This window comes from Type-F symbiont of Plautia stali, from assembly GCF_059731105.1.
In genome coordinates this window covers 1,594,859-2,052,453 of the sequence record NZ_AP035909.1, presented here as the reverse complement: position 1 = coordinate 2,052,453, position 457,595 = coordinate 1,594,859, and the positions used below count along the sequence as shown (strand labels likewise).

General features: G+C 57.2%; 416 protein-coding genes, 3 tRNA genes, 1 other RNA gene, 11 pseudogenes and 1 other annotated feature (2 of these 432 running past the window's edge). Of the genes and pseudogenes, 182 read left to right on the top strand and 249 right to left on the bottom strand.

Features of this window, described 5'->3' with window-relative positions; genetic code table 11:
- Positions 1-201: the start of a universal stress protein UspE gene (gene uspE / locus AC6I7A_RS09700; RefSeq protein ID WP_046101879.1), read on the bottom strand. The gene continues 756 nt to the left of window position 1, outside the view; only the first 201 of its 957 coding nucleotides appear in the window; it begins with the start codon at positions 199-201; the stop codon falls past the left edge of the window.
- 117 nt (positions 202-318) lie between these two features.
- Entirely contained in the window at positions 319-1,071 is a 753-nt protein-coding gene (gene fnr, locus AC6I7A_RS09695; protein WP_009090088.1) for a fumarate/nitrate reduction transcriptional regulator Fnr, read from the bottom strand.
- Positions 1,072-1,387: 316 nt separating this feature from the next.
- On the opposite strand from fnr, the gene smrA reads away from it, so the two are divergent.
- Positions 1,388-1,954, top strand: a complete 567-nt coding sequence (gene smrA, locus AC6I7A_RS09690; protein WP_009090089.1) for a DNA endonuclease SmrA — start codon at positions 1,388-1,390, stop codon at positions 1,952-1,954.
- Here smrA and AC6I7A_RS09685 read toward each other — a convergent pair.
- Positions 1,951-2,871 carry a LysR substrate-binding domain-containing protein gene (locus AC6I7A_RS09685; protein ID WP_058958407.1) on the bottom strand — a complete coding sequence of 307 codons (921 nt, stop codon included), beginning with the start codon at positions 2,869-2,871 and terminating at the stop codon, positions 1,951-1,953. The genes smrA and AC6I7A_RS09685 overlap by 4 nt on opposite strands.
- Before the next feature lie 322 nt (positions 2,872-3,193).
- Between AC6I7A_RS09685 and AC6I7A_RS09680 the strand changes: the two genes are divergently transcribed.
- The 4 genes from AC6I7A_RS09680 (at position 3,194) to AC6I7A_RS09665 (ending at position 9,705) form a co-directional block, all read left to right on the top strand.
- Entirely contained in the window at positions 3,194-4,528 is a 1,335-nt protein-coding gene (locus tag AC6I7A_RS09680) for an MFS transporter (protein WP_046101878.1), read from the top strand.
- Between the two features lie 67 nt (positions 4,529-4,595).
- On the top strand, positions 4,596-5,939 hold the full coding sequence (gene hglS / locus AC6I7A_RS09675) for a 2-oxoadipate dioxygenase/decarboxylase HglS (RefSeq protein ID WP_058958406.1): 1,344 nt from the start codon (positions 4,596-4,598) through the stop codon (positions 5,937-5,939).
- Between the two features lie 363 nt (positions 5,940-6,302).
- Positions 6,303-7,823, top strand: coding sequence for a carboxylesterase/lipase family protein (locus tag AC6I7A_RS09670; RefSeq protein WP_009090097.1), 1,521 nt, complete (start codon positions 6,303-6,305; stop codon positions 7,821-7,823).
- Between the two features lie 217 nt (positions 7,824-8,040).
- The gene (locus AC6I7A_RS09665) at positions 8,041-9,705 is read left to right on the top strand and encodes a methyl-accepting chemotaxis protein (protein WP_009090099.1); all 1,665 of its coding nucleotides are present in this window, start codon (positions 8,041-8,043) and stop codon (positions 9,703-9,705) included.
- Here the strand turns inward: AC6I7A_RS09665 and AC6I7A_RS09660 are convergent.
- Entirely contained in the window at positions 9,663-10,544 is an 882-nt protein-coding gene (locus AC6I7A_RS09660; RefSeq protein WP_058958405.1) for a LysR substrate-binding domain-containing protein, read from the bottom strand. The genes AC6I7A_RS09665 and AC6I7A_RS09660 overlap by 43 nt on opposite strands.
- A 125-nt stretch (positions 10,545-10,669) precedes the next feature.
- Here AC6I7A_RS09660 and AC6I7A_RS09655 point away from each other — a divergent pair, with 125 nt between their 5' ends.
- Together AC6I7A_RS09655 and AC6I7A_RS09650 are read left to right on the top strand one after the other, a co-directional pair.
- A complete protein-coding gene (locus AC6I7A_RS09655) occupies positions 10,670-11,836 on the top strand; it encodes a methionine aminotransferase (RefSeq protein ID WP_058958404.1) in 1,167 nt (388 codons plus the stop codon).
- 57 nt (positions 11,837-11,893) lie between these two features.
- Entirely contained in the window at positions 11,894-12,670 is a 777-nt protein-coding gene (locus tag AC6I7A_RS09650) for an ABC transporter substrate-binding protein (RefSeq protein WP_046101873.1), read from the top strand.
- 36 nt (positions 12,671-12,706) lie between these two features.
- Here AC6I7A_RS09650 and pepT read toward each other — a convergent pair whose 3' ends face one another.
- Positions 12,707-13,933: a peptidase T gene (pepT, locus tag AC6I7A_RS09645; protein WP_046101872.1), complete on the bottom strand. Its 1,227-nt coding sequence runs from the start codon at positions 13,931-13,933 to the stop codon at positions 12,707-12,709.
- A gap of 127 nt (positions 13,934-14,060) precedes the next feature.
- Between pepT and AC6I7A_RS09640 the strand changes: the two genes are divergently transcribed.
- Positions 14,061-15,656, top strand: coding sequence for an ABC transporter substrate-binding protein (locus AC6I7A_RS09640; RefSeq protein WP_058958403.1), 1,596 nt, complete (start codon positions 14,061-14,063; stop codon positions 15,654-15,656).
- A 46-nt stretch (positions 15,657-15,702) separates the two neighbouring features.
- Here AC6I7A_RS09640 and aldA read toward each other — a convergent pair whose 3' ends face one another.
- Complete coding sequence (gene aldA, locus AC6I7A_RS09635; RefSeq protein ID WP_498004821.1) at positions 15,703-17,139, bottom strand: aldehyde dehydrogenase; 1,437 nt, start codon at positions 17,137-17,139, stop codon at positions 15,703-15,705.
- A 197-nt stretch (positions 17,140-17,336) separates the two neighbouring features.
- On the opposite strand from aldA, the gene AC6I7A_RS09630 reads away from it, so the two are divergent.
- Complete coding sequence (locus AC6I7A_RS09630; protein ID WP_058957916.1) at positions 17,337-17,603, top strand: DksA/TraR family C4-type zinc finger protein; 267 nt, start codon at positions 17,337-17,339, stop codon at positions 17,601-17,603.
- Positions 17,604-17,666: 63 nt separating this feature from the next.
- Here AC6I7A_RS09630 and AC6I7A_RS09625 read toward each other — a convergent pair whose 3' ends face one another.
- Together AC6I7A_RS09625 and AC6I7A_RS09620 are read right to left on the bottom strand one after the other, a co-directional pair.
- Entirely contained in the window at positions 17,667-17,765 is a 99-nt protein-coding gene (locus AC6I7A_RS09625) for a YoaK family small membrane protein (RefSeq protein WP_008925225.1), read from the bottom strand.
- Between the two features lie 41 nt (positions 17,766-17,806).
- Entirely contained in the window at positions 17,807-18,130 is a 324-nt protein-coding gene (locus AC6I7A_RS09620) for a hypothetical protein (protein WP_058957917.1), read from the bottom strand.
- Between the two features lie 359 nt (positions 18,131-18,489).
- Here AC6I7A_RS09620 and rhaT point away from each other — a divergent pair, with 359 nt between their 5' ends.
- Positions 18,490-19,524, top strand: coding sequence for an L-rhamnose/proton symporter RhaT (rhaT, locus tag AC6I7A_RS09615; RefSeq protein ID WP_009090114.1), 1,035 nt, complete (start codon positions 18,490-18,492; stop codon positions 19,522-19,524).
- A 272-nt stretch (positions 19,525-19,796) separates the two neighbouring features.
- Here rhaT and rhaR read toward each other — a convergent pair whose 3' ends face one another.
- Together rhaR and rhaS are read right to left on the bottom strand one after the other, a co-directional pair.
- The gene (gene rhaR, locus AC6I7A_RS09610) at positions 19,797-20,663 is read right to left on the bottom strand and encodes an HTH-type transcriptional activator RhaR (RefSeq protein WP_009090115.1); all 867 of its coding nucleotides are present in this window, start codon (positions 20,661-20,663) and stop codon (positions 19,797-19,799) included.
- Between the two features lie 11 nt (positions 20,664-20,674).
- The gene (gene rhaS / locus AC6I7A_RS09605; RefSeq protein ID WP_058957918.1) at positions 20,675-21,496 is read right to left on the bottom strand and encodes an HTH-type transcriptional activator RhaS; all 822 of its coding nucleotides are present in this window, start codon (positions 21,494-21,496) and stop codon (positions 20,675-20,677) included.
- Between the two features lie 291 nt (positions 21,497-21,787).
- On the opposite strand from rhaS, the gene rhaB reads away from it, so the two are divergent.
- Genes rhaB through rhaM form a run of 4 tightly spaced genes read left to right on the top strand, consistent with a single transcriptional unit; the run spans position 21,788 to position 25,667 of the window.
- Positions 21,788-23,260 (top strand): rhamnulokinase, encoded by a 1,473-nt coding sequence (gene rhaB / locus AC6I7A_RS09600; protein ID WP_058957919.1) that lies wholly within the window; start codon positions 21,788-21,790, stop codon positions 23,258-23,260.
- Positions 23,253-24,509, top strand: coding sequence for an L-rhamnose isomerase (locus AC6I7A_RS09595; RefSeq protein ID WP_009090120.1), 1,257 nt, complete (start codon positions 23,253-23,255; stop codon positions 24,507-24,509). Before rhaB ends, AC6I7A_RS09595 begins: the two co-directional genes overlap by 8 nt.
- Positions 24,510-24,520: 11 nt before the next feature.
- Complete coding sequence (gene rhaD, locus AC6I7A_RS09590; RefSeq protein ID WP_058957920.1) at positions 24,521-25,363, top strand: rhamnulose-1-phosphate aldolase; 843 nt, start codon at positions 24,521-24,523, stop codon at positions 25,361-25,363.
- A complete protein-coding gene (gene rhaM / locus AC6I7A_RS09585) occupies positions 25,353-25,667 on the top strand; it encodes an L-rhamnose mutarotase (protein ID WP_058957921.1) in 315 nt (104 codons plus the stop codon). Before rhaD ends, rhaM begins: the two co-directional genes overlap by 11 nt.
- A 33-nt stretch (positions 25,668-25,700) precedes the next feature.
- Here rhaM and AC6I7A_RS09580 read toward each other — a convergent pair whose 3' ends face one another.
- Positions 25,701-26,351, bottom strand: a complete 651-nt coding sequence (locus AC6I7A_RS09580) for a TetR/AcrR family transcriptional regulator (protein WP_009090124.1) — start codon at positions 26,349-26,351, stop codon at positions 25,701-25,703.
- Positions 26,352-26,659: 308 nt separating this feature from the next.
- On the opposite strand from AC6I7A_RS09580, the gene bhsA (AC6I7A_RS09575) reads away from it, so the two are divergent.
- Both bhsA (AC6I7A_RS09575) and bhsA (AC6I7A_RS09570) read left to right on the top strand, forming a co-directional pair.
- Positions 26,660-26,917, top strand: coding sequence for a multiple stress resistance protein BhsA (gene bhsA, locus AC6I7A_RS09575; RefSeq protein WP_009090125.1), 258 nt, complete (start codon positions 26,660-26,662; stop codon positions 26,915-26,917).
- A 35-nt stretch (positions 26,918-26,952) separates the two neighbouring features.
- The gene (gene bhsA, locus AC6I7A_RS09570; RefSeq protein ID WP_046101861.1) at positions 26,953-27,210 is read left to right on the top strand and encodes a multiple stress resistance protein BhsA; all 258 of its coding nucleotides are present in this window, start codon (positions 26,953-26,955) and stop codon (positions 27,208-27,210) included.
- Between the two features lie 62 nt (positions 27,211-27,272).
- On the opposite strand, the gene AC6I7A_RS09565 is transcribed toward bhsA (AC6I7A_RS09570), so the two are convergent.
- The 4 genes from AC6I7A_RS09565 to ynfM form a co-directional block, all read right to left on the bottom strand.
- A complete protein-coding gene (locus AC6I7A_RS09565; RefSeq protein WP_009090127.1) occupies positions 27,273-28,457 on the bottom strand; it encodes a sugar transporter in 1,185 nt (394 codons plus the stop codon).
- Between the two features lie 173 nt (positions 28,458-28,630).
- Entirely contained in the window at positions 28,631-29,170 is a 540-nt protein-coding gene (gene cybB, locus AC6I7A_RS09560) for a cytochrome b561 (RefSeq protein WP_046101860.1), read from the bottom strand.
- A gap of 111 nt (positions 29,171-29,281) precedes the next feature.
- Positions 29,282-29,542, bottom strand: coding sequence for a hypothetical protein (locus AC6I7A_RS09555; protein ID WP_009090129.1), 261 nt, complete (start codon positions 29,540-29,542; stop codon positions 29,282-29,284).
- Between the two features lie 178 nt (positions 29,543-29,720).
- Positions 29,721-30,974 (bottom strand): multidrug efflux MFS transporter YnfM/SxtP(Kp), encoded by a 1,254-nt coding sequence (gene ynfM / locus AC6I7A_RS09550; protein ID WP_058957922.1) that lies wholly within the window; start codon positions 30,972-30,974, stop codon positions 29,721-29,723.
- 97 nt (positions 30,975-31,071) lie between these two features.
- Here ynfM and AC6I7A_RS09545 point away from each other — a divergent pair, with 97 nt between their 5' ends.
- From AC6I7A_RS09545 to AC6I7A_RS09530, 4 genes are all read left to right on the top strand, one after another.
- Entirely contained in the window at positions 31,072-31,977 is a 906-nt protein-coding gene (locus AC6I7A_RS09545; protein WP_058957923.1) for a LysR family transcriptional regulator, read from the top strand.
- A 118-nt stretch (positions 31,978-32,095) separates the two neighbouring features.
- Positions 32,096-33,313 (top strand): sugar metabolism global transcriptional regulator Mlc, encoded by a 1,218-nt coding sequence (mlc, locus tag AC6I7A_RS09540; RefSeq protein WP_058957924.1) that lies wholly within the window; start codon positions 32,096-32,098, stop codon positions 33,311-33,313.
- Positions 33,314-33,426: 113 nt separating this feature from the next.
- Positions 33,427-34,125 (top strand): dethiobiotin synthase, encoded by a 699-nt coding sequence (gene bioD / locus AC6I7A_RS09535; protein WP_058957925.1) that lies wholly within the window; start codon positions 33,427-33,429, stop codon positions 34,123-34,125.
- Between the two features lie 180 nt (positions 34,126-34,305).
- Positions 34,306-35,682, top strand: coding sequence for a uracil-xanthine permease family protein (locus AC6I7A_RS09530; protein WP_058957926.1), 1,377 nt, complete (start codon positions 34,306-34,308; stop codon positions 35,680-35,682).
- A gap of 266 nt (positions 35,683-35,948) precedes the next feature.
- Here AC6I7A_RS09530 and osmV read toward each other — a convergent pair whose 3' ends face one another.
- Genes osmV through AC6I7A_RS09510 form a run of 4 tightly spaced genes read right to left on the bottom strand, consistent with a single transcriptional unit; the run spans position 35,949 to position 39,387 of the window.
- Complete coding sequence (gene osmV / locus AC6I7A_RS09525; protein WP_009090137.1) at positions 35,949-37,085, bottom strand: osmoprotectant ABC transporter ATP-binding protein OsmV; 1,137 nt, start codon at positions 37,083-37,085, stop codon at positions 35,949-35,951.
- Positions 37,085-37,732, bottom strand: a complete 648-nt coding sequence (gene osmW, locus AC6I7A_RS09520; RefSeq protein ID WP_058957927.1) for an osmoprotectant ABC transporter permease OsmW — start codon at positions 37,730-37,732, stop codon at positions 37,085-37,087. The genes osmV and osmW overlap by 1 nt, the downstream gene beginning before the upstream one ends.
- A 9-nt stretch (positions 37,733-37,741) precedes the next feature.
- A complete protein-coding gene (locus AC6I7A_RS09515; protein ID WP_009090141.1) occupies positions 37,742-38,653 on the bottom strand; it encodes a glycine betaine ABC transporter substrate-binding protein in 912 nt (303 codons plus the stop codon).
- A 17-nt stretch (positions 38,654-38,670) separates the two neighbouring features.
- Positions 38,671-39,387 carry an ABC transporter permease gene (locus AC6I7A_RS09510; RefSeq protein WP_009090143.1) on the bottom strand — a complete coding sequence of 239 codons (717 nt, stop codon included), beginning with the start codon at positions 39,385-39,387 and terminating at the stop codon, positions 38,671-38,673.
- Positions 39,388-39,778: 391 nt separating this feature from the next.
- On the opposite strand from AC6I7A_RS09510, the gene AC6I7A_RS09505 reads away from it, so the two are divergent.
- The gene (locus tag AC6I7A_RS09505) at positions 39,779-41,245 is read left to right on the top strand and encodes an MDR family MFS transporter (protein WP_058957928.1); all 1,467 of its coding nucleotides are present in this window, start codon (positions 39,779-39,781) and stop codon (positions 41,243-41,245) included.
- A gap of 39 nt (positions 41,246-41,284) precedes the next feature.
- Here the strand turns inward: AC6I7A_RS09505 and AC6I7A_RS09500 are convergent, their stop codons facing one another.
- The gene (locus tag AC6I7A_RS09500; RefSeq protein WP_009090146.1) at positions 41,285-41,584 is read right to left on the bottom strand and encodes a DUF1161 domain-containing protein; all 300 of its coding nucleotides are present in this window, start codon (positions 41,582-41,584) and stop codon (positions 41,285-41,287) included.
- Between the two features lie 45 nt (positions 41,585-41,629).
- A complete protein-coding gene (locus AC6I7A_RS09495; protein WP_058957929.1) occupies positions 41,630-41,953 on the bottom strand; it encodes a DUF1283 family protein in 324 nt (107 codons plus the stop codon).
- 133 nt (positions 41,954-42,086) lie between these two features.
- Between AC6I7A_RS09495 and AC6I7A_RS09490 the strand changes: the two genes are divergently transcribed.
- Positions 42,087-42,413: a YnfA family protein gene (locus AC6I7A_RS09490; RefSeq protein WP_058957952.1), complete on the top strand. Its 327-nt coding sequence runs from the start codon at positions 42,087-42,089 to the stop codon at positions 42,411-42,413.
- Between the two features lie 30 nt (positions 42,414-42,443).
- Here AC6I7A_RS09490 and ydfG read toward each other — a convergent pair whose 3' ends face one another.
- Positions 42,444-43,190 (bottom strand): bifunctional NADP-dependent 3-hydroxy acid dehydrogenase/3-hydroxypropionate dehydrogenase YdfG, encoded by a 747-nt coding sequence (ydfG, locus tag AC6I7A_RS09485; protein ID WP_009090152.1) that lies wholly within the window; start codon positions 43,188-43,190, stop codon positions 42,444-42,446.
- A 401-nt stretch (positions 43,191-43,591) separates the two neighbouring features.
- Here ydfG and guaD point away from each other — a divergent pair, with 401 nt between their 5' ends.
- The 5 genes from guaD (at position 43,592) to dcp (ending at position 51,585) form a co-directional block, all read left to right on the top strand.
- The gene (gene guaD / locus AC6I7A_RS09480; protein WP_046101854.1) at positions 43,592-44,920 is read left to right on the top strand and encodes a guanine deaminase; all 1,329 of its coding nucleotides are present in this window, start codon (positions 43,592-43,594) and stop codon (positions 44,918-44,920) included.
- Entirely contained in the window at positions 44,917-46,359 is a 1,443-nt protein-coding gene (xdhA, locus tag AC6I7A_RS09475; protein ID WP_058957930.1) for a xanthine dehydrogenase small subunit, read from the top strand. The genes guaD and xdhA overlap by 4 nt, the downstream gene beginning before the upstream one ends.
- Positions 46,349-48,715, top strand: coding sequence for a xanthine dehydrogenase molybdopterin binding subunit (gene xdhB, locus AC6I7A_RS09470; protein ID WP_009090158.1), 2,367 nt, complete (start codon positions 46,349-46,351; stop codon positions 48,713-48,715). Before xdhA ends, xdhB begins: the two co-directional genes overlap by 11 nt.
- The gene (gene xdhC / locus AC6I7A_RS09465) at positions 48,702-49,478 is read left to right on the top strand and encodes a xanthine dehydrogenase accessory protein XdhC (RefSeq protein ID WP_058957931.1); all 777 of its coding nucleotides are present in this window, start codon (positions 48,702-48,704) and stop codon (positions 49,476-49,478) included. The genes xdhB and xdhC overlap by 14 nt, the downstream gene beginning before the upstream one ends.
- Before the next feature lie 61 nt (positions 49,479-49,539).
- The gene (gene dcp / locus AC6I7A_RS09460; protein WP_058957932.1) at positions 49,540-51,585 is read left to right on the top strand and encodes a peptidyl-dipeptidase Dcp; all 2,046 of its coding nucleotides are present in this window, start codon (positions 49,540-49,542) and stop codon (positions 51,583-51,585) included.
- Positions 51,586-51,623: 38 nt separating this feature from the next.
- On the opposite strand, the gene hpxO is transcribed toward dcp, so the two are convergent.
- The gene (gene hpxO, locus AC6I7A_RS09455) at positions 51,624-52,781 is read right to left on the bottom strand and encodes an FAD-dependent urate hydroxylase HpxO (RefSeq protein ID WP_058957933.1); all 1,158 of its coding nucleotides are present in this window, start codon (positions 52,779-52,781) and stop codon (positions 51,624-51,626) included.
- Between the two features lie 603 nt (positions 52,782-53,384).
- On the opposite strand from hpxO, the gene AC6I7A_RS09450 reads away from it, so the two are divergent.
- From AC6I7A_RS09450 to AC6I7A_RS09430, 5 genes are all read left to right on the top strand, one after another.
- A complete protein-coding gene (locus tag AC6I7A_RS09450; RefSeq protein ID WP_009090167.1) occupies positions 53,385-54,566 on the top strand; it encodes a glycosyltransferase family 4 protein in 1,182 nt (393 codons plus the stop codon).
- A 67-nt stretch (positions 54,567-54,633) separates the two neighbouring features.
- Positions 54,634-54,879, top strand: a complete 246-nt coding sequence (locus tag AC6I7A_RS09445; protein WP_009090169.1) for a hypothetical protein — start codon at positions 54,634-54,636, stop codon at positions 54,877-54,879.
- Positions 54,880-54,908: 29 nt separating this feature from the next.
- A complete protein-coding gene (ampC, locus tag AC6I7A_RS09440; RefSeq protein ID WP_058957934.1) occupies positions 54,909-56,063 on the top strand; it encodes a class C beta-lactamase in 1,155 nt (384 codons plus the stop codon).
- A gap of 81 nt (positions 56,064-56,144) precedes the next feature.
- The gene (locus AC6I7A_RS09435) at positions 56,145-56,597 is read left to right on the top strand and encodes an Xre family toxin-antitoxin system antitoxin (RefSeq protein ID WP_009090172.1); all 453 of its coding nucleotides are present in this window, start codon (positions 56,145-56,147) and stop codon (positions 56,595-56,597) included.
- On the top strand, positions 56,597-57,067 hold the full coding sequence (locus AC6I7A_RS09430) for an RES family NAD+ phosphorylase (protein WP_058957935.1): 471 nt from the start codon (positions 56,597-56,599) through the stop codon (positions 57,065-57,067). Before AC6I7A_RS09435 ends, AC6I7A_RS09430 begins: the two co-directional genes overlap by 1 nt.
- A 17-nt stretch (positions 57,068-57,084) precedes the next feature.
- Here AC6I7A_RS09430 and AC6I7A_RS09425 read toward each other — a convergent pair whose 3' ends face one another.
- The 3 genes from AC6I7A_RS09425 to AC6I7A_RS09415 all read right to left on the bottom strand — a co-directional run bounded on the left by AC6I7A_RS09425 (position 57,085) and on the right by AC6I7A_RS09415 (position 61,191).
- Positions 57,085-58,908 carry a glycoside hydrolase family 15 protein gene (locus AC6I7A_RS09425; protein ID WP_058957936.1) on the bottom strand — a complete coding sequence of 608 codons (1,824 nt, stop codon included), beginning with the start codon at positions 58,906-58,908 and terminating at the stop codon, positions 57,085-57,087.
- Positions 58,909-58,998: 90 nt separating this feature from the next.
- Positions 58,999-59,892, bottom strand: coding sequence for an SDR family oxidoreductase (locus AC6I7A_RS09420; RefSeq protein ID WP_058957937.1), 894 nt, complete (start codon positions 59,890-59,892; stop codon positions 58,999-59,001).
- A 264-nt stretch (positions 59,893-60,156) separates the two neighbouring features.
- Complete coding sequence (locus AC6I7A_RS09415) at positions 60,157-61,191, bottom strand: LacI family DNA-binding transcriptional regulator (protein WP_058957938.1); 1,035 nt, start codon at positions 61,189-61,191, stop codon at positions 60,157-60,159.
- 214 nt (positions 61,192-61,405) lie between these two features.
- Between AC6I7A_RS09415 and AC6I7A_RS09410 the strand changes: the two genes are divergently transcribed.
- From AC6I7A_RS09410 to AC6I7A_RS09395, 4 genes are all read left to right on the top strand, one after another.
- Positions 61,406-62,434, top strand: a complete 1,029-nt coding sequence (locus AC6I7A_RS09410) for an ABC transporter substrate-binding protein (RefSeq protein WP_058957939.1) — start codon at positions 61,406-61,408, stop codon at positions 62,432-62,434.
- 90 nt (positions 62,435-62,524) lie between these two features.
- Positions 62,525-64,747, top strand: coding sequence for an ABC transporter permease (locus AC6I7A_RS09405; RefSeq protein ID WP_058957940.1), 2,223 nt, complete (start codon positions 62,525-62,527; stop codon positions 64,745-64,747).
- The gene (locus tag AC6I7A_RS09400; protein WP_058957941.1) at positions 64,744-65,814 is read left to right on the top strand and encodes an ABC transporter ATP-binding protein; all 1,071 of its coding nucleotides are present in this window, start codon (positions 64,744-64,746) and stop codon (positions 65,812-65,814) included. Before AC6I7A_RS09405 ends, AC6I7A_RS09400 begins: the two co-directional genes overlap by 4 nt.
- A 15-nt stretch (positions 65,815-65,829) precedes the next feature.
- Positions 65,830-66,624 carry an inositol monophosphatase family protein gene (locus AC6I7A_RS09395; protein ID WP_058957942.1) on the top strand — a complete coding sequence of 265 codons (795 nt, stop codon included), beginning with the start codon at positions 65,830-65,832 and terminating at the stop codon, positions 66,622-66,624.
- 34 nt (positions 66,625-66,658) lie between these two features.
- On the opposite strand, the gene AC6I7A_RS09390 is transcribed toward AC6I7A_RS09395, so the two are convergent.
- A complete protein-coding gene (locus tag AC6I7A_RS09390) occupies positions 66,659-67,087 on the bottom strand; it encodes a GNAT family N-acetyltransferase (RefSeq protein WP_058957943.1) in 429 nt (142 codons plus the stop codon).
- A 187-nt stretch (positions 67,088-67,274) separates the two neighbouring features.
- Between AC6I7A_RS09390 and hipB the strand changes: the two genes are divergently transcribed.
- The 4 genes and pseudogenes from hipB (at position 67,275) to AC6I7A_RS09370 (ending at position 71,767) form a co-directional block, all read left to right on the top strand.
- Positions 67,275-67,523 carry a type II toxin-antitoxin system antitoxin HipB gene (hipB, locus tag AC6I7A_RS09385; protein WP_009090189.1) on the top strand — a complete coding sequence of 83 codons (249 nt, stop codon included), beginning with the start codon at positions 67,275-67,277 and terminating at the stop codon, positions 67,521-67,523.
- A pseudogene (locus AC6I7A_RS09380) lies at positions 67,523-68,826 on the top strand (type II toxin-antitoxin system HipA family toxin). The gene hipB and the pseudogene AC6I7A_RS09380 overlap by 1 nt, the downstream one beginning before the upstream one ends.
- A gap of 102 nt (positions 68,827-68,928) precedes the next feature.
- The gene (locus AC6I7A_RS09375) at positions 68,929-69,573 is read left to right on the top strand and encodes a LysE family translocator (RefSeq protein ID WP_058957944.1); all 645 of its coding nucleotides are present in this window, start codon (positions 68,929-68,931) and stop codon (positions 69,571-69,573) included.
- Positions 69,574-69,721: 148 nt separating this feature from the next.
- Positions 69,722-71,767, top strand: a complete 2,046-nt coding sequence (locus AC6I7A_RS09370; RefSeq protein WP_058957945.1) for an FUSC family protein — start codon at positions 69,722-69,724, stop codon at positions 71,765-71,767.
- A gap of 205 nt (positions 71,768-71,972) precedes the next feature.
- Here the strand turns inward: AC6I7A_RS09370 and AC6I7A_RS09365 are convergent, their stop codons facing one another.
- The 7 genes from AC6I7A_RS09365 to AC6I7A_RS09335 all read right to left on the bottom strand — a co-directional run bounded on the left by AC6I7A_RS09365 (position 71,973) and on the right by AC6I7A_RS09335 (position 78,916).
- Positions 71,973-72,308 (bottom strand): gamma-glutamylcyclotransferase family protein, encoded by a 336-nt coding sequence (locus tag AC6I7A_RS09365; protein ID WP_058957946.1) that lies wholly within the window; start codon positions 72,306-72,308, stop codon positions 71,973-71,975.
- 72 nt (positions 72,309-72,380) lie between these two features.
- On the bottom strand, positions 72,381-73,097 hold the full coding sequence (locus AC6I7A_RS09360) for a fimbrial assembly chaperone (RefSeq protein WP_058957947.1): 717 nt from the start codon (positions 73,095-73,097) through the stop codon (positions 72,381-72,383).
- The gene (gene stbD, locus AC6I7A_RS09355) at positions 73,063-74,421 is read right to left on the bottom strand and encodes a fimbrial usher protein StbD (RefSeq protein ID WP_058957948.1); all 1,359 of its coding nucleotides are present in this window, start codon (positions 74,419-74,421) and stop codon (positions 73,063-73,065) included. Before stbD ends, AC6I7A_RS09360 begins: the two co-directional genes overlap by 35 nt.
- Positions 74,396-76,960: a fimbrial outer membrane usher protein gene (locus AC6I7A_RS09350; protein ID WP_058957949.1), complete on the bottom strand. Its 2,565-nt coding sequence runs from the start codon at positions 76,958-76,960 to the stop codon at positions 74,396-74,398. Before AC6I7A_RS09350 ends, stbD begins: the two co-directional genes overlap by 26 nt.
- Entirely contained in the window at positions 76,932-77,678 is a 747-nt protein-coding gene (locus AC6I7A_RS09345) for a fimbria/pilus periplasmic chaperone (protein ID WP_058957950.1), read from the bottom strand. Before AC6I7A_RS09345 ends, AC6I7A_RS09350 begins: the two co-directional genes overlap by 29 nt.
- A gap of 57 nt (positions 77,679-77,735) precedes the next feature.
- Positions 77,736-78,281 carry a fimbrial protein gene (locus AC6I7A_RS09340; RefSeq protein WP_009090205.1) on the bottom strand — a complete coding sequence of 182 codons (546 nt, stop codon included), beginning with the start codon at positions 78,279-78,281 and terminating at the stop codon, positions 77,736-77,738.
- A gap of 20 nt (positions 78,282-78,301) precedes the next feature.
- Entirely contained in the window at positions 78,302-78,916 is a 615-nt protein-coding gene (locus AC6I7A_RS09335; protein ID WP_230200881.1) for a helix-turn-helix domain-containing protein, read from the bottom strand.
- A 2,272-nt stretch (positions 78,917-81,188) separates the two neighbouring features.
- Here AC6I7A_RS09335 and uraH point away from each other — a divergent pair.
- On the top strand, positions 81,189-81,611 hold the full coding sequence (uraH, locus tag AC6I7A_RS09330; protein WP_009090208.1) for a hydroxyisourate hydrolase: 423 nt from the start codon (positions 81,189-81,191) through the stop codon (positions 81,609-81,611).
- A 22-nt stretch (positions 81,612-81,633) separates the two neighbouring features.
- Here the strand turns inward: uraH and AC6I7A_RS09325 are convergent, their stop codons facing one another.
- The gene (locus AC6I7A_RS09325) at positions 81,634-82,557 is read right to left on the bottom strand and encodes a LysR family transcriptional regulator (RefSeq protein WP_498004797.1); all 924 of its coding nucleotides are present in this window, start codon (positions 82,555-82,557) and stop codon (positions 81,634-81,636) included.
- 152 nt (positions 82,558-82,709) lie between these two features.
- On the opposite strand from AC6I7A_RS09325, the gene AC6I7A_RS09320 reads away from it, so the two are divergent.
- Both AC6I7A_RS09320 and AC6I7A_RS09315 read left to right on the top strand, forming a co-directional pair.
- Positions 82,710-83,459 (top strand): SDR family oxidoreductase, encoded by a 750-nt coding sequence (locus AC6I7A_RS09320; RefSeq protein ID WP_046101828.1) that lies wholly within the window; start codon positions 82,710-82,712, stop codon positions 83,457-83,459.
- Positions 83,460-83,604: 145 nt separating this feature from the next.
- Positions 83,605-84,705, top strand: a complete 1,101-nt coding sequence (locus AC6I7A_RS09315) for an NADH:flavin oxidoreductase/NADH oxidase (RefSeq protein ID WP_058958208.1) — start codon at positions 83,605-83,607, stop codon at positions 84,703-84,705.
- Positions 84,706-84,747: 42 nt separating this feature from the next.
- On the opposite strand, the gene AC6I7A_RS09310 is transcribed toward AC6I7A_RS09315, so the two are convergent.
- Positions 84,748-85,332, bottom strand: coding sequence for an NUDIX domain-containing protein (locus AC6I7A_RS09310; protein ID WP_058958209.1), 585 nt, complete (start codon positions 85,330-85,332; stop codon positions 84,748-84,750).
- An 83-nt stretch (positions 85,333-85,415) separates the two neighbouring features.
- On the opposite strand from AC6I7A_RS09310, the gene AC6I7A_RS09305 reads away from it, so the two are divergent.
- Positions 85,416-86,165, top strand: a complete 750-nt coding sequence (locus AC6I7A_RS09305; RefSeq protein WP_009090216.1) for a DeoR/GlpR family DNA-binding transcription regulator — start codon at positions 85,416-85,418, stop codon at positions 86,163-86,165.
- Here AC6I7A_RS09305 and AC6I7A_RS09300 read toward each other — a convergent pair.
- Entirely contained in the window at positions 86,158-86,676 is a 519-nt protein-coding gene (locus AC6I7A_RS09300; protein ID WP_058958210.1) for a hypothetical protein, read from the bottom strand. The two genes, AC6I7A_RS09305 and AC6I7A_RS09300, sit on opposite strands and share 8 nt — an antisense overlap.
- 126 nt (positions 86,677-86,802) lie before the next feature.
- Entirely contained in the window at positions 86,803-87,201 is a 399-nt protein-coding gene (locus tag AC6I7A_RS09295; protein WP_058958211.1) for a VOC family protein, read from the bottom strand.
- 320 nt (positions 87,202-87,521) lie between these two features.
- Here AC6I7A_RS09295 and curA point away from each other — a divergent pair, with 320 nt between their 5' ends.
- Complete coding sequence (gene curA, locus AC6I7A_RS09290; RefSeq protein ID WP_058958212.1) at positions 87,522-88,553, top strand: NADPH-dependent curcumin/dihydrocurcumin reductase; 1,032 nt, start codon at positions 87,522-87,524, stop codon at positions 88,551-88,553.
- Between the two features lie 42 nt (positions 88,554-88,595).
- Here curA and AC6I7A_RS09285 read toward each other — a convergent pair whose 3' ends face one another.
- The 7 genes from AC6I7A_RS09285 to AC6I7A_RS09255 all read right to left on the bottom strand — a co-directional run bounded on the left by AC6I7A_RS09285 (position 88,596) and on the right by AC6I7A_RS09255 (position 97,582).
- Positions 88,596-89,456 (bottom strand): PfkB family carbohydrate kinase, encoded by an 861-nt coding sequence (locus AC6I7A_RS09285; protein WP_009090220.1) that lies wholly within the window; start codon positions 89,454-89,456, stop codon positions 88,596-88,598.
- Positions 89,457-89,458: 2 nt separating this feature from the next.
- The gene (locus AC6I7A_RS09280; RefSeq protein ID WP_009090221.1) at positions 89,459-90,316 is read right to left on the bottom strand and encodes a MurR/RpiR family transcriptional regulator; all 858 of its coding nucleotides are present in this window, start codon (positions 90,314-90,316) and stop codon (positions 89,459-89,461) included.
- The gene (locus AC6I7A_RS09275; RefSeq protein WP_058958213.1) at positions 90,316-91,287 is read right to left on the bottom strand and encodes an ABC transporter permease; all 972 of its coding nucleotides are present in this window, start codon (positions 91,285-91,287) and stop codon (positions 90,316-90,318) included. Before AC6I7A_RS09275 ends, AC6I7A_RS09280 begins: the two co-directional genes overlap by 1 nt.
- 32 nt (positions 91,288-91,319) lie before the next feature.
- On the bottom strand, positions 91,320-92,822 hold the full coding sequence (locus AC6I7A_RS09270) for a sugar ABC transporter ATP-binding protein (RefSeq protein WP_058958214.1): 1,503 nt from the start codon (positions 92,820-92,822) through the stop codon (positions 91,320-91,322).
- 16 nt (positions 92,823-92,838) lie between these two features.
- Positions 92,839-93,879: a sugar ABC transporter substrate-binding protein gene (locus AC6I7A_RS09265; RefSeq protein ID WP_009090224.1), complete on the bottom strand. Its 1,041-nt coding sequence runs from the start codon at positions 93,877-93,879 to the stop codon at positions 92,839-92,841.
- Between the two features lie 67 nt (positions 93,880-93,946).
- On the bottom strand, positions 93,947-94,927 hold the full coding sequence (locus AC6I7A_RS09260; protein ID WP_058958215.1) for a TIM barrel protein: 981 nt from the start codon (positions 94,925-94,927) through the stop codon (positions 93,947-93,949).
- A gap of 297 nt (positions 94,928-95,224) precedes the next feature.
- On the bottom strand, positions 95,225-97,582 hold the full coding sequence (locus AC6I7A_RS09255) for a membrane-bound PQQ-dependent dehydrogenase, glucose/quinate/shikimate family (RefSeq protein ID WP_058958216.1): 2,358 nt from the start codon (positions 97,580-97,582) through the stop codon (positions 95,225-95,227).
- 364 nt (positions 97,583-97,946) lie between these two features.
- On the opposite strand from AC6I7A_RS09255, the gene AC6I7A_RS09250 reads away from it, so the two are divergent.
- The 3 genes from AC6I7A_RS09250 to AC6I7A_RS09240 all read left to right on the top strand — a co-directional run bounded on the left by AC6I7A_RS09250 (position 97,947) and on the right by AC6I7A_RS09240 (position 100,762).
- Positions 97,947-98,249, top strand: coding sequence for a hypothetical protein (locus AC6I7A_RS09250; RefSeq protein WP_058958217.1), 303 nt, complete (start codon positions 97,947-97,949; stop codon positions 98,247-98,249).
- Positions 98,250-98,251: 2 nt separating this feature from the next.
- Positions 98,252-99,262 carry a GT-D fold domain-containing glycosyltransferase gene (locus AC6I7A_RS09245; protein ID WP_046101817.1) on the top strand — a complete coding sequence of 337 codons (1,011 nt, stop codon included), beginning with the start codon at positions 98,252-98,254 and terminating at the stop codon, positions 99,260-99,262.
- Between the two features lie 177 nt (positions 99,263-99,439).
- On the top strand, positions 99,440-100,762 hold the full coding sequence (locus AC6I7A_RS09240; protein ID WP_058958218.1) for an MFS transporter: 1,323 nt from the start codon (positions 99,440-99,442) through the stop codon (positions 100,760-100,762).
- A gap of 74 nt (positions 100,763-100,836) precedes the next feature.
- On the opposite strand, the gene AC6I7A_RS09235 is transcribed toward AC6I7A_RS09240, so the two are convergent.
- Together AC6I7A_RS09235 and AC6I7A_RS09230 are read right to left on the bottom strand one after the other, a co-directional pair.
- Positions 100,837-102,252 carry a purine-cytosine permease family protein gene (locus AC6I7A_RS09235; protein WP_058958219.1) on the bottom strand — a complete coding sequence of 472 codons (1,416 nt, stop codon included), beginning with the start codon at positions 102,250-102,252 and terminating at the stop codon, positions 100,837-100,839.
- Positions 102,253-102,421: 169 nt separating this feature from the next.
- Complete coding sequence (locus AC6I7A_RS09230) at positions 102,422-102,877, bottom strand: winged helix-turn-helix transcriptional regulator (protein WP_058958220.1); 456 nt, start codon at positions 102,875-102,877, stop codon at positions 102,422-102,424.
- A gap of 206 nt (positions 102,878-103,083) precedes the next feature.
- Between AC6I7A_RS09230 and AC6I7A_RS09225 the strand changes: the two genes are divergently transcribed.
- Together AC6I7A_RS09225 and AC6I7A_RS09220 are read left to right on the top strand one after the other, a co-directional pair.
- Positions 103,084-104,217 (top strand): MFS transporter, encoded by a 1,134-nt coding sequence (locus AC6I7A_RS09225; protein ID WP_230200884.1) that lies wholly within the window; start codon positions 103,084-103,086, stop codon positions 104,215-104,217.
- Positions 104,214-105,098, top strand: coding sequence for an EamA family transporter (locus tag AC6I7A_RS09220; protein ID WP_058958221.1), 885 nt, complete (start codon positions 104,214-104,216; stop codon positions 105,096-105,098). Before AC6I7A_RS09225 ends, AC6I7A_RS09220 begins: the two co-directional genes overlap by 4 nt.
- Here AC6I7A_RS09220 and AC6I7A_RS09215 read toward each other — a convergent pair whose 3' ends face one another.
- The 4 genes from AC6I7A_RS09215 to AC6I7A_RS09200 form a co-directional block, all read right to left on the bottom strand.
- Positions 105,099-105,731 carry a DapH/DapD/GlmU-related protein gene (locus AC6I7A_RS09215; RefSeq protein ID WP_058958222.1) on the bottom strand — a complete coding sequence of 211 codons (633 nt, stop codon included), beginning with the start codon at positions 105,729-105,731 and terminating at the stop codon, positions 105,099-105,101. It lies immediately after the preceding gene.
- Positions 105,732-106,361: 630 nt separating this feature from the next.
- Positions 106,362-107,663 carry a PQQ-dependent sugar dehydrogenase gene (locus AC6I7A_RS09210; RefSeq protein WP_046101813.1) on the bottom strand — a complete coding sequence of 434 codons (1,302 nt, stop codon included), beginning with the start codon at positions 107,661-107,663 and terminating at the stop codon, positions 106,362-106,364.
- A 12-nt stretch (positions 107,664-107,675) separates the two neighbouring features.
- Positions 107,676-108,083 carry a DUF2231 domain-containing protein gene (locus AC6I7A_RS09205; protein ID WP_058958223.1) on the bottom strand — a complete coding sequence of 136 codons (408 nt, stop codon included), beginning with the start codon at positions 108,081-108,083 and terminating at the stop codon, positions 107,676-107,678.
- 162 nt (positions 108,084-108,245) lie between these two features.
- Positions 108,246-109,361, bottom strand: coding sequence for an ABC transporter substrate-binding protein (locus tag AC6I7A_RS09200; RefSeq protein WP_009090234.1), 1,116 nt, complete (start codon positions 109,359-109,361; stop codon positions 108,246-108,248).
- Between the two features lie 320 nt (positions 109,362-109,681).
- Here AC6I7A_RS09200 and AC6I7A_RS09195 point away from each other — a divergent pair, with 320 nt between their 5' ends.
- The 7 genes from AC6I7A_RS09195 to AC6I7A_RS09165 all read left to right on the top strand — a co-directional run bounded on the left by AC6I7A_RS09195 (position 109,682) and on the right by AC6I7A_RS09165 (position 114,686).
- Entirely contained in the window at positions 109,682-109,921 is a 240-nt protein-coding gene (locus AC6I7A_RS09195; protein ID WP_058958224.1) for a hypothetical protein, read from the top strand.
- Positions 109,922-110,221: 300 nt separating this feature from the next.
- Positions 110,222-110,710 carry a P-loop nucleotide/nucleoside kinase family protein gene (locus AC6I7A_RS09190; protein ID WP_058958225.1) on the top strand — a complete coding sequence of 163 codons (489 nt, stop codon included), beginning with the start codon at positions 110,222-110,224 and terminating at the stop codon, positions 110,708-110,710.
- A 127-nt stretch (positions 110,711-110,837) separates the two neighbouring features.
- Complete coding sequence (locus AC6I7A_RS09185) at positions 110,838-111,152, top strand: antibiotic biosynthesis monooxygenase family protein (protein ID WP_265135872.1); 315 nt, start codon at positions 110,838-110,840, stop codon at positions 111,150-111,152.
- A 1-nt stretch (position 111,153) separates the two neighbouring features.
- On the top strand, positions 111,154-111,564 hold the full coding sequence (locus AC6I7A_RS09180; RefSeq protein ID WP_009090237.1) for an amino acid-binding protein: 411 nt from the start codon (positions 111,154-111,156) through the stop codon (positions 111,562-111,564).
- Complete coding sequence (locus tag AC6I7A_RS09175) at positions 111,542-112,252, top strand: ArsR/SmtB family transcription factor (RefSeq protein WP_058958226.1); 711 nt, start codon at positions 111,542-111,544, stop codon at positions 112,250-112,252. Before AC6I7A_RS09180 ends, AC6I7A_RS09175 begins: the two co-directional genes overlap by 23 nt.
- A gap of 321 nt (positions 112,253-112,573) precedes the next feature.
- Positions 112,574-113,881 carry an MFS transporter gene (locus AC6I7A_RS09170; RefSeq protein WP_276047101.1) on the top strand — a complete coding sequence of 436 codons (1,308 nt, stop codon included), beginning with the start codon at positions 112,574-112,576 and terminating at the stop codon, positions 113,879-113,881.
- Positions 113,882-113,891: 10 nt separating this feature from the next.
- The gene (locus AC6I7A_RS09165; RefSeq protein WP_140028527.1) at positions 113,892-114,686 is read left to right on the top strand and encodes a substrate-binding domain-containing protein; all 795 of its coding nucleotides are present in this window, start codon (positions 113,892-113,894) and stop codon (positions 114,684-114,686) included.
- Here AC6I7A_RS09165 and psrA read toward each other — a convergent pair.
- The 10 genes from psrA to AC6I7A_RS09115 form a co-directional block, all read right to left on the bottom strand.
- Positions 114,661-115,560 (bottom strand): L-proline-binding transcription factor PsrA, encoded by a 900-nt coding sequence (gene psrA / locus AC6I7A_RS09160; RefSeq protein ID WP_058958228.1) that lies wholly within the window; start codon positions 115,558-115,560, stop codon positions 114,661-114,663. The two genes, AC6I7A_RS09165 and psrA, sit on opposite strands and share 26 nt — an antisense overlap.
- Positions 115,561-115,671: 111 nt before the next feature.
- On the bottom strand, positions 115,672-116,112 hold the full coding sequence (locus tag AC6I7A_RS09155) for a thiol-disulfide oxidoreductase DCC family protein (protein WP_046101808.1): 441 nt from the start codon (positions 116,110-116,112) through the stop codon (positions 115,672-115,674).
- Positions 116,081-116,704 carry a P-loop nucleotide/nucleoside kinase family protein gene (locus AC6I7A_RS09150; protein ID WP_046101807.1) on the bottom strand — a complete coding sequence of 208 codons (624 nt, stop codon included), beginning with the start codon at positions 116,702-116,704 and terminating at the stop codon, positions 116,081-116,083. The genes AC6I7A_RS09155 and AC6I7A_RS09150 overlap by 32 nt, the downstream gene beginning before the upstream one ends.
- On the bottom strand, positions 116,701-117,138 hold the full coding sequence (locus AC6I7A_RS09145; protein ID WP_046101806.1) for a PTS sugar transporter subunit IIA: 438 nt from the start codon (positions 117,136-117,138) through the stop codon (positions 116,701-116,703). Before AC6I7A_RS09145 ends, AC6I7A_RS09150 begins: the two co-directional genes overlap by 4 nt.
- A 9-nt stretch (positions 117,139-117,147) precedes the next feature.
- Positions 117,148-117,417 (bottom strand): hypothetical protein, encoded by a 270-nt coding sequence (locus AC6I7A_RS09140; protein ID WP_058958229.1) that lies wholly within the window; start codon positions 117,415-117,417, stop codon positions 117,148-117,150.
- Between the two features lie 86 nt (positions 117,418-117,503).
- Positions 117,504-118,346 carry a class II fructose-bisphosphate aldolase gene (locus AC6I7A_RS09135; protein ID WP_009090250.1) on the bottom strand — a complete coding sequence of 281 codons (843 nt, stop codon included), beginning with the start codon at positions 118,344-118,346 and terminating at the stop codon, positions 117,504-117,506.
- Positions 118,333-119,700 (bottom strand): PTS sugar transporter subunit IIC, encoded by a 1,368-nt coding sequence (locus AC6I7A_RS09130; RefSeq protein WP_009090252.1) that lies wholly within the window; start codon positions 119,698-119,700, stop codon positions 118,333-118,335. Before AC6I7A_RS09130 ends, AC6I7A_RS09135 begins: the two co-directional genes overlap by 14 nt.
- Positions 119,693-120,007 (bottom strand): PTS sugar transporter subunit IIB, encoded by a 315-nt coding sequence (locus tag AC6I7A_RS09125; protein WP_009090254.1) that lies wholly within the window; start codon positions 120,005-120,007, stop codon positions 119,693-119,695. The genes AC6I7A_RS09130 and AC6I7A_RS09125 overlap by 8 nt, the downstream gene beginning before the upstream one ends.
- A 10-nt stretch (positions 120,008-120,017) precedes the next feature.
- Positions 120,018-120,998, bottom strand: coding sequence for a 6-phosphofructokinase (locus AC6I7A_RS09120; RefSeq protein WP_058958230.1), 981 nt, complete (start codon positions 120,996-120,998; stop codon positions 120,018-120,020).
- 282 nt (positions 120,999-121,280) lie between these two features.
- Positions 121,281-121,574, bottom strand: a complete 294-nt coding sequence (locus AC6I7A_RS09115; RefSeq protein WP_058958231.1) for a hypothetical protein — start codon at positions 121,572-121,574, stop codon at positions 121,281-121,283.
- Here AC6I7A_RS09115 and AC6I7A_RS09110 point away from each other — a divergent pair.
- Positions 121,573-122,487 (top strand): pyridoxal-phosphate dependent enzyme, encoded by a 915-nt coding sequence (locus tag AC6I7A_RS09110; RefSeq protein ID WP_058958232.1) that lies wholly within the window; start codon positions 121,573-121,575, stop codon positions 122,485-122,487. The genes AC6I7A_RS09115 and AC6I7A_RS09110 overlap by 2 nt on opposite strands.
- Positions 122,488-122,526: 39 nt before the next feature.
- Here the strand turns inward: AC6I7A_RS09110 and AC6I7A_RS09105 are convergent, their stop codons facing one another.
- The 8 genes from AC6I7A_RS09105 to AC6I7A_RS09070 all read right to left on the bottom strand — a co-directional run bounded on the left by AC6I7A_RS09105 (position 122,527) and on the right by AC6I7A_RS09070 (position 129,872).
- A complete protein-coding gene (locus tag AC6I7A_RS09105) occupies positions 122,527-123,111 on the bottom strand; it encodes a YceI family protein (protein ID WP_046101799.1) in 585 nt (194 codons plus the stop codon).
- 84 nt (positions 123,112-123,195) lie between these two features.
- Positions 123,196-125,502: a pyrroloquinoline quinone biosynthesis protein PqqF gene (gene pqqF, locus AC6I7A_RS09100; RefSeq protein ID WP_058958233.1), complete on the bottom strand. Its 2,307-nt coding sequence runs from the start codon at positions 125,500-125,502 to the stop codon at positions 123,196-123,198.
- Positions 125,502-126,668, bottom strand: a complete 1,167-nt coding sequence (pqqE, locus tag AC6I7A_RS09095; protein ID WP_498004781.1) for a pyrroloquinoline quinone biosynthesis protein PqqE — start codon at positions 126,666-126,668, stop codon at positions 125,502-125,504. The genes pqqF and pqqE overlap by 1 nt, the downstream gene beginning before the upstream one ends.
- Positions 126,631-126,909: a pyrroloquinoline quinone biosynthesis peptide chaperone PqqD gene (pqqD, locus tag AC6I7A_RS09090; protein WP_046101796.1), complete on the bottom strand. Its 279-nt coding sequence runs from the start codon at positions 126,907-126,909 to the stop codon at positions 126,631-126,633. The genes pqqE and pqqD overlap by 38 nt, the downstream gene beginning before the upstream one ends.
- A gap of 3 nt (positions 126,910-126,912) precedes the next feature.
- Complete coding sequence (pqqC, locus tag AC6I7A_RS09085; RefSeq protein ID WP_009090267.1) at positions 126,913-127,668, bottom strand: pyrroloquinoline-quinone synthase PqqC; 756 nt, start codon at positions 127,666-127,668, stop codon at positions 126,913-126,915.
- A gap of 3 nt (positions 127,669-127,671) precedes the next feature.
- Positions 127,672-128,589 carry a pyrroloquinoline quinone biosynthesis protein PqqB gene (pqqB, locus tag AC6I7A_RS09080; protein ID WP_058958235.1) on the bottom strand — a complete coding sequence of 306 codons (918 nt, stop codon included), beginning with the start codon at positions 128,587-128,589 and terminating at the stop codon, positions 127,672-127,674.
- Between the two features lie 52 nt (positions 128,590-128,641).
- The gene (gene pqqA / locus AC6I7A_RS09075) at positions 128,642-128,713 is read right to left on the bottom strand and encodes a pyrroloquinoline quinone precursor peptide PqqA (RefSeq protein ID WP_009090272.1); all 72 of its coding nucleotides are present in this window, start codon (positions 128,711-128,713) and stop codon (positions 128,642-128,644) included.
- 142 nt (positions 128,714-128,855) lie between these two features.
- Positions 128,856-129,872 (bottom strand): dipeptidase, encoded by a 1,017-nt coding sequence (locus AC6I7A_RS09070; RefSeq protein ID WP_058958236.1) that lies wholly within the window; start codon positions 129,870-129,872, stop codon positions 128,856-128,858.
- On the opposite strand from AC6I7A_RS09070, the gene AC6I7A_RS09065 reads away from it, so the two are divergent.
- Together AC6I7A_RS09065 and leuA are read left to right on the top strand one after the other, a co-directional pair.
- Positions 129,852-130,427 (top strand): hypothetical protein, encoded by a 576-nt coding sequence (locus AC6I7A_RS09065; RefSeq protein ID WP_230200885.1) that lies wholly within the window; start codon positions 129,852-129,854, stop codon positions 130,425-130,427. The genes AC6I7A_RS09070 and AC6I7A_RS09065 overlap by 21 nt on opposite strands.
- Before the next feature lie 254 nt (positions 130,428-130,681).
- Complete coding sequence (gene leuA, locus AC6I7A_RS09060; protein WP_058958238.1) at positions 130,682-132,397, top strand: 2-isopropylmalate synthase; 1,716 nt, start codon at positions 130,682-130,684, stop codon at positions 132,395-132,397.
- Here the strand turns inward: leuA and AC6I7A_RS09055 are convergent.
- Together AC6I7A_RS09055 and AC6I7A_RS09050 are read right to left on the bottom strand one after the other, a co-directional pair.
- The gene (locus AC6I7A_RS09055) at positions 132,318-133,097 is read right to left on the bottom strand and encodes an AraC family transcriptional regulator (protein ID WP_058958239.1); all 780 of its coding nucleotides are present in this window, start codon (positions 133,095-133,097) and stop codon (positions 132,318-132,320) included. The genes leuA and AC6I7A_RS09055 overlap by 80 nt on opposite strands.
- Positions 133,094-133,954, bottom strand: a complete 861-nt coding sequence (locus AC6I7A_RS09050; protein ID WP_058958240.1) for an NAD(P)-dependent oxidoreductase — start codon at positions 133,952-133,954, stop codon at positions 133,094-133,096. The genes AC6I7A_RS09055 and AC6I7A_RS09050 overlap by 4 nt, the downstream gene beginning before the upstream one ends.
- Positions 133,955-134,149: 195 nt before the next feature.
- On the opposite strand from AC6I7A_RS09050, the pseudogene AC6I7A_RS09045 reads away from it, so the two are divergent.
- The 3 genes and pseudogenes from AC6I7A_RS09045 to AC6I7A_RS09035 form a co-directional block, all read left to right on the top strand.
- A pseudogene (locus tag AC6I7A_RS09045) lies at positions 134,150-134,422 on the top strand (TonB-dependent siderophore receptor); the annotation flags it as partial.
- Between the two features lie 307 nt (positions 134,423-134,729).
- Positions 134,730-135,239, top strand: a complete 510-nt coding sequence (locus AC6I7A_RS09040; protein WP_064484522.1) for a type II toxin-antitoxin system HicB family antitoxin — start codon at positions 134,730-134,732, stop codon at positions 135,237-135,239.
- Positions 135,240-135,448: 209 nt separating this feature from the next.
- Positions 135,449-136,300, top strand: coding sequence for a DUF3800 domain-containing protein (locus AC6I7A_RS09035; protein ID WP_058958243.1), 852 nt, complete (start codon positions 135,449-135,451; stop codon positions 136,298-136,300).
- A 324-nt stretch (positions 136,301-136,624) separates the two neighbouring features.
- Here AC6I7A_RS09035 and AC6I7A_RS09030 read toward each other — a convergent pair.
- Positions 136,625-137,094: pseudogene (locus tag AC6I7A_RS09030) on the bottom strand (DnaB-like helicase C-terminal domain-containing protein); the annotation flags it as partial.
- On the opposite strand from AC6I7A_RS09030, the pseudogene AC6I7A_RS09025 reads away from it, so the two are divergent.
- Both AC6I7A_RS09025 and AC6I7A_RS09020 read left to right on the top strand, forming a co-directional pair.
- Positions 137,090-138,064: pseudogene (locus AC6I7A_RS09025) on the top strand (TonB-dependent receptor domain-containing protein); the annotation flags it as partial. The pseudogenes AC6I7A_RS09030 and AC6I7A_RS09025 overlap by 5 nt on opposite strands.
- A gap of 342 nt (positions 138,065-138,406) precedes the next feature.
- Positions 138,407-141,256: an autotransporter outer membrane beta-barrel domain-containing protein gene (locus AC6I7A_RS09020; protein ID WP_058958246.1), complete on the top strand. Its 2,850-nt coding sequence runs from the start codon at positions 138,407-138,409 to the stop codon at positions 141,254-141,256.
- Between the two features lie 74 nt (positions 141,257-141,330).
- Here the strand turns inward: AC6I7A_RS09020 and AC6I7A_RS09015 are convergent, their stop codons facing one another.
- The 3 genes from AC6I7A_RS09015 to AC6I7A_RS09005 all read right to left on the bottom strand — a co-directional run bounded on the left by AC6I7A_RS09015 (position 141,331) and on the right by AC6I7A_RS09005 (position 142,953).
- Positions 141,331-141,888, bottom strand: a complete 558-nt coding sequence (locus tag AC6I7A_RS09015; RefSeq protein WP_009090283.1) for an isochorismatase family protein — start codon at positions 141,886-141,888, stop codon at positions 141,331-141,333.
- Positions 141,889-141,897: 9 nt separating this feature from the next.
- A complete protein-coding gene (locus AC6I7A_RS09010; RefSeq protein ID WP_009090285.1) occupies positions 141,898-142,329 on the bottom strand; it encodes a MarR family winged helix-turn-helix transcriptional regulator in 432 nt (143 codons plus the stop codon).
- Positions 142,330-142,395: 66 nt separating this feature from the next.
- Positions 142,396-142,953: a helix-turn-helix domain-containing protein gene (locus AC6I7A_RS09005; protein WP_009090287.1), complete on the bottom strand. Its 558-nt coding sequence runs from the start codon at positions 142,951-142,953 to the stop codon at positions 142,396-142,398.
- 139 nt (positions 142,954-143,092) lie between these two features.
- Here AC6I7A_RS09005 and AC6I7A_RS09000 point away from each other — a divergent pair, with 139 nt between their 5' ends.
- The 4 genes from AC6I7A_RS09000 to AC6I7A_RS08985 all read left to right on the top strand — a co-directional run bounded on the left by AC6I7A_RS09000 (position 143,093) and on the right by AC6I7A_RS08985 (position 151,184).
- Positions 143,093-144,265, top strand: a complete 1,173-nt coding sequence (locus AC6I7A_RS09000; protein WP_058958247.1) for a benzoate/H(+) symporter BenE family transporter — start codon at positions 143,093-143,095, stop codon at positions 144,263-144,265.
- A 171-nt stretch (positions 144,266-144,436) separates the two neighbouring features.
- Positions 144,437-145,858, top strand: a complete 1,422-nt coding sequence (locus tag AC6I7A_RS08995) for an SrfA family protein (protein WP_058958245.1) — start codon at positions 144,437-144,439, stop codon at positions 145,856-145,858.
- A gap of 2 nt (positions 145,859-145,860) precedes the next feature.
- The gene (locus AC6I7A_RS08990) at positions 145,861-148,824 is read left to right on the top strand and encodes a virulence factor SrfB (RefSeq protein ID WP_267369363.1); all 2,964 of its coding nucleotides are present in this window, start codon (positions 145,861-145,863) and stop codon (positions 148,822-148,824) included.
- On the top strand, positions 148,821-151,184 hold the full coding sequence (locus AC6I7A_RS08985) for a virulence factor SrfC family protein (RefSeq protein WP_058958517.1): 2,364 nt from the start codon (positions 148,821-148,823) through the stop codon (positions 151,182-151,184). The genes AC6I7A_RS08990 and AC6I7A_RS08985 overlap by 4 nt, the downstream gene beginning before the upstream one ends.
- An 89-nt stretch (positions 151,185-151,273) precedes the next feature.
- Here the strand turns inward: AC6I7A_RS08985 and AC6I7A_RS08980 are convergent, their stop codons facing one another.
- From AC6I7A_RS08980 to AC6I7A_RS08970, 3 genes are all read right to left on the bottom strand, one after another.
- Positions 151,274-151,537, bottom strand: coding sequence for a barstar family protein (locus AC6I7A_RS08980; protein WP_058958516.1), 264 nt, complete (start codon positions 151,535-151,537; stop codon positions 151,274-151,276).
- The gene (locus AC6I7A_RS08975; RefSeq protein ID WP_009090297.1) at positions 151,537-151,971 is read right to left on the bottom strand and encodes a ribonuclease domain-containing protein; all 435 of its coding nucleotides are present in this window, start codon (positions 151,969-151,971) and stop codon (positions 151,537-151,539) included. The genes AC6I7A_RS08980 and AC6I7A_RS08975 overlap by 1 nt, the downstream gene beginning before the upstream one ends.
- A gap of 86 nt (positions 151,972-152,057) precedes the next feature.
- The gene (locus AC6I7A_RS08970; protein WP_009090299.1) at positions 152,058-152,399 is read right to left on the bottom strand and encodes a helix-turn-helix domain-containing protein; all 342 of its coding nucleotides are present in this window, start codon (positions 152,397-152,399) and stop codon (positions 152,058-152,060) included.
- 301 nt (positions 152,400-152,700) lie between these two features.
- On the opposite strand from AC6I7A_RS08970, the gene AC6I7A_RS08965 reads away from it, so the two are divergent.
- Both AC6I7A_RS08965 and oqxB read left to right on the top strand, forming a co-directional pair.
- Positions 152,701-153,855 (top strand): efflux RND transporter periplasmic adaptor subunit, encoded by a 1,155-nt coding sequence (locus tag AC6I7A_RS08965; RefSeq protein ID WP_033736255.1) that lies wholly within the window; start codon positions 152,701-152,703, stop codon positions 153,853-153,855.
- Positions 153,856-153,867: 12 nt separating this feature from the next.
- Positions 153,868-157,020 (top strand): multidrug efflux RND transporter permease subunit OqxB, encoded by a 3,153-nt coding sequence (gene oqxB / locus AC6I7A_RS08960; RefSeq protein WP_046101785.1) that lies wholly within the window; start codon positions 153,868-153,870, stop codon positions 157,018-157,020.
- A gap of 68 nt (positions 157,021-157,088) precedes the next feature.
- Here oqxB and AC6I7A_RS08955 read toward each other — a convergent pair whose 3' ends face one another.
- From AC6I7A_RS08955 to AC6I7A_RS08940, 4 genes are all read right to left on the bottom strand, one after another.
- Positions 157,089-157,445 (bottom strand): type II toxin-antitoxin system HicB family antitoxin, encoded by a 357-nt coding sequence (locus tag AC6I7A_RS08955; protein ID WP_009090304.1) that lies wholly within the window; start codon positions 157,443-157,445, stop codon positions 157,089-157,091.
- Entirely contained in the window at positions 157,438-157,719 is a 282-nt protein-coding gene (locus tag AC6I7A_RS08950) for a type II toxin-antitoxin system HicA family toxin (protein WP_009090306.1), read from the bottom strand. The genes AC6I7A_RS08955 and AC6I7A_RS08950 overlap by 8 nt, the downstream gene beginning before the upstream one ends.
- A gap of 150 nt (positions 157,720-157,869) precedes the next feature.
- On the bottom strand, positions 157,870-158,364 hold the full coding sequence (locus AC6I7A_RS08945; RefSeq protein ID WP_046101782.1) for an RrF2 family transcriptional regulator: 495 nt from the start codon (positions 158,362-158,364) through the stop codon (positions 157,870-157,872).
- 207 nt (positions 158,365-158,571) lie between these two features.
- Positions 158,572-159,756, bottom strand: coding sequence for an MFS transporter (locus tag AC6I7A_RS08940; protein ID WP_058958385.1), 1,185 nt, complete (start codon positions 159,754-159,756; stop codon positions 158,572-158,574).
- A gap of 199 nt (positions 159,757-159,955) precedes the next feature.
- On the opposite strand from AC6I7A_RS08940, the gene tus reads away from it, so the two are divergent.
- Positions 159,956-160,885 (top strand): DNA replication terminus site-binding protein, encoded by a 930-nt coding sequence (tus, locus tag AC6I7A_RS08935; RefSeq protein ID WP_058958386.1) that lies wholly within the window; start codon positions 159,956-159,958, stop codon positions 160,883-160,885.
- A 39-nt stretch (positions 160,886-160,924) separates the two neighbouring features.
- Here the strand turns inward: tus and fumC are convergent, their stop codons facing one another.
- Positions 160,925-162,322 (bottom strand): class II fumarate hydratase, encoded by a 1,398-nt coding sequence (gene fumC, locus AC6I7A_RS08930; protein WP_058958387.1) that lies wholly within the window; start codon positions 162,320-162,322, stop codon positions 160,925-160,927.
- Positions 162,323-162,519: 197 nt separating this feature from the next.
- On the opposite strand from fumC, the gene manA reads away from it, so the two are divergent.
- The 3 genes from manA to add all read left to right on the top strand — a co-directional run bounded on the left by manA (position 162,520) and on the right by add (position 166,511).
- The gene (gene manA, locus AC6I7A_RS08925) at positions 162,520-163,695 is read left to right on the top strand and encodes a mannose-6-phosphate isomerase (RefSeq protein ID WP_058958388.1); all 1,176 of its coding nucleotides are present in this window, start codon (positions 162,520-162,522) and stop codon (positions 163,693-163,695) included.
- 131 nt (positions 163,696-163,826) lie between these two features.
- Positions 163,827-165,326, top strand: coding sequence for a YdgA family protein (locus AC6I7A_RS08920; protein ID WP_058958389.1), 1,500 nt, complete (start codon positions 163,827-163,829; stop codon positions 165,324-165,326).
- A 189-nt stretch (positions 165,327-165,515) separates the two neighbouring features.
- Positions 165,516-166,511 carry an adenosine deaminase gene (gene add / locus AC6I7A_RS08915; RefSeq protein ID WP_046101778.1) on the top strand — a complete coding sequence of 332 codons (996 nt, stop codon included), beginning with the start codon at positions 165,516-165,518 and terminating at the stop codon, positions 166,509-166,511.
- 293 nt (positions 166,512-166,804) lie between these two features.
- Here add and AC6I7A_RS08910 read toward each other — a convergent pair whose 3' ends face one another.
- The 5 genes from AC6I7A_RS08910 to AC6I7A_RS08890 all read right to left on the bottom strand — a co-directional run bounded on the left by AC6I7A_RS08910 (position 166,805) and on the right by AC6I7A_RS08890 (position 172,524).
- Positions 166,805-167,851 carry an oxidoreductase gene (locus AC6I7A_RS08910; RefSeq protein ID WP_058958390.1) on the bottom strand — a complete coding sequence of 349 codons (1,047 nt, stop codon included), beginning with the start codon at positions 167,849-167,851 and terminating at the stop codon, positions 166,805-166,807.
- Between the two features lie 79 nt (positions 167,852-167,930).
- Entirely contained in the window at positions 167,931-168,848 is a 918-nt protein-coding gene (araC, locus tag AC6I7A_RS08905; protein ID WP_009090320.1) for an arabinose operon transcriptional regulator AraC, read from the bottom strand.
- 76 nt (positions 168,849-168,924) lie between these two features.
- A complete protein-coding gene (gene araH / locus AC6I7A_RS08900; RefSeq protein ID WP_009090322.1) occupies positions 168,925-169,908 on the bottom strand; it encodes an L-arabinose ABC transporter permease AraH in 984 nt (327 codons plus the stop codon).
- Positions 169,909-169,920: 12 nt separating this feature from the next.
- On the bottom strand, positions 169,921-171,441 hold the full coding sequence (araG, locus tag AC6I7A_RS08895; RefSeq protein ID WP_058958391.1) for an L-arabinose ABC transporter ATP-binding protein AraG: 1,521 nt from the start codon (positions 171,439-171,441) through the stop codon (positions 169,921-169,923).
- Positions 171,442-171,540: 99 nt separating this feature from the next.
- On the bottom strand, positions 171,541-172,524 hold the full coding sequence (locus AC6I7A_RS08890; RefSeq protein ID WP_009090326.1) for an arabinose ABC transporter substrate-binding protein: 984 nt from the start codon (positions 172,522-172,524) through the stop codon (positions 171,541-171,543).
- A gap of 365 nt (positions 172,525-172,889) precedes the next feature.
- Between AC6I7A_RS08890 and AC6I7A_RS08885 the strand changes: the two genes are divergently transcribed.
- From AC6I7A_RS08885 to AC6I7A_RS08875, 3 genes are all read left to right on the top strand, one after another.
- Positions 172,890-174,593 carry a ribulokinase gene (locus tag AC6I7A_RS08885; RefSeq protein WP_058958392.1) on the top strand — a complete coding sequence of 568 codons (1,704 nt, stop codon included), beginning with the start codon at positions 172,890-172,892 and terminating at the stop codon, positions 174,591-174,593.
- Between the two features lie 202 nt (positions 174,594-174,795).
- On the top strand, positions 174,796-176,295 hold the full coding sequence (gene araA, locus AC6I7A_RS08880; protein ID WP_009090330.1) for an L-arabinose isomerase: 1,500 nt from the start codon (positions 174,796-174,798) through the stop codon (positions 176,293-176,295).
- 920 nt (positions 176,296-177,215) lie between these two features.
- Positions 177,216-177,536: a GNAT family N-acetyltransferase gene (locus AC6I7A_RS08875; RefSeq protein WP_318250538.1), complete on the top strand. Its 321-nt coding sequence runs from the start codon at positions 177,216-177,218 to the stop codon at positions 177,534-177,536.
- A gap of 30 nt (positions 177,537-177,566) precedes the next feature.
- Here AC6I7A_RS08875 and yjfF read toward each other — a convergent pair whose 3' ends face one another.
- The 4 genes from yjfF to ytfQ all read right to left on the bottom strand — a co-directional run bounded on the left by yjfF (position 177,567) and on the right by ytfQ (position 182,099).
- Positions 177,567-178,553, bottom strand: coding sequence for a galactofuranose ABC transporter, permease protein YjfF (gene yjfF / locus AC6I7A_RS08870; RefSeq protein WP_009090334.1), 987 nt, complete (start codon positions 178,551-178,553; stop codon positions 177,567-177,569).
- Positions 178,550-179,566, bottom strand: a complete 1,017-nt coding sequence (ytfT, locus tag AC6I7A_RS08865; protein ID WP_058956536.1) for a galactofuranose ABC transporter, ATP-binding protein YtfT — start codon at positions 179,564-179,566, stop codon at positions 178,550-178,552. The genes yjfF and ytfT overlap by 4 nt, the downstream gene beginning before the upstream one ends.
- Positions 179,559-181,079: a sugar ABC transporter ATP-binding protein gene (locus AC6I7A_RS08860; protein WP_046101773.1), complete on the bottom strand. Its 1,521-nt coding sequence runs from the start codon at positions 181,077-181,079 to the stop codon at positions 179,559-179,561. The genes ytfT and AC6I7A_RS08860 overlap by 8 nt, the downstream gene beginning before the upstream one ends.
- 63 nt (positions 181,080-181,142) lie before the next feature.
- A complete protein-coding gene (gene ytfQ / locus AC6I7A_RS08855; protein WP_046101772.1) occupies positions 181,143-182,099 on the bottom strand; it encodes a galactofuranose ABC transporter, galactofuranose-binding protein YtfQ in 957 nt (318 codons plus the stop codon).
- A 685-nt stretch (positions 182,100-182,784) separates the two neighbouring features.
- Between ytfQ and ydgT the strand changes: the two genes are divergently transcribed.
- The 10 genes from ydgT (at position 182,785) to AC6I7A_RS08805 (ending at position 191,362) form a co-directional block, all read left to right on the top strand.
- Complete coding sequence (gene ydgT / locus AC6I7A_RS08850; RefSeq protein WP_046101771.1) at positions 182,785-183,000, top strand: transcription modulator YdgT; 216 nt, start codon at positions 182,785-182,787, stop codon at positions 182,998-183,000.
- Between the two features lie 109 nt (positions 183,001-183,109).
- The gene (locus tag AC6I7A_RS08845) at positions 183,110-183,553 is read left to right on the top strand and encodes a DUF2569 domain-containing protein (protein ID WP_009090340.1); all 444 of its coding nucleotides are present in this window, start codon (positions 183,110-183,112) and stop codon (positions 183,551-183,553) included.
- A 123-nt stretch (positions 183,554-183,676) separates the two neighbouring features.
- Positions 183,677-184,258, top strand: a complete 582-nt coding sequence (gene rsxA, locus AC6I7A_RS08840; protein WP_003853423.1) for an electron transport complex subunit RsxA — start codon at positions 183,677-183,679, stop codon at positions 184,256-184,258.
- The gene (rsxB, locus tag AC6I7A_RS08835) at positions 184,258-184,836 is read left to right on the top strand and encodes an electron transport complex subunit RsxB (protein ID WP_009090345.1); all 579 of its coding nucleotides are present in this window, start codon (positions 184,258-184,260) and stop codon (positions 184,834-184,836) included. The genes rsxA and rsxB overlap by 1 nt, the downstream gene beginning before the upstream one ends.
- Complete coding sequence (gene rsxC, locus AC6I7A_RS08830; RefSeq protein WP_498004764.1) at positions 184,829-187,450, top strand: electron transport complex subunit RsxC; 2,622 nt, start codon at positions 184,829-184,831, stop codon at positions 187,448-187,450. Before rsxB ends, rsxC begins: the two co-directional genes overlap by 8 nt.
- On the top strand, positions 187,451-188,509 hold the full coding sequence (gene rsxD / locus AC6I7A_RS08825; RefSeq protein ID WP_058956537.1) for an electron transport complex subunit RsxD: 1,059 nt from the start codon (positions 187,451-187,453) through the stop codon (positions 188,507-188,509).
- Between the two features lie 3 nt (positions 188,510-188,512).
- On the top strand, positions 188,513-189,145 hold the full coding sequence (gene rsxG, locus AC6I7A_RS08820) for an electron transport complex subunit RsxG (protein ID WP_058956538.1): 633 nt from the start codon (positions 188,513-188,515) through the stop codon (positions 189,143-189,145).
- The gene (locus tag AC6I7A_RS08815) at positions 189,138-189,842 is read left to right on the top strand and encodes an electron transport complex subunit E (RefSeq protein WP_009090356.1); all 705 of its coding nucleotides are present in this window, start codon (positions 189,138-189,140) and stop codon (positions 189,840-189,842) included. Before rsxG ends, AC6I7A_RS08815 begins: the two co-directional genes overlap by 8 nt.
- Positions 189,839-190,471, top strand: a complete 633-nt coding sequence (nth, locus tag AC6I7A_RS08810; RefSeq protein WP_009090357.1) for an endonuclease III — start codon at positions 189,839-189,841, stop codon at positions 190,469-190,471. Before AC6I7A_RS08815 ends, nth begins: the two co-directional genes overlap by 4 nt.
- Positions 190,472-190,630: 159 nt before the next feature.
- Positions 190,631-191,362, top strand: coding sequence for an HPP family protein (locus tag AC6I7A_RS08805; RefSeq protein ID WP_058956539.1), 732 nt, complete (start codon positions 190,631-190,633; stop codon positions 191,360-191,362).
- Positions 191,363-191,400: 38 nt separating this feature from the next.
- On the opposite strand, the gene AC6I7A_RS08800 is transcribed toward AC6I7A_RS08805, so the two are convergent.
- Positions 191,401-192,102 carry a CTP synthase C-terminal region-related (seleno)protein gene (locus AC6I7A_RS08800; protein WP_058956540.1) on the bottom strand — a complete coding sequence of 234 codons (702 nt, stop codon included), beginning with the start codon at positions 192,100-192,102 and terminating at the stop codon, positions 191,401-191,403.
- A 578-nt stretch (positions 192,103-192,680) separates the two neighbouring features.
- On the opposite strand from AC6I7A_RS08800, the gene dtpA reads away from it, so the two are divergent.
- Together dtpA and gstA are read left to right on the top strand one after the other, a co-directional pair.
- The gene (dtpA, locus tag AC6I7A_RS08795; protein ID WP_058956541.1) at positions 192,681-194,177 is read left to right on the top strand and encodes a dipeptide/tripeptide permease DtpA; all 1,497 of its coding nucleotides are present in this window, start codon (positions 192,681-192,683) and stop codon (positions 194,175-194,177) included.
- 147 nt (positions 194,178-194,324) lie between these two features.
- Positions 194,325-194,930: a glutathione transferase GstA gene (gene gstA / locus AC6I7A_RS08790; protein ID WP_009090361.1), complete on the top strand. Its 606-nt coding sequence runs from the start codon at positions 194,325-194,327 to the stop codon at positions 194,928-194,930.
- A 32-nt stretch (positions 194,931-194,962) separates the two neighbouring features.
- Here the strand turns inward: gstA and pdxY are convergent, their stop codons facing one another.
- The 4 genes from pdxY to AC6I7A_RS08770 form a co-directional block, all read right to left on the bottom strand.
- Positions 194,963-195,823, bottom strand: coding sequence for a pyridoxal kinase PdxY (gene pdxY, locus AC6I7A_RS08785; protein ID WP_009090363.1), 861 nt, complete (start codon positions 195,821-195,823; stop codon positions 194,963-194,965).
- A 56-nt stretch (positions 195,824-195,879) separates the two neighbouring features.
- Positions 195,880-197,154, bottom strand: a complete 1,275-nt coding sequence (gene tyrS / locus AC6I7A_RS08780) for a tyrosine--tRNA ligase (protein WP_009090365.1) — start codon at positions 197,152-197,154, stop codon at positions 195,880-195,882.
- Between the two features lie 140 nt (positions 197,155-197,294).
- The gene (gene pdxH / locus AC6I7A_RS08775; RefSeq protein WP_058956542.1) at positions 197,295-197,951 is read right to left on the bottom strand and encodes a pyridoxamine 5'-phosphate oxidase; all 657 of its coding nucleotides are present in this window, start codon (positions 197,949-197,951) and stop codon (positions 197,295-197,297) included.
- 25 nt (positions 197,952-197,976) lie between these two features.
- The gene (locus AC6I7A_RS08770) at positions 197,977-198,291 is read right to left on the bottom strand and encodes an MliC family protein (RefSeq protein WP_058956543.1); all 315 of its coding nucleotides are present in this window, start codon (positions 198,289-198,291) and stop codon (positions 197,977-197,979) included.
- A gap of 189 nt (positions 198,292-198,480) precedes the next feature.
- On the opposite strand from AC6I7A_RS08770, the gene AC6I7A_RS08765 reads away from it, so the two are divergent.
- The 5 genes from AC6I7A_RS08765 to ycgZ all read left to right on the top strand — a co-directional run bounded on the left by AC6I7A_RS08765 (position 198,481) and on the right by ycgZ (position 200,663).
- Entirely contained in the window at positions 198,481-198,684 is a 204-nt protein-coding gene (locus tag AC6I7A_RS08765) for a hypothetical protein (RefSeq protein WP_009090370.1), read from the top strand.
- Between the two features lie 384 nt (positions 198,685-199,068).
- Positions 199,069-199,302, top strand: coding sequence for a YgdI/YgdR family lipoprotein (locus AC6I7A_RS08760; protein WP_009090372.1), 234 nt, complete (start codon positions 199,069-199,071; stop codon positions 199,300-199,302).
- A gap of 15 nt (positions 199,303-199,317) precedes the next feature.
- Entirely contained in the window at positions 199,318-199,548 is a 231-nt protein-coding gene (locus AC6I7A_RS08755) for a YgdI/YgdR family lipoprotein (RefSeq protein WP_009090374.1), read from the top strand.
- Between the two features lie 378 nt (positions 199,549-199,926).
- Positions 199,927-200,199, top strand: a complete 273-nt coding sequence (locus AC6I7A_RS08750; protein WP_009090376.1) for a hypothetical protein — start codon at positions 199,927-199,929, stop codon at positions 200,197-200,199.
- 224 nt (positions 200,200-200,423) lie between these two features.
- Positions 200,424-200,663 carry a regulatory protein YcgZ gene (gene ycgZ / locus AC6I7A_RS08745; RefSeq protein WP_009090377.1) on the top strand — a complete coding sequence of 80 codons (240 nt, stop codon included), beginning with the start codon at positions 200,424-200,426 and terminating at the stop codon, positions 200,661-200,663.
- Positions 200,664-200,737: 74 nt separating this feature from the next.
- Here the strand turns inward: ycgZ and AC6I7A_RS08740 are convergent, their stop codons facing one another.
- Positions 200,738-201,352 carry a TetR/AcrR family transcriptional regulator gene (locus AC6I7A_RS08740; RefSeq protein ID WP_058956544.1) on the bottom strand — a complete coding sequence of 205 codons (615 nt, stop codon included), beginning with the start codon at positions 201,350-201,352 and terminating at the stop codon, positions 200,738-200,740.
- A gap of 197 nt (positions 201,353-201,549) precedes the next feature.
- Positions 201,550-202,791, bottom strand: coding sequence for an MFS transporter (locus AC6I7A_RS08735; protein ID WP_058956545.1), 1,242 nt, complete (start codon positions 202,789-202,791; stop codon positions 201,550-201,552).
- 346 nt (positions 202,792-203,137) lie between these two features.
- Between AC6I7A_RS08735 and AC6I7A_RS08730 the strand changes: the two genes are divergently transcribed.
- Positions 203,138-204,019, top strand: a complete 882-nt coding sequence (locus AC6I7A_RS08730; RefSeq protein ID WP_058956546.1) for a LysR family transcriptional regulator — start codon at positions 203,138-203,140, stop codon at positions 204,017-204,019.
- Between the two features lie 120 nt (positions 204,020-204,139).
- Here the strand turns inward: AC6I7A_RS08730 and umuC are convergent, their stop codons facing one another.
- The 4 genes from umuC to AC6I7A_RS08710 form a co-directional block, all read right to left on the bottom strand.
- Complete coding sequence (umuC, locus tag AC6I7A_RS08725; protein WP_058956547.1) at positions 204,140-205,408, bottom strand: translesion error-prone DNA polymerase V subunit UmuC; 1,269 nt, start codon at positions 205,406-205,408, stop codon at positions 204,140-204,142.
- A 2-nt stretch (positions 205,409-205,410) separates the two neighbouring features.
- Positions 205,411-205,830 carry a translesion error-prone DNA polymerase V autoproteolytic subunit gene (gene umuD / locus AC6I7A_RS08720; protein ID WP_009090412.1) on the bottom strand — a complete coding sequence of 140 codons (420 nt, stop codon included), beginning with the start codon at positions 205,828-205,830 and terminating at the stop codon, positions 205,411-205,413.
- Between the two features lie 651 nt (positions 205,831-206,481).
- Entirely contained in the window at positions 206,482-206,706 is a 225-nt protein-coding gene (locus AC6I7A_RS08715; protein ID WP_009090413.1) for a hypothetical protein, read from the bottom strand.
- A gap of 199 nt (positions 206,707-206,905) precedes the next feature.
- Positions 206,906-207,073 (bottom strand): hypothetical protein, encoded by a 168-nt coding sequence (locus tag AC6I7A_RS08710; RefSeq protein WP_195910795.1) that lies wholly within the window; start codon positions 207,071-207,073, stop codon positions 206,906-206,908.
- Between the two features lie 184 nt (positions 207,074-207,257).
- Here AC6I7A_RS08710 and AC6I7A_RS08705 point away from each other — a divergent pair, with 184 nt between their 5' ends.
- From AC6I7A_RS08705 to AC6I7A_RS08695, 3 genes are all read left to right on the top strand, one after another.
- The gene (locus AC6I7A_RS08705; RefSeq protein ID WP_046101757.1) at positions 207,258-207,515 is read left to right on the top strand and encodes a biofilm development regulator YmgB/AriR family protein; all 258 of its coding nucleotides are present in this window, start codon (positions 207,258-207,260) and stop codon (positions 207,513-207,515) included.
- A 276-nt stretch (positions 207,516-207,791) separates the two neighbouring features.
- Positions 207,792-208,640: a manganese catalase family protein gene (locus AC6I7A_RS08700; RefSeq protein WP_058956548.1), complete on the top strand. Its 849-nt coding sequence runs from the start codon at positions 207,792-207,794 to the stop codon at positions 208,638-208,640.
- 71 nt (positions 208,641-208,711) lie between these two features.
- On the top strand, positions 208,712-209,575 hold the full coding sequence (locus AC6I7A_RS08695; RefSeq protein WP_058956549.1) for an SDR family oxidoreductase: 864 nt from the start codon (positions 208,712-208,714) through the stop codon (positions 209,573-209,575).
- Here the strand turns inward: AC6I7A_RS08695 and AC6I7A_RS08690 are convergent.
- Complete coding sequence (locus tag AC6I7A_RS08690) at positions 209,572-210,576, bottom strand: UV damage endonuclease UvsE (protein ID WP_058956550.1); 1,005 nt, start codon at positions 210,574-210,576, stop codon at positions 209,572-209,574. The genes AC6I7A_RS08695 and AC6I7A_RS08690 overlap by 4 nt on opposite strands.
- A 102-nt stretch (positions 210,577-210,678) precedes the next feature.
- Here AC6I7A_RS08690 and AC6I7A_RS08685 point away from each other — a divergent pair, with 102 nt between their 5' ends.
- Positions 210,679-211,044: an MmcQ/YjbR family DNA-binding protein gene (locus tag AC6I7A_RS08685; protein ID WP_009090418.1), complete on the top strand. Its 366-nt coding sequence runs from the start codon at positions 210,679-210,681 to the stop codon at positions 211,042-211,044.
- A gap of 79 nt (positions 211,045-211,123) precedes the next feature.
- Here the strand turns inward: AC6I7A_RS08685 and zinT are convergent, their stop codons facing one another.
- On the bottom strand, positions 211,124-211,774 hold the full coding sequence (zinT, locus tag AC6I7A_RS08680) for a metal-binding protein ZinT (RefSeq protein WP_373682549.1): 651 nt from the start codon (positions 211,772-211,774) through the stop codon (positions 211,124-211,126).
- A 386-nt stretch (positions 211,775-212,160) separates the two neighbouring features.
- Here zinT and katE point away from each other — a divergent pair, with 386 nt between their 5' ends.
- The gene (gene katE / locus AC6I7A_RS08675) at positions 212,161-214,425 is read left to right on the top strand and encodes a catalase HPII (RefSeq protein ID WP_058956551.1); all 2,265 of its coding nucleotides are present in this window, start codon (positions 212,161-212,163) and stop codon (positions 214,423-214,425) included.
- Between the two features lie 86 nt (positions 214,426-214,511).
- On the opposite strand, the gene AC6I7A_RS08670 is transcribed toward katE, so the two are convergent.
- Positions 214,512-216,170 (bottom strand): methyl-accepting chemotaxis protein, encoded by a 1,659-nt coding sequence (locus tag AC6I7A_RS08670; RefSeq protein ID WP_009090421.1) that lies wholly within the window; start codon positions 216,168-216,170, stop codon positions 214,512-214,514.
- Positions 216,171-216,384: 214 nt separating this feature from the next.
- Here AC6I7A_RS08670 and AC6I7A_RS08665 point away from each other — a divergent pair, with 214 nt between their 5' ends.
- Positions 216,385-217,641, top strand: coding sequence for a mechanosensitive ion channel family protein (locus AC6I7A_RS08665; RefSeq protein WP_009090423.1), 1,257 nt, complete (start codon positions 216,385-216,387; stop codon positions 217,639-217,641).
- A gap of 35 nt (positions 217,642-217,676) precedes the next feature.
- Here the strand turns inward: AC6I7A_RS08665 and AC6I7A_RS08660 are convergent, their stop codons facing one another.
- Positions 217,677-217,970, bottom strand: a complete 294-nt coding sequence (locus AC6I7A_RS08660) for a hypothetical protein (RefSeq protein WP_009090426.1) — start codon at positions 217,968-217,970, stop codon at positions 217,677-217,679.
- 413 nt (positions 217,971-218,383) lie between these two features.
- Between AC6I7A_RS08660 and treZ the strand changes: the two genes are divergently transcribed.
- The 4 genes from treZ (at position 218,384) to budC (ending at position 225,704) form a co-directional block, all read left to right on the top strand.
- Positions 218,384-220,168, top strand: a complete 1,785-nt coding sequence (gene treZ / locus AC6I7A_RS08655; RefSeq protein ID WP_058956552.1) for a malto-oligosyltrehalose trehalohydrolase — start codon at positions 218,384-218,386, stop codon at positions 220,166-220,168.
- The gene (treY, locus tag AC6I7A_RS08650; protein WP_058956553.1) at positions 220,165-222,693 is read left to right on the top strand and encodes a malto-oligosyltrehalose synthase; all 2,529 of its coding nucleotides are present in this window, start codon (positions 220,165-220,167) and stop codon (positions 222,691-222,693) included. Before treZ ends, treY begins: the two co-directional genes overlap by 4 nt.
- A 50-nt stretch (positions 222,694-222,743) precedes the next feature.
- The gene (glgX, locus tag AC6I7A_RS08645; protein ID WP_058956644.1) at positions 222,744-224,819 is read left to right on the top strand and encodes a glycogen debranching protein GlgX; all 2,076 of its coding nucleotides are present in this window, start codon (positions 222,744-222,746) and stop codon (positions 224,817-224,819) included.
- A 120-nt stretch (positions 224,820-224,939) separates the two neighbouring features.
- Positions 224,940-225,704: a meso-2,3-butanediol dehydrogenase gene (gene budC / locus AC6I7A_RS08640; RefSeq protein ID WP_009090434.1), complete on the top strand. Its 765-nt coding sequence runs from the start codon at positions 224,940-224,942 to the stop codon at positions 225,702-225,704.
- A gap of 98 nt (positions 225,705-225,802) precedes the next feature.
- On the opposite strand, the gene AC6I7A_RS08635 is transcribed toward budC, so the two are convergent.
- Positions 225,803-226,075, bottom strand: coding sequence for a hypothetical protein (locus AC6I7A_RS08635; protein ID WP_009090436.1), 273 nt, complete (start codon positions 226,073-226,075; stop codon positions 225,803-225,805).
- Between the two features lie 381 nt (positions 226,076-226,456).
- On the opposite strand from AC6I7A_RS08635, the gene AC6I7A_RS08630 reads away from it, so the two are divergent.
- From AC6I7A_RS08630 to AC6I7A_RS08620, 3 genes are read left to right on the top strand one after another with little or no spacing between them, the layout of a single operon-like run.
- Entirely contained in the window at positions 226,457-226,615 is a 159-nt protein-coding gene (locus AC6I7A_RS08630; RefSeq protein ID WP_167428252.1) for a hypothetical protein, read from the top strand.
- A 3-nt stretch (positions 226,616-226,618) separates the two neighbouring features.
- Positions 226,619-227,158 (top strand): TetR/AcrR family transcriptional regulator, encoded by a 540-nt coding sequence (locus AC6I7A_RS08625; RefSeq protein WP_058956554.1) that lies wholly within the window; start codon positions 226,619-226,621, stop codon positions 227,156-227,158.
- Entirely contained in the window at positions 227,158-228,318 is a 1,161-nt protein-coding gene (locus tag AC6I7A_RS08620) for an MFS transporter (RefSeq protein WP_058956555.1), read from the top strand. The genes AC6I7A_RS08625 and AC6I7A_RS08620 overlap by 1 nt, the downstream gene beginning before the upstream one ends.
- Positions 228,319-228,414: 96 nt before the next feature.
- Here AC6I7A_RS08620 and AC6I7A_RS08615 read toward each other — a convergent pair whose 3' ends face one another.
- Positions 228,415-228,651, bottom strand: coding sequence for a hypothetical protein (locus AC6I7A_RS08615; RefSeq protein WP_009090441.1), 237 nt, complete (start codon positions 228,649-228,651; stop codon positions 228,415-228,417).
- Positions 228,652-228,947: 296 nt separating this feature from the next.
- On the opposite strand from AC6I7A_RS08615, the gene AC6I7A_RS08610 reads away from it, so the two are divergent.
- From AC6I7A_RS08610 to AC6I7A_RS08600, 3 genes are all read left to right on the top strand, one after another.
- Entirely contained in the window at positions 228,948-229,469 is a 522-nt protein-coding gene (locus tag AC6I7A_RS08610; RefSeq protein ID WP_009090443.1) for a GNAT family N-acetyltransferase, read from the top strand.
- 100 nt (positions 229,470-229,569) lie between these two features.
- Positions 229,570-230,781, top strand: a complete 1,212-nt coding sequence (locus AC6I7A_RS08605; protein WP_009090445.1) for a diguanylate phosphodiesterase — start codon at positions 229,570-229,572, stop codon at positions 230,779-230,781.
- Between the two features lie 227 nt (positions 230,782-231,008).
- Positions 231,009-231,242 carry a DUF4060 family protein gene (locus tag AC6I7A_RS08600; protein ID WP_009090450.1) on the top strand — a complete coding sequence of 78 codons (234 nt, stop codon included), beginning with the start codon at positions 231,009-231,011 and terminating at the stop codon, positions 231,240-231,242.
- A 46-nt stretch (positions 231,243-231,288) separates the two neighbouring features.
- Here AC6I7A_RS08600 and anmK read toward each other — a convergent pair whose 3' ends face one another.
- Entirely contained in the window at positions 231,289-232,410 is a 1,122-nt protein-coding gene (gene anmK, locus AC6I7A_RS08595) for an anhydro-N-acetylmuramic acid kinase (RefSeq protein ID WP_046101745.1), read from the bottom strand.
- A gap of 282 nt (positions 232,411-232,692) precedes the next feature.
- On the opposite strand from anmK, the gene slyB reads away from it, so the two are divergent.
- Complete coding sequence (gene slyB, locus AC6I7A_RS08590) at positions 232,693-233,160, top strand: outer membrane lipoprotein SlyB (protein ID WP_009090452.1); 468 nt, start codon at positions 232,693-232,695, stop codon at positions 233,158-233,160.
- 37 nt (positions 233,161-233,197) lie between these two features.
- Here the strand turns inward: slyB and slyA are convergent, their stop codons facing one another.
- A complete protein-coding gene (gene slyA / locus AC6I7A_RS08585) occupies positions 233,198-233,635 on the bottom strand; it encodes a transcriptional regulator SlyA (protein WP_009090453.1) in 438 nt (145 codons plus the stop codon).
- A 150-nt stretch (positions 233,636-233,785) separates the two neighbouring features.
- Between slyA and AC6I7A_RS08580 the strand changes: the two genes are divergently transcribed.
- Genes AC6I7A_RS08580 through AC6I7A_RS08570 form a run of 3 tightly spaced genes read left to right on the top strand, consistent with a single transcriptional unit; the run spans position 233,786 to position 236,882 of the window.
- The gene (locus AC6I7A_RS08580) at positions 233,786-234,022 is read left to right on the top strand and encodes a DUF1656 domain-containing protein (protein ID WP_009090455.1); all 237 of its coding nucleotides are present in this window, start codon (positions 233,786-233,788) and stop codon (positions 234,020-234,022) included.
- Positions 234,023-234,027: 5 nt separating this feature from the next.
- Positions 234,028-234,885 (top strand): efflux RND transporter periplasmic adaptor subunit, encoded by an 858-nt coding sequence (locus AC6I7A_RS08575; protein WP_009090458.1) that lies wholly within the window; start codon positions 234,028-234,030, stop codon positions 234,883-234,885.
- A complete protein-coding gene (locus AC6I7A_RS08570) occupies positions 234,882-236,882 on the top strand; it encodes an FUSC family protein (RefSeq protein WP_058956556.1) in 2,001 nt (666 codons plus the stop codon). Before AC6I7A_RS08575 ends, AC6I7A_RS08570 begins: the two co-directional genes overlap by 4 nt.
- Here AC6I7A_RS08570 and AC6I7A_RS08565 read toward each other — a convergent pair whose 3' ends face one another.
- From AC6I7A_RS08565 to AC6I7A_RS08550, 4 genes are all read right to left on the bottom strand, one after another.
- The gene (locus tag AC6I7A_RS08565; protein WP_009090461.1) at positions 236,883-237,350 is read right to left on the bottom strand and encodes a hypothetical protein; all 468 of its coding nucleotides are present in this window, start codon (positions 237,348-237,350) and stop codon (positions 236,883-236,885) included. It lies immediately after the preceding gene.
- A gap of 130 nt (positions 237,351-237,480) precedes the next feature.
- Entirely contained in the window at positions 237,481-237,999 is a 519-nt protein-coding gene (sodC, locus tag AC6I7A_RS08560) for a superoxide dismutase family protein (protein WP_058956557.1), read from the bottom strand.
- An 84-nt stretch (positions 238,000-238,083) separates the two neighbouring features.
- Positions 238,084-238,980: an aldo/keto reductase gene (locus tag AC6I7A_RS08555; RefSeq protein ID WP_058956558.1), complete on the bottom strand. Its 897-nt coding sequence runs from the start codon at positions 238,978-238,980 to the stop codon at positions 238,084-238,086.
- 68 nt (positions 238,981-239,048) lie between these two features.
- Positions 239,049-239,288: a DUF1289 domain-containing protein gene (locus AC6I7A_RS08550; protein ID WP_009090473.1), complete on the bottom strand. Its 240-nt coding sequence runs from the start codon at positions 239,286-239,288 to the stop codon at positions 239,049-239,051.
- Positions 239,289-239,462: 174 nt separating this feature from the next.
- On the opposite strand from AC6I7A_RS08550, the gene AC6I7A_RS08545 reads away from it, so the two are divergent.
- The 4 genes from AC6I7A_RS08545 to rnt all read left to right on the top strand — a co-directional run bounded on the left by AC6I7A_RS08545 (position 239,463) and on the right by rnt (position 242,519).
- Entirely contained in the window at positions 239,463-240,059 is a 597-nt protein-coding gene (locus AC6I7A_RS08545) for a TetR/AcrR family transcriptional regulator (RefSeq protein ID WP_058956559.1), read from the top strand.
- Between the two features lie 50 nt (positions 240,060-240,109).
- Positions 240,110-241,207, top strand: a complete 1,098-nt coding sequence (locus tag AC6I7A_RS08540) for an alkene reductase (RefSeq protein WP_009090476.1) — start codon at positions 240,110-240,112, stop codon at positions 241,205-241,207.
- A 116-nt stretch (positions 241,208-241,323) separates the two neighbouring features.
- On the top strand, positions 241,324-241,731 hold the full coding sequence (gloA, locus tag AC6I7A_RS08535) for a lactoylglutathione lyase (protein ID WP_009090478.1): 408 nt from the start codon (positions 241,324-241,326) through the stop codon (positions 241,729-241,731).
- A 119-nt stretch (positions 241,732-241,850) separates the two neighbouring features.
- Positions 241,851-242,519, top strand: a complete 669-nt coding sequence (rnt, locus tag AC6I7A_RS08530) for a ribonuclease T (protein ID WP_009090480.1) — start codon at positions 241,851-241,853, stop codon at positions 242,517-242,519.
- A 43-nt stretch (positions 242,520-242,562) separates the two neighbouring features.
- Here the strand turns inward: rnt and AC6I7A_RS08525 are convergent, their stop codons facing one another.
- Positions 242,563-242,898, bottom strand: coding sequence for a Grx4 family monothiol glutaredoxin (locus tag AC6I7A_RS08525; RefSeq protein WP_179291196.1), 336 nt, complete (start codon positions 242,896-242,898; stop codon positions 242,563-242,565).
- A 365-nt stretch (positions 242,899-243,263) separates the two neighbouring features.
- Between AC6I7A_RS08525 and AC6I7A_RS08520 the strand changes: the two genes are divergently transcribed.
- The gene (locus AC6I7A_RS08520) at positions 243,264-244,052 is read left to right on the top strand and encodes a C40 family peptidase (RefSeq protein WP_058956560.1); all 789 of its coding nucleotides are present in this window, start codon (positions 243,264-243,266) and stop codon (positions 244,050-244,052) included.
- 47 nt (positions 244,053-244,099) lie between these two features.
- On the opposite strand, the gene cydH is transcribed toward AC6I7A_RS08520, so the two are convergent.
- On the bottom strand, positions 244,100-244,189 hold the full coding sequence (gene cydH, locus AC6I7A_RS08515; RefSeq protein WP_122983609.1) for a cytochrome bd-I oxidase subunit CydH: 90 nt from the start codon (positions 244,187-244,189) through the stop codon (positions 244,100-244,102).
- Positions 244,190-244,470: 281 nt separating this feature from the next.
- On the opposite strand from cydH, the gene purR reads away from it, so the two are divergent.
- Complete coding sequence (purR, locus tag AC6I7A_RS08510) at positions 244,471-245,496, top strand: HTH-type transcriptional repressor PurR (RefSeq protein ID WP_009090485.1); 1,026 nt, start codon at positions 244,471-244,473, stop codon at positions 245,494-245,496.
- Here the strand turns inward: purR and punR are convergent.
- Positions 245,493-246,398: a DNA-binding transcriptional activator PunR gene (gene punR / locus AC6I7A_RS08505; protein ID WP_046101735.1), complete on the bottom strand. Its 906-nt coding sequence runs from the start codon at positions 246,396-246,398 to the stop codon at positions 245,493-245,495. The two genes, purR and punR, sit on opposite strands and share 4 nt — an antisense overlap.
- A gap of 106 nt (positions 246,399-246,504) precedes the next feature.
- Here punR and punC point away from each other — a divergent pair, with 106 nt between their 5' ends.
- Both punC and cfa read left to right on the top strand, forming a co-directional pair.
- Positions 246,505-247,707, top strand: a complete 1,203-nt coding sequence (gene punC, locus AC6I7A_RS08500) for a purine nucleoside transporter PunC (protein ID WP_058956561.1) — start codon at positions 246,505-246,507, stop codon at positions 247,705-247,707.
- A gap of 308 nt (positions 247,708-248,015) precedes the next feature.
- Entirely contained in the window at positions 248,016-249,164 is a 1,149-nt protein-coding gene (gene cfa, locus AC6I7A_RS08495) for a cyclopropane fatty acyl phospholipid synthase (protein ID WP_058956562.1), read from the top strand.
- Positions 249,165-249,402: 238 nt separating this feature from the next.
- On the opposite strand, the gene AC6I7A_RS08490 is transcribed toward cfa, so the two are convergent.
- Complete coding sequence (locus tag AC6I7A_RS08490) at positions 249,403-250,062, bottom strand: riboflavin synthase (protein ID WP_009090489.1); 660 nt, start codon at positions 250,060-250,062, stop codon at positions 249,403-249,405.
- 208 nt (positions 250,063-250,270) lie between these two features.
- Between AC6I7A_RS08490 and AC6I7A_RS08485 the strand changes: the two genes are divergently transcribed.
- The 6 genes from AC6I7A_RS08485 to AC6I7A_RS08460 all read left to right on the top strand — a co-directional run bounded on the left by AC6I7A_RS08485 (position 250,271) and on the right by AC6I7A_RS08460 (position 254,346).
- On the top strand, positions 250,271-251,644 hold the full coding sequence (locus AC6I7A_RS08485) for an MATE family efflux transporter (protein ID WP_046101733.1): 1,374 nt from the start codon (positions 250,271-250,273) through the stop codon (positions 251,642-251,644).
- 153 nt (positions 251,645-251,797) lie between these two features.
- Positions 251,798-251,874: transfer RNA gene (locus AC6I7A_RS08480), tRNA-Val, on the top strand.
- A 3-nt stretch (positions 251,875-251,877) separates the two neighbouring features.
- A tRNA-Val gene (locus AC6I7A_RS08475) sits at positions 251,878-251,954 on the top strand.
- 11 nt (positions 251,955-251,965) lie between these two features.
- A tRNA-Val gene (locus tag AC6I7A_RS08470) sits at positions 251,966-252,042 on the top strand.
- A 351-nt stretch (positions 252,043-252,393) separates the two neighbouring features.
- On the top strand, positions 252,394-253,806 hold the full coding sequence (gene pykF / locus AC6I7A_RS08465; RefSeq protein WP_009090491.1) for a pyruvate kinase PykF: 1,413 nt from the start codon (positions 252,394-252,396) through the stop codon (positions 253,804-253,806).
- 303 nt (positions 253,807-254,109) lie between these two features.
- Positions 254,110-254,346 (top strand): major outer membrane lipoprotein, encoded by a 237-nt coding sequence (locus AC6I7A_RS08460; RefSeq protein ID WP_009090492.1) that lies wholly within the window; start codon positions 254,110-254,112, stop codon positions 254,344-254,346.
- 139 nt (positions 254,347-254,485) lie between these two features.
- Here AC6I7A_RS08460 and AC6I7A_RS08455 read toward each other — a convergent pair whose 3' ends face one another.
- From AC6I7A_RS08455 to sufA, 7 genes are read right to left on the bottom strand one after another with little or no spacing between them, the layout of a single operon-like run.
- A complete protein-coding gene (locus AC6I7A_RS08455; RefSeq protein WP_058956563.1) occupies positions 254,486-255,448 on the bottom strand; it encodes a L,D-transpeptidase family protein in 963 nt (320 codons plus the stop codon).
- A 56-nt stretch (positions 255,449-255,504) separates the two neighbouring features.
- Positions 255,505-255,921: a cysteine desulfuration protein SufE gene (gene sufE / locus AC6I7A_RS08450; RefSeq protein WP_009090494.1), complete on the bottom strand. Its 417-nt coding sequence runs from the start codon at positions 255,919-255,921 to the stop codon at positions 255,505-255,507.
- Between the two features lie 21 nt (positions 255,922-255,942).
- Positions 255,943-257,166, bottom strand: a complete 1,224-nt coding sequence (gene sufS / locus AC6I7A_RS08445; RefSeq protein WP_058956645.1) for a cysteine desulfurase SufS — start codon at positions 257,164-257,166, stop codon at positions 255,943-255,945.
- Entirely contained in the window at positions 257,166-258,446 is a 1,281-nt protein-coding gene (gene sufD / locus AC6I7A_RS08440; protein ID WP_058956564.1) for a Fe-S cluster assembly protein SufD, read from the bottom strand. The genes sufS and sufD overlap by 1 nt, the downstream gene beginning before the upstream one ends.
- Positions 258,421-259,167: a Fe-S cluster assembly ATPase SufC gene (gene sufC / locus AC6I7A_RS08435; protein ID WP_009090499.1), complete on the bottom strand. Its 747-nt coding sequence runs from the start codon at positions 259,165-259,167 to the stop codon at positions 258,421-258,423. Before sufC ends, sufD begins: the two co-directional genes overlap by 26 nt.
- A gap of 42 nt (positions 259,168-259,209) precedes the next feature.
- Positions 259,210-260,703, bottom strand: a complete 1,494-nt coding sequence (gene sufB / locus AC6I7A_RS08430) for a Fe-S cluster assembly protein SufB (protein ID WP_046101730.1) — start codon at positions 260,701-260,703, stop codon at positions 259,210-259,212.
- 7 nt (positions 260,704-260,710) lie between these two features.
- Positions 260,711-261,085, bottom strand: coding sequence for a Fe-S cluster assembly scaffold SufA (gene sufA, locus AC6I7A_RS08425; RefSeq protein WP_009090504.1), 375 nt, complete (start codon positions 261,083-261,085; stop codon positions 260,711-260,713).
- Positions 261,086-261,473: 388 nt separating this feature from the next.
- Between sufA and AC6I7A_RS08420 the strand changes: the two genes are divergently transcribed.
- Positions 261,474-261,878 carry a hypothetical protein gene (locus AC6I7A_RS08420; protein WP_009090506.1) on the top strand — a complete coding sequence of 135 codons (405 nt, stop codon included), beginning with the start codon at positions 261,474-261,476 and terminating at the stop codon, positions 261,876-261,878.
- 33 nt (positions 261,879-261,911) lie between these two features.
- On the opposite strand, the gene ydiJ is transcribed toward AC6I7A_RS08420, so the two are convergent.
- Complete coding sequence (ydiJ, locus tag AC6I7A_RS08415) at positions 261,912-264,965, bottom strand: D-2-hydroxyglutarate dehydrogenase YdiJ (protein ID WP_058956565.1); 3,054 nt, start codon at positions 264,963-264,965, stop codon at positions 261,912-261,914.
- A gap of 204 nt (positions 264,966-265,169) precedes the next feature.
- Here ydiJ and ydiK point away from each other — a divergent pair, with 204 nt between their 5' ends.
- Positions 265,170-266,288 carry an AI-2E family transporter YdiK gene (gene ydiK, locus AC6I7A_RS08410; RefSeq protein ID WP_058956566.1) on the top strand — a complete coding sequence of 373 codons (1,119 nt, stop codon included), beginning with the start codon at positions 265,170-265,172 and terminating at the stop codon, positions 266,286-266,288.
- 292 nt (positions 266,289-266,580) lie between these two features.
- An RNA gene (gene rprA, locus AC6I7A_RS08405) (antisense sRNA RprA) lies at positions 266,581-266,688 on the top strand.
- Between the two features lie 78 nt (positions 266,689-266,766).
- Here rprA and ppsA read toward each other — a convergent pair.
- A complete protein-coding gene (ppsA, locus tag AC6I7A_RS08400) occupies positions 266,767-269,151 on the bottom strand; it encodes a phosphoenolpyruvate synthase (protein WP_009090516.1) in 2,385 nt (794 codons plus the stop codon).
- Between the two features lie 430 nt (positions 269,152-269,581).
- Here ppsA and ppsR point away from each other — a divergent pair, with 430 nt between their 5' ends.
- Positions 269,582-270,409 carry a posphoenolpyruvate synthetase regulatory kinase/phosphorylase PpsR gene (ppsR, locus tag AC6I7A_RS08395; RefSeq protein WP_058956567.1) on the top strand — a complete coding sequence of 276 codons (828 nt, stop codon included), beginning with the start codon at positions 269,582-269,584 and terminating at the stop codon, positions 270,407-270,409.
- A gap of 153 nt (positions 270,410-270,562) precedes the next feature.
- The gene (locus AC6I7A_RS08390; protein WP_058956568.1) at positions 270,563-271,609 is read left to right on the top strand and encodes a 3-deoxy-7-phosphoheptulonate synthase; all 1,047 of its coding nucleotides are present in this window, start codon (positions 270,563-270,565) and stop codon (positions 271,607-271,609) included.
- A 7-nt stretch (positions 271,610-271,616) separates the two neighbouring features.
- Here the strand turns inward: AC6I7A_RS08390 and AC6I7A_RS08385 are convergent, their stop codons facing one another.
- From AC6I7A_RS08385 to AC6I7A_RS08315, 15 genes are all read right to left on the bottom strand, one after another.
- Positions 271,617-273,068 (bottom strand): protein adenylyltransferase SelO, encoded by a 1,452-nt coding sequence (locus AC6I7A_RS08385; RefSeq protein WP_058956569.1) that lies wholly within the window; start codon positions 273,066-273,068, stop codon positions 271,617-271,619.
- 85 nt (positions 273,069-273,153) lie between these two features.
- The gene (locus tag AC6I7A_RS08380) at positions 273,154-273,900 is read right to left on the bottom strand and encodes an EAL domain-containing protein (RefSeq protein WP_058956570.1); all 747 of its coding nucleotides are present in this window, start codon (positions 273,898-273,900) and stop codon (positions 273,154-273,156) included.
- A gap of 294 nt (positions 273,901-274,194) precedes the next feature.
- Complete coding sequence (locus AC6I7A_RS08375) at positions 274,195-274,653, bottom strand: C40 family peptidase (RefSeq protein WP_009090526.1); 459 nt, start codon at positions 274,651-274,653, stop codon at positions 274,195-274,197.
- 68 nt (positions 274,654-274,721) lie between these two features.
- Positions 274,722-275,471, bottom strand: a complete 750-nt coding sequence (btuD, locus tag AC6I7A_RS08370; protein WP_058956571.1) for a vitamin B12 ABC transporter ATP-binding protein BtuD — start codon at positions 275,469-275,471, stop codon at positions 274,722-274,724.
- Positions 275,472-276,017 carry a glutathione peroxidase gene (locus tag AC6I7A_RS08365; RefSeq protein WP_058956572.1) on the bottom strand — a complete coding sequence of 182 codons (546 nt, stop codon included), beginning with the start codon at positions 276,015-276,017 and terminating at the stop codon, positions 275,472-275,474.
- Positions 276,018-276,057: 40 nt separating this feature from the next.
- Entirely contained in the window at positions 276,058-277,041 is a 984-nt protein-coding gene (btuC, locus tag AC6I7A_RS08360; protein WP_058956573.1) for a vitamin B12 ABC transporter permease BtuC, read from the bottom strand.
- A 169-nt stretch (positions 277,042-277,210) separates the two neighbouring features.
- Entirely contained in the window at positions 277,211-277,513 is a 303-nt protein-coding gene (ihfA, locus tag AC6I7A_RS08355; protein ID WP_003853259.1) for an integration host factor subunit alpha, read from the bottom strand.
- 4 nt (positions 277,514-277,517) lie between these two features.
- A complete protein-coding gene (pheT, locus tag AC6I7A_RS08350) occupies positions 277,518-279,905 on the bottom strand; it encodes a phenylalanine--tRNA ligase subunit beta (protein ID WP_058956574.1) in 2,388 nt (795 codons plus the stop codon).
- 14 nt (positions 279,906-279,919) lie between these two features.
- On the bottom strand, positions 279,920-280,903 hold the full coding sequence (pheS, locus tag AC6I7A_RS08345; protein WP_009090534.1) for a phenylalanine--tRNA ligase subunit alpha: 984 nt from the start codon (positions 280,901-280,903) through the stop codon (positions 279,920-279,922).
- A 71-nt stretch (positions 280,904-280,974) separates the two neighbouring features.
- Positions 280,975-281,100 (bottom strand) — a sequence feature (Phe leader region).
- Positions 281,051-281,095, bottom strand: a complete 45-nt coding sequence (gene pheM, locus AC6I7A_RS08340) for a pheST operon leader peptide PheM (RefSeq protein WP_106120997.1) — start codon at positions 281,093-281,095, stop codon at positions 281,051-281,053. It overlaps the preceding feature by 45 nt.
- Before the next feature lie 117 nt (positions 281,101-281,217).
- Positions 281,218-281,574, bottom strand: a complete 357-nt coding sequence (gene rplT, locus AC6I7A_RS08335) for a 50S ribosomal protein L20 (RefSeq protein ID WP_006118956.1) — start codon at positions 281,572-281,574, stop codon at positions 281,218-281,220.
- A 40-nt stretch (positions 281,575-281,614) separates the two neighbouring features.
- On the bottom strand, positions 281,615-281,812 hold the full coding sequence (rpmI, locus tag AC6I7A_RS08330; protein ID WP_009090535.1) for a 50S ribosomal protein L35: 198 nt from the start codon (positions 281,810-281,812) through the stop codon (positions 281,615-281,617).
- Positions 281,813-281,912: 100 nt separating this feature from the next.
- Complete coding sequence (gene infC, locus AC6I7A_RS08325) at positions 281,913-282,464, bottom strand: translation initiation factor IF-3 (protein WP_033736278.1); 552 nt, start codon at positions 282,462-282,464, stop codon at positions 281,913-281,915.
- A gap of 3 nt (positions 282,465-282,467) precedes the next feature.
- On the bottom strand, positions 282,468-284,396 hold the full coding sequence (thrS, locus tag AC6I7A_RS08320) for a threonine--tRNA ligase (protein WP_009090537.1): 1,929 nt from the start codon (positions 284,394-284,396) through the stop codon (positions 282,468-282,470).
- A 246-nt stretch (positions 284,397-284,642) separates the two neighbouring features.
- Positions 284,643-285,404 carry a DUF481 domain-containing protein gene (locus AC6I7A_RS08315; RefSeq protein WP_009090538.1) on the bottom strand — a complete coding sequence of 254 codons (762 nt, stop codon included), beginning with the start codon at positions 285,402-285,404 and terminating at the stop codon, positions 284,643-284,645.
- 350 nt (positions 285,405-285,754) lie between these two features.
- Here AC6I7A_RS08315 and ghoS point away from each other — a divergent pair, with 350 nt between their 5' ends.
- Together ghoS and AC6I7A_RS08305 are read left to right on the top strand one after the other, a co-directional pair.
- A complete protein-coding gene (gene ghoS / locus AC6I7A_RS08310) occupies positions 285,755-286,075 on the top strand; it encodes a type V toxin-antitoxin system endoribonuclease antitoxin GhoS (RefSeq protein WP_009090539.1) in 321 nt (106 codons plus the stop codon).
- A 78-nt stretch (positions 286,076-286,153) separates the two neighbouring features.
- A complete protein-coding gene (locus tag AC6I7A_RS08305; RefSeq protein WP_058956575.1) occupies positions 286,154-287,047 on the top strand; it encodes a fructosamine kinase family protein in 894 nt (297 codons plus the stop codon).
- 8 nt (positions 287,048-287,055) lie between these two features.
- Here the strand turns inward: AC6I7A_RS08305 and AC6I7A_RS08300 are convergent, their stop codons facing one another.
- Positions 287,056-287,592 (bottom strand): YniB family protein, encoded by a 537-nt coding sequence (locus AC6I7A_RS08300; protein ID WP_009090542.1) that lies wholly within the window; start codon positions 287,590-287,592, stop codon positions 287,056-287,058.
- 144 nt (positions 287,593-287,736) lie between these two features.
- Here AC6I7A_RS08300 and hxpB point away from each other — a divergent pair, with 144 nt between their 5' ends.
- The 6 genes from hxpB to AC6I7A_RS08270 all read left to right on the top strand — a co-directional run bounded on the left by hxpB (position 287,737) and on the right by AC6I7A_RS08270 (position 293,064).
- Positions 287,737-288,405, top strand: a complete 669-nt coding sequence (gene hxpB / locus AC6I7A_RS08295) for a hexitol phosphatase HxpB (protein WP_058956576.1) — start codon at positions 287,737-287,739, stop codon at positions 288,403-288,405.
- 174 nt (positions 288,406-288,579) lie between these two features.
- Positions 288,580-289,416, top strand: coding sequence for a 5-dehydro-4-deoxy-D-glucuronate isomerase (gene kduI / locus AC6I7A_RS08290; protein ID WP_058956577.1), 837 nt, complete (start codon positions 288,580-288,582; stop codon positions 289,414-289,416).
- Positions 289,417-289,432: 16 nt separating this feature from the next.
- Positions 289,433-290,194 carry a 2-dehydro-3-deoxy-D-gluconate 5-dehydrogenase KduD gene (gene kduD, locus AC6I7A_RS08285; RefSeq protein ID WP_046101719.1) on the top strand — a complete coding sequence of 254 codons (762 nt, stop codon included), beginning with the start codon at positions 289,433-289,435 and terminating at the stop codon, positions 290,192-290,194.
- 138 nt (positions 290,195-290,332) lie between these two features.
- Positions 290,333-290,923: a metal-dependent hydrolase gene (locus AC6I7A_RS08280; protein ID WP_009090554.1), complete on the top strand. Its 591-nt coding sequence runs from the start codon at positions 290,333-290,335 to the stop codon at positions 290,921-290,923.
- A gap of 151 nt (positions 290,924-291,074) precedes the next feature.
- Complete coding sequence (locus AC6I7A_RS08275) at positions 291,075-292,466, top strand: L-cystine transporter (RefSeq protein ID WP_009090555.1); 1,392 nt, start codon at positions 291,075-291,077, stop codon at positions 292,464-292,466.
- 187 nt (positions 292,467-292,653) lie between these two features.
- Positions 292,654-293,064 (top strand): DUF6515 family protein, encoded by a 411-nt coding sequence (locus tag AC6I7A_RS08270; RefSeq protein WP_046101716.1) that lies wholly within the window; start codon positions 292,654-292,656, stop codon positions 293,062-293,064.
- A 104-nt stretch (positions 293,065-293,168) separates the two neighbouring features.
- On the opposite strand, the gene osmE is transcribed toward AC6I7A_RS08270, so the two are convergent.
- Complete coding sequence (gene osmE, locus AC6I7A_RS08265; RefSeq protein ID WP_009090559.1) at positions 293,169-293,504, bottom strand: osmotically-inducible lipoprotein OsmE; 336 nt, start codon at positions 293,502-293,504, stop codon at positions 293,169-293,171.
- A 296-nt stretch (positions 293,505-293,800) separates the two neighbouring features.
- On the opposite strand from osmE, the gene AC6I7A_RS08260 reads away from it, so the two are divergent.
- The 4 genes from AC6I7A_RS08260 (at position 293,801) to cho (ending at position 297,819) form a co-directional block, all read left to right on the top strand.
- On the top strand, positions 293,801-295,003 hold the full coding sequence (locus tag AC6I7A_RS08260; RefSeq protein WP_058956578.1) for a multidrug effflux MFS transporter: 1,203 nt from the start codon (positions 293,801-293,803) through the stop codon (positions 295,001-295,003).
- 118 nt (positions 295,004-295,121) lie between these two features.
- On the top strand, positions 295,122-295,946 hold the full coding sequence (gene nadE / locus AC6I7A_RS08255) for an NAD(+) synthase (RefSeq protein WP_009090562.1): 825 nt from the start codon (positions 295,122-295,124) through the stop codon (positions 295,944-295,946).
- A 60-nt stretch (positions 295,947-296,006) separates the two neighbouring features.
- A complete protein-coding gene (gene yddG / locus AC6I7A_RS08250; RefSeq protein ID WP_058956579.1) occupies positions 296,007-296,891 on the top strand; it encodes an aromatic amino acid DMT transporter YddG in 885 nt (294 codons plus the stop codon).
- A gap of 67 nt (positions 296,892-296,958) precedes the next feature.
- Positions 296,959-297,819, top strand: a complete 861-nt coding sequence (gene cho / locus AC6I7A_RS08245; RefSeq protein ID WP_009090566.1) for an excinuclease Cho — start codon at positions 296,959-296,961, stop codon at positions 297,817-297,819.
- 73 nt (positions 297,820-297,892) lie between these two features.
- Here the strand turns inward: cho and spy are convergent, their stop codons facing one another.
- From spy to AC6I7A_RS08215, 6 genes are all read right to left on the bottom strand, one after another.
- Entirely contained in the window at positions 297,893-298,387 is a 495-nt protein-coding gene (gene spy, locus AC6I7A_RS08240; RefSeq protein ID WP_009090567.1) for an ATP-independent periplasmic protein-refolding chaperone Spy, read from the bottom strand.
- 307 nt (positions 298,388-298,694) lie between these two features.
- Positions 298,695-299,690, bottom strand: a complete 996-nt coding sequence (astE, locus tag AC6I7A_RS08235) for a succinylglutamate desuccinylase (RefSeq protein ID WP_058956580.1) — start codon at positions 299,688-299,690, stop codon at positions 298,695-298,697.
- 50 nt (positions 299,691-299,740) lie between these two features.
- Positions 299,741-301,069 carry an N-succinylarginine dihydrolase gene (gene astB / locus AC6I7A_RS08230; protein WP_498004726.1) on the bottom strand — a complete coding sequence of 443 codons (1,329 nt, stop codon included), beginning with the start codon at positions 301,067-301,069 and terminating at the stop codon, positions 299,741-299,743.
- Complete coding sequence (gene astD / locus AC6I7A_RS08225) at positions 301,066-302,535, bottom strand: succinylglutamate-semialdehyde dehydrogenase (protein WP_058956581.1); 1,470 nt, start codon at positions 302,533-302,535, stop codon at positions 301,066-301,068. Before astD ends, astB begins: the two co-directional genes overlap by 4 nt.
- Positions 302,532-303,563, bottom strand: coding sequence for an arginine N-succinyltransferase (gene astA, locus AC6I7A_RS08220; protein ID WP_009090571.1), 1,032 nt, complete (start codon positions 303,561-303,563; stop codon positions 302,532-302,534). Before astA ends, astD begins: the two co-directional genes overlap by 4 nt.
- Positions 303,560-304,780 carry an aspartate aminotransferase family protein gene (locus AC6I7A_RS08215; protein ID WP_058956582.1) on the bottom strand — a complete coding sequence of 407 codons (1,221 nt, stop codon included), beginning with the start codon at positions 304,778-304,780 and terminating at the stop codon, positions 303,560-303,562. Before AC6I7A_RS08215 ends, astA begins: the two co-directional genes overlap by 4 nt.
- 909 nt (positions 304,781-305,689) lie before the next feature.
- Here AC6I7A_RS08215 and AC6I7A_RS08210 point away from each other — a divergent pair.
- A complete protein-coding gene (locus AC6I7A_RS08210) occupies positions 305,690-306,763 on the top strand; it encodes a porin (protein WP_046101710.1) in 1,074 nt (357 codons plus the stop codon).
- Positions 306,764-306,802: 39 nt separating this feature from the next.
- On the opposite strand, the gene AC6I7A_RS08205 is transcribed toward AC6I7A_RS08210, so the two are convergent.
- Positions 306,803-308,374: a putative bifunctional diguanylate cyclase/phosphodiesterase gene (locus tag AC6I7A_RS08205; protein WP_058956583.1), complete on the bottom strand. Its 1,572-nt coding sequence runs from the start codon at positions 308,372-308,374 to the stop codon at positions 306,803-306,805.
- Between the two features lie 408 nt (positions 308,375-308,782).
- On the opposite strand from AC6I7A_RS08205, the gene AC6I7A_RS08200 reads away from it, so the two are divergent.
- The 3 genes from AC6I7A_RS08200 (at position 308,783) to AC6I7A_RS08190 (ending at position 311,431) form a co-directional block, all read left to right on the top strand.
- Positions 308,783-310,327, top strand: coding sequence for a methyl-accepting chemotaxis protein (locus AC6I7A_RS08200; RefSeq protein WP_058956584.1), 1,545 nt, complete (start codon positions 308,783-308,785; stop codon positions 310,325-310,327).
- Between the two features lie 321 nt (positions 310,328-310,648).
- Positions 310,649-311,128: a MarR family winged helix-turn-helix transcriptional regulator gene (locus AC6I7A_RS08195; protein WP_230200817.1), complete on the top strand. Its 480-nt coding sequence runs from the start codon at positions 310,649-310,651 to the stop codon at positions 311,126-311,128.
- Positions 311,129-311,230: 102 nt separating this feature from the next.
- A complete protein-coding gene (locus tag AC6I7A_RS08190; RefSeq protein WP_046101707.1) occupies positions 311,231-311,431 on the top strand; it encodes a hypothetical protein in 201 nt (66 codons plus the stop codon).
- Positions 311,432-311,521: 90 nt separating this feature from the next.
- On the opposite strand, the gene AC6I7A_RS08185 is transcribed toward AC6I7A_RS08190, so the two are convergent.
- From AC6I7A_RS08185 to AC6I7A_RS08150, 8 genes are all read right to left on the bottom strand, one after another.
- The gene (locus AC6I7A_RS08185) at positions 311,522-312,844 is read right to left on the bottom strand and encodes a methyl-accepting chemotaxis protein (protein ID WP_150030004.1); all 1,323 of its coding nucleotides are present in this window, start codon (positions 312,842-312,844) and stop codon (positions 311,522-311,524) included.
- Between the two features lie 177 nt (positions 312,845-313,021).
- A complete protein-coding gene (locus AC6I7A_RS08180) occupies positions 313,022-314,449 on the bottom strand; it encodes a YchO/YchP family invasin (protein ID WP_058956586.1) in 1,428 nt (475 codons plus the stop codon).
- A 170-nt stretch (positions 314,450-314,619) separates the two neighbouring features.
- Positions 314,620-315,417: a glucose 1-dehydrogenase gene (locus AC6I7A_RS08175; RefSeq protein WP_058956587.1), complete on the bottom strand. Its 798-nt coding sequence runs from the start codon at positions 315,415-315,417 to the stop codon at positions 314,620-314,622.
- 11 nt (positions 315,418-315,428) lie between these two features.
- Entirely contained in the window at positions 315,429-316,496 is a 1,068-nt protein-coding gene (locus tag AC6I7A_RS08170) for an ABC transporter permease (protein ID WP_009090581.1), read from the bottom strand.
- A 17-nt stretch (positions 316,497-316,513) separates the two neighbouring features.
- Complete coding sequence (locus tag AC6I7A_RS08165; protein WP_046101704.1) at positions 316,514-318,040, bottom strand: sugar ABC transporter ATP-binding protein; 1,527 nt, start codon at positions 318,038-318,040, stop codon at positions 316,514-316,516.
- Between the two features lie 10 nt (positions 318,041-318,050).
- Positions 318,051-318,662 carry a DUF2291 family protein gene (locus AC6I7A_RS08160; RefSeq protein ID WP_058956588.1) on the bottom strand — a complete coding sequence of 204 codons (612 nt, stop codon included), beginning with the start codon at positions 318,660-318,662 and terminating at the stop codon, positions 318,051-318,053.
- Between the two features lie 45 nt (positions 318,663-318,707).
- On the bottom strand, positions 318,708-319,643 hold the full coding sequence (locus tag AC6I7A_RS08155; protein WP_046101702.1) for a D-ribose ABC transporter substrate-binding protein: 936 nt from the start codon (positions 319,641-319,643) through the stop codon (positions 318,708-318,710).
- A gap of 55 nt (positions 319,644-319,698) precedes the next feature.
- Entirely contained in the window at positions 319,699-320,496 is a 798-nt protein-coding gene (locus tag AC6I7A_RS08150) for a GolD/DthD family dehydrogenase (RefSeq protein ID WP_009090586.1), read from the bottom strand.
- Positions 320,497-320,848: 352 nt separating this feature from the next.
- Here AC6I7A_RS08150 and AC6I7A_RS08145 point away from each other — a divergent pair, with 352 nt between their 5' ends.
- Complete coding sequence (locus tag AC6I7A_RS08145; protein ID WP_046101701.1) at positions 320,849-321,661, top strand: DeoR/GlpR family DNA-binding transcription regulator; 813 nt, start codon at positions 320,849-320,851, stop codon at positions 321,659-321,661.
- 200 nt (positions 321,662-321,861) lie between these two features.
- On the opposite strand, the gene cobA is transcribed toward AC6I7A_RS08145, so the two are convergent.
- The 7 genes from cobA to AC6I7A_RS08110 all read right to left on the bottom strand — a co-directional run bounded on the left by cobA (position 321,862) and on the right by AC6I7A_RS08110 (position 333,801).
- On the bottom strand, positions 321,862-322,701 hold the full coding sequence (gene cobA, locus AC6I7A_RS08140) for a uroporphyrinogen-III C-methyltransferase (RefSeq protein ID WP_058956589.1): 840 nt from the start codon (positions 322,699-322,701) through the stop codon (positions 321,862-321,864).
- Complete coding sequence (locus AC6I7A_RS08135; protein WP_058956590.1) at positions 322,701-325,319, bottom strand: nitrate reductase; 2,619 nt, start codon at positions 325,317-325,319, stop codon at positions 322,701-322,703. The genes cobA and AC6I7A_RS08135 overlap by 1 nt, the downstream gene beginning before the upstream one ends.
- Positions 325,316-329,380 carry a nitrite reductase large subunit NirB gene (gene nirB / locus AC6I7A_RS08130; RefSeq protein WP_072215460.1) on the bottom strand — a complete coding sequence of 1,355 codons (4,065 nt, stop codon included), beginning with the start codon at positions 329,378-329,380 and terminating at the stop codon, positions 325,316-325,318. The genes AC6I7A_RS08135 and nirB overlap by 4 nt, the downstream gene beginning before the upstream one ends.
- Before the next feature lie 10 nt (positions 329,381-329,390).
- A complete protein-coding gene (locus AC6I7A_RS08125) occupies positions 329,391-330,179 on the bottom strand; it encodes an ABC transporter ATP-binding protein (RefSeq protein WP_058956591.1) in 789 nt (262 codons plus the stop codon).
- A 10-nt stretch (positions 330,180-330,189) separates the two neighbouring features.
- Positions 330,190-331,062 (bottom strand): nitrate ABC transporter permease, encoded by an 873-nt coding sequence (gene ntrB, locus AC6I7A_RS08120; protein ID WP_009090596.1) that lies wholly within the window; start codon positions 331,060-331,062, stop codon positions 330,190-330,192.
- Positions 331,063-331,073: 11 nt separating this feature from the next.
- Positions 331,074-332,324 carry a CmpA/NrtA family ABC transporter substrate-binding protein gene (locus AC6I7A_RS08115; protein WP_058956592.1) on the bottom strand — a complete coding sequence of 417 codons (1,251 nt, stop codon included), beginning with the start codon at positions 332,322-332,324 and terminating at the stop codon, positions 331,074-331,076.
- A 262-nt stretch (positions 332,325-332,586) separates the two neighbouring features.
- Entirely contained in the window at positions 332,587-333,801 is a 1,215-nt protein-coding gene (locus tag AC6I7A_RS08110) for a nitrate- and nitrite sensing domain-containing protein (RefSeq protein WP_058956593.1), read from the bottom strand.
- Positions 333,802-334,288: 487 nt separating this feature from the next.
- On the opposite strand from AC6I7A_RS08110, the gene AC6I7A_RS08105 reads away from it, so the two are divergent.
- The 8 genes from AC6I7A_RS08105 (at position 334,289) to AC6I7A_RS08070 (ending at position 343,295) form a co-directional block, all read left to right on the top strand.
- Positions 334,289-334,780 (top strand): hypothetical protein, encoded by a 492-nt coding sequence (locus AC6I7A_RS08105; protein WP_009090601.1) that lies wholly within the window; start codon positions 334,289-334,291, stop codon positions 334,778-334,780.
- A gap of 85 nt (positions 334,781-334,865) precedes the next feature.
- Positions 334,866-336,083, top strand: coding sequence for a type IVB secretion system protein IcmH/DotU (gene icmH / locus AC6I7A_RS08100; RefSeq protein ID WP_009090602.1), 1,218 nt, complete (start codon positions 334,866-334,868; stop codon positions 336,081-336,083).
- Positions 336,083-338,197: a type VI secretion system membrane subunit TssM gene (tssM, locus tag AC6I7A_RS08095; protein ID WP_009090605.1), complete on the top strand. Its 2,115-nt coding sequence runs from the start codon at positions 336,083-336,085 to the stop codon at positions 338,195-338,197. Before icmH ends, tssM begins: the two co-directional genes overlap by 1 nt.
- A 13-nt stretch (positions 338,198-338,210) precedes the next feature.
- The gene (gene tagF / locus AC6I7A_RS08090) at positions 338,211-338,909 is read left to right on the top strand and encodes a type VI secretion system-associated protein TagF (protein WP_009090607.1); all 699 of its coding nucleotides are present in this window, start codon (positions 338,211-338,213) and stop codon (positions 338,907-338,909) included.
- 36 nt (positions 338,910-338,945) lie between these two features.
- Entirely contained in the window at positions 338,946-340,082 is a 1,137-nt protein-coding gene (gene tagH, locus AC6I7A_RS08085; RefSeq protein WP_009090609.1) for a type VI secretion system-associated FHA domain protein TagH, read from the top strand.
- Positions 340,079-340,855 (top strand): PP2C family protein-serine/threonine phosphatase, encoded by a 777-nt coding sequence (locus tag AC6I7A_RS08080; protein ID WP_009090611.1) that lies wholly within the window; start codon positions 340,079-340,081, stop codon positions 340,853-340,855. Before tagH ends, AC6I7A_RS08080 begins: the two co-directional genes overlap by 4 nt.
- Positions 340,856-340,869: 14 nt before the next feature.
- Positions 340,870-341,823 carry a hypothetical protein gene (locus AC6I7A_RS08075; protein ID WP_009090613.1) on the top strand — a complete coding sequence of 318 codons (954 nt, stop codon included), beginning with the start codon at positions 340,870-340,872 and terminating at the stop codon, positions 341,821-341,823.
- A gap of 44 nt (positions 341,824-341,867) precedes the next feature.
- Positions 341,868-343,295 carry a serine/threonine protein kinase gene (locus tag AC6I7A_RS08070; protein WP_058956594.1) on the top strand — a complete coding sequence of 476 codons (1,428 nt, stop codon included), beginning with the start codon at positions 341,868-341,870 and terminating at the stop codon, positions 343,293-343,295.
- 78 nt (positions 343,296-343,373) lie between these two features.
- On the opposite strand, the gene AC6I7A_RS08065 is transcribed toward AC6I7A_RS08070, so the two are convergent.
- Complete coding sequence (locus tag AC6I7A_RS08065) at positions 343,374-344,048, bottom strand: gamma-glutamylcyclotransferase (RefSeq protein ID WP_167428348.1); 675 nt, start codon at positions 344,046-344,048, stop codon at positions 343,374-343,376.
- Between the two features lie 224 nt (positions 344,049-344,272).
- Positions 344,273-344,503, bottom strand: coding sequence for a putative cation transport regulator ChaB (chaB, locus tag AC6I7A_RS08060; protein ID WP_058956596.1), 231 nt, complete (start codon positions 344,501-344,503; stop codon positions 344,273-344,275).
- 372 nt (positions 344,504-344,875) lie between these two features.
- On the opposite strand from chaB, the gene chaA reads away from it, so the two are divergent.
- The gene (chaA, locus tag AC6I7A_RS08055) at positions 344,876-345,967 is read left to right on the top strand and encodes a sodium-potassium/proton antiporter ChaA (RefSeq protein ID WP_009090620.1); all 1,092 of its coding nucleotides are present in this window, start codon (positions 344,876-344,878) and stop codon (positions 345,965-345,967) included.
- 61 nt (positions 345,968-346,028) lie between these two features.
- On the opposite strand, the gene kdsA is transcribed toward chaA, so the two are convergent.
- Genes kdsA through hemA form a run of 6 tightly spaced genes read right to left on the bottom strand, consistent with a single transcriptional unit; the run spans position 346,029 to position 351,351 of the window.
- Positions 346,029-346,883 carry a 3-deoxy-8-phosphooctulonate synthase gene (gene kdsA, locus AC6I7A_RS08050; RefSeq protein ID WP_009090621.1) on the bottom strand — a complete coding sequence of 285 codons (855 nt, stop codon included), beginning with the start codon at positions 346,881-346,883 and terminating at the stop codon, positions 346,029-346,031.
- A 25-nt stretch (positions 346,884-346,908) separates the two neighbouring features.
- Entirely contained in the window at positions 346,909-347,718 is an 810-nt protein-coding gene (gene sirB1, locus AC6I7A_RS08045) for an invasion regulator SirB1 (RefSeq protein WP_009090623.1), read from the bottom strand.
- A 1-nt stretch (position 347,719) separates the two neighbouring features.
- Positions 347,720-348,112, bottom strand: a complete 393-nt coding sequence (locus AC6I7A_RS08040; RefSeq protein ID WP_009090625.1) for a SirB2 family protein — start codon at positions 348,110-348,112, stop codon at positions 347,720-347,722.
- A 24-nt stretch (positions 348,113-348,136) separates the two neighbouring features.
- Entirely contained in the window at positions 348,137-348,970 is an 834-nt protein-coding gene (gene prmC, locus AC6I7A_RS08035) for a peptide chain release factor N(5)-glutamine methyltransferase (protein WP_058956597.1), read from the bottom strand.
- The gene (gene prfA / locus AC6I7A_RS08030) at positions 348,970-350,052 is read right to left on the bottom strand and encodes a peptide chain release factor 1 (RefSeq protein WP_058956598.1); all 1,083 of its coding nucleotides are present in this window, start codon (positions 350,050-350,052) and stop codon (positions 348,970-348,972) included. The genes prmC and prfA overlap by 1 nt, the downstream gene beginning before the upstream one ends.
- A 42-nt stretch (positions 350,053-350,094) precedes the next feature.
- Positions 350,095-351,351, bottom strand: coding sequence for a glutamyl-tRNA reductase (hemA, locus tag AC6I7A_RS08025; protein ID WP_009090632.1), 1,257 nt, complete (start codon positions 351,349-351,351; stop codon positions 350,095-350,097).
- Between the two features lie 216 nt (positions 351,352-351,567).
- Between hemA and lolB the strand changes: the two genes are divergently transcribed.
- From lolB to AC6I7A_RS08005, 4 genes and pseudogenes are all read left to right on the top strand, one after another.
- Complete coding sequence (lolB, locus tag AC6I7A_RS08020) at positions 351,568-352,191, top strand: lipoprotein insertase outer membrane protein LolB (RefSeq protein ID WP_009090634.1); 624 nt, start codon at positions 351,568-351,570, stop codon at positions 352,189-352,191.
- Positions 352,188-353,045, top strand: coding sequence for a 4-(cytidine 5'-diphospho)-2-C-methyl-D-erythritol kinase (gene ispE / locus AC6I7A_RS08015; RefSeq protein ID WP_058956599.1), 858 nt, complete (start codon positions 352,188-352,190; stop codon positions 353,043-353,045). The genes lolB and ispE overlap by 4 nt, the downstream gene beginning before the upstream one ends.
- Before the next feature lie 136 nt (positions 353,046-353,181).
- Positions 353,182-354,129 carry a ribose-phosphate diphosphokinase gene (gene prs / locus AC6I7A_RS08010; protein WP_009090638.1) on the top strand — a complete coding sequence of 316 codons (948 nt, stop codon included), beginning with the start codon at positions 353,182-353,184 and terminating at the stop codon, positions 354,127-354,129.
- Between the two features lie 213 nt (positions 354,130-354,342).
- Positions 354,343-355,494, top strand: a pseudogene (locus AC6I7A_RS08005) (GGDEF domain-containing protein).
- On the opposite strand, the gene ychH reads toward AC6I7A_RS08005, so the two are convergent.
- Positions 355,491-355,766 (bottom strand): stress-induced protein YchH, encoded by a 276-nt coding sequence (ychH, locus tag AC6I7A_RS08000; protein ID WP_009090642.1) that lies wholly within the window; start codon positions 355,764-355,766, stop codon positions 355,491-355,493. The pseudogene AC6I7A_RS08005 and the gene ychH overlap by 4 nt on opposite strands.
- 255 nt (positions 355,767-356,021) lie before the next feature.
- On the opposite strand from ychH, the gene pth reads away from it, so the two are divergent.
- Entirely contained in the window at positions 356,022-356,609 is a 588-nt protein-coding gene (pth, locus tag AC6I7A_RS07995) for an aminoacyl-tRNA hydrolase (protein WP_009090644.1), read from the top strand.
- A gap of 108 nt (positions 356,610-356,717) precedes the next feature.
- Entirely contained in the window at positions 356,718-357,809 is a 1,092-nt protein-coding gene (ychF, locus tag AC6I7A_RS07990) for a redox-regulated ATPase YchF (RefSeq protein ID WP_046101684.1), read from the top strand.
- A gap of 728 nt (positions 357,810-358,537) precedes the next feature.
- Here ychF and AC6I7A_RS07985 read toward each other — a convergent pair.
- A complete protein-coding gene (locus AC6I7A_RS07985; protein ID WP_058956600.1) occupies positions 358,538-359,218 on the bottom strand; it encodes a hypothetical protein in 681 nt (226 codons plus the stop codon).
- 430 nt (positions 359,219-359,648) lie between these two features.
- Between AC6I7A_RS07985 and AC6I7A_RS07980 the strand changes: the two genes are divergently transcribed.
- Positions 359,649-363,284 carry an AAA domain-containing protein gene (locus tag AC6I7A_RS07980; RefSeq protein WP_058956648.1) on the top strand — a complete coding sequence of 1,212 codons (3,636 nt, stop codon included), beginning with the start codon at positions 359,649-359,651 and terminating at the stop codon, positions 363,282-363,284.
- 196 nt (positions 363,285-363,480) lie between these two features.
- Here the strand turns inward: AC6I7A_RS07980 and AC6I7A_RS07975 are convergent, their stop codons facing one another.
- The 12 genes and pseudogenes from AC6I7A_RS07975 to AC6I7A_RS07920 form a co-directional block, all read right to left on the bottom strand.
- Entirely contained in the window at positions 363,481-365,676 is a 2,196-nt protein-coding gene (locus tag AC6I7A_RS07975; RefSeq protein WP_058956602.1) for a DEAD/DEAH box helicase, read from the bottom strand.
- On the bottom strand, positions 365,673-366,989 hold the full coding sequence (locus AC6I7A_RS07970; RefSeq protein ID WP_058956603.1) for an ATP-binding protein: 1,317 nt from the start codon (positions 366,987-366,989) through the stop codon (positions 365,673-365,675). The genes AC6I7A_RS07975 and AC6I7A_RS07970 overlap by 4 nt, the downstream gene beginning before the upstream one ends.
- 3 nt (positions 366,990-366,992) lie before the next feature.
- On the bottom strand, positions 366,993-369,302 hold the full coding sequence (locus AC6I7A_RS07965) for a tellurite resistance TerB family protein (protein ID WP_058956604.1): 2,310 nt from the start codon (positions 369,300-369,302) through the stop codon (positions 366,993-366,995).
- A 954-nt stretch (positions 369,303-370,256) separates the two neighbouring features.
- Entirely contained in the window at positions 370,257-370,865 is a 609-nt protein-coding gene (locus tag AC6I7A_RS07960) for an ANTAR domain-containing response regulator (protein ID WP_058956605.1), read from the bottom strand.
- Positions 370,862-372,019 carry a transporter substrate-binding domain-containing protein gene (locus AC6I7A_RS07955; RefSeq protein WP_058956606.1) on the bottom strand — a complete coding sequence of 386 codons (1,158 nt, stop codon included), beginning with the start codon at positions 372,017-372,019 and terminating at the stop codon, positions 370,862-370,864. The genes AC6I7A_RS07960 and AC6I7A_RS07955 overlap by 4 nt, the downstream gene beginning before the upstream one ends.
- A 43-nt stretch (positions 372,020-372,062) precedes the next feature.
- On the bottom strand, positions 372,063-373,769 hold the full coding sequence (locus AC6I7A_RS07950) for a nitrilase-related carbon-nitrogen hydrolase (RefSeq protein ID WP_058956607.1): 1,707 nt from the start codon (positions 373,767-373,769) through the stop codon (positions 372,063-372,065).
- Entirely contained in the window at positions 373,769-375,262 is a 1,494-nt protein-coding gene (locus AC6I7A_RS07945; RefSeq protein WP_009090700.1) for a purine-cytosine permease family protein, read from the bottom strand. Before AC6I7A_RS07945 ends, AC6I7A_RS07950 begins: the two co-directional genes overlap by 1 nt.
- Before the next feature lie 320 nt (positions 375,263-375,582).
- On the bottom strand, positions 375,583-376,224 hold the full coding sequence (locus AC6I7A_RS07940) for a response regulator (protein ID WP_058956608.1): 642 nt from the start codon (positions 376,222-376,224) through the stop codon (positions 375,583-375,585).
- Entirely contained in the window at positions 376,217-377,317 is a 1,101-nt protein-coding gene (locus tag AC6I7A_RS07935; protein WP_230200821.1) for a PAS domain-containing sensor histidine kinase, read from the bottom strand. The genes AC6I7A_RS07940 and AC6I7A_RS07935 overlap by 8 nt, the downstream gene beginning before the upstream one ends.
- Before the next feature lie 33 nt (positions 377,318-377,350).
- A pseudogene (locus AC6I7A_RS07930) lies at positions 377,351-377,695 on the bottom strand (PAS domain S-box protein); the annotation flags it as partial.
- 126 nt (positions 377,696-377,821) lie between these two features.
- Positions 377,822-378,367 carry an RNA polymerase sigma factor gene (locus tag AC6I7A_RS07925; RefSeq protein ID WP_058956610.1) on the bottom strand — a complete coding sequence of 182 codons (546 nt, stop codon included), beginning with the start codon at positions 378,365-378,367 and terminating at the stop codon, positions 377,822-377,824.
- A gap of 34 nt (positions 378,368-378,401) precedes the next feature.
- Complete coding sequence (locus AC6I7A_RS07920) at positions 378,402-378,659, bottom strand: hypothetical protein (RefSeq protein WP_140028432.1); 258 nt, start codon at positions 378,657-378,659, stop codon at positions 378,402-378,404.
- On the opposite strand from AC6I7A_RS07920, the gene sctW reads away from it, so the two are divergent.
- From sctW to sctU, 11 genes are read left to right on the top strand one after another with little or no spacing between them, the layout of a single operon-like run.
- Positions 378,642-379,784, top strand: coding sequence for a type III secretion system gatekeeper subunit SctW (sctW, locus tag AC6I7A_RS07915; RefSeq protein WP_058956611.1), 1,143 nt, complete (start codon positions 378,642-378,644; stop codon positions 379,782-379,784). The two genes, AC6I7A_RS07920 and sctW, sit on opposite strands and share 18 nt — an antisense overlap.
- 10 nt (positions 379,785-379,794) lie before the next feature.
- Complete coding sequence (gene sctV, locus AC6I7A_RS07910) at positions 379,795-381,918, top strand: type III secretion system export apparatus subunit SctV (protein ID WP_058956612.1); 2,124 nt, start codon at positions 379,795-379,797, stop codon at positions 381,916-381,918.
- 2 nt (positions 381,919-381,920) lie between these two features.
- Complete coding sequence (locus tag AC6I7A_RS07905) at positions 381,921-382,787, top strand: FHA domain-containing protein (protein WP_058956613.1); 867 nt, start codon at positions 381,921-381,923, stop codon at positions 382,785-382,787.
- Positions 382,787-384,145, top strand: a complete 1,359-nt coding sequence (gene sctN, locus AC6I7A_RS07900) for a type III secretion system ATPase SctN (RefSeq protein ID WP_082668168.1) — start codon at positions 382,787-382,789, stop codon at positions 384,143-384,145. Before AC6I7A_RS07905 ends, sctN begins: the two co-directional genes overlap by 1 nt.
- Positions 384,123-384,587, top strand: a complete 465-nt coding sequence (locus AC6I7A_RS07895; protein WP_058956615.1) for a hypothetical protein — start codon at positions 384,123-384,125, stop codon at positions 384,585-384,587. Before sctN ends, AC6I7A_RS07895 begins: the two co-directional genes overlap by 23 nt.
- Positions 384,584-385,132: a type III secretion system HrpP C-terminal domain-containing protein gene (locus AC6I7A_RS07890; protein ID WP_140028428.1), complete on the top strand. Its 549-nt coding sequence runs from the start codon at positions 384,584-384,586 to the stop codon at positions 385,130-385,132. The genes AC6I7A_RS07895 and AC6I7A_RS07890 overlap by 4 nt, the downstream gene beginning before the upstream one ends.
- Positions 385,129-386,172, top strand: a complete 1,044-nt coding sequence (locus AC6I7A_RS07885; RefSeq protein ID WP_058956617.1) for a FliM/FliN family flagellar motor switch protein — start codon at positions 385,129-385,131, stop codon at positions 386,170-386,172. The genes AC6I7A_RS07890 and AC6I7A_RS07885 overlap by 4 nt, the downstream gene beginning before the upstream one ends.
- Before the next feature lie 5 nt (positions 386,173-386,177).
- Positions 386,178-386,831, top strand: coding sequence for a type III secretion system export apparatus subunit SctR (sctR, locus tag AC6I7A_RS07880; RefSeq protein ID WP_058956618.1), 654 nt, complete (start codon positions 386,178-386,180; stop codon positions 386,829-386,831).
- Between the two features lie 7 nt (positions 386,832-386,838).
- The gene (sctS, locus tag AC6I7A_RS07875; protein WP_058956619.1) at positions 386,839-387,099 is read left to right on the top strand and encodes a type III secretion system export apparatus subunit SctS; all 261 of its coding nucleotides are present in this window, start codon (positions 386,839-386,841) and stop codon (positions 387,097-387,099) included.
- A complete protein-coding gene (gene sctT, locus AC6I7A_RS07870; protein ID WP_058956620.1) occupies positions 387,099-387,914 on the top strand; it encodes a type III secretion system export apparatus subunit SctT in 816 nt (271 codons plus the stop codon). The genes sctS and sctT overlap by 1 nt, the downstream gene beginning before the upstream one ends.
- Positions 387,911-388,996 carry a type III secretion system export apparatus subunit SctU gene (sctU, locus tag AC6I7A_RS07865; protein WP_058956621.1) on the top strand — a complete coding sequence of 362 codons (1,086 nt, stop codon included), beginning with the start codon at positions 387,911-387,913 and terminating at the stop codon, positions 388,994-388,996. Before sctT ends, sctU begins: the two co-directional genes overlap by 4 nt.
- 27 nt (positions 388,997-389,023) lie before the next feature.
- Here sctU and AC6I7A_RS07860 read toward each other — a convergent pair whose 3' ends face one another.
- The 11 genes from AC6I7A_RS07860 to AC6I7A_RS07810 form a co-directional block, all read right to left on the bottom strand.
- Entirely contained in the window at positions 389,024-389,434 is a 411-nt protein-coding gene (locus AC6I7A_RS07860) for a type III secretion system chaperone (RefSeq protein WP_058956622.1), read from the bottom strand.
- A gap of 35 nt (positions 389,435-389,469) precedes the next feature.
- Positions 389,470-394,869, bottom strand: a complete 5,400-nt coding sequence (locus AC6I7A_RS07855) for an AvrE-family type 3 secretion system effector (RefSeq protein ID WP_082668169.1) — start codon at positions 394,867-394,869, stop codon at positions 389,470-389,472.
- A 62-nt stretch (positions 394,870-394,931) separates the two neighbouring features.
- On the bottom strand, positions 394,932-395,117 hold the full coding sequence (gene hrpT, locus AC6I7A_RS07850) for an HrpT family type III secretion system protein (protein WP_058956625.1): 186 nt from the start codon (positions 395,115-395,117) through the stop codon (positions 394,932-394,934).
- Positions 395,118-395,134: 17 nt separating this feature from the next.
- A complete protein-coding gene (sctC, locus tag AC6I7A_RS07845) occupies positions 395,135-397,183 on the bottom strand; it encodes a type III secretion system outer membrane ring subunit SctC (protein ID WP_111208908.1) in 2,049 nt (682 codons plus the stop codon).
- A 24-nt stretch (positions 397,184-397,207) separates the two neighbouring features.
- Positions 397,208-397,435: an HrpF protein gene (locus AC6I7A_RS07840; protein WP_058956626.1), complete on the bottom strand. Its 228-nt coding sequence runs from the start codon at positions 397,433-397,435 to the stop codon at positions 397,208-397,210.
- Between the two features lie 76 nt (positions 397,436-397,511).
- Positions 397,512-398,108 (bottom strand): type III secretion system stator protein SctL, encoded by a 597-nt coding sequence (gene sctL, locus AC6I7A_RS07835; RefSeq protein WP_058956627.1) that lies wholly within the window; start codon positions 398,106-398,108, stop codon positions 397,512-397,514.
- Complete coding sequence (locus AC6I7A_RS07830) at positions 398,095-398,679, bottom strand: hypothetical protein (RefSeq protein ID WP_058956628.1); 585 nt, start codon at positions 398,677-398,679, stop codon at positions 398,095-398,097. Before AC6I7A_RS07830 ends, sctL begins: the two co-directional genes overlap by 14 nt.
- Before the next feature lie 3 nt (positions 398,680-398,682).
- Positions 398,683-399,447: a type III secretion system inner membrane ring lipoprotein SctJ gene (gene sctJ / locus AC6I7A_RS07825; protein WP_058956629.1), complete on the bottom strand. Its 765-nt coding sequence runs from the start codon at positions 399,445-399,447 to the stop codon at positions 398,683-398,685.
- Positions 399,448-399,452: 5 nt separating this feature from the next.
- Positions 399,453-399,821, bottom strand: coding sequence for an EscF/YscF/HrpA family type III secretion system needle major subunit (locus tag AC6I7A_RS07820; RefSeq protein ID WP_058956630.1), 369 nt, complete (start codon positions 399,819-399,821; stop codon positions 399,453-399,455).
- Positions 399,822-399,883: 62 nt separating this feature from the next.
- Positions 399,884-400,123 (bottom strand): hypothetical protein, encoded by a 240-nt coding sequence (locus tag AC6I7A_RS07815; RefSeq protein WP_058956631.1) that lies wholly within the window; start codon positions 400,121-400,123, stop codon positions 399,884-399,886.
- Between the two features lie 140 nt (positions 400,124-400,263).
- Positions 400,264-401,256, bottom strand: a complete 993-nt coding sequence (locus AC6I7A_RS07810; protein WP_058956649.1) for a sigma 54-interacting transcriptional regulator — start codon at positions 401,254-401,256, stop codon at positions 400,264-400,266.
- Positions 401,257-401,719: 463 nt separating this feature from the next.
- On the opposite strand from AC6I7A_RS07810, the gene AC6I7A_RS07805 reads away from it, so the two are divergent.
- Both AC6I7A_RS07805 and AC6I7A_RS07800 read left to right on the top strand, forming a co-directional pair.
- The gene (locus tag AC6I7A_RS07805) at positions 401,720-402,388 is read left to right on the top strand and encodes a hypothetical protein (protein ID WP_058956633.1); all 669 of its coding nucleotides are present in this window, start codon (positions 401,720-401,722) and stop codon (positions 402,386-402,388) included.
- 15 nt (positions 402,389-402,403) lie between these two features.
- Positions 402,404-403,462 carry a hypothetical protein gene (locus tag AC6I7A_RS07800; protein ID WP_058956634.1) on the top strand — a complete coding sequence of 353 codons (1,059 nt, stop codon included), beginning with the start codon at positions 402,404-402,406 and terminating at the stop codon, positions 403,460-403,462.
- Between the two features lie 189 nt (positions 403,463-403,651).
- Here AC6I7A_RS07800 and AC6I7A_RS07795 read toward each other — a convergent pair whose 3' ends face one another.
- From AC6I7A_RS07795 to AC6I7A_RS07665, 27 genes and pseudogenes are all read right to left on the bottom strand, one after another.
- A complete protein-coding gene (locus AC6I7A_RS07795) occupies positions 403,652-405,511 on the bottom strand; it encodes a hypothetical protein (protein WP_058956635.1) in 1,860 nt (619 codons plus the stop codon).
- A gap of 191 nt (positions 405,512-405,702) precedes the next feature.
- Positions 405,703-406,611, bottom strand: a complete 909-nt coding sequence (locus tag AC6I7A_RS07790; protein WP_058956636.1) for a LysR family transcriptional regulator — start codon at positions 406,609-406,611, stop codon at positions 405,703-405,705.
- Between the two features lie 170 nt (positions 406,612-406,781).
- Positions 406,782-407,603 (bottom strand): M55 family metallopeptidase, encoded by an 822-nt coding sequence (locus tag AC6I7A_RS07785; RefSeq protein WP_046101681.1) that lies wholly within the window; start codon positions 407,601-407,603, stop codon positions 406,782-406,784.
- A complete protein-coding gene (locus AC6I7A_RS07780) occupies positions 407,600-408,643 on the bottom strand; it encodes a DmpA family aminopeptidase (RefSeq protein WP_058956637.1) in 1,044 nt (347 codons plus the stop codon). Before AC6I7A_RS07780 ends, AC6I7A_RS07785 begins: the two co-directional genes overlap by 4 nt.
- Before the next feature lie 2 nt (positions 408,644-408,645).
- Positions 408,646-409,530 (bottom strand): ABC transporter permease subunit, encoded by an 885-nt coding sequence (locus tag AC6I7A_RS07775; protein ID WP_046101680.1) that lies wholly within the window; start codon positions 409,528-409,530, stop codon positions 408,646-408,648.
- Positions 409,527-410,459 (bottom strand): ABC transporter permease, encoded by a 933-nt coding sequence (locus tag AC6I7A_RS07770; protein ID WP_058956638.1) that lies wholly within the window; start codon positions 410,457-410,459, stop codon positions 409,527-409,529. The genes AC6I7A_RS07775 and AC6I7A_RS07770 overlap by 4 nt, the downstream gene beginning before the upstream one ends.
- Before the next feature lie 83 nt (positions 410,460-410,542).
- Positions 410,543-412,084, bottom strand: a complete 1,542-nt coding sequence (locus AC6I7A_RS07765; RefSeq protein WP_058956639.1) for a glutathione ABC transporter substrate-binding protein — start codon at positions 412,082-412,084, stop codon at positions 410,543-410,545.
- A gap of 22 nt (positions 412,085-412,106) precedes the next feature.
- Positions 412,107-413,972, bottom strand: coding sequence for an ABC transporter ATP-binding protein (locus tag AC6I7A_RS07760; RefSeq protein WP_058956640.1), 1,866 nt, complete (start codon positions 413,970-413,972; stop codon positions 412,107-412,109).
- A gap of 15 nt (positions 413,973-413,987) precedes the next feature.
- Positions 413,988-414,953: an N-acetyl-D-Glu racemase DgcA gene (dgcA, locus tag AC6I7A_RS07755; protein ID WP_058956641.1), complete on the bottom strand. Its 966-nt coding sequence runs from the start codon at positions 414,951-414,953 to the stop codon at positions 413,988-413,990.
- A 1-nt stretch (position 414,954) separates the two neighbouring features.
- On the bottom strand, positions 414,955-415,962 hold the full coding sequence (dgcN, locus tag AC6I7A_RS07750; RefSeq protein WP_058956642.1) for an N-acetyltransferase DgcN: 1,008 nt from the start codon (positions 415,960-415,962) through the stop codon (positions 414,955-414,957).
- A 348-nt stretch (positions 415,963-416,310) separates the two neighbouring features.
- The gene (gene tri1, locus AC6I7A_RS07745; RefSeq protein ID WP_498004695.1) at positions 416,311-417,396 is read right to left on the bottom strand and encodes an ADP-ribosylarginine hydrolase Tri1; all 1,086 of its coding nucleotides are present in this window, start codon (positions 417,394-417,396) and stop codon (positions 416,311-416,313) included.
- 518 nt (positions 417,397-417,914) lie between these two features.
- Positions 417,915-418,424 (bottom strand): PI-PLC domain-containing protein, encoded by a 510-nt coding sequence (locus AC6I7A_RS07740; protein ID WP_230200896.1) that lies wholly within the window; start codon positions 418,422-418,424, stop codon positions 417,915-417,917.
- A 203-nt stretch (positions 418,425-418,627) separates the two neighbouring features.
- Positions 418,628-419,104 (bottom strand): hypothetical protein, encoded by a 477-nt coding sequence (locus AC6I7A_RS07735; protein WP_058958507.1) that lies wholly within the window; start codon positions 419,102-419,104, stop codon positions 418,628-418,630.
- A gap of 36 nt (positions 419,105-419,140) precedes the next feature.
- Positions 419,141-419,350, bottom strand: a complete 210-nt coding sequence (locus AC6I7A_RS07730; RefSeq protein ID WP_058958508.1) for a hypothetical protein — start codon at positions 419,348-419,350, stop codon at positions 419,141-419,143.
- A gap of 837 nt (positions 419,351-420,187) precedes the next feature.
- Positions 420,188-420,559 carry a hypothetical protein gene (locus tag AC6I7A_RS07725; RefSeq protein ID WP_058958510.1) on the bottom strand — a complete coding sequence of 124 codons (372 nt, stop codon included), beginning with the start codon at positions 420,557-420,559 and terminating at the stop codon, positions 420,188-420,190.
- A 176-nt stretch (positions 420,560-420,735) separates the two neighbouring features.
- Positions 420,736-421,119 carry a hypothetical protein gene (locus AC6I7A_RS07720; protein ID WP_058958511.1) on the bottom strand — a complete coding sequence of 128 codons (384 nt, stop codon included), beginning with the start codon at positions 421,117-421,119 and terminating at the stop codon, positions 420,736-420,738.
- A gap of 676 nt (positions 421,120-421,795) precedes the next feature.
- Positions 421,796-422,536, bottom strand: a complete 741-nt coding sequence (locus AC6I7A_RS07715; RefSeq protein WP_318250660.1) for an ankyrin repeat domain-containing protein — start codon at positions 422,534-422,536, stop codon at positions 421,796-421,798.
- A 123-nt stretch (positions 422,537-422,659) separates the two neighbouring features.
- Positions 422,660-423,334, bottom strand: coding sequence for an ankyrin repeat domain-containing protein (locus AC6I7A_RS07710; protein ID WP_064484530.1), 675 nt, complete (start codon positions 423,332-423,334; stop codon positions 422,660-422,662).
- A gap of 446 nt (positions 423,335-423,780) precedes the next feature.
- Positions 423,781-424,149 (bottom strand): hypothetical protein, encoded by a 369-nt coding sequence (locus tag AC6I7A_RS07705; RefSeq protein WP_072215535.1) that lies wholly within the window; start codon positions 424,147-424,149, stop codon positions 423,781-423,783.
- Positions 424,150-424,500: 351 nt separating this feature from the next.
- Positions 424,501-424,719 carry a hypothetical protein gene (locus tag AC6I7A_RS07700; RefSeq protein WP_058958514.1) on the bottom strand — a complete coding sequence of 73 codons (219 nt, stop codon included), beginning with the start codon at positions 424,717-424,719 and terminating at the stop codon, positions 424,501-424,503.
- Between the two features lie 283 nt (positions 424,720-425,002).
- The gene (locus AC6I7A_RS07695; protein WP_325973584.1) at positions 425,003-425,275 is read right to left on the bottom strand and encodes a hypothetical protein; all 273 of its coding nucleotides are present in this window, start codon (positions 425,273-425,275) and stop codon (positions 425,003-425,005) included.
- Between the two features lie 234 nt (positions 425,276-425,509).
- Positions 425,510-425,983 (bottom strand): hypothetical protein, encoded by a 474-nt coding sequence (locus AC6I7A_RS07690; protein ID WP_140028395.1) that lies wholly within the window; start codon positions 425,981-425,983, stop codon positions 425,510-425,512.
- A 1,105-nt stretch (positions 425,984-427,088) separates the two neighbouring features.
- Entirely contained in the window at positions 427,089-427,382 is a 294-nt protein-coding gene (locus AC6I7A_RS07685; RefSeq protein WP_058958475.1) for a hypothetical protein, read from the bottom strand.
- A 392-nt stretch (positions 427,383-427,774) separates the two neighbouring features.
- A pseudogene (locus tag AC6I7A_RS07680) lies at positions 427,775-428,443 on the bottom strand (RHS repeat-associated core domain-containing protein); the annotation flags it as partial.
- Positions 428,444-428,491: 48 nt separating this feature from the next.
- Positions 428,492-428,731 (bottom strand): hypothetical protein, encoded by a 240-nt coding sequence (locus tag AC6I7A_RS07675; protein WP_058958477.1) that lies wholly within the window; start codon positions 428,729-428,731, stop codon positions 428,492-428,494.
- 4 nt (positions 428,732-428,735) lie between these two features.
- Positions 428,736-429,164: a hypothetical protein gene (locus tag AC6I7A_RS07670; RefSeq protein ID WP_230200893.1), complete on the bottom strand. Its 429-nt coding sequence runs from the start codon at positions 429,162-429,164 to the stop codon at positions 428,736-428,738.
- A 30-nt stretch (positions 429,165-429,194) separates the two neighbouring features.
- Positions 429,195-429,928: pseudogene (locus AC6I7A_RS07665) on the bottom strand (RHS repeat domain-containing protein); the annotation flags it as partial.
- A gap of 52 nt (positions 429,929-429,980) precedes the next feature.
- Between AC6I7A_RS07665 and AC6I7A_RS07660 the strand changes: the two are divergent.
- Positions 429,981-430,136 (top strand): hypothetical protein, encoded by a 156-nt coding sequence (locus AC6I7A_RS07660; protein WP_195910834.1) that lies wholly within the window; start codon positions 429,981-429,983, stop codon positions 430,134-430,136.
- A gap of 84 nt (positions 430,137-430,220) precedes the next feature.
- Here the strand turns inward: AC6I7A_RS07660 and AC6I7A_RS07655 are convergent, their stop codons facing one another.
- The 22 genes and pseudogenes from AC6I7A_RS07655 to tssH all read right to left on the bottom strand — a co-directional run.
- Complete coding sequence (locus AC6I7A_RS07655) at positions 430,221-430,448, bottom strand: hypothetical protein (RefSeq protein WP_325973581.1); 228 nt, start codon at positions 430,446-430,448, stop codon at positions 430,221-430,223.
- A gap of 4 nt (positions 430,449-430,452) precedes the next feature.
- A complete protein-coding gene (locus AC6I7A_RS07650; protein WP_058958481.1) occupies positions 430,453-434,874 on the bottom strand; it encodes an RHS repeat-associated core domain-containing protein in 4,422 nt (1,473 codons plus the stop codon).
- A 3-nt stretch (positions 434,875-434,877) separates the two neighbouring features.
- Positions 434,878-435,318, bottom strand: a complete 441-nt coding sequence (locus tag AC6I7A_RS07645; RefSeq protein WP_009090722.1) for a DcrB-related protein — start codon at positions 435,316-435,318, stop codon at positions 434,878-434,880.
- 13 nt (positions 435,319-435,331) lie between these two features.
- Entirely contained in the window at positions 435,332-436,180 is an 849-nt protein-coding gene (locus tag AC6I7A_RS07640) for a hypothetical protein (RefSeq protein WP_058958482.1), read from the bottom strand.
- A gap of 70 nt (positions 436,181-436,250) precedes the next feature.
- Positions 436,251-436,961, bottom strand: coding sequence for a hypothetical protein (locus AC6I7A_RS07635; RefSeq protein ID WP_064484528.1), 711 nt, complete (start codon positions 436,959-436,961; stop codon positions 436,251-436,253).
- Positions 436,962-437,111: 150 nt separating this feature from the next.
- Positions 437,112-437,474, bottom strand: a complete 363-nt coding sequence (locus tag AC6I7A_RS07630; RefSeq protein ID WP_058958483.1) for a hypothetical protein — start codon at positions 437,472-437,474, stop codon at positions 437,112-437,114.
- 332 nt (positions 437,475-437,806) lie between these two features.
- Entirely contained in the window at positions 437,807-438,586 is a 780-nt protein-coding gene (locus AC6I7A_RS07625; RefSeq protein ID WP_498004687.1) for a hypothetical protein, read from the bottom strand.
- Positions 438,587-438,694: 108 nt separating this feature from the next.
- On the bottom strand, positions 438,695-440,626 hold the full coding sequence (locus AC6I7A_RS07620; protein WP_058958421.1) for a type VI secretion system Vgr family protein: 1,932 nt from the start codon (positions 440,624-440,626) through the stop codon (positions 438,695-438,697).
- 739 nt (positions 440,627-441,365) lie between these two features.
- Positions 441,366-441,614 (bottom strand): DUF7660 family protein, encoded by a 249-nt coding sequence (locus AC6I7A_RS07615; protein WP_058958422.1) that lies wholly within the window; start codon positions 441,612-441,614, stop codon positions 441,366-441,368.
- A gap of 37 nt (positions 441,615-441,651) precedes the next feature.
- Positions 441,652-442,163, bottom strand: a pseudogene (locus AC6I7A_RS07610) (RHS repeat-associated core domain-containing protein); the annotation flags it as partial.
- 227 nt (positions 442,164-442,390) lie between these two features.
- Positions 442,391-442,783, bottom strand: coding sequence for an Imm50 family immunity protein (locus AC6I7A_RS07605; protein WP_072215531.1), 393 nt, complete (start codon positions 442,781-442,783; stop codon positions 442,391-442,393).
- A gap of 8 nt (positions 442,784-442,791) precedes the next feature.
- Positions 442,792-442,953: pseudogene (locus tag AC6I7A_RS07600) on the bottom strand (HNH/endonuclease VII fold putative polymorphic toxin); the annotation flags it as partial.
- 155 nt (positions 442,954-443,108) lie between these two features.
- Positions 443,109-443,604 (bottom strand): annotated as a pseudogene (locus AC6I7A_RS07595) (RHS repeat-associated core domain-containing protein); the annotation flags it as partial.
- Between the two features lie 43 nt (positions 443,605-443,647).
- A complete protein-coding gene (locus AC6I7A_RS07590; RefSeq protein ID WP_498004685.1) occupies positions 443,648-444,037 on the bottom strand; it encodes an Imm50 family immunity protein in 390 nt (129 codons plus the stop codon).
- A gap of 9 nt (positions 444,038-444,046) precedes the next feature.
- Positions 444,047-448,063 (bottom strand): RHS repeat-associated core domain-containing protein, encoded by a 4,017-nt coding sequence (locus AC6I7A_RS07585; RefSeq protein ID WP_058958425.1) that lies wholly within the window; start codon positions 448,061-448,063, stop codon positions 444,047-444,049.
- Between the two features lie 330 nt (positions 448,064-448,393).
- Positions 448,394-449,050: an ankyrin repeat domain-containing protein gene (locus AC6I7A_RS07580; protein ID WP_058958426.1), complete on the bottom strand. Its 657-nt coding sequence runs from the start codon at positions 449,048-449,050 to the stop codon at positions 448,394-448,396.
- A 223-nt stretch (positions 449,051-449,273) separates the two neighbouring features.
- Positions 449,274-450,002: an ankyrin repeat domain-containing protein gene (locus tag AC6I7A_RS07575; protein WP_498004682.1), complete on the bottom strand. Its 729-nt coding sequence runs from the start codon at positions 450,000-450,002 to the stop codon at positions 449,274-449,276.
- Entirely contained in the window at positions 449,999-451,261 is a 1,263-nt protein-coding gene (locus AC6I7A_RS07570) for a Tle-like phospholipase domain-containing protein (protein ID WP_058958428.1), read from the bottom strand. Before AC6I7A_RS07570 ends, AC6I7A_RS07575 begins: the two co-directional genes overlap by 4 nt.
- Complete coding sequence (locus tag AC6I7A_RS07565; RefSeq protein ID WP_058958429.1) at positions 451,254-452,408, bottom strand: DUF2169 family type VI secretion system accessory protein; 1,155 nt, start codon at positions 452,406-452,408, stop codon at positions 451,254-451,256. Before AC6I7A_RS07565 ends, AC6I7A_RS07570 begins: the two co-directional genes overlap by 8 nt.
- A 2-nt stretch (positions 452,409-452,410) precedes the next feature.
- Positions 452,411-454,558 carry a type VI secretion system Vgr family protein gene (locus AC6I7A_RS07560; RefSeq protein ID WP_058958430.1) on the bottom strand — a complete coding sequence of 716 codons (2,148 nt, stop codon included), beginning with the start codon at positions 454,556-454,558 and terminating at the stop codon, positions 452,411-452,413.
- A 16-nt stretch (positions 454,559-454,574) separates the two neighbouring features.
- Entirely contained in the window at positions 454,575-456,077 is a 1,503-nt protein-coding gene (locus AC6I7A_RS07555) for a serine/threonine protein kinase (protein ID WP_058958431.1), read from the bottom strand.
- A gap of 27 nt (positions 456,078-456,104) precedes the next feature.
- On the bottom strand, positions 456,105-457,595 hold the 3' portion of the coding sequence (gene tssH / locus AC6I7A_RS07550) for a type VI secretion system ATPase TssH (RefSeq protein ID WP_058958432.1). The gene runs 1,119 nt beyond the window's last position; only the last 1,491 of its 2,610 coding nucleotides appear in the window; the start codon falls outside the window, past its right edge; it ends in the stop codon at positions 456,105-456,107.

The window sequence follows — 457,595 nt, the reverse complement described above, 5'->3', positions numbered from 1 at the left end:
CTGGCTGATGACGCCCTGACGCATGGAGGCGCGTTCGTCCGGCGACAGCAGGGTGGTCATCTCATAGGAAAAGTCATAGATAGGCAGAAAGGCTTTAATTCTCCCGCCAATACGTTGATTCAGATAGACCGCACGTCGCAGCGCGGGCTGATCGTCTTGCTGGGCATCAATGGCGACCAGAATATTTTGGTACTGGGACATGAGGCGTTCTCCTTAAACCAGAGCGACTGGAATAAAGATAGCCTATGTTGCACAGGGGAAGAAGTGAAAAAGTTACTGCCGGATCAACAAAATAAGATTTATTGATCCGGCGGCGGATCAGGCGGCCTGATGGCTCTGACCTGCTAACTCTTCCAGCAGGGCGTGGTTCTCAATGGTGATATATTTGCCTTTCACCGCCAGCATACCGGACTTCTGGAATCGACCCAGCAGACGGCTGATCGTTTCTACCGTCAGGCCCAGATAATTACCGATGTCGCCACGCGTCATGGTGAGGCGGAATTCGCGCTGTGAGAAGCCGCGCTGGCCGAAGCGGCGGGAGAGGTTCCAGATAAAGGCCGCCAGGCGCTCCTCTGCGTTTTTCTTGGAGAGCAGCAGGATCATATCCTGGTCGCCTTTGATTTCACCGCTCATCAGACGCATCATCTGCTGACGCAGGGCAGGCATTTTCCCTGACAGGTCATCCAGGGTTTCAAAAGGAATTTCACAGACCATGGCAGTTTCCAGCGCCTGCGCAAAGCTGGGATGGCTGGCACCCATAATGGCATCAAAGCCGACTAAATCACCCGCCAGATGGAAACCGGTAATCTGCTCATCACCCTGCTCAGTAATGGTGTAGCTTTTGATCGTGCCGGAACGGATGGCGTACAGTGACTTCAGTTCGTCACCCGCTTTGAAAAGCGTTTGCCCTTTCTGAATCGGTTTTTTACGCTCAATGATGTTGTCGAGCTGATCCAGCTCATGTTCATTTAGCGTGAAGGGGATGCAGAGCTGACTGATGCTGCAATCCTGGCAGTGAATGGCACAACCGCCCGACTGAATACGACGAATGCTGCGTTTTTCAGGGATCATAATGGTTCGCTCGACGATTATTGACTGGGGTCAATTTTAACATTTTTTGAGCTGAAGGGAACTCATCCGAGCAGTTTTACACTTACAAAAACCAGGGATGATTCACACATCGCTAAACGCAGATGTGACGGGCTTCTCAGAACGGCACCATGCAAAAGTGTCACGAAAAGTTTCCGTTTTTTTGATCGGTTCCCCGAAAACCTGCGGCCAGTCATAATCAGAAAAGTTGGCTGGCCCGGTGTTTACACCTTTTGCTACGCTATCGGGTAAGACCTGTTTTTGTACGCTATCAATTTTAATCAGGTGTGAGAAAACCATGAACCTTGATGATAACGATCTGTTTCGGGATGCCATGGGTGATGTCACGCCGCTGAAAGACACCACCACAACCCTGTGGCTTAAATCCCCCTCAACCAAAGCGCCACGTAAAGCACCCGATGAGTCGGTGCTGGAGAACTTTCTTACCCGGGGCGATCTGGAGATTATTCCGCTCAATACGCCGCTGGAGTATAAAGCCGACGGCATTCAGCAGGGCATCGTCGATAAGCTGCGCAGAGGGGAGTATAAGCTGGATGCCAGTCTCAACCTGCTGCGGCAACCGGTCGAAACCTGCCGTCAGGCGCTGTTTAACTTTATGATGCAGGCGCACAAACTGGGTTTACGCAATCTGCTGATTATCCACGGCAAGGGGCGCGATGATGAATCGCACGCTAACATCGTGCGCAGCTATCTGGCGCGGTGGCTGCAGCAGTTCGATGACGTTCAGACTTTCTGTGTGGCGCAGACCCGGCACGGTGGCGCCGGGGCGCTCTATGTCGGGTTGCGGAAAACGGACAAGGCGCGGCTGGAAAACCGCGAGCGGCATGCCAAACGTAGCCGCTAGCTGTGAAATTTACGGATGGTCGACATTAACACTTCGGCACTCAGGCTCAGTTCCGCGCCGGTGCGGGTGATGATACCGACCGGTTCACCCGGTCCGGAGGAGTGAATCGGCAGGGCACAGACAGCATTGTGGCTGAGGTCCTCCTTGATGGCCCCGGATGGCACAAACCAGATGTAGTCGTAGCGCAGCGCCAGCTGACGTGCCAGTGAGGTGGAGGAGGTTTCAATACAGTGGGGCGGCAGCGTGCAGCCCTGTTCATCAAGCATCTGCTGCGCGATGCGGCGCGGGGCGGTGCCTTCCGGTGAGATCACCACCGGCCACTGCATCGCCCGGGATAAGGTGACATTGTCACTTAAGAGGGGGTGCTCCGGCCTCACCACCAGCTTCAGGGACTCCAGAAACAGCAATTCGTAGGTGAGACCGGTCATCATGTCGCTGTCAGCCATACGGCCGATACCGATATCAAACTCGCCGCCGCGCAGGCCTGCCAGCAGGACGTTGTTATGCAGCGTCGCCACCTGAATAGTGGTATTGGGTTGCAGCTGATGAAAACGATCCAGGATACGTGGCAGCATGCCCATCGCCGCCGTGGTGAGCGCCCCCAGCCTGATAATGGCCGGGGCGTCACCCGACTGCTCATTGAAACTCTGTCCGGCATGGTTCAGGGCGTCCAGCACCCGAACCGCATGGGTCAGAAACTGCTCTCCCATGGTGGTCAGCTGCGCGCCCAGCCGCCCGCGTTCAAAGAGGCGGGCACCCGTCAGCTCCTCCAGCTCGTTCAGGGTCTTTGAGAGGGCGGGCTGACTCAGGCTGAGGGTCTCTGCCGCCCGTCCAAGCGTGCCTTGCTGCGCAACCGCAACAAAGGTGTGAAGGTGGCGCAAGCGAATGCGCTGATTGAAAAGGATATTTTTGTCCATAGCGTAAACTTAATGAGAATGGCCGACATTAAGCAATACTTTAAAATGAAATCTGTTAACTTTGCTGCAAATTTTATTTAACAAAAAGGGTAAATCTGGCCTTTCTTTAGTTAAATGACTGATCTGACTGACTTATGCAATCCCTCCCGCCGTCACCGCCCATCACCCGCCAGTGTAATATCAGGCACTTACCGCGCTGAAACTGAAGAATTCTCATCACCCGATAAAAATCTGACCGCTTAAGGTTAACGATGGGCTATCATAAGCGCCGTTTTTTTTACTTAAACTGATGTCCGATCCCGTTACTCCCGAGGAGTGTCCATTGACCAGCGTCGAGGCGGTAGATGTCCGCCAGCTTATCAACCAGCAGGGGCTCAGCCACTGGCAAAAGCGGCTTATTGCACTCTGTTTTATCGTGGTGGCACTCGATGGCATGGACATTGCGATTATGGGATTTATCGCGCCAACGCTGAAAGCAGCCTGGGGCGTAAGCAATCATCAGCTGGGGGGCGTCATCAGCGCCGCACTGATCGGCCTGGCACTGGGTGCGATGGTGGCAGGGCCGCTTGCTGACCGTTATGGCCGGCGCATGATGATTATCTTCAGCGTCTTCTTTTTTGGTCTCTGGACGCTGGCAACCGCTTTTTCTCAGAACATCGAACAGATGATGCTGTTTCGCTTTCTGACCGGGCTGGGACTGGGGGCCGCGATGCCCAACGTTGGCACGCTGGTCGCGGAGTATGCGCCCGAACGTCGTCGCGCCTTCATTATCACCGTGGTCTTTTGCGGTTTCACCTTCGGCGCGGCCAGCGGCGGTTTTGCCGCCTCCTGGCTGTTGCCCCGCTATGACTGGCATTCGGTACTGCTGCTGGGCGGTATCCTGCCGCTGCTGGTGCTCCCTTTTCTGATCCGTGGCCTGCCGGAGTCGGTGCGATTTCTGATCGGTCGTGGCGCGCCGGCTGCACGCATTCACGCCATCCTGGAGCGGATGCTGCCGGGTAAAACCGCACCCGACTGCGCCTTTCACGCACCTGAAGCCAGCGTGCCGGTGCGTGGCGCAATCGGTACCGTGCTTTCGCGCCGCTATCTGTTTGGCAGCGTGATGCTGTGGGGCGGCTATTTTATGGGCCTGTTCATGGTCTACCTGATTGGCAGCTGGCTGCCCTCACTGGTCAACACCCTGGGCATGTCGGTCACCGAAGCGGCGATCATTACTGCGATGTATCAGGCGGGTGGGACCCTCGGATCGCTCTTTGCGGGCTGGATGATGGATCGTTTCAACGCCAATCTGGCGCTGGCGGCGATCTACGGCTGTGGCGGCCTGTTTATTGTCGCCCTGGGCTTCTCACCGGCCGAAGTCGGTATGATGAGCGCTATCGCCTTTTGCAGTGGCTTTTGCTTTAACGGGGCCAACACCGGGATGAATGCGTTATCTGCCAGCTACTATCCCACCCATGCCCGCGCCACCGGCTCCAGCTGGATGCATGCTGTGGGTCGCGTCGGGGCGATCCTGAGTGCTTTCGTGGGAGCAGAGATGATGTCTCTGGGCTGGTCGTTCAGCGTGATCTTTCTGCTGCTGGCGATACCGGCGGTGATCACCACCCTGATGCTGCTGCTGAAAAACCGTTACGGCTTTAAGCCGATCACAGATTCGTGATTTTTTCCGCTGAGACCGGCGCGTTGCATTACATTAGCTGCAACGCTCACGGTGTCAGGTGGATAAGATGGAAAACTTTCTCAGTGCGGATCGCATCCGTACCCGTTTCTCTCAGGCGATGTCAGCGATGTATCAGCAGGAGGTGCCGCAGTACGGCACGCTGATGCAGCTGGTCGCCACCGTCAACGAACGCACGCTGGACGCAGACTGTGCGCTGAAAGATCGCCTTACGGCCGCAGATGAGATTGACCGGCTCAATATTGAGCGTCACGGTGCCATTCGGGTCGGGACGGCGGATGAACTCGCCACGCTGCGCCAGCTGTTTGCGGTCATGGGCATGTCCCCGGTGGGCTATTACGATCTCTCTCAGGCAGGCGTGCCGGTTCACTCCACCGCGTTCCGACCGGTCGATGACGCGGCGCTGCGTCGCAATCCCTTCCGGGTTTTCACCTCACTGTTGCGTCCTGAACTGATCGACGATCCCGCGCTGCGCGAGAAGGCGACAACGATTCTGGCCGCGCGTGACATTTTTACTCCCCGCTGCCGGGCGCTGCTGCGGGTGCATCAGGAGCAGGGCGGCTTCACCGCCGACCAGGCGGAGGCCTTTGTTACCGAAGCGCTGGAAACGTTTCGCTGGCACGCTCACAGCCCTGTCGACAGTCAGACCTATCAGGCGCTTAATCAGCAGCATCGCCTGATCGCCGATGTGGTCTGCTTTCCCGGCTGCCACATCAACCATCTTACGCCGCGCACGCTGGATATCGACCGTGTCCAGCAGCTGATGCCGTCGCGCGGCATCGATCCGAAAACGCTGATCGAGGGGCCGCCACGTCGTCAGGTGCCGATCCTGCTGCGTCAGACCAGCTTCAGGGCGCTTGAAGAAGCGATCATCTTTCAGGATGGACATCCGGGCACCCACACTGCGCGCTTCGGGGAAATTGAGCAGCGAGGCGTTGCGCTGACGCCGAAAGGCCGGGCGCTCTACGACCGGCTGCTGAGTGAGGCTGGCAGCGGTCAGGATAACGAGCAGCATCAGCAGCACCTGGCCGCGATTTTCCGTGACTTCCCCGACGATGAGACGACGCTGCGTCAGCAGGGGCTGGCCTGGTTCCATTATCGCCTGAGTGAAAAGGGCATGATGACACCGCCCGCTCAGGGTGAATCCCTGGAAACGCTGATTGCCCAGGGCCGGGTGGTGGCCGATCCCATCGTCTATGAGGATTTTCTGCCGGTCAGTGCGGCGGGGATCTTTCAGTCTAACCTGGGGGACCAGGCGCAGGTGCGTTCTGCGGGACAGGCGAGCCGACAGGCCTTTGAGGCGGCGCTGGGCTGTGAGGTGCTGGATGAGATGGCGCTTTACGAAGCGCGCCAGCATCGCTCGCTGGCGCAGTGTGGGTTACGCCCGGCATAGATCCAGCGCAGATTCACGTTGTCTGCTGACCCGTGCCGGTAAAGCGCAAATCCTCGCTTTACCGGCCTGCACAGGTTTAGCGCTGTGATTACCCCGATTGATTAATGCCATCAGGGGGTCCGGCGCGCCCGCTGGCGGGGAAAACCGTCAGTCCCCCCTCAGCGCTGTGCGGTCACCTCACTCTCCCGCCATTTTAAAGATAAACAGAATTAATCGGAAACCGCCCCTGACTCCCGCAACTGGCTGCTGAGCATGATGAGGGCTGCCGGGCGTTGTTCAGCATATTCTGCAAATCCCGCCTGAACCTGGACAATGCAGACGGGCCTGCAAATAATGGAGGAACGAGTAAACAGGGAATCAGGAATGAAAAACGAAACAGGTCTGAGGATCATGACTGCCGAAGGGGAGTTACGTGGAAGCATGGACGATGACCTTTTCGTATTCAAAGGCATACCTTATGCAGCACCGCCCGTGGGCGCGTTACGCTGGCGGCCACCCCAGCCGGTCACACCCTGGCAGCAGGTGCGTGACGCGACACAGTTTGGTGCCTCCGGCTGGCAGAATCGGGCCTGGTGTGAGGCTGTCGGCGGAGGCAATCCCGGCGAGTTCAGTGAAGACTGCCTCTATCTTAACGTCTGGACACCCGATGTGGAGCCCGCCCGACCGCTACCGGTGATGGTCTGGCTGCACGGCGGTGGCTTTACCATTGGCGCAGGCGGACTGGCCCCCTATAACGGCAAACCCCTGGCGTCACGTGGCGCAGTGGTGGTGACCCTGAACTACCGGCTGGGCCATCTCGGCTTCTTCTCTCATCCCGCGCTGGATGCGGAATACCCTGTTGCCGGCACGGTGAACAATTTTGGTCTGCTCGACCAGATCGCCGCCCTGCAGTGGGTTCAGCGCAATATTCCCGCTTTTGGCGGCGATCGTCGCAATGTGACCCTGTTCGGTGAATCGGCCGGCGCGCGCAGCGTGCTGTCACTCTGCTGTTCGCCGCTGGCAGAAGGGTTGTTTCACAAGGGCATTGTCCAGAGCGCCTACAGCCTGCCTGATACCCCGCTGAAAAAGGCGCGTCAGCAGGGTGTGGCGGTGGCACGACACTTTGGCCTGCCGCCTGATGTCACCGCAGAGCAGTTGCGCGCGCTGCCTGCCGATGCCTTCTGGTCGCTGGAGGGGACGCTGGCGATCCCGCCGGTGCCGATTGCCGGGGACGCCGTTCTGCCCGAGCCGATGCTGAAAACCTTCCTGGCGGCTAAACAGCACCGTCTGCCGCTGATGGCGGGCAGCAATAGTGATGAGGCCAGCGTACTGGACTATTTTGGTGTGGATGCCACTGCCGTGCTGCATCAGTTGCGTGACAAAAACCGGCTGACCTACCGGACACTTAAATGGATGTATGACATCCATGACGACCGACTGCTGGGACGGGCCGTGGCGCGCGATATGGCCTTCAGCCTGATGCCGTGGCTGGTGATGCGGGCGCAGTATCGTGTCGGCATGCCGGGCTGGCGCTACTGGTTTGATTATGTCTCTGAGCACGCCCGCGACCTCTATCCTCATGGTGCCTGGCACGGTAATGAAGTGCCGTATGTGCTGGATACGCTGAGTCAGATGCCCGACCCCAACGAAGCCCGGCCGTTCAGTGAGGCGGACAGGGCGTTTGCGGCGCAGGTCAGCGACTACTGGTTCAGATTTGCCCGCGACGCCACGGAATATACGCATCAGCTGGACGGTGAGGTAGTCTGGCCCGCGTGGCACCCCGGCAATGACGTGACAATGTCACTTGGTGACGACCGCCAGCATGCCCTGAAGCTGAAGCGAAACTTTATGCGTGCCCGTCTGCGCCTCTTCCGGTTACTGATGACGCGCATGGTCAGGCTTTAGTGGGGATTTAATGATTAGCTCGCTAACCATTAAATAAAGCGAATGGAAAAAATCTGCTTTTTTAATCCTAACTGATTGATGTAGCGTTTTTTTAACCGAAATCTGACATCCGGACGCTGTAAAATATTAGGTAACAAAACAGTTACATCTTCACAATTCCATGCCGATAAACCTCCTATGCCCGACACTTGCGGGTCAACGTGTATAGGATTTTGGTATGGGAATGCTTAAAAATTTTACCATCAGAGCAGTGATGCTCTCCATTCTGGGACTGTTCTGCTTACTCTGGAGCGGCGTCGGGCTCTATAGCATCCACTCGCTTGGCGCGCTGAGCGAAGGCAACGATGTAGACCGTCATCTGGTTGAACAGATGACGGTTCTGAGCAAAGGGAACGATCAATATTTCCGCGTCGTGACGCGCCTGTCGCGCGTTATGGAAGGTAAAGCTGCCGGTAAAACATTAACGGATGAAGCCTATGCCCCGGTGCAGCAGGCGCTGGACAGCATGACGCAGCAACTGGCGCGCTTTAAGCAGCTGGCACCGGGCCCGATGAACCCGGAGGTGGTGGATAGCGTGATTCAGAGCTGGCAGAAACTGCTGGACGAAGGCGTGACCCCGCAGCTGCAGCTGGCCCGTCAGGCGTCGCCGGATGCCTATCGCCAGCAGGCGAACAACGTGACCCCGCCGCTGAGCCGCGCCTTTGGCGTGAGTGCCGACAAATTTAACCAGGGTGCGGCTGAAAAACTCGATACCACCCGCGTGGAAGTCGATCATCTCACCTCCATTACCAAGACGATTATCACCATTGCGGTGATCATCGGCCTGCTGATTCTGCTGTTTACCGATCGCTATCTGGTGGCGATGCTGGTGCGTCCGCTGGAGAGCATCCGCACGCACTTCGCGGTCATTGCCACGGGCGATCTGAGCCAGCCGGTGACCGATTTTGGCCGCAACTGCGTCGGTAAACTGGTGCCGCTGTTGGGTGCCATGCAGGACAGCCTGCGCGAAGCGGTCAGTGCGATTCGCAACGGCACGGAAAATATCTCCCGTGGCGCGGCGGAGATCTCTGCCGGAAACAACGATCTCTCTTCCCGTACCGAAGAGCAGGCCTCAGCGCTGGAACAGACTGCGGCCAGCATGGAGGAACTGACGGCGACCGTGAAATTCAACGCCGACAATGCGCGTCAGGCCAGCCTGCTGGCCGAGACCGCGACCACGACAGCGCAACGTGGTGGTCAGCTGGTGAGTGAAGTGATCAGCACCATGGATGGCATCTCCGGCAGCTCGAAGAAAATTGCTGAGATCACCAACGTGATTAACGGTATCGCCTTCCAGACCAACATTCTGGCCCTCAACGCCGCGGTTGAAGCGGCGCGTGCCGGGGAACAGGGGCGCGGATTTGCGGTGGTGGCTTCAGAGGTGCGGAGTCTGGCTCAGCGCAGTGCTAACGCCGCCAAAGAGATCGCCACGCTGATCGAAGAGTCGGTTCAGCGGGTGGATAAAGGCGCCGAACTGGTCAGCACCACGGGTGGCACCATGAACAACATCCTGAAATCGGTGCAGGATGTGGATGCCATCATGAAACAGATCGCCTCTGCCTCGGAAGAGCAGAGCAAGGGCATCTCTCAGGTTGGCACGGCAGTGACCGAAATGGACAGCGTGACCCAGCAGAACGCCTCACTGGTCGAAGAGGTCTCTGCGGCAGCCAGTGCGCTCGCACTGCAGACGGAAGCGCTCCAGGCGTCAGTGTCGAAGTTCCGTCTTTCCGGCACCAGCCAGCCTGCGCCGGTCATCAGCCACAAGCCCACCGCGCCGAAAGCGCCGGCGCTGAGCGTGGCTCAGGCTAAACCTGTGGATAATGGCGACTGGGTCACCTTCTGATCCCGGCACAGCCACGCCACCAGTTCCGCCAGGAAGGGTGGCGCATCCTGCGGCGCCCGCTGCAGTAAACTGTAAACGGCGCCGGTTTTCACCTCGCCAGCGAACGGCTTAATCAGCCTGCCGCTGGCGATATCACTCTCCACCAGATTGCTGTCGGCAATCGCCACCCCGAATCCCTGAATCGCCGCGCTGATCGCTAAGTCCATGGTGGAAAAATGCTGATTGCGCTGCATCTTCAGCGTCACCTGCTGCGCCTCCAGCCAGCACTGCCAGTCACGTTTGTCCTCTGTGGGATGCAGAAACGTCATCGTCTCCAGCGCCGCCAGGTCGTCTGGTGCGGGCTGAACCGCCGCCATGACCGGCGTCAGTGACTCGCTGAACAGGGTGATCCCGTCGGGCTGTGGCTTGCCATACACAATCGCCGCATCAAAGTTTCCCAGCCGGGCTGCGTGATCCAGCGTGGTGGTCAGCGCCACATGCAGTTCCGGCCGCTGCTGCTCCAGCGCGATCAGCCGGGGAACCAGCCAGCGCATCGCGCAGCTCGGCGCTTTCAGCCGAATGCTGACCTGCGTGCGCCGCACCTTCTCGCTGGCCTGCACCATCATCTCAAATCCCTGACGCAGTTCCGGCAGCAGCGCGCTGCCCTGGGCGGTCAGCCGCAGCCCGCGGGCATGACGGTCGAACAGCGTTACCCCCAGCCACTGCTCCAGCGCGGCAATTTTGCGGCTCACGGCCCCCTGAGTCAGACAGAGTTCACCCGCCGCGTGGGTCAGGTTGAGATGACGGGCGGTCACCAGAAAAGCGTGGATGGCATTAAGCGGCAGCGATGAGCGCGACACGATAAACCTCAGCTATGCATTTTTGTCATGGCTATTATGACGACATTTCGCTTGCCGACTCAAGCCGCAGCCCGTTGAATAGTTTTTTACCGGATCAGACCGGCTATGTTTCTGATGGAGAGAGTATGTCCCTGACAACGCCTGTTGCTGTTCACTCAAAACTGCCGGATGTCGGCACCACTATTTTTAGCGTGATTGGCCAGCTGTCAGCGCAGCATCAGGCGATTAACCTGTCGCAGGGCGCACCGGGTTTTCCCTGTGACCCGGCGCTGGTCGCCTCCGTCAGCCGCGCGATGGAGGAGGGGCACAATCAGTATGCTCCCATGATGGGGCTGCCCGCCCTGCGTGATGCGCTCGCCACGAAAGTCGAGGCGCTTTATGGCGCGAAATACGATCCCGCCAGCGAAGTGCTGATCACCGGCAGCGCCAGTCAGGGGATCTATATGGCGATCACCGCGCTGGTGCATCAGGGGGATGAGGTGATCTTCTTTGAGCCAGCCTTCGACAGCTATGCGCCAGTCGTCCGGTTGCAGGGCGGAAAGCCGGTCGGGCTTAAGCTGGCGGTGCCTTCCTTTGCGATCGACTGGGAGGCATTACGGGCTGCGATTACGCCGCGCACCCGCATGATCATCATCAATACGCCACATAACCCCAGCGCGCAGGTGCTGACGTCTGAGGATCTGAACCAGCTGGCAGCCTTAATCCGCAACACAGACATCGTGGTGCTCTCGGATGAGGTTTACGAGCACATTCTGTTTGATGGCCGCCCGCACTGCGGGATGGCGACGCATCCGGAGCTGGCTGCGCGCAGCGTCATCGTCTCCTCGTTTGGCAAAACCTTTCACGTTACCGGCTGGCGGGTGGGCTACTGTCTGGCCCCGGCGGCGCTGATGACCGAACTGGTTAAAGTGCATCAGTTCATGATGTACGCCGCCGATACGCCGATGCAGGTGGGCTTCGCACACTATCTGCAGACACCGGATCATTATCTGTCGCTCAGCGCATTCTATCAGCAGAAACGCGACCGGCTGATTGCGCTGATGCAGGATTCGCCCTTCAGGCTGCTGCCGAGCGCCGGTTCGTTCTTTATGCTCGCCAGCTACGGACATTTCAGTGACGAACCCGACAGTGAAATGGTAAAACGTCTTATCGTCGATCACGGCGTGGCGACCATTCCGCTGTCGGCGTTTTATATGGATGGCACAGACAACAAACTGATTCGTCTCTCTTTTGCAAAGGACGAGGCGACGCTGGAAGCTGGCGCAGCAGCGCTGAGTGCGTTTTCCTGCTGAATCACGCGACAGCGTGAAGCCGGGGAAACGGGTAAATAATACTTTTCGGGGCTAATAATGAAGAAACTGAACGCGCTTTTCCTCGCTCTGGGCATGATGACATCGCTACAGGCACTGGCACAGGATTTACGTTACGGCGTGGAGTCACAATATCCCCCGTTTGAAAGTCGCAACGCAAAGGGCGAACTCGAAGGCTTTGATATTGAGCTGGGTAATGCAATCTGTCAGGCGGGCAAATTTACCTGCCACTGGGTTGAGAGCAGCTTTGATGCGCTGATCCCGGCGCTGCAGGCGAAGAAGTTCGACGCGATTAACTCGGCGATGAACATTACTGAAGCCCGCGCCAGAAGCATCGCCTTTACCCAGCCCATCTACCGTATTCCGACAATGTTAGTGGCGAAGACCGGCGAGAATCTGGCCCCGACCGCTGACGGTCTGAAGGGCAAAAATATCGGGGTTCTGCAGGGGTCCATTCAGGAAACTTACGCGAAGAAGCACTGGGAGCCGCAGGGCGTGACGGTGACCTCTTATCAGGATCAGAACCAGGTTTACAACGACATGGTCGCGGGGCGTCTTGACGGCACGCTGGTGATGTCTGCTGCCGGTCAGTCCGGCTTTCTCGATAAGCCACAGGGCAAAGGTTTCGGCTTTGTCGGCAAACCGGTCGAGGATGACGCGATTCTAGGCTCCGGCATCGGCTACGGACTGCGTAAGGATGACACCCAGCTGAAACAGTCGCTGGATGCGGCAATTGCCAAAGTGCAGAGCGATGGCACCATTAAAAAGCTGGCGGAAAAATATTTCCCTGGCATTGATGTCAGCGCGAAACCCTGACCTTAATCGGGCGCGAAATGCGCCCGACTTTGCGGTTTACTCTGCCGCCAGATGGCAGAGTTTCTCCGCGACCTGATAGGACTTCACAAACGAGGAGATGGGCAGAAACTCAAAGCGCGAATGGAAATTATGCGCGCCGGTAAAGAAGTTCGGCGTCAGCAAGCCTTTGGCCGAGAGGGCCGCGCCGTCCGTTCCTCCGCGCATCGGGATCACTTTGGGTTCAATCTCCAGCGCGGCAAAAGCCGTGAAGATCAGATCGATCGCCCGCCGATCCTCTCCCAGCGCATTGCTGATGTTGCTGTAGATATCGCTGATGGTGATGCTGACTTCACCGGTCGGATAACGCGCCGCAATATCCCTGGCTGCCGCTTCTAACTGCTCTTTGCGTGCCGCAAAGCGGGTCAGGTCAAAATCGCGGATGGAGGCTTTCAGGGTCGCCCGGCTGGCGTTGGCCTGAATCTCGTTAAACCAGATATAGCCTTCACGGCCTTCGGTATGCTCCGGGGTCTGCTGGCGGTCAAACAGGCTGATATAGTCGTGCGCCATCAGCAGGGGATTTACCAGCACCCCTTTGCCCGACATCGGATGCGCCGGCACGCCGGTAAACACGATTTCTGCGGCGGCGCCATTGAAGTTCTCATAGACCACTTCGCCCAGTTCACAGCAGTCTATGGTCCAGGCAAAGTCCACGTTAAAGCGCGTTTCCAGATCCAGCGCTTTCGCCCCGCGCAGGCCGATCTCCTCATCCGGCACAAAGGCCACCACGATATCGCCATGGTCGCCGCTGAGGTTTGCCATCAGCGTCATCACCACAGCCACGGCGGCTTTGTTGTCCGCCCCCAGCACGCTGGTGCCGTCGCTGAAAATCACCGGCTCACCGATGTAGGGCGCGATCTCCGGATGTTCATCGCGGCGCAGCCAGATATCCTGCTGGGCATTGAGACAGAGATCCTCGCCCTGCCAGGTAAGGATCTGCGGATGGATATCGGGCGACAGACCGACATCAACGGTGTCGATATGGGTAATAAAGCCGATGCGTGGCGCGTCAGGACGGTTGCCGCGCTTCACGGCGGTCACGGTGGCATGTTCATCCACCACCACCTGATCCAGTCCCAGCGCACGCAGCTCCTCCGCCAGCAGGGCAGCCATGGCGTGCTGGCTCGGTGTGCTGGGCAGGGTGGTGGATTTGGCATCGCTCTGGCTGCTGACGGCGAGGTAACGGAAAAAACGTTCGGTGAGCTGCGACTCAGGTTTGTCTGTCATCACTATTCCTTATTAGTCAGCTACAGGCAGGGTTCGCTATGGTGCCGAATCGTGCTATCAATGAAGCATCTGAATGATTCATTTAGATATTGTGCCCACCAGAAGTCAATACAAAGCGAGGATGATAATGAAAACAAAGATAGCCACCTTAGCGCTGATGACGGCAGGCGTCGCGCTGGCTGGCAGCGTGAACGCCAGAACCCTGGTTTACTGCTCTGAAGGTTCGCCAGAAAACTTCAATCCTCAGCTCTACACCTCCGGGACCAGTGTGGATGCCAGCGCCGTGCCGGTGTTCAACCGGCTGGTGGACTTCACCCCCGGCACCACCGAGCTGGTGCCCAGTCTGGCTGAACGCTGGGAGATCAGCCCTGACGGCAAGGTCTATACCTTCCATCTGCGGCAGAACGTAAAGTTTCAGAGTAATAAGGCGTTTAAACCCAGCCGCGACTTTAACGCCGATGATGTGATTTTCTCGTTTATGCGCCAGATGGACCCGAAAAACCCCTACCACAACGTCTCTGGCGGCACCTACTCGAACTTTGAAAGTCTGGAACTCTCCACCCTGATCAAAAGCATCGACCGGGTGGACGATCACACCGTCCGCTTTACGCTCTCACATCCTGAAGCGCCGTTTCTGGCCGATCTCGCCTGGTATTTCGCCTCGATCCACTCAGCCGAATATGCTGATGCCATGCTGAAGGCGGGGACGCCGGAGAAGGTGGATATGAATCCGATTGGCACCGGCCCGTTTGAGCTGGTGCAGTATCAGAAGGATTCACGCATTCTCTACAAGGCGTTTCCTGACTACTGGCAGGGCAAGGCGAAGATTGATCGGCTGGTGTTCAGCATTACGCCGGATGCTTCCGTGCGCTATGCCAAACTGGAGAAGAACGAGTGTCAGGTGATGCCGTTCCCTAATCCCGCCGATCTGGAGAAGATGCGCGCTAACCCCGACATCACCCTGGAACAGAAGGCGGGGCTGAACACCGGTTTCCTGGCGTTTAACACCACTAAAGCTCCCACCGACAATGTCAAAGTGCGCCAGGCGCTGGCGATGGCCATTAACAAACCGGCCATCATCGAGGCGATTTTCAAAGGCACCGGCACGGTCGCAAAAAATATCCTGCCGCCGGGCGTCTGGAGCGCCGATAAGGATCTGAAAGATTACGACTACGATCCAGAGCAGGCCAAAGTTTTGTTGCAGCAGGCGGGGGTCAAACCGGGCACGGAGATCGCGCTCTGGGCGATGCCGGTGCAGCGCCCCTATAACCCTAACGCGCGCCGCATGGCGGAGATGATTCAGGCGGACTGGGCCAAAGTCGGCATCAAAGCCAGCATCGTCAGCTACGAGTGGGGCGAGTACCTGAAACGGGTACCCAGCGGCGAGCATCAGGCGGCACTCATGGGCTGGACCACTGCGACCGGCGATCCGGATAACTTCTTTGGCCCGCTTTACAGCTGCACGTCGGCGCAGGGCGGGTCTAACTCGTCGAAATGGTGCTATCAGCCATTTGAAAAGTTAATTACCGAAGCGCGTGCCGAACCGGATCAGGGCAAACGCACCGCACTCTATCTGCAGGCGCAGCAGATGATGCATGACCAGATGCCCGCGGTGATGATTGCGCACTCGACGATCTTCGAGCCGGTGCGCAAATCGGTCAGCGGCTATCAGGTCGATCCCTTTGGCAAACACATCTTCTATCCGGTCGACATCAGTCAGTGAGTCGCGAACAGAAAGATTAAACGGGCCGCCTGTGCGGCCCGTTTTGTTAATGGCCCTGCAGGTAGGCAACATGGGTCTGCAGATAGGTCTCCAGACCATGTTTACCATCGGCACCGCCAATGCCCGATTTGCGCCATCCGGCATGAAAGCCCTGCATGGCCTCAAAATTTTCACGGTTAACATAGGTTTCGCCAAACTTCAGCTTACGCAGGGCGTAGAGCGTGGTGTTGAGATCCTGCGTATAGAGGGAAGAGGTCAGCCCATACTGGCAGTCGTTTGCCAGGGCTATCGCCTCATCCAGCGTTTTGAAGCTCATCACCGGCAGCACAGGCCCGAATATCTCCTCCTGCATAATCGGCATCTCCTGACGAACCCCGGTCAGCAGCGTGGGCTGGAAGAAAAAGCCTTTCTCGCCGGCGCGCCGGCCGCCCAGCACCACGCTGGCACCTGCGGCGACCGCCTCAGCCACCTTCTGCTCAACCCGATCCCGTGCCGCAGCGCTGATCAGCGGCCCCATATCAATATCGCTCTGTTCGGCGGGGTCACCCAGGGTCACCTGCTGAAAAGCCGCCGTGAGCGCGTTGATAAAGCGGTCATAAATCGCCTCCTGCACATAGAGCCGTTCAACGCAGTTACAGACCTGGCCGCTGTTTATCATTCGCGAAGCGACGATGGCGCGCACGGCCAGCTCCAGGTCAGCATCCGCCATGACAATCGCCGGGGCCTTACCGCCCAGCTCCAGGGAGACGCTGGTGACGTTCTGTGCTGCGGCCTGCATGGTGGCGATGCCTGCACCGACGCTACCCGTCAGGCTGACCAGCCCGACTTTCGGGTTTGCCGCCAGCTCCTGGCCCACGTCCTGCCCGAAACCATAGACGATATTGATCACCCCAGCGGGCAGGCCTGTCTGCTGCAGAATATCGGCGAAGATCGCCGCATTGTTTGGCGTCAGCTCACTGGGTTTAATGACGATGGTGTTGCCGGTGATCAGGGCAGGTGCGGCTTTACGGGCGATCAGGAAGAAGGGGAAATTCCACGGCAGTATCCCGGTTGTCACCCCAATCGCCTTTCTGAACAGGAAGATATGCTCACCGGGTCGATCGCTGTTGATGATTTCACCTTCATAACGCCGCGCCCACTCCGCCATGTAATCGAGATAGTCGGCGGTAAACAGCACTTCGGTCTTCGCCAGTCCCTGCGTTTTTCCGCCTTCGGCCACAATCGTGGCCGTCAGCTCCGGTTCGCGCTCACGGATGGCCGAGGCGATTTTATGCAGCCAGAGACCACGCTCTACCGCAGGCAGCGCCTCCCAGTCCGGCTGAGCGGCTTCTGCCGCGCGGATGGCAAGACGGGCGTCCTCACGACTTCCCTGCGGGATGCGTGACAGCAACGCCTCGGTGGCCGGGTTGATCACCTCAATCCACTGGTCACCCTGCGAACCGACAAACTGGCCATTAATGTAATGTTGATGATGTGTTGTCATTTACTTAACTCTCCGCTATCGACACGTTGCAGTAATGTGATGGCAGGGTGAAGCAGATGCGGGCGGGTGACCTTATGCTGAGTGCCAGTGGCGGCGTCTGGCTGGCAGCCAGTCACAGATAGTGCGCTGCTCTGCGGCAAAAACGTCAATATGTTGTAGATTTATAGAAGCAATGTAATGAAAAAAGGGGGTGTATCATGGCTAACGGATGGGCGTCAGAAGGCGCAGTACAGGAGCAGATTGACAGCACCGTCAATGATGGCATCGAGCGGGTGAGGCAGTCGCTCGGTCATGGCGAAAGCGCGACCGAATGTGAACTCTGTGGCGAGCCGATTCCTGAAGCCCGCCGCCAGGCGCTGAAAGGGGTACGCTACTGCGTAGCCTGTCAGGAAAAAATCGATAAACAGCAGCAGACCCGCAGTTTATATAACCGTCGGGGCAGTAAAGACAGTCAGCTGCGCTAACCGTGACCCGCAGTCGGCCACGCCGGGGGACGGGCAGCGCGCGTCACGCTGCTGCCTTAGCCGTTACGAGCCTGGCATGGCCAGACCGCTGCCGATAAACCACGCCAGAAAGCCGACGCCTGCCACAATGATGGCGATCGGAAACAGGATGCCAATTCTCATACTCTACCTGCTGCAAACAGCACTATGGGGGCGCAATCTTATCATGAGATCTGCAGCACTGCGCGATGGGTTTTCAGCAGCGTAAAGAGCTGAAACTGCGTGGCCTCGGTCTCCTCCCTTAACACCTCTCCCTTCTTATACAGAATATGCTCGATATGCCCCAGCTGACGCCAGACCACAATCGCGGAGGCGATCAGCGCGCAGTGCTGCTCCGCCTGTATACATTCGATGGTGGCGTAGTGGGCTTCATCCATGCCATTCACAAACACCTTTAGCGCCTCAGCAGGCACTATCGCGCGGATATCATCCAGCATCACCCGGCTGACTGCCTGCGAAAGAAACAGTGTTAACCACTTAGTCGTCATCCTGAACCCTGAACCGATCAATTTTCCCCAGTGTATACGACCTTGCAGGTGGGAATGAAAGGCTTCTTTGCGCCTCTGCCACGCGGGTGGCGTGCATGGCAGTGACGCGGGAATTGTGCTGCGCCACACAGCAAAAAGGGGAAAAACAGTGAATTATAAGGCACTTACCTGTTCAGGCAGCCCGGCCTCTGACAACTGCAGAATTGTGATCCCTGACAGCAGCATCGGGTCAATATTGCCACTCCGCGCGGGCTTCCGGCATTCATCCAAAGGCTGAGGAATCGATGCAAACCGTAGACTGCCTGCTGAGCGGAAGCTGAGCGCTTTCCGACAGACCTCAACCAAACCGGGGAATAACAATGAACAGTGCCATTATTGCGGGGATTTTCTGGCATTTTGTCGGCGCTGCCAGCGCCGCGTGTTTCTACGCGCCGTTTAAGCAGGTAAAACGATGGTCCTGGGAAACCATGTGGTCGGTGGGGGGCCTGATCTCCTGGCTGATCCTGCCGTGGGCGGTCAGTGCCATTCTGCTGCCCGACTTCCGGGCTTATTACAGCAGCTTCACGCTGTCGCAGCTGACACCCGTGTTTCTCTTCGGCGCGATGTGGGGCATCGGTAATATCAACTACGGACTGACCATGCGCTATCTCGGCATGTCGATGGGCATCGGCATCGCGATTGGTATTACGCTGGTGGTCGGCACGCTGATGACGCCGCTGCTGCAGGGGCGCTTTGGCGAGTTATTTGCCTCTGCGGGGGGGCGGCTGACCTTACTGGGCGTGCTGGTGGCCCTGGCTGGCGTCGGGATTGTGTCGCGTGCCGGATTGCTGAAGGAGCGGGCGCTGGGGATCAACGCCGAAGAGTTTAATCTTAGGAAGGGTCTGCTGCTGGCGGTAATGTGCGGCATCTTCTCGGCGGGGATGTCCTTTGCGATGGATGCCGCCAAGCCGATGCATCAGGCCGCCGCGAATCTGGGGATCGACCCGCTCTATGTGGCGTTACCCAGCTATGTGATCATCATGGGCGGTGGGGCGCTGGTGAACCTGGGCTTCTGCTTCTGGCGGCTGGCTACCCGACCCGATCTGTCAGTTCGCAGGGACTTTTCCGTCGCCAGGCCGCTGCTTATTGCTAATACCGCGTTCGCCGTGCTTGGCGGCACCATGTGGTATCTGCAGTTTTTCTTTTACGCCTGGGGCCACGCCCGAATCCCGCCGCAGTATGACTATGTCAGCTGGATGCTGCACATGAGCCTGTATGTGCTGTGCGGGGGACTGGTAGGCCTGCTGTTGAAAGAGTGGAAGTCAGCGGGACGCCGCCCGGTCAGTGTGTTATCGATTGGCTGCGTGGTCATTATCATCGCGGCAAACATCGTTGGGCTGGGTATGGCAGCGTAAGCCGCAGGCTTCCTGCGGCGCGGAGGAGAACGGGCCTGTCTGACAGGCCCAATCACCAGGTTTCCATCTGACCGGGCGGATCAGGCCGCGATGCAAAATTCAGGGTACAGGGAACAGGGTCAGAGGAGGAAAGCGTCCCGCGCCAGGGACGGCGCGGGCCGAGCGGCCATGGATGGCTTAAGCGACTTTCCGATCTGACCCTGTTCCCTGTACTGGCTCCCCCTGACAGCGATACGGAACAGATCTTTACGAGCCCGCTCTGCAGAGCCGTGTTATTCCGGTTCGGCGCTTTTCAGCGCTGGCCCGGAGGGGAGAAATCGCTGACGCCAGGCACTGGGTGTCAGGCCGGTTTCACGGGTGAAAACCACGGAAAAATAGTTACTGTCATCGAAGCCGCAGCGGGCCGCCACTTCGCTGATCAGGCACGCCTGCGTTCGCAGCAGATATTTTGCCTGACAGAGCTGTAACTGACGCAGGTAATGGCCGATGGTCATCCCGGTCTGCTGACGGAAAAGCTGTTTCAGCGCTCGTTCGCTCAGCTGGTTTTGCTGGCAGAACGCAGCCAGATCAAACGGCCGGGTAATCGCCCCCTGCAACGCTGACATCAGCAGATCGAGCTGTTCCCCCTCCGGCAGAACCCAGGGGCGATCGGCGGCGTAACCGTGGCGCCGCAGAATCAGCACCAGCTGCAGAAACAGGGCTTCAGAGAGCTGAACCGACAGGGGATCGCTCTTGCGACTTTCACGCTCCAGCTGGCTGATCACACCGCGCGCCAGCCCCATACCGCGGGTGGTCAGACGCCAGCAGCCAGGGGCTTCGGGGCCCTGTGGCGGCAGCAGGCTATCCCAGTCAAGCGCCAGACCAAAGCGGTCGCGGCAGTAGAGAATGTTATCCAGCACCAGATCGTTAACGCTGTCGTAGCTATGGCAGTCGCTGTCGCGGATAAAAAAGAGGTCGCCGCAGGTGATGAGCCAGGGGCGATCGTTGAGGACGTGCAGGCCATTACCGCGCCAGACGATGACGATTTCGCTGAACTCGTGTCGGTGCGGCGGAAAAGAGGGTTGTGGCATCCTTTCAGCAACCGCCACCGGTAAACTGGGGGCGGGAAAATAGTCATCACGACTGAGTATCAACGCCATAGTCGGCTCCTTTACCTCATCTGCTGGCGCTCCGCTCGCGGGGCGCAGCCAAATTCGCGCCTGAACAGGGTAGAGAAATGGTTGCTGTCTCCAAATCCACACTGGAAGGCGATGTCGGTAATGCGCAGATCGCTGTGACGCAGCAGGTGACGCGCCTGTAACAAGCGCAGACGGTTCAGATAACGCTGCGGCGTACTGCCGGTCTGCTGCTTCATCTGTCGGTGCAGCGTTCGCAGCGACAGAGAGAAACGGTCGGCCAGTTCATCCCAGACAATCTCGTCACTGTAATGATCTGCCAGCCAGTCCAGCAGGCGATGCAGACGCGCCTCCTGATCCTGACGACCGCCATCACGACAGGCTTCACGTAACAGCACCAGCAGCTGTAAAAAGAGCTGCTCCTGCCGCGCCTGCCTGTCCAGTGACCAGGCCTCGTGCTGCTGCATCTGCGCTGCCACACTCAGGGCCTGCGCCATCACCTTCTGATTGATGCGCCAGTGAGAAGGATAATCCCCATCCCGTTCGCACGGCAGCAGCGCCTGCAATCCGGAGAGAAAACGGAACGCGCCGGGGCTGCGATAGAGCACATTGGTCAGGCAGAGGTTATCCGTCTGTTCATAAAGATGACGATCGTGATCGCGGATAAAGCAGACACAGCCGGCGCAGAGCGTTTGTGGCTGACCATTGAACACATGAATCCCGGCGCCGTGCTCAACCAGAACGATTTCATGAAAATCATGATGATGCTCCGGAAAGGGGGCCTGGGGGATACGGGGTTCAATCGCAATCGCGTAATTGCCGTCAGGAAAAAAATCCGCACTGTGCAACAGAGTCATGATCGTCCCTCACTGATTAACAAAACTGCAACGCAGTCTAATCAGGACACCGTTACCTTACCTTGAATTTTCAGCACGTCTCATCAGGAATCCTGCTGATTTTTCAAGAAATCCCCTGTAGTTAACAGATTTGCGGCAGGGGTCACATCGTGCTTACTGCTGCCTCTGTGATCTCTCTCACGACATTCTTTGCAGGTCTGCCAGGGCACCCCGGCCGCTGGCACTGCCGGGAAGGTGTTCAGGCGACCCGATTTTTACTCTGTGACCACTTAATCACAGGGAAAAGCCACCATGACCAGGCGAAATATCATTGCTATCGATCTCGGCGCATCCAGCGGCCGGGTCATGCTCGCCCGCTGGGATGATGCGCAGCGCCAGCTGGATCTGCGTGAAATCCGCCGTTTTGAAAACCGGCGTCTGCGTTGTGCCGGCTATGACTGCTGGGATCTGGCGATGCTGGAGCAGGCGATCCGTGCCGGGCTGGAGCAGGCTGTTGAGGAGGGGATCGTGCCGGACAGTATCGGCATCGACACCTGGGGCGTGGATATGGTGCTGCTGGATGCGCAGGGTGAGCCGGTGGGTGAAGCGGTCAGCTATCGTGATGCACGCACCCACGGCCTGATGGCGCAGGCGCAGCAGGAGCTGGGCCACAGCGCCATCTATGCAAAAACCGGCATTCAGTTTCTGCCTTTCAATACGCTCTATCAGATGCGCGCCCTGCATCAGCAGCAGCCTGACTGGCAGGCGCGTGTGGCACATGCGCTGATGATCCCGGATTACCTGCACTTCCGCCTGACCGGCAACCTCAACTGGGAGTACACCAACGCCACCACCACCCAGATGCTCAATATTCACAGCGGCGAGTGGGATCGCGATTTGATTGGCTGGGCGGGGATTGAGGCAGGCTGGTTCGGTCAGCCGCAGGCGCCGGGCAACACAGTGGGACACTGGCGGAGTCAGCGGGGCGAGGCGGTGCCGGTTATTGCGGTGGCCACCCACGACACCGCCAGCGCAGTGCTGGCCACGCCGCTGCTGCAGGAGGATGCCGCCTATCTCAGCTCCGGCACCTGGTCGCTGATGGGCTTTGAAAGCCTGCAACCCTATGCGAGCGAGGCGGCACTGCGTGCCAATATTACCAACGAAGGCGGCGCAGAAGGCTATCGCGTCCTGAAAAACATCATGGGTTTATGGCTGCTGCAGCGTCTCTGTGCTGAACGGCAGATTGACGACCTCTGTGCGCTGATCGCTGAGACCGCCCGTCAGCCCGCCTGTCTTTCGCTGATTAACCCCAACGATCCGCGCTTTATCAATCCTGACAACATGGTCAGCGAGATTCAGAAAGCCTGCGCAGAGCAGGGCATGCCCGTGCCGCAATCCGCCGCTGCGCTGGCCCGCTGCATTTTTGACAGCCTGGCGCTGCTCTACCGTCAGGTCATCAGCGAACTCGCCGCGCTGCGCGGGAAGCCCTTCACCCGGCTGCATGTGGTCGGCGGTGGCAGCCAGAATCGTTTTCTGAATCAGCTCTGTGCAGATGCCTGTGAGATTCCGGTGCTGGCCGGGCCGGTAGAGGCCTCCACGCTGGGTAACGTCGGCTGCCAGCTGATTGCCCTCGGCGAACTGACGGATGTCGCCGATTTCCGCAACTGCGTGATGAACACCTTCCCCCTCGAAACATTCGAACCACACATTTCAGACGTCTTCGCGGCCAGTCAGGCCCGCTTCGCGACGCTGAGTCAACCCGCAGAGGAACCCGCTTATGACTAAGCAGACAGAACAGGCCTTTGAACTGGCTAAACAACGCTATGCCGATATTGGGGTTGATGCTGAAGAGGCTATTCGCCAGCTCGACACAATCCCGGTTTCCATGCACTGCTGGCAGGGCGACGATGTGCGGGGATTTGAAAACCCGCAGGCCGCCCTCACCGGCGGCATTCAGGCGACCGGCAACTATCCGGGACGTGCACGCAACGCCAGCGAACTGCGCGGTGATATCGATAAGGCGATGTCGCTGATCCCCGGCCTCAAGCGTCTGAATCTGCACGCACTTTATCTGGAGAGCGACAGGCCGGTTGAACGGGACGCTATTGAGCCGGCGCATTTCGCGCGCTGGGTCGAATGGGCCAGAGAGCGGGGCGTGGGGCTCGATTTTAACCCCAGCTGCTTCTCACATCCGCTCAGTGCTGACGGGTTTACGCTGTCGCACAGCGATCAAACCGTGCGCCAGTTCTGGATCGACCACTGCAAAGCCAGTCGCCGCATCTCCGCCCACTTTGGTGAGCAGCTGGGCACGCCTTCAGTGATGAACATCTGGGTACCGGACGGCATGAAGGATATCACCGTCGACCGGCTGGCGCCGCGTCAGCGTCTGATGAGCGCTCTGGATGAGGTCATTGCGGAAAAACTCAACCCGCAGCATCACATCGATGCGGTAGAGAGCAAGCTGTTCGGTATCGGCGCAGAGAGCTACACCGTGGGATCAAATGAGTTTTATCTCGGCTACGCCGCCAGCCGTCAGACGGCACTGACCCTGGATGCGGGCCATTTCCATCCTACCGAGGTGATCTCCGACAAGATCTCCGCCGCCATGCTCTACGTGCCGCGCCTGCTGCTGCACGTCAGCCGTCCGGTGCGCTGGGACAGCGATCATGTGGTGCTGCTGGATGATGAAACGCAGGCTATTGCCAGTGAGATCGTCCGTCACCAGCTGTTCGACAAAGTGCATATCGGCCTCGATTTCTTTGACGCATCGATCAACCGGATTGCGGCCTGGGTTATCGGCACCCGCAATACCCAGAAGGCGCTGCTGCGCGCCCTGCTGGAGCCGACCGATCGTCTGCGTCAGGCTGAGAATGGCGGGGATTACACCGCGCGGCTGGTCTGGCTGGAAGAGCAGAAATCACTGCCGTGGCAGGCGGTGTGGGAAGCCTGGTGCCTGCGTCATGACGTTCCAACTGACGCCAGCTGGTTAAGTGATGTGCGCCATTATGAACAGCAGATTTTGAGCCAACGTTAAGGGATTTCATTATGCAAAGCATTCTTGCTTCAGAGTTTGTAAAGGGAATGGTTAAGGCAACCAGCGACATGTGGCTGAAGGGATGGGATGAACGCAATGGTGGCAACGTCAGCCTGCGGCTGAGTGAGGAGGAGGTGAGCCCCTTCAGGGCTGATTTCTGCCAGGAGCCTCGCTGTTTCGAGCTGAGTCAGCCCGCCCCGGCGCTGGCAAACGACTGGTTTCTGGTGACCGGGTCGGGAAAATTTATGCGCAACGTTCAGCTGGACCCCGCGGACTGCCTGGCACTGCTGCAGGTCGACAGCCAGGGGCTCTCCTGCAAAATTCACTGGGGGCTGGTCAACGGCGGGCTGCCGACCTCCGAACTGGCGTCACATTTTCAGTCGCATGCGGTGCGCAAGGCGGTCAGCGGCGGCAGAGATCGGGTGATTATGCACTGTCATGCCACCCACTTTATTGCTCTGAGTTATGTGGTTGAGATGGATTCGGCGCGCTTTACCCGCCTGCTGTGGGAGGGGAGCACCGAGTGTCTGGTGGTCTTCCCGGATGGCGTGGGCGTGTTGCCCTGGATGGTGCCCGGCACCGATGAGATCGGCGCCGCGACGGCGGCGCAGATGCAGTCGCACACGCTGGTGATGTGGCCGTTCCACGGCGTCTTTGGCACCGGCCCGACGCTCGATGAGACGTTTGGGCTGATTGACACCGCCGAGAAATCATCTGAAGTGATGGTTAAGGTGCTGTCGATGGGCGGGATACGTCAGAGCATCACCACAGAACAGCTGGTCGCGCTGGGTAAACGTTTTGGTGTCACGCCCTGGCAACCGGCACTGGATGCGGGGCCTGTCCATGTTGCGTAAAGCCTTTGTGATGCAGGTCAATCCGGATTGTCATGCGGAGTATGAGCGTCGTCACTCACCTATCTGGCCCGAACTGGCTGAAACGCTGAAAGCACATGGTGCCCGTAATTATGCCATCTGGCTGGATGAGGAGCGGCATCTGCTCTTTGCCAGCGTTGAAATTGAATCGGAAGCGCGCTGGAACGCGGTGGCGCAAACGGCAGTCTGTCAGCGCTGGTGGGCCTCCATGAAGGATCTGATGCCCTCTCATGCGGACAACAGTCCCGTCAGTCAGCCGCTCCGGCCGGTCTTCTTTCTCAGCTGAACGTGCAACAGGGCGGGAATCCCGCCCTGAATCTTACCGCTGAGCCTGACACAGTCCTGTCAGGGTAGGCCACATCGCCATCAGCGTATCGATAATACTCTCCAGGTCTGCGCGCTCCGCACCTTCCCGCGCCCGCACCGACATGCCCTGAAGCAGACAGCTCAGATAGCGCGACAGCGCAGCAATGTCCACTGACTCTCCCAGTTCACCACGCTGCTGACGCGAGCAGAGGAAATCCTTTAAAACCTGCTCCTGTGACTGATGCTGCTCTTGCAGCATGGCCGCAATATCCGCAGAAGCCGCCGACAGGGCGCTTGAGGTGCAGATAAAGAAGCAGCCGCCGGGCGAGTCGCGTTCGGTAAAGCAGGCCGCGGTAGCGCGGAAATAGGCCTCAACCGCCTCTGAAACCGCCAGCTTATCATCGCCCAGGGCCGCGTCACGCCAGGCGCTGAATTTCTCAACATAGCGCTCCATCGCGGCGCGGAATAATCCCTCTTTATTGACGAACTCCGCATAGAGCGTCGGCGCTTTAGCACCGGTAGCGGCCACCAGATCGGCGAGCGAGGTGCCTTCGTACCCGTGGGTCCAGAACAGGGTCAGTGCCTTATCGAGCGCGGCTTCACGATCGAACACTTTGGGACGGCCACGGCATTTCCGGGTATCGCAATCCTGAACCTGACTCATACATCCTCTCTGACTGGGGAACACTCTATTAAATTACCGATCATTATAAAAATGTGCAAGAGCGGAGAGGCAGGCCGTCCTCCGGGGTTGCCATTTTGTGCGCCAGCCCGGTTTTATCGCCCCTATGGTTAAGTCAGAAAAGGGGCTGAAGCCCATAATCACGCCACGTCGCGATTAAAATAACGCTCATTAAATAAATATTGACGGCCAGCCTGATCGGGGTCTATCATTTATTTAACGGTCGTTAATTAAATGGCGACAACCGATTTCAGACCCACTGAACACGATCACTGAAAAGAGAGAAGATTATGAAAACCATCAAAACTACCCTGGCTGTTCTGGCACTTACCACACTGACTTTTGGCGCGTCTGCCGCTGACCTGGTTACCAGCGAACCGGCTAATCAGCAGCCTGTCGGCACTATCTCTGTGCTGGGCGGCACCAACCTGAGTTCAGTCGAAGCGCAGCTCAACGCCAAAGCGGATGAAGCCGGTGCGAAATCGTTCCGCATCACCTCAACCAGCGGTCAGAACAAACTGCACGGCACGGCGGTGATTTATCAGTAACCGGGCATCCGGCAGATATGAAGAAGGGGTTCGTTATGAAACGTATCAGTATGATAGTGGCGGCGGCCCTGCTCAGTGGCCTCTCGTTCACCAGCGTGGCGGCGCAGCAGGTGAGCAGCACGCCACTGGATCAGCAACGCGTGGGCGTCATCAGCGCGACGGGCAGCAGCAATCTGACCTCGCTTGAGCAGCAACTGTCAGAAAAGGCCAGCGATGCGGGTGCAAAGTCTTTCCGCATCACTTCGACCTCTGGCAGCAACAACCTGCATGGCACCGCCATTCTCTATAAATAAGAGAAACAGGCTTCAGATAACCTGCTTATCTGAAGCCTTTTTTTATCCTCTCCGCGCCGGTCTTAGCCATTACTGCGAAGCTGAGGATAACGGCGGAAAATATAGACACACCACAGTAACGCCACCAGACCGATCATCCCCCCGACGTTGCCGACTTCCGACATATTCAGATAGAGACTGACCTGGCTTCCCAGCAGCGCGCCTGCGCCTATGCCGATATTGTAGATGCCGGACATGAGTGACATTGCCACATCCGTTGCATCCGGCGCCAGAGACAGCACCCGCACCTGCATACCCAGTCCAATCATCATCATCGCCATGCCCCAGACGATGCACAGGATAGCGATCGCCGTCGGACGAACCGCAGCAAAGATCAGCAGTCCCATGCAGAGGGTGATCAGCGCAATCGCGGCAATCAGCAGCGCGGAAGGGAATTTATTGCCCAGGGTGCTGAACAGCACGCTGCCCAGAATACCCGCAGAGCCAAACAGCAGCAGCAGCAGGGTGGTGAAATTGCCGCTGGATTGCGCCACGCTCTGCATAAAGGGCTCGATGTAGCTGTAGGCCGTGTAGTGCGCGGTCACCACAATGGTCACCAGCAGATACATGCTGACCAGCGCCGGACGACGAAACAGCATCGGCACGCTGCTGAGCGAGCCGGTGTGTTCACTGGGCAGACGCGGCAGTATCCGTACCAGCATGATCATCAGCACCAGTGCCGACAGGCCAATCGCGCCGAAGGTGGTTCGCCAGCCAAGATACTGACCCACCACGCGGCCAATCGGCACCCCCAGCACCATGGCCAGTGCGGTTCCGGTCGCCAGCATACTCAGCGCCTGCGTTTTCTTTCCGGCCGGGGCCACGCGAATAGCCAGTGAAGCCGTGATCGACCAGAACACCGCGTGAGAGAGGGCGATGCCGACGCGTGAGACCATCAGCGACCGAAAGTCCCAGGCGAAAGTCGACAGGACGTGACTGACGATAAAGATCGTAAACAGCACCCCCAGCAGCAGTCGCCGCTCCACGTTGCGCGTCAGCAGCATCAGCGGCAGTGACAGCAGCGCGACCACCCAGGCGTAGATCGTCAGCATGATCCCGACATCCGCCGTCTGCATGGAAAAGTCAGCCGCGATGTCCGAAAGGAGACCCACCGGTACAAATTCGGTGGTATTAAATACAAAAGCCGCGATGGCCAGCAAGACCACGCGTAGCCAGGCAGTTTTACGTGAAACAGTTGTTGGTTGCATGAGGTGTCAAATCTGTCAGTACAGCGAATTCGGATGTGGCAGACATCCAGCGAAAGTGACCTGCGTCACAAATTACAGACCATTGTAGTGAATAAAGCGGGAAGCGAAACCTGATAACCGGCTTTTAAGGCGGAAATTTTTTTATCGCCCCGTTCAGGGGCGACGGGATAAGATTACTGCCCTCGGCGAGGCGGCATCATGCGCAGCAGGGTATTGTCTTTGAGCAGATAGTGATGAAACAGCGCCGCCGCCGCATGCAGCCCGATCAGCCAGTATCCCAGCGGTGCCAGGGTTTCATGCCAGTCGATCAGCGTATCCGCCAGGTCAAAATTGGGCTCCGGTGCAACCGGCATGCTGATGCCAAACAGCCACCACTCCCGCCCCTTGAGGTAGCGCGACGACAGGCCGAGGATCGGCAGGGTGATAAACAGGGCATAGATCAGGGTGTGCGTCAGATGAGCCACCCCGGTCTGCCAGCGCGGCGCGGCTGGCGTAATGGGTGGCGTGCGATGACGGGTACGCAGAAACAGGCGGGCGATCATCAGCACCAGAACGGTCGCACCTGCGCTGAAGTGGGTGATGATCATGGCGTACCCCTGCCAGGAGCCGCGCTGCACAAAGCCGCGCAGCTCAATGGTGGCGTAGGCTGTCACGACCAGTAAAAAAGTCAGCCAGTGAAGGGCGATCTGAGAACGCGCAAACTTATCCCGCATCGTGCTTTCCATCAAAAAGAGTCAGGAAGAGTAACATAACGGAAAACGGCGCTGATGCTTAACAAATTAGCGCAGCGGTAAGTAAATTTCACGCCGACACCCTCCTACAGCTTAGCGTGACCCCGGCGTATGTTTCTGGGCGACGCTGAGCGGCGTCTCCGGCAGGTGGCTGGCATTAATCGGGCAGCAGTTCTCACAGCCGATAGCCCCCACGTAATATTTTTTTGCCTGAAGAATGGCGGCATTGACGTGATAAAAACTGCCCAGAAACAGTCGGTTTTCCATGTCGGGAAGATGCGGGCAGCCAGCGGCATGCACCACATGATTATCGTTATATCCCGATTGTTTATTGACGTAGTAGTAGAGAGCCACAGGCGTTCCTTGTTGCCGTGTTAAGAGGCAAAGCAGATGAAATGATTCAATAAAACCGATTATAGCGGGAATTGTGGGGTTTTTTCGCGGGGGATTTTCAGGGAAGAGGATGAGCGACAGTCAGCGTGTGGTGCTGCCAGGCCTGGTGAGGCCATCCGGGCCTGGCAGAAGAGGGAAATCAGAGCTTTTTGCGGTGCAGATGCCAGGCCACCAGCAACGCCAGCAGCAGCAGGGTGCTGATAAACAGCGTGATGCCGTGCCAGCCAAAGTTATGCCAGAACAGACCGCCCAGCGTCCCGGCGACGCTGGAACCCACGTAGTAGCTGAACAGATAAAGCGATGAGGCCTGGCCCCGCGCCCGGCGTGCGCGCGGGCCAATCCAGCCACTGGCAACCGCATGGGCGGCAAAGAAGCCGGCGGTGAACAGCATCATCCCCGGCAGGATCAGCCAGAGCGAGTTGAACGCCGTGATCAGCAGTCCCAGCAGCATAATGGCGGTCGCACCCAGCATCACCGGTCCCCGTCCCAGCCGGCTGGTCAGCGCACCCGCTTTCGGCGAACTCCACGAGCCGGTGAGATAGACCACCGACAACAACCCGACCACGGCCTGACTCAGATGCCAGGGGGCATCCAGCAGCCGGTAGCCGATGTAGTTAAACAGCGTGACAAAGGCACCCATCAGCAGGAACCCTTCGGCAAACAGCCAGGGCAGGCCGGGATCGCGCCAGTGCAGCCGGAAGTTAATCAGCAGGTTGCGCGGACGCAGCGTGATGGGACGAAAATGACGTGAAGCGGGAAGGATCTTCCAGAACATCAGCGCCGAAGCCAGCGAAAACAGGCCAATCACCGCTACGGCGATCCGCCATGAGAAAAGGTCGGTCAGCACACCGCTCAGCAGACGCCCGCTCATGCCGCCGATAGAGTTTCCGCTGATATAGAGCCCCATAGAGAAGGCGACGACCCGCGCATCCATCTCCTCGCTGAGGTAGGTCATGCCCACCGCCGCCACCCCGCTGAGCGACAGCCCCATCAGCGCCCGCATGATCAGAATGCCGTGCCAGCTGCTCATGGTGGCTGAGATCAGCGTGCAGATGGCGGCCAGCATCAGGGCTGTTACCATCACCGATTTGCGGCCGATAGCATCCGAAAGCGGCCCGGTCACCAGCAGGCCCAGCGCCATCAGGCCGGTTGAGATAGAGAGTGACAGGCTGCTGGTTGCCGGTGAGATGCCAAACTGATGCGAGAGCACCGGCAGGATCGGCTGGATACAATAGAGCAGGGCAAAGGTCGCCAGACCGGCGGAGAAGAGCGCCAGCGTCACGCGCATAAACTGCCGCGAACCCCGACGGATATAACCTGACGCAGCCACCGGTTCTGAAGGCACACGACCCGCCTCGTCATTTACCGCGGCGGCCTCTGTTGAGTGACTCACACACTTTCCTTTAAGAGTAAAAAAACCTGTCGTCAGCTTAGGCAGGCATCATTATGATGTCTAATATATTAATAATCTTAAATGAGACGTTTCAGATATGAATATTGAGTTACGTCACCTGCGCTACTTTATTGCGGTGGCCGAGGAGCTCCATTTCGGGCGCGCGGCCCGGCGGCTGAACATCTCCCAGCCGCCACTCAGTCAGCAGATACTGCAACTGGAGGCCGAAACCGGGGCCCGACTCTTTAACCGGACCAACCGCAGCGTTCAGCTGACCGCTGCCGGACAGCAATTGCTGAACGATGCCCGCGCCGTCCTGCTGCAGGTTGAGCAGGCGGCCGACCGGGCAGCCCGGCTGCATCGGGGAGAGGAGGGCGGGCTGCGAATCGGGTTCACCTCCTCGGCGCCTTTTACCGCGGTGGTCTCCGACGCGCTGTTTCGCTTTCGCCAGCGCTGGCCGCAGGTGCATATTCAGATGCAGGAAATTAATACCCGCCAGCAGCTGGCCCCGCTGCATGAGGGGCGGCTCGATCTTGGCGTAATGCGCAACACGCCGCTGCCCGCCGATCTCGCGCATCAGCTGCTGATGAGCGAGCCGCTGTGTGCGGTGGTGCACAAAGCGCATCCGCTGGCCGATGCCGGCGCGATCTCCGTCACCGCGCTGGCCGCCCAACCCTTCGTCTTCTTTGATGCCCAGGGCGGAACCGCGCTCTACAGCGATATCCTGGCGCTGCTGCATCGCTATCAGATCCAGCCCTATATCACCCAGGAAGTGGGGGAAGCGATGACCATTCTGGGGCTGGTGGCAACCGGTCTTGGCGTCTCCATCCTGCCCGCCTCCTTCCGCCGGGCGCAGCTGGCCGATCTGGTCTGGCTGCCGCTGACGGAAGAGGATGCCATTTCAGAGCTGTGGCTGGTCTGGTCTGCCAGCCGCGAAATCACCGCACCGATGGCGAATATGATGGCGCTACTGCGGGAGAACCGGCCCGGAAGCGCCCTTTGACAGAGGCCAATATGTGCGATAAATCACATTTCTAATCAAATATTTGACGCTGTTGCCTGATCTGCCTCACCATGGCGCATGTTTATTTAGAAGCGCGAAAATAACCGGGAGCAGGGTTGTGAATCCGGACAGTCAACCTGGCCATATTGACCAGATCAAGCAGACCAATGCAGGTGTCGTATATCAGCTGATTGACCGTTATGGTCCCATTTCGCGTATCGAACTTTCCCGCCGTGCCCAGCTTGCGCCAGCCAGCATCACAAAAATTGTGCGTGAAATGCTGGACGCGCATCTGGTGCAGGAGACGGAGTTTCAGGAACCCGGCAGTCGTGGCCGTCCGGCCATCGGCCTGATTCTGGACACGGTGGCCTGGCACTATCTGGCCATTCGTCTGCATCGCGGTGCCATGACCTTTACGCTGCGCGATCTCAGCAGTCAGGCGCTGGCCGAAGAGAGCCTGCCGCTGCCTGATGAATCCGCTCAGCCGCTGCTGACCGCCCTGATTGAACAGGTGGATGCCTTCTTTATCCGTCATCAGAAAAAGCTGGAGCGTCTGACGGCCATCGCCATCACGCTGCCGGGGCTGATTAACGCCGCGTCAGGTGTGGTGCATCGGCTGCCGGGCTATCAGGTGCGCGATATGCCGCTGGGCGATGCGCTGGAGGCGCACACGGGATTACCGGTGTTTGTGCAGCACGATATCTCCGCCTGGACGCTGGCGGAGTCGCTGTTCGGCGCTTCGCGCGGCGCGCAGGATGTGATTCAGATCGTAATCGATGAAACGGTCGGAGCCGGGGTGATCAGCGGCGGCCAGCTGCTGCATAAGCGGGGGCGGGCGCTGGTCGAGATCGGCCATACGCAAATCGATCCTTATGGTCAGCAGTGCTACTGTGGCAATCACGGCTGTCTGGAGACGGTCGCCAGTACCGGCAGTCTGCTGGCGCTGGCGGCGCAGCGTCTGGCGGCCCAGCCCGACAGCCTGCTTAATCGTCAGGAGCTGACGCTGTCATCATTATGTGAGGCCGCCCTGTCGGGCGATCGCCTGGCGCGCGACACCATCGCCAGCGTCGGTCATCATGCAGGCCGGATTCTGGCGATGATGGTTAATATTTTTAATCCACAACATATTCTTATCGGTTCTCCGCTGAATGCGGCGGCAGAGGTGCTGTTTCCGGCGGTGAGCAACACGATTCTGCAGCAGTCCCTGCCTGCCTACAGTGCAGGCATTCAGCTGGCCCCCACTGAATTCAGCGAACCGGGCACACTCGGTGCCGCCGCGCTGATCAAAGACGCTCTCTATAACGGACACCTGTTAGTGAAACTGTTGCAAGGTTAAGCGGGCCTGAACTTGCGCTAACGCAATCTGTTCTCATTCTGGATTCCTTAAAATGCCGTTTCGCAGCAGGGCTAATCACCGATTAGCCGCAACGCTTTGAGAGGAGAAGTGGAGTGAACAGACTATTTGTTACCGGCACCGATACAGCTACAGGCAAAACGGTGGTGTCCCGCGCCCTTTTGCAATGTTTTATTCAGAGCAACGTCAGTGCCGTCGGCTATAAGCCTGTCGCGCGCTGTGCGGTCAAAACCGCTGATGGCCTGCGTAACAAAGATGCACAGGTTCTGCAAAGCGCTTCATCCATCGACCTGCCTTATGAGGCGATTAATCCGCTGGTGTTTGAGGAGGAGGAGATCTGCACCCATCCCAGCCAGATAATCGACTATTCCCGGCTGACTCAGGGTCTGACACATCTGACGCAGCAGGCCGATCGGGTGGTGGTGGAGGGCACCGGCGGCTGGCGCAGTCTGATGAACGACGGACGTCCGCTCTCGCGCTGGGTCGCAGAACAGCAGCTGCCGGTTGTGCTGGTGGTCGGTATTCAGTCGGGCTGCATCAGTCATGCGCTGCTGACCGCGGAAGCCATCGCGCACGATGGCCTGCCGCTGGTGGGCTGGGTGGCTAACCGCGTCAATCCGGGGCTGGCGCACTACAGTGACATCATTGAGGTGCTGCGTGAAAAGATTGCGGCACCGCTGCTGGGTGAACTTCCTTATCTGCCCCGTCCTGAACAGCGCGATCTGACCTCCTGGATCGATATTTCTCTGCTGGAGCAGCCCGATCTGCACGCTGTGAGTGCAAAGATCGCCTGATACTGAAACAAAACAAGTCATCTGAGCGGGTCGTGAGCCTAAAGTTTCAGGCTCGCGACCCGTTTTCTGTAACTATTTCCGCTTATATTTGAATGACCTGGATCGTTAACCGCGAATCCCCGACGTGATGGCGCAGAAAATGCATTAACTCCGCTAACCACACAGAGCTGGAGCACCACCATGTCGCACTCGCACGAGAAAGGTTTGTTATATGGGCTTGAAGCCCGCATTGGTCCCGTACCGGCATTCTTTGCCGCACTGCAGCATCTGCTTGCCAGCGTCGTCGGCATTATTACCCCGCCGCTGATTATCGGTTCGGTGCTGGGACTGCAGGCCTATATTCCTTATCTGATCAGCATGTCCCTGTTTGTTTCCGGTCTGGGCACCTTTATGCAGGCCCGGCGCTTTTATGGCGTCGGTGCCGGGATGATCTGTCTGCAGGGCACCAGCTTTGCGTTTCTGGGTGTGATCCTGTCGGGTGGATTAATGATCAAGGGGCGTGGCGGTTCGCCTGAAGAGATTCTGGCGATGCTGTTTGGCTGTAACCTGGTAGCGGCACTGATCCCGGTGCTGATCAGCCGCTGCGTCGGCGCGCTGCGTAAGGTGCTGACGCCAGTCGTCACCGGCACAGTGATTACGCTGATTGGTATCAGCCTGATCAAAGTGAGCATCACCGACTGGGCGGGCGGTCACAATGCCACGGACTTTGGCGCGCCGGGAAATCTGGCGCTGGGTGCGCTGACGCTGCTGGTGATTGTGGCGCTGAACCGCTCGCGAAACCGCTGGGCGCGGCTGGTTGCCGTGGTCGCGGGTATCGCCGTGGGGTGTGTGGCGGCGGCGTTAACCGGCCATCTGCAGCTGAAGGCCGCGCCGGAGAGCAGCTGGCTGGTGCTGCCGGCCTTTTTCCGCTTTGGTTTCGCCTTCGACTGGACCATCTTTCTGCCTATCGCGCTGGTATCTGTCATCGCGGTGATTGAAGCGGTGGGCGATCTGACGGCCAACTGTCTGATTTCACAGCAGCCGATCACCGGTAAGCCTTTCCAGCAGCGGCTGCAGGGCGGTATTGTCGCCGATGGCCTGAGCTGCGTGCTGGCCGCGGTTTTCTCGGCCTTTCCTAACACCACCTTTGCGCAGAATAACGGTGTCATCCAGATGACCGGCGTTGCCAGCCGCTACGTGGGGATGCTGCTGGGCATTATGCTGGCGCTGCTGGGGCTCTTTCCGGCGGTTGGCTCCCTGCTGCAGCAGATCCCACCGCCGGTACTGGGCGGCGCGACCGTGGTGATGTTTGGCAGCGTGGTTGCGGCCGGTATCCGGGTGATGACCCAGACACCGCTTGGTCGCCGCGAGATGCTGATCGTCGCGATCGCCTTCGGCATCGGGCTGGGTGTGGAAGCGGTGCCGGACGTGCTGAAGCAGTTCCCGCCGCTGATCGGCAGCCTGTTTGGTCATGCGGTCACTACCGGTGGCATCCTGGCCATTGTGCTGAATCTGGTGCTGCCGGATGAGGCGCGGACGGTGGAAGAGGTTGAGGCGGAGACGCTGACGGAGGGATGACCGGCTGAGAGGAGTCCGCCAGCGGGACGGGGTGCCAGCCTGTGGCCCGGCTTGCTGTAAGATCGCACCTGCGCAGGGAACAGGGTCAGATCGGAAAGACGCAAAAGATGTCATCCATGACAGGCTCGGCCCGCGCCATCCCTGGCGCGGGACGCTTTCCTCTTCTGACCCTGTTCCCTTCGCCTTAAGCAACGTTATTGCGGTTTAATTCGGGCCTGTCCGCGGTAACAAAAAGGGCCGTGTGGCCCTTTCATTAACAGAGGAGTTTACGTATTCAGGCGACGACGCGTGCGGCCTGAACTCAGGTAGTCGGCGATATAATCCTGCGAAATCTCACCGCTGTAGCGACCCTCCTCATCAACAATCGGCATCCAGACCGTGTTGTGTTCATAGAGCTTTGACAGCACCACGCGCAGGTTCTCTTCCGCTTTGCCGGTCACCTTAAAGGTATGCAGGCGCTCTTCACAGCGGCCGCTGACGTTGCGCGCCTCGCGACGCTTCACGAAGCCCAGCGGTTTGCCATCCTCATCGACCACGGTAATCGAGCGCATATCGTTCTCATCCATGGTGCCAAAGGCTTCCTCCAGCGGCGTAGAACGACGCACGGTAATGGTTGGCTGCTGATCGGTGACGTCGCCCGCCTGCACCAGCAGCAGGCGCTTCAGCGTGCGGTCCTGACCGACAAACGAGCCGACAAAATCATTCGCCGGCGTGGCCAGCAGCTCATCCGGGCTGGCGCACTGCACGATCTTACCCTGACCAAACACCGCAATCCGGTCGCCGAGCTTCAGCGCCTCATCGATATCGTGACTCACCAGCATCACGGTTTTCTTCAGCTGACGCTGCATATCAAGAAACTCGTTCTGAATGACTTCACGGTTAATCGGGTCAACCGCCCCGAAAGGCTCATCCATCAGCAGCACCGGTGGATCCGCCGCCAGCGCACGAATCACCCCGATGCGCTGCTGCTGACCGCCGGACATCTCTCGCGGATAGCGATGCAGGAATTTAGTCGGGTCCAGCGCCACCATGCTCATCAGCTCGGTCGCGCGCTCGTGACACTGCTTCTTATCCCAGCCCAGCATCCGCGGCACCACGGTAATGTTCTCTTCGATGGTCATGTTCGGGAACAGTCCAATCTGCTGGATCACATAGCCGATGTTGCGACGCAGGGTGGTGGTGTCCTGCGTACTGGTATCTTCGCCATTGATCAGAATCCGGCCACTGGTGGCAGGGATAAGGCGGTTAATCATCTTCAGGGTAGTGGTTTTTCCGCAGCCCGATGGCCCCAGCAGGACGCACATCTCACCGGCTGGCACATGCAGGCTGACGTTATCGACGGCTTTGTTGGTGGTACCGTTTTTCTGGGTAAAGGTTTTCGTCAGGTTTTCCAGCGTGATCATTATCGAATCCCCTTAGGAGTCAGCGCCTGCTGCAAACGGTGCAGCAGCCAGTCAAGAAAAATAGCCAGCAGACAGATCATCAGTGCCCCGGCAATTAACATGCGAATATCACTGCCGCTGATGCCATCCAGCAGCAGCTGGCCCAGGCCACCAGCTCCAATCACGGCGGCAATCGCCATGACGCCGACGTTCATCACCACGGCGGTGCGGATGCCGCCAAAAATGACCGGCAGCGCCATCGGGATCTCCACCCAGCGCAGACGCTGCCAGAAGGTCATGCCGATACCACGACCCGCCTCACGCAGACCGCCCGGCAGGTTCTCCAGTGCGGTGTGCGTGTTGCGCACAATCGGCAGCAGGGAGTAGAGGAACACAGCGGTGATAGCGGGCAGCGCACCGATGCCCTGACCGATCAGTGAAAAGAGCGGAATCATCAGACCAAACAGCGCAATGGTCGGGATGGTCAGCACCACGGTGGCGATGCCGAGAATCGGGGCCGCCAGCCACCGGACCCGGACAATCAGAATGCCGAGCGGCACGCCAATGACAATCGCCAGTCCGACCGCGACCAGCACCAGCCAGCTGTGCTGCCAGCTCAGGGTCAGCAGGGTATTCCAGTTATCCATGATGTAGTGAAGGGTATCCACAGTGCCTCCTTACAGCATGTTTTTGGATTGAAGAAAATCACGCGCCACTTTCTCTGGTGACTGGTGATCGATGTCGACCCGCTTATTCAGCTCGGTAATCGCCTCATCGGTGATCTGCGCAGAGAGCTGATTGAGCGCGGTGTCCAGACCCGGATGGCTCGCCAGCACATCCTGACGCACAACGGGCGTCACGTTGTAGCTGGGGAAGAAATGCTTATCATCTTCCAGCACTTTCAGGTCAAATCCTTTTACCCGGCCGTCGGTGGTGTAGATCAGACCGGCATCGACAAAGCCGTCGCGAATGGCGTTATAGACCAGTCCGGGGTCCATCTGACGGATCTGCGGGCGATCCAGCGCCAGGTCGTAGGTTTTCTGCAGCGGCTTCATGCCGTCGCTGCGCCCTGAAAACTCCAGGTCCAGCCCGAGTCGCCAGTTATGGTCCGGGTCGGTCTTCCGCACCTGCTCAATCTTTGCGACCAGCTGCGACATCGTGCTGATACCCTCTTTTTCGGCACGTTTCCGGGTCATGGCAAAGGCGTAGGTGTTGTTCATCGGTGCCGGGTCAAGCCAGACCAGCCCCAGTTTTGCATCCAGTTTTTTCACCGTCTCATAGGCCTGCTGAGACGACATCGGCTGGCTGATGTGGTTGAAAATAATCAGTGAGGTCCCGGTGTACTCCCAGACCATATCGATCTGCTTGTTCAGCAGCGCGTTACGGCCGATGGTGGTGGCAATATTCCGTTTGGGCACCACCTCAAAGCCTTTCTTCTTCAGCCACAGCACGGTCATGGCGGAGAGAATATGCTGCTCGGTAAAACTCTTGGTCGCCATCACCAGCGGGGCAGCCGCCTGTGCCGTCTGGCTTAGCAGCAGCGTCGCGGTAAGCGCCACCACGCTCTTCTTTATCCAGTGCGTTAGCATTGCAAAGCTCCTTGTGGTCAGACCGCCGCGTGCGGACTCAGTAAGCGGCCCAGTGCAGCCAGCAACATATCCAGCACCAGTGCCACCAGTGCGGTAGCAACAGCGCCCAGGATCAGCGTCGGAAAGTCATTCAGATAGATGCCGGGGAAGATCAGCTCGCCGAAGCTGCTGGCCCCGATCAGGAACGCCAGCGGGGCCGTTCCGACATTGATGGCCGTTGCGATGCGCACGCCGGAGAGGATCACCGGCAGGGCATTCGGCAACTCCACCCGGCGCAGACGCTGCAGTTTAGTCATACCGATGCCGTTGGCGGCTTCAATCAGTGACGGGGGAACGGCGCTCAGGCCGGAGAAGGTGTTGCGGACGATAGGCAGCAGCGAGGCCAGAAACAGGGCTATCAGCGCCGGACGGTCGCCAATCCCGATAATGACCATCGCCAGAGCCAGCACCGCCAGCGGCGGCAGGGTGTTACCGATGTTGAAAATCTGCATCACATACTCGGCCCAGCGGCGGGCAAACGGGCGACTGAGCAGGATGCCGCTGGGAATACCGACCAGCAGGGCGAACAGCATTGACCAGAACACTAAGAAGAGGTGTTGTTGCCCGAGATAAAGCAGGTCGACCTTACGGGCGACCAGCTGATCCCAGCCGAGGCCCCAGATCAGCACCGCAATCACTGCGACCACTGCAAGCAGTGCCAGACCGGCGCGTCGGGCCAGTGAAGCATTTTGCATAGGAGAATCTCCCTGATAACGATCTCAATTGTTATAACAGCGCTAAACAGTCCGACAGATGCAGCAAAAAAGGCCGCCGCACCCAAAACCGAAACTGCGATAAAATGTAGACAAAATGCGTATTTACCTACTCTTTTTCAGTGAACACTGAGAAAGATGCTTTACTGCTATAGCAGCCCTTTACCCGGCAAGCCAGCTTTTCAGCCTTTCTCAGGCGAGTGAGAAACTGGTTAAAATGGTGTTAAGGCCGCGTAGCCACTGGGCTGATGCGTCAATAAAAAAAATTCATCGACTTTTAGTGACACCGTCACAGATGGTGCAGGAAATGCGCACGTTCAGGAAACTGCACGGGCTGATTTTCAGCTAGCCTTGCTGATAAAAAAGGAACCCTATGACTGAAAGCGCACAAGTCCGGACCGGACACCGCCACTGGATACTGATTGCCTGCATGCTGGCGATGTTTATGGCGGCTATCGAGGTCACCATCGTGGCCACCGCTATGCCCACCATCATTGCCGACCTCGGCGGTTTTTCGCAGTTTGGCTGGGTCTTCTCCATCTATCTGCTGACGCAGGCGGTCAGCGTGCCGCTCTATGGCCGGCTGGCGGATAAGGTGGGGCGTAAAACCATGTTTTTTACCGGCACCTCTCTTTTCCTGATCGGATCGGTGCTGTGTGGCTTCGCCCACTCCATGACCTGGCTGATCCTGTTCCGGGCGTTTCAGGGGCTGGGGGCGGGGGCCATCATGCCGATCAGTTCCACCATCGTGGCGGACATCTATTCGCCGCGCGAGCGCGCCAGCGTTCAGGGCTGGCTCTCCAGCGTCTGGGGAGTGGCGGCCATCGTCGGGCCGCTGACCGGTGCCTGGCTGGTGCAGCACTTCAGCTGGTCCGTGATTTTCTGGGTCAATCTGCCGATTGGCCTGATCAGCATGCTGATGCTGGCGCGCTGGTTACCGGCGCATCAGCAGGAGGATAAATCGGCTTCCCTCAACCTCGCGGGCAGCGGCTGGCTGATGCTCTGCGTCTCCGCGCTGCTGGTGGCGCTGTTGCAGGCGGAGCTGCTCGGATACTGGCTGATCCCTTTTCTGCTCTGTTCACTGCTGGCAGGCTGGCAGCTGAAACGCCACGAGCAGCGGGCCGCAGCACCGCTGTTTCCGCTGGTGATCTGGCGCAGCCGGCTGATCATTGCCGGTAATGCGGGCAACCTGATTATCGGGGCGGCCATGATGGGGATCAGTGCGTTTCTGCCGACCTGGATTCAGGGGATCCGCGGCGGCACGCCGTTACAGGCGGGCAGCGCGCTGGCGATGATGTCGATTGGCTGGCCGCTGGCCAGCACCCTGAGCGGCAGGCTGATGCTGCTGACCTCCTATCGCTTTACCGCCCAGTTCGGCGCGCTGCTGCTGGTCAGCGGCAGCGCCTTACTGCTGCTGCTTCAGCCCGCCAGTTCACTCTATCAGGCGGGCTTTACCGCCTTCCTGATTGGCACCGGCATGGGGATGACCAGCACCACGTTTCTGGTCTCCGTGCAAAACGAGGCGGACTATCAGATTCGCGGCATCTGTACCGCCTCGGTGATGTTCAGCAGGATGATCGGTTCGGCGGTGGGCACGGCGATCATGGGGGCGGTGCTCAATCTCAATCTGCAGTGGCGGCTGCCGCAGGTGGCCGATCCGGTACAGCAGATTATGTCTGAACCCAGCCGTCAGCAGCTGGCGCCGCAGGCGCTGCAGCAGATGGTGCAGGCGATTGCAGCCTCACTGCACTGGGTGTTTGTGGTGGCGCTGGTGATTGCGCTGTTTGCGCTGGGTGTGGCGTGGATGATGCCGCGTCAGCGGCCGGAACAGGCGGAGTAAACGGCAGGGCGACAGACCGTCGCCCTGATTAACACAGGTTTATTGCTGCGCAGGCGCGTCCTGAGAACTGCCGGCACTGGCGGGCACGCTGGCCTCGTCATCCCGGCCGGTACGCTTGTAAACAATCTTCTGGCTGTCGTTTTCACAATGCCCGACCACCTGACCGCCCGCCTGATCGACCTGATCGTTGGCGACGATGTCGAGAGTGAAGCCCGATTCAGGCACGCCGTTCTGAACAATTTTCTGACTGATGTCGGCTTTTACCGATTCGCAGGAAGCCTGCGCCATCAGCGGCAGCGAGAACAACGCTGCGGTGAACAAAACCCTCTGTAGCTTCATCACGTCTTCCTTATGTTAGTCGTCCGTCATTACTATAGCGCAAATTCAGGGAGTGACCGGGCGGCCTGAACGGCGGTCCAGACAGCGCAGGGTATTGGGCTCCCAGTAGGCGTTCAGATTGAGGCTCTGCTCGCACTTGTCGCGGGTGTCGAACGCGCGGTCGGTTTTATCAAACTCTTTTTCTACGCGGCTGTTCACCTTGTTGCGCAGCATCCGCGTGTCATTCCATTGCTCTTTATTCTGGCGAGCCGCTTCGTTACTCAGCGCAGAACTGCCATCTTCGATGATCAGGCGGTTGGTGGTCGCACCCGCCGTGAAGGCGGAACCAGACAGCAGAACCAGAAGCAGAGCAGGGATCATTTTTTTCATCAGACTATCCTTTCGTTTTCGCCAACATCGCCATCCGGGACGGCTGTTGCAGCGGGTCCGGGTAGTATATCATCGCCGTTTCTTTGCTCACCAGTGGTGCGTGGTTTGTTTAAGTTCAGGAGAGGTATGGGTGCTGATTAAAACCGCCTTGCTGTTTTTTATCACCGCCCTGGCGGAGATCACGGGCTGCTTTCTGCCGTGGTTATGGCTGAAAAAAGGCGGCCCGATCTGGCTGTTACTGCCGGCGGCGGCCAGCCTGGCGCTGTTTGTCTGGCTGCTGACCCTGCATCCAGCCGCCAGCGGCCGGGTCTATGCCGCGTATGGGGGCGTCTATGTGCTCACCGCGCTGCTCTGGCTGCGGGTGGTGGATGGCGTGAAGCTGAGCGTCTGGGACTGGAGTGGCGCACTGATCGCGTTCAGCGGCATGCTGATTATCGTTCTGGGCTGGGGACGTGGCTAGCGCCAGCCGGGAGAGCTGGCGCGCAGAGGATTAAGGCTTGTGCACCTTCAGGCCCGCCAGCGTCTGGCTGACCGGCATCATCTCCAGCGTGTTGATGTTGACGTGCGCTGGCAGTGTGGCCACCCAGTAAACCGCTTCCGTGACATCTTCCGGGGTCAGGGCGGTGGCACCCTCATAGACCTGACCAGCCTTGTCATCATCACCTTTAAAGCGGACGTTAGAGAACTCGGTGCCGCCCACCAGCCCCGGTTCGATATCGGTCACGCGCAGCGCGGTGCCGTGCAGATCGGTGCGCAGGTTCAGGCTGAACTGCCGCACAAACGCCTTAGTGGCCCCATAAACGTTGCCGCCGGCATAGGGCCAGCTACCGGCAATCGAGCCGATATTGATGATATGGCCCACGTTACGCTCGACCATCTGTGGCAGCAGGGCGCGGGTCATATAGACCAGGCCTTTCGTGTTGGTATCGATCATGTTTTCCCAGTCTTCCACACTGGCTTTGTGCGCGGGCTCTATGCCCAGCGCCAGACCGGCGTTGTTCACCAGGATATCGATAGCGCGCCACGCCGCCGGTAACTGCGCCACAGCTTCTTCGATGGCGGCGCGGTTCCGCACATCCAGCTGGACGGTGTAGAGATTCTCACCCAGCTCATCTTTCAGCGCTTTTAAGCGTTCGGCGCGGCGTCCGCTGGCGATCACTTTGTGCCCGTTTTTGATAAAGCGGCGGGTAATACTTTCACCAAAACCGGCCGTCGCACCGGTGACAAAAATAATCATCTCACTGTTCCTTATGCCATTTTCAACGTCGATGGCTTCACCATAGCATGCCATTTCGGCTTCTGCGCGCAGAAAAACGGGCAGGGGGTTAAACCCCTTTTTACGGGCAACGCCCTGCGCCTTTTCGGGGCGCACTGCACCGTTAAGGGGCAGGGCAGCAGCCAGCCTGTGCGTCAGACACGCCGCCAGAATCGGCAATTTAGCTTCGCAACCGATTGCGACATGAAAGCAAACGGTTGCTATGCTTTTAACAGGCTTTTTTGTTGCGCAACAGGCGGTAATATCTCTAAATATATGATATTTATCGATTTTAAAGCAGGGTAAATCTGGCACGCAGGTTGCAAGGAGTTAAACAGAGAGTTAACTGCACCACCTCATCGCGCTTTCAGAAAGGAAACAGCATGCACCCAGCAACCGACACGGCGATACGCGCCAGCTTCTTTGACTTCACCGGCGTGGTGGATCATCCCGATGATCTGGCAACGCAGGCCCGCTATCTGGAGGATGGCGTGTTGCTGCTGCGTGACGGACGTGTGGCCGGGCTGGAGAGCTGGGAGACGGCTGAGGCGAAGCTGGCGGGTCTGCCGGTTACTGACCTGCGCGGCCGGCTGATCGTGCCGGGCTTTGTGGACACCCACATACACTATCCGCAGACGGAGATGATCGGCGCCTTTGGCGAACAGCTGCTGGAGTGGCTGAATCACTACACGTTCCCGGTGGAGGCGCAGTATCACTGCCCGGATCATGCCGCCCGGATGTCCGCCTTTTTCCTGCATCAGCTGCTCTCCAATGGCACCACCAGCGCGCTGGTCTTTGGCACCGTGCACCCGCAGTCGGTCGAGGCGCTGTTCAGCGCCGCCGAAGCGCTGAACATGCGGCTGATTGCCGGGAAAGTGATGATGGATCGCAATGCGCCCGACAACCTTACGGAAACCCCGGAACAGAGCTATCAGCAGACCCGGGCACTGATTGAACGCTGGCATCAGCGTGGCCGGCTGAGCTATGCGCTGACGCCGCGTTTTGCCCCGACCTCTTCCCCGCAGCTGCTGGAAAAAGTGCAGCAGCTGCGTCAGGAGTTTCCCGACACCTGGCTGCACACCCATCTCAGCGAAAACCCGCAGGAGGTGGCCTGGGTTAAAGCACTCTTTCCGGAACGCGACGGCTATCTGGATGTGTACCACCATCATCAGCTCACCGGCCGCCGCAGCGTGTTTGCCCACTGCCTGCATCTGGAAGAGAAGGAGTGGCAGTGTCTGCACGACACCGACTCCTCAATTGCCTTCTGTCCCACCTCTAACCTGTTCCTCGGCAGCGGCCTGTTTAATCTGAAACGCAGCTGGCAGCAGGGCGTGAAGGTGGGGGTGGGCACCGATGTCGGCGCGGGCACCACCTTTAACATGCTGCAGACCCTGGGCGAAGCCTACAAGGTGGGCCAGTTGCAGCACTACCGGCTCAGCGCCGCCGAAGCCTTTTATCACGCGACGCTGGGCGGGGCGCGGGCACTCGATCTCGACCACGCCATCGGGAATTTCAACACCGGCAAAGAGGCGGATTTTGTGGTGCTCGATCCGGCAGTTTCTGCCCTGCAGCAGCTGCGCATCGGCAACAGCAAAGATATCTGGGAAAAACTTTTTGTCTTAATGACGCTGGGCGACGACCGCAATATTGCCCAGACCTGGGTGGCCGGTCGCCCGGTCTGGCAGCGTGACGCACAGGAGCAAGCCGCATGATCCAGTTTCTGCTCAATAACCAGCTGGTCAGCGAAACCGCGCTCGACCCCAATCTCACTATCCTTAACTATCTGCGTACCCGCCAGCAGCGGCCCGGCACCAAAGAGGGCTGCGCCTCAGGCGACTGTGGCGCCTGCAGCGTCACCCTGGGCAAAGCGGTGGATGGCAGGATGCAGTATGAAACGGTCAACAGCTGCCTGACCCTAGTTTCCACGCTGCAGGGTAAACAGCTGATCACGGTTGAAGATTTACGTCACGGACGGGCGCTGCACCCGGCGCAGCAGGCGATGGTTGACTGCCACGGCTCGCAGTGCGGCTTCTGCACGCCGGGCTTTGTGATGTCGCTGTTCACGCTGCAAAAAAATGCCACGGGCTGGGATCGTCATCAGGCGGAAACCGCGCTGGCGGGTAATCTCTGCCGCTGCACCGGCTACCGGCCCATCATGGCGGCCGCCGAGCAGCTCTGTTCGCAGCCGGTGACGGATCAGTTTGATCACAGCGCTGCGGGGACCGTGCAGCGTCTTGAAGCGCTGGCGACCCCGGAGATGCAGGAGACGGGCGCAGCGGGGCGGCGCTGCTTCCTGCCCAAAACCCCGGCGCAGCTGGCGGAGATCTATCTGGCGCATCCCGAAGCGGTACTGATTGCCGGAGGCACCGATCTCAGCCTGCAGATCACCCAGCAGCATAAAAGGCTGCCGCTGCTCATCGCCCTGGAGCAGGTTGCCGCGCTCAAGGTCTGCAGTGAATTTGATGACCATTATCTGCTGGGTGCAGGCGCGTCGCTGCAACAGGTCAGCGATTTTCTGGCCAGCCGCATCCCTGGCGTAAGCGAGATGCTGCAACGCTTTGCCTCCCTGCAAATCCGTCTGCAGGGCACGCTGGGCGGTAATATCGGCAACGCCTCTCCAATCGGAGACGCGTCGCCCATGCTGCTGGCGCTGAACGCCAGCCTGATACTGCAACGCGGCGAGCAGCAGCGCTGCCTGCCGCTGAACGACTTTTTTACCGGCTACCGGCAGACCCGGCTGGAAAAAAGCGAGTTTATCCGTGCGATTCGTATCGATAAGGTGACGGTGTCACCTGATTTTGTCGCCTGGAAAGTTTCCAAACGGCTGGATGACGATATCTCGGCGGTCTTTGCTGCCTTTAACCTGCACACCGAACAGGGCATCGTGACCGACGCCCGCGTCGCCTTTGGCGGCATGGCGGCCACGCCGCAACGGGCACAGCACTGTGAACAGGCGTTGATCGGTCAGCCTCTCAATGCCGTGACGGTGTCACGTGCAGCGGCCGCACTGGCCGACGATTTCCAGCCGCTCTCCGATTTTCGTGCCAGCAGCGCCTATCGGCTGCAGGTGGCGCGTAACCTGCTGCGCCGCTTTCTTCATCGCTATAATGGCGAAATAACCTGTACCGAGGTGACCCGCTATGTCTCATAACCGTCCTGAACTCAACGAAGCGGTAATCAAGGCGCAGTATGCCGCCGATCTGCAGAGCGGCGTGGGCCGCAGTAACCGCCATGAAAGCGCGGAAAAACATGTCTCCGGGGAAGCGCGCTTCATCGACGACAAGCCGGAGTTGCCGGGTCTGCTGCATCTCTGTCCGCGCCTGAGCGAGCATGCGCATGCGCGGATTGTGCGCATCGACGTGCAGCCCTGCTACGCCGTGCCGGGCGTAGTCAGCGTGTTAACCTGGCAGGACGTTCCCGGTATCAATGATGTCGGGCCGCTGGAGCCGGGCGACCCGCTGCTGGCGCATGACAAAGTCGACTATCTGGGGCAGATCGTCCTCGCCGTGGCGGCGGAGTCGCCGGAGGCGGCCCGTCTCGGTGCCGCCGCCGCAGTGATTGACTATGAGGTGCTGGAACCGCTGCTGGATGTGGAGCAGGCGCTGGCGCAGCGCAGTTTCGTTCAGGAACCGCACGTGCATCAGCGCGGTGATGTGGAAGCGGCACTGGCACGCGCGCCGCATCGGGTCAGCGGCGCGTTTCACATCGGCGGACAGGAGCATTTTTACCTGGAAACCCAGACGGCGATGGTGATCCCCGGCGAAGATCACCAGCTGCAGGTCTTCTCCTCAACGCAGAACCCCACCGAAGTGCAGAAGCTGGTGGCAGAGGTGATGGGCATCAGCCTGAATCAGGTGACCATTGATATGCGGCGTATGGGCGGCGGCTTTGGCGGCAAAGAGACGCAGGCGGCCGGTGTGGCCTGCCTCTGCGCCATTGTCGCCCGTCAGACCGGGCGGGCGGCGAAGATGCGGCTCTCCCGCCGCGACGATATGCGTGTCACCGGCAAACGTCACCCCTTCTTTGTGCGTTATGAGGCGGGCGTGGAGGAGGATGGCCGGCTGTGCGGCATCAAAATCGATCTGGCGGGAAACTGCGGTTATTCACTGGATCTCAGCGGATCGATTGTCGATCGTGCCATGTTTCATGCCGATAACGCCTATTACCTTGGCGATGCGCGGATCACCGGCTATCGCTGCCGCACCAATACCGCCTCTAACACCGCCTATCGCGGGTTTGGCGGCCCGCAGGGAATGGTGGCCATCGAGCAGATTATGGATCACATCGCGCGGGAACGCGGGCTGGACCCGCTGGAACTGCGCAAGCGTAACTACTATGGCAAGCAGGAGCGCAACATCACTCATTACCACCAGCAGGTAGAGGATAATCTGCTGGATGAGATCACGGCGCAGCTGGAGGCCAGCAGCGACTATCAGGCGCGCCGGGCGGAGATCAGCGCCTTCAACGCCCGCAGCCCGCTGCTGAAGCGCGGACTGGCGCTGACGCCGGTGAAATTCGGCATCTCCTTTACTTCCAGCTTTCTCAATCAGGCAGGTGCCCTGATCCTGATTTACACCGACGGCACGGTGCAGCTTAACCACGGCGGCACCGAGATGGGCCAGGGACTGAACACCAAAGTGATCCAGATTGTCGCCGAGGTGCTGCAGATTGAGGTCGATAAGATCCAGATCACCGCCACCGACACCGGTAAAGTGCCTAACACCTCGCCAACCGCGGCCTCCAGCGGCGCGGATCTCAACGGCAAAGCGGCGCAGAATGCCGCCGAGATCCTGCGTGACAGAATGACGGAGATGCTCTGCAGGCTGCATGAGTGTGATGCCAGCGCGGTGAGTTTCCGCAACGGCGTGGTGCGCGCCGGTGAGAAGCATTACACCTTCGCCGAGGTGGCAAAGCTGGCGTGGCTGAATCAGGTGCCGCTCTCCGCCACCGGCTACTACCGCGTGCCGGGGATTCATTACGACCGGCTGGCGGGGCGCGGCAAGCCGTTCTACTACTTCGCCTACGGTGCCGCCTGCTGCGAGGTGGTGATCGACACCTTAACCGGTGAATCGCGCCTGCTGCGTGCCGACATCCTGCATGATGTCGGGGCCTCGCTGAATCCGGCCATCGATATCGGTCAGGTGGAAGGGGGATTTGTGCAGGGCGTGGGCTGGCTCACCTGTGAAGAGCTGGTCTGGAACGACAAAGGTCAGCTGCTGACCGATGGACCGGCGAGCTACAAAATTCCGGCCATCAGTGATGTGCCGGCCGATCTCAGGGTCACGCTGGTGGAGAACCGCAGGAATCCAAAGGATACGGTGTTTCACTCCAAAGCCGTGGGTGAGCCGCCGTTTATGCTGGGCATTGCCGCCTGGTGTGCGCTGCAGGATGCGGTCGCCAGCGTCGCCGACTACCGGCAGCACCCTCATCTGGATGCCCCTGCCACGCCGGAGCGGATCTTCTGGGGCGTGCAGCGTCTGGCAGGAGCGGAACATGATTTACCATGACTGGATAGGCGTCCTGCATCAGCTGCGGGAGAAGCGGCAGAGCTGCGTTCTGGTCACCGTGCTCAGCGAGCACGGTTCGGTGCCGCGTGACAGCGGCAGCAAAATGGTGGTGACGCAGCAGGAGAGCTTCCTCACCATTGGCGGCGGTCATCTGGAGTTTCAGTGCATCGCCCAGGCCAGGGCGATGCTGGAGAGCGGGGCAGGCGCGCCCCACACCGAGGAGTACAGCCTGGGCGCACGACTGGGCCAGTGCTGCGGCGGCAAAACCACACTGCTATTTGAGCCTCTGCTGCAGGCGCAGCCGGAAATCTATCTGTTCGGCGCCGGGCATGTCGGCCAGGCGCTGGTGAACCTGCTCTCTACGTTACCCTGTCACATCAACTGGATCGACAGTCGTCCCGGTCAGTTCGGCCACGTGCCCGCCGGTGTGGTGACGCAGCAGCCGGAGGAGCCGCTCGAATGCGTGGCGGAGGCTCCCGCCGGGAGCTACTTCATTATCATGACCCACCACCATCCGCTCGATTTTGCGCTGTGCGAAGCGGTGCTGAAACGCAACGACTTTGCCTATGCCGGGGTGATCGGTTCAGAAACGAAAAACCAGCGTTTTCGCTACCGGCTCGCTGGCCGTGGCGTCGGCAGTGAACCGCTGGCGCGGCTGCGCTGTCCGATCGGTCTGCCTGACGTCAAAGGCAAGCTGCCCGCCGAAATCGCCGTGGCGATTGCAGGTGAAATAATCAGCGTCTATCAGCAGCGCATCGCCTGAGTTGTCGCCTCAGCCGCAACCTGTCAGGATAGGCCTTTGCGATGCCCATCAGGAGCGAACCATGAACGCCCGTCAGAATCCCTTCTTCAGCGTCAGCACACTGCCTTATCAGGCGCCCCCTTTTGATCAGATCCAGCAGCAGGACTTCCTGCCCGCGCTTGAGGCGGGCATTGCGGAAAAGCGTCGGGAGATCGATGCGATTGCCCATAACAGCGAGGCTCCCACCTTTTCCAACACCTATGAGGCGCTGGAGAAGAGTGGACAACTGCTCAACCGGGTCAATCTGGTGTTCAGCGCCATGACCTCCGCGCATACCAGCCCCTTGCTGCAGCAGGTGGATGAGGAGATTGCGCCGCAGCTCACCGCACTTAGCGATGACATCATGCTCAACCGGCCGCTCTTTTCCCGGCTTGACGCTGTCTATCTGCAGCGCGCCAGCCTGGACAGCGAATCAAAGCGGCTGGTCGAGGTGGTCTGGCAGCGCTTTCAGCTGGCGGGAGCTAACCTGCCGGAGGCGCAGAAACTGCAGCTCAAAACGCTGAATCAGGAGGCGGCGCGTCTCAGCACCCGCTTCACCAATAAACTGCTGGCGGCGACGCAGGCGGGCGGTCTGGTGGTCCGGGATGCGCAGCAACTGGCGGGGCTCTCCCCGGCCGACCTCGCGGTGGCGCAGGCGGAAGCGCGGGCGCGCGGGCTGGAAGACAGCTGGCTGCTGGTGCTGCAGAACACCACGCAGCAACCGGCGCTGCAGAGTCTTTCCGATCGGGCGACCCGTGAAGCGCTGTTTCAGGCGGGCGTGACGCGCACGGAAAAAGGGGATGACAACGATACCCGCGAGCTGGTGTTACGGCTGGCGCAGGTCAGGGCGGAGCAGGCCCGGCTGCTGGGCTTTACCAGCTATGCCGCCTGGAAGCTGCAGGATCAGATGGCAAAAACCCCTGAGGCGGCGCTGGCCTTTATGCGCAACATCGTGCCTGCCGCGCGTGCCCGTGCGGAACGGGAAGCCGCCGCGATTCAGCAGACGATCGATCAGCAGCAGGGCGATTTTCTCCTGCAGGCCTGGGACTGGCGTTTTTATGCCGAACAGGTGCGGCGTGCCCGTTACGATCTGGATGAGAGCCAGATCAAACCCTATTTCGAGCTGAACGCGGTGCTGCACAATGGCGTCTTCGAGGCAGCAACGCGGCTCTATGGCATCCGTTTTACGCCGCGTCAGGATCTGCCGGTCTATCACCCGGATGTGCAGGTCTATGAGATTTTCGATGCTGATGAGACGCCGCTGGCGCTCTTCTACACCGATTTCTTTAAGCGCGACAGCAAAGGCGGCGGCGCATGGATGAGTAATTTTGTAAATCAGTCGACGCTGCTCGACAGCAAACCGGTGATCTACAACGTCTGCAACTACACGAAACCGCCTGCCGGTGAGCCGGCGCTGCTGAGCTGGGATGACGTGATCACGATGTTCCACGAATTTGGTCATACGCTGCACGGCCTGTTTGCCACGCAGCGCTATCCGGGTCTCTCAGGCACCGAAACCCCGCGCGATTTCGTCGAATTTCCGTCGCAGATTAACGAGCACTGGGCCAGCGAGCCGTCGCTGTTCCGTCACTACGCCCGTCACTATCAGACCGGGGAGGCGATGCCGGATGCGCTGCATGAGAAGATCGTCCGCGCCGCTCAGTTCAATAAAGGCTATGAGATGAGCGAGCTGCTGGCTGCCGCCCTGCTGGATCAGCACTGGCACGGCCTGACGCCAGACAGCGCACCGCAAAGCGTGGCGGGATTTGAGCAGCAGTCGCTGCAGAGCGACAACCTGGCGCTGACGGCGGTGCCCCCGCGCTATCGCTCCAGCTATTTCCAGCACATCTGGGGCGGCGGCTATGCTGCCGGTTATTACGCCTATATCTGGACGCAGATGCTGGCGGACGATGGCTATCAGTGGTTTGTGGAGCATGGCGGGCTGACGCGGGAAAACGGCGAGATCTTCCGGCAGAAAATTCTGTCGCGGGGCAACAGCAGCGATCTGAAAACGCTGTATGAAAGCTGGCGGGGCGCCGCGCCTCAGCTGGAGCCGATGCTGAAAAATCGCGGTCTGGCGGAGGAGTAAGGTGTCGGGCTGTCTCACTGACAGCCCGGTTCAGGATCTCAGCCCAGCGGGCCACCTTCGATGGTTTCACACATACCGGCCAGCACCCGCTCGCCGGTTTCGCTTTTCAGTGACTGATACCACGCCGCGGTGATCGCCGGGTCGTGCGCGTGGGTCACCTCGCAGCGTTTACGGGCTTTCAGCACCAGATCTTTGACCCGTTCCACCCGTCGCGCCTGATAGCGCAGCAGCGCATCTTCGATCCCCAGTGAGTGAGACGCCAGCGTCGCGGCCAGCACCACCGCATCTTCCATCGCCGCGCAGCCGCCCTGACCGATATCGGGGGTGGTGCTGTGCGCCGCATCGCCGAGCAGGGCGACGCGGCCCTTTACAAAACGGCTGAACGGTTCGATGTCATGGATCTCAACCCGGTTGGTGGTCTCAGGATTGATGGCCGCGATCAGCTGCTGAACCGGCTCAGCCCAGCCCTGGAAATAGCCGGTTAAATCGGCTTTCACCGTGCTGCGATCCTGCGGCAATCCTTTCGGCAGCGGCACATCAAAGAAGAAGTAGAACCGGTTGCCACTGACCGGCATCAGCGATACCCGCTTGCCGTCACCGACAAACGTCGTCCACTGATCGGCAGGCGCGATGCGTTCATCAATGGTCACCAGTCCGTTCCAGTTAACGTAACCGGCATAGCGACGCTCCAGCTTCTGCTCCAGCACATACTCGCGCACCACCGAGTGGGTGCCGTCGGCGGCAATCAGAAAGTCGCCCCGCGCCTGACTGTTATCGGTGAAGGTGGCAATGACGCCCTCTGCAGTCTCTTCGACCTGGATGACCCGCTTGCCAAACTGCACCCGTTCACGGCCAAAGGTATCAATCAGCATCGCCTGCAGTTCAGCACGCGCCACCGGGCAGGGATATTCGCCGACCTGCTGCACCAGCGGGGCCATACTGAAGCGGGTCAGGGGCGCGCCGGTTGCGCCGTCGTGATAGGCCATATAGGCCATGTTGCCGCCCAGTGCGCGCAGTTGCTCTTTCATGCCCAGCGCATTCAGGCACTTTACGCCATTAGGCCAGATAGAGATCGCTGCGCCGACCGGCTTCATCTCCTGCACGGCTTCAAACACCTCGACTTCTATTCCGGCTTTTTCCAGCGCAATGGCGCTGCTCATACCGCCAATCCCGCCACCAATCACGATTGCTTTCATAATGCTCTCCTGTCTGCATAGAGAGGTTGCTGCAACTTTTGTACCAGGCCGGCGCATTCAGAGTGCAGGCTGATAATTGAGTTGTAATTCATTGAGTTAGGGGTTGGAAAGGGCGTTTATGGCGCAGAGCCTGACACCCGCAACTGCACCATGATGTGGCAAAGCAGCGGGTCAGCGTGGTGCAGCCGCGGGTGCGCTGTATCATTTGTTTCATCGGCGGCGGGCTGACCACCTGGCGTAATCATCAGCGCGTGGGGTGAATCGTCCCCGTTCTGTTTCGTTTGTTTAAAAGTTTTAAACTATATGTGTCATTTCAGACGATATTAATTTTCACAAATAATTAAACATTCACATAACAAATGGTCCGTTTATTGCCCGTATAACTAGCGGGATATTCAACAAGGGGTTAGCCTGACACAAAAAAACACAGGTGTTACGAAACTGGGAAAAGATCGCTGTTATGCCTGCTTTATCACCGGAAGCAATCATTAGCAAAAGCGGAGAGGCCGCGCCACGCGGGCCTTTTTAGGATATTGCTCAGACGAAACAGCCGCAGCTGCATGCTATAGATGATGCCGTATACAAGGACTCTGGAGAGCGTGCATGAAAATTGGAATTACGAATAATCAATATCCGGAGCAGCGTAATATTTTAGTGAATCCGGCAAACGAATATATCAATCTGAAAAAAGGCAATCTGTTCTATTTTATTAATCCCCTCCGGACCCGCCTGCTTAAGAAAAATAAAACCTTCGTCTTTCAGCCGGTGCCGTTTTCAGGCGCTTCACGGGCTGACATCCTCCATCTGTTCAATGAAGTTGCGATCACCCACCAGAAGTGGGTCGCCTCGTTTGAAACCGAGCTGCCGCGCGTGCTGCCGGTGCCTGGCGTCGCCAAGCGGGATAACCCGGAGCTGAAGCGCTTAATTCCTCATCTGTTAAAAGAGAACTGCCTCGGATTGATCGCGATCTCCGACGCGACGCTGAATATTCAGATGAAGCTGTTCAGCCCGGATGAGGCGCAGAAAATCCGGCGGAAAACGCTGGTGCTGCATCCGCCCCAGACGCTGTTTGTGCAGCATAAGGCGCCACGCCAGCCGGGTGTGCTGAAGCTGGTCTTTGCCGGTAATGAGTTCTATCGCAAAGGCGGGGCGGAAGTGGTGCTGGCGATCAGTGAGCTGATTGAAGAGCGCCGCCTGGAGGAGTCGCAGCTGGACGTGCAGCTGATCGGTGAACTCACCAAACGTCACAACGTCGCCCATCGCCAGTTTCAGGATGATGACGCCTTTTATCGCGGCATCGAGAGCCGCATCGCGCGTTACCGCTGTTTCACGCATCAGGCGCGGATGGATAACCGTGAACTGATGCAGCTGTTCCGCGAGAGCGACGTCGGCCTGTTGCCGACCTGGCAGGAGACCTACGGCTTTTCCGTACTGGAGATGCAGGCTAACGGCTGTCCGGTGATCACCAGCAATGTGCGGGCCCTGCCGGAGATCAATCCTGCCAGCGCGGGCTGGGTCATCGCCAGTCCGCTGAACGCCGATCGCGAATACAGCATCACCACGCCGGAGCAGAAATCGCAACTGCGCCGGTCGCTGGTGGAGGGGCTGAAAGCGACGCTGCTGGAGATCGTTGAGCAGCCGGAACGGCTGCAGGAGAAAGGCGAGGCGGCGATCCTGCGCATCAAAGAGCAGCATGATACCCAGCGTTACATCGCCAGACTGAACGATATCTATACCCGTGGCGTAATAAATGCCACCCAACACCCGCCTGTGGTCTCAATTTGATAAGATTTCCCTGACGCTGCCCGCCAGACTGGCCATACTAGGGGCAGCGTCCTACAGGAGAACTCTTATGAAACGCATCATCACGCTGCTGCTGTCCGGATTACTGGGCAGCAGCGCTTTCGCTCAGCCCGCTTCGCCTTTTCCGGCCCGCGCCCCCCTGGTTCAGCTGACCCCTGCGGCGGCCCGCTGCGATCTGGCGGCCTGTCAGTCCAACTGCTATGTCGAACGCTCCCACTGCAATACCCGCGACAGCGGTGCCTGCAGTACGCAGGCGCAGATCTGCGTGCAGGCATGTGCTGACCAGTGTAAATAATCTGACCCGGTGAACCCTCTTCGTTGCTAATGAAAAAGTCTCTGTTTTGTCTTGTTCTGTTTTCGCTTTCTGTCCGCTGTGTCGCCGCCGATCTCTCTTCACAGCAGGTCACTTCTCTGGTTAAAGCCGCGATTGAACCGCTGATGGAGCAGCAGGCGATCCCCGGTATGTCGGTGGCGGTGCTCTACAAAGGCCGGACGCAGTTTGTGAATGCGGGCGTGGCCGACACCGATTCGGGCCGCCGGGTCACAGAAAACACGCTGTTTGAGCTGGGCTCGGTGAGTAAAACCTTCACCGGCACCCTGGCGGGGATTCTGATCCGCAACGGTGAACTCCGCCTGAACGAGCCGGTGCAGAAGGTCTGGCCGCAGCTGACGGGGGCGCAGTGGCGTCCGGTCAGGATGCTGCATCTGGCGACCTACACGGCGGGCGGGCTGCCGCTGCAACTGCCGGAGGCGGTCACCGATCAGGCGTCGCTGCTTCGCTTCTATCAGGAGTGGCAACCGCAGGCGGCACCCGGTACGGTTCGCCAGTACTCCAACGCCAGTATCGGTCTCTTCGGCGCGCTGATGGTGAAGGGGGACTTTGAGGCGGCGATGGTGAAATCGCTGTTTCAGCCGCTGCGCCTGACACGCACCTTTATTACCGTGCCGCCGTCGATGATGATTAATTACGCCTGGGGTTACAAAAATGGCCAGCCGGTGCGTGTTTCCCCCGGCATGCTGGATGCCGAAGCCTATGGGGTTAAATCGACCGCTCGCGACATGCTCACCTTCATGCAGGCCAACAGCGATCCAAACGGCCTCTCTGCCGGCAATGCCGTGCTGCGCAATGCCATCCGCACGGCGCAGTCGCGCTATTTCAGAACCGCCAGTTTCTATCAGGGGCTGGGCTGGGAGATCTATGACTGGCCCGTCAGTGCTGACACGCTGATCGCCGACAGTGAGAATGGCGTGGCGCTGAAGCCGCAACCGGTGACCCGCGTGGAACCGGTCGGGCCCTCCCGACGCGCCAGCTGGGTGCATAAAACCGGTTCGACCAACGGGTTTGGTGCCTATATCGCGTTTATCCCGGAGAAGAACACCGGCATTGTGATGCTGGCCAACAAGAGCTACCCCAATCCGCTGCGCATCAGGGCGGCGTGGCAGATTATGCAGGCGCTGGAGCAGGGTGCAGCAGAATAAGGACGGATACGCGCCGGACTTGCGGTGGTGCCTTCTGTTCATTTGCGCTAAAATAAAAATCAAATGAACAGGAGGGCTGCTATGTCCATCGCCATCTACACGCCCGCTCAGCCTCGCCGCCACGCGTCGCTGCTGCATGCCCTTAACCTGCCGGAAACCCTGCCGGATGCGCATCAGCGTATCGCGACAGGATTCAGCAGCGGCGTGCTGAAACGCACCGCGTCGTTGTCCACCTTCGACGAGGGGTGGCTGTGCCGTCTGGCGGGCATCGATCGCACCACCTACAACCGCAAAGTGAAAGATCCGGCGCAGACCTTTTCGCCCGACCAGAGCGGACGCATCTATATGCTGATTCGCGTTCTCTCTGCCGCCAGCAACCTGTTCCGCGACGACAGGGCGCGTCTGGTGCAGTGGCTGGAAACGCCCGCCAAAGCGCTGGGCGGAAAGAAACCGGCGGAGATGACCACCACGGTGGCAGGGGCGGAGGCGGTGATAAACCTGATCGGCCAGCTCGAGCACGGTGTCATCACCTGATGACGGTTCCCTTTTTTCGTCTGGTGAAGTGTGAATATGCGATGACCGCCTTTGATGGTTTTGGTGCCCGCACGTATGGCGGGCGCTGGAATTCGGTGGGATCGGTCTGTGTCTACCTGGGGTCGAGCCGGGCGCTCTGCGTGCTGGAGGCGCTGGTGCATCTCACCATTCAGGATCTGTCACGCGACTACAGCATGATCGCGATCAGCGTGCCGGAGTCCCTGATCACCGAACTGGCACTGACGGCGCTGCCGGATGAGTGGCAGGCCGATCCTGCGCCCGCGGCCACCCGGCAGATCGGGGATGAGTGGCTCGCCAGCCCGGAGAACGGCCTGATACTTAAGGTGCCCAGCACGCTGACCGGTGAGTGGAATGCGCTGTTCAATCCCCGTCATCCGGCAGCGGCGGGCATCATTGCGAAAGCGGTAGTGGAGCCGTTTTTCTTCGACCCGCGCTTCCGGCTGCAATAGTCACCCTGATGCCTTTCTTAAACCTCTCCTTTTGATTCCGATAGCGCCTGGGCCGCGCAGATCAGCGCCAGATGGCTCAGACCCTGCGGCATGTTGCCACGCCAGCTCTGACTGCGAACGTCATACATCTCATTAAAGATATCGACGTTACCCTGACCGTCCAGCGTCGCCAGAATCTCCTGCATCGCCTGTTCCGCCCGATCCCGGTCACCCATTTCCGCCCAGGCTTCCACCAGCCAGAAGGCGCAGGCGAGAAAGGTACTCTCCTCCTGCCTGACGCCGCTGTAGCGATAGAGCATGGCGCTGCCGTCGCCCAGCTTCTGCCGGATAGCGTGGTAGGTGGAGAGCATCCGCTGCGGATTAACCGCATTGCCATAGCTGTGCACCAGCGCCAGCGAGGCGTCCAGGCGTGCATCACTGCCGACGTAGAAGAGGTAAGCCTGCTGCGTTTCTGACCAGCAGTGCGACTCAATCCAGTCGCGGATGCGGTCACGTTCCCGCTGCCAGCGGCCCAGCCAGGTCGGTTCGATATGTTTACTTTCCGCCAGCGCCACCGCCCGATCCAGCGCTATCCAGCAGGCCATTTTGGAGTGGGTATAGTGCTGCAGCTCCGGCAGCTCCCAGATGCCGCAATCTTTCTGTCGCCAGTTGTCGGCGCAGCAGTTCGCCAGGTCGCCCAGCAGGCGTGAGGTGGTGATATCCAGCACGTGGCCCGCTTCAATAAAGCGCTGCGCGGTCATGAGCATATCGCCATACATACTGAGCTGCAGCTGATCGCGGGCATTGTTGCCGATGCGCACCGGCTGAGAATGCTGATAGCCGCTCAGGGGCGGATAACGCTCGGCGGGCACCTCATCGCCATTCAGGGTATAGCAGGCGCGCAGCCTGACGCCGTGACGGATGATGGTCTGCGACAGCCAGGAGAAGGCCGCCTTACAATCTTCCAGCGCGCCGAGATAGACAAAGGCTTTGATAATCAGGCAGGCATCCCGCACCCAGGCGTAGCGGTAGTCATAGTTTTTCTCGCCGCCGATGCCCTCCGGCAGCGACGTGGTGGCAGCGGCGGCCAGCGCGCCGGTCGGGGAGTACCAGAGAAACTTCAGCGACAGGGCAGAGCGCCTGACCAGCGCCGGGTAGCTGCCGTCATAACTCAGGCTCTCCACCCAGCTGGTCCAGCCGGTGTGGCTGGTTTCAATCCGCTGGTCGATAGCCTCCAGCGGCGGCACGGCCAGCGGCTCCTTTTCGGTGATCAGCAGGGCGCAGAGCGAGCGGGAACCGGCGGTGGTGCGCAGCGTGGCGCAGACCTGTTCATCATCCAGTTCGGTAATGGTGATGTCGTCGCTGGAGCGGAACATCGCCATCGTTTCGGCGATGTGAAACACCTTGCCTTTCTCATTGTCGGCCACCCAGGGGGAACGGGTTTCAGCGGCGGTGCCGAAGCGCAGCGTGATCTGCAACTCCACCTCGCCCTCAACGCCTTCGATGCGGCGGGCCAGCTCACACCAGGGCAGACGGCCCGCCAGCGTGCTGTTGATCGATTCGGTAAGCAGGACGGCGCCGCTGTCGGTGTCAAAGCGGGTCTCCAGCACGTTGCTGTTGTCACGATAGCGTCGCGTAACCTGATAGCTGCCGCGCGGGACGACCTGAAAGTAGCCGCCCAGCCCGGCGTCCAGCAGGCGATCAAACAGCGGTTTCGCATCGAGATTGGGGGCACACCACCAGTCAATGGAGCCATCCGGCGCAATCAGCGCCACCGAACGGCCTTCACCAATGGCGGCATAGTCGCCCAGCCCCGCAAAACCTTCTTTTCTGACCGGCGAATGAAAAACCGGGTTTTCCATGTTCTTATTCCTTATACCAGGCACAACGATTCGGAGGGAGAGAGAGGCAGGACAAAAAAATGGCCGCTTTACGCGGCCACCAGAAGGGGATTACAGGGTGCCGGTGCCGCCATCAGAGCACCAGACCTGACCGGAGGAGTAGCTGCTCTCGGTCGAGGCCAGGGTGACGTAGAGCGGGGCGATCTCAACCGGCTGGCCCGGACGGCCCATCGGTGAGTCGGCACCAAACTGCTTCACTTTCTCCATAGGCTGCCCGCCGCTGGATTGCAGTGCGGTCCAGTATGGACCCGGCGCTACCGCGTTGACGCGGATGCCGTCGCCGCCCAGCTGTTTCGCCAGGGATTTGGTAAAGGCCACAATCGCCGCTTTGGTCTGCGCATAGTCCAGCAGGATATCGCTGGGTTTAAACGCCTGCACTGACGAGGTGTTAATAATGGATGCGCCGCGTGGCAGATATTCCAGCGCCGCTTTGGTGATCCAGAACATTGCATAAACGTTGGTTTTAAACGTCGCATCAAAATCTTCTGTACTCAGGGTACGAATGGACTCATTAAATTGCTGACGACCAGCGTTATTAACCAGAATATCCAGACCACCTAATTTGTCGGCCGCCTCTTTGACCAGCTGCTGACAGAATTCTTCTGAACGAATGTCACCGGGAATAGCGAAAACTTTACGGCCTTCCGCTTCGACTAATTTAACCACTTCATCGGCATCCGGCTGTTCTTCCGGCAGGTAGTTAATCACCACATCGGCGCCTTCACGGGCATAAGCAATCGCAACGGCACGGCCAATCCCGGAGTCGCCGCCGGTGATCAGCGCTTTGCGGCCGGTCAGACGACCGGTGCCACGGTAGCTGGTTTCACCGTGATCGGGAACCGGAACCATTTTGCTGGCAAGGCCTGGCGCCTGCTGGGGCTGATCCTCAAAAGGAGGCTTAGGAAAGTGATCCAGATCGAGCGTCTTGTTAGTGGGTGTGGCCATTGTATGCTCCTTGAACAGTGTTATCTGAGACTGTAAGCCTGGCACAAATGTGATGTTTGTCACATCTGACTGCTGATTCATTGAGCAGATAAAACCAGAGTAAATTAATAATGCAGATAAAGCGTAGACAGGAAATCGCGATTGCGGGGCGAAGCGGCCGAATATTTTTCCGGGCAGGAGAGCGCTATTTAAAGCGAAGCGTAAAACCGGTACTCAATTATTTCGCTGAGAAATAACGTACCGGCTGAAAATAAAGAATGGCGCTCATCCGCCGCGCACCGATCCCCGCCAGACCACATCGACCGGATATATTTTCCGTGCCTGCGGCTGTTCTGTTCGCGGCAGGAGACTTTCCGGTTGCGCCTCTGCCGCCACCAGCCAGTCAATCGCATCGCGGGCGAACTGCTCTACCGGCTGCGCAAAGGTGGTGAGGTCATAGGCGCTCCAGCCCGACTGCGCGATGTTGTCGTGTCCGATGATGCAGAGATCCTCCGGAATACGCAGCGCAAAACGGTGACGCGCCTCATCCATAAAGCCGCAGGCGAGCAGGTCGGTGGCGCAACAGACCGCATCCGGGCGGACGCTGCGCGTCAGCAGACGCTGCGCCAGAATCTGTCCGCTCTCATAGGAGGTGCTGCCGAACCGTTCCACCTGCACGGCAATGCCGGCCTGCTGCGCCGCAGTCAGAAAATCGGCTTCGCGTTTCAGCAGGCTCGGCGTTCCCGCCAGCGAATTCACAAAGGCGATGCGGCTGCAGCCCGCGCGCAGAAAGGCGTTAACCGCCATCTCCGCCGCCGGACGGGAGTCAAGGTTAAGGCTGAGCGTGCCGGGCAGGGCGTCGTCACGGTTAATCAGCACCAGCTGCTGACCGTGCCGGTAGCAGAGCCGGGTAATGCCACTGTCAGGCATGCCGGAGAGAATGATCGAGGCGTCGGCGCGGAAATGGATCGCCTGCTGCAGCGCGGCGGAAACCCGCTCATCCGACCGGTCGGTGTTAATCAGCATCGCCACCTTGCCCGCTTCCTGCAGATACTGGGTCATCCAGCGCACCAGGCTGGCACGGTAGGGCGTATCCACCTCTGAGGCGATCAGGCAGACAATGCCGCTGCGGTTTCGTACCAGGCCGCGCGCCAGATGATTGACGTGATAACCCAGCTCTTCCGCCGCTTTCATTACCCGCTGCCGGGTGGCGTCCGACACGCTGGCCCCCGGTGTAAAGGTGCGGGAGACCGCCGAGCGCGAGACGCCCGCCCGATCTGCCACATCCTGTGCACTCACCACTGTCCTGGGCTGCTGCATCTTCTCTCCTCATCCTGCCGTTAACCGCACTGAGTCTGCCTGAAAATGCAAGGGTGTGCAAAAGATAACAGGGCAATGAATGTTTCAAATTTGTGACAGCGACTGACAATTGCTCAACAAGTGAATTGACAGCATGGCAGGGGCGCCGTACTACTTTGCACACATGTGCAAAAGCTGGCGCACGCCCTCATCATCCGGCCTCAAGGAGATCCCCATGCGTTATACCTCTCTGCTCGCTGCTGTTATCGTCAGTTGCCCGGTGGTGCCGTTTGCGGCCACGGCGGCGGGCAGCCTTAATATGATCTGCTCCGCCGATGTGGTGGTGTGCGAACAGATGACCACGCTGTTCAGCCAGTCTCATCCCGATATCCGGCTCAGCATGGTGCGGCTTTCAGCCGGTGAAGCCTACGCCCGAATCCGCAGCGAGGCGCGCAATCCCCGCACCGATATCTGGTGGGCGGGCACCGGCGATCCGCACATGCAGGCCGCAGAAGAGGGGCTGAGCCAGCCCTACAAGTCCCCTTTACTTGACCAGCAGCAGCCCTGGTCACAAAAGGTGGCAGAGATTTCCGGTTACCGGACCGTTGGCGTCTATGCCGGTGCGCTGGGCTGGGGCTACAACACCCGCCTGCTGGCGGAGAAAAAGCTGAAGGTGCCTGCCTGCTGGGCGGATCTCCTTGATCCCGGTTTTAAGGGCGAGATTCAGATCGCCAACCCCAACTCCTCCGGCACGGCGTACAACACGCTGGCGACGCTGGTGCAGATCATGGGGGAAGATGACGCCTTTGCCTACCTGAAGAAGCTTAACGCCAACATCTCGCAATACACCAAGTCCGGCTCGGCACCGGTAAAAGCGGCAGCGCGCGGTGAAACCACCGTCGGGATTGTCTTTATGCACGATGCGGTTGCGATGGAAGTCGAAGGCTTCCCGATCAAACCTGTCGCCCCCTGTGAAGGCACCGGCTATGAGATTGGCTCCATGTCGATTATCAAAGGGGCGCGCAACCTGGCGAATGCCCGGGCCTGGTATGACTGGGCGCTGAGTGCAGATGCGCAGTCCCATATGAAAGAGGCGAAATCGTTCCAGCTGCCCTCCAACCGTCAGGCGGAAATCTCCGAGTATGCGCCGCGTTTCGAGAACATCCGCCTGATCGATTATGACTTCAAAACCTATGGCGACTCGGCGAAACGCAAAGCGCTGCTGGGGCGCTGGGACAGAGAGATTGGTGCCAGCGCGCACTGAAGCGTGGCACTGCCCGGCCGTCAGACGCCGGGCACGGGCCGAACCGCGGTGGCATCAGCCAGTTGTCCGCTTCTCCAATCGAGGTGATGTATGAATGCGCACAATCGCCGTTTAACCGGCGCGCTGCTGGCGGGGGCCGTGGCCCTGACGCTGCTGCCCTGGTACAGCCTGGAGCAGGGATTCTTTGCGGGTGACTGGCTCTTTCGTTCTGCGGAGGAGAACAGCGCACCGGCCCTGTGGCAACTCGCCCAGCAGCCCTGGCTTCTGGTCGCCGTGGCGCTGTGGGGAGGCGTTACCGCCTGCGCCTTTCTGCCTCCCGGCCGGACCCGCAGCACGCTGCTGCTGCTGTTCAGCGTATCCGGCATCCTGTTTCTGCTGCTGGAGGGACATGCCATTGGTTTCAGCGGCTGGAACTGGCTGTGGCTGGAGCACCTTACCGGGCCGCTGGCTCAGGGACAGCCCGCCATGGGCGCCGGGGCCTTACTGCTGCTGACCGTTTTTCTGCTGATCTTTGCCTTTGCGCTGGCAGAGCGCGGTGTCCTGAAAGGCGATGCCTTTGTGGTGGCGGCGATTGTGCTGCTGGTGGCGCTGGTCACCACCTTCGTGCTCTATCCGGTGCTCAGCCTGTTTGCCGCCGCGGTGCAGGACAGCGATGGCAGCTTTAAACCCGATGGGCTGATCGCCAGCCTGCAGGACCCGGCCATCTGGAGCCTCGGCTGTTTTACCGGCGGCAACTGCGGGACGGCCTGGCGAACGCTGGGACTGGCGCTGATGACGGCCAGCGGCTCGACGCTGCTGGGGCTGGCGTTTGCGCTGGCGGCGACGCGCACGGCACTGCCGTGTAAGAAAGCGCTGCGGATGCTCACCGTTCTGCCGATTATCACGCCGCCGTTTGTCATCGGTCTGGCGCTGATTTTGCTGTTTGGCCGCTCTGGCGTCGTCACCGAATCGCTGGCGTCGCTGTTCGGCATTGCGCCGGGACGCTGGCTCTACGGGCTGACCGGGATCTGGATTGCGCAGGTGCTCTCGTTTACGCCGGTGGCCTTTCTGGTGCTGATCGGGGTGGTCGAGGGCGTCAGTCCCTCACTGGAGGAGGCGTCGCAGACGCTGCGAGCCAGCCGCTGGCTCACCTTCTCCCGCGTGTCGCTGCCGCTGATGGCTCCGGGGCTGGCCAACGCCTTTCTGATCAGCTTTATCGAAAGCATGGCGGACTTCGGCAATCCGATGGTGCTGGGCGGCAGTCACGGCGTGCTCTCTACGGAGATCTTCTTTTCAGTGGTCGGCGCGCAAAACGACCCGAGCCGCGCGGCGGTGCTGGCGATGATCCTGCTGGCCTTCACGCTGGCGGCCTTTCTGCTGCAGCGCCTCTGGCTTGCCGGGAAAAGTTTTACCACCGTCACCGGGAAAGGCGACGGCGGCCGTCATGCCATGCTGCCGCGTCCGGTCAGATTTGGCGTCTATGGGATGGTGATCCCATGGGGGCTCTTTACTCTGGTGATCTACGGCATGATCCTCACCGGCGGCTTTGTCCACTCCTGGGGGCTGGACAACAGCCTGACGCTGGATCACTACATCCGCGCCTTCCGTGTCACCCTCACTCAGGGGGAACTGGTGTGGCAGGGCGTGGCGTGGAACTCCTTCTGGACGACGCTGGAGATTGCCCTGATTGCGGCCCCCCTCACGGCGATTGTCGGGCTGCTGACCGCCTGGCTGATCGTGCGTCAGCGCTTTGCCGGACGGCAGACCTTTGAGTTCATGCTGATGCTGAGCTTTGCCATTCCCGGTACGGTTATCGGTGTGAGCTATGTCATGGCCTATAACCTGCCGCCGCTGGAGATAACCGGCACCGCGATGATCCTGATTGCCTGTTTTGTCTTCCGTAACATGCCCGTCGGGGTACGTGGCGGCATTGCGGCGATGAGCCAGCTGGATAAAAGCCTGGATGAAGCGTCACTCACGCTGGGCGCAACCAGTTTCCGTACCCTGCGCAAGGTGGTGCTGCCGCTGCTGAAACCGGCCATCAGCGCGGCGCTGGTGTACGCCTTTGTGCGCGCCATTACTTCCATCAGCGCGGTGATCTTCCTGGTCAGCGCGCAGTACAACATGGCGACCTCGTACATTGTCGGGCTGGTGGAGAACGGTGAATATGGCGTCGCCATTGCCTACTCCTCGGTCCTGATCCTGGTGATGCTGCTGATTATTGGTCTCTTCCAGCTGCTGGTGGGCGAACGCCGCCTGCGCCGTGTCACCCGACCGGCGGCCCTCGCCGCCACTCCCTCTGCATCCACCCTGACTCAGGAGAGCACCGTATGACGACACATCAGGCCGGATCGGTGGTTTTTGACCATGTCTCAAAACGTTTTGCCGGCTTCAGTGCGGTGCCGGATCTGTCGCTCACCGTGGAGCCCGGCACGCTGGTGACGCTGCTCGGCCCCTCCGGCTGCGGCAAGACCACCACGCTACGGCTGCTGGCCGGGCTGGAACATCCTGACGCGGGCCGCATCCTGATAGGCGGTAAGGATGTTACCCATCTGCCCGCCAACGCGCGGGACGTGGCGATGGTGTTTCAATCCTACGCGCTGTTTCCGCACATGAACGCCCTCGACAACATTCTCTATGGGCTGAGCGCCTCGGGGATGAGCCGGCGCGAGGCGCAGGATCGGGCACGTGAGGGGCTGAAGCTGGTGGGGCTGGAGAGTCAGGGGCAGCGGCTGCCCTCGGAGCTTTCCGGCGGGCAGCAGCAGCGCATTGCGGTGGCGCGCGCGCTGGTGCTGGAGCCGCAGGTGCTGCTGCTCGATGAACCGCTGTCGAACCTGGATGAGCGTCTGCGCCGTCAGGTGCGCACCGATATCCGCGATCTGCAGCAGCGGCTCGGCTTTACTGCGGTCTATGTCACCCATGACCAGGAGGAGGCGCTGGCGGTCTCCGATAAGATTATTGTCATGAAAGAGGGGGATATTGCTCAGGAGGGGACGCCGGAGACGCTTTACCATTCTCCCCGTTCGGTCTTTATCGCGGACTTTATGGGGGAAGCGAACATTCTGCCCTGTGAGGTAGAGCAGGCCGGCGCGGAAGAGGCGCTGATCCGTCTCGGCACGCAGCGCTTCCGGCTGCCCGGAGCGGGAGTGCGGACCGGCCCGGCTCAGCTGGCGGTGCGGCCCCGCTTCATAACCCTCTCCGGCGACGGACTGGGCGCACTGCAGGGGGAAATCACCCACAGTACCTGGCTGGGTGACCATATCGAATATGAAGTGGCTACCGAACTGGGCGCGCTGTTCATTATCGATCCGCTGATGGAGCAGCGTCTCCCGCTCGCCACCAGGGTTGGCGTAAACTTCAGGGCGCAGGGGCTGGCCCTGATCGCGCACGAATCTGATTAAAACTGAGGAGCTGGCATGGCATCACATGATGAAATAATGGCGCGTCTGGCTGTCGCTGAGGCCGTTGCCCGTGAAGGCGGCGCGACCGCGCTTTCCTACTTTAACCGTCGCGAGACGCTGGTGGTGGAAACCAAATATGATCTGCAGGATGTGGTCTCGATTGCTGACCGTGACGTGGAGCAGCAGATCGCGGCCCATCTCCGCGCCGCCTTTCCCGATGACGGTTTTCTGGGTGAGGAGAGCGGTCTGCAGCCGGGAGCATCGGACTACACCTGGGTGGTCGATCCTATCGATGGCACCAGCCCGTTTCTGAACGGGATGCCAAACTGGTGTGTTTCGGTGGCCGTGCTGCGCGGCGACCTGCCGGTCATCGGGGTGATCTTTGCCCCCCTCTATGATGAATGCTACGTCGCGGCGCTGGGGCAGGGCGCGACGCTCAACGGCTGCCGTCTGGCCGTCGATCCGGCGCGCACGCTGCAAAACCACGTCACCGGATTCGGGGCGAACAGTCACGTGACCCCGCAGCAGGTTGGCGAGATCGTGGCCGCATTGCTGACGGCAGGCGGTAACTTTATCCGACTGGGTTCCGGCGCGCTGATGCTGGCATGGGTGGCCGCCGGACGGGTGGTGGGTTACTACGAGCCCTATATGCACGCCTGGGATTGTCTGGCGGGCTACTGCCTGGTGAAAGAGGCGGGCGGCTGGTATCACCCGTTTAATACTGAAGGCGACCGCCTTACCCGCGGTGCGCAGGTCCTTGCCGTGGCACCCGGTGCCGAAGCCGACCTGCGCCGCATCGCCGGTCTGTGACCCTGTCACGCCAGCGCGATGCGGATCGGTGTGGTTATGCCGGCCGGAGTCTCTTCGTCAGATAGTGACGCTGCATGCCGGTCTGCGGAAAATCGGGCAGGGACATCTGCTGCTGATATCCCTGCTTCTGATAGAACGGCAGCGCCTGAAAGCTGAACGTATCCACCAGCGCACAGAGACATCCGTCCGTCACCGCCGCCTGTTCCGCCGCGCTGAGCAGTTCACTGCCCAGACCGCTGCCCCGCAGCGTCTCGTCCACCCACAGAAAATCGATACAGAGCCAGTTTCCCTTGCGGGACGCGATTAACCCGCCCCGTAATGTCCCCTGCGTGTCGCGATGCATGACCGACAGCGGCCCCCAGTTCTCAGTCTGGATAAACTGCCGGTTGTACCCGCCGAGTCCCGCCAGTAGTGCTTCGCGGTCCTGCTCGCTGATCTGATGGGTGATGCTGAATCTGCTCATTCTCTTCCTCTTTTCTCCGTGGATTATGCGTCCTGAATTATCCCTTACGAGGGATAAATTCCTCATTATCCTCTATAGGGTATAAAAGATAACTTATCCCTTAAAGAGGATAAAAACACATTTATACCCTTTCGGGGATAATGCGGCTGCGCTATGCTTACCCTCTGTGATCCAGAAGGAGTCACCCATGATATATAGTCCGATTCAGCTGGCAAACCGGCTGAAACTTATCCGCCAGCGCAACGGCTGGACCCAGAGTGAGCTGGCAAAAAAAGTGGGCCTGAAGCAGGCGACGATCTCTCACTTTGAAAATGCACCTGACAGCACCTCGCTGGCTACGCTGTTTAAGCTGCTGCAGTCGCTGGAGCTGAGCCTGGAGGTTCAGGAAAAAGCGGCACCGGCGCCAGCGCCACTCAATGACGAGGATGACTGGTGATGCAGAAGCTGATGGCCTGGATGAACGGCGAGCGGGTGGGGGTGCTGACCCGGCAGCGAAACGGCGCACATGAGTTTGAGTATGATGCAGGCTGGCTGCGCAATCCGCTGGCGCGTCCCCTTTCCCTCTCTATGCCGCTGCAGGTCAGGCCGATCACCTCCGCCGCCGTGATTAACTTTTTCGATAACCTGCTGCCTGACAGCCCGGCGATCCGTGACCGGATTGTGGCGCGCTATCAGATAAAATCCCGCCAGCCGTTTGATCTGCTGCAGGAGGTGGGACGTGACAGCGTTGGCGCGACCATGCTGCTGCCGCCGGAGATGGCGCTGCCGCCGCTGCAGGCACGCTATGAGGTGCTGGATGAGGCGCGGCTGGAGAAGGTGTTGTCGGCCTATCAGTCCGATATTCCGCTGGGGATGCTGCGTGAAGAGACCGATTTTCGCATCTCGGTGGCCGGCGCGCAGGAGAAAACGGCCCTGCTGCTGACCGATGAGGGCTGGAGCATTCCGGCCGGGGCGACGCCAACCTCCCACATCATCAAGCTGCCCATCGGGGAGATGCCGCCACCCTGGATATGCGCGAAAGCGTGGAGAATGAGTATCTCTGTCTGGCGCTGGCCCGGGCGCTGGGAATGGCGGTGCCGCAGGCGACCATTATCCGCGCCGGAGCGATGCGGGCGCTGGCGGTGGAGCGGTTTGACCGGCGCTGGTCCCGCGATAAGACCCGGCTGATCCGGCTGCCGCAGGAGGATATCTGCCAGGTGCTGGGGCTGCCATCCTCAACCAAATATGAGTCAGACGGCGGGCCGGGTATAGAGACGATCATGCAGCTGCTGATGGGCTCCAGTCAGGCGATAGCGGATCGCTACCGCTTTATGCAGTTTCAGGTTTTCCAGTGGCTGATCGGCGCAACCGATGGCCATGCAAAAAACTTCTCCCTGTTTATTGAGCGCGGAGGCAGTTACCGGCTGACGCCATTTTATGACGTCATCTCAGCCTATCCGGTACTGGGTGGCACCGGCCTCAACAAGCGGGCGCTGAAGCTGGCGATGGGGCTGTGCGCCACCAAAGGTAAAAAGATGGCGATCGACAAAATCTATCCGCGCCATTTTATCGCCACGGCAAAGCGCGTCAGTTTTGATCCGGCCACTATGGAGGAGATTTTTGACTTCTTTATCCGGGCCTTTCCCCAGGCGGTGATCTCGGTGCGGGAGGCGCTGCCCGCCGATTTTCCGCAGCACATCGCCGACGCCATTTTCAGTCACTCACTGATCATGCTGGAGCGGTTACGGCACAGAACGTGATGGAGAGCGCGCACACCGGTAAGAGGATGATGGCATTTGGAAAAGGGCGTCCGGGCTGATAAGTTAACGAAAGGTTAAATCTTATTGCTGTCAGGAGGCTTCATGCTGGATATCGTTCATTTTCCGCTGTTTCTGGCGTCGGTGGTGCTGCTCTGCATTACGCCGGGCCCCGATCTCGCTTATGTTGTCGGACAAAGTGTGGCTCGGGGGCGACAGGCCGGGGTTCTCTCGGCGTCGGGCGTGGCGCTGGGAAGCTGTACGCATGCGGTTGCCAGTGCATTGGGCTTAACAGCGCTGATTGCAGCCTCGCCGCTGCTGTTCACCGTCATTAAATATACGGGCGCAGCCTACCTGATCTATCTGGGGACGAAGATGATCGTGGCGACGTTCCGCGTCCGTCACGTCTTCAGGCCGGAGGGCGCGGAGGCGGTTGCACAGACCGAAACCCGACAGCTGCTGCTGCGCGGCTTTATTACCTCGATAACCAATCCGAAAGTGCTGCTGTTCTTCATCGCCTTCTTTCCTCAGTTTGTGACGGTGGAGGGCGATCATCATGCCGTCTCCTTTCTGCTGCTGGGTCTGGCCTATGCGCTGACGGGCCTGATAACGGATGTGCTGTTTGCCCTGCTGGCAGGCGGTGCCGCCGGCGCCGTTGCGAAGAATCAGACCCTGCAGAAGGCGCTCGATCGGGTGGTGGGTGCCACCTTTATCGGGCTGGGCATCCGGCTGGCGCTGACGCGTCGCTAACCGCTTTTCATCCCGCCCGAAACAGACCTGTCTCCCCTGAAACCGGCCCCGTCAGGCCGGTAATAATTTGTATAAGTTAACTGAGAGTAAAACGCAGGCGCATCTGTCAGGATACGCGCCTCAGAAAGCTCCTGGTTGCTCTCATTCGATGAAATGGTTTACCAAAAACGCGGTTTTGTTTGCCTGCAAAACTTCTCTTGCCGCGTTTATTGCACTCTCTGTGGCGCTGCTTCTTAACTTTGAAAAACCTGCCTGGGCGCTCACGACCGTTTTTGTGACTTCACAGCTCTATGCGGCCTCAACCGTGTCGAAATCCCTGTTTCGTCTGCTGGGTACGCTGCTGGGGGGCCTCTTTATTCTGCTGATCTACCCCGAAACGGTGCAGTCGCCGGTTCTGTTCAGCCTCTGCGTGTCACTGTGGGTAACGGTCTGCCTCTATCTCTCCCTGCATGACCGCACGCCCAAGAGCTACATCTTTATGCTGGGCGGGTATAGCGCCGCCATTATGGGCTTTCCCGACGTGGATACGCCGTCAGCCATTATCAATACGGTCATTTCACGTATTGAGGAGATCACGCTCGGCATTCTCTGCAGCACCCTGGTTCACCGGCTGGTGTTTCCGGTGTCGATGCATCATCTGCTTGGCCAGAGCGTGAATCTCTGGTTTCAGAATGCGCGCAGGCTATGCGATGAGCTGATCAGCGGAATGGCAAAGAACAAATCGCTGGAGCGGGAAGATATCCTGATTCAGATGGCCGGTTATCCGCTGAACGTTGAAACACTGCTGACCCACTGTGTCTATGAGGGGGAGGCGGCGCGTAACGTCATCCGTCTGGTCAGCGTGCAGTATCAGCATCTGACCTATCTGCTGCCGACGCTCACCGCGATTGAGTCACGGCTGGGCGTACTGGCGGAGCTGAACATTCGTTTTCCAGCGTGCGTGACCGATGTGTTCCAGCAGTTTCTGTTGTGGCTGCATCACGATCGCGTCAATGACATCAACGGGCTGCGTGAGGCGATCAATGCCGGGCAGGCCAGCCTGGAGCAGTCGTGGCGGGCAGGGGAACTGGCAACCGAGGAGAGTCTGCTGCTGATCGGACTGCTGGAGCGGCTGGCCAACTTTGTGCGTATTGCTGATGCCTATGAGAATGTCAGCGCCCGCGCCGGGGATCTCTACAGTCATGGCGACGGAGCGGCTATCCGTAATATCCGTGAGCATCGCCATATCGACAAAGGGCTGTTGAGGCTGTCGGCGCTGACGGCTTTTCTGGCGACCTTTCTCTCCAGTCTGTTCTGGATTGGCAGCGGCTGGGCCGACGGGGCTAATGCACCGCTGATGGCGGCGATTATCAGTTCGTTTTTTGCCGGTGTCGATTCGCCGGTGACGCCGATGAAGCTGTTTGTTAAAGGGGTGATGATTGCGCTGGTCGTGAGCCTGTTTTACATCGCTTTTCTCATCCCGCAGGCGAACACCTTACAGGCGCTGATGATCTGTCTGCTGCCCGGTCTGATGCTGCTGAGCCTGGTGATTGCGAATCCGGCCACTAACCTGATCGGGCTGAGCGTGGCGATTCAGATCCCCGGCTTTATCGGACTGAGTCACCACTTCGTGCCCAATCTTATCGTTACCCTGAATGCGGCGATCTCCTCGATGGTAGGGATTATGTTTGCCGTTGTGCTGACGGCGCTGATCCGCAACAAACGGCCTTCGTGGATAGCGCGAAGAGCGGTACAGCGCGGCCTGCGCGATCTGTTAGGGTTTATCAAAATGGTGGAGCGTAACGCCGCCACGCTGCTGTCACGGCAACAGTTTATTGCACGCATGCTCGACAGGGTGAATATCATTCTGCCGCGGAAACGGCTCGACCCGGTGCCGGATATCGTGGTGGGGGGCTATCTGATTACGGAAACCTGGCTGGGGGCGAACTGCTATGACTTTTATGCGCGCTATCGCGAGGTGCTGGAACGGCATGGGATTGATAGCGGGCAGATGTTTCACGAGCTGGGGCTCTATCTGAAGCGCAAGATGAAGTCACTGCAGTTAACACCGCATCAGGATTTGCTGGAGGAGCTTGACCTGCTGCTGCGGCGTCTGGAGCCCCTGGCCCGGCAGGAGAGTGAAGCCGTCGCGCCCCTGATCCACCTGTTTAACATCCGGGTCTCGCTGTTTCCGCATCAGCGCTGGCCGGAATGAAAGGGTAGAAACGCGGGCTGGTGGTCTGAAGAGGCTGGTGGCCCGGAACAGGTCTTAACGGCACTCTATTTTAGTTACATCATACATTAGATCTCTTCTTATAACAGGGGTTCAACATCATGCCTGTTTGTCATGTCTGGCAGAAAAGGGGGCGGGCTGACAGAATCGCGCCCGGGAGCAGGGCGCGAATTGCAGAACCGGGGTATCAGCACTGTTCACGGGGCTGAAGCTGATAGATCCAGGCGCTGAGCTGCTGATTATCGTGGGTAGAGACGCACACTTCGACGCGATCATAGCCCTCCTCAAACGCATCCAGCATCGGCCAGTGAGCCGCCAGCTTATCGGAGGTAAAGAGAAAACCCGACACCTGCGGGCCGTGCTCATCCAGAATAATGCCAGGAAAATCAGCCGCTGCACCCCAGCCGCGTTCATAGAAGGTGCCCGTGACCGAACCGGCGAGCCACTCTCCGCCGATATTCTCCAGGATATGCGCATTTTCACGTCCAGGGCAGAGCGTGCCGTAAACAAATAAACGTTTCATTTTCCCTCATCCAGACTGCAAACCGAAACAGGCAACTTTAGCGTGCCGGGACGCCATTGTCCTGCAAAACATTCACTTAAAAGCCGTGGTGTAGTTAACCGGAATGCCCTGGTCGTTGATCACCGTATAGTTCAGCGCCGTTCCGTGAGAGAGCGCGGCCTGACTCTCTGCCTGCAGTTCCGCGTGCGGGGCGATCATCAGGTTTTTAATCGCTGCCTGACCTTGAGGTTTGACGTTCAGGCTCATAAACCAGGGCGTCGGGTTAGTTATCGTGATTTTATCTCCCGTGACGGCGAAACGAAGCTTTTCCGGGTCGGTCGCCTGAGGCGCGTGAAGTCCCGCAGGCCGGATAAAAATCTTCAGCCGTATTCGCAGCGGCAGCACGACTCTGCGTTCAGCCGCGTCAGGCGCTTTTTTCAGCGCCGGAATCTGGTAAATATTCAGCCAGAAGAGACTCTCTTTACCGGCGGGCAGCGCATCGCGTGAGGTCAGCATCAGGCGCAGCGATCGCATCTCGCCCGGAACCATTTTTACCACTGGCGGCAAGACAAGCACGGGCGTGATGCTGGCATCCGGTGACAGCGTCACGTTGCCATCATCCGTCCAGAGTTGCAGAAACGTCTCGGTGTTGCCGCTGTTGACGACGTTAATCGACTGCGTCAGATCGGCCTGATTAAAGATGATCCGGGTCTTATCCACGTTGACCACCGCCCAGACGCTGGACGAGAGCAGAACGCCAGATAACACAATGAGGTTACTGAAAACTAACCACAACCTGTAATTGCGCATTCACTGCTCCTGCTGTAAGGGTTTGCCCGCTGATGGCTTCAAGGGAGGCGGTAAAATCACCGCTGTAGATATCACTGCCTCCGGAGGAGACCTGCGAGGTTAAATCTTTGTAGGCATACCAGCCGCGGCTGTTGCCGGTGCCGGTGCCGGTGCTGGCGCGGTCCGGCAGTAAATTGATGGGGGTATTGTTGCTGTCATAAATTCTGATACCGACGCCGGAGGCGGCAGTACTGCTGCCATAATGGGTATCCAGCAGCCAGGTTAACCCGCCGCCCGAGGTGGTCAGCCCCAGATTTCTCGCCTGTATAACCGCATTAGACTGGTTAACCAGAAAGCCCATGGCGACATTGGCCGATTTGAGCGTCGACGTGGCGGTGCCGGATATGGCACCCGATTCGCACTGAATGGTGATCGTAAACGGAGCCTGGCTTTTTCCGCCTGCCGCGAGGGTGCTGACGCTCACGGTAGGCAGCAGTACCACCGACGGATAATCCTGAACTTCACACAGCGCGCCGCGCACATAGGTGACGTTAGAGTAGGTGCTCCACGCTGCCGGCCAGTTACGGTACCAGCCGTACCAGTAAGAGAGGCTGTCCTGGCCCACCTGGAGGCTATTGGTGTCGAGTCCCGGACCTTTGAAAGCGATGTAACCCCGCGGCTGTGTCCAGGTGTCCACGTAACGATTACTGTTGCTGGCGTAATAGCGGGTTGAGTCAATTTTAAACATCTCATACAGCACATTGCTGAAGGCGCTGGCCGGAATGTAGATATAGGTGCCATCGGAATACCAGTCGCTGGCCGTCAGCTGACGCGCTTTCCAGTAGCGGCTGTAATATTCGCCGGTTGAGAGGTTAGTCAGCCTGACCGCGACATTTGCGGCGACATCATAATAAGCGCCGTCCACTTCAGACGTAACGTATTGCCCGGCATAGGGGCTGTCGCCGTTGGTGGCGTACATCTCATACAGGCTGTCGGCATCCGCCACGGCGCAGCGGTAGAGAATCTGATTAGCCGAGTAGGGAACGTTACTGGCCGAGGAGAGAAAGCTCCCCACCGAACTGGCCAGCAGGGTGCCGGAGGGCTGAAAGGTCTTTCCGCTGTTAATGCTGATCACGGACGGCAGCCCGACATTCCCGGAACAGGTGTCGCAGGCACCCGTCCAGCTGGCGGCGGTGTAGCCCGCCGCAATCGCGCTCTGAGAGAGCGAAGAGGTGGCAGTGACCACGCTGCAATTCGCCCAGGCGGGCACATTAAGCAGCAGTAACACGATGTACAGGAGTAATTTTTCGATTCTCACACTATTCACCCTTGCGGCAGACGGCATCCAGGCGAACGATATTCTCATTCACGCGTCCGGTTATCTGATAATTAACGAGGCAGGTTTTATGGCCTTTATTTTGCCAGCTGACCCTTAAGGTGCCGGAATCATGCGGAACGCGGGCATAGACCTGTCCGCCCTGACCGACAATGCCGATGACGGTATTATCCGCGTCACGGACTTCACTCCCCATCGGCGGAATCTCCTGATCGTCACTCTTCAGCGCGATCAACACCGCCTTGCCCTGCAGGGTGGCAAAATGAATCCGCGTCACGGAACCGGCATAGGGCACCACGCGCTGGCTGCCGCCACTTAATTCCGCATCGCTATTCATGTAGCGGGTATCCAGGCTGACGGTATTCGCCTGATAAGGGGTGAGCGAAGGCAGGATGGCGTAACCCGCATGATCGATAACCGCGCCCTGGCCGTTACGCACGCTGGCGCCCTGAGCGCCTTCCGCATGAATCAGCGCAAAGGTATCGCTGGTATAGGGGCCGGCTGTAATACCGCCGGAATGGATCAGCAACGTGCCCGACAGACCCAGACCCGCCTGACGGTAGTTATCACCCTGTCCATAGTTCGCTCTGACGCCGCCCACGCGGGTATTCTGCTGCACGTTTCCGCCAAACGAGGCGCGCTGGCTGCCGCTATTCTGCGTCTGGCCGGTTCCGCCATACAGCGACCAGGAGAGCTGATTATTCTCGCCCGACGAACCGGTGAGTGAGAGCGTGGAATTGCGCGTCTCTTTAGACTGGTTGTAGTTGTAGGCCACGGAGGCGTTGTGATTGCTCCAGTTCAGCGGGACGGAAACATTCAGGGCAACAGTATTCTCGGTGTACTTCTCCCGATAGCTATTATCGCCATCGTCCAGGCTCAGCCCGAAGCGATCGCTGCTCCAGGTGGTGCGCTGGCGGGCGACGTTGAGACTGTAACTGATGTTATGCCAGCTGTTGTTATAACCGAGCTGAAGCTGGGTAATGCGGGAGCGGTTATTGTAATAATCCGCTGTGCTGGCGCTCAGGCTGATCAAGCCATAGTCAGCCATTGTCTGACTCAGCGTGACAGAAAAGTTATTACGCTGATGCAGCGTGTCGGAGTAGTAGCTGAGGCCACCATCCTGCTGGCGACGCACGCCCAGCACATCCTGCAGGTCGCGATAACCGCTGGTTGAGTAGCGATAGGCAGCCAGAACCACGTTGGTGCCGGTGGTAAAGGTTTTGCTGTAGCTCAGTTCAGCGCGCCATCCCGTGGCAGTCTGGTTCTGTGCCACCTTGGCATCCGAGAAGGTGGTATTCAGTCCCACGGCGCCCGCCGCAGAGCTCCAGACAGCACCAAGCAGCCAGGCCTGATAATCCTCAGCCAGGCGCGAACCCGCCGTCGCGGTCAGCTGGTTGCTGATACCGCGCTGCAGCAATCCTTCAAAGAAGGTGTTATTGACGGAGTAGAACTGTCGCACCCGTCCCAGGGCAACGGAGTAGTGCCAGTTACCCGGCCTGACCGAATCGGGCACCGAGGCATAGGGGACAGTAAACGAGGATGTTTTGCCACTCGCTTCAACAATCTTCACGTCGAGATCGCCCTGGCTGCGGGTATTGTACAAATCGTTAATGACAAAAGGCCCCGGAGCCACGCTGGTCTCATAAATAACGCGATTGAGCTGCCTGACGATAACCCGCGCGCTGGAAGAGGCCACGCCCCGGATCTCCGGCGCGTAACCCCGACGGCTTTGCGGACGCATCCTCTCATCCGTTGTCAGCTTAATCCCGTTATAGGAGAGGCTGCCAAACTGCGAACTTTCTGTGTAGCTGTCGCCAACGGTCAGCACACTGTTCAGCGGTTCGATGGGGCGCTGAAGCCAGGTTCTGACCGTGGTATAACGCGCGTCGCTGCCGGTGACGTTATTGTCGATAACCCGCAGATTGCCCTGATGGCGCAGCTGCCAGTTATCGATATTGGTGCCCGCCGTGACACCGCTCCAGAGATACTGATATCGGTAACCGGAGGCAGTATTTTCCGTCCAGCTGTAGTTGGTGTTATGCCGGATGAAAAGGGCGGTGATCCCTTTATCCCACTCGGAAACGGGGATGGTTCCGCGAGGCAGACGGATTAACTCCGCATCCGGAATCGTCAATTGCAGCCGCAGTGATGACTGATCAAATTGCCAGCTGGCCGCGGAGGACCAGTGACGCAAAGGCTGGCATTGCTCGCTGGCTGCGGTTTTATTCAGTGACTTAAGGCGCAATGATTCCGCCACCTTCAGGGGAAGGCAGGGTTCAATGGGCTGGCCTTTTTCTGCTGATAAAAAGGTGAGGGTGACACCGCTTTTGATCAGCTTATTATTGAGATAAATGTCGACATAATAGCTGCCGGGGGCAATCGTCTGATGATTAAACTGTTCGATATTCTGGCCAAAAGCCGACCCTTTAAACAGTGAAGGATCAAAGTAATATTCCTCAGCGTGTCCATACGTTGAAAAAGTGAAAGAGGCACAGAGAGGTAAAAAAAGGGTGCAGATATTACCTGGCTGCAAGCGGATAATCTTCACTGACTTTCGCTCCCTGGTCATTCATTGCTGAAAGAGAGACCACGCTGTTCGCGGGTAACGCGTGCGTTGCCGCTTTGCACCTGACAATTTTTTTAGAGAAGGGCGCAATCATATCGGCGTCGCAGGCTATTTTTTTGTCTGCTGTTTTTAGGGTTACGTCGGTCAGCGAGAAAAACCAGGGCTGGGTGTTATTGATTTCGAGGCCCTCTTTTTTCGCCGTTATTTTTATTCCGCTGAAAATATCCCCCGGCTGACCAATCGCCGTAGGCCGGTAGAAGACTTTCATGCGGTTGCGTAACATTAAAACGATACTGTTACGGCCTGACTCGCCCTGAATATTGGCGGGCGGAATTTGCAGGGAGTTGAACCAGTAGACCGTTTCGCGATCCTGCGGTAAGGAGGCCTCTGGCGTGAAGCGGATTCTCAGCACCTGACCGGTCAGAGGCTGAATCCGGAATAGCGGAGGGGTGATAATAAAAGGCACGTCACTCTTATCGCCCGGTTGTGAATCCATATTGCCATTATCAAACCAGGCCTGAATAACATACGGAATATTATCGTTGTTCTTTAACTGAACATCGACGGAGAGAGCATTGCCGGGATAAATAATACGGCTACCCAGAATCGTGACGCTCGCCTGGACTTTATCCGAAATAAACGTCATCAAAAGAATGAAAATGACGAACAGTGATGGGTAGAGCACAATGCGTGAATACATGTCAGAGATCTCAAGCGTGGCGTGCGTATCCGGAACACCGGATACGCACGAAAACGATTACTGATAAGTCACGGCGTATTGCAGTGATGCGGTCACGGTCCCGGCCGTTGGTGTGCCTGATGCATAGTAGCGGGCAGAGTAGGTGGCTGAGCCTGAGGTTTCCCCTGCCTGAAGCGTCATATCGCCGCTGCCGGTGTAACCGCTGGTCAGATCGACGACGGTATCTTTCGGGTCGAGGATCTGAACCTCAACGTTTTTCGCGGTGCCGGTGTTCGACAGGTTGCCGGCAGCGCTGACGTTATTGCCCACGAAGACCGTGGAGATTTTCGTGGTCTTGGTGCTGTCACCGGTACAGCCGCTTACGCCCACGGTGAAGGGGGTTTCGCCCGCTGTCGCACCTGAGGCCGCAAGGTCAGAGGTACTCACGGTTGGCAGCAGAACGACAGGTGAAGCGTTGTTACCGTTCACCGACACCGAACAGGTTTCGGTGGTCACTTCGCCCTGGAAGTTGATGGTGTTATCAGAAGCCGCAGAGACGCTGGCTGAAACCAGCGCGGCACTGATTAACACAGCAAGATTAAGCGTTCTGAAATGGGTGTTCATGTCATACTCCTTTATCATCGTTATACGGAAAGCAATTGGTTGAGGCTGATGCCCATTTTCCGGCGAATAGCCTCTTTGATGTTATAAACACGCTTGATTTCAACTCCCATTTCTCTGGCAATAATCGGCAGTGAGAGTCCATTCACTGCCAGATCAAGGAACTGAACTTCATCCTGTTTAAACGCATTCACTTTTTTTCTTACGTCGCCCTTCAGGCCGAAATAGCAGCCATTAATCTGACGGCTTATCTCTTCACGCGACTGATCGGCATAAATAACGGTCTGGATACGCAGGTCTTCTTTTTGCCAGAACGCGGCAAGGGATTGCATATAGCGATCGCTGACGATAATCAGCATCAATCCGGTGTTTTTTAAATATTCAATCCAGTTACTGTTGGTAAAATACCTGATATTCTCTCTTGAGAAGTCAACAAATATGCATCCCCGGCAAAAGATGCTTTCATATTTACCCGCCACCATGCTAAGCAGGGATGAAGAGAAAAAATGATTTCCTCCGGGCCAGGTGGTTATTTTTTGCAGCGGACATCGGTTATAAATGTCTGATGCGCGATGGGCGAGATCACAGCCATATTTACAACTGGCGCAGCGAATTTCCTCTCTGGTTATCTTTATCATAATATTCTGGTGCTGTTGCGAGAGTTGTATTTATTTTATCGATAAAAATCTCCGCGTTTCAAGGCGATGAAAATTACCCGCTATTTCCTGCATTCGGATTTTTCTTAACGCACCTCCTCTGTCGCCTGGCGTAATATTGATTGAAAATTCGGGACAAAAACGTCTGCCGCCCACTCAGCAGTAGTGAGAGACCTGGATTTTTTTACGTCTGCTAGGAATATTTCGCAAATAACGCTGTTTTGATCAATAAAAATTCCGCACGCAAAGCTAAATATGCGCGAATTTTGATCAGTGTCATTTTTTGTATATTTTTGACGCCGGATTGTGGTTGAGGAATACCTGTTTTTGTCGCTCTTAATGCAAATCCTCTTATTTATACCCGTTGGTTATTTTTCTAATCCTGTTGAGTCAGAACCTCAGAACTACTATTTATCGCTCAGAAAATCCTTTTATTAAGAAAAGTCCTGGTAACAAAGATGTTAATTGACGCATCTGCTAAAAATATTGATCTAAATCAGTAATTTAGCGCGTGTTATCTGTTCTGTTTTCAGCATTGTCATTAATTCTCTATTTAATTTTACGCAGGAAATGATTATTCAGCTTTTGTATAAAGTAATCGCCGCGCATTGACGTTTGGCTGCTCTGGCCGGTTTTAATAAACCAGTAAGGCTGATTACTGAACAGACAGAGCAGGGATATTATGTTTTTTTGTCTCACGTAAACGTCTTATCAAAACCGGCTGTCTCTGAACGAATCTCTGCAGGTCATCAACAGGCGCGGCCGATGCGGCAGGCCTTATCATGACGATGCGCATACGTGTAAAGGAGCAGGCGTTGTTGGTGCAGCTGAGCGAGAGTAAAAAGCAGGCGTTCAGGAGACGCATTTACAGCATTTCTGTGGCCGTCAGCCCTGATAAGAGCGCTAATTTTCACGTAGCGACGTCTCTGGCGGAGTGCGGAAAGCCGCCGGATGGCGTTAAACGAGCAAAGCGCAGAGATGTACAGACCGGACGCACAATCCATAGCAAGGTGAAGAGCGATTGAAAAGCTGAGCGCGCAGCATGTCGTGAGCGCTCAATTCATTCACTTAGCCGTAAGATGAAGCCGGGTGTGATATCTTCGGCATTGGTCACTAATGAGAGCGAGTGAATCAGGCTGCGAAGAGAATGCCGGACGGATGCGCAGCAAACCACAAGGCATTCAGAAAAGCGGATGCGTGGCGGTGAGAAGATGAGGCTGAGTTGCACAGAGATTTACGGCCAGGCAAAAAACAGCCAGGATCGGTGCCGGAAGGTAAACAGCGAAGCCCAACCCTGATAATGATAAAGATGCGCATAATGTATATTATGTTAAATAAGATATCTGATAACGGCTGTGGCTGCGTTATCTCGTTCCCTGCCGTGCTGCTGCCGACTTCGTTCCTGCCCGTCTGATGAGGCAATTATGATTCCCGGTCAACCCGATACCGGCTGTTCCCCTAGCGACGATAACTTTCCGCGTATTCATCTTCCGGCACGTCTGCTGATTAACATCAGGCGATTCTTCGCTTCCACTGTTTTGTGCTGCCTCCACTGAAGCCTTATCAATCTCTTCGCACTCTCCGAAAAACGCCCACCTCACCCGATGATTCCTCTTTCCCAGCCATCACCATTATTCCCGGCGTCCCTGAAAGCCAGCGCTGCTGGCGTGCATGCGTGACTTTACGGCTGATGATGCCGGTACGATCCTGGGTAAATGCATCCTGGCTACCTCTGCTGGCAACGGATTCTGTTTCACGGCCAGCTCAGTAACGGGCGCAGTTGCCGCCCTGACAGGCAAAGTATTCAGCGTGCGTCGCGCAGTCATACCAGCCTGATGACGCAAACGCGTGGATTAAAGGCCGTTAGATGAGTATTGTCCTGAATTTTCTCATCCCTCTGAATCAGCTGGATTTTATCACCCGCCAGGGGCTACAATCCCGGAGCTGCAACAGAATGAATCTCTAATACCTGACGTGCTTTGTGACGCTGTCACGCTTTCTGTCACTGTTTTCCCGGCCTGCGATTCTGCTGCCCTCTCCTTTTACATACCTTCTGGCCGCCGCTTCATCCTGATCAGCGATATTGGCACAGAGCTCAACTCAGGTAATGAGAGAGATTATGTATGATGTAACTAAAAAGGCATGCGCTTCTGGGAAATTTCACATTTAGCGCCGTTAAATGTCCCTTTCGCCTCAGCCCGATTACGCTTCAGCACAACAACACGCACTCCAACAGTCAATAAAGGAAACATTGATGAAAAAGACAACGGCTCTGATTGCCACCTTACTGATGACCTCTGGCGTATCTGCTGTCGCCGCTCAGCCTGCCGCTGCGAAAAATCCACTGAGCGTACACGTGCTCAACCTGCAGACCGGTCAGCCCACCGCGGGCATTGAAGTCGAGCTGGATCAGAAGCAGCAGGATAACTGGGTGAAACTGGCTTCTGGCGTGACGGATAACAATGGCCGCATCAGCGCCCTGTTCCCGCAGGACAAAACGGCCAGCGCCGGCAGCTATCGCGTGGTATTCAAAACCGGTGATTTTTATAAGAAGAGCAGCCAGAAAACCTTCTTCCCGGAGATCCCGGTGGAGTTCAACATGGAAGCCAGCGGTGAGCACTACCATATTCCCTTACTGCTGAGCCCGTTTGGTTACTCAACCTATCGCGGCAACTAATTGATTCTGCCCAATCCGGCATTCAGGTGCCGGATTGGGCCTCTCCCGCTATCCGCGCCGGAAAAGAAGCCACCAGCCAGTCGATAAACACCCGCAGGCGTTGCGTGACGTGCCGGTTCTGCGGATAAACCAGATGAAACGGATACCCGGCAGGACGCCAGTCGCGCAGGATCTCCTCCATCTCACCCTGCCGCAGAATCGATGACAGCGAATAGCTGAACGTCTGAATGATCCCCAGCCCGGCCAGCCCCGCAGCCAGATGTCCGTTGCTCTCATTGACGCCAATGCGATGCGCACTGGTTACCTCGATTTTTTCCCCGTCACGTTCAAACCGAAACGGAAATGGCCTGCCGGTCTGCGGAGAGAGATAGCTCACCAGCCGGTGACCGTTGCGCAGTTCATCCGGATAGGCCGGTACGCCAAAGGCTTTCAGATAGGCGGGCGTTGCACAGGTAATCAGCGTGGCGTGCCCAATCAGACGGGCGATCAGTGAGGAGTCCATCAGCGGACCGCCGCGGATCACACAGTCAGCATTGTCACTGATCAGGTCGATCGGACGATCCGAAACGCCGAGATCCAGCGTTATGTCAGGATAGCGGGCAAAGAAATCGGGCAGCAGCGGAATCAGAACGTCCCGGGCAGTCGAACCGCCGACATCAATGCGTAACTGCCCGCGTGGCTTACTGCGCAGTGCATTAAAACAGGCATCCACATCCTCAAGGTCGTGCAGAATACGCAGCGCCTTCTCATAATATTCCCGCCCTTCCGCAGTCACGGTCACGCGCCGGGTGGTCCGCTGCAAAAGCCTGACGGAGAGATGCGCCTCCAGCTCCTGCACCAGCTTGCTCACCGTCGCTTTCGGCATGTTCAGCGTATCTGCGGCACGGGTAAAACTACCGCTCTCTACCACCCGTGAAAAGGCTCTGATCGCCAGCAACTGATCCATTCTCTGCCCCTATTGTCCACCCGTGTGGATAGTCATTTTCATTTTAGCGGATTTATCCGTCAATCCCGCTCTTTTACAGTGGCCCCCTGTCCGGCAGCGACGCTGACCGGGAAGCTTATCCTCATTCACTGACCGACTTCGGAGACGACTTTATGAGCGCATCACTCGCAGGAAAAATTGCCCTGGTAACAGGCGGAACAAGCGGAATTGGCCTGGCCACCGCACGGGAACTGGCGTCACAGGGCGCGCAGGTCTTTATTACGGGTCGCCGTCAGGCGGAACTGGATGCCGCCGTCGCGGACATCGGTGGAACGGTCACCGGTATCCGGGCCGATGCGTCACAGCTGCACGATCTCGACGACGTGTATGCCCGGATTGCGTCACAGTCGGGCCATCTGGATATCCTGTTCGCCAACGCCGGCGGGGGCGACATGCTGCCGCTGGGGGCGATCACAGAGGCGCATTTCGATCGTATCTTCGACACCAACGTACGCGGCGTGCTGTTTACGGTTCAGAAAGCGCTGCCACTGCTGGTTGATGGCGCGTCGGTTATTCTTACCGGCTCTACCGCCTCGGCTCAGGGTACCGCAGCCTTCAGTGTCTACAGCGCCAGTAAAGCCGCCGTGCGCAACTTTGCCCGTTCATGGGCGCTGGATCTGAAAGATCGCGGCATCCGGGTGAATGTGGTGAGTCCCGGCCCTGTCCGTACTCCGGGCCTGGGCGGGCTGGTCAGTGATGATCAGCGTCAGGGCCTGTTTGATGCGCTGGCTGCGCAGATACCGCTGGGTCGCCTGGGTGAGCCGCAGGAGGTGGCCAGAACCGTTGCCTTCCTGGCGTCAGATGCCGCCAGCTTTATCAATGCGACAGAACTGTTTGTCGATGGCGGAATGGCGCAGGTGTAACGTTACGCTTCAGACCCTGTGGCTGTCACAGCAGGGTCTGAACCGGGACACAATCACAAAATGTCACGTTGCATTACCCACGGTCTCCCCAATCCCCCGCTATAGTTATTGCCTGTCACATTCGTCATAACACCATGGAGATCACATGAGCCAACTTTTTTCCACTGTCTCACTGGGCGACCTTACGCTGGATAACCGCATTGTGATTGCGCCGATGTGCCAGTACTCAGCCGAAGCCGGTAATGCTACAGCCTGGCACCGCATCCACCTGGGTCAGCTTTCTTTTTCCGGCGCAGGCCTGATGATTATCGAAGCCACGGCGGTCGAAGACATTGGCCGCATCTCTCCTGGCGATCTCGGATTGTGGAATGACGAGAATGAAGCCGCACTGAAAACGGTGCTGGAGGATGTGCGCCGCTACTCCTCGATTCCGGTGGGCATTCAGCTGGGCCATGCCGGACGCAAAGCGTCGTGCGCGGTGCCCTGGGAAGGCGGCAAACAGATTGCACCGGATGCCGGCGGCTGGCAGACCATTGCCCCGTCAGCCGTGAGCTACAGCGCGGATGAAGTCAAACCGGTCGCGATGAGCGCCGATGACCTGACCCGGGTAAAGCAGGCCTTTGTGGAGAGCGCCCTGCGTGCAGAGCGTCTGGGGCTGGATCTTATTGAAGTGCATGCCGCGCACGGCTATCTGCTGCATCAGTTCCTCTCTCCGCTGTCGAACCAGCGCACCGATGAGTATGGCGGATCGCTGGAGAACCGTATGCGCTTCCCGCTGGAAGTGTTCAAAGCGGTTCGTGACGCGGTTCCGGCCTCACTGCCGGTAGGCGTTCGCATTTCCGCGACGGACTGGGTCGAAGGCGGCTGGGAAATCAACCAGTCCATCGCCTTCTCGCGTGAGCTGGAAGCGCTAAACTGCGCCTATATCCATGTCTCCAGCGGCGGACTGTCGGAAGATCAGAAAATCAGCGTCGGCCCTAATTACCAGGTTCCGTTTGCCCGCGATATCCGTGAGCAGGTTTCCGTTCCGGTGATCGCGGTCGGCCTGATCACTGAGCCACAGCAGGCCGAGGATCTGCTGCAACAGGGCGAAGCCGATCTGGTGGCTCTGGCGCGCGGGATCCTCTACGACCCGCGCTGGCCATGGCATGCGGCCGCCGCGCTGGATGGCAAGGTGCAGGTGCCACCTCAGTATCTGCGCTCCGAACCGCATGACGTAAAAGGGATTCTGACCCAGGATCAGTAAGCCTTTCCCGGCAGACCGCTTATACAGGGGTCTGCCGTTAACTTATAAAATGCCCTTCAGCCGCAGATGCTGCAGCAGCATGATGGTCTTGGCATCCATGATTTCGCCCTGGTCAATCGCCCTGAGCGCCTGGTCGAAACCAAGCTCCAGCACCTCAATATCCTCGCCCTCCTCTTCGATGCCGCCGCCCTCACCGCTACGCGGCTGATCCCCATATTCGGCAATAAAGAAATAGAGCTTCTCGGTAACGGAGCCGGGACTCATAAAGGCTTCAAACACCTTCTCTACCCGGGTTACCCGATATCCGGTCTCCTCTTCGGCTTCTGCAACAATCCGGGCTTCCGGCGACGCGTTATCCAGCAAACCAGCCGCCGCCTCGATCAGGAAGCCATCGTGTCCATTGAGGAAGATGGGGAAACGGAACTGGCGGGTCAGCACCACGCTGCGTTTTTCACGGTTGTAGAGCAGAATCGCCGCGCCGTTACCACGGTCATAAGCTTCACGGCTCTGCTCCTGCCAGCGACCATCGCGGCGCAGCAGTGAGAACGTATATTTTTTCAGGGTATACCAGTTATCTGACAGCAACTGCTCATTGAGGATACGCACACGGGAAGAGGCTTGCGGCATGACAGGCTCCGGGAGTGATAGACAGCCTTCACGCTATCATGCACAATCGTGCACATTCAAGAAAAATCATGCAGAGGACAACGATGCTTTCCAGTCAGCGGAAACAGGCAATACTGGCGCTGCTCGCCCGTGAAAAACAGGTGCAGTCGCGCGATCTCAGCCAGCGGTTCGGCCTTTCTGAGGACTCCATCCGCCGTGACCTGCGTGAGCTGGCGGCGGAGGGATTGCTGCAGCGGGTGCATGGCGGTGCCCTGCCGGTCTCTGCCGCGCTGGGCACCTTTGAAACACGCAAAAACGTGCAGACCGCGTCGAAGCAGGCGATCGCGCAAAAGGCGGTTTCGCTGATCCAGCCGGGGCAGATCGTGCTCATTGATGGTGGCACCACCAGCGCGGAACTGGTGCGACGCTTACCGCCGACGCTGAGCTTTACCGCCGTGACGCACAGCCCGAGCGTGGCACTGGCGCTGGTGGATCATGCGCAGGTGGAGATTATCCTGATTGGCGGGCAGCTCTATAAACACTCCGTGGTGACGGTGGGCGCCGCGATGCTGGAGTCGATAAGTCGCATCAACGCCGATCTCTTCTTTATGGGTGTCACCGGTGTGCACCCGGCTGCCGGACTGACCACCGGTAATTTCGAAGAGGCCACGGTGAAGCGGGCACTGGCCGGACGCGCAGCGGAAACCGTGGTGCTGGCGTCAGCAGAGAAGCTGAACGCCGCCTCTCCTTTTGCCATTGGCGAGTTGTCGCTTGCTTCAACCCTGGTCGTGGAAACGCCGCCGGATGAGCCGTTACAGCAGGCGCTGACCCGGCAGGGTGTCACGGTTATCTGAGATCGTAGCAGGCCTGCAGCGCGAGATCGGGGCCGGTGAGCGGACGCTGCGTGGCGGGGAACCGCTGCGCCACCGGCGTCATTGAGCTTTGCGCCAGAGCCACCGCCACCGCGCCCTGCTGATAGGCCCGCTCTGTCGCCGCCGCAATCAGGTCAAAATAGCGGGTCGTGTTACCCGCCTTAAAGGCATCCCATGCCCCCGCCACCAGCTCCGTGTTCACCTGCGTGCCGGGCTGACAGAACAGCGCCCGGGTGGCCGCCACGGTCGATTCTGCCGCGCAGAGCGCCACCGCAGGCCCCGCCTGGCGATGCAGCGCCTCCGCCAGCATTCTGTCGGTGCGCATGACCCTTTCCTGCACGGGGAAATCGTCGGCTACCGGGGCCAGCGTCGAACAGGTGATCAGAATGGCATCAAACTGCGGCAGCACGCCCTCAATCAGCCGGGCCATCCTGAGACGTAAGTCACTGTCCATCCCGCCGCGCTCTTCGGCCTCAGCCAGCAGTGCAGGCATGACCAGATGATTCAGCGGCGGGGTGTGACGCGCCAGCGAGGCAGCGGCATCATCAAATATGGCTATGTTACTGGCCGCGGTGTGGAAGCAAAGTATGTTCAGGGGACACTCCGTTTCATTAAAAGATCAGCCTTCGACATGCCAGGCTGCATGCTGAATCACCACACGATAACCATCATCGTCACTGAATGTCACGCCCTGCCGATCCCAGTAAGGATTAAAAGAAGGCACCCGCCGGAATCCTGCCTCATCCATCGCGGCGCAACGGGCCAGCCAGTCAGGCCGATGCGGCAGATAAAGCACCAGCAGATCCTCTTGCGACGGTGACGGCGTCAGGGGATGCGTAAGTGACTGCGTAAATTCCAGATGCCAGGCCAGCCCCGGCGCGCCCAGCATCACGCCACTGAATCCCTCATGGTCGGTAAAGGCACCGATTTTCTGCAATCCTAACCCGTGACAATAGCGCTGAGACATTTCTGTCAGGCTGGTAACCGGCCGTGCGATTCGCATGTGCTGAATGTGCATGGTTCTCTCTCCTCTCTGTTTACAGAGTTCTATCACACTCATCCGCCCCTCCCGTGGCCCCGGATGCGCTGCAGAATCGCGTGAAGCAGATTAATCAGGGCGCGATTTTGCAAGCGAATGTGAATATCACGCCGTCCGGGCAAGGGGCCGTCATCGCCTGACAGACGCTGTGTCACCCCGCCCGCAACGCTGCAATCGCTGGTGAGGGGAACGGTCTGCCGCTCATCGTGCTAAAGGCATTCCCCTCTCCGTCATCTACACTTTTCCGGTATTCATACGGCGATGCCCTGTGCATTGCCAGGCCATAAAAGGATGACAATATGACTGAACACGCGCCTCAGAATCACGCCTGGTTACTGGCTTCACGCCCACACGGCGAGCCGACCAAAGAGAATTTCCGCCATGTGGCGCAGCCCGTGCCGGAACTGAAAGAGGGTGAAATTCTGCTGAAGACGATCTACCTGTCGCTCGATCCCTACATGCGTGGCCGGATGGATGAGGGGAAATCCTACGCCCCGCCAGCAGAGCTGGATCAGCCGATGGTGGGCGGCACCGTCTGTCAGGTGGCTGAATCAAAAAACAGCGAGTTTCAGAAAGGCGACTGGGTCCTGTCGCAGAATGGCTGGCAGGAGTATGCCGTTTCCGATGGCAAAGAGATCGCGAAGCTGGGCAACGACCTGCCCAACCCTTCCTGGGCGCTGGGCATTCTCGGTATGCCAGGCTTTACCGCCTATATGGGCCTGATGGACATCGGCCAGCCGAAAGCCGGTGAAACCCTGGTGGTCGCCGCCGCAACCGGTCCGGTCGGCGCAACGGTGGGTCAGCTGGGGAAACAGAAAGGCTGTCGCGTGGTCGGAGTGGCGGGCGGTGAAGAAAAATGCCGTTATGCCATCGAAACCCTGGGCTTTGATGCCTGCCTCGACCACCACAGTGCTGACTTTGAAGAGCAGCTGAAGAACGCCTGCCCGGATGGCATCGATATCTATTTCGAAAACGTGGGCGGTAAAGTCTTTGATGCCGTGTTCCCGCTGCTGAACACCGCCGCGCGTGTGCCGGTCTGTGGTCTGGTGTCGGCGTACAGCCAGCGCGAGCTGCCGGAAGGCCCGGACAGAACCTCCCTGATCATGGCGGGTATCCTGAAACGTCGTATCCGTATGCAGGGCTTTATCATCTTCCAGGATTACGGCGACCGCTACCCTGAGTTCCTGAAGGCGATGACGCCGCTGGTGGAGAGCAAAAAGATCCACTATCGCGAGCACATGATTGAGGGATTAGAGAACGCGCCACAGGCGTTTATCGATATGCTGAACGGCAAAAACTTCGGCAAGACCGTAGTGAAGGTCGGCGGCTGATGGAATTTGTGTGCCACGTCAGTGACGTGGCACACGTCTCGATCAGTGTGGCTGCCGGGAAACGTGTTCGGCAGCCGCTCGGTTAGCCTCTTCTGCCGCTTCTCTCAGCGTTGCCCCGATGCTCAGACGCTGACACAACACGCCGACAAAACAGTCCCCGGCACCATGGGTGCTGACCAGCGTCACCTTCTGCGCCACCAGCGTGTGCGTCTCTCCCGCCTCGCTGAAAGCGACGCCGTGTTCCCCTGCGGTCACGACCACCCTGGCAAAGCGTCCCGCCAGCGATTCCGCGGCCGCGCGGGCTGACGTCAGATCCTGTACGCTTATCCCGCACATATCGCGCGCTTCAATGGCATTGACCACCAGCAGGTCGATACACGCTTCAAACGCCGCCGACAGGGGGCGTGCGGGCGCGGCATTGACGCAGACCCTAATCCCCCGCTGTTGCGCCGCCCGGGCCGCACAAAGATTGACCGTTTCCGGCACCTCGTTTTGCAGCACAAGCAGTGAGACATCCTGCCAGAAGCCTGGCTGTTCGAAAGTCTCCAGCGGAATGTGCTGATTGGCATTGGACACCACGACGGCACCGTAATCCCCTTCGGCATCGGTAATCGCGACACTCATGCCGGAAGGTATCGCCTCGATCACACTCACCGCCGTGCAATCGACGCCAGCCTGCTGCAGAAAGTCCCGCAGAAACTGGCCCTGCTGATCGCGTCCCACCGAACCGGCGAACCGCACCGCAGCCCCCGCCCGGGCCGCCGCCACCGCCTGATTTCCGCCCTTGCCGCCAGACTTATAGTGACAGGCACTGCCCATCACCGTTTCGCCTTTCTCCGGACGATGAGGCGCGTCCAGCATAATGTCGTAATGAAGACTGCCGGTGACTGCAATTTTGCTCATAGCTAGAATTCCCGCAGATCCTGAACCGCATGCTGGGTTTTCATCAGGTTCTTCTCCGCCCGCTTCAGATCTTTCTTGGCGATAGCGACAAACAGCGCGTCCAGAATATTGAGCTGGGCGATGCGTGACGCGGCGTTTTCACCCAACAGATGCGATCCCTGAGAGGTTGAATTGAGGACCACATGCGCACTCTGCGCGATCGGCGATTCGGCGTAGTTGGTAATGGCGATCACTTTCGCACCATTTCTTCCCGCCAGTTTGACCGGATCGTTCACTGCGCGTGTTGCACCCGAGTGGCTGATGGCGATAACCACATCGTCATCAGATAACACGGCGGCTGACATCAGCATGATATGGGCGTCATCATAGGCGGTCGACTTGATGCCTATCTTCAGCATCTTGTGTGACAGATCCCGCGCGACGGCGGCAGAACCGCCGACGGCATAGAGATCGATATGACGCGCTTTAAAGATAATGTCCGCCGCCCGATTGAACTCAGAAACATCCAGAATTGATAAGGTCTCTTCAATCGCCTGGATTGAGGTTCTGAACACTTTGGCCAGCAACTGCTCCGACGAATCATCCGGCTCAATTTCCGCATGCAGCCCCGCTACTTCAGACTGGTTGTAATAGATCAGACCACTTCTGAAATGTCTGAAGCCGGTGAAGTTAAGCTTTTTGGTGATCTTAACGATCATCGCTTCAGAGACATTATTCTCCTGCGCAATCTCTTTTAAGGATGACTGCTCGGTAATGTCGGTTCGGGCAATGATGGCCTCAGCCACCCGACGTTCTAACGGCGTCAGCTGGGGCAAACGCATACGAATCTGAGCACCAATGGCTCGCGGATCTTGCTTCATTACCTGCCTCGGGTCGCCCGGTCAATCAACATCGCTATGATAATAATAAGGCCGGTAGCGAGCAATTGGTAAAAGGCCTGAATATTCAGCAAGGTCAAGCCATTACGCAGCACGCCGAGGATCACCACGCCAATCAGCGTCCCGAAAATGCTCCCTTTCCCCCCCATCAGTGAAGCCCCACCAATGGCCGCCGCCGCGATAGCGTCCAGCTCCCACAGGTTACCGATGGTTGGCTCGGCAGCGCCCAGACGGCCAATCAGAATCAGCGCGGCCAGTGAGGCCAGCAGGCCGGAGAAGATGTAAACCGTCACCTTGGTGCGCTTCACGGGCACACCGGCGACCCGTGCCGCCTCTTCGTTGCCGCCAATCGCCAGAATATATTCCCCCAGCGGGGTTTTATTCATGACCGTCCACAGCAGCAGCGCGATGATCGCCACAATCACGATGGGGGTCGGGATACCTAAAATCGTGCTGTTGATCAGGCTGCGAAATGCCAGCGGAATACCGAAAACCGGATTTCCGCCGGTCGAGATCAGCGCAATGGCCCGGAACAGCGACAGGCCACCCAGTGTCACAATAAACGGCTGCAGCCCGGCATAAGCGATGAGTGACCCGCTGAACAGACCACACATCGCGCCGACGCCCAGCGTGGCGAGGATCGCCAGCGGCACCGGTACACCTGACGCCATCAGGGTCGCCCCCAGCACCGCCGAGAGAGCCGCGGTGGGGCCGACCGAAAGGTCAATCCCGCCGGAGATGATCACCAGCGTCATGCCCAGTGCAATCAGGGCGTTGATCGAAGACTGCTGCAGAATATTCAGCAGATTTGGCAGTGTGAAAAACACCGGCGACAGAAACGAAAATGTCACCACGATAATCAGTAAGCCGATTAAGGTACCGGCATCCCGTACGTTAAATTTAAGCCGCAGCGCGGGACGGGTACCCGGCCCGGTAGAGGTCTGAGTGGTCATAGTTATCACCTTAGTGAATGTCAGGTAAGCGGTCAGGCAGGCTGGTCGCTCTCTTTAATGGCATAACGGGCAATGTTCTCTTCGGTGATGGCGCTGCCGGTAAGCTCTCGGGTGATCCGCCCTTCCCGCATCACCAGCACCCGGTCTGAGATGCGCATAATCTCGGTCATCTCTGATGAGACCACCACAATGGCTTTGCCCGACTGCGCCAGCTTTTCAATCAGATGATAGATCTCAGACTTGGCGCCAATGTCGATGCCACGCGTCGGCTCATCAAACAGAAACACATTGGCGTCCGCCGCCACCCAGCGACCGATGATCACTTTTTGCTGATTACCGCCGCTCAGCGTGCCGATGGTTTTTTCGATATCGAGCGGGCGCAGCTTCAGATCGCCCATTACGCGCAGCGCTTCCCGATCAAGCCGGGACTGATTCATCAGCCCCGCCGACGTGAAACGGTGCATCGACGGCAGCGCCATATTCATCTTCACGGCCCGCTCTTTGATGATGCCCTCTTTTTTGCGATCTTCCGGCACCAGGCCAATGCCCGCCTTAATGGCGGCGCGCACGTTGTGGTTCTGTACCGGGTTGCCATTGACGCTCACTGAGCCACGCGTACGCCGATCAATACCGGCAATCAGCTTCAGCAGTTCAGTGCGACCCGCGCCGACCAGCCCGGCGATCCCCAGCACCTCGCCAGCCCGCACGCTGAAGTTCGCCCCAACCACCTCCTTGCCGCGCGTCAGATCCTCGACCCGCAGCACTTCACGATCGCTGACAAACGTCTGATGATGGAGTTTGTCGATCTTCCGTCCGACCATCTTCGCGACGATGCTCTCTTCATTCTCCTCACGGATATTGACCACGCCCACCTGCTTACCGTCACGCATAATGGTCGCGCGGTCGCAGACCCGGAAAATCTCATTCATCTTGTGCGACACGTAGATCAGCGAAACGCCCGTCGACTTCAGATCGCCAATCAGCTCGGCCAGACGGTCAAACTCCCGTGGCGTCAGGCTGGAGGTTGGCTCATCCATCGCGATGATTTTTGCGTCGTCCAGCAGCGCACGGGCAATCTCAACAATCTGCTGCTGCGACACTTTGAGATTCCGGATCGGTGTATCGGGATCGATAGTGGGATCCAGCGTCTTCAGGATCAGCGCAGCCCGCGCCAGCTGCGCTTTTTTATTCACCCATAAGCCTCCGGCGCAGGTTATCGGGCGACCCAGAAACATGTTCTGCGCGACGGAGAGCTCCGGAACGTGCTGCAACTCCTGATGGATCATCGCAATCCCGGCCTGCCGGGCGCTGAGGGGGCTGCGGATCTGAACCCGGTTGCCGTTGACGCTGATCTCTCCGCTGTCCGCACCGCGTACGCCGGAGAGGATGTTCAGCAGCGTCGACTTGCCCGCGCCATTTTCTCCAATCAGCGCATGCACCTCGCCGGGCCGCACCGTAAAATCGACATCCTGCAGCGCGGCGGCGTTACCGTAACTTTTACTGATGCCGCGCATCATTAAGCGAAACTGTTCCATACCCGCTCCCGCTGACTTATTGCTGAACCAGCAGCTGACGCAACCGCGCGTTATCTTTGGTTGAGAACGCGTCGACATTCTCTTTGGTGATCAGCGCCTGAGGCGTTGAAACCACACGCGACAGCTTCTGACCGTTGATCAGACGGATCATGACGTCCATTGCCACTTCACCGGTAAGAACCGGAAAGCTGTCTACCGTGCCGGTGAGTTCACCGCGTTTAATCGAGGCGTAAGCATCAGAAATGCCGTCGGTGCCAAAGATCGCCACCTGTGACGCTTTGTTCTGCGCACGCACCGCTTCCACCACGCCCAGCGCCATCGTGTCATTGTTGGCGTAGATGCCGATCAGATCAGGGTGCTGCTGCAGAATGGTCGACGCGGCATTAAAGGCCTGCTCGCGACTCCAGTTTGCCGGCACGCTGGCGACAATGGTGAATTTCCCGGCGCTGTCCAGCGTCTCTTTGAATCCACGGGTTCGCTGACCGGCGGCATACACCCCCGGCTGCCCTTCAATGACCGCCACTTTGCCGCCCTGCGGATGGTGCTGAATAAACCATTTCGCCACCCGCACGCCATTATCTTTCTGGACGTTGCCGACGTAGTAGCGCGCATCCGGCATCACAGCGTCATTGACGTTGACCACCGGAATATTTTTACTGCTGGCGCTCTCCAGCGCAGGCTGCAGGTTAATGTCGGTCTGCGGCGAGACCAGCAGGCCGTTGAAGCCCTGCGAGATCAGGGTTTCCGCAATCGACAGCTGACCAAGCTGATCGTCTTCATTAGCCGCCGCCTGATAAGCCACCGTGATGCCATATTTCTTTGCTGCGTTCTGGTAGCCCTGGCCGAGTGATCGCCAGTATTCATTGGTCAGGGTTTTTGACACCCCGCCAATCTTCAGCGCCTTGTCGACTTTTGGCAGGGCACCATATTTGCTGTCGAGCTGCGTCCAGTCGGTACGATCCGGTTCCGTATCTGACTGCAACGGGGCCAGGTCTGCCGCATAGACGGTGCTGCAGAGCAGTGAGGAGGCGATAAGAGCAAGCAGGCGTTTTTTCATTTTTTTATTCTCAGGGTGTGGGTAACGTTTTTTGTTCTACAGACTCAGGTTACGCAGAAGCGGGCCGTTATCGCGCCAGCATGATGTCATTGACGATCTGCTGGGAGGCAACGGCATCCTGACGCTCGATGGCCGCCAGTAATGCCGCGTTGCCATGCAGCTGGTCACACAACCTCAGCAAGCGGGTGACGGTCGCGATATTGCTTTCCGCTTCCCGAATCGGGTCAAGGCCGCTGGCATCCGGGAACGTATCGAAGTAGTAGGCACCGCGGTAACCGTCGCGCTGCATCTGCCAGAGAAACTCCAGCGTGGCGCGCGGATTGACCGAGCCGACCATCAGCCCGTCGTCGCGTTTGCCCCAGCCATCATTAAGGTCCAGCCCCAGCAACCGCGAGCGGCGTGCCACCATCGCGGCGGCGAAGGCCGGGATCTCATTGGCAAACAGCACGTGAGCAAAATCCAGAGTAATCCCCAGATTGGCGCAGCCCGCCTCTTCCACCGCCAGCAGACAGGTGGTGGCGTTGGGAAAGATGCTGTAGGCGCGCGGCTCGTTGGGCTTATATTCAATGCTGACATCTACATCCGGGGCGTACTCCGCCACCTCACGCACCGCGCTGACGGCATCCTCCCAGATCTTCTTATAGTCCGCCTGAAAGCAGTAATCGAAACCGTCCTGCCCCATCCACAGCGTCATCAGCCGTGAACCAAACTCCCGACCGGCGTCGATACCGCGTTTGGTCAGCTCGATCGCTTCGCGACGCACTCTGGCATCAGGATGAGTGAACGCGCCAATTTTGAACTGGGGCGCATCCCAGCGCATCTGCATCCCGTTGACCGCCAGACCCGCATCGCTGATCGCCTGGCGCAGCGTGGGAATGTCGCTGGTGAGATGCTGCGGATAGTTAAGATCGAGATGCGTCAGACCTTTAACCTTGCCTGCACGGGCCACCATCTGCAGTACCGAGGGCTTGCCCTGCTGGCCGGGCCAGTAGAGGTGCGCCCCCGAGGCGAAAGAGTTAAGACGGGTAGCAAATTTCAGTTCCGACATGAGCATCAATCCTTCAGAGTGCGTATTGTGAAGTACTTTTCATATTCACGATTAGTTGTGAAGTTATGGTTTACTCTACGCTTCGCGGCTCAATGCGCAAGTCGGACAGGCCAGGCAAATCGCTAAACCGCGAGCGCTGTCACGAAATAGTTTCGATACGGTATCATCGGTCTGGCAGGTTTTGCTGGAAGAATAGAAAGGTAATACAACGGGTTGTAATGCACAGAGAGAGAGGGCGAATCGGGCAGACAGAAAAGTAAAAAAACTGAGCGCCCGTATGGCGCTCAGTCTCTGAGGTTACTTCAGGCGGAAAGCGACCACGCTGTCGCCCGCCGTGGTGCCGAGCGAGCCATGCCCCCCCGCCGCAATCACCACATACTGCCGGCCATCTTTACCCATAAAGGTCGATGGCGTGGCCTGCGCACCGGCACTCAGCTCCGTCTGCCACAGCAGTTCGCCGGTGGTGCTGTCGTAGGCACGGAAGAAGTTATCCGCCGTCGCACCGTGGAACACCAGATCACCCGCCGTCAGCAGCGGCCCACCGTGAGCCACCATGCCCATCGGGAATCCCAGCGGGAAGCGACCGGGCAGGAAACTGGTCTTCAGGTTTTTGGTGGTGCCGACGCGGCGCAGCCACGCCGTTTTACCGGTAGTGAGATCCACCCCCACCATACGTCCCCACGGCGGCGCAATGCAGGGAATGCCCAGCCCGGAGGCCATCTGCTGAATATGGATCGCGTAGTCACCGTGGAAGTTCTCATTCCAGTATGGCGTGCCATCTTTGGTGAAGGTCCGCTGCGTTTCCGTTTCCGGCGTGCGTTTAATCAGGTTGTATTTGTAGGCCAGACGCACCGGGGTCGCTATCAGCATCTGACGCTGCGGATCGACAGCGACAGAGCCCCAGTTAAAGACACCGATGTTGCCGGGGAAGATCAGCGATCCTTTCTCCGTTGGCGGCGTCCACGGATTGCCATCATAGCGCAGCTCGCGGAACGTGATGCGGCAGGCCATCTGGTCAAACGGCGTAATGCCCCACATGGCGCTTTCCGTCAGCGGTTGCGGAATGAAGTTCAGGCTGGAAACCGGCTGGGTTGCCGCATACTGCTCGCCCGGGATACCGTCCGTGGAGACCTTCACCTGCTTAACCGGATAAACCGGCTCGCCGGTCAGACGGTTCAGCACAAACAGGTTGCCGGTTTTGGTCGGCAGGATCACCGCCGGTTGTGGCTTGCCCTGATAGCTGATGTCCACCAGCGAGGGCTGCGACGGATTATCGCGGTCCCAGAGGTCGTGGTTTGCGCTCTGATAACGCCATCTGAAAGCACCGGTTTTCAAATCCAGCGCCACCAGCGCATCACGGAATTTCTCGGTATTGCTGGCCGGATCGCGAGCCGTGCCAACTTCATCCGGTGAAGCATTACCAAAGGGAACGTAGACCAGACCGTTCTTCAGGTCGGCGCTCAGGGTTGCCCAGGCGACCGGGGTGTCCTGCGGATAGATGACCGCGTCAGCAACAGGCGCGCTCTTTTCCGGGTTAGCCGGATCGAAGTTCCACACCAGACGCCCGGTGACCGCATCATAGGCACGGATGACACCTGACGGATTGCCGGTGTTAAACCCGTTATCCATGACCGAACTGCCCACGATCACCAGATTACCGGCCACCAGCGGTGCGGCCGTCTGCATCAGTGCGTGCGGGCGCAGCTCGCCCATATTAGCGCGCAGATCCACCTCACCGTTGTTGCCGAAGTCAGCGCAGGGTTTGCCGGTGTCGGCATCCAGCGCCCGCAGGCGGGCATCAGTGGTGGCGTTAAAAATTCGCTTGCGGCAGAGGGCCGGTGCCCTCTCCGTCGCCTGCTGCGCCAGTTGACCGGCATCGAAGTAGCTCACACCGCGACAGGTCTGATGCTGCTGCAGCCAGGAGCGGTTTTTATCCGGGACGGCTTTCCATTTCACCGCCCCGGTTTCCGGGTCAAGCGCATGCACTTCGTTGTGCGGCGTACAGAAGTAGAGCATGCCATTAGCTTTCAGCGGCGTCGCTTCAAAGGTGTACTCGGTAGCATCGCCCTCCTGACGCAGATCGCCGGTGTGATAGGTCCACGCCACTTCCAGATTTTTCACGTTATCTTTGGTGATCTGTTTCAGCGCCGAAAAACGCTGACCCTCTGCTGTCCCGCCATAGGCGCGCCACTCCTCATCCGCGCCACCGGTGACGGAACTGTTACGGGCTGTCGTGATGGTCCCCTGCTGCGGCAGCGGATCGTAGAAGCAGAGGCCGGCGACCAGCAGCAGCATCACAATAACCGAGCTGCCCAGGAAAGGATGAAAGCGGCGCTGTCCCTGAAACAGAGGACGTACCACCCAAGGCAGCGCCAGCCAGACGCCGAGCACCCCGAACAGATCCCCGCGCGGGATCCACTGCCACTTATCGAAGCCCACTTCCCGGATCATCCAGAACAGTGTGATCCACATCAGCAGCGCATAGAGCGTCAGCGCGCTGCGTTTTTTCATCCACAGCAGAACTGCGCTGAGCAGTACGCCTACACCCATCAGCGCATAAAATGCGCTGCCTCCTGCCAGCAGGAGTTTTCCTCCCATGTAAATCAGGGCAATAGCAAATATCGCCATGATTATACTGGTTATTTTATTGATCATGATCCTTCCTCGGGTCATTAGCGGCGTCAGAAACGTCAAACGTGAAACATAATTTCAACGAGATTTTAACTTACACATGAAATATGTAAAAACGTGTACAGACGTAAATCATTAATGAATTTTATTTAACCGCACCCGATCCAGACCGGTATTGCCGCTTTTTCTGCTGCCGGAAGGGACAATAACGCGATATTCATCACAATAAATTAACCTCAGGCCGCAGGTTATCGCACCTTTTGTTCAAAGGTGGAGAAATATCAGACAAACCGGGCTTCAGTAATGCTCACTTATGCGTCATCGCTGAATAAAAACGAGTGTCAAATAATCATAATGCTTTTTAATCCCTGTTCAGGGTTTAATCTTATTGCTGAAACTGGCAACGCGACTGTTCCGCATCTTTTATTTTCCAGCGAGCCCCCGACTGGCGCAGCGCGAAATTATTTTTCGCCCGTTTATTCGGGACAGACATTTATCACCGCCCTGTTTAACCGGCCGGAAAGCAATAATTAATACATTAATGCAGGAAGGCATTCCGGCGCTGAAAACGATTTCAGAGTTTCCGCAGCCTGACGCTTCATTTATCTGTGATATATATCAGCATTATCTTTTCGATTTATCCGGCCATCAGGCAGGATTTTTTTCATGCAGCAATAACTCAGGCAGGTAATTATGTCCGCATTGAATGCGATTTATCGCAAGCTTCGTTTTCCGTTTAAATTTATACACGCCGCGATTCGTTACCCTGCCGCCCAGGCGCGGGTAAAACGTTATTCTGTTATGTCGATAGAAGAGACGATTGACCTGTTATTGCGTAATCCTCAATTATCGCTGGCCCGTTATGGTGACGGTGAACTGGAGATGACCTGGTATAAAAATATCGGCTTTCAGCCCTTTGATCCGAACCTCTCTGCGCGGCTCAAGGCCCTGCTGCTGCAGGATCCGCAGACCAACCCGAACTGTCTGATCTGTCTGCCCGATGCCTTTCGCACCACCCGTAATATGCGCAGTGGATCGGCCCTGTTCTGGTTCTTCCATAAATCCTTTTATTTCAGACATTATGATGCGCTGCTGAATAGTCAGTACCGCTATGGAAATACTTCCGTGACCCGCCCTTATCACGACTATAAAGGCAAACAGTTATCCCGGACGATATTTGATAAATTTAAACAGCTCTATCAGAACCGCCGGGTATTAATTGTCGAAGGCAGCGGAACGCGTCTGGGATTAGGCAACGATTTACTGGATGGTGCCCTCGAGGTGAAACGTATTACCACGCTGAACCGTAATGCCTTTTCTGTTTACGATCGTCTTTTTGACACGGTATTAGCGCAGGCGGTCAGCTTTGATCTGGTCTTAATTTCATTAGGCCCGACCGCTACCGTGCTGGCCTATGATTTAAGTCAGCACGGCATTCGCTGTATTGATAGCGGACACGTTGATATTGAATATGAGTGGATGCTGGCCAGCGCCACACATAAAATGAAAGTCGAAGGCAAAAACGTGAATGAGGCGGGCGTACTGCTGGGTGAACAGACCACGGTGGAAGATGCAACCTATCAGCAGCAGATCCTGCAGCACGTTGGCGAAATGCCACCGGCAAAGCCGGGTTCTGATGCCGCGGTGGTCGCGGTCGTGGTTCCCCTGCCGCACGTCAGCACGACTCACCATAACGCGGCCTGAGACTCCCCATCGGCAGGCAGTGACTGCACTGCATTGATGCGCAGGCGAATAATTAGCGCGATCACTGCCTGATGTGGCGGGCGGGCTCCCCGGCCCGCCGGGCTTTGCCGGGCGATGCGCTTTTCCGGCATCAATTTTGCTTCAGCTCTCCTGAAACTATCAATCAGGAGAAGTGAGATGACACCCAGCCGTTACCGTTACACCATATTTTCACTGCTGTTCCTGATCGCGCTGATTAACTATATCGATCGCGGCGCCCTCTCATTTGCAGCCAACGCCATTGCGGCAGAATACCATTTCAGTAAGGTGCAGCTCGGCGCCGTGCTGGGCTACTTTGGCTTTGGCTATCTGTTTGGTTCGCTGTGCGGCGGGTTTCTGGCTGACCGCATCGGCACCAAAAAAGTCTGGCTGCTGGCAGGCGTACTCTGGTCGTTACTGGAGATCGCCACCGCCTGGGCGGGTGAGCTGGGTATGGCACTGTTTGGCGGATCAGCCATTATGGGCTTTGCCGCCCTGCGCATTCTGTTCGGCTTTTCCGAAGGCCCGGCCTACGCGCTGATGAACAAGGCGATTGCCCACTGGGCCCCTGACAACGAGCGTGGCTTTGCGCTGGGCATCGGCCTGCTCTCGACCCAGGTCGGCGCCCTGCTGACCGCCCCAATCGCCGTGGGCCTGCTGCTGCTGACCCATGACTGGCGCATGATGTTTATTCTGCTGGGGGTCTTTTCCCTGCTGGCGATGGCGCTGTTTGCCCGGACCTTCAGCGACAGCCCGGAAAAGAGCGCCGCCACCAATCCGGCCGAGCGCGCGCTGATCCACGCCGGGCAGCGCCGCAGTGCGGCGGACAGTGTGCCGCTGCCCTGGTGGCGCTTTTTCACCAGCCGGACGCTGGTCTGCAACGCGCTGGGCTATTTCTCCTTCCTCTACATCACCTTCACGCTGGTGACCTGGATGCCGAAATATCTGCAGGATAATTTCCACTACGATCTGCACTCGCTGTGGTACGTGGCGATGATCCCATGGAGCGGTGCCTGCCTGACGGTCCTGCTGGGCGGCCGCATCGCCGACGCGCTGCTGGCGCGCTTCCATAACCTGCGGCTGGCGCGCAACCTGTTCGCCGCCGTGACGCTCTGCGGCACCGCCTGCTGCTTTATGGCGATCCCCTATATGCAGTCGGCCACAGGCATTATTGCGCTGATGACCCTGGGCAACGCACTCAATGCGCTGGTGAATAATGTCTACTGGTCGGTGGTGATCGATGTCAGCCCGAAAGCCTCGGTAGGCACCTTCAGCGGCATGACGCTGGCGATTGCCAATCTGGCGGCGATTATCTCACCGATGCTGTGCGGCTGGCTGGCGGAGTATTACGGCTATAACGCGATGTTCACCGTGACGGCGCTTATCGCCTTTGGCAGCATGCTGGCCATGACGCTGCTGCAGCCGGAAAAACCGCTGGTGGCTGACGCTGAGGGGGGCACCGCCGACGTTTCTGCTGCCTGACAGGTCAGCCGCTGGGGCGCACCCGCACCATCTCAGCATGACAGTCAAAAAAGCCGCCCCTCAGGGCGGCTTTTTTATCCCGCAGAGGGCGTGCCGCGGCGATCCCAGCGGCTGGCGACGAGCCATAGCAGTGCAGTGACACACCAGCCGATGATCCAGGAGACATCATTGCCGGCAAAAATCCAGGTCAGTGAGCCATGATGCAAAGGGTTGTCAATAAACGGCAGCTGCACCGCCACGCCCAGAAAGTAGACCACGATGCCGGTGAGGTTCCAGCGACCATAGCGTCCCTCGGGCCGGGAAAGTGCCGGGATATCGACGCGGCCTTTGGTAACGAGGTAGAAATCCGTCAGGCTGATGGCGCTCCAGGGCACAAAGAACGCCAGCAGAAAGAGCAGGAAGTGGGTAAAGGATTTCAGGAAGGCCGGTTCACTGAGCAGAGCGATGACGCAGGCCAGCGTGACCATCAGCACCACAAACAGGATGCGCCCGCCCTGGCTCAGCGTCGTTTGCTGCCGAAAGCCAGAGACAATGGTGGTCAGGGACATGAAACTGCCGTAGGCATTCAGCGTGGTAAAGGTAATCTTGCCAAAGCAGATCGCGAAATAGATCACCATCGCCATCGTGGCCGTGCTGCCCAGACTCACAATGTAGCCGACCTCATTGCCTGAAAACGCGCTGCCGGCAATCGCCGCCACGATCACGCCCAGCGTCATCGACGCCTGGGTGCCCAGCACGGTGCCAAAAAAGACGGCACTGAAGAGTCTCTTCGCGGAAACCTGCGCGGGAAGATAGCGGGAATAGTCAGAGACGTAGGGACAGAACGCGATTTGCCAGGAAGAAGAGAGCGAAACCGCCAGCAGAAAATTTGCCGGGGTAAAGTGCCGGTTCTGCCACACCGCCGATAAATCATGGGTTGTGAACAGGGTAATGAAGAGATAGGCAAAGGCTGCCACGCCAATCACGCTCGCCAGTTTTCCCAGCTGATGAATGACGCGATAACCCAGTACTGCAATGACCACAATCAGGACGCTGAACACCACCATGCCGGTGGCGTTGCTGACGTGAATCAGTCTGGCCAGCGCCTGTCCCGCTAATACCGTCCCGCTGGCTGAAAAGCCCACATACATAATACAGACCAGCACCAGCGGGATCACGGCACCAAAGACGCCAAACTGCATACGGCTGGTAATCATCTGCGGTAAGCCCAGGCGCGGTCCCTGAATCGCATGCAGGGCCATGATCCCCGCCCCTAAGATCTGACCCACCAGTAAACCGGCCAGCGACCACACCACATCGCCACCCAGTACGACAGCCAGCGCACCCGTCACGATCGCCGTAATCTGCAGATTGCCGCCAAACCAGAGTGTGAACTGACTGAAGGGATGACCGTGACGCTCCTGCAAGGGAATGTAATCAATCGAGCGGGTTTCCGACAGGCGCGGTTTCTCTGCGCCTGGATAGTCTGATACAGAGGGTTTGACCGACATAGAGTCCTCGCTGGAACAGTGAGAGATGCGTTGAGTAAAAAGGGATCAGTCAGTAAGACGGTTGAAGATACATGTCTATACATGTATTGATGGTGTCATGCGCACCGGAAAGTTACAAGGCAACCTGTCATTCGAAAATGTGATGATAACGACAGGTCCGCCAGGTCGATTATCCTTCCGCGATGACCCGCTGACGATGGCAGTCGGCAGGTTCCAGCTTCTGCCCCTGCGAGGAGTAAACCTCCAGACGCGGCAGCGGTTTCCCTTGCGCATTATCCAGCAGCACCGAGTGCGTTTCGCCCTTCTCAAACAGATAACGCTCCCCCCACTGGCGCATCGCCACCACGACCGGAAACAACGCGCGGCCGCGCTCGGTCAGGATATACTCCCGGTACGCGCTGCCATCAGAGGCTGGCACAACCTCAAATACCCCTATCTCCACCAGCTGCTTCAGCCGTGACGCCAGGATATTCTTTGCCAGCCCCAGGTTGCGCTGGAAGTCGCCAAATCTGCGCACATCATCAAAGGCTTCGCGCACGATCATCATGCACCAGCGTTCCCCAATCGACTCCAGCGTTCTGGCGACCGGACACTCGCTGGTCCTCAGGGCGTCCTGTTTAGCCATTCTCATCTCTCACTCTGTTCATTCCATCATGCCAGCTTAGTCATCCGCAAAAGAAGTTGCAAAAAAAAACCACTGCTGATAATTATGCTGCCAAACTGGTTTCAAATAAAAACCACAAGGGCAAGGGTATGACTTCTTCGACTGACAGGGTTTCTGCAACGGTGACAGATTTGCCTGCCGCTGCGACGCCGCCGCTCCCGCAACGCATGATCTTTTTGTTCTCCCTCACCTCGGCTCTGGCCGTCGCCAATGTCTATTCCGCTCAGCCGCTGCTGGAATCGATAGCCGACAGCCTGCAGGTTTCCCCCGGCACGACGGGTGCGGTGGTAACGGCCACGCAGGCGGGCTACGCCCTCGGGCTGATTTTTCTGGTGCCGCTGGGCGACTGCGTGAACCGCAAAAAAATGGTGCTCACTCAGCTGCTGTTTTCCGTGCTGGCGTTAACCGGTGCGGCCTGTGCACCCGACCTGATGACGCTGCTCTGGGCGATGCTGCTGGTGGGATTAATGGCGGTGGTTACGCAGGTCATGGTGGCGTGGGCCGCCCTGCTCGCCTCGCCAGCGCAGCGCGGACAGGTGGTGGGCAGTGTCACCAGCGGTATTGTGATCGGCATCCTGCTCGCGCGGCTGGTTGCCGGGATGATTGCCGACCTGGCGGGCTGGCGGGCGGTTTATCTGACGGCGGCCGGGCTGCTCCTGCTGCTCAGCTTTGTGCTGGCAAAAGCGTTGCCGGCCACACCCCGCCCGCCGCAGCGCACATCCTCTGCTCAGCGGTTTCTGTCGGTTTTCCGGCTGCTCCTCACGGAACCGCTGTTACGCAGGCGCGGTCTGCTGGCGCTGCTGATTTTTGCCGCCTTCAGTATGCTCTGGTCTTCGATGGTGCTGCCGCTGACGGAGCTTTCCCTCTCTCATACCGCCACCGGCATGTTCGGACTGGCGGGTCTGGCCGGTGCGCTGGCGGCGTCCAGGGCGGGCGCATGGGCTGACCGGGGATGGGGACCGCCTGCGACCGGCTTCGCCCTGGCGCTGCTGACCCTCTCCTGGCTGCCGATAGCCGCGCTTCAGAGCTCCCTGCTGTTCCTGATTGCTGGCGTGATCCTGCTCGACTTCGCCGTACAGACGGTGCATGTGATAAACCAGAGCCTGATCGTCGCGGCCCGGCCCGAAGCCGCAAGTCGTCTGGTCGGTGCCTATATGTGCTTTTACTCGCTGGGCAGTGCGCTGGGGGCGATTGCCGCCACGCAGCTTTACGCCCACTGGGGATGGCAGGCCGTCTGCTATGCGGGGGGTGCAGTCAGCGCCTCTGCCTTTCTCTGCTGGTATGGAGCACGTCACGCATGAAACTCCCGCATCTGCTGCTCGCCGTGCTGATCACCGCCATCTGGGGTATTAACTTTTCCGTCATCAAACTGGGGCTGCACGCGATCGATCCCTTTATCCTGGCTGGCATCCGCTTTACGCTCTGCGCCCTGCCTGCCCTGTTCTTTATCCGGAGACCGGATGTGCCGTGGCGCTATCTCATCAGCTATGGTCTGATTTTCGGGATCGGCCTGTGGGGCGTGGTCAATCTGGGGATTAAGACCGGGCTGTCAGCGGGCATCGCTTCACTGCTGTTGCAGTTCAGCGCCTTTTTCACGCTGCTGCTCGGCGGCTGGGTATTCCGCGAGCGGCTCAGTCGCTATCAGATTGCCGGTTGTCTGCTGGCCTGTGCAGGGTTACTCAGCATCTTTTTCATCACCGACGGGTCCGTGACTTTTTCCGGTATGCTGCTGGTGCTGGCGGGTGCGCTGGCCTGGAGTGTTGCCAACATCATTAATAAGAGAGCGGGGACAAAACAGGTCTTCGCCTTTCTGGTCTGGTCGAGCGCCTTCGCGCCCGTGCCGCTGTTTCTGCTCGACGGCCTGGTTAACGGCACCCGCGGCTATCAGGCACTGTTCAGCCATCTGGACACGCGGGCGCTGCTGTCGATTCTTTTCCAGGTCTATCCCAATACCCTGTTCGGCTACTGGGTGTGGAACTGGCTGCTTAAGCACTACCCGGTCTCTACCGTTGCGCCGCTCTCCCTGCTGGTGCCGGTATTCGGTATTCTGGGTTCCGTGGCAATATTTGGTGAGACGGTCTCCGCGCAGAAGATTGTCGCGCTGCTGCTGATTGTCGCCGGGCTGGCCGTCGGGCTTTATGGCGCGCGTGTCGCGCGCCTGATCGGCGTGCGAAGCGGCTGACTACTCTCCGTGCCGCTGGCAGAACGCGTCGATATCGCCGTGCTGAAAGTCAGGCAGGTTCGCCAGCAGTTTCTCCAGCGGCCAGTTCCACCAGGCTATGCGCTGCAGGCGGGCGGCAATCGCAGGGGTAAAGCGCATCCGCAGCGGACGCGCCGGCACGCCCCCCACCACGCTGTAGGGGGCGACATCTCTGGTCACCACCGCGCCCGCCGCCAGCACCGCACCATCACCGACGGTCACGCCGGGCAGCACAATCACCCCATGCCCGATCCAGACATCATTGCCTATCACCACCCGGTCGGCCCGGCGGGCGGCAAAGAAGCCCTGATCGCGGCGGGCGCTGGCGTGATAATACTCCGGGCAGTAGGTAAAGCGGTGCTGTGAGGCGCGATCCATCGGATGATTCGGCGCGCCGATGCGCACCTGATTCGCGATGGCGCAGAAGCGGCCCACGCGGGTATCCGCCAGGCAGCAGTGTTCGCCAACATAGGAGAAGTCACCCAGCTCACTGTATTCCAGCAGGCTGTGCGCCAGAATTTCACACTGCTGTCCCACGGTGGTTTCCCGCATCCGCACACTGTCGTCGATCCAGGTGTGCGCAAGCCGGGCAGGCATAACGGCGGCAAGAGACATAATCGTTCCGGTCAGGTAAGCCACGCCCCGCTGGCGTGCTTTTGTCGCCCCACCTTACCCGCTGCGCATGACAGAGAATTGACAAAGAAAAAAGGCGGAGTGGTTAGCTCCGCCTTGTTTCAAGTTCCGGTTAACCTGCGTGACCGGTCAGTTGCATAAGGGCAACGATGATCTGCAAGATGACCCGGATAAGATCCAGAATCAGCTTAGTCAGTTCCATCACTTTCCTTCTCCTTTTACAGGAGCGCGCTGTTCGGCAACCAGGGCTTTGACTCTACCCGCCGGGCGCCTAAGCACATCTTTGTGGAGAGGGCTGAGCGGCACTCAAGGTTAAAGCCACAGGCCAGCACCACCTGATACCTGCCGGGATTTTAAAACCGTGCCCCTGGGAGCGGCCAGTCGACAATGAGGCGAGGCTCAACACTCAACACATGTATAAACATACAGTATTTTGGCGAAACTTGAAATCCTTAGCCGCACATTTTACAATCTGTTCTGTGGAGAGTGCTGAGCACCCCGTTCGCAGCGCGGTTACCAGCCGGGTAGCGAACAAAAAAATAAAGGATTTGGCGTGATGCCAAATCCTTTTTTTATGCCTGCTTTCCGGCAGTGAAAACGGACCCGTCCGGATTACCTGGCGGCGCTGACTCGCCAGATGGTGTTCCCTGCGTCATCCGCAATCAGCACCCCCCCCTCTCTGTCGCTGGCGAGACCCACCGGCAATCCCCGCACCTGCTTTTGATCATCCGTCAGGAAGCCCGAGACCACCGTCTGCGGCTGCCCCACCGGTTTGCCGTTCTCAAATTTCACCCACACCACTTTGTAGCCATTCAGCGGTGTCCGGTTCCAGCTGCCGTGTTCACTGATAAAGGCACCGCCACGATACTGCGGCATGTTATCTGCGCCATAGAAGAGCAGACCCAGCGGAGCGACATGTGAGCTCAGGGCGTAATCGGGTTTGATCGCCTTCGCCACCAGATCGGGACGCTGCGGTTCGGCGCGGGTATCAACATGCTGACCAAAGTAGCTGTAGGGCCAGCCGTAGAACCCTTTATCCTGCACCGAGGTCATGTAGTCGGGCACTAGGTCCGAGCCGATTTCATCACGCTCATTGACGATAGCCCAGAGTTTGCCGCTCTGAGGTTCCCACTGTAAGCCGGTTGGATTGCGCAGCCCGCTGGCAAAGATGCGGCTGGCGCCGGTGGCGGCATCCACTTCCAGCACCGCGGCACGGCGATACTCTGCGCCAATGCCGTTCTCGGTGACGTTACTGTTGGAACCGACCCCGACATAGAGCTTGCTGCCATCGGGGCTGGCCAGCAGCGCCTTGGTCCAGTGGTGGTTAATCGGGCCGCCCGGCAGTTCGGTCACCTCTTCCGGCGCGGTGCGAATCTCGGTTTCCCCTTCGCGATATGGGAACTTCACCAGGCTGTCCGCATTGGCGACATAGAGCGTGTTGCCAATCAGCTGCATGCCAAACGGGGAATGCAGATTCTCAATGAAACGGTGCTGCTCCCATTTGCCGTTCACCTTGCGCAGCAGCGTAATCCGGTTGCCGCCTGCACCGCCCTTACCTGAGGCTTTCTGTACGATGCCCATGATGAGCTGCTTCGGCCGGGTCGTCGGTTTGGCCGGGCCGTTTGATTCCGCCACCAGCACGTCGTCGTTCGGCAGGACATAGACCTGACGCGGATGCTGCAGATTGTCAGCGATCTTTTCAATCTTCAGCCCGTCAGCCACTTTGGGCATCTCACCCGCCTTCCAGGGCGTGCCTTCCGGCACCTGCATCGGCGGCATAAAGAAACTCTTCGCCTTTGGCAGTTCAGGATTCGGACCGGTCTGCTTCTGGGGGTCGATTTGTGCACCATCATCACAGCCTGCCAGCAGGGCTGCCAGGGTCAGCGCGAGCAGCGTTTTATGCGGTATCTTCATGGTGGCTCCTCCTTAAGCGCTACGCTGACGTAACGCAAGTTGCACATTCGCCAGCAGCAGTAGCGCCACCACCAGCGTCGAAAGCGTCACGCCCAGCGGGATCACCGCGGCGGCATCACGGCTGTGAATAAACGCATTAACGACAGCGATCACAACCGCCACCAGCCAGAGCCAGAAATGGCTCTTCTCCGCACTGTCACTGCCGCGAAACAGATAAACCAGCGCGATGAGTCGCGGCACAATGGCCAGAATCAGTCCCAGCGCAATCAGCCAGCCTGCGGCGTCAGTCCAGAACTGCACAAAGGTCTGACTGTAGAAAATGTCGAACAGCCAGGCCGCAACAAAAAAGCCCAGCGGCACCGGCTCCAGCAGAGCGTACAGCGTCACGGCAAAGGCCGATCTTCCCGAGATATTGCGCATGTTTCTCTCCATTTTTAGCGTGAATGCGGACGACGACACGTCATGCTGCTCAGAGCAAACGAGGCCGCGCCTGTAAAAGGTTAGTAAATCTGAAGGGAAAGAGCGGGTTTATTCGGCGGGAAGTGTAATGCTGGCGATGACATCCCTGTCATCGCCGGTCAGTCAGGGTTTATCTGCGGGCAGTGTCACCCAGTAGCCTGGCTGATAAGGCAGCGGCAGGAACTTCTGATGAAATTCGCGGAACGTTGCGTCGGGATCGAGATCGGCAAAGAGATCGGGATGCAGCCACTTCGCCAGCGCCTGGATAGCCACAAACTGATAAGGACTGTCGTAGAACTGATGCCAGATCGCGTGGACGTTGCCATTGTGCGCCACCGGCAGGGTTTTAAACGCATCGCGCATCATCAGCGCCTTCAGACGCGCCGTCGCCTCGGTCACATTGGCGCCCGGCCCGACGCCGACCCATTTGCCCACGGTATTGTAGTTCTTCCAGTTGGCCCCGGTGACCACCACCACATCGGGTTGACTGGCGATGATCTGCTCCGGGTTCACGGTACCGAAGGTGCCGGGGATAAGATCTCTGGCAATATTACGTCCGCCCGCGATCTCCACCATCTGACCGAAGTTCTCATTACCAAACGACATGCAGCACTCATCGCTGTAGCCACCGGCGCGGTCGATCATCACTTTCGGGCGATAGCCGGTAAAGTTTTTCAGCCGCGAGGTCACCCTCTCAATCTGCTGCTGGCGGAACTGAATGATCTCCTGCGCCCGCGCCGGTTTGTTCACCAGTTCGCCCATGATGCGGATACTTTTCTCGGCATTCACCATCGGCGCTTCACGGAAATCGATAAACACCACCGGCACACCGACCGCCTGCAGTTTTTCTGTCAGCTTGCCTTCATCAGTGGCCGCTTTCGATTCCAGATTCATCAGCACCAGATCGGGCTTCAGGGTTAACGCCTGCTCAATGTTAAAGGTGCCATCTTTCGCCCCGCCGAAGGTCGGCAGTTTCCTGATTTGTGGATAGCGTTTCTCATAAGCCTGATAGCCATCCCAGTCGGCCTTGTGGAGATCGTCCCGCCAGCCGATGACCCGCTTAAAGGGCGCGTCGGTGTCAAAGGCTGCCAGCAGATAGATCTGACGCCCCTCACCCAGAATGATGCGCTTCGCCTCCTGCGGCACCTCAACCTGACGGCCTGCGACATCAGTAATCATTTTGGCCGACGCCATTCCTGACAGCGTGAGCATCCCCAGTGCGAAAAACCATTTTTTCATTGTAAAAACCCACACAGATGATAATGAGAATTATTAATGTAAAGCGGCGTTACTATCACTTAAATCAGCGATCAGGGGAAGAGCGTGAATGAAAAGTTTTTTGCCGTCGTGTGAAGTGGATTCAGGTCTGAACAGAGAAAAAAATTTCTGAAAAGGGTTGTCAGATAACTGAATGATTAGCCGGGATTTCCTCTGCATCCCGCGCTGCGCTTAGGCCCGGGTTAAAAATCATTCCATCCCATTCCTGTACAAAATAAGGATCGCTGTATAAGTTTAATAGCAACACCAGTGCATTTTTTAACCCGAAACAGGACAATAATATGCCGATGCAAAACACCCTGACCCTGCCGGTCAATCCCACTCTCCCGACCCAAACCGGGTTCAGCTCCTCTTTTACTGCCTCTGAACAGGACAAACTTAATTTCCTGATCGAGGAGTTACTGGAAGCGGGCAAGGAAAAAAGCTGCATGGAACTGCTGCGCTATCTCGCCTCCGCAGACAGTGTCGAAGAAGAAGCGTGCTGCCGTGAACTGCTGACCATGCTGATGGCGCGGAAATGATGTCTGCTACGCTGTATTCCCGTTCCGCATTCTTCTCTCTGCTTATCGCCTGAGTCCCCTCCGGGTTCAGGCGCAGTTCGCTCTGCACAGCGATTTGCGTAATCCCACCCGGCATAACGCCCCAGCCCTGGAAGCAGCCAGACACACGACACCCCGTTCTGCCCCTCATTCGTCTCTCATAATGTTGCTCACCCCGCGCCGCTTTTGTTAGCCTGAATCCTGTATCAGCCGGACACATTTCGCCCTCTCTTTTCGGCGTTTATCCGCTAGGACTTTCTTTGCTACAGGAGTGACAGCACGATGGACGCTTCCCAGGCCACACTGCATCTGCTGTGTGGAAAAATAGCTTCAGGAAAATCGACGCTGGCCGCTGAGCTGGGCGCGTCCCCAGGGTGTGTGGTGATCAGCGAGGATCAGTGGCTTGCCGCGCTCTGGCAGGAGGAGATGCAGTCGGTGGCGGATTACGTGCGCTGTGCAGCAAAACTCAGAACAGCAATGACACCTCATCTGGTGGCGCTGCTTAACGCAGGCGTGTCGGTGGTGCTTGATTTTCCTGCCAATACCCGCGCGAATCGTGACTGGATGCGTTCGGTGATTCAGCGCTCCCAGGCAGACCATTGTCTGCACTATCTGGATGTGCCGGATGCGCGCTGTCTGTCGCGTCTGCATGCCCGTAACCAGAGTGGCAGCCACGCCTTTGCCGCCACGGAAGAGCAGTTCGCGCTCATCACCCGCTTCTTCGAACCGCCGCACGAGGATGAGGGTTTTAACCTGGTACGGCACGGTTAATCAGCCGGGATCCTGTGCCTTCATGAGAGCAGGATTGTCCTCCCGTACGGACTTATTTCGTTTCAGGCCGAAGCATTGACGCGTCCCGCCCGCTATTTTCCGGCTATCAACCCCAAGGAGAAGCGCAATGATTGCTGTACTATTTGAAGCTGAAGCCCTGCCGGAACACCAGATGCGTTACAGGCAGCTGGCGGCGGACCTTAGACCGCTGCTGATGGAAAACGAGGGATTTATCTCTCTGGAGCGTTTTCAGAGCCTGACCGATGAGAAAAAAATCCTTTCACTCTCCTGGTGGCGCGATGAAGAGTCGATCAGGGCCTGGAAGCGCAATCTGTGCCATCAGGCTGCCCAGCGCGAAGGCCGTGAGACGCTTTTTGCCGCTTATCATCTGCGCATCGTCACCCTCGTCAGAGAATATGCGTTTAACCCGGGAGAAATGTAATATGTTCGACATTCATGTGATCCTGCAGAATAGCCCGGGCACGCTCTCCCGGCTTACCACGTTGCTGGGCGATCAGGGGATTGGACTGGAAGGCGGTGGCATGTTCTCGTCCGGCACACTGAGCCACGCCCATTTTCTGGTGGCAGAGGGTGAACGGGCCCGAAGGGTGCTGGAAGCGGAAGGGATCGCGGTTGAAGCCGTCCATGTTCCACTCATCCGCCGGCTCCCTCAGCAGCGTCCCGGCGAACTGGGTGCCATTACCACACGCCTGGCCGCAGCAGGGATAAATATCCTGGTGCAGTACAGTGACCACGCTAACCGGCTGATCCTGATCACCGACAACAATCTCTCAGCCGCCGGGCTGACTACAGAATGGGCCGTATCCTCCGATGGCAACACCGCAACCCCATAATGCCCCCGACGACAGTGACGCGCTGGAAAACGCCATTGCCGGTGTCGCCGCCGCGATGGCCGATCCCTCGCGGGTAAAGATGCTGTCAGCGCTGATGGATGGACGCGCATGGACGGCCACGGAGCTCAGTGCCGTCACGGATGTCGCGCCCTCCACCGCCAGCGCACATCTGACCCGGCTGATGAATAGCGGGCTGATCGTGTGCCTGGCGCAGGGCCGTCACCGTTATTACCGGCTGAATGGCAGTGATATCGCCACGCTGATTGAGAACATGATGGGCGTGTCGTGGCAACGGATTGCCGCCCCTGAGAGCACAGCGCCACGCGCGCTTCGCACCGCCCGCACCTGTTATGACCATCTGGCAGGTGAAATTGCGGTGCAGATCTATGCCTCACTGGTGCATCAGGGCTGGATCACGCCCGAAGGCAGCGCGGTCACGCTTCACGGCAGACAGCAGTTTCTGGCATTGCAGATTGACCTGTCACAACCCGGACGACGGAAAGCGTGCTGTGGCTGCCTGGACTGGAGTGAGCGGCAGTTTCATCTCGGGGGCTACGCGGGCGCCGCGCTGCTGACCGGCTTTGAACAGCAGGGCTGGCTGACCCGGCAGGCAGGCTATCGGGAAGTGGCTTTCACCGTGGCGGGTCTCCGCCATCTGCAACAGATTTTCGGTGTCACCTCGCGTTAACGCATAACATGACCTGACCGTTTTATTCCTGCCGCCAGACCCCTTCTGGCGGCACGACAACCGGCGCATCCCCTGCCAGAACCTGTAACACGCCTATGAATCCTGTCACATTTCCGCAAACTCACGCCAGCACCGATAACAGAAGCAGTGAAAACGCGCGGCTGTCCAACCTTCTGAATCGTAAGCCTTTAAATTGATAACGCCGGGCAATCATGCGACTGACACATCAATTGATTCTCATTTTGCACTTATTTAGCGCCGGGCGCTGATCCACTCTTCAGTCACAGGCGCGGCAAAAAGCGTCATACCTTACTGGAGCTTCTGATGCAGACCACCTCACCCATGACTCACCGCGCCAGGATTGGCGCAATTTTCCGTGTGACCTCTGGCAACTTCCTCGAACAGTTCGATTTCTTCCTGTTCGGTTTCTATGCCACCTATATCGCTCACACCTTCTTTCCGGCCAGCAGTGAGTTCGCCTCCCTGATGATGACCTTTGCCGTGTTTGGGGCCGGTTTCCTGATGCGCCCTATCGGCGCGGTCGTGCTGGGAGCCTACATCGATAAGGTCGGCCGTCGTAAGGGACTAATCGTTACGCTCTCCATTATGGCGGCGGGCACCTTTCTGATCGTGCTGATCCCCTCCTACCAGAGCATTGGCCTGTGGGCGCCGCTGCTGGTGCTGATCGGCCGCCTGTTGCAGGGCTTCTCGGCCGGTGCGGAGCTGGGTGGTGTGTCGGTCTATCTGGCCGAGATCGCCACGCCAGGCCGCAAAGGCTTCTACACCAGCTGGCAGTCAGGCAGCCAGCAGGTGGCCATTATGGTCGCCGCCGCGATGGGCTTTATTCTCAACGCCGTACTGGCAGAAAGTGAAATCCGCGAGTGGGGCTGGCGTATTCCCTTCCTGTTCGGCTGTCTGATCGTGCCGTTTATTTTCGTGCTGCGCCGCAAGCTCGAAGAGACGCAGGAGTTCAACAATCGTCGCAGCCATCCCGAAGTGAAGCAGGTGTTCCGTATTCTGCTCGCTAACTGGCAGGTCGTGATTGCCGGCATGCTGATGGTCGCGATGACAACCACCGCGTTTTACCTGATCACGGTTTACGCCCCGACCTTTGGCAAGAAAGTGCTGCTGCTTAGCGCCTCTGACAGCCTGCTGGTGACGTTACTGGTGGCGGTATCGAACTTTATCTGGTTGCCGATCGGCGGCGCGCTCTCCGACCGCTTTGGCCGTAAGCCGATCCTGGTGGCGATGACCCTGCTGGCGATGGCGACCAGCTATCCGGCGCTGAGCCTGCTGGCGGCGGCCCCCGGCTTCTCAATGATGCTGGGCGTGCTGCTGTGGCTTTCGATGATCTACGGTCTCTACAACGGTGCGATGATCCCGGCCCTGACCGAAATCATGCCGGCTGAAGTGCGCGTCGCGGGCTTTTCACTGGCCTACAGCCTGGCGACTGCCCTGTTTGGCGGCTTTACCCCGGTGATGTCCACCGGCCTGATTGAGCTGACCGGCGATAAAGCGTCGCCCGGCTACTGGATGAGCTTTGCGGCTGTCTGCGCCCTGCTGGCCACCCTCTATCTCTATCGCCGTACCAGCCGTGCGTTATCCCACGCCGGTAAGACCTTTAGCTGAGGAACTGAGAATGAAATCTGCTTTACTGTTAATCCCCCTGTTGCTGGGCAGTGCCGGTGCGCAGGCCAAAGAACTGACGGTGATGATCTCCGGCGGGTTTAAAGCGGCCTGGGATACTCTCTCGCCCCGTTTCGCCCGGCAGGAAGGGATCACCCTCCATACGGTTGCCGGTCCGTCGATGGGCAAGACCCCACAGGCGATCCCGGCGCGACTGGCGCGCGGTGAACCGGCCGATGTGGTGATTATGGTCGGCGACGCGCTGACCGGACTGGAGAAAAAGGGTCAGACGCTGCCGGGTTCACGGGTAGAACTCGCCGACTCGCGCATCGGCGCGGTCATCAGACAGGGGGCGACGCCGGTTAAAATCGGCAGCGAAAGTGAACTCCGCGCCACCCTGCTGAAGGCCGGTTCCATCGCCTATTCCGACAGCGCCAGCGGTAAATATGTCAGCAGCCAGCTTTTCAGCCGGCTGGGCATTGAGGACCAGGTCAGGAATAAAGCCGTGAAGGTTGAGCGCATTCCGGTGGCGTCAGAGGTGGCGGCCGGGAAATACAGTATCGGGTTTCAGCAGGTGAGTGAGTTGTTGCCCGTGCCAGGCGTCACCTTTATTGGGGAGCTGCCGGCGAAGCTGCAATACACCACCCGCTTTGCCGGTGCCGTGGTGCGCACCTCCGGGCAGCCGGATGAGGCGAGTAAGCTGCTGCACTGGCTCGCGTCGCCGGAAAACCAGAAGGCCGTGCTGGCCAGCGGACTGCACAGCGTGACGGCCTCAAAACCGGTCAGAGAAGCTGATACTGTTCAGTAATCAGGTTTTCCAGTTCGCCCGCGATATGCGACAGCATCCGGCCATTTTTGCGCAGCAGGCCGATGGTGCGTTTCACCTCCGGGTCGGTTAACGGCACGCCCGTCAGCAGGGCGTGATCATAACCCGGCATCGACATGGCGGGGACGGCAGCAATGCCGAGCCCCGCCTCAACCATTCCCAGCATGGTCGTGACGTGCCGGGTTTCGCAGACACAGGGCTTCTCCGGCACGATCGCCTGCAATGCCTGATCCAGCAGATTGCGATTACCGGAGGTCTTATCCAGCCCGATCCACTCATACTGATAAAACGCCTGCCAGCTCAGACTCTTTTTTCCGGCAATCGGATGATCGCGCCGACAGGCCGCCACGTAAGGGTCATCCCTCAGCGGCTGAAAATGGACATCCGGCTGCGAACGGCTGGAGAAGCTGATGCCGAAATCCGCCTGCCCGCCGATCACCGCGTCATACACATTGGCCGCACTGCTGTCGATCAGTTTCACCCGCACTCTGGGGTAGCGCACCTGAAACAGCCGGATGATATTGGGCATGAAGTAGTAGGCCGCTGACGGCACGCAGGCGACCGTAATCAGCCCCGTGCGGGCGAGGCTGACCTCACTGAGATCGGCCATCACCTCTTCGAAGTCTGTCAGCAGCTTGTCTGAGCGCTGCGCAAACGCGTGCCCTTTCAGCGTCAGCGTTACGCGGCGCGTGGTGCGCTCAAACAGTTTGATCCCCAGTGTGGTTTCCAGTTTATCGATCCGGCGGCTCAGCGCCGACTGGGAGAGACAGATCGATTCCGCCGCCAGGCGAAAGTTACCAAACTCCACCAGCGCGCGAAACGCGTAGAGATCGTTGAGATCGAAGTTAACCGGCATGCATCCCTCTATCCGTTGTCTGGCAGCACAGGCGTGCTGTGGTCATGGGCAGCAACAATAACCCCAAGGATATCATTGATCTCAGTGCCGCCCACAGCCACCTTTCACACTTCAGCGCGGGGCATCAACCTGATGCAGAAAACGTCCGGGATAATCGGGGACAATCGCATGCTGGCTGCTGTAACGGCCAAACAGCCTGTAGCGATTTAACGCGATGCGGTCATAAGCAAAGTTACTGAGGGTGTCGGGGAAGTGACGCAGCACCGCCAGCCCGCGCCACGGCAGAGGGAGATGCTGCATAACGCGGAACACCGCCTGCGCCCGCAGCCAGTGCTGGTCACCTTTAATGTAGACAATGGTGCTGATCTTCTCTTCCGGCAGTCCGGCCCAGCGCAGCAGCGCCTTGCCCTGCTCGCTCTGCACCGAGGCAAAACGAACCTGCCGCGCCAGCCGATGGCGCAGCAGAAACTGAACCCAGCCGTTACACAGCTTACAGACGCCGTCATAGAGCACGGCGCTTTCACCGGTTTGCAGATAGGGGGGTGATGTCATCCTGCCGCTCCTCACGTCGCTCATGATGAGCTGAAGTGTAGCGGGTTCTGGTCAGTTGATGTTGCAGCCAGTGAATAACGGCCGTGTCGTCCCGGGCGCAGGCGTCAGTCTCACAGACCGGCCCCAGCGCCATCGGCCTGGCCTGACGCGCCAGCTGGCGCAGCTCCGGCAGATACTCGGCACCGGGATGTCCCGGCAGCCGCTGCGACAGCCGTGCCTGATAGCGCGCCACCGCCACCTCCGGATCAATCTTCAGCCACAGCTCAAGCGCCTCCTCCACGCCGGCCTGTTTCAGCCCCTGCTCCAGCAGCGCACGCGGCTGAAACCCGAACCAGGCGTCGATCAGCCAGATCTGACTGGCCGGTGCCTGGCCGACAATGTTCCAGATCGCCTGGTAGGCCGCGCAGCCCAGTTGCCGGTTTCGCGCGCGGTCAACCGGGGTAAAGCAGCGCATAAACGGCTCTTTGAGCGCGTCGAGCGTCAGCACCGGCCAGCCAAAATGGTGAGAGAGCGCCTGCGTCAGGGTACTTTTACCCGACGCCGGGATGCCGTTCACCAGCACCACCCGTTTTACCGTATTTGTCAGCGTCATAAGATATCGATGACCTCCGCTGCGCTGCTGGCCTGACGTAACCTGACCAGCGTCTCCTCATCCTCCAGCAGCGACACAATGGCCCGGATCCCCTCTTCAATGTGCGCGTTACTGTCGCGCGCACCAAACATGATCACAATGTCCGCCTTATCGCTGCCCGCAAAGGAGATCGGTTCCTTCAGCAGGATCAGACTGAAACAGTCGCGGATCACCCCGGCTTCCGGGCGCGCATGAGGAATGGCAATCCCCTCCTCAAAGACATAGTACGCGCCATGCGTCAGCGTATTGGCAATCACCGCCTCCGGATAGGAGGCGTGAAGATAGCCGCCGCTGACCAGCGGAGCCGCGGCCAGGGCGATAACCTGACGCCAGTCCGTGGCGTCAATGCCGGTCTGAATGGCGTCGGCCTCCTGTAATAACTGCTTAATGGTCATCCGCTCTCCTCAGATCGACTGGCGAACCACATTGCGCAATTCATCTATTTTGACAAACAGCGCATCGATTTCATTGCGGTAGCGAGGGCTTTTCGCAAATAAGCTTAACGCCCGGTTATATTCCAGCATTAATTCTTTCTGCGTTGCGCCATCGCGCGGATTAATAGCCAGCTGCTCCTCCAGCTGCGTTATTTTGCCGCGGCTGAGTTCCGCCAGATGGTCCTGCTGCTGCGGGCTGACCGGTTCACCCGCCGGTGACTTTTTCAGAAATCCAAACATAGGCTCTCCTGCCCCGGATTATTTCAGGGGTTCAGTTAAGGCATGAAAATAAAAACGTTACGACTGACTGATAACCGATCCGGCGATCAGCGGAATAACTGCATCTTCTCCACCAGCACATTAGTTACTGCGTCATTTGCCGGCACCAGGAAATTACGCACGCTGTCATTGACCTTGCCTTTTTCAAAGGTCGATTTGCACTGTGCCACCCACTGAACGTTCATTTCCGTTCCGACGTTGACCTTTTCAATCCCGCTGCTCACCGCCAGCCGCATATCTTCGTCGCTGACGCCTGTGCCGCCGTGCAGAACCAGCGGCGTGCGGGTGGCCGCCGTAATATCGGCCAGCCGCTGATGCTGAATGTGCGCCTTGCCGGTGTAAAGCCCGTGCACGGTGCCGATAGAGATCGCCAGCATATCGACGCCGGTTTCCTCCACGAAGCGACGCGCATCCTCCACCGGCGTAAACGCAATCGCCTCCATCTCCAGGCTTTTGCCATCCTCCGAGCCGCCAATTGCCCCCAGCTCCGCCTCGACCGAGACGTTGTGCGGTCGCGCCATATCGATCACCCGACGGGTGTTGGCAATATTTTCCTCAATTGGCAGATGAGAGCCGTCATACATCACAGAGCTGAAGCCGGCGTCGATCGCCGTCTGAATAGCCGTCAGATCCGAGCAGTGATCGAGATGCAGACACGTCGGCACGCCGGTGCTCTCTGACAGCGATTTGATGGCGTCGACCAGCAGCTTATGGCCGAGATATTTCGCCGTACCGGTGGAAATCTGGATCATCAACGGACTGCTGGTTTTCTCTGCCGCTTTAAAATAGGCGGGCAGCATCTCCAGACAGTGCAGATTAAAAGATCCCACCGCTTTAAAGTCACGCTGTTTAGCCAGCTGAAGCAGGTCGGCGAAATTATAAAGTTTCATGGATTTTTTCCTCGTGAGGTCGGGTGGATTTGCCATTAACAAACCAGGCAAGCGCGGTAACAAAGGCAATAAACAGAGCGACGAACAGCCAGTTATTCTGGAAAGCGTGGCCGAGTACCAGTCCGGTACTGATGACATCGGAATCGCTGAAGGTCACGCCGGTAAAGCCGTAGCTTTCCAGCATCGGCACCAGGATGGCGGGCAGGAACGTGATAAAGAGGCCGTGAACAAAGCCGCCGATCATCGCGCCGCGCCGCCCGCCCATGGCGTTACCAAAGACCCCGGCGGTGCCCCCGGCAAAGAAGTTGGTCAGCAGACCGGGCAGGATCATCGCCAGACCCATCATCGGGAAGAGAAGCATGCCGACGATGGAGCCGAGCGTGGTGGCGAGGAAGCCGACAATCACCGCATTAGGGGCGTAAGGAAACATCACCGGACAGTCCAGCGCCGGTTTCGCATCCGGCACCACCCGCATGGCGATACCGCGGAACGCAGGCACCAGCTCGTTTAGCAGCAGGCGAACGCCGCTGTAGAGCACAAACACCCCGGCAACAAACTGAATCGACTGCATAAAGGCGTACATCAGGTAGTTCATGCCGTTGCTGTACTGTGCGATGAAGGCCGGGCCGGCGGCCAGGGCGGGGATCAGATACATCGGCACCATCACCAGCGCCATCGACAGATAGGTGTCCTGCAGAAACTTAAAGTTATCCGGCAGCTTCAGATCTTCGGTTGAGCGGGAGCCTTTGCCGACCACTCTGGCGACCGCAGCCGTGACCAGATAGCCAATGGTGCAGAAGTGACCCAGCGCGACATCATCCGACTCGGTAATGCGCCGCACCACCGGCTGCGCCAGCGCAGGCATGATGACCGCCATGATGCCGCCGAAGATGCCGCCGGTCAGGATCAGCGGCAGGCCGGTCAGTCCCGCTTTGTAACCGATGACGGCGCCGATCGTCGCCATCCAGAGCAGCGCCTGTCCCGTCAGGAAGATGTACTTAAAGGGCGTCAGGCGCGCGATGATGATGTTGACGATAAAGATCGCCAGCAGCGTCAGCGCCACTTCCGACCCCAGCTCACGGTTTGCCAGCCCGGCAATGGCGGCCACATCGGTGATATAACCGCGCATGCCAAAGCCGTGGGTAAAGATGGTGTTCAGGAAGGTCAGCGTGCCGACAATAATATTGATACCCGCCATCATAATTAAAAATCCGAGCAGGGTTTTAAAGGTGCCTTCCATCACCTTCCCTGCCGATTTTTTTTGCAGCAGCAGACCGATAAGGGCAATAAAGGCGATCAGAATCGATGCCTGTCCCAGCAGATCTTTGACCAGAAAATCAATCACACTATTCATGGGCGGCGACCTTCAGGTTGCGTTCTTTTAAAAAGGCCAGGATCTTCTGCTCTATTTCCGCTTTATCGGTGAGCCGGTTAAGAATAATGACCCGTTTAATCTGCTCTGGCGTGGCATCCGCATTCAATACATCGGCAAAGGCTTTTTGCGTCAGGATCATATCTGACTTAAAAGCATTTGCTTCTGAAATGGTGGTGTGATCGATATCGGCTTCAATTTCCAGTTTTTTTAAAACGGCCTTTGCGCTCATCTCAATGGCAAAACTGGAGCCTAATCCACAACCACAGACACATAATATTTTCAGCATGTTCTTCTCCTCACACGATGTTGAGTTGTTTAGCGAGTTTGTAATAGTGCCCGTCAATATCGACCAGGCGTTTTTGCATGCTTATTAAATCAATCGGGATCGGTTTATTGCTGCCGTTAATAATGACCGCTTTATTCCGCATGCCTGACTGAATACAACGCACCACCTCACTGGCCATAATGGTGCCCTGATAAATCTCTTCGCAGGTGGGGTCACCATTACGCAGTCCGTAACCGAGAATGGTTTTACGGATCCGAACGCCAATCAGGGGTTCAAGCTGTTTGATTAAGGTGTCGATAGCGCCCTGAAAACCGGGCGAATATTCCCGGGTGTAACCTTCTGAACAGAGAATCACCACGCTGTTCTGCTGTTCCAGCCGCCGGGTAATGCGCTGCGCCAGCTGCGGCACCGGGATCTGGCACTCCGGGATAAGCGCAATATCCGCGTTGGCTTTAATCGCGGACTGCAGGGTCAATTCACCGCAGTAGCCGCCGAGCAGCTCCACCATAAATACCCGGCCCGGTAAGGCGCGCCCGGTATTACGCAGCTTCGCCACCTCTTTTAAGACCTGCTCGCAGGCGGTGGAAAAGCCCAGGGTGTAGTCACTGCCGAAAACATCGTTGTCGATGGTCATGCCGACACCAAAGCAGTTCACCCCGCTCTGTGAGAGCATGTGAAGAAACTGCAGCGATCCGTCACCGCCCGCCAGAATCAATACGTCAATCCGGGCGTTTTTCAGCTGGCGTGCAATCAGCTCGTACTCGCTCTGCACCAGTTTTTTTTCGGTGCGTCCCGACTGAATGACCGGAATCGCGGCGATGGAGAAGTCCAGCAGATCGCGCTGGCTGATTTCACGGTGATTATTGGCCAGCAGGCCGGGAATGCCGCCGTCAAATATCACCATCCCGGCCTGGGTCAGACGGCCAATCTGGAAAACAAAATTATTAATCCCGGTGACATCGCCGCCACTGATGACCATTCCAATCCGCATCATCCTCTCCTCGCTGGCTGAATCTGCTGAGGGTCATTCTTCCGGTAAGCGGAGTTGCACTTTGCAGGTGAGGTCACATTTATGAGCGGTTTTTCACTGGCCCGAATATTGACAGCGGATTATGAGGCGCATGATTTGTGATGTGAGTCACGCTATTCCGACTTATTACGCCTGAGACGAATCGATATAAATCATCGGGTTAGCGTGCGGGCTGGCGGGATGGGGAGAACGGCGGAAAAAGCCGGAATCAGGCGAGACAGTGACGTTACGAATTTGTGACTTTCACCTCATTTTTCCCGGTTTCGCCGCCGGCCGGCGGATAAAAGGATGCCGATATCCCCTGCCCATCATCATGTTAATCAGATTCAGCATCGCTGTTGCGAACAGGTAACACTCTTCTGTATAACGAATAAAGCCGACAGAAAATGCAGCAGAAGAATGATGATTTGTAAGGAGAATCGTGCGCCTTATCTTCGGCGAGGCGGACGCTTCCCCTGTCCGACGCTGCTCTCCCGCACCCCCGGCCTGACAGTCAGCCGGTTTGTCATCAACGCCTTTGATCAGGATAAGACGCATGGAAATCAGTATCCGCACCCCGCTCATTTACTCCCTGCCACTCAGTCAGCACAGCGGGAGCCATGTCTGGCTGAAAATGGAATCAGCGCAGCCGACCGGATCATTTAAGCTCCGGAGTGCGGCCCACATCTGCCGCCATTACGCCGCGCAGGGCGCAAAAGCCTTTATCAGCTCCTCCGGCGGCAATGCGGGTATTGCCGTGGCCCACAGTGGCCGCCGGCTGGGGCTGCCGGTTACGGTGGTGGTGCCTGAAACCACCTCGGCGCGCGCCAGACAGCTTATTGAACAGGAAGGCGCCAGGCTCATCGTCCACGGCAGGGTCTGGAGTGAAGCGAATGCGTATGCCCTGTCGCTGGCGACAGCGGAGAATATCTATATTCACCCCTTTGACAACCCGCTGCTGTGGGATGGCATCAGTACGCTGGTGGATGAAGTGATCGACGAAGGGCTGCGTCCGGATGCCGTCATCCTGTCGACAGGCGGTGGCAGCCTGCTCTCCGGCGTGATGCAGGGACTGGAAAAACATCAGCTCGGCCATATTCCGGTTTATGCGGTCGAAACAGAGGGAACCGCCTCCCTTAACGCCGCGCTGAAGGCGGGCGAGCGGGTCACGCTGGAGAGCGTCAGCGGGATTGCCACGACGCTGGCGGCCAGCCAGGTGTGTGAAAATGCGTTTACGGTGGCGCGCCGTTCAGACGTCCGGGGGATGGTGGTGACCGATGATGAAGCCGTGAACGCCTGTCGCCGCTTTCTGGACGATCATCGTGTTCTGACAGAACCTGCCTGTGGCGTGTCGCTGTCGATGCTCTATGACGGGAAGATTAGCTTTAAGCCGGAAGAGAAGGTGCTGGTTATCGTCTGTGGCGGGGCCTCTGTCACGCTGGAGAGCCTGCAGGGCTGGCTGACAGCGTGAGAAACGTGGCGCAGCCGCACGGGCTGCGCCGCCAGCCTGTTACTTCGCGTAGGCTTCGGTAGACAGGGTCAGAGTGACCTCGTCGCTGACCGCTGGCACATATTTATCCAGTTTAAAGTCAGAGCGTTTGATGGTGCCGGTGGCATCAAAACCAATCGCCTGCTTCTTCACCATCGGATGCTCGCCCTGCTTGTTCAGCGTAGCGTGCAGCGTAACCGGTTTGGTGATCCCTTTCAGGGTCAGGTTACCTTCAACATCAAATTTGTTGTCGCCTTTCGCGACCACTTTGGTGCTGTGGAAGGTGGCCGTCGGGTATTTCGCGGTATCGAAATAGTCCGCGCCTTTGAATTCTTTCGTCAGTGCCGCAACGTGGCTGTCGATTTTGCTGACCGGCAGGGTCACGTCAACGCGTGAAGCTTCCGGATGATCTTTGTCAAACACCAGCGTACCGGTGGCATCCGGGATATCCGCGGTCGGGTTGGAGAAGCCGAAGTGGTTCCAGGCAACGATGACGGACGTATGCTCAGGGTTCAGCTGGTAGTGCATCGCCTCAGCCTGGGACAGGGGAGCATACAGGGTCGCAGCGGCTAACAGGGGCAGTGCAATACGTTTGAAGTTCTTCACGGTCAATTCCTTATGCGGACAAAAGTGCACTAAGTGTGGTGCAAATTTCCCGTTTTAGACAGTGAAGAGATTTGTCGGTAATTTTCAAATAAATTCAGCAACTCTCTGCCAGGCCTGCGTCCGTTCTCCGTCCGTGAACAGCACCCGCCAGCGGCGGCGATCCTGCATCAGCGTGCGATGCAGCTGCTGCAGATCCCTGAGATCCAGCGCCTGGATCTGCGCCGCATCGGGTTCAGCCAGGCCATTCTCCTGACGCAGCCGTGCCAGCGGCTGATCGCTTTCTCTGCTGAGCAGGCGGGTTTTCAGTGCCACCAGATCGCACTCGCCCAGCTTCGGCGTCAGCGAGCGCAGGAAGTTGCGGCAGTAGCGCAGCAGGGAGAGCGCGCTGTAGTCAGGTGACTGCAGCGCAAACAGCACCCCGTCTTCGTCGGCGCAGCGCAGATAGCGGCTGCTGACCACGTAGCCCACCGGCTGTTCGACCCGATAGCGCTGGAAAAAGCGCGGCTCGTAGATCAGGGCCAGCGCCCGCAGCGCAGCCAGCTGTTCACTCTGCTGCAGCGGGATAAAGAGCAGCAGCGCATTATCGGTGCTGGCATGGGGCAGACGCGTCAGACCGGTCCGGGGCGTCATGCGCGTCGGCGGCGCGGCCGGGTTGACCGGCAGCGACAGCGCACTCAGCCGCCGGGCGATCAGGGCGTGCAGCGCCGCGTTGCCCCCTTTCAGTGCCGCCCGCCAGCTGCCGGGCGCTACGTTTACCGCCAGCTCATAGGGTAACTGCTGCAGCAGCGCACGAATGGCGATGCTCTCCACAGGCGGAGTCGGCCCGGATTCGGCAGGCGGCGTGAGAGCAGGCACAATCAGGCTGAGCGCCCTGTCGGCCACCGCCGCATCCGGCGGCAGCTGCAGCGTCAGTTGCCACACCCCCTCCACTTCCTGCCAGCGCCCATGACCGCCCTGATGGCGCAGCGCGGCAAACAGCGGACGCAGCCGTTTTTCCAGCGCCAGGCCCCTCTCCGGCGTAAAGGTTGTCCAGAACTCCGGGCGCAGGATCAGCGTAGCATCCCCGTCGTCAGGCTGATGATGCGGTAAGACTACCGCCGTGGCAGGCAACGGTTCAGCGGTGACGGCGCTGCTGAGCGGATAAAAGGTGAATGAGGCCGGGGATGGCTTCGTGCGGGAAAAGGCATTCCGCGGGGAGAGCGCCAGGCTGAATCCCTGCGTGACCAGATTCTCCGCCGCCGGTTGCGGCGAGCAGATCAGCCAGCTTTGCGGCGCGCGGCAGAGCGACGCCAGCAGCCGCGGCAACGCAGACTCCGTCTCATCCGGCGCAAAGCCGAAGGCGCGCTGGCGTAACTGATCCAGCGGCGCGAGCGCGGCAAAACGCTGCTGTGCCAGCCGCTGATAGTGCTGATGCTGCGATTCAGTGGTCTGGCGCAGCGCGGCCAGATAGTCATCGATCACGCTGTCTGTCAGCTCAGGCTGGTCGGTATCCACCTTCAGAGCCAGCCAGTGCGCGTCATCGGCCTGATAGATCCATTGCAGATCCAGCGCCTCCGCCAGCTTCCGCTCGCGCAGCGTCGCCAGCAGTGAACCGGGCGCTTCATCGAGCAGAAACTCACGCCATAACGTGACACCGTCACTACTGTTCAGCAGCCAGCTGCGCCACAGCGCCGCGGGTGCGCCCTCCGCCAGTTGCCAGACAGCCTCACCTGTCAGTCCGGGCGGCGACAGATCCTGCTGCGCGTGACCGGACGGCAGCCTGGCGGCAAAATCCCGCGCCAGCTGCTCCAGCTCATCCAGCGTCTGCGGTCCCTGCAGCCAGAGCCGCATATTGCCGGAAACGTAATAGCGCTGGTGGAACTGGCACAGCGCCCGCTGCAGAGCGGGGAGATCATCGCCAAAGGTGGCGCGACTCCCTGCCTGGAAGCGGCGGAATGCTGGGGGTGATGTTGCGGCGTGCAGCAGTGCCGCCTCCGTGCGTGTCGGCTGATGGCGCTGTAACAGCTGATACTCTGCGTCAATCACTGCCACTTCCTGCCCGATCGCCTGATTGTCGAGCAGCGGATGGGCAATCATATCCTGCAATCGCAGCAGCCCGTCAGCCAGCAGCGACGGCGTAACTTCAAAGAAGAAGGCGCTGCGGCGGGCCTGCGTGGTGGCGTTAACTCTGCCATCCTGCGCCTGGATCCAGCTCATCAGCCGGCCTTCATCAGGCCAGCCGGTGCTGCCGGTGAAAAGCAGATGCTCAAGCAGATGCGCCAGGCCTGGCCAGCGGTCAGGCTCGTCGTGGCTGCCTGCCGCCACCTGAATCAGCGCCGCGGCCTGACTGGCGTCGGCGTGATGCACCAGCTCAATCGTCAGGCCATTGATCGTCAGGCCGCGCGTTATCATCAGAGGTTCCGGGTTTTGTAGATCAGCTGTGAGTTGCTGCGGTTACGGAACTGCAGCTGACCAATCCTGATGTCGCTGCAATCCGCCTCACGGCGGGCCTCAAGGATTTTTCCGTGATGCGGTGATTTGCTGCAGACCGGGTCGGCGTTGTCGGCGTTGCCGGTCAGCATATACGCCTGGCAGCGACAGCCGCCGAAGTCTTTCTCTTTCTCGTCACAGGAGCGGCACGGCTCTGGCATCCAGTCGAAACCGCGATAGCGGTTAAAACCGAACGAGTTGTACCAGATATCGTCCAGACTCTGCGTCAGCACCGACGGAAACTCCACCGGCAGCTGGCGCGCACTGTGACACGGCAGCGCGGTGCCTTCCGGCGTGACGCTGAGGAAGATGGCACCCCAGCCGCCCATGCAGGGCTTGGGCCGCTCTTCATAATAGTCCGGGGTCACAAACAGCAGATTGGTCAGGCTGCCGCTGGCGCTCATGCGCTCACGGTAACGGTTTACCACCGCTTCCGCCCGAGCGATCTGCTCACGGGTAGGCAGCAGGCCCTCGCGGTTCAGCTGCGCCCAGCCGTAGAACTGACAGGTCGCCAGCTCGACGTCATCCGCTTCCAGCTCGATGCAGAGGTCGATAATTTTGTCGATCTGATCGATGTTGTGGCGATGCAGCACGAAGTTGAGCACCATCGGATAGCCGTGGGCCTTCACCGCCTTCGCCATCTCCAGCTTCTGCTGAAACGCCTTTTTCGAACCTGCCAGCGCGGCGTTCAGGGTTTCATCACTCGCCTGAAAGCTGATCTGGATATGGTCCAGACCCGCCTCGCTGAAGGCATCCAGCTTCTTCTCTGTCAGGCCGATGCCGGAAGTAATGAGGTTGGTATAGAAGCCGAGATCGCGCGCGGCCTTAATCAGCTCCGGCAGATCTTTACGGGTCAGCGGCTCGCCGCCGGAAAAGCCGAGCTGTACGCTGCCCATGGCGCGCGCCTGGCGAAACACCTCAATCCACTGCGCCGTCGTCAGCTCCTTCTCCTGCTGCGCAAAGTCGAGCGGATTCGAGCAGTAGGGACACTGCAGCGGGCAGCGATAGGTCAGCTCGGCCAGCAGCCAGAGCGGCGGATTTACGCCAGGTTTATGCGGGGTCACGGAACTGTATCCACTTCTGTTCATAGGCTGACTGCAGGAACTCTAAAACGTCTGCACCCACGCCGCCCGCTTCCGGGAAACGGCTGTCCAGCGTCGCGATAATCGCGGCGATATCCTGTTTGCCATCCACCAGCTCAAGAATGGCGGCGGCGGTTTCATTCAGTTTCGCCATCCCTTCCGGATAGAGCACGACGTGGCTCTCCTGGGCGGCTTCCCACTGCATGCGGTAGCCGCGACGAAACGCGGCAATTGAGTTCTCATTCATCGGTTATACCAGTCGGGTGGTGTGCCACGCCGCCTTGTCAGTGACGGTGTGATAAGGCGGACGTTTCAGCTCGTAAGCCATGGTCATCGCATCCAGCATGCTCCATAAAATATCGAGCTTAAACTGCAAAATTTCCAGCATGCGGTTCTGGCTCTCTGCGGTGGTGAAAAAGTCCAGCGCCAGCGCCAGGCCATGTTCCACATCGCGGTTCGCCTGACCCAGGCGGCTGCGGAAGTAGAAGTAGCCCTCTTCTTTGATCCATGGATAGTGCTGCGGCCAGCTGTCGAGCCGCGACTGATGGATCTGCGGCGCGAACAGCTCTGTCAGTGAACTGCACGCGGCCTCCTGCCAGTTGGCGCGGCGGGCAAAGTTGATATAGGCATCCACCGCAAAACGCACGCCAGGCAGCACGTGTTGCTCCGACAGCAGTTCCTCACGCGTCAGACCGACGGCCTCGCCCAGCCGCAGCCAGGCTTCGATGCCGCCCTCTTCGCCATTACTGCCGTCATGGTCAAGGATGCGCTGCACCCATTTGCGCCGGGTAGCCGGATCGGGACAGTTCGCCATGATCGCCGCATCTTTCAGCGGAATGGTGGTCTGGTAATAGAAGCGGTTGGCCACCCAGCCCTGAATCTGCTCGCGGGTCGCCTGACCGTTGTGCATCGCAATGTGATAGGGATGATAAATGTGGTAGTACGCACCCTTGTCGCGCAGAGCCTGTTCAAAAGCCTGTGGCGACAGCGTTTCGGTGATCTGCATGATTTAGCCCTGAAGGTGGATCGCCATTCCGTCCCAGCTCACCTCGATGCCCTGCTCTGTCAGAAACTGACGCTGGGGTGACTGCTCGTTAAGGATCGGATTGGTGTTGTTAATGTGGATCAGAATTTTGCGTTTTGCCGGCAGCGACGCCAGCAGCGCCATCAGCCCCTGCTCTTCTGCCAGTGCCAGATGGCCCATTGCCTTGCCGGTGTTGTGGCCTACGCCGGTGGCGAGCAGCTCATCATCCTGCCAGACGGTGCCGTCAATCAGCAGGCAGTCTGCCTTGTGCAGCCACGGCAGGATGACGTCATCAGGCTCTCCCAGACCGGGTGCATAGAGCAGCGTCTGGCCGCTGGCGCGGTTTTCGATAAACAGCGCCACGTTGTGACCCGGCAGCGGCCGATCGCGATAGGGCGAGTATGGCGGCGCGTTACTGATGATCGGAATCGCGGTAAACACCAGATCGCGACAGACATCAACGCTGAACGGCGTCAGTGGCGCAATGGGCCGGTGCTGTAAGCCGCCGTTCCAGTGGCTGAGCATTGGAAAAATGGGGAAGCCGGTGCTGAGGTCGGCATGCACCTCAGGGGTGCACCATACCTGATGCGGACAGCCTTCACGCAGGCTGAGCAGCCCGGTGGTGTGATCGATCTGACTGTCGGTCAGGATAATGGCACCTATCGCGGTGCCGCGCAGTACCCCTTTACGTGTCAGCTCGGGCGTATGCAGGATCTGTTGACTGATATCGGGAGAGGCATTGCACAGCACCCAGGCCTCGCCGTTATCGCTGAGGATAATCGACGACTGTGTACGCATGCTGGCCTGAATCGTGCCGTTTCGCACGCCGTGGCAGTTGGCGCAGTTGCAGTTCCACTGCGGAAACCCGCCACCCGCGGCCGAACCGAGGATTTTGATAAACATAGAGGAAAACCAGAAGTTGAAAAAATGCCCGCTCAGAAGGCGGGCATAACGATTAACGGTTGGAGATGTAGAGAGTCACTTCCAGACCGAGACGCAGATCAACGAAGGTTGGTTTTTTCCACATAATTTATATCCTCTTTATTAACAGTAGTTTAGCTGCCTGGAATCAGCGTGATAGCGATTAAATGAGAGCACTGTCACAATTTCCAGGCAGATGGTGCGCCAATGGCGCGTCGGGATCAAGTCCGGACGTAAGGAAATTGTTATCACAGCCCGGTCAGACGTAAAACCCGCTGCCAGTTTCCCCATGCCAGCTTCTCTGTCAGTGTCTGATCATAGCCCGCTTCCCGGAAAGCCGCGAGCAGACGCGGCATCCCGCTGACATCCCCCAGCGCATCCGGCGGGGTGATGCCGTCGAAATCGGAGCCAAAGGCCACATGGTCGCTGCCCATTATCCTCAACAGATGATCACAATGCTTAACAATTTCTGTTAATGGCGTGTCGGCATCGCGTTTACCGTCCGCCCGCAGAAACGCGTTGCCGAAGTTGATGCCGACCAGCCCCCCGCTGTCGCGGATCGCCATCAGCTGCGCATCCGTGAGATTGCGCGGCTGCGGGCAGAGGGCGTGCGCGTTAGAGTGGCTGGCGACCAGCGGCGCAGCGGCGATCCGGGCAGTGTCCCGGAAGGCCTTTTCATTCATGTGAGAGACGTCGATCATCATATTGAGCGCGCTGGCCTGCTGGATCAGCCGTTCACCGGCCGGGGTCAGCCCCGGCCCGGTATCGGGTGAGCCGGGGAAGCTGCCGCTGACGCCCTGACCAAAGCGGTTAGGCAGATTCCAGAACGGCCCGATGCTGCGCACCCCCGCCTGCCAGAAGGCGTGCAGCTGTTCGCCCTCTTCATCCAGCGCATCGGCCCCTTCGATATGCGCCACCATCGCCAGCACACCCGCCGCCCGGCACTCTGTAATCTCCTCCACGCTGCGGCAGAGACGCGCCCGGCCCCCTGATTCATCGGCCAGTTGCTGCAGGATCTGCAACTGCTGCCACATGATCTCAAGCGGTTGCCAGGGTTCACCGGCACGGGCTGGCACGGTGCGGGCAATGTACTCCTGCGGCGGCACAAAAATCGCAAACAGCCCGCCGCCAAAGCCGCCCTGCTGAATGCGCGGGAAATCGAGGTGGCCCCGTTCAATACCCTGATAAAACGCCTGCACAGGCGCATCGCGATGGTGCAGCCAGAGGTTAAGCAGCAGGTCGTTGTGACCGTCAAAAATCAGCATAAGTGTTCACCCGGAGAAACAGGCGATCATGCTAACCCCGCCCGGCAGATTCATCAAACCGGAGCGCACGCAGGGTGTTGTCCTGAATATTTCAGGATAGAGTGCAGAGAACATTTCTTATGCGCCGGTCTGAAGTGGATTATTTACTGGGGTCAACAGGTGACTGAGTTTTATATCTCAAGAGCGGGGCTGATCTCTGGCCTGGCTGGTAGCTTTCTGATTTTCATCTCTTTCTTTCTGTACGCTTTTAACAGAAAAGCGTATGACAGACTCATTTCCCTGTTCCTGGAGAAATATCAGTTTCCGCCACCCTGTTCGTTCTATCACATGGCCGGTTTTTTTGGCGCATATCAGGTGTGCAGATTTTTCATTAATCTCAGCAGGAATAAACCAATAGCCTCCCTCAGCAAGGAGAGTCCTGCTTACTCCTTTTTCGGCGAAAACAGACTCACTGTCAGCCGCTGGATGATCTCGTTAGTGCGTCTGTGGATGTTTGCAGGAATCTGCTATCTCGGCACAGCGCTCGCTGTTCTGACTCTGATTGTCCTCAGGTGAGAACGACACTGATCCCGACGTAATCTTACCAGCCCACGCTGTGGGCATCGTCTTTGACTACAGCGCCTGATGCTCACCTATCTGACATCAACTCAGAGCCTTCCCTTTTCAGCCTTCTGCGTCTTCAGGCGGAACAGCGCTGCTTGCATATTCACCTTGCTGTGTGTTGTCACTTTTGCGCATCAGGTTGTCAGCATCGCGCGCGCGGCGGAGAGGCGCTGGCGGCAGAATGATAAAAAAACAAGGAGAACCCTATGCTGACGCAACCCGCTGATAAATACCGTCCCGCCCCGCTGATGTCGCTGCCCGATCGTCAGTGGCCTTCACGCCAGCTCACTCAGGCACCGCGCTGGCTCTCTACCGATCTGCGCGATGGCAATCAGGCGCTGGCAGAGCCGATGGATCGCGAGCGCAAAATGGCCTTCTGGGATCTGCTGCTGCGCTGCGGTTTCCGGGAGATCGAGGTCGCCTTTCCCTCAGCATCGCAGACAGATTTTAATTTCGTTCGCGATCTGATTGAACAGCAGCGCATTCCGCAGGATGTGACGCTGCAGGTGCTGACACAGGCGCGTGCCGATCTGATCGCCCGCACCTTCGAATCGCTGCTGGGGGTGCCGCGCGCCATTGTGCATCTCTATAACGCCACTGCGCCGCTGTTTCGCGAGCGGGTTTTTAAACAGAGCAAAGCGGAGATTATCGCCCTCGCCACCGCAGGCGCGCGGCAGATCCGCGCCGGATGCGAGGCACAGCCAGCAACCCACTGGACCTTTCAATATTCACCCGAGACGTTCTGTTTCACCGAACCGGCGTTCGTTCTGGAGATTTGCGAGGCGGTGGCGGATGTCTGGCAGCCCGATGCCGCGCGGCCGATGATCATCAACCTGCCCGCCACGGTGGAGGTGAATACGCCGAATGTCTATGCCGATCAGATCGAGTATTTCTGTCGCCACTTCAGCCGCCGCGATGCCGTCTGTATCAGCGTCCATCCGCATAACGATCGCGGCACCGGCGTCGCCTGCGCGGAGCTGGCTCTGCTGGCGGGCGCTGACCGGGTTGAAGGCTGCCTGTTTGGCAACGGCGAGCGCACCGGCAATGTCGATCTGGTCACGCTGGCGCTGAATCTCTACACGCAGGGCGTTTCGCCGCAGCTCGACTTCAGCAAAATGCAGGAGGTGATTGAGGTGGTGACCCGCTGCAACCAGTTGCCGGTGCATCCCCGCCATCCCTACGCGGGGGAGCTGGTCTTCACCGCCTTCTCCGGTTCGCATCAGGACGCGATCAAAAAAGGGTTCGCCATTCGCGCCGAACAGCAGGAGACGCTGTGGCAGATGCCCTACCTGCCCCTTGACCCGGCCGACATCGGCTGCAGCTATGAGGCGGTGATCCGTGTCAACAGCCAGTCAGGCAAAAGCGGAGCCGCCTGGCTGCTGGAACAGAATCACGGTTTACAGCTGCCGCGTGCCCTGCAGCGAGATTTCAGCCGCTGTGTGCAGCAGGAGACAGACCGGCACGGTGGAGAGATGACGCACTACGCGCTGTGGCAGCTCTTTTGCCGCCGCTACGGTGTGACGCAGCCTGCAATCACCCTGGAGCAGGCTGACAGCCAGAGCGACAGCGCCGGACAGACGCAGATGCGCGCCAGCGTCCGCTGTCAGGAGCGCCCCGTGACGCTCACCGGCCGGGGCAATGGCTGGCTGTCGGCGGCGGTCAATGCCCTCGCGGGTGCGTTCGATCTTCATCTGACCATTGAGGATTATCATGAACACACGCTGGGGCGGCGCAGTGACAGCCGATCCGTGGCCTATATCAGCTGTGTGGATGCGCGTGGGGTGCGGGCCTGGGGTGTGAGCATCGACAACGACACGACCCGTGCGGCCCTGCAGGCACTGCTCAGCGCGGCGGGCTGCTTTCTGGTGGCGGAAAATAGTCCGTCGGCGACACGCCCAGCAGACGACGAAACATCGCACTGAAGGCGCTGGGGCTTTCATAGCCCAGCTCCAGCGCCACCCGCAGCACCGCATCGCCCTGCGCCAGTCGCGTCAGGGCGATCGCCAGCCGGGCGCGTCGCACCCAGTCGCTGAACTGCAATCCGGTTTCGCGCATAAAATGGCGGGCCAGCGTCCGGCCCGAGACGTTAAGGTGGGTACTGGCGCGCAGTAGCGTCCAGTTTTCGCCGGGGGTCTGCTGGATCCGCTCACACAGCGCCTGAAGCCGGGCGCTGTGTGGCGTCGGCAGCGCAAACGGCAGCACATCCATGCCGCGAATTTCATCCAGAATCAACTCCATTACCCGCTCAGCCCGGCTGCCTGCTTCGTAATGCACCGGCAGCGCGAGTGCGGTAACAATCAGCTCACGCAGCAACGGCGAAATCTGCACCACCTGACAGCTGGCGGGCAGATCGGCGCGTGCCAGCGGATCGATAAACAGCGTGCGCGCCGCGACGCTGCCGGTAATCTGCAACGCATGACGGGTAAATGCGGGCAGCCAGACGCCGCGGCTCGGTGGCACGATCCAGCTGCCATACTCCGTTTCCACCCGCACCACGCCGCTCAGCGTGTGGATCAGCTGTGCGCAGGTATGGTGGTGCCAGGGCTCACTGGCACCGTGCAGGTAGTCGTGCGCCAGCGGCACCAGCGGACGATGGCTGAAGTCAACCGGCTGCTGGCTCATTGCGCCTTCAGATAGCGGTAGATCACCGCCAGATCCTCTTCACCGTGTCCGTCATCAACCGCCTGCTGCCAGAGCCGGGAAATATTCTCCAGCGCCGGCAGCGGCGTTTCTGCGGCATCGAGCGCCAGTCGGGCATCCTTCAGCGCCCAGACCAGATGCATCTGCGGGGTGTAGTCATCGCGGGCCATCATCTCCAGCTTCATTTTTGCATAAGGGGCCGCGAGCGGACCGCCCTCCAGCACCTGCCAGAGATCCTCGGTGGAGAAGCCGAACTGCGCTGCCAGCTGGGTACTCTCTGCCAGGCTCTGCATCATGCCAATCAGCCAGCTGTTGATCACCAGCTTCATACGGCTGCTTTTACCCGCTTCGCCCAGCCACTGCGTACCTTTACCGATGGCGGCAAACACCGCTTCTGCCGCCTGCGCCCGGCTCTGATCGCCACTGGCGAGCACCAGAATCTGTGCGTTTTCGGCCGGTGCCTTAGTGCCGGAAACCGGCGCATCAATAAACAGCAGATCGGGACGGGCCTCTGCGAAAAAGGCGATCAGCGCGTCCGTTTTTTCCACCCCGATGGTGCCCATCTGGCACAGCGTTGCACCCTGTTTAAGGGCTTCCTTAACCTGATGCAGCACCTGCTCAGTGGTATCACCGTCCGCCAGCATGGCGATCACGACATCCGCCTGGCGCACCGCCTCGTCCGGCGAGTCAGCCAGCTGCAACCCCGCGTCCAGCAAATCTTCGCCGCGTGCGCGGGTGCGATTCCAGCCGTGCACGGTAAAGCCTTTCTTCAGCAGATTAGCGGCAAATGCGTGCCCCATTGCGCCTAATCCCAGAACCGCTACTTCAGGTTGTTTCATGCTGACTCCCTTGAGTTATCTGACGGCATCCCACAACGGTGGATGCCCGTGACCAGTAAAGTTGCGTTTCAGCCTGGCGGTAAACAGAGAAAAAATCCAGCCCGAAACGGTGTACCCCAACCGGGCAAACCCTTACCATACGCGACAATTGTTCCATCTGGTTCAATACCTCTTCTCTTTTCCAGGCGACTTATAATGAAAATAATTTCTCTGCGTCAGATGACGCTGGTCATGTTACCCGCCATGCTGCCGCTGCCGCTGCTGGCGGCGGATAACGACGCGACCCTGGTCGTCACCGCCGCACCGTCAGAACAGGGGCTCAACGAACTCGATACCCCCGCGGCCCTGAGCGTGGTCAGCGGCGACGATATGCGTCAGGCCGCCCCGCGCGTGAACCTGTCGGAAAACCTCAGCAGCGTGCCCGGTCTGCAGATACAGAACAGGCAGAGTTGTAAAAATGAGAGGCAGAGCTAAACCCTAAATTAGATAACCATCTGATTTAAAAAAGAAAAGATGATTAATAATTTTATGTACTAGTATTTTGGTACTCAATTTGGCTTCACTTGTCAGTTTATGGGCATAAAGGCAGGCAATCTGAATTGCGCAGAAAACAACTTCCTTGTCCGGCATGCCTTTAACCCCCACCTCCGAAAATTGGTAGGTGCTGTCAGTAGTCATTTTGAAAACTAGTACAGTCCACCAAATCATAGAGGATGCAAAATTCAAACAGTCACGAGCCGCCGCAAGGGCGCTATTTCATAGGCGAGGTAATTGCATGTTATATACGGGCGTTATTGAAGTCGAAGTTGATGGTTCCGCAAGTGGCTGGTTTCCAGATGTGCCTAGATGCATCTTTGCTGGTGATAGCTTCGCCGATGCATACAACAATGCAAAATCGGCTTTAAAGGTTCACTTCGAGCTGCTAGCTGAGAAAGGTTTAGATATACCCAAAGCTAGCGATCAGCATCTACTGGATTACGCGAAAGTTAAACCAAATTTGAAAAACGTTTTGGTAGATGTTGATATTGACATCACCAAGTATTTCGGCAAGTCAGAGCGCATTAATATTACCATGCCTCATCTTTTAATTGAGAAAATTTATCAGGCTGTTAGTCAGGATTCCCGATACTCCAGCCGAAGCCATTTTATTGCAGAAGCTACACGCAAAGAGTTGTCCAACCGTCAATCGTTTCTTCCTTCGTCTCAAGGCCGCTCTGTTTTTGGTGCACCGACGCATGCACTGGTTAGAGCTAGACTCGTCAGCCATGCGGATTTTTCTTGCTAACTGCAACGATGCACTATCTAGACAGGCGCTAATCCGTCATAGGTAAGTTTGCATAATAGGTACGCCATATCTGTTTTGAACAGATAACCGCAAGGATAGAAGGTCTGTGTTCTATCAGATTGAGATAATGGCGCAAAATGATCTTTATCAATCATAAATGTTGATGTTTAATAGTTATCCATCTCGGATATATCATAACCGGCATAACTATGGATGAACTTGACGATTTTGAGGAAGAAGTAGATTTAAATAACCCGGGCAAACTTATATGGCATGTCTCATGCGATGAGTCTGGAACTGGCGGTGCACGATTTTACGGCTATGGTAGCGTTTGGATGCGATACCAACGTCGAGGGCAGTTCTCACAGATCATGCGAGACCTCCGAGAAAAGCATAATTGCTATGATGAGCTAAAGTGGCAAAGGGCCCACTCTCCCCGCAACCAGGCTTTCTACGAAGATGTAATCGAGACTTTTTTTAAGCATCCGTGGCTTGCATTTCATTGCATCATCGTACAGAAGTCGCACGTTGATAAAAAATATCATGGTGGCGATTATGATCTAGCTATGCGTAAGCATTTTACTGAGCTGCTAACCTCAAAAATCATCAAAATTATAAGAACACATCCTCAACGAGATTGCGAATTCCGTATTGACGTAGATCCTATACCCTCAAGATATCAAAAGGCAGATGAAGCTCTTCATAAAATTGCAAACAATGTGATTTTTAATGCTACAGGACGGAAAGAAGCTATCAAATACGTTAAATCTAAAGATTCTAAAAAGTCTCATCAGATTCAAATAGCGGACTTTTTACTGGGTGCGGTGATGAGTGTTTTCCAAGAAAAAGCAACAAATCCAAAAAAAATAGAAGTTGCCAAAAAAATAGCATCCTACTTAGGCTGGGATGGGTTTTTTTATGATACTTGGAACTGGGAACGGAAATTCAATATTTGGTATTTTTACGACCCTACTAAAGGACCAAGGGAACTTGAAACCAAAGCTGTCAAACTTCGATATCCACTACCAAAACGCAAAAATAAACAACCTCCCAGCCGTTGAGGTTCGAGTTGACGCCCAAAAAAACACCTGCCAAATTGGGTGGTATCATCGAGATGTTACCGCCCTACTTATCATCTCAATTATCAGAAACCATAAGGCTTGAATTTTGGCGGGTAAGTGAAGATTCAAACTTATTACCAATTAATCAACAGCCGATCGCACCGTCGCTGTGTTTCTCCCCCTTTGCCTTCGCATGCTGCCCATGCGCTCCAGAGCTAAAGTTGAAGGTGAATTTCACGTATTATGCTGCTTTCCCTTTTGAATAACGTTATTGCTGGTATGTGCCTCTTCCCGTTCCTTGCTTCTGGCGCGGGCTTTATCCTAATCGATTTTGTGGAAATGCCCGTTCCAGAACCTACGATATACACTACCCAGCGGCCCGTTGCGATTTTTGATGATGTTGATTTCAAAAATGCCCGAGGCTGCGGATCCGAGTTATAAACCTCATCGCGATACAGCATCATGATGATTTCAGCATCGGCTTCAACTTCGCCTGAGTCCTTCAGATCAGCGTTTACCAGGCGCTTGTTCGGTCGACTCTCCACTCTGCGTAAAAGCTGACTGAGTGCCACCACCGGCAGGTGGTTAGCCTTCGCCAGCGACTTCAATCCCTTTGATACTTCGCCCACTGCCAGATCTAGACGGCGGGCGTTCTGCAGCTTAATCAGGCGCATATAATCGATAGCTACCAGCTAAGTCTCCTGGTGTTGCTGGATGTGGCGGGTCGCGATGAGCTGAATCTGGTTTACGGTCAGGTTGTTAGCATCAACAATCCAGATGTTGAGTCCGGTTACGCACCTGGGCGAACAGGGCAATCTGCGACGCAACGAGCGCAACCTGATGTGGACGCTCGATCCCTACCTGCAGACCGCCTGGCAACTGACGGATAAGCTTTCGCTCGATGCGGGCGTGCGCTTCAGCACCGTCAACTTTGACTCGAATGACTTCTACATTCGTCCCGGCAACGGCGACGACAGCGGGAATGCGCGCTATCACAAGTGGCTGCCCGCGGCGGCGCTGAAGTATGCCGTTGATCCCGGCTGGAACGTGTGGATCTCTGCCGGGCGCGGCTTTGAAACCCCGACCATCAATGAGCTTTCCTATCGTTCGGATAATGCGACCGGCCTGAACCTGGGACTGAAACCCGCCACCAGCGACACGCTGGAGGCAGGCACCAAAAAACGTATTGGCAATGGCCTGCTGAGCGCGGCGCTGTTCCAGACTGACACCCGCGATGAGATTGTGGCAGATGCCAGCAGCGGCGGTCGTACCACCTATAAAAACGCTGGTCAGACACGCCGTCGCGGTCTTGAGCTGAGCCTGGACCAGCAGTTTGCCTGGGACTGGCGGCTGAAGATGGCTTACACCCTGCTGGATGCGCGCTATCGCAGCAACGCCTGCGGCAGTGACAGCTGTGACGGCAACCGTATTCCGGGCATTGCCCGCAACATGGCCTACGCAGGCCTGGGCTACCTGCCGGAAGAGGGTTTCTATGCGGGAAGTGAAGTGCGCTACCTGAGCCAGATTGCCGCTGAAGATCAGAACAGCGTTAACACCCCCTCTTACACGGTGGCCGCACTGAACAGTGGCTATAAATGGAAACTGGACGCGTGGACGCTGGATCTGTTTGGGCGGGTCGATAACCTGTTTGACCGGCATTACGTGGGGTCGGTGATTGTGAACGAGAGTAATGGCCGTTATTTCGAGTCTGCGCCCGGTCGTAATTACAGCGCTGGATTCACGGTGAGTTACGCATTTAACTAATTTAATAAGTGGCTTTTATAAAGCCACTTATTACCGCCCAACCCTGTATTGCCAATTAATAATATCCGTTATCTTCTTAGTTAATTAATAACCCACACAAGCCCGCACTCATAAAAAAACCCCTTATTTACCCACCCCCGTAACCTTATTGCAACCAGAACCCTCTTTTGATAATAGAAACCGGAACACATTTGGGATAAATCAAATATAAAACCCGTCTTCCCTGATAAATTATTCTCAGCTCAAACGTATCTACCTAGCCGCACATTGAATAATTAATCTTTCTGTGTGCGCGTTGATTTTTCGTGCCACACAGGGAATGTTTTGCTGATGAATAAGATAATGAGTCGTTTAACGCCGCTGGCGTTACTGACAGGATTTATGATGAGCGGTAACGTGGCGGGTGAGAATATCGGAAGCCAGACAGGGGCCAATATAACCCTGAATGATGGCGACATTCTGACCGGAGACGCCACCTATTCAGGCGGGCTATATGGCGTCGTCAATCCCTACAATCAGACCGGAATTGTTAATCTGGGTCGTCGCGCTTTTATAAACGTTACTGATGCCGATAATTATGCACGCGGCGTAGTCATCTGGGGGAATGAGAGCCAGCTGTTTGCGGAAGGACTTACTCTCAATATCAGTGGAAATAGTGCCCAGGGTATTAATATTACGGGTCAGGATATTACTGCCGATCTGGGGACGGGAACCACTGTCAATGTGACCGGAACCGCTACCGCTTCCGGTATTTTGATTCGGGGAGCGTCATCGCTGAAAGCGGAAGCCCTTACGGTGAATCTGACAGGAGACGGTGGTTTTGGCCTCAGCGTCAGCAATGCGGGCACCCGCGTGGACCTGGGGAGTGGCAGCACCCTATCGACTCAGGGCAGAGGAAGTCACGCTATCAGGGTCCATGCCCTGAATGGGAAAGAGTCATCCCGCCGCACAACACTGACCGCAAATCAACTGACGCTCAACACGACAGGCGATTCTGCTTATGGCCTCAATCTGCAGGCCGATTCGCTCGCGAATCTCGGATCCGGAAGCACCATCACGACAACTGGCGCGAACGCCTTTGGTATCTGGAACTTTGGTGAACTCGCCGCTGATAATCTGACCATTAATACGACAGGAAGCGGCTCAATCGGTCTGGAAGTGCGTCAGAATGGCGTTGCTGACATTGGTCCCGGCAGCCATGTGACGTCAGCACAGGCTGGCAGCATCGTCGCCAGCGGCACGTCAGCAATCATTAACTTCAAAGGAACAGCAGAACAGCGAAACAGCCTTCATTCAGGCGGTGCTTATGCCGCTTCTGCCCAGACGTCTGGCTCCTCTGTCACGCTTGATGAGACAGATATTACCAGCGCCAACATGGCATTGTGGGCGCTGAACGCGGGTCATATCTCGGCGAATAATGTTTCCATCAGTAGTTCAGTGACTCCCAGAGCGGCGCTTTATGCAATGACAGGCGGCGAGATCAATCTGACCGGTAATGTCGATATCGCTATGGCTTCGGCAGATCAGTTCGCCATCGCCACGCAATATAACGAAGGTTATGCACAGGGCGTGGTTAATATCGACGGCAAACTGAATATGGCAGGATCCGTTTATTCCCGCGGCGGCTTCGTTGATTTAGCGCTGCAGCCCGGCTCGGTCTGGCAAGGCGCAGCCATCAGCGACGGTGTAAATAAGGGGTATCTGAATACGACCTTAGATAAAAGTGACTGGTATGTCAGCGCAAATTCAAATGTGGATCGGTTAAACATGAATAAGGGGCGGATTGATTTTACCCGGTCAATCTCTGCATCCGATTATTCCACCTTAACCGTTGCCGATCTGTCAGGTAGTGGTAATTTTAATATGCGTGTTGATCTGGCAGGTGAAGGTGATGGCGTTAATAACCGTGGCGATAAGCTGGTTGTCACAAACAGCAGCCAGGGTGACTTCACATTGTCATTTGTTAATCAGGGCAGTCTGGCGACAACAGGCCATGAGTTATTAACCGTGGCAGAAACTCCTGACGGGATAGCAAATTTTACCACAGCATCAGATATTGAACTGGGCGGCTATCTCTACTCAGTGCGTAAAACCGGCACGAACTGGGAACTCTACTCTTCCGGCGCCACATCAGCACCGGAACCAGAACCCGCTCCGGCTCCGGTTCCGGCACCAGAGCCAGCCCCTGCTCCGCAGCCTGCGCCAGAACCAGAACCAGAACCAGAACCAGAACCTGAACCTGAACCTGAACCTGAACCGGCACCGACGCCAGCGCCCCCGATTACCACCACGGCAGATGCAGGCGGTAATTTCCTGCATGTCAGTTACCTGATGAACTATGTCGAAACGCAAACCCTGTTTCAGCGACTGGGCGACATCCGCCAGGACCATGCGAAAGGGAATGTCTGGCTGCGGGGCTTCGGCGGTAAACTGAACACCTTCTCAGGCGGCAGGCTGAGTGACTTTGAAATGGGCTACAGCGGCTATCAGTTTGGCGCAGATAAGCGTCTGGCCGACGATATAAATGTGTCAGGCGGCCTGTTTATGGGGACTACCAACGCCTCACCTCACTACCGCGGGGGTGAGGGTACGGCCAAATCAGAACATGTGGGGGGCTATCTGACCTGGGTCGCCGACAACGGTTTTTACATCGACCAGGTCGTTAAGATCAACCGCATCCGCAATCAGTTCAAGGTGAAAGATAGCCAGCAGAATCTGGTTTCCGGTCAGGCCAAATCAACCGGATTCACATTTTCCGTTGAGGCGGGCAGGCGTTTTCACTTCTCTCATGATGACCAGGGCTTTTATCTCGAACCTCAGGCTCAGATTACCGCAGGCCGGCAGAAAGGGTCGCAGACCCGGGCCAGCAACGGTCTGGTTATCGCGTTTAAAGATTATCATTCCGTTAACGGTCGGGCAGGCGCGCTGGCAGGATACAGTCAGAAAAGTGGAGCCACGAATTACAATGTCTATTTCAAAACCGGCGTGGAACGCGAGTTTTCAGCCAGCATGCAATATGCTCTGAACGGTTCAACGGAGAAAGCGGATTTCAGCGGAAATGCCTTGCGCAACGGACTGGGAGTCAGTGCCGATATAGACACCGCACATCATCTTTATCTGGAAGCCGATTTAACGACCGGTCAGCGCTTTGATCAACGCCAGCTCAATGCCGGTTACCGTTTTAGCTTTTAACTGAAGGTGGCACGTTCAGCCATCCCTGTCCTGCCCTCCGTGGCAGGACTTTTTATGCCTGATACTCAGTCAGATCAGGCCTGCGGCAGCAGCGCAACAATCTCCTCACTGCTGCCGGTTTCACCCAGGCGCGGGAAAATGAGATTGATGCTGTTGTTGTGCGTATCAATGTTGAGATCGGTCATCGCATCGGTCGCCAGCGTGACGTTGTAACCTGACTCATAGGCCTGTCGCGCCGTGGACTCCACGCCGATACTGGTCGCGATCCCGCAGATCACCACCTGGGTGATACCGCGCTGCTGCAATTCCTCGTGCAGCGCCGTGGCCTGAAACGCGCCCCAGCTCTTTTTGGTGATGGTGATGTCATTCTGCTGCGGCGTCATTGCCGGAACCAGCGTCGCCCAGTCGGCAGGCAGTTCACCGCTGTGACGGGCCTGCTCAGTGCGGCCTGGCGCACCACCGGCCACGTTAACCAGCACAACCGGCAGATTATGCTGGCGGAATGCCGCCGCCAGCGCGGCACAGCGTTCGATCACCGGCTGCGGCTCATGAACCAGTGGCAGCGCCACAATGCCATGCTGCAGGTCGATAACAATCAGCGCCGTTTTTGCATCAAGTGTGGTTACAGCCATATTAAATCCTTAAAGTGAATGGTCAGCGAGTCGCTGCAGTAAAGGGAGAACATCGGTCAGTTGCTGCTGTTCAGCCGGCGTCAGCCGGGCCTCCAGCGTCCGTACCAGCCAGTCGTCACGCATCGCGCGGCTGGAAGCAATCACCGCCAGGCTGGCCGCGGTCGGCAGGTAACGGGTCTTGCGTCCATCGTGCGGGTCGGGTTCCCCTGTCACCAGATCCGCCGCCAGTAACCCCGCAACGGTGCTGCCCATCGACTGGCTGCGCACGCCTTCCGCCGCGGCCAGCTGCGTCACCGTCATCGCCCCGTCCCGCACCAGATGGCCCAGTACCGCCACCTGTGACCATGTTAACTCACCGGGTGGGGCCGATTCGCGCAGGCGGCGACTCAGCTTACCCACCAGCATGCGCAGCAGGGCTGCCGATTCAGTCAGATCGCTCATTGCCGGTCTCCATAGCCAGGCGAAAGTATAGAGATACGAAGGTAAACTGTGTAGTTTGCTCAGGTATCAATTTGTAACGTCCGGCCGCTGCAGATAGTGGATCAGACTGTGAAAACGCAGTGGCGTCGCCAGCGGATTACGGTAGCTGTGTGCCACATCCGCCCTGAACTGGAACGCCTCTCCCGCCACCAGTCGTCGCCAGATATCACCGACGCCCAGCAGCAGCTCGCCCTCAATCACCACCACCTGCTCGACACAGCCCGCTTCATGGGGGGACGACTGGCTCTGCGCGCCCGCTGCCAGCTCAACCGCCAGCAGATCAAAACGCAGCTGCGGATCGTAAGGCAGCAGCGGATGAACCGTCATCTCGGCGTTGGCCTGGCTGAACCCGGCGACCGCGCCAGAGGGAAGCACCCGTCCGTCGATAAAAAAGGAAAAGGGAACGCTGAAACCGGTGGCGATCTTCCACAGCGTGGCCACAGTCGGACTCGATTCGCCGCGCTCAATCTGCCCCAGCATCGCTTTACTGACGCCGGTTCGCTCCGCCGTGAGCGTCAGGCTCCAGCCGTTGGCCTGGCGCAACTGTCTGAGCGCGGCGCTCAGGTGTTGCTGAAAATCTGCCATTTTTTCTCCTGCATTTTTCGTCAATGAGCTGACGTTATGCTGCCAGTGTAGCACTTGTGCGTTATAGCGTATCATGCAATCATGTGCGCTATAACGCACAACACAGATTCACCTTCGCTGAGGGTGAGAGAGAGCGATGATGAAAAGAGTGGAACATCCCCGTTTTACCCTGCCGATGGTGGTTTCCGGCTTTGTCGCCGTGCTGGTGGGCTACAGCAGCAGCGGCGCCATTATTTACCAGATGTTTCAGGCGGCGGGCGCCACACCGGCGCAGATCGGCGGCTGGCTCTCCGTACTCGGCATCGCGATGGGGATCGCCTCGCTGGGATTGTCGCTGCGCTACCGCATGCCGGTGCTGGCCGCCTGGTCAACACCCGGCGCGGCGCTGCTGGCCACCAGTTTTCATGGCATTTCGCTGAACGAGGCGGTGGGCGTCTTTGTGTTCTCCAATCTTCTCATCGTCCTGTGCGGGGTCACCGGACTGTTTGCCCGACTGATGAATCACATTCCCGCCTCGCTGGCGGCGGCGATGCTGGCCGGGATTCTGCTGCGCTTCGGGCTGCAGACCTTTGCCGATTTGCAGACCAACTTTGTGCTCTGCGGCAGCATGTGTCTCGCCTGGCTGCTGGCCCGCCGCTGGCTGGCCCGCTATGCCATTCTGGTCACCCTGCTGATCGGTATCGCCGTCGCGCTGGCGCAGCACGCCATTCACTTTCCGCCGCAGCCCTTAAGCGTAATGCTGCCCGAACCGGTGATGCCGCACTTTACCCTGACCATCCTGCTGGGGATCGGTGTGCCCTATTTCCTGGTTACGATGGCGTCGCAGAACGCCCCCGGTATCGCGACCTTACAGGCGCACGGTTATCGTGCACCGGTGTCTGCCCTGATGAGCTGGACTGGCCTGACGGCGCTGCTGTTATCACCGTTTGGCGGTTTTTCCGTCTGTGTGGCGGCCATTACCGCGGCGATCTGCATGAGTGATGAAGTCGACCCCGATCCGCAGCAACGCTGGCGCGCGGCGGTGCTGGCGGGGATTTTCTATCTGCTGGCGGGTGCGTCCGGAGCGTTGATCGCCGTGCTGTTCAGCGCCCTGCCAGGAGTACTGATTGAAGCGCTGGCGGGACTGGCTCTGCTTGCCACGCTGGGCGGCAGCCTGCAGCGCGCGCTCGAACAGCCTGCTGAACGCGACAGCGCGCTGATCACTTTTCTGATCACCGCTTCCGGCGTCTCGCTTCTGGGTATTGGTCCGGCCTTCTGGGGCCTTGTGGGCGGCATTGTCGCCCATCTGCTGCTGGTGCGCAGACGCGCCTGAATCTGCTGATCTCACTGAACTGGCGGTTGTTTTTCCGCCAGCCAGTGAAAAAAACGCTGGATTTAGCCCCTTTTCTGCCGTTTGATTTGTCATTGCCCCGCGTAAAATCAACGTAATCGTCGATAACACGCGATTTTCTGCCTCAGACAACGACCGATAAGGGCCCAACAGGTGGCAAAAACTTTTCTGCGCAGCGGTAATTTAGATGCAGTTCTGGCATTAGGTGAAAATGGCCAGCCGGTCTACGCCTCAGCACTGCAAATTCGTGAAACCCTGCGCCTGCGCCGTCAAAGCGCACTGGCAGATTGCCTGGCCATTCCCCAGGCCAACGACCGGGGCGACCGCCTCGACTGGTATGCCCCTTTCAGCGGCCGGGTGAAATCCTGGCTGGGTGCCAGCGATCATGAGCGTCGCGCGGCGCTGCAGCACCTTACCGCCTGCCAGCAGGATATGCAGGATCTCAGTACGCGCGCGCGCGCGGCAGAGAATCCGTCGATGCGCCTGTTTGGCGCGCTGCTGAGCAAGACCCTGCAATTCCCCGACCAGCAGTATGTTTATCTGGTCGATGGCAAACCGGTGATCACGTTCTGGGGCTTTGTCGACGCACAGGCGCGCAGCCGCGATGACGCGCTGGCCTGCCTGCGTGACACCCTGGAAGAGAATCTGCCGGTGGCGCTGGTTGAACCGCCACCGGCTGTGTTGCCTGCCGCGCCTGTCGTGGCAGAGCCGGAGATCCTCGCGCCGCCACCGGTTCCGGAACCTGAAATTCTGCCTGAACCGGAACCCCAGCCTGCTGCGCCTGTCGACACTCAGCCCGTTGCGCCTCTCCCGGCGCGTCGCCGTTTCCGCGTCTGGTATCTGCTCCCACCGGTCGCGATTGCCGCCGCCGTCATGGTGGCCGTGCTGCTGCATCGTCAACCCTCTGAGTCCACCCCGGTGGCAACGGCGAAGCCAGCGGCGACCCCGGCTACGGTGCCTGCTCCCGCCAAGCCGGCAGTCACGGCGAGCCAGCCTCCGGTGGCTGCTGCACCGACCGAGGCCGCCAGCGCGCCCGCGGTGACGACGCCGGCCACCCTCACCCCACCAGCGGTGACGGCCACGGCTGAAGCGCGCCCGGACACACAGCCGCAGACAGCGGCCAGCACCACCGAGACTCCGCCTGCCGCCGCGTCTGCTACCCTTGCCAGTGAAGCGACCCCGACGGTACCGGCGAAGCCAGACGATCTGATTGTGACGCCGGATGCGGTGCGCGACGGTCAGGTGCAGGTGATCGATGGCCGCTGGCGGGTCACCATCAACCAGATGCCGACGCCAACCGGTAAGCCACCCGTGATGCGCTTCCAGTTTAAAAATGGTAAAGGCAGCGTGCAGGTCACTCAGGGTAATACCAGCTGTAAAGCCGATGTCAGCGCCGCCATGACCAGCGCCGGTAATCTGGTGATTGAGAGCCGCTACACCGCGAAGTGCCAGAACAATTCGCGCTACCGTATGCCGCTGCTTGTCTGCCACGCCAGCATTGGCGCCGCGCAGTGCGAAGCGCAGTTTGCTGAAGACCGGGTCTTCCCGATGACGATTAAGCGTGAGAGTAAATAACGATGCTGGCTCCCCTGATCGATGACAAACAAAAAATTTCGCTGATTGAAAACAGCGGCGTGCAGTTCCTGGATTTTGGTCTGCAACTCTCAGATACCCCGGCGCGCCGTCAGTTTGTGCGCCAGACGGCCAACGGCCCGCTGCTGCGCCTGAACGTCGATGGCAACAGCGGAAAGTTCCTGCTCTATCCGGAAGATGGTGGTGCTGCCGAAGTGGTGCGCCCGGAATCCGATATCGCGCTGGCGGACTCCCTGTCGCTGCTGTCAGCCTGCTGGCTGCCGCTGCCCATGCTGCGCTGTGCCAGCGGACGTCGTTTTATCGGTGGCCCTGAAAACTGGGCACGGATGCGTCTGGTTGCCCTGCCCGCACCGGACGCGGCGGGCAATACCCATCGCGTTACCCTTGCCTTTGATACCCGCTGCGTGGCGGAAGAGGATGGCGGCGAGCAGCTGGGCCTTACCCCGGCGGATGCGCAGAATGGGGTCACCTTTGCCCTCGCCTGGCACAACTACGAGCTGGGCGACTTTCTCGATCTGACCTGGGTCGATGGCTGGCTGCGCGAATCCTTTACCGACCGCGTCAGCGACCGCCGCGAGCAGGCGATCAAACAGGCGCTGCGTGAATTTGAGTATCAGGCGCACTACCTGAATCTGCTGGAGCTGCTGGGCCAGCAACTCGACCTCAGCGAGATCCACATTCAGGCCGCCACACTGCAGACCCCGGCGGTTAACGTCGATATCATCCTTGATGTGGGCAACTCCCACACCTGCGGCATCCTGGTGGAAGATCACCCGGAAGAGAGCAACGGCCTGAAGCAGACCTATGAATTGCAGCTGCGCGACCTTTCTCAGCCGCATCAGGTCTACAACGAGCTGTTTGACAGCCGTCTGGAATTTGCCGAAACCCGCTTTGGTAAAGCGAACTTTTCGCTGGAGAGCGGGCGCGAACAGGCGTTTATGTGGCCGTCGCTGACGCGTGTCGGTCGTGAGGCGAGCCGTCTGGCCCTGCAGCGTGCGGGACTGGAAGGCAGCACCGGCCTCTCCAGCCCGCGCCGTTATCTGTGGGATGAGGCACGCTATCAGCCGGGCTGGCGCTTTAACACGCCGGGCGAGCAGGCGGAACCGCTGGCTTATGGTGCCCCCTTTACCACGCTGCTGAACGATGAAGGCCAGCCGCTGTCGACGCTGGCGCCGGACGATCGTCTGCCGGTCTTTTCACCGCACTACAGCCGCAGTTCGCTGATGACCTTTATGCTCTGTGAGCTGCTGGCTCAGGCGCTGATGCAGATGAACAGCGCGGCTCAGCGTCAGCGTATGCCACAGAGTCACGCGCCGCGTCAGCTGCGCCATGTGATCCTGACGCTGCCGTCCGCGATGCCCAAGCCGGAGCGTGAAATCTTCCGTCGCCGGATGCAGGAGGCGCTGGCGCTGGTCTGGAAAGCCGAAGGCTGGCTCGCGGATGAGGATGACCTGGCGCCGGCCGTCTCCCGTCAGAACCCGAAACCACTGCCGGATGTGCAGATGGAGTGGGATGAAGCCACCTGTGGGCAGATGGTCTGGCTGTTCAATGAGACGCAGGTCAACTTTGCCGGTCGCGCTGAAGACTTTTTCAGCAGCATGGCGCGTCCCGATCGGCCGCGCGATGAGGGCGAACTGCCAGGTAAAAGCCTGCGCATCGCCTCGATTGACATCGGCGGCGGCACCACCGACCTGGCGATTACCCAGTATCGTCTGGATGATGGTCAGGGCAACAACGTTAAAATCACGCCGCGCCTGCTGTTTCGTGAAGGCTTTAAGGTGGCAGGTGATGACATCCTGCTGGATGTGATTCAGCTGTGGATCTTACCGGCGCTGCAGCAGCACCTGCAGAAAGCGGGCCTGACGCTGGCGGAACCGCTGATGAACAAGCTGTTTGGTCACGACAGCCGCATGGACGGTCAGGCCACGCTGCGTCAGCAGGTTACGCTGCAGCTGTTTATTCCGCTGGCGCAGGCGGTGCTGGAACGCTATGAGAACTGGGATCCGCTGGAGAGTCACGCAGAAATCAACGCCCTGTTCGGCGAACTGGTTGAGCAGACGCCTGGCGAGGCGGTGCTCGCCTTTGTTAACGGCGAGATCCAGCGCGAGCTGGGCGGCAACAGCCGCTTTGATCTGTTGCAGGTGCCGCTGGTCGTGAGCCTCGCGCAGCTGCACGGCGAGTTTATGCAGCACCGGATGGCCATCATCCCGGCGCTGCGCTCCATGTGTGAGGTGGTCTCGCTCTACCAGTGCGATGTGCTGCTGCTGACCGGGCGTCCGTCACGCTTCCCTGGCATTCAGGCGCTGGTGCGCCATCTGCAGCCACTGCCGGGCAGCCGCATTCTGTCACTGGAAGGCTATCACACCAGCGACTGGTATCCGTTTAACAAGCATGGCCGCATCGACAACCCGAAATCGACCGCCGCCGTCGGCGCGATGCTCTGCCTGCTGGCGCTGGATCTGCGCCTCAGCAGCTTCTGGTTCCGCGCGGGTGATTTTGAACCTTACTCGACCATCCGCTATCTGGGCATGCTGGATGAAAACCAGGCCCTGACGGATGAGAATCTCTGCTACAGCGACATTGACCTCGACGATCCCGGCTTTGCGCTGGACCGGAAACGCAGTTTCCGCATCCGGGGTAACGTCTGTCTGGGCTTCCGCCAGCTCGATAACGACCGCTGGCCCGCCTCACCGCTTTACAGCCTGACGCTGAACGACCCGACGCTGGCGCGTAAAGTGGCGGGCGAAAGCGTGCTGCGCATCCGCCTGGCGGTCAAAGCCGGCCCCGGTGCGTCCGGCCCGGAAAACCTGGTGCTGAGCGATGCGCAGCTGGATGATGGCACCCGCGTGCCGCTGGAGCAGTTGAGTCTGAAGCTGAATACCCTGTCGGCGACCGGCAACGCCAATGCGCAATACTGGATTGACAGCGGGAGCGTGTGTAAACGATGAAAGCCCTGAAACCCCGCCAGCCTCAGACGCTGGCAAAACGTCTGGGCCTGTTACAGGACGCCCTGAACAACAGTCTGGAATGGATTGAGAACAGCCGTGAGCAGTCGCCGCGTCTGGCGCTGGAGGCGGAAACGCTGACGCTGCAACTGCGTCAGGCACGCGTGCAGACCCAGGCGCTGGCTCAGCAGGTCGCCCGTCCGGTGACGCTGGCCCTGTTTGGTCAGTCGCAGGCCGGCAAAGCCTGGCTGCTTAACGAGATGGTGGCCGATGCACAGGGCCAGCTGGTGACCCGCATGGGCGACAAACAGCTCTACTGGTTCCAGCATGTCAATCCCGGCAACCTGGATTTTGCCACCGCCACCCGCTTCAGCCATCAGCGCGAGCCGCTCTCGACTGAGTGGCCGGTTGAACTGACCCTGCTGAATGACGCGGAAGTTATCCGTCTGATGCTCGCCTGTTCCGCTGCGGGCACACCCGACGTGGCGCAGATCGACAACGGGCTGCAGCGTCTGCAGCGCCATCGCCTTGCCTCGCCGCTGGCCGGTCTGGACAGTGATGCGCTGGTCACGCTCTGGTCATGGTGCCGTCGCCGTCCGCACTACGATGCGCGCCTGGATCGCCACTTCTGGCCACAGGCGGTTGAACTGGCGCCCTGGCTGAGCGTCGACGATCGGGTGCAGCTTTTCTCCCTGCTCTGGCCCGCTGAACCGGCGCTGAGCGAGATGCTGCGCACGCTGCTGCATCTGCGCCATCAGCTGCGTAACAGCAGCCGGGTGCTCGCCCCCTTGAGCCTGCTGGTCGATAACGCCCTGCTGCCTGCCGGACAGCTGATTGTGCCAGCCAGCGAGCAGGATCAGCCGCAGCCGGTGGAAGTCTGCCCGCTGAACGGTAACCGCATCGGCAAGGCCCAGCGCGTCCCGCTGGGCCTGCTGGCCCTGCTGACGCTGGAAGTGCTGGTGCCGCTGAGCTCCACCCCGCGCACCGCGCTCTATGATGATGCTGACATGCTGGAGCTGCCTGCGCCCGGTCACTCCAGCGATGTGGCGACCCAGGAAGATCGTCAGCGCCTGCAGCAGCAGGACCCGCTGCGCGCACAGCTGCTGGAACAGAAACGCGCCCTGCTGCCGGGCTTTTATGCCGCGCGACAGGCGATCGATCTGCTGCTGGTCTGCACGGCGGCCAGCCAGCGTCAGGATGCAGATCGGGTCAGCGAAACGCTGCGCGAATGGCAGCGCCAGCAGCCAGCTCAGGAGGCCGCAGAGAAACCGCGCCTCATCTGGGCCATCACCCCCTTCGACGCCCGTCATCAGCAGATTAATGTGGATGAGGCGGTGCAGCGGCAGATGGGACAGCCCGGTCAGCACTGGGGCTCTATGCTGGCCCTGGATCGCGCGGGCGTCGATCGCATGGCGAGCTGGCTGCAGGATGAGATGCAGCCTGACGCCCGCCGCGACATGCTGCTGGCACAGCTCGCGCAGATTCAGCACACCGTCGTCGAGCGGCGTTTACTGCCGTGGACCGAAGCGGGTGCCAGCCCGGAACAGGCGGCACGCAAGCAGAACATCGCCGACACGCTGCTGAAATGTTTACAGCATCGCACCGGCCTGCATGGCGAGCTGCTGGAGCGTCTGCAGCCGCCGCGTGAAGCCCTGCGTCAGCTGTGGCTCAATCAGGCGACCCAGCCGGGCAGCAAACCGGCCCATCAGGCGCCGGAGAATCAGTTCGGCATCGGGTTTGAATTTGACCTGTTCAGTGACGCACCCGCTGACGTACCGGCTCAGCCGCGTCAGAGCCTGCACAGCAGCCAGCAGTTTCCGCGCCAGGTGCTGCTGCTGTGGCTGGATCACCTGCGTCAGCTGCCGGAAAACCGCAGCCTGCTGGCGTTACTTAACGTGGATAAGGCGACGATGGAGTGGCTGGTAGAAGAGCTGATCACCGCCGGGTTCCGCACCGATATTGCGCAAAAACTGCAGCAGGCGCTGCACGAACCTGACACGCAAAGCGTGACGCACGAATCCCGCGCCGACCGGCAGGTGACGCGGGCGATGACGGTGCTGGGCGATTTTGTGGCCTGGCTCGGCTTTTTACAGCGCCCGGAATCAGAACGTCCCGCCAGCCGCGTCAACCGCGGCCAGGTGATTTTCTCGCGCCCGCCCGCTCCCAGCGTCAGCTTCGGTGCCGGTCAGCGCCTGACCCGACTCTCAGCGGCACCGGCGAATCACACCGCCTATTATATCTACGACTGGCTGGTGGGACTGAATCAGGTGATCGTTGAGAACAACGGCTATACCGGCGGTGGGGATCTGCCGCTGGCGGCCCGCGAGGCGCTGATTGCGCTGCTGAAGCCGCTGCGCACGTAACCGATAATCGGGTGCAGTTCGCCTCTGTGCGACTGCACCCTGCTTCCCGGCCGACCTGAGACTGAGACGGCAATAAAACCGTTGCCGGCTTACTCCACGATCAGGTGCAGTTCGCCTTCCAGCGACTGCGCCGCTTCTTCCAGCAGCGCCAGCACCGGCGCTAAATCAGCCTGATGCGCAGTGTAATGCTGCAACCGCAGTGTGGCAGGCAGCGCCATGCCGCCCGTCAGCCAGTCCCACAACGCATCCAGGTTATGACCAAAGGTCGGCGGACAGCCGCTCTGCCCGGCAAACTCGCGATAAAAAGCCGCGCGCGTGGTGAGTTCGCGCAGATCAAAGTCCAGTTCAAGCATCAGGGCACCTGTCTGAAGCTGCGGTAGTGATCGGTGGAGAGAAACACCAGCCCGTCAGAGGAGTAGACCAGACGATCGGCGTCGCGATGTCCGCAGCGGTAATTCACATCCGCTTCATACCACTGGCGACCCGCACGCGGGGGCAGCCGCTTTTCGCGGTTAGCAAAACGGTCACCGCCGATGGCCCTGCCAGGCAGAACCTCACACAGGTTACCTTTGGCCGGATTCCAGCCGCGTTGCCGCGCTTCGTTTTTGGTCAGGTAGTAGTCCGGTAACTGCTGATGCTGTAGCACCCAGCGCGCCACGGTGTGGGCATCGGTCAGGGTGGCGATATCTGCCTGAGCCGGCGCAGAAACGGTGTTGAGATAAGGTTTAAGGCCGTAAAAGCAGGCCGCGAGGACAAAGAAAAGTCCAATCCAGAGTTTTTTTGACATGATGGCATCCGTGACGACAGGATGCAGATGATACCAGTTTTGCGCCCGGAGGAAAGCGCGGGCCAGACAGGCTGGCCCTGGCGAAGTTATGCAGCGTGCGAATCACCGCTGTGACGACGCCATGCACCCGGTGCCACACCATACTGCCGTTTAAAGCTGCGGTTGAAAGACTGCTGAGAGTCAAAGCCCAGGGAAATCGCGACGTTCAGAATCGGTTCATCGGTGCTGGTCAGGCGATCGGCAGACTTTTTCAGCTTCTTCACCCGGATGTACTCACCCAATGGATAGCCGGTGTGCTCTTTGAACATGCGCTGCAGGTGCCACTTGGAGTAGCCCGCGCGCTCTGAAACGGTATCCAGGTCCAGACGTGCTTCGATGTTGTTATCAATCCAGTCGATTAAATCGTGAATAAAGGCGTCACTCATCATTCCAGTCTCTCCTGTCGCTGTAGCGAAAAGTATTAGTATCAGTTGCAGTTACACTTAAGGGTGGCTGACTATGCCATTTAATGCAAGTTTTATTGGTACATTAAATGCCGCACTTTTTTCAGGGTTTTTCCCGGATTGCTCAGGCTTTCATCGCCCCGCACTAAACCGCACATAAAGTGTATCTGTTATTCTTGCAGTTGCCCGCGACGCAAGCCTACACTCCCTGCGATTAATTGCAATCTTAAAAGTTGCAAATATTGGCCTGCAGGTCGTCTTTTCTATTTATCGCGGAATAACAACAATGATTACGAACCGGGTTCGTCAGGGGTTGACCCTGTCAGGGATGGTCATGTTTATCAGCCTGCTTAGCGGCTGTGATAAGGGTGTGGCGCAGAACGCCCCGCCGCCACCGCCTGAAGTAAGCGCCGCGCCGGTGCTCATCAAGCCGGTGAGCCAGTGGGACAACTTTAATGGTCGCGTTGAAGCGGTGCAGAGCGTACAGCTGCGTCCGCGCGTCTCTGGCTACATCGAGTCAGTGAACTATCGCGAAGGGGATGAGGTTAAAAAAGGTCAGGTGCTCTTCACCATCGACGACCGCAGTTATCGTGCGGCGCTGGAACAGGCCCGGGCGGAGCTGGCCCGGGCGCGCAGCCAGGCGAGTCTGGCGCGCAGTGAATCGGGTCGCAGCGAGAAGCTGATTGGCACCCAGGCGATTTCGCGTGAGGTGTGGGAACAGCGTCGCGCTGCCGCCAGTCAGGCGCAGGCGGATGTACTGGCCGCCGAAGCCGCCGTCGATATGGCGCAGCTGAACCTGGACTTTACCCGCGTCACCGCGCCGATTGACGGTCGCGCCAGCCGCGCCATGATCACCCCCGGCAATCTGGTGACCGCCGGTGACAGCGCCAGTGTGTTGACCACGCTGGTGTCGCAGCAGCAGATGTATGTCTATTTCGACGTCGATGAAAACACCTTCCTGCACTATCAGGCGATGGCGCGTCAGGGCCAGCAGCGTCATGCGCTGCCGGTTGAGATCGCGCTGGTCGGCGATCAGGGTTTCCCGCATCAGGGCAAGGTCGATTTCCTGGATAACCAGCTGACCGCCAGCACCGGCACCATTCGTATGCGCGCCCTGCTCGACAATCAGGCGCGTCAGTTTACGCCCGGTCTGTTTGCCCGCGTGCGTCTGCCAGGCAGCGCGCAGTTCGAGGCCATGCTGATCGATGATAAGGCGGTGCTGACCGACCAGGATCGCAAATATGTCTACGTGGTGGATGGGGAAGGCAAAGCTCAGCGGCGCGATATTCAGCCCGGCGCGATGGTAGAAGGTCTGCGCATCGTCAAATCGGGTCTGCAATCGGGCGACCGGGTGATCGTCGCCGGACTGCAGAAAGTGTTTATGCCCGGCATGCCGGTCACTGCTCAGCAGGTCGCCATGCGTGCGGCAGCCGCTCACTAATTCGAGGCCGCTATGGACTTTTCCCGCTTTTTTATCGACCGGCCTATTTTTGCGGCGGTGCTGTCAATCCTGATCTTCGTGACCGGGGTGATTGCTATCCCGCTGCTGCCGATCAGCGAATATCCCGACGTGGTGCCACCCAGCGTGCAGGTGCGCGCCGAGTATCCCGGCGCTAACCCGAAAGTGATTGCAGATTCCGTGGCGACGCCGCTGGAAGAGGCGATCAACGGCGTCGAAAACATGATGTACATGAAATCTGTGGCCGGTTCTGACGGCGTGCTGGTGACGACCGTCACCTTCCGTCCCGGCACCGATCCCGATCAGGCGCAGGTTCAGGTGCAGAACCGCGTCGCGCAGGCTGAAGCGCGTCTGCCGGAAGATGTGCGTCGTCTGGGTGTCACCACCCAGAAGATGTCGCCGACCCTGACGCTGGTCGTCCACATGTTCTCACCCAACAATACCTACGATTCACTCTACCTGCGTAACTACGCCACCCTGAAGGTGAAAGATGAGCTGGCGCGTCTGCCGGGCGTCGGTCAGATCCAGATTTTTGGCGCGGGCGAATATGCGATGCGCGTCTGGCTGGACCCGAACAAGGTGGCGGCGCGTGGCTTAACCGCCTCAGACGTAGTGACCGCGATGCAGGAGCAGAACGTGCAGGTTTCTGCCGGTCAGCTCGGCGCCGAGCCGTTGAAAAAGCAGAGCGATTTTCTGCTGTCGATCAACACGCAGGGACGGCTGGAGAGCGAACAGCAGTTTGGCGACATTATCCTGAAAACCTCAGAAGATGGTTCGCTGGTGCGCCTGCGTGATGTGGCGCGTATTGAGATGGGGTCCGGCAGTTACGCCCTGCGCTCACAGCTGAACAACAAAGATGCGGTCGGTATCGGTATCTTCCAGGCTCCGGGTGCCAACGCTATCGATCTCTCCAATGCGGTGCGCGCCAAAATGGATGAGCTGGCAACCCGTTTCCCCAATGATGTGAAATGGGCGGCTCCTTACGATCCGACGGTGTTTGTTCGTGACTCGATCAAAGCGGTGGTGCAGACCCTGCTGGAAGCGGTGATCCTGGTGGTGCTGGTCGTCATTCTGTTCCTGCAGACCTGGCGCGCCTCCATCATTCCCCTGCTGGCGGTGCCGGTGTCGGTGGTCGGAACATTCAGCGTGCTCTATCTGCTCGGCTTCTCGCTCAATACCCTGAGCCTGTTCGGGCTGGTGCTGGCGATCGGGATCGTGGTGGATGACGCCATTGTGGTGGTGGAGAACGTTGAGCGTAACATCGAGATGGGCCTGTCGCCGCGCGCGGCAGCCCATCAGGCGATGCGTGAGGTCTCCGGCCCGATTATCGCCATTGCGCTGGTGCTCTGTGCCGTATTTGTGCCGATGGCGTTCCTCTCCGGCGTGACCGGGCAGTTCTATAAGCAGTTCGCTACCACCATCGCGATCTCCACGGTCATCTCCGCCATTAACTCGCTGACGCTCTCTCCGGCGCTGGCGGCGATGCTGCTGAAAGATCACCACGCGCCGAAAGACCGGCTCACGCGGATTATTGATGCGCTGTTTGGCTGGCTGTTCCGGCCCTTCAACCGCTTCTTCCAGCGCAGCGCACATGGCTATGAGTCGCTGGTAGGCCGGACGCTGCGTCGGCGTGGCGCGGTGTTCGCGGTTTACCTGCTGCTGCTGGCCGGTGCCGGATTTATGTTCCACACCGTGCCGGGCGGCTTTATTCCGACTCAGGATAAGCTCTACCTGATTGGTGGCGTGAAGATGCCGGAAGGCTCCTCGCTGGCGCGCACCGATGAAGTGATCCGTAAGATGAGCGAAATCGGCATGCAGACCGAAGGCGTCGCCTATGCGGTGGCGTTCCCCGGCCTGAATGCCCTGCAGTTCACCAATACGCCTAACAGCGGCACGGTGTTCTTCGGCCTGAAACCGTTCAGCGAGCGTAAGCACACCGCGGCGGAGATTAACGCGGAGATCAATGCGAAGATTGCCCAAATCCAGCAGGGCTTTGGCTTCTCGATTATGCCACCGCCGATTCTGGGGCTGGGTCAGGGCTCAGGCTATTCGCTCTATGTGCAGGACCGCGCGGGTCTGGGTTACGGTGCGTTGCAGACGGCGATTAATACGCTGTCGGGCAGCATCATGCAGACGCCGGGGATGCATTTCCCTATCTCCTCCTATCAGGCCAATGTGCCTCAGCTGGATGTGCAGGTGGATCGGGATAAAGCCAAAGCGCAGGGGGTGTCACTGACGGCGCTGTTCAGCACGCTGCAGACCTATCTCGGCTCCTCCTACGTGAATGACTTTAACCGCTTTGGCCGCACCTGGCGGGTGATGGCGCAGGCCGACGGCGAATTCCGCGACAGCGTCGAGGATATCGCTAACCTGCGCACCCGCAATGACCGCGGAGAGATGGTGCCGATTGGCAGCATGGTCAACATCACCACCACCTACGGCCCCGATCCGGTGATCCGCTACAACGGCTACCCGGCGGCCGATCTGATTGGCGATGCCGATCCGCGCGTGCTCTCTTCAGCGCAGGCGATGCGTCAGCTGGAAACGATGTCCGGTCAGCTGTTACCTAACGGCATGAACATCGAGTGGACCGACCTGAGTTATCAGCAGTCAACGCAGGGCAATACCGCACTGATTGTCTTCCCGATGGCGGTACTGCTGGCCTTCCTGGTGCTGGCCGCGCTGTATGAGAGCTGGACGCTGCCGCTGGCGGTGATTCTGATTGTGCCGATGACGCTGCTCTCTGCCCTGTTTGGCGTCTGGCTGACCGGTGGAGATAACAACGTGTTTGTTCAGGTCGGACTGGTGGTGCTGATGGGGCTGGCCTGTAAGAACGCGATACTGATTGTCGAGTTTGCGCGCGAGCTGGAGATTCAGGGCAAAGGCATTGTAGAGGCGGCGCTGGAAGCCTGTCGTCTGCGTCTGCGTCCGATTGTGATGACCTCCATCGCCTTTATCGCCGGTACGGTGCCGCTGATTCTGGGTGAAGGCGCGGGCGCAGAGGTGCGCGGCGTGACCGGTATTACCGTCTTCTCCGGGATGCTCGGCGTGACGCTGTTCGGCCTGTTCCTGACGCCGGTGTTCTACGTCGCACTGCGTAAGCTGGTGACGCGCCGGTCAGGAGATGCCGAAACCGTGACGGCGTAAACCCTCAATGTTAAAAGGGGCGATCGGATGATGGCCCCTTTTTTTGTCTGAGACTGGCAGCATGCCGGTTAACGCTGCTTTAATTTTTCGTTGAGCGCTTCAATGATAAAGGCATTCAGCGAGGTTTCATTTTGGGCCGCAGCCTGCGACAGCCTTACGCCGAGCGATTCAGGGTAGCGCAGCGTGAAGGTCTTAATTTTTTCCTGCTCCGCATAGGGATTAATGCCGGAGGCAGCGCAATCTTCCAGGTATTCGCGCAGCGATATCTCACCCTCTTTGTGCAGACCCTGCACACTGTCTGAGACAAAGTCACAGTAGCCTGACAGGCCAGTAAAGCGTCCACGGAACATATTGATTTCAGGGACATAGGTGATGACGGCAGGTTGCCCGGCGACAGTGATTGATGAATTTGAACGATTATTCATAGGGATCGACTCCGATACTTTCCAGCCATTCGCGCAGATTCACAACTGCGCCTTTATCCGTGTCTGGCGAGGGGTGTGGGCGATGAAAACGCGCTATTTTTCCGTTGAGCAAAAAGCGAACCCGTGAACCACTACCCTCTTTAATCTCGCCATCCAGCGCCCTGATGAGTGACTCAACTGCCTGCCATTTTAAGCCGGACGGCGGTGGCGTTTGAAAAATCTGCTCCAGTGTTTCACGCTGTTTCTTCCGTAATTTCCTGACGGCGGCGTTCATCCTGATCTCCGCGACTTCATATCGTGAAGTCATTCTATTACGTTGAATCAAGAGGTCAAGATGAGAATAACGGAGACAAATGTCTGAGTGACAAATCTGATGAAAATAGCTTAGCAATGTCTATTAAACAGCCATAAAAAAAGCCGCTCATCAGCGGCTTTTTTTGCAGAGATCGTCAATCTCTTCGGGCTCGGGTTCCGGCACGGCGGTGCAGTTGCTGGTATCGCGCTTTTTCAGCTCATTCAGCGCATCGGCAACGGTGCGTTTTGCCAGCACATCCAGTGACGCCTGCTCGGCTTCATCGGCTATCGATTTAAAGTACCAGCAGAGGTTAGCACTGACCAGACAGCGCGGAGCGACGTCGGGACGCGCAGCCCAGATTTTTTTATCCTCAATGACGGAGACATAGATATCCTTGAGGGTAATCTCCGCAGCCGGACGGCCCAGATGAATCGAGCCAGTACGGCCCAGCGTGGAGACGATAATGCCATCCCGGGTCAGCGGGACCATCAATTTTCGTATGAAACTGGGATTCGCTTCCAGCCCGTAGGCCAGAATCGCGCTGGTAGAGCGTTTTCCCATTTGCTCCGCCATCGCTACGCTCAGAACCATTTGCAAAGCTGTCGGGAAGCGGTAATCAAGCATTTATTTATCCTGAGTTGCGGTGCATCTTCTTGTTTTATTGCCGCATAAATGAACAATCAATGAGCAATAAATATAACAAACACTGTTGCTTTTTTGAAGCAAACCGGCAGTCACAAGGCACGTATTCACCAAAGGCAGAGGCCCGATAGCACAAGCTGCTTAGCCTGTTCACTGCCCTGTTCCGGCAGAATCTGGAGCCGCACGCCTTCACGCAGAACGAGTCGATGCCGCCGGTAATTGCTGCTTCAGCGCTATCACCAGTACCACGTTAAAGATTGCCAGGCCGCAAAGCAACCACAGCGTCGCCGTTGCGCCCATGCTTTCAAAGACATATCCGCCAATCAGCGGCGTCAGTGCCTGCCCCATCAATGCCGGGCGCGCCATTTTACCCATCACGATGGCGTAAGACTCTGGTTTGACCATCGCCAGCGGTAAAGTTCCACGCACGATGGCACGTAAGCCATTTCCTGCGCCATAAAGCACCATACTCAGCAGCGCCATCTGCGGCATTAATGCCAGCAACAGCAGGCCCAGCGCCACCAGCCCGACAGAAAAAAAGGCGGTACGGATAGGATGGCTGCGTTTAAAAGCGATATCGACAATACGGGAGCCCACCTGACACGGGCCGATCACGGCGCTGATCGCCAGCGCCGAAGCCAGCGTGTGACCACTCGCCTGCAACAGCGTAATAAGCTGCACGGAAACGGCGGTCATGATCACTGAAGCCAGAGTAAAAATGGCGCAGAGCAGCCAGAACAGCGCTGGCGCGATCTCTGCCGTAGCCGGCTGCGCCGGACGCTTTTTTAATGACCGGGTGAGATGACCGGCAGGCAAGGCAAACAGATAAGCAGGCAGCACGCACGCCACCATCAGCGCAGCAACGATCAGCGAGGCGTCACGCCAGCCAAAACCGTGGATAAGCAGAGCCGTTCCCGGCCAGGCCAGCGTGGTGCAGAAACCGGAAATCAGCGTGATCCCGGTGATGGCAGCCCGAGCCTGACCGCCATAGCAGGTGCCCAGCGTGGCAAACAGCGCATCATACAGGCCCATCGCCATACCCACGCCGATAATGACCCAGGCAAACAGAAACAGTGGCAACGCGTGGCTGAGCGCCATGAGGACCAGCCCCACCGCCATCACCAGCCCACTGAGTGCCAGCAGGCGACGGCCACCGGTACGGGCTATGATTCTGCCTGCCAGCGGTGACAGCAGGCCCGACACCAGAATCCCGAGCGACAGCGCACCGTAAATCCACTGCTGGGACCAGCCTGTCTCAGCCGCGATGGGATTTGCCATCACCGCCATCAGGTAGAACGAGCCTCCCCAGGAAAGGATCTGCACACAGCCCAGGGTAAAAATGGCGGCGATGCCCGGTTTAATGTTCTGATTCACATCGACTCTCTTCGTTAGCAGGCAAACCGTTTTATATCATGTTCCGCAGGCAGCCTGCATGCATCACGCACTTCTGACCTAATGACCGGCAGTTCGCACGTTTTTGTATAGCAGATTTAAAGTATGTTGTAACTATAAACACTTGCAACTGCCGCTGGCTTCTGCCACATTGTGGACGTTGTAACTATGGAGGCCCATCATGACGCGCTACGACTTAGTGGCTGATATGCATCAATGTGTTAACGACCTGGAGCAGGCGCTGGGTGAACTGCGGGAGCAGCTCGAAGCGCAGCCGCTGCTGATCGCCCGCGTTTTCAGCCTGCCGCCGGTGGTGAAAGGTCGCGAGCATGACGCGATAACCCGCATTGCCGTTGAGCAGCATCTGGGCGACAGCGCGCGGAAGATGGCGCTCGACCACTACTGCCGCCTCTTTATGCAGCATCAGTCAGAGCAACTGAGTACCAAGGCCGCCGTGCGTCTGCCCGGTGCCCTCTGCATTGAATGCGATGCAGAACGGGAAGCGGAGATTGGCGCGCTGGTCGATCTCATTAACCAGCTGAAAGCCCGGCTGGAGCAGCTGATTACGGTGGAGTCCGGCCTGCCGAGTGAGGCGCGATTCGAGTTCGTTCACCAGCATCTGCGCGGGCTGATTACCCTGAATGCCTATCGCACCATCACCCTGCTCAGCGCCCCGGACAGTCTGCGGTTTGGCTGGGCCAACAAACACATCATCAAAAATCTTAAGCGCGAAGAGGTCATTGCCCAGCTGGAAAAAAGCCTGAAGGCGGGACGCGCGCAGGCCCCGTGGTCGCGCGAACAGTGGGCGGAGAAAGTGCAGGAGGAGCTGGCCAGCGTGCGCGCCCTGCCCGCTTCAGCCCGCCTGAAGATCAAGCGTCCGGTTAAAGTCCAGCCCGTGGCGCGCGTCTGGCGCGCAGAGGAGAAAAAGCAGACTCAGCTGGCCTGCCCGTCACCGATTCTGGTGATCTGCCGCGATCGCAGTCAGGTTCCGGTACTGGGCGAGTTGCTCAACTATGACGCCGATAACATTACCTATCGTCATAAACCGGCCGCTGAGCCGCTCAATCTGCTGATCCCCCGGCTGCACCTCTGGGTTGACTGCCCGGTTTAACAGAGAGGCCGGAACGAACCGGCCTCATCGCGCATCACGTTACGACTTCATGCTGCCAACCATCTCTTCCGGCCGCACCCAGGCGTCAAACTCCTCTTCGGTGAGATAGCCGAGCTTCAGCGCTGAGCCTTTCAGGGTCAGCCCCTCTTTATGCGCCTTTTTGGCAATTTCGGCCGCTTTGTCATACCCGATATGGGTATTGAGCGCGGTCACCAGCATCAGTGACTCGTTAAGCAGCTGATCGATTCGCTCGCGCACCGGTTCAATGCCGATCGCACAGTGATGGTTGAAGCTGTCCATGCCATCCGCCAGCAGGCGAATCGACTGCAGGAAGTTATGGATAACCATCGGACGGAAAACGTTCAGCTCGAAGTTACCGGATGCGCCGCCCATGTTGATCGCGACGTCATTCCCCATCACCTGACAGCAGAGCATGGTCATCGCTTCGCACTGCGTCGGGTTCACTTTGCCCGGCATAATTGAGCTGCCAGGTTCATTTTCCGGAATAGCGATTTCACCGATGCCGCAGCGCGGGCCGGATGAGAGCCAGCGAACGTCGTTGGCGATTTTCATCAGGGACGCGGCCAGACCTTTCAGCGCGCCGTGCGCATGCACCAGCGCATCACAGGTGGCCAGTGCCTCAAACTTGTTAGGGGCCGTAACAAACGGCTGCTGCGTCAGTTCGGCCAGCGCCTTCGCCACGCGCACCGCATATTCCGGGTGCGTGTTGAGGCCAGTGCCGACGGCGGTTCCGCCCAGCGCCAGTTCTGCCACGTGCGGAATGCTCTGCTCGATATGCTTCAGGTTGTGCTCCAGCATCGCTACCCAGCCCGAGATCTCCTGCCCCAGGGTCAGCGGCGTGGCATCCTGCAGATGGGTACGGCCAATCTTAACGATATCTTTGAAGGCATCGGACTTCTGGCTCAGGGTAGCTTTCAGCACGTGGATCTGCGGGATCAGCTGTTCACGCAGGGCGATCACGGCGGCAACGTGCATGGCGGTCGGGAAAACGTCGTTGGAGCTCTGGCTCTTGTTCACATCATCATTGGGATGGACCAGGCGCGACATCCCCCGCTCCCCGCCGAGGATCTCACTGGCGCGGTTCGCCAGCACTTCATTCATGTTCATATTGGTCTGGGTGCCGGACCCGGTCTGCCAGATTGCCAGCGGGAACTCCTCGGCATGTTTGTCAGCCAGCACCTCATCTGCCGCGCTGACAATCGCGTCCGCGCGGTCAGCAGGCAGCAGCCCCAGATCCCGGTTAACGCTTGCCGCGGCGCGCTTGGTCAGCGCCAGAGCATGAACCAGTGCCGTCGGCATCTTTTCTGTTGAAATGCGAAAGTGTTCCAGCGAGCGCTGCGTCTGCGCGCCCCACAGTTTGTCTGCCGGTACGTCGATGGGACCCATTGAATCTTTCTCAATGCGGTTGGCTGCCATGAATACGTCTCCTTAGCTTTGGTTTTAAAAATGACCGCCCGGCCGCGCTTCGCATCTGGCACCAGGGCGTTCAGGATAGTAATACACAATAATTTAACATTATCAGAGCTTAGCGTCCTTTTGCGCTGGATATGTATTTTTACCGGCGGTTTCTGCTTTAATACCGGCAATCATTTCGCGTGAGAAAGGGTTAAACGATGCAAAAAATGAACAACTCGCTGCAGAATTACGCGTGGGGCAGTAAAACGGCGCTGACGGCGCTCTACGGTATCGCGAATCCTGAAGGTCTGCCGATGGCGGAACTCTGGATGGGTGCACACCCTAAAAGCCCCTCTGCCGTCATGGATCAGGGCCGCGAACGTTCGCTGCGCGACGTGATTGATGCTGCGCCTGACGCCATGCTGGGCGAGGCGGTGGCACAGCGTTTTGGTGAGTTACCCTTCCTGTTCAAGGTGCTGTGCGCCGACCAGCCGCTCTCCATTCAGGTTCATCCCAGCAAACACGCCGCGGAAGCGGGCTTCGCCCGTGAGAATACGGCGGGTATTCCACTGACGGCCGCCGAGCGCAATTACAAAGATGCTAACCATAAGCCGGAGCTGGTCTATGCGCTGACCCCGTTTCAGGCGATGAACGGTTTTCGTCCGATGACGGAGATGGTTTCCCTGCTGGAGCCGGTGGCGGGCGCACATCCGCAGATTGCCCACTTCCTGCAGCATCCCGACAGGGAGACGCTGGCCACCCTCTTCCGGACGCTGCTCTCTCTGGAGGGGGACGCCAAATCGCTGGCGCTGGGCGTGCTGAAATCCGCACTTGACGCTCAACAGGGTGAGCCCTGGCAGACCATCCGCGTTATCGCGGCGGAATATCCGGACGACAGCGGACTGTTTTCCCCGCTGCTGCTGAATGTGATTACCCTGCAGCCGGGCGAAGCGATGTTCCTCTATGCTGAAACTCCGCATGCCTATCTTAACGGCGTGGCGCTGGAGGTGATGGCGAACTCGGATAACGTTTTACGCGCCGGGTTGACCCCGAAATATATTGATATTGCTGAGCTGATGGCGAACCTGAAATTTGAGGAGAAGCCTGCCAGCGCGCTACTGACCCAGCCGGTGCAGCAGGGTAACGCGCTGCGCTTCCCAATCCCGGTGGAAGATTTTGCCTTTGCCATTCATACCCTGTGTACAGAACCGCAGCCGCTGGCGCAGCAGAGCGCCGCGGTGCTGTTCTGTATTGAAGGTCAGGCCGTGATCGCCAGCGAGGCGCAGCAGCTGACCCTGAAGCCGGGCGAATCATGCTTTATTGCGGCCAGCGAATCGCCGGTTACGGTCGCCGGAACAGGCCGGCTGGCACGGGTATTTAACGAGTTAGGGTGAAGCGGCTGACGGCATCGCGGTTAACTGCTATTATTTCAATCTATTAGCGCTAAACGCCTGCGGGCGTTTTTCTTCGGTCGTCGGGGTTAACCTGCGGCATAAGCGGACTCAAGGATAAGGACGAATCAGCAATGAAAAAGACCAATGTTGCCGTAGGTGTCATCATCGCACTGGGCGTGATCTGGACAGGCGCGGCATGGTTCACCGGCAAGCAAATCGAAAGTCACAGGGATGAGCTGGTACAGAATGCCAATGCTCAGCTGAATGCTTATGCCCCAAACAGCCGACTGAAGATCAGCTATCAGGATTACCAGCGCGGCGTGTTCAGCAGCAAAGTAAACCTGGTGGTGCAGGCTGACTCGCAGACGGAAGATAATCCCCTGCTGAAGCCGGGTCAGAGCGTTATCCTGAATGAAACCATCGACCATGGCCCCTTCCCGTTCGCTCAGCTTAAGCATTTCAACCTGATCCCAAGCATGGCGTCGGTGCATACCGAACTGGCTAACACCGATGCGGTGAAGAAGCTGTTTGAGCTGACCGGCAATAAGTCGCTGATTAATGCAGACACCCGCATTGGCTACAGCGGTGCCACCGATACGGCGCTGCGCATACTGCCCGTGGATTATCAGAATGCACAAACCGGTGAGCGTCTGGCGACCAATGGCGGAACCTTTAATGTCAGCGCGGACAACAAAGGCGATAAAGTCTCGCTGGACAGTGACGTCGATAGCCTGGCACTGACCACGAAAAATGAGATGGGCCAGCCGGTTCTGTTTACCGTCAATGGACTGAAACTGAGCGGGAATACGCATCTCAGCCCGGAAGGCGTACGGATTGGTGACCAGGCGGTGGATATTGAGAAGGTCAATGCCAGCATCAACGGTCAGGACGCTCTGACGCTTCACAGGATGAAAGGCAGCTCCTCTTTCGATAACAGCAACGGCAAGATTGGCGGCAATATCGACTATAAAGTGGAAAGCGTGCAGCTTCAGAAGCAGGACTTTGGTCAGGCGGCGCTGAAGATGAAGCTGTCACAGTTTGATGCGCAGGCGGTGAAAGCCTTCTCCGATAGTTACAATGCGCAGATGCAGACGTTGCTGAATCAGCCGGGGATTACCGAGGACCCGATGCGTTATCAGGCGGGCGTCCATCAGATTCTGATGAGCAATCTGCCCCTGCTGCTGAAGGGCTCGCCTTCTGTCAGCATCGCGCCACTGAGCTGGAAAAATGATAAAGGCGAGAGCACCTTTAACCTGACGGCGAATTTCAACGATCCGTCGACCGTGACCGGCGAAGCGCAGAGTCTCAGCGCGATGGTGGATCGGGTGCTGAAAACCCTGGACAGCAAGCTGACCATCAATATGCCAATGGCGACCGAAACCATGCATAAAGTCGGTCTGGCCGAAGGTTATCAGGCGGATGACGCGCAGAAGCTGGCCGATCAGCAGGTGAAAGGTCTGGCAGCCATGGGGCAGATGTTCCGTCTTACGCAGCAGCAGGATAACAATATCGTGACCAGCCTGCAGTACGCTAACGGCCAGGTGAACATGAACGGCGATAAGATGACGCTGGAACAGTTCCTCTCCCGCTATATGCTGGGCATGCCAACCAGCGAAGGGATGCCCCAGTAATTTTCTGAGCCCCTCTGAGGCGACCTTCGGGTCGCCTTTTTTATGCCTGAAGGCCGCGGCCCCCCTGTTTAACGCCGGTAGTGCGTAATTAAGCAGCATCCGGCGCCGCTGTTGCGCAAATAACTGGCGTGGTTGCGCAAGATATTTTTATAATGCTCTGCACTTCACCGACAACTCAGCGAGTGCGCCATGATCGATTCTAAAATTCCTCTGACTGACATTCATCGCCACCTTGATGGCAACATTCGTGCACAAACCATTCTCGATTTAGGCCGCCAGTTTAACCTTGCCCTGCCCGCCTCAACGCTGGAGACCCTGCGCCCGCATGTGCAGGTTGGCGAGAATGAACCCGATCTGGTGAGCTTTCTGCAAAAGCTCGACTGGGGCGTGAAAGTGCTGGGCGACCTGGATGCCTGCCGCCGGATTGCGCAGGAGAATGTGGAAGATGCAGCCCGTGCGGGCATTCATTATGCGGAACTGCGCTTCTCGCCAGGCTATATGGCGATGACCCACAATCTGCCGATTGCCGGCGTGGTTGAAGCGGTGATCGACGGCGTGCGTGCAGGCCGTCAGCAGCATGATGTTGATGTGCGCCTGATTGGCATCATGAGCCGCACTTTTGGCGAAGAGGCCTGCCTGAGTGAACTGGATGGTCTGCTGGCCCATCGCGATCACATCACGGCGGTCGATCTGGCGGGTGATGAGCTGGGCTTCCCGGGCAGTGAGTTTCTGAGCCACTTTAATCAGGCGCGCGACGCCGGTTTCCGCGTCACGGTGCATGCCGGTGAAGCGGCCGGCCCGGAGAGCATCTGGCAGGCGATTCGAGAGCTGGGCGCGGAGCGTATCGGCCACGGCGTGAAAGCCATTGAAGATCGCGCGCTGATGGATTTCCTCGCGGAGCATCATATCGGCATTGAATCCTGCCTGACCTCCAATATTCAGACCAGCACCGTGTCGTCACTGGCACAGCATCCGCTGAAGACGTTCCTGGAGCATGGCATTCTGGCGACCATCAACACCGATGACCCGGCGGTTCAGGGGATCGAGCTCGCCCACGAGTATCATCATGCCGCCCCGGCAGCGGGACTGAGCGCCGCACAGATCCGTCAGGCGCAGGAAAACGGTCTGACGATTGCGTTCCTCAGCGAAGCAGAGAAAGCGGCTATCCGCGCCCGCGTGCAGTAATCTACCTGTGAGCCATAAATAACGGGCGGAAATCCGGCCCGTTATTTTGCTGCCATCCCTCCACTCCCGGAAAATATGACAAACACGTACAGGCTTAACGCGCAGGAAACAGGGTCAGAGGAGGAAAGCGTCCCGCGCCAGGACGGCGCGGGCCGAGCGAGCCAGGGATGGCGGCTTTTGCGACTTTCCGATCTGCCCCTGTTCCCTGCGCTGTCTCGATCTTACAGTTGCACCCGCTAACAAAACGGGCCGGAAATCCGGCCCGTTTTCAGTGCTGCGTCACACGCTGCGGATCAGACGCGCTTCAGCGACATCGTCTGGCGCTTCTCGGCGGATTGCAGACCCAGTTCGATCAACTCCATCACCTGAATCGCCTCTTCCGCGGTGACCGGATTGTTTCCGCGTCCGGCGATTGCATCCCGGATGCCCGCATAATAGGCCGGATAATTTCCCGGCTGAGTCAGCTGGGTGGTTTCCGTCAGAGCATCGCCCTTAACCAGCGTCAGGGTGCCATCGCGCATGTCGTAGCCCCAATCCTCCTGTGGCGGGAAGTTCCCCGACTTCAGACGATCTTCCTGCGGGTCCAGACCATATTTGATGTAACTGCCTTGCGTGCCGTGAACGGTATAGCGGGCGGATTCCGCTGCCACCAGCATGCTGGCGTGTAACACCACCCGACGCTGCGGATAGGTCAGCGTGGCGTGGAAGTAGTCTGTGGTCTGCGCGCCCGGACGCATCTCCGCCAGGTCAACGTTGATGGCGACCGGCGGACCAAACAGCTGCAGCGCCTGATCCAGCAGGTGCGGCCCCAGGTCATACCAGATGCCGCTGCCTGCGCCTTTCATTTCGCGCCAGCGGTTGCGCACTTCCAGACGGAAGCGGTCAAAGTGTGACTCGAAGTAGCGCACCTCGCCCAGCGTGCCTGCCTCAAGCAGGGATTTCAGCGTCAGAAAGTCGCTGTCCCAGCGGCGGTTGTGGAACACGGAGAGCAGCAGCCCTTTGGCTTTCGCCAGCGCATCCAGCTCACGCGCCTGTGACAACGTCACGGTAAAGGGCTTATCGACGACGACATGCTTACCGGCATTCAGCGCCGCTTTCGCCAGTGGAAAATGCGTGTCGTTCGGGGTGGGAATCACAATTAACTGCAGGGTCGGGTCGTCCAGCAGCGCCTGAGGATCGGACACGACCTGAACGGCGGGCCAGTCGGCGTGGACTTTGCTGGCGTCGCTACTGGAGATGGCGGCCAGCTCAACGTCCGGCGTTCCCGCGATCAGCGGGGCGTGAAACGTTTTACTGGCAAAGCCGTAGCCGATCAGACCAACACGTAATTTATCGCTCATTTTGGTTCCTCGTTGTCGCTAACCTGATTGATTTAAGACCATTAACCAGGTGAGAACAAGGCGGAATTCCCCGAAAAAACTAAGAGATAGCACTTCGGGCCAGCGGCCAGGCGGTCTGGGCGGCCAGGCTGTCGTGTGCATCCTGATTGCGACGGCGGAAATCGCTGGGACTGACGCCGACCCGCTTGCGGAATACCCGGGAGAAGTAAAGCTGGTCGTCGTAGCCCACTTCACGGCCGACCGAAGCGATTGGCTCTTGGGTGGTCTGCAGCAGCAGTTTTGCACGGATGACCCGCTGATCTTCACGCCAGCGCAGCAGGTTAACGCCCATCTGCTCGCGGAACAGGTGCGCCAGCCGCGACGGTGACAGACAGACGTGGCGCGCCACCTCCTCTATCCTGACCTCGCTGGCGAGATGGTTGGTGACATACTGGCAGGCTTCAATGACGCGCGGATCGCGGATTAACTGATGGCTGCGCGGATCTTCTTCTACCGCACGCAGCAGCAGCCGTTCCAGCAGGTTCATCGCCAGCTCTTCAGCAAAGCGGCGGCCGGAGTTATGTGTCTGTTCGATACTGGCAAACAGGCGGTCGAACTCACCGCGCAGCGATTCCGGCAGCAGCAGGCGGCCGACGCCCTCCTGCTCATCCTGCCAGCGCAGCCAGTCGTGCCAGTAGGCGCGAGGACGGAAGTAAACCCAGCGATGGAACCACTGCGGGCTGTCCGGCGCGCGGCCATAATAGTGGGCGGTCTTAGGCTGAAACAGCAGCATTTCGCCGGGCTCGCAGTCAAAGGCCCGCTCGCCATCAAACACCCGCCCTTTTCCTTTAATGGTGAGATTCAGAATGTAACCTTTCATGCCGTGCGGGCGATCGATAAAGAAGTCGAGCGGTCCTTCTGCGGTGATGGGCGTCAGCCCTGCCACCAGCCAGGCATTGAATGAATAGCCGGGCAACAGGGGGTTTTGCTGCCCGGCCGGTAATTCGCGGTGATACATAGCGTCCTCACTCAGTCTGTTATTGTTCAGATAGCCCGCAGCGGCGTCAGCGTCTGCGGGCCAACGGCTCGCGCAATCAGGCTTTTTTCTGTTTGTAACGGTCGAATATCACCGCAGCTAACAGTATCAGACCGCGCACCACATACTGTGAGAATGGCGAGATATTCAGTAAATTCATCGCATTCTCAACGGTGCCCAGGATCAGGACGCCCGCCACCACGTAGGAGATTTTCCCGATGCCGCCCTTCAGCGATACGCCACCCAGAACACAGGCGGAGATCACCACCAGCTCATAGCCGATGGAGGTCATGGGCTGGCCGCTGGTCATACGCGACGCCAGGATGATGCCCGCCGCCGCCGACACCAGGCCGGAGAGAACAAAGATGATGATGCGGGTCCGCACTACCGGCACACCCGCCAGCCGCGCCGCCTCTTCATTGCCACCGATCGCCAGGGTGTTGCGACCAAAGGTGGTTTTGTTGAGCAGGAAGCCGAAGATCAGCATCGTGGCCAGGGTCAGCCAGATCGGGGCCGGCACGCCAAACCAGTTCGCAAAGCCCAGTTCAAAGAAGCGCTCATCTTCAATGCCGACCGCCTTGCCGTCAGAGAAGATGTAGGCCAGACCGCGCACGATCTGCATGGTGGCCAGCGTGGTGATCAGCGCATTGATTTTAAGACGGGCAATCACAAAACCGTTGATAAAGCCGGTGATCATGCCGAGCACCAGACCGGCGGCAACGCCAATCCACAGGCTTTCGGTCATGTTGATCACTACTGCGGTAACCACACCTGCGCAGGCGATCACCGAGGCGACCGAGAGATCAAAATCGCCGGAAGCCAGGCAGAAGAGCATGCCGCAGGCGACCATGCCCGACATCGACATCGCCAGGCCCAGGCCTTTCATATTGATAAACGAGCCGAAGTTCGGCACAAAAATCGCACAGACAATAAACAGCAGTGCAAATACCACCAGCATGCCGAAGTTGTCCCAGATGCGACCTAACTGCAGGCCGCCGCGTGATGCAGGCTGCGGCGTATTTGAGGTCGTGGATGAAGCCATGATGATCTCCTGTCAGGCCACGGCGGCCGCTTGAGTGGTTTTGGGCATGGCCAGGCTCAGCGTCTGCTGCTCCGTGGCGTCGTCGTGCAGCAGTTCACCGGCGATAGCACCTTCGCGCATCACCACAATCCGGTCGGCCAGGCCCATCACCTCCGGCAGGTCACTGGAGGCGAACAGCACCGCAATGCCCCGGTTCGCCAGCTGATAAATCAGGTTGTAGATTTCATGCTTGGCGCCGACATCGATACCGCGCGTCGGCTCATCGAGCAGGATCACTTTCATCTCCTCGGAGAGCCAGCGCCCCAGGATCGCCTTCTGCTGGTTCCCGCCGGAAAGGTTCATGATCAGCTGATCGGCGCTGGGCGTTTTAATGTTGAGTGAGCGGATATGGCTGTCGGCGTTTTTGCTTTCCCAGCCATTTTTAATCAGGCACCCGGCGGTCAGGTTGTGGCGACGGGCGCTGATGTTGATGTTGTCACGCACCGAGTGCACCGGGATGATGCCTTCGGCTTTGCGATCTTCCGGACAGAGCATGATCCCCGCCCGGATGGCGTCGATCGGCTCGCGCAGCGGCAGCGGTTTGCCATCCAGGATCACCTGACCCCCGCGCAGACGGGTGCCGCCAAACAAGCCTTTCAGCAGTTCGCTGCGTCCCGCGCCGACCAGACCAAACAGCCCGACAATTTCCCCGGCATGGACTTTCAGTGAAATCGGTGTCCGCACGCCCTTCGCTTCGACCCGATCCAGCTCCAGCCGCACCGCCCCCACAGGCCGTGGCGCATAGCCATAGATATCGCCAAGGTTACGGCCCACCATCGCCTGCACCAGATCGTCGTGATGGGTATTGGCCATATCCGTAAAGGTGCGCACATACCGGCCATCTTTGAAGACGGTGATGGCGTCGCTGAGGGCAAAAATTTCCTCCATGCGATGCGATACATAGAGCACCACCCGGCCCTCCTGGCGGAGCTGGCGGATGACGCGGAACAGGTTGTCGATTTCACGCGCCGACAGTGAACTGGTCGGCTCATCAAAGGCGATAATGCGCGCGTTGCGCGCCAGCGCTTTGGCAATCTCCACCATCTGCCACTGTCCCAGCGACAGATATTTCAGCGGCATATCGGGGTCGATATCCATGCCGAGGTTTTTCAGTTGCAGGCCGGCTTCATAACGCATCAGCCGGCGGTTGACCAGCCCATGTTTGTGCGGGATCTGACCGAGATAGATGTTCTCCGCCACGCTCATTTCCGGCACCAGATGGAGCTCCTGGTAAATAATGGCCACGCCCGCATCCAGCGCATCGGTAGTGCGCTGAAAGTTCATCGGCTGGCCTTTGATCCGAATCTCACCGCCGCTCGGCTGATAACTGCCGCTGAGTATTTTTAACAGCGTCGATTTGCCTGCGCCGTTCTCGCCCATCAGCGCATGGACTTCACCGCCCCGGCAGTCGAAGGAGATATCCTGCAGCGCTTTCACGCCAGGAAAGGTTTTACTGATGCCATGAAACGACAGAAAAGCTGAATCAGTGTTCATGTTTATCCTCACTCTTGCACGTCGCCGGCCTGTGCGGGCGGGCGACGTGAAGCAGGCTATGCAGGATGCCAGGCGGCGAAACGCCTGGCAGGCTCAGGGTTACATCAGTCCTTTTTTCGCCAGTTCAGTTTTGAAGTTGTCACGGGTGATCAGCACCACATCGGTGACCTCAGTGAATTTCGCCGGCTCTTCGCCTTTGCTCACCCAGTTGTAGAGCATCTGACTGCTCTTATAACCATGGATATCCGGGCTTGGCAGCAGCGAGCCGTAGAAGCCGGTCGCTTTGTCTTTCGACAGTTCACTGACCGCATCCACGCCGTTGATACCGATGCCGATGACGTCAGCCGCTTTAAAGCCCTGACCTTCCGTCGCGCGCACGCCGCCCAGCACGGTGTTGTCGTTCATGCCAACAATCAGCCAGTGTTTGACTTCAGGGTGCTGCACCAACAGGGAGTTACCGGCGTCAAAGGCGCCAGGAATGTCGTTGGATTTGGTCGGAACCTGATAGATCTGAGCGGCCGGGAAGCCCGCAGCTTTGATGGCGTCCATCGATCCACCGGTACGACGGCGTGCGGTATCCAGTTCGTTGGCAGTAATCGCCATCACGCCGGTGGTTTTCACATCCCAGCCGCGCTTCTGCATCTCTTTATAAAGCTCCTGCCCCTGACGCTCGCCGATTTTGGTGGCGGCCATCATCACCAGCGGCACGGTATCCATCGGTTTGCCTTTGGCGGTCACAAACTGATCGTCTACGGCAATGACTTTCAGGCCGTAGCCCCGCGCTTTCGCCATGATGGCGGAGCCCAGCTTGGGATCGGGCGTACAGATAACGAAGCCTTTCGCGCCGTTTGCGGCAAGGCTGTCGATAGCATTCAGGGTTTTTTCACCATCCGGGACGGCAATTTTGATGACGTCGAAGCCGAGATCTTTGCCGGCTTTATCGGCAAATTTCCACTCCGTCTGGAACCAGGGTTCTTCTGGTTGCTTGACTAAAAAACCCAGCTTCATGGTCTCGGCGATAGCGGATTGTGACATAACCGCTGCCAGGCCGATGGCCGCGAATGCTTTAGTGAATTTATGCATGATGCTCTCCGGTACCAGGTTATTTTTCGCTGCTCATAACGAATCGGTGTAAGCGCTACCAGTTGGTCTTGTTTTGAGGGTACAGCCATAAATCAGTGCGTTAGGTTGCTATGTGTTGTCAGCCTGTCCAGACGCTGGGCTAGTTTTAGCGGTATTGGCGGAGAAAAATGTAGAGCGGTATCACATCTTAAAATCACGACAAAATGATCCATATATTCAGCAAATTTAACCGGAGCTTAACTTTTGCAATGGATCACAAAATCACTGCCGATGGCAGGAAAGTGCATATTGTCAGCCAGCCATGACTAACTGTTCCGGCGCGCCGAACCCAGGATACAGGAGTTAACTAACTACAGGAGATTCCGATGCGTGCTGGAGCCATCACCCTTGGGCTGGACTTTGGTAGTGATTCGGTGCGTGCGCTGGCCGTCGATTGTCACAGCGGCAGCGAGCTGCAGAGTGCGGTGTGCAGCTACCCGCGCTGGCAGCAGGGTCTGTACAGCGATCCGCACACCAACCGTTTTCGTCACCATCCACAGGATTACATCGACGCCATGGAGCAGGCGCTGCTCGGCGTACTGAACGCCCTGAGCGAAGATCAGCGCAACGCTGTCGTCGGCATTGGCGTCGACAGCACCGGTTCGACCCCGGCGCCCATCGATCGCGACGGCAATGTACTGGCGCTGCGCCCGGAGTTCGCTGACAACCCCAACGCGATGTTTGTGCTGTGGAAAGATCACACTGCAATAGAAGAAGCGGAAGAGATCAATCAGCTCTGTCACAGCGGCCGTTTCACGGATTACAGCCGCTATATCGGCGGCATCTACTCCTCTGAATGGTTCTGGGCAAAGATTCTGCACGTGTCGCGGGAAGATGCGGCGGTGCGTGATGCGGCGGTCTCCTGGGTGGAGCTGTGCGACTGGGTGCCTGCCCTGTTAAGCGGCACGACCGCGCCCGACAGACTGCGCCGTGGCCGCTGCGCAGCCGGCCATAAAGCCCTGTGGCATGGCGACTGGAACGGCCTGCCGGATGTCGATTTCCTTAACGCGCTGGACCCGCTGTTAACGCAACAGCTGGACTCGCCTCTCTTCACTGAGACCTGGACCGCCGATCTGCCGGTCGGCACGCTCAGCCCGGAATGGGCGCAGCGTCTGGGGCTGACGCAGACCGTCACGCTCTCCGGTGGCGCGTTTGACTGCCATATGGGCGCGGTCGGAGGCGGTGCCAGACCTTACACCCTGGTGAAAGTGATCGGCACATCAACCTGCGACATCCTGATCGCTGACAGCGAAAAGGTCGGCGATCGCGATATCAAAGGCATCTGTGGTCAGGTGGATGGCAGCGTGATACCGGGAGCGATTGGGCTGGAGGCGGGTCAGTCCGCCTTTGGCGATATCTACGCCTGGTTCAGCCGGTTACTGGGCTGGCCGCTGCAACAGGCGGCTGAGCGTCATCCTGAGCTGAAACCTCAGCTGGCGGAGATGCAAAAGAGTCTGATTAAAGATCTGACCGATGCCTGGGCTGCTAATCCGCAGCTCGGCCATCTGCCGGTGGTGCTGGACTGGTTCAACGGTCGCCGCACGCCGAATGCCAATCAGCGCCTGAAAGGGGTGATTACCGATCTGAATCTGGGTACCGATGCCCCGGCGCTGTTTGGCGGTCTGGTCGCGGCGACGGCATTTGGTGCGCGCGCCATTATGGAGTGCTTCGAGCAGCAGCAGATCCCCGTCGAGAGCATTCTGACGCTGGGCGGCATCGCGCGCAAATCCCCGGCGATTATGCAGGCCTGCTGTGACGTGATGAACCGGCCACTGGATATTGTCGCCTCTGATGAGTGCTGTGCGCTGGGTGCGGCCATTTTCGCCGCCGTCGCTGCCGGAGTTCACGCCAGCGTTGCCGAGGCGCAGCAGGTGATGGCCAGCCCGATCGCCGTCACGCTGCAACCCGATCCGGCGCGTGTCGCCCGCTATCAGCAACTCTATCAACGCTATCAACAATGGTGCGTGACGGCTGAACCGCACTACGCCGCCCGCCCCGCTTCCGCTACGAGCCTGGACCAGCAGGCGTAATTGTTGCAGGCAGTCTGTACCCGGACAGCGCGGAACAAGCAGGCGTACACGGAGTACGTGAGGATTACTCGCTCTGCTCGCCCCTTCAGGGCCGCACTTCAGGGCGTTCAGGTTGCTAAAGCAGCCTGTGTGAGCACTGCCCGGGTTCAGAATGACAAATAAATTAGCCTATTAGGTAGGCGCAAAGTAAAGGAGTGGTTTTATGGAACAGTCAAACAGCTACAGCGTGTGGTTTGTCATCGGCACGCAGCACCTCTACGGGCCGGAGACGTTACGCCAGGTTGAACAGCATGCGCGTCAGGTCGTCGAGGGCCTGAATCAGTCCGGGTTACCGCTGCGCCTTGAGCTGAAACCGCTGGTGAAATCACCGGATGAAGCGCTGTCCCTGTGTCGCGACGCTAACTATGACCAGCAGTGCGCCGGCATCATTACCTGGCTGCACACGTTCTCTCCGGCCAAAATGTGGATTGGCGGCCTGAGCGTGCTGAATAAGCCTCTGCTGCAATTTCACACCCAGTTCAATGCGGAGATCCCGTGGGACAGCATGGACATGGATTTTATGAACCTGAACCAGACGGCGCACGGCGGTCGTGAGTTCGGTTTTATCGGTGCCCGCATGGGTCTGCAGCACAGCGTGGTAACCGGACACTGGCAGGATAGCGCCAGCCAGCAGCGTCTGGGCAACTGGATGCGTGCGGCCCTGGCGAAACAGGCCAGTCAGCAGCTGAAAGTGGCGCGTTTTGGCGACAACATGCGTGAAGTGGCCGTGACCGAAGGCGATAAGGTCGCCGCACAGATTCAGTTCGGCTATTCGGTGAATGGCTGGGGCGTGGGCGATCTGGTTGAGGTGATCAATGGCGTCAGCGATGGCGATGTGAATGCGCTGATCGACGAGTATGAAAGTCTCTACCGCTTTTCCGATGTCGCCGCCGCCGGTGGTGAAAAGCGGCAGAACGTGCTGGATGCGGCTCGTATCGAGCTGGGTCTGAAGCAGTTCCTTGAAGCGGAAGGCTGCCACGCCTTTACCACCAACTTCCAGACCCTGCATGGCATGACCCAGTTACCGGGTCTGGCGGTGCAGCGTTTGATGGGTCAGGGGTATGGTTTTGCGGGTGAAGGCGACTGGAAGACCGCTGCGCTGCTGCGTATTTTCAAGGTACTGGCTGGCGATCGCAAAGGTGGCACCTCATTTATGGAGGATTACACCTATCACTTCTCACCCGGCAACGACCTGGTGCTCGGCTCGCACATGCTGGAGGTCTGCCCGTCGATCGCCATTGAAGAGAAGCCGCTGATCGATGTGCAGTTCCTGGGCATTGGTAATAAAGCTGACCCGGCGAGGATGATCTTCTCCACCCCGGCCGGTCGTGCGATTAATGCCAGCGTGATCGATATGGGCGACCGTTTCCGTCTGCTGGTGAATGTGGTCGATGCGATTGAACAGCCGAAACCGCTGCCGAAATTGCCGGTTGCCCGTGCACTCTGGAAAGCGCAGCCGTCACTGGCGACCGCATCCGAAGCGTGGATTCTCGGGGGTGGCGCACACCATACGGTGTTCAGCCAGGCGCTGACGCTCGACGACATGTATCTGTACGGCGAGATGAACGATATCGAGGTGCTGGTGATTGATGAGCACACCCGCCTGCCCGCGTTTAAAGACGCGCTGCGCTGGAACGAGGCGTACTACCGGTTAAAACGTTAATGAGTGATTCCTGGCGCTTTGCATCTCTTTAAAAGAGAGATGCAGGGGCCGGAAGTCGCCGTATGTCAAAAACCAGTGCTATTCAGTCGGGAATGGCGGGCGTTCCGTGAAGTCGCCGTAAATACCTCCTTGTAGGCTCGGCGAACGCTTTACTTCACTGCCCGGCATCCCCTAACGCCTCATAATTCCGCTCGAATTTTGTACAGCAATGATCGAACCCAACCGGGAAGGAATGGTATGCCTGAAGAGCAAAGCGTCCGCGCCAGGGATGGCGCGGCCGATCCGCATGGATGCGGGAACCCTTTGCGATCAGGCATACCTTTCCTGACCTTTCGCCTGCTACCAACAGCGACGCCTTTTTTGTGCAATAAACGCACAAGCCCGTGCTTTTCAGTCGGGAATGACGGGCGTTCCGTAAAGTCGCCGTAAATACCTCCCTGTAGGCTCGGCCGCCGCATCCATGCGGCGGACGCTTTACTTCACTGCCCGCCATCCCCTCCTTTTTGTAGCGCCTGAGCGAATGTTCAGGCACTCAGTGCATCAACAACTGTGAATAAAACACCGAGTCAGATCCGCCTCCGACCCGTTCCTCCTGCCTCACATTCCGATCGATTTTATTACAGCAATGATTAAGCCCGACCGGGAAGGAATGGTATGCCTGAAGAGCAAAGCGTCCGCGCCAGGGATGGCGCGGCCGATCCGCATGGATGCGGGAACCCTTTGCGATCAGGCATACCTTTCCTGACCTTTCACCTGTTACCAACAGCGACACCTTTTTTGTGCAACAAACGCACAATCCCGTGCTTTTCAGTCGGAAATAATGGGCGCTCCGTAAAGTCGCCGTAAATACATCCCTGTAGGCTCGGCCGCCGCATCCATGCGGCGGACGCTTTACTCCACTGCCCATCATTCCCTCCTTTATGTGGTATTTGAGCTTGTCTTTAAAGCTAAATACCAGGGCCGCATTCTGCAGCGTTATTCGTTATGAACTGGATGACATTGCGGCAAGGGAATACTGGCTGGGTGAGGTTGTGACAGACAAAAAATTCCGCGGCCAGGGCGTGGCAAAGGCGCTGATTCAGCGGGCGATTGCACGCGCCAGACAACAGCAGATCGGTGAACTCTGGCTCTATACCCCCGATCAGCAGGCGTACTATCAGCGTTCAGGATGGCAGGCGGTGGAGCAGCGGCACATAGCCGGAGAAGAGGTGACCGTGATGGTGCTTAACCTTGCGCAGTAACGGGCGGCTCCTGTGAGCCGCCCTCTCATATCAGGAACTCAATCGCTTAACCGGCGCGTTCTGCTGACGATCCCAGATCACCGTCAGTAACCGCTGCAGGGCGATAAAGGCAAACAGCAGAATCCCGATGGCGATTTTGGTCCACCAGGAACTCAGCGTGCCGTCGAAATTTATCCATGTCTGAATCAGCCCCTGAATCAACACACCAAACAGCGTGCCTAACACCGTGCCGACACCGCCTGACAACAGCGTGCCGCCAATCACTACCGACGCGATCGCATCCAGCTCTACCCCCAGCCCGGCCAGCGCATAGCCTGCTGAGGTATAGATCGAAAACACAATCCCGGCCAGCGTGGCCAGCGTGGTGGAAAGCATATAGATCTTAATGGTGGTGGCGCGCGTCGACACCCCCATCAGCTGCGCCGATGTCAGATTGCCGCCGATGGCGTAAACCCGATTACCAAAGCGGGTGCGGTGCGCCAGAATAATCCCGCCTACCACCACCAGCAGCATAATCACCGCCAGCAGACTCAGCCGCCCGCCGCCCGGTATTTTCCACGCCAGACCCGACAGCGTCGTATAAAACGGATGATCGATGGGAATCGAATTCTCGGACACCAGATAGCTGCATCCGCGCAGGAAAAACATCCCTGCTAACGTAATAATAAAAGCCGGGATCTTCAGCGCATCGATCAGCCAGCCCATCATGGCACCAAACAGCGCCCCCAGCGCCAGAATCAGCGCAAACGCCAGCAGCGGATTGACATGAAAATCGCCAATTGCGCGCGCCAGAAAGACGCCGGTAAAGGCGATCACTGCGCCGACCGACAGATCGATACCCCCCGATAAAATCACGAAGGTCATTCCCACCGCGATAATGCCCAGAAACGCATTGTCGGTCAGAATGTTGCAAATCACCCGGGTTGAGGCAAAGCCCGGAAACTGCGTCAGGCAAAACAGGTAACCCGCCACAAACACCAGCAAGGTGATCATCAGCGGAAGATGACGTTTGATCATGTCGGCCGTCTCCGTTTCAACATCGCAATAAATCGCGGTGACTGCAGCAACAGCACGCACATCACCACCACCGCTTTCACCACCTGGTTCAGCTCAGGCGGGAAACCGGAGAGCAGAATCCCGGTATTCATCGACTGAATGATCAGCGCCCCAATCAGCGACAGCACCAGATTAAAGCGACCGCCCATCAGCGAGGCTCCGCCGATCACTACGGCCAGAATCGCATCCAGCTCCAGCCATAAACCGGCGTTGTTCGCATCCGCTCCGCGAATATCCGCCGCCACAATCAGCCCCGCCACGGCGGCACAGACACCGCTGATCGCGTAGGTCGACATCACCACCAGCCAGCCTGTCACCCCGGCATTGCGGGCCGCGCGCAGGTTGATCCCGACCGCTTCAATGAACAGACCCAGCGCGGTCTTGCGCGTCAGCAGCCATACCGCCAGCGCCACCACCAGCGTAATCCAGACCGGCACCGGCAACATCCATAGCGCGCCGTTGCCAAACCAGCCCAGACTGTCGCTGTCGAAGGTCACAATCTGCCCCTGGGTAATCAACTGGGCGATACCCCGTCCGGCCACCATCAGGATCAGCGTGGCGACAAACGGCTGGATGCGCAGCAGCGCCACCAGCACCCCGTTCCACACGCCGCAGGCCAGCCCGGTTCCCAGCGTGGCAAGGATGATAAACGGCACCCCGTGACCGGCTACGGTCAGCGTCGCGGCGGTTGCGCCGGCTATCGCCATCACCGCACCCACGGAAAGATCGATGCCGCCGGTAGCGATCACCAGCGTCATACCAATCGCCAGCAAGGCGACGGGCGCCGCGCGGTTCAGGATATCGATCGGGCTGCCGAACAGACGACCCTCCTGCAGATGCACGGCAAAAAAGTTATTCGCCACCAGATTGTCAATCAACAGCACCAGCAGCAGCGCCGCAATCTGCGGCATCCCCTGCGGCAGCTTCAGCTTGCGACGCGGCGTTTTTTCAGAAGTCATAGGAGACTCAAGCATGTTTTACTCCTCCGTCAGCGATGGCATTGACAATCGATGCGACCGAAAGCTGCTCCAGGGGGATTTCTGCCACCTGCTTCAGATCGCGCATGATCAACACCCGATCGGCATAGCCCACCAGCTCTTCGAGTTCAGAGGAGATCACCAGCAGCGCCAGACCGTCGGCGCACAGGGATTCGATTAAACGGATAATCTCGGCGTGCGCACCCACATCAATACCGCGCGTCGGCTCGTCGAGGATCAAAAACTGCGGTTTCGTCACCAGCCAGCGCGACAGCAGCACCTTCTGCTGGTTGCCACCCGATAACAGCTCTACCGGCTGCTCCGCGTGCGGTGTGCGGATGCCGAGACTTTTAATGAAACGGTCGGCAATCGCCTGCTGCTCGCGTTTTTTAATCGGGCGTAGCCAGCCACGCTGCGCCTGCAACGCCAGGATGATGTTTTCCCGTACCGAGGCCGCGCCAATAATCCCGTCGGTCTTCCGATCCTCCGGGCAAAAACCCATTCCCAGCTGTGAGGCTCTGGCCGGGTTGGTAATGCGCTGCACTTTACCTTTGATCTTCGCCGTGCCGCGATCGGCGCGCCGGATGCCGAACAGCACTTCAGCGGTTTCGGTGCGTCCGGATCCTAACAGCCCCGCCAGCCCGACCACTTCGCCAGGGCGGACCGCCAGGTTAAAGGGTTCAATGGTGCCTTTTCTGCCATAATCTTCAAACGAGACGACCGGCTGATTGCTGCGCAGCGTGCTGCCCTGCCGCTGCAGCGCCGTCTCCAGCAGTTCGCGTCCCAGCATCAGCTTGATCAGCTCAATCTGCGGCAGCGTAGCGGTATCGCGGGTGGCAATAAACTGCCCGTTGCGCAGCACGGTAATCCGATCGGTAATGCGGTACACCTGGTCGAGAAAGTGGGTAACAAAAATCAGGCTCATTCCGCGGGCTTTCAGCTGCGCCATCAGGGTAAAAAGCATCTCCACCTCGCTGGCGTCCAGGCTGGCCGTTGGCTCATCCAGGATCAGCACCTGCGCCGAGAGATCGACCGCCCGACAGATCGCGATAATCTGCTGCATCGCCACCGAATAGTGGCCCAGCGGACGGGTGACATCGAGCGAAAAACCGTAATTGCGCATCAGCGCATCGGCATCACGCACCATCCGGCGGCGATCGATCATACCGAAACGCCGTGGTTCACGGCCAATATAGAGGTTATCCGCCACCGACATGTTCGGCAGCATATTCACTTCCTGATAGACTGTGCCAATGCCCATCTCCTGCGCCTGCGCAGTGTTGTGCGGCGTAATCGCCTCGCCATTCAGGATGATGGTGCCGGCATCCCGGCTGTAGACGCCGGTCAGCACTTTGATCAGGGTCGATTTACCGGCACCGTTCTCACCCAGCAGCGCCATGATCTCCCCTTTGCGGATATCAAAGGAGACATTGTTCAGTGCTTTGACGCCGGGAAACCCTTTGCTGACGCCGCTGATGGACAGCAGCGGTGCTTCATTTTGCGTGGTCATTCTGCTCACTCCGCCTGGTCATAAAAAACCGCCCCACAGGGCGGTCTGCGGCTGGTCTGCGGATCAGTAGCCCATGCCTTTTTTCCTCTCCAGCTCCTTCTCAGCGTCAGCAGGCAGGAACAGTTTCGACTCGGTCTTGATCACTTTTGGCGGCAGCGTGCCATCTTTTTTGAATTTCTCCAGCGCATCAAACGCCGGGCCAGCCATGTTCGGCGTCAGCTCCACGTTGGCATTTGCCTCACCCGCCAGCATCGCTTTGTAGATATCCGGCACCCCGTCAATCGAGCCGGTCAGAATATCTTTGCCCGGTTTCAGACCCGCCTCTTTAATGGCCTGAATGGCACCGATCGCCATATCATCGTTGTGCGCATAGACCATGCAGATATTCTTGCCGTTGTTCTCCGCCTTGATGAAGCTCTCCATCACCTCTTTACCTTTACTGCGGGTAAAGTCACCGGACTGAGAACGGATCACTTTAATGTTTGGATGGTTGCTGATCGCTTCAGCAAAGCCTTTTTTGCGATCGATCGCGACGCTGGCCCCGACGGTGCCCTGCAGTTCCACCACGTTACACTGCTTGTCGCCGACGGTTTTCACCAGCCAGTCACCGATCAGCTTGCCCTCCAGCACGTTATCCGCCGTAACCACCGCCTGATAAAGCGACTTGTCTTTCACAACGATGGCCCGGTCCAGCAGATAGACCGGAATTTTGGCGTCTTTGGCTTCTTCCAGCACCGGTTCCCAGCCCGTCTGCACCACTGGCGCGATGAAGATGGCATCCACGCCCTGCGCGATGAATGAACGTACGGCCTTGATCTGATTCTCCTGTTTCTGCTGTCCGTCGGCGATTTTCAGGGTGATGCCGCGTTTTTTCGCTTCGCTTTTCGCCACATTGGTTTCCGCCGAGCGCCAGCCAGATTCTGAACCGACCTGCGAGAAGCCGACCGTCATGTCTGCCGCGAGCACCGGGCCGGTTAATGCGGCGCTGACCAGCGTGGTCAGAAGTAAACGTTTCCACATAGTTTTCATTCCTCTGAAGGGCGTTTGCTGTTTAGGGTAGAGAGCACGCTTAGCCTGGACTAAAAAAGGGTGCATAATGGCGACGCGCCTCACAAAACAGAGCAATTTAAAGGAGTTACGTGTAACGACAAGGGGTTGCTGGCCGTGGCCTTATGGAGAGAACTGCTGAGAAATAAAAACTTTGCGGTTAAATAATTGTAATAAACAGAATCGCTTATGTGTAATGGTGCTGGAAACGATTACAGCCAGGCGTACAAAACGGGTTATGACGCTGAGCCGCAACAAAAAACAGGTTTTGTGACTGCCCGCACAGTCGCCTGCTGACACCGTCCGGGAGCGAAACGTTTCTCTGACGATCGCGAAGAGGCTCCGGATAACGCTGGAGTAAAAACCACGAAAAAAAGCCACTGACAGGCGATTCGCCACGTGAGCGCAAAAACCGGCTTTTATCGTGGCAGGCAAAGCGGTTTTTTGCCGGTTCTGTCGTTGAGGATGAAACATTCACGCGCAGCCAGAGACGGGGTAATGGCTGTAGACAGTGGTAAAAAAATAAAACTACGAATTTTCATTACGTTTACGGTGCGTTAGTCTGATTTTCACCTTTTCTTACCTGCCCGATCTGGACAGGCAAGGCCCGCCCCCTATACTGAGCACTCCTTTGTTACTTCTATCTGTTATGGCAATGATGACTGCGCACGATTACCTGCTTAAATTCCGCAAAGTAAATAATTCAGACAGTCTGGAAAAGCTTTTCGACCACCTCAACTACTCACTGACGAATGATATCGAGATCATCAACATGTATCGGGCTGCCGACCACCGGCGTGCTGAGCTGGTCTCCGGCGGACGCCTGTACGATCTCGGCTGTGTCCCGAAAACAGTGTGGCGTTACGTGGTCTGACTTTCTGCTGTTAACCGCTCTTTTACCCCCTGACCTGTCCGGATGGGCGAGCCCTTCCGGACATGTTATCCTGCTGCGCTTCGACTCTCCGAGACAGGAATAACTCCCGATGAATGAACAGGTTGCTGCGCCACGTATTGGCGGCTGGCTTTTGCTGCCGCTGGCCTGGCTGATAATGACTCTGTTAACCACCGTTCTGGTGCTGGCGATGTATCTCACCCCGCTGTTCAATGCTGAATGGCGTGTGGCGCTCTTTTCGCACGGCAGCACGCTCTTCTCCTACTGGGCCATTTCCCTGCTTACGGCCGTGGCGGTCTGGGCCTACAGCCTCTGGATCAGCTGGCTGTTCTTTAAGCGATCGCATCGCCTGCCGCGTCACTACCTGCTCTGGCTGCTGATTACGGTGCTGTTAGCGCTGAAAACCTTTGCGTTCACGCCGGTTGCCGACAGCCGTGCGCTGCAGACGCTGCTGTTATCGCTGCTGGCCGCGGCGGTTTTCGCGCCCTATTTCAAACGTTCAAAACGGGTGAAAGCGACCTTCATTGCGCCGTAACGCTGTGAGTTATGTCAGGAATTTAATTCTGAGTGCGGTCTGCCGCTCTGCCGATGGCGCGGGTGTTGAGATACGCCGCGCTATCAATGATAATAAGCCGCTTTCTGGCTCCCAGGCGAAAAAATGACCGATTATCTGCTTCTCTTTGTTGGCACCGTGCTGGTAAATAACTTCGTTTTAGTGAAGTTTCTCGGCCTCTGTCCCTTTATGGGCGTTTCCAAAAAACTGGAAACGGCGATTGGCATGGGCCTCGCCACGACTTTCGTGATCACGCTGGCCTCGATCTGCGCCTGGCTGGTCAACCATCTGATCCTGCTGCCGCTGGATCTGGTCTATCTGCGTACTATGGCCTATATCCTGGTGATCGCCGTCGTTGTGCAGTTCACCGAGATGGTGGTGCGTAAAACCAGCCCGTCGCTCTATCGTCTGCTGGGGATCTTTCTGCCGCTCATCACCACCAACTGTGCGGTACTGGGCGTGCCCCTGCTGAGCGTCAACCTCAACCACACCTTTATGCAGGCCGCGCTCTATGGCTTCAGCGCTTCTATCGGCTTCTCGCTGGTCATGGTGCTGTTCGCCGGTATGCGTGAGCGGCTGGTGCTGGCCAATGTTCCCGCCCCGTTCAAAGGTAACTCCATCGCCCTGATTACCGCGGGCCTGATGGCACTGGCCTTTATGGGCTTCAGCGGGCTGGTGAAATTCTGATGACCGCGATCTGGATTGCTATTGCTGTACTGAGTGCGCTGAGCCTGGTGTTCGGCGGCCTGCTGGGTTACGCCTCGCGCCGCTTTGAGGTGGAAGAGGATCCCATTGTTGAGCAGATTGATGCCGTTCTGCCGCAGAGCCAGTGCGGCCAGTGCGGCTATCCTGGCTGCCGTCCCTATGCCGATGCGGTCGGTAACAACGGTGAAGCGATCAACAAGTGCGCGCCGGGCGGTGAGCAGACCATGCTCAAGCTGGCGGCCCTGCTTAACGTTGAACCGCAGCCCATCGATGGCGACGAAACGGCGAAAGAGCCGGTGCGCACCGTGGCCTTTATTGATGAAGCCAACTGTATTGGCTGCACCAAATGTATTCAGGCCTGTCCGGTGGATGCGATTGTCGGGGCCACCCGCGCCATGCACACCGTGCTGAGCGATGTCTGCACCGGCTGCGATCTCTGTGTCGCCCCCTGCCCGACTGACTGCATCGAAATGCGTCCGGTTGCCACCACGCCAGCTAACTGGAAGTGGGATTTGAATACCATTCCTGTACGGGTGATCCCGGTAGAAACTCATGCTTAATCTGTTTAACTTCCTGAAAAAAGAGAAGGTCTGGGATTTTCAGGGCGGCATTCATCCGCCCGAAATGAAAACCCAGTCCAACGGCACGCCGCTGAGCGAACTGCCCCTGCCGGACCGTTTCGTTATTCCGTTAAAACAGCATATCGGCCATGAAGGCGAGATCTGCGTGGCGCCTGGCGATAAGGTGCTGCGCGGTCAGCCGCTGACGTTTGGAACCGGCCGTATGCTGCCGGTTCATGCGCCCACCTCCGGGGTGATTGATGCGATTGGCCAGCACATGACCGCGCATCCTTCCGGTCTGTCCGAACTCTGCATCTTTATGACGCCCGATGGCGAAGATCGCTGGGTGCCGCTCGATCCCCTGCCTGACTATCGCCAGCATCCGCGCGCCGATATCGTGCAGCGCATTCACGATGCGGGCGTGGCGGGCCTGGGTGGCGCGGGCTTCCCGACTGCCACGAAACTGAAAGGCGGCCTGCGCGGGGTAAAAACCCTGATTATCAATGCGGCAGAGTGCGAGCCTTACATCACCGCGGACGATCGCCTGATGCAGGATTATGCCGCCGAGGTGCTGGAAGGCAGCCGCATTCTCGGCTGGGTGCTGCAGGCTGAGCGGGTGCTGATCGGCATCGAAGATAACAAACCCGAAGCGATTGCCGCCCTGAAGCAGGCGCTGGGCAGTGAGCGCGACCTGCAAATCCGGGTGATCCCGACCAAATACCCCTCGGGCGGTGCCAAGCAGCTGACCCGCATCCTGACCGGCAAGGAAGTGCCACACGGCGGGCGCTCAACCGATATCGGCGTGCTGATGCAGAACGTTGGCACCGCGTGGGCGGTGAAGCGCGCCATTATCAACGGCGAACCGATTACCGAACGCGTGGTCACCCTGACCGGTGAGGCGATCGCTCAGCCGCGTAACGTCTGGAGCCGTCTGGGTACGCCCATCAGTCATCTGCTGCATCAGGTGGGATTCACCCCTGCGCCGCGCCAGATGGTAATCATGGGCGGTCCGCTGATGGGCTTTACCCTGCCGTCGCTGGATGTGCCGGTAGTGAAGATTACCAACTGTATTCTGGCGCCTTCTGCCAGTGAGATGGGCAACAACGACGAAGAGCAGTCCTGCATTCGCTGTTCAGCCTGCGCCGATGCCTGTCCGGCTAAGCTGCTGCCACAGCAGCTCTACTGGTTCAGCCAGGGCGGCGATCATGATAAAGCGCGCGCTCACCATATCGATGACTGCATTGAGTGCGGTGCCTGCGCCTATGTCTGCCCGAGTAACATCCCGCTGGTGCAATATTACCGGCAGGAAAAAGCGGAACTGCGCGCCATCGATCTGGAAGCCAAACGCACGCTGGAAGCGAAAGCGCGCTTTGAAGCGCGTCAGGCGCGACTGGAGCGTGAAAAGCAGGCCCGCGAAGCACGCCACGAAGAGGCGAAGCAGCGGGTGGCTCGTACGGATAACGGCGAACTGGCCGCCGCAAAAGCGCGGGTGAACGCGCGTCAGGCTGCCCAGCCGGATGAAGCGACGCTTGAGGCGCAGCGTGAAGCCCGCCACGCGCAGGCACGTCTGCGTCAGGCCGAGGCGCAGGCTGAAACCCAGCCGGTCACGCGTCAGACCACCGATCCGCGTAAAGCGGCGGTTGAAGCGGCGATTGCCCGCGCCAAAGCGAAGAAAGCGGCACAGCCGGAGGCTGAAACAGTGCAACCGGCTGCTGAAATCACGCCAGACGCACCGGCTGAAACCGACCCGCGCAAGGCCGCCGTGCAGGCCGCCATCGCCCGCGCCAAAGCGAAGAAAGCCGCGCAGGCGGACAATCCTGAAGCGTCCACGCAGGCTGTCACCGACAGCGCCGCAGACGCACCGGCTGAAACCGATCCGCGTAAGGCCGCCGTGCAGGCCGCCATCGCCCGCGCCAAAGCGAAGAAAGCTGCGCAGGCGGACAATGCGGAAGCGTCCACGCAGGCTGTCACCGACAGCGCCGCAGACGCACCGGCTGAAACCGATCCGCGCAAGGCCGCCGTGCAGGCCGCCATTGCCCGCGCCAAAGCGAAGAAAGCCGCGCAGGCCGAGAATGCTGAAGCGTCCACGCAGGCTGTCACTGACGGCACCGCAGACGCACCGGCTGAAACCGATCCGCGCAAAGCCGCCGTGCAGGCCGCCATCGCCCGCGCCAAAGCGAAGAAAGCCGCGCAGGCGGACAATGCGGAAGCGTCCACGCAGGCTGTCACCGACGGCACCGCAGACGCACCGGCTGAAACCGATCCGCGCAAGGCCGCCGTGCAGGCCGCCATTGCGCGCGCCAAAGCGAAGAAAGCCGCGCAGGCGCAGCACGCTGAACCCGCTACGTCCGCCACCGACAGCGCCCCTGAGCCCTCACAGGCGGAACAGGAGGCGGACGCCGCGTCACGCGACGCCGCAGCGCTGGCGACCGCCGCGCATTTTGCGGTGGAGAAAGCGGAGCAGGCTCAGGAGCAGGCAAACAATGCGAATGCCGAACCTGAACAGGCACCTGAACTGAATCAACCCGATGATGCGCGCAAAGCCGCTATTGCTGCCGCCATCGCCCGTGCCAAAGCGCGTAAAGCGCAGTCGTCTACGACGCTTGAGGATTAAATGGCTTTTCGTATCGCAAGTTCTCCTTACACCCACAATCGCCGCAGCACTGGCAATATCATGCTGCTGGTGGTGCTGGCTGCACTGCCCGGTTTTGCCGCACAGTGTTATTTCTTTGGCTACGGCACCCTGTTACAGGTTTTACTGGCGACGCTCACCGCCTGGCTGACCGAAGCGGCGATTCTGCGGCTGCGCAAAGCGCCGGTTGCCAGCACGCTGGCAGATAACTCAGCGCTGCTGACCGCCGTGCTGATCGGCATCAGTCTGCCGCCGCTGGCGCCCTGGTGGCTGGTGGTCGTCGGTACGCTTTTTGCCGTGGTCATTGCGAAACAGCTGTATGGCGGGCTGGGTCAGAACCCCTTTAATCCGGCAATGGTTGGCTATGTGGTGCTGCTGATCTCCTTCCCGGTGCAGATGACCAGCTGGCTGCCGCCCGATACCCTTCAGGCGATCAAACCCAGCCTGCTCGACAGCCTTAGCATGGTTTTCCGCGGGCATACCCTGGCGGGCGATACCATGCAGCAGCTGCAGATGGGTGTGGATGGCATCAGCCAGGCGACCCCGCTGGATACCTTTAAAACCGGCTTACGCGCGGGTCACAGCGCTGAACACCTGCTGGCCCAGCCGATTTACAGCGGCGTGCTGGCGGGTCTCGGCTGGCAGTGGGTCAACGTCGGCTATCTGGCGGGCGGCCTGTTCCTGCTGTGGAAAAATGCTATCCGCTGGCATATTCCTGCGGCGATGCTGCTGTCGCTGGCCGTCTGCGCCACGCTGGGCTGGTTCTTCTCACCGGACTCGCTCAACAGCCCGCTGATCCACCTGTTCTCCGGTGCCACCATGCTGGGCGCGTTCTTTATTGCGACCGATCCGGTGACAGCCTCAACCACTAACCGGGGCCGCCTGATCTATGGTGCACTGATTGGCCTGCTGGTCTGGCTGATCCGCAGCTTCGGCGGCTATCCCGATGGCGTCGCCTTTGCCGTGCTGCTGGCGAATATCTGCGTGCCGCTTATCGACTACTACACCCAGCCGCGCGTTTACGGCCATCAGAAGGATTAAGCGATGCTGGAGACGATTCGCAAAAATGGGGTAACGCTGGCGATGTTTGCCGCGATCACCACCGCGGCGACCGCCGTGGTGAACACCGTGACTAAACCCACGGTCGAACATCAGACGCAGTTACAGCAGAAAAACCTGCTGGATCAGGTGGTTCCGACCACGCTTTATGACAATAACATTCAGCAGGATTGTTACGTTGTCACCGATCCGGCGCTGGGTAACAGCGCGCCCCATCACCTCTATCTGGCGCGCAAAGGCGATCGGCCGGTGGCTGCCGCACTGGAGACCACCGCGCCTGACGGCTATTCTGGTGCCATACAGATGCTGGTCGGTGCCGATTTCCAGGGTAAAGTACTGGGCGTGCGGGTGATTGAACATCATGAAACGCCCGGCCTGGGCGACAAGATCGAACTGCGGATTTCTGACTGGATCAACAGCTTTAACGGCAAAGTGGTTCAGGGACCCGGCGATAAGGCCTTTGCTGTGAAAAAAGATGGCGGCGAGTTCGATCAGTTTACCGGCGCCACCATTACCCCGCGCGCGGTGGTCAATGCCACCAAACGCACCGCGCTGTTAATGAAAACGCTGCCGGAGAAACTTTCTTCGTTACCGCAATGTGGAGACGCAAATGAGTGAAGCTAAAAGTCTGCTGGTTGGCGGATTGTGGAAGAACAACTCGGCGCTGGTGCAGCTGCTGGGCCTCTGTCCGCTGCTGGCGGTCACCGCAACGGCCACCAATGCGCTCGGTCTGGGGCTGGCGACCACGCTGGTGCTGACCCTGACCAACAGTTTTATTTCCGCCTCGCGCCGCTGGGTCCCCTCGGAAATCCGTATCCCGATCTACGTGATGATCATCGCTTCGGTGGTGAGCTGCGTGCAGATGCTGATTAACGCCTATGCCTATGGACTCTATCAGTCGCTGGGGATCTTTATCCCGCTGATCGTGACCAACTGCATCGTGGTGGGCCGTGCCGAAGCCGTGGCCTCTAAAAGCAGCATTCCGCTGGCGGCGCTCGATGGTTTCGCCATCGGCATGGGCGCGACCTGCGCCATGGTAGTGCTGGGCTCGCTGCGCGAAATTATCGGCAGCGGCACCCTGTTCAACGGAGCCGATCAGCTGCTGGGGCCGTGGGCAAAATCGCTGCGCATTGAAGTGGTCCATTTTGATTCACCGATGCTGCTGGCCATGCTGCCGCCTGGCGCGTTTATTGGCCTCGGCATGATGCTGGCGGGCAAATACCTGATCGATCAGAAGATGAAGCAGCGTGCGGCACTACGTGCTGAAGCCGCGGCCAGCGCCGCACCGCAGGGCGCAGCCGGGAAAGCCGTGTGAACCAGACGAAACGCACCGAGATCCTGCGGCGTCTGCAGGAACATAATCCGCATCCGACCACCGAGCTTCACTTCAGCTCGCCGTTTGAACTGCTGATTGCGGTCCTGCTTTCCGCGCAGGCTACCGATGTCAGCGTCAATAAAGCCACCGCGAAACTCTATCCGGTGGCCAACACCCCTGCCGCCATGCTGGCGCTGGGAGTGGATGGCGTGAAGTCCTACATCAAAACTATCGGCCTGTTTAACAGCAAAGCGGAAAACGTCATCAAGACCTGCCGCATTCTGCTGGAACAGCACAACGGCGAGGTGCCGGAAGATCGCGCGGCGCTGGAAGCGCTGCCAGGCGTAGGCCGCAAAACCGCCAACGTGGTGCTCAACACCGCCTTTGGCTGGCCAACCATCGCTGTCGACACCCATATCTTTCGCGTCAGCAACCGCACCCGGTTTGCTCCCGGTAAAAACGTGGAGGAGGTTGAACAGAAGCTGCTGAAAGTGGTTCCGGCGGCGTATAAGGTCGATTGTCATCACTGGCTGATTCTGCACGGCCGCTACACCTGCGTGGCGCGCAAACCGCGCTGTGGCTCCTGCCTGATTGAGGATCTCTGCGAGTATCCTGAAAAAACGGACTGACCCGCTGCGGCGGGTTTTTTTATCGTCTGATTGCCCTCTGCGTCTCTCTGCCACCGGCCTCCCTGCCGTTCGGAATAACGTCACAGTTTGTCGGGTTGTTACCTCGCTGTTGATGATGGAAAATCGCCGCCCCTGACGATAAGAAAATGTTATGACCCGGTGAGTAAAGCAACGAATGAACGGCCTCCTGCTGCGAGGCATCCTCTGCGCCAGTTCCTGGCGCGACTCTGGCCGCACCCGCTGGCGGTCACGCAAAAGCATATCCTGTTCGCCGCGCTGGGCGCCGGCTGCGGATTGATGCTGACCAGCCTGCTGAGCCACTGGATGCTGGGTGAGCTGAACCTCTGGTTTGTCGCGCCGGTCGGCGCCTCGGCCGTGTTACTGTTTGGTGTGCCCGCCAGTCCGCTGGCGCAGCCGTGGGCCATCGTCGGCGGCAACAGCCTGTCAGCGCTGGCGGGCGTGACCGTCAGCCTGCTGATCCCCGATCCGGCAATCGCCTGCGGCGTGGCAGCCTGTGTGGCGATCCTGCTGATGTTTCAGCTGCGCTGCCTGCATCCGCCCGGCGGCGCGGTGGCGCTGACCGCCATTCTGGGCGGACCTGCGGTGCAGCAGCTGGGCTATCAGTTTGTTCTGACGCCGGTTCTGCTCAACTCTCTGACGCTCGCGCTGCTGGCGCTGCTGTTTAATAATCTGGCCGGTCGCCGCTATCCGCATCCGCTGGCTCCCGCAGAGAGTAATCCTGAGCCGGTGGCGATGCCGGTGCCGCTGACCCGCGCCGATCTGCATCAGGCGATTCAGGGCGGTGAACTGCTGGATATCGATGAAGAGGATCTGCAGGCCCTGCTGCTGCGCGCTGAACAGATCGCGCAGCGCCGCCAGTTTAATCGCTGACGGTTATCATCGCGCCCGCCCGGTTATCCGTGACGGTGTCACCTGATGAAGCCCGCCAACGCGGCCTGCATCCACGCGACCACCAGCGGAGCGTCCTTCTCCTGCAGGGCGGCGCGCTCTGACTGAAACAGCGTCGCGACAAAGAAGGGATGGTCGGGCAGCTCTACGCCGCGCACCTCACCCGCCTCATCCCAGGCGGTAATGCGCAGCGTGTTCTCGCCCAGTGCGGTACTGAATGCCGGGTTGACGCCAAAGTTGCAGTGGTAGCCTTCATCGCTGCTGAGCGCCCCATAGGCCAGGGCGATACGGGAGTTCGCTTCAAATCTTACTGTGCCGCGCTTCTCCACCAGCGAACAACTCAGTGGCGTAATCACCTGTCGCCCGCCCGTCTCTGTTTCGGCGTGACGCGCATCCTGCCACTCCAGCACATTGCGCGCGTATTCGATGACCGCATACTGAAATCCGCCGCAGGAGCCCAGGAAAGGTTTGCCGCTTTCCCGCGCCCAGCGAATGGTGTCGAAGACACCCGCGTCATTATGATAAGGACTGCCCGGCACGACCCAGATAGCATCGCTCTGCGCCAGATGCGCCTCGCTAAGCTGTTCTGTGGGGATCCATTCTGCTTTCGCAGTGATATTCAGCCGACGGGCGGCACGTTCAATCGCAAGGGGAATAGCCTGATGGGCAACCGCACTGGCGCGGTAATCACCGACCAGTGATAAACGCAGGGAGGAGGACATAGCGGGTTCCTGTAAGGGGAAATTGAGAGGCTACAGGAATGTGAATATTCTGTCGAGCGCGCTCAGCAACACGGGTTTTCGTACCCGCCAGCCCCGCGCAATCGATTTCTTGTTTTACTTTCTGAAATAAATCGCCATTTTGTGTTCCGGATCGTCACCCGGACGCTTTTTCATCAATGCGGCAGGCTTAACGTTTTAATTTTCGGCAGATCGCCTGGTAAATAGCCATCTTCTGCCGGTTAGTGCTGCTGAATTATCATCCGGCAAACGTTTAATCTGCATAAGGTGTCATTAGCAGTTAATATTAATTTCATCCAGTAAGCCGCCCTCATTTGGCATTTTTATACTGAAGTGATATTTCAGATCAATATTAAAATCTGCCTCATCGTTTATTGTAAGATTTTTAACCTGACATTATCAGGTTACACGGGGTGTCAGAAAACTCTTGCCCTGCTGCCCGTAATCAGCCAAATTAGTCGCCGCTCCTCCCTTCTGATAACAATTTTGCGCATGGAACACTCACATGACGCAGACTTAATTCCTGTCCCGAAACAGGATGTGACAAAACTGAGGTACAAGTGTCAACTGCAAACAAACACACTGATGAGGCTGTCAGCCTCAATGCGTTTAAACAGCCAAAGGCGTTCTACTTAATCTTTTCGATTGAGTTATGGGAACGTTTTGGCTTCTATGGCCTGCAGGCCATTATGGCGGTTTACCTGGTGAAGCAGCTGGGATTGTCTGAATCAGACTCTATTACCCTGTTCTCTTCATTCAGTGCGCTGGTTTATGGTCTGGTCGCCATCGGCGGCTGGCTCGGTGATAAGGTGCTGGGTACCAAACGCGTTATCGTACTGGGTGTACTAGTGCTGGCGCTGGGTTATGCGCTGGTCGCCTTCTCCGGCCACAACGTCAGTATCGTCTATCTCGGTATGGCCACCATCGCCGTGGGTAGCGGCCTGTTTAAAGCGAATCCCTCTTCGCTGCTTTCGACCTGCTATGAGAAAGATGACCCGCGTCTCGACGGTGCGTTCACCATGTTCTACATGTCGATTAACATCGGTTCGCTGTTCTCGATGATGCTGACACCGTGGTTAGCCGCAAAATATGGCTACAGCGTCGCTTTCTCCCTCTGCGTCATCGGTCTGGTCATCACCCTGTTCAACTTCCTGTTCTGCAAACGCATGGTCAAAGATTACGGCTCTAAACCGGACTTTGCGCCGCTGCAGGTCGGTAAACTGCTGATGACCCTCGTGGGCGTCGTGGTGCTGATCGCACTGGCAAACTGGATGCTGCATCACCAGGCGATTGCACGCGTGGTGCTGGCGGTGATTGCACTGGGCATCGTGCTGGTGTTTGCCAAAGAAGCCTTTGCGCTGCAGGGCGCAGCGCGTCGTAAGATGATCGTGGCCTTCCTGCTGATGGTTGAAGCGATTCTGTTCTTCGTGCTCTACATGCAGATGCCGACCTCCCTGAACTTCTTCGCTATCCGTAACGTTGAGCACACTATCTTCGGCATTACCTTTGCTCCGGAGCAGTTCCAGGCGCTGAACCCGTTCTGGATCATGCTGGCCAGCCCGCTGCTGGCGTCGCTCTACAACAAGCTGGGCGATAAGCTGCCGATGCCGCACAAATTTGCCTTTGGTATGGTGCTCTGCTCCGCCGCGTTCCTGGTACTGCCGCTGGGCGCGAAGTTTGCCAGCGATGCCGGTATCGTTTCTGTGAACTGGCTGATCCTGAGCTATGCGCTGCAGAGTATCGGTGAACTGATGATCTCCGGTCTCGGCCTGGCGATGGTCGCGCAGCTGGTGCCTCAGCGTCTGATGGGCTTTATCATGGGCTCCTGGTTCCTGACCACCGCCGGTGCGGCGGTGATTGCCGGTAAAGTCGCTAACCTGATGGCTGTGCCTGAAAACGTGACCGATCCGCTGATTTCACTGGCAACCTACAGCCGTGTGTTCCAGGAGATTGGTATCACTACGGCAGTGATCGCCGTGCTGATGCTGATTACTGCGCCGCTGCTGAACCGCATGACGCAGGACTCTGAAGCAAAAGCCCGGGATGTGCAGGCCTGACAGCCACCCTGTCATCTCTCAGCCGGGCTCTGCCCGGCTTTTTTATGGCTGACGTCTCCCCCTGATTATTCCCTGATCCCTGTCACTGGCAATTCTGCTCTGAGCATTTACTATGCAGTAACCCCATTGCCACAAGGAGACCGGGTTATGAAACTGTTTTGCAAAGCGGGTGCCTGTTCGCTCTCACCTCACATTGTCATGCGCGAATGCGGGCTCGACTTCACCCAGGTCAGCGTTGATCTGGCTACAAAGCTCACCGAACGCGGCGACGACTTTCGCCAGATCAATCCCAAAGGTCAGGTGCCCGCCCTGCAGCTCAGCGATGGCACCGTGCTGACGGAAGGTGTCGCCATTGTGCAGTACCTGGCGGATCTCAAACCCGATCGCCACCTGCTGGCACCGGTTGGCAGCCTGACGCGCTACCAGACCGTTGCGTGGCTCAGCTACGTTGGCAGTGAGCTGCATAAAAGTTTCGGGCCGCTGTTCCGCCCGGGTTACTCTGACGAGGTAAAAGCGCAGACCCGCAGCCAGCTGGAAGCAAAATTTCGTTTTGTCGATGAATCACTGCGTGACAGACAGTGGCTGATGGGGCTGCACTTCAGCGTGGCCGATGCGTATCTCTTCGTGGTGACGCGCTGGGCAAACGCGCTGGGACTGGATCTGTCTGAGTATACGGCGCTGAAGGCGTGGTTTGAGCGGGTTGCAGAGCGGCCTGCGGTGCAGGCGGCACTCAGGGCCGAAGGATTAGCCTGAGTGAACAGGGCCGGATAACCGGCCCTGATACGTTACAGCTTTTCAGCCGCGAAGTGCTGGGTCGGATGGGCGATGGCATCCTGTGCCGCCACCAGCTGCAGCTCATACTCACCCATCTGATGGGTTTTCAGCATCACCTCATAAACGGCAGCGGTGACGTGCTCCAGCGCATCCTGCAGCGATTTACCGTGCAGCAGATTAACCAGCAGCAGTCCGCTGGTCAGATCCCCCACCCCGACCGGCTGACGGACGCCAAAGTCCACCAGCGGACGGCTGATGTGCCAGGCATCTTCTGCCGTCACCAGCAGCATCTCAAAGCGATCGCTGCGACGCCCCGCACGCGCCAGATGTTTCACCAGCACCACGCGCGGCCCCTGAGCGATCAGCGCCCGTGCTGCGTCCACCGCCGCGTCCACATCAGTGACGGTGCGTTCGCTCAGCATCTCCAGCTCCAGCAGGTTCGGCGCGATGATGTCGCTGGCAGGCATCGCCATTTTGCAGTGAAACTCTGCCACGCCCGGGGCGACGATACAGCCTTTCTCCGGATGGCCCATCACCGGATCGCAGAAGTACCAGGCGTTCGGGTTGGCCGCTTTGACCTGACGGACAATCTCCAGAATCTGTTCGCCCTGCTCCGCCGAGCCCAGATAGCCGCTCAGCACCGCGTCACAGGTCTTCAGACGGTCGATGTCCGCAATGCCTTTCACGATGTCGGTTAAGTGCGTTGCTGGCATCACCGTGCCGGTCCAGTGGCCATATTGCGTATGGTTGGAAAACTGCACGGTATTCAGCGGCCAGACGTTTGCACCCAGACGGCGCATCGGAAACTCAGCCGCCGCATTCCCGGCGTGACCAAAAACAACGTGCGACTGAATCGCTAAAATATTTTTCACTTGTTTGCCCTGTCCTGCCTTGCCATAAAAAAGGGCCGGAGACCGGCCCTGAAATCTTACTGCCAGTTAATCAGGCAGTAATGTTTCTTACCGCGACGCAGCAGCGTGAAGCGGTTAAACAGTTTGTCACTGTCGCTGAAGCGGTATTCCGCGTCAGACTGCTTTTCACCGTTCAGAGAGACGGCGTTGGAGCCAATCATGGTGCGAGCCTGACCGCGTGACGGCACCAGCTCCGCTTTCACCAGCGCCTGCTGCAGATCGTCTTCAGCGCTCAGGGTGATGGTTGGCATGCCATCCTGCGCCAGCTGCTCGAAATCCGCTTCGGTCATATCGCTCACGGCGCCGGAGAAAAGGCTGGCCGTGATGCGTTTCGCCGCCGACAGACCCGCTTCGCCATGCACCAGACGCGTGACCTGCTCAGCCAGCACATACTGCGCACGTGGCGCGGTGCCGCTGTTTTTGTCCTCTTCTTCCAGCGCGTTGATCTCTTCAATGCTCATGAAGGTGAAGAACTTCAGGAAGCGATAGACATCTGCGTCCGCAGTGTTGATCCAGAACTGATAGAACTTGTACGGACTGGTCTTCTTCGCATCCAGCCAGACTGCGCCGCCTTCGGTTTTACCGAACTTGGTGCCGTCAGACTTGGTGATCAGCGGCACGGTCAGGCCAAACACCTGGTTCTGATGCAGACGACGGGTCAGGTCGATACCGGAGGTGATGTTACCCCACTGATCCGATCCGCCAATCTGCAGCGAGACGCCGTGGCGCTCATTCAGGCAGGCAAAGTCATAGCCCTGCAGCAGATTGTAAGAGAACTCGGTAAAGGAGATGCCCTGATCGTCACGGTTCAGACGCTGCTTCACCGCTTCTTTGTTGATCATCTGATTGACGGAGAAGTGCTTGCCGATATCACGCAGGAAGGTCAGCACGTTCATGCTGCCAAACCAGTCGTAGTTATTGGCGGCGATTGCGCTGTTGCTGCCGCAATCGAAGTCGAGGAAGGGAGCCACCTGCTGGCGGATCTTTTCAACCCATTCACCGACGGTTTCGCTGGTATTAAGTTTACGCTCTGCGGCTTTGAAGCTCGGGTCGCCAATCAGGCCGGTTGCGCCACCGACCAGTGCCACCGGCTTGTGGCCGGCATCCTGAAAACGCTTCAGGCAGAGCAGCGGTACCAGATGGCCCAAATGCAAGCTGTCGGCTGTGGGGTCAAAGCCGCAATAGAGCGAAATTGGCCCCTGCGCCAGTTTCTCTGTCAGCGCCTCTTCATCCGTCACCTGGGCGATAAGGCCCCTCTCCTGCAATTGTTGTATCAGGTTACTGCTGGTCATTACTGACTCCAAATTGATCAGACTGCACCTAGGCTGGTACACAGCTTTCCGCCGGGATGCGGAATCGAAAAAAATCAGGGCTATAGCATAAAGCGCTGACGCTCTCTGTGCCAGCGCTGATAGGGGGGAATCGTGCAGATTCAGGGTGCCAGACGGTCGATTTTCCAGCCATCGTGATCGCGCTGGTAGATGAAACGATCGTGCAGGCGATGTTCGCCCCCCTGCCAGAACTCCAGCGTATGAAATTTCACCCGATAGCCACCCCAGAAACTGGGCAGCGGCACGTCACCCTGCTGGAACTTCTGCTTCAGCTCAAGGAACTTCCCTTCCAGAATGCCGCGCGCCGAAATACGGCTCGACTGCTTCGACACCCAGGCCCCGATCTGACTGTCACGCGGACGGCTGTGGAAATATTTCAGCACCTCCAGCGGCGAGAGTTTTTCCACTTCGCCCAGTACCATCACCTGACGCTCCAGGTAGTGCCACGGGAAGTGCAGGCAGATGCGCGGATTGTTTGCCAGCTGTAACGCCTTGCGGCTGCCGAGGTTGGTATAGAACACCATGCCCTGCGCATCGAAGTGCTTCAGCAGCACGATACGCTGCCACGGCTGGCCCTGTTCATCCACGGTTGCGACCGTCATGGCCGTCGGATCGGGCAGTTTTGCCTCGCAGGCCTGGCTCAGCCACTGTTCAAACAGGACGACGGGATTGTCCGGCAGATCCTTCCGGCGTAATCCGCCGCGGGTATATTCACGCCGCAGATGGGCAATGGTGTGTAGCGTTTCGCTGTCGCTCATAATGCTCGCCTTTTCAGATAAAGAGTCAGCTGGCAGGTTGCAGCTCACAATCGTTCACGACAATTTTATCGTTCCGTTCAATAAATGCGCCGTTGCCTTTAGACCAGAAAACATAGGTGCCATCGCTGTAACGGGCACCGGACGCCGATACGGTCTGCTTCAGCGTCAGCGGCTGGCCGTCCATAATGAAACTGACCTGCTGCTGACCCTCATCCAGCGTCACGGTCAGCGGCAGCGTCCCACAGCGATAGTGCAGCGTCTGCTGCGCTGGCGGCTGTTTATGCAACAGGCTGCAACCCGACAGCAGCAGCACAGCGGCAACGATTAATCCTTTCGACATAAGCGGGTCCCCTTCACAAGTGAAGCTGGCATTATAAGAAGGATTTGGCGTGAAGTAAGTGGGAATCCGCGCCAATCGGATGAATGGCGTCGGGCAGAGAGAATTATTGTCGCTTTTCAGGCGGTTGTCTGAATGCAGAGGTCGCGTTATCAGGCTACGCTCTATGCATCTTAAGCGAGGGAAACCAACATGAAATTTGATAACGAAGATGCATTCAAGCTGGCCGTGGCGTTCATGAATCACAAAGAGAATGCCACCATTGCCAGCAGCTACTTTAAGACCTTTATCGACACCTACCAGAAGTTTGACCGCTGGCTGAGCGCCTCCGATCCGGTCAGCGCCATGAAGGCGGAAAAAGCGGCCGCCAAAGCGGGCGAAGACTCTGTCCTCTGATAGCCTCTCTCTGGCCCGGGATCGCACCGGCTTCGGGCCACACATCCTCCCCTGCAGGAGAGCTCACCACGGCGCCCGCGTTCCGCGCTGCGATCTATTCTCCTGCTGACGGTTCGGACGTTAACAAAATAGCGGCCCTTATCTCCGATCTTATTTTCGCCTTTGGCTTTGTGTTTATTGTGACGGGATGCCAGCGCCGCAAAACGTCCGTGCCGACAATATAAAGTTGCAATAAATGCTATTTCCCGGACTCAGCGTCGGAAATAATCACAGCGGCCACTGTTTTTGCTTAAAAAAAACGCAACGGAGTGGGTCAGGGCCAGCAAAATTTATAAAGGCGTCTATGCTGTAAACGTCTGGATATGAATTCATGGAGAACAAAAAATGAAAATGAAATCCCTGTCAGCTATCGCATTGCTGGCTCTCTCTTTAGGCACACTGGCAGGCTGCTCTTCCAATCAATCGATTAAGACCACTGATGGCCGCACCATCGTGACCGATGGTAAACCGCAGATTGATTCAGATACCGGTCTGGTTTCTTATCGCGATGCTCAGACAGGAAAAACTGAGCAAATCAATCGCAATGAGATCAGTAATATGAGTGAACTCGACAACTAATATAAGGTGAATAAGATGAAAAAAGCGCTGATTTTACCGCTCGCCGCATTGATTGGTATGACTGTATTAACTGGCTGCACCCGCACCAGCTATGCGATTCAGACTAACGATGGACGCACCATTATTAGTGATGGCAAACCGTCAGAATCTGATGCAGGCCTGCTGGCTTACACCGATGCAAACGGCGTGAAGCAACAGATTAATAAAGCCGACGTTAAAGCGGTTTCCGAAGTACCGAATAAATAATGCTCTCTGTGGAATAAAGTCGCCTTCGGGCGGCTTTATTCTGTCTGTCAGTCTTCCGCCTCTTTTTATAAACCCCCTCTCCTTTCTCTGTTACTGAAACAGGCGCGCTTTAATGGGACCCTGTGCCTGACCAGAGTCGCTGGCTTATCTGAATTTCAGGCATCTCCCTCTCTGTTTAATCGTCAAAATCGCTCAGTTATTTTATGAACAGAGGTATCTGAAATTTTTTATGCTGCAATATTAACAGGTTAGCGCTTCGCTTTGAGGTGCCGTTTATTTTGGGAAAAGACCGATCGTTTTGACCTGCTATTTCTGCTCTTTTAGTCAGAGACGCCTTTAACTAAACTGGCGTATGGCTCATTAATCAGGAGATGACATATGGTGTATTATGACAAAAACGTCGGTCATATGATTCTTGGTGAAGCGGCAATTAATCTGGCTTTTACAGAGCAGGAAATCACGCTCGTTTCACTGATTCGCCAGCTGGGTGAAATGGCCGAGCATGAGCGCAGTGATGAACGCGTCGCCCAGATTGCCGATGCGCGAAACTGGCTCAAAAGTTTCACCGAAGCCGCATCGCGCGACCGCGCCGAACTTAACTGGCTGGTTGAGACCGGACAGGCACCGGTTTTCCTGAAAGATTACCGCTAGCTATGCTGCAGGCCAGGCTGTCGGGTGCATTCAGTCTGCGCCCGCCTGCTGGTTTTGCACCCTGCGCCGACTCCGCTCATCCTGTTTTTACCCTGCCACTGTCAGCGCAGCCGTGCTGAATAAAAAGCAGGCGATTTCTGCCAAAATAGCTGTACAACACAGACAATATTGTATAACTTTGTGCCTATTCGTTAGATGCTGAACTATCCGCCAGGAAACGACCCATGTACCCGAACCAGAGACTGCCACAAACGGCAGACGACATTGCCCGTTATTTTAATGCGGCAAGCCTGCCTTCACAGCAAGAGACGCTGGGACAGGTGGTGGTGGAAATTCTGAATGCCGGTCAGAACGTGAATCGCAAATCGATCTGCACCAAACTGCTGCGCCGCCTTGAAACCGCCTCTTCACAGGAAGAAGAGCGCCACTATCACGCGCTCATCAGCCTGCTGTTCGGCCGTTAATCTTCGGGGGCGTTTCAGCCCCCCGCGTGCCGGAGATGCTCCGGAGGGTGTCGCGTCACACAGCGGGCTCGCTGTTACCCCAGCACCTTCAGTGCCAGTGCCAGCGTCTGCTGCTCATTGACCATATCGCCCACCTTGCCTGTCACCCGCATACCAAACGCAATGCAGAGAATCAGACCCGCTGCCGCTTCACTGTCCAGCGTGTTATCGATAGAGCCATCCCGTTGCCCCAGCTCCAGCAGTGAAACCAGGAAGCGCTGATTACGCTGCACAACTTCATTGATGCGCTGCGCCAGCGCCTCATCCATTGTCTGCAACGCAATGGCACTGGCGACAACCAGACAGCCGCGCCGTCCCTCCGTCGCCCGCGCCGAATCCAGATAGAACTGTAACAGCTCGGTGATCTTCTCCCGCCCGCTCACGCAGGGTGCCAGACGACGGCGCAGATCGGCATTGCGCAGCAGCAGATAGCGCTCGAAGACCAGCAGAAACAGTGAGCGTTTATCTTTGAACGCCTTATAGATACTGCCTGCAGAGAGGTTCATCGCCTCACTCAGATCGCCGATGGAGGCTGCATGGTACCCCTTTTGCCGGAAAACGATCATCGCGTGATCCAGAGCCTGCTCGATATCGAACTCTCTGGGCCGTCCCCGCTCTCTGCTTTTTTGCGTTGTCGCTGTCGTGATCATTATTACCGGCCTGAAGAGGTGCATTTCGGTCAAATCAACCGGGGATTCTAGCGCAGGCGCAGGCAACAAGTACAGATGGTCAGCACGACAGCGCATTATACGCCTCCAATGAAAAACGCTAATGCTGCAGAAAATGAGGTGCATCAGTCGGTAATGGCCGTCACGGCAGCCATCAGACTACGCCTGATGGCTGAAGATTAGTCGCGTTTTTCCATCTTTATCCAGAACACCGTGATGCTCAGCAGTAAACAGATAAACGCACCGACGCTGAACAGCAGATCAACGGCCAGATTCAGGCTGGCGTGATCCACCACCGCACCTAACAGCACAGGCACCCAGTTGGCGATATAGGCAATGACATAAAACAGTGAAATCAGTTTTGCGTGACTGGACGCTGGGGAGATCATATTGACCAGAGTCGCGCTTCCCACAAAAATCGCACCATAAGAATATCCGGCCACGAGCAGTCCGGCACATGCCCCTGTTAAAGAGTGAGTGCTGATAGCCCAGGTAAAAAACATGATAGAAATGACCTGAGTAAGACAGCCTGCCGCGAGAGAGGTGCGAGCGCTAATCCGGCGGCTTAAAATCTGGCTGATACCAGCGACCACCAAATAGACTGCTATTACATAGCCATACACACCCTGACGATGAATGTCGAGGAGATGCTCAGCGACCGCCGGTCCAATCGATAAAATGCTGGCGGCAAATGCCCAGCTCATAAACAACGCACCTGCACACAGAAAAAACCGTATACCCGTCGCTTTCAGTCCGGCTTTTAGTGCTGCATCCGCTGAGATGGCGGACGAGGATGACACAACCCTGGGCTGGTCATGGTGATGCGCTGGCCAGCTCAGGCGCAATCCAATAAGGGCGATCGCGGCCGTCATCATAATCAGTACAAACGGCAGCGTCTGGCTGTAGAAATCTGTCTGAATCGCCACGCCGCTGAAAACGGGCCCCAGCGCCAGACCGGTTGTGAAAGAGAGCGTTGCGATCAGAGCTGCAGCTTTACCACCATCTTTCGGGCCAAAACGCAAAAGAGCAATATTGGCTGCGCCGGTTAATGCTCCGGTTCCGAGGCCCGCCAGCAGACGTGCCATAAACAGACAGGCAAACGAGTCGGCCAGGGAAAACAGCAAGGCACCCGCAAAGACGGCCAGCAGCGCAGGTATCATCAGACTGCGCAGGTCAGCCACTTTACCGGCAAGATTTCCCACACTGAATAACGCAATTAAAACCCCTCCCGCATATGCGCCATAGATTATCGTCAGGCTGACAGCGGACAAACCCAACTGCTGCTGATAGAGAGGATAAAGCGGCGTTGGTGCACTGCTGTTTAATAAGGCAGCGACCAGCGCCAGTGCAATAAAGCATAAGGTGCGCATCTTTACAGTGGCGTGATGAGAACTATCCGCCATGAGGTTAACTTCTGACATGTTTATTATCCTGAGCACATGCTTCATAAGCATGACCGGGTCATATTGACGTTCGGGCGTAATGAGAGGCGGGCATCATAGGGCCTGGCAGAGAACCGGTACATCCCCATAACTGCATCACAGGGCTTCAATAATGCTGCTTGTCACATCGGTCCAGACATGCTCAGGCTTTAAGACTACGCAGCATGGGATAAACCTGCAGCCTGTGTCGTCAGGATACGAATGGAGTCACAAACGTCACGCCGTACCGACAGGTTATTCTGCCGTTAAAAGATTGATATTGAATCCGTGAACATTGACACTTGCCGCGGTAAGAACGTGTCCATGTTAAGGAAGAAGGTAAGAAATGAACTGGGATGATGTCCGTTTTTTCCTCGCGCTGGCGAGACAAAAAACGTTGCGGGGTGCTTCAAAATCATTGAACGTCGACCAGGCGACAGTAGGACGACGTATTGCCGCATTTGAAAGCGCACTCGGTTCGCGGTTGTTTATACGCACGCCCCGGGCCTTTACGCTGAGTGAGTTTGGCGATCAGGTGATGACAGAAGCCACGGCTATGGAAAGTGCCATGCAGGCGATGAGTCGTAAAGCCGCCTGCGGCGATAACACCCTTGCAGGTAACGTGCGCATCGCCAGCACAGACACGCTTGCCACTGTATTTGTCATGCCTGCCATTCAACGTCTGCGCGAACAATATCCGGATATCACCGTAACCCTGCTGACCGGAATCGGTTTCTCCGATATCTCATACCGCGGCGCGGATATCGCCATTCGTGGTGCCCGCCCCGATTCAGAAGAGTTAATCGTTAAACGCCTGGCGACCATTGAGATGGGACTCTATGCCAGCCAGCGTTATCTGGATCGGTTCGGAGCACCGAATCAGGAACACGGATTAAGCGGTCATCAGCTGGTCATGTTTCCGGCAGACAGGGTGCCACGTCATCGTCAAAACCTGTGTGGCTTTACAGTTAACAGTCAGCAGGTCGTGCTGGAGTGCAACACGCAGTTGCTGATGCAGTCCGCAATTAAACGCGGGATGGGTATCGGTCTGCTTTCAACATTTTTAGCTAACAGCGATCCGGAATTAATCCCGGTTGTGCCTGAAAAACGCGACCCGGTCGATATCTGGCTGGTGCTCCATCCCGACCTGCAAAAAGTCGCACGCATCAGGGCTGTGATTACGGCGCTGGAGCACTGTTTTGCCGAAGAAATCAGGGCCAGAGACTAAAGGCATCGGATAAATATCAGGTACATACTACCAGGCACCTGAAATAAATCGGGTCGCGGCGTTATCCGACATTTTTGCCTGGCATTACGACGCGGACCGCATAACTAAACAGGAGAATTTCTATTTAAGCGCCGCCACAGGCAGATCCGTTACCCGTGTGGTATAGGCAGGCGACAACATATCGCGCTTCATCGCCCAGGCTTTGTTTACGCCCTGACCTGCAAACCACAGTTTCCCGCTACCGCGCGTGTTAATCCTGTCGATGAGCTGCATCAGCTCTTCACTATTTCGGCGTGGCTGATGTTCATCGAAGAGGTCAAGCTGAGTCACTCCCTGACTGAAAAAATCCGTCAGCACAATCCCTGCCTTCATATAGCGATGGCCCTCAATCCAGATATTATCCAGACACGCCATCGCGACACGAATAATGTCGCGGGTATCGTGAGTCGGGATCAGAAGCTGGGCGGTCGATTGGTTGCCATAAAAAGGCTCATCAGCGGCATGCGGGCTGGTGCGTACGAAGACCCCGACCTGACGACAATATTGCTTCTCGCGACGCAGCTTTTCTGCCGCACGCTCAGCATAGGCACAGACAGCTTCCCGCATCTGATGGTAATCGGAGATGCGGTAGCCGAATGAGCGTGAACACATAATCTGTTGCTTATCAGGCTCGTCCGGTTCCAGATCCAGACAGGACTCGCCGCGTAACTCTCTGACGGTACGCTCCATTACCACACTGAATTGCCTGCGGATCAAATCGGTACTTTGATCCGCCAGATCTTTTGCCGTCATCACGCCCATCGCGTTGAGCCGTTTACTGATACGGTGCCCGACACCCCAGACGTCGGCGACATTAATCAGCGCCAGCAGCTTTCTCTGTCGTTCGGGGTTTGACAGATCAACAATCCCGCCGGTTTTTGTCCACTTTTTAGCCGCAAAATTTGCCAGTTTGGCCAGCGTCTTCGTCGGTGCTATGCCGACACCCACGGTCAGATGGGTCTCTTTACGTATCCGTTCCCGGACCTGTTGACCAAACGTCTCCAGCGCCACAGCGTTCTGCACGCCGGTGAGATCCATAAAGGCTTCATCAATCGAGTAGATCTCCACCGATGGGGCCATCTCTTCCAGTATGGTCATCACCCGATGGCTCATGTCAGCATAGAGCGCGTAATTTGAGCTGAAGACCTGTACCGCGTGACGCGTCAGCTCTTCACGCATTTTAAAATAGGGAGCGCCCATTTTAATGCCGAGTTTCTTTGCCTCAGCACTGCGTGCAATCACACAACCGTCGTTATTAGACAGCACGACAACCGGCTTGCCTTTCAGATCGGGCCGGAAAACTGTTTCACATGACGCGTAAAAGCAGTTCACATCCACCAGCGCAAACATGCTCAGTGCGTCGATTTAATCACAAAGGTGACGACGCCAAACACTTCCAGCACATCTTCAGTCTGGATGGCGATGGGCTTAAATTTGGTGTTCATCGGCATCAGTTGCAGGCAGGGATGAAGCTGCAGGCGTTTCACGGTAAATTCCCCGTCGACGGCGGCTACCACGATGTCCCCATGTCCGGCGGTAAGGGAGCTGTCGACCACCAGCATGTCACCATCATTGATGCCCGCCTCTATCATCGATTCGCCGCTGACCCGGACAAAATAGGTGGCGCTGGGGTGCTGTACCATCAGCGTATTCAGATCGATACGCTGTTCAACATAGTCCTGCGCCGGGGAGGGAAATCCGCACGGGACACGTTCGATATAGAGCGGCAAGGCCATTGCGGCGCGTATGTCCGCAGGTTTGATAAATTCCATCATTGTTCTCCTCTTCCGGATTACTGTATATAAATACAGTAATATCGAATCCCCCTTTTAATCAAGCGAAACGAGGTGTTTTTAAGTAAAGCGCCTGACAACCACACACTTTTTTTAATCTTTCTTTCTGGCTGCCGCGATATTAAGCGAAATCAGATGATTTTCTCCGCAGCGATAAAATAACGCTGAGAGCGGCTTACATTCATTCTTCTTATAAATTCACCCGCTGACTTTTTAACTTAAGCACAATCGGATCACGCCCGGCGGCCATTTAAACAGGCAACGCAGCCTGATTATTCCGCTTTTTTAAACGGCAACGCGCGACAGCCTTAATGCGGTGACGCTGGCTGAAGGACATTTATCGCAGGCAGAAAAAGAGAATGTTCAGCCGCGTGCGCTGAATCATTCCGGGAATGAAAAGAGGTCAGATAAGAGAGTGATCGTGCGCAAAAAACAAGAAGAGCGGAGCGGTCGGGAGAAAGGAAATAAGCAGCGCACAGGCTCTGCCACGCTATTCAGTCTGAGCCGGGGGCGATGAGATAACCCCCTTTCCGGCAGTGCCCGACAGTGACCGTTCGCAGGCTGTGCGGGTCGCTGCCACCGCCCTGTTCTCTTCCGTCTCAGCGGCGGCGGTGGCCTCGCCGTCAGCGTTTAAACCGCGCTATCGCTCTCCAGCGCATCCTGAATCGCGTCGGCCAGATTGCCAATTTCATTGGCCACTGCCTGCAGGTCCCAGGAGGCTTTAGAGCCGGTAGCCGAGGTCGAGGCGCTGACGGACTCTTTTGCCACTGACAGGGCAGCCGCCACGGCGACCGAACGTTTGTGTTGCTCCTGAGTGATGCCCGCAGGCGGTATCGCGAAATAGTCGTGAACCATGATCGTTTCCTTGTGATGAATTAGGGGTCAACCTTAGTCTTCTGCCTCCGGCGTGTGAAGTGAATTATGCGTCCTGACCGGCCGGACGGTCAGGATTCCAGCAGCCGCGTTGCACGCTGATCCTGTGCACCGCAGAAACCTGTACAGGCTGTACAGGTTTCTGGAGAAAAACCGCGTAAAAAAGGCAGCTGTAACGTTTTTACCGGGTGGCCGCAAAATAAACGGGCGCCTTGCCCTTCCCGTGACGCTGGCCGGAGTAATAAACTAAACCACTGTATTTACTCACATAAAAGAACAAAACCTGCCATTTTCCCGGAAAACTCAACCCGCCAACACCTCCGACCAGTACACTTTTAGCAGATTTCATTGTACAAGTTTCTCATTCTTGTATAACTTTACTGCGTGACGATAAATCACTTGTAACGAAGGGTGCTTTGCACCGCATCTGAAGGTGTTGTGGATTTCCACCTTCAGATGCAATTTTTTTTTGCGTCTGCCGGTCACCGGATCTGAATCGACGCATCAACCCCCAATTTCTTATGAGGCCTGACATGCAACCTACGATGAATACAGAGTCTCAGATTTCTGATTACTTCATGAACTCTGGCAAGACACTGACGACTGAAAAACAGGTTATCGCGGCTGTCCATGCTGAACTCGCCCGTGCTAAAGCCCACGTTTCCGATAAAGACATCGTGCTGGGCCTGATTAACCGCCTGGAGAGTGAGCGTGACGTGGTTAAACAGGACGTTTACCGTCAGGCTCTCGAACATGTTCTGCAGCGTGCGCCGGCAACCAGCGCCAGCTAAAAAAACTGTGTCTGTTACGATGGAACGCGAATTAGCATGGATGCGTTTCCTGTCCGGAATCTGCCCCTGATAAGGGGCTTTTTTTTGTCCTGCCCCCCCTTTCCGTCCCCTCTTTTCCTCCCTCGCTTACAGCCAGATATCGTGCCAGATTTAACTATTTTTGCCGCTTATTTCACCATAAATTGCGGTTAATTGCTCTCGGTTCGCTTTATTTATCCGATATCTGTGTCCAGGCTTTTTCTGCATCTCCTGCAAACACAGACGAGGAAAATAATCATGTTTCATCATTCATCAAAACTTCAATTTCCGGTTCGTGTAGAGAAACCCGATCCAGAGTTTGCCATGCTGTTACAGCAGGCCATCGGCGGCGTCGAAGGTGAAATTCGTGTAGCGATGCAATACTTTTTCCAGGCAATGGGCGCACGCGGTGATGTGCGGATTCGCGATCTGCTGATCTCAACCGCCACCGAAGAGCTGAGCCATATCGAAATGCTGGGCTACGCCGTGGCGCTTAATCTGGAAGGTGCCCCCCTCTCTTACCAGGAAGCCTCCGCGAAAGATCCGGTGGTCAATGCGATTCTGGGTGGCATGAACCCGCGCCATATTCTCTCTTCCGGCCTGTCCGCAATGCCGGTGAACGCCAACGGGATGCCGTTCGACATGAGCCACATCTACGCCTCCGGTAACGTTGCGGCGGATATGCTGGCCAACGTCACCGCAGAGGCCACCGGTCGCGTGCTGGCTACCCGTCTCTACAACATGACCGAAGATAAAGGCATGAAGGATTTCCTCTCGTTCCTGATCGCCAGGGACACCATGCACCAGCAGCAGTGGCTGGCGGTGATTGAGGAGATGGGCGGACTGAACGCCTCGCTGCCGATCCCGAACAGCTTCCCGCAGGAAAATGAGGCGCAGGAACACTCCTACTACTGCCTGAACACCTCACTGGATAAACCGCTGCCGGAAGGCCGCTGGAGCAGCGGTCCGGCTTACGATGGTCAGGGTCAGTTCAGCGCGAAACAGCAGCCCGATATTCTGGGTGACGAACCGCTGCTCGGTAACGCCCGCCCGGGTTCCGGTGCCCAGGCCGAGCAGATTGACGGTATCACGCCGCCGAAACCTTAATCACTCATGCTGCACGCCTGTCGGGGAGTGACGCCCTGACAGGTTTCGCCCCTTTTACTGGAGGAATAGCCATGTCATCCACTCAGCGTCCACAGCCGCCTTTCGCCGAACAGCAGCAGACGTGGCCAGGCAGCACTGCCGCGATGCAGCCGCAGCCCGATCATGGCGAAGAGAGCTATCAGGGATCAGGCCGCCTGACGGGTAAAAAAGCCATTATTACCGGTGGCGACTCCGGCATTGGCCGGGCTGTCGCCATTGCGTTTGCCCGCGAAGGTGCCGATGTGCTGATCTCCTACCTCGATGAACATGAAGATGCGCAGGATACGGCCCGGCTGGTGGAGGCCGCCGGTCGCAAAGCCGTGCTGATGCCCGGCGATATTACCGAGGCGTCTCACTGTAATGCGCTGGTCGATCGGGCCGTAGAGGCGTTCGGGGAGGTTAACATCCTGGTCAACAACGCCGCCTTTCAGATGACGCGTATGTCGCTGGATGAGATCAGCGATGAAGAGTTTGACCGCACCATGAAAACCAACCTCTACGCGATGTTTTACCTGACCAAAGCCGCCACCCGGCATATGCCGGCGGGCGGGTCGATCATCAACACCGCCTCAATCAATGCCGATCAGCCAAAACCGAAGCTGCTCGCCTATTCGGCCACTAAAGCCGCCATCGTCAACTTCTCCGGCGGACTGGCCGCTCTGCTGGCTGAAAAAGGTATCCGCGCCAATGCGGTCGCGCCCGGCCCTATCTGGACGCCGCTGATCCCCTCAACCATGCCGGTTGAACAGGTGAAAAACTTTGGCAGCGAAGTGCCGCTGCAGCGGGCCGGTCAGCCTGCTGAGCTGGCACCCACCTATGTGATGCTGGCCAGTGACGAAGGCAGCTACATTTCAGGGGCAACCATCGCCGTCACCGGCGGCGTGGCGATTATTTAACAGGACGATTCCCTGGCATACTCTGCCAGGGGATCGGCTATCCGCTGCTGCGCTATCGCCCAGGCGTAGAGCGGTTCCCGCGCCAGATTCTTCATTTTCACTTCGCACATAATGTCGAAATCCTGAAACGACAGCGCCCATCCATTCAGCGTCGGGTTAAAGAAGTAATCAGAGTGCGCCCGCAGTTTGCTTTTGCTCACCCCCAGCGCAGCCTGATCGGGCCAGCCCTCCGGCGGAATGATCCCCTCCTGCGAAATCGAGTAGTGCAGCACCGGACGCACGCCGCGCCAGGAGTCGATGACGCGGGCAACACGCGGATCGTCTGGCTGAATAAACTCACTCTCTTTTACCCAGTGATGGTGAATATCCAGCACCACCGGACAGAGCGGTGCCGCCTGCAGCACGTCATCCAGTGAACAGGAGATCTCATCATTCTCCACCGTCAGCATCCGTTGCGCTTCCGGGCTGAGCTGCTTAAAGGCGCGTTTAAATCCGTCGAACCCCGCCTTACCATTCATATGGATGTTGATTTTGAAATCCTGAAACTGTTTGCCGTAGCCCATCAGCGTGGCGCAGAGCGTGTGATACTCCACATCCTCCAGCGCGCGCGTCACCACATCGGGATTATCGGAGGCCAGCACGGTGTACTGGCCCGGATGGAAGGAGAGCCGGATATCATTTGCCCGCGCCAGTTCACCACAGCGGGCAAACAGCGGATGGAGTTCGGGCAGAAACGCCGCAAACAGCGGCGTGGCTTCGGGCACGGTGTAAAGCGGCAGCAGATCGCTGCCGATACGCATCATCCGGAGAGGCGCGGGTAAGGTAGCCAGTTGCTCCAGCGTCTGATAAAGATGATTCAGATTGGTCACGCTGATCTCATGGAGCAGCTGATAACGTTCATCATGCGATAAACTCAGAAACCGTTTACGGGTGGTGGCGCGAAACGGAAAAAATTGTTTGCCATCACTGTTGAGATACTTACATGCAAAGCCTAATTTCATGACTGCTCCTGATTGATGCTTATCAGAAGTGTAACAGGCCTCTGGCGACCAGCCAGTCGCGGGGGCGCAGAGGCAGGCTATAGAGTGACAGGGAGAACCGCTATGCAGGGCCATGAAATCCAGCGCATCGCCATCGACGCAGCGGAGCGGCTGCCCGCCGCAGAATGCAGCTATCCGTTCGGGCCGAAACATCAGGTATATAAAGTGTGTGGAAAAGTGTTTTTGCTGCTGACCGAACTGCGCGGGGTGCTCATCATCACGCTGAAATGTGAGCCGCAGCAGGCGGAGCTGCACCGGGTCATCTACCCCTCCATTACCCCCGGCTATCACATGAATAAGCGCCACTGGATTACGGTCTCGCCCGGTGACGGCCTCTCGCCCGGCCTGATTCAGCAACTGGTGGAGGAGGCTTATCGCCGCGTCGTGAAGGGTATCCCCGCTTCGCGCCGCCCGGTCTGGGTGGGCTGACAGCGCGGCCACGGGTCAGGAGAAGGACGGCGGACAGGAGTCCGACCCGCCGTCACCCGTGAGCCATCTTACCCCGCGCTTAATGGTGCAGCATCTCCTCCACCACCTCAGCATTCATCATCTGGTAGGGATAATAGGTCGGCCAGTTCTCCATCTCCGCCAGCAGCGCCTGCTGAGAGTCGTTGCCCGTGAAGATATGGAAATGGGCGGACTTACGCGGTCCGATGGTGTGGTCGCTGAACTGCACATATTTTGGCGCGCGGCTGTTCGCGTCTTCACAGGTAAAGAGGTAGCGCACCCCTTTTTTGCCAGAGCTGTAGGTCAGGATTTTATAGCCGTCATAGCGGTAGTGACAGGCGCTGACCTGGTCGCCTACGTGGAACTCCATCACGCCATTTTCAATACCGATGGTATCGACGCGGGTGGCATACCCTTTGCGATAATATTCTTTATATTCTGCGGCCGTTTTATGGGGATCCTGCTGCGCTTTTTTCTGCCAGACCGGATCCAGCTCGCCACTCTGCAGCAGCGGATAGACCGACTGCCACAGCCCATCCCAGTCAGAAAGCGAACGATCTTTCACGTCGCTGTCAGCAAAAACCCCTTCTGCGGCTTTCTGCTCCTGCGCTGACAGCGGTTTGCCATGTGCGTGACTGCCGTGTGCCTGCACCTGCTGCGTGATTAACAGCGCCGCTACGATCCCTATCCATTTACCTGCATGATTCACCACAACCTGACCCTCAGTAAAAATTACAAAATGAAATGTTATGATATAACATTTCCACATTCAACCCGTTTGCCGCTTTATCAACATTAAATCTGTTTATGGTTCTCTCCCCGGTTCAGCGCCTCAGCGGGGAGAGATGGCAGGTCAGGCCGGCGGAGGGAAAACAGAGCGGATGGCCTGGCGGGCGGGCACTGACGCGCCGATAAGCCAGACGGCACAGGGGGTGAATAAACGAAGCGACGAGGCGTACCCGCAGATAAGCGTACGTTTTCAGCCGGACGAAAAAGAGGCAGCCATCCGGATTAAATGCCCCGTTTACCCTCAGCATTGTTCAGGTTGTTCTATATTTAGTGTCGTCGAAAATAAAACAACAGCCGGAGCATGGATTAATGTCGAAAGAAACTGAGAAGAAACCCCTGAGCCACCGTGCGCCCACTACCGGACCAGAGTCGTCAGAGCCGGGTCTGGGTTCGCTGGCACCGAAAGATGGTTCGCATCAGCCACCCGCCGAACCCACTCCGCCAGGCAAGCAGCCTACCGCCCCAGGCAGCCTGAAAGCGCCACAGACCCACAACGCTAAACTCGACCAGCTTGAAGCCAGCCGTAAAAACGGCACGAACCAGCCGCTGACCACCAATCAGGGCACCCGCATCGCCAACGACCAGAACTCCCTGCGAGCCGGTACGCGCGGTCCGACCCTGCTGGAAGACTTCATCATGCGTGAGAAGATCACGCACTTTGACCATGAGCGTATTCCTGAGCGTATCGTGCATGCACGCGGCTCAGCGGCACACGGCTACTTTCAGCCTTACCGCTCACTGAAAGATCTGACCAAAGCTCAGTTCCTCAGCGATCCGAATCAGACCACCCCGGTTTTCGTGCGTTTCTCCACCGTACAGGGGGGTGCTGGCTCTGCCGATACCGTGCGTGATATCCGCGGTTTCGCCGCCAAGTTCTATACCGAAGAGGGCGTGTTTGACCTGGTCGGTAACAACACCCCGGTGTTCTTTATTCAGGATGCGCATAAATTCCCTGACTTTGTGCACGCCGTTAAGCCGGAGCCGCACAATGAAATCCCGCAGGGCCAGAGCGCCCATGACACCTTCTGGGATTATGTCTCCCTGCAGCCGGAAACCATGCACAACGTCATCTGGGCGATGTCCGATCGCGGCATTCCGCGCAGCTATCGCACCATGGAAGGCTTCGGGATTCACACCTTCCGCCTGATTAACGCCGAAGGCAAAGCGACCTTTGTCCGCTTCCACTGGAAGCCGGTGGCCGGTAAAGCCTCACTGCTGTGGGATGAGTCGCAGAAACTGACCGGCCGCGATCCGGACTTCCACCGCCGCGATCTGTGGGAAGCCATTGAAGCGGGCGATTTCCCGGAATATGAACTGGGCCTGCAACTGATCCCGGAAGAGGATGAGTTCAAATTTGACTTCGACATTCTCGATGCCACCAAACTGATCCCGGAAGCGCTGGTTCCGGTTGAAATTGTCGGCAAAATGGTGCTGAACCGTAACCCGGACAACTTCTTTGCCGAAACCGAGCAGGTGGCATTCCATCCGGGTCATATCGTGCCGGGGCTCGATTTCTCCAACGATCCGCTGCTGCAGGGTCGCCTGTTCTCCTATACCGACACGCAGATCAGTCGTCTGGGCGGCCCGAACTTCCACGAGATCCCGATTAACCGTCCGACCTGCCCTTACCATAACTTCCAGCGTCAGGGGATGCATCGTCAGGACATCGACACCAACCCGGCTAACTACGAGCCGAACTCGATCAACGACAACTGGCCGCGTGAAACCCCACCGGCGGCGAAAGGCGGCGGTTTCGAGAGCTATCAGGAGCGGATAGAAGGCCACAAGGTGCGCGAGCGCAGCCCCTCCTTCGGCGAATACTATGCCCAGCCGCGCCTGTTCTGGCTGAGCCAGACCGAGGTTGAGCAGCAGCACATCATCGGTGCCTATTCGTTTGAGCTGAGCAAAGTAGGACGTGCCTATATTCGTGAGCGCGTGGTGGATCATCTGGCGCGCATCGATACCAAACTGGCGCAGGGTGTGGCCGATAATCTGGGCATCGCCCTGACCGACGAGCAGCGCAATATCCAGCCGCCGGCACCGGTCAACGGCCTGACCAAAGATGACAGCCTGAGCCTCTATGCCGTGCCGGATGGCGAGATCAAAGGCCGTCAGGTTGCACTGCTGCTGAGCGACGGCGTGAAAGCGGACGGTGTGCTGGCGATCCTGCAGGCGCTGAAAGCGGAAGGTGTGCACGCCAAACTTCTGGCGCCGCACATGGGCCAGGTGCGTGCCGACGATGGTTCCGTACTGCCGATCGACGCCACCTTCGCCGGTCTGCCTTCGCTGACCTTTGATGCGGTGATCGTACCGGATGGCAACATCGATGCGCTGCTGTTAAGTGGTGATGCCCGCTACTTCCTGCTGGAAGCCTACAAGCACCTCAAGGTCATTGGCCTGGTGGGCGACGCGCGCCGCTTCAAAGCGCAGTTCGGTCTGGGTGATGGCGATCAGGAAGAAGGCATCGTGCAGGGTGACTCGGCGGAAAGCGCCCTGACCTCTGAATTTACGCAGGCGATGAAAGCGCACCGCGTCTGGTCCCGCAGCCAGAAGGCGCAGTCTGTTCCGGCCTGATGCGTTAAGTGAATAAAAAAACCGCCCCCCGGGCGGTTTTTTTTATGGCGGAGAAAGCGGAACCCTGACGTTAAAAGGCGTTCCCGTCAGAAGCTCTGCCAGTTGTCGTTGTCTGCCACGGCGACAGGCTGACGCTGTGGCGCGGCGATCGCCTTCGCGACCGGTGCGGCTGAAAACGCGGCGTGCAGCGTGCCGGTTTTGAAAACCGCGACCGTTTTACGCAGGTAACTTGCCTGCTCCTCCAGCGAGGCGGCGGCACTGGCAGACTCCTCCACCAGCGCGGCGTTCTGCTGCGTAACGCCATCCATCTCTGAGACGGCGATGCAGACCTGCTCAATGCCACGGGTCTGTTCGGTCGAGGAGGCGGCGATCTCTTCGATCAGCTGCGTGACCCGGCTTACCGATGTCACGATGCTCTCCATCGCGCTGCCCGCCTGCGCGGCGTAACCGGCACCGGTTCTGATCCGCTCAGCAGAGCGGTCAATCAGGCCGCGGATCTCCTGCGCGGCCGTGGCGCTGCGGCCAGCCAGCGATCGCACTTCACCCGCCACCACCGCAAATCCCCGACCCTGCTCCCCGGCGCGCGCCGCCTCAACGGCCGCATTCAGCGCCAGAATGTTGGTCTGAAACGCGATGCTGTCGATAATAGCGATAATCCCGGCGATCTGACCGGAGCTTTCGCTGATCTGATCCATGTTGGCGATGACCCGGGCCACCGTCTCGCCGCCCTGCACCGCCGTAGTTGACGCCTCTTTTGACACCGTGGTCGCCTGGCGGGCGTTGTCGGCGTTGAGTTTCACCGTCGAGGTGAGCTGCTCCATGCTGGCCGCGGTCTGCTCCAGCGCGGCGGCCTGCTGTTCTGTGCGGGAGGAGAGATCGCTGCTGCCCGCGGAGATTTCCGCCGCACCGGTGAAGATTGAGCGGGTAGCGTCATCAACCGAGGTGATGGTCACCACCAGCGCATCGCGCATCTGCTGCAGCTCCTGAACCAGCAGCCCCATCTCATTGCGCCCTTCCTGCTGAATCGCGGAGGTTAAATCACCGCCCGAGATGGCACGCATGTAACCGGTCAGCCTGCCGAGCGGGCCGACCAGCAGTTTTTGCAGCCCGACCCAGACCGCTGCGGCCACCACAACGGTAATCAGACCGATGGTCAGCAGCGTCCAGAGTGCATCCGTCAGGCTGCGCTGATTATGCTCGGAGGTCGCTTTCATCAGCTGGATGTTCAGCGCACGCCAGGCCTGATAGGCGCTGTCGAGCTGATCCTGGGCGGCCTGCGCCTCCAGGTTGCCGTAAGCCGGATAGTTGCCCTGCTTCAGAAAGGTGATGGAGGCGAGCATGGTTTCACGCATCTGCTGATAGGCCGCCTTCACCTGCGTCGCCTGCGCGTCGCTCTGTTTCTCCTGCTGCGTCAGCCCCTGCCAGGCGGTGAAGTCGGCGTCGGCCGCCGCCGCAGACTGTCCCGCCTGCTCCAGCAGCGTCGCCATCGCCGCCAGCGATTTCGGGTCCTGCTGATTCTTCAGGAAACGGATCGCCACACGGTTGATGGTGACGCGGGTTTTGATCAGGGTTTTCACGGCATCGCTCAGGTGCTGCTGCTGCAGCGTCAGCTGCTCAGCGGCCACGAAGTTTTTATCGGCTTTTGCCATGCCGTTGTAGAACAGGAAACCGGTCAGGGTGAGTAAAATGATGAAGACGGCCAGCACCGCCAGAATACCGTGCGTTATTTTAAGATTTTTTATCATGTGAGCAGGCTCATATCAGAGGAGATAGTAGCGTTATCGGCCAGCGCCGCGTTTATCTGAGTGCCTGATGGAAAAGCTTTCTCACGGCGTGATGCCAGGCACACTCAGCCGGACAAAAAAAGCGCCGCGAAGGCCTCTGAGCGCATTCGCCGCTTAACATCCGCCCCTCTGCTGTGGTTGAATTCGCCCCTTACATTTTTTGCACGTGGTTATCATGCATTACATACAGAGTCTGATGCGTTTTATTGAGGGAAACAGCGTGTTGTCGGCCAGCTTCAGCCTGCTGCTGCTGATTATGGCCGGGATGGTCACTCACCTGATCTGCAAATTCTTCATCGTCAAAGTGGTCAGGAAAGTCTTCTTCAGCAGCCACAAACAGGGCGTGCCGCTGGACAAAGATGTTCGCCTCTCGCAGAAGCTCTCCAATTTTGTGCCGGTCATTGTGGTCTACAATTTCCTGCAGTTTATGCCCGGCCTGCCGGAGCATCTGAAGATCGCCGTGCAGACCATCTGCGGCATCCTGTTCTTTATCTATCTGTCGATCTTCTTCAACGAAGTGCTGGAGATCGTTAACAGCTCCTATTCGCGCAAATCGAAGCGCAAAAATCACTCGATCAAAGGCTACATCCAGATCGGTAAAATCCTGGTGCACATAATCGCCGCGATCATGATTCTGGCGATCATGTCCAATAAGTCACCGGCGATCATCATCTCCTCGCTGGGTGCGGTGGCCGCCGTGCTGATGCTGATCTTCCAGCATACGCTGCTGTCGCTGGTGGCCAATATTCAGCTCTCCTCCAACGACGTGCTGCAGCTGGGCGACTGGATTGAGATGCCGGATAACAATATCAGCGGGGAGGTGATCGATATTGCGCTGCACACCATCACCATCCGCAACTGGGACAACACCATTTCGCGCATCCCGACCAAGAACTTCCTGACCGAGACCTACACGAACTGGCAGGCGATGTTCTCCTCCGGTGCGCGCCGTATCATGCGCAGCTTTTATCTGGATCAGAAGTCGATCACCTTTGTGAATCAGGAGATGTTGCAGTCGATGAGCCAGATCCGCATCGCCAGCGAAGCGATTACCGGGCTGCTGGACGGGCGCGACATCAGCGCTGTGGGCGACCGCTGGTTTATGGAGAACGGCATTACCAATCTGATGGTATTTCGTAAGTTCCTGACCGCCTGGCTCGCCCAGCGTCACGATATTCAGAAAGAGATGTATATCGTGGTGAGGCCGCTGAAACCGTCACCGGATGGGTTACCGGTGGAGATCTACTGCTTCACCTCCTCCATTCTGTGGGTGGACTATGAGAATACCCAGGCGGAAATTTTTGAGTTTATCTATTCGATGGCCCGTCTGTTTGAACTGCAGATCTATCAGCATCCGGCGGGGTCCGATTTCGCCCGGCTGGCTCAGCCGCACCCCGGGAGCCGGGACGCGCAGCAGAGCAGCGAACAGTAACCCCCCACGCGCGGCGGCCCCTGCTGCCGCGCGGTTCAGCTTTTACTCAGCGCATAGTTCAGCACTCTGTCATTTTTCATCTGCACGGTCAGCGTCTGCCCCTCGGTGGTATTCAGGGTGCGCGCCTCACTGTAGGTCCATTTCAGCAGCCGCTGCCCGTCCGGGTAGGGCGTTTCACTGTCGGGCTGGCCGAACAGGGCGATCAGCTGGGCTTTGGTGGTCTGACCGGCATGAATCTGCTGCAGATGCGAATTGTCCAGCCGGTGTCCGACCCGGTTAGAGCAGGCAGAAAGCAGCAGCAACACGGCTAACAGGGCGTTTTTCCTCACATCCTCTCCTTAAACATTCAGCGTCACGGGCGAGCCTGTCCGGACGTGCCTGAGCTTATAGCGAATCCGCCCCCTCCGTCAGCCTTTTCTGCGCCGCCCCCGCTTTCACTCATCCCGGATCACGCTGATTCAGCGTCATAAACGCAAATTTTGTTCACCAGCCCCTCCGCCGCCCGGCGAGGGCAACATCTTAGTCTATGATTATTCACTGTAGCCGCGTGGAAGCGGTCTCACCGCCCTTTTCCACCGCATCACACTGAATACCAGTCCAGCTTCCTGGCTGAAGAGACGCGCCGGCCCACCCGGCATCCTGGTCTCGCTGGCAGGTTTATGATTTTTGACATTTGCATGATCAACATCCTTTTCGCGCGATGGACGCCATTGCGCATTTCCAGGCTAAATGAGGCAACTGAATGGAATCCAAATCTTTTTCCAAAAGCTGGGGCGCTGAACGGGTTGCCCGTGATGAGGTGCGTTTTCGCCTCTGGGCAACCGGCCAGCAACGTGTAACGCTGCGCCTCTCCGGTAAAGACATAGAGATGACCCCGCAGGCTGACGGCTGGTTTGAGACGCAGGTTGCCGGTGTGGCCGCCAGCGCGGAGTATGACTTTGTGCTGGCCGATGGCACAGCCGTGCCCGATCCCGCCGCCCGCGCCCAGAAAGCGGAGGTCAACGGCCCCTCTCTGGTGATCGATCCTGATGCTTATCAGTGGCAGAACACGGCGTGGCGCGGTCGTCCGTGGACGGAGTCGGTGGTGTATGAACTGCACATCGGCACCTTTACCCCCGAAGGCACTTTCCGGGCCGCGATTGAAAAGCTTCCGGTGCTGGCGGAAACCGGCATTACCATGATCGAGGTGCTCCCGGTGTCGCAGTTTGGCGGCAACCGCGGCTGGGGCTACGACGGCGTGCTGCTCTATGCACCGCACGCCGCCTACGGCACACCCGATGATTTCAAAGCCTTTATCGACGCAGCGCACGGCCACGGTCTGTCGGTGGTGCTCGATATCGTGCTGAACCACTTCGGCCCGGAGGGCAACTATCTGCCCCTGCTCTCGCCTGATTTCTTCCATCAGGAGCGCAAGACGCCGTGGGGCGCAGGCATCGCCTATGACGTTGATGCGGTTCGTCGCTACATTGTGGAGGCGCCGCTCTACTGGCTGCAGGAGTTTAATCTCGACGGCCTGCGTTTTGACGCCATCGATCAGATTGACGATCCCAGCGAAAAGCATGTGCTGATTGAGATTGCCGAGCGTATCCGCTCGACGATTACCGATCGCCCTATCCATCTCACCACCGAAGACTGCCGCAATGTCACCTTCCTTCATCCGCGTGATGAAAAAGGCGACGCTCCGCTGTTTACGGGGGAGTGGAACGATGACTTCCACAACGCCGTGCATGTGCTGGCGACCGGGGAAGATCACGCCTACTACCAGGATTTTGCCGATCATCCGGCGCAGCAGGTGGCGCGGGCGCTGGCAGAAGGCTTTGTCTATCAGGGCGAAGTGTCGAAGCAGTCAGGTGAACCGCGTGGGGTGAAAAGCAGCAGCCAGCCGCCGGTGGCCTTTGTCGACTTTATCCAGAACCACGATCAGACGGGCAACCGGGCGCAGGGCGAAAGGCTCATCAGCCTGGCTGGCGCGGCGCGCACTCAGGTGCTGCTGGCCACCCTGCTGGTCTCGCCGCATATCCCGCTGCTGTTCATGGGTGAAGAGTATGGCGAAACCCAGCCGTTCCTGTTCTTCACCGATTTCCACGGCGATCTGGCTAAAGCGGTGCGCGAAGGCCGCGCCAGAGAATTTGAAGGCCATGCCGGTCACGGTGAAACCGTGCCGGACCCTAATGATGTGACCACTTTTGAACAGTCGAAACTTAACTGGCAAAAGAGGGAGACGCCGGAAGGCCAGCAGTGGCTGGCACTGACGCGCCAGCTGCTCAGCCTGCGTCAGCAGCATATCGTGCCGCTGCTGCAGACCGCCGGGGGGGACGCCGGCCAGGTGATCACGACGTCAGAGGGCTTCCTCGCGGTGCGCTGGGACTTCCCGGCGGGCACGCTCTCCCTGGCGCTGAACGTCAGCAACCGCACGCAGCCGATCCCCGATCTGCCGGGTAAGACCCTGTTTGCCTGGCCGCAGGCCGCAACTGAACTCGCGCCTGACTCTATCGTGGTGCGTCTGGCTAAGGGAGAAACCGCATGACTATTCCAACCGCAACCTATCGCATCCAGTTCCGCAACGGCATGACCTTTGACCGCGCCGCGGCGCTGGTGCCCTATCTGAAACAGCTTGGGATCAGCCATCTCTACGCCTCGCCGATCTTCAGCGCGACCGCGGAGTCCACCCACGGCTATGACGTCACCGACGTCAACGAGATCGAGCCCGCCATTGGCGGACGCGAAGGATTTGATCGGATGGTCGCCGCGCTGCAGGCCGCCGGACTGGGCCTGATCCTCGACATTGTGCCGAACCATATGGCCGCGTCGCTGGAGAACCCGTGGTGGCGCGACGTGATCGAACATGGCGAACAGAGTCGCTACGCCAGCTATTTTGATATCGACTGGTCACGTCGCCTGACACTGCCGTTCCTCGGTGACACCTTTGAGGCGGTGCTGGCGAATGGCGAGATCAGCGTGCAGCGCGATCCGCAGAGCGGCAAGCCGGCGCTGGCCTACTTTGACAATTTCTACCCGCTGGCCCCACGGACCTGGCAGGATCGGGAAGAGGCGGTGCTCGCCCTGCGCGATGCCGCAGAGATCGCGGCCCTGCATGACCAGCAGCCGTGGCGACTGATGTCCTGGCGCGATGCGCCGCGCGACCTCTCCTACCGGCGTTTCTTTGAGGTGACCGGTCTGGTGGGCGTGCGCGTGGAGGACAAAACGGTCTTTGACGCAGCGCACCAGCTGATTCTTGAACTGGTTCACAGCGGCGCGGTGCAGGGCTTGCGGGTGGATCACGTCGATGGCCTGGCCGATCCGCGCGGCTATCTGGAGCAGCTGCGCCAGGCGGCGGGTCCCGACTGCTACCTCACCGTGGAGAAGATCCTGGGTGAGGATGAACAGCTGCCGGATGAGTGGCCGGTTTCCGGTACCACCGGCTATGAGTTTATGGCGGCGCTCGCCAACCTGCTGGTCGACAGCGATCGCCTGAGTGGCCTGCGCAAAGCCTATCAGGCGGTGATTGGCAAAACCGTGGACATGAAAGCGGAGCTGCGCGCCGCCAAGCTGTTGATGGCGAACCGTAATTTTGCCGGCGAATTTAACCGGTTACTCCAGCTGGCGCTGACGATTGCCGACGCAGAGGGCACGCCACAGCCGGAGCCGGAGCTGAAAAATGCGCTGCGCGAGCTGCTGGTGGCCTTCCCGGTCTATCGCACCTACGGCACCCCGGAGGGCCTGACCCCTGCCGACCAGCAGCTGCTGCAGCAGGTGGTCGGCCAGGTGAAAGCCAGCGCCACGGCACCAGACAGCGCGGCGCTCGACTTTCTGACCCGGATTCTGCGGGCAGAGGTCGCCTCTGCGGCCCGCGAGGATGCCACGCAGTTCCGCACCCGCTTCCAGCAGCTGACCGGCCCGCTGATGGCGAAGTCTGTCGAAGATACGCTGTTCTTCCGTCAGCACATGGCGCTGGCGCTGAACGAGGTCGGCGCTGAACCGCTGGCGCGTCACTTCTCGCTGGCGCAGTTCCACGCCGAAATGCAGGCGCGGCGCGAACATCAGCCCGATGCACTGTCGGGTACCTCAACGCACGACACCAAACGCGGTGAAGATGCGCGTGCGCGGCTCTATACCCTGACCGAAGCGCCGCAGCGCTGGGCGGATTGCGTGAGCCGCTGGCGGGAGATGAATCAGGATCAGATCGTCCGGCTGAAAGATGGCCCGGCACCGGAGCCGGCGGTCGAATGGATGCTCTATGAAGCGCTGGCCGGAGTCTGGCCGACCACCCTGCAACCGGACGACGCGGAAGGTCTGGCGGCGCTGGAAGCCCGCTTTGTGGTTTACGTGGAAAAAGCGCTGCGTGAAGCCAAGCTGCGCACCGACTGGGCCGACAACAATGACGCCTATGAAGAGGCGGTGCTGGGCTATGCCCGTCACCTGCTCTCGCCCGCCAGTCACGCCTTCCTTAATGACTTCTGCGAGGCGCTGCAGCCCTTTATCCGCGCGGGCCTGGTCAACAGTCTGACCCAGACCGTGGTGAAACTCACCGCGCCGGGCGTGCCCGATATTTATCAGGGCAGCGAGGCGCTGGACTTCAGCCTGGTCGACCCCGATAACCGCCGCGAGCCCGACTTTGACGCGCTGGCCGCCATGCTCAGTGCGCCGCAGCACGACGGCAGTGAGACCCACTGGCGGCGTGGCCAGGTTAATCAGCAGGCGATTGTGAAGCTGCTGGCGCTGCGCCAGCAGCAACCTGACCTGTTCCGCCACGGCGACTATCTGGCGCTGGAAGCCGGGGGTGGGCAGCCGGACAAGGTGCTGGCCTTTGCCCGCACCCATGGGGATCAGGCGGTGATTGTCATTGTGTCGCGCCGGGTCTTTGACGCCCTGCCGGAAAACCTGGATCAGCCGCCTGCGGCGCGCTGGGCAGAGATCAGCCTCGCCCTGCCGGACGGGCTGCGTCAGCGCCATTATGAGGATGTGCTGAGCGGTAACACGCTCGATGCAGGCGATGCGCTGGCGCTGGGCGACCTGGCGTCGCAGTGGTGCGCCGTGCTGGTGGCACGCTGAAATCTTTTTTCTGTTACGCGTCAATCTGTTCACTGAATAACGAGGCATCAATGTCAAACAGTCAGCGTTTTGAAATTACGGCGGGTTACAGCCATTTGCTGGGGGCAAACTTTGATGGTCAGGGCGTAAACTTCGCCCTGTTCAGTGCCCACGCCGAGCGGGTGGAACTCTGTCTGTACGATCCCAGCGGTAAAACGGAAATCGCCCGTCTGGAGCTGCCGGAATATACCCATGAAATCTGGCACGGCTATGTGCCGGGTCTGAAGCCAGGTGCGCTGTATGGCTATCGCGTCTATGGTCCCTACGACCCGGAGAATGGTCATCGCTTTAACCCGAACAAGCTGCTGCTCGATCCCTACGCCCGCGAACTGGCGGGCGACATCGCCTGGAACGAGGCGCACTTCGCCTACGATCTCTATCACGACGATAAAGATCTCACTTTTGACAGCCGCGACAGCGCGCCGTTTACACCGAAGTGCCGGGTGGTCGATCCCAATGAGTTTGACTGGCAGGACAGGAACCGTCCGAACGTGCCATGGCCAAAAACGGTGATCTATGAAACCCACGTTAAAGGCTTTACCCAGCTCAACACGGCGCTGCCGCCCGAACTGCGCGGCACCTTTGACGGCATGGGTCATAAAGCGACCGTCGACTATATCAAAAGCTTAGGCATTACCTCGGTCGAGCTGCTGCCGGTGCACTGGTTCCCGGACGATCAGCATCTGCTGGATAAAGGGCTGAAAAACTTCTGGGGCTACAACACGCTGGGCTTCTTTGCGCCCGCGACCCGCTACTTCGGCCCGCGCGGCATTCAGGGCTTCCGCGACATGGTTCGCGCCTTTCATGATGCCGGCATTGAGGTGATCCTCGACGTGGTTTACAACCACACTGCCGAGGGGAATGAGCTGGGGCCGACGCTGTCGTTTAAAGGCATCGATAACTTCTCCTACTACCGGACCCTGCCGGATCAGCATCGCTACTACATCAACGACACCGGAACCGGCAACACCGTTAATACCTCGCATCCGCGCGTGCTGCAGATGGTGCTCGATTCGCTGCGCTACTGGTCTGAGTCGATGCATATCGACGGTTTCCGTTTTGACCTCGGCACCATTCTGGGGCGCGAACCGGATGGCTTTGACCCGCGCGGCGGCTTCTTCGATGCCGTAATGCAGGACCCGATCCTGTCACAGAAAAAGCTGATTGGTGAACCCTGGGATATCGGACCGGGTGGCTATCAGGTGGGCAGCTTCCCGCCCGGCTGGGCAGAGTGGAACGACCAGTATCGCGACACGGTGCGCGACTACTGGAAAGGCAACAACGTTTCGACCGACTTTGCCGCCCGTCTGCTGGGATCCGGCGATCTTTACGATCAGCACGGCCGTCGCCCGTGGGCCAGCGTCAACTTCGTGACGGCGCACGATGGCTTCACGCTCAACGACCTGGTCTCCTACAACGACAAGCACAACGATGAGAATGGCGAAGATAACAACGACGGTCACAATGACAACCGCTCGTACAACTATGGCGCAGAAGGCCCGACGGACGACGAAGGCATCAACGCCGTACGCGAGCGCCAGAAGCGCAACTTCCTCGCCACCCTGATCTTCTCACACGGCACGCCGATGCTGCTGGCAGGCGATGAGTTTGGCCGCAGCCAGATGGGCAACAACAACGGCTACTGCCAGGACAGTGAAATCTCCTGGGTTCACTGGGATAACCTGCCGGAATCCGCCGAAGCGCTGCGCGCGTTCACCCGCCAGATCCTGAGCCTGCGTGCTCAGCAGCCTCTGCTGCGTCGCGAGAACTGGCGCGACGGCATGGATATCAAATGGTTTAACGCCGGCGGCGGGTTCCAGCAGAGTGAGCAGTGGGATGAAGGCTCCACGCTGGGCGTCTATATCGGGCGGCCCGACCTGCAGACCGAAGAGGGCATCTGGCACGATGTGCTGATGCTGCTTAACCCGTTTGAGGGCAACGTGCCCTTCCGCATCCCGCAGTTTGGTGAAGGGGGCTGGGTGCTGGAGCTGACCACCAGCGACGTGGCGAAACGCGGTCTGGTCATCACCAAAGAGAAGGATTTTGAGCTGGAAGGACGCAGCTTCGCACTGTTCAGACGTCCCTGATTAGGGATGACGGTAAGGCTTCAGGCGCAGCGCCTCTGACGCTGCGCTTGAATTTCTGGCAATCACTGCCAGGCTTAACCGGTTGTTAAACGTGAAAATTGATGCTGATAAGGAGGCATAATGTCCAGATTTACGCAGAAAGTTGTGGTTGTGACAGGTGCCGGGTCCGGCATTGGTGAGGCGAGCGCAAAACGCTTTGCAGAAGAAGGCGCGTCAGTGGTGCTGGTGGGACGCACCGCGCAGAAACTCGAAGAGACGCTGGCCGGACTGACGCCGGGTGACCACCTGGTAGCGGCCTGCGACGTCTCAGACGCTGCCCAGGTTAAACAACTGTCAGAAACCGTGCTGAACAAATATGGCCGGGTTGACGTGCTGGTGAATAATGCTGGCGTGATTGTCCAGGGCCGCATCCATGAAGTGGACCTTGAGGACTGGAAAACGCTGATGAAAACCGACCTGGACGGGGTTTTCCACGGCGTTCACTACTTCATGCCTGCCCTGCTGAAGAGCAAAGGTAACGTGGTTAACATCTCCTCGGTCTCCGGCTTAGGCGGTGACTGGGGTATGAGCATCTACAATGCCGCCAAAGGGGCGATTACCAACTTTACCCGCGCCCTGGCGATGGACTACGGCGCGGACGGCGTCCGCATCAATGCGATCTGTCCGGGCTTTACCTTTACCGATCTGACGGAAGATACCAAACAGGATCCGGCGCTGCTTGAGCGCTTTTACGATCGTATTCCACTGCGTCGCGCGGGTGAGGCGGATGATATCGCCAGGGCTATTGTCTTTATTGCCAGCGATGAGGCGAGCTATATTACCGGCGTCAATCTGCCGGTCGATGGCGGGCTGACCGCATCAAACGGACAGCCTAAACAGGCATAATCCTCAGGGCAGCGTATTAACGCTGCCCTTTTTTAATTCAGACTACCCCCGCTTTTATTCCCGCCCTTATCTGCTTTCCCGGAAAAAGAGCCCGGCGCTTAATGTTTTGGCGTATGACGGGTTGGCGTGGCAGCGCGTGCCGGTTTAATTACCGTACTGCTGCCCGGACAAATAAAAGTACTCAGGCAGGCATTACAGAGAATGGCATTGGCATGATGTATTTTCGCCACGGCCAGCGCCTGCTGACGGGTATAAAGCGAACCAATAAACACGCGCTTATCGTTCTTTGACAGATTAACGCAACCTTCTTTGTGTAAAATCCATCCACCCATGGGACGCGGGCACAGATAATAATAGCTGGCTTTGAGCATGGTAGTCATCCTGATAGTTGCTGTATGTGTCTTAAAAAAACGAACCAAAATTCGTAAGAGATTTTATTTGTAATCTGAAGCTTTATTAAACTAACTGAGAATTATCCCTAAAACCACTTTATTACAGAGGGCGGACTGACTTTGAGAATATGCCCTTTTTACCCGCCTCACTCGCTTCAGCTATTTATCGCCGCCGATCCCCGCCTGCCGCTTCAGCGCGTTATAAGCATTTACCGTGCTAATGCATGCCAGAACAGCGAAAAACTATAATTATCTATAAATATCATCTATTTAATGAAATAACTTTACGGAAAATCCGCTTCTGCCGTCCGGGTCATATCAGACGCAGCGCTGAAATCACTTACCCCCGCAGGGGTAATTATGAGTATTAATGAACTGAAGCTGAAAAAGCGTGAAAGTGACAGAGGGCGCGCCTTTAAGCGGAACGCTAAGTCCCCTGGCTTCGCGGATTTATCAATACCGGTGGACGCATCCAGCCGTGCCCGGTTTGCAAAAGTAAAACGAACGGTTTACTTTTAAAGGATGAAAAAACGCGATGACATCATTCAGGCTGCCGAGCGGCTGTTTTACACCCACGGGTTCCACGCCACCAGTACCGACCAGCTCTGTCGGGAAGCGGGCGTCTCCACCCGAACCTTCTATCATCACTTTCCCTCACGCGAGGCGATGACCGCCGCGGTGATGGCGGCGCGTGAGCAGCGCTTTATGGCTGAGCTGCTGCCGGCCCAACAGCCGGAGGCGATCGCGCAGCTGTTTAGCGTGCTGGCCAGCTGGACCGAGGCAAACGGTGCGCACGGCTGCTTCTTCCTTAAAGCCTGGGGAGAATATGCCGGACGGGATCAGGCGCTGGCAGAGCAGGCGCTGGCATTCCGCGCCGCCATGCGCCGCTACATCACCGACTGTGTAACCTGCCTGCACGGTGCCGAAGATCAATCATTGAGCGATGCCATCTGGATGCTCTTTGAAGGGGCGATTACCACCGCGCTGATTACCGGCCCCGCCGCCGCGCAGCATGCGGCGCAGATCGCCAGCCAGCTGCTGCTCCAGAAAGGGGCTTCCTGATGAGGTCGCCTGCTGCGCTGGCTCTGACCGGCTTCAGCCTGATCGCAGTAACCTATGGCATGGCCCGCTTCTCATGGGGGCTGATGCTGCCCGCCATATCGGCAGCGATCCCGTTAAGCCCGCAGCAGACGGGTCTGCTCTCCGCCTGCAGCTTTGTCTCTTACTGTCTGACCATTCTCAGCGCCGCGGCGCTGGCCCGGCGCTACGGTGCGCGGCTGACGGCGCTACTCGCCTCACTCTGTGCGACGGCAGGTCTGCTGCTGCTTGCCCTCGCCACCTCGCCGCTGCTGCTGGCGGCCGGGCTCTTTATCGCCGGATTCAGTTCCGGCCTGGCATCTCCCGCCCTGGCGGCGGCAGTCAGTGCCTGTGTGCCCGCGGCGCGCCAGCCGCGCATCAACACCCTGATCAATGCCAGTACCAGCGCGGGGATTATCCTCTCCGTTATCATTCTCGGCACGCTGCCGGGCGGCTGGCGCGCCGCCTGCGGGCTCTTCGCCCTGCTCGCTCTGGCCTGTGCGCTGCCGGTGATGCGTCACTTATCCTCTCACACCGCTGCTCACAGGCCGCAGAAGCGTCACGGGCAGCCGCGCCTGTACTGCCGCGCGCTGCGGCGGCTGATGGGCATTGCGCTTGTTTCAGGTCTGATCAGTGCGGCCTGGTGGAGTTTTGGATCGGTGCTGCTGCGTCAGCACGTCGGCATGGATGCGGAGAGCGCCCGTTTGCTCTGGCTGATTGCCGGAGGAGCGGGCATTGCCGGTGTGTTTACCGGCCCGCTGGCTGCCCGTATCGGACTGAATGGGGTCTACCGGCTCGCGCTGTGCGGAATGGCCGTGCCGCTGCTGGTGCTGGCCCTGAGCCGGGGCGACTCTCCGGGCTTAATGGTGGCGGTGGCCTGTTGTGGCGCGGGCTATGTCACGCTGTCAGGAGTGTTACTGGTCTGGGGCGCGCAGGCCACCGCTGACGATCCGGCAACCGGCGTCGGGATGCTGTTCTTTATGCTGGCGGCAGGTCAGGTGGTAGGATCGCTGCTGTTTGGCCAGCTCTATGCCGCGCTGGGCGCCGTTACGGCTTTGACGCTGTTTGCTGCCAGTGCCCTGCTGCTGCTGTTTGTTGTTCCGCGCCGTGTGAAAGCGCCACAGCGGGATCGGCGGCAGCCGTGAACCGAGCGAAAAGAGGGATAACGCACATTTTCTGGCGAATAAATATGACCTCCGCACGCGGGGCATATTAAGCGTGGCGGGCGAGAGCGGAATTAATCAGTTCAGCGCACGGATATTATTAATGCGCGGATTAATCGTCTGCTCAGTTAAATCGTCATCGGCACCAAGATAATAAGGCACGACGCAATGCCTGCCATCTTTGGTAAAAATAATCTGGTTATCGTGCAGAAATAGCGCAGTGAAATGACCGAGCACCACACCATTTAATTCAAAGCAGTGATTTCTCGCGGCGCGCAGCCCCTGCTTACTTTTCAGAAAATCAACAAATCGCATCACGCCGCACCCCCGGATATTAAATCAGCTCAACCGAAACCGCAGAGATAATAGCCCTAACCCTGGAATGAATCATCCGGCTGGCGCGGTTTTCAGAAAAGGCTTAATACCCCCGGATATCGCCTCTTTCATGCTGCCTGGCATTCTGCCCTCCGATTTGCCAGGATTAATCCTGGTAAGCGAGCCGGCAGGAGAGAATGCGCACCCGCAAGATTTTCATTGCGTCCCCTGACGACCCGCTATACCGTTGTTTTTTCACCGGGTAAAGCCGTTAAAGATAATACCGGAGCGTGACAATGGAAATTTTTGCAGCAGAGGATGTTCATATCCCGGCGATTCAGCAGATTTACGCCTGGCATGTCCTTAATGGCACCGGCTCCTTTGAGACGGTTCCGCCTGATGTCGCCGAAATCGCCGGGCGGATGCATAAGATTCAGCAGGCGGGCCTGCCGTGGTTTATCGCCGTCAGCGACGGTGAGGTGCGCGGTTTCTGCTATCTGGCCCCCTATCGTCCGCGCCATGCGTACCGGCACACGCTGGAAGATTCGATCTATATCGATCCGGGATTTCAGCAGCGTGGCGTCGGGTCACGCCTGTTACATCACGCGATTGCCTGGGCAGAGCAGGCGGGGTTTCGTCAGCTGATCGCTAACGTGGGCGACAGCGGGAACCAGGGCTCCATTGCGCTGCATCGCGCAGCGGGCTTTGAGATGACCGGCATCCTGCGTTCGGTCGGGTTCAAACAGGGCCGCTGGCTGGATACGGTTTTTATGCAGCGTGCGCTGGGAAAAGGTGATTCAGCGCTTCCTGTCGACTAAAATAGTTCCAGAGTAAGAAAGGCGCACTCCCCCTCGTTCTCCCCAGGAGAACCTTCTGGTAAGGTGTGTTAACAAAAAATAAAAAATCCCGGAAATCTTTATGTTGTCGACAATCATCTACAGAAGCCACATCACTGAAAATGTGTCACTGGGGCTTCTGCATGATTTGGCATTAAAAGCGAACAAAATCAACAAATCATCCAGCGTCACCGGGATTCTGTTGTTCAATGGAACACACTTTTTTCAGCTGCTGGAAGGTCCGGAAGCGGCCGTAAAAGCGGTCTATAACCGGATTTGCCAGGATCCGCGCCATCATAATCTGGTTGAACTGTTGCGCGACTACGCGCCAGCGCGACGGTTTGGTCACGTCGGTATGGAACTGTTCGATCTCCGTCTGCACGATAAAGAGACGGTACTGGAAGCGGTGCTGGAGAAATGCACCACCCGCTACCAGATGACCTATTCCGACCGCGCCCTGCAGTTCCTGCGCACCTTTGTCGAAGCGCGGGAAAAAGAGAACTATTTTGAGATCCCTTCTGCCAGCGGCTGGACCTTTATCCGCGACGAGTCAGAGCAGCGTGAAGGCGATGCCGCACTGATGGCGACGGATGAGGTCAGCTTCGCGTTTCAGCCGATCGTCGATCCCTTTGCCTGTGAAATCGTTTCACTGGAGGCACTGCTGCGCGGCCCGCAGGGTGAACCGCCACTGGATTATTTTGCCGGACTGTCACGTGAACAGCTCTATCAGACCGATCTGCAGTCGAAAAAAATCGCGTTTGCTCAGGCAAAACAGCTGGGGATTGAGGGGATGACCCTGTCGATCAACCTGCTGCCGATGACGCTGGTGGAAGTGCCCGATGCGGTTCCGTTTTTGCTGGAGGCGATCGCGGCCCAGGGGCTGGTGCCGGAGCAGATCATGGTGGAGTTCACCGAGAATGAAATTATCTCGCAGCCGGATGCCTTTGAAGCGGCCCTTCGCCAGCTGAAGGCGGCGGGCATCAGCCTCGCGCTGGACGATTTTGGCGCCGGCTTCGCCGGGCTGTCGCTGCTGACCCGCATTCAGCCCGACAAGATCAAGATTGACCGGGCGATTATCTCAGGCGTGCATAAAAGCGGACCGAAGCAGGCGATCATTCATGCCATTCTGAAATGCTGCTCGTCACTGGAGATCGGCGTGATCGCGGAGGGCATCGAACAGCCCGAAGAGTGGATGTGGCTCGAAGCGGCAGGCGTGACCCAGTTTCAGGGCTTCCTCTTCTCAAAACCTGAGCTGAACCGCATTGCGGCCGTCGCCTGGCCAGAGCTGCTTTAACCCCCTGCGATTTGGATGATTTTGCGCTTCCCTGCCTTGCCGGATCCCCTGGCGACTGCTAAATAATAAACAGCGCCGGGCGATCATTCTTCTGTCATCTTCGCCCGGCAGAGTCAGTTATTGCCCAGTCTGTGATTACCGATTTAGCAGTCAGATGTTCAGTGTTTAGGCCAGCGCAACGCGCCATGCGTGCGACGTGACTCCAGGGACAGCATTTGAGGAACTGAATGAAGCAAATCATCCGCGGTGATAAAGAACCCTCCCATATCCTGGCAGCAACCCGTGCGCTCGAAGCGCACTACGCCCGCTACGGAGAAGGCAACAAGTACCATCCCATCATCTACTCCATCGCCTACCGCAGCCGTTTTTATCAGGTCGAAGTCATTACCCGACGCGAAACCATGGTGGCAACCGTGATTACCGGCGTCCGTAACCTCACTCATCTCCCCGGTGCCGCCTGACGGTCACCCCTTACCCAGCGGGGGCTGACCGCCCCCGGTTCGCAGGTTAACGCCGGTAGAGCGCATTGGCCGGATAGATGGCGCCAATCACGCTCTTCTCCCGCGCGCCCGTTACCGCCGGCAGATTGCCCGGCAGCCCGGAGAGCGTGCGAAACGCCAGCCAGGCAAACGCCAGCGCTTCCATATCGTCACCGCTGATACCCGCCGCATCGGTGGTGGTCACTTCGGTGCCGGGAAGATGAGCAGCCAGGCGCGCCATCAGCAGCGGATTGCGGCTGCCGCCGCCGCACACCAGCAGACGGTCACAGCCATCGTTGAGCAATATCTGCTGGGTGATGGTTATGGCGGTCAGCTCCACCAGCGTCGCCTGCACATCCTGCGGAGCCAGCCCCGGGAAATAGCGCAGATGCTGCTCCAGCCAGCCCAGATTAAAGTGCTCGCGCCCGGTGCTTTTGGGTGGCGGCAGCGCAAACCAGGGCTCTCTTAAGAGCGCCTCCAGCAGCGCCGGAACCCGCGTACCGCTTCGCGCCCACTGCGCATCTTTGTCATACGGCAGGCCCTGATTCCGCCAGATCCAGGCATCCAGCAGCATATTACCGGGACCGGTATCGAAACCCCGCACCGGCTGCCCCGGTATCAGCAGCGAAAGGTTAGCGATGCCGCCAATATTCAGCACCATGCGGCGTTCCGTGGCATCCATCAGCAGGGCCTGATGAAAAGCCGGCACCAGCGGCGCGCCCTGCCCGCCCAGCGCCATGTCACGGCGACGGAAGTCGCCCACCACCGTGACGCCGGTCGCCGCCACAATCTGGTTGTTGTCGCCAATCTGCAGGGTGTTGGGCGCGTCGCTCTGCGGCTCATGCCAGACGGTCTGACCGTGACAGCCAATCGCCGTGATATCGCTGGCCTCAAGGGATTCGCGCTTCATCAGCGTGACGACCGCCTCGGCAAACAGCTGGCCGAGACGGGTGTCCAGCTGCCCCAGCTGCGACAGCGTCAGGGATTGTCCCTGACAAATCGCGAGGATCGCCTGGCGAAGCCCGGCGGGGATAGGATGCGAATAGCTCGCCTGCTGAGCCACCATATTTTCGTCAATGGCCGCCAGCACCACATCCACTCCATCCAGGCTGGTGCCTGACATTACTCCGATATAGCGTCCTGATTTCATAGCCATTCCTTACATCCGGCGGGAGGTGCAATTTATCTGCGGCTAGCCTGACAAATTACACCCGCTAATTCTATGATTAATTTGTTTTTATCCAAATGTGCTGACCGGTAACGCTGCGGTACTATTTTTGATCCACGATTGAATTATTGTTGATCTTACATAGTCTATGCTTCGTTCAACCGTGTTTTATTCGGACAGGGATTAATTTGCCAGGTTTGTGTCTTATACTGTGAGCAGGATACAGCGGTAAACGTGGCGCCTTCTCGACTAAAGGAGTTTCAGATGATTAAGCGTGTAATTGTGGTCGCTCTGACCGGTGTCATGCTGGCAGGTTGTAGCAATACCAGTACGCTGTCGGGTGATACCTACAGTGCCAGTGAAGCCAAGCAGGTGCAGAGCGTCTCTTACGGTACGTTAGTTTCCGTTCGCCCGGTGAAAATCCAGGGTGGCGATGAGAGTAACGTTATCGGTGCCATCGGCGGTGCCGTGCTGGGTGGCTTCCTGGGTAACACGATTGGCGGCGGCGCAGGTCGTAGCCTGGCGACAGCCGGTGGTGCGGTGCTGGGCGGCGTTGCGGGCCAGGGCGTTCAGGGCGCAATCAATAAAACCGATGGCGTTGAGCTGGAAATCCGCAAGGATGATGGCAACACCATCATGGTGGTTCAGAAACAGGCCGCCTCACGCTACTCCGTTGGCCAGCGTGTCGTGATGGCCTCTAACGGCAGCCAGGTCACCGTTTCACCTCGCTGAGATAGCAAAAAAAAACCGACGCCTGGGCGTCGGTTTTTTATTTCTCTTTGTTCTGCAGTTCGAGAATGTTTTTCTCAAGCCGGGCGATAAGCGTCACCATCTGGCTGATCTCTTCCCGACTGATGCCGGACAAAATGTCGTCCCGCGTCTCATCAATCACGCTCTCCACCTGCTCAATGATAGGCTCCGCCTGCTGCGTGAGTTTGATGCGCTTGGCGCGACGATCGCTGGCACAGGTCGAGCGGGTAATTAACCCTTTTTCTTCCAGCTGATCCAGCGTGCGGACCAGGGAGGGCTGTTCAATGCCAATCGCCTTGGCTAACTGGATCTGCGACTGTTCGGGCGGCAGTTGATGAATATTGTGCAGCGTCACCCAGTGAGTCTGAGTCAGCTCAAGCGGCTTCAGCCGCTGATCAATCAACGCGCGCCAGATGCGCACCAGGCGAGATAAATCCGTTCCGAGGGGCGTATCCATTTCATCTCCTTATAATTAGCTTGCTAGCTATCAAGCCAGATTCTACACTATTCTGCGAGTTTACAGGACAAATTACAAATCCCGGGCCAGGCCAGGAAATCGCGGCAGCGCTCTCCCCCTGCCGTTTGGGTTAACGAGGGATGTTATCACGTGCTCACCTCCGCTTTTTCAGGCGCGAAACCGCTGACCGATCTGGTCGTGGGCGCCTCACTGTTTTTTCCGCCGATATTCAAGGCGGTGCTCCTTGGCTTCTTTTTCTGGCTGCTGATCCACCCCCTGGTGCGCGGCTGGATCTACTCCGGCGACGTCTGGCATCCCACCCTATTTGATCTCTCCCTGTTTGTGCTGTGCGTTACCGCCGCACTCTGGCTCATCGGTCACGGATAATCGATATGAAATTTAACGCGGTAAAATATTTTTCCACCCTCATCGTCTTCGCCCTGGCGCTGCTGGCGGGGGGCTGGCTCTGGAACTACTACATGCAGTCCCCGTGGACCCGCGACGGTAAGGTGCGGGCAGAGCTGGTGGATATTACGCCTCAGGTGTCGGGCCGGATTGCTCAGCTCAGCGTCACCGATAATCAGTTTGTCCATCAGGGCCAGCAGCTGCTGACGCTCGACCCGGTGCCGTGGCAGATTGCGCTCGACAACGCCGCCGCCCAGCTGAGCAAAGCGCAGGCGGATCTGGCGAAAGCGCAGCATGAATTTAACCGGCGCGCTCATCTGCCGCGTAACATTATCTCTGCAGAAGATCTCGATGCGGCGCGCCTCAGCGCCGGGGCCGCAGCTGCCAGTGCCAAAGCGGCGCAGGCGGAATGGGAGCGGGCACGCTGGAACCTGCAGCAGACGACGCTGACCGCCCCGACAGATGGCTGGATCACCAATCTGACGCTGCGGCCGGGCAACTATGCCGCGGCGGGAACGCCCCTGTTTGCGCTGGTGGACAGTCACTCTTACTACGTGATGGGCTATTTTGAAGAGACCAAGCTGCGCCATATTCATCCGGGCGCCGCAGCACAGGTGGTGCTCTACAGCAATGGCGCACAGCTGCAGGGCCAGGTGGAGAGCATAGGTCGCGCCATTTACGACCAGAGCATTGAGACGGACAGCGGTCTGGTGCCCGATATCAAACCCAATGTGCCCTGGGTACGGCTGGCGCAGCGGGTGCCAGTGCGCATTCGTCTCGACCCGCTTCCGGCACACACTGAGCTGATTGCCGGTACCAGCTGCACCATCTCCATCCAGCCATGAATATGCAGTGGCTGGCCTGGGATCAGCTGCCCTGGATTAAGGCGACGGGCGGACAGTGGCGCTACGCGTTGCGCAACGCAATATCGATGTGTCTGGCGCTGAGTATCGCCTACGGTCTGGATCTTGATGAACCTTACTGGGCGATGACCTCTGCCGCCGTCATCAGCTTTCCCACGGTCGGCGGGGCAATCAGTAAAAGCCTCGGCCGCATCGCCGGCAGCCTGGTCGGGGCGAGCGCCGCCCTGCTGATTGCCGGTCACACGCTGAATGAACCGTGGCTGTTCACCTTTGCCATCGCTGGCTGGCTGGCGCTCTGCACCGGCATTGCCAGCCACTATCAGAATAATGTCGCCTACGCCTTCTCCCTGGCCGGCTATACCGCCGCCATCATCGCCTTCAGCAGCGTCAATATTACGGACATTACCGCATTGTGGACCATCGCCCAGGCGCGCGTCTGCGAAGTGATCTCCGGCATCCTGTGCGCCGGGTTGATGATGATGGTGCTGCCGAGCACTTCCGATGGTGAGACGCTGATTACCTCGCTGAAACAGATGCACGCCCGGCTGCTGGAACATGCGGTCCTGCTGCTGCAGCCTTCCGCCAGCGAGGGGATCCGCACCGCGCATGAGACGGTCATCAGCCAGATCCTGACCATGAATCTGCTGCGCATTCAGGCGTTCTGGAGTCACTATCGCTTTCGCCGCCAGAACAACGTCCTGAACTATGTGCTGCACCAGCAGCTGCGTCTTACCAGCGTGCTCTCCAGTCTGCGCCGCATGCTGCTGAACTGGCCCGACGCCCCTGCCGCGCTGTTTGAGGCGCTGCAACAGCTGCTGGCGGAGCTGGCGAAACCGGACTGCGACAAATACCGGCTGGCACAGATCCTGCGCAGCGTGACACCGGCGGCGTCGGGGGACTATCGGCAGCGGGCGTTCTCTCACCGGCTGCGCTACTTCTGCTGGATGTACCTCAACGTGCTGCGCTGGATCAGGCTGCTGGATCGTGCCGATGCGGATACCCGCTTTCAGCCTCCGCCGGTTCCGGCGCTGGCGCGCGACAGTGACAGCGCTGAAGCGGGCTGGAGCGCACTGCGCACCTTCTGCGTTATCGTGCTGGGCTGCGCCTTCTGGATCAACACACAGTGGTCTTCAGGCGCTTCCGCCCTGACTCTGACCGCGATCGCCTGTGTGCTCTACGCTTCTGCGCCCTCACCCGGCGGCAGCGTGACGCTGCTGCTGAAAACGCTGCTGTGGCTGTTTGCCTTCAGTTTTGTGATGAAGTTCGGCCTGATGGTGCAGATCAGCCTGCTGTGGCCCTTTTTACTGGTTCTGTTTCCGCTGCTGGTGACGCTCCAACTCTTTAAGTTACAGCAGAAACAGCGTGCCGGGATGTGGGGACAGTTCATCGTCTTTATGGGCTCGTTTATCGCGGTCACTAACCCGCCCGTCTGGGACTATCAGGCGTTCTTCAACGATAATATTGCCAAAGTGTGCGGGGTACTGCTCGCCTGGCTGGCTTTCCAGATCCTGCGCCCCAGCTCCGATGCCCGGCGCAGCCGACGGCATATCCGGGCACTGCGGCTGGCGTTCCTCGATCAGCTGCGGCGACAGCCCCGGCTCAGCGAAAGTCGCTTTGAATCGCAGATCTACCATCGCATCAGCCAGCTCAGTCACAGCCGGGATGAACAGGCGCGGGTCTGGCTGCTGCGCTGGGGGGTGGTGCTGCTCAACTGCTCGCATATTGTCTGGCAGCTGCGTGACTGGGATGCCGGTCCGGCGTCGCTGCTGCGGTTTCGCGATGAGAACCTGCAGAATTTACAGCAGATTATCAGCAGCCGTGGCGTGCAGCACAGCTCGCTTGATCGGATGCTGCTGGAACTGGAGGAGACGATCGCCTCGCTGCTGGCGCAGGGCAGCAACGAGGCCAGTGAACTGGCGGGGATTATCTGGCGCCTGCGCTGTTCGCTGGCACAGCTGAAACAGGCGGTACCGGCCTGACTACTGACAATACTGCTGCTGCTGGCGGTTAAAATCGTCCTGCAGCTGTTGCAGCGTCTTGTGCCCCTCAAAACGGGTCTTATCCATCTCGGTCATCGGTTCGATCACCAGCGCTTTCTCATCCGGTGAGAAGATAAAGCGGCGCGTCAGTTCGCTGCCGGTGAAACTCTGACCGTGAATGCCGCCGCACACCATGGTCATAGTGCGGCGATAAATCGTGGTTTCAGTGAAATTGGTTTCCGTGGCGCTGCGGAAGACCTGATCGCACCCCTTCGCTTCCAGCCTGCGCACCGTGCTGCGGCTCAGCCATTCGCGACCTTTAGCAATCTTTTCGCAGGTGACACGCATCGGGCTGGTATCGATGGTGCGCTGAAGCTCCCGCCCGGTTTCAGTAACCAGTTGCGTATCATTGGGTTTATCGCATCCCACCAGCAGCAGACTCAGCAGTAATGCGCCCTTGAATTTCATGTTCCTGCTCCTTTCCCCATCACGCTTTCGTACCTGAATCAATATCATAGGGGGGAAATGCAGGGGATGGTACAACAATTAATAAACCGGCAGGAGAAAAGCGGGCGGCTGGCATGGGCCGCCCGGAAATTCAGATAACGCCGCAGGCGTAACGTGCCCCGCCGCCACCCAGCGGTTTGGGATGGTCGGCATGGTTGTCACCGCCGACATGGACCATCAGCGCTTTGCCTTTAATCTCACTCAGCGACTTCAGTCGTGGTGCCAGTACCGGATAGGTTGCGTTACCCTGGTCATCAACATAGACCGCAGGCAGGTCGCCCAGATGCCCTTCCGCATAAGGCCCCAGATGTTTGCCGGTGTTAGCCGGATCGAGATGCCCACCGGCCGCCCCGGCGGCCACCACTTTGCCCTCAGAATCGCCCGGCTCACAGCTGCCTTTGGCATGGACATGGAATCCATGAATGCCCGGCGTCAGCCCTTTCAGATCCGGTGTGAACTTCAGACCATACTCTGTCTCATCAATCTTTACGGTGCCCAGCGATTTCCCTATGCCCTCAGCGGTGACCTGATGAACCGTCACCTGTTCACTGGCGGCATGGGCTGACCCACAGGCGATCAGCGCGAATAGCGCGACTGCTTTCATTTTCATGATGACTCCGTTTGCATACCAGGGTGTGCAATAAGTCTGGTCGCTGTTGCGCTAGTTTGCTGAAAATTGACGCAGTTTTACGCTTCAGGGCACATCGTAGCCCAGCGCGGCCTTACGAATGCGGAACCACTGCTGACGTGACAGTGTCACACTCAGCGCACCGGCCGCGTCGCTGACCCGCGCCGTTTTGCCCGACCCGATGATCGGCAGCGGACGCGACGGCAACATCAGAATCCAGGCATAGACCACCTGATCCAGGCTGCTCGCCCCGGTCTCCTGACGCACCCGCTCCAGTTCATCGCGCAGTGGCTGGAAGTGGGGATCGTTAAACAGGCGACCGCCACCCAGACAGGACCAGGCCATTGGCCGGATACGCAATTGCTGACACTGATCCAGCGATCCATCCAGCAGTCCGCTCTGCTGCACAGGGGAGATCTCCAGCTGGTTAGTGACCAGCGAGAACGGCAGGCGCGACTGCAGCAGGGAGAACTGGGCCGGGGTAAAGTTGGAAACGCCAAAGTGCAGTACCTTGCCGCTCTGATGCAGAGCCATAAAGGCATCGGCGACCTGATCCGCGTCCATCAGCGGATCGGGACGATGGATCAGCAGCAGGTCGAGACGATCGGTGTGCAGGTGACGCAGCGAATTTTCTGCGCTCTGGACAATATGCTGTTTATCGGTGATGTAGTGACCAATCTGGTTTTCCGGGCGGGCGCGGGTAGCGATGCCGCATTTGGTCACAATCTGCAGCCGATCGCGCAGGCCAGGAGCCAGCTTCAGCGCCTCACCAAACGCTGCTTCACACTGATAGTCACCATAGATATCGGCGTGATCAACGGTGGTAATACCGAGGCTGAGGTGATGCTCAATAAATGCGAGCCGCTCCTGAGGCGACATGCCCCACTCCATCAGACGCCAGTACCCCATAACCAGCGGTGAAAAATCGGGCCCCTGCAGAGCAATGGCTTGCGGTTGTGACATGACGATCTCCCTGTTGCACGTTGGCTGACATTAGCGTGTCAGAGAGTATAACGGAAAGCGCCAGGCCGTCAGAATAACTCCGGCTGCTGCGGTGCGGGTGGCTCTTCGCCCTTTTGCTGGCGCAGCAGACGCTGACGCCGCATCTGGCACAGGCGAATCACCTCGCGCTTCTGGGCATCACTGAAGCGCAGCCAGTTAAACCGCTCATCGCGGCTGCGTAAACATCCCAGGCAGTAGCCGCGCGCATCGCTCTCGCAGATGCCGCGACAGGGGCTGGGAACCGGGAAAAACTCAAGCTGCTCGGCCACTACGTCTCCGGAGTCACAGAATAACCAGTCAAAGTAACAGCGTAGCCTGGTTGCACAGGAAATGAGCCTCAGCCGGTCACAATAATCGGGTTGTCGCGCGAACGGGTGAACACTCTGTGCCATCGTGTGGGCCGATCGTTGCAACCGACCGACTGGTCTACTACTCTCAATGCCATGAATAAGACGCCACAACGCAACGAAACCCGCGAGCACCTGCTTCAGACAGGTGAACAACTCTGCCTGCAACGCGGGTTCACCGGAATGGGCTTAAGCGAACTGCTGTCAAAGGCGGCCGTACCGAAAGGCTCCTTCTACTATTACTTCCGTTCCAAGGAGGCGTTTGGCGTGGCGTTACTGGAACGCTACTTTGCACGCTTCCTGCAGGATGTGGAATTACAGCTCAGCCGGACGGATGGCACCCCGCGCGAACGCCTGCTCAACCACTTCCGTTTAGCGGTCGATCTGTTCGTTCAGCAGGGCCACATTGTGGGTTGCCTGGGCGTGAAAGTCTCTGCGGAAGTCTGCGATCTCTCTGAGCCGATGCGCGATGCCCTGCAGCAGGGTGCGGCGAAAATCACCGCGCTCTATGCGCGGACGCTGACTGAGGCGGTGCAGCAGGAGTCGCTGAACCTGCCGCAGCCGCCTGCACAGATGGCGGAGTTGCTGTCGCTGCTCTGGCTGGGTGCCAGCCTGCAGAGCAAAATTTCCCGCGAGGCGCAGCCCCTGCGCCTCGCACTGTGTACCATCGAACAGTGGCTAGAACGCCACTGATTTTTAAAAAACGTGTTTGTAGACGACTGGTCTACTAATCAGGAGCTATTATGGCGAGTACCCAGCTGTTTCGTCCGCTGAAAGTTGGCGCAATTACCGTCCCAAACCGCGTCTTTATGGCACCGCTGACCCGTCTGCGCAGCATTGAGCCAGGCGATATTCCGACGCCGATGATGGCGGAATATTACCGTCAGCGCGCCAGCGCCGGTCTGATCATCACCGAAGCCACGCAGGTCTCTTTCCAGGCTAAAGGCTATGCCGGTGCGCCGGGTTTACATACCCAGCCGCAGATTGCGGCGTGGAAACGCATTAACGAAGGCGTACATCAGGCGGGCGGCCACACCGCCGTGCAGCTGTGGCACACCGGTCGTATTTCCCACAACAGCGTTCAGCCGGAAGGTAAAGCCCCGGTCGCCCCGTCGGCGATTGCGGCGGGTACCCGAACCTCACTGCGTGCTGAAGATGGCAGCGTCTACCGCGAAGAGACCTCAGAGCCACGCGAACTGACGATTCCTGAGATCCAGCAGATCGTGGCCGATTTCGGTCAGGCGGCTGCGAATGCGCGTGAAGCGGATTTTGACCTGCTTGAGCTGCACTCGGCACACGGTTACCTGATTCATCAGTTCCTGGCCCCGGATTCCAACCAGCGTACCGACGAATATGGCGGCAGCATCGAAAAACGCGGTCGTTTCGCGCTGGAAGTGGTGGATGCGGTCATTGCAAACTGGTCAGCCGATCGTATCGGTATCCGCGTTTCGCCGATCGGCAGCTTCCAGAATCTGGATAACGGCCCGGATGAAGAAGAAGCGGCGCTGTGGTATATCGGCGAGCTGGCGAAACGCAACATCGCCTACCTGCACCTTTCAGAACCAGACTGGGCCGGCGGCAAGCCTTACACGGATGCCTTCCGTCAGAAAGTACGTGACCTGTTCCCGGGTGCCATTATCGGTGCCGGTGCCTACACGGTCGAGAAAGCGGACGATTTGATTGGTCGCGGTCTGATCGATGCCGTCGCGTTTGGTCGCGACTACATCGCGAACCCGGATCTGGTTGAGCGTCTGCAGCAGGATGCTCCTCTGAATCCTCAGCGTCCGGAAAGCTTCTATGGCGGCGGCGCGGAAGGCTACATCGACTACCCGACACTGTAAACCTGTCTGGCTGCCGTCCGGGACGATGACGGCGGTCATTATTCAATGGCGATTTTCATCGCTATACTTAGCGCCTGGGTCATCCGGCGATGGCGTTTTACTTCAAAGAGGATGTTATGCGTTTACTACATACCATGCTGCGCGTTGGCGATCTGCAACGTTCAATTGATTTCTACACCCGTGTGCTGGGCATGCGCGTGCTGCGTCAGAGCGAAAACACCGAATATAAATATACCCTGGCTTTTGTGGGCTACACCGACGAAAGCGAAGGCGCGGTTATCGAACTGACCTATAACTGGGGCGTGGACAAGTATGATCTCGGCAACGCCTATGGTCATATCGCGCTGGGCGTGGATGACGCGGCAGCCGCCTGCGAACGTATCCGTCAGAATGGCGGTAACGTGACGCGTGAAGCGGGCCCGGTGAAGGGTGGCTCCACCATTATCGCTTTTGTTGAAGATCCGGACGGCTACAAAATCGAGCTGATCGAAAACAAAGATGCCGGTAAAGGCCTCGGCAACTGATCCTGCCGCCAGCCTGCCCTTCCGGGCGGGCTGAATCCCCTTCTCTGCGCTTCATCTGCTGCACCCGGCCCCGTTTTTTGCCATAATGCGCGCTGCCCTTTTCCTGCAACGAGATCCTGATGTCTGAATCGAATTCCCCTAATGCACTCAATCAACGTTTCCGTGGCTTCTATCCGGTGGTCATCGACGTGGAAACCGCCGGTTTCAACGCACAAACCGATGCGTTACTGGAAATTGCCGCTATCACGCTGAAAATGGATGAAGAGGGATGGATTCAGACAGACCAGACGCTGCATTTTAACGTCGAACCTTTTGTCGGATCGCTGCTGCACCCTGAAGCGCTGGCCTTTACCGGTATCGATCCCGCTAATCCGCTGCGCGGTGCCGTCAGTGAATATGAAGCGCTGCACGCCATTTTTAAAATGGTGCGCAAGGGGATCAAGGACAGCGGCTGCAATCGCGCCATCATGGTGGCGCACAACGCCACGTTTGACCTGAACTTTATGTCTGCGGCGGCTGAACGTGCCAGCCTGAAACGTAATCCGTTCCACCCCTTTGCGACCTTTGACACGGCAGCCCTGAGCGGGCTGGTGCTGGGTCAGACCGTGCTGGCGAAGGCGTGTATCGCTGCGGGAATGGAGTTTGACAGCAGTCAGGCACACTCGGCGCTGTATGATACGCAGCAGACCGCAACCCTGTTCTGTGAGCTGGTGAACCGCTGGAAACGGTTAGGTGGCTGGCCCCTGCCCTTTGCCGAAGGCGATGCAGACACCAGCGCCTCCGTCTGAGGAATGCCACAACGAAAAAGGCCGACATTGCGTCGGCCTTTTTTTATTCTGCTTCTTTAAATTTTTCTGCGGTCTCTTTAATCAGCGACTGCAGTTCACCACGCTGTAACATCTCAACGATGATGTCGCATCCACCGACCAGTTCACCGTCTACCCACAGCTGCGGGAAGGTTGGCCAGTTGGCGTACTTTGGCAGCTCTGCACGAATGTCCGGGTTCTGCAGAATATCCACGTAAGCAAAACGCTCACCGCAGGCTGACAGTGCCTGCACCGCCTGTGCAGAGAAGCCGCAGCTTGGCAGCTTCGGAGAACCTTTCATGTACAGCAGGATCGGGTTTTCTGCGATCTGGCGCTGAATTTTTTCTACAGTACTCATAATTGCCTTCCTTAATTCGTCACTTCGTGTTTGTTTATTGTAGCGACTTCGCAGCGTGACTGAAAACGAGATTTTGATCGCTGCCTGCTGAAATCGCCATCCTGGTTAAGTCATGACAGGCACAGCATGAATTTCTGATTATTAACAGCCGGTAACAGATTAATAATTCGTAATAATTTCGTTGATATAAGACGCTGAAAATGTTCATTTTCAGCACAATCGCGTGGGTTGCAAAGATTAACAATAAAAGGCATTACAGTTTTTAAAAGAACTGGACTAGAATGGCTTCGGCGCTGATCCTGGATCAGATTAATCTCAACTTTGTCGCGGTGCGTAGTGGCCCTGACAACTTAACTACTTAATGGACTATGCGTTTAATCATTACGCTTTTTATGCTGGCCTTTGCGCAACTGTTCTTCAACATCGCCGCCGCGTCTCCGCACGCTCCGGTGAACGTCAGTACGCATAAAGCAGAGAAAAAGAGTGCGCGCGAGGATGAGCGCCGCAAACGTCGCGTGGTGAAAACCACGACAAAAAAAACCCGTCTCAGCCCGGTTCAGAAACTCAAAACGAAAAAACAGAAAAAAGTTGAACTGACCGCTAAACAGACACCTGCCAAAAAAACCTCGCTTAAGACCGCCCGACTCAGCACCAAAGAGAAAAAACGCTACGGCCACCAGCGCCTGCTGAAAAACGCCGATGCCAGCGAGACCGGCACCATTAAAATGAGCAAATCTCACCGTCAGCGCTACCAGAAAGCGCGTGAAACAGCGATGACCAAGCTCATGGGCCAGCTGGGCAAACCTTATCAGTGGGGCGGCACCTCCCCCCACACCGGCTTCGACTGCAGCGGTCTGGTCTGGTACGCCTATAAAGATCTGGTGAAGTTTAAAATTCCGCGCACCGCTAACGAGATGTATCACCTGCGTGACGCTGCCCCTATCAAACGTGAGTCACTGGAAAAAGGCGATCTGGTCTTCTTCCGCATTAATGGCCGCGGAACCGCGGATCACGTCGGGGTTTACCTGGGTGACGGCAAGTTTATTCAGTCACCGCGTACCGGCAAAGATATTCAGATCAGTGCGTTAGGGGAAGATTACTGGCAGCGTCACTACATAGGTGCGCGTCGTGTAATGACGCCGAAAACCATTCGCTGAGCTGATGCAGCGTCAGAAAAAAGCCGGGAGAAGTCCCGGCTTTTTTATCAGTGCAGTACAGCGGTAAAACTAAAGGCCACAATCATCAGCAGGCAGCCGACAGTGGTCATTAACGCCAGTTTAAGATCGGTACTCATGGGTTGCTCCTTAACCACTTAATCATTGTGGTTATTCTATTTTCCCACAGCCGTGGGTAAAAATCTCGTTTTATCCGTTCAGCCTTGTTAGAATCCCGCCCTTGTTGCGCAACGCGCGCAGCCCTGATTCCGTTTGCGCACTTTTTCAGGCATTTATTCTCCGTCGGCCGCCGGTTTAATGCGCCATAACACGGCATTTTTGCGGAAAATACCCTGAGCAGACGCAAACGTTTAACACTACGCTTATCATACAGTTAGATAAGTCCTGGAGTCCGATTTTCATGGCAACAATTAAAGATGTGGCAAAACGCGCTGGCGTCTCCACGACCACAGTTTCGCACGTCATCAATAAAACCCGCTTCGTGGCTGAAGAGACGCGCGATGCGGTCTGGCAGGCGATCAAGGAACTGCACTACTCGCCGAGCGCCGTGGCGCGCAGCCTGAAGGTGAATCACACCCGGACGCTGGGGCTGCTGGCCACCTCCAGCGAAGCGCCCTATTTCGCTGAGATTATCGAAGCGGTCGAGAATCACTGTTTTGACAAAGGCTATACACTGATTCTGGGGAATGCGCATAACGACCTGCAAAAACAGCGCGCCTACCTCAGCATGATGGCGCAGAAGCGCGTCGATGGTCTGCTGGTCATGTGCTCTGAATACCCGGACGACCTGCTGCAGATGCTGGAAGAGAACCGCAATATCCCGATGGTGGTGATGGACTGGGGCGAGTCGCGCGCCGACTTCACCGATACGGTGCTGGATAACGCCTTCCAGGGTGGCTATCTGGCGGGACGCTATCTGATTGAGCGCGGCCACCGCGACATCGGTGCCATCCCCGGTCAGATGGAGCGCAACACCGGGGGCGGACGTCATGCCGGTTTCCTTAAGGCGCTGGAAGAGGCGGGCATTCAGCCGCGCGCCGAGTGGATTGTGCAGGGTGACTTTGAGCCGGAGTCGGGCTACCAGGCGATGCAGCAGATCCTGTCGCAGAAGCAGCGCCCCACGGCGGTGTTCTGCGGTGGCGACATCATGGCGATGGGGGCGATTTGCGCCGCTGACGAGATGGGTCTGCGCGTTCCGCAGGACATTTCGGTGATCGGTTATGACAATGTGCGCAACGCGCGCTATTTTGCGCCTGCACTGACCACCGTCCATCAGCCCAAGGCTCAGCTGGGTGAGAAGGCGCTGGATATGCTGCTTGATCGCATCACCAGCAAGCGCGAAGTGTCACAGACGATTGAAGTCCACCCCACGCTGATTGAACGCCGTTCAGTTGCGGATGGTCCGTTCCGCGACTATCGCCGTTAATCCTCGCTTAACCACTCCTGATTAAGCGTTTGCGCATCACCCAGATAGCTGAGTAACCAGCCTGTTGCCGGTGATGCGCGATCTTCTGCCCAGCTGACACAGCAGGGGCTGTCCGGAAACGCCTGCGGCAGCGTCAGTTCCACCAGCGCGCCGCTGTCGAGCAGTGGCCGGGCCAGATGGCCCGGCACCATCGCCACGCACAATCCCGCCTGCACACACTCCAGCCCGGTTTGCCATTCCGGCACCACCAGCCTGCGCTGATTGTCCAGCGTCCACGTCATGCGCCGCGGCAGCGCCCGTGACGTATCCTCCAGCACCAGCGACGGCCAGTGACGCAGCGTGTCATCATCAATCCGGGTTGCCTGCGTCAGAGGATGATCGGGTGCAACTACGCAGCGCCAGTTGAGCTTCCCCATATCCCGGAACGCAAACCGTCCGCCAACCGGTATCGCCTGGGTCGCGCCAATCGCGACATCGACCCGGCCATCGGCCAGGGCATCCCAGACCCCGTTGAAGACCTCATAGCTGATGTGCAGCTCCATGTCCGGGAAGTGGCGATAAAAATCTTTAACCAGCTGCCGGGTACGCTGCGGTTTGGCGATGCGGTCAACGGCAATGCTTAGCTGTCCGCGCCAGCCGTTAGCCAGCTGCTGACACTGCTGCCGGGTTGCGAGCATTTTTTTGATGACGCTGCGCCCCTCCCGGACAAAATGCTCTCCCGCCGGGGTCAGTACCACTTCACGGTGCTGACGCTCAAACAGCGGCACCGCCAGCCAGCTCTCCAGCTGGCGAACCGTATAGCTGATGGCAGACGGCACCCGATGTAACTCCTGCGCGGCGGCGCTGAAACTGCCCCCGCGTGCAACCGCGTCAACCACTTCCAGTGCATACTCTGACCACATAATCTGCCTTCAAAAATTTTAACAGCAACCGGCAAATATTACCGTTTCACAGCCGCAAACGCACCTTTTACACTCTGCCGCGTTTACCCTGCAAAATGAGAATCTGATGTTGTCGAATAAAGGATTTATGCCCTACCTCGCTCTGCTCAGCATGCTGGGCTTTTTAGCCACCGATATGTACCTGCCCGCCTTTGGCGCAATGCAGGAGACGTTCCGCACCTCGCCCGGCCTGATCAGCGCCAGCATGAGTCTGTTTCTGGCCGGCTTCGCCTGTGGTCAGCTCTTTTGGGGCCCGCTCTCCGATCGCATCGGCCGTAAACCCGTGCTGCTGGCCGGGCTGGCACTGTTCGCCGCTGGCTGTGCGGGTATGCTGTGGGTGAATGATATCTTTCTGATGCTGGCGCTGCGCTTCATTCAGGCGATTGGTGTCTGTGCTGCCGCCGTAAGCTGGCAGGCGCTGGTCATCGACCGCTATCCGGCGGCGCGCGCCAGCAAAGTGTTCGCCACGATTATGCCGCTGGTGGCCCTCTCACCGGCGCTGGCGCCGCTGCTCGGGGCCTGGCTGATCGGCCATTTCCACTGGCGTTCGATTTTCCTGGTGCTGACCCTGATTGCGGTGGCGCTGATCCTGGTTACGCTGCGTCTGCCCGCGGTGAAACCCGCTCCGCAGGAGAAAGGGGCACAGCCAGGCTTCTTCACGCTGCTTAAATCCCGCGTCTACAGCGGTAACGTACTGATCTACTCCGCCTGCTCCGCCAGCTTTTTTGCCTGGCTGACCGGCTCACCCTTTATTCTGGCGGGCCTGGGCCTTTCCCCCGCCGACATTGGCCTGAGCTATCTGCCACAGACGCTCGCCTTTTTAATCGGTGGCTTCGGCTGTCGCGCCCTGCTCAACCGCTTTAACGGCGCCCAGCTGCTGCCCTGGCTGCTGGGGGTCTACAGCCTGAGCATTCTGGCTCTGTTTGCGGTCGCGCTTTCGGGTCAGGGAACGCTGCTCAGCCTCATGGTGCCGTTCTGCGGAATGGCGCTGGCTAACGGAGCGATCTATCCGATTGTGGTCTCCAGTGCGCTGATGCCCTTCCCGCACGCCACCGGCAAAGCCGCCGCGTTGCAGAACACGCTGCAGTTGGGCCTCTGCTTCCTCGCCAGCCTGGCGGTGTCGGCGGGATTAACCCAGGCACTGCTGACCACCACGCTGATCATGACAGTGACGATTCTGCTCGCCCTGATCGGGTACGTCATGCAGCGCGCCGCAAGCGCACAAACTGTTGTTGCCACTCCGCAACCTGCCTGCCAAGATAATCATTAAGACGCTAACCTTTTAGTTAGCGCCCTAACAATAAGTCATTGAATATTGACCCGCGTGAGAATATACTCATCCGGGTCAACAAATCTGTAATAAATCAACAATATAATAACGTAATAATCTGATTGGCACGCTGTTGCCGGGACGGTATTCGCACGCGTTATTCCCTCTTACCGGCCCTGCTTCAGCCTGTTCCAGTCCTCTGTATCTTACAGATAATCGGTTTGCGGAATCCTCCGTGACGTTTCTCAATGCCTGACGAATTGGCTATTCTTTGTTCAGGTTCAGATTGGACAGGTGGTGGAAAAGCTATGAGTTCATCTTACGCAGAAGCAGTGACTCCTGAAGATAATCATTGGTATCGCATCGTTCACGAACTGCTGGAAAAAGCGGATATCGAAATAAATGGCTCACGTCCATGGGATATCCGCATTCATCATCCCGGTTTTTTTAAGCGTGTTCTGCAGGAGGGATCGCTGGGGCTGGGCGAAAGCTATATGGAGGGATGGTGGGACTGTGACCGTCTGGATATGTTCTTCCACCAGGTGCTTAAACATAAACTGGATCAGCAACTTCCGCACCATTTCAAAGATACCCTGCGCATCGCCGCCGCCCGCTTAACCAACCTGCAGTCCCGCAAGCGGGCCTGGATCGTGGGCAAAGAGCACTACGATCTCGGCAACGATCTCTTTTCACTGATGCTTGACCCCTACATGCAGTACTCCTGTGGCTACTGGAAAGAGGCCACGACGCTGGCGTCGGCGCAGGAAGCCAAGCTGGATATGATTTGTCGTAAATTAGCGCTGGAACCCGGGATGTCGCTGCTGGATATCGGCTGCGGCTGGGGCGGACTGGCGGAATTTGCCGCACGTCATTATGGCGTCAGCGTGCATGGCGTGACCATCTCTGCCGAGCAGCAGAAGCTGGCGCAGCAGCGCTGTGAAGGGCTGGATGTGACGATTCTGCTGCAGGACTATCGCGATCTGAACGAGCAGTTTGACCGCGTGGTGTCGGTCGGTATGTTTGAGCATGTCGGGCCTAAAAACTACGCGACCTATTTCGACGTGGTCGATCGTAATCTTAAGCCTGACGGGATTTTCCTGCTTCACACCATCGGCGCGATTAAAACCGATATGCGCGTTGACCCGTGGATCGATAAGTATATTTTCCCGAACGGCTGCCTGCCTTCGGTGCGTCAGGTGGCCGATGCCAGCGAGCCCCATTTTATTCTGGAGGACTGGCACAACTTTGGTGCAGATTACGACAGGACGCTGATGGCATGGCATGAACGCTTTTTGCAGGCCTGGCCTCAGCTGGCTGAGAGTTATGGCGAGCGCTTTAAGCGTATGTTCGCCTACTATCTCAACGCCTGTGCCGGTGCATTCCGCGCGCGCGATATTCAGCTGTGGCAGATCGTCTTCAGTCGTGGCGTAGAGGGGGGATTGCGCGTGGCGCGGTAGAGGAGCCGGTTGCGCCGCAAGGCCTGCCGAAGTCAGACCCGCGTTAACCGCAACGGAGAAGCTAAAGGCGCAGGGAACAGGGTCAGAAGAGGAAAGCGTCACGCGCCAGGGAGAGCGCGTGTCGAGCGTGTCAGGGATGACGGCTTTTGCGTCTTTCCGATCTGACCCTGTTTCCTGTGCAGGTGCAATCTCACAGCGAATCGGGTCAGCGGTTCAACAGGCGCTGTCACGCCTGATATTAACTCTCTGCGGCAGGTTGCCCGGTCAGCGCGCTCATGGCTGCCGCAGCATCACGCTGGGCGAGCACGCGCTCCACGGTCTCGACGATGGCCTGAGTGTGTGGATCGATCTCAATATTGACCCGCTGTCCAAAGGTCTTCGCTCCCAGCGTGGTACGCTCCAGCGTTTCCGGGATCAGATAGACGCAGAACTTCGTTCTGGTCACATCCCCGACCGTCAGGCTGATGCCGTCGATACCGACGAACCCTTTATGCAGAATATATTTCATCTGTGCCGGGTCCTGGATTTTAAACCAGACTTCGCGGTTATGTTCTGACTGGATAATTTTGCAGATCTCAGCGGTGGTCATAATGTGGCCCGACATCAGATGCCCGCCGATTTCATCGCTGAATTTTGCTGCCCGCTCGATATTGACCACGTCGCCCTCACGCAAATCGCCGAGGTTCGTCACCCGCAGCGTCTCTTTGATCAGATCAAAGCTGACACGATCGCCGTCGATTGCCGTCACGGTTAAGCAGCAGCCGTTATGCGCGACGGATGCGCCCAGCGCCAGACCCGGCAGGAGTTCTTCCGGCAGCCGGACAGTATGGGTACGAAACAGCTCTTTCTCTTCGATGGACACGATCTCTGCCATGCCCTGCACAATTCCGGTAAACATAATCTTTGCCTCTGAAAATCCGACGTTTGTGCCAGTTTACCACAGCTCAGGCCCGCTGTTAGATTTCAGCCCCTGCTACGGCGTTGAGTCAGTGCAAACCGCATTGTGTGACAAAGATTGGCGAATGGGGTTACGCCAGTTACACTAACTCACGAAATTCCCCGGGCTTTTTGCCCCTTTTCATTCTTATAACTCGTCAGGTGTTAACGTGCAGAAGTATTTAACAGAAGCGCGTCAATTGCTGGCCCTTGCGATCCCGGTCATCCTTGCTCAGGTGGCCCAGACCGCAATGGGATTTGTGGATACCATTATGGCCGGCGCCGTCAGCGCCACGGATATGGCCGCCGTTGCTGTCGGCACCTCTGTCTGGCTTCCGGCCATCCTCTTTGGTCATGGTCTTCTGCTTGCATTGACGCCCACCGTTGCGCAACTCAACGGTTCAGGTCGCCGCGAACGCATCGGTGAACAGATCCGCCAGGCATACTGGCTCGCCTTTTTTGTCTCCCTGCTGATTATGGTGCTGCTGTGGCACGCGGGTTACCTCATCCGCGCAATGCACGATATCGATCCCCGGCTGGCCCTGAAGGCAGAAGGCTATCTGCATGCCCTGCTGTTCGGCGCACCTGGCTATCTCTTCTTCCAGGTGCTGCGCAACCAGTGTGAGGGATTGTCGAAAACCAAGCCGGGTATGGTGCTGGGCTTTCTCGGCCTGATGTTTAACATCCCGCTCAACTATGTCTTTATTTATGGTCACTTCGGGATGCCGGCACTGGGCGGGGTGGGTTGTGGTGTGGCAACCGCTTCGGTCTACTGGGTAATGTTTATCTGCATGCGCTTCTGGGTGCGCCGGATGGGTTCGATGCGTGATATCCGCATGGAGAGCCGCTGGTCGCCGCCTTCGCGTGTCATTCTCACCCGCCTGATGGCGCTGGGATTGCCGGTGGCGCTGGCGCTCTTTTTTGAGGTCACCCTGTTTGCCGTGGTGGCGCTGCTGGTGTCGCCGCTGGGCATCGTCAATGTCGCCGGCCACCAGATCGCGCTCAATTTCAGTTCACTGATGTTCGTGTTACCGCTGTCGCTGGGTGTCGCGACCACTATCCGCGTCGGCTACCGCCTGGGTCAGGGCTCCACCGAGCAGGCCCGGGTCGCCGCGTGGACGGCGCAGGGTGTCGGCATCAGCATGGCGGCGCTGACCGCGATTTTTACCGTGACGTTCCGTCACCAGATCGCCCTGCTCTACAACGACAATCCTGAGGTGGTGACGCTGGCCGCACAGCTGATGCTGCTGGCGGCGATTTATCAGTTCTCCGATTCGATTCAGGTGATCGGCAGCGGCATTCTGCGCGGCTATAAAGATACGCGATCCATTTTCTTCATCACCTTTATTGCCTACTGGCTGCTCGGTCTGCCTGCCGGGTATCTGCTGGCACTGACCGACTGGCTGGTGCCGCGTATGGGACCTGCGGGCTTCTGGTGCGGTTTCATTATCGGCCTCACCTCGGCAGCGGTGATGATGATCTGGCGCATCAGACGCTTACAGCGTTCACCGGCGGCCATTATCCTCGCCCGCGCGGCGCGATAATCCACAAAAGCGGGCCATTTATGGCCCGCAGCGCCGAAAAAAACGACGGTTAGCACAGTTGCTGCGCAGTCACAGTGAAAAAACGATTTTCCCCTTGCCAGCCTCACACGCTGCCGTTAATATTCGTCCCCGCTGTCGCCCTGACAGCATGTTGCGCTCTTAGCTCAGTTGGTTAGAGCACCACCTTGACATGGTGGGGGTCGATGGTTCGAGTCCATTAGAGCGCACCAAGTGCGTCCGTAGCTCAGTTGGTTAGAGCACCACCTTGACATGGTGGGGGTCGGTGGTTCGAGTCCACTCGGACGCACCAATATTCAGTATGCGCTCTTAGCTCAGTTGGTTAGAGCACCACCTTGACATGGTGGGGGTCGATGGTTCGAGTCCATTAGAGCGCACCACTTTCAGAATTCCTTCAGCTTGCGCAACTCCCTCTATATTGATCTGCATCGCGTCTCCCTTCTGCTTTTTGATTGGTTTTCGCATACTTAGCGTCTATACTGTCCCCCGTTGTTTACTTGAAAGGTTTCAGCGATCACGTGCTTACTGCGATAACTCAAATGATTTGCGCAACAACAGCGTGGTGGTTACCAACCGTAGCCGCACAACTTCCCTGCACGCCTGGCCTTCGTCACCTATTCTTATTCAGTACTGCCCTTTTCAGTTTCAGTCTCAAATCAGAAATTTCACTTCGATGCGCTGCCATCGGATTCCGCCCTTATTCATCCATCACAACTTACAGATAATCCGTCATGAAAAAGACTAAAATCGTTTGTACTATCGGCCCGAAAACCGAATCCGAAGAGATGCTGACTCAGCTGCTTGAAGCTGGCATGAATGTTATGCGTCTGAACTTTTCTCACGGCGACTACGCTGAGCACGGCCAGCGCATTACCAATATGCGCGCCGTGATGCAGAAAACCGGTCGTCAGGCCGCTATCCTGCTGGACACCAAAGGCCCTGAAATCCGCACCATGAAACTGGAAGGCGGTAACGACGCGGCGCTGAAAGCGGGCCAGACCTTTACCTTCACCACCGATCAGAGCGTGATCGGCAACAGCGAGCGCGTTGCCGTCACCTACCCTGGCTTCACGGCTGACCTGAAAATCGGCAACACCGTGCTGGTCGATGATGGCCTGATTGGGATGGAAGTGACCGAAGTCACCGAAAACACCGTAGTCTGTAAAGTACTGAACAACGGCGACCTGGGTGAGAACAAAGGCGTTAACCTGCCAGGCGTCTCAATCCAGCTGCCTGCGCTGGCTGAAAAAGACAAACGCGATCTGATTTTTGGCTGTGAGCAGGGTGTGGACTTTGTCGCGGCTTCGTTCATCCGTAAGCGTTCAGACGTGCTGGAGATTCGTGAGCACCTGAAACAGCACGGCGGTGAGCACATCCAGATCATCTCCAAAATCGAAAACCAGGAAGGCCTGAACAACTTCGACGAAATTCTCGAAGCGTCAGACGGCATCATGGTTGCGCGTGGCGACCTGGGTGTTGAGATCCCGGTTGAAGAAGTGATCTTCGCGCAGAAGATGATGATCAAGAAATGTAATAAAGCGCGCAAAGTGGTCATCACGGCGACCCAGATGCTCGACTCCATGATCAAAAACCCACGCCCTACCCGCGCAGAAGCCGGCGACGTGGCGAACGCCATCCTGGATGGCACCGATGCGGTCATGTTGTCAGGTGAGAGCGCCAAAGGTCGCTATCCGCTGGAGTCGGTCACCATCATGGCGACCATCTGTGAGCGTACCGACCGCGTGATGAAATCGCGCATCGACAGCCAGAACGATACCCGTAAGCTGCGTATCACCGAAGCCGTCTGCCGCGGTGCGGTTGAGACCGCTGAGAAGCTGGAAGCGCCACTGATTGTGGTGGCGACCGAAGGCGGCAAATCGGCTAAAGCGGTGCGTAAATACTTCCCGAACGCCACCATCCTGGCCCTGACCACCAATCAGACCACTGCACGCCAGCTGATCCTGAGTAAGGGCATTGAGACACGCCTGGTTTCTGAGATCGCGTCGACCGATGATTTCTATCGTCTGGGTAAAGAAGCGGCGCTGGAAAGCGGCTACGCTCAGAAAGGGGATGTCGTGGTGCTGGTTTCCGGTGCATTAGTACCAAGCGGAACTACCAACACCGCGTCCGTACACGTCCTGTAAAACCTGCGTCAGCGGTTATTTAGAAGCGCCTTTAAGAGGCGCTTTTTTTATTTCCTCTTAAACCAAATACCAGAAAATTCCAATCGAAAATAACTATTCAAATACTCTTAATATTAAGGTTAATCCGATTAAATCTCTCTGTTTTCGCTAAATTTTTTTATCATATTCTGGGATTCGCTGCTTCTTTGAGCGAACGATCAAATTTAAGCATCTTCTCATCAAAAATTTATTCTCAACTTAAAAAGCTTTGTGTAATACTTGTATTGCTACATGGAGATTAACTCAATCTAGAGGGTATAAATAATGAATCGTACTAAACTGGTACTGGGCGCGGTAGTTCTGGCTTCAACTCTGCTGGCTGGTTGCTCAAGCAACGCTAAAATCGACCAGCTGTCTTCAGACGTTCAGACTCTGAACGCGAAAGTTGACCAGCTGAGCAACGACGTGAACGCAGTGCGTTCAGACGTTCAGGCTGCTAAAGATGACGCAGCACGCGCTAACCAGCGTCTGGACAACCAGGCTCACTCTTACCGTAAGTAAGAGTTCTGGTTTAAAAATGGCGCCTTTATGGCGCCATTTTTTTTGCCCCTGCCAGGCTCTATCCGGCACCTTTCTGTCAGGGTTTAACGTCCTTTGCCTCCTTCCCTGCTGCCGCACTCTCTGTCGGCACCGCGGCACTTTACAGCCCTTCGGGCGGCACGGTATCACTCTCTACCGATTCACCACTGCTGACCAGTACAGGCATGCCTGAGCGTCGTGCGATGCTGGCTTTAATCAGCGCCCGGTCACTCTTCTCACTTTTCATAAACTGCCTGAGTCCGTCGCTGAGCGCAATGGTCTGCGTCTGCGGATCATCTTTGTCATTGCGAGACAGCGGCTGGTGCACTTCAACGTAGCGTTTACCATCCGGCTCGATGGCGTACTTCACCGGCTGATTGATAATCTGCACCCGTGTCCCCTCAGGTACGGCGTTAAACAACGCTTCGATATCTTCGGAACGCAGACGGATGCAGCCGGAGCTGACGCGCATGCCGATGCCAAACTTCGCATTGGTGCCGTGGATCAGATACTGGCCCGTGCCGCGCGCCAGACGCATGGCAAACTGCCCCATCGGGTTATCCGGTCCGGCAGGCACCATGGCGGGCAGCGTGACACCCTCTTTCGCGTAGCGTTTGCGGATGTTCGGGGTTGGCGTCCAGGTAGGGTTGGGGATCTTCTGGCTGATACGGGTGACCATCACGGGAGTGGCTGCCCCTAACTGGCCAATGCCGATGGGATAGACGATGACTTTGTTTTCGCCTTTGGGATAGTAGTAGAGACGCAGCTCGGCAAGATTCACCACAATGCCTTCGCGTGGCGTATCGGGCAGGATCATCTGTAGCGGTATCGTCAGTTGCGTGCCCGCCTTGGGCAGCCAGGGATCGGTCCCGGGATTCGCCTCCAGCATCCCCAGCAGACCAACCTGGTAGCGGGCCGCAATCGCTTCCAGCGGCTGTTTGTTATCGGGAACCTGAGTCAGGACGTTTTCGCCAATCAGGCGACTGTCAGGTGGCGGCAGCGGATATTCCGTGGCGAATGCGGGTGCAGAGAGCCCAAAACAGGTCAGCAGCAATGCACCGGCTAAACGTAAAGCTGGTTTCATGCAATTTTCTCGTCAGATAAAAAAACAGACGCCGGATGGCGTCTGTCGAGTGTAGCTTAGCTGAGGTTCTGAGCGGTATGGCGAATAGACCGAATCATCGCCTCCAGCCCCTGCGACCGGGTGGGCGTCAGGTGCTGCATCAGGGCCAGTTCGCCAAACCAGTGGCGGACATCCAGCGCCAGAATCTCGGCAGGTGGCAGGTTCTGATAGAGACTAATTACGATAGCAATCAGTCCCTTAACGATAGCGGCATCGCTGTCACCTTCGAAGGCGATGGTGCCATCGGCCTGCGGCGTCATTCTGATCCACACCTGGCTCTGGCATCCCGAGATGACGTTTTCCGGCTGGTGCAGGGTTTCAGAGGATTCCGGAAGTTTCGAACCCAGTTCAATGATGTACAGGTACTTCTCTTCCCAGTTGGCGCAACGGTTAAAGTTACGCACCAGTTTCTCTTTTTCAGGCAAATTCGCCATCAGTCACTCCGTTAAAACTGTTCAGCCGCCCAGCAGACGATGAATGCGCGTCAGACCCGCAGCCAGACGATCCACCTCTTCTTCACTGTTATAGAAGGTGAAGGAGGCGCGGCACATCGCAGGCACGTTGTAGTGCTGCATCAGCGGCATGGCGCAGTGATGGCCGGTACGGATGGCAATACCATACTGATCGAGGAAGCTGCCGACATCGTAAGCGTGGTGCTTACCGAGATTGAAGGCGATAACACCGGCGCGCGACTGCGGGCCATAGATGCGGATGTCCGGGACGGTGCCCAGCTTATCCAGGGCATAGTTCATGAGCGCCGTTTCACGCTCATGAATGGTATCAAGTCCCAGCGCCTGCACGTAGGCCAGTGCCGCACCAAAGCCGATAATGCCGCCGGTATTGGGGGTGCCGGCTTCAAAACGCCACGGCGCGCTGTTCCAGGTAGTGCCCGTCGGCAGCATGACGCGGTCAATCATCGACCCGCCGCCCTCCCAGGGTGGCATCTGGTCCAGCAACGCTTTGCGTCCATAAAGGATACCTACGCCGTTCGGGCCGTAGAGTTTATGGCTGGAGAAAACATAGAAATCACATCCGATATCCTGCACGTCAACTTTGTCATGCATCACCGCCTGCGCACCATCCACCAGGGTAACAACACCCGCGGCTTTGGCCTGCGCCACGATCGCTTTGACCGGGTTAACCGTGCCGAGCACGTTTGAAACATGCGTCACGGCCAGCAGGCGCGTGCGGCTGTCAATCAGCCCCGCCAGCTGCTCAAGCGCCAGCTCACCGTTGTCATTCAACGGCAGCACACGCACTTCGGCTCCGGTGCGCTCAGCCAGCATCTGCCATGGAACGATATTGGCGTGATGCTCCATCTCAGTAATGATCAGGTTATCGCCAGACCGGAGCTGACTGCTGCCCCAGCTGTTGGCCACCAGATTGATGCCTTCGGTGGTACCTTTGACGAAAACAATCTCTTCCTGCGACGAAGCGTTCAGGAAACGGGCGGCCTGATCGCGCACGTTCTCCATATCACTGGTTGCCTGCTGGCTCAGCGTATGGATGCCGCGATGCACGGCCGCATAGCCGTGCTGGTAAAAATGACTCTCGGCATTGATCACCGAGAGGGGACGTTGTGCGCTGGCGGCACTGTCAAGGTAGGCCAGCGGATGACCGTTGACCTCTCGCTTCAGGATAGGAAAATCAGCCCTGATGCGGTCGAGATCGAAGTTCATCATACGTCGCCTCCGGGAAAACGTTGCGCGATACGCTGCAGTACGGCCTGACGCATCACCGGATTTTCCAGTGTTTCGGTCAGTTCTGCCGCAAAGGCGTGGATAATCATGGTCTGCGCAGCATCCTGCTCAATACCGCGCGAACGCAGATAGAACATCTGCTCGTCATCGATACGGCCGATGGTGGCGCCGTGGCTGCACTTAACGTCATCCGCATAGATTTCCAGCTGCGGCTTGGTATCGACCTCTGCCAGCTTGCCCAGCAACAGGTTGTTGTTGGTCATCTGCCCATCTGTCTTCAGTGCATGCTGTGCCACTTTGATGTGACCGTTAAACACCGCACGGCCTTTGTCACGCACGATGGTCTTATGCATCTGACGGCTGACGCAGTGGCCTTTATTGTGCTCCAGGTAAGTACGGGTATCCGCGACTTCCTGTTTCACCGGCAACACCAGGCTGTTAATCGCCAGCGTACTGTTCTCGCCGTTCAGCTGCGTGCTGGTATTGTGGCGCGACAGACCGGCACCCAGCAGGAAGCTGGTACTGCTGACCTGCGTATCGTTACCCACCACCAGATCGTTGTGCGCAAAGTGATAGCTATTGCTGCTTTCAAACGCCAGTTTGGTGTGGGTCAGCTTTGCATTATCTCCAATCGCGCAGGTAAAGCGCGAACCGGTGAAATGGGCCTGATCGTTGAGTGAAACGTAGTGCTCAATCACTTCCGCTTCGGCGCTCTCTTCCAGCTGCAGGTGATGACGATAATGAACAGTGTTCATGCCCGTCTGCTGACCGCTGGTGATATGCAGCAGGTAGACCGGGCGCGCTGCAGATTTACCGCGTGCCAGACGCAGGGTGGTCACCTCTTCTGCCAGGCTTTCGGTCAGATGCAGAAACACTTCCGGCTGAACGGCAGCGGGCAGCGGACGACGCTCGGCGGCCACGCTGTGCTGAATCTCAAACAGCTCGGTGTCGCGGCTGCTCAGCGCCGCCTGGAACTGACCGTCAACGAAGACCAGGCGGATGGCATCCAGCGGCAGCGCCAGTGCATCAACCTGTTCAGCGCTCAGGGTCTGAGGCGCGTCAGGCAACACAAACTGCTGTGACAGCAGCGTGTCCAGCGGGGTGTATTTCCAGTTTTCATGCTTGCGGGTTGGCAGGCCAACGCGCATCAGTTGCTGCCAGTGCTGCTGAGCCTGCAGAGAACGCACGTCGCCGCGCGACTCAAACAGGTGATGCCACTGTTGCAGCGCAGAATCACTCTTCGTCGGTAAGCCAGCCATAACCTTGCTCCTCCAGCTGTTTCACCAGCGAGAAGTCGCCAGATTTCACGATTTTGCCCTGATACAGAACATGAACGAAGTCTGGCTTGATGTAGTCCAGAATACGCTGATAGTGGGTCACGATGATAAAGGCACGCTTTTCGTCACGCAGGCTGTTCACACCATTGGCAACGATTTTCAGCGCATCAATGTCCAGACCGGAGTCGGTTTCATCCAGGATGCAGAGCTCAGGCTCCAGCGCCGCCATCTGCAGGATGTCGTTACGCTTCTTCTCGCCGCCGGAGAAGCCGACGTTAACGGAACGGGTCAGCAGATCTTCCGGCATCTTCAGCAGCTGAATTTTCTCTTCGATGAAGTCCTGGAAATCAAAGCGATCCAGCTCTTCCTGCTGACGGTATTTGCGCACCGCGTTTACCGACGTCTGCAGGAAAAACTGATTGCTGACGCCGGGAATTTCGACCGGATACTGGAACGCCATAAAGATACCTTCACCAGCGCGCTCTTCCGGTGCCAGCTCCAGCAGATCTTTACCGTTGAAGCTCACCGAACCGCCGGTCACTTCATAATCTTCGCGGCCTGCCAGCGTGGCTGACAGCGTACTTTTACCTGAGCCGTTCGGGCCCATGATGGCATGCACTTCGCCTGGTTTAATTTCGAGATTCAGGCCACGCAGAATGGCTTTATCTTCAACACTGACCTGCAAATCTTTAATGCTTAACATACTTATTCCTTCACGTTGCTTCCGGCAAGGCGTGTGACGGCATCAGCCCACACTGTGCTCAAGGCTGATGGCTAACAATTTCTGGGCTTCCACGGCAAATTCCAGTGGCAGCTCGGAGAATACGTCTTTACAGAAGCCGTTCACGATCATCGAGATGGCGTCTTCTTCACTGATACCGCGTTGCAGACAGTAGAACATCTGATCTTCGCCGATCCGTGATGTCGTGGCTTCGTGCTCCAGCTGAGCGGTGTTATTGCGGGTCTCCACATACGGGAAGGTATGGGCGCCGCAATCCGGGCCGATCAGCATCGAGTCACACTGCGTAAAGTTACGCGCGTTGGTGGCGGTTGGCATGATTTTCACCAGACCGCGATAGGTGTTCTGACTTTTACCGGCCGAAATCCCTTTAGAGATGATGGTCGATTTGGTGTTTTTACCAATGTGGATCATCTTGGTGCCGGTATCGGCCTGCTGACGACCGCTGGTCAGCGCCACGGAGTAGAACTCACCCACCGAGTAGTCCCCGCGCAGAATGCAGCTCGGGTATTTCCAGGTGATCGCAGAGCCGGTTTCCGACTGTGTCCAGGACATCTTGCTGTGGTCACCTTCACACAGCGCACGCTTGGTCACGAAGTTGAGGATACCGCCCTCGCCTTCACCGCCAGGGAACCAGTTCTGAACCGTCGAGTATTTCACTTCGGCGTTTTTGTGGATGATCACTTCCACCACGGCCGCATGCAGCTGATAGCTGTCACGCACCGGGGCTGAACAGCCTTCGATGTAGCTGACATAGCTGTCTTCGTCGGCAATCAGGATGGTGCGCTCGAACTGACCGGTTTTCGCAGCGTTGATGCGGAAATAGGTCGACAGCTCCATCGGGCAGCGCACCCCTTTCGGGATATAGACAAAGGTGCCGTCTGAGGCGACCGCGGAGTTCAGCGCGGCAAAGAAGTTGTCATTCGCCGGCACGACGGTGCCCAGATACTGCTTCACCAGCTCAGGGTGTTCCTGAATCGCTTCGCCAAAAGAGCAGAAGATGATGCCCTGCTCCGCCAGCTTGCCGCGATAGGTGGTGGCGACTGAGACGGAGTCGAAAATCGCGTCAACCGCCACTTCACGGCCTTCGCGAACCGGCACACCCAGCTGATTAAAGGCGTTTTCCACTTCCTGCGTCAGATATTCACTGGCGGGCGCGCTGCCTGAGGCCTGGGTGGCACCCGGCTCCGACGCGCAGCTATCGTCACAGCTGCCGCATGAGGGCGCGGAGTAGTAGCTGTAATCCTGATAGTCGAGCTTCTCGTAGTGCGCTTTCAGCCAGTGAGGCTCTTCCATTTCAAGCCAGGCATGAAACGCTTTAAGACGAAACTCCAGCATCCACTCTGGCTCGTTACGCTTGGCCGAAATCGCGCGCACGACATCTTCGTTGATGCCGTTGGCAAATTCTTCGGTTTGCAGTTGGGTAAAGAAGCCCTCTTTGTAGTTGAGCTTGCCTTCCCAGATTTGTACATCGTCAGATGTTTCGCTGTGTCGTGACATATTTCACTTACTCGACGCCAAAGCTCTCACCGCACCCGCAGGCGTGCTGAGCTTTAGGGTTATTGAATTTAAAAATCTGATTCAGGCCTTCGCGAACATAGTCCAGCTCGGTGCCATCAACGAATGGCATCGCCTGAAGCGGCACAAACAGCGTTGCGCCGTAGAATGAAAACTGCAGATCGTCTTCGACAGGCTCTTTCACCAAATCCATAACGTAGCCGAACCCGGCGCAGCCGGATTGTTTCACGCTGAGTCGCAGACCCTTGACATCAGGGTCCTGAGCCGCCAGATTGAGAATTTGTTGCGCTGCGGTTTCAGTCAGCGTCAGCCCTTTCCAGACGAAATCGTCAGGTGAGAAAGAGTCTGTATTAACGGATGCCATATTGATACCTCTTGAGTCCGGACCTTTTCAGGCTATCCCCCTATGGTAGTGATCTCACCGATCACTTCAACCTCTTGTTTTGCAGGGATAATCATCTTGTGCTGTTTTATTTGCTTAATAATTAAGCATAGCCTCTTCAGCTCACTGTGTGGTGAGAACGTCAGCCTTAATAAGCCAGTGATAACCTATTAATAAATCACTCATTTTAAAATAACCCTTTTTGATAAAAAGGCTTATTGATAGGTTACGCCTTTCTGCGATGTAAACAGATTGTTATTTCCGATTATACCGACAGGCAGGATAAATCGTTAAATTTTTCTGCCCGCGCATTGCAATCCCTGAACAGTTGAATATGATAATTATTATCATTCACATTCAGGATGGTTTCATGACGCTCTCTGTCTCAGCCTGGCTCCAGCACAAAATCGATGAATACCAGTTCAGCATCCGCGATATCACCGTCGACTTTTACATGGCGCAGGCAAAGCTTGATCGGGCCGACTGCACGATACATCAGCTGCGTCAGTTCAACGATGCCTGTCAGGATATGGCAGAGATCTGCCAGTTGAATGGTGACGACCAGAGTTACCTGCATGCGATGGGAAAACTGCATCATCGCCTGGTTCAGGAGATGGGAAACAGCGAACGCGACCGCCTGTTCCGTATTCAGGCTTACCAGCTGGCGCGCCTCTCCCTGACCCGCCTCTGCCATCAACTGGCTCTCGTCGGCGAGTGGAACAAAGCCTCCGCGCTGCAAAGCGACTTCGTACGTCACGCAGGCTGGATATTCTAATGCAGCCATGCCGTGACGTCGCGCACAATTTTTTTACATTAATGCTAACAAAGCCTGAAGCGGATGACGCATGCCGTTGCCTTCCACACGTTTGACCTGACTGCGGCAGGAGTAGCCGGTCGCCAGACAGCGCTGACGCGGCAGCCGCTGAAGCTGCGGATGCCATGAGAGCGCATAGATCCCCAGCGAGTTCTCCAGGTTTTTGCTTTCATGGCCGTAAGTTCCGGCCATGCCGCAGCAGCCGACGTTGATATTCTCCAGTTTCGCACCAAACCGGGCAAAGATATCCTGCCACTGACCGGGGGCTGAGGGCAGCGCAGTCACCTCGGTACAGTGCGCAAACAGATACCATGACTCGCCGCCCGTGGCCTGTACGTCACGCTCTGCCAGCGCCCGCTGCAGCCATTCATGCACCAGTAAAACAGTAAAGTCGCCGCGTGCGTCGCCCAGCGTCTGACGATACTCATCGCGATAGCAGAGCACGGTGGCCGGGTCGACCCCGACCATCGGCAGGCCCAGTTTTGCCACCCGGTTGAGGAAGTCGGCCGTCCGGGCTGCGGTTCGGGCAAAGCGCTGCAGGAAGCCTTTAACGTGCTGCGCTTTACCATTGGGTGAGAATGGCAGCAGAACCGGACGATAGCCCAGCTTCTCAATCAGCCGGATGAAGTCACTGACCAGCTGCGCCTCATAGAAGCTGGTAAAGGGGTCCTGAACCACCAGCACACAACGCTCACGCTCCGCGGCGGTCAGCGCTTCCAGCTGCTCCAGCGTCATGTTCATCGCCGGATGTCCGCTGAGCTGCTGCTTCAGATTGGGCGCAGAGAGCAGAGGCAGGTCGACCATGCCGATATGCGTTTTGCTCAGCTCTTTCAGCCACGGCTGGCGCAGGAAGAAGTTAAACACTTTGGGTGCCTTCGCCATCAGCGGCGCATAGCTCTCAACCGCTGCCACCAGATGGTCGCTCGCCGGACGCAGATAGCGGGTGTGGTAGAGCTGCAGGAAGCGTGAGCGGAACGCAGGCACGTCGATTTTGATCGGACACTGGGTGGAGCAGGCTTTACAGGCCAGACAGCCTGACATCGCCTCTTTGACCTCATGCGAGAAGTCATACTCCCCTTTGCTGGCATGCCAGCTGTTGCGGGTACGGGCGATCAGGGCGCGCAGCGACAGACGGCTTTCCGGCAGCTGCTTCTCCAGCATCAGCGGATCGACGCCCTGCCCGGCCAGCAGCCGCAGCCACTCCCGCGTCAGGCTCGCCCGTCCTTTGGGTGAGTGAATACGGTTGCGGGTGATCTTCATGGACGGACACATCGGGCTGCGGGCATCGAAGTTAAAACATAACCCGTTACCATTACACTCCATCGCGCCACGCCACTCATCCCGCACCGTTAACGGAATCTGCCGATCCCAGGTGCCACGCTTGACCGCATCAACCTGCATCATCTCGTCATGACGGTTGAACGGGGTACAGATCTTGCCCGGATTAAGACGGTTAAGCGGGTCGAAGGCCGCTTTGATGCGGCGCAGTTCGTTAAACAGCGTTTCGCCGAAGAAGGCCGGACTGTACTGAGCGCGGAACCCTTTACCATGCTCTCCCCACAACAGGCCACCGTAGCGCGCGGTCAGCGCCACCACCTCGTCGGAGATCTGTTTCATCATCATCTCCTGCTGCGGGTCGCACATATCCAGCGCCGGACGGACGTGCAGCACGCCCGCATCAACGTGTCCGAACATGCCGTAACTCAGACCGTGGCTGTCGAGCAGCGCGCGAAACTCGACAATGTAATCCGCCAGCTTCTCGGGCGGCACGGCCGTGTCTTCCACAAAGGGGATCGGTTTTGCCCGCCCTTTGGCGTTGCCCAGCAGTCCGACGGCCTTTTTACGCATGTTATAGATGCGTTCGATGCCCTCCAGGTCGTTACAGAACTGATAGCCAATCACACCGCCCTGCTGCTGCGCCATCAGCGCATCGAGGCGGGCACTGAGCCGTTCAATCTGCTGGTCGATCAGTGCGGCGTTGTCACCGGCGAACTCAACGATGTTCAGCCCCTGCATCTCTTTATCGGGCACATCGGCGATCAGTTCACGCACCGAGTGCCAGACGATATCTTCACGGGCCAGATTGAGCACCTTAGAGTCCACGGTTTCAACCGACAGCGCCTGGGCTTCTACCATAAAGGGTGCATTGCGCAGCGCAGAGTCAAACGAGTCATATTTGATGTTTACCAGCCGCCGCACTTTTGGCAGCGGTGTGATATCAAGCCGGGCTTCGGTGACAAACGCCAGCGTACCTTCCGCGCCACAGAGCAGCCGCGTCATGTCAAAGGTCTGCATGTCATCGCTGAAGACATGGCGCAGGTCATAACCGGTCAGGAACCGATTCAGCTTTGGAAACTTTTCCAGAATCAGCGCCCGGTGTTCACGGCAGCGGGTCAGAACCTGCTGATAGAGCCGCCCTTCGGGTGTTGCCGTCTGCGCCAGCGTTTCCGCCAGCGCGGTGGCCATCGGCCGCGTATCCAGGATATCGCCGCCCAGCAGCACGGCGCGCAGGCCCAGCACATGATCCGAGGTCTTGCCATACACCAGCGATCCCTGCCCCGAAGCATCGGTGTTGATCATACCGCCCAGCGTCGCCCGGTTACTGGTGGACAACTCCGGGGAGAAGAAAAAGCCGAAAGGCTTCAGCCAGGCATTGAGCTGATCTTTGATCACGCCCGCTTCCACCCGCACCCACCGCTCTTCCGTATTGATCTCCAGAATGCGGTTCATATAGCGCGACATGTCGACCACAATCCCCTGATTCAGCGACTGCCCGTTTGTACCGGTGCCGCCGCCGCGCGGTGTAAACACCAGGCTGGCAAAGCGGGCCTCTCCCGCCACGCGGGCGAGCAGCGCCACATCCGCGGTGGAGCGCGGAAACAGCGCCGCGTCAGGCAGCAACTGATAGATGCTGTTATCGGTGGAGAGTGAGAGACGATCGGCATAGCTGGTTGCCATGTCGCCGGTAAAACCCTGCTCTTTCAGCGACTCAAGGAACGTCAGCACCAGTTGAACGAGGCCCGGTGCCTGCGAAATCTGTGGGATCATGATTGTCTGACCGAAGGTGTTGTAAACGTTTGCGTTTATGCGTTAGCGATTTCCCGTTTTAACATATTTTTTCTGCGTCTGCCGTTTTTTCAGAAAAGCCAAAACCTTTCTCGGTAACGCTGTTTAATCCTCAGTAAATAGATCATGATGAAAACCGGCATCGCTATGCCGGAAAATGAAGGATTAAGACGAGGTTATGAGTCAATGATGAAAAGCCAGTACCGGGATATGGATTTACCGCAGATTCTCTTTACCCTGATGTTCATTCTGCTGCTGATTGTCGCCTGCCTGTGGGTGGTGCAGCCGTTTATTCTGGGCTTCGCCTGGGCCAGCATGGTGGTCATTGCTACCTGGCCGCTGATGCTGAAATTTCAGCGACTGCTGTGGGGACGCCGTTCGCTGGCTGTGATCGTGATGACCCTGCTGCTTTTGCTGCTGTTTATCATCCCTATCGCCCTGCTGGTCAGCAGCCTGATTGATAACAGCGCACCGGTCATTGCGTGGGTCACGCAGGGGCACACGATGCCGAAGCTGGTGTGGCTCAGAGAGATCCCGATGGTCGGCAAAAAGCTTTATGTCAGTTATGACACCCTGGTGGCGAGCGGCGGGGCCGGGATCATGGCCAAGATACAGCCCTATATCGGGCGCACCACTGGCTTTTTTGTCGCTCAGGCCGGTCATTTCGGACGCTTTATGATCCATCTGGGCGTGATGTTACTTTTCAGCGTGCTGCTTTACTGGCGCGGTGAGCAGGCCGCTCAGGGCATTCGCCACTTTGCCTTTCGTATGGCCGGACGCCGTGGGGATGCCGCCGTGCTTCTGGCGGCGCAGTCCATTCGTGCCGTGGCGCTGGGCGTGGTAGTCACGGCGCTGGTACAGGGCGTACTCGGCGGTATCGGTCTGGCTATCTCCGGTATTCCCTACGCCACGCTCTTAACAGTGCTGATGATCCTCTGCTGTCTGGTCCAGCTCGGCCCGCTGCTGGTGCTGGTTCCGGCCATCATCTATCTCTACTGGAGCGGCGACACCACCTGGGGAACCGTGCTGCTGGTCTGGAGCTGTGTGGTGGGCACGATGGACAACGTCCTGCGTCCGATGTTAATTCGTATGGGTGCCGATCTGCCGATGATCCTGATCCTCTCTGGTGTTATTGGTGGTCTGTTTGCGTTTGGCATGATTGGTCTTTTTATCGGACCGGTGGTGCTGGCGGTCTCTTATCGTCTCGTTTCCGTCTGGGTGCATGAAGCGCCGGCCCCGGATAACGATCCGCAGGTGGTGGCGGAAGCCCTTGCCGATCACGATGGCACCCCGCCCGCTGTGTGATACGGAACGGTAACAGGTTCTCCCGACAGCCTGTTTAAGGATTGATTAGTGCGGTTAATGATGATTAACCGCACACCCCCCTGCGGATCGGATAAATTTCCCTTTCCATTAGCGATTTTTAAGAAAAAAGCCATTTCCGGCCCAAAACAGACCTTTTTCGGCTAAAAAAGATTATTTTCTGCACTGTTTCTTAAGCCAAATGGGGGAGTTTAGGGGGCAAAAGATTATCGGCTTTAAACTAATAAGAGGATTCTTAAAGACGCCAGCCAGCCATATGAATAACATGTTTCCTATGTTCGAAATCAACTTACTGATTTCTAAACAACCTTATTCCCCTGAGTAGAGTAAAGAATTGCTGTGTGTAGTCTTTGCCCATCCCCTGTGATGGGCTTTTTTTTTGCCTGAATCTGACCAGCAATAAAAAGAAAAAGGCCCGCAATGCGGGCCTGAAGGTTTGACAACAGCAGCGGTGAGGCCGTCAGGCCGTTTTCTTTAACTGCGCCAGACTCACCCAGGTTTCCACGACGGTGTCCGGGTTGAGCGACAGACTGTCAATGCCCTCTTCCATCAGCCAGGCGGCGAAATCCTGGTGGTCAGACGGTCCCTGGCCGCAGATGCCCACATATTTCCCCTGCTTTTTTGCGGCCCTGATCGCCATCGACAGCAGTGCCTTCACCGCCTCGTTTCGCTCATCAAACAGCGCAGAAACCACGCCTGAGTCGCGATCCAGTCCCAGCGTCAGCTGCGTCATGTCGTTAGAGCCGATAGAGAAGCCATCAAAGTGCGCCAGGAACTGCTCCGCCAGCAGGGCATTCGATGGGATCTCGCACATCATGATGATCTTCAGCCCGTTCTCACCGCGCTTCAGCCCCTGACGCGCCAGCTCCTCCACCACCGCCTGCGCCTGGTCCACCGTGCGCACGAACGGAACCATGATTTCAACGTTGGTCAGGCCCATCTCATTGCGGACACGTTTTACCGCTTCACACTCCAGCGCAAAGCAGTCCCGGAAGCTATCGGCCACATAGCGACCTGCGCCCCGGAAACCGAGCATCGGGTTTTCCTCTTCCGGCTCATAACGTTCGCCGCCCACAAGGTTGGCATATTCGTTAGTTTTAAAGTCGGAAAGTCGGACAATTACGCGTTTCGGTGCGAATGCCGCGCCAAGGGTAGCAATTCCCTCGGTCAGGCGGGCGATGTAGAACTCCACCGGATTATCAAATCCTTTGGTCATTTTACGAATCTGCTGCTGCAGTTCCGGGGTCTGCTGGTCGAACTCCAGCAGCGCTTTCGGATGCACGCCAATCATGCGGTTGATGATGAACTCCAGCCGCGCCAGGCCGACACCTTCATTCGGCAGACAGGCAAAATCGAAGGCACGGTCGGGATTACCCACGTTCATCATGATTTTCAGCGGCAGTTCAGGCAGTGAGTCAACCTGAGAGCTGGTGATATCGAAGTCCAGCAGGTCATCATAGACATAGCCGGTATCGCCTTCGGCGCAGGAGACGGTAACATTGTGCCCCTCTTTCAGCCGATCGGTGGCGTCACCACAGCCCACTACGGCCGGAATGCCCAGCTCACGCGCGATGATCGCCGCATGGCAGGTTCGTCCGCCCCGGTTAGTGACGATAGCGGATGCCTTCTTCATGATCGGTTCCCAGTCCGGGTCGGTCATGTCGGTCACCAGCACATCCCCTTTCTCAATCCGGTTCATTTCGCTGATATCGTGGATGACCTTCACCGTACCGGCGCCGATACGATGACCGATAGCACGGCCTTCCACTACCACGCTGCCCTGCGCCTGCAGGGTGTAGCGCTCCATCACCTGACCGTTTGAACGCACGGTTTCAGGACGAGCCTGAACGATAAACAGCTTGCCGGTGTGACCATCTTTGGCCCACTCAATATCCATCGGGCGCTGATAGTGCTGTTCGATCAGCACGGCCTGCTTCGCCAGCGCCTGCACCTCTTCATCGTTCAGGCAGAAACGATCGCGTTCGGCCTCGGGCACATCTTCAATCCGCACCTGCTCACCGTGGGCCTGAGAATCGGCGTAGACCATGCGAACCTTTTTCGACCCCATGTTGCGGCGCACGATAGCGGGACGATCGGCTGCCAGGGTCGGTTTGTGGACATAGAACTCATCCGGGTTAACCGCACCCTGCACCACCATTTCACCCAGCCCCAGTGCAGCCGTGATAAACACCACCTGATCAAAGCCGGATTCGGTATCAATGGTAAACATCACGCCAGACGCGGCCAGATCCGAGCGTACCATGCGCTGAATGCCGGCGGAGAGCGCCACACCGCGATGATCGTAGCCCTGGTGGACGCGGTAGGAGATAGCACGGTCGTTAAACAGCGAGGCGAAGACGTGCTTCACCGCCACCATGACGGCGTCAATACCCTGCACATTCAGAAAGGTCTCCTGCTGACCGGCAAAAGAGGCATCGGGCATATCCTCTGCGGTTGCCGAGGAGCGGACGGCAAACGAGGCGTCATGATCATCGGCAGAAAGCTGCTCGTAGGCGTCCAGAATGGCGGACTCCAGTTCCGGCAGGAAGGGGGTCTCAACCACCCACTGACGAATCTGTTTACCCGCTTTGGCCAGCGCTTCGACATCATCAATGTCGGTTTCATCCAGCAGCGCATAGATACGCTGGTTCAGCCCGCTTTGATCCAGGAAGAGGTTAAAGGCGTATGAGGTCGTCGCAAATCCGTTGGGCACGGAGACACCCAGCGACGAGAGATTCGTGATCATTTCACCCAGAGAGGCATTTTTGCCGCCCACCCGATCAACATCATGCATGCCAAGCTGGTTATACCAGAGCACGAGTGGCTGTGCGTCATTACTGGCCATTAAGCGTATCCTTTTTAATGAATGGGGACAGGGAGTCATCTGTCCTCAGCCTGGCATATCACTTAAGCAATCACGATCTGTTGAATCGTTAAAGCAGAATTTCAGAAGCAGTTTCGGAATTGTGAGCGTTTTATTTTGCCGTTGCGCAAAATCGCCATTTTTACCTAACTCATTGATATTTTAATGTAAGTTAAATTTTCCCTTATCAGGGCGCTGTTTTTTGTTGCGCAACAAACCCGCGCAGACGCTGCCAGAAAACCGCCCCTCAGACGGTTAAAACAGCAAAATTCCCGCGTTCGCTTTTTAGCCAGTGCCTTGAATCTCCGGATAAATAACCCGGATAGCGATTCCAGAAATGAACATCCGGCATGATTTTTTTCGCCGCATGACGCATGCTGATAACTCACTCTTGTTCAGGACAGAAGCGGTTATGACAACTGACAGAAGCGTTTTCTATATTTCCGATGGTACCGCCATCACGGCTGAAGTGCTGGGCCATGCGGTGTTGTCGCAGTTCCCGGTCAATATCACCAGCCTGACGCTGCCGTTTGTTGAAAACGTCCAGCGGGCGCTGGCGGTTAAAGCTCAGATCAACGCGCTGTATCAGCAGAGCGGCGTCCGGCCGCTGGTCTTTTTCTCGATAGTCACACCGGAAGTGCGCGACATCATCGTGCAGAGCGAGGGCTTCTGTCAGGACATCGTACAGGCGCTGGTCGCCCCGCTGCAGCAGGAGCTGGGTTTAGCGCCTGCGCCAGTGGCTCACCGCACCCACGGTCTGGATGCCAGTAACCTGGGGAAATATGATGCCCGCATCGCGGCGATCGATTACGCCCTGGCCCATGATGACGGCATCTCGCTGCGCGGGCTGGAGGATGCGCAGGTGATCCTCATCGGCGTCTCACGCTGCGGCAAGACGCCCACCAGCCTCTATCTGGCGATGCAGTTTGGTATCCGTGCTGCCAACTATCCGTTCATTGCTGACGACATGGACAACCTTAAGTTGCCGCCCGCCCTGCGCGCGCATCAGAACAAACTGTTCGGGCTGACCATCGATCCGGAACGGCTGGCGGCCATCCGCCAGGAGCGGGCGGAAAATACCCGTTACGCCTCAATGCGGCAGTGCCGGCTGGAAGTGGGCGAAGTGGAGGCCCTGTTCCGCACCCACCAGATCCGTTATCTGAACAGCACCAACTACTCGGTGGAGGAGATAGCCACAAAAATTCTCGACATCATGGGTCTGACACGCCGCATGTACTAGGAAGCGGGAGCGGGCAGACGATGTAAAGCGTTGCTGCCGTCGGTTCTGATTTCATTATCAAATTCCGGGTTGAATTCGCACCCTGATGGTTTATTGTGACCACCATCACTTCCCGGTATTTCACCGCTGCGAAGAACCGTTTTCGAGAAACTCATGAATAAAACTGACGAACTGCGTACCGCGCGCATTGGTAATCTGATTACGCCTGCCAGCCTGGCGGCTGAGCACCCTGTCTCTGCGGCGATTGCCGATAATGTCACCGCAGCCCGCAAACGTATTGCCCGTATTCTGACCGGTGAAGATCCCCGCCTGCTGGTGGTGATCGGCCCCTGCTCGCTGCACGATCCCCGAGCGGCGCTGGAGTATGCTGAGCGCCTGAATGCGCTTCGCAGTCGCTATGCCGACCGACTGGAAATTGTTATGCGCGCTTACTTTGAAAAGCCGCGCACCGTAGTGGGCTGGAAAGGATTAATTTCCGATCCGGATCTGGATGGTCGTTATGATGTGAACCGTGGCATCTCTATTGCCCGCAAGCTGCTGATCGACATCAACGCCCTGGGCCTGCCTACCGCCACCGAATTTCTGGATATGGTGATCGGCCAGTTTATTGCCGACCTGATCAGCTGGGGCGCGATTGGCGCTCGCACCACCGAAAGCCAGATCCACCGCGAAATGGCCTCCGCCCTCTCCTGCCCGGTCGGCTTTAAAAACGGCACTGATGGCAACGTCCAGATTGCCGTGGATGCGATTCGTGCCGCGCGCGCCAGCCATATATTCCTCTCGCCGGATAAGCTGGGCCAGATGACCATTTATCAGACCAGCGGCAATCCGCATGGTCATGTAATTCTGCGTGGCGGTAAACAGCCCAACTATCATGCCAGTGACGTCGCGGCGGCGGCTGAGAGTCTGTCAGCCTTTAATCTGCCAGAGCAGCTGGTCATCGATTTCAGTCACGGCAACTGCCTGAAGCAGCACCGTCGCCAGAGGGATGTGGCCGCGGATGTCGCGGAGCAGATCAAAGCAGGCTCGCGTGCCGTGGCAGGCGTTATGATTGAAAGTTTCCTGCAGGAGGGCAATCAGAAGGTAGTGAGTGGTGAGCCCCTGGTTTACGGCCAGTCGATTACCGATCCCTGCCTCGGCTGGGAGGATAGCGAAGCTGTTCTAGCCCTGCTGGCCGAGGCGGTTTCTCACCGCCTCTGAGTCTCTGTCAGCTGGAGCAGCTCACCTCAAGCGTTTTACCCCAGTCTGGTGGCCGCTGACGATAGTCGGCGGCTGTTTCATCACTAAAGGGTTGCTGCAGCGCCTGGTGCAGACGCGCCAGCGCCCCCTGCTCTCCTCGCTCAGCCTCTTCAATCGCCTGCTGTGCTAGGTAATTTCTGAGTATCACCGCCGGGTTTGCCGCCTTCATCACCGCCTGACGCTCCGCATCGCTGACCTGTTCATCCATCAGGCGGCTGCGGTAGCGCTGATACCAGCGGTCAAAAGCCTCACGATCAATGAACTCATCCCGCAGCGGTGAGCGGCTTTCCGCCTGTTGCGTCTCACTCAGTTTCCGGAACGTCAGGGTGTAATCGCTGTGCTCCTGCGTCATCAGCGCCAGCAGGTCGGTCAGGATCTGATTGTCGCTGCTCTGCTGGGTCAGTAAACCGAGTTTAGCCCGCATCCGCTCTCCCCACACCCGCATCAGTTCAGGTTCATAGGCGCTGAGTGCCGTGCGCAGTTGTTCAGTCGTCAGCAGCCCTGACAGCGCATGAGCCAGGCGGTTAAGGTTCCACATGCCTATCATTGGCTGATTTTCAAAACTGTAGCGCCCCTGATAGTCGCTGTGGTTGCAGATAAAGTCAGGCTGATAATCATCCAGAAAACCATAGGGGCCGTAGTCGATGGTCAGGCCCAGAATCGACATGTTGTCCGTATTCATCACGCCATGCGCGAAGCCCACGCTCTGCCACAGCGCAATCAGCCGGGCAGTGCGCACCACAACGTCGGTAAACCAGCGCTGATAGCGATCCGCCTCCTCCACCAGATGCGGCCAGTGATGGCGGATGGCGTAGTCGGCCAGCTGCTGCACTTTCTCCTGCTGCTGGCTGTAAAAGAAATGCTCGAAATGACCAAAGCGCAGATGGCTGGGTGAAATGCGCATCAGCATTGCACCGCGCTCCGCCGTTTCACGGTAAACCGGCTCATCGCCAATCGACAGGGTCAGGGCGCGCGTGGTGGGGATCCCCAGATGGTGCAATGCTTCAGAGGCCAGGAACTCGCGAACGCTGGAACGGATCACCGCCCGCCCATCCCCCATGCGGGAATACGGGGTCAGGCCCGCGCCCTTAAGGTGCCAGTCAAGTTTCTGGCCATCCTCTGTGCGCTGTTCTCCCAGCAGGATGCCGCGCCCGTCGCCCAGCTGACCGGCCCAGACGCCAAACTGATGGCCACTGTACACCTGGGCCAGTGGCTGCATGCCGGGCAGCAGTGCCGCGCCGTGCCAGACGTCATGCCCGTTACCGGCGAAGAGTGCGCTATCCAGCCCCATTGAGGCGGCCAGCGGGGCGTTATGATAGAGCAGGCGTCCGCCTGCCAGCGGCGTAGGGTTAAGCGCGGTGTAGCATCCGGTAAGCTCCCGGAACCAGGTATTGTCAAAAGATAGCTTGCCTGAGGACATTGTTTCTCCCATGCGATGCTCAGCGAGACGTCGGTTTGCTAAAACCTTCAGTGTAACGCTGATATCGGGGATTAAACAGGTTCCATCAGCCAGGATGCTGAGAAGAGGGTCGGCGACTGTCGGCGCGGATCAGGGAACGCAACGCGTCAGATTTGACCACCGGGAACAGTGCGCCCTGAAAATCGACCCCACTGAGCTGGCTCACTTTATCCAGCAGCCGATCATCGTCGATGCCGCAAATAATCAGCCGGTCACAATGGGTGCGGAAATTATCGATAATGCTCTGCATGAACGGCACAAACGACGCGCGCTTTGCCAGGGAGTGAATAAACTCTTTATCCAGACAGATCCAGCTGAATAAATTATCGTAGACCGCATTCGAGGGTGTTTTGCCAGCCCCAAAATGGGAAAGCGCTAAATTAAACTCATCATGCAGGCTCGCCAGCAGCGGATTATTTTTTCCGAGCTTCAGCTGCGGAAACGTTTCAGTGATATTCAGCAGAATGAAGGGCAGCTGCTTTATTTTGCGCATCACTAATTCGCTGGCCAGCAGCGTCCGGGCCATCCCTTCATCAATACGGATAAATGCGGAGACGTCATGCGACTCGAATAACGCACGGTTCTGCTCCAGCAGGCTAATCTGACTTTGCAGCAGGCGTAACTGCTGCGACTCATCGAGCTGCGGCAGCAGCAGATCCTGAGGCAATGTGATCGGCGCACTTTCATGCACAAACTGCGTAACCAGCTCAACAGCAGCCAGCCGTCCGTCAGCATCACAGACAGGATAAAACCAGATTTCCGACTGATAGTCGGCCGAAAGATGAATTTTCATTTTAATGCCAGAATATGCGGCGATGTTGATATCGTATAGTAATGGTCAGGCTCAGGCAATAGCGCCAAATCATTGAAGAGACGACCTTCTTTGCCCTTCCACCACCGTTTGCCAGCCGGGGATGACGCTTAAGCCAAATAGTGACGACAAAACTGCGCTTATTAGCGGAATTAAACCAGCATTTATTATGCCTAATAAAATCTCCGCTCAAAAACTGTCATTTAAAATAAAACTTTTAACGGCTGTTTTTTCTCTATTTTAAATTGGACTTAAGTCTTATTTCAGACTCTCCGGTTAAATACGGCGAGCCTGCCAGAAGACTTTGCGCCAGTAGACGTTGTCCAGCGAGGAGCGGATTACCCCCTGGCTGGTGGAAGCATGAATAAAGGCATTATCACTGTCGTAGATGCCGACATGCAGGCCATTCTCCCCGCGACCGGTTTTAAAGAAGACCAGGTCGCCGGGCAGCAGTTCATCTTTACTGATACGGGTGCCGATATCACTCTGTGCTGAGGTGGTGCGCGGCAGTTGCAGCGCAAAGCGGTCGCGGAAGGTCAGATAGACAAAGCCAGAGCAGTCGACACCGTTGCGGCTCATGCCGCCATAGCGATAGGGCGTGCCGTGCCAGTGACCGAGCTGGTCGTTCAGCTCTGCAATCACGGTAATCGAGTCGGAGAGACGACCATTAATCGGCGGGGCGTGATGACTGCATCCCGTCAGCAGCAGAACCAAAATCAGCAAACCCAGGCGCATCGCCAAATGTCCTTATCAGAAGTTGCAACCGGTTTAATGTAGCGGTAAAGCCCGCCGGGTAGCAAGTGTCAGGGCAGGACGGTCAGCAGCCTGCGTCCTTCAAGCTCAATCTGCCGGAAGGCGATGCCATAAAGCGGTGTCAGCCGCTGCGGCGTCAGAACCGCGGCCGGTTCGCCCTGCGCAATGACCTGTCCCCTCTCCATCAGCCAGACCTGATTTGCCTGATGCAGCGTGTGGTTAAGATCGTGACTGCTGGCGATCACGCTGATGCCCGCCGCACAGAGTCCGGCGATCAGATCGTCTACCGCTTTCTGCTGGGCGATATCCAGCGCGGTCATGGGCTCATCCAGAATCAGCAGCCGTCCGTCTGGATTGATGCGCGGATCAATTTGCAGGCAGACCGCCGCCAGGCGGACACGCTGCCACTCCCCGCCGGAGAGCCGGGTCAGTGAGTGGGTGAGTTTATCCTGCAGCTGAAGCTGCAGCAGCAGCGCGCTGAGCCGATCTTCATCCTGCGCCCCCCTCTGTTTCAGATGCAGCCGTAAATAGTGCCAGACCGGCATCTGACTCAGGGGGGCCTGCTGCTGAGGAAGCCAGCCGCGAGCCCGGGCCAGCGCCGGGCCGCTCCACTCGGACAGCGGACGGTTATCCAGCACGATCCTGCCGGACGCGGCCTGCAGTCCGGCAACAACGCTGAGCAACGTGCTTTTTCCCGCGCCGTTCGGACCGGCGACATGCAGCAACTGACCGGCGGCAAGCTCACCGTTCAGTGAGCACAGCCGCCCGGCGAGCGCCACCTGTTGCAGGCGCAGCAGCATCTATTTCGCTAGGGCCTGCTTAATGGTTTCCAGAATAATGGGATCTTCCGGCGTCATATCAGGCGCGAACCGCTGGACAACGCGACCGTCCCGGCCAATAACGAATTTTTCAAAGTTCCACAGGATGTCGCCCGGCGCTTTCGGTCCGCGCCCTTTGCTCACCTGACGCTCGTAAAAACCGCTGCCTTCGGGACGAACGGCGTCAGGAAAGGCCGCGATCAGCTGAGCATAGAGCGGGTGACGCCCTGCCCCATTAACGTCGGTTTTGGCAAACATCGGGAATGTCACGCCATAGGTGGTGCTGCAGAAGGTTTTGATCTCTTCGCTGCTGCCAGGCTCCTGCTCCAGAAACTGATTGCAGGGAAAACCCAGTACGCTGAAGCCGTGATCCTGCCAGGCCTTCTGCAGATTCTCCAGCTCCTCATACTGCGGGGTGAGGCCACATTTCGAGGCGACGTTTACCACCAGCAGTACCTTGCCCTGCCACGCAGAGAGCGTGGTTTTTTCACCATCAAGCGTAACCAGTTCAGTGTCATAAATGTTCATGCTGAATTCCTGTTGTGGATGCAGAGTAGCCAGCCGAAAGCTAGCGCGAAGATTTTACCAGTAAAAGAATAAACAGCGGCGCGCCGAGTGTCGCCGTGACCACACCTATCGGTAATTCGGCCGATGTCAGCGCCAGACGCGCGACAATATCGGCCGCTAACAGCACGCCTGCGCCAGCCAGCGCAGAGGCGGGCAGCAGATAACGGTGATCGCTGATGCCGCTCAGCCGCAGCAGGTGCGGGATCACCAGCCCGACAAAACCAATGGCACCGGCCATGGCAACGCTGATACCGACCAGCCAGCCCATCGCCAGCACCAGCAGATTGCGCCAGTAGAAAAGAGAGAGACCGAGCTGACGAGCGGAGATCTCCCCCAGCGCCAGCAGATTCAGTATGGGTCCCGTCGCATTCAGGGCCAGCATCACCGGCAGCAGCGCCAGCATCATGCCGCCATAGCGCCAGTCAACGCCGCTGAAGCCGCCCATCATCCAGTACATCAGCTGACGCAGGTCGAGGCTGGTGCTGAAGTAAACGGCCCAGGTCATGATGGCACTGCAGATAATCCCCAGCGCCACGCCCGTGAGTAACAGCCGGGTCACCGAGAGCTGACGATGCGCGAAACAGAGCAGGATCAGCGTAATCATGAGTGCTCCGGCCATCGCGGCCAGGCCGAGGCTCCACAGCGAGCCGCTGCCCAGCAGCACGCCCAGCACCAGACCGATGCCCGCTCCGTTTGAGACGCCCAGCAGGCCAGGCTCGGCCAGCGGATTGGTAAACAGCGCCTGCATCACGACGCCGCACACTGCCAGGGATGCACCGACCAGCATCACCGCCAGACTGCGCGGCAGCCGCAGCTGCCAGACAAAGAGCCGGCCGCTCTCCGTAAACCACTCTGAGGGCGCGATCCAGCTGTCACCGGCACACAGGCTGCCACAGAGCAGCGCAAGCAGCATAAGAGCTAAAGTAATAAGCAATTTCTGGCCGCGCTGGTCGGCCTGAAGCGCGAGCGGGTCAAGCAGAGACATAGGCTGGATTTGCTGAGAAAACAGAGATTTGATTGTAGTGGGATTGCAGAAAAAAGAAAGGTGGTTGAGGCGGTGTGCGCCCTGCTGGCAGACGGGGGCCTCAGCGCAGTCCCGGCGGGTGAGACCATGAAAAAAGGCCGCTTGCGCGGCCTTTTTGAAACGCTGAAATTCAGTCAGTCTCTTTGGGTGTAGCGTTCTCTACGCGGCTTTTCAGCTTCTGTCCCGGGCGGAATGTCACTACGCGACGCGCGGTGATCGGAATATCTTCCCCCGTTTTCGGGTTTCTGCCAGGACGCTGGTTTTTGTCACGCAGGTCAAAATTGCCAAACCCAGACAGTTTTACCTGTTCTCCATTTTCCAAAGCGCGACGTACCTCTTCGAAAAACAGCTCTACTAACTCTTTGGCATCGCGTTTGCTCAGCCCGAGTTTCTCAAACAGGTACTCTGACATCTCAGCTTTTGTAAGCGCCATAGGTTCAATCCCTCAAGGTTGCCTGGAATCGCTCTTTTAATGCCGCAACACATTTGCCAACGGTCGCGGCAATCTCCTCTTCTTCGAGTGTCCGGCTGGTATCCTGCAAAATCAGGCTGATTGCGAGGCTCTTGAAGCCCTCAGAAACGCCCTTACCGCGGTACACGTCAAACAAGTTTACGCCAACTACCTGATTTACGCCAACTTTCTTACACTCCGCGATGATATCTGCTGCAGGGACGTTTTCAGCCACCACAACAGCAATATCACGACGGTTAGCCGGGAAGCGAGAAATCTCGCGCGCGTCAGGCAGGACGCGGTCTGCGACCTTATTCCAAAGCAGTTCAAAGACTAAGGTGCGGCCGTTGAGATCCAGCTTACGTTCCAGCTCAGGATGAACGACTCCGATAAATCCGATTCGTTCATCGTGCAAATAAATCGCCGCGCTCTGTCCCGGATGCAACGCCGGATTGGCTTCAGCCCGGAAGCTGATCGCATCCAGTTTGCCGGTTAAATCGAGCAGCGACTCTAAATCGCCTTTTAAATCATAGAAGTCAACTGCCTGGCGCGCCAGATCCCAGTGCTCTTCAACACGGTTTCCGCTGATAACACCGGCCAGCATAAGATCCTGACGGATGCCTAAATCTGCCTGCGTGTCGGGCACAAAGCGTAAGCCGCTCTCAAACAGACGTACGCGACTCTGCTGACGGTTCTGGTTGTAGACGACTGCGCTCAGCAGGCCGGTCAACAGTGAGAGACGCATGGTCGACATCTCGCTGGAGATCGGGCTTGGCAGCAGCAGCGCCTCTTCTCCCGGATGCAGCAGCTGCTGAATCTTCGGATCAACGAAGCTGTAGGTAATCGCTTCCTGATATCCCTTGTCCACCAGCAGGTTTTTCACGCGTTTCAGCGACAGGTTCGCTTCGCGATGCTGAGTCATGACCAGCCCCGCCTGCACCGGCACGTTCGGGATGTTGTTGTAGCCGTAAACGCGGGCCACTTCTTCAACCAGATCTTCCTCAATCGCCATGTCGAAGCGCCAGCTCGGGGCGATCGCCTGCCACTCACCTTCGCCTGTCGTGACGTCGCAGCCGAGACGGGTCAGAATATCAGTAACCTGCTCATCGGCGATGACATGACCAATCAGGCGATCCAGTTTTTCCCGGCGCAGGGTGATCGTCGCCGGAACCGGCAAGGCGGCCTGATGCGTCTGATCGATGATCGGGCCGGCTTCACCCCCGCAGATGGAGAGCAGCAGCGCGGTTGCACGCTCCAGCGCGATATGTTGCAGCGCCGGATCAACGCCTCGCTCATAGCGGTGTGACGCGTCGGTGTGCAGACCGTGACGACGGGCGCGGCCGGTGATCGCCAGCGGGTCAAACCAGGCGCACTCAAACAGAATGTTCTGCGTTTCGCTGTTCACGCCCGAATGTTCGCCACCGAAGATACCCGCCATCGCCAGCGCCTGCTGGTGATCGGCGATGACCAGCGTGTCTGCCTGCAGGCTGGCTTCAGTGCCATCCAGCAGCGTCAGCTTTTCGCCCTCTTTCGCCATCCGCACCACGATGCCGCCGTTAAGGCGATCGAGGTCGAAGGCGTGCATCGGCTGACCCAGTTCCAGCAGCACATAGTTGGTGATATCCACCACCGGATCGATTGAGCGGATACCACAGCGACGCAGCTTCTCTTTCATCCACAATGGCGTGGCCGCACCAACGTTGATGCCTTTCACCACGCGACCCAGGTAGCGCGGACAGGCCTCCACCGCATCAACCTGAATCGGGAAGGTGTCACTCAGCGTGGCAGCGACCGGCTGAATCTCTGGCTTGTTCAGCGGCAGACCGTTCAGCACCGCCACATCACGCGCGATACCGATCAGGCCCAGACAGTCCGCGCGGTTAGGCGTGACGCTGATTTCAATGGTGTTGTCATCCAGCTGAAGCCAGGCGCGGATGTCGGTGCCCACGGGCGCATCGGCAGGCAGTTCGATAATGCCGTTGTGGTCGTCACTGATTCCCAGCTCGGAGAAAGAGCAGAGCATCCCTTCTGACGGCTCACCGCGCAGTTTGGCCGCTTTGATTTTGAAATCACCCGGCAGCACGGCACCTACGGTGGCGACGGCGACTTTCAGTCCCTGACGGCAGTTCGGCGCGCCGCAGACGATATCCAGCAGACGGTCACCGCCCACATTAATTTTGGTCACCCGCAGTTTGTCAGCATTCGGGTGCTGACCGCACTCCACCACTTCGCCAACCACGACACCGTGGAACGCACCGGCGACGGCCTCAACGCCATCCACTTCCAGACCGGCCATGGTGATTTGTTCAGACAGCGCGGCACTGTCCAGGGCTGGATTTACCCATTCGCGTAACCAGAGTTCACTGAATTTCATTGGATAACCTGCCCTTACTTAAATTGTTTGAGGAAACGTAAATCGTTTTCGAAGAATGCGCGCAGATCGGTCACGCCATAGCGCAACATGGTCAGACGCTCCATGCCCATACCAAAGGCGAAACCGGAGTAAACTTCCGGATCAATGCCGACATTGCGCAGCACATTAGGGTGCACCATGCCGCAGCCCAGCACTTCCAGCCACTTGCCGTTTTTACCCATGACGTCCACTTCTGCTGAAGGCTCAGTAAACGGGAAGTAGGACGGACGGAAACGAATCTGCAAATCTTCTTCGAAGAAGTTGTTGAGGAAATCGTGCAGCGTGCCTTTGAGATTGGTAAAGCTGATGTTTTTATCCACAATCAGCCCTTCCATCTGATGGAACATCGGCGTGTGGGTCTGATCGTAATCGTTACGGTAGACGCGGCCTGGCGCGATGATACGAATCGGCGGCTGCTGAGCCTGCATGGTACGGATCTGCACGCCGGAAGTCTGGGTACGCAGCAGACGGGTGGCGTCAAACCAGAAGGTATCGTGATCGGCACGCGCCGGGTGGTGAGCAGGAATATTGAGTGCATCAAAGTTATGATAATCATCTTCAATTTCCGGCCCGGTGACGACAGCAAAGCCTAACTCACCGAAGAAGGTCTCAATGCGATCCATCGTGCGGGTGACCGGATGCAGGCCGCCATTTTCGATGCGGCGACCCGGCAGTGACACATCGATGGTCTCTTCTGCCAGACGCGCATTCAGCGCCGCCGATTCCAGCGCCTCTTTACGCGCGTTCAGGCGGTCGGTGACCTGCTGTTTCGCTTCGTTGATTACCGCACCGGCTGCAGGGCGCTCTTCAGCAGGCAACTCGCGTAAGGTGGTCATCTGTAATGTCAGATGCCCTTTCTTACCGAGATATTCGACGCGCACCGCGTCAAGGGCGGCGATATCTGTCGCCCCGTCGATAGCCGCCGTGGCGCTGGCCACCAGTTCTGCGAGTTGGGACATAATTTCCTCTTTTTCCAGTCAGGCTGGTCAGTTCTTGTTGGGACCTGCCGGTCCAGTATGCTAACGCCAGAAACAAAAAAGCCTCCACGAGGGAGGCTTTTAGCGCGATTTTTCGTTTCTTTTCTTATGCGCAAAAGCCCCCGGATGTCAGGCGCTAAAGTAAAAAAAGAAACGGAAAATAGCAGCATTCATGCTTGCAGTTACCTTGTCATGCTTTACGAGGGCACTATTGAAATGCGCGGAGACGAAAATGTCAATCTTTTGCGCAGCTTACAGGCAATAAAAAAGGGAGCAAGCTCCCTTTTTCATCTGACTTACGCCAGAGCTGATTTCGCTTTTTCGACCAGTGCAGTGAAGGCCACTTTGTCGAATACGGCGATATCGGCCAGGATCTTACGGTCGATCTCAATGGCTGCTTTTTTCAGACCATTGATGAAACGGCTGTAAGACATGCCGTTCTGACGAGCCGCTGCGTTGATACGCGCGATCCACAGCTGACGGAACTGACGCTTACGCTGACGACGGTCACGGTAAGCATACTGACCAGCTTTGATAACAGCCTGGAAGGCAACGCGGTAAACACGTGAACGTGCACCGTAATAGCCTTTAGCTTGTTTTAAGATTTTTTTGTGACGTGCGCGAGCAACTACACCACGTTTAACGCGAGCCATGTGAGCTCTCCTGTTCTATATTCTGTTTAAAAAAATGGACTTATGCGTACGGCAGGCAGGCAGAAACCAGACCCAGATCGCCTTTTGACACCATGCCTTTAGGGCGCAGGTGACGTTTACGCTTAGTAGATTTTTTGGTCAGAATATGACGCAGGTTTGCGTGTTTACGCTTGAAGCCGCCAGAAGCGGTCTTCTTGAAGCGCTTAGCCGCGCCACGTACAGTTTTAATCTTTGGCATTTTTAAAAATATCCACTTCGCATTGTTGATAACATGACCCAGACAGGCGAACAGAAAACCGCACAACGCGAACGCTGCGCGGTTAATGTTACTTGAAAGCCTACTGTTTCTTCTTAGGAGCGAGCACCATGATCATCTGGCGGCCTTCGATCTTCGAAGGGAAGGATTCGACAATGGCCAAATCCAGATCTTCACACAGGTCTTTACGGACGCGGTTAAGCACTTCCATACCGATCTGCTGGTGCGCCATCTCACGACCACGGAAACGCAGCGTGATTTTGGCTTTATCGCCATCTTCCAGAAAGCGAATCAGGTTGCGTAGTTTGACCTGATAGTCGCCATCATCGGTTCCAGGACGGAATTTAATTTCCTTAACCTGAATAACTTTTTGCTTCTTCTTCTGTTCCTTAGAAGATTTGCTTTTTTCGTAGAGGAACTTGCCGTAATCCATAATACGGCAAACCGGCGGTTCGGCGTTCGGGCTAATTTCGACTAAGTCAGCACCCGATTCCTCGGCTTTTTCCAGAGCTTCGCGTAATGAGACGATGCCAAGTGGCTCGCCATCCATGCCCGTTAAGCGCACTTCAGTTGCGCGGATTTCGCTGTTAATTTTGTTCGGACGCGTCGGTAGTACTCGTTTTCCGCCTTTAATACTTTATTCCTCCAGTTGATGAAGATTTCGGCTGCGAATCTCTTGTTGCAACTTCTCAACAAAGAGATCGACATCCATCGACCCCAGGTCTTTACCACGGCGGGTGCGAACGGCAACTTTGCCTGCTTCCACCTCTTTATCACCGCAGACCAGCATATAAGGGACGCGACGTAATGTGTGCTCGCGGATTTTAAAGCCTATCTTCTCATTTCTCAAGTCTGCCTTCACACGAATGCCAGCATTCTGCAGCTTACGCGTTAAAGACTCAACATATTCCGCTTGTCCATCGGTAATATTCATGACCACGACCTGCTGTGGTGCCAGCCAGGTTGGGAAGAAACCAGCAAACTCTTCGGTCAGAATACCGATGAAGCGTTCCATCGATCCCAGAATCGCACGGTGAATCATCACAGGCGTCTGACGATCGTTATTTTCACCCACATACGTCGCTTCAAGACGTTTTGGCAGGGAGAAGTCTAGCTGAACGGTTCCACACTGCCAGGCGCGATCAAGACAATCGTACAGGGTAAACTCAATTTTCGGGCCGTAGAAGGCACCTTCGCCTGGCTGGAACTCAAACTCAATGTTGTTTTCGTTCAGCGCGGCAGCCAGATCTTCCTCGGCGCGGTCCCACATCTCATCGGTGCCGATGCGCTTCTCAGGACGGGTAGAGAGTTTGACCACAATCTTTTCGAAGCCGAAGGTGCTGTACATGTCATAAACCATGCGGATACAGCTGTTCACTTCGTCACGCACCTGCTCTTCTGTACAGAAGACGTGGGCATCATCCTGGGTAAAGCCGCGTACACGCATCAGGCCATGCAGCGCACCTGATGGCTCATTACGGTGACAGCTGCCGAACTCGGCCATACGCAGCGGCAGGTCACGGTACGATTTCAGACCCTGATTAAAGATCTGAACGTGTCCCGGACAGTTCATCGGTTTAATGCAATATTCACGGTTCTCAGAAGAGGTGGTGAACATCGCTTCTTTATAGTTTTCCCAGTGCCCGGTTTTTTCCCACAGGACGCGGTCCATCATGAACGGACCCTTCACTTCCTGGTACTGGTACTCTTTCAGCTTGCTGCGGACAAACACTTCCAGCTCGCGGAAGATGGTCCAGCCGTCGTTATGCCAGAAGACCATACCAGGTGCTTCTTCCTGCATGTGGTAGAGATCCAGCTGCTTACCAATCTTGCGATGGTCACGCTTTGCCGCCTCTTCCAGACGCTGCAGATAGGCTGCCAGCTGCTTTTTGTCTGCCCATGCGGTGCCATAGATGCGTTGCAGCATCTTGTTGCTGCTGTCGCCGCGCCAGTAAGCACCGGAGATCTTCTGCAGTTTAAAGTGATGGCAAAACCGCATGTTCGGCACGTGCGGACCGCGGCACATGTCGACATATTCTTCATGATGATAGAGGCCAGGCTTATCGTCGTGGCTGATGTTTTCATCAAGAATGGTGGTTTTGTAGATTTCGCCGCGCGCCGCAAAGACGTCACGGGCTTCCTGCCAGCTGACCTTTTTCTTCACCACATCGTAGTTGGTCTCAGCCAGCTGATGCATGCGTTTTTCCAGCAGGTCGATATCTTCCTGGGTCAGCGTACGATCGATGTCGACATCATAATAGAAGCCGTTATCAATGACCGGGCCAATCGCCATTTTCGTATCCGGCCACAGCTGCTTGATGGCATGCCCTAACAGGTGCGCGCAGGAGTGACGAATGATTTCCAGACCGGCTTCATCTTTTGCAGTGATAATCGCCACGGCGGCGTCTTCGGTGATGGGATCGACCGCATCAACCAGTTCACCGTTCACGCGGCCAGCGATACAGGCTTTCGCCAGACCCGGCCCGATGTCCAGCGCGATATCCATCACACTGACAGGGCGGTCGAACACACGCTGGCTGCCATCAGGAAGCGTAATTACAGGCATTTCTAATCCTTATTTGCAGTGGTAGGCCACACGAAAGCCTACATGCAACGTCATGTAAAATGGGTGACCTGGCGTAACATCAGACCCACATTGTCGGAATGTCGCCAGGATTGCCGTGCGGGGCAGATGATAGCAGTTTTCCTGGTCGAGAAAAACCATCCCCTTTTTGCTAAGCCGTGGAGAGATCAAAAAAAAGCGGCCTGACAGAGTGTCAGGCCGCCGGGCAGACCACGGTTAAAATTGCGCTTACATCGCGTAGGAGAGCATAACCGAGGTTTTGGTGTCGGTGCGATCCGGCGCAGATTCTGGCGGATTGTTGTTCCAGGTCACGTTGTACGCCAGCTTCAGGGCGAAGTGGCTGTTAATTGCCACCTGCAGGCCGGTTTCAGAGTTCACGGTGGTATCTTCACCGAAGCTGCTCAGTACAGACACACCCTGGACAAATTTGGTGGTGTCAGTGAGCTGCCACTGATAGCTGACTGCGCCATAGCCCAGCGCTTTGGTTTCGTGGCCGCCATCGTGGAAATCGTCGTAGCGCACACCCGGACCAAATTCCGCACGCAGTGAATGCACCGGACCGTTCAGGATCTGACGACCGTAACCGGCTGTCAGAACGTCGCGCGAATCGTAACCATTGAAACGATCGCTTAACCAGCTCGCCTGACCAAACAGGTAGTCATAGTTGCTGACGTTGTAACGTGAACGACCGCCGATGCTATAGGTCTCGGAAGAGCGCTCATCGTTTGACGAGGTGTTGGCCGCGTTACCCCACAAGCTGTAAGCCATTGATGACTGATACCAGGTCATATTGGTCTGAGCGGTCATTGATGAACTGGTGGTGTTACCGGTTTGCGCCAGGTATCCCGCAGCAGCTGAGCCTTCAAACGGCTTTTTCGCCGTAGAGGGGTCATCCATTGAGGTGAATACGGCGTTATCGGCCAGTGCCTGGTGACAAAATGCTCCGGCGGAGAGCAGAAGAACAGCAGACAGCTTGTTATAGGCTTTCATTAAATGTGATCCGTGCGACAGTTTAAAAAACGAAGAGTCTGAAGCGTTTTGCCCGGCATTCAATGCAATTTACGGTAAGTTTTGTAAAAAAATATTAACTCACCCGAAATGCGTGGAATCAGCCCTGCAACACGTGTTAATTGGGACTCATCTGATTAACGTCGCGCATTATAGTGCTGCGAAAGGGAAAAGATAGCCGTAGCCGCAGAAGATTTTTCCACCCCCGCGCACCTGCCTGACAGGAATTTACGTCCGGCATCACGGCAAACACCGCGCATCCCCTTCATAATTCGCCTGATTTTTCACCATGGTCTACGCTCAGTTCAGTTTCCCTTCCCCAGAGGTGCCTCATGAGCAACAACGCCTTAACACGCTATATCGTGACCTTTCATTATCAGGAATCGGGATTAAGCGACATCCTGGAGCTGACCAGCGCCATGACGGCGGCCGGTTTCACCACCACCCTGGCTGACGATGAGGGCCACCCGCATGAACTCGGGACCAACAGCTTTGGTATTGTCAGCCCGCTGTCGCCTGAAGCGCTGCAGCAGCAGGCCACTGCGGCGGGTGAAAGCGTGCTGGGTCAGCGGCCGGACGTGACCGTGACAACCTTCGAAGCGTTTCTGCGCGACACCGCTGAACATCGCCCCACCCGCTCCGCACCAGAATAAGAGGTGCAATCGGGCTGGTTTTGGTGAATATTTACGCAGTACAATCTGTCTTACGCAGCGAATAACGAGGATAGCCCAATGTGGTCAGCCATTAGTCGTCTGTTAAGCGAGCAGTTAGGCAATGCCGAAATCACCGAACGTCACGCCCTGGCCGGCGGCGACATCCATCCCACCTGGCGTATCCGCTACGGTGATCACGACGTGTTCGTCAAAAGTAACAGCCGGGACAGGCTCTCACTCTTCACCTGGGAAGCTGACCAGCTGGCGCTGCTGGCGCGCACCGGCACGGTTCGCGTGCCGGAGGTCTATGGTGTAGGCCAGCACCGCGAGGAGAGCTTCCTGCTGCTGGAATATATTCCGCCTCAGCCACTTGATGAGCAGAGTGCCTGGCAGCTCGGGCAGCAGCTGGCGCACCTTCATCAGTGGAGCGAGCAGACACAGTTCGGTCTCGATTTCGACAACAATATCACCACGACTCCTCAGCCCAACAGCTGGCTGCGCCGCTGGTCGGTCTTTTTTGCTGAGCAGCGCATCGGCTGGCAGTTACAGCTGGCGGCAGAAAAAGGGGTGCTCTACGGGGATACCGAGCTGATCATTGCTGCCGTGCAGCGGGTGCTGGCCTCCCATCATCCGCAGCCGTCGCTGCTGCATGGCGACCTCTGGCCAGCCAACTGTGCCAGCAGCCACAGTGGCCCCTGGGTGTTCGATCCTGCCTGCTACTGGGGCGACCGGGAGTGCGATTTAGCCATGCTGAGCTGGTACCCCGACCTGCCGCGTCAGATTTACGACGGCTATCAGTCGGTCTGGCCGTTACCGGATGGGTTCTCGCAGCGTCTGCCGGTCTATCAGCTCTACTATTTGCTGAACCGGGCTAACGTCTTTGGCGGGCACTGGCCGGACGACGCACAGTTCGCCATCGGCCAGTTGCTGGAAGAGGATGCGCTGAGCGCCAGTCAGGCCAGACCGGCCTGACGACGCCCTCAGATAAAGCCGAGCAGCGACAGCACGAAATAACCGGCTACCGCAATGACCACGGGCAGGATGTAAAGCGGGAAGATCTGCAGGAAGATGGTGTGACGGGGTACGCGCACCTTCTCTTCCAGTTGCTGACGGCTTCGCCCTTCGCTGCCCTTTGCCTGCTCCAGGATCATCTGATCTTCAATACCCTCTCTGACATGACGGGCCTGACGCCCCATGCGCGCGCCGGATGACTCCAGGGCCAGTCCGACAAAAATCAGGATGTAGATCAGCCAGAATCCCAGGTTCATCTGACCATTAAATTCCGGCACCGGGGAGTTGTGCCAGAAGATGTTCAGGAAGGGGGTGTTAAAGCGAAGCATATCGACGATAACATGAACAAAATCGAGCATTACCGCGTCGATACCTGGCTGCTTCTCACTGTGCTTAAACATAAAGCTCAGCACCGAAATAATGGTCGACAGCAGCGCCACCAGAAAGAGCACCCAGCCTGCCACACGCTTAAGGATGGCGATGCGGCCAGCCTGTTGATAGGTCATAATATCTCCTGAACCCGAAATCCGATTTGCCGTAAGTCTACCTGCCAATGAAGAAATTTCCCAAAAAAAGCATGGCCGACGGGCGAAGCGTGCGCCAGCCGGGAATGATGCTTTGGTAAAACCGACTTTAAAAGGAGACCTCTGATGCCCTATCACCGCCCTGTCCTCGCCGCCCTGTTTGATATGGATGGTTTACTGATCGATTCTGAGCCGCTGTGGGATCAGGCTGAACTGGATATCTTTTCAACGCTGGATGTTGACCTGTCACGTCGCAGTGAAATGCCCGACACGCTGGGTTTGCGCATCGACCAGACGGTGCGGATGTGGTACGAAACGCTGCCGTGGCAGGGTCCGTCGCAGCAGGAGGTCACGGAGCGGATTATCGTGCGCGCCATGACGCTGGTGGATCAGACCCGCCCCCTGTTGCCGGGCGTGGAAACCGCGCTGCAACTCTGTCAGGAGCAGGGACTGAAGATTGGCCTGGCGTCCGCCTCTCCGATGGCGATGCTGGAACAGGTGCTGGAGATCTTTAATCTGCGCCACTATTTTGATGTGCTCTCCTCCGCAGAAGCCCTGCCCTACAGCAAGCCCCATCCGCAGGTCTATCTCAATGCCGCCGCCAGTCTGGGGATCGATCCGCTGAACTGCGTCACGCTGGAGGATTCGTTTAACGGCATGATCGCCACTAAAGCGGCCCGCATGCGGTCGATTGTGGTACCTGCCGCTGAGCACCGCGACGATCCGCGCTGGGCGCTGGCGGATGTCCGGCTGGACAATCTGACGCAGCTTAGCCCGACGCATCTGAAAGGCTGACCCCCCGCCCGCTTTAAGCGGGCTTTTTTTTGCTCAGGCATTCTGCGGTTGATCTGAATCTCAAAAAATTAAAACAGCGTTTCATTTTTATTGAATCGCTATCTCACCCTGCCTAAGATGCCCACATCGTCCCCTGATCGGGGGATGAATAACCTGACTCCAGAGGGGCACGAGATGGACATTCGCCAGAGCATTCACAGCGATCACGCTAAACAACTCGACACTGACGCACTGCGCCAGGCATTTCTGATTGAAAAGATATTTACCGCCGATCACTACACCCTGACCTACAGCCACATTGACCGCATCATTACGGGCGGCGTCATGCCGGTGAATCAGCCGGTCACGATGGGGGATGAGATGGGCAAACAGCTGGGCGTCGCCTGGTTTCTCGAACGCCGTGAACTGGGCATGATCAATATTGGCGGTCCGGGTCTGGTGGAGGTGGATGGCAAAACGTGGGAAATCGGTCACGAAGAGGCGCTCTATATCGGCAAAGGGGCGCGCGATCTGCTGTTTCGCAGCCTCGACGCATCGCGGCCCGCAAAATTTTATTTCAACAGTGCACCGGCGCACACCACCTTTCCGGACAGGAAGATCACGCTGCAGGAGGCGGTCAACGCCACGCTGGGCGATGCGGCAAGCGCTAATCGCCGCACCATACACAAATTTATCGTGCCCGACGTGTTGCCTACCTGTCAGCTCACGATGGGCCTGACCAGGCTGCATGAGGGCAGTCTCTGGAACACCATGCCCTGTCACACCCACGAACGCCGCATGGAAGTCTATTTCTATTTCGACATGAGTGAAGATCACGCCGTCTTCCACATGATGGGAGAGCCGCAGCAAACCCGTCATCTGCTGGTTCATAACGAGCAGGCGGTGATCTCTCCCAGCTGGTCGATACACGCGGGTGTCGGAACCCAGCGTTACGCTTTTATCTGGGGAATGGTGGGTGAGAATCAGGTCTTTGATGATATGGACGCGGTCAGAATTAGCGAACTGCGTTAAGCGGAGGACAAGCCGAATGGTACTGAACAGATTTGATTTGACAGGCAAAGTCGCCATCGTGACCGGCTGTAATACCGGGCTTGGCCAGGGGATGGCACTGGGGCTGGCGCAGGCTGGCTGCGACATTGTGGGCATCAACCGCATCGAACCGGCTGACACGCAGCATAAAGTGGAGGCACTTGGCCGCCGCTTCTGGTCCGTTTCAGCCGATCTGATGTCTCCTGAGGTCATCCCGCAGGTCGCGGAAGAGGCGGTCGCCGCGGCAGGCAGAGTGGATATCCTGGTCAACAATGCCGGGATTATCCGTCGTGAGGATGCCCTGAAATTCAGCGTGCAGGACTGGGATGATGTGATGAATATCAACTGCAAGACGGTGTTTTTCCTCTCACAGCAAATCGCGCAGCGGTTTATCGCGCAGGGAAGCGGCGGCAAAATCATTAATATTGCGTCCATGCTCTCGTTTCAGGGAGGCATTCGCGTCCCCTCTTACACCGCCTCAAAAAGCGCTGTCATGGGCTTAACCCGTCTGATGGCTAACGAGTGGGGACGGCATGGCATCAATGTTAATGCTATCGCGCCAGGCTACATGGCGACCGATAATACCGAACCCCTGCGCAAAGATGCGGCGCGCAGCGCTGAGATCCTTGATCGCATTCCGGCAGGCCGCTGGGGCGTGCCGGATGACATGATGGGGCCGGTGGTCTTTCTGGCCTCGTCTGCAGCAGACTATATTAATGGTTACACGCTGGCGGTTGATGGCGGCTGGCTGGCCCGCTAGAAAACGGGGTGAGCCGTGACATGCCGCGGCTCGCCCTGTAAAAAAATTCACTGTTAGTTACAGCGTCACATGTTCTCATTTACTGGATAAATCCCTATACTGGATGCATCGACAGTTTCTTAGCATCCAGGTTCTATCATGACGGGCGAAGGCCACATCATTTTTGCCATTGCCAGCGCTATTTTTGCCAAACGTGCGGAGCTGACCCCGGTTCTGGCGCAGGCCGATTGGTGGCATCTCGTTCCCTCAGCCCTGCTGACATGTCTGTTGCCCGACATCGATCACCCTAAATCCCTGCTGGGACAGCGGCTGCGCTGGCTCTCACAGCCGATTGCGCGCGCTTTTGGTCACCGGGGCTTTACCCACAGCCTGCTGGCGGTGGCCGCCGGTTTATGGCTTTTTCAGATTAACCTGCCCAAATCGTCACCCATACCGCCTGATGTCTTGCAGGGTCTGACCCTGGGCTACCTCAGCCATATTGTGGCCGATATGCTGACGCCTGCGGGGGTGCCACTGCTGTGGCCCTGCCGCTGGCGCTTCCGCCTGCCGATTCTGCGCAGCCAGAAAGGCAATCAGCTTGAGCGGGTATTGTGTCTGGGCCTGGTGGGCTATGCGCTCTGGTTTCCGGTGGGAATGCCTTCCTTTGGTGCAAACGGCTGGCCGACCCAGCTGTTTGATACGCTGCAGAATGGGGTCGGACGGTTAATTTCCAGTCATACCGCGCAATAAACCCACAAAAATCAACAGTTAGTTATAAACCATGCCATTTGGATATAAGGCAGCCTCTCCGGCTGCTGTTACCATTCCTGCTGTCTTAATTCGTGATTAACATTATGCGGCCTCTCCCGGACGACAGGCCGCATTACTCTGGAGTTTCGGTATGGACCTTCCTCTTACGCTTAATATCGCGGCCTTCGTGGTGCTGCTGGTATTACTCTCCCGCTTCAGCCGCCATAGCTGGAGCCTGTCGAAGAAAGTGTTGATCGGTCTGGTGATCGGTGTGCTGTTCGGCCTGGTGCTGCAGCTGATCTACGGTGAAAACAGCGCCGTGGTCAAAGCGTCGATCAGCTGGTTTAACATCGTCGGTAATGGCTATGTCCAGCTGCTGCAGATGGTCGTCATGCCGCTGGTGTTCGTTTCGATTCTGAGTGCGGTCGCCCGTCTGCATAATGCCTCGTCGCTGGGAAAAATCAGCGTACTGACCATTGGCGTACTGCTCTTTACCACCGCGATTTCTGCGCTGGTCGGCGTCTTCGTGACCGGTCTGTTTGGCCTCAGCGCGGAGGGTCTGGTGCAGGGTGTCCAGGAAACCGCACGCCTGAGTGCGATCCAGAGCAACTATGTCGGCAAGGTCTCCGATCTGAGCGTGCCTCAGCTGGTGCTCTCCTTTATCCCGAAAAATCCGTTTGCCGATCTGACCGGTGCTAATCCGACCTCCATCATCAGCGTGGTCATTTTTGCCGCCTTCCTGGGGATGGCCGCTCTGCAACTGCTGAAAGATGACCAGGAGAAAGGTCAGCGGGTGCTGGTGGCGATTGACACCCTGCAGTCGTGGGTCATGAAGCTGGTGCGTTTAGTGATGAAGCTGACGCCGTATGGCGTGCTGGCGCTGATGACCAAAGTCGTGGCCGGTTCTAACCTGCAGGACATCATCAAGCTGGGCAGCTTTGTGGTCGCATCTTACCTCGGCCTGGCGATAATGTTTGCGGTTCATGCCCTGCTGCTGTCGGTAAACGGCATCAACCCGCTGCGCTTCTTCCGCAAAGTGTGGCCGGTGATTACGTTCGCCTTTACCAGCCGCTCCAGCGCCGCCAGCATTCCGCTGAGCGTAGAGACTCAGACCCGTCGCCTGGGCGTGCCAGAGTCTGTGGCGAGCTTTGCAGCCTCCTTTGGTGCCACGATCGGCCAGAACGGCTGTGCCGGTCTCTATCCGACCATGCTGGCGGTGATGGTGGCGCCTACGGTTGGCATCAACCCGTTTGATCCGCTGTGGATTGCAACGCTGGTCGGGATCGTCACCCTGAGTTCAGCCGGTGTGGCCGGTGTCGGCGGCGGTGCGACGTTTGCCGCCCTGATTGTGCTGCCTGCGATGGGCCTGCCGGTGACCCTGGTTGCGCTGCTGATCTCTATCGAGCCGCTGATCGATATGGGCCGTACCGCCCTGAACGTCAATGGCTCCATGACCGCCGGTTCACTCACCAGCCGCTGGTTAGGCCTGACCGACAGGCGCGTGCTGGAAAGTGACGACCACGCCGAACTGGCGCACCGTTAATCTCTGCTTAACCTGGCGCATCCGCGCCAGGTTAATCCCTTCCCGCTCTCCATAATCTTCCCTGTTCATGGCGACGCCGTTAAGAAAGCGTTAAGCGTGGTAAACAGGCGAAAATCCGCCGCTTTAGCGCTTGTCTTTCTTCTGTAAAAAGCGAATTCTGCCTCCACTCGTCTGTGGAGAATGCCCGATGAAAAAAATGATCGCCTCACTTCTGACGCTGACACTCTTAGCGCCCGCTCTGGCTTCTGCGCATCCCGGTGGCTGGGGACCGCCAGGAGGATGGGGACCGCATGAGGGATGGGGCCGGCACGGTGGCCCCGGTCCGCGCTGGGGAGGGCCAGGTCCGTTGCGCTTTCTGCCCGAGGCCGCCACCGCCGTGTTGATTGGCGGGCTGACCTACTACCTGCTCAACGGCAACTATTATCAGCGTCACGGTGAGGAGTATGTCGTGGTGGCGCCACCGCCAGAGGCGCGGATCAGCGGTGAGATGCGGGTGCTGGATTTTAACGGCAGGCGTTTTTATGTACAGGATGGCCACTACTACCAGCGGCAGATTGACGGCGATTATGTCGAGGTGCCGCGCCCGGCAGGGTTGTAACGGCAGGCTTGCCACCCACTCTTTGCGCCGGAGGGCATGAAACAGTGCCCCAACGAAAAACGGCCCGTCATGAAGACGGGCCGTTTACCATTCAGAAGCAGCGATTACTGCTGAACCTGCGGATCGGTGTCATATTCCGCGCAGCTCTGGAAGCCGTAGTTCATGACACGGCCGGTGTCGTTATAGCTCACGAAGTAAGTCTGTGCTTTACCGTCGCGCTGACCCAGAACATATGTCTGGCAGGTGCCGCGCGCGTGGACCATGGTAATTTCAGTTGAAGGCGAACCGGCGATCTGACGAACCTGATCGCGGGTCATCCCCTTTTTAACATCCTTAACAACTGGCTTAGTCACGTAGCTTTCCGCACGATCGTAAGTCGTACAACCAGACAGTGCCGCCAGTGTCAGCGCCGCAGCGATACATCCCATCACCTTCTTCATCTTGTTGTTCCTCATTTATTGTCCATGTGGCATCAAGCCTGGAACATAAATGCAGGTTTATCAAGTTTATGGCGGCCTTTTTGTGGCAGACGGAATGTCAGGATTCCGTAAAGAAGGCTGTTTTGCTGTCAGCAGAGACGTATACTCCCCGGCATCCGAACCTTCTGATTTTGCGCCGTTTCCGTGACGCTGTCCTGCGCGGATGCCGATCAGGGTGCCCGCCGCACTGCCGGACGCTCTCTGGCGCAGGCTGGCCCGCTTTCTCTTCACCCCATCGCTGACGACCCCGAGGAATAATGACTCCTGCACACTCCAACCGCCTGGTTTATGCCATCACGCTGGGCCTGCTGGCCGCACTGGGCCCGCTCTGTATCGATCTCTATCTGCCCGCTCTGCCTCAGATGGCGCGGGACCTCAACACCGAAACCGCCACGGCTCAGCTGAGTCTGACCGCCGGCCTGCTGGGGCTGGGAGTTGGCCAGCTGCTGTTTGGCCCGATGAGTGACAAGTTCGGCCGTCTGCGTCCGCTGACCCTGTCACTGGTGCTGTTGTTTATCGCCTCGCTGGGATGCGCACTGGCGCAGGATATCCACCAGCTGCTGGTGGCGCGCCTGTTCGAAGGCTTAGCCGGGGCCGGTGGCGCGGTGCTGTCACGGGCGATAGCGCGCGATATGTACAGTGGTCATGAACTGACGCGATTCTTTGCCCTGCTGATGCTGGTCAATGGCCTGGCCCCTATCGGCGCACCGGTGCTGGGCGGCGTGCTGATGACGATCGTCGACTGGCGCGGCATTTTTATGGTGCTGGGCGGCATTGCCATTCTGCTGATCCTGTTGGCGCGCTGGAAGCTGCATGAGACGCTGCCGGAAGCCCGCCGCAGCAAAGGATCGATCTTCTCCGCTTACGCCGCGCTCGGCCAGGTGGTGACCCATCGTCCTTTCATGGGCTTCTGCCTGACCCAGGGCTTTATGATGTCGGGCATGTTCGCCTACATCGGCGCCTCTCCGTTCGTGCTGCAGCAGCTCTACGGTCTGTCGCCGCAGGCGTTCAGCTTCTGCTTTGCGGCCAACGGCATCGGTCTGGTGATCGCCTCCCAGACCAGCGCCCGCCTCTGCCCGTTGTGGGGCGAATATCGGGTGCTGAAAGGCGGCCTGACGCTGGCCTTTGTCGCCTCCAGCCTGCTGCTGCTCTGCGCCCTGTTACAGGCACCGCTGGCGCTGCTGCTGGTCGCGCTGTTCTTTACCATCGCCAGCAATGGGGTGATTGCCACGACCGCCTCCTCACTGGCGATGCAGAGTCAGGGCCATCGCGCCGGCAGCGCCTCTGCGGTGATTGGTGTCACCATGTTCACGCTGGGAGCGATTACCGTGCCCATCACCGGCATCGGCGGTACCTCGGTGCTGAGCATGTGCGGCACGATCTTCGGCTGCTTTATGCTGGCCATTTTAATGTTTACCGTGCTGGCGAAAAAACCCGAGCCTCAGCTAAAAACTCACTGATTTCGCAATGGTTAGCGCGAATCAGTTAGCGCTTTGGCTTGTTGTTTTCGTGAAGGCACGTTAGCTTTAATAACACGTTCGCATCGAGCCGACAGGCCACTGACCTGAGGAGAAGTTCATGTCACTGCAGCAGGAAATTATTGAAGCCCTGGGTGTGAAGCCCACTATCGACGCCGACCAGGAAGTGCGGGTCAGCATCGATTTTCTCAAAGCCTACCTGAAACGCCACAGCGGACTGAAAACGCTGGTGCTGGGGATCAGCGGCGGCCAGGACTCTACCCTGGCGGGCGCGCTGTCGCAGCGGGCCATTACGGAGCTGCGTGAAGAGACCGGCGATAACGACTACACCTTTATTGCCGTGCGTCTTCCCTATGGGGTGCAGGCGGATGAGCAGGATTGCCAGGACGCGCTGGCCTTTATTCAGCCTGACCGCTCACTGGTGGTTAACATCAAAGAGTCGGTCCTGGCCAGCGAGCGCGCGCTGAAAGAGGCCGGGATTACCCTGTCCGATTTTATCCGCGGCAATGAAAAAGCGCGTGAGCGCATGAAGGCGCAGTACAGCATCGCCGGCATGACCAAAGGCGTGGTAGTCGGTACCGATCACGCTGCGGAAGCGGTGACCGGCTTCTTCACCAAATATGGCGACGGCGGCACCGACATTAACCCGCTGTTCCGCCTTAACAAGCGTCAGGGCAAGCAGCTGCTGAAACATCTTGGCTGTCCGGAGCACCTCTATCTGAAGAAGCCGACCGCCGACCTGGAAGATGACCGTCCGGGCCTGCAGGATGAAGTGGCGCTGGGTGTCACCTACGAGATGATTGATGACTATCTGGAAGGAAAAAGTATCCATCCTGACAGCGCGAAAATCATTGAAGGCTGGTATCTCAAAACCGAGCACAAACGTCGTCCGCCGATCACGGTTTTCGACGATTTCTGGAAGTAATCCTGCGCCTCCTTTGCACAGGCAAGGGAGGCTCCTTTCACTCACGCTGTTGATCGCTCCATGCCTGCCACCGTTCCACGCGCCACCCTGATCGGGCTTATCGCCATTCTGCTCTGGAGCACCACTGTCGGCCTGCTGCGCAGTGTCAGCGAGGCCTTTGGTGCCACCGGCGGCGCGGCGCTGATCTACACCACCACCGCCTGTCTGCTCTGCCTGACCCGGGGTCTGCCCAGGCCAGGGGCGATGCCTGCGATCTATCTCTGGATCGGCGGCGCGCTCTTTGTCGGCTATGAGATGGCGCTGGCGCTGGCTATCGGACTGGCGAGCGATCGCCGTCAGTCGCTGGAGCTGGGGATGATCAACTATCTCTGGCCCTGCCTGACGATCGTGCTGGCGATCCCGTTTAATCAGCAGCGTTTCCGCGTCTGGCTGTGGCCCGGCCTGCTGCTGTCGCTGCTGGGTATCATCTGGGTGATGAAAGGCAGCGGCAGTGGCGCGCCGGCGCTGCTGTGGCAGAACATGCTGCGCAATCCCGTCGCCTATGCTCTTGCCTTTCTGGCCGCCCTGACCTGGGCGCTCTATAACAATTTCACCCGCCGGTTTGCGCGCGGTGCCAACGGCGTCACGCTCTTTTTTATCCTGACCGCACTGGCGCTGTGGCTGAAATTTGCCGTCAGCCCGACGCCGCTGACCTTTGCGCCGCTGCCGCTGCTGGAAGTCCTGTTTGTCGGCCTCTCCACCGCCATCGCCTACTCCGCCTGGAATCATGGCATTCAGCAGGGAAACCTGACGCTGCTGGCGACGGCCTCCTACTTTACGCCGGTGCTGTCGGCTCTGCTGGGGTCGCTGTGGCTCGGCCTGACGCCACCGCTCGCCTTCTGGCAGGGCGTCGCGATGATCATCCTGGGCTCCCTCATCTGCTGGCTGGCGACACGGCCGCGCTGATCAGACGGCTGGCGATCATTTCACCGGTTTGTTATGCTGTATGGACAACCAGTAAATGGAGTCCACTTTGGTCAGACGTGCTGCCTCGCATCGCCTCGAACCCGACGCGAATGCGCTATATCAATATCCCGAACACCTGCGTGAGTGGCTGGAAGGTTTGCCGAATCACCCTGGCGTCTACACCTTCCACGGCGAGAGTGAATCGCTGCCGCTCTATATCGGCAAAAGCGTGAATCTGCGCTCCCGGGTGATGTCCCATTTTCGCACCCCTGACGAGGCGAAGATGCTGCGTCAGTCGCGACGCGTCAGCTGGATCCCCACCGCGGGCGATCTCGGCGCACTGCTGCTGGAAGCACAGATGATCAAAACCCAGCAGCCGCTGTTCAATAAACGCCTGCGCAAAAACCGGCAGCTCTGTTCATTGCAGATCACCCACGGCAAACCCGAAGTGGTCTACGCAAAGGATCTTGATTTCAGCCAGTCACCTAATCTCTTCGGGCTTTATCGCAGCCGGTTTGCTGCGCTGGAACGGCTCAAGCAACTCGCCGATGAGTATCAGCTCTGTCACGGTTTGCTGGGTCTGGAAGCCCTGAGCCCTCAGCGGGGCTGCTTCCGTTCGGCACTGCGCCGCTGCGCCGGGGCCTGCTGCGGTAAAGAGCCGGTCAGCGATCACCAGGACCGGCTGCTGGAAGCGCTGGAGAACGTGCGGGTCTTCTGCTGGCCGTGGCAGGGTGCCGTTGGGCTGGTGGAAGAAGGTAAACAGATGACGCAGATCCACGTCATCGACCACTGGTTCTATCTGGGGTCGGTCAGCAGCATGGAAGAGGCAAAAAAACTGCAGCGGCCCAAAGGGGGATTCGACCACGACGGCTACAAAATCCTCTGCCGTCCTATCCTCTCGGGAGACTACCCTATCCTGCCGCTATAAAAAAACCGCCGGTGCTGTCCACTTACCTGCAGTGGACAGCACCGGCGGTCTCAGAAGTACCGCTTAGCTCAGATTATTCAGCCGGTGGTGCCGGTGGCGCCATGTTGCCTTCGCGCGGGCCTTTTTCGGTCAGGCGCTGCTCAAAGTTGGCGTTGTACTGTTTCTTCTGCGCCGGCGTCAGCACGTTATAGAGCTTGTTCTGGGTTTCCAGCATCTTCAGCGCATGCTCTTTACCGTTAGCAGACATCTTCTCTGCCTGCGCTTCGGCTTTGCTCTTATCGAAGCTGTCAGCCGCGATGATGTCGTGCATCGCACGGCGATCATCCTGTGACGGACGCTGCATATCTTTGTGGCTCTCTTTCATGATGTCGCGCATCTGGGTTTTCTGCGCGTCGGTCAGATTCAGACCATGGAACATCATCTCCATGCCGTGGCGCATTGGCGGCTTATGCATCGCTTTTTCGCTGCCGGCTGGCGGAGGCGTCAGGGAATCCGCGGCGGCATGGACGGCGCTGGCTGCACCAAACGCCAGCGAAGAAGCCAGTAACAGGGAAGTCAGTTTGCGCATAATAGTGTCCTTATGATTCATGATAATGACGACAGCACTCTGTCGCGTCTTCGGAAACAAGAATACGACGCTGAACGTCAACTACTCAGAGCCTGAGTAAAGCCGTGAAAGCATAAAAGACAAAAATCCGGCAATCATGAAGAGAATGAGAAGAAAGGCGTGAGGAATTGAAAAACTTTATGAATTTACAGCGAATTTCGCAGAAATCGTGGAGGAGTGTAAGGGTTTCGGCAGGAAAGCGGAAGAGGATCTCCCGCTTTCCTGCCGATTTTTAGCGCGGATTGCTGTAACCCGTCAGTTCCCCCCGTCAGAGCGGCAGCGCCTGGGTCTGTTCGCCCTCTTCAATCAGCATCAGGCCGGCACGCAGTCCGGCAGCAACGCCGGGATTCGGGAAAAGCACATATTCCCGTGCCTGCTGCACGTAGTAGCGGGTATCCCTATCCTCAGCCAGCAGCGTGCCCTGAGGAAAGGCGGTAAAATTCAGCGTCTCCGGCGTCATGTGCAGCCTGAAGTGCTCACTCAGCCGGGTGATCTGCTGCGCAACCCGATAGTGGCGCGGCTTCACGCGGGTGGCGGGCATGGGGTCACCAAAGAGCAGCGCCGCCAGCGCCTGCTGTGCCGCACTGAACTGGCTCAGGTCGTTTTCGCCAAACGGCAGCGCCTTCCCCAGCTCCAGAGTGCAGCTGGCCGCACCGAAATGTTCACAGCTGAAATGGGTAAAGGTTCCGCCCGGCGCGCGATGAAAGACCAGCGCCTCCAGACCGGCAGCCGCCAGCCAGTCGAGAAACGCGGGAGGCCAGGGACGATCGTTTTGCGGCATGACGCCGAACTGCGGATGGTATGAGCCGCGAATCGCCGTGTGCATATCGAGATGCCAGCGCGTCTCATCGCATTCGCCCAGCAGCCAAAAGTTCTCCAGCGCCTGCTCCAGCCGCAGCACGCGGCGCGCCTCATCGCCATCGTCCACCTGCTGCCAGCGTCCGCCAAACAGCCGGTTAATATCATAACGGACATAGCGTTTGCCGGTGCGCAGCGCAGAGGGATTGCCCAGAATCACCAGCATCCGCTGCTGTAGCGGCTTTTCGCCGCGAAGCAGCGCATTGACCAGCTGATTCATGATTTCCACCGGGGCCGTTTCATTGCCGTGGATCCCGGCGGAGAGCACCAGCGCCTGCTTAACGGGCACAACCGGCTCCATCAGCAGGATGCCGTGATACAACCACTGCCAGCGAAGATGCGCCGTTTCACCCCTGCGCTTTCGCGGTGCCTCACCGGACAGCGTCTGCTGCAAAAAGTCCTGCATCGTTCCTCCTTTACGCCTCAGGCAGGTGGCAGCCCGTGCTGCCATCGCCTTCACTGCTGAAATGCATACACATTTCCTAAGTCTAGCAGCTTCGTCAGTTCATCCAGCGCGTCACGACCCTCCCGCAGCAGCTGCGGATCCACCAGGTCGGCCTGGGACAGCCGATCGCGGTAGTGCCGGTCGACCCAGCTGTTCAGGGCGGCGAACAGCCGATCGTTCATCAGCACGGCGGGATTGACGGCCTGCTGCTCCTGAGGCGTCAGCACCACCCGCAAACGCAGGCAGGCTGGCCCACCGCCGTTGTACATACTTTCACGCAGATCAAACACCTTCAGATCCTTCAGCGGCCCATCCCCTTCCACCTGCTCGCACAGGTAACGCCAGACGTCCGGATGCTGACGCGACTCTTCCGGCAGCACCAGCATCATGGTGCCGTCGGGACGGCTCAGCAGCTGGCTGTTAAACAGATAGGTGTCGACCGCATCTTTTACCGACACCCGATTGTCCGGCACTTCCAGCGCCACAAATCCGGGCACGCGTGCCCGAAGCTGCGCCAGCAGTGCAGGCTGATCGACAAACGCCTGCTGATGGCAGAAGAGCATCTGCTGGTTACTCACCGCGATCACATCGTTATGAAAAACCCCCTGGTCGATAACCGCCGGATTCTGCTGCGCAAACAGCAGGTGTTCAGGTGAGAGCTGATGCAGACGGGCGACCGCTTCACTGGCCTCGCGCGTCTGGCGCGCCGGATAGCGCTGCGGGGCTTTCCCCTCATGGCTGCTGTCACGGCCATAGACAAACAGCTGTACGCCCCGCTCGCCATAGTCGCCCCCCAGGCGGTTGTGATTTGCGGCTCCTTCATCGCCGAACATCGCCACCTGAGGCAGCGCATCGTGCACCGCAAAATGGTCTCTGTCGCGGAAGATGGCGCGCAGCAGCCCGGCGGTTTCCGGGGCTTCCATCGCGCGGTGAAATTTATTGTTCAGGTTGGCCACCGTCAGGTGAACCCGGCCATCACCGCTGTCGGCTGACGGCGACACGGTGGCCGCATTGGCGACCCACATCGCCGAGGCGGAACTGGCGGCAGAGAGTAAGCCCGGCGCGGTTTTCCCGGCCGACGCCACGACCTGCTCGTCACTGCCACGGAAGCCAAGCTGACGCAGCGCCGCGATATTAGGACGCTCATGCGGGGGGATCACCCCCTGCACAAACCCCATATCGGCCAGCGCCTTCATCTTCAGCAGCCCCTGCTTTGCCGCCAGACGGGGATTCGAGGGCTGCAGCTGATTGCGGGTTGAAGCTTCATTACCAAATGAGAGCCCGGCATAGTGGTGGGTCAACCCCACCAGACCGTCAAAGTTCGCTTCGGTGGCCTTCATAGCAACGTCTCCGAGGGTGAGAAATCCAGGCCAGGTGAGAGCGTGGCGGGCAGCGTCAGATCCGGCGACTCCAGCGAGGCCATCGGCCAGGCGCAGTAGTCTGCCGCGTACCAGGCGCTGGCCCGATGGTTACCCGAGGCCCCAATGCCGCCAAACGGCGCGGTACTGGCGGCACCGGTGAGCGGTTTGTTCCAGTTGACGATGCCGGCTCGCGCCTCCAGCAGCAGCTGATCAAACTGCGCGCGCAGGGGGGAGATCAGGCCACACGACAGGCCGTAGCGGGTCTGGTTCGCCAGTGCTATCGCCTCGTCAAAGGTGTCGTAACGGATCACATTAAGCAGCGGGCCAAAAACCTCCTCATCCGGAATGCCCTGCACGCCGGTGATATCAATGATGCCGGGCGTCAGGATCGCGCTGTGGCGATCCGGCCAGCGCATCGCCAGCAGCACCTCGCCGCCCGCCTCCACCCGCCGCTGCCACTCCGCCATGATCTTCTCTGCCGCGCCGGTTGAAATCACGCTGCCCATAAAAGGGGGCGGTTCGGCATCCCAGGCCGCCGGCTGCAGCCGGCCTGCAACCTCCACCAGCCGCTGCAGAAACGCCTCTCCCGCCGCTCCGCGCTTCACCAGCAGGCGACGGGCGCAGGTGCAGCGCTGTCCCGCCGTAATAAAGGCGGATTGCAGCGTGATATTGACCGCCGCATCCAGGTCCGCTGGATCCTCGACAATCAGGGCATTGTTACCGCCCATCTCCAGCGCCAGCATCTTTTCAGGCTGACCGGCAAACTGGCGATGCAGCTGATAGCCGGTATGGGCGCTGCCGGTAAACAGCAGGCCGTCGATCTGGCTGCAGCTGGCCAGCGCCTGGCCCGTTTCACGTCCGCCCTGCAGCAGCGCCAGCACACCGGCAGGCAGGCCTGCCGCCAGCCAGATCTGCACGGTTTTTTCGGCGGTTAGCGGCGTCAGCTCACTGGGTTTGAAGACCACGCAGTTTCCCGCCAGCAGCGCCGGCACGATGTGGCCGTTTGGCAGATGACCGGGGAAGTTATAGGGGCCGAACACCGCCAGCACGCCGTGGGGACGATGGCGCAGGGAACTTTCGCCCTGCTGCTGTTCACCGGTGCGGCTATGGTAAGCCTTCACTGAAAAGCCGATTTTATTGATCATCGCCGCCACTTCGGTCAGCGCTTCCCAGCGCGGTTTCCCGGTTTCACGCGCAATGGTATCGGCCAGTTCCGCTTTTTGCGCGTCCAGACCGGCCGCAAATTTTTCGATGATGGCCTGGCGCTCCACCAGCGGGCGGGTTGCCCAGCCCGGAAACGCGGCGCGCGCCGCCTCGCAGGCGGCGGCGACCTGCTCTGCCGAAGCCGCCTGCCCCTGCCAGAGCGGTTCCCCTCTCACCGGGTCCGCTTTCGTCAGGTGCTCTGCCTCGCCGCTCTGCCACTCTCCCTTAATCAGGTGCGTCATGCTGTTTTCTCCTCTTTGCAGAGCGTCACCACCCGCAGGCTGTCGCCCGGCTGGCAGTGGAGCGCCCGCATCTGTTCGTCCGTCAGTTTTATGCTGTCACCGTCGGCATCTGCCGGGATCAGCGCCACACGGAACTGGCGGTAATGGTTATTGGCGACCAGGCAGAGCGGTGCATCCGCCGGATTTTCACCCCGCTCTGCGCCGCGCAACCGGCTTTTGCGGATGGCGCGGATGCGGTCAATGTCGCACTCCAGTGTCGGGCCGCCATCAAAGATGTCGATATAGTTGAGGTAGCGGAAGCCCTCCGCTTCCAGTACGGCCCGGGCAGGTGCCGTCTGCGGGTGAACCTGGCCGATGACCGCCTGCGCCTCCGGGGTCAGATAGTCGATGTAGAGCGGATGTTTCGGCATCAGCTCGGCGATAAAGGCTTTCTGGCCGGTGCCGCTGAGGAAGTCCGCTTTGCTGAAGTCCATTGAGAAGAAGCGGCTGCCGACGCTCTCCCAGAAGGGTGAGTGGCCCTGCTCATCGCTGACGCCCCGCATCTCCGCGACTACCCGCTCCATAAAACGGTCACGGAAGTTAGCCATAAACAGGAAGCGTGATTTGGAGAGCAGATAGCCATTTTTGCCGTCACGATACTCAGGGTCGAGAAACAGGGTGCAGAGCTCGCTGCTGCCGGTGTGGTCGTTACTCAGCGACAGGGTCGGCAGCGCGGCGTAGACGTTCAGCTCTTTCGACGCGTGCACCTGGGTGCCGACGCGGAAGTTATACCAGGGGTCCTGCAGGCCCACCGCCACTTCAATGGCGCAGATGCCCACCGCGCGATTATCTTCACTGTCGGCCAGCACAAAGACGTAGCCCTGCTCAGCGCGCGGCAGCGTATCCTGCCAGGTTTGCAGCGATCGATCGATTCGCGCCTGAAGCGTGGCGCTATCGACCGGCAGCGAGGTCAGCCCGCCGCCGGTTTTGCCTGCCAGCGTCATCAGCTGGCTTAAATCATCGCGTTCAACCGGACGGATTACCATCATGATGCGGACCCTCGTACCAGGCTTTCACAGGCCTCGGCAAAGCGTGCCATACCCAGCTTCACCTCCTGCTCGCTGATGTTCAGGGCCGGGGCAAAACGCACCACGTTCGCGCCCGCAATCAGCACCATGACGCCCATCTCAGCGGCAGCCAGGTTAATCGCTTTGGCTTTGCCGGCATACGCATCGCTCAGCACCGCACCTATCAGCAGGCCCAGGCCGCGCACCTCTTTAAACAGCTGCAGACGCTGGTTGATCTCCGCCAGAGCCGAGACGATCCACTGGTGACGCTCTGTCACTCCCGTCATAAAGTCCGGCTGATTGACCAGTTCCATCACTTTACCGGCCACCGCGCCCGCCAGCGGATTACCGCCATACGTGGTGCCGTGTGTGCCGACACCCATCACGCTCGCCAGATCGTCGCGCGTCAGCATCGCCCCAATCGGGAAGCCACCGCCGAGCGCTTTGGCGCTGGTCAGGACATCGGGTGTGACGCCGTAGTGCATATAGGCATAAAGCGAACCGGTGCGGCCCACGCCGCTCTGCACTTCATCAAAAATCAGCACGGCCTGATGCCTGTCGCAAAGTTCACGCAGTCCGCGCAGGAACGCCGGATCGGCAGGCAGCACGCCGCCCTCACCCTGGATGGGTTCCACAATTACTGCGCAGGTCTGGTCATTAATGAGTTCCGCCGCGGCCGCCAGGTCATTAAACGGGGCATGCTGGATGGCAGGTGGCAGCGGCGCAAAATCCTGAGAGTAAGCGGGCTGTCCCCCGGCGGTAACGGTAAACAGCGTGCGGCCATGAAACGCATTCTTAAATGCCACAATGCCACTTTTCTCCGGGCCGACCCGATCGTGGGCCACTTTGCGCGCCAGCTTCAGCGCCGCTTCGTTGGCCTCCGCACCGGAGTTACAGAAAAAGACCCGATCAGCAAAGGTGGCATCAATTAACTGCTTCGCCAGTCGCAGGATCGGCTCATTGGTGTAGCCATTGCCGGTGTGCCATAAACGGGCGGCCTGCTCCTGCAACGCCTGTTGTAATGCCGGATGCGCATGCCCTAACGCATTCACGGCGATGCCACCGGCGAAGTCGACGTAGTCTTTGCCATTCTGATCCCAGACGGTTGAGCCCTCCGCGCGAACCGGGACAAATGTCGCGGGTGCATAAACCGGCATCATCCATTGATCGAAATCGTGACGTGAAACGTGCAGTGCCATAACCCATTCTCCTGCTTTCCCGGTCGGGTAAAGCTATTGTTTTAAAATTGTTAAGGGATGTTGTAATGCAGCCCTACTGTAGAGTGCAGTTAACGTGCCAGCCAGAGAATTAACTGCATAAAATCGTCACCCTGACGCAATATCAATAAGTTACACGCCTCTGCTATTCACTTTTTTTGCATATATAGTGAATAATTGTCTGATTGCAGCGGCAGAGCCGGGTTTTAAATAGCGGAATTATGCAATCGCGGGATGAAATATCGCTTTTGTGATCGCTGATAAACAATCACTCCGCAAAAGGCCCGAAGAGTGCCCTGTTTTAGCGCAGCCTGCCTCGCAACGGTGCAGGATGAGGCGCAGAATATTCAGCGAGAGAGGATGACGACATGCCAGGATTTAACAGAATCTTTTCATTTAAGCGGGCAGACCGACGTCTGGCCTGATTATTTTTTAAGCGGATAAATAAAATGAAAACGATTTCTTCTGCATTATTCCCGGCGTGATGATTGGCAGCGGAATAACCTTTGAAATAAAGATGAACAGATATTGCTACGCAGGCTAATGGTTAGAATAAAACCCTTATCGCTTATTTGCATTAATGCTTTATCCATAATTTAACCAGCGGGATTGATGATTTAAAAACGTACAAACCGCCAGGGGCAGAAAAGCTACACCTAAAAATTAACCACTGATAATCATCACTTTTTTATTAAATCCGGTAAAATTCATCAGAAGAAATACTTATTACTCCAGAATTTAATCGTCTTTCAGACACGCATTTTCCTTTGCTGAATATGCATATCACATTTTGTTACTTTTATTGCGCTTTGTAATTTTAACTTTTTGTGTCATTTTCTTTTCACCCCGCAGCCGGGGCATAATAATTAATGAATACAGGGTAATGAATAAATGATGAAGCGCACTTTACTGGCGGCTGTCATGCCGTTACTGCTCGGCCTCTCTTCAGTGCAGGCCGCAGAAATTTATAACAAGGATGGAAATAAGCTGGATCTGGTCGGCAAGATTAACGTGTCGCACCTCTTTTCTGACGACGATAAGAACAACGGTGATACCTCCTCTTATTCCCGCCTGGGTTTTAAAGGCGAAACTAAGATTACCGATCAGCTGACCGGCTACGGTTTCTGGCAGTATCAGTACAGCCTGCACAACTCAGAAGGCAGCGATGCGCAGAGCGGCAACCGTACCCGTCTGGGTTACGCTGGCCTGAAGTTTGGCGAAGCCGGTGCGCTGGATTATGGACGTAACTACGGCCTGGTGTATGACGCGCTGAGTTACACCGATATGCTGCCCTTCTTTGGCGGCGATTCCGGCTACACCGACGCCTTCCTCTCTGGCCGCTCAACCGGCGTGCTGACCTGGCGTAACAGCGATTTCTTTGGCCTGGTTCAGGGATTAAACGTTGCCGCGCAGTATCAGGGTAAAAACGATCGCAGCGCTAACACCGACGGCGTTCGTCGTTCTAACGGCGATGGCTTTGCCCTCTCTGCCTCTTATGACTTCGATTTCGGCCTGAGCTTCGCCGGGGCCTTTGCCAGCCTGGATCGCACAACGGCGCAGAACGCCGCCCCACGCGGTGAAGGTGAAAAAGCGCAGCACTGGGCGACCTCAGTGAAATATGATGCGAACCAGGTTTATCTGGCCGCGATGTATGGTGAAACCCTGAACGCCACGCCGATCACCAACGGTTTCGCGAACAAGGCGCAGAACTTTGAAGCCGTTGCTCAGTATCAGTTCCTGAATGGTTTCCGTCCGTCTGTGGGTTACGTCTCATCGAAAGGTAAAGAGATTGAGAATATCGGCGACGCCGACATTGTTAAATACACTGCGGTGGGTGCGACCTACTACTTCAACAAGAATATGTCGGTCTATGGCGAATACCGCATCAACCTGTTGAAAGACAACAACCCGCTTAATCTGGCCACGGATGATATTACGGCCGTGGGTCTGATCTATCAGTTCTGATGCCCGTGCGGCCCGGCACACGCTGCCGGGCCCGTTTTTTTATCGCTGTGCCAGCTGAGCCTCCGGGTCTGGCTCAATAACGGAGACGGCGGCTTCCTGGATGAATCCCTCTGCATCCGCCGACGCCAGCAGCAGTGTAGCCTGCTCAGCCGGTATCGGACGACTGAAGAGATAGCCCTGACCGTAGTCACAACCGCGCTTTCTCAGCCATCTCAGCGTTGAGACATCCTCAATACCTTCTGCGGTAATAATGACGTTCAGCTCCTGACAGAGCGTCAGCAGGGTTTCCACCACCTTGCGCTGCTCCGACCCGGTGACGATCCCGGCAATAAACGACTGATCGATTTTGATTTTGGTAATCCCCAGCCCCAGCAGCACCGACAGGTTGGAGTAGCCGGTGCCGAAATCATCCAGCACGACCCCAATCCCCTCCTCCCTGAGGCGTCTGATCGCCTGCCGGGCATCGTCGGAGATCGCCATCACGTTCTGTTCAGTGATTTCGAGCTCCAGCATCACCGGCCCGGCCTGCTGCATAATGGCGGAGAGGCAGTTGGTCAGCGCAGGTCTCAGCAGCTGCTCCGGGGTGATATTCAGCGACAGACCGAGCCCGGCAGGCCATGCCCGCGTGGCGCTGACGGCATCCTGCAGCAGCGCCACGGTCAGGCTGTCCATCAGCCCGAGCCGCTCCACCACGGGCAGAAACTGAGCGGGTGCCACCGTCTGACCGGAGGCGGTGATCCAGCGCGCCAGGATCTCAAACCCGGTGATGTTGCCGGTGCGCAGCGAAACCAGCGGCTGCAGGAAAGGCACGATGGCATGCCCGCTGACGGCGGCGGCGACCTCATGCTCCAGCTTCTCCCGCTGCAGGAAGCGCAACGCCATATCCGGCGTGAAACGGGCCAGGCAGGCCTCTTTATTGCGCTTCGCCTCACAGAGCGCCAGATCGGCGGCCCGCACCACATCCTCCTGTCCGGGACAGTCAGAACTGGCAATACCGGCAGAGAGGTGCATAACGGTATGCGGCCCGGTGCGGATGGATGAGGCATGCTCACAGATCCTGCCAGCCTCCAGCAGCGCCTGCTCGGCCTGAGACGCCGCCACGACCAGGGCAAACTCATCGCCACCGATGCGAAACACCTGACTTTCCGTGCCAGCCGACGCGGTCAGCATCGATGCGAGCGCCACCAGGATAGTGTCCCCCTGACGATGGCCGTTGAGATCGTTGATAGTTTTGAAATCATCGATATTAAGCAGCGTCAGGGTATAGGGCATCCCGCAAGCATCCAGCGCGGCGATATGCGCATTGAACGATCGGCGATTGAGTACGCCGGTCAGCGCATCGGTTCCGGCCAGCCTGAGCGCATTTTTTTCGGCCAGCAGCGTTTTGCGGATCAGACCCGCAATCAGCAGCGCCGGAATCACCATCGCCAGCCCGGCGAAAGCGGTCGATGTCAGGATGAACCGTAAGCGTTCGCTGGTTTCAAAATCCAGGTTATAGCTCAGGCCGAGCAGATGAGCGAGGTGCGCCTCAAGCCCATATTCCCACAACGTGGAAAGTAAAAAGATGGTCGCAATATTCAGCATTGCGAGCCAGAAAAGTTTCAGGCGCATGCGTTAATTCCTGGTGATGAAAGGTGTCAGAGTGTTGTTTTAATTTTTCTGTAAAAAACCGGGGCGTGATGGTTAAACACGGTCTGCGCGTGGCTGACAATAATGACCCCTTTTGTTCTGCCTGGTACCAATCAGGCGTTCTCACTGGCTGTGTGACAGTGAGGCAGAAGATCGCTCCTGACCGGCATGTGCCGGAGAGATCACTCATGCCAATCAGGGATCTATCGGCAGCGGCAGGCGCTTTAACAGGTCCGACCGGATAAATTTGTCCCCCTGCGGGTTTCTTGCGGGCTAAGTGCCTGAATAGCACAATAATAAATTGTGCTCAATTTAGTTAATGCCACCCCCTCCAGAATTGCCCCTGACGGCCGATACCGTCTTAACTGATGAACCCTTCCGGAAGAACACATGAAAATCTCAACGCGTCTGAGTGCAGGTTTTGGTTTACTGATTTTGCTGTTGGTTATCTGTGCCGGCACAGCGATTCACGCCCTGGACAGTGCCCGCGATGGCATGAACGAGGTGGTGAATGTGCGGCTGAAAAAGTATCAGACGGTGCTCGATATGCGGGGCGGCGTTCGCGATATGGCGATAGCCGTGCGCAACCTTGCCCTGCTGACCGATCCGAAGGCGATGCAGCCGGAGTGGGAACGCCTGCAGAAACAGCGGGACCTCTACGTCAGCAACCGCGAAGCGCTGGCACGCATGATGCAGACGGACGCCGGGCAGGCCGGGCGGGAAGCGATGGGCAGGATTGAGTCCAGCGAGGGTGCGGCCCTCTCCACGCTGATGACGGCGGGGAAGCTGGGGCTGGAAAACCGTCAGCAGGAAGTCACGAGCTATCTGTTAACCGTGGTGCGACCGGCACAGCAAAGCCTGCTGAAGGCGATCGACGAGCTGACCGAGCTTGAGATGCACAGCAGCCGGGATACCGTCGTAGAGAACAGCGACAGCATTGGTCGCACCACCCGCATACTGATAATCCTGGCGGTCATCTCCCTGCTGGCGGCGATCGCCACCTGCACATTCATTGTGCGGATGCTGATGCGCCAGCTGGGCGGCGAACCGATCCAGGCGCAGACGCTGGCGGCAGCGATCGCGGCGGGTGATCTCACCTCGCCGGTCACGCTGCGGACGGGTGACACGACAAGCCTGCTCGCCTCACTGAACAGCATGCAGACACACCTGCGCGGCATGGTCACGCAGATTAAAGACGCGTCGGCGTCGGTTGCGCTGGCGGCCGATGAGATTTCCCAGGGTAACACGGAACTCTCTTCACGCACCGAAGAGCAGGCCGCGGCCCTGCAGGAAACCGCAGCCAGTATGGAGCAGCTGACCGCCACAGTGAAAAGTAATGCCGCAGGCGCGCAGCAGACAGCGGGTTCTGCGCGCGAGGCGGCCATGCTGGCCCATGACGGCGAAGCGGATGTGCATCGTCTGGCGCAGACCATGCAGGAGATTTCGCTGAGTGCGGTCCGGGTCCGGGATATCACCGCGGTGATTGAAGGGATCGCCTTCCAGACCAATATTCTGGCGCTCAACGCCGCCGTGGAAGCGGCGCGCGCCGGTGAAGAGGGTCGCGGATTTGCGGTCGTTGCCGGTGAGGTCCGTTCACTGGCCCAGCGCAGCGCCACAGCAGCCCGTGACATCAAACAGCTGATTGAGCAGGCCGTGACGCAGGTCGAAGGCGGTGTGAGCGTCGCGGCGGGAACGGGTGAACGTATTCTGAAGATTGTCAGCCGCGTCGGTGAACTGGCCGATGCGATGGACAACCTCTCACTCTCCTCCAGCGAGCAGATGCAGGGTATCTCTCAGGTCAGCGTTGCGGTAAGTCAGATGGATGGGGTTACCCAGAACAACGCCGCGCTGGTGGAGGAGTCCTCGTCAGCCTCGCAGTCACTGCTGGCCCAGGCACGCGATCTGCGCGGCATGGTCGAGACCTTCACGGTTTAACGCTCTCCGGCAGACCACGCCGCACCGAACGTGGCGGGTGGAGACGTGCTGAACGCGCAGCCGCTTCAGCACGTTGTGCACCCCGCGTGGCTGCCGGTTGGGTTGACTTCAATTTGATTTGACTCAATACTGGTCTGCCTTTCCATGCGGCGGAAACGGAACAGTTTTCTTCCCGCCGTAACGGCCCCTGACAAAGTGGATGTCTGACAGCGTAACGCGAGGCGGCCGCCAGGGTTGCCGACCCGGAGCAGCTGCGGTGCCCTTACAGCGGAGACGCATCAGGATGCCGCCCCCCACCCCCGACTCAGAATGAGTAAACATATGAACGATGAAACCACGGGGATCTGTGAAACGCCGCCTGTCGCAGCACCGGAAACGATCGATCAGTTTCTCTGCTTTGCGCTCTACTCCGCCTCCCTCGCGATGACGAAACTGTATCAGTCACGGCTGAAGCCGCTAGGGCTGACCTATCCGCAGTATCTGGTGCTGCTGGTGCTGTGGGAAAAAGATCGCCTGACCGTTTCCGAAATCGGGGCGCGCGTCCGGCTCGACTCCGGCACGCTCAGTCAGCTTCTTAAGCGGCTGGAGAGTGCGGGCGTGATCTGCCGCCAGCGTGATACCGGCCAGGATGAGCGCCGGGTATGGGTCTCCCTGACCAAGCAGGGCCACCAGCTTAAAGTGACGGCGGCGGGCGTGCCGGCAGATATGATTTCGGTGATGGATACGGCCTGCCATGAGCTCGTCGATCTGACAGCCCAGGTCGCTACGCTGCGGGACAAATTAGTGAAGGCGTTGCCATGATGGCCGCACACATCAGGGCGGCGGCCAGCCCGGGCCTGCGGCATCGCTTCGGCAGACCGCTTTCAGAAAACATTCAGCAACACTGTTGCGCGGGGGTCGCCTTTGAGCACGAATAAACCGGTCGACATGGATGAGGTGCATGCCGTGGTCGGCCACGCGGTCGCCAGCCTGCTGAAGTCTGGCCAGCCAGCGGGCGCGGAGGAGATCCTGGCGTTTCTCCGGCAGCAGGAGGCGCGCTCCGTCAACGGCCAGAGAGATATCTATACCCATGCATTACGGGTGGTGATGGCCATCGTGCGCTGACAGACGCGCTGCCGGACGACAGGCTGACGGGATGCAGGCCCTGCCGGGCCGCTGTTGCGGCGGACTGTTCAGCCCGCCTTTTATGGGCGACTACTCGCCGTGTGCCGCCCGGGCAACCTCACGCACGGCGCTCTCAACCCGCTCCGAATCTTTCTGAATGCTGGCGATAACCTCGCCTGCCTCACGCATCAGGCTCACTCCCTGACCGGTACTCGCCAGCGACGTTTCAATGCCACGCAGCACCTCTCGCGCCAGTTCGTTATTGCCCGCCACAACCCGTTCGATCTCCTCGGTCGCGCTGCTGACGCTGGCGGCCAGGGTGCGCACCTCGGCCGCGACGACGGCAAAACTGCGGCCCGACGCGCCTGCCCGCGCCGCCTCTATGGCGGCATTGAGGGCGATCAGTCGGGTCTGCATTGCAAAACGCCGGATGGTTTCTACCATGCCATCGATGCTGGCAGACTGACTGTTGAGGCGCGAGACATCGGCCGACACAACGCCCATCTCCTGAGCGATCTGGCTGATTTTCTGAATGCTGTTTTCAATCACATCGGCCCCGGCCTGCGCACTGCCCCGCGTCTGAACCGCCATATTCCAGGCGTTCAGCGCCGCGTCATATTCCTGCTGATTACGCAGCACCTGCTCCGTCACATCGGTGGCGAACTTCACAATTTTGTCGAGCTGCCCGTCGCTGTTGAAGACCGGATTGTAGGTCGCCCTGAGCCAGAGCGGTTCGCCCCGCCGGTTGAGCCGGGGAAACTGCCCCGAAAAGAATTCACCCTGATTCAGCCGCGCCCAGAACTGACGGTACTCCTCGCTCCCTGAAAGTTCCGCTGAACAGAAAAGCCGGTGATGCTGTCCCACCACCTCCGCAGCCTGATAGCCGGTGGCCTGGAGAAAGTTGTCGTTTGCCTCCAGCACGATCCCGTCAGGGCTGAAAGCGATCATCGCCATCGAGCGGCTGATCGCATTAATGATGGATTCCTTTTCCAGCGACGACTGCATCCTCTCTGAGATATCGGCGGCGATCTTGATGATTTTGAACACCCGGCCGCGTCGATCGGTCACCGGAATATAGCTGGCCTCCAGCCAGACCGGGCGCATGCCGTTAGCCAGCCGCAGATATTTGTCGCTGAAGCTTTCCCCTGCCGCGAGGCGCTGCCAGAAACGCTGATATTCAGCCGAGTTCACCAGCGCAGGCGGACAGAACATGCGGTGATGCTGACCCACGATCTCCTCCGCCCGGTATCCCATCGTCGCCAGAAACAGCGGACTGGCCCGGCGGATAATGCCAGCCGGGGTGAACTCAATCACGGCCATGGCGCCGCCCAGCGACGTGAACGACGCGGCAGCGTGCAGGCCACGCTGACGGATAAAAGAGGGAAGCAGAGTTTTCAGTACATTCAGGCGCATCAGCAAATCCGAAAAGGAGTGGGAACTGCTGTAGTTATCGGCATTTTCCCGTCACGCCTTATCCATTGCTGCGATAGTTGCGGCTGATGATTGCAACATGATGTTACTGCTTTTCAGCCCCCGCCCGGCTCAGGCAGCGCAGGCGGGACAACGCCGCCGCAGAGGCCGCGGAGGTGGTTACAGCGCCGCGCCGGGAGCCATCAGATCGAAGCGATCGTTCTGCGACACGTCATCCATCGGCATCGGTGGCGCAATCTTCAGGGTGATCCAGTTCGAGGTCACGCGCTGCTGTTTGCTATCCTCCAGCGTTACCGACAGGCGATATTCGTTGCTGGCATCGGGTGACGGGTCCCACTGCGGCAGGATCACACTCCAGCCCTGCGGATCGGCATTGTTGGCAGGCGGTGTCAGGCTCAGTGCCTGCGTATCGCCCTGCCAGCTCACCGCCCGGATAGCATAACTGGCGCGCACCTGCAGCTTCAGCGGCAGACTCTCGCCACTGCTGAGCTGCCAGGGCGGGGTCGCCAGAAAGACCGACAGGGTTTTACGCTGACGGAAGGCGAGCACTGGCGTCTCACTGCGGGTCACCGTATCGTAGCGGCTGCCGCGCAGCGAGTGCGCTTCGGCGACGTTATCGGCATCGAGCTGGCGGCGCAGCGCCACGCCGAAACGGTAGTTGAGCTTCAGACCCAGCTGATCCTGGCTCTCGCCGGCGCTGCTGGTTTTGTGGGTGGCGGAGAGCGTCACCAGTGGCACCGGCGTGTAGGAGAGACCAAACGACATGGCGGAAGGGTTGTGATAGCGGTTGCCGCTGTTAAACAGATCGACATTCTCCCCCAGATAGCGCTGATAGCTCACGGACACGCCGAGCTGCCGGTAGAACGGCAGATAGCTCTGGCTGGTGATGTCATAGCCGCGCGCCATCCGCTGCTGCCGGGAATCGCTCAGGTTTTTCCAGCCGGAGAGAGGCTGATAGTAGTTGGCGGAGAGGCGCAGCGAATCGCTCCACGCCTCTGTGCCGACCGAGGCGCGCTGCAGGCCGCTGCTGAAGGTGCGGTCGACAAAGCCGTTGTAACCCAGCAGCCAGTTACCCGCCTCCCAGCGCTGGCCCAGTCCGGCGTTGCCGACCAGCCCATCGTCAGTTTCGTGCAGGCCAAGCTGGCTGAAGGTGAGCAGGCTGTTTTCATCGGCCAGGGCGCTGAAGAGATCGCCGCCGGTGCCGGTGAAGTTTCCGTCCATGTCCACTTTCAGATCGAGCTGTGCAGTGCCGTAAGGCGACAGCAGCGACTGCCCTTCGCTCTCTACCCGTTCGGCCACCTCATCCCGCAGATGATTGAACGCCCAGATGCCCGCCTGCTGGCCAAACGTGACGTTGCTGTCGTTTTTGCTCGCCTCGCCGATACTTTTGGCGACGGCCGCCAGCTTTTTGCTCCACGCCTCATCCTGATCGCTGACACTGCCGAGGGTCGGCAGGGCGTCACTGTAGCGCGCGGGATCGTCGAATGGCGTCTCTGACACGGCGGTGTCGGTCTGAAACGCGTGCGCGGCGGGTATCGCGGAGAGCGACAGCGTGATTAAGGCGAGAAAACCCGTTTTCCGTATCATGTCACCTGGTAAATTGATTGATTCGTTGCTGCAACAAAAGCCAAATTATCAATCATTACCTTAACATATTGTGACGGCGATGCAGGACAGCAGCGGCAAAATGTGCATATAACAGAAAAGTCTGGCTGAAAAAGCCTGCCTGAGCGGCAGGCCAGCCGCGTCCGACGCCGTCAGGAGAAGATCAGACCCCCATCCACATTAATGGTCTGACCGGTGATGTAGCGCGCATCCTCGGAGGCCAGAAAGGCCACCAGTCCGGCCACATCCTCCGGCTGTCCGGCGCGCTTCAGCGGAATGTTGTTGACCCACTCCGCCATCAGCTCACCTGTGCCGTAGGTTTTCTTTTCGCTGCTGAGGATCGCTCCCCAGACCCGATCGTTATAATCCCACATCTCACTCTCAATGATACCGGGACAAAAGGCGTTGACCGTGATGTTCCACGGGGCCAGCTCCAGCGCCAGGCTCTGCGTGATGCCAATCACCCCCATTTTGCTGGCGGCATAGTGCGGCGTGTAGATAAAGCCCTGCCGTCCCTGCCCCGACGAGGTGTTGATCAGGCTGCCGCTGCGCTGCGTCACCATATATTTTGCCGCTTCACGACAGCAGAGCCAGACGCCGGTCGTATTGACCGCCAGAATCCGCTCAAAGTCGCTTTTTGGCAGCGTATCGAACCGGTCAATGGTGATGACCCCCGCATTCTGGATCGACACATCTATCTGACCAAAGCGTTCGGCGGCCTGCTGATAGAGCTGCTGCACCGCGGCTTCATCGGTCACGTCAGCCTGCAGCGCCAGAATCTCACTGCCATACTGCTGCCGCAGCTGGTCGGCGGTGGCAAACACCCGGTCCGCATTGGACACCATCACCAGCCGCGCCCCGTCGCGGGCGAACCGCGCGGCGATACCGGCTCCAATCCCCCGGCAGGCACCGGTGATCACGACAGTTTTTCCCTGCTGTTTTCCGTTCATCATTGCTCCTGTTACGTGTGACGCACATCAGTGAGGGGTGCCGGCTGCGGCTTTTTTTCATGGCGACGCAGCAGCACCACTTTGCTTTGCAGACGCTGCTGGAACTGATCAATCACCACGGCCGTGACAATCACCAGCCCTTTAATCACCATCTGCCAGAAATCGCTGACGCCCATCATCACCATGCCATCCGCCAGGAAGACGATAACGAAAGCGCCGATAATCGAGCCGGAGACGCGCCCGCGTCCCCCCGCCAGCGCGGTGCCGCCCAGTACGGTGGCCCCGATAGCGTCCATTTCAAACATGTTGCCGGTCATCGGGTGCGCGGTCTGCAGCTGAGACGCCACCACCAGCCCCACCAGCCCGGCGCAGAGGCCGGAAAAGGCGTAAACAAAGATTTTAACTTTGATGATCGGCACCCCTGCCAGCCGTGCGGCGGACTCGTTGCCGCCCGTGGCATAGATATAGCGCCCCAGCGGCGTTTTGCGCGTCAGGTAGAGTCCCAGCAGTAAAAAGCCGAGCATCAGCCAGATAGGCAGATAGACGCCCAGCAGGGTGCCGGACCCCAGCACGGCAAAGCCGGTGTTGCCCAGGGCGGGCAGCCCGACCAGATTGGCGTAGGTGCCGCCATCGTTAAACAGCAGCGCCGCGCCCCGCGCCACATACATCATGCCCAGGGTGCAGATAAAGGGCGCCACGCCCAGCCGGGTGATCACCGTGCCGTTAATCAGTCCGGCCAGGATGCCAAAGAGGGCCACCACCAGAATCACTTCGGGCACGTTCAGGAACAGCGTATTGCCGCCCCATAGCGGAATGCCATTGGTCAGCAGCGCGCCCGCCACCATCCCACAGATCCCGGCAACCGCGCCCACCGAGAGGTCTATGCCGCCGGTCAGGATCACCAGCGTCATCCCTATCGCCAGCAGCCCGGTGATCGCCACGTGCTGCGTCATGATCAGCAGGTTAGAGGGGGTAAGAAAGTTCGGTACCATCACGCTGAAAAAGCAGACCACGATCAGCAGCGCAATGAAGGTGCGCGCTTTGAGCAGGTACATGTAGAGCAGATATTTTTGGTTCATCAGATTCTCCGGCCCGCTTAATCCTGCGGGGTTGATGCCGCGATGAGGTGTTCGCGCGTGGCCGCTGCGCGGGGCAGATCGGCCGTTATCCGGCCATCGGCCATCACTAAAATCCGGTCCGCCAGTGCCATCACCTCATCCAGTTCGGAGGAGGAGAACATCACCGCCAGCCCCTGCTGCGCCAGATTGCCAATCAGGTGATAGACATCGGTCTTCGCGCCCACGTCGATGCCGCGTGTCGGCTCATCCAGCAGGACCACCTGCGGCCCGGTCATCAGCGCCTTACCCAGCACCACCTTCTGCTGATTACCGCCGCTCAGCGACGTGACCGGCAGGTCGGGATCGCTGACTTTGATCGCCAGATGGCCGATCATCTCACTGACCCGCTGCTGCTCGCGACGCGGGTTGAGCCGCCCCAGTGCCCGACGAAAGCCGCGCAGGCTGAAGTCCGAGAGCGTCATGTTGGCGGTGATCGACATCAGTTCAATCACCCCTTCGCCTTTACGATCCTCCGGCACCAGCGCAATGCCGCTTTTCAGCCGCTGCTGGAAGCTGCGTTTCGCCAGATCGCGGCCCGCCAGCCGCACCCGGCCCGACTGGCAGGGCATCAGGCCAATCAGCCCTTTAAACAGTTCTGTCCGACCGGCGCCGAGCAGGCCATAGATGCCGATTACTTCCCCCTTGCGCAGCGTAAAACTCACCGCATTCAGCCTGTAACCACCGTTCTGATGCAGGGCAGTCAGCCCCTCCACCTCCAGCACGGTTTCCCCCTGCGGGGCAGGCTGAAAGTCGAACTGTTTTTTCCGGTCGCCCACCATCTGCGCGATAATCCACGGCACGCTGGCGTCGCGTACCTCGCGCTCACTGATAAAGCGGCCATCGCGGAAAATCGTGATGTGATCGCCGATCTCCATCAGCTCCTCCAGCCGGTGGGAGATGTAGATAATGGTGACGCCGCGCCGCTTGAGCTGCTCAATGACGCTGAACAGCACTTTCACCTCCGACTGACTGAGCGCGCTGGTCGGCTCGTCCATGATCAGCACCCGGGTATCCTTGGAGAGCGCCCGGGCGATCTCCACCAACTGCTGATGACCGATACCCAGCTCGCCCAGCGGCGCAAAGGGATCGACATCCAGCTGCAGCCTCTCCAGCAGCGACTTCGCCAGCGCATACTGATACTTCTCGTTGATCACCCCGCGCTGGAAAAACTCGTTGGCGATAAAGATGTTGTCCATGACGTTCATGTTGGGAAACAGGTTCAGCTCCTGAAAAATGATGCTGATCCCCTGTTTCTCTGCCTGCTGGGTGGAGTGAAGCGACACCGGCCGGCCATCCAGCAGAATCTCGCCCGACGAGGGGGTCTCCACGCCGGCCAGCATCTTCATCATGGTGGACTTCCCGGCGCCGTTCTCGCCGATCAGGACATTCACTTTGTTGCGGTAGACCCGGTAGTTGACCTGATCGAGTGCGGTTACGCCGGGGTAAAGACGCGACAGGTTGCGCGTTTCAATAATTACATCGCCGGGCTGTTGAGGTTGCTGCATCTGCCGCTCCTTATTGCCGGGAAATGGCGGCCGGGGTGATATCCGGCAGCTGTTGCGGAATGTCCCAGCTGCTGAACACGCCGGTCACCTTCACCTTATCGCCCACCTTCGGCGCGAAGTGCTGCATCATCTGCGAGGCGTGCTGATTAATCGCCTTACCGAAGTCACCGAACAGCACCTGGTCGTTAAAATCCTGATAACCTGCGCCCCGGTAGCCATCACGCAGCGCGGTGCCACGGATGATCGGCCCGATCTGAATAGTGACACTGTCACCTGATTCATCCTTTACGGTCATCTTTCCGCTGCGTGAGGTAGTGTTGACTGCCGTCACATCGCCCTGTACCGAGACGCTGAAGATGCAGGGATTCTCCGCCTGAGTGCGATAGCCTTCGGTCTGACAGGCAGTGTCAAAATCTTTGGCTGACCGCATTGAGGTCAGCAGCGCTGACACGGGCCGCGCCTCCGCCTGAAGCTGCGGCACCAGCTTCTGCTGCCACATCTGGTCAATATCAGCCATCTTCGGGTTAGGGGGATTTTTCAGGTCAGCCAGCTCCTGCTGCGACACAATTCGGCAGCCACTCAGCAGCACGACCACCAGCGTCAGCCAGACTTTTCGGGACATCTTCTTCTCCCATGCGCCCGCCAGCGCAGGCGCGGCAGCGGTTAATTACGACTTGTAGTTGAAGTCCTGAACGCCTTTGGCATTCTCCGGGGTGATCAGAATGCCGCGGAACATCACCCGCTGTTTTTCCGGCTTCACGCCTTTCTGAATGAAGTTGTCGAGATCGGTCACTCCTTCGGCGGCAATCGCCTGCGCCTGCAGCATGACGGTGGCTTTCAGCGTGCCGGCTTTCACCGCGTCGCGTTCGTCGTTGCTGCCGTCAATCCCCACCACAATCACGTCGTCACGCCCCGCCGCTTTCAGTGCCGCAATCGCCCCCAGCGCCACCGGACCGTTGCCGCAGATGACCCCTTTTACATCCGGGTGCGCCTGCAGGATGCTGTCCATGATGCGCTTGCCGTCGATCAGCGTGCCTTTGGCATCCTGACGCGCCACGCTCTGCATGTCGGGATATTGATCCAGCACCTGATGGAACGATTTCGAGCGTGTCACGCAGTTGTTATCCGCCAGGTTGCAGGCGAGTTCGGCGTACTTACCCTTTTCACCCATCTTTTCCACGAAGACGTTGGCCACGTCTGAGCCGGCCTGAAAGTTGTTGTGGGTGATCTGGGCCAGCGCCACGTCATCCACCGGAATTTCCCGGTTGATCAGCACCACCGGGATCCCGGCATCTTTGGCTTTTTTAATGGCCGCTACGCTGGCAGTGGAGTCAGCGTTATCGAGCACGATACCCTGCACTTTTTTACCAATCGCGGCGTCGATCAGTTCGCTCTGCTTCTTCACATCCTCACCATGCGACAGCACGGTGGTTTTGTAGCCCAGCTCCTGCGCTTTGAGATTGGCCCCTTTGGCCTCTGATGCGTAATAGGGATTATCGAGTGAGTTAACCAGGATCATAATGGTGCCTTTTTCGGCGGCAAACGCCGCCTGCGAAACCAGGCAGGCAGCCACGGCACTACACAGCAGGGTACGGTTTTTCATGATGTTCTCGCTTATCGTTATGTCAGGGTGTTCATTCCCGGGTGTCAGCGTGGCGTTACCAGATGGTGAAGCCCCCATCGATCATCAGGTCCGCGCCGGTAATCATGTCGCTGCCGTTGCTGGCGAAAAAGAGCACGGCGGCGGCGATCTCGTCGGTGTAGGCAAAGCGTCCCAGCGGGATCAGCTTTTTCATCTGCTCGCCCTTCTCGCCGCGCCACGCTTTTTCGCCCATTGGCGTCAGCACCACGGTGGGCGACAGGGTGTTTACGTTGATACGATGCGGGGCAAACTCTTTCGCCATGACTTTGGTCATGCCGAGCAGGCCCGCTTTGGCTGAGGTGTAGGCGACATGGTTGTCGATAGCGATCGAGGCAGCCTGCGAGGCGATATTGATAATTTTGCCGCCCGCACCCGCCCGGATCATCTGTCGTGCAGCCGCCTGTGAGCAGAGAAAAGGCCCGGTGAGGTTGACGGCGATCTGCTTCTGCCACTCAGCAAAGTCGGTCTCCACCACCGGCTGCAGCATCACGTAGCCTGCGCAGTTCACCAGAATGTCGATGCGGCCATAGTGGGCAACCACCGTCTCAAAGGCGGCGTCGACAGAGGCGGGGTCGGTAACGTCACAGCAGACAAACCGGACCCGGTCGGCGGCAAAGTCCTTCTGCAGACTGGCAACCTTCTCCGCTTCAAACGGCGGATAGAGCAGTGCCAGACGCGCCCCCTTCTCCAGCAGCATGCCGTTGGTGGCCATCGCAATCCCGCCCAGCCCGCCGGTCACGACGGCCACTTTGTCACCCAGATTCAGGGCGGTATCCACGCCGTAGCGCAGGTTTACGTCATATTCACCACTCATCCCACTCTTCCCCTCAGATTTTTGCTGATGCCGTTGGCTTACTCATTTTCGAACAAAAATATATGCTATCGAAAAGAAATGATATGTGGAGCAGATCAAATTTCGACCATCTCACAGCCCGCGCCGCTTATCTGATTGAAAAGGCGTGATCTGGCTTGCAGTAGTGAAATAAAGCCTGACAGGCGCGATCCGGAAAGCGTGAGAGATTCAACAACCTGTCTGCTTTTTATTTTCATTCGAAAATCAATGATGCGCCGGGCCATCTCGCATTCAGAAAAAGGGCGCGTTAAACTCAGCCACAAAGAGCCTGTTCGCCCGACCCGTCAGGTCACTGGAAAAGGGAGCATTTCGATTGAAAAGCAAAAGTGAGCAGTTCGCTGACATGCAGCAACGCCGCGAGAAAATTCTGGAGATGATCCGTGAGGATGGCACCGTCACGGTTAAAGCCCTGACGGAGACCTTTGGGCTGACGGAGGCCACCCTGCGCAGCGACCTGCGTATGCTGCAAAAACAGGGGTTTGTACAGCGCTATCACGGCGGCGCGACCCTGATGACCGGTAAACAGAACAGCGGTGCAATGCTGCTGGAGCGGCAGACACATCTGGAAGAGAAAGAGGCAATTGGCCGACTGGCGGCGCAGCACATCGAAAATGGCGATACGGTGATTTTCGATTCCGGCACCACCACCACGGCCATCACTGATGCCCTCAGCCATATCCGGCGTCTCTCCGTGGTAACGACCGCGGTGAATATCGCCCTGAAGCTGGGTGGCGAGCCGGGGATCAACATCCTGCTCACCGGGGGCACCTTTAAATTTCCGACACTCTCCACCTCTGGCGAAAAAGCGGCCAGTTTCTTTGAGAACGTGCTGGCGGAGAAACTCTTTCTGGCCACCGCCTGCATCTCGCCGCGTCTCGGCCTGAGCTTTCCGAGTGAAACCGACATCAAGGTAAAACTGGCGATGATCAAATCGGCCAGCACGGTTTACGTGGTCGCCGATTCGAGCAAAATCGACAAAGTATCGATGTTTGCGCTGCCCTGCGACTGGAGCCACATTCACTATCTGATTACCGACAGCGGCATCAGCCCCGCTCAGGTCAGCGCGTTCGAAGCGCTGGGCGTGAAAGTGCTGGTTGCCCCTCTGCCCATGAAGCGGGCGATGTAACGGATTAGCACGCAGCGTTTTGAACGAAAGGAAGCACCGCCTTCAGCCGGGCAGGTAAGGCCTGCCTGAAGAGCAAAGTGTGCGAGCCAGGGAGGGCGAGCCCAATCCGCAGGGAGGCAGGAATCCTTTGCGATCAGGCAGGCCTTTCCTGCACGACGCACCGCCCCCACAGCCTGCCCCTGCTGCACGACGCATCGCCCTCACAGCCCGCTCCAGCCTGCGCCTGCGCCTGCTGCACGCACAACGCCCTGCTCCTGCAAATCTGCCCGGTAAAACCGCACGACGTCTCCTACCATCAGCAGCGACGGCGACACCGGCTGCGCCTGCGCCACCGTCTCCGCCAGCCCGCCCAGGGTAGTGATCAGCACCCGCTGATCCGGCCGGGTCCCCTTTTCGATAATCGCCACCGGCGTCTCCCTGTCGCGCCCGTGCGCCTGAAGCTGCGCACTGATCGAGGCACTCCAGCTCAGCCCCATATAGAACACCAGCGTCTCATTCACCGCCGCCAGCGCAGCCGCATCCAGCTGCGGCTCGCCCAGCCGCCTATGCCCGGTAATCAACCGCAACGACTGTGCGCAATCCCGGTGCGTTAACGGGATACCGCTGGCCGCCGCACAGCCCACCGCCGCCGTAATCCCCGGCACCACCTCACAACGGATCCCGGCCTGCTGCAGGCTCACCATCTCCTCGCCACCGCGACCAAAAATAAAGGGATCGCCGCCTTTCAGCCGGATCACGTTGCGCCCGCTGCGCGCCAGATCCACCAGCAGCTGATTGATCTGCGCCTGCTTCAGCCCATGCGCGCCCGGCTGCTTGCCCACGTCAATCGACAACGCGCTCTCCGGCACCTCCGCCATCACCGCTTCGCTCACCAGCCGGTCATACACCACCACCTCCGCACGCTGCAGCAACCGCAATGCCTTCACCGTCAGCAGATCCACATCACCCGGCCCGGCCCCGACCAGCCAGACGCTGCCCGCCTGCCCGCCCGCACCGGCCGGAGCCAGTAACTTATCCAGAGAATCAATTGCCCGCGTCATCATTCCTCCACCACCACGTCAGACAACAACAGCTGCTTCAGCTCCGGAATACAGGAGCCGCACTGTGTGCCGCACTTCAGCCTCTCGCCCAGCGCCTGAGTCGACCGGCACCCCTGCGCCATCGCCTGCAAAATCGCCTGCTCACCCACCGCCATACAGCTGCAGATTATCCGGCCCGTCGCCCTGCCCTCTGCGGCCCGACCGGCCAGCACGCTGTGCCGCCCGGCCGCATCCTGCGGGGCAGCCAGGAAGGCCGCCGCGACAAACGCACTCTCCAGCGCCGGCTGCGCTGTGCCAGCGTAAAACGCCAGCTGCAACGCGCCGTCGCGCCAGGCCAGCAGCCGGTAGTCACTGCCGCTGCCGGTGGCGACCTGCACCTCACAACCGGTCAGATCCGCATGATCGGCCAGCCACACCTGCGGCGAGCCCTCGCCCGCCACCGCAAACCGCTGCACCGCCGGATAGGGCACGCGCGCCCAGTAACGCAATCCGGCGGGCGGCGTCATCCCGCGCTGCCACAGCCAGCCCTGCCACTGCACCGCCAGCGGCAGGATGCGCACGGGCGTCTGCTTCAGCGCAGGCTGCCCGGAAAAAGGACAGGCCCGGGCGGCAACCAGCATGTCGACGTGCCCCTGCTGACTGAACTGCCGGTTCCAGTGCATCGGCACAAACAGCTCGCCGCGCCGCATCCCGGCATCCGCACGCACCCGCACGCTGATCCAGCCCTGCTGCGACTGCACCCGCGCCAGCCCGCCCGGCGTCACACCATACTGCACGGCATCCGCCGGATGCAGTGCCGCAAACGGCTCATCACAATGCTGCATCAGGCGCGGCACCAGCCCGGTCCGGGTCATGGTATGCCACTGGTCGCGCACCCGACCGCTGTTCATCAGCAGCGGATAAGCCGCATCACGCGGCACAGCCCTTGGCGTTGCCGGCACCCGTAACTGCGCTTTACCATCCGGATGAAAAAAGCGCCGATCGCTGAACAGCCGGGCGCAGCCCCGGGGGTGGTCAGCGTTTACCGGCCACTGCACCGGACGCAGCGCGTCGTACTCCGCCTGACTCAGCTGCGCCAGCCCGCTGATATCGAATGCCCGCTGCCCCCCGTTCTCAAAACCGGACAGCGCAGCATGTTCGCGGAAGATCTCCGACGGATGCTGCCAGTTAAACCCCTCACTGAACCCTAACCGCTGCGCCACCTGAGCCAGCAGCCACCAGTCTGGCCGGGTATCACCCGGTGCGCTGACGAAAGCACGCTGACGTGAAATCCGCCGCTCTGAGTTGGTTACGGTGCCACTCTTCTCGCCCCAGCCCTGGGCAGGCAGCAGGATATCGGCAAAGGCGCTGGTGTCAGTCTGCGCCATCACATCGGACACAATCACCAGCGGACAGGCCGCCAGCGCCTGCGCCACCCGATTGCCCTCAGGCATCGACACCGCCGGGTTGGTCCCCATGATCCACACCGCTTTCACGCTGCCCTCCCCGATCGCCCTGAACAGCTCCAGCGCGGTCAGCCCGGGCTGACGAGCTATCACCGGACTGCGCCAGAAACGCTGCACCCGGTCGCAATCTTCTGCGGTAAACGTCATGTGCGCCGCCAGCTGGTTCGCCAGTCCGCCCACCTCGCGGCCGCCCATGGCATTTGGCTGTCCGGTCAGCGAAAAGGGGCCGCAGCCCGGGCGGCCTATTTTGCCGCTCAGCAGATGCAGATTGAGGATGGCCTGATTGTTGTCGCTGCCGGTGACGGACTGATTGATCCCCATACACCAGAGCGTCAGCACCCGATCGTGCTCACTGAACAGCCGGAAAAAGTGCGTCACCTGCTGCACGGTTAAATCGCACGCCACCGCCACCCGAACCACATCCCACGCCGCCGCCGCGGCCAGCGTCTCTGAGACGCCGTTGAGGTGCGGCAACATGCTGGCATCCAGGCCCTTCGTCTGTGCCAGCCAGTGCAGCAGGCCGGAAAACAGCACCGCATCGCTGCCGGGACGCAGCGGCAGGTGCAGATCAGCCTGATCGCCGCTCGCGGTCCGGCGCGGGTCCAGCACCACGATGCGCATCGCCGGACGCTGCTGCTTCGCCTGCATCAGCCGCTGCCAGACGACCGGGTGCGCCCAGGCGGCGTTAGAGCCGACCAGCAGCACCAGATCGGCCTGCTCCAGATCCTCATAACAGCAGGGCACTGCGTCCGCGCCCAGCGCCCGCTTATATCCCACCACCGCGGACGCCATACAGAGCCGCGAATTGGTGTCGATGTTGGCGGCGCCGATGTAGCCCTTCATCAGTTTATTGGCGACGTAGTAATCCTCGGTCAGCAGCTGACCGGAGCCGTAAAACGCTACCGCCTCCGGCCCATAGCGATCGATTACCGCGCGCAGCCCCGCCGCCGCCGCATCCAGCGCGGATGCCAGGCTGACCGGCTGACCGTCGACCCTGGCCGTCAGCAACCGGCCTTCCGGCGTCAGCGTCTCGCCCAGCGCCGCGCCCTTGACGCATAACCGGCCCAGGCTGGCAGGATGGTGCGGATCGCCGGTGACAACGGCCTGCTGCGACCCCTGCGGCGTGACGCAGACGCCACAGCCCACGCCACAATAGGGACAGGTGCTGTTCATGATGCCTGCGCCAGCGGGTTAAGCGGACGGTTTGCCAGCCAGATCTGCCCCGCTTCCAGCTTCACCGGCCAGCAGCGCAGCTGATGCTGCGGGTTATCCAGGCTCTGTCCGTCACGCAGCCGCACCCGCTGTTTATAGAGCGGGGAGATCACCACCGGCTCGCCGCCCACATCGCCCAGAATCCCGCGCGACAGTACGCTGGCATCGCTGCCGGGCTCGCGATCCTCCAGCGCATAGAGCGTCTCGCCAAAGCGGAACAGGGCCACCCGTTCGCTGCCGAGGCGCGCACCGATCCCCGCCTGAGGCGGAATCGCCTCCAGCGCGCAGATGGCACTCCACGGCTCGGCGGGCAGCTGTAACAGCGGCCGCGCGGCCACCGTTTCAGGCTGACGCTGACCGCGTACCCGGCTGTAGTGCAGCGTCTCATCCGGCTGCGCGCTGTTGAGGGTTGGGGTGAACAGCGCCAGGCGCGACGGGTCCGCCAGCGTGGTCTGCCACTCGCACTGGTAAGCGTCGACCACCTGCTGCATCTCCGCCTCCAGCGTCGCGCCCAGACCGAGGCTATCCTCGATGATCACCTGCCGCAGATAGTCCAGACCGCCCTCCAGATTGTCCATCCAGACGCTGGTACGCTGCAGACGATCGGCGGTGCGGATATAGAACATCAGCAGGCGATCCACATAGCGCAGCAGCGTGGCATCATCGAGATCGCTGGCGAAGAGGTCGGCGTGACGCGGCTTCATGCCGCCATTGCCACAGACGTAGAGGTTCCAGCCCTTGTCGGTGGCGATCACCCCGATATCCTTGCTCTGCGCCTCGGCGCATTCGCGGGTGCAGCCGGAGACCGCCATCTTGATCTTGTGCGGCGCGCGCAGTCCCTTGTAGCGGTTCTCCAGGGCGATAGCGAAGGCGGTCGAGTCCTGCACGCCATAGCGGCACCAGGTCGATCCGACGCAGGACTTCACGGTGCGCAGCGACTTGCCATAGGCGTGACCGGTTTCAAACCCGGCGTCGAGCAGCGTCTGCCAGATGTCGGGCAGCTGGTCGAGCCGTGCGCCAAACAGGTCGATACGCTGGCCGCCGGTGATTTTGGTGTAGAGATCGTAGCGCGCCGCCACCTCACCAATGGCAATCAGCCCCTGCGGCGTGATTTCGCCCCCCGGCACGCGCGGCACGACGGAGTAGGTGCCATCTTTCTGGATGTTGGCGAAGTAGCGATCGTTGGTGTCCTGCAACGGCAGATGCGCCGGTCTGAGCAGGTAGTCGTTCCAGCAGGAAGCGAGCAGCGACGCCACCAGCGGTTTGCACACTTCGCAGCCCTGGCCTTTGCCGTGAGACGCCAGCAGCGCATCGAAGGTTCTGAACTCCCCCGCCCGCACCAGGTGATACAGCTCCTGACGCGAATAGCTGAAATGGTCACAGACATCCTTCTTCACCTCGACGCCGAGGTTTTCCAGTTCATACTCCATGACCTGCTTCACCAGCGCCGCGCAGCCGCCGCAGCCGGTGGCGGCTCGGGTGCAGCTTTTGATACTGATCATCTCCCCGCATCCGGCCTGAACCGCCGCACAGATGTCGCCCTTGCTGACGTTGTGGCAGGAGCAGACCTGCGCACTGTCGGGCAGCGCCGCGACGCCGGGCGCTTTCGGCGCACCGGCCAGCGCAGGCAGGATCAGGCTTTCCGGGGTTGCGGGCAGCGGCAATACATTGAGCATCATCTGCAGCAGCGAGATGTACTCACTGCTGTCGCCCACCAGCACGCCCCCCAGCAGCCGGGTGTTATCCGCGGAGACCACGATCTTTTTGTAGATGCCTTTAGGGCCATCACTCCAGTAATAGTGCTGGCTGCCCGGCGTGCGCCCGTGCGCGTCGCCGAACGACGCCACCTCCACCCCCAGCAGCTTCAGTTTTGTGCTCATGTCGGCACCGCTGAAGGCCGCAGGCTCTCCAGCCAGATGTCCGGCAAGCACCCGTGCCATCTGGTAACCGGGGGCGACCAGCCCGAAAATCTGCCCGTTCCACAAGGCGCATTCGCCAATGGCAAAGATCGCCGCATCGCTGGTCTGGCAGCTGTCGTTAATTTCAATGCCGCCGCGGGGGCCGAGCGTCAGGCCCGCCTCCCGAGCCAGCTCATCCCGCGGCCGGATACCGGCGGAGAAGAGCACCAGATCGGTGGGCAGCGCGCTGCCGTCGGCAAACCGCAACACCACGCTGCCGTCCGGCTGCGGCTCAATGATGTCGGTCTGCTTCGAGGTGTGAACCGTGACGCCCAGCGCATCGATCTTCTGGCGCAGCATCAGCGCCCCGCCCTCATCCAGCTGCACCGCCATCAGCCGTGGCGCGAACTCCACCACGTGGGTTTCCAGCCCGAGCTGCTTCAGGGCGTTGGCCGCCTCCAGACCGAGCAGGCCGCCGCCAATCACTACACCGCGCTGACTGTGGCGGGCGCAGGCTGCGATCGCATCCAGATCGTCCAGGGTGCGGTAGACAAAGCAGCGGTCGCCATCGTGGCCCGGCACCGGCGGCACAAACGCGCGTGAACCGGTTGCCAGCACCAGCCTGTCCCACGCCAGCTCATTGCCCGCGCTGTCGCGCAGGCTGCGCTGCGCCCGATCGATTGCCACCACCTGACAGCCGCTGCGCAGTTCAATCCCCTGCAGGGCAAAAAAGTCTGCGCTGACCAGCGACAGCGCGTCCGCCGCTTTGCCGCTGAAGTAGTCGGAGAGATGAACCCGATCGTACGCCGGCTGCAACTCCTCGCCGTACACCACGATGTGGTAGTGCTGATGCAGCTGGCGGGCAACGAGTTGCTCAAGAAAGTAGTGACTGACCATACCGTGACCGACCACGGCTAATACGGGTTTACTCATCTCAGGACTCTCTGCAGCCTGCGGCTGCGGTTCAGGTTGATCGGGGTCGAACAGGGCGTTAAGCGTGACCGCCTCGCCCCGCTGCAGACGCGCCAGCAGTGCCGGGCCCTGTCGGGTGTCGCCAGAGAGCAGCACCCCGCGCAGGCGGCCCTGGCGAAGAAACAGACGGCGATAGTCGCCGGAAAGCGGATCGAAACTGTGGAGGGATTCCCCCTCACTGATATCCCCGGCGCTGAACAGCGAAATGCCGCTGACTTTGAGCCGGGTCGCCAGCGGCTGACTGACGAAATCGGGCTGCGGCGATCCCGCCAGCTGCGCCGCCAGAATCTCAGCCTGCGCCAGGCAGGGGGCCACCAGCCCCAGGGTTTCACCCTTGTGTTCACAACACTCGCCCACGGCATACACCCCGCTGACCGCGCTGCGCAGCTGGCCATCGACCAGAATGCCGCGCTGACAGGGCAGCCCCGCCGCCCTGGCCAGCGTCACCTCCGGCTCAACGCCGATGGCGATCACCACCTGACGAGCGGCGCAGCGCTGGCCATCCGTCAGCGTCACATCTGCTTTGCCGATGGCCGCAATGCCGCTGTTCAGCAGACAGCGGATACCGCGCTGTTCCAGAGCCGCCTGTAACAGCCCGCCCGCCTGTGCATCCAGCTGGCGATCCAGCAGCCAGGGTTTGTGATGAACCAGCGTCACCGCCCGTCCCCGGGCGCGCAGCGCCGCCGCGGCTTCAATCCCGAGATAGCCGCCACCCAGCACCACGATCGGCCCCTCACCCGCCAGCAGCTGCCGGACATCTGCAATGCTGCGAAACGTCACGACGTTATCGCCCTCAATGCCGGGGATCGCAGGACGGCGCGGCCGTGATCCGGTGGCAAACACCAGCCGATCCCAGCCGAGCTGGCGCTGACAGGTCTGCAGCGTGCGGGCCGCCAGGTCAATCTGCAGCACGGTTTCACCGCTCAGCAGCGTGACGCCGTGCCGCTGATACCAGTCAGGGTCATGGATCAGGGTTTCATCGAATACCATTTCCCCGGCCAGCACCGGCGAGAGCAGCACGCGGTTGTAGTTGCCGTGCGGCTCGCGGCCAATGACCGTGATAGCAAAGCGCTGCGGCGCACGCTGCACCAGCCGCTCCACCATCTGCATCCCCGCCATGCCATTGCCTATCACCAGCAACCGTTGCCTCATGGTCTGCTCCCTATGCCGCCGTGGTCTGTTTTTCATAGAGGAAATGCAACACCTTCTGGCGCAGCTGGTGATAGCGCGGCTCATCGGCCAGCGCCACCCTGGCACGGGGACGCGGCAGATCGACGGTGAGGATCTCGCCAATCTGCGCGGCAGGGCCATTGGTCATCATCAGTACCCGATCGGAGAGCAGCACCGCCTCATCGACGTCATGGGTAATCAGCACGATGCTGGTGTTCAGCTCCTGCTGAATGCGCATCACGCTGTCCTGCAGATGTGCGCGGGTTAAGGCGTCCAGCGCGCCAAACGGCTCATCCAGCAGCAGCACGCGTGGCTTCATCGCCAGCGCCCGTGCAATGCCGACGCGCTGCTTCATGCCGCCGGAGATTTCGCCTGGCCGCTTGTGCATAGCGTGGCTCATCTGCACCCGATTCAGGTTGTGCTCGATCCAGTCGTGCATCTCCGCGCGGGTGAGACGTCCTTTAAACACCTGCTGCACCGCCAGCTCGACGTTCTGAAAGGCCGTCAGCCACGGCAGCAGCGAATGGTTCTGAAACACCACGGCGCGCTCCGGGCCGGGACCGGTAATCTCACGGTTGTCACAGAGCAGCACGCCGCTGCTGGGGCGGGTCAACCCGGCGATCAGGTTGAGCAGCGTCGATTTGCCGCAGCCGGAGTGACCGATCAGGCTCAGGGTTTCGCCTTCGTGGAGATCAAAACTGACGCTGTCGAGGGCCAGGAACTCGCCGCTGGCGGTGTTAAAACGCTGGCTTACCTGCTGAACGCGAATAATGTGTTTCATGCTCTTCCCCTTATTTTTCCCAGCTGAAGCGACGCACCAGCAGCATCAGCCCCTGCTCCAGCAGCAGGCCGACCACGCCGATAATCAGAATGGCGATCAGGATGTTGGCCACGTTGAGGTTGTTCCACTCGTTCCAGATCCAGAAGCCGATGCCCAGTCCGCCGGTCAGCATTTCGGCGGCGACGATCACCAGCCAGGCGATGCCGATAGAGAGGCGCACCCCGGTAAGGACAGCGGGCAGCACGGCGGGCAGCAGAATGCGGCGCATCACCGTCCATTCAGAGAGCTGTAACACCCGCGCCACGTTGAGGTAATCCTGCGGAATGCGCTGCACGCCTTCGGCGGTGTTGATGATCATCGGCCAGATGGAACAGATGAAAATGGTCCAGCTGGCCGCCGGCTCGGCGCGCTGAAACAGCAGCAGGCCAATCGGCAGCCAGGCCAGTGGACTCACCGGGCGCAGCAGGGCGATAACCGGATTGCCCATCCGGGCGAGAAAGGTGAACCGCCCCAGCAGAAAGCCTGCCGGAATGCCCACCAGCGCGGCGAGGCCAAAGCCGATGGCGACGCGCTGCAGCGAGGCCAGCACGTTCCAGCCGATGCCCTGGTCGTTGGGGCCGTTGCTGTAGAACGGATCGGCGAACAGGGTCTGCGCGGCCTGCCAGGTCACGTAAGGCGACGGAAACGCCGGTTCCGCCAGCGCGGCGAGCTGCCACACCAGCAGGAGCAGCAGCAGGCCGCCCGCGGCCGGAATGGTGCGCTGCAGCAGAGGCCGCAGACGCGCCGGACGGGGCGCGATTTTTGGGGTGACCTGTAACGGGATCACGGTGGCACGGCTCGGGGGGTTCACCGGCTGCGCCACGGCGCGCGCGTCAGTTTTCATAACGACCTCTCTTAACGTTTGATAGCGAAACTGGCGGCGTAGGCGGCAGGGTCACTGCCATCCCAGACTTTGCCGTCGATCAGGGTGCTGCTGCGCATCTCACTGGCGGGCACGGCAACCTGCCCCACCGCGCTGGCCGCCTCTTTATAGAGATCGAGGCGGTTGATCTGGCGGGCCACCGCGAGGTAATCGGGATCGTGGGTGAGCAGGCCCCAGCGTTTCATCTGGGTCAGGAACCACATGCCATCGGAGAGCCACGGAAAACTGACGTTGCCGTTGTCGAAAAAGCGCATCGGATGGGCGTCCTGCCACGTCTGGCCCAGACCGTTCTCATACTGGCCCAGCATCCGCCCCTGCAGCGTGTCGACGCGGGTGTTGATCCAGGCGCGTCCGGCCAGCACCTGCGCGGTTTCGCGGCGGTTATCGTCTGAGGCGTCGATCCAGCGCGCGGCGTCCAGCACGGCGGCGGTCAGCGCACGGGCGGTGTTGGGGTTCTCTTTCACCCACTGCGCGCGGGTGCCGAGTACTTTCTCCGGATGCTCCGGCCAGATCTGCTGGCTGGTGGCGGCGGTAAAGCCGATGCTGTCGCTGATGGCACGCTGGTTCCACGGCTCACCGACGCAGAAGCCGCTCATGTTGCCGATCTTCATGTTCATCACCATCTGCGGCGGCGGCACAACCACGGTGCGGATATCCTCAAACGGATTAATTCCGGCACTGGCCAGCCAGTAGTAGAGCCACATCGCATGGGTGCTGGTGGGAAAGGTGTGGGCGAAGGTCAGACTGCCTTTGGGACGGCTGTCGACCGCCTTTTTCAGGCTCGCCAGATCGGTCACGCCCTGACCCTTCAGCTGGTTCGACAGGGTAATGGCCTGGCCGTTATGGTTGAGCGTCATCAGGTTGGCCATGTCGTGCTGTGGCCCCGCCACGCCGAGCTGCAGCGCGTAGATCATGCCGTAGAGCACGTGCGCCGCATCCAGTTCACCGGAGGTCAGCTTGTCGCGCACCGCCGCCCAGCTCGCCTCTTTGCTGACCTGCAGCGTCAGGCCATACTTTTTGTCGAAGCCTTTCACCGACGCCATCACCACCGGCGCACAGTCGGTCAGCGGAATAAACCCGACCCGCACCTGCGCTTTTTCCGGCGCGTCCGACCCGGCCGCCCAGACCGCATTGCGTAATCCCGGAATGATCCAGGCTGCGCCCAGCGCCGCGCCGGAAAGCAGTGCCTGACGTCGTGTCAGTGAAAATGACGGTTTGCTCATCATGTTGCCCCTGAACAGAAATAAAAAAAGGCGTCCTCCGACAGACCGAAGCCTGCGGATGGACGCCTTTATCCAAAGCACTGATCCCACCGCCATTGGCGGGCGCAATGCATACTCTCTGTAAGGTTAAAGCAAAGGGTGTGCCAGTTTTTTCAACGCCGTCAATGGCGGTTCACCGGCCTCCCTCTGCTGAAAATCTGACCGTTTTTGCACATTTGTGACGCAGGTTGCGCACGGCGGTTGTGCAGCTACCTCTTCCGGGTTAGCTGCGCAGCGTCGCGGCGACCGCCAGCACCGCCTGCGCGATCTCCACGATCCGCCTGTTCTGATTCATGGCACTTTTGCGCAGCGCCTGCCAGGCGGCCTCTTCGCTGAATCCCTGCTGCTGCATCAGCCAGTGTTTGGCCTGATCGACCACCCGCCGCTCGTCGAGGGAGGCACGCATCGATGCCAGCTCATCCGCCTGCTGCTGCAGACGCTGCGACTGCTCGCTAATCAGCGACAGCACCGAGCGCCCGAGCTGGGGTGCCAGTCCGTCACTGTCGAGCGCCGCCGCGCCGGGCAGCCAGTCAGCGCCGGAAACATAGAGCGCAAAGGTGCTCTCCCCCTGGACAACCTGCCCTGTCGCCTGCTGCTGCGCCTGATCGATGGCCGCGCGACAGCGCTGCATCAGCGTGGCCGTCAGGGCATCCTCCAGCGTTTTCATCTGATCCAGCCGCTCTGAGAGCAGAGAAAACCAGTGCAGTGCACCGTTCTCCTCACAGGGGCCACCGGTGCAGGCGATGCGCCGCAGACGTTCGATGTCCCGGCTGGCCTGGGCCAGCGGCTGCCAGCGTTCACAGGCGGTGCTGTCGGCAAACTGCCGGAAGGTGGTAAAACTCTGCTCCTGCGCCGCAATCAGCGCCACCATCTGGCTGCGCTGCCCGTCGGTGAACTGCCGCGCCGCAAAACCGGCGGAACCGATAGCCCGCTCCTGCCCGGCCAGCTCTTTGCCCTGCATAAAACTGAACAGGGCGATCAGCGCGCGGGAGATGTCGGGATGGCTGGCGGTGTCGGCCGCCTCAAACACCAGATTCAGTAAGGTGCGGATCACCTGATTAAAGGCGGCCATCGCGGCGGCCTGCTCACGTTCACGCAGGCTGATCTGCTCACGCAGCGCGGGTAACCCCTCCAGCGCCTGCAGGGCAGTGGCAATCAGGTTGCAGAAGCGGCTGAAGCCAGGCTGGGCCACGGCGGGCGGAAGGGCCTGATAGAATTGCTGCAGCGCCTCACTCACCGCCTGCTGACGGGCGCCTCGCTCTGCGCAGAACAGCGCACCGTCCGAACAGAGCCAGAGGTTAGTGGCGCCGCGTTCCCGCTGCAGCCGATGAACCAGTTCGCTGACGGCAGCCATCAGCTCGCCGGTCTGAAGCAGCCGCTGCAGGCTGGCGATATCGCTCTCACGTGAAGCCTGCAGCCAGGCCAGGGCGTCAGCCATTTTTCATCTCTCCGCGCCGTAAAATCCTTCTGAAGCAAAAGGCGTGCCGCTTTCCGAAAAAAAGCGGCATAAACCGCCCCGGAAATTCTGATTTTGAAAAGATTCTTTTCCTGCGCCGGGAAAATTTTCCGGCAACAAAAGGTTAGTGATACTTAATAGTTTCCCATCGAACCCATTGCGTGTCAGAATGGGAAGCCACGTTATCAATCAGTTTGTCTGTGCGATCATTCAGTTCGCTTTAACTATCACTTTATTCGCGGCTTTTTTCAGGGCGTATCACGCCCCGGAACCGCCCGCTATCACGCATCGGCAGCAGGCGCAATGGTTTGAAATCTCAAAAGTCTTAGGTAGACTAAACGCGTTACTATCCCGATGTAATCTGACCGTTTTTTAACAAACAGACTTTCAGCACGATGCGGCGCCTGAATCAGCGTTTTCTGCATCGGGCCTGGCAATATGCAGATACTTTGATGAGATCACGAGGAACATGGTGAAAAAGAGTCTTGCGTTAACGCTGCTGGCGGTACTTACCCTGGCAGGCTGTAAGGCCCCGCCGCCGCCCGTCACTGACGATACGCTGGTCACCAGCGAAATTAACGGCGTCAAACTGGTCCATCGACACGCTGTCGCGGCACCCACTGCCTTTGAGCCGGTCAATCAGACCTGGCGTGCGCTTTATGGCGCCTCCGTGATGACCTCACCCGACTACGGCGGCAAGGTGGTTCGCTATCTCGAAACGGGTAAACCGTTTGAAGTATTAGGCAATGTAGAACACAGCTGGCTGGCGATTGCTGACCAGGCTGATGGCCCGTTAATCGGTTACGTCCCACTGAAAGCGGGCGTGGAGAGCAGTCGTTACGACGCCACCGTGCAGAGCGATCGCCCCCGTCCCCGCAAAGCGAAACAGGTCTGTGTGGCCGTCGGCGGCGCCAGCAAAGCCTGCCGCACTAACGATACCGCGACCTGGATCTTAGACTGACTATGAAATCCGGCGCATATTGCCCGCAGCACCGTCCCGTGCTGCGGGCACAGGCATTTGCCATTAGCTGGAAGATCACACTGTAATGACTGTGGAATCCCCTGCGCGTGAGGCGTCCCCCTCAGGCAATGAGAATCTGTTACTTCAGGCTGCAGCCCCCCTGCTGAACGCGGTGGTGCAGATTCGTCAGGCAGCCACCCATGACGACCCTGCCGGGCTGCGTCAGTCTCTGATCGATGAAATCCGCCAGTTCGAACAGCGCTGCAAACAGGCCGGACTGCCGTTTGAGATGATTATCGGCGCGCGTTACTGCATCTGCAGCGCGCTGGATGAAGCGGCAGCCCAGACCCCCTGGGGCACCCGCGGCGTCTGGTCGGGCAACGGCATGCTGGTCACCTTTCATAATGAAAGCTGGGGCGGCGAGAAATTTTTTCAGCTGCTGTCACGCATTTCGCAGAGCCCGCAACAGCACCTCTGGCTGCTGGAGGTGGTTCACTACTGCCTGCTGCTGGGCTATGAGGGGCGCTATCGCGGCAGCGAAAATGGCCGAACCCAGTGCGACGGCATCCGTAAACGCCTGAAAACCCTGATAGATGAAACCCGCGCGCAGCGCGAATCCCCCCAACCGCCGCTGGTGGAGGTGCATCCGCTGGTGAGCACCCTCGCCCGCCCGATGGTGCCGCTCTGGGCGTGCGCCATGCTGGTCGCGCTGGTCGGCTGCCTGATCTACAGTGGCCTGAACTGGCGACTCGGCAATGCGGCGGAGCCGCTGCTGCGCACCATTTATCAGACGCCGCTGCCGCAGATCACCGCCGGACGTCGCCCCTCTTCGCCGCAGGCGCTGCTCGATCTGCGTCAGCGCCTGAACGATGTCATCGCGGCCGGTCAGCTCGAAGTCAGCGACGGCGCCTTTGGCAGTAAAGTGATTATCCCGGCGGATAAACTGTTTGCCCAGCAGGGCACGGTCATCAATCCGGTAGGCCGGGCGCTGCTGGCTCGTGTTTCAACCGCGATGAATGATGTGAAAGGCACCATTCTGGTGTCGGTGTTCACCGACGATCATCCGGTGGATAACAGCCGCTTTGCCTCCAGCTACGAGTTCTCCTTTGCCCGCGCCCGCGCCATCACCCAGCTTCTGCAGGTGCAGCTGGCTGACGGCCATACGGTTCGCTCTGAAGGCCGCGGCGACAGCGACCCGCTGCTGCCCAACGACAGCAGCGAAAACCGGACCCGCAACCGCCGCGTAGAGATCACCCTTTTTGCCGCGCCTGAAACGCTCAGTAATCACCAGGGAGCCCGATAATGCGCGCCTCACTTCGTCTGTTGTTAACCCACCGCCTGCTGTGGAGTTTTATCGGCGTCACGGCGCTGAGCTGCCTGGTCTGGATGCTGGGGCCGTTCTGGACATGGGATGAGTCACGTCCTCTGGAACCGGCGCTGCCCCGCCAGCTCACCGTCGGCGCACTCTTTTTTCTCTGGATCCTGTTCCAGCTGATCCCGTCACTCTATCGCGCCTGGTTTAACAGCCGCCTGCTGACCCAGCTCCAGCTGGCCGACAATGAAGATCCGGCCGAGCGTCAGATGACCGAAGAGCGGCTCAATCAGCGCTTCAGTGAAGCCGTGATGCAGCTGAAACGCACGCAGTTTGGCCGCCGCCACAGTGGCGGCTGGCTGGCGCGCGTCAACGCCAGCTACCTCTATCAGCTTCCCTGGTATCTGGTGATGGGGGCCCCCGGTGCCGGTAAGACTACCGCGCTGCTGAATGCGGGGCTGGACTTTCCGCTGACCGACACGCTGGGGAAAAATGCCATTCGCGGCGTCGGCGGCACCCGCAACTGTGACTGGTGGTTTACCGACAGCGCCGTGCTGATTGATACCGCCGGTCGCTATGCGCTGCAGGAGAGCCAGCGCGTGCGCGACGCCGCGGAGTGGCACAGTTTTATCAATCTGCTCAAACGCTACCGCACCCGCCAGCCCATTAACGGCGTCATCATGACCATCAGCGTCGCCGACCTGCTGAGTGACTCAGCCGAGGCGCGTTTCGCTCAGGCAAGTGCCCTGCGTGAGCGCATGGCGGAACTGCATCAGCAGACCGGCATTCATTTCCCGGTCTATGTGATGGTGACCAAAACCGACCTGCTGAAAGGCTTTATGAGCTATTTTGGCTCGATGGATAAGGCGCGGCGTGACGCCATCTGGGGCTTCACGTTTAACCGTGAACCGGGCAAATCGCCAAAGAGTGACTGGCATCACCACTTTGGTCAGCAGTTTCAGCGGCTGGAGCAGCAGCTTCAGCAGCAGCTGGCGGATCAGATGACCCAGGAGCGCGACCTGAACCAGCGCGCGGAGTGTTTCCTCTTCCCGCAGGAGTTCGCTTCACTGCGCCCGCTGCTGAACGAATATCTGGATATCGTCTTTTCTGACCATCAGGATGCGGTGGCCTGGAGTCCGCGTGGCCTCTTCTTCACCAGCGGCACCCAGGAGGGGCTGCCCTTTGATCGGGTGATGGGTGAACTGAGCCGTAAACTGCAGTTGCGCCAGGCGGGCGATCACTCCATCGCGGCGTGGGACAGCGTTAACCGCAGCCGCCCCATCCCCGGCAACAAAGGCCAGAGCTTCTTTATCCGCGATCTGCTGAGCGATCTGATTTTTAAAGAGAGCGGCCTGGCGGGCAGTAATCGCCGCTGGGAGTACCGCAATCAGCTGTTCCACTGGATTGGCTACGGTGTGCTGGCGGGCGCGCTGTTGATCGCCTCCAGCCTGTGGTGCCTCAGCTACTATCAGAATCAGCACTATCTGCAGGAGGTGGCGGCACGGGTGCCGGCCATCCGGTCGCAGAGTCAGCAGGTCATTCATCAGCCTGCAGATAATATTTTTGATCTGCTACCCTTTCTGAATAACCTGGTGAAGCTGCCGCTCTCGCCGCGTTTTTCTCTCGATAATCCACCGCTTACTATGCGGGCGGGCTTATATCGCGGGAGTCAGGTGAGCGATGCGGCCTGGGTGCTGTATCAGAATGCACTCAAGTCGCTGCTGCTGCCGCGCGTGGCCCAGCAGATCACCAATATCCTGCGCAACGATCCGGGTGACGATAACGCCTACAGCCGCAATGCGCTGCGCGCTTATCAGATGCTCTATCAGCCGCGTAATTATGACGGCGAATTTTTACGGGCCTGGCTGCTGCAGAACTTACAGCGCTCGCTGCCCGATTCGGTCAGCGCCCGCGACCTTCAGCAGCTCGACTGGCACCTGAGCCAGCTGCTGGATCAGCAGATTCAGTCGTCGCCCTATGCCCGCGACAATGCCCTGATGATGCGTAAACTGGCGGAAAATCTGAACATTGCGGGCCAGTCGGGCCCGGTGCTGGCGGCGACGCCCCGGCACGCTGCCCCGCAATTTTCCTCGCATAGCGAGTAATGGTGAGGTAAACATGGCTGCTTACACGGCCCCCGGCTGGTATGGCAAGCTGCCGTCGACCGGTGACTTTCTGCACCATCGACTGAGCGAACAGCAGATTAGTCCCTGGAATCACTGGTTTCAGCAGGGACTGATGCACTGGCATCAGCAGGCGTATGCGATCAGCGCGAATTTTCTCCACGCGCCGGTGTGGAACTTTGTTCTGCCGGTGACGGCCACCCGGCCACAGATACAGATGGGCTGCCTGCTGCCCTCCTGTGACCGCGTCGGACGCGCCTGGCCGCTGCTGGCCCTGCACAGCTTTCCGCTGGCGCAGTGGCATCCGGCGCAGCTGAGGATCTCCGGTGACTGGTTTCAGGATCTGGGCGCCACGCTGTTACGGGCGGTACAGACGCCGCTGAACGGCGAGCAGCTGGAGCAGGCGATTCAGGCGCTGCCCCCGCTGCTGGTGCCGGCCCGCAAGCCGTCTGAAATCATGGATGTGATCGGTTTTCAGGACCTGCCCTGCACGCTGAGCTGGCGTGAAGTGGCGGAACGCTTCGACCCGCAGCAGCATATGAGCTACTGGTGGAGTAATCGCAGTGACGGGTTTGTGCATGCGACCCACAAGCATAGCGGCAACCTCACCGCGCAACTGTTTTCGTTACTGTTCAACCCGGCGGCAGGTTCACAGCCGGGACGTAATGGCCTCTATCCGCCGATGTTCGAATGAGGCCGGATGCGTTTGCCGTTTAATCTGGGATAACTCATGCAATTTACCATTGTGCAGTGCACTACGGATGTTCCGGTCAAAAGCGTCGCGTTTCAGCCGCCTGGCGGCACCATTGGCCGCAGTCAGGATAATGATCTGGTGCTGCCCGATGAGACGCGCGCCATTTCGCGTCTGCAGGCGCTGGTTCATCTGTCGCAGGAGGGCGAGTGTCGCCTGACCAATCAGGGCAGCGTGACGCCAGTGGAGCACAACGGCATTACCCTGGGACGCGGCATGCAGGTGCTGCTGAAACATGGCGATGCGCTGCGGATTGGCGACTATGCGCTGGAAGTGCGCGACCCTGCCTGCCACGCCGCCCAGAGCGATCCGCTGGCGCTGTTTGCCGGTGACAGTGCACAGCCCGCCAATCCGCTCGGCATTCACGAACATCACGACATTGAGGCGCGGCTGCTGGTCAGCGAGGCGGCGCCCGCCCGCCACGAACGCCACAGCGATGCGCGGCTGGCCATCGACCCGCAGGCGAGTGAGCCACGCCGCACCCTGACAGCCCAGCCGGTGGATCAGGATCGGCTCATCGCCGCGCTGCTGGACGGTATGGGGCTGAGCAACGGGCACGCCACGCCGATTGATGAAGAGCAGATGCGGATTACGGGCCGGATGCTGAGCCTCTTCTCGCAGGGCACGGTCGCGCTGCTCTCCTCACGCTCCATTCTCAAGCGCGGCGTGAAGGCAGACATGACGATGATCCTCAACGAGGCCAACAACCCGTTTAAGATCCTGCCCTCCGGGAAGACCGTGCTGATGCAGATGTATCAGAGCCAGATGCCGGGCTTTATGCCGCCGGAACAGGCGGTGCGCGATGCGCTGGTCGATCTGCAGGCCCACCAGCTGGGCATGATTGCCGGCATCCGCGCCATCATCGCCGCGATGCTGCAATCCTTTAATCCGCAGCGGCTGGAGGAGCAGGCGCGCGCCGACGGCGTGGTCTCTAAACTGCCCTTCTCCACCGTGAAGAAAGCGGCGCTGTGGGACTACTTTACCCGTAACTATCAGCGCACCGCCGGGGAGATCGAGGATGATTTCCATACGCTGTTTGGCGAAGCGTTTCTTCATGCTTATGACATGGAAGTTAACCAGTATAAGGATTCTCAGACGCGGGTAGATGAAGCATGAAGATTGTGTTTGCCAGTCGCTGCCAGCAGGGACTCCGCGATGAGAATCAGGATCGCACCGGCGCTGAACTGGATGACCATAAAGCCTGTTTTGTGGTGTGCGATGGCGTCGCCGGTCTGCCGGGCGGCGAGATGGCGGCTCAGCTGGTGCGCGACACCCTGCTGAGTCAGTTGCAGGCGTACGACGCCTTTACCCCGGAAATCACCCATCAGGCGATTGAGCAGTGCCGTCTGGCGCTGCATGAGGCACAGGGTAAAAATCCGAAATTTTCGCGCATGAGCACCACGCTGGCGGCCCTGTTTATTGACCGTAAAAAACAGCGTGCATGGTGGGCCCATGCGGGTGACAGCCGGGTTTACCACTTCCGCCGGGGGGTGCTCAACGAGGTGACCCGTGACCACAGTCTGGCGCAGCAGCTGAAAGAAGCAGGCTATGAAAATACCGGCATTAACAGTAATTTACTTTATAATGCGCTCGGTGCTGAGCCGCCTCGCTTAGTGAGCTTTTCACAGGAGATGGCGCTGGAGGATGGTGACGCGTTTCTGGTCTGTACCGACGGCTTCTGGCTGAATCTGACCACCGGCGAAATGGAACAGGCGCTGCGCATGGTGAATGCCTGCGAAGAGTGGCTGGCGCTGATGGAGCAGGCGGTCAGCCGCAACGTTAAAAAAGATAATCTCAGCGCACTGGCGGTCTGGATTGGTGAGCCGGAAGAGGCCACGCTGCTCTATTCACTGGCTGATTCGGCGCGCTTTCTGCCGCCTCGTTTTTGATTCCAAGGATCCTTATGAAACTGTGGTTGCCCGGCATCATCACTCTGCTGATTGCCTTTCACGCCCAGGCTGAAAATTATCGTGTGGTCTACTCCCCCAGCCTGGAGCTGGAGGTTTATATCGATGATGTGGTCAGCAAAGCGCCTGACGACTGGTGTAAAGAGACGCTGCCGCTGCGCATCGTCTCTGGCAAGAGTAAGGATTCGGCGGTGCTGACCACCTTTTTGCCGCGCGTCGGCACCCTGCTCGCCAACCAGTGCGGCCTGCTGGATGTGCTGCCCTGGCAGATGACCAGTAAAGAGGGAAGCGTGCTGGCCAGCGGCAGCGCCAGCAAGCTGCAGAACTGGCGGCCTATCGTGATGGCTGATGCCACCGCCAGCGCCAGTGAGAGCAACGCCGCGCCGCTGGACCTGTCGCGGCCGGCCGACAGCACGCCGCTGCAACACTTTGATCTGCCCAGCGGCTGTCATTTTCGTACCGCCTGGGATGAACATGCTCACACCCTGTTCATCCCGGACGTCAGCAAGCAGCAGTGCTCGCCGGATGGCTGGGCAGAAGGCAAAAGTGAGATGACGCTGGTTACACCGGATCAGAAGACGCCGGTCGCCGTCACCTTCTATCAGGGCTATCCCATCGCCAACCTGACGATCCCGGACAGCCGGCTGGAAGTGATTGCCGCCAATAATCAGCGCATGATCGTGACCCGGGCGGATGCCGCAGAGAGCTGGCTGGTGCTGCCCTTTGATGACCAGCATCACGTCTGGCGCTTCAACGGGGCCCTGTTAATCAAAATGGATAAGAATGCTGCGCAGCAGAGTGCTGACGCTGTGAAATCGCGGGTCGATACCTTGCGCAGCCAGTGGGCGCCCTATTTCATGCCACAGCAAAAAGTGAATGTGTTACTCATCGACACCCTGCACGCGGATCTGGTTGATCCTGCCATTGGTGCCTGGCGTAACATCAATTAATTACCGCGCAGCCTGGCGAGCAGGCCGTGTACAGAGAGTTCACTATGTCGGCAAATGAAAATCCGAAAACCATTCCGAATGCCCTGCCTGACGGATACCGTTTTAACGAGTTTGAGATCAAGGAAGTGATTGGCGGCGGCGGCTTCGGCATCGTCTATCGCGCCTGGGATCATCAGCTTGAACGCACCATCGCCATTAAAGAGTATATGCCGGTGTCGCTGGCCGTCCGTGCTGCGGATCTCACCCTGGAATTGCGCGGTGAGCGTTTTCAGAAGCTCTTTAATGCCGGTCTGAACAGCTTTATTCAGGAAGCGCGCCTGCTGGCCCGCTTTAACCATCCGGGCCTGCTGCACGTGCTGCGCTTCTGGGAGCAGAACGGCACGGCCTATATGGGCACGCTCTATTACAGCGGCATGACCCTGAAGGAGTGGCAGCTCACCAGCCCGGAGTCGATTTCTGAAGCCTGGATACGCCGCCTGCTGCCTCCGCTGCTGGGGGCGATCAGCACCATTCATCAGGCGGGCTATCTGCATCGCGATATCTCGCTCGACAATATCCAGATTCAGGAGAATCAGCTGCCGGTGCTGCTCGATTTCGGCTCGGCGCGCAAAGAGATTGGCAACCTCTCTGATGAAACGGAAATCATGCTCAAACCCGGCTTTGCGCCGATTGAGCAGTACAGCGAAGAGGGGGAAGTTGAACAGGGCCCGTGGACCGACATCTACGCGCTGGGCGCGGTGCTGCACAGCCTGATTACCCATAATCCGCCGCCAGTCAGCGTGGTGCGCTGTATTGAAGATAACTATCAGCCGCTGGTGGAACGTCAGCCGGAGGGCTACTCGCTGCCGCTGCTCCATGCGATTGACTGCGCGCTGGCGATGAAGCCGGGCGATCGCCCGCAGACGATTGATGCCTTTGCGGCGCTGATTGATCTGCCGGTCAGCGATGTGGAAGCCGTGGTCAACAGCTTCCCGGTTCCCGGTGAACCACCTGCTGCGCGGGTGGAGGAGCCGGTCGAGGCCGCGCCGCCGGTGGTGATGGCCATGAATCACGCCGCGGCGTCGGCTGAACCGGTGACACCGCGCACGGCGCGCCGGCTGTCGCCCGCCCTGCTGGCACTGGCTGCGGTGGCGGTGCTGGCGATCGGGGCCGCCGTCTGGCTGGCGAACCGTCACAGCGCCGCGCCGGAGGCGGCAGACTCCTCAGCGGTCATCACGCAGGCGCCCGCCTCTGCGCCGTCAGCGGCCGCCGTTCCCGCCGCGCTGGCAACCGTCTACCTTAAGCTGGAGAGCGGCGAAAGCGTGGTGCTTAACGGCCAGCCGGTGGAGGTCAAACCCGGCAGCAGTGGCTTTGCCGCGCTGAACCTGGCGGCGGGTCAGTATAAAATCGATATTCACAATGGCAGCGTGACCCACTCTCAGTCCCTGACCATTGATAAGCCCGGCACCTGGCTGATCAATCCAGGTAACTGAGTTTCGCAGGCTTGCAGCAGAAAAGAGAAAGGGCGCACGAGGATGCGCCCTTTCTCTGTTAAGAAGGAAAGCGGTGTGTCAGGCCTGTTTCAGGCAGGTTTGCTGTAATGTCCGCACCTGATGCGCCAGTCGGCTCAGCCCCTCCTCCTCCATGCCGCGGCGGGTCAGCTCCTCCTCCAGGGCAAACAGATACTGCGCATTCGAGCCGAGCGGGCCGCTGGCCACGGCAATTAACGGCGCAACCGCATCCGGACAGGAGTCCGACTCATACAAAGGATGACGCGGGTCCATAATAAAGGTCAGCGCCGTGACGCTGCGGCCATCATCCAGCTGGAGCTCACACCAGGTAGGCAGGTAGCAGCCGGTGACCATCTCACGCTTCCACAGCAGCGTCAGCTCTTCATGCAGGCGCGCTTCCGGCAGGCGAAAGGCCAGGCCGCTGGTTCTGCCGCCCTGCTTCAGCGCCAGCATGCGGCCGGGATGGGAAGCGGTGCCGCGACCGGCAATCAGTCGCAGACAGAACGCGCGATGCCAGCCTTCCAGCGAACCGGACGCGACCTCATCCGCCTCAAAGATCGGGTTCCACATCAGCGAGCCATAGCCAAAAATCCAGACCGGGCTGTGATCGGGACGGCAGGCCAGCGTGGCGGCCAGCGACGCCGCACGCTGCTCGCAACTCCAGAGCAGCGTCTCTTCGATATCCCCGAACGACGTTTTACAATCCGCTTTTAACAGAAATTCCCGGGTAAGCAATGCGACCTCCTCAACATCAACGGCGTCCTGCGCACCAGCTCCTGTCACCTGATCGCCAGAGGCTTCTGGCGTTTCGGTCATGAAATTGACATTAATCTATTTTCGCGCGGAGTTTCAAGCGTGAGGCGGGTCGCAGCTTAAAAAAACCAGATAAACCTGATAGCGCAGACGAAAAAAAGGGCCAGCTGATGCCGGCCCTCAGGCGGTGCGGAGAAGCAGCAGGATTAATGCTTCGGATGCCACTTGTCGTCATCGCCCTTTTCATACTCTTTTTTGACGGCGGACCAGGCCACTTTATGTGCCACCTCTTCCCGCGAATCATCGCCGCGTCGATCTTCCGCCTCTTTATACTGATCCCAGGCGCTGTTGAACGCCTGCTGATAGATATCCTGGGCATGGGCGGGCAGAACGTGTTTAACGTTGTCAGGTAAATCGCTTCGGCTGGTGTAAGGCATAACGGCTCCTCTGTTGACGGATTCCTGTTAAGCCTGGCGCAACTGCGCAAAATTTCAAATCGTCACTTATCCCTGTTTCAGTCTGAAAACCGCCTACAGGCGCAACAAAGGCAAATTAACTGCGGATTTTCAGGCACAGAATGCCAGGATGGTCTGGCTGATCGGGAATGTTGCAGACTGATTATTATTAGATTATTCGGGATAACTTCAGGTTAATGCAGCTTCAATCGTTTATTGCATTTTAGTAAAAAGCAGTAAATTTTTCCCTGTCGGGCCGGTGAAAAGATAAACTGCGCCCTGCTGCAAAACTGATTATATTTCTAACAGCAGTTCGCGCTGCGTCGGACAATCATTAACCAGAGAGGATGGTGAATGCCTTCACATGAAAAAACACGTCACAAGGAATTCTCGCTGATATTTCCCATTATCACGCTGGGTATCCTCTATTTTTTTGGTGCGCAGACCTCTTTTCCGGTGGTCGTCGGGATTAACCTGCTGGCGCTGGTCGCCATCCTGAGCAGCGCGTTCAGCGTGGTGCGTCACGCCGACGTGCTGGCTCACCGGCTTGGCGAACCCTATGGTTCCCTGATCCTGAGTCTCTCGGTGGTGATTCTTGAAGTGAGCCTGATCTCGGCGCTGATGGCCACGGGCGATGCGGCGCCGGGGCTGATGCGCGATACGCTCTATTCGATTGTCATGATTGTGACCGGCGGGCTGGTGGGCTTTGCGCTGCTGCTGGGAGGCAATAAGTTTGCGACCCAGTACGTCAATCTGGCCGGCGTGAAACAGTATCTGATCGCGATATTCCCGCTGGCGATTCTGGTGCTGGTCTTCCCCAACGCGCTGCCCGGCGGGAATTTCTCTGTCACCCAGGCACTGCTGATTGCGGCTATTTCAGCGGCGATGTATGGCGTTTTCCTGCTGATACAGACGAAAACCCACCAGAGCCTGTTCGTCTATGAGCATGAGGATGAGAGTGACGACGGTGACCCGCATCACGGTAAACCCTCGGCGCACAGCAGCATCTGGCACACCGTCTGGCTGATCGTACATCTGATTGCGGTGATTGCCGTGACCAAGATGAACGCGAATACGCTGGAAAGCCTGCTGACAGAGATGAATGCTCCGGCGCAGTTCACCGGTTTCCTGGTGGCCCTGCTGATCCTCTCGCCGGAAGGCCTGGGCGCAATTAAGGCGGTGCTGATGAATCAGGTGCAGCGCGCCATGAACCTCTTCTTTGGTTCCGTGCTGGCGACCATCTCCCTGACGGTGCCGGCGGTGACCATCATCGCCACCCTCACCGGACAGGAGCTGATTTTTGGTCTGGAGCCGCCGCAGATGGTGATTATGATGGCGTCCCTGATCCTGTGTCAGATCTCCTTCTCCACCGGCCGCACCAACGTCCTGAACGGCGCGGCGCATCTGGCTCTGTTTATCGGTTATCTGATGACCATCATGCTGTAACGGCACCGGACGTCAGGCGAAAAAAAAGAGCGATTTCTCGCTCTTTTTTTATACCGCAGACTTATTTGCTGGTATCGAGTTCCGGGAAGCTTTTCACCAGATCGTCAATCGCTTTCATCTGTACCAGGAATGGCTCCAGCTTATCCAGCGGCAGTGCGGAAGGACCGTCACACAGGGCGTGGTCCGGGTCCGGATGCGCTTCGATAAACAGACCGGCAATGCCGACTGCCATACCCGCACGTGCCAGCTCACCCACCTGGGCACGACGACCGCCTGAGGCCGCACCAAACGGATCGCGGGTCTGCAGCGCATGGGTCACGTCGAAAATGACCGGGCTGTTTCGGGTCACTTTCTTCATCACGTTAAAGCCGAGCATGTCCACAACCAGGTTGTCGTAGCCGAAGTTGCTGCCGCGATCGCACAGGATAACCTGCTCGTTGCCGCCTTCTGCAAACTTATCCACGATGTTACCCATCTGGCCAGGGCTGACGAACTGCGGCTTCTTGACGTTGATCACGGCGCCGGTTTTCGCCATCGCTTCCACCAGGTCAGTCTGACGCGCCAGGAAGGCGGGCAGCTGGATCACATCGACCACTTCAGAAACCGGCTGCGCCTGAGCGGCTTCATGGACATCGGTGATGATCTTCACACCGAACGTCTGCTTCAGCTCCTGGAAAATCTTCATTCCCTCTTCCAGGCCCGGGCCACGGTAAGAGTGGATCGAGGAACGGTTCGCTTTATCAAAGGACGCTTTGAATACGTAAGGAATACCCAGCTTACCGGTGACGTTCACGTAGTGTTCGCAGATACGCATCGCCAGGTCACGGGACTCCAGCACGTTCATCCCGCCAAACAGCACAAACGGCAGATCGTTTGCTACTTTGATATCACCAATACTCACGACTTTCTGTGTCATGCCCTTTCCTTTTCAGTGGGTCCGCTTAGTGCAGCGTGACCTGTTTTTGTTCGATTGCATGAATCTGAACTTTGATCATTTCGCTGACCGGGTCTTCAGGACACTGCTCAACGAAGTACGTTAAATCATTCAGCGCGATATGTTCGCACTCCAGCTGCGCGTAAATCAGACCGCGATCGCGGATCTCATAGGGATCGTCAGGGTCGATACGCAGCAGCACCTGACTGACGTTCAGCGCCAGCTCCATCTTCTTCTCTTCCATCAGCGCCGCTTTCAGGGTATCGAGCATCTTGCGCATCACGGTGACGGTTTTGGCTTCGTCGAGATCGTCATCATACAGGCGTGCGGTCGGGCTGATATTGCCCTTGAGCCACACTTCCAGCGTGTGCCGGTCGAGGGTTTCCCCGTTAAACGGATTGATCATCCACTTATCGCCATCAATCCAGTCCGCACGCAGAATCAGCTGTGTCGGAAAGATCACCGGCATCAGCGGCAGGTCCAGCTCGGCGGCGATGTGCAGCAGAATGATGCCCAGTGAGACCGCGGTGCCCTGACGGGTCCGCAGAACGTTGTCGATCCACAGCGCATCAGAGAGATTGTAGACACCGCTGGCACCGCCAAATCCCCACTGGCGATAGAAGAGTTCCAGCAGCTTTTCGAGCTGCAGATCGGCATCTTCCGTATGGCTGACATAATCACGGGCTTCGGCGACTAACGCCGCCAGCTGCGCTTCCACCGAGATTGCCGGAAAATCGGCGCGGATGGCTTGCGTTGCGCCAATCACCGCTTCACACAGCGGTGTCTGGCTGAAATCTAATTGTTCGGTCGAGGTCATGCTATCCCCATAACGGCATTTTGGTCAGCGCCAGCGTAATGATGGTCACCAGGGCGATTAACGCCACCAGAAAAGCGATCCAGCGGGTGCGATCAGTGCGTGGACGGCGACTCAATGCCACAAATCCTAAGGCGATGTAGATGATAACCGCTAAAAGCTTCTCCGTCAGCCAGCTTCCTTGCGGTGTGAAGGGATAGAAGTGAGTAATCATCACCAGCGCGACGCCGCTCAGCAGTAACAGGGTGTCATTGACGTGCGGCAGAATGCGGACCCAGCGCCGCGTCAGCAGGGGTGAGCCGCGCCGCAGCCAGTAAAAACGCAGCAGAAACAGCGTTACGGTGATCCAGACCGTCACCAGGTGAAGATTTTTAATCAGGGGATAAAAAGCGATCATGCTGCGTCCTTTTCTCAAGCGCTTTCAGGTAAGAAGTTGTCCCAGGGTCACGCGCGGGTTGCCGCCGTAATCTTCAAGGGTTTCGACGGCCTGATAGCCGTTTTGCTGCATCAGCGCTGCCACCGCCTCGCCCTGCTGCCAGCCATGTTCCAGCAGCAGCCAGCCTCCCGGCAGCAGCCACGCGGGGGCCTGCTCGATCAGCGTGCGCAGATCGGCCAGCCCTGCTTCGTCGGCGACCAGCGCACTGCGCGGCTCAAAGCGCACGTCGCCCTGCGCCAGATGACTGTCGCTGGCATCGATATAGGGCGGGTTACTGACGATGAGCGCAAACCGCTGCGCCGGCAGTGAGCGAAACCAGTGACTGAGCAGAAAGGTGGTATTGGTGAGGTTAAGCGCCTGCGCATTCGTGCGGGCCAGCGCGACGGCGGCGTCAATCCGGTCCACGCCCGTCACCTGGCAGTCGGGACGCTCGCTGGCCAGCGCCAGTGCAATCGCCCCGGTGCCGGTGCCCATATCCAGAATCGCCGCCGGGGTGGCAGGCAGACGCGTCAGCGCCTGCTCCACCAGCAGTTCGGTATCAGGACGCGGGATCAGCGTGGCGTCATTGACGCGCAGCGGCAGCGACCAGAACTCCCGTTCGCCCACCAGATGCGCCACCGGTTCGCCCCGGGCACGACGTGCCAGCAGGCTATCCAGCTGCGCGCGCTGTGCTTCCGTGAGCACGGTCTCATCGAAGGCGATCAGCCAGCTGCGCGATTTACCAGTCACGAAACCTAACAGGATCTCCGCGTCACGCTTCGGGCTGTCGCCACCACACAGCGTGGCGGTCGCCTGTTTCAGCCAGTGACGAATATCCATTAATCCTGACCAGCCAGCGCCGCCAGCTGATCCGCCTGGTACTCCTGCACAATCGGTTCGATCAGGCTGTCGATTTTACCTTCCATCACTTCATCCAGACGGTAGATGGTCAGGTTGATGCGGTGGTCGGTCACGCGCCCCTGCGGGAAGTTATAGGTACGGATGCGGTCGGAACGATCGCCACTGCCCAGCAGGTTGCGGCGGGTGCTGGCTTCCGCCGCGTGACGGCGGGCCATTTCGGCGGCGTGAATGCGCGCGCCCAGCACGGCCAGCGCTTTGGCTTTGTTTTTATGCTGTGAACGTTCGTCCTGACACTCCACCACGATGCCGGTTGGCAGGTGAGTAATACGAATCGCGGAGTCGGTGGTGTTGACGTGCTGACCGCCTGCGCCCGATGAGCGGAAGGTGTCAATCTTCAGATCGCCGGCATTGATCTCCGGCAGTTCCGCTTCCGGGATCTCCGGCATTACGGCGACCGTACAGGCCGAGGTATGGATACGACCCTGCGATTCCGTTTCCGGTACGCGCTGCACGCGGTGTCCGCCAGATTCAAACTTCATGCGGCCATAGGCACCCTCTCCGGTCACCCGGGCAATTACCTCTTTGTATCCGCCGTGCTCACCGTCGTTGGCGCTGACGATCTCCACACGCCAGCGGCGGGCTTCAGCATAGCGGCTGTACATGCGGAACAGATCGCCCGCGAAGATCGCCGCTTCATCACCGCCGGTGCCGGCGCGCACTTCAACGAAACAGGCGCGTTCATCATCGGGATCTTTTGGCAGCAACAGCACCTGCAGCTGCTGCTCCAGGGTTTCGCCTTTCTCACGCGCTGCCTGTAACTCCTCCTGCGCCATGTCGCGCATTTCGGGGTCATCGAGCATCTGCTGTGCGGTTTCGATATCTTCCTGCACCTGCTGCCAGTCGCGGAAGCAACGGGTTACATCGGTCAGCTGAGCATATTCGCGTGACAGCGCACGGAAACGCTCCTGATCGGCAATCACGCCAGCATCCCCCAGCATCGCTTCCACTTCTTCGTGGCGCTCCTGCAGGGCTTCCAGCTTGGCAACTATAGAGGTCTTCATTAAATGTGGGATTCCCGTAAACAGGTGGCGACAGCAGTGTGCCTAATCGAGACCCAGGCTGTCGCGTAAAATCTGCAGGCGTTCATTATCGCCGTCGCGGGCGGCCTGCTGAAGTGATTTGGTTGGGGCATGTATTAAACGGTTGGTCAGCTTGTGCGCCAGTTCCTGCAGAACTTTCTGCGGATCGGTGCCCTGCTGCAGCGCCTGCAGCGCACGGCCTTCCAGCTCAGCGCGGATCTCATCCGCCTGAGAGCGATATTCCCGGATGGTGTTCACCGCGCCCTGCGAGCGCAGCCACGCCATAAATTCGCTGCTTTCCTGCACCACGATGCTTTCGGCCTGCACTGCCGCCGCTTTGCGCTGCGCCAGGTTCTGCTCGATAATCGCCTGCAGATCGTCCACGCTGTAGAGATAGGCGTTAGGCAGATCGCCCACTTCCGGCTCGACGTCGCGCGGCACGGCAATATCCACCAGCAGCATCGGCTTATTACGACGCGCTTTCAGGGCGCGCTCCATCATTCCCTTACCGATAATCGGTAACGGACTGGCGGTGGAGGAGATGATAATGTCCGCCTCGGCAAGACGGGCGTCGATCTCCGCCAGGGTAATCACCTCGGCACCCACTTCCGACGCCAGCGTTTCGGCGCGCTCGCGGGTGCGGTTGGCGATGATCAGATTTTTGACCTGGTGTTCGCGCAGGTGGCGGGCCACCAGCTCGATGGTCTCACCGGCGCCGACCAGCATGACATTGACGGTGGAGAGTGATTCAAAGATCTGACGGGCCAGCGTACAGGCCGCGAACGCCACCGAGACGGCATTGGCACCGATGTCGGTTTCCGTACGCACGCGTTTGGCCACCGAGAAGGTTTTCTGGAACATGCGCTCCAGTTCACTGCTCAGCGCCTGACCGCGTGAGGAGTCGGCAAACGCTTTTTTCACCTGACCGAGTATCTGGGGTTCGCCCAGCACCAGTGAATCGAGTCCGCTGGCGACCCGCATCAGGTGGCTGACCGCCTCATTATCCTGATGCCAGTAGAGGCTGTTACGCACATCCTCTTCATTCAGCTGATGATAATTGCACAGCCAGCTCACCAGACGCGCCTGTAAATCCGCCTGCTGCTCTACACTCAGGTAGAGCTCAGTCCGGTTACAGGTGGACAGCACCACGCCGCTCTGCACCATTGGCTGTGATAACAGGCTGTTTAAGGCCTGCTCAAGCGTCTCCGGCCCGAACGTAACACGTTCGCGCAGAGCAATGGGGGCGGTCTTGTGGTTGATTCCGAGAGCGAGCAGCGTCATGGTGATTTTGGTTGGGATGTCCCAATAATGTCAGGGTTTTGTGAGGCGCATTCTACAAGATGCGACAGATCAAGAAAAGCCATACAAAGGCTATGACTGTAATAAGATTAACCCGATCATACGCAATTTGCTGCATAACAGCATTGACGGTTAAAACCGTGACGGTTAGCGTTATCCGTTGCCAATAATAAATGTGTCCGAGGAGATGACCACTTGATGCTTACTTCACCACGCAATCTGTTGCGCCTTTTGCCCCTTGCCAGCGTGCTGCTGGCGGCCTGTAGCGTCAACAAACCGCAGGGTCCGGGCCCCAGCGTCACCGCGCCGCAGTGGCAACAGCATCAGCAGGCGGTCTCAAAGGTCACGCACTATCAGACCCGCGGCGCCTTTGCCTACCTCTCCGACAAACAGAAAGTGTATGCCCGCTTCAACTGGCAGCAGACCGCGCCTGATCGCTATCGCCTGCTGCTGACCAATCCGCTGGGCAGCACCGAGCTGCAGCTGGATGCGCAGGGCTCGGTCGTGCAGATTGTCGATAACAAGGGCAAGCGTTACGTCAGCAACGATGCACAGAAGATGATTTCCCAGTTAACCGGCATGGACATCCCGCTGGCTAACCTGCGTCAGTGGATGATGGGTCTGCCAGGCGATGCCAGCGACTATCAGCTCAACGAGAGCTATCAGCTGCGCAGCCTGAACTACAGCCGCGACGGTCAGACCTGGCAGGTCTCCATCGCCGGTTACGACAGCAAAGTGACTCCGCCACTTCCTTCCAGCCTGGAGCTGAAAGAGGGTGACCAGCGGATTAAACTGCGCATGGACAGCTGGACCGTTCAATGATCACCCACTGGCCCGCCCCGGCAAAACTGAATCTTTTTCTCTACATTACCGGCCGTCGTCCCGACGGCTACCACAACCTGCAGACGCTGTTTCAGTTTCTCGATTACGGTGACGAGCTGCAGATTCACGCTGACCAGAGCGGTCGCATTCAGCTGCTGACGCCGCTGGCGGGTGTGGCAGACGAGGACAACCTGATTGTGCGCGCCGCGAACCTGCTGAAACAGACGGCGCTGCAGAGCAATCGCCTCTCTGCCAGCGCGGGTGCGCAGATTGCTATCGAGAAGAGACTGCCCATGGGGGGCGGCATCGGCGGCGGCTCGTCTGATGCCGCTACCGTGCTGGTGGCGCTGAATCATCTGTGGCAGACCGGCTTTTCGACAGAAGAACTGGCGGCGATGGGTGTGACGCTCGGGGCCGATGTCCCGGTGTTTGTTCACGGCTTCGCGGCGTTTGCGCAGGGCGTGGGCGAAGAGCTTCAGCCTGCCGACCCGGCTGAAAAATGGTACCTGGTTGCGCACCCTGGCGTGCATATCAGCACGCCGGTGGTGTTCGGCGATCCCGACCTGACGCGTGACACCCCAGCGCGCAGTTTATCGACACTTTTAGCCTCCCCCTTCGCCAACGATTGTGAAGCAGTGGTAAGAAAACGTTTTCGCGAGGTTGATGAGCTTGTTTCCTGGCTGCTAGAATACGCGCCGTCACGCCTGACTGGCACGGGCGCTTGTGTGTTTGCTGAATTTGACACCGAGTCTGCTGCCCGCCAGGTGCTGGAGCTTGCCCCGAATGGGGTGCGCGGATTTGTAGCCCGGGGCGTTAACGTGTCGCCGCTACAGCGTACCCTGCGAGGCGATTAGCAAAAGCGTGACAGTGTCACCACGTTCCGGACACTGCACCTTTTGCATCAACACACCCGTGTGAACGCCCATGACCGTGCACGCCGGTTACGGTCATGTCGTTCATTCTCTGGACGCAAAGCCTGAGGTTCTTCTCGTGCCTGATATGAAGCTATTTGCTGGTAACGCCACCCCGGAACTAGCACAACGTATTGCCAACCGCCTTTACACCAGTCTGGGAGACGCCGCTGTCGGACGTTTCAGCGATGGTGAAGTGAGCGTACAGATCAACGAAAATGTACGCGGTGGTGATATTTTCATCATCCAGTCCACCTGTGCCCCCACCAACGATAATCTGATGGAACTGGTTGTGATGGTCGACGCGCTGCGTCGTGCTTCTGCTGGTCGTATTACCGCAGTCATCCCCTACTTTGGCTATGCCCGTCAGGATCGCCGCGTGCGCTCTGCGCGTGTGCCGATCACCGCTAAAGTTGTGGCTGACTTCCTTTCCAGCGTCGGTGTTGACCGTGTTCTGACGGTTGACCTGCACGCCGAGCAGATCCAGGGCTTCTTCGACGTCCCGGTTGATAACGTATTTGGCAGCCCGATCCTGCTGGAAGATATGATGCAGATCGGACTGGAAAACCCGATTGTTGTTTCTCCCGATATTGGTGGCGTAGTACGTGCCCGTGCTATCGCTAAACTGCTGAACGACACCGATATGGCTATCATCGATAAACGTCGCCCGCGCGCGAACGTCTCTCAGGTGATGCATATTATTGGTGACGTTGCTGGCCGCGACTGCGTGCTGGTCGACGACATGATCGACACCGGCGGCACGCTGTGCAAAGCGGCTGAAGCGCTGAAAGAGCGTGGTGCCAAACGCGTGTTTGCTTATGCAACCCACCCAATCTTCTCCGGCAACGCGGTTGAAAACCTGCGTAAATCGGTGCTCGATCAGGTGATTGTCTGTGACACCATCCCTCTCTCTGAAGAGATCAGGGCGCTGCCGAACGTGCGCACACTGACCCTCTCAGGCATGCTGGCTGAAGCCATTCGCCGCATCAGTAACGAAGAGTCCATCTCGGCGATGTTCGAGCATTAATCTTCGCGGAAACCGGGCCCTGTGCCCGGTTTTTTTATGCCCGTTCCTGCCCGCTTAACTCTCTTCTTTTTCTGAGATTAGCGCGATAAATTTTCCCGTTCGCCCCGGTTTGCAACGCCACGCACTCTTTTCATCAATGGCCTCGTTTCCCGCTTCTGCCCGCTGCCGTTAAATGGTACTTTGCTGCCCATTTCTCATCAGAACCCGGCCATCATGACTCTCGATATCTATACCCTGTTTATTTGCGAGCTCTATGTGCTGGGCTTTTTAAGCCTGATCATGATTTTTGCCTGAATCGGATCGCAGTACGATCGCGTGCTGGGCTTTACCCTGCTGTCGCTGGTCCTGACGCTGGTGGCGGTCTTTTTAAGCAGCCTGCGCAGCAGCGGCTTCCATTTTCTGCCGGTGGCCGTCGGGAACGTGCTGGTGATGCTGGCCTATGGCGGGTTGCTGAATGCCTTTCGCCGCTTCTGTGGCAAACCCATCGGCAGCCACTGGCTGCTGGGTGCCCTGCTCTGGGCGCTGCTCTGCTGTTTCCCGGCGTTTTACGACAGCCTGCCGAAACGGGTAGTGGTGCTCTGTCTTGCCTGCGTCGCCTATACCGCCGCCCTGATCCAGCTGGTCTGGCTGGCACAAGAGACGCTGAAAGCCACCTTCTGGCCGGCTCAGCTGCTGCTCTGGATCCATCTGCTGTTTCATCTGGCCCGGCTGTTTCTGGATAGCGCCGTTGCCAGCGGGCTGCCAGGCGCGATTGGCGGGTCGGCTTTCTCGGTTTACGTTATCCTGGAGTCGATTCTGTTTGTTATTGGCCTCACCTTCACCATTCTGGCCATGGTAAATGAACGGATGCAGCAGACCCTGAAACATGCTTCCCTGCACGACCCGCTGACCCGCGTCTGGAACCGCCGTGCCCTGTTCAGTGAAGCAGAGAACATTGCGGCGCGATGCCATCGCCAGAACCGGCCCTTCAGCGCCATCCTGTTTGACCTGGACCATTTCAAAAGCATCAACGATCGCTACGGGCATCAGCAGGGCGACCAGATTCTGATCCACTTTTGCGAGGTGGTGAGCGCACTGATTCCGGCGGGGGGACGTTTTGCGCGACTGGGCGGAGAGGAATTTGCGGCCATCATTCCGGCGACGGCACAGGAGACAGAAGCGTGGTGTGAGACAATCCGGCTGGCGGTCTGTGCATCACAACATAATGCGATTGCCTATTCGGTCAGCATTGGCTTTGCTACGGCCACACATCATCAGCAGGGTTTTGAAGCGTTACTGGTGCAGGCGGATGCGGCGCTCTACCACGCCAAGGCCAGCGGCCGGAACCGCACCGCGCAGCATCCGCTGCCTGCTGCCATTATTTAGTGGTGTGAGTTATGTGACCGGCGGCAGCGCTGGTCATAATGACGCACCCAGTAATAACGATCTTCAATCTTTTCCCGGCCACTGACCCGGGCGCCCACCAGCCAGAGCAGCGCACCAATAAAGATGCTGAAGATAGCGCCCTGCGCCAGAGACTGAGGCAGATCGAGCGCGGGCAGCTGGTTCATAATAGAGAAACCCACGCCCAGAACCATGGTAACTAATCCCAGTACCATTAGCGTGTTACCCGCTACACGGCAGTGATGATGTTTCATAATGCACCTCCATCCATAAGAGCCAATAACCGCACACAATGTTAAGTGTCATAAGTTTAGGCAATGGCTCAGCCCCGCGATGCGGGCTGGATCACACATCAACCATAAAGCTTCGCCTGGTCCTGATTGCAGACTGTTGACTCCGATAGAAAATGATTAATCACGCTGATGAACCATTTGACTGCTTCTGCTTTGTCATCTCGCCTGTCGCGAAGTAAACTAACGCCCTTTCGCGATAACAGCAGGATAATCATTGTGAGCAGCATTAAACTGATTGTGGGACTGGCCAATCCTGGCGCTGAATATGCCGCCACGCGCCATAATGCGGGTGCCTGGTATCTGGATTTACTGGCGGAACGCCACAATCAGTCTTTGAAAGAGGAAGGCAAATTCTATGGCTACACCGCCCGTCTGGCGATAGCCGGAGAGGATGTCCGCCTGCTGGTGCCGACCACCTTTATGAACCTGAGCGGTAAAGCGGTGGCGGCGATGGCGACCTTTTATCGCATCGCGCCTGAAGAGATTCTGGTGGCGCATGATGAACTCGATTTACCGCCCGGCGTCGCGAAATTTAAGCAGGGTGGCGGCCACGGCGGCCATAACGGTCTGAAAGACATCATCAGCAAACTGGGCAACAACAACAATTTCCACCGCCTGCGCATCGGTATCGGTCATCCCGGCGATCGCAATAAGGTGACCGGATTTGTACTGGGTAAACCGCCCGTCAGCGAGCAGAAGCTGATTGATGAGGCGATTGATGAGGCGGCGCGCTGCACTGAGCTGTGGCTGAAAGAGGATCGCATCAAAGCCATGAACCGGCTGCACGCCTTCAAACCTGCTTAAACGCCCGAATCGTCGCGATTCCGTGTATAATGCGCGGAATTTTTCAATTCTTCTCCGACAGCTCGCCATCGGGCGCACTGTCCATCCAGTTATAAAGGGTATCAAACCATGGGATTCAAATGCGGTATCGTGGGCCTGCCGAACGTCGGTAAATCCACTCTGTTTAACGCGCTGACCAAAGCGGGTATCGAAGCGGCTAACTTCCCCTTCTGCACCATTGAGCCTAACACGGGCGTGGTGCCCATGCCTGACCTGCGTCTCGACCAGCTCTCTGAGATTGTTAAGCCGCAGCGCGTGGTGCCGACTACCATGGAATTCGTCGATATCGCAGGTCTGGTAAAAGGCGCGTCTAAGGGTGAAGGCCTGGGTAACCAGTTCCTGACCAACATCCGTGAAACCGAGGCGATCGGTCACGTTGTGCGCTGCTTTGAAAATGACAACATCATCCACGTCGCGGGTAAAGTTAACCCGGCGGAAGATATCGACGTGATTAACACCGAGCTGGCACTTTCTGACCTTGATACCTGTGAGCGTGCGATTCAGCGCGTGCAGAAGAAAGCCAAAGGCGGCGACAAAGATGCGAAAGCCGAGCTGGCTGCGCTGGAAAAATGCCTGCCGCACCTTTCTGAAGCGGGCATGCTGCGCTCTCTGAATCTGGATGCCGATGAGAAAGCGGCGATTCGCTATCTGAGCTTCCTGACCCTGAAACCGACCATGTACATTGCTAACGTTAATGAAGACGGTTTTGAGAACAACCCTTATCTGGATCAGGTTCGCGCTATCGCAGCAGCGGAAGGTTCAGTGGTGGTACCGGTGTGTGCCGCAGTGGAATCTGATATCGCCGAGCTGGAAGATGAAGAGCGTGACGAGTTCATGGCGGAGCTGGGACTGGAAGAGCCGGGCCTGAACCGCGTGATCCGCGCCGGTTACGCCCTGCTGAACCTGCAGACCTATTTCACCGCAGGCGTGAAAGAAGTGCGTGCCTGGACTATCCCGGTGGGCGCAACCGCTCCTCAGGCCGCCGGTAAAATTCACACCGACTTCGAAAAAGGCTTTATCCGCGCGCAGACCATCGCATTTGATGACTTTATCGCCTGCAAGGGTGAACAGGGTGCGAAAGAAGCCGGAAAGATGCGTTCAGAAGGGAAAGAGTACATCGTGAAAGATGGCGATGTGATGAACTTCCTGTTTAACGTCTGATTCGCTTCTGTTTTCTCATGCGATATCAATGAATCGTATGTAGGCTTGAAAACTTCATAAAATCCACGCGGTTGCGTGGATTTTTCTTTTCATAATGTCTCAACCCATCTCATAAAGCGCAGTCAAAAATGAGAACAGGCATGAGTACGATTTTCTTCCATTGACTCGCAGAGCGATTCAATAAGTGTGTTCTATCCGTCAATTGAACTCCCGGCTCAAAGCAGACCTTCAGCCCAGTTAACTTGTCCGTTCCGTGCCATAAGCGGATACTGAACCGATAAATAATCTGTCTGATTTTCCGCCTTTGCCAGGATTAGTATTTACTCATTAACTAACGAGCTTTTGTTGCACCGTTTTGCATCGCGTAAGAGATACTAAATGACACGAAATCTGCGAGATGAGCATCGATTTCATTGCTGCTTATCACTGGCTGCACGCATACCAGGATGAACCCAAGTTGAGTCGCACGAATGGTGTCAAATTCTTCCTGGAGTGACCGCGGATCGCCAATATAAGTCTGGACGTCGACTTAAAACTTTTCCCATTCGATCCGCCATATCTGCAAGGAGTACAGATAAATTGCAATAAAAAAGGGCTTAAGTAGCGTTCAAAAGCATCAGGTATCAGCCTTGATATCTGAACTCATTCCTGTGGCATCCGAGCCTGCTACTGGGACGAATTCATGTTCACACGTTCATTCGCCCGCCATAGATTTCATCGGGTGCATTTCAGCTTTTATTGCCAGGTTGCTTAAAAAGAGTTTGCTTCATAATTTTGTCAACCTGGGGGACCAGGGGCATTTCCCCAGCCAAAAATGAGTGGATCGCACTGTCGATAATCTCGCGAGTGAGCACAGGCTCTTCCACGATGATTTGCAAACCAATGCCGCTACGATAGCCAGATTGAATGCGGTAGCCATGAGTAACTATAGGCGGATTGTCGCGCATGACTTCGGCCAAGCGTTTATCAATGTACTCGAAATAGGTTAATCCATCGAACTGAGGGTAAGAAACGCGCGTACGTTCTATCACCGTATGGCTAATCACCTTCCCATTAGTATTAAAGTTTGACGTTGTATCCATGCGGGCTTCATCTTCCTGCTGGCTTTGGTTCAACATTGCATGAGCTTCTTCAAATACCAGATTTTCCGCAATATCCGCACGCGCTACGTCAATGGTAATGATCTCCGCATTCCAGTACAGATCTGGAGAATTACCCAGGAATAAAACATCGCTCCAGGTCCACACCCAACCTGCAGCAATGGCCTCGGCATTTTCAGAATCGCAATCATCATAATGCAGTCCTCCGCAGCGCTGACGCTCGCGGTAGATCAGATTCTTAACGTGTTGTGTACGGGCGCGACGCTGACGGCGGGAAAGTGTATTAAATGGTTTTTTTCTGCGGATCATGGTTCGCTCTGCGCGTAGTCGCTGGGAGGAATCCAGCCGCACAGTTTAGCTAATGGGAATAAGGAAATCCACTTGCTAACAAGAGATCAAAAAGTATGGGGGCTTGGGCAATATGTCGCATATCATTAATGCGTAGAGACGAAGTCAATGTGCTCATAGACACGCGAATAAAAATCTATCTAGATGCCAAAAACTTATTACTGTACCTCACGTTCACAGGTAATAGCCTTTGGCTATCCCTCAACCATCAAGTCATACCAACAACCTGCATTATATTGATTTGCACAGAGTGCGTCTTCTCACGTAAGCAGCCAGTTGAGCATGCCACCGAAATCTGGATCTACCTCATGAGCGAAAGTTAATAGTTTTAGAAATCAAGCTAATTAGCATAATATCTCTTAACTGAAGGGATATGGAGCCGCAGAAAGAAATGAATACACGGCAGTATGCGCAAAAATCTATCTTCGATCTGGAAGCAATCTTCGAACAGTCCCGCAACAATGTTAGTGAACTTGAACAGCTGTTGAGCGAACTGACCTTTCGCAACACTGCCAGGGCGCGGACGCTGACGTCTAAAATCGAGCAAGCTCTAATTGTAATTAACGACCGCAGTGTGGTCGCCACGTCGGCTTCCAGCCCATCAACACGTCATCCCGATTCGACGCCCACACAATCTTTTCAAGCTATGCCCCACAATGCGACTGCAGATGTAGAGCAACTGCAACCAAAGACTATCCCAGACGCTGCCATGCGACAGCAATATGACAAAGACCAAATCGATCCAGGTCCACTCCCCTCATTCTCTCCGTCAGATAAGGCGAATGATGCGCGAGCAATACTGGCAGCATGGACAGCCCTCGAAGCACTGTCGCCTCAAAGTTATAAACGCCCAGAGGATATGGCAACCGGCGATCGATCCAAGGTTGCTCTATTGGAGCGAGGTGTTCCATGGGGACCAAATGCCCGCAGCAAGCCCAGTTATAAGCTTTATTTCGAGGTCGTCCTCGGCTCCATCGCTCTCGATAAGGCGACGGACGAGCTGGTCAAGGTTTTTGGCGAGGATGAGGAGCGTTCACGCCCGGACGGTAAGAAAGCGGCCATTGGTTCGATCCTGATCGACAAAGAAGGCTATGTGCTTGAGGACAAGGGCGTTGCTGTTTCCAGTTTTGCCTGGGCACTCAAGCCGGCTCTCGATCTGAAGCTTGGGAGCTTAGGGAATTGGCCGAATGTTGAGCCACGCATTATTGAGCATCTGGATCGAAGAGTTCGCCGCCACAACGAAGATGGAGAACCCATACCGCTCGATTTGGATGTCGTTCTTAACGCTTATAGATGGCTTGTGTCTCAGTTCGGTGTACCCGAGCATTTGGTTGAGCCACCCACATTCGCGATTAAGGTGTTTCATCATTTCAAGGCCAAAGCGCCGCCTGAACCTTCGTTACTCAATTCCTTCTATCTTGAAGATCTCGGTGAAGCAACCAAATTGCTCGAGACGGGCAAAGCCGGAACCGGTTTGCACCGCTACATGGGAATTGGCAGGCCTGACCAGAAAATCGACGTGCTATCGCCCATTTCCGCAGTTGAGCCTTTCGTCGCACCGTCGCTCATGCCGCAGGCTCGTTGGCCTTCGAAAGGCGGCCATCCATTGGTATTGCTTCAGCAGGCTGCCGTGAATGCGGCGCGAGCTGAGCTGAATAAGGCTTCAGGCATCATCGGTGTCAACGGACCACCGGGTACCGGAAAGACCACTCTTCTGCGGGATATTGTCGTTGGGTGCATTCTCGATCGGGCCACGGCGATGTGCGGCTTCAACAAACCGCAGGATGCATTTTCCACCTCAGGCGAGAAGCTGGCATTCGGCTCCAATGCCTTCCTGCACTTCTACAAGCTACATGCATCCTTGAGGGGCCATGAGATTGTTGTAGCGTCCTCCAATAACAAAGCGGTCGAGAACGTCAGTAAAGAGCTTCCTCTCAAGGAGGCCAATGGTCGCCATGAACAGATCGCCTATTTTCGGTCCATCAGCGACCTGATTGCGAACCCCAAACGCGTAGGCTATTTCGAAGCCGAGGCCGAGGCCGAGGGGGACATCCCCTCCGACCCTGTCGAAACCTGGGGGCTGATCGCCGCTGCTCTCGGCAAAAGCAGCAACCGAGGCGCGTTCCAGCAAGGTTTCTGGTGGAATGAAGACGGTGGTTTCCTTACCTACCTGAAAGCAGCTCGCGGCATAAATGTCATGCGTGAGATCAAGGACGAACGAACTGGCGAAATCATTGATCGTGTGATGCCCAGCGTGGTTGTCAATGAGCGGCCCAGCACCAACGAAGCGGACGCTTTAGCGGCCTGGCGGAAAGCGCGAACCGTTTTCCTTAAACTTAAGGAGACGGTAGAGGCCGAAATCGCCAGTATCGAAGAGATGCGACGGGATATCCTGGCACTAAAGGAAGCGACCACCGAACTTCAAAGGGTTGAACAGCGTCGGCCGAGTCTGAATGAAGCCGTTGAAGAGGCACACCAGATTGCTGAATCCTGCCAACGAGAGCATGAGAAGACAAAATCGCAGATCGAGCAGGACAAGATCATGCTCGACAGTCATCTTGCTTGCCGTCCAGGTTTCTTCTCCCGCTTGTTCGCGACTGCGGCTTGGAAGTCGTGGAGATCAACTCTTCAGAAGCTCTCGGCGACCTTGCAGCAATCAGTCTTACGGGCGCAGGAGACAGACGGAGCCCTGGAGCTTGCAAGGACTAAATGGAGCAATACTGAGGCCCAGTTACAGCAACTCGACCAGGAAATTTCCAGAAAATATCAGGCTGTTTCGAAATTGAAGGCGACCGAGGAACAGGCACGAAACCGCATGGGAGACAGGGTCGTTGATGAGAGATTCTTCGAGCGTGATCACGAGGCGATCCACCTGACTGCGCCATGGCTTCCCGATGAGGTTCATCGCCTACGGGAGGATCTTTTCGCCGCTGCCCTGACTGTGCATAAAACGTTCATCGATGCTTCGGCCAGCCGCTTGCAACACAATCTTGGACTATTGATGTCGGGCATGGTAGCTGGTGCCTTTCAGTCTTCTGCTCACCGTGAACTTCTCCCCGACCTTTGGTCGAGCCTTTTCATGGTCGTGCCGACCGTGTCCACGACATTCGCCTCTGTTCGTACGATGTTCGGGGATCTGCCACCAGAGAGCATAGGCTGGCTTCTGATAGATGAAGCGGGCCAGGCCGTTCCTCAGGCAGCAGTGGGAGCTATCATGCGGGCAAAGCGCTCCATCGTGGTAGGTGACCCGTTGCAAATCCCACCTGTAGTTTCACTTCCTGAAAAGCTGAACGCCGAAATCTGCAAGTTCTTTGACATTGACCAGAACGAATGGTCTGCCCCCGCAGCATCTACACAGACACTTGCTGATCAGGCATCGCGCTTCAAATCCACCTTTGTCATGGATGTAGGTGATCGAGAAGTCGGCCTGCCACTGCTCGTTCACAGGCGTTGCCAGAACCCCATGTTCGATGTTTCTAACTCCATCGCCTATGCCGGGCAGATGGTCCATGCTGTCGGGCCTAAAAGACCAGGATCTATTGGCTCGGCATTAGGAAGATCTCGCTGGGTGGATATCAATGGCAATGCTGAGACAAAGTGGTGCCCCGACGAGGGCGAAGCGGTTGTACGAATGCTCAAAGAACTGGCAGCATCGGGCATTACAAATCCGGACGTATTTATCATTACACCATTCAAGATCGTAGAGCAGAACATGCGTCGGCGTCTCGAAAGTGAAACTAATCTGCTGCGGGCGTTCGGCGTGAAGTTGGATGAGTGGTGCCCTGATCGTATAGGCACGATCCACACGTTCCAGGGTCGAGAAGCGGACACGGTCATCCTGTTGCTGGGTGCGCCGAAAGCGAGTCAGCAAAGGGCGCGTCAGTGGGCGGCAAGCCCGCCAAATATAATCAATGTAGCCGTCTCACGCGCCAAGCAAAACTTGTATGTGGTCGGCTCGGCTACTGCATGGGCTGGAGCGGGAACTAGTCTGCAGGTCCTGCATCGGCAATTGGCGCAATCATCCTGACAATCTCCGAGGAGGCCCTCATTGTTGAGGGCCTCCTCGCTAATAGTCTTCAATTTACCTCAGTAAGAGACCGGCCGTCATGTGGCAGAAGCTGGAGTTTTTAGAGTAGATTATTTTAGCCAAAGGCGATTAATCAACGGGGAGCATGTCACCTCAATCTACCAGGAACTGCACCCCCTATTACATAGCCAGTTTACTAAAGGTGCAGACTCAACCAAATACGAGTGCCTTCAATATCATACGCTTTTTCCCCAAATCCTTTCGCAAGCAGAGACTCTGGTAAATATTCGTCATATTTATCTAAGTACTTTTCTGGAACATTTACAGCAAGATCAAACGCTGAAGGCAAGCCTGACAGCAGCATACCTTTAAGTGCCTGTTGAACATAAGCGACACTTGAGCCATCAATTTCTATAACTCCAGCAAATGAATTAGCTATAAAACCACAACGTACGAGCAAGGCTGTGACCGTATTGACAACTTTATCCCCCATCCAGGGAATTACGTAACAGTGTTGCCCACTCGTAATAAAATACTCATTTTTTAGGTTATAGCGCTGAAAGTTACTACAGCCTTCCGCAAATAGGTTTCTGGCGGCCGTATCGGCATAATCTACTTTCTTGCTACCTATTGCTATGCGGTAATCACCCTCCCTATAGATAGCAAGCATTTCCTGACGAACGGTGTCATGAACAGACATTCCTCCCCCACTAAATTGTGGTGGCTGGCCGCCTTTGGTCGCCTCTACATAGATAACTTTTTTCTCTGTCTCGATCTCTGTCACTTTCCAGCGCCGCCCACCGAAGATGATGTGTTGGTCTGGTAGCAGTGGGGAGTCCACAGGCACTGTTCCAAGGGTTCTGTTTCCGGTGACAATGCGGAACTCTTCTGGTGTATTGAACACGGCATAAAAAGTGTAATGGTTAGTCAGTATCTCCCCCTCTGCCCCAACAACCATTTCGCCGCTAGCAAGTTGAGTGAGTAGGCCACATGCTCCCATATGTTTAAGCAGGCTTTTGAAATCGTTTAAATCTACATTTCTGAACGGCCCTGTCTGGCATAGTTGTGACCAGAGCTGGTCGGCACGAACTCCACCCCATTGTGCGGTAATTGCAAGAATCTGGTGTAGCAGCGTAGAGTAATGCATCTGCCGGGAATCGGCAGGTTCAAACCATTGTTCAGAGATCATCAATCTGATCATTGCCATCGACTGGACCAACTGCAGCCGTAGGTGGTCAACGATACTGCTAGTCACAGTGAGCTCATTTTCTGTAATTAGCATTCTTAGCACTGATGGGGAATCGCGTCGCCCAGAACGTCCCATACGCTGACGCAGACTGGAAACAGAATGCGGAGGCGTAACTTGGATAACTGACTTAACCTTACCGATATCAATGCCCAACTCGAGCGTCATTGTACAAACAGCTGTTGTGGGCAAATTTCCTTTCTGAAGACGAGATTCAAGCGCCTCACGTAATTCCCTGGCAAGGGAACCATGGTGCGGGAAAAATTCATTCGGAACAATTTGTTCCTCACACATGTCGCTCAGCGTTGCCGCAATGCTTTCAGTGCGCTTTCGGCTGTTTGCAAAGACCAAATGAGAATCGCCACGGCAAAGTCTAAAAATGTCAGCGCAAACCTCATGTTCAGCTGAACTCTGAAGTTCTTCCTCTTTTTGGAGCACTCGTTCCAGGTACCCTTTGACCTGTACCTGAAGAGTGGCCGTGCTATTACTATCTGTAACAGTTACGCAGGGGAGTCGTTTGTCAGGGCGCAACATTTCGGGCACTTTCTCCAGTTCTCCCAGCGTGGCACTCAACGCAACGCGGGGAATTGGATTTACCTGGCGATCTAGCACATGGTCAATTCTATTGAGCAGAGAAAGCAGCTGTACACCACGCTCTGAGCCAATAAAAGCATGAAACTCATCAATAACGATGTATGCGACTGAAGAAAAAGCCTGTTTGAGCCAGCCCATTGAATTTATGAGCAAAGACTCAAGTGACTCAGGTGTAATCAGTAAAATGCCAGCAGGGTTTGTCCGAGCCTTCTTCTTTTTGCTTTGTGGTACGTCCCCGTGCCAGGGAGTCACTGGCATTTCCAATGCATCTCCAAGGCTCTCAAGACGACGGTATTGATCGTTAATCAATGCCTTCAACGGACTGATATAGACGATGCCAAATCCATTCGTGAGATCTGCAACTGCCGAACAGGCAGGAAGAAAGAAAGCCTCTGTTTTACCCGCTGCTGTACCTGCACTGATTAGCACGTCTCGATCACGGGCTAAAATTGCCGGGATAGAACTCTCCTGCAAGGGCCTTAATGTAGACCACCCCTGCTTGTAAACCCACTTACGGACGCGGGGATCGAGGCTATCGTAGGCACTGCTCATAGTTTGAAGTTCGCCAGTCCGTCGTCGTCATCGCTTTCCTCCGTAGTGGCGTCATCCATATCGCTGGGCCGGTCCTCTTCAATCGCTACACCCTCGATTAGTGTTTGCCAGTTCATCGTTCTGTTTTGTTCCAGCACGGCAAGCATGTCCAGGAAACCTTTTATGGTATTACGGGGGGTACGGAAGTAAGCGTCTCCAATGGTTTTACTACAGTGACGCAGGAATCCAGTCAGTGCCTCATCTGGTACCAGATAATTCTCTGGATCTCCACCTGCATAAACATGACGGAGATTTCTCAGCAAAATATACAGTTCCTCAGGGGTGAGGCTGGCAAGATGCAAAGTGGGGGATGAGTAGTCGATCACTCCTGCTTTTTGCGCGAACCGGTTTTCCGCCAGACGCGACTGGAGCGCCTCATAGCTGTAAAGACCTTTACGCGGATCGAAAAGAAACTCTGGCGTACCCCCGAGGATAAAACCAATGTTCTCGGCTGAGCCTTGCAGGCAGTCATTCAGGATCCGCAAAATCTGTTCGTAGTTCGCTGTTCTTGCTTGCGTATTATTCAGCTTAAAGAGGTTCACCATTTCGTCGAGGCTGACCAAAAGACCGGCATAGCCTGCCTGGCGGACAAAAAGGCTCATCAGCTTCAAAGAATCATAGAATGATGCGTCTGAGATAATAGTCCGAACGTCGAGATCGTTACGGGCATCAGTTTTGGTGGTGTACTCTCCCCGCAACCAGCGAATAGCATTGGATTTTAGCGTTTCGTTATCCTGTTCATGCCCGCGCCAGAATGCATCAATGACCTTCGCAAAGTCATATCCACCCACCATATCTGACAGAGCTGCCAGGCGTTTATGAATAACTGATGAAACCTCGGAGCCGTCCGTGTCAGCTTCCTTCCTTGCCTCCGTAACGAACCTTTCAACAACGCTAAGTAACGCATTACCATCCGGCTTGTTTCTGGTGGACATGTTTTTCATAAGCTCTGAATAGAGGTTACGAGCCTGACCTCCCGATGAGTGAATACGTCTGTCAGGAGAAAGGTCAGCACTGACTGACACCAGCTTCTTCTCTAACGCAATAGAGCGCACAACACTCAGAAAGAATGTTTTACCGGAACCATATTCACCGATGATAAGTCTGAAGCTTGCACCACCGTCAGCAATCCTCTCAATATCCTGATGGAGAGCGGTGATCTCATTCACACGGCCAACCTGGATATGCTGAATACCTATCCTTGGCGTTACACCTGACTTAAGTGACTGAATAATAGCGTCGCGTTCTTTCACTCTTATACGTGTTACAGACATTCACTATCCCTCTAATTCTTTGGCAATTTCCAGGTCAACCCAGATATCATCATCGGCATCGTCCAGCACCGGAGCATCAACCACCGCATAGGACCAGTCATTGATCACCTCAAGTGCACCGCCGAGCATCAGATTCAAATTTCCGCACAATTCTGTCGCCTCTTTTCGGGACCACTGTTCTTTCTCCAGCAAACTGCGATAAAGCTGACTATGTGCGGAATCAAGGCCCACCGCCTCCGCTAATGAAACTGGAGCGCTTTCTGGCTCTTCCGGTTCTTCGTCGGTGAAAATTGTCTTCAGCAATTTACGAACATCATCCGTGGCAGATTCGTGGCGGGCAAGTACATTAGCATCCAGTGTGAACCCTGCTGCTGGCTGATCAGTTGGTACAGACGAGACAAGGTCATGTTCAGTTGCTGAATGCTGATGGATATTGCTCGAGACAGATGAGGGATCCAGCCCCAAACTTGAATAAATTTTCTCAAGCTGTTTGATTTCGGAAGGCGCTATTGTCCCATCCGAACAGGCAACACTAACGATAACTTTACCCACAGCAGTTTTTTCCGCGGCCCCCATCAACTCAATCCTGCTTTTCATTCCTGTCATATTGGCTGGGGTATGAAGTTGCCACGTTAAATACGCATGTAGAGAGCGTTTTTCATCATCGGTGAAGCCAGTATTGTTGTTGATAGCATTCTCAAGCACTTTCTGCTCGGCTTGATCAAGAGAATCGTCAATCAAGGCGACCATCGCCCCTAATCTGAGCGTCATTACTGCTGAGATAAATTCAGGAGAAGGTGAGAAGCGTCCAGCTTCGGCGGCAGGGAATAGAACAAGTGTCCCATCAACATCGGCCTTCACATGGTGATAATACGGGTCAGGTGCCAGACCGTAACCCATCTTCAGAGCAAAGGCCTGCATCAAATCGGCCTCTTTTTTATTGATCTTATTGGGGCAAGTGGCATTCATATGTGCCCAAAAGTCAGCAACTGAGACTAACCCCTCCTTGACGAGGATCGCCTCATCAGCCCAGCGTTTGAATGAGCTTAATATTTTTTCTGCGCTTTCATTAACGATCTCTGAAGGGAGCAACATAATTGCAGCCGTATCATTGACTGACGTACCTTTCCTGCCAAGATAGCGACTATATGCATCGAGCTCATCTGTACATATGTCGGCAAGGGCAATAATTTTCTGAACCGGGCCCTTCAATGCACTTGGGTCAGGTAAGTCGGGAACAGGAAGACGAACGCCTCGCAAACTGGGGCTTGCAGGTGTGTAATCTAACCGCAGGCGTGTTTTATTCGCCTTAACGACCATCCCTTCACCATATTTGAGGGTGTAACGCCGTTTGAAAAGCGCAGCAAACTCTTTGGCACACCGGCGAGCAGGGGTACGCAGCGCATATTCGGTATGGTTTATCACCCAAGCCAACGCCAGTTCAGCTGATACAGGAACGCCTTCATGTACAGTTTTAGCCAGAGCTAGCTTAAATTGCATGCCATTACTGAAACCTGATTCAATATCGAGATCTGTGGCTAAGCCCATGTTCGGGCGCAGAATAGACATGGCTTCGAGTAATTGGGCCGAATATCCACGGAATGAGCGATTCTCAATGAATACCGATCTTAACCGAGCGACTTCATTGAACAGATTACGGAACTCAGCATCAGGGAATTTTGAGTTAGTGGAATCTACGAACGCTTTTCTTTCCAGACCGTAGAGGTAGATAAAAACATAGCCGATAGGACACGATGGATCAGACCTATCGCTGGCGAGCCAACTGATATACGCACCGCGTGCTTCTGGGGAAAGAGAGGAAAAACTGGGCCAGTATCCTAATGAACTGTCCTCGTAAAGATAAGAAGTAGGTTTTATCTTACATGTGTCATCAATTAAGGATGCCTCACTTCCATCGTCATAATAGCCGCCTGAATCCTGACCGGAGGGCTTCATACATTGTCCCACGTAAATGTGACCACCAGTGATTGTTACACCAGCTACAGTTATCATTTCACCAGGAAGGACCCATCGAGCTGGTGCACCTGCTGACTTTGAGGTGTTCCGGTAATGATTGGTTGTCACCCGAACTTCAACACCCCGGCCACCGCTCAATGTAAAAGTTGCAAGGTTATCGTCTTCACTACTATCGTTTCGCACAACCGCCTCTTTTTTCTTGATGTCAGTAAGCCATTCTTTTGGTGGTGCTTTCATGAAGCTTAAAGCATAAGGCTTTGGAGACTTTCTTTTTTTCTTCCTAAAATACAACAAGTAAATGACAAAAATCGCCGCCAAAAATATCAATAACTCCATGAGATATAACCTTAAAATCATTCCTCACGCACACTAACAAGCGGCAATGAAGATTGGGCAAGTGGATTAATCTCAAAATAATACGTCTAAATCGCAAGGCTTCAAGCCATAATGCAGTCAAAATTAATTTATTGTTCTAGATGAAAATAATTAATGCGTAAGCATGATTTTCAAACAGAATTTTTGAAGGCATGTGAATGCTTGTGGGTCATTCTCATCAGAATGAAGTTGAATTAGTTCTGCTTAAACATACGACTAGCTGTTACATGAATGCAGAACTGGCGGCAATTATCCTTATCTATTTGCTGTCAGAACTGACTCTGCTAACGGGAAATGATCTCACCTACCGCGAACCGTGCAAAAGGCATTTCATGCTCCGGTGACCTGAACAAACCACCCAGCAAGTTTGTGTATCAAATTCATACGCTGGTGATGTTAACTTTTTGAGCACGCTTTTCCTCCTGTTCCTTATGTCTCTGATTGGTTATCTCCATAAGACCGAACAGCATATATCTTCCACTGTAACCCTGTATGCATGTAATTTTGAGGCGTATTAGTAGACGTCAGAATACAGTCGAGAGCTGGAAGATGCAGTCTACAAGAGGGTTTGAGTGAACCTGAGCAGATTATGAGAGGGGCTTGAATGGTGCCGATAATTGGAGTCAGACCTATGAAATTCTCTTCCGGAATTAAGCCAACTCCATAATGAGCACACATAAAATACAATATTAAAAAATTATAAAAATCAATAGAATGAAGTGAGAGTCACCGTTCAGCGTTTGATTAAAAGCTGTTTTTTTCATGGAGCTTTATCAAGCCCATGAAATCTGACAGACTCCTTAAATCCACGCAACCGCGTGGATTTTTCATTGCACACCCTCCTGCTCTCTCCCGTAACAACGCAGCCCGAAATACCTCCATACCCCTGTCCTCCACCCTCGCAAAAAAAGCCCCCTATTCTACCAGCAGTGATTTCAGCCGGCTGAGCCAGGCCTCCGTGTCGTTCAGCAGCGCACAGCTGAGATTTTCAATGGTCATGTGTTGCGCCATTGAGGCGCGGCGCAGCAGGCTGTAGGCATCATCCTCATCCAGCCCCAGCGCATTCATTACCCGCAGCTGTGCGGAGAAGAGAAACTTACGCGCCCGAAGTCGCTCCTCCTGCCGCCGGAGCTGTGCGTCGAGCTGGCTGATGTGCGCGGCATGGTTGAGCGCCAGGGTAAAAGCGGTCATCACACCATCAAAGCGCACCGGTTTACGCATATAGCTGTCGATCTTCTGTTCAGCAATCCACTGCAAGCGCGAGGGCGTTTCAATGGCGGTAAGCGCTACCTTTGGCAGCGCAGGCCAGGGGAGCGGGTTCGTGGGGTGAAACAGCGTGGAGTTATCCCCGTCGAACACCAGTAACTGCTGGTCAGCCAGCTGGCTCTCGTCCGGAAACACCGTACAGAACAGCCCCTCAATGCCTATGCGGCTGAACTGCTGCGTCAGATGGTGGTTATCACGGTCGGAACAGCCGATCACACACACTTTTAATCCGCGCATCTGTACGTTTTTTCGGCTCATTCGTCACCTCTGCGCGGCATGAGGCTCGCGAGATCCACCCTGGCCAGCCAGGGATCGGGTTTCACCGCAGCTTCCGCCTGCCAGAAACTCTCCAGCCTGCCGTTGTGACATCGCGCCAGATGCGGCGTCAGCCAGCAGTGATTATTGTCGGCGTCGAGGCGGATCCGTCCGGCGGGCGAATCCATCTCATCCTGCAATACCGCATTACGCACACCGTCCACATCCGCATTGCCGTGGCGTGCAATGGCTCTCGCCAGCAAATGTCCGGCGAGCCAGGCACTCTCGCTGTCCACTGACGGCGAAACCTGCTCACCAAAGCGCTGATGATAGCTGCTCAGAAAACGGTGGTTGGCGGCGCTGTCAATCGACTGAAACCAGCTGGCAGAAACCAGATATCCCTCTAACGCCTCTGCGCCAATTAACTGCACTTCCGGTTCACACAGCGTCAGGCTGAGCTTCAGCACCTCGTTTAGCCACGGCTGCTGCTGGCAGGCCTGGTGCCAGGCGCGATAAAAGCTGTAGGCGCTTTTGCCGACCATGGTATTCAGGAGGACTTTCGGGCGGCAGGCGATAATATCCGCGATTAACGCCTCCACGTTTTCGTCCCCCATCGGCAGTAATTTACTCTGCAATACGCTGCCGCCCGCGGGGATGACGGCTTCACGGGTCAGGCGATCCATCTCCCATGACCAGACATAGTTAGAGCCAATGTGATAGATCTCCGCCGCCTGCTGCTGTAACAGCCAGCTGAGCATCGGCAGGATATGCTGGTTGGGGCTGGCCCCCAGGTAAATCACGCTATTGCTGCTCTCAAACCCTTCATAGCGTGCGGAATGCCACAGCAGCGCGTTGGCACCTTCGATCAGCGGCAGAATGGTCTTCCGCGCCGCAGACGTGTAGCAGCCAATCACATGACGCACCCCGTGGCGATAGAGTAAGTCGTGGCAATAGTCGTAATAGAGATCCAGCGACCCCTGCGGATCGCGGATCACGGGCGCCAGGGTAAACGGATGGGCGGGATTGGCGTTTATCTCCTCAATCGCCAGCAGGATGCCGTTGAGCATCTCGCGCCCTATCACCGCATAATCGCCTGACACTGAATAGAGAATACCGACCGGAATAACGGGTTTAGGCAGCGGCTGAGTGGCAGTCATAATAGCTCCTGAATCAGCGCGGCCCGCAGGCCGCGTCTGTGGCTCATTTCGGTGATTGAGCAATCAGCGCAGTGTAGAAATGCGGCTGACGCATCAGCACCAGGTCTTTACGCCTTACCACATGATCGGGGTAAGGATCGCCGGCTGATCCCGTGGAGATATCCAGCAGCGCCAGCCCCTTCGCACCAGTCGCTTTCGCTTCCCTGCGTGGAAAGGCAAAGGTATCCGGCCCGTATATCCCGCTCAGGCCAAAGCTTTCGCCTGCGGCGGCGGGCCAGTTGGCAAAAGCCAGCCAGACGTTATTCTCTCCCGCCCGAACGCGTGGCAGCAGCCAGTGGTAGGGATCGGCGCCGCGCGGGATCGGCCAGACATGCGGTATCGCCGTGCCCGCGTGCGCCATGGGTAGAGGTGAATGAAGCTGCGCCGGGCAGGCGATGATGTCGCAGCCTTCCAGCGCCAGAATGCGGGCCGCTTCCGGCACCAGCAGATCCTCACCCAGCAGAATACCGACGCGCCCGCAGGGCAGATCGCACGTCACCCACTGATCCCCTGCGCAGGCCCAGTGCCGATCCTGGTCGCTGAGGTGAATCTGGCGATAGTACGCGTTGACTCCCTCACTGCTCGCCAGCAGCGCGCTGTTGTAGCACTGCTCCCCTTCCCGCTCGGCGAACCCTGCAAGCAGCGCGATATCCAGCTCCATCGCCAGCGCGATCAGCGCCTGTACAGGCGCATCCTCCCGCGACAGCGCGCAATGGCTGCCGTCACCCCCGGTCAGCGCGCGCTCCGGCAGGATCAGCAGTTCCGCGCCCTCTGATTTTGCCTGTCCGGCCCAGTGCCGAATCTGTGCCAGATTGGCATTCACCTCGTCTTGCGGGCGAAACTGCGCCACCGCAATACGGGACGCTTTGCCGTCAGGCAGGGGATCACGCCCATATAAGCCAAAAAAGTCCGCCGGATTCCAGAGGAAAGTATTGGTCATCAGCCGCTGATAGAGCTCAGGCCGGCGCTTGTTCAGCTGTAGATTCTCCGCCGGAAGAGGTAACTCAGCGCTGAGTATCCGATCGCCGCTGTCGCAGCTGGCCAGCACATTTCCCTGGCTATCCACAATGCAGCTGCCGCCGCTGAACTGCACGCCCCGCTCCCATCCCCAGCGGTTACTTTCAATCAGCGCACAGCCATTCTCCCAGGCGCGCGTGAGCCAGTAAGGCGCAGGAGTGCGTTCAGCCAGCCAGTTACTGATGTGGCAGATAATCTGTGCGCCCCCCAGCGCAGCCAGCCGGGCAGTTTCAATGAAGTGAATATCCATACAGACCAGCAGCGCAATATTGCCGATCTCAGTCTGAAAGACCTGATGCCCGCCATCACCGTTAGCCGCCCATTTCGGTTCCGAAATATAGGGATGTGTTTTACGGTGGACGCCAATCACACCCTGCGGGCCGACCAGAATGGCGCTGTTATAGTAGAGGTCGGTTACCCTGTCCCGCTCCGGCATGCCAAAAACCAGAAAGCAGTTAAACTCACGCGCAATCGCAGCGAATGCCTGACTGGTGGGGCCATCCGCCGTTTCTGTGTAGGGGGCGACCTCCGCACGATCCTGCCAGCAGTAGCCGGTAGTGGCCATTTCCGGCATCACGATTAAGCGTGCGCCGTCACGTGCCGCCTGAGTGGCTAATGCCAGCAGCCGGGCGACGTTTTCCTCTTTTCTGAACTGCGTAGGTTCAAACTGAATGGTTGCAACGTTGATGCGCATTATTCCGCCTCCTTGCTCAGTAAGGGTTTAAACACCGGTTTTGGCCCCTGGTAAGCATCAGAGGGTTTCCAGCTGGTTTGCATATCTTCCGGGAAGGTTTTGAAGTAGTAGCTGCCGCGGGTCGCCACGCTGATAGCGACATGCAGCACAGGGCCAACCAGCATGGCAATAAATGAGGCGTACACCATCGGATAGAGGCCCAGCACGCCTGCCGCGCCTGTTGCCACCGCGACGCACAACGCAATGACGCCGGACGGATTCCACATCCGCAGATACGCTTTGCGATACTCCACGAAATCGGAAGGCGCAAGGTGCAGCACTTTGCGGCAGATAAAGTAATCCGCAAGGATAATAAAGACCCAGGTGTTGGTGAGAATGCCGGTAATGGAGAGGAACGTGCCGGTATACTGCAGGATATTGCAGATATAGAACAGCACGCCGAGCAACCAGACCAGCAGCATCCACCACTGACGTCCCGGGCGATAGTTAAACGCCATATCCATGGTGTTCGACAGGGCAATCGAACCTGAGTAGAGATTCAGGACGTTGATGCGGATCTGGGTAATCACTGCAAATAACACACCGGTCAGCCCCATAATCAGCGGGAAGACGAAGCCCGGATCGAGCGCCAGCGACCAGACATCCTCGCCCTGAATATGCGGCATCAGGGTGTAGGCCATAAAGGCACCAAACAGCATGACGACAACAATCGGGATCAGCATTCCCAGCATGATCGTTGCGGTGCCTTTATGCGTGATCCCCGGACGGGCAAAACGACCGTAGTCAGTGGCCATCAGTCCCTGAAAAACGATCTGCCCGTTGGCCATATTCATCACCAGCCACAGGGCGTTACTGTCCGCCTCTCCTTTCGGCTGCCAGCCGCTGAAGCTGACCGCCGGATAGTGGTGCGTTAACTGCCAGATACAGAAGCCAAACAGCACAATGAAAATGGGAACGCCCCAGGTTTGCAGGAACTGCATGGATGACATGCCCTTCCAGACAAACCAGATGGCGGCCAGCCCCATCAGCGCAAAGATAGCGATGCCGGTCAGGGAGTTGACCGGCACGCCCGCATAGTTGGCGATGGCGTGAGACACAATGGTGCCTTCAAACAGGAAATAGAAGATGAAGTTGACGGCGTAAATCAGCGAGGTGAAGGCGGAGCCCATATAGCCAAACCCCAGCCCGCGCGTCATCAGGTTGAGTGAGAGCCCCTCTTTACTCGCCATCTTCATAATGCACGAACCAATCAGGGTGGCGAACACCACCATATAACCGATCGGCAGCAGCAACATTGGCCAGCCGACCTGGTAGCTCATGTCTGCCCCGAGGCTGAACCAGAACATCGCGGTAGAGTTGCCCAGCAGCACCAGAATAATGGCCGGAATGGGCCAGCGATAGTGCGCTGGCACACGGCCCACCGCGTAATCCTCAACGGCCTCTGCTTCGGTAATATCCTGCGGCCCCTGAAACCATGCTTTTAACTTACTCATAGATTTGCTCCAAAAAAAAGCCCCGCTGGCAGCATTGCCGGCAGGGCTTCTTCGCCTGAAATCGATGTTGTGGAGTGGCTGCTCGCCACAGGCCGCTTACCAGGCTACGGTGCCTGTTCCTGCCCGGCAGGATGCGGTAACGATAAAGAAGCAATTAATGCGCCAACTGTTAAAAGCGGCGCATACAGGCGGTAGAGAGGCGGATGGCAGGCGGGAGACGCATAATGCCGGTGCAGCGCGCACCATGGTGATCCAGACGCAGCGGGCACGCTTTGACAGACAGCCACCGCCCGAAACGCATCTGGCGGTGGCTGACGACCTTACTGCACCAGGTTATGGCGCAGGGAATATTTCACGATGTGGGCGTTATTGGTAAATTTCATCCGCTTCATCATGCGTGACTTGTAGGTGCTGACGGTTTTATTACTGATGGAGAGCGCATCGGCGATCGCATTGATCGACTCCCCGTGGGCCAGCATGATCATAATCTGCCGCTCGCGCATCGTCAGACTCTCATGAGGTGCACGATTATTACTCTGGTAGTCGGAAAAGATAATCTCCTGCGCCAGATCGTGATCGATATAGCGTGATCCCTGCGCCACGGTGCGGATCGCTTTCAGTAAAACATCCGGCGACTTGTCTTTCGTGATATAGCCCAGCGCGCCATTGTTTAACACCCGCCGGGTAATCTGTGGCTCGTTGTACATGCTCAGTACCAGAATACGCAGCTGAGGATAGAGAGGCATCAGGCGCGTGATCAGATCTTCTCCGCTCATGCCCGGCATCGAAATATCCAGCAGCAGCAGATCGACCTCGTGCTGGCGCAGGCGTTCCAGCACCTGGCCGCTATCTGAGGCTTCGGCTGCCACTTCGATGTTGTCATCCAGCGCAAAAATCTGCTTCAGGCCCTCGCGCATAATGGCATGATCGTCGGCAATCATCAGACGTATGCATTTACTCATCGGTTAATACTCCCGGTTTTCGGACAGGATGGGCTGATTTAACACTTCCGGAGAGAGGAAACTTCAGTTTAACCCGGGTGCCTTTACCGGGTGTGCTGGTGATGGTCGCTTCTCCATTCAACATGCGTCCACGCTCCTCGATCCCGTGCAGCCCGCACGTTCCCTTCTTCACACGGTGCAGATGAAAGCCTCTCCCGTTATCGACCACTTCAATCAGCAGCGCATCCGGCGTCAGTTTAACGAAGATATAGACGTTGCTGGCCTGGGCATGACGGACGATATTGGTGAGAGATTCCTGAACCACGCGGAATGCCGCTGTCAGCGTCACCTCATCCAGCACCACGGTGTGTTCGTCAGGTGCCAGCAAAATGCAGCGGATGCCATTGTTTTTTATAAACTGATCCCGCAGCCACTCCAGCGCAGGAACCAGGCCCAGATTGAGAACATTGGGACGCAGGCGGGTCGAGACATCACGCACCACCTGGATAGTGCTGTCCAGATGCGCCATCAGCGCCTGAATTTTCGCCTCCTGCGCATCGACAGAGAGATCTTTACGCATCGCCAGCAGCGATAACCCCGTGCGCAGCGCGGTCAGCTGCTGGCCCAGCTCGTCATGAATATCACGCGCCAGCTGTTTCTTTTCCGCTTCCCGCGCCCGCTCCAGATTATGCGTCAGCAGCCTTAACTCCTCTTCGGTCTGGCGGATAGCGGTAATATCGCGCCCGACCGCCAGCACACTCATCAGCTCGCCGTGCAAATCATATTCCGGTACGCAGCGCACATGCAGGATGCGTTTCTCTCCCTTACGCCTGACCACCAGCTCATCTTCAGCCACTTTTTCATCCACCATGGTGCGTGAGACCAGCTTAAACAGGCTCAGCCCGATTCCCCCGCGCTGCACGCTTTCGGTCAGCGGCAGCCGGGTGATGTCGGTTTCGCTAAGGTTAAACCCGCTGCGGACCGCCAGGTTGGCGTAGAGGCAGCGGGTCTGCAAATCAAAACGTAAAATGAGGTCGGGAGAATTTTCCACGACCTGATGAAGCTGTTTTTCCCGCAGTTGCTGCTGCTCTTTTTGCCGACGGATTTCATCCATGTCGCGCACAATGCATAAGATATGTAATTCACCCTCCTGTTCATATCCGCTGCAACTGACCTCAACGGGAAAAACATGATGGCGACCAGTGTGATGTGACGTGAATTGTATGCCTTCCGGGCGGGTACTGAGTTTCCACCACAGGGCAAAAACATCATTGTCGCGCAGCTCCTTATCAATGACGTCAAAGCTGATTTGCGAAAATGTTTCGCGCGAATAGCCTGTCAACTGGCAGGCCTTGTCGTTGACATATTTGATACAGAGCTGACTGTCTATCAAATATATTGCATCATGAATTTTGTTTAAGGCGATATCTGATAAGCTGGTGATATTCGCCTCATGATTGTCATCCTGGTCAGATACACCCTGTAAAAGCATTATTCCCTCCGGAGATTTATCACGCCGCAGAGAATAAATTTCCAGCGGCATGACAGTCTTTACCCGCTAAATATTAACGAGCTGATAATTTTAGCAGTGAATCTGCCATTTTTCGTATTTGCCCGATCAGGCGTAAATTCTCCCCTTCAGCGTTTCCCGTGCCCGTGAAAGTCGGGATCGGACAGTGCCGACCGGGATATCTAACTGCTGCGCAATATCCTGATAGCTGCCCTCTTCCTCAACCAGGATAGAGAGCATAACCCTGACATCTTTCGATAAAATTTCAAGAGAGGCCAGCGTATGGCTGAGTAACTGCCGGTTTTCCGTCAGATCGCTGGGGTCATTATCCAGCAACAGATCGGCGGTGATTTCATCATTAAGGTGATCAAACAGATAGTGGATCTGTTTCGCTTTGTAATAGTTACGAATCAGATTTACCGCAATACCAAACACCCAGGTCTCCGGGCGGGATGCGCCACGGAACTTATGCCGGTTACATAACACTTCAAGACAGGTCATTTGCAGGATGTCATCGGCATCTTCATGGCTGGCAATACGTTTCCGGATGAAGTTTAACAGCTTCTTATTATGCGTAACGAAGATCTCATCCCAGTTGACGTTAATTGCAAAGGGTGACTCTGCAGCAGCGGATACGAGCGTTGAATTGATCATCTTTTCTCTCTCTGAGTGGTAGCCAGTGATTACGCTACTCAGCAAGAGATATGCCATCCGCTGCCCTCTTAATAACTCCCTGTTTGTGAAAACAATTAATTTTTAATACAGATTTTTCTGAGAAATTTTTTTCCTTACCGCTGGCTGATTGATGCAAAAAATTGCACTGATTTCCCGGCGAAATTATTTTCACTTTTTTTTGCTGCTTTTTTTCGGAACCGATATGCGTGCTTTGACACAGAAAGAGAGTAATGACCACTGAGGATGGCTGGCGATGCTCAAAATACAACATGCGATTCCGGCACTGGCGCACTCGCTAAAAGCCCTGCATAAAAACACGCCACAGACCGTGGTTAAAAATAGCGTGCCGGATAATGTCCGCGTGCGGGAAACGTCTTTGAATGACGCGATGGAAGAAATTGGCGCCGCGTTCAGTGAAAAGATGGAGCGTAAACAAAAGGCGCAGGAGCGCCGCAATGCCTCACGTCACCTGCAGCGTGGCAGACACGCGATTAGCAAGGTCGGCGAGCTGAACGCGCTATTTTCCCTGCTTGATGGCGATGATGAACAGCAGACATCAGATCAGATGGCGTGGCTGCGCAGCGCGCTGCGCCAGACTCCGCCGCCGGATAGCGACACCGTGCTGGAAAAAAGCGGCGGCGATCCGGCACGCACCGCGCTGCTGCTGCGCATGCTGGGCGAACAGGCACAGGATGAAGGCGACAGAGAACTGGCCACGCAGGCCGGAGCACAGCTGGAAAGCCTGCAGAAAAGCCACGGTCAGACCATTCGGGCTGGCAACAACACGGCATCAGCCATCGCCGGCTATACCCGTGACCCGCAGCGAAAACAGTCGCTGCGCGACCTTTATTACGACGGCATCGTCCACCAGCAGTCTGCCACCATGATGCTGGATATGCTGCTGGAGAGGATGGGCTCGCGTCATCTCCAGCCGACGCTGCGCACCCTGCAGCGCGCGCTGGCGGATGATATCGCCGCCCTTGCCCCCTCCATCAGCGTGACGGCCCTTTGCCGAATCCACCGCAGCCTCCGCGATGCCGCCGGGATAAGCCAGACGCTGAGCGACAGCCAGCTCTTTCTGCAGCGCATGCGGAGCAGAGTGCCCGACGTTGCCATGAACAGCCTGACGCTGGCCCGGCGTATGTTGCAAATCAGCCATAACGGCGCCTGGCAGAGTGATTTTAACGGTCTGGCAGAGGAGATTGTCGGCCAGGAGACACACCATCGACCGCTCTTTTTCAGTTCGCTGTTTCCGCTGCTGTACGGTGTGCCTCCCTCACTGTGGCACGAGCGGGAAAACCGTGACAACGCGCTAAAACTGCTGCGCAGCATCATTACGGACGTCAACAAAACAGAGCAGCAGCAGCAACGCCGCAACCGGACCGCGGCGTCGTGAGGCCATAACGATGAATACCCTGTTTCAGATACTGAATCGCATCGCAATCAGCGCCATGCAACGCTCCGAAGTCGTGGGGGCGGCATTTGCTATGGCGCTGGTGTTTATGCTCATCATACCGCTACCGCTGCCTTTAATTGATGCGCTGATAGCGCTCAATATCTGTCTCTCCTCCCTGCTGGTCGTACTGGCCATGTATCTGCCAAAGCCGCTGGCGTTCTCAACCTTTCCCGCCGTGCTGCTGCTGACCACCATGTTTCGACTGGCGCTCTCTATCTCGACGACCCGCCAGATCCTGATCCAGCAGGATGCCGGTCATGTGGTGGCCGCCTTCGGTAATTTTGTGGTGGGTGGCAACCTGGCGGTAGGGATGGTGATGTTCCTGATCCTGACCGTGGTCAACTTCCTGGTGATCACGAAAGGTTCCGAACGGGTGGCCGAAGTGGCGGCGCGGTTTACCCTGGATGCAATGCCCGGTAAGCAGATGTCTATCGACAGCGATCTGCGCGCCGGCCTGATTGATGTGGTGCAGGCAAAAAACCGGCGCAGTGAGCTGGCTAAAGAGAGCCAGTTGTTCGGAGCAATGGATGGCGCAATGAAGTTTGTTAAGGGTGATGCCATTGCCGGGCTGGTGATTGTGGTGATCAACCTGATTGGTGGCATCAGCATTGGTGTGCTGCAACTGGGTATGCCTGCCGGTGAAGCGATGCATATCTACTCGATTCTGACCATTGGTGACGGACTGATCGCGCAGATCCCGGCGCTGTTAATTTCGCTGACCGCCGGGATGCTGATCACGCGCGTCTCCTCAGACGATGAACAGACGGTCGATCATAATATCGGCCGCGAGATTGCCGAGCAGCTGACCAGCCAGCCAAAAGCGTGGCTGCTCTCCTCAATGGGGATGGTGGGCTTTGCCCTGCTGCCCGGTATGCCCACGGCGATCTTTTTAGTACTGGCCGCGCTGACGATGATTAGCGGTGGTTTTCAGATCTGGCGTGTCAGAAAAACCCTGAATCTGGCGCAGCCACAAATGGAAAATGAGGTCATTCCGCCTGAGCTGAACGGCAGGGAAGATCTGCGTCAGTTCAATCCCACGCGACCTTATCTGATCAACTTCTCCTCCTCATGGCGGGGCCATCCGGAGATGCTGGAGCTGGTGCAGGATATTCGCCGCCTGCGTAACCGCATCGTTTACCACTTCGGCTTTACCCTGCCCGCCTTCGATATCGAGTTTCTCGACCAGCAGGCGGAAGATGAGTTTCGTTTCTCGGTGTATGAGATCCCGAAAGTAAAAGGCACCTTTACCGTGTCGCACCGGGCGGTGAAGCGCAGCTGGCTGGACACGTTAGCCGCTGCCGACAGGGAGAGCGTGACAGAGGGTGATGAGCAGCGTCGGGAGGACGACATTATCTGGCTGACGGCAGATCATCCGCTGCTGCAAAACGAAGAGGTCGAACAGTGGTCGGCACGCGAAATCCTGGTCAGGCGCATGGAGAACGCGATTCATGCCAGCAGCCCCCATTTTATTGGTCTGCAGGAAACCCGCGCACTGGTGAGCTGGCTGGAATCGGAGCAGCCGGAGCTCGCCCAGGAGTTACAGCGCGTGATGCCCCTCTCACGTTTCTCCGGTGTCCTGCAAAAACTGGTTGCCGAACGGATTCCGCTGCGATCCGTCCGCGCGATAGCCGAAGCCCTGATCGAACATGGACAGCATGAGCGCGACATCTGGCTGCTGACCGATCAGGTGCGTATCTCGTTAAAAAATCATCTCTGTTACCAGTATGCCCGGCCGGACGGCCTGCATGTCTGGCTGCTGACACCGGAACTGGAAGAACAGTTACGCGACTCGCTGCGTCAGACGCAAAACGACCTGTTCTTTGCGCTAACCCATGAGCAGATCAGCGCCATTCTCCCGCTCATCGCCAGCGCCTTCCCGGTTGACACGCCGGAAAGCGCCGTGCTGCTGGTCGCGCAGGATTTGCGCAGCCCGCTGCGCGGGCTTATCCAGGAAGAGTTCCACTATGTGCCGGTGCTCTCGTTTGCAGAGTTGCAACCTCATCTCGCCGTCAATGTGCTGGGGCGTATCGCGCCGGATCCGGCCGCTTATTCACTGAACTCGTGGGAGAATTAATCATGTTCGAGCTGCGCGTGCTGTCTGGCCTGCATTTAGGCGCCGCGTTACCCCTCTTCGGCGAGAGCTGGCTGATTGGCCACGCCGAAGAGGCCGATCTTATGCTTAGCGATGCGCACGTGGCTGCCCGTCACTGCCAGTTGCGCCGGACCGGGACTGGATGGCAGATTCAGCCGGACGGCGGCGAAGCATCGGGTATCAACCCTGAAGAAGCGTTTCAGATCGCTGACGTCTGGCTCTGCGTTGCGCGCACAGAGACACCGTGGGCCGCCTGTATGCCTCCTGCGTCGCCACCCCAGCCCGACGAACCGGCTGCCGCGACACCTGAGCACGTCCCCCCTGCTGCTGCACGCAAAGGGATATTCCCCCGCACGCTTCGCACGCTGGCCTGGAGCCTGATGCTGCTGCTCACCCTGACGGTCATGAGCTGGGTTTTGCAGCCTACCGTTGCCCAGACCCAGGTTACCGCCCCCCGGTCACAGCACACCCACGCCGCGATGCAGGCCCCGTTACAGAAAATGTTGCGTGAACGCGATCTGGCACGCGTCGTGAAGCTGGATATGCACAACCAGCGCCTGCGTCTGCGAGGGCACCTCACTCAGTCACAGATGCAAATCTTTAACCGGATGCTCGCGCGCTTTAACGCCACCTACTCCAGCGAGACTCCGCTGAATAATCAGGTCCGGCTGCTGAAGGTCAGGCTGCCATTTCGTATTGTGCAGATCACCACCGGAAGCCGCGCCAATATCGTCACCGATGAGGGACAGCGTCTGTTTGTCGGCGATGAAGTGGACAACCTGAGGCTGGTCGCGATAACCCCTGACCAGATCGAGTTTAACGGTCGCGAAAACATCAAGGTGAGCTGGTAATGACAGTGGCGCTGGAACAGTGGTATCAACAGCAGCGGCAGCGGATTGCCCGCTTTTCGCCGGTCGAAAGCTTTGGCCGTATCACCGGGATTAACGGGATTTTGCTGGAAAGCAGCCTGCCTCAGGCGCGGATAGGCGACCTCTGCCAGATCGTCAGGGATGACGGCCAGAGGGTGCTGGCAGAGGTGGTCGGCTTCAACCCGCAGCACACGCTGCTCTCAGCCCTCGGCCAGCTCGACGGCATTGCCCGGGGGGCGCGCGTGATTCCGCTGCGTCTGCCGCACAGCATTGTGGTGTCGGAAGCCCTGCTCGGCAGCGTGCTGGACGGCTTTGGCCGCCCTCTGGATCCCGACCAGCACGGCGCATTCGCCCTGCCAGGTACCGCAGAAAATGCCGTGAGCGTGCTGGGTGATGCCCCGGCTCCCACCGATCGTCCGCGCATTGCGACGCCGCTCCCAACCGGCATTCGCGCAATTGATGGTCCGCTGACCCTCGGCGTGGGACAGCGCGTAGGGATCTTCGCCGGCGCGGGCTGTGGGAAAACCACCCTGCTGGCGGAGATCGCCCGTAATACGCCCTGCGATGTCATCGTTTTTGGCCTGATCGGGGAACGTGGACGTGAACTGCGCGAGTTTCTCGACCATGAACTGGATGAGGCGCTGCGCAGCCGGACGGTGCTCATCTGCGCCACATCCGATCGCAGCAGTATGGAGCGCGCCAGGGCGGCGTTCACCGCCACGGCTATCGCTGAAGCCTGGCGCGACAAGGGCAAGCGCGTGCTATTGATTCTCGACTCCCTGACCCGCTTTGCCCGCGCCCAGCGTGAAATCGGTCTCGCACTGGGCGAGCCGCCGGGCCGCGGCGGCCTGCCTCCTTCAGTTTATACCTTGCTGCCTACCCTGCTGGAGCGCGCCGGGCAGACCTCACGCGGGTCGATTACCGCTCTCTATTCCGTGCTGATTGAAGCCGACTCGATGAACGACCCGGTCGCGGACGAAGTGCGATCCCTGATTGATGGCCACATTGTGCTGACCCGTCGTCTGGCGGAGCGCGGTCACTACCCGGCTATCGATGTACTGGCCAGCCTGAGCCGCACCATGAGCAACGTCGCGACGCGCGAGCATCTGCACGCCGCCACGCAGCTGCGCCGCATGATGTCCGCCTGGCAGCAGGTCGAAATGTTAATCCGCCTGGGGGAATACCAGCCGGGCCATGATGAGATGACGGATGCGGCAGTCACGGCGCAGACGGCAATTAATCACTATCTGCAACAGGTGATGCACGCGCCCTGTGACTATGACACCACACTGCACCACTTATCGGAGGTAAGCCAGCATGCGCCATCATCCGCTGCCTGATCACGACACACTCCCTGATGAGACAAACAGAGAGCTGGAGCAGGCCTTTTCTCTGCTGCTGCCGATTCGCCGCCAGCGCTTACGCCGCTGTGAACGGTTGCAACGGCAGGCGGAGCAGGTGCTGCGCGAAACAGAATGTCAGGCCGCCGAAGCGGAAAGCCAGCTCGACGCCGCCCGGCAGCATTATCAGCAGCTGCGCGAAAGCTTTGCCGGACGCCACCAGTCGGGGCTGCAGAAGCAGGAGCGTCTGGTCGGCGGCCTGGCCAGAGAGCGCGAGGCCAGCGAGGCGGTAAACGGGCAACGCACTCAGCTGCAACAGTGCCGCACAGAGCAGGTGACGCAGCAGCAGCAGGTGCAGCACGCACAGCAGCAGACACAGGCACGTCTGCGTGATGTGGAAAAGCTGGAATATCTGATGGCGCACAGCGAGGCATTACGATGACAGCCTTACCCCACCCGCCGCAAAAGCATTCGGCAACGCCTGCCCGTCCGGAGGTGTCGCGCCGTATGCCGCAAAGCGGCTCTTCAGAAGCGACGGCATCCGGCCGGCCTTCCCGCGCCGAACCGTTTCGCGAAGCGCGCGCTGAGTTTGACGCGCTGCTGCTCACCCCTGGCGAAACGCCGCCACTGCCACAACCGCTGATCCTGCCGTGGGAAGGCCCCTGCTCTTCCGGTCCGTCGTTATCCCCGGATGAAGCCCCTGCCGCCTCGCCGGTCAGGGCCTGGCAACAGCTGGAGCCGCCTCTGTGCGGCATGGTGGAAAAGCAGCCTGCCGGACCGGTCGCCATGACGCTGCTGCTGCCGCTGCTGGGCGAAGTGGATGCCCGCCTGACGCCTTTTGCGGCGGGCTGGGATATCAGCCTGCGCTTTGCGCCCCCCGCCATGAACATGATGGCAGCCCATCAGGAGCGCTGCCGGGCCTCGCTGCGCCGCCGGATGGCCTGTGCTGTACGCCTGCGCTTTGAACAGCGCGGAGGCCAGGAATGACGCCCCTGATCCTGCGCACCTTGCCGCGCGAGGAAGCCAGCCTGCGCCAGCGTATCGGCCACGGTCTTCGCTTTGCGTTCACCCTGGCAGGCGACGCGGGTGAGCTTCAGCTTCGGCTTGCCGACGCCGCCGGGCGGCCACCGACACACCACTTCTTCTGCCGGGCGGGAGAGTTATCCCTGACAGGAAGCGAAGCGCTGCTGAGTCTCTTGTCCACCTGCCCGCTGATGCCCGATGCCGGGGCGTGCGCGGAGTGGTACTGGCCGCTCTTTAACCAGCATCTCAGCCCGGCGCTGCGCGCGCTGTTTGGCGACCTGACGCCGCATGACACGGCCTGCCCTCCGGTCGGAGGGATGTGGCTGACGCTGAGCGTCACGCTCAGCGAGGCGCAGGCGCACAGTCAGCTCTGTCTTACGCCCGCTACGCTCGCGGCGTTGTTAAACCAGCCCGGCTGGGCGCCGCTGCCTGCGCCCCCCTGCAGCGATTTGCCGTTATCGCTGCCGCTGACACTGGGTGCGCTCTCGTTTACCCCCTCGCAGTTACGCACACTTCGCCCCGGTGATGTGGTTTTCCCTGCTACCCCCTGTTTTTTCCCGACTGGTCGCGGCGAGCTTCGCCTTGCACAGTTACACCTTGAGGGCGAATTGCTGTTCGGGGAGGGGCATCCTGCCCGTTTTCTTATTACCCGTCTGGAGAATACCTACATGAATGTGACCCCCGAAGAGAATATGCCTGCCGATACCCCCCAGCCGGAGGGTGAGCTGACGGAAACCACGACGTCCTTGGCATCGCCTTTTGATGCGCTGCCGCTGGCTTTAACCGTGCGCTGTGGCCATCTCAGACTGACGCTGGGTGAGCTGAATCGTCTGGATGTCGGCTCGACGGTCACGGTCGAGAATGTGGTGCCCGGCGAAGCGCTGCTGTGTCACGGCGAGTTTCCGCTGGCGAAAGGCGAACTGGTGGATGTCGAAGGACGGCTGGGACTACAGATTACCCATATGCTGCCGGGCGTGGCGAGCGTCGGGGATGTAAACAGATGATGCCGATGGAGATGGGGCCGCTGAACCCGATTATGCTGGCGCTGTTTCTCGGCGCGCTGGCGCTGCTGCCGATGATGCTCATCATCTGTACCAGCTTTTTAAAAATTACCATGGTGCTGCAATTAACGCGCAACGCCATGGGCGTGCAGCAGGTGCCGCCGACGATGGCCCTGAACGGCATCGCGCTGGCCGCCACGCTGTTTATTATGGCCCCGGTGTTCAGCGAGATGACCGACCGGCTGAAAGCGATGCCCGTCGATTTCAGCAGTATGGAGCGGCTCGACGATACCGCCGCTAACGGTATCGAACCGCTCAAAACCTTTATGCGCAAAAACAGCGACCCGGACATCGTTATCCATCTGCAGGAAAATGCCCAGCGTATGTGGCCTGAGAAGATGGCGAAAACGGTCACCCCGGACAATATGCTGCTGATAATCCCGGCCTTTGTGCTGTCGGAGCTGCAGAACGGTTTCAAAATCGGCTTTCTGATCTTTATTCCTTTTATTGTCGTGGACCTGATTGTCTCCAATATCCTGCTGGCGCTCGGGATGCAGATGGTGTCGCCGATGACTGTTTCGCTGCCCCTGAAAATCCTGCTCTTTGTGCTGATCAGCGGCTGGACACGGCTGCTCGACGGGCTGTTCTACAGCTATTTATGAGGTTTTTATGGATATTCTGTCGCTGTTTCGCCAGGGATTACTGCTGGTGGTGATCCTCTCCGCGCCGCCGCTGCTGGTTGCGGTCATCGCCGGGGTGATTATTTCACTGGTGCAGGCCGCGATGCAGTTGCAGGATCAGACCCTGCCGTTCTGCATCAAGCTGGTCGCCGTCGGCCTGACGCTGGCGCTCACCGGTCGCTGGGTCGGTGTTGAGCTGATGGAGCTGGCGCAGGCTGCGTTTGCGATGATGTCAACGGTCAGTGCCTGATGCTGACAGGTTACCCCCTCACTGATACCTTTCACGCGATCCTCGCGCTGGGACTCGGCATGGCGCGTATCTTTCCCTGCCTCCTGCTGACGCCGATATTCTCCTTCAGCGTGATTAAAGGGGGACTCCGCACCGCCATTGCCGTGGCACTGGCGCTGTTTATTGCGCCGGGCATCAAAGAACAGATTGATGCGCTTGAGCCGTCGATGCTGCTGCTGGCCGGCCTGGTTCTCAAAGAGTTACTGATAGGCATCCTGCTCGGCTTGTTGCTGGCGTTACCTTTCTGGCTCTATGAGTCTGTCGGGGCGTTGTTCGATAACCAGCGTGGCGCGTTAATGGGGGGGCAAATCAACCCGCAGCTGGGGCCGGATGTGACGCCGCTGGGGAAACTGATGCAGCAGCTGCTGATACTGCTGCTGGTCACCGGCCTGGGATTATCGACCATCACGCAGGTGATCTGGGACAGCTATCATCTCTGGTCCGCCACACAGTGGATCCCTTTTCCTGGCGAGGCGGGGTTTCACGTCTGGCTTACGCGGGTGGGAAAACTCTTCAGCGATATGGTGCTCTACGCCGGACCGCCGGTGGCGCTGATGCTGCTGCTCGATTTTGCCATCGGTGTGATGAGCCTCTATAGCCCGCAGCTTCAGGCGACGGCCCTGACCATTCCGCTGAAATGCCTGCTTGGCATGCTGTTTTTTATCCTCTATCTGCCGCTGCTGGATCATCTGGGTCATGCGCGACTGTATGAACTGCGCGATCTCATCCCTCTCCTGTCACGGATCGTTGCCCCTGCAGCCGGAGGGACGCCATGAGCGAAAAAACCGAAGACGCTACTCCCCAGAAACTCCGGGAGTCGCGTAAAAAAGGCCAGGTCAGCCAGAGCCAGGATATCCCTAAGCTGCTGATCTCAATTGGCATCCTTGAAACCCTGTTTGCTATGGTGGAGAGCGGGATGCAGCGGATGCAGGCGATGATGCTGCTGCCACTCTCCCGCCTGCGCGACCCGTTCGATCATGCGATGGAGGAGGTGATCGGGGAAAGTGTCACCGTTCTGCTGGTGCTGGTGGGGATCGCGTGCGCCATCGCCATCCTGCTGCGGGTGGTGGGTGGCTGGCTGCAGTTCGGCCCACTCTTTTCCACCGACGCGCTGACGCCGAAGCTGGATGCACTGAATCCGGTTAATCATCTGAAGACGCTCTTTTCCGCCCGTCAGTTTACCCAGCTTTTAACCAGCATCCTGAAAGCCGTCGTGATAGGCCTGGTAGTCTGGCAGGCGATCATGCCTGACCTCGGCAGCCTGGCTCAGCTGGCCCTTGGCGACCTCAACGGCTTCTGGCAGGGGGTGATGGCGCTGTTTATGAAAGTGTCGCGTCGGGTACTGATGGTCATGCTGATTATCAGCCTGTTCGATTTTGGTATTCAGCGCTATTTCTTTCTGAAGCAGCAGCGCATGAGCCATGAAGATATCAAAAACGAGTTTAAGCAGAGCGAAGGCGATCCGCATATGAAAGGCCACCGTCGCCAGGTGGCGCAGGCGATCCTGAATGAAGAGCCGGTGCCTGCCCGCGAGGTGAATGTGGAAGAGGCGGATGTGTTGCTGGTTAACCCGACCCATTTTGCCGTCGGCCTCTATTACCGGCCGGATGAGACGCCGCTGCCCCGTCTGCTGTTCAAAGCGTGTGATGAAGAGGCGCGCGCATTAATTGAAGAGGCGCAGCGCAAAAAGAGACCGGTGATCCGCTTTATCTGGCTGACACGCACCCTGTGGCGCACCACCCGCGAAGGCGCCTATGTTCCCCGCGAAACGTTAAATGCCGTCGCCCACGTCTACCGTCTGCTGCGGGAGCTGGAAGATCACTACCTGGATGAGGTGATTGAGATTCGGGAAGAGTGATGCGGAGGGCCACTCCGCATCAGTGCATCAGGCAGCCAGCATCTCCGGCAGCAACGTCCGGACCTCCTGAGCCTGGTGAATAAAGGCGAGCATCAGGGCGTTAAACGCAGCCGGCGTTAAACCGGCCAGCGGCTGCTGATAACAGAGCCGCATCTGCTCCTCTTCATCCAGCGCCAGCCAGCATCCACGCATTGCATACATGTCAAAGTTGAGTTTCATTAACCGCTGCCAGGTCACGAGCTGCGCGGCAAGCCGCGCTGAGGCGAAGAGCAGGCAATGCAGCAGTAACGTATCACTTCCCGGCGGAAGCTCCAGCACTACCGCCTCCCGGCCCTGCTCATCCTGCAACGCGCAGACGCCGTTGTCGAGCGTCAGAGCAATGCCCTGGCGGCGACCAAAATCGTCGAGCAGCCGCTGTACCTCTTGTTGCTGTGTCATCTTCAGCTCCTGTCAGTGTAAGGGGTGATCCAGGCTTAGCGTCGCCCGCGCTTGTCCTGCTGTCCGGCATTCGTTAACGCGTCCACCAGCGTCTGGCTGGCATGGGTTATATCGCCCTCCAGTGTGAAGGCGACAGGTGACCGCTGATTAACACCATAGTTAAAGGTAATTTTCCCCAGGTTACGGCTGATACTGACGCTGGCGGCACTGCTGCCCCCGGCGACAAATAGCGGCACAGAGATCACCTCCTGTTTGGTATTGGTTTCACTAAAACCAATCGATTTAACCCGCAGGTATGTCCGGTCGCGCAGCAGCGCGGCGACCGTCTCCGGCTGGGTTTCCTGACGCAGCCACGCCTGCTGAAGGGCATAGCGCTGTTCATCATGCAGCTCAAGGGTGACCACCGCCTGGGTGTTACGGTTTTTTTGCAACTCGCGGATGATTGCTTTAAGCATGGGCTTCTCCTCCATAAAGCGGCTGATTGCCTCTGCGGCACTCTCTGGCAGTTCGCTGGCGAAGAGGCTATGCACGACATGCATCAGATTATTGCGGTCTACTTTGCGCAGATTACTGTATGTGCTCTGATACTCGGCACTGTTGAGCTGATGGCAGTGCAGCGCATGCGCACGGCGCTGCAAATCCAGTGCCCGTGCGCTGTTAATGACGCCATACTGGCCATTTCCGGCTGGCGTCAGCGCCAGCAGATGGGTCAGCAGTTTGTCGAGCCTGTTCGCTGTGGCCTGCGACTCATCCTGAAGAAAGGTACTGAACCTGTCACTGCGTGCCTGTGCTGAGGCAGTTGTCGTGCCGTCCGCCTTATTCAGCGCCTCAAGCCTCTTTTTTTCGCCTTCAGACAGCGGACGCAGGGTGCCAGGATGCGCCTGGCGTTCGCTCAGGCTCTTTTTCAGCAGCACGTTCAGACCTGCAGAGCCCTCACTTTTCACTTTCTCTGGCGCTTTGTCCGCGTCTCTGAGCGCCTGCAGCAGAGCATTGGTCTGCGGATCGTCAAAGTGCGTCTCTGCCTGCTCGATCAGCTTCTCCAGCTGGCGACGGTGAACAGGCTCCGCCCGGGCGATATCTACACTCATGCTGTGTCGGGTGCGGTTATCCATACTGGCCTGAATCGTGGTGCTGTTGACGCCAAACAGGGGGATACGCAGCCCGGATGAAGGACTCGCGGTAATGCCCACCCCGCCATTCAGACCAATGCTGGCGCTGACGGTGTTGAACATCCGCAGACGGTTATCACTGCGGCCCAGTGTACTGCCCGCCTCGCTCCGGGTGGTGGCACGCTCACGCTGCGCATTCAGGATATTCGTTCCCATCTGCGCCATGCCACCCGCGCGGATCATCACACGATTTTTCCTGCCTTCTCCGCCACTGATGGGATAGCGCAGGCCGCCACTGGCCAGCGCCATCGCAGTGGCGTCCACGTTAAAGGTGAGTGTCGTGCCCTGCTTCACTTTATGACTGACACCTTTTTCCAGCAGTTCACCGGGATGAAGTTCACCCTGAGTCAGCTGCGTGATAAAAGGCTGAAGTTCCGCCTCGCTCAGGGTAAAGCTGACGCTGTTCTGTAACTGGCGCTGCAGGGCAATGGCCACCATGCCACCCAGCCGCAGCGAGGGAACGATGCTGCGGTTGCCGCCAGACGCCGGGAGGGTCGTGGCGTCCGGCTGGCTCAGTGGGTTCCAGCCTGCGGCGCCAAACACCGTGCCGGTGCCGCCCCCGTTCCGGCTGAAGGTGACGTTGATACCACTTTCGCCGCGGGCGAAACTGGCGCTGTAGGCGCGATCAAGATTGCCCCGCACGCCCGGAATACCGATCACTTCCCCGCCGGGGATGACCGAGAGGGTCACCATGCCGCCGTAGTTGCGCCCAAAGCCGATGTTTTCCCCCGGCTCCAGCGCATTGAGCGTCGTGAGAAGTTGCGCCGCCATCTGCTGCTGATCGGAGGCTTTCAGAACCGTGCGGGTCGTCATATTCAGGCCGTGGTGCGGCTTACTCAGCGCATTAATAAAAGATTTCATCGCGTCATAGCAGGCCTCCAGCTGGCGGTTATTCACAAAACCCTGAGCGGTGGCTTTCTGCACCAGATTTTCGCCATACTCCTCATCACGTAACAGACGCAATCGCGCTTTGATGGCTGCAATCTGTGTCGGGCTGGCCTGGCCGTGATCAACAGAGGCAGCCATCTGATCCACCACATCGTGCAGGGCGGCCATCATCAATCCGTCGAGGATCAGACGGGATTTCACCAGCCCCATCTCATCATGAGGATCGCGCATTCGCCCCAGTGGCGGCCGCGCCTTCTGGTGCCGGGTCACGACGCCGTTCGCGTGTAGCTGGCCAATCGCTGCCGGGCGCCCCTCACGGAGTGGATAGCGTCGGCAGACCTCATCCAGCCGGGCCAGCAGATTCTCATCATCACTGTACGGGTTGATCGCCTGCGTGGCCGCCCTGAGCCGTGAGGGATGAAACGCCTCTTTTTCACTTCCGTCACCGTGCAGCGCCCCGCTATGCTGACCGAGCAGGCTGCTGTGGTGCTGTACGCTGTCGGCAACCGTGTCGATAAAGGCGTGCAGATGGTCGATAAACGTCCGGTCGAAGGCGCGCGTATCGAGTGCGGCGAGGCGCGCCTGCAGCGTGCCGTACGCCGCCGCGTCAGGCGTGGCCAGCAACGTTTTAAGCCGCTCATAAAGATCCGCCTGTTGCGCATAGAGCGGACGCAGCCCTTCACGCCCCTGCCAGTGATGGCGCGTGGCGTACCAGGCGTTTTTCAGGGGTCTTGGCGTCGTCATCCGGGTATTGAGTAAATGCGCGCCAAGCCGATCGCGCAGGCGGCTGTTGACATGATTACCATCACGTCCGCTCATCCCGGCAATAGTAGTTTCTGCCTTCAGCGTCATGCCACGCACGTTGACACTTTTTGAGGCTTCATCAAGCCGCGCTATCGCTTTCAGCGGCGTCTGTCGCGAGACACCAGGGGGCGGCGCTGTCAGCTCAGATGCCGACATGACCCGCCAGCGGTTCTCATCTGTGAGAGGGAGTAGCGGGCCTGCAGCGTCCGGCTGCACCTCTGCCCTTTCCGGCGACGTTGCGGCCAGCTGCCATATCGCACTGCGCCCCTCTTTGTCGACCACCATCAGCGCTCCGCTGGCACTGTTATGCAGTCGCGCTAAGGGGCCCAGTTGCGGAGGCAGCGTGACTGGCTGCCAGCGTGCATCCGGGCGGCTGCCAGGCGAGGCGCGCCAGTCCGCTTCCGGCATCGTCCAGAGCCTGCCCTGTAAGTCGAGGAGATAGAGACTGCGATTCTGATCGGTCGTGATATCGATCAGCGTATTGCCTTCGCCGTTCGCGGGCAGCGTCGCGCGGGTGTGCGGCAGCGCGTTCGTAATACCCGCCTTAGTCAGCGTTTGCATCATCCTGTGCGCCTGACGACGCCCGGCCTGGGTGCGGTGATATTGCAGGGTGTTGTTTTCACTGATTGCCGCACAGTTTTCGCCATCCAGTGGTGCAATGGCGCGTGCTTTATTGTTTTCGTCAAACCCAGGCAGAGGCAGCTCTACGCTCAGGCTGACGTTTAACTGCCGCAGGGCAAAACGGTGATGCGCGCCGTCAATCCGGTCACTCTTCTGGCTGATTTTTACCCGTGAAGGCAACCCGTCGCGGATCACCCAGCCATTTCCGTCCTGCGCCCGCTTCAGCGTGTCCGCCTTCTCCTGGCTCGCCTCCCAGCGCCCGGCATTTTTATCCCAGGCATACAGTTTGCCTTCATGAACCGTTAACTGTCCGGTGCGGCCCGTATCGACTCTCTCATGCTCCAGGGGATGCGGCTGCAATAACCCGTTGTGATGATCCAGCACCAGACTCTCGCTGAGATTCCAGCGCGCCTCAAACCGCCCCTGCGCATTCAGCACACAGAGATGTTTCTGGTCTGCCTCGCTTTTCACCACGGCCATCAGTTCGCCATCCCGGTGGGAAACCAGGCTGCTTATCATGACCCCAGCCCCCAGCTGCTCTGAGAGGACTGACTGATTCAGATCAGGCTGTAAAACGATCTCGCTGCCCGGCTGCGCTGGCGGGAATGCTGCGCTCCAGAGCGTCCCCTCGCTGTTCAGCGCATAGAGACGTCTGTGATGCAGCGCCACACCGGTGGCGTGAAACGCCTGCCTGTCACCCGCCTGATTCCGGGCGCTGAGGGTTATTTTCTGCTGTTCCTCTTTTTTCGCGCTGAGGCGACTGAGCAACATAACCGACTGTCCGGCAGTTTTCTCATCACTGAGAAGCAGGAGTGCGGCACCGTGTGAGCCGACGCAGTAGGCGGTAATCTTATCGGTTTTTGCCGACTTTTCGCCGCTGGAGAGATTGTGCAGGCTCTTCTTATCGTAAATGGCATACAGCATCCCATCAGGCTGCCTGCTTAACCGGCTGAAACTTTTTTCTTCCTCTTTATCGACCTGTTCCCAGCACATAGCGGCGTCGTTAAGCCGATAGAGCCGCCCGCCATGCTCCCGCCATTGCTCCGGCAGCGGCGCGCCTGACGGGGTCATCCCGGTTTCCTCGTCATCTGAGGGTTGAGGGGCGTGATGAAAGATGCCGGTCATTAGCGCAGAGACTGCCACATCCGGTAGCGCCGCAAGCCGCTGCGGCGCGGTCAGCTGCGGCCAGGCAGGCATCGGACGGCTGCTGGTCAGACCGATAAACATCGTGGGCGACCCCTGTAGCGAAAAGAGCCTGCCGTCAGGGGCGATCAGGCCGTGCTGGCAATCGTCGTCGCTGGCCTGATGCGCCAGCCAGCGAAACTGCGGACTGGCCAGCGTTTCGCTGAGGAGAGCGGTAAGCGATTCCGACGCGCTCCGGATGACGTTTAACGTGCCATCCTCTGCCAGCGCCAGTCGGGCAGACTGCGGCTGCAGACCGCCCTGCCCGGTGGTCGCCTCCTCTTCGGCCGCACGGAACGCCTGCTGCTGCAGTGAATTGCGCTGGCTCTCCTGCAGCGCGCTGTAGCGTTCTTCTGCAATGGGCGAAAGCAGATGGCGACGGCGTGACGGCCAGGGTTCCGGCTCAGGCATCGGACGTAAGGGGGGGACCTCGGGCGCGGCGTCACTGTGACGCCTCTCCGCCGCCAGGTCGCGGCTGTTCAGCTCCGGCGGGCGGGTGCTCTCTGGCACATCGGGCGGGGGCTGGCGGCGGCACTTATCCCGCAGGCGGCTGAGGCTCTGGCGCAGGCTGCCTATGCGCTGGCGGGCATCCGCTGCCCGCTGGCGCAGGGCTGGCACGGGCTGACGGCTTACCTCCTGGTGCAGGGCGCCACCTGCGGTCTGCTGCGGGCGGCGGGAAAACTGACGTAGTGGAATAGCGTTATCGCTGCGGGCAGGCGACACAGATTGCGTCGCACGCAGGCTTCCCGAAAACGGGAGGTGAATCGCCATGGTTGATCCTCGCTCAAATACGGCCCCGGCGATCAACCGGGGTCTGAGACTACCGAATGCGGTCAGTTATCTACGGCTATCCGCGTAAAGTCATCCGGACCATTACGCAGTTGGGGTTGCCACCAGATGGTGAGGGTGTGCAGGTCGGATGAGGGGCGGCAGCTCACCTCGTTGCACCCGGCCTGTGGCCGTGCGCAGGCACTCAGCATCAGTGCGGCGGCGGCCAGCCCGATTGTTCTCAGTAACATGCTTTTTCCTTATCAGCTCAGAAGACGTTTTTGGCGGGTGCGCCGCCTGATGCAGAGAGCAGCGAAGCGCGCGACGGGCGGGCCGGCGCATGGCTGTCAAACGCCACAAACACCTCTGCCGATTCACCCGGCCGCAATTCCCCGCGTGGCCAGACCCCTACCGCCAGCGTGCGGTCACTGCGGCACACACTCTCATCAAACCGCTGCGTCTGACGCGTGTTATTGGTGATCACCCCGACGGTTATCTGTACGCTGCTGTTGCCATACCACTGATGGCGGCGGAAATCGCTGCCGAACGCCCCCGGAATACGACAGAGTGAGGAGAGCGTCTGGCCTGTGCCGCCGCTGGTCATCCCCGTCGGCACACGGTTCAGTGCCAGGTCGCGCATCGCCCCTTCGACCATCCCTTTGATGTCGGTATATTTATGACGGTTGCTCACCTCATCCATCGCATTATTCAGCTGTTCGCGCGACTCGGCGGCGATATAGCGGGAGGGGTCGACCTGGTCGCCAATCAGATGCGGCGTGATGATAAACAGCCGCTCACGCTGAGAGGTTTCATAGCGTGTTGAGGTAAAGAGTTTGCCGATCAGCGGAATACTGCCGAGGATCGGGATACGTCGCTCGCGATCGCCGGTTTCTTTAGAATGGAATCCCCCCAGCACCAGCGAACGTCGTGCCTCCACCAGCGCCTGGGTACTGACCGCGGCATTGTGGGTTCCCTGGGCATCGCCCTCGTCATCTTTATCGAGCTTGCCATCTTCCACATCCACAATGAGCTGGATGGCCGATTTCTGTGAGGTGCTGATCGCGCGTGGCGTAACCCGCAGGCTGGTTCCGGCGGTGACAGACTGAATATCAGCCACCCGCTCGCCAATGGCGCGAATAAAGGCGGTATCGCTGAAATCAATCACGGCCGGCTGATTCTCCAGCGTGAGGATGGTGGGGTTAGCGATGATTGATGCCGTCCCTTCCCCCTCCATCGCTTCGATGCTGGCAAAAAAGCGCTGGAAATCGGTAACAAACAGGGTGCTGGCACCGGAGAGCATATTGGCACCGCTGACGACGCTGCCAAACTGACCGGCCAGGTTGCTGGAGAAGCGCTTCAGTGCGCTGCGATCAATATCGACGATCACCGCATCGATTTCGATCAGCTTCTGCGGCACATCGATGGCGCTGATTAATGACTGATAGGCTCCCCGGGTTTTCGGATCGTCACGGACCAGCAGCAGGTTATTACGGACATCCGCCGAGACTTTCCCCGCCAGCCTGCTGGCTGACGCTTTCTTACGTCCGGAGACCGGGATATTGCGATTAATCAGCTCATTGAGCACGCTTTGCGACTGTTCACGCGAAACCTGTTCATCCTCTCCCTGCCCCGATGCCTGGCTGCCGGAAGAGGCGTTGCCGGCGTGCCCCAGCAGCTCATTCAGGATAGTTGCCACCCCCGGCACCCGCAGCTCCTGATCGCGATAGCGGATGGTGCGATCCGCCACGGCTGCGTACCGCAGCGGAAATGCCATCATATCTTTGTTGCCCTCAGCTTCAGGTTTACTCTCCGACTTACGGGCAAATTCCGTTATCTGACGCACATACTCCGGCGGCCCGGTGACCAGAACCACGCCCTCATCGGGCAGCTCACCCCAGCCGAAGCGGGGCTCCAGCAGGCCGACCCCGCGCAGCGCCTCTTTCAGATCGGGTGCCGCTTCCGGCGAAATCTCAATACGCTGGGAGGTCTGGGCAGCCTGTGGGCTGACGTAGAGCGTGCTGTTGTAAACAAACCACTGAAAGCGATACTCAAGCGCCAGGCGATTGAGGAACGCCTCCGGGCTTTCTGCGCGCAGTTTACCCGTGACATTGCTGTCGGGCAGCGTGCCCAGATTGACCTCGACACCAAAGCTGCTGGCAAAGTCGTCAAGAATAATGTTAAGCGGGGTGTTGTCTGCCGAGTAGGCATAGGCACCGCTCTTCCATTCATCCGGCACCCGGGCGCAGGCGTGGCCCACACTCAGTACCAGCAGGGTAATGACCGCCAGCAGGCGGCCCGGAAAAGAAAAGGTAAACACGCCTGACTCCTTGCTGACAGGGGCTCAGTTAACAGCGTCGATAATCGCTTTACGGATGCCAAACTTGAACTGGGTATATTGCGAACTCGCCCAGCTGGCATTGGACATATCCTGCAGGCGATTCTGGAAAGCATACATATCCGCAATGCTGAACGATTCGCCCGAGATATCGCGGGCAAACTGATAGGCTTCATGATGTTTGCGGTGGGAGTTGGAAGAAAGTTGACGCTGGAACAGATCGTTTGAACTCATGATGGTGACTCCTCTTGTTAGGCACCCCTGTTAAGTGGCGCAGCACGCAAAGCAGTTCCACAGATTTTTTGTTTTTTTATGTGCTCTCCTCTGCCAGCGCGGGTGCGAGCTGCTGATGCAGCGTCCGCCAGTCCACGACCAGCTCACCGGTGTCGGTTATCAGCCGCAAACGATCGGGCTCAAGCGCCGGGTCGGCGTACAGCGTCCAGCGCAGCGACGGCTGCGTGGCCAGCCAGTCGGCAATCTGCTGCACCTGCCCGCTGGCACAATAGAGCGTAGCCTGCTGCTGACGCGGAGAGTGACGCAACAGCTGTCTGATCAACACCTGAAACCGGCGCTCATCATCCACCTCATCAAGCAGTTGCTGCAGCGCCTCGTTAACGACCTTGCCGGCCAGTACCACCAGCTGTGCCTCTTCGGCGGTGCGCTGATGCTGCCAGTCAGTGAGGAGCGTCTGCGCCTGCTGCCAGAACAGGGCTTCCCATTCGCGCAGGCTGGCCGCTTTTTCAGCCTGCGCTTCGGCACGGGCCTGTTCACGGATCGCCTGCGCCTGCTGGTGCGCCTGGCGGATAATGGCGGTCGCTTCCAGCCCAAGCGCAAGCGCCTCGCGGCGCAGCAGCGTACCCGACGCCGGGCTGCCCTCCGGCAGGGAAAGGCTTTTAAGTTTCCACATTGCGCATCGCTCCCGAAGGATGTTGCACCTGCCAGAGCGCCACTTCCCATAAGGGGCGCAGGCGGTGATCGGGCAGTGAAAGTGCCGGGCTTACCGGCGCTTCCTCTGCCGGAAAAAGCAGCCGCAGACGTGGCCAGATTGTCGGGAATAACGCCTGCAGCAGGCAGAGGCTGTCGGCACTGCCGCCGGTGGTGAAAAGCCCGGCAGGCAGCCAGCATGCAACGCGCGTCCCCTTCGCCAGACGCCGCAGCCAGATCTTCAGCTCAGCGGAGAGTGGCATGGCCCCGCCGCAAATTTCAGCGACCAGAATGAGGAGTTGCGCGCGCTGCTGAGGGGGCAAATCGCTGATAGCCAGCACCATCGGCTCGGGTGCGGCCAGCTCCCCTGAGATACCCAGCGTATGTTGCCAGCACGAGGCGTGCTGACGCAGATACTGCCTCTGCACAGGAACAGATAAACGGGCCAGCGGCGGCAGACCCCAGCTTTCATCCGCCTGCAGCCAGCACTCCGTGTGCCACCAGCGCAGCCAGCGCAGAGCCAGTTCTTCATCGGGTGCAGCGTTATGCATCATGCCTCACTTCGCCTGAGCAGCCAGGCGCTTACGGCTCAGAGCCTGACGAATGAAGGCATTGCCCACCAGTAACAGCAGCAGCACTCCAAAGCATGTTGTAACTACCTTCACCATCCCGTATCGTTCCGCGGTAAGCTGAAACGGCCCCAGCTGCACTATTTCAGGCTTATCCTGCCAGGCTTTCGCTGGCACAAAAACGATCGCCAGGTCGCGATCGTCGCGGCCGACCAGCCCCGGAATACTGGTCGCCACCAGCCGCCGAATACGCGGTTCGATACTGTCCGGATCGAGATTTTCATGATATTTGATAAATACCGACGCGGACGCGGGCTGAACCGGCTCGCCAGGGGCGATACGCTCCGGCAGGACAACGTGCACGCGCGCCACCACGACGCCATCGATCTGTGACAGGGTTGCTTCGACCTCCTGCGACAGCGCATAGATATAGCGGGCGCGCTCCTCCAGCGGGCTGGAGATGACCCCACTTTTCTGAAACACCGCGCCGAGATTGGTTCGCGCCTGATGCGGCAGTCCGGCGGCATTCAGAATATTGACCGCCCGCTCGATATCGCCGCGCGCGACGCTCACGCTTACCCCCTCTTTAAAAACCTGTTTTTCCGCCTCTATCTTAAAGCGGCTCAGTTCTGCCACGACATCATTGGCATCGTTTTCCGAGAGTCCACTGTGCAGTTGCGTCTGGTCGCCACAGCCGGTCAGCAGCAGCGCCAGACACAGGGCGCAGAGGCATTTCATTACAGAGCCATTCATAGGATTCACTGCAGATTGCTGATTTTGTCGACTGACTGAACGGTTTTGGCGATCACTTTGGCGTTCATCAGGCTCTCGATGTAGTAATCAGAGAGTTGCGCATTGGCGCGGGAAAAATCTTCCGCACTGGAAGATCGCGACGCGACTCTGAGATCGTGAAAGGCCTCTTTTTGCGCACGCTGGTTGCCGCTCAGCGATTGCAGGATATTGCCCACCACGCCGGGTTCCGAAGCGGTCCCACTGCGACCGTCAGGTGCCGGGCCATTCAGCTGTGCGTTAAACCATTGAATATCCCCCTCCGACGGCGGCTCGCTGTACATCTCAACTGAGGGAACCGGTTCGGAGGTGAGTGAAGAAGATTGAGAGACTTTCATCCGTAGCACTCCTGTGGCATGAAAGAGCAGGGAGACAGGAACTGGCCCCCTGCCGGAGCGGATTAGTACTGAATTTTGACCTGGGCAGCCGCAGAGGCAGCCTGCGCATTACTTTCGGCGATGCCGTTAATGCGCTGGAACTCTACGTCACGATCCATTTTATCGGCCTGATTTTCCTGCATTTTGTCCATCGCCTGCTGCGACCGGACCATATATTTCGCACCGCTGTAGGCTCCGGCAACCTGCGTGTAAGCAGACGCTGCGTTGGTGATGCCGTTAGAAAGTAAGCTCGCACCTGACATAATAATTCCTCGCGTTGATGATGAGTTGTCGTTGGGTGTTGCCTTCATTAAGTAAAAAAGGAAGCGACCCGGTTCCATCGCAAAGAAAATATTTCTGCCGGTAAGGCGTCTGGCCCACCCCGGGTGAGGCGGGCGACTGGTCAGGCGATAAGTTTCAACAGCTTCAGGCGGTGATAGAGGGTACGTCTGGGGATACCTAATTCAAGAATGACATCGTCGATACGATGATCGTGGCGGTTCAGGCAGTCGTGGATCAGGCTGCGCTCAATGCGCCGCATTCTCTCCTTGAGTAATCCACCCCCTTCCTGCCTGATCTCACTGCACAGCGGCGGCAGGCCCAGCACAAAGCGTTCAGCCGCCGCTTTCAGCTCGCGGATATTTCCCGGCCAGCTATGCAGCAGCAGGGTTTCATCAAGCGCGGGCGACGCTGGCGGCAGTGGCTGATTGAGGCGCAACGCCGCCTCCTGGGTAAACTGGCGAAACATCGGCAGAATCAGCTCCGGTCGTGATCGAACGGTTGGCGTGGCAATTTTAATCGTGTCGAGGCGAAAGAAGAGATCCCGGCGAAAACGCCCCTGCGCTACCAGCTGCGCCAGCGGAATCTGCGAGGCGACAACGATGCGCAGATCCAGTCCGATACTTTTAGTGCTGCCCAGGCGCTCCACCGCGCGGTTTTCCAGGACGCGCAGCAGCTTGGCCTGCATCGTCAGCGGCATACTGTCAATTTCATCCAGAAACAGCACGCCGTGATTGGCACTCTCTATATATCCCGCCCGTGAACTGCTCGCGCCGGTATACGCCCCGGCCATGACGCCAAACAGCTCGCTTTCGGCCAGCGTTTCCGGAATGGCTGCACAGTTGACCGGCACCATCGGGCCGCGACAGCCGGACAGCTTATAGAGCCGCTGGGCCAGCGCATCTTTCCCGGTGCCCGTTTCTCCCTCAATTAAGACATCGATGTTCAATGGCGCAATCGTATTCAGAATCTTATACAGATGGGTATGGATATCGGTTACGGGTTCGGCATCTCCCGTCACTACAGAGGGACGGGAATCAACCTGACGTAAAACGCTATCCGCCCTCTCCTCATCAACAGTCGCCTGGCCTGACTGTGTCCTGTAAAGACGAACCATACATTCTCCGTTAGCTTCACTTAAGCGCGTCTTACAGAAGACACGCGGATAATTCAGCATGTTTGGAAATTCCGGAAGCAGAGCCTGATGTAAAGAATTACAAATTTACCGCGGCTTCACTCTCACTCAATCTGTCCAGGCCCGCTATCAGTCCAGGATTATTGTTTTGTAGGGATTGACGTGCAGCCGGTAAGGATTACCTTACAGGATTTAATAAAAAATCTTATTAAACATGAAGATATGATTTTCCTGAAGGCGCCTCTGCGTGTTGAGAATCTGAACCCGTATCACAAAGAGAATATTCAGCCTGGAACCAGCCCGGAACAATCGCCACTCACAGTGCGAGGTAGCATCAGCCTGAAAAGTAAAATTGTGCAATCGGCAGAAAATAGGATTGCAAAATATTACGGCTTCAGCGGCTGCCCATTTCATCACTGACTGATTAATACTGAGGAGTAACATCATGAAAATTCCAGGATTTGGTGGGGGTGCGGCAAATGCGAACAGAGTCGATCTGCCGTCGGCCACAATGCCCGGCAAAGCGGGAGGCACTCCGGCAGGTAAAGCTGATTTACCCGATCTGCCGGGTAAATCATCGTTATCTTTTCTTGATAATGCGAAAACCAACCCCCTCTCATTTGCCAGTAACGCCTTTGGCGGCCTGAGCACGCTGGCTTCGCTGACCGGTTCAGGCGGCAGCCAGAACAACAGCCCGTCAAAAGGGGCCAGCTCGCCTGACGCTCTGGGCGGCGGTGGCTTACTGCAGCAGATTATGATGCTGACCGGCCTGCAACAGCTGCTGGGCGGGGGAAACAAAGCGCAGCAGCCGGCGGAAGCGACGACCCCGGCGCCGTCACAGGGCGCGAACAGTAGCAGCAATCCGCTTGAGCAGCTGATGCAGATGCTTCAGCAGTTGCTCCAGCAGATGATGGGGGCTGATAAAGGTAAAGGCGCAGAGAGCGGAGAATCCGGCGGTAATGCCCCACAGGCACCGGGTCAGGGCGCAACGGATAATGGAGGCCAGGGTGGCATGATGCAGAACCTGCTGTCGCTGTTGGGGCTCTCTTCATTGTTGCAGGGGCTGCTGGGCGGTGGCGAGGGGCAATCTTCCGGGAAAAATACGCAAAGCTGATGCAGGGGAAACTCTATGGTGATGAATATACCTGGCGCAGGCGGCATCACGCCTGCGTTTTCACCCGGCAGGCAACTGCCGGGTAATCTGCCCTTGCCCGCTTTCCAGTCCGGCGCTTCGCTGGCGGGTGCGGGGCGTGATCTTCCCGTCTCCTGGGCCAGTGCAGGCGGAACCCCGCTCGCGGGGCTGACCGATCCGACCTGCCAGTTAGATCAGCTGTTATCCCAGCTGGGTTCAGGGGCGCTGGTAGATCCGGCCGCCGCTGATGAAGGCGCGCTACCCACGGCGTTATTTGTCAGCGAAACAGCCGGTGAAGACGTTCCGCAGGCAGCGGGCGATGGCGTGCGAAGCAGTGAGAAGGACACCCGCGTCAGGCCGACAGAGGAGAACCTGACGGGCCGCCCGCCGGGGGATAACCGCAGCGCCGAACAGATCATTGATGAGAATCCGGTGCTGAAAAACCTCGGCAATCAGAAAGATATCAAGCGCGAGCAGCTTAAGGAGCGCTTCGGCGACTGGACGGATGCCAATAAGGATCCGAAAAGTCGTGCTGATGCAGCCTATAACATGGCCTGCGTGCTGAACAGCATCAAAGGTCTTAACGCCCGTGACGGCAGCGAGCGAAAGGAGATCTCAGCGAACGACAAGATTGAGGGCATCACCAGGGATGGCGACGCCCGCCACGGTACCGAGGCGGGTGTACTGAAGGATATCGCCGAGCAGGGGCTGAAGATGTTGCCGGAGAATAAACAGCTGCCACAGACGAACGATACGCATGTGCGTCCGGATGGAACCAATAAAGATAACTTCCAGTGGGGGATGGGTGAGTTTGGCAAGATATTGTCGAACATCCCCATCCTGAAATCTGTTGCTGCGCCTTTCTTTAACAATATTGGTGAGGCGCGCAACGTGGGTGAAGTCTTTACCGGCGGCCTGAAAGGACTCGCCGAAGGCGGACTGAGTGCAGCACGAGGGCCGGTTGGCTGGGGCATTACCGCAGCCACCGATACCGTGCAGATTGCGATGGAGAATGCCGGCGGAAAAGGAAAGAACGAACCGCCACCGTTTGCCTGATCTCTGACAGCTGACGTTTGTCCCTGTAGCCGATACAGGGACTTTTTTTTTGCTCAGGCCGCTAGCGTGGCCGCCATAACGCGCTCTTACGGGGGGGAACAGCGCAGATGCGGGTTACGGCGGACGTGTGAGGCCGCGCAATTCAGGCATAAAAAAAGCCGCATCGCTGCGGCTTTCAGACGGGAGGTATCAGGAAGGTTTTTTCGGTTCGGCGGCTTCTGCCGGAGCGGCGGCGGCTGCCGGAGCGGCCGGTTCTGCCGAACCTGCGGCTGGCCCGGCGGCGTCTGATGAGGCAGACAACGAGGTTAAGGCGTCTGACAGTGGGATCATCTCTTCGATACGCTCCTCCATGCTGGCTGTTTCTATGTTCAGCAACGCATCAAGGGCTGCCTTATCAGCCTCGGTATGCTCTTTCGGATCTGTCTTTATCGCTTCCGTCGAGGGGAACTCTTTCCACCAGGCATGGGTATCGCCCGTCTCGTGCATCTGTTGTGAGCGTGCTGGCGGGCTATTTCTCAGCTCGCCGGAATAGCCCGACTGCACACTGCCGCTGTCCGACACCTCTGCTTCTGACGGCGTTGCGGTTCCGGTTCTTTCACCTGGCGCTGGCGTTCCGGCCGGGGATGCCGCCCTGGCATCCGCGTCTGAGGCTGGCATTGATTCATGCAGGCTCGCTCCGGCGCTGCCATCTGGCGCAGGCGAACCTTCAGGTGTTCCTGCGCCCGAAGCGGTATGGGCGTCACCGTCCGTGGTGTCAGTGACGGCAGATGATGAAGAGCCTGTATTGCCTTCGTCATTCAGACCCAGTTTGTTTTTCACCGCTTTTTTCAGCTCATCATAGGCAATGGCGGCCGCCCCCTGTGAAAAATAGGCCGCCGCCGCCACCGGGATATAGGCCCCCTGACCTGCAAGTTCACGCACGGCGCGGTTAGCCGGATTTTTCATGACCTCCTCGATACTGCCCAGCCCTTTGGCCATAGACGATGCCATAGCCTCACTCGCGCCTCTTTTCGACATATTTGCCAGTCCCAGCCCGCCGCCCAACGCGAAGCCTTCGACCAGCTGAGAGAGCGCGACAAGATTTCGCACGGCACTGCACCAGGTTTTTGGCGTCTTCGCATTGTTCATCAGAGCATCAAAACGGCCACCTTGCGCGCTATGCCCCTGCCCGCTGGCTAAGGCGTTATAACGTTCCTGCCAGTCAGTGCGGCCAAATAAGTACTCCGCGTTATTCAGGCGGTCGAAACGGTTCTGCGCAACCCCACTTGCCGCCCCGGCACCGTAGGTTAAGGCCATACTGGCCATCTGACTGCCAAGATAAGCCGCTTTACCTGCACTCTTCAGGATACTCATGGGTTGCGCACCCGGCGCGTTTTCTGCGAGTGTCTGTGTACCCGCGGAGATCGCTGCGTTAATCGGGTTGCGCAGGTTATACCCTGTCCCTCCCAGCGCCGCCTGCTGTGTCTTATGCCCCAGCGTGTCGTGCCTTTTCATTACCTCCTGCATAAAGGGTTCGAGGTAATTTTCGTCAGCCTGCATCCACTTACCCTCTTTAAGGCTGTTATCGACAAGTTTAGAGACAACCGCCTTGAAGGCAACCGCCGTCAGTCCAGCGGTGAGACCTGTCACAAAATCGTGTGCTTTGGTGCCCGGCTCCAGATTGAGCTGATGTGCCAGCAACTTACCCGCCAGGTCACCGGGCACGCCGGAAAGTCCGTAAGCCAGCCCTATCGCAGACTCGGCGAGTGCCGATGTTCGTCTGTCACTGTCGCGGGCGTGTTTAAGCACATCGCTGACATTATCTGCAGTCTGCCCCATTTCATCATGTAGCGTGACAGCGACCCGCTGCATGTGTTCGTGCACGCCGTCGGCACTACTGGATTCATTTTTCAGGACCTGCTCAATACGCGCAATCTCCTGTAGCCGGTTTGCCGCGGCGGCATCAACGCCCGCCGCTGCGCCGGTCGACGCCGTCGTACGTGATCGCAGGGCGATCTCCTCATGTCCGGATGCAGGTGTGCGCCCGTGACTTCTGATTCCATCCATCATTCTCACTCCGCCAGGTTGTGCCGGTTACCAGCAACCGGTCAGTTGATGACTTGCGAAGTGAGTGACTCACCCCGCAACGTGAGAGTTGAGTGCGGCAGGCGCGAGTCCGGTTTCATACCTGAGCGACATTCTTAAGGTTTTGTGATGCACGTCATAAAACGCCCTGTCGGGACGCGGGAATGCGCGACGTCTCAGCCAGCAATAAACTGCGTTTCACACTGCCGGGCAATCTCCCACAGTCGGTTGCGAATCACCTGCTTAAGCTGCAGTGTGGACTGCGACTGAGGCAGGTCGCGCCGGCTGATCAGCATCACTTCAAACGGCAGGGGCTGGGCCACGGGCAGCAATTTCAGCTGGTCGGCATAGCGGCAGGCGGTGAAGAGATCCACGACGCCCACGCCGCCGCCCGCCAGCACCATATCCGCGATGACCGAGTAGGTTTTGATCGATAACGACACGGCGGGATTCAGTTTTTTATCGCGCAGCGCACGATGGAGTACGCGCCCTAAAGGGTCCTGGGCCTGCATCATCAGCAGATTGTTGTCGCATAACCACGCCAGCGTAACGGGGTCAGCCTGGGGATGATGACGTGGCAGCAGCGCCACCATGGAGGAGTGAAACAGGGGTTCAGCCAGCAGAGCCGCGTCGACCTGCTGACCGAAAACCAGGGCAAAATCGAGCTGATTCTCCAGGATCATCTGGCATAAGGTACTGAAGTGCTCGGTGACCAGTTCAACGCTGACAGAGGCCATCTGCTGTCGCCAGGTCACCAGGGCGGGAGCCATCACCATCTGACCAAATGCGTGAGCCGCCCCGACGCGCACTAACTGCCCTTCGCCGCGCCGCAGCTGTTCGGCGAGCTGAGTAATGGATTGCAGGCGCTGACAGAGTTCGTCGATTTCCGGCAGCAGGCGCCGCCCCTCTGCTGTCACGCTCATCCCCTGAATACGGCGTTCAAACAGCGCAAACCCCAGCTGCTGCTCAGCGTGATTCAGCACCCGGCTGATGTTCGGCTGCGACACATTCAGCAGGCGCGCCGCTGCGCTGATGCTGCCGGTCTGAACGATGGCCTGAAAGACCTCTATATGGCGGAGCCGCATAATTTTTACCCTGGATGGAATAGCGAATAAAGGCGCCTCCGCCAGGTGGCCTGATCAGGTCCGGGCGGAGGAGAGGCGAATCGTCTCCTCATGCAAAAACTGTACCGCATAGCCAGAGAGGAGGCAGTTACCCGCCTCACAGACAGGGTTACATCTACGGGGTAATGTCGCTACGACTGGGTCGTCGCCAGATAAGAGAAGGCACTGAGCAGGCTGATTAACGTCGCCATTTTCTCCGCCCGATAGCCGACGGTGACACCATCAAGACGCGTGACGCCGGGGATCAGGCAGAACAGATCGGCCAGCACCGGCCTGCTGGCCTGCAGCCGCATCGCGTAGGGTGCCGTCAGGCGGGTCGTGCTCACCTGAGGCTGATGCTGCAATGCGGTGCGTGCCGCGGCAGCAATCGCACGCTGCGCGGCGTGAGGGCTGATCGATTCCGCGCAGGTGTGGGAAATGGCGCGTTTGACACAGACGTAATCGACCGTCGGGTAGTGTTCCGCTATCCAGCCCTGCAGCTGATCGTCGCCCGTCACCAGCAGCAGTGGCGTGCCCTGCTCAGCCGCGGCGGCGGCGTAAATATCGGTTTCGCCCATCACCAGACCATTGATATGGATACGCCAGAATGCCCGGCCGTTAATGGTATGCGCCAGCACGCCGGGTTCACCCGCGGCACTGTGATAGCCCACCAGAAATAAGCCGTCGAACTGCTGCTGTTCAATGCCTTCCACCATCGACAGCCCGCGAGGTTTGCCCTGCACCAGCCGGGCGCGGGAATCGATATTTTCCGCCCGCAGGTTGGTCATCCGGGCATGGCTGTCTGCAACCACCACGTCCGTGGCGCCGCCCGCGAAAGCGCCCTCAATCGCAGCATTGACTTCCTGCTCCATCAGCCCCCGGGCCAGCTGGTACTCCGGGTTGCCTGGGGTGCACTGCTCCGGGCACATGACGCCCGCAATGCCTTCGATATCGGCAGAGATAAAAATTTTCATGAGGTTAACCTGTCCAGTATCTGAGTCAGTGAGGGCCGATGATGACCCCGAAAGCCGGTCACGGCCTCCGCGCTCAACAGGGCGTCCAGTACAGCCTGTTCGGTGGCATCGGCCGCGGCGGCAAGCAGCGGCTCCAGCTGCTCCTCCCGTGGCGGTTGCGGCACCGGTTGCGTTGAAAACGCCACCGCAACGTCGCCCGAGCCGTGGCCCCAGTGGCTGCCCAGCCGTCCCAGGCCAGCACCGGCGCGCTTCGCGAGGCGCTTTAACTGCCGCGCCTCGAGCGGCGCATCCGTTGCCATGATGATGATGACAGAACCGGCATCGCGCTGTGGCGTGTGGCCTGGCAGCAGCGGCGCAATCATCTCACCGGCCCGCACGCCATCGAGCGTCAGGGCCTCCAGTGCGCCAAAATTGGCCAGCACCAGCACGCCAAGCGTGGCGCTGAGCGAGGGGATCAGCCGCGAGGCGGTGCCGATCCCCCCTTTCAGGCTGAAACAGCTCATGCCGCGTCCGGCCCCGACGCTGCCGCGTGCGAAATCGGCTGAGGCGGTCTGCAGGGCCGTCTGCGCCATCGCCTCGCTGACAGCCAGTGCCTGAATATCGTTGAGCCAGCCATCGTTACACTCCAGCGCCAGAGGATTGACCGTCGGCAGCGTTCGCCCCAGCTCCGGGTTGCGACGGATGGCATCCCGTACCAGCGTGGTAAACAGCGTGCCGACCGCCAGCGTGTTGCTGAGCAGAATCGGCGTCTGCAGCACGCCAAGCTCCTCGATCTGAACCAGCCCGACCGGTTTGGCAAACCCGTTCAGAACCTCTGCCCCGCACGGCAGCGGCGTCAGAAACAGATTGTCGCCGGGCGGCACGATAGCGGTGACGCCAGTCTGAATCTCGCCTGCATTCAGCGTAGAGTGGCCGACCCGCACGCCCGCCACATCGCTGATGCGATTAGTGGCTCCGCAGGCGCTGCGCGGCTGACCCAGCTGACGCGTCTCACGCCAGCGCTCCAGCAGCAGCGTGCGCTGCACATGTTGAAAATCCATCGTCAGCCCTTGAGTTTGGGATCGAGGGTGTCGCGCAACGCATCCCCAAGCAGGTTAAAGGCCAGCACGGTCAGAAAGATCGCCAGCCCCGGAAAGACGCTCATATGCCAGGCCCCGGCCATCATCATGCTGCGGCTCATCGCCAGAATATTGCCCCATTCAGGCACGTCAGGCTCCGGGCCCAGTCCGATAAAGCTCAGCCCCGCCGCCGTGAGAATACTGGTGCCAATGCGCATGGTGAAATAGACAATCACGCTGGAGAGCGTGCCGGGCAGAATATGCCGCAGAATAATCACCCGGTCTGGCGCACCGGCGCAGCGCACCGCCTCAACATACGCCGCCTGTCGCAGTGAAAGCGTCGAAGCACGCACGATACGGGCAAAGACCGGTACGCTGAACACCGCGACCGCGATGATGACATTGTTCAGGCCCGTTCCCAGCAGCGCCACCACCGCAATGGCCAGCAGCATGCCGGGAAAGGCGAACAGCACGTCGGCGCCGCGCATAATCAGCATATCGATCCAGCGGCCATAGTAGCCGGCCAGTAAACCCAGTATCACCCCGGCGATCATGCCCAGCGTGACCGACAGCACCCCGACATAGAGCGAGATGCGGGCGCCGTAAATAATCCGGCTCAGCAGGTCACGCCCCAGCTCGTCGGTCCCCATCCAGTGGGCGGCCGTAGGCGGCGACGATAACGCCATCCAGTCCGGTGCCATCGGGTCCCAGGGGGCCAGCCAGGGCGCAAAGAGGGCGACCACAATCAGCAGCAGCACAAATCCGCCCGACACCAGCGCCAGGGGATTACGCACAAAGGCGTGCAGGAAGTCGCGCCAGGGTGAACGAATGATCTGTGGCGGGTTTTCAGTCAATGATGACGAACTCATCTCGGCTCCTGTCGCAGACGAATGGCCGGATTGACGACTGCATAGAGCAGATCGACCAGCAGGTTAATCACGATAAATTCAAACACGAACAGCATCACCAGCGCCTGAATGACCGGCTGGTCCTGCGCCTTGATCGACTCAATCAGTAACCAGCCCAGACCAGGCCAGTTGAAGACGCTCTCCACGACGATAGAGCCCCCCAGCAGAAAACCGAACTGCAGGCCCAGCATGGTGATCACCGGGATGAGTGCGTTGCGCATCACATGTTTCCACGTCACCAGCCGTTTTCGCAGCCCTTTCGCTTTTGCGGTGCGCACGTAATCTTCCTGCGCCACCTCAAGAAAGGCTGAGCGGGTGAAGCGCGCCATCACGGCCGCCACCGACGACCCCAGGGTGATGGCGGGCAGGACAATATCGCTGGCCCTGTTAAAGCCGCTGACCGAAAAGAGTCCAAACGGCATCGCGACGAACTGGATCAGCAGCAGCCCCAGCCAGAAGGCGGGCATGGAGATGCCGCCGACGGCCACGCTCATCAATGTCCAGTCCTGCCATTTCCCCCGTTTCAGCGCCGCCAGAACGCCGAAGAGCAGGCCGAGGATCACGGACCAGGTAAATCCTGCGAGGGCGAGCCACAGTGTCGGCATGAATCCCTGCGCGATCACCTCCCGCACCGGTTGCTGCGTGCGGTAGGTGATGCCGAGATCGCCCTGCAGCAGGCTGCCGACCCAGTGGAGATACTGCTGCGGCAGCGGATCGTTCAGCCCGAGATGCTGACGTGCCGCCTCTACCGCCTCGATGGGCGCATCCGGTCCGGCATAGATGCGCGCCGGATCGCCCGGCAGCAGCTTGATAAAGCCGAAAACCAGCAGCGAGACCACCAGCAAAACCGGGATCATCTCGAGCAATCGGCGAAGGATGTATGCAAACATGCGATTCCCTGAAACAGAGGTGCGACGGGCCTTTCCACGCCCCTCTCCCGCATGGGGTCAGGGGCGTGGAGGAAGAAATCGTCTTATTTAAAGGACGCCTGAGTGAATATGAGATTGCCATCAGGCAGCATTGAAACGCCGCTCAGGTTGCTGCGCTTGCCCACCAGGTTGTCTGGCGTGCCAAGAAAGGCTACCGGTGCCGCTTTCCATAGCGCCGTCTGGGCCTGCGCATAGGCGATGCCACGCTTCGCCGCATCGGCCGTCACCAGCCCGGCGGCGATCGCTTTGTCCACTTCCGGGTTGCTGAAGTAAGAGACATTATAGGAGGTCGGCACCCAGGACTCGGTGGCAAACAGCGGGCGCAGCGCCCAGTCCGCATCGCCGGTAGAGGTCGACCAGCCGCCATAATAGAGGTCAAACTCCGCCATTTTCGGATCCTTCACGCCCCACAATTTCGCATTGCGCGTTCCCGAATCCATCGGGGTAACCGTGGCACGAATACCCACCGCAGCCAGCTGTGCTTTCAGCACCTGACCGGCTCGCACGGCGGCCGTGGCATTGGTGACCCAGAGCTTAAGATCCAGCCCCTGCGGATAGCCTGCCGCTTTCAGCAGGGCTTTGGCCTTATCGGGTGCATAGTGGTAATCGGGGTCGGTTTGTTTCTGATAGAACTGCACCCCTTCCGGCATAGCCGAGGTGGCCGGTTTGCCCAGACCGGCAAAGGCCACTTTCAGCCACAGATTACGGTCAATCGCATAGTTGATGGCCTGACGCACGCGAACATCCGCCAGCGGCTTGTGCTGCGTGTTCATCGCCATGTAATAGAGATAGATGCTCGGGTCGCGCTGCACCGTCAGATGGCTGTCCTGCTGCACCGCCGCAATGAGGTCGGACGGCAGTGGCCAGATGGCATCCACCTGCCCCGATTTTAAAGCCGCAACGCGTGTCGCATCTTCCGGGCTTGGCGAGAAGATCACCTGGTCGACTTTCGGCCACCCCGCCTGCCAGTAACCCGCATACTTCGCCATCGTCACGGCTTTGCCCGGTTTCCAGTCGACAAATTTAAACGGACCGGTTCCCACCGGATGCAGCCGGAGCTGGGCTTCGTCCGGGTATTGCTTCAGGATCGCCGGGCTCCACATCACCGCCGAGGGGTGCGCCAGCGTGTTAATAAAAGCCCCGAACGACTGATTCAGGTTGATTCTGACCTGGTCAGGTGCCAGCACCGTCACCCTGTCGATCATTTTGTAGAGGCTGTTGCGCTTCAGCCCTTTTTTCTGGTCAGCCAGACGATCGAGGTTGGCTTTGACGGCTTCCGCGTCAAAAGGGGTGCCATCCTGGAAGGTGACGCCCTTGCGCAGCGTCAGGGTAAATTCGGTCGCGCTCTCATTGGCGGTATAACCGGTCGCCAGCCAGGGTTGCAGCTTCATCTGCGGATCAAACTGGAACAGGCGTTCAAAGATACCGCTCTGTACGGAGTAGCTGATGTTATCCGAAGTGTCGTGCGGGTCCAGCCCCGTGATATCGGCATACATGGAGATACGCAGATCCTGCGCCTGCGCAGCAGAGACCAGCATCGTCGTCAGGGCGAAGGCGAGTGAGGTACGGCGAAAAATGGGTTTCATGAAATCTCCTGGTCGTTGAGGATTATCGCAATGTAATGCCGTCAGCGACCCAGTGCAGAGGCGCAACCTGTCGATAACGGGGCTTAGTGACCGTTTGGCCCACCTTACGTAACGGCGAAGGGATTTCGCTGTCATCGACAAGGCGGGGCTGACGGTTCTCAGGATCGGCTACCGGCACGGAGGCCAGCAGACGCTGGGTATAGGGGTGATGCGGGTGATTAAATACCGACTGGCGCGGTCCAAGCTCCACAATCTGGCCGAGGTACATCACCGCCACGCGATTCGCAATGCGCTCTACCACCGCCATATCGTGAGAGATGAAGATCCACGCCACGCCGGTCTGCTGCTGGAGGTCCATCATCAGATTGACCACCTGCGCCTGAATTGAGACGTCGAGGGCTGAAACCGCCTCGTCGGCGATAATGACTTTCGGCTTCAGTGCCATGGCGCGGGCGATGGCAATCCGCTGGCGCTGCCCGCCCGAAAATTCGTGCGGATAGCGACGCGCATGCTCCGGCAGCAGGCCGACGCTCTTCAGTAACGCATCGATCTGCGGCGAAGCCTCCTCCAGCGATTTCACGATGCCGTGCAGGAGCAACGGCTCGGCGATGGTAAAGCCCACGGTCAGGCGGGGATTCAGTGAGGCGTAGGGATCCTGAAAGACCATCTGAATTTCACGGCGGAGCGGCTGGAATGCCGCCTCTTTCAGGTCGGAGATCTCTCTTCCCTCAAAGTGAATGCTTTCGGCCTCACTGCTGATGAGCCGCATCAGTGCGCGTCCGGTGGTCGATTTGCCGCAGCCGCTTTCACCCACGATGGCCAGGGTTTCACCGGGCCACAGCGTGAAATCAATCTGCTCCACTGCATGCACATGGTGCGTCAGGCTCGATAAGATGCCGCTGCGGATCGGGTAATAGACTTTCAACCCGCGCACATCGAGCAGCGGCGCCACGTCGTAACGCGCGGTCTGCTGTTCGCGTTGCACCGCATCGCGGGCACCCGGCAGAGGAAAACGTTGCGGCCAGTTGTGCTCCCGCATATCACCGAGTCTGGGCACGGCCGCCAGTAATGCTTTGGTATAAGCGTGCTGCGGAGCGGCAAAAATCTCAGAGACAGTGCCCTGCTCGATGACTTCGCCGCGCAGCATAACCACCACCCGATCGGCGATCTCTGCCACCACGCCCATATCATGAGTGATAAACAGCACCGCCATCTGTTTCTCGCGTTGCAGTTCCCGCAGGATATGCAGAATACGCGCCTGCACGGTGACATCCAGCGCGGTGGTCGGCTCGTCGGCGATCAGGAGCTGCGGGTCACAGGCCAGCGCCTGCGCAATCATGACACGCTGCCGCATCCCACCGGACAGCGAGTGCGGATAGCTTTTCATGACGCGATCCACATCGGCGATACGCACCTGTCGCAGCAGTTCACGCACGCGCGCCTGCGCCTCTTTTCTGCTGCACTGCTGGTGATCGCGTAACGCTTCGGTAAGCTGATCGTCAATGCGCAGCACCGGATTCAGCGAGGTCATGGGCTCCTGAAAGATCATCGCCATTTCACGGCCCCGCAACGCGCGACGCTGATTCTCATCCAGCGTTTCCAGTGCATGCACGTTTCCGCTGCGATCGCGAAACTGCATGCTGCCGCGATCGATACGGCCGCCGTTTGCCAGTAAGCCCATCACCGCCAGCGACGTAACAGATTTACCGGAGCCGCTTTCACCCACCACGGCGACAATCTCACCCGGATTGATGGCAAAACTGATCCCCCTGAGAGCCTGATTCTCACCGCTGCGTCCCCGAAACGAGACGCTGAGATCCTGAATCGCCAGCACGGGAGAGGCAGAGGCTGTGCGCGCTGCAGAAGAGGTAAGTCGTGTGTCCGTCATCGTCGCCTCGCAAAGTTATAGCCAGATGCGGCCCTGGGAGTAGCTCAAAAAAGGAGAACTGTCGGCGGCCAGCCAGATGGGGCCATCCAGGTCGATGAACTCCGCATTGACCGCGACGGGCAAAGCGGCCTCCATCGCCAGTGACGAACCCAGCATGCAGCCAACCATAATGCGCATATTCTGCGCCCGGGCCGCCTCCACCATCGCCAGCGCTTCGGTCAGGCCCCCGCACTTGTCGAGTTTGATGTTGACCATCTCGTAACGATCGCGCAGTTCCGCAATATCGGCCCGTGTATGACAACTCTCATCGGCACAGACCGGGATGGGGTGCCTGAAGCGTTGCAGGTCATGATCCTGTCCGGCGGGAAGCGGTTGCTCCACCATCGCGATGCTGAAGGCCTTCAGTGCCACCAGCAGGCTCTCCAGGTCCAGCCCCGACCAGGCTTCATTGGCATCGATAATGAGCGTGGCGCGTGGTGCCGCCGCACGGATCGCGGCCACCTTTTCCAGAACCGCATCACGGTCGAGCTTAATCTTGAGCAGGATGGCCCCGCGTGAGACGGCCTCTGCCGCCGCGAGCGCCATATTTTCCTGCGTGTCGAGGCTGAGGGTTTCGGCCGTTACCACCGACGGTGGCTGCGAACACCGGCTCTTTTGCCACAGCGTCTGATGCGTCCGTGCGGCGTCGAGTCGCCATAGCGCACAGTCCAGCACGTTGCGTGCGGCGCCTGCGGGTAAGCGCTGTTGCAGATCGTCATGGCTCAGGCCCGCCTCCACGTCAGCACGCACGGCTTCAAGCATCGCCTGCACGCTTTCCGGCGTCTCACCGTAGCGGGCCGTCGGAGTGCATTCGCCCTGCCCGATGAACCCGTTTTGCTCTAGGGTGACCCGGATGACCGTCACGGCGGTCCGGGTTCCACGAGAGATGGCAAAGGGGCGCGCCAGCGGCAATGCCACCACATCGATCTGCATCGTTCTCATTTCAGCCACGCTCCTGAAGCAGCGCGGCGATCCCGTCGATACCAAAACGCACAGGATCGGTTGCCGGCAGGCCAAACTCAGCGGTGATTTCAGCGCAATACGCGAGCGCCTCTTCTTCGCTGTAATTTGAGGTGTTAATCGCAAAGCCTGCGAGCTGTACCGACTCACTGGTCACCTGCGCGGCGCGCAGATTGGCTTCAACGCACTCCTTCAGGCTGACCATCGGCTGGTGGGGCAAATGACGCATATGCGGGCGTCCCATTTCATGACACATGACCAGCCAGTGCGGTTGCGCACCGTGCATCAGCCCCATACTCACGCCTGCATAAGAGGGATGGAACAGTGAGCCCTGCCCTTCGACGATGTCCCAGTGGTCCGCGTCATTCGCGGGTGACAGCGCTTCTGCCGCGCCAGCAATAAAATCCGCGATTACCGCATCCACAGCAATGCCCTCACCCGCGACCAGAATGCCGGTCTGGCCCGTAGCGCGAAAATCAGCTTTCATGCCGCGCGCACGCATCGCTGCCTCCAGCGCCAGGGAGGTGTACATCTTGCCCACTGAGCAGTCCGTACCGACGGTCAGGATGCGCTTACCTGAACGCTTCTTGCCGCTGCCAACACTCAGCGTTGGACGCATATGGCGCAGGTCAAAAAGCTCAACACCCGACGCCTGCGCAAGCGCGACCAGTTCCGGTTCGTCTACCAGTCGGTGATGCAGACCACTGGCCACATTCATGCCTGCTTTGATGGCACTTTTAATGGTTTCCAGCCAGTGCGCTGGCAGATAGCCCCCTGCGTTGGCGGTACCCAGCACCAGGGTTTTTGCGCCACGCGCTCTGGCACCGGGAATATCCAGTTCATCCAGGCCCAGACTGACCGTACAGCCCGGCAGTTTGATTTCGCCAACGCACTGCTCCGGCCGCCAGATATGAATACCGCGCGCCGTTTTTGCCGCAAGGGGATCGGTCACATCGCCAAGAAAGAGTAAATAGGGTTGTGGAATTAGCATGTTGTCTCTCGTTTCAGCCAAAAGATCAGGTTCTGAAACCACTATTTCATGCGTTCTGAAGGGTGACGAATGCTTGTTTAGCAGGAGGGTATAACGGCAGGTTATAGTCAGAGGTAATTGCGATGATACGGGGATTTTTCCGGCGGAAGTGAGCGTCAGATAGACTCAAACCGGGAGCGGGTCATAGGAAAAGAAGATGTTTGGGTAGGCGTTTTGGATGGCGATTGGAAGGAGAAAGAACTTTCTCACCCGGGGCACTGGCGAGTGCATGAATGGCGGATGCCAGCGCCCCTGTCAGGCTGAGTCAGTGTTACAAAAAATCACTTACCTGACACAGAGGGAGCGGAATCACTCTGTTTCTTCCGGCGCGAGATTAAATAGCGTTTCTGCCATCGAGAGGATTCTGTCTTTTTGTACTATCTTCTCAACCCATTCCTGAGGTATACCTGACAGTCCATACAATGCGCCCGCTAACTGGCCTGCCGTCGCCGCTACGCTATCAGCATCATCAGCAAGATTTGCCGCCAGTAAAATGGCATCTTTGAAATTGTCTGTATGCCAGACGGCCCATAATGCTGCTTCCAGGGTGTCGATAACGTAACCGGAGGAGCGAATTTGGTCACGATGCTTTTCTTTATATTCACCGGCATTGATGATTAGAAGTCTTACCATTAAAGACATTTTATGAGGCGCGAAGGCTTCATTTTTACCATAACCCATTAAAAGATAATGCAGGATGGCATTCAGATACTGGCAGCTATTGATTGATTCCGGAGCAGAGTGTGTAGCCCTGCTCTGAATAGCGGCATCTCTCCAGCCATCAATGAAAGATTTCCGTCTGAAAATAGCGACAGGGGCATGACGAATCAGGGCAGCATTCCCTGCGCTTTCAGGAGAGGTGTTGCCTGCCCAGTCTGACCCATGCCTGATAACCTGTTCAAGCGCATAACGGGTTGCATTACCAATATCGAAACAAACGCCATTCGAACTATTGTGGCCAGATTGATACCACTGGATTAATTTATCCCTGAAAAAAGCAGTGTCGCAGCTTTTCTGTTCAATGTACGTTTCTGCCAGACAGAGCGCCATTGACGTATCATCGGTCCATTCACCCGCCTTCAGCCTGAATGGGCCACCGCCAACCATATCGTTGATGTGAGAATTGTCGCGAGTCTGGAATTCCAGCGTGGTTCCCACTGCATCACCAACAGCGAGTCCCATGAGTAAACCTTTGGCTTTATCTAAAGCCTCAGCGTCCGTTAATCTTTGGTTAACTGTCTGCATCCACTCAGGTTTCGCTGGCTTTTCATTGGGCATTGGCTGATGTTCGTAAGCCATCCTGTTTCTGAGTTGAGGCGAAATTTCAGGAAGTAAATGGGCATATTTACGGGCGTAAATATTAAGGTCAAAATCCGGCAATCTGAGATCAATCATAGAAAGTCCTTTTCAGTCAGGTGAGAGGTAAAAATCGCCAGACGACTTCTTCGTCGTTTCTCTATTAGCTGGCAAATTGTCAGGACAAAAATAGTGCATCAACGCATCCATTTCATTCCAGTCATCTTCTGTAAGTGGCTGTTTCTCCATGCTGTAAAATCTATACCTGATGCAGTGATAACAGTCGCATCATGAGAGGCGTCTGGTTATATTTCACCCGGGCTAGCGAACCAAAAAACCTGAACATGAAAGAAAACTCAGGGATGCTTAATGCCTGACCTCTCTTTTTCCCATTCAAGCTCATTGTCAGTTTTTGTTCTCAGTCCGAGGTTCATGAATCCCAGAACCTCTGTATGCGTATCATTGAGATAGAGTTCAAAACCATAAAACGGGTCATCATCTTTGAATATCGGTATTTATTAAATTGCGCATTTTCGCACCAGGTTTAACTACCAGACACGGGCCGTACTGATCTGAGGATATCCTGCTTAATCGTAAGATGCTCAACGCCACCTGATTCACTCTTTAGCTGTGATGATCACTTTACTCAGACAATCCGGATTACTGACAGCAAAAGAAAAAGTGATTACCTGACCTTCCGGATCGGGGGGTGAAGTGTAGCTGGTCACTTCATTTTCAGACTGACCGCGAGGATAGTCACTCAACTTAATAGCCGGATACTGTTTTCTGACATCATCAGGCGTTATACATTTACCAGCGGGTGAAAAGCTCAGAAAAGAGGCAATTCCGCCTGATATATTACTGATACGCAACTCAATATCAGTGATTTTTGCATCTCCTTTCAGTTTGAGCGAACTGGCATGATAAACGTTGATAAATGCATTTTGGGTTTCTAATGTTAATGCCAGCGGAAACTGTTCAGGATGTGCCACAGACAGACTTTTAAGTGAAGCACTCGACTGAGTGATGAAGCGCCATATGTCTTGATTTGGTATCTTCGCTTCTGTAAAACCGTTAAACAGAAACAAAGCTAGCATCAACAGAAATTTGTTTGTGTGATGTGTCATTTTCATCCTGCCGATTTTTGCACTCCTCATCATAATAACCTTTGTGTTTCTTGAAGGAATGAGTGACTCTTCACGATCCCCCTACCGATGAGGGTAACCTGTCAGGTAGGGACTCACCATCCTGTATGTGTGCAACCCGGATTTTCATTTCTATATGGCCTACTGACACTCACTATCTTTGCATCAAGCAAAATGAGCCCCCATCAATACACAACAAGCTTGCCGGATGGCCATTGCCCTGCCCATCCACAGGGGATATGACCCTTCTCATAAATTAACATCAGTCGCTCAAAAAATAGCGGGTTGGGTAATAATTCCTTGCAGGCATCTTCTGCAAGAAAACTGATTAAATCCCACTTAACAATATTGATTAGAAAATCATCATCGAATTGAGTGGGATTCGTTATGGTGGGTATGATTTCACTATGCATAATCGCTTTTGCTTCTCTGACCAGACGATTCCAGTGCTGATATTTACTGCTCTGTTTTTTTGCCAGATAGCCGGTTATAGCATTACCCGCCTCAAGCGTGATATTTTCCCAACCAACACTTGTGACATTTATGATGAAATCTGATTCAGCCGTTATCTGTTTTACGTTATTAAAATAACTAACTTTGCCTGCATTAATAAACCATGAAATATTCTTAAGACGATAGACAGCTTTAGCTGAGATTTCCATACCTTGACCTGTTTTATGCTTATGGAGGATATGCTATCACTGGTTACGCTTTCTTTCCCTCGACTGTGCCATTAACATGACTTCATAAGCATCCTGCCCACTCTGGCAAGCTTTCATAGCATCCTGCTCGCTTATTTCATAGCTGACATCTTTATTGACAAACCCGCCTTCATCAAAATTTATGTAATATTTCCCATTACGTTCAGTGATGAACATACCATAGGCACTGAAACCCATTTTTTCCATCGCCGCCACCTCAACTCTACACTTTAAGTATTTTCATGACCTGATTAGCTTATTAAATATAAGCACTGCGAATTCTTCTACAGATCTTACCCACGCAAAAAGGAAAAGAAGACGATGAAAATCCGATTTGCATTTTACTTTTTTCGAGGCGTTTTTTATCCTTTCACCTAATGAGATGATAACTTCACAGGCATCCTGTTGTCTCTTTATGATTTTTTTGCTTCACCCACGCTAACTTCAGCTTCGAGATATTCAGGGACAATCTCGCCCGAACCAAATAAAACAATCAATATTCCGTACCTGTCCAGAAGGGTATCAGATAATCGCTGGAAATTTTATTTGCCGTATTCAGCTCCATCCAATAAAATTCCCACTCACACTTTATCGATAATTTTAGCAATATTGTTTTTTACTGCGTCGAGTGAAATATTACGTTTCAACCTCTCATTGTAATCATCATGCCAGAGATGGTAATCAGAGAAAGAGCCATTTCCCTGATACATTGATTTCCATGTATCACAGGCATGCTTACAATACCTGGCTGATTCGACCCCCTGAGAGTTGACAGACATCCTTAGGATTTCAATTATTGATAAAATGCCTCTAATCCAGTTACACTCTTTGTCATTAATCAGGATATTTTTTAATTTTAAAAACTCAATGAGTAATTTCTGAGCCTTGTTATGAGAATACACAATCCACCTTAAAGGTCATGGTCCTGATAAAACAGCCCCTCATCCGACCGGGTTCATAGTGCTCCTGGTTATCAGTGCAACTGGCGAGGACATCCGACATAATTTGCTGATACCATGATGATTAATATCATCTTTCTGCGTATTAGTAAACAGGTGATAACCGCTCCAGTTGCTTTCTTTGCGGATGAAAAGAGAAATGCCAGTCGCTCCAGCCGTCAATTTTTACAGTGAAAACGCAGACTATTAAGACTTCTTTTTTTGAATCTGTCGTCATATAGTAGAATCTTCCGTCATCAGGCGGTAAAAAAGAGGATACGATTTTTCCTGTCGCAGTTATAATAGTGAGTCTTTCTGGAAAATCTTTCTTCTGATCCAGAATAAATATTAACTCTCTGCCTTGATCAACTAAAACCTGATCGACTTCAGATAACGTCAATGAGAAGGTATCCCCTTTATAACGCCATTCAATGATGGATTGTTCAACTAACAGTTTTAACTCAATGTTATTTTTCACTTAATACCCATTTGTAAGATACACTGTCAGCGGCCAAAGCGGAATTTTACTCTCTAATAAAATAACCTTAACTCATCCTGCATTCTTGATTCCCGCTCGTTCATGCCAGTCTATCAGAAAAAAAGGAAGTATCATCACAGTGCCTTTCCACTTGACCATCATTAATACCTGTTGAATTATTCAATATAAACACTGCACCGCTGAAATATAAAGTCATCAAAATCAAAATAAATCTCCCAGTCCCCCCCTTTCTGATGCAAAACCTTTTGACCCTCTTGAATGATAAAATGGATCTCACCAAACGATGCCAACTTCCAGTTCCTGATGGCGATATCTGAGCAACCTGTACCATTAAGCTCAACAACGATGATGTTATAATCAGTTCCCCACCGCCCCCATTTATTCACCTCTACAGCGGGTTTCTGTCGGGTATGGAGGTTTAGTGAAATCCGGCCTTCCATATCAAGATTTATCTGGCCTATATGAACATCCCTATCCAGACCATCGGGGAAAATTTTATCTAAAAACTCACTTCTTCTAATAAAGTCGCTGATATTCACTTAGTCGCTCCACCACAAAATAGCACCTGAAATAATTTAAAAGCCAGCCATGCTCCCTTATTCCATATTTATACTACCGCTTACCTGAGAGTATATAAATACGGCATAAACATCGAGTTAGCTTAGCCTCTTTTTTTCAGTTAACTAATGAAAATTATTATCATCTCATTTTATAAATAAACAAACTGACAGGATTTCTATGTTGTTTCAGTTATGAGGTTAAACATTCACATATCAGGATGTTTAGTTTTGATACCAGGCACTAATTTTCCCCACTCAACCTCCGCCTCCGTTTTTTTTCTTATCTTAAGAATGATACACTCAAACAATAGTTTCGATGGCTTACTAAAATACAACTCAAAACTCTTTTAAACCAGCCACGAGGGCTGGGACTTCTATGTATGACTGATAGATGATTAACGGCAGACCCTGTCGGATAAGAAATGGCTGCTACATATCAGGCCCTGGCTGACTCGTCGGCGGGTGTTTCGAGGCAGGATTGCCTACGCTACCGCCCTGCCTTGATAGTCTAATCTGCACATATATATTTTTATATCAGTCAGAAATGTAAATACAGGGTTGTCATTGTGTCAATTGCCCCTACATCCTGAAATGCTCTCTACATTAAGATGAATTCTTATGCATGCTGGAAACTGTCACAACTGAATCAACTCTATCAGAACTGAGTCCGTGCCCCTTTTTGCTTAGCAAGCCTGAGTATTGCCGTTAACCTGTTCCTCGTACTACCTTCATCACTTTTAATATCTTCTAAAGCATCGTCAAGCTGGCGCATAAATGACCATCCGGTATTAGTTTCAACGGCATTCGGGTTGGCTCCGTTATTTAGCAACCACTCGACGGTGTCTAACTGCATACCATCCAAAGCATGCATCAGAACCGACCTGCCCAGGCTATCACTTGAATTAATGCTTGCCCCTCTTTTCACCATCAGAGCCAGGGTTGCTATCGTATTATCTGAAGCAGCGCGAAAAAAAACCGGACGCTCCATAACTTCTGCGTCAGGACTCATACCACCATCCAGCAGCGCTTGCATATAGACCGGATAGGGTGACGTAGCCAGCACCTCAGCAACAGATCCTAAATCAGGAACATTTTGTAAGGGATCGGCGCCGACCTTAACCAATTCACAAATTATTCTCAGCTCATCAGGAATTTTTTTTGTGGCACTTTGCACAGCAAAAAATAATAAAGTCATATCCTGCGCACCTGGTTTATTAAGTTCAACACCAAGGGCAAGTTTGTTAACGTCTGAAACACGGTGTTGTGCTATTGCCTTAGCCAGTAGAAGCTGCTGCCCTGAGAAATACGACTCTGGCGCCTGGCCTTTTGTTGCAAAGCAAATAAAAGCCATGCCTGAAAGAACAACAGCAGTAAACATGAAAACTATTATTTTCAATTGCTATTTCCTTGTACTTTCAAACAACGAATACTTCCTTACAAAATCAGATGGTATTATCGATCCCAGCGCGACCCCGCTTAACGGCCATAATGCCTTGAGCCCATGCCCAAATTAACCTCATCAGAAATCGGTGTATCCGCCTTTTTGCTTAGCAAGCTTGAGTATTTCTCTTAGCTTATTCTGCGTAGTACCTTTATCACCCTTATTACGTTTCATCACATCGTCGAGCTGACGCATAAATGACCATCCGGTGTTAGTTTCAACGGCGTTCGGATTCGCCCCGTGTTTTAACAACCATTCGACAGTGTCTAACTGCATTCCGTCCAGTGCTGCCATGACGGTAGATTTTCCCAGAGAGTCGGAAGCATTGACATCGGCCCCGCGATTTACCATCAGCGCTAACGTGTTTAGAGTATCGTCTGATGCGGCATCATGCAGTAAAGGCTGTCCCTGAACTTTTTCATTGACGTTCATACCACCGTCGATTAGCGCGTTCATAAACGCCGGATGAGGGGAAGCTGCTACGATTTCAGCGACACTGCCCATATCCGGAACATCCTGAAGAGGATCGGCGCCCGCTTTGATGAGTTGACTTATAATCTCTAATTCTTTGTTCTTTCTATCCTCAGCTTGCTGCAAAGCAAAATAGAGCAATGTCATGTCGTGCTCGCCGGGTTCATTCAATGTTGTGTCAGACGCTTTTTTTGCCACGTCAGCAACGTTTTTGCTGACAATAGCCCGAGCCAGACTCAATTGGGTGCCATGGAAAAATTGCTCTGGCGAGTATCTATTCATTGCATAACATCCTGAAACCAGGATTAAAAACACTAATCCACCATAACGAGCCAGACTTGTAAGAAAAAACCTAATCATTTCCGCCCTTGATTAAAGATAATAACTTCACATTACTATCTGTATCCATTTCAATACCCTTTTACATGCTCCATCCCACGCCTGTCAATTTTCATTCCCACACTAATGCGATGACCCAGAGAAGGCAGAGGGAACTCATCCTCATACGCAGTCTATTGCGGTCACGCGGTTTACCGAGCCTATTGTCAGATGATGCTGATTATTCTAGCGATATCGCTAGCGTATATCACTCAATTCACAATTCAGGAGCGGGTTTATTTATGACAGAAGAATACATTGTTACGAAGAATATTCTTTTATATTAAAACCGAAAGCACATCGCACCGAAAGTGACAGCTGGTATCGCACAATAGGTGATTACAGATAAATCAATTACTATTTTTACTATCAAACACTCCTACAAGATAAGATTGGTATCGGGCAGGCTGTAATTCCTTATAGGTAAAGACAGCTAAAACCTTGTGCATTCCATTTGAACATTTGTTTTCCGAGAGTCTCAATCGACTATTATCATATCTATATTCATTTTCAGCACCGCTTTCAGAACGTAGGCCTCTGATACTGCGTGCCAGAACTTTTTTATGATCATATCTGTTAAAATCAACTGAGTTGTACAATCCAAAATAGACTATACCATGGCAACTCGGGCAAGCGATTCTGACATCATTCTTCAGGAAATCATCTTCAGCTCCATCATGAATTAATGTAATTTTTTTCTGGTAATTAACTACTCTCATTTTCCCCTCATAAAGCCAACTGCGACTGGCTTAACAATGTTCATGCAATGTTTGTTTTATATTCTATAATCCAGTGACCTGCTGCAGAAAGAGAAGTAAATCTATTTAAGTCAAGGAAGAGGCTTATTAATCCAGACACAAAACTCATCTGTTAAAATTTCAGCTTCGTAACGCAGGTTTTGTATAACTCCTTATTGTCACTGCTTTTGTACATTACGGCCCTGGCTTAAACCTCAAAACCCTTCGTCGTAAAAAGATGATTCAAGTCTAAAATTTATACTGGTAAGCACATCGCGTGCTGCAGAAAACCACATATTAACTATTTCATCGCACTACGCTGACACTAATCATTTAAAAAAAAAGGGGTTGATCATTTCCTTCTCTGTACTGTGTTGCAATAATCACCTCATAAGCATCTTTTTCACTTTTCTGTGCTTTAGAAGCTTCTTCTGATGTAATTTTAGACTTTTTTTCAATCATAGCAATTGTGCCTGCATCATATAGAATATAATACTCATTTTCTTCGATACTTATATCCACACCAAAACCTGTAAAAATAATTTCACTCATTTTAATGCCTTTAAAGGTTGAGAAAAACAGCATTGCCCAGAAGTAAGTCACTCTCTTAAACCTGTTGTACTGCCTTACAAAATCAAACATCTGGCGATAAACAGTACTCAATAGCAATGATTAAAGCCCAATATAACTCAAAGCATGAATTTTGGGCTGAGAGAAGACAAAGATCCCAGAAAATCTATCAGGTTAAATTCGAGTTGATTAAAAAAATTTTCTTACCTCTATTACAGAGATATATTCTTAATAAATCCCTGAACGGATGATGGCATTAGATTACTTATCGATCATGCTCCAGATAGCTATCAACCGCTCTTTCAATTCTGTCCAAAACATCTGTAATTGGATTAAGATAATCGTTATACATTTCTGCATATCGACGTGAAAACCCTCTTAATGGATTATTTTTTATTTTATTACCAATAATATTTGCTTTTAGGCGTTCAAGTTCACCAATTAAAATTTGCAAGTCCCCTTTGTGATCAGCATTCATGATCATTTTAATGTTGTTTATTGTTTTTTCTACTTCAGACAGGAGCGTTATTTTTTCCAAGAGTAATGTCCTTTTTATGACTGGCTGTTATCGTCAGCCTTTTCAATAACAGACATTTAATTAAATAAAAAGTTTTCTTACTATTAAATAACCATGTATTCCAGAACATTTCAGGGCGAAAATTTGCCCAAAGCCAGACTGGTTGTACTAGCGAAAAGCATTCTACCTTAAAAAAATAACGCTATCATCTTCTCATTATATGATGGGAGTCAATATTTTATTGGGGTTTCCAAATCAGCCTCTGACAATATATATCCCACAATCAAATGATCTTTCATTTGACTGTACAGTTATCTCTCCCCATTCAAAACTCCAGAAATTACCATATGGTGGCTCTTTTAACTCTCCCTCATAGTTACTGGGGTATTTATTGAGCATCCATGCAAGCATTCTATTCTGTTCTTCCTTTAAAGCCTTTACATTAGCTCTTTTATCCCAATTACTAAAACTTTTGTAGAAATCACCTGTTTTGCTTGTAAGACAAACAAGTCCTTTAAAAGAAAAAACAGCCGGGTTGAATTCTACAGTGAATGGTTCATTGTGCCAGCTAACCTCGTTTAAAAAAAAACGATATTTTCCAAATGACGTCAGACCATCGATAGACTCCAAAAAAACTAACTTAGTAAAAGCTTCGCATGAAGAAAGATCTATCTTACTCCCATCAATGAACAAATCTCCATTCTTCTCGTCTAAAGTCAATATTTTCATTTGTTAATTAATTTCCAGGTATCAGTTTAAGTCATGCATTCTTTTTCATCGCCGCCGGGCATAGATAGCGTTCTGGTCATCTCCAGCGCGAACGCAATAAGAACCGAAGCGATCCAATACTCTTCAGCGTAACCGACAGTTCCACTTACGCACTATTGTAAAAGGTGATGAGCTTCAGCCCATGACGTCTGTTATACGGACTGCAGTAATGAAACAGAGTATAGTGCAGTACTGCTAATTCTGCATTATCGGTGCCTTTCCCCCTCAGTCATTACCGGGCCATTATAGCGGCGTCAACTCTCCCCTTTCTTCCCTGACTGACAAATTTAACCAACCCGTGAAAAGATTTTTAAGTTTAAAAATGTCGCGGAATCAAGTGCACTTAAATGATAGATTTATAATAAATCATTGCCAGCAACTCAAAAGCTCCTGCCACATTTTTTCTCTTCTTTAATGGTTATTACTTCATAGTCATTATACTCCTTTATATATTCTAAAAAAAGCAACTGCATAGGTCTGATAGTTACAGTTTTTTGCCTTCTGGCCCCCTCTATCAATTATCTCAACTCACGTAAAAACCCCCTCATCCTTAACTCTGAAGGTGAAATACTTATTAAGGTAGTCTAAAACTTCGTTATAAGAATCAAGGTTCATTATATCCTTTCCGGAAAATTTTAATCTCATCAAAAATTACCAATGCCCTGCCAGCAACACGCTGCTGAACCACACCTTTTCCACATTGTGGATAAGCTTCATTAAATGGTTAAAGATGAGCTTCATCTTTATTATCAACCATTCCGGGTCATAATAGCGGAATAGATTGTCGTGTAGTCCTGTTGATTCGGCACCTGCGGTGCCTCACCACACCACGGCCATCGCTGAAGCGATGTTCAAATTTGCTTAGGCAAAGTAGTCATGGTGCAGGTACTGACCCTACATCAATAGGTTTTGATCTATAACCTGGAACGCGCTGGCTAGACTCGCGCAGCAGTTTAAGACCGTCCAGGCTGTTACCGTCCGGGCGAAGGCGGGCTGCCTTACCCTAAAGACGAGCAACTATACTAAAAGGCCGAAAGAATCATTCAGAGCACTTCCGGCTTTCTAACTATATTTCTTTATAAGCTTGTTCAGCTTCGATAATTATATTCCCCAACTCAAGATCAAAAGGCCATTGATCAACTATTACCCTTGAAATACCTATAACCCTTTCTTTCTTAAGCGGAATATTATCCGATTTAATTATCGTTAATACAATGGATAAACTTTCCTTAAATTTGGAAAGTTGAGAGGCGGAAAGTGCAGATAATACTTTTATATCGTTAGTGACAACAGCCTCATCAATCTCATCTATAGCTTTTTGTATCTTTGCAACTGCCCTGTTTACTTTTGTCATTTTCATAAATCTAATAATTTATTAAGATCCGCTATGTTTTTTTGTATCTGCCCACCTGATAAACCCACTCCATGACATGATGCCTTTCCTTCAAGAATGACAGAGCAGGCTTAACTTTAAACTGAGACACACTAGTCATCTGATTCCATTACTTTTCACTGCCAAACCTTTTCGGGTAGCGGGTAATGTCTCAAAAAAATATTAACCTCTCACCTTAGCATTGACACCATCATAATATCTTAACCCATGTTCTGAGTTAGTCGCTTTATGAACTTTGATTGAATCTATTTCGAATCGATCTAACGTTTTCTTTCTGAATTTTCTCAGTGTGGCGAATTTTCTAAATAAGCCGACGCATCCTTTACACCTTTATGTGGATCTGATTGACCGCGGCCCATACATTTCCTCAACCCGTGCGGATCAATCCAGCTGAATTCATTCGGCGCGTATGCGTAAAGGTTAAACCCGCCCATCAAACCTATCGGATCCTGCTGGGTGAACCGTCCACTGTCCGGGTCATAGTAACGAAACAGATTGTAGTGCAGTCCGCTTGATGAGGTACCTGCGGTGCCTGATCCCTTAGGGGCCATCGCCGAAGCGATGTTCAAATTTGCGAAAGCCAATCAGTCCCGGTCCAGGTACAGGCCTTGCATGTTCAGGTTCTGCTGCACAGCAGCAGGAGATAGAAATGAAGCAGACCAGCCAGCAGGTAAGTCGCGTCGGCGGGACCAGACGCGCGGCGCAGGTCGCTGCGCGTCACCCCTCAACACGTGACGGCGGCGCAGTCTGCCTAACCGGTCATATTCACTGCGCAGGGTCAGCCCGCCCTGCGTCCGGCTCAGTTCCCGGTGCAGGGTGTCACGGGTAAACTCGGTGACCGGCAGGTTGTCCAGTGCGATGCTCAGCAAGTGGCCGCTACCGTAATAAAGCTCCTTCAGGTTGCGACCATCCGGCAGGGTTAAGGCCGTGCAGTTACCCAGCGCATCATATTTAAAGGTAATCTCCTGCTCGGCCTGCTGGCTCCACTCATTGTCAGACAGCGGCAGATGCTGCGACACTTTACTTAGGCCCTGTCGCCCTCATCAGGGTAGTGACAGCGATGAGTAAATAAGATTTTATTTCTTTAAAAAACTGATCAGTTGCAACACCTTTTGATATTCTTCTTCATCAAACTCACCATGAGCCAGATACCCACAAAAATTCCTATACAAAAGCTCTAAATCAATATTTGAACAATTTTCATTTTTTAAAGCATCCAATGCTGACTTGTACAATTCCTTTCCTTGTGACTTGTTTTTCCTTTCTACTAAGGCGATAAGTTCAATTAACATTTCAATAGCTTTTTGTATATTCATATTATTAGAAACTCACTCTGTCTGTTCTAATTATCGTGGATTTTGCTAATTCCTTGATACTTATCAGTCCTTGATAGCCTCCGCCTTCCAGAAACTCCAATTTATTGGTACTTATTTGCGGAGCAGCAGTACCCTCAGTGACCCATGTTCCTTTTTGAGGTTTGAAGGTTGTAACCCGATCAATCTTAACGCCCCATTCATTTAGGATGACCAGATCTTTCCTTAATTCTGCCTCTGAAGTATATTTCTTTTTAGTGACGTAATTGAAATCCCTTCCTAATCTATTGGTTTTACCATGATATTTATAAAAGATTTCATCGCCACTAACCTGTCTATGAGTGATTACACCATCTGTGAAATTCGCTTTATGATGGTCGGGGATTCTTTGACCTTTTTTCGCAAGCGAACACCTACTCAACCCCCACGGATCCACCCACCCCAGCGCATTCGGCGCATACTGCTAAAGGTTGATCCCGCCCGCCAGCCCTATCGGGTCCTGCTGGGTAAACCGTCCGCTGTCCGGATCATAATAACGAAACAGATTGTAGTGCAGTCCGGTTGATTCGGCCCCTGCGGTGCCTCACCCCCTGGGGCCATCGCTAAAGCGATGTTCAGATTTGCTGAAGAAAATCAGTCCCGGTTCAGGTACTGACCCTGCATACGCAGATTCTGCTGAACGACAGGCAGCCGCTGGCTGGACTCGCGCAGCAGTTTGTCCCACGGGCTGTTGATGCCTTCCCAGGCTTTTTGCCCTTCCGCGTCAGTCAGCAGCTCCGGCATCCCGTTAGCTGCATTATGGAACCAGTAAATCTCCGGGCTTTCCACGCCATCAATACGCGCCAGCGGTTCACAGCTCTGGCTGTCACTATAAACCTAGGTCAGCGGAGTGCCGTCGTGGATCTCCTGCAGCAGCCGGTTACCTTCCCACACGAAGCGCTTCGTGACGGCGTTCCCCGACGGCCTGCCCTGTAACAGCCGCTGGCTGGTTTTACTGATGCGACGTCCCAGCGGATCGTAACGGAAACTAACCTTTGTGCGCGGCTTGTTACGGTCCCGCGGCTCACTAATGACCTCCGTCAGGCAATGCTCACCATCGTATTGATATCGCCATCGGGTCTGGCCATCATCTTTCTCAGTGGTACGGCCATGAATATTGAACTGCCAGCGGTCACCTTTCAGTTTGGTGGCACGGTTGTGTATACCGCAGGTCAACATCGCAGGGAAGTAGCTGGCTGAGGCGTAGTTTGAAATGGGAACGGGCTTCAGACTGAAGGTACTGGACGGCTATCTGATGTTGATCCTCGATAGCGGCGAAGAGGACCGGCTTCGTCATGAGCAGACAACGCTTACACAGCAGCAGGAGATGGAGCAGACCAGCCAGCAGGTACTAGCGTTGCTGGTCTAGTCAGCGACTAAAAATATAGCCGGAAGGATCCTGGAGATAGCTTCCGGTTCATTATGATTTTGAAGATAATCTAATATGTTGAAATCATGGACCATAAAAATGCATTAATGTATCAAGATCATCCCAATCTTTTTCGGTTAGCATATATTTCTCCATGCTATCGTATTTATGCCTTATACCTTTCATAGGAATCGAGTGCTCATCTTTCCTAGCCAAATCAATTAAATGATCAATGTCTGACTGTTTTTTCAAGGTTCTTTTTAATAGCTCAAACAACATTTTCTCAGCATCTTTTTTTTCGAGGATATACATTTGGTTAATCCGGTAATATTTTAATTGAGTCGAAATTAACAATCTGTCCATTTGCATGCAACTGTACGGCACCACCGCTTCCGTACTCAGGATACGCCGAGGCAAACGGTTCTAGTTTTGTAGGATGAGTATTACCATCCCATTTAGGAACGAAAGCTGTAGGTTTACCATTTTTATACAATTGCAAAGTATCAAAAGTTCCGCGCATCCGCGCATCACTCCAGGCTGGGGCAATCTGAAATCCATCCCTGGCAGCACTGCCAGAAGAATATTTATCAAATCCGAAATATGTAACAGGCGCAGCCTTATTTTCTAAGGTCGAGGGTACAAACTTATTGATCGAACCATCAAGTTCCATATATTTCATATGACGATAAGCAGTAGAAGGCATGGTCGCACTTGGTCCATCTGGGCCCACATAAAAATCAGGTTTACACCTACTCAACCCCCACGGATCCACCCAACCCAGTGCATTCGGCGCATACTGGTAAAGGTTGATCCCGCCCGCCAGCCCTATCGGGTCCTGCTGAGTAAACCGTCCGCTGTCCGGATCATAATAACGAAACAGATTGTAGTGCAGTCCGGTTTCACGATCCAGGTACTGGCCCTGCATACGCAGGTTCTGCTGCACGGCAGGCAGCCGCTGGCTGGACTCACGCAGCAGTTTGCCCCACGGGCTGTTGATCCCTTCCCAGGCTTTTTGCCCTTCCGCGTCAGTCAGCAGTTCCGGCATCCCGTTGGCCGCATTATGGAACCAGTAAATTTCCGGGCTTTCCACGCCATCAATACGGGCCAGCGGTTCATAGCTCTGGCTGTCGCTGTAAACGTAGGTCAGCGGAGTGCCGTCGTGGATCTCCTGCAGCAGCCGGTAGCCTTCCCAGACAAAGCGCGTCGTGACGGCGTTGCCAGATGGCCTGCCCTGTAACAGCTGCTGGCTGGTTTTACTGATACGGCGTCCCAGCGGATCGTAACGGAAGCTCACCTTCGTGCGCGGCTTGTTACGGTCCCGCGGCTCGCTGATCACCTCCGTGAGGCGATGCTCACCATCGTAGCGATATCGCCAGCGGGTCTGGCCGTCATCTTTCTCAGTGGTGCGGCCATGAATGTCATACTGCCAGCGGATACCGTTCAGTCCGGTGACACGGTTGTGCATGACATGAGCGGCACTATGGCGATCCAGCGGGTTGCCTGCGCCATCCCAGCGCCACTGCTCATTACCCGGCTGCGCACCGTCCTGGGACAACAGCCGGCCGGCGTTATCGTAGTGCCATAACGTCTGGCTGAACGGATTATCGTCACGCTCTTCGCGGATCAGGTTGTTACCGTAATCGAAGTCGCGCCGGCGGGACCAGATGCGCGGCGCAGGTCGCTGTGCTTCACCCCTGAACACGTCACGGCGGCGCAGTCTGCCTGAGCGGTCATACTCGCTACGCATAGTCAGGCCGCCCTGCGTGCGGCTCAGTTCCCGGTGCAGGGTGTCACGGGTAAACTCGGTGACCGGCAGGTTGTCCAGTGCGATGCTCAGCAAGTGGCCGCTACCGTAATAAAGCTGCTTCAGGTTGCGACCATCCGGCAGGGTCAAGGCCGTGCAGTTACCCAGCGCGTCATACGCCCACGCCAGTTCGCCCTGCTCCCCCTGTTCAGCAACGATGCGGCCCAGCGCATCATATTTAAAGGTAATCTCCTGCTCGGCCTGCTGACTCCACTCGCTGTCAGACAGCGGCAGATGCTGCGACACTTTACCGAGCTGGCCGCCACCGCTGTAGTGATAGCGCGTCTGACCCTCCGGCGTGGTTCGCGCCAGCAGTTGCCCCGCACGACTCCAGTGATAATGATGGGTGATGGCCTGAGGATGGCCGGCGGCAAAGGTACGCGATAGCGTGCGGCCCGCCGCGTCATAGTCGTATCGCGTGGCAACACCATCCAGCCCCACCTGAGCCAGCAACAGAGAATCTGCCCCCCATTCGAACTGATACTGCTCGCCGTTCTCGTTTTTTAACGCCGTGAGGCGGCCACGGCTGTCCCAGCTTCGCTGAACCGTCTCGCCCTGTGCGTTGCGGTTGGCGATCAGTCGTCCGACATTGTCGTAACGGAATTCACTGCGCTTGCCATCCGCCGACTCATAGGCCAGCGGCAGGCCGTTTTCACTCCAGTGCAGTCGCTCTTCCCAGCCCTCTGCGCGCTCCAGTTGAAGAGGACGGCCTGCGGCGTCATAGTAATAACGGGTTTCTTCACCATCCGGCGCGGTGACAGAGCTGAGCCAGCCCAGAGGATGATAACGGTAGCGCGTGGTCAGCCCTGAACAGTCGGTTTCACGGATAACCTGTCCGGCATCGTTAAACTCCCGGCGATAGCTGTTACCTGCTGCATCGATCTCCTCGACAATCAGCCCGGACTCATCCCGCTTATAGATCGTGCTTTGCCCGAGCGCATCAACGACGCGCTCAAGACCGTGATGGGGGTCGTAATAGTATTTCGTCGTGGAACCATCCGCTCCGGCAACTACCGTGGGCAGCGCACGGTGTGACAGCCATTGCACCGCCTGCACACCGCCGTCAGCATCTTTCTCTTCAACGCGGTTGCCCAGATCGTCATAGGTGAAACTCACCGCGTTGCCCAGCGGATCGATGCGGCGCGTCAGGAGTTCGTTTTCATCCCACTCATAGCGCCACTTCTCGCCCCGCTCATCGATGAAACAGGTAATGAGGCCCGCGGCGTTCCAGTGGTGTTCGCGCTGCTGACCGTCATAGGTCGACACGCGCGTGATGCCCGCCTCGAGATCGTAATGCATGCGGCAGCCGTCACCGCTATTGGTGCGGTTCTCAACCACGCGCCAGTGATCCAGCTTCTGCCAGCGGTATTCACTTTCCAGCCCGCCGGGCAGCTGATGCCAGACCATCAGTCCGTCGTCGTTGTAACGGAACCGGCGGGTAACAACGCCTGCCGCATCGGTCACGCTGGCAAGCTGGCCCTGTTGGCTGTAGGTCCAGCGCGTCAGAGGCCAGTGCTGCTCGCCATCAAAATGGCTGGCTGACGTCGGCCGTCGCGGATGCTGTCTGTCGTCGTAGTGCAGCGTGACGTCAATCGCCAGCGGCGCGTCATGGATACGCACCAGACGGGCCTGTTCATCCCAGCCCGTCTCCAGCGCGTTGCCGTACTCGTCGCTGAGTGACGCCAGCCGCAGCACCTGCGGATCGGCGGCCGTGCGCCGGTAAAGACGCCATACCGCACCGTCGTCATCGGCAATGGCGATATCGCCAGTCTCGCTGCGCCGCACCATCAGCCCTTCGCTGATGCTGTAGAGCACCTCTTTTTCACCGGGAACGTCAAAGCTCAGCTCGCGCCCGTTGTCGTCAAACCAGGTTGCCCGGTTGCCTTCCAGCGTCAGATAGCTGTCAAACACCGTGGCCCAGCACTGACCGAACAGGCCTGCGCGCTGAGTCAGGCTGTTGTAGCTGCGCTGAAAACTGAGCGGGAAACGGCCGGGAAGAGAGAAATCGCGTTCGGCCTCATCATTAAGGACTTTGACGCCGGTTGCGGCATGAACCGGGAATAGAGATGAGAAGGCGGCGTTGATGGACATATCCGCCATCATGCCGCCCGCCGCACCGGCCAGCGCGCAGGGCATATTTTTCAGGATCTGGCTGGGGCGACCGCGTATGAGCGAAAGGCCAATCATCATCACCGCGAGACCCGGCACCTTGCCACTTTTGATCTCTCTGACCGTAACGGTCTCACCTCCGATGATGACATTGGGGGAAACAGCATCACTTACCGTGGCGTCACAGGTCGTTTTGTCCTTTGCCCGCACCGCAGGCTGGCCATTGATAAAAACGCTTTTTGAACCCTGAGCCAGATACTGCGGCGCACTGTGTTTTTCACAGGCCACTTTATCCTGCTCAAGCGGAGAACTCCCCGCATCGGCAGAGGCGACCGTGGGCTGCCACATAGCACTGCCGAACTGGCCCACCGCAGAGAGCAGCATGCCGCCGTAGTCCGCGAAGCTCTGCGGTGATTGCGGTTCCGGTGGCGGTGTCTCATCCGGCGTCATCATCCCGGCCGCGCGTGCGGCCATGAGACCATTCACGCGTACGTTGTCTGAACCGCTGGCGATCACTCCGGCGGGTGAAGGCGGGAATATCATGTCGCCCAGCCCTTCTGCCGCTTCAGAGATGTCGTCCGACAGGCCCGCAGCATTGGCTAACACACCGCCAATGATGCCGCTGAGCAGACAGCTGGAACCGATAGCGGCAACCCCGGCCGCCGCCATGCCGGCACCCAGTAAAGGCGCAGCCAGTGTTGCCGCCGCTCCTACCGCAGCCCCGATGACGGCATAAGCCGCCCCTTCAGCCACGACACTGGTGATATCAGCGAAAATGCTGGAGTGAATGATCTCGTCGCCCACGCGGGCCGCATGGTTATCCATAAGTTAATCTTTCCGTGGCGTATTCAGACTCAGGCTTTGTTTGAAAGCCTGCCAGCGCTGACCGTCTTCCTCATTGAATGGACGCATCGCGGAGAGCGTAAAAATCATAAAGATGTTCGACTCAGGAACCTGTGCAGCCAGCTGTTTCTGCCACACCTGTTGTCCGTTACGGTCAAACAGGGTTTCAACTTCTGTCGCAGGTAAGGTGTTATTCACACCGGCCATCACAGGAACAAATTCACTCTGCTGAATGTGCCCCATCTGGCTGCGCAATGTGTCCCACTGACGCTGAAACTCTTTTTCTGCATCACTGCCTTCTGCAATAACACCACGACTCACCACCCACGCCAGTCCACTGGCCTCATCGCGCAGAATGTTCATGGTGGTGTCCTGCCAGGCAGCAGGAAAAAGCGCAAAAGCGCCCTCATTGAATTGGTAATGCATATCGGATGTCCGTCTATTCATTGTTTGTGGCAGGAGAATTCAGGTCGCGATAATCACCATCAACGTTATCGGCGTTAGTGAGTATCTGCGTATTATCACGCGCAACTTTAATATCAAAAAGTCGGTGCGAAATATCAGGGTCGCCACCGCAACTAATATCCCGATTATCTTCACGAACCGTGATGATAAAAAAGTTTTTCTCACGGCTTTCATCGAGATCGTAACGCAGACATTTATCATCGAGAGTGGTCAGGTGCCAGGTATGAATGGCTTCGGTGGCGATACCGATAGCCTGGTCAGGGCTGATTTCGCTTTGCTCTGCACCCGGGTCTGTTTTCAGCATGATGTCACTGACTTTTCCCTGAACGATATGGAACATCAACTGTTTTTTGCCCGACTGATAAACAAGCCAGTGCTGATTATCACTGTTATCTTCTTTTCCGGGTCCATAGGCTTGCTGAACCTTTTCCAGGCTGTCACCAACCATGATATTTCGGGCCGTCGGCACGCTGGCATTTTCCAAAAGAATCTCAGCCAGAATCGGGTGCATTCCCTTTCCTGCCGCCGTCGCGCTGAACAACTCAAACCCGTTATAGGTATGCTGGAAATATTTATATTGCTGATTATCAATCACTACCTCTCCAGCCAGATCGGAGCTCAGTGCCTCGCCTGCGCGTACGAAGCTTTCGTCACTCCAGGTATCACCGGGCGTGAAAACATAGTCATTAAGCAGAACCGAAAAATCACCCTCATTAAGAGCAGGAGCAAGCGACTCCGTGCCGGATTCAGCCCTGACAATGCAGGCTAAAAAGAGAAGAATAGGCACGATTATAAATCTGGTTAAAAAGCGATTCTCAATCATTATATTTTATCGTAGTGGATAATAAAAAATGAATTAATGTTCAGGCAGGGATTAAAGAGACCTTTAACTTTCACTCCCACTTACCACTTTGATCCACAAGTATTTTATCCCCTTGTGTTACTTTTAACGCAAGCGGATTAAATCTCACAACATAATCCACGCTGCCATTACTGAAAATCATCCCGTCAGCCCTGTCTGAGTTAACTGACTGCGTGGTTTTACCTGAGAGAGTGATTTGCTTTCCATCTTTATTTCTGAGGCCTGAGTATTTTACATTATCACATACGGTATAAAAATCTCCGCAACCGTTTAATAGCGTAACGGTAAATTCAGGTGTTGAAAAAACCTTTACATCCGGTTTTAACTCTCCATCATTAACTTCTTTATCGAGCGTGTAAGTTTCTGGAGCGTAGAAATCGCCACTCTCAGGCTCTTTAATTAACCTCCATAAAATTTTATTATTTTTAATTTCTAAACTTGCCTTACCCTTTACTCCACCAAAAGAAGAGTCAAAATCAACTAAAGCATTAGTTCCATTTGCAATGCCTTGAACATTCATTGCATCATCTTCAGGGCAATCTATTTTGTTACCGTTTCGGGTAACATAACAATACCTCCCTGTTATATTATTATGATCCTGCTTTAGCTTTAAAGTTAAAGTAGAAAAGAGTGATCCGTCATTATTTTTTTCTTGCCCACTCCATTGACCGGTAAAGCTATCAGAAGCAAACAAGGGCAATGAGGAGATTGACAGCAAAACCGCTAAACCCGCCTTAAGCATTCAATTAACCTTTACTTCGCAGGTCATTATTGACCCTGTTATTTCAGCTGTTGAGAACATTTCAATACCAACGCGGTTGTAAATGTCACCACAAATTTTCATCCATAATGCAGTGACTCTCATTACCATTTCGGTTAAAAAGTGCAATGCCTATTTTTGGGCATCATAATCAGGTGCGATACCATACTTTGTTTCAACCAGCCTGTCTTTTTTAACCCAGCCATCAACCTGATTCCCGTCATCAGAAACATACATTACACTGTAATATTCTCCATATTCAACATAAGCATATAACTCATTACCAGGAACAACAAAAACGTCTTTTTCTATACATTTTTCATTGGGAGCAGAATGAAAGTGCAACCTGCCTTTTCCGCCGACCTTATAGACATTATCGGTATTGTCAAAACGAACACCTCTATTGTTAGCTTCGTTGCTCAAAATGTGGCAGAACTCATTGGCAAATAGTGCCGGAGGACATAAAAAGGCAATCAACAATAGAAATTTAAACATATCCCCCCTGACATGCCTGATAAAACATCCATATCAAAATAATAAAATATAATTTTATCCTGTATGAAATGTCATGCATTGTTACTTTCAGTCATTTGAATTGAGCGTCATCATAATATGGCTGAATTTTTACTATCCAGCTGAAAAGAGATATGTCTTTCATCCACATCATAATTTAACCAGTGCTGATTATCACTGTCAACGACCGTACCCTGACCACATTTACTGACCAACACATTCTGACTATGATCGGGTCCAGCCTTGCTGAAAAATGATGGATAAAAATCACGAATAGTAGTGCAGAAGTCAGCAACCACTACGCGATAATACGTTTATTTGGGGTTACTCTCCCACTTCCCGTCCTCAGATAATACAATCTTATTATTAACAACAACAGTAAGATTGCTAATCACATTGTTGATAATATAGACCGCGTCATAATTTCGGAATTTATAAGCCAGCACAGGACAGGTTGCTTGACCACAATCACTTTTCGTGGCTTTCCCTTTTAATCTGACAATTGCCCCATCTGATTTCCTGACTCCCTCGTAACTAACATCATTACACTCCGTACCCTCAGCACAGAGCGACATTATTTTAATTCTGAACTTTGCGGTCTCGAAAAACTTCTCAACACTATTTTGAATTTCTTTTTGGACTTTATCGGGAGTAGTTGACTGATCTTTACCAAAACGTTTTGCCCAGTTCGCAATGTCTTCCTGCATTTTGCTATTTTTACGATCATTGCTTACATAATGTATTTTATTATCTTCAGGCAGAATCCATGCAGCATAGACTTTACCGTCAGGTTGTATCACAAAAGCCGATGCCTGAACCAGATAAAGATCTTTTAACCAGCCCTCGACAAATATTCCACCATTCACTGTTTTGTGGGGCTCGCCAAAAACATCAAAATTCCGGCTGAAGTCACTGTAATCATTACCCAAAATAACTTTTAAACTGGAAATAACTTTCTGATCGTTGAAGATAGTTGAAACACTACTAAGGCTATTATATTGAGCATAAGACGCCCGAGTATCCGATGCTGTAGCAATACCTGATGAGCCACATGCAAAAAGACCTAAAAAAAGCAATCTAATAAATAATTTCATTTATTTACCTGAAAGAATCTTAAAATTCGGTAACCTCCTGGTCATAGCGTCTGGCAGAGCCATCTGAGTAATACCTCTACCAGTAATATGAGCCCATTTTTCACCGTTCTACTTCGGCGGGAAAAGGTTTTCTACGGCCTGGCTGATGTTCTGTTTATGACCTGAACCCGGGGCGCTTGTGCCCGGTTTAGCGCCATCTGTGTTCAGATTCAGTTTGCCGCCGGATGTGGTGATATGCCCATCGCCCTGCACGAAAATATTGAATCCCTTGCCGACGATATTTATCTGGCCATTCGCGTTAAGTTCGATAGCGCTCTCTCCGCATTCCAAGCGAAGTTGAGTGCCCGATCCCACTACATAGGTATCGACTACCGCATCGAGTTTGCCCTTACCGGTCAGCTGCTCTTCGCCACCTTTTACACCGTGGACACGGTTCGTTTCGACACGGTAGAGCTCATTGCCACCTGCGTAATGGCTGTAATTATTAGCGACTGAATGGCTGGCGTCATTTTTAACATGGGTATCCATGTTCTTCTGCGCCTGGATCCAGAGGTGCTCCTCACCCGCCTTGTCCTCAAACCTCAGCGCGTTCGCGGTGTCCGCCGTGCCATCCTTCGACCGGCTCAGGAACCCCATCTGCGTCGCCGCCGCCGGCAGCGCCCACGGCGGCATGCTTGCTTCGTTATACACGCGCCCGATGATCAGCGGACGGTCCGGGTCGCCGTTGATGAAGTCCACCACCACCTCGTCGTTCACGCGCGGGATCTGCACCCCGCCGAACCCCTGGCCCGCCCAGGCGCTGGAGACGCGCACCCAGCAGGAGCTGGTGTCGTCACCCTTTGCCAGACGGTCCCAGTGAAACTTCACCTTCACCCGCCCGTAGCGGTCCGTCCAGATAGACTCCCCCTTCGGCCCCACCACCTTCGCCGTCTGCGGGCCGTGCGTCTTCGGCCACGGCGTCTCCGGCGGCGTGCGCCACGTCACCGATGACGGCAGCACCGTGAAGTCAATGTTGTGGCGGCTCTCCCCGCCGTCGCCGCTGGCGTAGGGGTTCTCGGCGAAGTCATAGGTCGCCGAGGTCACCAGGTATTCGCCGTTGTCGCTGAAGTGCGGCGCGTTGAGCACCGAGAAGGTGTACCCCGGCGCGATGCCGGTGGCCGTGCCCGACCCGCTGACGCGGTGGTGCTCCGCCTGCCACACCTCCTGGCGGATGCGCGCGTAGGACTCGCCGTGGCTGTGGTCCACAAAGTGTCCCGGCCAGTCGTAGACGTCCACCGCGCCCGGCACCGGCGACGCCGGGTTCTGCCGCGCCTGCAGCATCCACGCGTTCGGCTTGCGGAAGTCGTAGTCGTCGGTGCTGTACATCCCCGGCGTCACGCTCTCCGACAGCGACCACTGGCTGATGCCCTCCTCCGTCACCACGCCCCCCGACGGCGTGACGTGATAGGCGATGGTCCCGTAGCCCGGAAACGCCTGGTGCTGGTCCGGCGCGTCGCACAGCACCAGCGTGTGTTTGTCCGCCTCGTGGCGGAAGAAGTAGTACATCCCCTCCAGCTCCATCAGGCGGCTGATGAAGTCCAGGCTGCTCTCCTGATACTGCACGCAGTACTCCCACACCCGGTAGCTGCCCGCCAGGCGCGTCTCGACGCTCACCCCGTACTCCTTCAGCAGCGTCTGCACTATCTGCGGCACCGTCTGGCTCTGGAAGATGCGCAGGTTGCGGTCCCGCTTCATCGGCCACAGGTCCGGCTCCACCGTGAGTTCATAGCACGCGTAGCGCGTGCCGTTCAGCTCCTGGCTGCGCACCGCCACCCGGGTGATTTTACCGTTGAGGTAGCGCGGGCTCAGCGCGCTCATCAGGCCGTCGGTGGGCAGCGTGAACGTCACCGGCTGGCCCAGCAGGGCGTGGCGGTCGATGCGCGCGTCGGTGGAGAGCAGCTCGGCGGTGAGCACAAACGGGTGCGACAGCGCCTCGGTGCCCTTCAGCGTGTGGAACAGCAGGCCGTCCGCCGGCAGCTGTGCGGTAATACGTGAGTACATAGTCTTTTTTCCGTACAGACAAAACTGACGATAGGGCAAGTCAGCAAGGTGGATGGGTTCTGAATTAATGGTCAGGACGCGCGTCGGTGCTGAACAACTCAATGGCGCCGGTAAGTTGCTCGCGACAGCTGAGTTTCCAGAACCGCAGTCTACCGACCGGCAGAAGGATAGTGATACGATAAATACATAGTGATTATCCGGACTGACGGGCATCGGTGAATTAAGCGGCTATTGCTGCAGGTCAGATAAGCGTCTTTTACTGTTCCAGTGCATCATATGGCGAGTTGAGTTCCCACTGACGCTGTTCCGGTTGTACTCTTTCAGATAAGTGTATCGTGAGAACACGGCGTCACCGGAATTGTGCGTTTCAGGGTTAATACATCCGCAAAAATAGCCTTATCCGATGGCTTACCATAAAGACGTTAGAAAAACGCTGCTGAATCTGTTAGTGAGAGAAACCCGAAGTAACAGGAAAATCATACCCCATATTAATACTCATAGCCTGTTTCCCTTCGTGATCTAATTCGTGAGCCAGATCCCATAATAAATCAATAAGAAGAATTTCAGGTGCTGATCCCCAAGATCTCAGCGTGGCCCATCTGCACGAGAAAGTTGTCCTTTATGCGCAGCAGAGACGGGATGCCAGACAAAACCGGGAACAGCTCGAGACGTTGCTGGCCCCGGTCGGCGGCTGAAGGTTAAAAGCCGAAATGATAGTTGAGATCGCTTGCGGCTATTATTATTCGTAGACTTTTGCAGCCATTAAAATATCTGCAAAAACTTTCCAATTTGTATCATTTGGCAACGGCTGGTTCGTATTTTCATAGTACCCATCCATATCCTCTATCCATGAGGCTATAGCTTCAAGATAAGAGATGAGATCTTTATTTTCCCATTCATCAGGGTTGTCTTTAAGATCTTTAGCCAGAGCTACTATAAATTTAACAAGCCCATCTCTACTGCTAACTGGTAATAGATCATCTAACATTTTACCCACCTATAACTCTTTTGATACCATCACCCATTTAAGGATGATAATTTTTTCCATCTGTTTTCGTGGTCATTTTCCACATTTGGCCAGCAATTTCCTTCTGCGGGGCCCACTGCACCGGTATTTCTTTCAGCCCTGACAGTCTTAATGCAGCCAGTCTCCTGTGGTCCAGAGTCCATAATTTTCCGCTTGAGTCTTTCCAAATTTTAATTGCCGGTAAATCAGTGGGCTTAAGAGTACCGTTTTTAGAGCAGATGCGTTATTGAGAACGGTATACTCGCCAGTTTGATTCTTAATTGAACTTTGCATGAAATGGATATCGTCAGGGTTCTTTGTAAAGCTCTCACACTTAGTCAGCCCCAGCGGATCCACCCAGCTCAGCGGATTCGGCGCATACTGATAAAGGTTAACCCCACCAGCAAGCCCTATTGGATCCTGGCTCACAAACCTGCCCGCATCCGGATCATAATAGCGAAACCGCTTATAGTGCATACCTGTTTCCGCATCGAAATACTGACCCTGATAGCACAGCGGTTGGCAGACCAACTCAGCATGGCGTTCCTGCATGCTCCACCCACACCTGGAACAGTGAAAGCGGGAAATGTAACAGGCTCTGCAGCAGTGCCCTAGTCTTACTGGCTGAGACCAGCCGCTAAAATAAAGCCGGAAGAAACGAGTGGATCGCTTCCGGCTTTATTTCACATCTCCCATCTCGTATTGGATGCAGTCATCACTTAATATGGATAATTTTAACCCACCCTATATTAATTCTATCATTTCAAGTAAGCTGATATTGAATCCACATCTACGAAACCAGACTCCAGGTTTATTTCAAAATCATTATTTTTTGCACTTAATGATATTAATTCATTTATTTTAGAAACCATTAAATCCATAGAATAATTCGTATAAACCCAGCCAGACATATTTATTGACTTCACCTCTGAAAAGGAAAGAACAATCTGAACAGTGTTAAACTTTTGAACCTCCCACTTTTTTGGTGGCTTTACTGGGTATTCATTTAAGTTTAGTTTAATAGATACGGTCGGGCCATCCCTGTTAAAAAGAATACTATAAACCTCAACATTTTCTAATGAAGGCGTACAATCTCCATATATTGCTTTTATGGGTTGTGAGTTGACAATAAATTCTATCCAGTTAGTCATACTTTTCCCTAAGAAGGATAATGTCCGAGGGTACCTGAAACTTTGCCATTACGAGTATCGTTGACAGGTCGAATGTTTAGATGTGGCCCTTGGTTACCAGGAGTTTCCTCGGGGCCATAGATATGTCCAGGCCAGTGATTCTGAATAACCCCATCATCTTTCCCATATCTATTAAATGTATATTATCTTGTTTTTATAGGCTGATAATCTTCACCGAGTCTATTATGGCCGTCTCTATCCGTAAAGTTTACCTTTTCAACTATTGTTGGCGCTTTATTCATAGAAACCCAGCATCCCTTTTCGCTGCTCTGAAAGCTGCATTTCGCGAGGGAAATTTTTCATCTTTTTGTTCTGGTTTACAATTACTCAACCCTAATGGGTCAATCCAGCGCAGCGGATTTGGCGCATACTGATAAAGGTTAACCCCACCAGCAAGCCCTATCGGATCCTGGCTCACAAACCTGCCCGCATCCGGATCATAATAGCGAAAGCGGTTATAGTGCAAACCTGTTTCCGCATCGAAATAGTGACCCTAATAGCGCAGCGGCCGATAAATCGGCTCGGCACTCTCCACTGCCGCCTGCTCTGTGCGCAGCGTATTACCCAGGCACGATAGACGGCACGCAAGACCACACTGCCATCAGTTCCGGTAAGCTCCCGTGGAAGATCTGACACATCGTTCTGATATCAGTTAAGTTAACCTGAGCGTCATACTAAGTCTCTCCCTGCTGCAGATTTAGCTGCGCCAGCGGTGCAAAGCTGTTATCTTCGTAAACCCAGAGGTGCTGGCGCAAGCCTCTCACCTCACTAATTATTATATTTATACATAATAACCAAATTATGTCATTCCTATTTAAAGCCAAATCAATCCCATCTTATATCAGTATACGGGCTAATATTTTCGATTGTTAGAAACTCCGATTCACAAAAGATAGAGCCCATCTCACTTTTTATGCTAATTGTAGATTTACCTTGAGAGCTAAAAATTTCCGGATTGCATATAAAATTAATCTTGCAGCAATTAGTATTAAAGTTCTTTATCCCATCAAAACCCAGAACAACATTCATCGCATTATATCCTTTACCATCCCATTTCTTAGGATGTTTTTCAGGGATACCTTTAATGCTGAACAAGAATCTGATGGATGATGTTTCATGAAAGTAGAATCCATTTAATTGAGCTTCTTTTAATTCAAAAACATCACCAAACATATGAGTTATTTTTTCTTTATGCAAAGCACATTCAAACCACATATCGACTCCTTACGGAAAATTATAATGACCGTGAGTTCCAGTAACACTACCAGTATCTAAAACTTTCCCAGTAATTGGTTCGACTGGTCTTACGTTAAAATGTGGCTCAGCACCATGTAAAGGAGTTGCTTTAGCATGTCCTAAACTGTGCTCCTGAATTACCACAGTCGAACCATTTCCGTCTTTAAAATGATATTGTCGAGTCTCAAGAGGGATACCATTTTTATCTCTCATATAATCACCATAACCATCACCTAATTTAGCCCTGCTCACTTCAAAAGGCTGCTGGTTATTTGGCACACCCGCATCACGTTTAGCCTGCCTGAATGCATCTCGACGACTAACACCTTCATAAGTTGTTTTCTTATTGGGTTTACACTTACTCAACCCTAAAGGGTCGATCCAGCCTAATGGATTCGGCGCATACTGATAAAGGTTAACCCCACCAGCAAGCCCTATCGGATCCTGGCTCACAAACCTGCCCGCATCCGGATCATAATAGCGAAAGCGGTTATAGTGCAAACCTGTTTCCGCATCGAAATACTGACCCTGATAGCGCAGTGGCTGATAAACCGGCTCGGCACTCTCTACTGCGACCTGCTCTGTGCGCAGTGTATTACCCCAGGCACGATAGACGGCGCGCCAGACCACACTGCCATCAGTACCGGTCAGCTCCCGTGGCAGACCAGACACATCGTTGTGATACCAGTTAACCTGAGCTTCATGCTCCGTTTGACCCTGCTGCAGACTGATCTGCGCCAGGGGAGCAAAGCTGTTCTCTTCGTAAATCCAGAGGTGCTGTCGGGACCCTCTCACCTCACTCAGCAGGCGATTGCCTTCCCAGATAAAGCGCGTGATACCAAAAGCATCGCGTTTCCAGCTTCGGCGGCCAAATGCATCATAGCCGTAGGTAGTTCGCTGCTCGGTCCCGTTTCGGGTGCTCACCGATTCGGTCAGCTGGTGTTCAGCGTTCCAGATAAACTGCTGATCTGTGTGTCGGCCACTCTGTTTGCGCGTCACATTGCCGAAACAGTCATAGGTCCAGCGTTTATCTTCATAAACCCTGAGTCGGTTATCCTGCAGGGGCTGCGCCTGGGCCTCGCTCAGCAGATTGTGCGCCGGGTCAAAGGCAAAATACTCATCACGCGCCCGCGTCATACGTCCCAGTGCGTCATATTCGTAACGATAATCGCCCGTGTATTTATCTGTCATCTGCGTCAGCTGTCCATCGCGCCGCCAGACATACTCGCGTGCCACCGCTGACTGAGCGCCACGGCCCGCACGCTGGCTTATCAGCCGTCCCATCTCGTCGTGCAGATATTCACTGGTGATTGCGCCCTGGGTACGTCGCACTTCCCGGTGCAGGACGTCACGTTCGCTTTCGCTGATGACCCGGTTACCAAAGTTAACCTGGACCCGATGCCCGCTGCCGTAATAAAACTGCTTCAGTTCCCGGCCATCCGGCAAGGTGGTATGCGTCCGGTTACCCAGCTCATCATAGCTGTGGCGCAGTTCGTAACGGTGCCCCCTAACCAGCGTCCGCTCAGCAAGTAACTGACCTGCATCGTCCCATTCCAGCTCAGAGCGACCGCCGTGATTTACCCCTGCAGTCAGGCGACCCAGCGCATCATAACGATAGCGGGTACGTTGCCATACTGCATCGCCTCCGCGCGACACCATTTTTTCCAGCAATCGCCCGGCCGTGTCACGCTGATAGCGTGACTGGATTACCGGCCCGCTGCCATCGCCTTCTTCAATGCGAGCCAGCAGCCAGCCACTCTCATCATATTCATATCGCGTTTTACACCCATCAAACCCGCGCTCCTCTATCCGGTTATCCCGGGCATCGTAGCAAAAGGCATAACGTGCGCCATTTTCATTAGTCAGTGCGGTCAGGCGACGGGCCAGATCATATTCGTAGCCAATGCTGTGGCCGAGTGCATCAGTTCTCGATAACGGCACGCCATCCGCTGCCAGTGTCCAGCGTGTAACCTGCCCCTGAGGATCCTGCCAGGCAACCAGACGTTTCCAGCGATCAAACTCAAAACTCTCTGATCCACCATCGGCATGCACTATCTGCTGAGGCAGCCCATTCCACCGGTTAAAAAACTGCGTCAGGCAGCCTGCTGCATCAGTCTGCTGCTTCATCCAGCCATATTTATCATAATCGAAGGTGGTGGTTCGGCCGGAGCAGTCGGTATGACTGATAAGGAAGTTGGCCTGGTTCCAGCATAACGTTTGTACGCCCGCTGCAGCATCACGTACCCTGACCAGATTGCCGCGATCGTCATGGTTATATTCTGTAATGCGCCCTATCTCATCCGAGAAGCGGATTAAGTTTCCTGCGGTGTCGTAACTAAATTCCCGGGTGCCACCCAGCATGTTGGTCACACGAACCGGCATATTCCAGCGTTCGTGATAGTCAAAACGTGTAGTCTGACCGTCTGGCTCAATGATGGCCGTACAGTTGCCACGTTCATCATAGCGGTAACGCGTTACCCGGCCGCACTGATCGGTGAGCTCTGTCATCTGACCGCGAACATTCCGTCTGATACGAATATAGCCTTCCATCGCATCCTGATAGCCGATCAGTTCCTGGTTGTCGTCAAAGTCGTAACGCGTTACGCGTCCCAGGGTATCCGTGACCGTTGTGGACTGATGGCCATACTCAAAACGCCATTCCCCGCCGAGGCTGTCACGATGTGCCAGGACCTTTCCTTCAGGAGCATAGGTGTCGTAATGATAAAAACACTCCATCTCGCCCGCGCGACGATGCGCCACCATAATATGGTTGCGGTAGCGGAATTCACGCAACACCTCGTTGAGCTCGTTACGCACAGCAATAAGATCACCCTGCGTCGAATAATCGTAGCGGCACAGAATTTCAGCATTCAGAGGGTCAGACGGATAACAGACGCTGACGCTGGTGATACGGATTAAGGGGATACCCGTATCCGATGAAAATGTTGAAAAGGTGATATTAAATCGACGGCCAGCGCTATCCTCAATCTGTACAGGCAGATTCCGGGTATCGTAACGCAGTGTCAGGCGGTTGCCGTGACGGTCGCTGATGGCTGATAACAGCCAGCGGTCAGATTCAGCTTTATGCGTAAAGTGCCAATGCTGACTTTCATCCGCGTCTGAAATGCAGAATTCCTCTGCCTGCGGTTGTGAGAGAGAGAGCTGTTCATAGCGATGAAGTTGTGGCCTGCGTCCTGCCTCAGGATAAGGAAACTCTATTTCGCGCCCCTGCTCATCGATCAATATCAGCAAATGATTTTTTCTGCGTACTTCCTGTGAGATGGGCAGAGACCAGCCCTGCCCCAGCCAGCCATTACCCGTTTCGTCAGAAAAATAGTAGCGTTGCCAGTTGAGGGGGACCGAGGCCGGGAAAGAGAAATCATTGTCTTCAGGGCCGAACAGCAGCTTGATACCCAGCAGAGGGTTAACCGGACTACCTACCGCCATTTCCACCTGCGGCAGGGGTCTTGCCGGAATTTTACACGGTTCAGTCTTTTTCTGAGCATGGCCTTTATCGCTGCCCCCTTTTTCACTGCCCGCTTTCTTGGCACTGATAACTTCATCAGCCTCTTTTTTAGCGGCTTTAGCTTCGGCTTTAGCGGCGGTCGTTTCAGCTTTGGCTGCGGCTTTTTCTGCCAGCTCAGCACCTTCTTTTGCAATACCCTTGCCCGCTTTCGCGGCTTCGACTGCTTTACCTGCCTTTGCGGCCAGTTTCCCCGCTTTAAACGCAGCGCCCCCGCCGGGTACAAAGTTAGCTGCCGCCGAAGCAGCTGAAAGTGCTGCGTTACCATAATCGCCTTCTGCGGTGTAAATTGCCGCGTTCGCGCCGTCGGCAACGGCGCCAACAACCGGTACGGCACCTAAAACATCCAGGCCGGTATGCACCCAGTCGCCATAATTGCTCCACCAGCTTTTCTTTTTCGGCGGGTTGGCACTGCCCGCCGCCACATGGCCTTGTGGCGCAGGCGCATATTGTAATTTACCAATCGTATTTCCGGTTGCCATTGGAGCTCCGTGCGAACATTTACAGGATGAAGAATAAAGCTATTGATAAAACGAATTTACCAGGGAATAAGAGGTCACATCAGGCGGCGCGATAATAGGAAAAGCCAGCCCGGTCTGCTTTTGATCATTGCGGGAATGGGATCAAAAATAATGTGCAGTAATCAGAGCTTGTCACAAAGGCTACCCGATGCAGAATCAAGGAACTTATCCCGAATAATGACAAGAACTCTGTTTTTATGGTTTAAGCATAGCGGTACAGGACAGGCTGACACTAATATTGCCTGGCGAATTACATACAACTACCCCATACCACTCAGCCTGGACTAAACCCTATCGATTTCCTTGTGCCAGCGCTTTTATCTCATTCAGCTTATCAATAGCTTTTACATTATCTTTATTTGTGTTACTAATAATTTTATCCAAAAACTGATTAAAAGTTACATTATTAACATCAGTAATATTTGCATCTGCGCCATGATTGAGAAGGTATTCAACCTGATCATATTGTTGACCATACAGACCTTGAAAAATTGCCGTTTGACCTAAGCTATCTTTTGCATTGACATCAGTACCAATCTCTACAAGATATTTCAGAGTCGGGAAGGATCTTTCATTGGTTGCATAAAATATTATCGGCGTGCTTTCAAATCTCGCATTTTTATCCATCCCGCCTTTAATTAAGGCTTTAAAAAACACAGGGTCTGCGTATCCCGCTGTATTAGTTGCCACAGATCCCATATCAACTACGTATTGAAGAGGATTAGCGCCATGTTTTACTAAAACACTCAATATATTGATTCTGTTAACTTCCTTTTTTGATGCCTCACTGAGGGCATAATACAAAAGCGTTAAATCCTTTTCGCCAGGTTTGTTAAGATCGGTTTGCGTTGATAATTTTTCCACCTCATCAATGTTGCCCTCTTCGATTGCCTGAGCCAGTTGTAACTGACTTCCTGGAAAAAATTCTTCCGGATGGATTGTATTCATATTACAAGCCTGAAGAGTTAACAAATAAAATGAAAAAACCATTCGCCTGACAAGGCTCAAGCTTTACCTCCAGCGATTCGATGCAGATTCAAAAAACTTATTACGAATAGTGACAGGGACTCTTTTTTGTGGTCTGACCCTCGTGTTATAGGTCAGGCTAGGACGCAAATCATCTGACGATTTGCGTGCAACTAACCCATACAACACAGCCTCTTCCAAAACCCTATTGGTTTGCTTGTGCCAGCGCTTTTATCTCTTTCAGCTTATCAATAGCTTTCACGTTTTCTTTATTAGTATTGTTGATGGATCTATCCAATAATTGATTGAATGTCACCTTATTAACATTAGTCACATTTGCATCGGCACCATGATTAAGAAGGTACTCAACCTGATCATATTGCTCACCATATATCCCTTCAAAAATTGCTGTTTGTCCAAGACCATCTCTGGCATTGACGTCAGTACCAATTTCTACAAGATATTTTAAAGTTGGAAAAGCCCGCTCATTGGTTGCATAAAATATTATCGGCGTGCTTTTAAATCTCGCATTTTTATCCATTCCTCCTTTAATCAATGCCTTGATAAAAACTGGGTCTGCATATCCCGCTGTATTAGTTGCCACAGATCCCATATCGGCAACGTATTGAAGAGGATCGGCGCCATGCTTCACTAAAGCACTCATTACATTGAGTCTGTTAATGTCCTTTTTTTGAGCTTCACTGAGGGCATAATACAAAATCGTCAAACCCTTCTCGCCAGGCTTATTAAGATCAGTCTGCGTTGATAATTTCTCTACCTCATTAACATTACCATCTTCAATTGCCTGCGCCAGTTGTAACTGACTTCCTGAGAAGTATTCTTCCGGATGGATTTTCTTCATATCATTACAAGCCTGTAAAGTTAAAAATGAAAATAAAAAAGGCAAAAAAATAATCTTTCTTAAAATGTTCAAAATTTCCCTCCGGTAATTGTTGCTATATCATGGTCCTTTTCTAACTCCAGACAATGTATCACCTGCTCCATACCATGCAAAGTGACAGGATTGCCCTCACCGCCGGATAAATTGTGTCTGACACCTACGGAGTCAGGTGCCTTCCCTGCAATATATGCCTTTAATACAGCTAGTCCAGGCCCATACTTCAATCCAAACTCCAGCAACCTTCCAGGGTTAACCTCCTGCACATCGGTCAATATCTCTCCTTCCACTCTGAATGCATCGATATTTTTTGGATCTCCGGAACCCGATGAGCCGGAATATCGTGATACAGTATTCTTGTTTAATCCCGCAGCATTAAATGTCCACCCTTTAATATTTCCCGCTTCTGCTGCCGAAGACGCTAATCCACCACCGAGAGAATGACCGACCACATCAACATTATCAACTGCAGGTAAACTCTTACCTATTATAACCGCTTGTTTATAATAGTCAGAGTCTTTGTCAACTCCCTGATTGATATTTGCCGTCCAGTCTTCAATCTCAGTTTTTCTTGTGCCGCGAAAAACGACAGATATTTTCATATCATCGCCAAATATAGCCGGATCCGGCGCATAAACTCTGGCTCTGAACCCAGGAGCTCCGTCAGCAATAAGATTTTCAGGTTTCAGATTTATCTTCTTTAATGCCTCTGCATCATTACTTATATCAGTCCATCCTTCAGGCATACCGGGGGTTGGTTCCGATGGTTCCCCTCCGTCATAGATTACTGAGGCTAAACGAGCTTTTTCAACGGCGGTGTTATCCAGTTCAAGACGATTTGCTGCAACCTGTACATCCTTGTCGCCACTGCTCTTTCCTAGTTCAATTAAATGTTTACGATATTTCCATCGTTCACTTTTGGACATGCCTAGCATGCCTGGCAAGAAACTGCCATTCATGAAAAACATATCCTGAACTCTGATAATTCTGAAACCACCTATATTGGTATCAGGACTGTGTTCAATCGGCCAGCAATTCCCCTCTACCGTTCCGCTGGTAACACCCTTGTTCGTTCCTGCTGCATCTCCTATCGTTTTGGGCACAAAACTTTGATTGAATACAAAGGCAGGATGGCCATTGAATTTGACAGAATTAATTGTAGATGCAGATGAGTCAAGCGTGGTCTGTACGGGATAGGGAACCGGAGATTGCGATCCCGGCGTAAAACAAAGGTCAGGTGCCATACCAACTACTTTGTATGCACCATCTTTACGGGCAGCGTAATTTTCAGCCATTCGTTTTCACCTGCTGTAATTTCGCCAACAGGCTTGGTGGTAACGGCACAAACTGTGGTTCATCAGAATGACTATTAAGGCGTGCCGCAAGGTCCAGCTGTTGCTGGCGTTGTTCCGCTTTGATGAAACGCAGTTCGGTCATGACCGGCTCCATAAGTTCCGAAATTACAGAACGATAGCTACAATGTACTTTTCGCTCATTCAGGTCTATAACCAGCGTATCAAGGACCATATCTTTTGCCACTCCAGCCCCTTTCTCCGTGGTAATAAATACAAAAAGTGACTCCACGGGGACCTGCAAATGAATTTGCTGATTCTCAATCTCACGGGATGAAATAAAATAACGCAGCGTTACAGGCACACTTTTGAGTGGTTCCGGCAAGGGAAATTGCATTAAGGGATGCGCGCCATTCCAGTAAGCAAAGTTAAAATCCTGTGGCAGCAAAGGATGACGGTCTTTTCGCCATTTTTCATCGTAGCGTCCTGCCAGTTCAATCCTTCCTTGCCAGCCCCGGCCAAAAAAGCCAAAACCCGCAGGTGATGACTGTTGATCAATTTTTTGTATTGGCTGCGTTGGCCACTCGATCTGTGGGGCTGTCAGGCGCTGGACTTTCAGGTTTTTCAGTACTTCGGGAGGATACCATCCCATCCCAACACTGTTTACCGGAGAGGCAATAATTTTTTCACCTTCTGAAGAGTAGAATCCCCCCGCGGCGTATTCATAGCGAAGATCCAGCGATGTTAGCGGTTGAGATTCACTTAGATGCCAGGTGGCAATCATCTTTCGCCATTCACGCGGCCCATTAATTTTAATGAGACGGGTAAAATCTCCCACCTGAACGCCAGCGGTAAAACTTTTTACCGGCTTATCTTCAGGTGCCCAGGCCGTCGCATTAATGACCACATCCATACGTGGTTTATAGGGGGCCAAATCGCTTTCGAATCGGACACTGCTCCGGCCCTGCTCAGCGAAATAGCTGTCCTGCTCAACCAGCTCACCCTGATCCTCACAGAAAACCAGTTCACCACTTTTGATATCCAGATCATAGCTAAGACGGGCAACGACTGTTGAAAAGCCATGATCGTGTTGATCCAGGGAATCAAAGAGTAATGCCGGAAAGGCAGTTAAATTGACAAAATTTTCCATAATCAGTTGATGTCTATCTGTGTACCATCGATATCAATCACCTTCTCACCGACCAGCTTGATCTTATTCGCGCTGATGGTGATGGTGCCATTCTGCTCAAGCACGATCATCGATTCGCCACATACCAGGGTGATTTTGTCTTCAGCACTGAACTCGGCGTTTGTCCCGGCAGAAAGTGCGATATCCCGCCCGGCATTCAGCGAATATTTCATGCCAACATTGTGCATCTGCATTGCGCCGACATTAGTCATCCAGCCAGCGCCGACGTTAAGCACATAGGCTGCACCGATATTCGTGTTCTGGGCCAGTCCGACATTAAGCATGGAAGCCAGTGCGATTGTTTCAGTTTTGGCCTGATCGACCTTAAGCGTCTGATTGCCATTAACCGTAACGGACTGGTTTTGCCCGATTCGCACATTTTCGTTCTGATCGACCGTTTCAGTACGATTACTGTGTATGGTGATGGTTTCATTTCCATCCACCGTCTCAGTACGGTTCTGATGAACAGTAATGGTTTCATTCTGATCGACCGTTTCAGTGCGGTTTTTCTTCACCTCGGTCGTTTCGTTGCCGCCGATGGTCTTGGTCCGGTTGCTGCCAACACTGTGGGTTTCATCATTTTCCACCTCAGTGTCCATATTCTTTTCAGCATGCAGCCACACCTGCTCTTCACCCGCCTTATCCTCAAACCTCAGCGCGTTCGCGGTGTCCGCCGTGCCATCCTTCGACCGGCTCAGAAAACCCATCTGCGTCGCCGCCGCCGGCAGCGCCCACGGCGGCATGCTCGCCTCGTTATACACCCGACCAATGATCAGCGGACGGTCCGGGTCGCCGTTGATGAAGTCCACCACCACCTCGTCGTTCACGCGCGGGATCTGCACACCGCCGAACCCCTGGCCCGCCCAGGCGCTGGAGACGCGCACCCAGCAGGAGCTGGTGTCATCACCCTTCGCCAGGCGGTCCCAGTGGAACTTCACCTTCACCCGGCCGTAGCGGTCGGTCCAGATGGACTCCCCCTTCGGCCCCACCACCTTCGCCGTCTGCGGGCCGTGGGTCTTCGGCCACGGCGTCTCCGGCGGCGTGCGCCACGTCACCGACGACGGCAGCACCGTGAAGTCAATGTTGTGGCGGCTCTCCCCGCCGTCGCCGCTGGCGTAGGGGTTCTCGGCGAAGTCATAGGTCGCCGAGGTCACCAGGTATTCGCCGTTGTCACTGAAGTGCGGCGCGTTGAGGACCGAGAAGGTGTACCCCGGCGCGATGCCGGTGGCCGTGCCCGACCCGCTGACGCGGTGGTGCTCCGCCTGCCACACCTCCTGGCGGATGCGCGCGTAGGACTCGCCGTGGCTGTGGTCCACAAAGTGCCCCGGCCAGTCGTAGACGTCCACCGCGCCCGGCACCGGCGACGCCGGGTTCTGCCGCGCCTGCAGCATCCACGCGTTCGGCTTGCGGAAGTCATAGTCGTCGGTGCTGTACATCCCCGGCGTCACGCTCTCCGACAGCGACCACTGGCTGATGCCCTCCTCCGTCACCACGCCGCCGGACGGCGTGACGTGGTAGGCGATGGTCCCGTAGCCCGGAAACGCCCGGTGCTGGTCCGGCGCGTCGCACAGCACCAGCGTGTGTTTGTCCGCCTCGTGGCGGAAGAAGTAGTACATCCCCTCCAGCTCCATCAGGCGGCTGATGAAGTCCAGGCTGCTCTCCTGATACTGCACGCAGTACTCCCACACCCGGTAGCTGCCCGCCAGGCGCGTCTCGACGCTCACCCCGTACTCCTTCAGCAGCGTCTGCACTATCTGCGGCACCGTCTGGCTCTGGAAGATGCGCAGGTTGCGGTCCCGCTTCATCGGCCACAGGTCCGGCTCCACCGTGAGTTCGTAGCACGCGTAGCGCGTGCCGTTCAGCTCCTGGCTGCGCACCGCCACCCGGGTGATTTTACCGTTGAGGTAGCGCGGGCTCAGCGCGCTCATCAGGCCGTCGGTCGGCAGCGTGAACGTCACCGGCTGGCCCAGCAGGGCGTGGCGGTCAATGCGCGCGTCGGTGGAGAGCAGCTCGGCGGTGAGCACAAACGGGTGCGACAGCGCCTCGGTGCCCTTCAGCGTGTGGAACAGCAGGCCGTCCGCCGGCAGCTGTGCGGTAATGCGTGAGAACATAAGTAATCCCTGACTATTAACTGTGTGGATCAAGCAACCAGACGCCTTCTTCGCTGACGTTCAGCGTCTGCTGGCGGGTGCCGCTCTGGCCACTGATGGCAAAGGTGTAGTTGCCCGGCGCCAGCTGCAGTGTGGCAAAGCCATTGACTGCAGGCACCAGCGCCTGCGGCTGACCGTTCACCTGAACCCGTTCACCCTGCTGCAGGCGAATGTAGACCTGCGCCACCGGGGCGGCTGGCGGTGCCGGTTGAGGATCGGGTTCACGTGCGGCGGTCTGCGCTGGCGCGGTTGTCTGAGCCGGGGTGCTGGCAACGCTATCCGGCAGGGTCTCAGCCTGCGTCGGTGGCGCAGCCACCGGCTGATTAACCGGCGCGACGGTGACAGCAGGTGCGCTGTTTTGCGCGGTCTCCGCCGGGGCCGTCTGTTCATCACCACGCGACATCAGCAGACCGGCGCACAGCCCGACCAGCACGCCCGCGGCCACCAGGCCCGGCAGGGCAAAGCGGTGGCCCAGCAGCGTTTTAAGCCGCGAGTCGGGGCTGACCGCCTCCTCTTCTTCGATCGGCACCAGCATGGTGCCCGGCCCGCTCATTTTTGCGCTGAGCAGCGGCTCCGGTTCACGTTCCGGCAGCGCCATCAGCGCCGCAAAGTCATCAATACTCTGCGGACGATCTTCCGGTTTCAGCGCCAGCGCACGATCGACAGCGCTGAGCAGCGCAGAGGAATACCCCGCCAGACGACGCTGCACCAGCGGCTGGTAGTTATCTTCGATACTACGCACCACGCTCACCGGCGGCGGCGCGCCCGTGATCAGCGTATGCAGCACCGCGCCCAGCGCGTAGATATCGGTCCATGCGCCCTGCTCGCTCTCATCGTTGTCGCTGTACTGCTCAATCGGCGCATAGCCGGGACGCAGCATGGTCTCGCTCTCATCGGAGAGGTTGCCGATGGTTTTACGCGCTGACCCGAAGTCCAGCAGGATCGGCTCACCGCTGCTCTGGATCTGGATGTTATCCAGCGAGATGTCACGGTGCAGATAGCCCGCTTCATGGATGGTTTTAATCGCCCCCAGCAGCGGTGGCAGCAGGCGGCGGATCCAGGTTTCATTCACCGACTGCGGCTGACGTTCACGGAAGGTCGAGAGCGTGGTGCCGCTGTAGAACACCGTGCCCATATAGGCGGTATCGTTCTGCACCCAGAACCGCAGCACGTGCAGCAGGTTGGGATGATTGAAGCGAGCCAGCAGCCGCGCCTCCTGGATGAAACTGTTCAGCCCGGCGTGAAAGGTTTTGCTGAAACGCTCACTGCGCAGCACCAGGTTGAGATCATCGCTGCGCACCGCCAGCGAGGCGGGCATGAACTCTTTGATGGCGATATCGCGTTCCAGCTGGTGGTCCCAGGCGCGATAGACGATGCCAAAGCCGCCACCGCCGATGACCTCTTTAATCTCAAACTCATTGAAGCGGTAACCCAGCGGCAGGGCGTTGGGGACATTCAGGGGTTGATCATGTTCCGACATATTCGAAAACTCTCTGATGACTAGGCTTTAAACAGCGAACTGGCAGACAAATTCGCCCTGCTCACAGCGCACGGCCACGCGGCGATAGCGTTCATCGCGGGCGTGGGCGCTGAGCAGTATCTGGCTCATCTGCGGTAACAGCGTGTTGGTGAGGATGGCGTCGACCATGCGTCCGCCCGACTCCACTTCGGTGCAGCGCTGCACGATCTGATTCACCACCGACTCGTCGATCTCCGCCTCGATGCCGTGATTGTCGGCGAGACGACGCACAATGCGCGCCAGCTGCAGCCGCACAATCTCCGCCAGCATGTCATCGCTGAGCGGGTAGTACGGCACCACCAGCAGACGACCCAGCAGCGCAGGCGGGAACACTTCCAGCAGCGGTTTACGCAGGGCGGCGCTGAGGGCGTCGGGATCGGGCATCAGTTCCGGATCGGCGCACATCGCGCTGATCAACTGCGTGCCGACATTCGAGGTCAGAATGATGATGGTGTTGCGGAAGTCGATGTGACGCCCTTCGCCATCCTCCATCCAGCCCTTGTCGAACACCTGGAAGAAGAGCTCATGCACATCGGGATGGGCTTTCTCAATCTCATCCAGCAGCACCACACTGTAGGGGCGACGGCGCACCGCTTCGGTCAGCACGCCACCTTCGCCGTAACCCACATAGCCCGGCGGGGCCCCTTTCAGCGTCGAAACGGTGTGCGCCTCCTGAAACTCGCTCATATTAATGGTGATGATGTTCTGCTCGCCGCCATACAGCGACTCGGCCAGTGCCAGCGCGGTCTCGGTTTTACCCACGCCCGACGGCCCGCACAGCATGAAGACGCCTGCCGGTTTGTTGGGGTTGTCGAGGCGGGCGCGCGTGGTGCGAACCCGCTTCGCGATCAGCTCCAGACCGTGACGCTGACCGATAACGCGCTGGTTCAGGGTGTCCGCCAGATTGAGTACGGCGTCGATCTCATTCTTCACCATCCGGCCCAGCGGAATGCCGGTCCAGTCAGAGACCACAGCGGCTACCACGCCCGCATCAACGGCGGCGAAGAGCAGCGGCGTGTCACCCTGCAGCGCAGTCAGCTGCTGCTGTGTGGCATCGCGCTGTTCACGCAGCGCCGCATCCTCTTCGGTGGCACAGCGGGCGCGCAGCGCAATCAGCGTCTCGACCAGTTCGCGCTCCTGCAGCCAGCGCTGTTGCAGCGCATCATGTTCCGCTTCCAGCGCCGCACGCTCTCCGGCAATCGCCTGCTGGCGGGTCACATCACCGAGGCCGACGCGGATTTCACGTTCCACGATCTCCGCTTCAATCTCCAGCGCGGCCAGACGGTGCAGACAATCCTCCAGTGCCGCGGGCTGCGCGCCCTGACTGACCGCCACGCGGGCACAGGCGGTGTCCAGCAGCGCCACGGCTTTATCGGGCAGCTGGCGCGCCGGGATGTAGCGATGCGAGAGTTTCACCGCCGCACTGACCGCATCATCCAGCAGCAGCACCCGGTGATGCTTCTCCAGTGCGCTGACGGT

Excerpts from the sequence above, each read along its gene's own strand:
- AC6I7A_RS09295 (WP_058958211.1), bottom strand. The coding sequence starts at position 87,201 with ATGCACATTCAGCACATGCGAATCGCACGGCCGGTTACCAGCCTGACA.
- bhsA (WP_046101861.1), top strand. The coding sequence starts at position 26,953 with ATGAAACGTATCAGTATGATAGTGGCGGCGGCCCTGCTCAGTGGCCTC.
- umuC (WP_058956547.1), bottom strand. The coding sequence starts at position 205,408 with ATGTTTGCGCTGGTGGATGTGAACTGCTTTTACGCGTCATGTGAAACA.
- AC6I7A_RS09000 (WP_058958247.1), top strand. The coding sequence starts at position 143,093 with ATGAAAAGAGTGGAACATCCCCGTTTTACCCTGCCGATGGTGGTTTCC.
- AC6I7A_RS08685 (WP_009090418.1), top strand. The coding sequence starts at position 210,679 with ATGCAGGGCCATGAAATCCAGCGCATCGCCATCGACGCAGCGGAGCGG.
- pqqB (WP_058958235.1), bottom strand. The coding sequence starts at position 128,589 with ATGTTTATCAAAATCCTCGGTTCGGCCGCGGGTGGCGGGTTTCCGCAG.
- tssM (WP_009090605.1), top strand. The coding sequence starts at position 336,083 with ATGCGCGCCTCACTTCGTCTGTTGTTAACCCACCGCCTGCTGTGGAGT.
- pepT (WP_046101872.1), bottom strand. The coding sequence starts at position 13,933 with ATGACAGACAAACCTGAGTCGCAGCTCACCGAACGTTTTTTCCGTTAC.
- AC6I7A_RS07635 (WP_064484528.1), bottom strand. The coding sequence starts at position 436,961 with ATGCTTAAGGCGGGTTTAGCGGTTTTGCTGTCAATCTCCTCATTGCCC.
- AC6I7A_RS08490 (WP_009090489.1), bottom strand. The coding sequence starts at position 250,062 with ATGTTTACCGGAATTGTGCAGGGCATGGCAGAGATCGTGTCCATCGAA.
- AC6I7A_RS08165 (WP_046101704.1), bottom strand. The coding sequence starts at position 318,040 with ATGCAGCAACCTCAACAGCCCGGCGATGTAATTATTGAAACGCGCAAC.
- AC6I7A_RS08385 (WP_058956569.1), bottom strand. The coding sequence starts at position 273,068 with ATGTCCTCAGGCAAGCTATCTTTTGACAATACCTGGTTCCGGGAGCTT.
- sctR (WP_058956618.1), top strand. The coding sequence starts at position 386,178 with ATGGAGATGGGGCCGCTGAACCCGATTATGCTGGCGCTGTTTCTCGGC.
- AC6I7A_RS09340 (WP_009090205.1), bottom strand. The coding sequence starts at position 78,281 with ATGAACACCCATTTCAGAACGCTTAATCTTGCTGTGTTAATCAGTGCC.
- pqqF (WP_058958233.1), bottom strand. The coding sequence starts at position 125,502 with ATGATAACGCGCGGCCTGACGATCAATGGCCTGACGATTGAGCTGGTG.
- AC6I7A_RS08630 (WP_167428252.1), top strand. The coding sequence starts at position 226,457 with ATGAGTATTAATGAACTGAAGCTGAAAAAGCGTGAAAGTGACAGAGGG.
- AC6I7A_RS09010 (WP_009090285.1), bottom strand. The coding sequence starts at position 142,329 with ATGAGCGATCTGACTGAATCGGCAGCCCTGCTGCGCATGCTGGTGGGT.
- AC6I7A_RS09230 (WP_058958220.1), bottom strand. The coding sequence starts at position 102,877 with ATGGCTAAACAGGACGCCCTGAGGACCAGCGAGTGTCCGGTCGCCAGA.
- AC6I7A_RS08950 (WP_009090306.1), bottom strand. The coding sequence starts at position 157,719 with ATGAACGCCGCCGTCAGGAAATTACGGAAGAAACAGCGTGAAACACTG.
- AC6I7A_RS08690 (WP_058956550.1), bottom strand. The coding sequence starts at position 210,576 with ATGAAATTAGGCTTTGCATGTAAGTATCTCAACAGTGATGGCAAACAA.
- AC6I7A_RS09020 (WP_058958246.1), top strand. The coding sequence starts at position 138,407 with ATGAGTCGTTTAACGCCGCTGGCGTTACTGACAGGATTTATGATGAGC.
- AC6I7A_RS07925 (WP_058956610.1), bottom strand. The coding sequence starts at position 378,367 with ATGATCAATTCAACGCTCGTATCCGCTGCTGCAGAGTCACCCTTTGCA.
- AC6I7A_RS09365 (WP_058957946.1), bottom strand. The coding sequence starts at position 72,308 with ATGAAACGTTTATTTGTTTACGGCACGCTCTGCCCTGGACGTGAAAAT.
- AC6I7A_RS09495 (WP_058957929.1), bottom strand. The coding sequence starts at position 41,953 with ATGAAAAAAATGATCCCTGCTCTGCTTCTGGTTCTGCTGTCTGGTTCC.
- AC6I7A_RS09390 (WP_058957943.1), bottom strand. The coding sequence starts at position 67,087 with ATGAGCAGATTCAGCATCACCCATCAGATCAGCGAGCAGGACCGCGAA.
- AC6I7A_RS09155 (WP_046101808.1), bottom strand. The coding sequence starts at position 116,112 with ATGACATCACCCCCCTATCTGCAAACCGGTGAAAGCGCCGTGCTCTAT.
- AC6I7A_RS07785 (WP_046101681.1), bottom strand. The coding sequence starts at position 407,603 with ATGAAAATTTTTATCTCTGCCGATATCGAAGGCATTGCGGGCGTCATG.
- AC6I7A_RS07740 (WP_230200896.1), bottom strand. The coding sequence starts at position 418,424 with ATGACACATCACACAAACAAATTTCTGTTGATGCTAGCTTTGTTTCTG.
- AC6I7A_RS07770 (WP_058956638.1), bottom strand. The coding sequence starts at position 410,459 with ATGTTTGCATACATCCTTCGCCGATTGCTCGAGATGATCCCGGTTTTG.
- treZ (WP_058956552.1), top strand. The coding sequence starts at position 218,384 with ATGGAATCCAAATCTTTTTCCAAAAGCTGGGGCGCTGAACGGGTTGCC.
- AC6I7A_RS07985 (WP_058956600.1), bottom strand. The coding sequence starts at position 359,218 with ATGATCCGCAGAAAAAAACCATTTAATACACTTTCCCGCCGTCAGCGT.
- AC6I7A_RS08125 (WP_058956591.1), bottom strand. The coding sequence starts at position 330,179 with ATGAAACACATTATTCGCGTTCAGCAGGTAAGCCAGCGTTTTAACACC.
- AC6I7A_RS09400 (WP_058957941.1), top strand. The coding sequence starts at position 64,744 with ATGACGACACATCAGGCCGGATCGGTGGTTTTTGACCATGTCTCAAAA.
- AC6I7A_RS09225 (WP_230200884.1), top strand. The coding sequence starts at position 103,084 with ATGATCTTTTTGTTCTCCCTCACCTCGGCTCTGGCCGTCGCCAATGTC.
- AC6I7A_RS09245 (WP_046101817.1), top strand. The coding sequence starts at position 98,252 with ATGTCCGCATTGAATGCGATTTATCGCAAGCTTCGTTTTCCGTTTAAA.
- AC6I7A_RS08955 (WP_009090304.1), bottom strand. The coding sequence starts at position 157,445 with ATGAATAATCGTTCAAATTCATCAATCACTGTCGCCGGGCAACCTGCC.
- stbD (WP_058957948.1), bottom strand. The coding sequence starts at position 74,421 with ATGCCGTCTGCCGCAAGGGTGAATAGTGTGAGAATCGAAAAATTACTC.
- AC6I7A_RS09240 (WP_058958218.1), top strand. The coding sequence starts at position 99,440 with ATGACACCCAGCCGTTACCGTTACACCATATTTTCACTGCTGTTCCTG.
- AC6I7A_RS07685 (WP_058958475.1), bottom strand. The coding sequence starts at position 427,382 with ATGAAAATGACAAAAGTAAACAGGGCAGTTGCAAAGATACAAAAAGCT.
- AC6I7A_RS09445 (WP_009090169.1), top strand. The coding sequence starts at position 54,634 with ATGAAACGCATCATCACGCTGCTGCTGTCCGGATTACTGGGCAGCAGC.
- hrpT (WP_058956625.1), bottom strand. The coding sequence starts at position 395,117 with ATGTTACTGAGAACAATCGGGCTGGCCGCCGCCGCACTGATGCTGAGT.
- ychF (WP_046101684.1), top strand. The coding sequence starts at position 356,718 with ATGGGATTCAAATGCGGTATCGTGGGCCTGCCGAACGTCGGTAAATCC.
- oqxB (WP_046101785.1), top strand. The coding sequence starts at position 153,868 with ATGGACTTTTCCCGCTTTTTTATCGACCGGCCTATTTTTGCGGCGGTG.
- AC6I7A_RS09420 (WP_058957937.1), bottom strand. The coding sequence starts at position 59,892 with ATGGCCACACCCACTAACAAGACGCTCGATCTGGATCACTTTCCTAAG.
- AC6I7A_RS08270 (WP_046101716.1), top strand. The coding sequence starts at position 292,654 with ATGAAAAAAATGATCGCCTCACTTCTGACGCTGACACTCTTAGCGCCC.
- dcp (WP_058957932.1), top strand. The coding sequence starts at position 49,540 with ATGAACGCCCGTCAGAATCCCTTCTTCAGCGTCAGCACACTGCCTTAT.
- pdxH (WP_058956542.1), bottom strand. The coding sequence starts at position 197,951 with ATGAGCGACAGCGAAACGCTACACACCATTGCCCATCTGCGGCGTGAA.
- AC6I7A_RS07935 (WP_230200821.1), bottom strand. The coding sequence starts at position 377,317 with ATGGATGAAATCCGTCGGCAAAAAGAGCAGCAGCAACTGCGGGAAAAA.
- AC6I7A_RS07790 (WP_058956636.1), bottom strand. The coding sequence starts at position 406,611 with ATGCGGCTCCGCCATATAGAGGTCTTTCAGGCCATCGTTCAGACCGGC.
- rhaD (WP_058957920.1), top strand. The coding sequence starts at position 24,521 with ATGCAAAGCATTCTTGCTTCAGAGTTTGTAAAGGGAATGGTTAAGGCA.
- AC6I7A_RS07630 (WP_058958483.1), bottom strand. The coding sequence starts at position 437,474 with ATGTTTAAATTTCTATTGTTGATTGCCTTTTTATGTCCTCCGGCACTA.
- AC6I7A_RS08210 (WP_046101710.1), top strand. The coding sequence starts at position 305,690 with ATGATGAAGCGCACTTTACTGGCGGCTGTCATGCCGTTACTGCTCGGC.
- ispE (WP_058956599.1), top strand. The coding sequence starts at position 352,188 with ATGATCACCCACTGGCCCGCCCCGGCAAAACTGAATCTTTTTCTCTAC.
- AC6I7A_RS09215 (WP_058958222.1), bottom strand. The coding sequence starts at position 105,731 with ATGTCTCTTGCCGCCGTTATGCCTGCCCGGCTTGCGCACACCTGGATC.
- rsxC (WP_498004764.1), top strand. The coding sequence starts at position 184,829 with ATGCTTAATCTGTTTAACTTCCTGAAAAAAGAGAAGGTCTGGGATTTT.
- AC6I7A_RS07655 (WP_325973581.1), bottom strand. The coding sequence starts at position 430,448 with ATGTATATCCTCGAAAAAAAAGATGCTGAGAAAATGTTGTTTGAGCTA.
- AC6I7A_RS07840 (WP_058956626.1), bottom strand. The coding sequence starts at position 397,435 with ATGAGTTCAAACGATCTGTTCCAGCGTCAACTTTCTTCCAACTCCCAC.
- AC6I7A_RS08600 (WP_009090450.1), top strand. The coding sequence starts at position 231,009 with ATGAAGCAAATCATCCGCGGTGATAAAGAACCCTCCCATATCCTGGCA.
- sufB (WP_046101730.1), bottom strand. The coding sequence starts at position 260,703 with ATGTCACGACACAGCGAAACATCTGACGATGTACAAATCTGGGAAGGC.
- AC6I7A_RS09265 (WP_009090224.1), bottom strand. The coding sequence starts at position 93,879 with ATGAAAAAACGCCTGCTTGCTCTTATCGCCTCCTCACTGCTCTGCAGC.
- psrA (WP_058958228.1), bottom strand. The coding sequence starts at position 115,560 with ATGCCGGTTAACTTCGATCTCAACGATCTCTACGCGTTTCGCGCGCTG.
- glgX (WP_058956644.1), top strand. The coding sequence starts at position 222,744 with ATGTCAAACAGTCAGCGTTTTGAAATTACGGCGGGTTACAGCCATTTG.
- AC6I7A_RS08365 (WP_058956572.1), bottom strand. The coding sequence starts at position 276,017 with ATGAACATTTATGACACTGAACTGGTTACGCTTGATGGTGAAAAAACC.
- punR (WP_046101735.1), bottom strand. The coding sequence starts at position 246,398 with ATGTGGTCAGAGTATGCACTGGAAGTGGTTGACGCGGTTGCACGCGGG.
- AC6I7A_RS09300 (WP_058958210.1), bottom strand. The coding sequence starts at position 86,676 with ATGCCTGCACTGCTGGCTGAGGCCGAAGAGCGCGGCGGGATGGACAGT.
- AC6I7A_RS08815 (WP_009090356.1), top strand. The coding sequence starts at position 189,138 with ATGAGTGAAGCTAAAAGTCTGCTGGTTGGCGGATTGTGGAAGAACAAC.
- AC6I7A_RS08845 (WP_009090340.1), top strand. The coding sequence starts at position 183,110 with ATGAATGAACAGGTTGCTGCGCCACGTATTGGCGGCTGGCTTTTGCTG.
- yddG (WP_058956579.1), top strand. The coding sequence starts at position 296,007 with ATGCCTGCCACCGTTCCACGCGCCACCCTGATCGGGCTTATCGCCATT.
- AC6I7A_RS09435 (WP_009090172.1), top strand. The coding sequence starts at position 56,145 with ATGTCCATCGCCATCTACACGCCCGCTCAGCCTCGCCGCCACGCGTCG.
- AC6I7A_RS08260 (WP_058956578.1), top strand. The coding sequence starts at position 293,801 with ATGACTCCTGCACACTCCAACCGCCTGGTTTATGCCATCACGCTGGGC.
- AC6I7A_RS09180 (WP_009090237.1), top strand. The coding sequence starts at position 111,154 with ATGTTCGACATTCATGTGATCCTGCAGAATAGCCCGGGCACGCTCTCC.
- AC6I7A_RS09005 (WP_009090287.1), bottom strand. The coding sequence starts at position 142,953 with ATGGCAGATTTTCAGCAACACCTGAGCGCCGCGCTCAGACAGTTGCGC.
- curA (WP_058958212.1), top strand. The coding sequence starts at position 87,522 with ATGACTGAACACGCGCCTCAGAATCACGCCTGGTTACTGGCTTCACGC.
- AC6I7A_RS07650 (WP_058958481.1), bottom strand. The coding sequence starts at position 434,874 with ATGGATAACCATGCGGCCCGCGTGGGCGACGAGATCATTCACTCCAGC.
- xdhB (WP_009090158.1), top strand. The coding sequence starts at position 46,349 with ATGTCTCATAACCGTCCTGAACTCAACGAAGCGGTAATCAAGGCGCAG.
- AC6I7A_RS09050 (WP_058958240.1), bottom strand. The coding sequence starts at position 133,954 with ATGAAACAACCTGAAGTAGCGGTTCTGGGATTAGGCGCAATGGGGCAC.
- rhaR (WP_009090115.1), bottom strand. The coding sequence starts at position 20,663 with ATGGCGTTGATACTCAGTCGTGATGACTATTTTCCCGCCCCCAGTTTA.
- AC6I7A_RS09205 (WP_058958223.1), bottom strand. The coding sequence starts at position 108,083 with ATGCGCAATATCTCGGGAAGATCGGCCTTTGCCGTGACGCTGTACGCT.
- AC6I7A_RS09450 (WP_009090167.1), top strand. The coding sequence starts at position 53,385 with ATGAAAATTGGAATTACGAATAATCAATATCCGGAGCAGCGTAATATT.
- tri1 (WP_498004695.1), bottom strand. The coding sequence starts at position 417,396 with ATGATTGATCTCAGATTGCCGGATTTTGACCTTAATATTTACGCCCGT.
- yjfF (WP_009090334.1), bottom strand. The coding sequence starts at position 178,553 with ATGATCAAACGTCATCTTCCGCTGATGATCACCTTGCTGGTGTTTGTG.
- dgcN (WP_058956642.1), bottom strand. The coding sequence starts at position 415,962 with ATGCTAATTCCACAACCCTATTTACTCTTTCTTGGCGATGTGACCGAT.
- gstA (WP_009090361.1), top strand. The coding sequence starts at position 194,325 with ATGAAACTGTTTTGCAAAGCGGGTGCCTGTTCGCTCTCACCTCACATT.
- btuC (WP_058956573.1), bottom strand. The coding sequence starts at position 277,041 with ATGTCTCTGCTTGACCCGCTCGCGCTTCAGGCCGACCAGCGCGGCCAG.
- pykF (WP_009090491.1), top strand. The coding sequence starts at position 252,394 with ATGAAAAAGACTAAAATCGTTTGTACTATCGGCCCGAAAACCGAATCC.
- AC6I7A_RS09200 (WP_009090234.1), bottom strand. The coding sequence starts at position 109,361 with ATGAAAAAATGGTTTTTCGCACTGGGGATGCTCACGCTGTCAGGAATG.
- AC6I7A_RS09565 (WP_009090127.1), bottom strand. The coding sequence starts at position 28,457 with ATGCAACCAACAACTGTTTCACGTAAAACTGCCTGGCTACGCGTGGTC.
- AC6I7A_RS09325 (WP_498004797.1), bottom strand. The coding sequence starts at position 82,557 with ATGGATCAGTTGCTGGCGATCAGAGCCTTTTCACGGGTGGTAGAGAGC.
- AC6I7A_RS08730 (WP_058956546.1), top strand. The coding sequence starts at position 203,138 with ATGAACTGGGATGATGTCCGTTTTTTCCTCGCGCTGGCGAGACAAAAA.
- ydfG (WP_009090152.1), bottom strand. The coding sequence starts at position 43,190 with ATGATTATTTTTGTCACCGGTGCGACGGCCGGTTTTGGTGAAAGTATT.
- lolB (WP_009090634.1), top strand. The coding sequence starts at position 351,568 with ATGCTTACTTCACCACGCAATCTGTTGCGCCTTTTGCCCCTTGCCAGC.
- AC6I7A_RS09625 (WP_008925225.1), bottom strand. The coding sequence starts at position 17,765 with ATGAGAATTGGCATCCTGTTTCCGATCGCCATCATTGTGGCAGGCGTC.
- sctS (WP_058956619.1), top strand. The coding sequence starts at position 386,839 with ATGGATATTCTGTCGCTGTTTCGCCAGGGATTACTGCTGGTGGTGATC.
- AC6I7A_RS07765 (WP_058956639.1), bottom strand. The coding sequence starts at position 412,084 with ATGAAACCCATTTTTCGCCGTACCTCACTCGCCTTCGCCCTGACGACG.
- AC6I7A_RS08105 (WP_009090601.1), top strand. The coding sequence starts at position 334,289 with ATGGTGAAAAAGAGTCTTGCGTTAACGCTGCTGGCGGTACTTACCCTG.
- AC6I7A_RS09655 (WP_058958404.1), top strand. The coding sequence starts at position 10,670 with ATGTCCCTGACAACGCCTGTTGCTGTTCACTCAAAACTGCCGGATGTC.
- AC6I7A_RS09185 (WP_265135872.1), top strand. The coding sequence starts at position 110,838 with ATGATTGCTGTACTATTTGAAGCTGAAGCCCTGCCGGAACACCAGATG.
- hemA (WP_009090632.1), bottom strand. The coding sequence starts at position 351,351 with ATGACGCTGCTCGCTCTCGGAATCAACCACAAGACCGCCCCCATTGCT.
- AC6I7A_RS08115 (WP_058956592.1), bottom strand. The coding sequence starts at position 332,324 with ATGAGCAAACCGTCATTTTCACTGACACGACGTCAGGCACTGCTTTCC.
- AC6I7A_RS08540 (WP_009090476.1), top strand. The coding sequence starts at position 240,110 with ATGGCGAGTACCCAGCTGTTTCGTCCGCTGAAAGTTGGCGCAATTACC.
- AC6I7A_RS07855 (WP_082668169.1), bottom strand. The coding sequence starts at position 394,869 with ATGGCGATTCACCTCCCGTTTTCGGGAAGCCTGCGTGCGACGCAATCT.
- AC6I7A_RS09405 (WP_058957940.1), top strand. The coding sequence starts at position 62,525 with ATGAATGCGCACAATCGCCGTTTAACCGGCGCGCTGCTGGCGGGGGCC.
- AC6I7A_RS09110 (WP_058958232.1), top strand. The coding sequence starts at position 121,573 with ATGGAAATCAGTATCCGCACCCCGCTCATTTACTCCCTGCCACTCAGT.
- AC6I7A_RS09505 (WP_058957928.1), top strand. The coding sequence starts at position 39,779 with ATGACTGAAAGCGCACAAGTCCGGACCGGACACCGCCACTGGATACTG.
- rpmI (WP_009090535.1), bottom strand. The coding sequence starts at position 281,812 with ATGCCAAAGATTAAAACTGTACGTGGCGCGGCTAAGCGCTTCAAGAAG.
- AC6I7A_RS09650 (WP_046101873.1), top strand. The coding sequence starts at position 11,894 with ATGAAGAAACTGAACGCGCTTTTCCTCGCTCTGGGCATGATGACATCG.
- AC6I7A_RS09235 (WP_058958219.1), bottom strand. The coding sequence starts at position 102,252 with ATGTCGGTCAAACCCTCTGTATCAGACTATCCAGGCGCAGAGAAACCG.
- AC6I7A_RS08315 (WP_009090538.1), bottom strand. The coding sequence starts at position 285,404 with ATGAAAGCCTATAACAAGCTGTCTGCTGTTCTTCTGCTCTCCGCCGGA.
- AC6I7A_RS09055 (WP_058958239.1), bottom strand. The coding sequence starts at position 133,097 with ATGAGCCAGCAGCCGGTTGACTTCAGCCATCGTCCGCTGGTGCCGCTG.
- AC6I7A_RS08975 (WP_009090297.1), bottom strand. The coding sequence starts at position 151,971 with ATGTCAAAAAAACTCTGGATTGGACTTTTCTTTGTCCTCGCGGCCTGC.
- AC6I7A_RS08180 (WP_058956586.1), bottom strand. The coding sequence starts at position 314,449 with ATGATACGGAAAACGGGTTTTCTCGCCTTAATCACGCTGTCGCTCTCC.
- AC6I7A_RS07965 (WP_058956604.1), bottom strand. The coding sequence starts at position 369,302 with ATGGAGTTATTGATATTTTTGGCGGCGATTTTTGTCATTTACTTGTTG.
- ydiK (WP_058956566.1), top strand. The coding sequence starts at position 265,170 with ATGATGAAAAGCCAGTACCGGGATATGGATTTACCGCAGATTCTCTTT.
- ppsR (WP_058956567.1), top strand. The coding sequence starts at position 269,582 with ATGACAACTGACAGAAGCGTTTTCTATATTTCCGATGGTACCGCCATC.
- AC6I7A_RS07555 (WP_058958431.1), bottom strand. The coding sequence starts at position 456,077 with ATGTCGGAACATGATCAACCCCTGAATGTCCCCAACGCCCTGCCGCTG.
- AC6I7A_RS09320 (WP_046101828.1), top strand. The coding sequence starts at position 82,710 with ATGAGCGCATCACTCGCAGGAAAAATTGCCCTGGTAACAGGCGGAACA.
- AC6I7A_RS07950 (WP_058956607.1), bottom strand. The coding sequence starts at position 373,769 with ATGCGCATCAACGTTGCAACCATTCAGTTTGAACCTACGCAGTTCAGA.
- gloA (WP_009090478.1), top strand. The coding sequence starts at position 241,324 with ATGCGTTTACTACATACCATGCTGCGCGTTGGCGATCTGCAACGTTCA.
- kduD (WP_046101719.1), top strand. The coding sequence starts at position 289,433 with ATGGTACTGAACAGATTTGATTTGACAGGCAAAGTCGCCATCGTGACC.
- sodC (WP_058956557.1), bottom strand. The coding sequence starts at position 237,999 with ATGAAAATGAAAGCAGTCGCGCTATTCGCGCTGATCGCCTGTGGGTCA.
- tagF (WP_009090607.1), top strand. The coding sequence starts at position 338,211 with ATGGCTGCTTACACGGCCCCCGGCTGGTATGGCAAGCTGCCGTCGACC.
- AC6I7A_RS08570 (WP_058956556.1), top strand. The coding sequence starts at position 234,882 with ATGAATATGCAGTGGCTGGCCTGGGATCAGCTGCCCTGGATTAAGGCG.
- AC6I7A_RS09165 (WP_140028527.1), top strand. The coding sequence starts at position 113,892 with ATGAAATCTGCTTTACTGTTAATCCCCCTGTTGCTGGGCAGTGCCGGT.
- cobA (WP_058956589.1), bottom strand. The coding sequence starts at position 322,701 with ATGACGCGGGCAATTGATTCTCTGGATAAGTTACTGGCTCCGGCCGGT.
- AC6I7A_RS08305 (WP_058956575.1), top strand. The coding sequence starts at position 286,154 with ATGTGGTCAGCCATTAGTCGTCTGTTAAGCGAGCAGTTAGGCAATGCC.
- AC6I7A_RS08610 (WP_009090443.1), top strand. The coding sequence starts at position 228,948 with ATGGAAATTTTTGCAGCAGAGGATGTTCATATCCCGGCGATTCAGCAG.
- slyA (WP_009090453.1), bottom strand. The coding sequence starts at position 233,635 with ATGGATACGCCCCTCGGAACGGATTTATCTCGCCTGGTGCGCATCTGG.
- AC6I7A_RS08860 (WP_046101773.1), bottom strand. The coding sequence starts at position 181,079 with ATGACCACGCAAAATGAAGCACCGCTGCTGTCCATCAGCGGCGTCAGC.
- btuD (WP_058956571.1), bottom strand. The coding sequence starts at position 275,471 with ATGCTGCTGCGCCTGCAACAGGTGGCGCTCGCCGGGCGGCTGTGCTCA.
- xdhA (WP_058957930.1), top strand. The coding sequence starts at position 44,917 with ATGATCCAGTTTCTGCTCAATAACCAGCTGGTCAGCGAAACCGCGCTC.
- sufA (WP_009090504.1), bottom strand. The coding sequence starts at position 261,085 with ATGGCATCCGTTAATACAGACTCTTTCTCACCTGACGATTTCGTCTGG.
- ycgZ (WP_009090377.1), top strand. The coding sequence starts at position 200,424 with ATGTACCCGAACCAGAGACTGCCACAAACGGCAGACGACATTGCCCGT.
- AC6I7A_RS09370 (WP_058957945.1), top strand. The coding sequence starts at position 69,722 with ATGAAATGGTTTACCAAAAACGCGGTTTTGTTTGCCTGCAAAACTTCT.
- AC6I7A_RS08890 (WP_009090326.1), bottom strand. The coding sequence starts at position 172,524 with ATGCATAAATTCACTAAAGCATTCGCGGCCATCGGCCTGGCAGCGGTT.
- ydiJ (WP_058956565.1), bottom strand. The coding sequence starts at position 264,965 with ATGATCCCACAGATTTCGCAGGCACCGGGCCTCGTTCAACTGGTGCTG.
- AC6I7A_RS08455 (WP_058956563.1), bottom strand. The coding sequence starts at position 255,448 with ATGAAACCAGCTTTACGTTTAGCCGGTGCATTGCTGCTGACCTGTTTT.
- AC6I7A_RS08970 (WP_009090299.1), bottom strand. The coding sequence starts at position 152,399 with ATGATGAGTGACGCCTTTATTCACGATTTAATCGACTGGATTGATAAC.
- AC6I7A_RS07710 (WP_064484530.1), bottom strand. The coding sequence starts at position 423,334 with ATGAATAGATACTCGCCAGAGCAATTTTTCCATGGCACCCAATTGAGT.
- rhaS (WP_058957918.1), bottom strand. The coding sequence starts at position 21,496 with ATGACTCTGTTGCACAGTGCGGATTTTTTTCCTGACGGCAATTACGCG.
- AC6I7A_RS08135 (WP_058956590.1), bottom strand. The coding sequence starts at position 325,319 with ATGAACAGCACCTGTCCCTATTGTGGCGTGGGCTGTGGCGTCTGCGTC.
- AC6I7A_RS07585 (WP_058958425.1), bottom strand. The coding sequence starts at position 448,063 with ATGGCAACCGGAAATACGATTGGTAAATTACAATATGCGCCTGCGCCA.
- hpxO (WP_058957933.1), bottom strand. The coding sequence starts at position 52,781 with ATGAAAGCAATCGTGATTGGTGGCGGGATTGGCGGTATGAGCAGCGCC.
- pheS (WP_009090534.1), bottom strand. The coding sequence starts at position 280,903 with ATGTCCCAACTCGCAGAACTGGTGGCCAGCGCCACGGCGGCTATCGAC.
- rsxB (WP_009090345.1), top strand. The coding sequence starts at position 184,258 with ATGACCGCGATCTGGATTGCTATTGCTGTACTGAGTGCGCTGAGCCTG.
- AC6I7A_RS07735 (WP_058958507.1), bottom strand. The coding sequence starts at position 419,104 with ATGGAAATCTCAGCTAAAGCTGTCTATCGTCTTAAGAATATTTCATGG.
- AC6I7A_RS09430 (WP_058957935.1), top strand. The coding sequence starts at position 56,597 with ATGACGGTTCCCTTTTTTCGTCTGGTGAAGTGTGAATATGCGATGACC.
- AC6I7A_RS09395 (WP_058957942.1), top strand. The coding sequence starts at position 65,830 with ATGGCATCACATGATGAAATAATGGCGCGTCTGGCTGTCGCTGAGGCC.
- AC6I7A_RS09375 (WP_058957944.1), top strand. The coding sequence starts at position 68,929 with ATGCTGGATATCGTTCATTTTCCGCTGTTTCTGGCGTCGGTGGTGCTG.
- AC6I7A_RS07815 (WP_058956631.1), bottom strand. The coding sequence starts at position 400,123 with ATGTCAGGTGCGAGCTTACTTTCTAACGGCATCACCAACGCAGCGTCT.
- AC6I7A_RS08760 (WP_009090372.1), top strand. The coding sequence starts at position 199,069 with ATGAAAATGAAATCCCTGTCAGCTATCGCATTGCTGGCTCTCTCTTTA.
- AC6I7A_RS08075 (WP_009090613.1), top strand. The coding sequence starts at position 340,870 with ATGAAACTGTGGTTGCCCGGCATCATCACTCTGCTGATTGCCTTTCAC.
- chaB (WP_058956596.1), bottom strand. The coding sequence starts at position 344,503 with ATGCCTTACACCAGCCGAAGCGATTTACCTGACAACGTTAAACACGTT.
- araC (WP_009090320.1), bottom strand. The coding sequence starts at position 168,848 with ATGTATCACCGCGAATTACCGGCCGGGCAGCAAAACCCCCTGTTGCCC.
- punC (WP_058956561.1), top strand. The coding sequence starts at position 246,505 with ATGTTGTCGAATAAAGGATTTATGCCCTACCTCGCTCTGCTCAGCATG.
- AC6I7A_RS09260 (WP_058958215.1), bottom strand. The coding sequence starts at position 94,927 with ATGTCGGAACTGAAATTTGCTACCCGTCTTAACTCTTTCGCCTCGGGG.
- cydH (WP_122983609.1), bottom strand. The coding sequence starts at position 244,189 with ATGAGTACCGATCTTAAACTGGCGTTAATGACCACTGTCGGCTGCCTG.
- AC6I7A_RS09530 (WP_058957926.1), top strand. The coding sequence starts at position 34,306 with ATGTCGCACTCGCACGAGAAAGGTTTGTTATATGGGCTTGAAGCCCGC.
- rsxA (WP_003853423.1), top strand. The coding sequence starts at position 183,677 with ATGACCGATTATCTGCTTCTCTTTGTTGGCACCGTGCTGGTAAATAAC.
- sctU (WP_058956621.1), top strand. The coding sequence starts at position 387,911 with ATGAGCGAAAAAACCGAAGACGCTACTCCCCAGAAACTCCGGGAGTCG.
- osmV (WP_009090137.1), bottom strand. The coding sequence starts at position 37,085 with ATGATCACGCTGGAAAACCTGACGAAAACCTTTACCCAGAAAAACGGT.
- AC6I7A_RS09040 (WP_064484522.1), top strand. The coding sequence starts at position 134,730 with ATGTTATATACGGGCGTTATTGAAGTCGAAGTTGATGGTTCCGCAAGT.
- sctV (WP_058956612.1), top strand. The coding sequence starts at position 379,795 with ATGAATACCCTGTTTCAGATACTGAATCGCATCGCAATCAGCGCCATG.
- AC6I7A_RS07805 (WP_058956633.1), top strand. The coding sequence starts at position 401,720 with ATGAAAATTCCAGGATTTGGTGGGGGTGCGGCAAATGCGAACAGAGTC.
- dgcA (WP_058956641.1), bottom strand. The coding sequence starts at position 414,953 with ATGAGAACGATGCAGATCGATGTGGTGGCATTGCCGCTGGCGCGCCCC.
- AC6I7A_RS08990 (WP_267369363.1), top strand. The coding sequence starts at position 145,861 with ATGCTGGCTCCCCTGATCGATGACAAACAAAAAATTTCGCTGATTGAA.
- AC6I7A_RS09595 (WP_009090120.1), top strand. The coding sequence starts at position 23,253 with ATGACTAAGCAGACAGAACAGGCCTTTGAACTGGCTAAACAACGCTAT.
- AC6I7A_RS08620 (WP_058956555.1), top strand. The coding sequence starts at position 227,158 with ATGAGGTCGCCTGCTGCGCTGGCTCTGACCGGCTTCAGCCTGATCGCA.
- AC6I7A_RS08300 (WP_009090542.1), bottom strand. The coding sequence starts at position 287,592 with ATGACCTATCAACAGGCTGGCCGCATCGCCATCCTTAAGCGTGTGGCA.
- bhsA (WP_009090125.1), top strand. The coding sequence starts at position 26,660 with ATGAAAACCATCAAAACTACCCTGGCTGTTCTGGCACTTACCACACTG.
- rnt (WP_009090480.1), top strand. The coding sequence starts at position 241,851 with ATGTCTGAATCGAATTCCCCTAATGCACTCAATCAACGTTTCCGTGGC.
- AC6I7A_RS08520 (WP_058956560.1), top strand. The coding sequence starts at position 243,264 with ATGCGTTTAATCATTACGCTTTTTATGCTGGCCTTTGCGCAACTGTTC.
- AC6I7A_RS08170 (WP_009090581.1), bottom strand. The coding sequence starts at position 316,496 with ATGAACCAAAAATATCTGCTCTACATGTACCTGCTCAAAGCGCGCACC.
- AC6I7A_RS08615 (WP_009090441.1), bottom strand. The coding sequence starts at position 228,651 with ATGCGATTTGTTGATTTTCTGAAAAGTAAGCAGGGGCTGCGCGCCGCG.
- pqqC (WP_009090267.1), bottom strand. The coding sequence starts at position 127,668 with ATGCAGATCACCGAAACGCTGTCGCCACAGGCTTTTGAACAGGCTCTG.
- ytfQ (WP_046101772.1), bottom strand. The coding sequence starts at position 182,099 with ATGTGGAAACGTTTACTTCTGACCACGCTGGTCAGCGCCGCATTAACC.
- AC6I7A_RS08665 (WP_009090423.1), top strand. The coding sequence starts at position 216,385 with ATGCATTACATACAGAGTCTGATGCGTTTTATTGAGGGAAACAGCGTG.
- ihfA (WP_003853259.1), bottom strand. The coding sequence starts at position 277,513 with ATGGCGCTTACAAAAGCTGAGATGTCAGAGTACCTGTTTGAGAAACTC.
- cybB (WP_046101860.1), bottom strand. The coding sequence starts at position 29,170 with ATGCGGGATAAGTTTGCGCGTTCTCAGATCGCCCTTCACTGGCTGACT.
- AC6I7A_RS07830 (WP_058956628.1), bottom strand. The coding sequence starts at position 398,679 with ATGATGCATAACGCTGCACCCGATGAAGAACTGGCTCTGCGCTGGCTG.
- pheT (WP_058956574.1), bottom strand. The coding sequence starts at position 279,905 with ATGAAATTCAGTGAACTCTGGTTACGCGAATGGGTAAATCCAGCCCTG.
- AC6I7A_RS09190 (WP_058958225.1), top strand. The coding sequence starts at position 110,222 with ATGGACGCTTCCCAGGCCACACTGCATCTGCTGTGTGGAAAAATAGCT.
- pqqD (WP_046101796.1), bottom strand. The coding sequence starts at position 126,909 with ATGAATGAGAACTCAATTGCCGCGTTTCGTCGCGGCTACCGCATGCAG.
- sirB1 (WP_009090623.1), bottom strand. The coding sequence starts at position 347,718 with ATGACCTCGACCGAACAATTAGATTTCAGCCAGACACCGCTGTGTGAA.
- budC (WP_009090434.1), top strand. The coding sequence starts at position 224,940 with ATGTCCAGATTTACGCAGAAAGTTGTGGTTGTGACAGGTGCCGGGTCC.
- AC6I7A_RS09310 (WP_058958209.1), bottom strand. The coding sequence starts at position 85,332 with ATGCCGCAAGCCTCTTCCCGTGTGCGTATCCTCAATGAGCAGTTGCTG.
- AC6I7A_RS07660 (WP_195910834.1), top strand. The coding sequence starts at position 429,981 with ATGGGAACGGGCTTCAGACTGAAGGTACTGGACGGCTATCTGATGTTG.
- cfa (WP_058956562.1), top strand. The coding sequence starts at position 248,016 with ATGAGTTCATCTTACGCAGAAGCAGTGACTCCTGAAGATAATCATTGG.
- AC6I7A_RS08965 (WP_033736255.1), top strand. The coding sequence starts at position 152,701 with ATGATTACGAACCGGGTTCGTCAGGGGTTGACCCTGTCAGGGATGGTC.
- AC6I7A_RS08910 (WP_058958390.1), bottom strand. The coding sequence starts at position 167,851 with ATGAGCGATAAATTACGTGTTGGTCTGATCGGCTACGGCTTTGCCAGT.
- hglS (WP_058958406.1), top strand. The coding sequence starts at position 4,596 with ATGGAAAACTTTCTCAGTGCGGATCGCATCCGTACCCGTTTCTCTCAG.
- AC6I7A_RS09280 (WP_009090221.1), bottom strand. The coding sequence starts at position 90,316 with ATGAAGCAAGATCCGCGAGCCATTGGTGCTCAGATTCGTATGCGTTTG.
- rhaM (WP_058957921.1), top strand. The coding sequence starts at position 25,353 with ATGTTGCGTAAAGCCTTTGTGATGCAGGTCAATCCGGATTGTCATGCG.
- rsxG (WP_058956538.1), top strand. The coding sequence starts at position 188,513 with ATGCTGGAGACGATTCGCAAAAATGGGGTAACGCTGGCGATGTTTGCC.
- AC6I7A_RS07895 (WP_058956615.1), top strand. The coding sequence starts at position 384,123 with ATGCGCCATCATCCGCTGCCTGATCACGACACACTCCCTGATGAGACA.
- AC6I7A_RS07625 (WP_498004687.1), bottom strand. The coding sequence starts at position 438,586 with ATGAAATTATTTATTAGATTGCTTTTTTTAGGTCTTTTTGCATGTGGC.
- AC6I7A_RS07970 (WP_058956603.1), bottom strand. The coding sequence starts at position 366,989 with ATGTCTGTAACACGTATAAGAGTGAAAGAACGCGACGCTATTATTCAG.
- AC6I7A_RS07645 (WP_009090722.1), bottom strand. The coding sequence starts at position 435,318 with ATGCATTACCAATTCAATGAGGGCGCTTTTGCGCTTTTTCCTGCTGCC.
- AC6I7A_RS07810 (WP_058956649.1), bottom strand. The coding sequence starts at position 401,256 with ATGGTTCGTCTTTACAGGACACAGTCAGGCCAGGCGACTGTTGATGAG.
- AC6I7A_RS08980 (WP_058958516.1), bottom strand. The coding sequence starts at position 151,537 with ATGCTTGAACTGGACTTTGATCTGCGCGAACTCACCACGCGCGCGGCT.
- AC6I7A_RS07905 (WP_058956613.1), top strand. The coding sequence starts at position 381,921 with ATGTTCGAGCTGCGCGTGCTGTCTGGCCTGCATTTAGGCGCCGCGTTA.
- AC6I7A_RS07960 (WP_058956605.1), bottom strand. The coding sequence starts at position 370,865 with ATGAGCCGAAAAAACGTACAGATGCGCGGATTAAAAGTGTGTGTGATC.
- ytfT (WP_058956536.1), bottom strand. The coding sequence starts at position 179,566 with ATGCTTGAGTCTCCTATGACTTCTGAAAAAACGCCGCGTCGCAAGCTG.
- tus (WP_058958386.1), top strand. The coding sequence starts at position 159,956 with ATGACGCGCTACGACTTAGTGGCTGATATGCATCAATGTGTTAACGAC.
- araA (WP_009090330.1), top strand. The coding sequence starts at position 174,796 with ATGGAACAGTCAAACAGCTACAGCGTGTGGTTTGTCATCGGCACGCAG.
- rhaB (WP_058957919.1), top strand. The coding sequence starts at position 21,788 with ATGACCAGGCGAAATATCATTGCTATCGATCTCGGCGCATCCAGCGGC.
- rplT (WP_006118956.1), bottom strand. The coding sequence starts at position 281,574 with ATGGCTCGCGTTAAACGTGGTGTAGTTGCTCGCGCACGTCACAAAAAA.
- AC6I7A_RS08715 (WP_009090413.1), bottom strand. The coding sequence starts at position 206,706 with ATGGTTCACGACTATTTCGCGATACCGCCTGCGGGCATCACTCAGGAG.
- AC6I7A_RS09195 (WP_058958224.1), top strand. The coding sequence starts at position 109,682 with ATGCCGATGCAAAACACCCTGACCCTGCCGGTCAATCCCACTCTCCCG.
- uraH (WP_009090208.1), top strand. The coding sequence starts at position 81,189 with ATGAAAAAGACAACGGCTCTGATTGCCACCTTACTGATGACCTCTGGC.
- AC6I7A_RS08765 (WP_009090370.1), top strand. The coding sequence starts at position 198,481 with ATGAAATTTGATAACGAAGATGCATTCAAGCTGGCCGTGGCGTTCATG.
- ychH (WP_009090642.1), bottom strand. The coding sequence starts at position 355,766 with ATGAAACATCATCACTGCCGTGTAGCGGGTAACACGCTAATGGTACTG.
- manA (WP_058958388.1), top strand. The coding sequence starts at position 162,520 with ATGCAAAAAATGAACAACTCGCTGCAGAATTACGCGTGGGGCAGTAAA.
- thrS (WP_009090537.1), bottom strand. The coding sequence starts at position 284,396 with ATGCCTGTAATTACGCTTCCTGATGGCAGCCAGCGTGTGTTCGACCGC.
- ppsA (WP_009090516.1), bottom strand. The coding sequence starts at position 269,151 with ATGGCCAGTAATGACGCACAGCCACTCGTGCTCTGGTATAACCAGCTT.
- AC6I7A_RS09175 (WP_058958226.1), top strand. The coding sequence starts at position 111,542 with ATGGCAACACCGCAACCCCATAATGCCCCCGACGACAGTGACGCGCTG.
- AC6I7A_RS09270 (WP_058958214.1), bottom strand. The coding sequence starts at position 92,822 with ATGGAACAGTTTCGCTTAATGATGCGCGGCATCAGTAAAAGTTACGGT.
- nadE (WP_009090562.1), top strand. The coding sequence starts at position 295,122 with ATGTCACTGCAGCAGGAAATTATTGAAGCCCTGGGTGTGAAGCCCACT.
- AC6I7A_RS08800 (WP_058956540.1), bottom strand. The coding sequence starts at position 192,102 with ATGTCCTCCTCCCTGCGTTTATCACTGGTCGGTGATTACCGCGCCAGT.
- prfA (WP_058956598.1), bottom strand. The coding sequence starts at position 350,052 with ATGAAGACCTCTATAGTTGCCAAGCTGGAAGCCCTGCAGGAGCGCCAC.
- AC6I7A_RS09130 (WP_009090252.1), bottom strand. The coding sequence starts at position 119,700 with ATGAATAGTGTGATTGATTTTCTGGTCAAAGATCTGCTGGGACAGGCA.
- AC6I7A_RS08670 (WP_009090421.1), bottom strand. The coding sequence starts at position 216,170 with ATGATAAAAAATCTTAAAATAACGCACGGTATTCTGGCGGTGCTGGCC.
- AC6I7A_RS07940 (WP_058956608.1), bottom strand. The coding sequence starts at position 376,224 with ATGAGTAAATGCATACGTCTGATGATTGCCGACGATCATGCCATTATG.
- AC6I7A_RS08985 (WP_058958517.1), top strand. The coding sequence starts at position 148,821 with ATGAAAGCCCTGAAACCCCGCCAGCCTCAGACGCTGGCAAAACGTCTG.
- AC6I7A_RS07885 (WP_058956617.1), top strand. The coding sequence starts at position 385,129 with ATGACGCCCCTGATCCTGCGCACCTTGCCGCGCGAGGAAGCCAGCCTG.
- AC6I7A_RS08750 (WP_009090376.1), top strand. The coding sequence starts at position 199,927 with ATGGTGTATTATGACAAAAACGTCGGTCATATGATTCTTGGTGAAGCG.
- hipB (WP_009090189.1), top strand. The coding sequence starts at position 67,275 with ATGATATATAGTCCGATTCAGCTGGCAAACCGGCTGAAACTTATCCGC.
- purR (WP_009090485.1), top strand. The coding sequence starts at position 244,471 with ATGGCAACAATTAAAGATGTGGCAAAACGCGCTGGCGTCTCCACGACC.
- AC6I7A_RS09035 (WP_058958243.1), top strand. The coding sequence starts at position 135,449 with ATGGATGAACTTGACGATTTTGAGGAAGAAGTAGATTTAAATAACCCG.
- spy (WP_009090567.1), bottom strand. The coding sequence starts at position 298,387 with ATGCGCAAACTGACTTCCCTGTTACTGGCTTCTTCGCTGGCGTTTGGT.
- AC6I7A_RS08380 (WP_058956570.1), bottom strand. The coding sequence starts at position 273,900 with ATGAAAATTCATCTTTCGGCCGACTATCAGTCGGAAATCTGGTTTTAT.
- AC6I7A_RS09255 (WP_058958216.1), bottom strand. The coding sequence starts at position 97,582 with ATGATCAATAAAATAACCAGTATAATCATGGCGATATTTGCTATTGCC.
- AC6I7A_RS08565 (WP_009090461.1), bottom strand. The coding sequence starts at position 237,350 with ATGAAATTCAAGGGCGCATTACTGCTGAGTCTGCTGCTGGTGGGATGC.
- AC6I7A_RS07615 (WP_058958422.1), bottom strand. The coding sequence starts at position 441,614 with ATGTTAGATGATCTATTACCAGTTAGCAGTAGAGATGGGCTTGTTAAA.
- kdsA (WP_009090621.1), bottom strand. The coding sequence starts at position 346,883 with ATGACACAGAAAGTCGTGAGTATTGGTGATATCAAAGTAGCAAACGAT.
- kduI (WP_058956577.1), top strand. The coding sequence starts at position 288,580 with ATGGACATTCGCCAGAGCATTCACAGCGATCACGCTAAACAACTCGAC.
- katE (WP_058956551.1), top strand. The coding sequence starts at position 212,161 with ATGTCGAAAGAAACTGAGAAGAAACCCCTGAGCCACCGTGCGCCCACT.
- AC6I7A_RS07800 (WP_058956634.1), top strand. The coding sequence starts at position 402,404 with ATGGTGATGAATATACCTGGCGCAGGCGGCATCACGCCTGCGTTTTCA.
- AC6I7A_RS08155 (WP_046101702.1), bottom strand. The coding sequence starts at position 319,643 with ATGAAAAACCGTACCCTGCTGTGTAGTGCCGTGGCTGCCTGCCTGGTT.
- nirB (WP_072215460.1), bottom strand. The coding sequence starts at position 329,380 with ATGAGGCAACGGTTGCTGGTGATAGGCAATGGCATGGCGGGGATGCAG.
- AC6I7A_RS08575 (WP_009090458.1), top strand. The coding sequence starts at position 234,028 with ATGAAATTTAACGCGGTAAAATATTTTTCCACCCTCATCGTCTTCGCC.
- guaD (WP_046101854.1), top strand. The coding sequence starts at position 43,592 with ATGCACCCAGCAACCGACACGGCGATACGCGCCAGCTTCTTTGACTTC.
- pqqE (WP_498004781.1), bottom strand. The coding sequence starts at position 126,668 with ATGAACAGAAGTGGATACAGTTCCGTGACCCCGCATAAACCTGGCGTA.
- AC6I7A_RS09210 (WP_046101813.1), bottom strand. The coding sequence starts at position 107,663 with ATGAAGATACCGCATAAAACGCTGCTCGCGCTGACCCTGGCAGCCCTG.
- AC6I7A_RS09135 (WP_009090250.1), bottom strand. The coding sequence starts at position 118,346 with ATGAAACTTTATAATTTCGCCGACCTGCTTCAGCTGGCTAAACAGCGT.
- ntrB (WP_009090596.1), bottom strand. The coding sequence starts at position 331,062 with ATGAAAACTGACGCGCGCGCCGTGGCGCAGCCGGTGAACCCCCCGAGC.
- AC6I7A_RS07690 (WP_140028395.1), bottom strand. The coding sequence starts at position 425,983 with ATGAAAATATTGACTTTAGACGAGAAGAATGGAGATTTGTTCATTGAT.
- AC6I7A_RS09410 (WP_058957939.1), top strand. The coding sequence starts at position 61,406 with ATGCGTTATACCTCTCTGCTCGCTGCTGTTATCGTCAGTTGCCCGGTG.
- treY (WP_058956553.1), top strand. The coding sequence starts at position 220,165 with ATGACTATTCCAACCGCAACCTATCGCATCCAGTTCCGCAACGGCATG.
- AC6I7A_RS09515 (WP_009090141.1), bottom strand. The coding sequence starts at position 38,653 with ATGCTAACGCACTGGATAAAGAAGAGCGTGGTGGCGCTTACCGCGACG.
- sufS (WP_058956645.1), bottom strand. The coding sequence starts at position 257,166 with ATGAACTTCGATCTCGACCGCATCAGGGCTGATTTTCCTATCCTGAAG.
- smrA (WP_009090089.1), top strand. The coding sequence starts at position 1,388 with ATGAACCTTGATGATAACGATCTGTTTCGGGATGCCATGGGTGATGTC.
- astB (WP_498004726.1), bottom strand. The coding sequence starts at position 301,069 with ATGAAGGCCACCGAAGCGAACTTTGACGGTCTGGTGGGGTTGACCCAC.
- sufD (WP_058956564.1), bottom strand. The coding sequence starts at position 258,446 with ATGGCTGGCTTACCGACGAAGAGTGATTCTGCGCTGCAACAGTGGCAT.
- icmH (WP_009090602.1), top strand. The coding sequence starts at position 334,866 with ATGACTGTGGAATCCCCTGCGCGTGAGGCGTCCCCCTCAGGCAATGAG.
- AC6I7A_RS07580 (WP_058958426.1), bottom strand. The coding sequence starts at position 449,050 with ATGAATACAATCCATCCGGAAGAATTTTTTCCAGGAAGTCAGTTACAA.
- AC6I7A_RS08735 (WP_058956545.1), bottom strand. The coding sequence starts at position 202,791 with ATGTCAGAAGTTAACCTCATGGCGGATAGTTCTCATCACGCCACTGTA.
- AC6I7A_RS08420 (WP_009090506.1), top strand. The coding sequence starts at position 261,474 with ATGACGCTCTCTGTCTCAGCCTGGCTCCAGCACAAAATCGATGAATAC.
- tyrS (WP_009090365.1), bottom strand. The coding sequence starts at position 197,154 with ATGACCAGCAGTAACCTGATACAACAATTGCAGGAGAGGGGCCTTATC.
- AC6I7A_RS08545 (WP_058956559.1), top strand. The coding sequence starts at position 239,463 with ATGAATAAGACGCCACAACGCAACGAAACCCGCGAGCACCTGCTTCAG.
- AC6I7A_RS09115 (WP_058958231.1), bottom strand. The coding sequence starts at position 121,574 with ATGCGTCTTATCCTGATCAAAGGCGTTGATGACAAACCGGCTGACTGT.
- AC6I7A_RS08700 (WP_058956548.1), top strand. The coding sequence starts at position 207,792 with ATGTTTCATCATTCATCAAAACTTCAATTTCCGGTTCGTGTAGAGAAA.
- astA (WP_009090571.1), bottom strand. The coding sequence starts at position 303,563 with ATGATGGTAATCCGTCCGGTTGAACGCGATGATTTAAGCCAGCTGATG.
- AC6I7A_RS07675 (WP_058958477.1), bottom strand. The coding sequence starts at position 428,731 with ATGAATATACAAAAAGCTATTGAAATGTTAATTGAACTTATCGCCTTA.
- AC6I7A_RS08740 (WP_058956544.1), bottom strand. The coding sequence starts at position 201,352 with ATGATCACGACAGCGACAACGCAAAAAAGCAGAGAGCGGGGACGGCCC.
- AC6I7A_RS07795 (WP_058956635.1), bottom strand. The coding sequence starts at position 405,511 with ATGATGGATGGAATCAGAAGTCACGGGCGCACACCTGCATCCGGACAT.
- AC6I7A_RS09670 (WP_009090097.1), top strand. The coding sequence starts at position 6,303 with ATGAAAAACGAAACAGGTCTGAGGATCATGACTGCCGAAGGGGAGTTA.
- prmC (WP_058956597.1), bottom strand. The coding sequence starts at position 348,970 with ATGGATATTCGTCACTGGCTGAAACAGGCGACCGCCACGCTGTGTGGT.
- sctJ (WP_058956629.1), bottom strand. The coding sequence starts at position 399,447 with ATGAATGGCTCTGTAATGAAATGCCTCTGCGCCCTGTGTCTGGCGCTG.
- AC6I7A_RS07820 (WP_058956630.1), bottom strand. The coding sequence starts at position 399,821 with ATGAAAGTCTCTCAATCTTCTTCACTCACCTCCGAACCGGTTCCCTCA.
- AC6I7A_RS08205 (WP_058956583.1), bottom strand. The coding sequence starts at position 308,374 with ATGCGCCTGAAACTTTTCTGGCTCGCAATGCTGAATATTGCGACCATC.
- AC6I7A_RS07775 (WP_046101680.1), bottom strand. The coding sequence starts at position 409,530 with ATGAGTTCGTCATCATTGACTGAAAACCCGCCACAGATCATTCGTTCA.
- AC6I7A_RS07955 (WP_058956606.1), bottom strand. The coding sequence starts at position 372,019 with ATGACTGCCACTCAGCCGCTGCCTAAACCCGTTATTCCGGTCGGTATT.
- fumC (WP_058958387.1), bottom strand. The coding sequence starts at position 162,322 with ATGGCAGCCAACCGCATTGAGAAAGATTCAATGGGTCCCATCGACGTA.
- araG (WP_058958391.1), bottom strand. The coding sequence starts at position 171,441 with ATGAACACTGATTCAGCTTTTCTGTCGTTTCATGGCATCAGTAAAACC.
- AC6I7A_RS08695 (WP_058956549.1), top strand. The coding sequence starts at position 208,712 with ATGTCATCCACTCAGCGTCCACAGCCGCCTTTCGCCGAACAGCAGCAG.
- rsxD (WP_058956537.1), top strand. The coding sequence starts at position 187,451 with ATGGCTTTTCGTATCGCAAGTTCTCCTTACACCCACAATCGCCGCAGC.
- AC6I7A_RS08390 (WP_058956568.1), top strand. The coding sequence starts at position 270,563 with ATGAATAAAACTGACGAACTGCGTACCGCGCGCATTGGTAATCTGATT.
- AC6I7A_RS08885 (WP_058958392.1), top strand. The coding sequence starts at position 172,890 with ATGCGTGCTGGAGCCATCACCCTTGGGCTGGACTTTGGTAGTGATTCG.
- AC6I7A_RS08280 (WP_009090554.1), top strand. The coding sequence starts at position 290,333 with ATGACGGGCGAAGGCCACATCATTTTTGCCATTGCCAGCGCTATTTTT.
- umuD (WP_009090412.1), bottom strand. The coding sequence starts at position 205,830 with ATGGAATTTATCAAACCTGCGGACATACGCGCCGCAATGGCCTTGCCG.
- AC6I7A_RS08070 (WP_058956594.1), top strand. The coding sequence starts at position 341,868 with ATGTCGGCAAATGAAAATCCGAAAACCATTCCGAATGCCCTGCCTGAC.
- sctL (WP_058956627.1), bottom strand. The coding sequence starts at position 398,108 with ATGTGGAAACTTAAAAGCCTTTCCCTGCCGGAGGGCAGCCCGGCGTCG.
- AC6I7A_RS09425 (WP_058957936.1), bottom strand. The coding sequence starts at position 58,908 with ATGGAAAACCCGGTTTTTCATTCGCCGGTCAGAAAAGAAGGTTTTGCG.
- AC6I7A_RS07560 (WP_058958430.1), bottom strand. The coding sequence starts at position 454,558 with ATGTTCTCACGCATTACCGCACAGCTGCCGGCGGACGGCCTGCTGTTC.
- AC6I7A_RS09285 (WP_009090220.1), bottom strand. The coding sequence starts at position 89,456 with ATGAGCAAAATTGCAGTCACCGGCAGTCTTCATTACGACATTATGCTG.
- slyB (WP_009090452.1), top strand. The coding sequence starts at position 232,693 with ATGATTAAGCGTGTAATTGTGGTCGCTCTGACCGGTGTCATGCTGGCA.
- ydgT (WP_046101771.1), top strand. The coding sequence starts at position 182,785 with ATGACTGCGCACGATTACCTGCTTAAATTCCGCAAAGTAAATAATTCA.
- AC6I7A_RS08175 (WP_058956587.1), bottom strand. The coding sequence starts at position 315,417 with ATGAACGGAAAACAGCAGGGAAAAACTGTCGTGATCACCGGTGCCTGC.
- AC6I7A_RS09335 (WP_230200881.1), bottom strand. The coding sequence starts at position 78,916 with ATGATAAAGATAACCAGAGAGGAAATTCGCTGCGCCAGTTGTAAATAT.
- AC6I7A_RS07760 (WP_058956640.1), bottom strand. The coding sequence starts at position 413,972 with ATGACGGACACACGACTTACCTCTTCTGCAGCGCGCACAGCCTCTGCC.
- AC6I7A_RS07640 (WP_058958482.1), bottom strand. The coding sequence starts at position 436,180 with ATGATTGAGAATCGCTTTTTAACCAGATTTATAATCGTGCCTATTCTT.
- AC6I7A_RS09685 (WP_058958407.1), bottom strand. The coding sequence starts at position 2,871 with ATGGACAAAAATATCCTTTTCAATCAGCGCATTCGCTTGCGCCACCTT.
- sctW (WP_058956611.1), top strand. The coding sequence starts at position 378,642 with ATGCTCAAAATACAACATGCGATTCCGGCACTGGCGCACTCGCTAAAA.
- AC6I7A_RS09640 (WP_058958403.1), top strand. The coding sequence starts at position 14,061 with ATGAAAACAAAGATAGCCACCTTAGCGCTGATGACGGCAGGCGTCGCG.
- osmE (WP_009090559.1), bottom strand. The coding sequence starts at position 293,504 with ATGAAGAAGGTGATGGGATGTATCGCTGCGGCGCTGACACTGGCGGCA.
- ghoS (WP_009090539.1), top strand. The coding sequence starts at position 285,755 with ATGAGCAACAACGCCTTAACACGCTATATCGTGACCTTTCATTATCAG.
- AC6I7A_RS07620 (WP_058958421.1), bottom strand. The coding sequence starts at position 440,626 with ATGTACTCACGTATTACCGCACAGCTGCCGGCGGACGGCCTGCTGTTC.
- astE (WP_058956580.1), bottom strand. The coding sequence starts at position 299,690 with ATGCAGGACTTTTTGCAGCAGACGCTGTCCGGTGAGGCACCGCGAAAG.
- AC6I7A_RS09665 (WP_009090099.1), top strand. The coding sequence starts at position 8,041 with ATGGGAATGCTTAAAAATTTTACCATCAGAGCAGTGATGCTCTCCATT.
- AC6I7A_RS09275 (WP_058958213.1), bottom strand. The coding sequence starts at position 91,287 with ATGACCACTCAGACCTCTACCGGGCCGGGTACCCGTCCCGCGCTGCGG.
- AC6I7A_RS08945 (WP_046101782.1), bottom strand. The coding sequence starts at position 158,364 with ATGCTTGATTACCGCTTCCCGACAGCTTTGCAAATGGTTCTGAGCGTA.
- AC6I7A_RS08605 (WP_009090445.1), top strand. The coding sequence starts at position 229,570 with ATGTTGTCGACAATCATCTACAGAAGCCACATCACTGAAAATGTGTCA.
- araH (WP_009090322.1), bottom strand. The coding sequence starts at position 169,908 with ATGGCTTCATCCACGACCTCAAATACGCCGCAGCCTGCATCACGCGGC.
- leuA (WP_058958238.1), top strand. The coding sequence starts at position 130,682 with ATGCTGACGCAACCCGCTGATAAATACCGTCCCGCCCCGCTGATGTCG.
- AC6I7A_RS09345 (WP_058957950.1), bottom strand. The coding sequence starts at position 77,678 with ATGTATTCACGCATTGTGCTCTACCCATCACTGTTCGTCATTTTCATT.
- AC6I7A_RS08215 (WP_058956582.1), bottom strand. The coding sequence starts at position 304,780 with ATGGCACTGCACGTTTCACGTCACGATTTCGATCAATGGATGATGCCG.
- AC6I7A_RS08195 (WP_230200817.1), top strand. The coding sequence starts at position 310,649 with ATGAACGATGAAACCACGGGGATCTGTGAAACGCCGCCTGTCGCAGCA.
- AC6I7A_RS08875 (WP_318250538.1), top strand. The coding sequence starts at position 177,216 with ATGTGGTATTTGAGCTTGTCTTTAAAGCTAAATACCAGGGCCGCATTC.
- AC6I7A_RS08705 (WP_046101757.1), top strand. The coding sequence starts at position 207,258 with ATGCAACCTACGATGAATACAGAGTCTCAGATTTCTGATTACTTCATG.
- aldA (WP_498004821.1), bottom strand. The coding sequence starts at position 17,139 with ATGACAACACATCATCAACATTACATTAATGGCCAGTTTGTCGGTTCG.
- AC6I7A_RS07590 (WP_498004685.1), bottom strand. The coding sequence starts at position 444,037 with ATGTGGTTTGAATGTGCTTTGCATAAAGAAAAAATAACTCATATGTTT.
- AC6I7A_RS09125 (WP_009090254.1), bottom strand. The coding sequence starts at position 120,007 with ATGCTGAAAATATTATGTGTCTGTGGTTGTGGATTAGGCTCCAGTTTT.
- AC6I7A_RS08200 (WP_058956584.1), top strand. The coding sequence starts at position 308,783 with ATGAAAATCTCAACGCGTCTGAGTGCAGGTTTTGGTTTACTGATTTTG.
- AC6I7A_RS09145 (WP_046101806.1), bottom strand. The coding sequence starts at position 117,138 with ATGACCATTAAGCAGTTATTACAGGAGGCCGACGCCATTCAGACCGGC.
- AC6I7A_RS07565 (WP_058958429.1), bottom strand. The coding sequence starts at position 452,408 with ATGGAAAATTTTGTCAATTTAACTGCCTTTCCGGCATTACTCTTTGAT.
- AC6I7A_RS07920 (WP_140028432.1), bottom strand. The coding sequence starts at position 378,659 with ATGTTGTATTTTGAGCATCGCCAGCCATCCTCAGTGGTCATTACTCTC.
- AC6I7A_RS07605 (WP_072215531.1), bottom strand. The coding sequence starts at position 442,783 with ATGACTAACTGGATAGAATTTATTGTCAACTCACAACCCATAAAAGCA.
- AC6I7A_RS08625 (WP_058956554.1), top strand. The coding sequence starts at position 226,619 with ATGAAAAAACGCGATGACATCATTCAGGCTGCCGAGCGGCTGTTTTAC.
- AC6I7A_RS09315 (WP_058958208.1), top strand. The coding sequence starts at position 83,605 with ATGAGCCAACTTTTTTCCACTGTCTCACTGGGCGACCTTACGCTGGAT.
- hxpB (WP_058956576.1), top strand. The coding sequence starts at position 287,737 with ATGCCCTATCACCGCCCTGTCCTCGCCGCCCTGTTTGATATGGATGGT.
- AC6I7A_RS08460 (WP_009090492.1), top strand. The coding sequence starts at position 254,110 with ATGAATCGTACTAAACTGGTACTGGGCGCGGTAGTTCTGGCTTCAACT.
- AC6I7A_RS09580 (WP_009090124.1), bottom strand. The coding sequence starts at position 26,351 with ATGAGTCAGGTTCAGGATTGCGATACCCGGAAATGCCGTGGCCGTCCC.
- AC6I7A_RS09070 (WP_058958236.1), bottom strand. The coding sequence starts at position 129,872 with ATGCTGATTTTTGACGGTCACAACGACCTGCTGCTTAACCTCTGGCTG.
- AC6I7A_RS07780 (WP_058956637.1), bottom strand. The coding sequence starts at position 408,643 with ATGGATTTTCAACATGTGCAGCGCACGCTGCTGCTGGAGCGCTGGCGT.
- AC6I7A_RS08375 (WP_009090526.1), bottom strand. The coding sequence starts at position 274,653 with ATGCGCCTGGGTTTGCTGATTTTGGTTCTGCTGCTGACGGGATGCAGT.
- AC6I7A_RS08160 (WP_058956588.1), bottom strand. The coding sequence starts at position 318,662 with ATGTCCCGAAAAGTCTGGCTGACGCTGGTGGTCGTGCTGCTGAGTGGC.
- AC6I7A_RS09620 (WP_058957917.1), bottom strand. The coding sequence starts at position 18,130 with ATGACGACTAAGTGGTTAACACTGTTTCTTTCGCAGGCAGTCAGCCGG.
- astD (WP_058956581.1), bottom strand. The coding sequence starts at position 302,535 with ATGACGCACCTGATTAAGGGAGAGTGGCAGAGCGGCGAGGCAGAGCAC.
- AC6I7A_RS09545 (WP_058957923.1), top strand. The coding sequence starts at position 31,072 with ATGAATATTGAGTTACGTCACCTGCGCTACTTTATTGCGGTGGCCGAG.
- AC6I7A_RS09500 (WP_009090146.1), bottom strand. The coding sequence starts at position 41,584 with ATGAAGCTACAGAGGGTTTTGTTCACCGCAGCGTTGTTCTCGCTGCCG.
- AC6I7A_RS08710 (WP_195910795.1), bottom strand. The coding sequence starts at position 207,073 with ATGAAATCTGCTAAAAGTGTACTGGTCGGAGGTGTTGGCGGGTTGAGT.
- add (WP_046101778.1), top strand. The coding sequence starts at position 165,516 with ATGATCGATTCTAAAATTCCTCTGACTGACATTCATCGCCACCTTGAT.
- AC6I7A_RS08635 (WP_009090436.1), bottom strand. The coding sequence starts at position 226,075 with ATGCTCAAAGCCAGCTATTATTATCTGTGCCCGCGTCCCATGGGTGGA.
- AC6I7A_RS08185 (WP_150030004.1), bottom strand. The coding sequence starts at position 312,844 with ATGCGCCTGAATGTACTGAAAACTCTGCTTCCCTCTTTTATCCGTCAG.
- sufE (WP_009090494.1), bottom strand. The coding sequence starts at position 255,921 with ATGGCGAATTTGCCTGAAAAAGAGAAACTGGTGCGTAACTTTAACCGT.
- AC6I7A_RS09120 (WP_058958230.1), bottom strand. The coding sequence starts at position 120,998 with ATGCGGATTGGAATGGTCATCAGTGGCGGCGATGTCACCGGGATTAAT.
- xdhC (WP_058957931.1), top strand. The coding sequence starts at position 48,702 with ATGATTTACCATGACTGGATAGGCGTCCTGCATCAGCTGCGGGAGAAG.
- AC6I7A_RS09140 (WP_058958229.1), bottom strand. The coding sequence starts at position 117,417 with ATGTTTGGATTTCTGAAAAAGTCACCGGCGGGTGAACCGGTCAGCCCG.
- AC6I7A_RS09360 (WP_058957947.1), bottom strand. The coding sequence starts at position 73,097 with ATGCGCAATTACAGGTTGTGGTTAGTTTTCAGTAACCTCATTGTGTTA.
- AC6I7A_RS07570 (WP_058958428.1), bottom strand. The coding sequence starts at position 451,261 with ATGGCTGAAAATTACGCTGCCCGTAAAGATGGTGCATACAAAGTAGTT.
- fnr (WP_009090088.1), bottom strand. The coding sequence starts at position 1,071 with ATGATCCCTGAAAAACGCAGCATTCGTCGTATTCAGTCGGGCGGTTGT.
- AC6I7A_RS08150 (WP_009090586.1), bottom strand. The coding sequence starts at position 320,496 with ATGAGTGGTGAATATGACGTAAACCTGCGCTACGGCGTGGATACCGCC.
- AC6I7A_RS09630 (WP_058957916.1), top strand. The coding sequence starts at position 17,337 with ATGGCTAACGGATGGGCGTCAGAAGGCGCAGTACAGGAGCAGATTGAC.
- AC6I7A_RS09305 (WP_009090216.1), top strand. The coding sequence starts at position 85,416 with ATGCTTTCCAGTCAGCGGAAACAGGCAATACTGGCGCTGCTCGCCCGT.
- AC6I7A_RS09220 (WP_058958221.1), top strand. The coding sequence starts at position 104,214 with ATGAAACTCCCGCATCTGCTGCTCGCCGTGCTGATCACCGCCATCTGG.
- AC6I7A_RS08770 (WP_058956543.1), bottom strand. The coding sequence starts at position 198,291 with ATGTCGAAAGGATTAATCGTTGCCGCTGTGCTGCTGCTGTCGGGTTGC.
- AC6I7A_RS07705 (WP_072215535.1), bottom strand. The coding sequence starts at position 424,149 with ATGAGAGTAGTTAATTACCAGAAAAAAATTACATTAATTCATGATGGA.
- AC6I7A_RS07945 (WP_009090700.1), bottom strand. The coding sequence starts at position 375,262 with ATGAGTAAGTTAAAAGCATGGTTTCAGGGGCCGCAGGATATTACCGAA.
- anmK (WP_046101745.1), bottom strand. The coding sequence starts at position 232,410 with ATGAAATCAGGACGCTATATCGGAGTAATGTCAGGCACCAGCCTGGAT.
- AC6I7A_RS08040 (WP_009090625.1), bottom strand. The coding sequence starts at position 348,112 with ATGATCGCTTTTTATCCCCTGATTAAAAATCTTCACCTGGTGACGGTC.
- AC6I7A_RS07730 (WP_058958508.1), bottom strand. The coding sequence starts at position 419,350 with ATGGAAAAAATGGGTTTCAGTGCCTATGGTATGTTCATCACTGAACGT.
- AC6I7A_RS08080 (WP_009090611.1), top strand. The coding sequence starts at position 340,079 with ATGAAGATTGTGTTTGCCAGTCGCTGCCAGCAGGGACTCCGCGATGAG.
- rhaT (WP_009090114.1), top strand. The coding sequence starts at position 18,490 with ATGAACAGTGCCATTATTGCGGGGATTTTCTGGCATTTTGTCGGCGCT.
- AC6I7A_RS09510 (WP_009090143.1), bottom strand. The coding sequence starts at position 39,387 with ATGCAAAATGCTTCACTGGCCCGACGCGCCGGTCTGGCACTGCTTGCA.
- AC6I7A_RS07860 (WP_058956622.1), bottom strand. The coding sequence starts at position 389,434 with ATGACACAGCAACAAGAGGTACAGCGGCTGCTCGACGATTTTGGTCGC.
- AC6I7A_RS08275 (WP_009090555.1), top strand. The coding sequence starts at position 291,075 with ATGGACCTTCCTCTTACGCTTAATATCGCGGCCTTCGTGGTGCTGCTG.
- AC6I7A_RS09015 (WP_009090283.1), bottom strand. The coding sequence starts at position 141,888 with ATGGCTGTAACCACACTTGATGCAAAAACGGCGCTGATTGTTATCGAC.
- AC6I7A_RS08110 (WP_058956593.1), bottom strand. The coding sequence starts at position 333,801 with ATGGCTGACGCCCTGGCCTGGCTGCAGGCTTCACGTGAGAGCGATATC.
- ampC (WP_058957934.1), top strand. The coding sequence starts at position 54,909 with ATGAAAAAGTCTCTGTTTTGTCTTGTTCTGTTTTCGCTTTCTGTCCGC.
- tagH (WP_009090609.1), top strand. The coding sequence starts at position 338,946 with ATGCAATTTACCATTGTGCAGTGCACTACGGATGTTCCGGTCAAAAGC.
- sctN (WP_082668168.1), top strand. The coding sequence starts at position 382,787 with ATGACAGTGGCGCTGGAACAGTGGTATCAACAGCAGCGGCAGCGGATT.
- AC6I7A_RS07975 (WP_058956602.1), bottom strand. The coding sequence starts at position 365,676 with ATGAGCAGTGCCTACGATAGCCTCGATCCCCGCGTCCGTAAGTGGGTT.
- AC6I7A_RS08755 (WP_009090374.1), top strand. The coding sequence starts at position 199,318 with ATGAAAAAAGCGCTGATTTTACCGCTCGCCGCATTGATTGGTATGACT.
- sctT (WP_058956620.1), top strand. The coding sequence starts at position 387,099 with ATGCTGACAGGTTACCCCCTCACTGATACCTTTCACGCGATCCTCGCG.
- AC6I7A_RS07700 (WP_058958514.1), bottom strand. The coding sequence starts at position 424,719 with ATGAGTGAAATTATTTTTACAGGTTTTGGTGTGGATATAAGTATCGAA.
- sufC (WP_009090499.1), bottom strand. The coding sequence starts at position 259,167 with ATGTTAAGCATTAAAGATTTGCAGGTCAGTGTTGAAGATAAAGCCATT.
- AC6I7A_RS07980 (WP_058956648.1), top strand. The coding sequence starts at position 359,649 with ATGAATACACGGCAGTATGCGCAAAAATCTATCTTCGATCTGGAAGCA.
- AC6I7A_RS08555 (WP_058956558.1), bottom strand. The coding sequence starts at position 238,980 with ATGTCACAACCGCAAGCCATTGCTCTGCAGGGGCCCGATTTTTCACCG.
- AC6I7A_RS07890 (WP_140028428.1), top strand. The coding sequence starts at position 384,584 with ATGACAGCCTTACCCCACCCGCCGCAAAAGCATTCGGCAACGCCTGCC.
- AC6I7A_RS09150 (WP_046101807.1), bottom strand. The coding sequence starts at position 116,704 with ATGACGCTGACAAATACGGTAAAACGGGTGGTGCTGGTGAACGGCATC.
- AC6I7A_RS09415 (WP_058957938.1), bottom strand. The coding sequence starts at position 61,191 with ATGCAGCAGCCCAGGACAGTGGTGAGTGCACAGGATGTGGCAGATCGG.
- chaA (WP_009090620.1), top strand. The coding sequence starts at position 344,876 with ATGCCTTCACATGAAAAAACACGTCACAAGGAATTCTCGCTGATATTT.
- AC6I7A_RS08920 (WP_058958389.1), top strand. The coding sequence starts at position 163,827 with ATGAAAAAGACCAATGTTGCCGTAGGTGTCATCATCGCACTGGGCGTG.